Below are 461,373 nucleotides of genomic sequence, written 5' to 3'. Positions count from 1 at the left end.
CGGCAAGGCGGATCCGGCGACGACGACGGCAGCCGGGGCGGAAGCCGACGCGGGCCCGGTGACCCGCTCGATAAGAGCGGTGATGGCAGCGGCGGTACGGGCTTTCGCGAGCTCTTCCACGTCGGCTTCGCCGGTCGCGGTCAGCCCGAGTCGTCCGGCCAGTTCTCCGGCGATTTCGGCGCGTTTGATGGAGTCGACGCTGAGGTCGGCTTCGAGGTCGAGGTCGGGTTCGATCATGTCGACCGGGTAGCCGGTCCGTTCACCGATCACCTCGAGCACGACCGACAGCACCGAGACACCCGCGGGCACCGATGTCGTGGCCGGCATCGGCTCCGGGGAGGGACGAGGAGCGGGGACGGCGGGCAGCGCGGTCACGGTGACGGGAACGTCCGCGTACCCGATCGGGGCGGGAGTGGCCGGTCGTACACCCGGGTCCGCCCCCAGATAGCCCAGCATCACATCCCGCTGGGCCGCGATCATCTCGCGGCTCGTCCGCAGGAACTCGCTGATCAGAGCCTCGGAGCCGCTGGCGGCCACCGGTCCGGCTGACGTGCTGTGGGTCACGAGGGCCTCCGGGACTCGCCGGGCGGGGTGGAGGGCGGCGGCGGGGAGCACTCCGTCCGCCGAGCGGAGCAGGTGGCCGTCGAGGGTCCAGGCGGCGCGCTTGCGGCGCGCGGCGCGGGCGTCGGCTGCGACGGCGTTCCGGCCCTGGAAGAGCCAGGCGGTCCTGATGTCGACGCCGGCGACGGCCAGTTGGGCGAGCGCGGCGAGGAAACCGGTGAGCCCGGTGCGCGGGCCGCTCTCCAGCGCGACCGTGCGGTGCGGCCGGTCGCCGAGGATCTTCGCCACCAGGCGGGTGAGCGTCGAGCCGGGGCCCGCCTCGACGAAGATCCTCGCCCCGGCCTCGTACATGGCCTCGATCTGGTCGGCGAACCGGACGGGTGCGCCGATCTGGGAGGCCAGTTCGGCCCTGATCCCTTCGGGTGTCCCGGGGTAGCGCTCCGCGGTGCGGTTCGACCAGACGGGGAAGTCGGCGGCCCCGATGGGGACTTCGGCGAGCACCTCGGCGAACGTCTCGCCCGCCGCGGCGACCAGCGGGCTGTGGAACGCGCACGCCACCGGGATCCGCTTCGCGCCGAACCCCTGCGCGCGCAGCCGCTCCACAGCGCTGAGCACGTCCTCGGTGGGGCCCGAGATCACCGTCTGCTCGGGCGAGTTGCGGTTCGCCGTCACCACCGAGGCGGCGAGTCCCGCCGCCGCGAGGGCCGCCGCGACCTCCGGCTCGCCCGCGGAGACGGCGGCCATCGTGCCGGGGTCGCCGTCTCCGGTGGCGCCCAGGATGGCGGCTGCCCGCTCACGGCTGACCCGCGGCAGCGCCTCGGGTGCCAGGGCGCCCGCGGCGGCCAGGGCCGCCAGCTCTCCGTAGCTGTGCCCTGCGGCCATCGCGGGGCGTACGCCGGCCCGGGTGAGGAGCTGGTGGGCGGTGAGCCCGGTGAGACCGAGGGCGGGCTGCGCGACGCTGGTGTCGGTGATCCGCTCCTGCTGCTCGGTGCGGCCCTTGTCGTCGAAGGCGGTCGGCGGGAAGAGCACCCGGGCAGTGTCCCCGTCGAGCCGCAGATTGCGCTGGAGTTCGGGGAAGGCCACGAACAGCTCGGCGAACATCCCGGGCCGCTGGCTGCCCTGCCCCGGGAAGAGCAGCGCCAGGTCGCCAGGCTCCGCATCGTCGGCGGCGAACAGGCCTTCCTTCGGGGCGTGTTCACCCGCCACGGCCCGGCGCAGCAGCGCCGCCAGCTCCCGCGTCGACTCGGCCACGAGCGCGATCCACACACGTGCACCACGAGCCGCGACGGACTCGGCGCGCCGGGAAGCGCTGAGCGCGAAGTCCCGCAGCCGCCAAGGCTCGTACGTACCGGAATCCGCCTCCACGAGGGCGAGCAGCTCACCCGCGGCCCGTACGGCAGTGGCCCGGTCCGAGCCCCGGAAGGTGAACAGCTCGGCGGGCCACTGCTGGGCCGACGTGGCGGGCGGCGGCCCGTCCTGGTGGGCGCGCAGCACGACATGGAAGTTGGTGCCACCGAAGCCGAAGGCGCTGACTCCCGCGACCCGTTCGGCCGGAGCCGCCGCCCAGGGGCGGGCCTCGGTGTGGAAGGCGAACGGGCTGCTCCGCTCGTCCCAGGCCGGATTGGGCTCGGTGAGGTGCAGTGTCGGCGGCTTCACTCCCGTGTGCAGGGCGAGCGAGGTCTTGATGAGCCCGGCGAGCCCGGCCGCGCATTTGGTGTGCCCGATCTGCGACTTGACCGAGCCGAGCGCGCAACTGCCGGGCTGGGCACCGGCGTCCTCGAACACCTTGGTGAGGGATCCGAGTTCGGTACGGTCGCCGACGACGGTGCCGGTACCGTGCGCCTCGACGAGACCCACCTCGGCGGGGGAGACGCCCGCGTTGCGGTAGGCCCGGGTCAACGCGTTGTGCTGGCCCTCGGGCCGGGGCGCGGTGAGACCGAGCGCCCGGCCGTCGCTGGCGCTGCCGACCCCCTTGATGACCGCGTACACCCGGTCTCCGTCGCGCTCGGCGTCGGCGAGCCGCTTGAGCACGACGCAGCCGACGCCCTCGCCGAGCGCGATGCCGTCGGCCGCGCTGTCGAAGGGGGCGGAACGGCCGGAGGGCGAGAGGGCGTGCGCGGAGGCGAAGAGCAGGTAGTCGTTGATGCCGTTGTGCAGATCGGCACCACCGCACAGCACCAGGTCGCTGGTGCCGGACGTCAGTTCCTTGCACGCCACGTCGACCGCGGTGAGCGAGGAGGCGCAGGCCGCGTCCACGGTGTAGTTGGCGCCGCCGAGGTCGAGACGGTTGGCGATCCGGCCGGAGATGACGTTCGCCAGAATGCCCGGGAAGGAGTCCTCGGTCAGACGCGGCAACTGCTCGTCGAGCGCGGGCGGCAGGGCGCCGAGATAGGCGGGCAGTACGGAACGCAGCGTCATGGCGTTCGACAGGTCGCTGCCCGCCTCCGCGCCGAACACGACCGAGGCGCGGGCCCGGTCGAAGGCCCGGCTTCCGTAGCCGGAGTCCTCGAGCGCGCGGTGTGCCGCTTCGAGGGCCAGCAGCTGCACTGGCTCGATGGCGGGCAGCGAGGCGGGCGGAATCCCGTACCGCAGAGGCTCGAAGGGGATCTCGGGGAGGAATCCGCCCCAGCGGGACGGCGTCCTCTCACCCGCGCCGGCCGGGTCGTGGTAGAGATCCGCGTCCCAGCGCGTCGAGGGCACCTCGGTCACCGCGTCCGCGCCGGCGAGCACGTTCGCCCAGAAGCTGGCCAGGTCGGGAGCGCCGGGGAACATGCAGGCCATGCCGACGATGGCGATGTCGAGGGGCTCGGGGGCGGCCGGCGTGGCCGCGTCCTCGATGCCCAGGCCGCGCAGCCGCGCCGCGAGGAAGTCCGCCGCGCCGGTCGTGACCGCGGTGTGCAGCGCGCCGACGGTGGTGACCGCGGAGCGCAGCACGGCGACCTCGCCGGCCATGAACATGCCCTCGGCGAGCTGCCGTTCCTCGCCGACGGCGCTCAGCCCGCCCTCGGTCCGCTCGAGGCCCTTGCTCGCCAGCCGCAGCCGCCCGACGTTGAGCCGCTCCAACTGCTCCCAGGCCTCCCGGCCGGGTATCTCGCGGGCGGCCAGGTCGTCCTTGACGGCGGCGAACTCGTCGGTGAACGGGCTGCTCACACAGCGAGTGGCATGCCCGGGAGCGGTCTCCAGAAGATCGGTGCGTTCCGCGTCGATCACCTGCCGCTGGAACAGGGGCAGCACCGCTCCCGCGGACACGGCCTCCTCGGTGAACAGGTAGGCCGTGCCCATCAGTACGCCGACGGCGGCACCCCGCGCGCTGAGCGGCGCGGCGAGGGCGGTGACCATGGCGGCGGACCGCTCGTCGTGCACCCCGCCGGCGAACAGCAGTTGCAGCTCGGCGGGCTTGGCGGCCTTCGTCCCCGCCAGGAAGTCGTCGAGCACACCGAGTTGCGCCTCCCACAGCGGGAAGCTGTTCCGGGGGCCGACGTGGCCGCCGCACTCGGCGCCCTCGAAGATGAACTTGCGGGCCCCCGCCTTCAGGAACTGTTTCAGCAGCCCCGGCGACGGCACGTGGAGGAATGTGGAGATGCCCACCTCCTCCAGCGCGGCGGCCTGTGCGGGACGCCCGCCCGCGATGATCGCGTGGGAGGGCCGGATCTCCCGTACGACGTCGAGCTGGGCGGCCTTGATCTCCTCGTCGGCGAATCCCAGGACGCCGACACCCCACGGCCGGTCGCCGAGCGCCTCCCGGGTCTCCTCCAGGACGGCGCGGGTCCGGTCGGCGCCGGAGAGGGCGAGGGCGATGAAGGGCAGCGCGCCCGCGCGGCTCACCTCGGCGGCGAACGCGGCCTGGTCGCTCACCCGGGTCATCGGCCCCTGGGCCACCGGAAGTCGGCTTCCCAGTGCCTGGCTGCCCGTGCCGCCCGGAGCGAGCGCGGGACCCGCGTGCTTCAGGGCGTCGAGCACCGCGTCGCGTACGCCGCGCACCGCCGCGTGGACGCTGCCCCACTGATCCCGGAAGCGGGCCGCGAGGAAGCCGTCCTGGCCGATCTCGGGGGCCGGGGAAGCCTCCTCGGCCTGGACGGCGCCGGGTCTGCGGCGCCGTACGACGCGACGGCCGTTCTCCACGGTGGTCTCGGAGCCGTCGAGCCCGGCGAGCAACGTGGTGGTCTCCGCGGGCAGTTCGGCCTCGGCCTCGGTGAGCAGGGCGAGTTGGGTGTCCAGGACGACACCGGCGCCGCCACCGGCGACGACGGCAGCCGCGGTGTGCGGTCCGGCGCCGCCGCAGGCCCAGACAGGCAGATGCAACTCGACGTCGGACAGGAGCTGTTGCAACAGCACGAAGGTGCTCAGTTCGCCCATCGGTCCGCCTGCCTCACGGCCTCGGGCGATCAGCCCGTGAGCGCCGGCCGCCGCGGCCCGGACGGCCTGCTCGCGGCCGGTCACCTCGACGAGCACGCGCCGGCCGGGGAACTCGGCGGGCGTGCACGAGGCGTCGGTGGTCAGCAGGACCGTGTGCACGGCGGCGGGGAGGTTCCCTGCGGGGAAGTCGTCGGTGGCGGCCAGCCGTACGCCGAATCCGGCGGCCGACCACTCCTCGGCGAGCGCGAGTTGTGCCGCGGCGCGTCGTCCGCCCGAGGTGAGGTCGAGCACGCCCAGACCACCGGCGCGCACGGCGGCAGCGGTGAGCCGTGCCGACGCGACGGCGAACGGGTTGACGGCGATGACAATGTCTTCGACAGCAAACAGCCCGGAAGTAACGAAATTCGGCACAGGCACGCGAACGCTCCAAATCACACAAGTGTGAGGATGAGTGGGGGAGAGCGCTGGAACGCGCAGCGACTTCGGTGCGCGGCCCGCTCATACTCATTGCGCACCCTTGTGAAAGTCAAACACTCAAAGGGCAGCGGGCATGCGTGATTTAACGTCCGCGACACAGCCCTGGGAAGCTGCCTTACCAACTGGTAACCCGGCTTCCACCAGGAGCACACGTGAAGCTGGCCAGTCGTTCGCTCTTGCCCTCCTCTGCCCCAACTCGTCTGCCCGCGAGCCGACTTGACGCACCGTCAGAAAGTAGTACCCACGGGTTCGCCCGGCAAGGGATTGTTTTCGGTCACTCAAATTGAATGTGGAACAAGTTTTTCCTCATATAACCGAAACCCGCCCTTGCTGAAAAGGGTGGGATCCGACACTTCGGCGTTTATGGTCGGCTTCGCAATGTCCGGACCGGTCCTGTTCCGCCCCCTCGACGTCATTTTTGTCCCGGGGGCCGGCATGGCACCCTGGTAAACGATATTCAGCTCTTGTCCGGGAGACCTCGTCCGGAGGCCCGGCGGCAGACCGCGCTCGGCAGGTCCTCGGGATCGCGGGAGACCGGTGGCCTTGTCCAGGTAGAAGCCGCCGTCACTGTCGTTCAGCCGGAACAGCGGCATGATCCCGAACGGGGCGACGTCCTCGCCCGTCACGCCGTTCTCGCGCCAGGGCGCGTCCTCGGCGCGCTCCGGCGCCACCTGGAAGGCGTCCTAGCGTCGGGCGAACTCCCTGAGCCTCTTGCATTCTCGGTCTGAGCTGGCCAGATGGAGGGTGAGGATGGCTTGGACGGGGCTCGTGATCCGGGTTGTCGACAGCGGAGCTTGCGCAGGAGCCGCCAGGATTCGACGGTGGCGATGGCTTGTTCGACCAGTGCCCGGACTTTCGCACCACCTGCGGCCTGTTACCTCTTGTCCGCCCAGCAGTTGATGCCGGCCTCGGCGAGAGCGTCGATGATGCCGTGCTCGCGGGCCGGTTTCGGGATCGAGGGCTGGCCGTTGCGGGGGTGGGTGAGGGCAAGCGGGGTCTGACGGCCCGCGTTCAGGCGCCGCCACCGCGTGCCGAGAGCGCGCTGGCGTTCCTTCGGGCGAGCGGCGAGCGGTGAGGAAGCGGTTCTTTTGGTCGAAGACCCACCTATCAGGGCTTTATCCGTCTGTCAGGCCAACTGCCCAACTGACGTGGGCGGTTGGCATAGATCAGTGGGGACTGCCCGTCGACGAGTTGTCGTAGGTGCCGTTGGGCTTGGCACGGTATGGGTAACGGCCGACTTTCCGGCCGCGTCGCACTCGGCGGCCGGAAAGCAGCAGCACGGTGACGATGATCAAGATGAGCAGCGTGACCCCGCTGCCGCCGAGTATCAGTGCCGTCTCCATCGGCTGAGTGTAGGAGACGAGAGACAGCGGGGCAGCCGAGATACAGCCCGAAGGGGCAGCCGGCCCCCACCGCGCGCGATGTCCAGGGTGCAACCGCGCAGTGGCGTCACCGAACTCGTATGATCTCGCGGTGAAAATCTGGACGCAGCGCCCTGCCAGGACGGACGCCGAAGTGCTCGTTCGCCGCTACTTCGGCCTGCTCCGAGCCGGGAGGATCCCTGAGGCCGAACAACTCATCGATCACTACCCGGTTCGGCATGTGCTCAAGGCGCTGTGGACCGGTTCCGCCGGAGCGAGCGGCGATGAGGACGAGGCGAGCGGCAGCCCTGCTGCCGACGAGTGGGAGCAGGACCTGTCCTGGCTCGGCGAGCTCGGTCTCGCGGACTTCCACTGGGGCCATGCCGGCAGCCATGTCAACGTGGAGATCACCTACCGCGCGCGGACAATCGAGGTGGCATTGGGCTTCTGGGTCAGGCCCACCGACGCCGGCTGGGTCGTCACGGGACCGGCCACATACTGGTAGGACACACGAAAGAGCGGCACGATCCAGGTGGCAGCGCGATTCTCGCCGCTGGCGAACCGTCACATGCTGTCGATCAAGGACCCGACCAGCCCGAGCGCCCCGCCCGCCCTGTCCCACGCCCCCCGTGACCTGCAGCTTCAGGTTGGAAAAGGCTCACTGTGTCTTGACGGAGGTGCCGGACGGCGGGTTCAGCGAAGGCGCGTGATTGCGCCACGAACCCTGCACGGCGGCGTGCTCAGACCGCGGGGCGGACAATCCGGGCGGCGCGCATGCCCTCCCAGCGCCTGGCCGCGGGCGCGGGTAGCTCGAACTGGTCGCGGATCCGCGCGGTGATCTGGTCGACGAGGTCGCCGACCGAGGCGGGGTGTTGTAGAAGGCCGGCGGCGTCGGCGGCACGATCCGCACGCCCTCGCGGGCCAGGTCGAGCATGTTCTCCAGGTGGATCTCGCTCAGCGGGGTCTCCCGGGAGACGAGCACCGGCCGGCGGCACTCCTTGAGGACCACGTCCGCGGCACGGCCGATGAGTCCGTCGGCGTAGCCGAGCCGGATCCAGGCGAGCGTCTTCATCGAGCAGGGCACGACGACCATGTCGTCGGTGCGGAACGAGCCGAGGAGATCGTGGCGCCCTCGTCGTCCGGCCGGTGCACGACGTCGGCCGTCTCCGCCATCTCACGGACACCGCGGCCCGTCTCCAGCTCGATCGTCGTGCGCGCCCAGCGCGACAGCACGAGATGCGGCCCCACCTCGGGCAGCCCCCGCAGGTTCTCCAGCAGACCGACACCGAAGACGCCGCCCGTCGCCCCGGTCATCGCCACGGTCAGCCGCGGTCCACTCAGCATCTTCGCTTCTCCTCCCTCCACGTCCGGATCCGGGCACGCCCATCGGCATGGACGTGCTGGACTTCGCGGAGCTGCGCGCCCGGGGCCGCCGGCGGGGCATCGACCTCGGGGCGTCGACGCGGCCCGACTTCGGCCAGTTCCTCCGCGGACGAGACGGGCGTACGCCGCTGGAGTGCCGGGCGACGGCGCGGGGGAGAGGCGGTTGAACCCTCGGGCACCGCTCGGGACGGCGTCGGCGCCGGCAGCCGTGCGACTAAGGCGTCCGCGACCGGGAATGGCACTCCCGAAGGTCTTGACCGCGGCCCGACACGGCCGCCGCGCCGGGCCCGACCCCCCACCGTCATGGAGAGCAGGAGTGAGCATGCAGTACGTGAAGCTCGGTTCGACGGGCCTGGACGTGTCCCGGATCTGCCTGGGCTGCATGAGCTTTGGGCTTCCCGATCGCGGAGTCCACGAGTGGACCCTCGACGAGGAGGCGACCCGCCCGTTGATCCGCCAGGCGCTGGACGCCGGGATCAACTTCTTCGACACCGCGAACGTGTACTCCGACGGCACCAGCGAGGAGATCGTCGGGCGGGTGCTGGCGGACCTGGCGCGCCGTGACGAGGTCGTCATCGCCACCAAGGTGAACGGCTCGATGCACGAGGGGCCCAACGCCCGCGGTCTGTCCCGCAAGGCGATCATGACGGAGATCGACAACAGCCTGCGGCGGCTGGACACCGACTACGTGGACCTCTACCAGATCCACCGCTTCGACCCCGCCACCCCCGTCGAGGAGACGATGGAGGCCCTGAACGACGTGGTCAAGGCGGGCAAGGCCCGGTACATCGGGGCGAGTTCGATGTACGCCTGGCAGTTCTCCAAGGCGCAGTACACGGCCCGGCTGAACGGCTGGACGCGGTTCGTCTCCATGCAGAACCACTACAACCTCCTCTACCGCGAGGAGGAGCGCGAGATGCTGCCGCTCTGCGCGGACCAGGGCGTCGGTGTGCTGCCCTGGAGCCCGCTGGCCCGCGGCCGGCTCACCCGGGACCGGGACACCACCACCGCGCGCAGCCGGACCGACGAGTACGGCCGGAACCTCTACCGGGAGGGCGACCACGAGATCGTCGACGCCGTCGCCCGGATCGCCGCCGCGCGTGACGTGCCGCGCGCCCGGATCGCCCTCGCCTGGCTGCTTCACCAGAGCACGGTCACCTCTCCCATTGTCGGTGCCACGAGGCCGCACCACGTCGAGGACGCGGTGGCCGCGCTCGCCGTGGAACTGACCGAGAAGGAGATCGAGGAACTGGAGCGGCCGTACGCGCCGCGGGCGATCAGCGGCCACTGACAGTCTCGCCGAAAGGGAATGGGGCATTGGGAGCGCTCCCAATGCCCCATCGCATTGCATGCGCATGCCAGCGTGACAATGAACGCGCGGGTGCGATTTGGGTGGTTGGGGCGTTCGTCCGGTGGGTGGACGGCGAGTTCGGGTGGGGTCGCCCCGCCCGTGGCGAGAATCCGAATTTCATTTGCGGACGGCCTTGGCTGACCATTCGTCAATATTCGCGCGCCCGGCGGGAAAGGGAAAATCACGAGACTGCTTGTTTCGGCTCGTCACTCTGTGCAAAGGTGTGCGTTGTCGGCGTGCAGACAATATTCGCTGCCTTCTGTACGCATACGGTGCACTCGTCCGCCCCTCGCTTCATCAGAGCCGTCTGAGGTGGTCGTTCGCGGTGCAACCCCCCATGGGTAGCCCCTCTGCCTCGGCCGGTGGGCTACATACCCATTGGTATGGACTTTTTCCTGCGTTACCTTTGGGAGGAAAGCGGACGTGAATGACGCGACTCTGTCCAATTCCCCGTCGCTCGCTCGCTTGTTCGAGATATCAGACGAGCGGCTCGCCGCCGAGCTGAAGAAGAGTCTGGGGAACACTCCGGCGAACTATCCGGTCGGTGAACTTCTGGACCGCCACTGGGAAGCGGTCTTCTCTTACGCGCGACTGTGCACGGACGGCACGCGTCCCGCCGGAATGCTCACCACGGCCACATTCACCAGACTGTTCGGGGAATCGCTGCGGCAGACCGGGCCGACGGCCGCATGGCGCCCGCAGTTGCTGGTGACTGTGCGCCGGATAGCCGCCGAGTGGCTCACCGACCAGCGGGTCGAACTCCTCCATCCCGAAATGCGGTCGGACCCGGGAGACGGCGAGCGGGCCGCCGCACGGCTCCTTCCGCCCGAGAACAGACGTCTGTTGGCCAGGGCCTTCCAGCGGCTCCCGGAGCCCGCCCGCTGCCTGCTCTGGCACACCGAGGCCGAGGCGGAGCAACTACGTCTGCCCGCAGCCCTGTTGGGCCTCGCCGACGAGGAGGCGGTGGTGGAACTGCGCCGAGCCCGCGAACGCCTGCGCGAGGGTTGCCTGGAAATTCACCACGAACTGGCCCCCGCGGAGGAGTGCCGCCACTACAGCCGCATGCTCGACGTGTCCCTCAGGCGCGGGGGCGCCGATCTCGATCCCGACCTCCGGCACCACATGTCCAGATGCGAGCACTGCCGTTACGCCGCGGACCAGTTGACCCAGTTCAACGGCGTACTCGCCCTTCCACTGGCCGAAGCCGTCCTCGGCTGGGCCGCGGGCGCCTATCTCGAGACGCGGCGCGGACGCACCACCGAGATCGTCGAGGTGACCGAAACTCCCCAGCCCCCGGCCGCCGCACCGACCCCGTACCTGAACCTCCCGGCCGATGCCCCGCGGTTCCCCAGCCACCCCCCGCGGCCCGCGCCGCGCAGACACACGCGCACCGGTTCCCGCCCGTCGACCCACAAGGCCCCCCGGCGTGCCCGGCGCGCCCCGCGTCACCGCAACGTCGTCCTCGCCGTGCTGACCGTGAGCGCCCTGATCCTGATCCCGCTCGCTGTGTGGGCCGGGCTGACCTCCGGTGACGCGGACATGGCCGACGGCACCTCGGGGACGCCCAGTTCGGGCCCGGACAAGGCACCCGGCGTCGATCCCTCCTGGATAGGTTCCGGGGACCCGCGGAACGGCATGGTGGGGGGCCGGCTGCGCAACAACGGCAACGGGCTGTGCGTCGGCGTCGTCGGCGACAGGCCCGTCAAGGGCGCCGAGACCGAACTCGCCTCGTGCGGCGCGAAGTCGGTCCAGCAGTGGACGTACGAGGAGGACGGGCTGCTGCGCAACGTCGCCGACCCCGACCTCTGCCTCGACTCCCACCTCGGCTACTCGGTCCAACTGGCCCTCTGCACGGGCGACTCCCAGCCGGGCACCAAGAACGTGCGTTACGACTTCACCCTCCAGGGCGCCCTCGTCCCGCGCTGGAACCAGGACCTGGCTCTCACCCCGGCATCCGCCGACGAGGAAGCGGCCCTGGTGCTGAAGGTCCGCGAGGACAAGTCGGCCCAGCGCTGGACGCTCGACACCACCTCGCCCTCGCTCCAGCTGGAAGTGGTCAACTGGGGTGCCAACAGCGAGTCCAGTGTGCCTGTCGCCGACCCCGCTCCCACTCCTTCGAAGACCCCGTCGCCGAGAACCACTCCCAAGCCGTCGGCGACCCCGGCGCCTCCGAAGCCCGAGTCGACCCCGTCGTCGTCCCCCTCGCCGACGTACGGCTACTGCTACTACCCCTACAACTACTGCCCGGGGGACGGGCAGTACGGCGATCCCCGTTACGGGGGTGGCTACGGCTACGGAGGCGGTTACGGCTACGGGGGTGACGGCAGCCAGGGAGGAGGCCGCCACTGACCTGCCGCGACGGGTCGATGAGCGCGGGCGAGCGGTCAGGAACCGGTGCCCGCGCGCAGCACCGTCAGGGATGTCTGCGAGGAGTTGCCCGAGACGGGCACGACGGTCGGGTTTCTTCAAGCCTGCCGTCACGTCGGCCGGCGAGTGGACCGGACGGTGGTACCGCCGTCCCCGCCAACGGCTGTCCGGGCAGCCTCTCGACATCGACTGACGATACGTCAGAAATTAGTGCGAGCTTTTGACAACCCGATGATCGTCCGGTTCGTCTCCAGGACGAGCCGTCAGGTGTACGGGTGAGGCGCCGGGGTCCCCGGGGTCGCGGGACGGCTTCTGTCCGATGTCGAATCGTCAGGAGTCCAGATGGAGTTACGCGGAAGACGCAGGCGGGCGGCCGTGGCGGCAGGGATCGTATCCACGGTCCTTGTGCTGGCCGGTGTCCCGGGTGCGGTGGCCCAGGCGGAGCCGGGCGGCGGGCCTTCGGGCCTGGCCGCCCGGGGGACGAACGGCGCCGGTACGGCCAAGGCGGTGAGGACGGTGACCCTGGTCACCGGCGACCAGGTCCTGGTGGACGGCGCGGGCAAGGTCACCGGAGTGGTGCGGGCCCAGGGCCGGGAGCGGATCCCCTTCTCGGTCCGGGTGGTCGCCGGGCACACCCGGGTCGTTCCCGGTGACGCCGAACTGCTGCTGGCGCAGGGCAGGTTGGACACCCGGCTGTTCGACGTGACCCAGTTGGTTGCCGACGGCTACGACGACGCAGGCCGTTCCGACGTACCGCTGATCGTCACCTTCCGGGGCACGAAAGCTCCCTCGATGACCCCGTTCACCGAGGCCGGGACACGGCTCGGCCGCACGCTTCCCGTCGTCAACGGCAAGGCGATGCGCCCCGTGAAGACGCGGGGCGCCGAGTTCTGGGACGCCGTGACCGGCGCCGCCGGCGAGGGCGCGACGGAGTTCACCGCTTCGACCGCGGTGGAGAAGGTGTGGCTGGACGGCAGGCGTCAGGCGAGCCTCGACCAGAGCGTCCCGCAGATCGGCGCGCCGACAGCCTGGGCCGCCGGCTACGACGGCACCGGCGTCAAGGTCGCCGTGCTGGACACCGGAATCGACACCACGCACCCCGATCTCGCGACCCAGGTCATCGCGGAGCGGGACTTCTCGGGCTCGTCCGGCACCGGCGACAAGTTCGGCCACGGCACGCACGTGGCGTCCATCACGGCCGGTACGGGCGCCAGGGACGGCGGCAAGTACAAGGGCGTCGCCCCGGGTGCCAGGCTCCTGAACGGCAAGGTCCTGGACGACGACGGCTTCGGCGCGGACTCCGGCATCATCGCGGGCATGGAGTGGGCGGTGGCGCAGGGCGCCGACGTCGTCAACCTCAGCCTCGGCGGCACCGACTCGCCCGGCGTCGACCCGATGGAGGAGACCGTCAACCGGCTCTCCGCCGAGAGCGACACACTCTTCGTCATCGCGGCGGGCAACGAGGGCGAGTTCGGCGAGCGGACCGTCGGCTCGCCCGGCAGCGCCGACGCCGCGCTCACCGTCGGCTCGGTCGACAAGTCCGAAGGGCTGGCCGCCTCCTCCAGCCGTGGCCCGCGCGTCGGTGACGGCGGGGTCAAGCCCGACCTGACCGCGCCCGGTGTCGCCATCACGGCCGCCTCCGCCGAGGGCAGCGTCCTGTCCCAGTGGTACCCCTCCGACGTACCCGGCTACCTCACCATCGGCGGCACCTCGATGGCGTCCCCGCACGTGGCGGGCGCTGCCGCCCTGCTCGCCCAGCAGCATCCCGACTGGGCCGGCGAGCGCATCAAGGCGGTCCTCACCGGCTCCGCGAAGCCCGCCCCGTACAGCTCCTTCCAGCAGGGCACCGGCCGCACCGACCTGGTCAGGGCGCTGGAGCAGAGCGTCGTCACCGAGCAGCAGCCGATCAACTTCGGCGCGCCGCAGTGGCCGCACGGCGACGACACCCCGGTGACCAGGCGGCTGACGTACCGCAACCTCGGTACGGAGCCGGTGACCCTGGACCTGTCCGTCGAGGCGTCCTCGGCTGACGGCAAACCCGCCGCGGAGGGCATGTTCGCCGTGTCACCGCCGAGGCTCACCGTCCCGGCGGGCGGCGAGGCGAGCGCCGACGTGACGGCCGACACCCGCGCCGGTACCACCGACGGCACCTTCGGCGGCTCGGTGGAAGCCGCCTCGGCGGACGGCGGGGTCCAGGTGCGCACCGCCGTCGGGGTGGAGCGCGAGGTGGAGTCGTACGACCTGACGCTGAGGCACCTCGACGAGAACGGCGAGCCGACCGGCGACGCCGCCACCGACGTCATGGGCTTCGACAGGGACTTCTACGCCACGTACACCGACGAGGTGGACGGCGAGCTAACGGTGCGGCTGCCCAAGGGCGACTACACCCTCAGCGGTGTGATCCATCCCTCCTTCTCCTCCTCGGCCCACGCCGTGCTGGTGCGGCCGAAGCTGAGTCTGGACGGGGACACGACCGTCACCGTCGATGCCCGGCAGGCACAGCCGGTGGAGATCACCGTGCCCGACGCGGCGGCCGAGAACACCGAGGCCATGGCCGCCTACAGCTTCGACAGGGGCGAGGGACAGCGCGCGGGCAGCCTGCAGTACATCCTGCCGACGTTCCAGGGCTCCAGGTTCGGGCAGCTCGGACCCGACCTGCCCGCGGACGAGGCGTCCGCCGTGTTCGCCGGCGACTGGACACGTCAGGACGACGAGGGCCGGCCGGTCACCTACCACCTGGGCTGGAACCGCACCGGACGACTGGGCGGCTTCGCCGCCGAGGTCGAGCAGCGGCAGCTCGCCAAGGTCGACCTGCAGGCGGGCGTACCCGTCGACGGCAGGAACGTCCAGGTCGAGGTGTCTCCCCACACGGCCGACGGGAACCTGGTCTTCGGCGACCACGACCTGCGCGGAACCCTCCCGCTGCGCACCACCGACTACATCCTCGACAACGGCGTCAAGTGGTCGCTGCGCATGTGGCAGACCAGCGCCGAGGGCCGCGAGACCCGCTACGAGCAGTTCCTGATGCGGATGCCGAAGACCTGGCAGGGCGGCCACAGTTACCGCGAGCGGTTCAACGTCGGCGTCTTCGGCCCGGTCCTGCCCGGCCCCGCGGACCCCGGACCCGGCACGGGATACCCCGGAGTCGCACGGTACGGCAACGTGATCAGGGCCTATCTGCCGCTGTTCGGCGACGGCGCGGGGCACTGGGGTCTCAGCTACGAAACCACCGCCGTGGAAAGCTCGTTGCGGGCCGACGGCAGGGAGATCCCCGACGAATACGGCACCTCGCCGACCGACGGCATCACCGAGTACACCGTGCCCGCCCAGGACAGCACGTACGAGCTGACCGTGGACAACTCCCGTGATCCCGCGCTGTATCCGGTCAGCACCCGCGTCCGGGCGGAGTGGACCTTCCGCTCCGCCCACACCACCGAGGACGAACTCACCACGCTGCCGCTGTCGGTGATCCGTTTCTCCCCCGAACTGAGCCTGTCCAGCACGGCGAAGGCCGGCAAACGGTTCGAGGTTCCCTTCACCATCGAGGGCGCGGGCGCCGGACAGCGGCCCGCGAAGCTCGCCTTCGAGGTCTCCTACGACGGGGGCACCACCTGGGGGCCCACCAAGGCCGTCGGCGGTACCCACCTGTCGCTGAAGCATCCGTCGCAGGCGGGCTCCGTATCGCTGCGGGTCAAGCTGACCGACCGTAGGGGCAACACACTGGTCCAGACGATCGAGCGCGCCTACCTCACCCGGTAGTCCGCGGAATCGGGCACCTGTCTCCGCCCGGGGTGGCGTGGCGTCACTCCGGGCGGGGCTGTCGGAAGAACGTATACCGGGCTTGCCGCCCCGCCCGCGGATCTGGCACGATCGCTGCGCCCGTGACTCGCGGCAACGGTTGGTGGCCGTCAAGGAGGTCCGGTGCACAGACGATGGCTGTTCATCTCGGCGGCCGCGGTACTCGTGGTCGTGTCCCTGGTCGTGGTGCTTCTCACCGACCGGGAGGCCGCCCCCGAGCGTTCCGCGGCCACGCCCGCCGCCCGCACCCCGGCGAGTGCTGCGCCCACCACGCTGCCCCCGAGCCCGTCCAGGAGCGCGACCACCGCTTCGGCGAAACCGTCCGCGACGAGCCCCCGGCCCTCGGCGACCACCGCGTCGCCGAAGCCCTCGGCGACGGACAGTCCGCAGCCGGTGCCCGCCGGCGCAACACTGGCCGGGCGCATACGTCCCGGCGTCACCTACAAGGGAGTCGCCACCTTCTACGACTCCGACGGTGGGGGCGCCTGCATGTACGACCCGAGCGGTGACGTCATGACCGGGGCGATGAACTCCACCGACTACGAGTCGGCCAAGGCCTGCGGAGCCTACGTGGTCGTCCGCGCGGCCAACGGGGCCTCCATCACGGTCCGTATCACCAACGAATGCCCGGGGGAGTGCGCACCCGGGCAGATCGACCTCAGCGCGGAGGCCTTCGCGAAGCTCGCCGATCCCACGGCAGGCCTGATCCCGATCACCTGGCAGTTGGCGAGCCCTGGCACGCCCGGCGCGCTGTCCCTCCGGTACAAGACCGGGTCCAGCCAGTACTGGTGCGGCATCCAGGTGATCGGTCACCGCAACCCCGTGGCCCGGCTGGAGGTCAGCGCGGGCGGCGCGTGGCGCCAACTGTCGCGTACCGGCTACAACTACTTCCTCTCCGAGGACGGCACCGGGTGCGGCGGCACGGTCAGGATCACCGACATCTTCGGAGAACGGCTCACCGTCGACGGGATCCCCATCCGCTCGGACGTCACGCAGCCGACCCGCGTCCAGTTCGCCAGGCACTGACCACCTGGTCAGGTGGACGGGTCGTCGTACGTCTCTCTGCTCGCCTGGATCTGCGCGTTGTGCTCGATGGCCCAGCCCGCGAGCGTCAGGGCGGGCTGGATGAGGCTCTTCCCCATGGCCGTGAGGGCGTACTCGACCCGCGGCGGAACCTCCGCGTAGACGGTGCGTGAGACCAGCCCGTCCCGTTCCAGGTGGCGCAGGGTCAGGGTGAGCATCCGCTGTGAGATGCCGGGGATGCGCCTGTGCAGTTCGGTGAAGCGCAACCGCCCCTCGTCGAGGGTGGCCACGACGAGCATCGTCCACTTGTCGCAGATCCGGTCCAGTACGGCGCGGATCGCCCGGCCGCCGTCTCCTCGGATCATGCAGGTGTGCTGGTACCGCGACATGGCAACTCCCTGTGCCTTGGGCACATCCCTGTGCCTTTTGCAGGCCTCCCGACAGTGACTCATGATGAGGCAACTTACGGTTCGTAACCAACGCAGGGGACCCTCATGCATGTCGCGTACTGGATCGTCGCCGCGCTCCTCGCCCTGTTCTATGCCTACGCGGGAGGCAAGAAGGTCCTCCAGAACCCGGAGCAACTGCGTCCCATGATGGGCTGGGTCGACAGTGTGCCCCTGCCGTTCGTCAGGCTCATCGGTGCCCTGGAGGTCCTCGGCGCGATCGGTCTGCTCCTGCCGCCCCTGACGGGCATCGCGGCATGGCTCGCCGTCGCGGCGGCGGCCGGCCTGGTCCTGGTGCAGATCGGGGGTATGACCCTGCACCTGTCCCGGGGCGAAGTCCGGGAGACCGGGCTCAACATCGTTCTTCTGGCGCTCGCCGCGCTGACGGTGTGGCTGGGGACCGGCTGGCTCTGACGTCCTCCCGCAGCCGCTCTTTCCCCGGGCCCCGCTGGTCCCTCAGCCGCTGGGACGGCGGTTGCGGTACGAGGCCAACGAGGTCAGCACGAAGATCAGGGGAGCTCCGATCCCCATGACCACGAACGGCTGCATGACCGGCTCCAGCCACTCCGGCACATCGACGAAGAGCGGCAGCAGCATCAGCGCGGTCAGCGGGATGAACGACAGCATCACGGCGGTGAACCCCATCATGAGGGCCGCCTGGCGCGCGTCGCGCCGGTCGATGAGAACGGCGGCCGCCGGGTCCGGCGCCCAGTCCTCACCACGCAGTTCCTCCCAGACCTCCAGCAGCAGTCCGACCTCGCGCTCGACGTTCACATGTAGGTCGTCGACGTACGGCAGCAGCACCTTGGTGCCGTTCCGGTCGTAGGCGTGGACCAGCACGTTGGGCGCACCGCTCTGCATCGCCGACGCCGGGTTGACCTCCGCCCTGATGCTCTGGATGTCCTCCCACGCCAGCTGTCGGCGCCTGATCATGCCGCGTGCGTGGAGCGCCTTGATGTCCGCGGTGGTGGAGCAGCGCAGAGTGGCGTAGAAGAGCCACCCCATGAGCGCCACCCACGCCACCAGGAAGGGATAGGTGAACGAGGCGGGCAGGTCGTCGGCGGGCAGAATCGCCACCACCATGGTCAGTGTGCCCGCGCCGATCACCCAGAGGAACACGTGCATCCGGGACCGCTTCATCCGGTACTCGCGCGGTAAACGTTCGTATCCCACAGCCAACCCCCAGTTCGGCGTGCTTCATCCGCCGACTCACCGATGGGGCACCATGGTGAAGCCCCAACTCCCTTGTGTCGAGGGCTCATTGGGACTTGGTGACCATTCTGTGGCACGGACGTCGCCGATGCCGGGGAGACCGTTCCGGTCGGGCCCTGGCCGGTGAACTCAGCGCTGGGGAGCCGGGCCCCGGGACGAGCGCTGTTGCGGAAGTGTGGCGCCCGGCGAAGCGCGCATTGCCGGTGATGGCAGGGGTGTGTCCCACGATGACGACCGCGTGAAATGTGGCCCGCTGCCACCGGTGGGTCCCCCACGGCTCCCTGCGACGGTCCCCGCCACGCCCCTGGAGGCGTGGCGGGGCGGGGAGGCGGTCAGCGCTGGGTGTAGACGAAGCCGATCTTGTCGACCTCGTCGCCCGTACGGCCGTGGAAGCCGGCGATCTGCCAGCCCGAAGGCGCGGTACGGGTCACGCAGTCGGAGGTGGTCGTGCCGCCGGCCAGGGTGCGGCCGAGGTTGGTGGTGAACTTCGTGGAGAAGATCCTGGTCCTGCTGTCCTTCACGCCCTGGCACAGCTGCGCCGAGGTGAGGTATTCGCCGCTGCCGAGGGTGAGGGAGGACGCGGTGCCGCCCGTGCCGCCGTGCGCCAGCGTCGTGCCGTTGCTCAGCGTCAACGCCAGCTGGTCGACGCGCGAACCGGCGCGCAGCGAGACGGTGGTGGCCCGGGCACCGGCCGGCACGCTGTCGATGTCGTTGAAGTAGTCGCCGTGCGGCCCGCCGAACTGATCGCTCAGCTGGAAAGCGGAGTTGCGTGACCAGCTGAAGCCGGCGGTGATCGGGTCGTGGTCGGAGAGCATGAGTCCGTCGGAGGTCAGGAAGCTCGCGTGCTCGTTGTTGTAGCGGGTGGCGTTGAGCGAGACGAGCTTGCTGCCCCGGTAGAGGATCTTGTCGACGACCTCGCAGGTGTTGGGCACGGTCGCGCCGGTCTGGTCGCAGACCAGCGCGTCGCTGCCCTTGGCGGGCGGGGTGCCGCCGCGGATGAGCTGCACCCAGGGGTCGGTCAGGCCGTTGGCCGCACTGAACTCGCGGATCGTGTCGCCGGAGCGGGTGTAGCGGGTGTTGGTGTCACCCATGACCACCACGGCGTTGCCCTTGGAGTGGCTCTGGATGAAGGCCGTCAGTTGGTTGAGGTTGTCCGCGCGGGCCGCCAGATCGCCGTCAGTGACCCCGGCGTCGGTGTGCAGGTTGTAGAAGTCGACGAAGACGCCCTCGGCGAGGCGTTCCCGCATGAAGGTGAAGCCCTTGGGGGTCAGGCAGTCGCCCGAGTCGATCTGGCAGGAGTTCCAGCCCGCCCGCTCGAAGTCGTCGGCGTCGTAGGCGATCTTCGACAGGGTGTTGAGACCGCTGCCTGTGCCGGCGCCGCCACTCGTGGGGGTGCGGTAGGCGTGCGCGGTGTCGGCGGCGTAGAGGGTCGCGTGGAAGTTGAAGTCCTCCTGCGCGTGCACGATGTCGTACGGGGCGATCCGCTGACCGATCGCCGTGGTGGCGGACTCCCGGGGCGTCGGCGCGCTGTTGATGATCTCCGGGAGCCCGGAGACGTTGTACGTGAGGACGTTGAACGTGCCCGAGTCGGCGGCGGCCGCGGGGGTGGCCGTAGCCGTGAGCCCGCCGAGAACGGCGGCGGTCGCCACCGCGAGGGCGAGGACTCTGCGGAGGGGAGGCATGGTGGGGGTGTCTCCTGAGGGTGGGAGGGAAGGTCAGTAGCCGACCGAGAACGTGGCGTCGGACCGCTCGGTGGCCGTGGAGACCGGATCGATGCGCAGGACGAAGTTCCCGTGCCTGAGGTAACGGTCCGGGTAGTTGTAGGAGCGGAAGGATGACCATGAGGTGTCGGCCAGCCCCGCCGTCCGGTAGAACGTGGCGTCCTGCGCGAACGCCGACGTCCCGTCGTTGACGGCCAGTTGGAGCTGGTAGTTCACGTGCCGCAGATAGCGGGTCGGATAGTTGACCGACTGGAAGGAGACCCCGGAGCTGTCGGCCAGCCCGGGCGTCAGCTTCCACTGGGAATCGGGGTACGGGTCGAAGGGGTACGCGTCGATGCGCCCCACGTTGTTGGAGTGACGCACGTACCGGTCCGGGTAGTTGTAGGACTTCAGCCGGTTCCAGGCCGGTGTTCCGTACCTGGCGACGAGGTTGTCGTACTCCGTTCCCGTGATCGCCTCGACGGTGCAGTGCTTGGAGTTCAGCGGCTGTGTGTAGAGGCGTTGGTCGACGGGCGTCCAGGTGCCGGCCGCGAGGTTGGTGGACTGCCAGGCGTAGAAGACGCCGTTCGGCGTGTAAGTGTCGCCCCAGAGATACCAGTTGCCAGATGACTGGGACTGTACGAGCGTGGGGGCCTCGGTGCCGCCGTGCGAGACCGGCGTGCTGAACACGGTGAAGCTGCCCGGGTTCAGGGAGGTGGACCTCGCGCCCACCAGTGTCTGGTCCTTCTTGAAGTAGAGGTAGTTCACACCGTTCACGCCGACGGCCAGGTCGCCGTCGATCACGTCGTAGCCGGGGTCGAAGAAGACCTGCGCGGCGGACGCCGTGACGAAGTCGGTGGTGTAGTTCACCATGATCACGTTGTGGCCACTGGAGTTGACGGCCGAGTAGATGATTCCGTACTGGCCGCGGCCCGCGTCCCAGAAGGCCTCGGGGGCCCAGCTGTGGGTGGCCATCTCGTGCAGCTTCAGCCGTCGGTAGCCGGTGAAGGAGCGCAGGTCGGCCGAGTCCCAGACGTGGATGTACTGGCTCTGCAGGCTCCAGTCGGTGCCCTTGAGATCGGTCGCGATCACCACGAAGCTGCCGTTCTGCTTGCGCATGATGAACGGGTCACGCAGGCCGCCGGTTCCCGCGGTCGGCGTCACGACCGGGTTGTTCTGGTTCAGCGGGGTCCACTGGAGCGAGTCGGTGCTGACGGCCAGGTGGAGGCCGTAGTCGGCGCCGAGCCAGTCCGGGGACTCGGTGAAGTAGCCCATCACGTACGCGGGTCCGGTCGCCGCACGGGCGGCAGGGGCACCGATGACCAGGCTGCCGGTGACGGCGGCCATCGCCCCCAGCACACCGCGGCGGGACGGGTCGAGGCTGTTGTTCATCCGGATCCTCTTTCTCGCGGGGCCGGTCATGCCCAGGCCGTGACGGGGACGAAGGAGCTGTCCTGGCGGAACAGGTCGGTGCCGGCGGTCAGTTCCACCCGGAGCTGGTAGTTGTAGTGCCGCAGGTAGTAGCCCGGGTAGTTGTACGACTCCAGGCGGACGGCGCCGGTCGACGCACCGGTCCTGGCGATGAACGTGGCGTCCTTGGCGAACGTCGACGTGCCGTCGTTCGCGTCGAAGCGGGCGCGGAAGTCCCAGTGCCGCAGATAGTTGCCGGCCGCGTCCCGGAAGGAGTAGCCGTTCGCGTCGGCGAGGCCCGCCACGATCGTGAAGGCGGAGGCCTGCTTCTCCGCGGTGGTGCTGGAGCTGGTCACCACGGGCAGGTTGAGCAGGGCGGACTGCTCCTGCCAGTAGCGGGTGGTGTAGTTGCCGGACCGGAGGGAGCGGGTGGCGGCGGTCGGCAGGGTCACGCCGCCGGCGACTGTCTCCCTGATGACGGTGAAGTGGCGGGCGGTGCCGGAGATGACGGGCAGCTTCTTCGGGGCGCTCCAGGTGGCGAACGTGTCGTAGCTGTCGCTGAAGTAGTAACTGCCGTCGCCGTAGCCGTCGAAGAAGATCCGCCAGCCGCCGTTGTCGAGCTGGACCAGAGCGGCGCCTTCACGGGTGCCGCCCCAGCCGGCCCAGTCGCCGGTCCTGCTGATGGTGTACGGGCCCGTGAGACCGGAGGAGGTGGCGTACTCGATGTACTTCGTCGTCTCGTTCTTCGTGAACGCGTGGTAGGTCGAGCCGATCTTCACGATGAACGTGTCGATGTGGTTGGCGCCGATGCCGGACAGGGCGACGGGTGAACTCCAGGCGGTGAGAGCGGAGTTGGTTGCTCTCAGTCGATACGGCGTGAAGGTCCACTCGTCGCTGGTGGCCGAGCAGGACACGATGATGTTCACGCTGCCGTCGCTGTCGACGAACCACTCGGGCGCCCACGCGCGCGAGAGGTTGGCGACGGGGACCGTGTAGTCGTACAGGAAAGTCCAGTTGAGCCGGTCGGAGCTGCGGGCGAAGCCGATGGTGGTGCTGGTGTCCTGCCAGGTGTGCGTGGTGTAGGTGATGTAGTAGTAGCCGTCGGTGTGCCGGAAGACGCTGGCGTCCCTGATCCGGTTGCTGGGCGGTGTGTACGCGGATGCCTTGAGGAGTCTGAAGTCGGTCGCGTCGTCGGACTCGTAGACGTTGACGGTGCCGTCGTTGCTGTTGAGGAACGGCACGATGGTGTAGCGGGTGGCGTAGCCCCGGGCGGGGGCCGCCGCGGCGGCGGTGCCGAGCGTTCCGGGCAGGCCGCCGAGCACCAGGGCGGTGGCGGGCAGGGTGGCCATGGCCCGCAGCAGGCTGCGCCGGGACGGCGGAACGGGCTGCGCGGGCGTGTCCGATCTGATCATGTGCGGCTCCTTCACGATGACCTCCGCATGCCGGAGAGCCGGAGCGATGGTGTCCCGCCATCCACTCCAACGTGTTCGATATATCGAATGCTGTGCGACATGCTGTGCGAGACATTACGGTAAGGGCTTACTGCTGATGTGAACAGAGCCCGCGGAGGCGGAAGTTGGGCGTGTTCACCTGCGGTGTCGGCCGCCGCTGCCCGCCGGGTGCCGATGATCCTGCTTAGGCTGGTTCGCGTGACACAGAAGAGCAGCAGACCACTCGCCGTGTTCGACCTCGACGGCACACTCGCGGACTCGGCGCATCGGCAGCGGTTCCTGGAGCGCGAGCCGCGGGACTGGGACGCGTTCTTCGCGGCCGCGCCGCAGGACCCGCCGCTCGCCGAGGGCGTCGCGATGGCGCTGGAGAGCGCGGTGGAGTGCGAGGTGGTCTACCTCACCGGGCGACCCGAGCGCTGCCGTCGCGACACACTCGACTGGCTGGCCGCACAGGCGCTGCCGGAGGGCCGCCTCTGGATGCGGCGCGACGACGACCGCAGGCCGGCCCGCCGGACCAAGCTGGAGATCCTCCGTAGGCTCGCCCGCGACCACGAGATCCGCGTCCTCGTCGACGACGACGAACTCGTCTGCGCGGACGCCGCACGGGCGGGCTTCACGGTCGTACGGGCACGGTGGACCGGCGCGTCGGAGGGGCTGCGGGACGCGCAGGAGCGGGAAGGGCGGACCTGAGGGGGGACGCCGGGCTCCTCTTGACGCGGTGGCGCTGGTCGCCATTACCGGGAGGGCAAGCCGGCTGCCACCGAGGCGACGACGGGCAACGCCCACTGGCCTCCGCGTGGGAGAGGGACTGCCGATGTGCGACTGCCGTGCGGGAGAGGGGCAGTCGATGTGCGACTGCTTTGCGGTGAGGGGCTGTCGGCGTGTGACTGCCGCCCTTGCCCACGGGTGGGTGGTCGCGTCCGTCTCCCGGCCGTCCAGGGGGCGGGCCACGTCGGCCTCCCGGAGCCCGGCGAGCGATCGCCGGGCTCCGGGAGGCCCGTGGACTCACCGCCGGCCTTCGTGCCCAGAGGCGGCCGCCGTTCCCCTCGGTCAGGCGCTGTCGCCGTCCTCCAGGCGGAAGCCGACCTTGAGGCCGACCTGGTAGTGCTCCACCTGCCCGTTCGCGATCTGGCCCCTGACCTGCGTCACCTCGAACCAGTCCAGGTTGCGCAGGGTCTGCGAGGCGCGGGCGACGCCGTTGCGAATGGCCTGGTCGATGCCCTCGTGGGAGGTGCCGACGATCTCGGTGACCCGGTACGTGTGGTCGGACATGCGGTGCTCCTCTCCGCCGTGGCGGGTGTGCCACGCGTCATTCCACGGTGCCCCACAGTGCGGCGGTCCGCGAGGTGTAGGGGCTCACCGTGGACGACACGTTCGCCCGCCGCTACCCGGCGGTGCTCAGCGACAGTGCGAACCGGCCCTCCTTGTCCGTCCACCAGTGGGTCAACTCAAAGCCTGCCGCGGCCAGTTCGCCGCGTACGCCCTCTTCGCGGAACTTCGCCGAGATCTCGGTGCGCAGTTCCTCGCCGTCCGCGAAGTCGACCGTCAGATCGAGGGAGGGGATCTTCACGGTCTGCTCGGCGCGCGACCGCAGCCGCATCTCGATCCACTCGTTCTCGGCGTCCCAGAGGGCGACGTGGTCGAACGCGTCGGGGTCGAAGTCGGCGCCGAGGTCGCGGTTGACGACGTTCAGCACGTTCTTGTTGAACGCGGCGGTCACCCCGGCCGCGTCGTCGTACGCCGCGACGAGCACCGACTCGTCCTTGACCAGGTCCGTGCCGAGCAGCAGCGCGTCCCCGGGCGACAGCAGGGGTCGTACGGAGGAGAGGAACGTGGCGCGTTCGGCGGGCAGCAGGTTGCCGATCGTGCCGCCGAGGAAGGCCACCAGCCGCGGCCCGGGCGTGCCGGGAAGCGCGAGACCGCCGGTGAAGTCCGCGATGAGCGCGTGCACGCTGAGATCCGGGTGCTCGGCGATCAGGGCGTGCCCGGCCTGGGTGAGGGCGGACTCGCTGACGTCGACGGGCACGTACGTGTGCAGGCCCGGCAGCGCGTCGAGCAGATGGCGCGTCTTCTCGGACGATCCGGAACCCAGCTCGACGAGGGTGCGCGCACCGGTCGCTCCGGCGATCTCGGCGGCCCGGGCGATCAGGATCTCGCGCTCCGCCCGGGTGGGGTAGTACTCGGGCAACTCGGTGATCTGCTCGAAGAGTTCGCTGCCGTGAGCGTCGTAGAACCACTTCGGCGGCAGGGTCTTCGGGGTGTGCGTCAGACCGTGCAGCACGTCGGCGCGCAGGGCGGCTTCCGTGGCGTCCTCGGCCAGGGTGCGGGTGAGGAGGAACGGACTCACGTGCGGGGCTCCTTCGGTGGTGCGGATGCCATGTGGTCGTGCGGGTCCTTCAGCGGGCTGAGCAGGACGTCCTCACGGGTCGCGGAGAGCAGGGTGCGATCCGGTACCTCCCGCCAGTGGGGGTTCTCGTCGTACGGCTCGGAAGCCACCACCGTGCCGCGGCCGGGCTCGGTGAGGTACCAGAGGGTGTCGCCCCACGCCGTCGCGGTGATCGAGTCGCCGTTGGTGAGGAGCAGATTGAGCCGGGACCCGGGCGCCGCCTCGGCCACCTCGACGACCGTGTCGGCCAGCGCCTGGCTCTCGTCGTCGCCCTGGCGCAGCCGGTGCAGGAGCAGCGCCCAGACGAGCGCCGAATCGGATCGCGACTCCAGCGACAGCAACTCCACGACGGGAAGGCTCGGGACGAGAGGGGCGAGGGAACGCGGCCACCCGAGCACGGCGCCGTTGTGGCTGAACAGCCAGGGGCCCGCGGCGAACGGCGCCGCCGCGGCCTCGCCGTCCGCCCCCGCGACGGTCGCGTCCCGGACCGCCGCGAGCAACGAGGTGGTTCTGACGACGCGAGCCAGATCCGCGAACGACTGGTCGCCCCAGATGGGTCCGCTACGGCGGTAGCGTGCGGGGACCGGGTCACCGGCCGCGTACCAACCCACTCCGAAACCATCGGCGTTGACCGTGCCGTGCTGCTGGCGGCGGGGAGCCCAGGACTGCCGGAACAGGCTGTGCGGCGGTTCCACGAGCAGGCTGCCCATCGCCTCCGCGGGGCCCAGGAAGGCCAGATGACGGCACATCAGGCGTCCCCCGATCGGGCCGTGCGGAACCCGGAGAAGATCTGCCGCCGGATCGGGTAGTCCCAGTTGCGGAACGTCCCCCGGCAGGCCACCGCGTCCACCGCGAACGAACCGCCGCGCAGGATCCTGTTCTCGGGCCCGAAGAACACCTCCGAGTACTCCTTGTACGGGAAGGCCGCGAACCCGGGATAGGGCGACAGCTCGCTCGACGTCCACTCCCACACGTCGCCGATCAACTGGCGTACACCGAGCGGCGATTCACCGGCCGGAAAGCTGCCGGCCGGGGCCGGGCGCAGATGGCGCTGTCCCAGGTTGGCGTGCTCGGGGCCCGGGTCGGCGTCGCCCCACGGGTAGCGCGTGGAGCGACCGGACGCCGGGTCGTGTCGGGCCGCCTTCTCCCACTCGACCTCGGTGGGCAGCCGCCGCCCCGCCCAGCGGGCGTACGCGTCGGCCTCGTACCAGCTGACGTGCAGCACCGGTTCGTCGGCCGGCACCACCTCGGTGACGCCGAAGCGGCGGCGCAGCCACTGCCCGGCCTCGCGGCGCCAGAACAGCGGTGCCTCGATGCCGTGCGCCCGGATGTGCTCCCAGCCCTCCGGAGCCCACCAGCGTGCGGTGCCGTAGCCGCCGTCCGCGATGAACTCCTGGTAGGCGGCGTTCGTCACCGGTGTCGTGTCGATGAAGAACGACGGGACCTCGCGCCGGTGCGCGGGCCTCTCGTTGTCCAGCGCCCACGGCTCCGTGGAGGTGCCCATGGTGAACGGGCCGCCTGGCACGAGGACTTCGGCGGGACCGGTGAACACGGGCGCGGGCGCGGGATCCGGAGCCGTCAGGGCCGCCGGTCCCCTGCGGAGCTGATGGGTGATCAGCATTGTCTCGTCGTGCTGCTGTTCGTGCTGCGCGATCATCCCGAAGGCGAAGCCCGCCTCGGTCAGCCGGGTGGAGCCGAACGCCGTGCTCTCCAGGATGTCCAGCGCCCGCCCGCGCACCTCGGCGGCGTACAGGCGGGCTTCCCCGGGCGGCAGCAGCGGCAGCGAGGGCCGTTCGGCGCGCGGATGCTCGAAGGCGTCGTACAGCCCGTCGATGTCCGGCCGCATCGCCTCACGCCCGGCGACCGCTCGCAGCAGCCACAGTTCCTCCTGGTTGCCGATGTGCGCCAGGTCCCAGACCAGCGGCGACATCAGCGGTGAGTGCTGCGCGGTCAGGTCGGGCTCCTCGACGCACGAGGTGAGGAGCGCGGTGCGGGCGCGGGCCGTGGTCAGCGCGTCGAGGGCGCGCTCCCTGAGCGACTCCGGGTCCGTGGGTGTCGCGGATTCCGTTACGGATTCGGGGGCGGTCATGAGCCGGTGTCCTTCCCGTGGAACTGACCGTTGAGCCGGCCGTCGGACCGGTCGCGCAGCCGATCGTCCGACGGGCCCTGGATCTCGGTGAGCAGATCGTCGGCGGGGCAGCGGCCCCGGGCCACGAAGCGGTCGATGTACTCGGCGACGGCGTCGAGGACCTCTGCGGTGGCGCCGAGCCGGGGCAGCGCCTCGGCCGCCGCGGCGAAGCAGATGGCTGCGGCCTCGTGCAACTCGGGATCTTCCAGGCCGTGTTGTGCGGCGGCCTCCCACAGCGGATTGCGCGGCGCCGGCCGCGAACCCGCGCGCTCCGCCAGGGGCTTGACGGTCCGGTAGGCGATCTCGGCGGCCTCGGCGTCGTCGAAGAGGGCCGCCGTGACGGCGAGCGGGACGATCCACCCGTCGTCGCCCGGCTGCGCGTCGATCATGCGCATTTCCAGATGACCGCGCGGGCGCACCGGCGGGAACAGGGTGGTCAGGTGGTAGTCGAGGTCGGCGCGGTCGGGCGGGTTGTCGGAGCGGGTCCACGCCCGGAAACTCATGCCCTCCGGCACGTCCCACGCCCCGCTGGGCGCCCGTACGCACATCACCGGCGCGTCCAGGACCCGCCGGGCCCAGGCGGCACGCGGCTCGGTGCCCAGGTCGGGGGCGTCGGACCGCCCGGGGTCCATCGCGGCCCACAGCGACTGCCGGGTGGAGCGCCATCCGGTGCGCCGGCCCCGGGCCATGGGCGAGTGGGCGAACGCGGCCACCAGGACCGCACCCAGGTGGTGCGCCATCCACCAGCGGCGCCCGTGCCCGAGCGGGCCCGGCTCCTCGTACCCGGCGTCCAGGCACACCTGGACGGAGGCGGAGGTGCACATCATGGCGCGGCCCTCGGGACCCGCGCGGTCGAGGCAGCGCTCCATGGCGTCGTACCGGGGCTCATGGAGGAACCGGCTCGGAGGGTTCCAGGGATCCTGGCCGTAGCCGCTGAGGCCGAGACCCGCCTCGCGCAGTACCGCGCGTACGGCGTCGAGGTCGGCGGACACGGACCCGACGCACTCCATCAGGGAGGTGGCGGGAAGGGAGCTGAGCTCCAGCTGTCCGCCGGGTTCGACCGTGAGGGCCGAACGCAGGGGCAGGGTCCGCAGTGCGGCGTAGGCCGCTTCCAGTCGTTCCGGTGTCACCGGGAGCCGCGGTCGCCGCAGCTCGTGGACGAGCCATTCCACTTCCACGCCGAGATACCGAGGTGGTCCGGTCTTGAAGCAGATGCCTCGGACCAGCGCCTCCACCTCGGCCTCGGTGACGGCGGAGCGATGCTCCGTACAGTCACTTACCGAATCGGACATGTCAGGATCCTCCTGAGATCTCACCATGCCGCCGGCCCGGGCGTCTGTGGGGCCGGACCGGTCGTGCAAGTCCCACCCAAGACCACGTACACCTGTTCGCACAAGGGTACAAAGCGTTGCCTTCCGGACCGGGAAACACCTTTTGCAAGCCCTGGAAACTCTGTTGCGCCGCACGACCAGCATCGCTCACGATGCGTTCATGGGCACGACGGGGGAGACCGCGGGGGTGGGCCCAGGGCGTGTACGGGGGTGACGCCCTGGGCCCCCTCCCGCCCGCCGGAGGTTCGGATTCCGCCCCCGGCCGGATCCCGACGCGCGACTGCCCCGGACATCAACACGGTCCCGGCCCGCGAAACCCCGGCCGGCCACGTCCGATCGTCTTCATTGCGGCGGCATTGCAACCGTGTGGCCAGGTGAGCGAAGTGGTTCCGCGTGCCGAACGGCCGTGTCTACGGTGCGGGTGCACATCACTGCGGAAGGCGGGATCCACCATGTCGGTGACCGACGAACTCCTCACGAACAACGCCCGGTACGCCGCCTCCTTCCAGGGCCCTCTCCCACTGCCGCCCTCCCGGCAGGTGGCCGTCGTGGCCTGCATGGACGCGCGCCTGAACGTCTACGGGATCCTCGGACTCAACGAGGGCGAGGCACACGTCATCCGCAATGCCGGCGGCGCCGTCACGGACGACGAGATCCGTTCGCTCGCCATCAGCCAGCGCCTGCTGGGAACGCGGGAGATCGTGCTCATCCACCACACCGACTGCGGCATGCTCACGTTCACCGACGCCGACTTCAAGCAGCAGCTGGAGAAGGAGACGGGACTGCGCCCGTCCTGGTCGGCGGAGGCCTTCTCGGACCTCGACCAGGACGTCCGGCAGTCCGTCAAGCGGATCACCACCAGCCCCTTCGTGCCGCACACCGACTCGGTGCGCGGTTTCGTCTTCGACGTCGCGACGGGCGAACTCCGCGAGGTCGCCGCCGCTCAGTGACCAGGGTCCGGAACGCCCGAGCCCGCCTGCCCACGGGCCGCCTGCCCGTGATTCCGCGGGCAGGCGGGCTCGGGAGAGGCCGCGCCACTCACCGAGAGGCGCTCAGCGCCACCCGTACCGCTCCCGCAACCTGTGCACGACGGAGTTGAACCGCATCCGGTCCAGCGCGCACGCCTCGCGTCGCATCCCGTCCTCGTGCAGCCGCAGCACACGGTCCACGGCCACCCACGAGTCCCGCCCGGTGCGGTCCCACGGTCCGCTGCCGATCGGCACCCACTCACGGTCGCCGTCGTGCCGCTTGCTCGAGAGCTGGACGGCGAGGAAGGTTCCTGCGGCCTCCCGGGCGACGACCAGCACCGGGCGGTCCTTGCCCCGGCCGTCGTTCTCCTCGAAGGGCACCCACGTCCAGACGATCTCACCGGGGTCGGGGTCACCGTCGTGCGCGGGGGAGTACTCGGTCCGAACCCGGCCCACCTGGCGGGGTTCGGCCTCCGTGGTCGCGGTGGGGCCGTAGCGGCCCGGGACGTCTTCTTCGGTTGAGGCAGTCACGGGGTCACGGTACTTCGGGAGCGGGGAGGCCAACTCCCGTACCCCCGAAGCTCAACCTCCCGTACTCCCGAAGCTCAAGGTCTCACGCCTTGTCCTGCTCCACCGGCACCCGCTCGGAGCGCGGCGGCACCACGCCGTTGCCGCCCGCGGCCCCGCCGTCCGCGCCCGTACCGTTCTGGTTCATCGACGCGAGCAACTGCCGTGCCAGACCCAGCCCGGTGCCGCCCATGGTGAGCGCCTTGGCGAACATGTCCGACATCCCGTCCGCGCCGTTCAGCAGCACCATGTGCTCGACGTTGCCGAACGCGCTCGCGCCCGCCCGGACGATCTCCGGCCAGTTCTCGGCGAGTTGCTGCGCGACCACCGCCTCCTGGTTCTCGGCGAGGGCGGCGGCCCGCGCCTTGATGGCCTCGGCCTCCGCGAGACCCTGGGCGCGCGTCGCCTCGGCGGCGGCGAGTCCCCTGGCCTGGGCGGCGGCCGCCTCGGCCTCACCGGTGGCCCGGGTCGCCGTCGCGGTGGCCGCGCCCCGCGCCTTGGTCGACTCCGCCTCGGCGGCCGCGGCCGCCTTGACCCGGGTCGCCTCGGCCGCCGCGGCGAGCTCGGTCTCCCGCGCCTTGGCCTGCGCGGCGGAGATCCGCGCGTCACGCTCGGCCTCGGCCTTGGCGCGCGTCTCGTACGCCTTCGCGTCCGCCGGCTTGCGGACGTCCACCTGGAGCTGCTGTTCCCTGCGCTGCGCCTCGAGTTCGGCGATCCGTGTCTGCTGTACGACGACGTCCTGCCGGGCGGCGGCCTCCGCGAGCGGACCGGCCTGCTGGGCCTTCGCCGACGCCTTGTCGCGCTCGGCCTGGTAGCCGGCCTGGAGGATCTCGCTGTCCCGGGTCGCCTCCGACATCCGGGCCGCGGCCTTCTGCTCGGCCTCGGTGGCGAGCCGGTTCGCCTCGGCCTGCGCGATCCGCGCGTCACGCTGTACGGCGGCGGCGTGCGGCATGGCGAGGTTCTTGATGTACCCGGTCGGGTCCTCGATCTCGTGGATCTGCAGCGAGTCGACGATCAGGCCCAGCTTCTCCATCTCCGTCCCGCAGGCGGCCCGCGTCTGCCCGGTCAGCTTCTCCCGGTCACGGATCATGTCCTCGACGGTCAACCCGCCGACGATGGACCGCAGATGACCCGCGAACACGTTGTGCACCCGCTCCGCCATCAGCTTCTGCTGGTCCAGGAAACGCCGGCCCGCGTTGGCGATCGACACGAAGTCGTCGCCCACCTTGAAGATGACCACGCCCCGCACCTTGAGCGGAATGCCCTGGTGGGTCACGCAGTCCACGGACAGCTCGGTCTCGTTGAGATCGAGCGACAGCTTGCGCACCGCCTGCACACCGGGCATCACCAGCGTGCCGCGCCCCGTCACGATGCGGAACCCCATGCCTTCCTCGATGCCTTCGGTCCGATGTTTCGAACCGGAGATGATCAGCGCTTCGTTGGGCTCCGCGACGCGCCACATCAGCTTGAAAATCACCACGATGAAGATCAGCGCGAGGACAACCGCCCCCGCCACGACGCCGACAACCATCGGCATACGCCCCCTTTTGATGGTGCCCTTTCGGCACCGAACGAAGGGAGTGTGCTCCTGCGCGAGGCCGGGGTACAGAAGCTGACGGATCCTTGTTGCAATCTTGACGAATACGGCTCTCACCTGGGACGAAAGGCGCACACACGAGCTCTCGACACGTCAGCTGTCGTATGCGGCGGAGACGTACACGGTCCGGGGCGGCAGGTACTCCACGACCATCACCACCGTGCCCGGCTCGATGCGGTCCTTCGCCAGGGCGGGGTACGCGAGGAAGTGCTCGGCGCCCCCGCGCACCCGGACGATCACCTCGCCGACGAGCCCGGGCCCGATCGTGCCGGTGACCCGCCCCATCAACCCGACCATCGACGCATCGTCCATGGCCACAGCGTACGGCCGGACGTCGCCGGTCACCGTGCGCCGGACCAACTCCCCTACGCCGCGGGGGAGTCAGCGGCGGTGCGGTGCGGCGGCCACCGTTCGTGCCAGCGCTGGTCCGCCTCCAACTGAGCGGCCAGCGACACGAGCAGCGGCTCACTGTCGGCCGGACCGAGCAGCTGCGCGCCGACGGGCAGACCGTCGCCCACGAATCCCGCGGGCACGTTGATCCCGGGCCAGCCCAGCACGTTCCACGGCCACGCGTACGGGCACGCGGCGATCATCGCGCGGTCGGTGCCCAGCCCGTTCAGGTTCACCATCGAGCCGATGCGCGGCGGGGGAGCGGCGGTCGTCGGCGCGAGCAGTACGTCGTACGACTCGAAGAGCACGCCGATACGCCGGTGCAGCGCGGCCTCGGCCCGGCGGGCCAGCCGGAGGGGAGTTCCGCCGAGTACCCGTCCCAGCCGGGCGGCGTCGCGGGTGCGCCGGTCGAGGAGGTCCGGCCGTGGCACCTCGCGCACCCGCTCGGCGAGACCGACTGTCGCGCGCGGGACGAACGACAGCCCGACCCGCCCGTACCTCGGCTCCGCCTCCTCCACCACGTGCCCGAGCGCCGCCAGCCGCTCCGCGAGCGCCAGGACCCGCTTCCGTACGGCGGGATCGAGCCGGGCGGGCAGCGCTGTGAACGGCGGCTTCAGGGACAGCGCGATGCGCAGCCGGCCCGGCTCGCGGCCCACCGCGTCCGACACACGCAGTGCGGGCGGCCGGTGCAGGTCACCGTCGTGCTGACCGCTCGCCGCGTCCAGCAGGAGGGCCGCGTCGGCGACCGTGCGGGCGAGGGTGCCGTTGACCGTGATGCCCTGGAAGGACTCCGGGCGCGGCCAGGTCGAGATCCGGCCACGCTGCGGTTTGATCCCGATCAGATGGGTCCAGGAGGCCGGGATACGCACCGAGCCGGCACCGTCCGAGCCCAGCGCGGCCGGGACCAGGCCCGCCGCGACGGCCGCCGCGGATCCGCCGGACGAGCCGCCCGGCGTGTGGCCGGCGTGCCAGGGGTTGCGGGTGGCGCCGAAGGCGGGCCCCTCGGTGAAGGGCCACTGTCCGAGTTCGCAGGTGTTGGTCTTGCCGATGACGATCGCGCCGGCCGCGCGCAGCCGGCGTACGGCCTCCCCGTCCGCCGGCCGGGCCGGGAATTCGCCCGGGCAGCCGAACGCGGTCGGTTCGCCCGCCACGTCCATGTCGTCCTTCACCGCGACCGGCACCCCGAGCAGCGGTCGCCGCACCCCCGCGGCCAGTTCCCGGTCCGCCGCGTCGGCCTCGGCGAGCGCCGCCTCGGCGCGCACCAGGCGGAAGGCGTTCAGGGAGGGCTGGGTCGCCTCGATCCGGGTCAACGCCCGCTCGACCGTCTCGCGCGCGGTCACCGCGCCGTCTGCGAGGGAGCGAGCGCACTCGGCCAGACCTGGGGCGCGGTCCGGAACAGGGTCAGGAGCCATGTCGGGAGCCAACGCGGGACACCTCCGGAGAACGTCGTCTACCGAACGGTAACCTCCCGACGGGCCGGCCGGTGCGGGACGCCGAACTCCCTTTGCGGAAGGGGGAGTTCCGGCCACCGGAGGAGTCCGGAACCGCCCCGGCGCAAAGCGGCGCGCCGTGCTTCTGCAAGGATGCGTCACGTCATGGTGCAGATACCGAAGCAGTCCGCCTTGTCAACGCCCGCACAACGACCCGTGCCGACGAGTGCCGATGTGGCACGCCTGGCGGGCGTCTCCCGCGCGACCGTCTCGTACGTCCTCAACAACACCAGCGCCGTCCGGATCAGCGAACCCACCCGCCGCCGTGTCCACGAGGCGGCCAAGGAGCTCGGGTACGTCCCGCACGCGGCCGCCCGCAGCCTGCGCGCCGGTCACAGCCGCATGGTCCTGATGCCCGCGCCGTCCGTACCGGTCGGCCCCCTCTACGGCCAGTTCTTCAGCGAGTTCCAGTGGGCCCTGGGCCGTCTCGACTACACCGTGGTGCAGCACGGCAGCGCCGGTCTGCACGGTGACGAGGCCGCCCGCGCCTGGGCCGAGCTTCGGCCGGTGGCCGTACTCGTGCCCGGCAGCAAGCTCGGCCCGGAGGGCGTGGCCGTCCTCAAGCGCTCCGGTGCCCGGGCCGTCGTCACGATGGGCCCCGAGCGCATCGAGGGCGCGCACGCGCTGCTCATGGACCACGAACGGGTCGGCAACTGCGCGGGCGCCCACCTGGTGGCCCGCGGCCGTCGCCGCGTGGGCGTCGTGGTGCCCCGCGAAGCCGGCCTGGAGATCTTCTCCGAGCCGCGCCTCGAAGGCGTACGGCGCGCCCTGCACGGCACCGGCGCGACCGTGACCGAGCTGCCGCTCGCGTACGAGGAGCAGGCCGCCGCCCGTCTGGCGGCACGCTGGCGCTCCCTCGATCTCGACGCCGTGTTCGCGTACAACGACGAGTACGCGATGCTGCTGGCCCGCGCCCTCCAGGACGAGGGCGTCGCCATCCCGGACGAGACGGCCGTCATCGGCGCCGACGACCTGATGCTCGGCCGTCTGCTGCGGCCCCGGCTGAGCACCGTGCACATCGAGCTGCCGTCCGGACGCGACCTCGCCGAGCTGGTGGACCGCGTGGTGCGCGAGCCCGGTCTCGCACCCGAAACGCACGAGGTGCTGGGGGCGAGGGTTGTGCACCGCGAGTCGAGCTGAGAGAGGCTGGGGACTGTTCCCCGGCTGGATCGGACACGGAGGCACGTCATGCGGACCACGGTCGGCATCATCGGCGGGGGTCCCGCGGGTCTGCTGCTGGCCCGGCTGCTGCACCGGGCGGGCGTCGACTGTGTCGTCCTGGAGAGCAGGACGCGGGCGTACGCCGAGCAGCGCCAGCGTGCCGGAATGCTGGAGCAGGGCACGGTCGACGCGCTGCGCGAGTGCGGCGCCGCCGACCGGCTGGACGCCGAGGGCCTGATCCACCAGGGCATCGAGCTGCGCTTCGACCGCGAACGCCACCACCTCGACTTCCCCGCCCTCACCGGCGGCCGCACCGTGACGATCTACGCCCAGACGGAGATCGTGAAGGACCTCACCGCCCTCCAACTCGCCGAAGGGCCACCGCTGTTGTTCGGGGCAGAGGCGATCGGCGTGGAGAAGCCGGAGAGCGACGCGCCTCTGGTGCGCTTTGTGCACGAGGGGCGCGAGGAGACCCTGAGCTGCGACTACGTGGTGGGCTGCGACGGCTCTCACGGCATCGCGAGTCAGGCGTTCCCGGCCGCGGTGAGCCGCACCTACGAGCACGTCTATCCCTACTCCTGGCTCGGGATTCTCGCCGATGTGCCGCCCTCCTGCGAGGAGCTGATCTACGCGCGCGGCGACCGGGGCTTCGCGCTGCACAGCATGCGTTCACCGTCGGTGTCGCGGCTGTATCTCCAGGTCCCGAACGACACCGATGTCCAGGACTGGCCCGACGAGCGCGTCTGGGACGAACTCGCCGCGCGGTTCGCCATCGACGGCGACTGGCGGCTGGAGCGGGGGCCCATCGCGTCCAAGTCCGTGACGTCGATGCGGAGTTACGTTCACGAGCCGATGCGCCACGGCCAGCTCTTCCTCGCCGGGGACGCGGCTCACATCGTGCCCCCCACCGGTGCCAAGGGGCTCAACCTCGCGGTGTCCGACGTCCGGGTGCTGGCGCGCGGTTTCGCGGCGCTGCACCGTACCGGATCGACTGAACTCCTCGACCGCTACTCGGAGTTGTGCCTCGAAAGAGTGTGGCAGGCGACCCGCTTCTCGTACGACATGACCAGGATGCTGCACGCCCGGCCGGACGGGGATCCCTTCGACCACCGTGTGCAGCTCGCACGTCTGCGCCGGATCACGGTCTCCCCTTCCGCGGCCGCCGAACTGGCCGCGAACTACACGGGATTACCTCTGCCGCTGTGATGTCGGCGCCGATGCCGATGCTGGTGCGGATACCGATACCGATACCGATGCCGTGCTCATGCTCCGCGACCGGCCGGAGGGCCGACGGCATGGCCGCCGTACCCTCTGCCGCGCCATCGCGATCCGATCCGATGGTGCGCGCGGGGCCTACTGGCCGGCCTGCGCCTGCTGCTCGGCGACGGACTTGCGGACCTCGTCCATGTCCAGCTTGCGGGCCTGGCCGATGACGTCGTCCAGAGCGGCCTGGGGGAGTGCTCCCGGCTGGGCGAAGATCGCGACCTGGTCGCGGACGATCATCAGCGTCGGGATCGACTGGATGTCGAAGGCCGCGGCCAGCTCGGGCTGCGCCTCCGTGTCGACCTTGGCGAACACCAGGTCGGGGTTGGCCTCGGCGGCCTTCTGGTAGACCGGGGCGAACTGACGGCACGGCCCGCACCAGGATGCCCAGAAGTCGATCAGGACGAACTCGTTGTCCTTGACCGTCTGGTCGAAGTTCTCCTTGGTGAGTTCCACGGTGCTGCTCATGCGTGTCTCCCTGATTCTCGCGTCGGATCGTGCCGGTTCGCACAACGCCGCATACCGGTGCCGTATTCCGCGCGCATACCCCGTGTGGCCACCGAACGCACCAGGAACCAGACTGACCCCATGACGGAAACGGAATCCATCGCGTACGACGTCGTGGTGCTCGGTGCCGGGCCCGTGGGGGAGAACGTCGCAGACCGCGCCCGCGCGGCCGGCCTCTCCACCGCGATCGTGGAAAGCGAACTGGTCGGCGGCGAGTGTTCCTACTGGGCCTGCATGCCCAGCAAGGCCTTGCTGCGCCCGGTCATCGCCCGCGCCGACGCCCGCCGCATGCCCGGACTGAGCCAGTCCGTGCAAGGCCCCCTCGACGCCTCCGCGGTCCTCGCACGCCGCGACTACTTCACCTCGAACTGGAAAGACGACGGCCAGATCGGCTGGCTGGACGGCATCGGCGCCGACCTGTACCGCGGACACGGGCGGCTCGACGGGCCGCGCACGGTCACGGTCGAGGGGCCGGACGGCGAGCGGAAGGTGCTCACCGCCCGGCACGCGGTCGCCGTGTGCACCGGCACCCGCGCCCTGCTCCCCGACCTGCCGGGACTCGCCCAGGTCAAGCCCTGGACCAGCCGCGAGGCCACCAGCGCGCAGGCCGCGCCGGGCCGGCTCATCGTGGTCGGCGGCGGTGTGGTCGCCGTCGAGATGGCCACGGCCTGGCAGGCCCTCGGCTCCCAGGTCACGGTCCTGGTCCGTGGCAAGGGCCTGCTGCCCCGCATGGAACCCTTCGCGGGGGAACTGGTGGCCGAAGGCCTCCGGGAGGCGGGTGCCGACCTGCGCACCGGCATCTCGGTGACCGCGGTGAGCCGTGAGGGCTCGACCGTGGTCGTCCTGACGGACACCGGCGAGCGCCTGGAGGCCGACGAGATCCTCTTCGCGACCGGCCGCGCGCCCCGCACCGACGACCTCGGCCTCGACACGGTGGGTCTGGAGGCGGGCTCCTGGCTCGAGGTCGACGACAGCCTCCGGGTGACCGGCAGCGAGTGGCTGTACGCGGTCGGCGACGTCAACCACCGTGCGCTCCTCACCCACCAGGGCAAGTACCAGGCCCGGATCGCGGGCGCCGCCATCGCCGCCCGCGCGGCCGGCGTACCGCTCCTGGAGACGGACCCCTGGGGCGCCCACGCCGCGACCGCCGACCACGCGGCCGTACCTCAGGTCGTCTTCACCGACCCGGAGGCCGCCGCGGTGGGCCTCTCCCTCGCCGAGGCAGAGCAGGCGGGCCACCGGGTCCGCGCCGTGGACGTCGACATGTCCTCGGTGTCCGGCGCCGGACTGTACGCGGACGGTTACCGCGGCAAGGCGCGGATGATCGTCGACATCAACCGGGAGATCGTCCTCGGCGTCACCTTCGTCGGCCCCGGAGTGGGCGAACTGATCCACTCGGCGACCATCGCCGTCGCCGGCGAGGTGCCCATCGGCCGCCTGTGGCACGCGGTCCCGTCCTACCCGACGGTGAGCGAGGTGTGGCTGCGGCTGCTGGAGGCCTACCGGGACGCGTAGCCCCGACCGGCCGGCAGGGTGCCCTCGCCCGGGGCACCCTGCCGTAGGCGGCCGGAGTGGCTCGGCCGGGCTACTTCCGGCGAGTCTCGGCGGGCGCGCCTGCGGCGGCCGGAGCGCCTCGGTCGGGCGCCACTCCCTCCGAGGCGGCCGGAGCGGTTCAGCTCGGCAGCGTGAAGCCGAGGGCGGAGGCCGCCTCGTCGGGCGTCGGCTGCGCCCAGCGCTCCGCCATCGCCTGGTTCGAGGACAGCGAGCGCGTCTCGGCCCGGTCGAGGTAGAGCACGCCGTCCAGGTGGTCCGTCTCGTGCTGGACGATCCGCGCGGGCCAGCCCGTGAACACCTCGTCGACCGCGTTCCCGTCCTCGTCCAGCGCGCGCAGCCGCACCTCGGTGTGCCGGGGCACCACGGCCTGCCAGCCCGGCACGCTCAGACAGCCCTCGAAGAACACCGCACGGCCGGCGCCGATCCCCTCGTACGACGGATTGACGAGCACCCGGAACGGCTGGGGGACGCGCCCGCGTGCCAGCCGCACCTCCTCGGACACCGGTGCCGGGTCCTCGATGACCGCGAGCCGCAGTGCCACCCCGACCTGCGGCGCCGCGAGGCCGACACCCGGTGCCGCATGCATCGTCGCGCGCAGGGCGGCGACGAAACGGGCCAGCAGCCCCACGTCCAGTTGACCGTCGAACGGCTCGGCGGCACGGCGCAGCACCGGGTCGCCGGCGGCCACGATCGGCAAGGGGCCCTCGTGGGACAGGAGTTCCTCGATCTGGTCACTGAGGGAGCGGGCGGCGCTGGGATCACGTTCGAATGCCATCCCGCCAGGATGCCAAGCGGGCGGGTGCGGTGCGAGGCGGCGCAGTGCGAGTTCCCCCACCTTCCCGAAAGTGACGCACGTCACCCATGCGTCCGGGAACTCCGCACCCCCGTGCCCCGACTACTGGACCGCCACCGGTCAAGGGACCCCCCACTCCCGGCCCACGGCCCGAGCCCGTCCCCTGCCCGACCGGAGAAACCCGCCGATGTCCACCGCTCCCCCGATCACGACGGACGAGTCCCCGCGGTCCGCCACCCCGGCGCCCACCCGAAGAGGCTGGTCCTCGCTGCGCCCCCTGGTGCTGCGCCTGCACTTCTACGCGGGAGTGCTCGTCGCCCCGTTCCTGCTGGTCGCCGCGGCCACAGGCTTCCTGTACGCCGCCTCGTTCCAGGCCGAGAAGATCATCTACTCGCATGAGCTGACCGTCCCGGTCGGCGACGAGAAGCTGCCGATCTCCGAGCAGATCGCCGCCGCCCGCGAGGCCCACCCCGAGGGCACGATCTCGGCCGTACGTCCTTCACCGGAGGCCGACGCGACGACCCGGGTCCTGCTCTCGGGCGCCCCCGGCATCGATGCCACACACTCCCTCGCCGTCTTCGTCGACCCGTACACCGCGAAGGTGCGCGGGTCCCTGGAGCAGTACGGCTCCTCCGGCGCGCTCCCGGTGCGCACCTGGATCGACGAGTTCCACCGTGACCTGCACCTCGGAGACAACGGCCGTCTCTACAGCGAACTCGCCGCCAGCTGGCTGTGGGTCATCGCGAGCGGCGGGCTGGTGCTGTGGTTCGTGCGCCGACGCGCGCAGCGCAAGCTGCGTGGGACGAGCGGGCGCCGCCGCACCCTGGGACTGCACGGCACGGTCGGTGTCTGGGCGGCGATCGGCTTCATCTTCCTCTCGGCGACGGGCCTGACCTGGTCGACGTACGCCGGTGCCAACATCGACGTCCTCAGGACCTCGCTCGGCCACTCCACCCCCTCGGTGTCCACGGCCGCGGGCGGCGAGCACGCGGAGCACGGCGCCGCGGCCGGTACGGGTGATACGGCGGACGGAGCGGGTGACTCGGCGGAGGGCGCGGGAATCGACGCGATCCTCGCCGCCGCCCGCGCCAAGGGCCTCGGCGATCCGGTCGAGATCACCCCGCCCGCCGACGCCGAGTCCGCGTACGTCGTCAAGCAGGTCCAGCGAAGCTGGCCCGAGAAGCAGGACGCGGTGGCCGTCGACCCCGCGACCGCCGAGGTCACCGACGAACTCCGCTTCGCCGAGTACCCGTTGCTCGCCAAACTGACCCGCTGGGGCATCGACCTGCACACCGGTTCCCTCTTCGGCCTCGCCAACCAGATCGTCCTGATGGCCCTCGCGGCCTCGCTGATCCTGCTGATCGTCCTGGGCTACCGCATGTGGTGGCTGCGCGGCCGGGCCTCCGCGTTCGGCCGTCCCGTCCCGCGCGGCGCCTGGCAGCAGGTCCCGCCGCAGATCCTGGTCCCCGCCATGGCGACGATCGCCGTGCTGGGCTACTTCGTCCCGCTGCTCGGTATCCCGCTGGCCGTGTTCATCGGCGTGGACGTACTGCTCGGTGAGATCGCGCACCGGAGGGGGAAACGCACGTACGGCAGCGGCCAGGCGACGTGACCGTGCCTGCTCGTCGCCCGTGTCCCACGTCCTGCGTACCGCGTCTGAGGACGGGCGGGTCAGGGCTGCCGGGGCGACGGCTCGTCCGTGGCTTCCGCGGCCTGCTCCCGGCCCGTCGTGGCGGACCAGCTGGCGAGCAGCTTCAGGCCGTCCTCGGTGGCGGTTCCGGGGGGCGCGCTGTAGACGAGCACGCTCAGGCCGCTCTCGTCCGGCAGGTTCATGGTCTCCTGATCGACCTCCAGGAAACCGACGACCGGATGGTTGAGGCGTTTCGTGCTCTGGCGGAAGACATGCACGTCCTGGGAGCCCCACATCACCCGGAAGGCCTCGCTGCGGGTGGAGAGTTCACCGATCAGGTTCGACAGTTCCCGGTCGTAGGGGTTCTTCCCCGCCTCGATACGCAGCGCGCCCACGGCGAAGCGGGCCATGTGCTCCCAGTCGACGTAGAACCGCCTGGCCGCGGGGGTGAGGAACGAGAACCGGGCGACGTTCGCCCCGCAGGTCGGGTCGGCGTACATCTCCGAATACAGCGCGCGGCACAGCGGGTTGGCGGCCAGTGCGTCGAGGCGGCTGTTCATCACGCACGCGGGCAGCCCCGGCATCCCCTCGACGATCCGCGCCACGCTCGGTCGCACCGTCGGCCGGACCGCCCGCTTCCGGGCCCGCGCCTCGGGCGCCGGTCCCGCCGCGTGGGCGAGGTCGTACAGGTACATGCGCTCGGTGTCGTCCAGCCGCAACGCCCGTGAGAGGGCGTCAAGGACGCTGTCGGAGACCCCTCTGAGGTTCCCGCGCTCCAGGCGGGTGTAGTACTCGACGCTCACCCCGGCGAGCGTGGCGACCTCGCCCCGGCGCAGTCCGGCCACCCGGCGTTGGCCGTACACCGGCAGACCCGCCTGCTCGGGGCTGATCCTGTCGCGTCGGGAACGGAGGAAGGCGCTGACGGCATCCCGGTTGTCCATGAGGACAGGGTAGGCAGGCGGCGCGACGGGTGGGGGACCCTGCCAGTACCCCTCACAGCGGGGACTCCCCCTTCACGGCCGGCTCCCGTTGCATGGTGCCTGCCCCGGAAAACCCGGGGCCCGGCGGGAGCGAGGACCTACACGCCCCGGCCGGTCACTCCGGAGCCGGGTTCCGCACGAGGGCCCGAGCACCGGACAGGACCCAGCGAGGGAAACACCATGACCACCACCTGGTTCATCACCGGCACCTCCTCGGGGTTCGGGCGGCTGCTCACCGAGCACCTCCTGGCCCGTGGCGACCGTGTCGCCGCCACACTCCGCAGGCCCGAGGCGCTCGACGATCTCCGCGCCGAGCACGGTGACCGGCTATGGACGGCCCGGCTCGATGTCACCGACGCCGAGTGTGTACGTCGTGTCGTCGACGAGGCGTTCGAGGCCCTCGGCACGATCGACGTCGTCGTGAACAACGCCGGCTATGGCCTGCTCGCCTCCGTCGAGGAGGCGTCCGACGAGCAGATCCGGCGGGTCGTCGACACCAACCTGCTCGGCTCGATCCATGTCATCCGCGCCGCGCTGCCGCACCTGCGCGCCCAGGGCCGGGGCCGCATCCTGCAGGTCTCCACCGCGGGCGGTCAGACGACCTATCCGAGCCTGGGCTACTACCACGCCTCCAAGTGGGGCATCGAAGGGTTCTGCGAGACCATCGCCCGCGAGATCGCTCCGTTCGGCACGGCCCTGACCATCATCGAGCCGGGTGCGACCCCCACCGGCTTCGGCAGCTCGCTCGACACCGCACCACCGATGCCCGCCTACGCGAACACCCCCGCGGGTCACACCCGGCAGGCATTCGCGGACGGGGCCTTCCCGGTGCCCAACAGCGCGGAGAAGATCGCGACCGCGATGATCGACCTCGTCGACTCCGACGCGACCCCGCTCCGCCTGCCGCTCGGCCCCGACACCTACGAGGACGTCCACGCCGCACTTACCGCCCGGCTCGCCGAGCACGAGGTTCATCGCGACGTCGCCCACTCGGTGGCGGCGGCGAAACCCGCCGGGTGACCCTCCGGAGGGGTCCGCTCCAATGCCGGTGCCGCTCAGGTCGGCCGTTTCAACGCCGGGCCGGGGGAGTGGAACCCGCCGAGGGCGCACGCGAGAAGGCCGGTCACCGTGGTGACCGGCCTTCTTTGGCGGCGTCGTCCGCTACATCTGCATCTACCGTGCCGACAGGCAGCTGCGCCCGCTTCGGCGACCGGCGGTTACACCTGCTCGAAGTCGCCCGCGAGAGCCGAGGCGATCCGCAGGTGCTGCTCCGCCTCCGTGGACCGGCCTTGGCGCTCAAGGGTGCGCCCGAGCATCAGCCGGGCGTAGTGCTCGACGGGGTCGAGCTCCACGAGCGCCCGCAACTCGGTCTCGGCGCGGCGCAGTTGAGCCGAGTGGTAGTAGGAGCGGGCCAGCAGCAGCCGGGGTCCCACCTGCTCCGGCACCTCCTCGACCAAGCCACCCAGCACCCGCGCCGCGGCGGTGTAGTCCCTGGCGTCGAAGAACATCCGCGCCCGCTCCCAGCGCTCCGCGGCCGTCCCGTGGTCGTAGTACTTCGTGTCCACTGCTGACCTCCTTTGACGGCCACAACGGCGGGTGGTAGTTGAATATTCCACGACCTGGACCCCGGGGGCTACAGGGCGGCCAGCTCCGCGTCGGCCCGCTCCGTGATCAGAGTCAGTACCCGCCCGGCGGTCGCCAGGTCCTCGGCCGGAATGCCCGCGTACAGCCGCGCGGCGATCTCGTTGCCGCCCGCGCGGACTCCCTCGAACAGCTCCCGGCCGCTTTCCGTGAGCGCGACCTGCCCGCCCACAGGCTCCAGCAGCTTGGCGTCGGTCATCTCGGTGACGGTCCCGTCCGCCGCTGATTCGTCGATCTTCAGTGCGCCGGTCAGCCGGTCCACGAGCCAACCTCGCTCGACCGTCCCGCCGTTGTCCGAGACGGCCCGGAGGGCAACCGACTGGTTGAAGGTGGTTCCGGTACGGGCCAGCACGTTCTCCAGGAGGGCGCGGCTCGCGTAGTGCGCCAGGCCTATGGTCTGGCCGTTGGCGCGGGGAGTGGTGGCGGTCATGACTGCTCCTTCTCGGAAGTTTCCTGCTGGGAGTGGTCTCTCCCGGAACGTGGATCGAGCGGTACGTCGAGCAGGGTCACCAACTCGCGCTTGAAGGCCTTCGTGCGCTCGCCGTCCAGCCCGCCGAGCGGTTCGAGAAGCTGGTCCAGAAGACCCCGCACCACCTTGATCGCGCGGCGCGTGACCTCGTGCCCTTCCTCCGTGAGCGACAGCTGGACCGCCCGGGGGTCGGCCGGATCGCGTGTCCGGTCGAGGAGTCCGGCCGTCTCCAGGGCGCGGGCCAGCTTCGACACGTAGAGCGGTTCGAGTCCGGTGTGATCGGCGAGCGCGCGCTGGCTCGGTCGTCGGCCGTCCCTGTGCATTCCGTACAGCGACGCCACCAGCGAGTACTGCGCGTGGGTCAGGCCCAGCGGTTCGACCGCCCGGTCGACGGCCACCCGCCACTTCGTCGACAGGCGCCAGACGAGGAAGCCGGGCGTCGCGTTCTCCGGTGCGGAACTCTTCGAACTCGTGCTCATGCGGAATACAGTACATAGCTACTATAGCCATGGCTACTATTTTTGAGCTGTTCCGGCGAATGGCCTACGAACGGCTGAGGCGCCCGCGACCCGGGACCTGGGCCCTCTGTCGGTTCTGCGCCAAGTGCCCCTCAATGGGCGGGTCGATGACCTGACGGCGGGTCCTCGGCGGGGCTAGGTTGTGGGCCATGAGCAATCTTGATCGCGAGGCGGTACCCGCCCTGTGCGGTGGCCGTGGGTTCGTGGTGGCCGAGCCGGTGCGTGAACTCCTCAGCCCCCGTCGGGTCAAGCTCGGCGAGTCCACCGAAGTCCGCCGCCTGCTGCCCAACCTGGGCCGGCGCATGGTCGGCGCCTGGTGCTTCGTCGATCACTACGGGCCCGACGACATCGCCGACGAGCCCGGCATGCAGGTCCCGCCGCACCCGCACATGGGCCTGCAGACCGTGAGCTGGCTGCACGAGGGCGAGGTGCTGCACCGCGACTCCACGGGCAGCCTCCAGACCATCCGCCCGCGCGAACTGGGCCTCATGACCTCCGGCCGGGCCATCAGCCACTCCGAGGAGAGCCCCAAGGCGCACGCCCGGCTCCTGCACGGCGCGCAGCTCTGGGTAGCTCTCCCGGACAGCCACCGGCACACCGACCCGCGCTTCGAGCACCACGCCGAACTGCCCCTGGTCACGGCTCCGGGCCTGCGCGCCACGATCATCCTGGGCGCGGTCGACGGCACGGCCTCACCCGGTACGGCGTACACCCCGATCGTCGGCGCCGACCTGGCCCTCGCGAGCGGCACCGACGTACGCCTGCCTCTGGAGCCCGACTTCGAGTACGCCGTACTGTCCATGTCCGGCGAGGCCCATGTCGACGGCGTACCGCTACTCCCGGGCTCGATGCTCTACCTCGGCTGCGGCCGCACCGAACTCCCCCTGCGCGCCGAGTCCGACGCGGCCCTCATGCTGCTCGGCGGTGAACCGTTCGAGGAGGAGCTGGTCATGTGGTGGAACTTCATCGGTCGGTCCAACGAGGACATCGCACAGGCCCGTTCGGACTGGATGGCGGGGTCGCGGTTCGGTGAGGTGGTGGGGTACGACGGGGCGCCACTGCCCGCTCCGGAACTTCCGCCGGGGCCGCTGAAGGCGCGGGGGAGGGTGCGCTGAACCGGGGGTCCAGCTCTGGTGTGGGCCTCTCGCGGGATGCGGCTGCCCCGCTCGGCACCCCTGTGGACGGAGGGGTGTCCTTGGGCGCGTCGGCGAACGCCTAGGGCGATTCGTCGAGCGGGCGTCGCCTGCGTGAAGCACGCTGCCCTGCTCGCCCGAGACGAGAAACGTGGCGGCGGCGCCCCGTCGGAGGCCCGTCGTCAGGCGGTTCGGGGCAGGTCCTGCGGGCGCACCGCGTGGGCGAAGGGAGCGCCCCGTGCGTAGCGCGTGATCTCGGCCGCGGCACAGTCGGCCATACGGCCGAGTTCGCTGCCGAGGGAGCCCGCGATGTGCGGGGTCAGGAGCACGTTCGGCAGGCGGTACAGCGGGGAGTCGGCCGGCGGCACGTCGGGTTCCGTGACGTCGAGGACGGCGTGGATGCGCCCGGACGTCAGCTGGGTGATGAGGGCCTCCGTGTCGACGAGGGAGCCCCGGGCGGTGTTGATGAGGGTGGCCCCGTCGGGCAGCAGGGCCAGCCTCCCGGCGTCGAACATGTGGTGCGTCTCGGGCAGTTGAGGGGCGTGGATGGACACGACGTGGCTGCGGCGGGCGAGCTCGTCGAGGCCGACCGACCGGGCTCCGAGCCGGGCGGCGCCCGCGTCGTCCAGGTACGGGTCGTGGACCAGGACGGTGAAATCCAGCGGGCGGAGCAGTTCGATCACCCGGCGCCCGGTGCGCGAGGCGCCGACGATGCCCACGACGCGGCGGTAGTTGCCGTGGCCGGCGAAGTACGGCAGCAGCGGATAGCGGGCGCGCCGCTCGCGGTAGACGCGGGCGCTGTCCAGGACGCGCTTGCCGGCCAGGAGGATCGCCGCCAGCGTGTACTCGGCGACCGGCAGCGCGTTGGCCGCGGCCGCGGTGGAGACGGTGATCCCCCGTTCCCACACCGCGTCGGTCACATGGTGCTTCACGGACCCGGCGGCGTGGACCACGGCCCGCAGCCGCGGCATCGCCGTCAGGACCGTGTGTGTCAGCGGCGGGCAGCCCCAGTGCGTGAGGAGCACTTCGGCGCGGGCGAGGGCCATGGCGGCACCGGGGTCCGCGAAATCGGTGACCAGCAGGTCCGGATCGAGGTCCGCGGCTTCCCGGAGCCGCTCGACGGCGCCCTCGGCGCGCAGTGCGTCCCAGGTCTCCCGCGACATGGCGGGAACGGTACGGGGGCGCGGGGGGACGGCAGGAGCAGGGGTCGTGGAAGCGGTCCGGGTCGCGCCCGGTGCCAGGTCGTCGGGTGCGGTCATCGTCACTTCACCGCGCCCGCGGTGAGTCCGGAGCGCCAGAAACGCTGGAGGCAGACGAAGGCGACGAGCAGCGGAAGTACGGAGATCAGCGCCCCCACGATCGTGAGCATGTAGAACTCCGGGTTCTGTTGGGAGGACTTGCTCCAGATGGCCAGTCCGAGGGTGACCGGGTAGAGCTTCTCGTCGCTCAGCATGTACAGCGGCAGGACGAAGTTGTTCCAGCTAGAGGTGAAGGTGAACAGGAACAGGGTGACGAAACCCGGAGCGATCATCGGCAGGCCCACCGAGCGGAAGACGCGCCATTCGCCGGCGCCGTCCATGCGGGCGGCCTCGATGACCTCGTCGGGGATGTAGCTCTCGGAGAACACCCGGGCCAGATAGACGCCGAAGGGGTTGACCAGCAGGGGGACGAGCACGGCCCAGTAGGTGTTGTCCAGGCCCGCCTTGCTCGCCAGGAGGTACTGCGGGAGTACGAGGACCGCGCCGGGCACGAGGACGCCGAGCAGCACGAGGCCGAACAGCTTCTCCTTGTGGGGGAAGTCGTACTTGTCGAAGGCGTATCCGACGGCTGTGCTGACGAAGGTGGATGCCAGGCAACCCAGGCCGAAGTACAGGACGCTGTTGATCAGCCAGCGCACGTAGATGCCGTCTCCGTAGGCGAAGAGGTCACCGAGGTTGGCGAAGAGCTTGAAGTCGGCGAAGGTGAAACCACCGGTTCCGACGAGGTCGCCGTGGTCCTTCGTGCTGGCCACCAGCAGCCAGGTCAGAGGCATCAGGGTGTAGCACGAGAAGAGGACGAGGAGCCCGTTGACGACGGCCTTCGAGGTCCAGGAGCCGCGGGGGCGACGCCCGGTGGAGGCGGGGGTGACGGGTGGCCCGGTCCGCGACCGCGACCGGGGATCGCCCGTCGGGGCGGGCGTACGCCGGACGGGGCGCCCGGTGTCGGTGTGCGTGCTCATGCTGCCTTCCAGCGGTTGCCGAGCTTGGTGACTGCGTAGGACAGGACTCCGGCCAGCAGCGCGATCAGGATGGCCGCGGCGGAGGCGAGGCCGGGCCGGTGGTCGACGAAGGCGGCCTTGTGCACGAACATCACGGGTGACCAGTCGCGGTTGACGGCCTCGGACTGCGTGGTGAGCATGTACGGCTCGTTGAACAACTGGATCGCGCCGACGCAGGTGAACAGGAGGCTGAGGACCAGGGCGGACCGGATGTGGGGCACCTTGATCTGGAGCGCGGTGCGGATCGCGCCCGCGCCGTCCATCGTGGCCGCCTCGAGCGTTTCCCGGGGGATCGCCTGGAGCGCCGCGTAGAGGATCACCATGTTGTAGCCGACGTAGTGCCAGGTCACGATGTTCACCACCGCGGGCAGCGCCATCGTGGCGGAGAAGAAGTCGACGCTGACGCCCAGCGCACCGAACCAGTCCATGACCGGACTGAGGCTGGGGGAGTAGAGGTAGACCCAGATGATCGCCGCGATCACGGTGGGCACGGTGTAGGGCAGGAACAGGGCCAGTTGGAACAACCGCTTGGCCCGCGCGGCGGCCGAGTCGAGCAGCAGGGCGAGCAACAGGGCCGCGCAGGTCATGAGGGGGATGTACAGGGCCACGTAGCCGGCGACGTGGCGGAAGGCGGCGCGCAGGGTCGGGTCGGCCAGGGCGTCGGCGTAGTTGCCGAGTCCGACGAAGACACTCTCGGTACCGCCGAAGCCGAGTCCGGAGGACTCCTCCTTGAACAGGCTCGACCAGACCGCGTAGCCGAGCGGGGCGACCATGACGAGGGCGAAGAGAAGGTAGAACGGGACGATGTACGCCGCGGCGGCACGCCGTTGGGCGCGCCCCGCCGTGGGACGGACGGGAGCTGGAGCCGGGACTTTCATGAGATCTCCTGACCGGTCGCCGCACCAAGGGGCGCGGTGCCGGAGCAGTGGTACTGGGAGTGGAGGGCGTACCGAACGGTGGGCGGGATGCGGTGGGCAGGGCGCGGGGCGCGGGGTGCCTCGGGATCGTGGGCCCAGGTCCGCGACACCCCGGAGGTGTGTGGCCGGCCACGCGGGAAACACCTGGGAGGTGTGTGGCAGCCGAGCACGGGAAACACCCAGGCCCGTAGGCGGGCGCCCGCGGAAATCACCCGGGAAGTCCGCAGGCGGGCGCCCGCGGAAAACACACGGGAAGTCCGTGCCGGGCCCACGCGGAAAACACCCCGGAAGAAGGTGGTCAGGCGCACGCGTCGCGCCGTACGGTGCCGCCGACGGACTGCCGGTGCGCTGGCGAACCGCTCAGCCGGAGGTCTTCAGACCCCGGTCGTCGAGTGCGTCGAGCGCGGCACGCTGCGCCGCCGCGAAGCCGCCGGTCCAGCCGCCCTCGGCCACGGCGCTCTCGAACGCCTCGTTCACCGAGCCCTGAACCGGACCCCAGGTCCAGCCCGTGACGATGGTGTCCACCTGGGCAGCCGCGATCTCGTAGAGGTCGTTCGCGAAGTAGGCGCCGGAAGCGGCGGCGAACTCCCGTGCCGCGACCTTCTGCAAGTCGGGGTCGGCGGGCAGGACACTGCTGGGCGCCTCGGCGTTGGCGAGGCGGGCCTTCATGGCGGCCGGGTCGGTGGTGAGCCACTCGATGAACTCGGCCGCGGCGTCGGTGTGTTCGCTCCCCTTGGGGACGGCGAAGGAGGTGCCGCCCCAGGTGCCGGTGGCCGCTTGGCCGTCCCAGGTGGGCAGCGGCGCGACGGCCCACTTGCCCTTCTGCTCCGGCGTCTGGGAGATGAGTCCGGCCCCGCTCCAGGGGGCGCCGACGAAGGAGGCGACCTGGCCCTTCTTGCGGGCGGTGCTCTCCTCCTCGCTCCAGGCGGGGTGGTTCAGCACCAGGTCGTCGCGGACCAGGCCGTCCCAGAAGCCGGCCACCTTGCGGGCGGGCTCGTCGTCGATGCGCACTGTCCAGGCATCGCCCTTCACGCCGAAGCCCGCGGACCCGGCCTGCCAGGCCAGTCCGTTGACGAACGGTATGTCGCCCCCCTTGGGAGCGTTGAGGATGCGGACGTTCTTGTCCGCGACCTTGATCTTCTCGGCGGCCTTCTCGAACTCCGCCCAGGTTGTCGGTACCTTCACACCGGCCTTCTCGAACAGGTCGGTGCGGTAGTAGAGCAGTTGTGGGGTGACGTCGAAGGGGACGCCCCAGGTGCGGCCGCCGGGGGTGACCAGGGACCGCAGGCTCTCCGGGAAACTCTCGACCAGCTCGCCGGACTGCTCCGTGAGGTCCTCCAGGTTCCCCTGGCTGGCGAACTCGGGGAGCATCGCGTACTCCATGCCCACGACGTCGGGCGCGTTGCCGGCCTCGATCGCACTGTCGATCTTGGAGTAGCCGTCGGTGCCTCCGGTGATCTCGGTGTACTCGACCTGGATGTCCTTGTGGGTGGCGTTGAACTCGTCGACCACGTCCTGACTGCCGACCATCCAGGACCACATGGTCAGGCTGACCGGCTTGCCGTCCGACGTGCCGGACGTGTCGCCGTCCCCGCCGCCACCGCAGGCGGTGGCGAGGAGGGCGAGACAGCCGAGGGATGCCGTCAGGACGAGGCGGGGTGTGCGGTGGGCGGGCTTCATGGCACTGGCTCCTCGATGAGCGAAGCAAGACGAACGGAGCAAGGCGCCTCGGTGCACGAGACGATTGCGGTCATCTTTCGGCCAGAACGATCGCCAGTCAAGAGCAAATGAACAACTCGATCAAATCAATCATCTTGTGGACGCCCGGCCCGCTCAGCGACGCGGAGCCGCGCAGGACGCCCGTACGTTCAGGCGGGGGACCAGCGAGACATGCCGGGCCGGGGCGACCGCGTCGGCGCCTCCGCCCAGCCTGGCCAGCATCAACTCCACGGCAGCGGCGCCCACCGCCCGCCGCGGCGGTGCCACCGCGGTGAGCGGCACATCGGCCAGCGCCGCCATCTCGTCCTCGTACGCCACGAGCGACACGTCCTCCGGGACGGCGAGCCCGTGTTGGCGCAGCCGCTGGACCACGCCGATCGCTGTCTGGTCGTTGTGCACGATCGAGGCGGTGACCTGCCCGTCCGTCACCGACCTGAACAGTTCTCGCGCGGCGTCGTCCAGGCTCCGCGGACCCTCCGGAGACACGGTCACGGGCGGCAGCACGGACAGTCCGCGGGCCTCGATCGCGGCCTCGTACCCTTCGCGGACCTGCGGCGACGTCGGGTTGTCCTGGGCGAGCAGCGCGATCCGGCGGTGTCCGAGCTCCGCGAGGTGGTGCACGGCCGCGGCGGCGCCGAGCACGTGGTCGGAGCGGGCGCTGTCCAGGCCGGCCAGCCGGCCGCCGACGGGAACGCGCCGGTCCACCAGGACGGCCGGGACCCCGAGCGCCAGCAACTGCTCCTCCTGCTCGGGGCTCGGCACCCCGCGTTCCCAACTGGGCTGGATCAGCAGGCCGTCGACTCCTCCGTCGAGCATCCTGCCGATCTGGGCGGTGTCCTCCTCGGAACGCCAGTGCGCGATCCCGAGCACCAGCCGGCCCCCGCGGGCTGCGACGGCGTCCTGGGCGCCCCTGACCAGCTCGGCGAAGTAGTGCTCCATGCTGGGCACCACCATGCCGAGGACCGCTCCGGCGGGTGCGGCGGCCGACCTCGCCGGGCTTTCGACGGGAGCTGAGGCAGCCGTCCCCTTACCGGCCGGTCCCGGCCACGAGACCGAGCCGTGCAGCCTGGTCAGTTGCCCCTGCTCGGCCAGTGCCTCGACATCGCGCCGCACCGTGACGGCGGAGACGCCAAGTTCCTCCGCCAGCTCCATGACCCGCAGACCGCCGCGCCTGCGCACGATCTCCAGCACCCGTTCGTGGCGCTGATTGACATGCGACCGCATCCGTCTTCCTCCTGGTGGTCCCCCTGTGGTGCGCGTCCCACCGTACTCCAGTGACCGATTCTTTCGGACCTTACGTATTGATCGGATCGTTCATGTCGTGCTAGAAACCCACCCACCGTTCACGCTCGGCGCCGAGGGCCGCCCTCTTCCCTCCCGGCGCCTCGCTCTCTCCCCTGCCCTCCGTCCTTGGAGACACCATGCCGAAATCCTGGTCCCGCCGCGGCTTCGTCAAGGCGACAGGCGGTGCCGCGGCCGCGCTCGGCCTTGCCGGTACCGCCTCGGCAACCGTCCTGGCCGGCACCGCCCAGGCCGCGCCCGCCGAGTTCGAGCAACTGCGGGCCACCTGGCGCGGTCTGATCCTCGGCTCCGGTTTCAGCCCCACCGCCGAGCCGTTCGCCTCGAAACTCGCCCAGCTCGGCACGAGCGCCGCAGCGTGGCGGACCGGCATGCGCCCCGTACCGGGCTCGCTGTGGCCGGAGATGGTCTGGCTCGACCCGGAGCCCGACACCGACACGGCCTCATACACCTACTCCGCGCAGATCCAGCTGACCCTTCAGCGGCTGCGGTCCATGGCCGAGGCATACGCCCAGCCCGGCACAGGTCTCACCGGCGACGACGCCTTCGCCCAGGACGTCGTCTCCGGTATCCGGCACGTGGTCACCGACGTCTACCACGCCGGCCAGGCTCGCTACGGCAACTGGTACAACTGGCAGATCGGCGGCCCGCAGGCGTTGCTGGACGCGGCGATCATCCTCCACGACCACCTCGACGCCGAACTGACCGCCGCGATCACCGCCGCCGTCGGCGCCTTCGTACCGGACAGCGCGGTGGCCTCGTACACGGGCACTTCCACCGGCGCCAACCGCGTCGACCTGTGCCGCACCATCGCCCTGAGCGGCCTGGTCGGAGAGGACGCGCACCGGCTCACCGTGGCCGCGGAGGCGCTGTCCCCCGTCTTCCCGTACGTCACCTCCGGCGACGGTCTCTACCGGGACGGCTCCTTCGTGCAGCACACCTGGGTGCCCTACGCCGGCTCCTACGGCGCGGACCTGTTCACCGGCCTCAGCCTGCTGTTCGCGCTGCTCGCGGGCTCGCCGTGGGAGATCACCGACCCCGCCAGGGAGAACTACTTCGGCGCCGTGGAGCAGGCCTGGGCGCCCTTCCTCTACAACGGACTGTGCATGGACGCCGTCTCGGGGAGGGCGATCTCCCGAGGTCTGCCACCGGGCGACTCCAGCGGCGCCAACGACGATCATCTGCGCGGCCACTCGGTCATCGCCTCGATCGTCGCCCTCGGCCGGGCCGCGAGCAGTCAGCAGAACGCCCGCTGGCGCGCCCTGGCCAAGGGCTGGATCCGACGGGACCACTTCAGCCCGCCGCACACCGACCCGATGCTCGGCGTCTACAAGCTCGCCCAGCTCCAGAACGTCGTGGACGATATCTCGGTCAAGCCTCTGCCCGAGCCGGTCGAGCACCGCCTCTTCCCCTCTCAGGACCGGGCGGTGCACCGCCGTAGGGACTGGGCGGCCTGCCTGTCCATGGCGTCCGACCGCATCGCCCACTACGAGTGGGGCAACGGGGAGAACCTGCGCGGCTACCACACCGGCGCCGGCTGGCTGTCCTGGTGGGGAGACGACTACGCCAACGAGCAGTACTCCGAGACCTTCTGGGCCACGGTCGACCCCAACCGGCTGCCCGGCATCACCGCCTCGCGGAAGCGGCTCGCCGACGCCGAGGGCGGCCAGTGGGGCGCCGAACGCCCCGCGGTGAAGTGGGTCGGCGGCACCACCGACGGCACGTACGCCGCGGTCGGCCAGCACCTCAAGGGGCTGTCCTCGACTCTGGAGGCCCGCAAGTCCTGGTTCTTCCTCGACGAGGGCGTCGTCTGTCTGGGGGCGGGCATCACCGCCTCCGACGCCGAGCCGGTCGACACGGTCGTCGACAACCGCCGCCTGGGCGCCGCCGGAACCAACGCCCTGACCGTGGACGGCCGCCGCAAGTCCGGCACGCTCGGCTGGACGGAGACCCTGACGGACCCCCGGTGGGCACACATCGCCGGACACGGCGGCTACGTCTTCCCCGAGGGCGGCCGGGTCACCGCACTGCGCGAGGAGCGCACCGGCCGGTGGAGCGACATCAGGACCGGATCCTCGACGCAGTCCTTCAGCGACCGCTACCTCACCCTGTACGTCGATCACGGCACCGATCCGGTGGAGAGCGGCTACGCCTACGTCCTGCTGCCCGGCGCCGGCGTCGCGCGCACCGCGGCCCGCGCCGCGAGCGCCCGCAGCCTGCTCAGGACCCTCGTCAACACCTCGCGGGCGCAGGGCGTCAAGGTCCCCGCCCTCGGTCTCACCGCCGTCAACTTCTGGGCCGCGGGCACGGCCGGCGGTGTCACCGTGAGCGCGCCCTGCTCGGTGCTGATCCGGCACGGAGGCGACGGCAACACCGTGGTGTGCGTGTCCGACCCGACCCGCACGCTCACCGAACTCACCGTCACCTGGGAGCACCGGGTCGCCGCGGTCATCGCCAGGCCCGGCACGGTCGAGGAGGCGGTACCGGGCCGGAACCTGACGCTGACGTTCGGTGACCTCACCGCCGAGGCGGGCGCCACCCAGAAAGTCACGGTGAGGACCGCGTGAGGGCCCGGACGCGGCGCCGCGCCGCCCTTGTCGCGGCCCTGGCCTGGCTCACGTCGCCCGCCACACCGGCCCACGCCGCGACGATCTGGGACGGCGACGCGGGCCGGGGCACCGGCGTCTTCGGCAGCGTGGAGTGCGACTCGCCCGGCAGCCTGGTCACCGCCGCCAACCCGGACGGCCACGGCACGATCTTCCGCTACACCAAGCCGAGCGGCCTCATCCGCTGCGAGAACCGGGGTGTCCAGGTCGGCGGAACGCGCTACGCGTTCGCTCCCGACACCACCTACTGGCTGGGCTGGGAGTCACAACTGTCCGCCGTCAGCGGGGATTTCGTGGTGTGGCAGTGGAAGTCCTATCCCAACGCCCAGCAGAACTACCCCCTCATCATGACCGTCAAGGACGGCTCCGTCCGCCTCTTCCAAGTCGGAACGGACGCCACATGGAGCCTGATCTGGTCGGCACCGGTCGCGGCCGGCGAGTGGAACCGGTTCGCCCTCGGCATCCACACCTCCGCATCCGCACAGTCCGGTTGGGTCGAGCTCTATGCCAACGGTGCTCGGCAGACCTTCACCGACGGCGCCACCCGTCACCCGGCACGGACCTGGGACAGCGCCAACGAACCCAAGTGGGGCGTCTACGACCGGGACACCCCGCAGAACGCGGTCGTCAACCGGATCGACCGGCTGCGGCTGGGCACCTCCTACGCGGACGTCGGCTGAACCACCTCGAACGACCAGAGAAGAGATGACCGTCGATGACCGAACCGCGCGCGGGGACCGCGTTCACCGTGACCGACACCGGCTTCGAGCTGGACGGCCGGCCGGTGCGGCTGCTGTCGGGCGCCCTGCACTACTTCCGCGTCCATGAGGAGCAGTGGGCGCACCGGCTGGGCATGCTGCGGGCGATGGGCCTCAACTGCGTCGAGACGTACGTGCCGTGGAACCTCCACGAACCGTTCCCCGGCCGGTACCGGGACCCCGAGGCGCTGGGCAGGTTCCTGGACGCGGTGCGGGCGGCGGGCCTGTGGGCCGTCGTCCGGCCCGGGCCGTACATCTGCGCCGAATGGGAGAACGGAGGCCTGCCGCACTGGCTGACCGGCGCGGTGGGCGGGCGGCTGCGTACCCGGGACGCCGCGTACCTGGAGCCGGTGCGGCGCTGGTTCGCCCGGCTGCTCCCCCAGGTCGTACGCCGCCAGGTGGACCGCGGCGGGCCGGTCCTGATGGTGCAGGTCGAGAACGAGTACGGCAGTTACGGTTCCGACCAGGAATATCTGCGCGAACTGGCCGTGCTGCTGCGGGACAGCGGAGTGACGGTGCCGCTGTTCACCTCGGACGGGCCGGAGGACCACATGCTCACCGGCGGTTCGCTGCCCGGTGTCCTGGCGACCGTGAACTTCGGCTCGGACGCCGACGCGGCCTTTCGTACCCTGCGCAGGCACCGGCCCACGGGACCGCTGATGTGCATGGAGTTCTGGTGCGGCTGGTTCGCCCACTGGGGCGACGAAACCACGCGGCGCGACGCCGGTGACGCGGCGGCACAACTGCGTGCCGTCCTGGAGAGCGGCGCGTCGGTGAACGTCTACATGGCTCACGGCGGCACCAGCTTCGGAGGCTGGGCGGGCGCCAACCGGACCGGCGACCTCCACGACGGTGCCTTCCAGTCGACCGTCACCTCCTACGACTACGACGCCCCGATCGACGAAAGGGGGAGGCCCACGGAGAAGTTCTGGCGCTTCCGCGGGGTCCTGGCCGACTACGCCACGACCCCGCCACCCGCGCTGCCGGCCGCTCCGCCGGTACTCACCTCGCCTGCTTCGACCGTGCTCGACTCCTGGCTGCCGCTGGACGAGGTGACGGACGCGCTCGGCGGACCGGAGCGAACCTTCGGTCACGCGCCCACATTCGAGGAACTGGACGTCGACCGGGGGCTGGTGCGCTACCGGGTGAGCGTCCCCGGACCGCGCCCGCCGCTGCCGCTGACCCTCCCCGGCGCGCGGGACGCGGTGCGGATGCTCGTCGACGCCGTGGTCACCGACGTGGGAGCGGCTGTTCCGGGGCCCGCCGGTGTGGAGGTGTGGGTGGAGTCGCTCGGCCGCGTCAACTACGGCCCCCGGCTGGGCGAGCCGAAGGGGTTGACGGGCGGGATTCTGCACGAACGGCAGTATCTGCACGGGGTGACGGTCCGCGGCCTGCGGCTGGACGCCTTCGACGACACCGAGGCCGTCACCGCGCTGCCGTTCCGCCCACCGGGGGAGCGGGGTGAACCCGGCCTGTACCGGGGCACCCTCGATGTGCCGGTTCCTGGCGACGCGTCGCTGGAGCTTCCCGGCTGGGGCCGGGGATACGCCTGGGTCAACGGCTTCTGTCTGGGCCGTTACTGGTCGGTCGGCCCGCAGACTTCCCTGTACGTCCCCGGTCCCGTTCTCCGGCCCGGCACCAACGACCTGTGGGTGCTGGAGACGGAACGGACGGGGAGCGCCGACGCGCACCTGACGTGAGAGCGCGTGGCAGGTTCGCGGCTTCGGGGGTGCGCATGCGGGGTGTGTGGGGTGAGGTCGAGGGTGCCGCCGCCGTGGCGGGGCGTTGGTGACGAGTTCCGTTAAGACCAGGAGCACGGTGTCGGCGGCTCACTCCCTGGCCCGTCACCGTTCGAGGCCGGTTACCTCACTGTCGAACACGCGGAAATCTGTGTTGGCCGGAGTAGACATTGGGCGGTGGTGTGGTTATGGTTTCTCTCGTAGCCAGAGATCGAGCAGGGCCCGGCAGAAACGAACTGGCGGGCAGCAGTACGCAGTTGCAGTGTGCAGTGCGGTGCGGTGGTGGAGTTGCGGAGCCAGGGTTGTTGTTGGACGGCGACGGGACTGACGACCGGACCGGGTGGCCCGCGGTGATCAGGGGCCGCCGTGAGCAGGACCGCGGTTCACGCGGTGGCATTACCGGTAGGTGAAGTTGCAGTTCGTAGGACCAGCAGGACAGAGCAGTACGCAGAACCGGCAGTACGCAGTACGAGCAGTACGTAGTTCCATCGGTAAGTGTTGTTCATGAGGGAAGAACGGAGGGCTACGCGCCATCAGGATCGCCCGGGCGGAATCGCTGAGCCCGGGTACCGCAGGACATCGATAGTGAGGTGGTCTCCGGTCGAGCAACCGCGATCCCCGCGCCCCCGACGGCATGCTGGTCGGGTCCGCGGAAACAAGTAGGCCGGCGCAGCATCAGGGCCGGCAGATGGTGTAGCAGTTCCTTCGGGGCCCTGGCGCGACGAGCGCCAGGGCCCCTCCACGCGTTCCACAGAGAGGTGCGATGACAGCAGACGACTCGTTCGGCCGGCTCGACGACGACGACTACCCCGCCTACACCATGGGCCGCGCCGCCGAAATACTCGGCACCACCCAGGGCTTCCTCCGCGCCATCGGCGAAGCCCGCCTCATCACCCCGCTGCGCTCCGCGGGCGGCCACCGCCGCTACTCCCGCTACCAGCTGCGCATCGCCGCCCGCGCCAGGGAACTCGTCGACCAGGGCACCCCCGTCGACGCCGCCTGCCGCATCGTCATCCTCGAAGACCAACTCCAAGAAGCCCAACGCATCAACACCCAACACCACCACACCGCCGAAAGCACGAACCCGACAGCCGCTGCCTGAGGCTCGGGATGGACAGGCCGAAGTGGCGGCGGGTCCCCGCAACGGGCCCGCCACGCCCGCCGGTCGGCATGGGCCGATCGGCCCATGCCAGGGACCTGCGGCCCCTGCACCGTGAACTCGATCGACACCACTCTGGAATCGGATCGCGCGATCCCGATCCCGATCCAGGAGGTGGAGACCATGCCCCGCACCGTCACGGTGGGCCTCGACGGCTCGCCCGAGAGCCGCGCCGCCGCCGAATGGGCGGCCAGGGAGGCCAAGCTGCGCGGCCTGCCGCTGAAGCTCGTCAACGTCTGGGAGCCGGTTCCCGCACCGATGGCGCGGACCCGGCTCGTCGGTGCCGAGCACCAGCAGCACCGGAGCGAGCGAAACGAGACGGGTGATCCCGCGGCCGAAGGCTGGGGGAGGATCCGCCGTGAGTCCACAGAGGGACTGAGGCTGCGGCACCCCGGCGTCGAGATCACCGCCGAGCAGATCTCCGGCCGGCCCGGCGAGGTCCTGGCGCAGCCGGCCGAGGACGCCGCGCTGCTCGTCCTGGGGTCGCGTGGCCTGAGCGGGGTCGGCGGGTTTTTGCTTGGCTCGGTCGGCCTCGCCGTCGTGGCGCACGCGGACCGGCCCGTGGTCCTGGTACGGGCCGGGGAGCAGGCCGCCGACGAGCACCTGATGGATCCGACGGGCATCCCGTCCGCCGCTGCTCCCTACCGGCCCGTGGTCCTGGGCCTGAACACAGAGGACCCGGACCCCTCGCTCGTCGAGTTCGCCTTCGACGCCGCCGACCGCCGTGCCACCTCCCTGCGGGTTCTCCACGGCTGGAACCCGCCGCCCTACTACGCGTACGGCCTCTCCTCCGACCTCGAACTCCACACCGAGCTGTCCCTGCAGGAAGCCGCCGCCCTCACCGAGGTCCTGCGCCCCTGGCGGCAGAAGTTCCCCGCCGTCGAGGTCGTCGAGGAGTCCCGGTACGGAACGGCCGCCATTCACCTGGTCGACGCCTCCCGCGAGGCCTCCCTGGTCGTCGTCGGCCGCCGAATCCGCCGCAGCCCGCTCGGCGCCCGCATCGGCCCGATCACGCACGCCGTACTGCACCACGCCACCGCCCCTGTCGCCGTCGTCCCGCACGGCTGACCTGCCCCGAGGAGGAGATTCCATGAAGGCAGCAGTCGTACGTGCATTCGGTGAGCCCCTGGTCATCGAGGAGCGCCCCGATCCCGAGCCCGGCCCCGGACAGGTCCGTATCCGGGTCGAGGCCTCCGGGCTGTGCCACACCGACATCCACGCCGCCCGCGGAGAGTGGCCGGTCAGGCCGAGCCCGCCGTTCGTCCCCGGCCACGAGGGCGTCGGCCTCGTGGAGGCCCTCGGTGACGGCGTCACGCACCTCGCGCCGGGGCAGCGCGTCGCCGTGCCCTGGCTGGGCAGGACGTGTGGGCGGTGCGAGTTCTGCCTGTCCGGCTGGGAGACGCTGTGCGAGCAGCAGATCAACACCGGATACGGATGCGACGGCGGGTACGCCGAGAAGATGCTCGCCTGGGCAGACTTCGCCCAGCCGGTGCCCGAGGGCATCAGCGCCCTGGAGGCCGCCCCGCTGAGCTGCGCCGGTGTCACCACGTACAAGGCCCTCAAGGTCGCCGACGTCAGGCCGACCCAGCTCGTGGCCATCTCCGGGGTCGGAGGACTGGGCCACCTGGCGGTGCAGTACGCGAAGATCGCCGGGGCGACCGTCGCCGCGATCGACGTCACCGACGAGAAGCTCGAACTCGCCGCGGAGCTCGGCGCCGACCTCGTCATCGACGCCCGCAAGCACGACCCCGGCGAGGTGCTCAAGCGGTACGGCGGTGCGCATGCCGCCATCGCGCTCGCGGTGAACGAGGCGGCGTTCTCGGCGGCGTACGCCGGGCTGCGGCGCGGCGGGAAGCTCGTGCTGGTGGCCCTGCCGGCGCACGGCACGATCCAGGTCCCGATCTTCGACACCGTGCTGAACGGCACCTCGGTGATCGGCTCCATCGTGGGTACCCGGCAGGACCTGGCCGAGGTCTTCCAGCTCCAGGCGGCCGGACGCACCAGAGTCATCTACGAAGCACGGCCGCTCGCGAGCGTCAACGAGTCCATCGACGACGTGCTGCGCGGCGAGATCAAGGCGCGGATCGTCTTCGACATGGCCGCGGGAAGGTGACGGCGATGCAACTCCCCCTGGTCGTGGGCGTCGACGGTTCCGAGCCGAGTCTGCGCGCCGTGGACTGGGCGGCGGCTGAGGCCGCTCTGCGCGGGCTGCCGCTGCGGCTGGTGTACGCCTCGCTGTGGGAGCAGTACGAGAGCGCCACGGGTCTTGGCAGGTCCTCGGAACAGGTGTCGGCCGACACCGTCGTCGAGGCCGCCGCGAAGCGTGCGCACCGCCGCGAGGTGGACGTGAAGATCTCCACCGAGGTACTGCCCGAAGAGCCGGTGCCGGTGCTGCTGCGCGAGGGCCGCACCGCTTTCGCCCTGGTCCTGGGATCGCGCGGCCGCGGCGGCATCGCCGAGCTGCTGCTCGGTTCGGTCAGCCTCGCGGTCGCCGCCCGCGCCGACTGCCCGGTGATCGTGCTGCGCGGCAGCCACGACGGTCAGGCGGACCCCGCCATGCGCGGGCGCGTCGTGCTGGGCGTCGGTGAGGAGCCGGAGAACTCGGCGGCCGTGCGCTTCGCCTTCCAGGAGGCGGCGGAACGCCGGGTGCCGCTGGAAGCCGTACGCGCCTGGCGATGCCCCGGGTACGAGACCACCGACCACCCTCTGATGGCCGGCGAACCCGCCCGGCTGCACGAGGAGAGGGCCGTGCGGACCTTGGACGCGGCGCTGCGGGAAGCCCCGGAGGGTGTGGAACTGCACCGCCGTACCGTCGAAGGCGCCGCCCACAAGGTGCTGCTCGACGCCTCGGCCGACGCCGGCCTGCTCGTCGTCGGCGCCCAGCGGCGCCACGGCCACTTCGGGCTCCAGCTCGGCCGGGTCGCCCACGCGGTCCTGCACCACTCCGCCTGCCCGGTGGCCGTCGTACCCCAACAGGCGTGACCGGCTCAGAGCGCCACCGGGTGCGCGCCGCGCGGGTTCACATGCCCCGGGACGCGTGTGAACGCGGCGCCCTCCGAACACCACGACGAGCGGGCGCCCTCGGCTCGCGCCCCTTCCCGAAGCCCGACTCGCCCCGATGACTTACGGAGTCACCATGCCCAAGGCCGAACAGCGGAACAGCACCGTACTGACCGACGAGGAACTGCGCACCCTGGACGCCCACTGGCGGGCCGCCAACTACCTTGCCGTCGGCCAGATCTATCTGATGGCCAACCCGCTCCTCACCGAACCCCTCACCGCCGCCCACATCAAGCCGCGGCTGCTCGGCCACTGGGGCACATCCCCGGGCCTCAACCTCGTGTACACGCACCTCAACCGGGTGATCAAGGCCCGCGGTCTCGACGCGCTGTGCGTGTGGGGGCCGGGCCACGGCGGCCCCGCGGTGCTCGCGAACTCCTGGCTGGAGGGCAGCTACAGCGAGACCTACCCGAACGTCCCGCGCGGCGCGGCGGGGATGGACCGGCTCTTCCGGCAGTTCTCGTTCCCCGGCGGAGTGCCCAGCCATGTAGCGCCGGAGACCCCGGGCTCGATCCACGAGGGCGGCGAGCTGGGCTACTCGCTCGCGCACGCGTACGGCGCCGCCTTCGACAACCCGGACCTGCTGGTCGCCTGCGTCATCGGCGACGGCGAGGCGGAGACCGGGCCGCTCGCCGCGTCCTGGCACTCCAACAAGTTCCTCGACCCGGTGCACGACGGCGCCGTGCTGCCGATCCTGCACCTCAACGGCTACAAGATCGCCAACCCGACGGTGCTCTCCCGTCTCCCTGAGTCCGAACTCGACGAACTGCTGCGCGGATACGGCCACGATCCGATCCACGTCACCAGCGACGACCCGCACCAGGTCCACCGTGCCATGGCGGACGCCTTCGACCAGGCGCTGGACCGCATCGCCCTCGCGCAGAGCACGGCCCGTGAGGGCGGCGTGACCGAGCGCGCGCTCTGGCCCATGATCGTGCTGCGCACGCCGAAGGGCTGGACGGGGCCCGCCGAGGTCGACGGCGTCCCGGTCGAGGGCACGTGGCGCGCCCATCAGGTCCCGCTGTCCGGCGTACGCGAAAACCCGGACCACCTGCGGCAGTTGGAGTCCTGGCTGCGCTCGTACCGCCCCGAGGAGCTCTTCGACGCCGACGGGCGGCCCACCGCCGACGTCCTCGCCTGCATCCCCGAGGGAACCCGCCGGCTCGGCGCCACTCCGCACGCCAACGGCGGCCTGCTCGTGCGTGATCTCCCGATGCCGTCCCTGGACCGCTTCGCCGTCCCCGTCGACAAGCCGGGCGCCACCCTGCACGAGCCCACCCGGATCCTCGGCGACCTCCTCGAACAGATCATGCGGGACACGTCGGAGAGCCGCGACTTCCGCCTTGTGGGCCCCGACGAGACCGCCTCCAACCGGCTGGAAGCCGTCTTCAACGCCAGTGGCAAGGCCTGGCAGGCGCAGACCCTCCAGGTGGACGAACACCTGGACCGGCACGGCCGGGTGATGGAGATCCTCTCCGAACACCTCTGCCAGGGCTGGCTGGAGGGGTATCTCCTCACCGGCCGGCACGGACTGTTCTCCTGCTACGAGGCGTTCGTGCACATCGTCGACTCGATGGTCAACCAGCACATCAAGTGGCTCAAGACATCGCGGGAGTTGCCGTGGCGGGCCCCGATCGCCTCCCTCAACTACCTTCTGACGTCGCATGTCTGGCGTCAGGACCACAACGGCTTCTCCCACCAGGACCCCGGGTTCGTCGACCACGTCCTCAACAAGAGCCCCGAGGTCGTACGGGTCTATCTGCCGCCGGACGCCAACACCCTGCTGTCCGTGGCGGACCACGTCCTGCGCAGCCGTGACTACGTCAACGTGATCGTCGCGGGCAAGCAGCCCTGTTTCGACTGGCTGTCCATGGACGAGGCCCGCGCCCACTGCGCCCGCGGTGCCGGGATCTGGGACTGGGCGGGCTCGTCGAACGGCGATCGGGAACCCGATGTCGTCCTCGCCTGCGCGGGCGACGTACCCACGCTGGAGATCCTGGCCGCCTCCGATCTGCTTCGCCGTCATCTGCCGGAACTCGCCGTCCGGGTCGTCAACGTCGTCGACATGACCCGGCTGCTGCCGCGCGAGGAACACCCGCACGGCATGAGCGACGCCGAGTACGACGGCCTGTTCACCACCGACAAGCCGGTGATCTTCGCCTACCACGGCTACCCCTGGCTGATCCACCGCCTCGCCTACCGCCGCACCGGCCACGCCCACCTGCACGTCCGCGGCTACAAGGAGATGGGCACCACCACCACGCCGTTCGACATGGTCGTCCGCAACGACATGGACCGTTACCGGCTCGTCATGGACGTCATCGACCGGGTCCCCGGCCTGGCAGTGCGCGCGGCGGCCGTACGCCAGTCGATGACCGACGCCCGCACCCGCCACCACGCCTGGATCCGCGAGCACGGCACCGACCTGCCCGAGGTCACCGACTGGACCTGGACGGCCTGAACACCCCTACCCCGCAAAGGAGTTCAACGCCATGACCGCACGCGTCGGCATCAACGGCTTCGGCCGCATCGGTCGCACCTACCTCCGCGCGGCCCTCGACCGGGCGGAGGCGGGCACCCAGGACGTCGAGGTGGTCGCCGTCAACGACATCGCTCCGCCCGCCACCCTGGCCCATCTCCTGGAGTACGACTCGACGTTCGGCCGCATCGGCCGCGAGGTCACCCACGACGACAGTTCGATCACCGTCGACGGCCATCGCATCGCCGTCACCGCCGAACGCGACCCGGCCGCCCTCCAATGGGCCGACTACGGCGCCGGCATCGTCATCGAGTCCACCGGGCACTTCCGCGACCGCGACTCCGCCGCACTGCACCTGAAGAGCGGCGCGCACACGGTGCTGCTCTCCGCGCCCGGCAAGAACGCGGACGCCACCATCGTCATGGGCGTCAACGACGGCACGTACGACCGCGACAGTGACCGGATCGTGTCGGCGGCCTCCTGCACCACCAACTGCGTCGCTCCGATGGTCAAGGTCCTCCACGAGACCTTCGGCATCGACCGCGGCATGATGACCACCATCCACGGTTACACCAACGACCAGTCCCTCCTGGACAGCCCGCACAAGGACCTGCGCCGGGCCCGCTCCGCGGCTCTGAGCATCATCCCGACCAGCACGGGCGCCGCCCGCGCCGTCGGCCTGGTGCTGCCGGAACTCGCGGGCACCCTGGACGGCATCGCGGTCCGCGTGCCCGTCGAGGACGGTTCGCTCACGGACCTCGCGGTGGTGCTGCGGCGCGATACGACGGTGGAAGAGGTCAACACGGCCTTCGCAGAGGCCGCGGAGGGCCCGTTGAACGGCATCCTCCGTGTGTCGAAGGCGCCCATCGTCTCCCGCGACGTCATCGGCGACCCCGCGTCCTGCGTCTTCGACCCGGCCCTGACCCAGGCGAACGGCAATCTGGTCAAGGTCTTCGGCTGGTACGACAACGAGTGGGGCTACACCAACCGGCTCCTGGACCTCACCGCACTGGTGGCCGCCGACTGACCCCGACCCCTACACCGGCGTCACCACCACCCCGCCCGGGCCCACGCCCGCACCCGCGATGTCCGCCGGGTGCGGGCGTGGGCCCGGGCGCGCGTGGCGGGACCAGGCTTTAGGGCCGACCGGCCCCCGGCGCGGCCCCGGACAGCCCATGGGATCACCTCCCGATCCGCTGGATGCTCGAAGTGTCAAAAGGCGCTGGAGGAGACCCACGATGACGCATGACACGCGCAGCCGACCCACGGTCCATGCCCTGCTCTCGGACGGCACCACCGTGTGCATACGTCCTGTGCGGCCGGGCGATCACGACCAACTGCGGGAGCTCTACGAGGAGATGTCCGCGGAGAGTCTGCGGCTGCGGTTCTTCGCGGCGAGCCCGCGTTCCGCCGCGATGGCCGCCGACCGGGCCTGTGCGCCGCCCCGCCCCGGATACCGGGCGCTGCTGGCCGAGTCGAAGGACCGGGTGATCGGCCTGGCCGAGTACGAGGTCGGCGACGACGCGCCCACGGCCGAGCTCTCCATCGCGGTGGCCGACGGACTGCACCACCGGGGCGTCGGCACCCTCCTGGTCGAGCACCTGGTCTCCGCCGCCCGCGCGGACGGCATCACCAGGTTCACGGCCGACGCGCTCTCCGAGAACCACGAAGTGCTCCGGCTCTTCGCCGACCTGGGCCTGCGCACCGCACGCCGGTTCGAGGGCCCGGAGGTGCGGTGCGCCATCGAACTGGACGAGGAGGACGACGCCTACCTCTCCGCCGTCGAGGCACGCGGCCGGGCCGCCGACGTGGCCAGCCTGGAGCCGCTGCTGCGACCGGACGCGATCGCGGTGGTCGGTGCCGGGCGCAGGCCGGGGTCGGTCGGGCGGGCTCTCCTGCACCACCTGCACACCGGCGGCTTCACCCGTCGGCTCTTCGCGGTGAACCCCCGTGCCACCTCGATCCTCGGCGTGCCGTCCTACCCCTCGGTCAGCGCGCTGCCCAAGGTCCCGGATCTCGCGGTCCTCGCGGTGCCCGCGGCAGCCCTCCCCGACACCGCGGAGGAGTGCGGCAAGGCCGGGGTGCGGGCACTGCTCGTCGTCTCGGCCGGCCTCGACAGCCGGCAGGCGGAAGCCCTCATGGCCGCCTGCCGCACGTACGGCATGCGGCTCGCCGGACCCAACTGCCTCGGCATCACCAACACCGACCCGGCGCTCTCCCTCGACGCGACCTTCGCGGCGGATCATCCGCGCCCCGGCACGGCGGGCGTCGCCGTGCAGTCCGGCGGCGTCGGCATCGCCCTGCTCGACGGCCTGTCCCGGCTCGGTATCGGTGTCTCGTCCTTCGCCTCGCTCGGCGACAAGTACGACGTCAGCGGCAACGACATGCTCCAGTGGTGGGAGAGCGACGACCGCACCGACCTCGCCCTGCTGCACCTGGAGTCCTTCGGCAACCCGCGGGCGTTCTCCCGTACCGCCCGGCGCGTGACCCGCCGTATGCCGGTGCTGACCGTCGACGCGGGCCGCACCGACGTCGGCCGTCGCGCCGCCGCCTCGCACACCGCCGCCGCCGCGACCCCGACCATGACCCGGCAGGCGCTGTTCACCCAGGCCGGCATCACCGCCACCCGCTCGGTGGGCGAACTCCTCGAAGTCGCCGCCCTGTTGCACTCCCAGCCACTGCCGGCCGGGACCCGCGTGGCGATCGTCACCAACGCGGGCGGCGCGGGAGTCCTGGCCGCGGACGCCTGCGCGGAGGCGGGTCTTTCGCTTCCGCCACTCACCCCCTCGCTGGTCGAAAGCCTGTCCGCCGTACTGCCCGACGGTGCCACCGCGGGCAACCCCGTCGACGTCACCGCCGCCGTCACGGAGGAGCAACTCGGGGACTGTGTGGACCGGATCATGCGGCACCCGGGTATCGACGCCGTCCTGCTGGCCCTCGTGCCCACGGCCGTCGCGGCCGCGACCGGCGACGACCTCGTGCGGGCCGTCACCCGCGGCCCCGCACGCCGCGCCCTTCCGGTCGCCGTCGTACGCCTGGAGCAGGACCTGCCCGTCAGGCTGCTGCCGGCCACCCAGGGCGGCGCGATCCCCTCGTACGCCGAACCCGGCGCGGCGGCAGGTGCGTTGGCCCACGCCGCTCGCCGCGCGGCCTGGCTGGGCCGGACGGCGGGCACGAACCCGGAGCTCGCGGAGGTCGACACGGCCCGGGCCCGCGCGGTCGCCGAGACGTACCTCGCCGCCCACCCGGACGGCGGCTGGCTCGACCCGCGCACCTGCGCCGAACTCCTCACCTGCTACGGCATTCCCCAACTCCCGTGGTCCTGGGCGCAGACGGAGGACGACGCCGTCATCGCGGCCGAACGGCTGCGCGGCCCCGACGGCCGGGTGGTCATGAAGGCCCACTGGCCCGGCCAGCTCCACAAGAGCGAACAGCACGCCGTGCACCTCGATCTCGAAGGGGAAGCCCAGGTCCGGGCCGCCTTCCGGGACTTCGAGAGCCGGTTCGCCGGCCTGATGACCGGGGCGGTCGTCCAGCCCCTGGCCGCGCGCGGCACCGAACTGTTCGCGGGAGTCGTGCAGGACGAGGTCTTCGGCCCGCTCGTACTGTTCGGGCTCGGCGGCACCGCGACCGAGGTCCTGGCCGACCACGCCGCCCGCCTCGCACCGCTGACCGACCACGACGTCCACGACCTGATCACCGCACCGCGCTGCGCACCGCTCCTGTTCGGGGCACACGGCAGCGGACCCGTCGACCTCGCAGGCCTGGAACAGATGCTCCTGCGGCTGTCCCGCATGGCGGGCGACCTGCCGCAGCTCGCCGAAGCCGACTTCAACCCCGTCCTCGCGACGCCTGACGCGGTCACCGTGCTCGACGCGCGCGTCCGCCTGCTGCCGCGCAGGACCCAGCACCCCTATCTGCGCCGACTGCGCTGAGGAGGAACCAGATGAAGCACGACAAGGTCGGATCCGTCATGGTGACGGAGGTCGTCCGGGCGCTGTACGGCACCCCGTTCAAAGAGGTGGCCCGGCTGCTCGCCGAGCACCGGATCAGCGGACTGCCGGTGATCGACGAGGACGAGAAGGTCATCGGGGTGATCTCCGAGACCGACCTCATGGTCAGGCAGGCGCGGACACCCGGCCCGGGCAGGCCGAAGCGGCGCTTCCGGCTCGCCGAACTGACCCACGCCGCTCGTGGGCAGGCCGCGAAGGCGCACGCCCGTACCGCCGGACAGCTGATGTCCGTTCCGCCGGTCACCGTCCGCGCCGACAACACCATCGCCGAGGCCGCCCGGACCATGACACGGAGCCGGGTGGAGCGGCTGCCGGTGGTGGACGAGGAGGACCGGCTCGTCGGCATCGTCACCCGCCGCGATCAGATCCAGGTCTTCCTGCAGCCCGACGGCGAGATCCGCCGCGAGGTGATCGACGAGGTGCTGGTCCGCTCGCTGTGGCTGGCGCCGACGAGCGTGGAGGTCGGTGTGGACGAAGGGGTCGTGACGCTCGCGGGCCATGTGGAGCGCAGGAGCGAGGCGGAGATCGCCCTCGCCATGACCAACCGCGTCGACGGCGTCGTCGCGGTGATCGACGAACTCACCTACCGGCTCGACGACTCGCACCTGAGGCCGGACGAGCCCGCCATGCACGGTGTGTGACCGGACGATGACCGAGAAGGCCCCTGAGAGGAGGCGCACCGTCATGCTGAGCAACGTGCTGGTTGCCTACGGAACGACGAACGGTTCGACCGCGCGGATCGCCGAGACCATCGCCGAAGTCCTGCGCAGGGAGGGACTGTCGGCCGAGGCGGTTCCTGCCCGGTCCGTGACGAACGTGGAGCCCTACGACGCGGTGGTGGTCGGTGGCGGGCTGTACGCCGGGCGCTGGCACCGGGACGCCCGCCGCTTCGTCCGCCGTCACGGCCGCGCGCTGGCCGGGCGCCCGCTGTGGTTCTTCAGCAGCGGCCCGCTCGACGCCACGGCCTCGGAACGGGACATCCCGCCCGTGCCCGGTGTGCGACGGGCCATGGTCCGTCTCGATGCCGGGGAACACATGACGTTCGGGGGCTGTCTCGAGGAGGGAGCGACAGGATTCATCGCCCGGAAGATCGTCTCCTCCGGAAAGGGCGGGGACTTCCGCGACTTCGCGCAGATCGAGGAATGGGCCACGCGGATCGGCGCCGAGTCCACGGCCGAGCCGCAGAGGGCCTGAACCATGCGGGCTTGATCTCCCGTCCCCGATCGAAGGAGTGGTCCGCGCCGCCGGGATGCGAGTCTGTCCTGGGTCCGCTCGATGGTGATGCCGAGGGCCTGCGGACAGTACGGTGAGGGCAGGGGAACGGGTTCGAACCGCCTTGTCTGCTGTGTCGGTCGGAGGAAGTCATGAGCGGGGACGGACGCGGCGGTTCCGGGGAGTATGTGCCCAAGCTGCGGCTCGATGAACTGCTGGGCGAGCTGCAGGTGCGCATCGACGCGGTCCGCGGTACCCGCGACCGCCTGCACAGCCTGCTGGAGGCGGTCCTCTCGGTCGGACGGGAACTCGACCTGCCGCAGGTGCTGCGCAGCATCGTCGAGTCCGCCGTGGTGCTGGTGGACGCCGAGTACGGAGCGCTGGGTGTGATCGGCGGCGACCAGAAGCTGTCCGAGTTCCTGACCGTCGGCATAGGCGAGGAGGGGCGGTCCGAGATCGGGGCGCTGCCCAGCGGGCACGGACTCCTCGGAGAGCTGATCCGGCACCCGGTGCCACTGCGGCTGCCGGAGCTGTCGGAGCACACGGCGTCGTACGGCTTCCCGGCCAACCATCCGCCGATGCGCTCCTTCCTCGGCGTACCGATCCGGGTGCGCGACGAGGTGTTCGGAAACCTCTACCTCACCGAGAAGCGCAGCGCCAGGGAATTCGACGCGGAGGACGAGTCCGTCCTGTCGACGCTGGCGGTGGCCGCCGGAGTGGCCATCGAGAACGCCCGGCTGTACGAGGAGACCATGCTGCGCGAGCGCTGGCAGCGGGCCAGCGGGAGGGTCACCAGCATGCTCCTGACCGGTGCGCCGAGCGCGGAAGTGATGGAACTGATCGTCGACGAGGCCCGGAAGATCGTCTCCGCCGACATGGGACTGATCGCGGAGCGCGTACCGGGCGAGGAGACCCTGCGGCCGGCCCTGGCGGTCGGCCTGGGCAGGGAGCAACGCAGCGGTCTGGTGCTGTCCGCGCGGGACGGTTTCGTCGGAGCGGCACTCGGCGCGAAGGCGCCGGTGGTCAGCGCCGACATCGAGCACGACGCACGCACGGGCGAGGGCGAGGCCCAATGGGCCGGGCTCGGCCCCGTGGCCGCGGTGCCGCTAGGCGCCGGGGGGAAGGCGCGGGGCGTGCTGCTGCTGGGGCGCGTGCCGGGCGGTACGCGGTTCGGCGACGTGGACACCGGGCCGCTGCTCGGGTTCGCCGACCAGGCGGCGCTGGCCCTGGAGCTGGCCGAGCGGCGCCGGGACGCGGATCAGATCACCTTGCTCCAGGACCGGGACCGCATCGCCCGCGACCTCCATGACCTCGCCATCCAGCGGCTCTTCGCGGCCGGTATGACCCTGCAGAGCACCCAGCGCTTCATGGAACACCCCGAGGGCATGGAGCGGCTGATACGGACCGTCGACGACCTCGACGACACCATCAAGATCATTCGGTCCACGATCTTCGGGCTGCGCACCCACGGCGGGGGTGGACGGGAGAGCGACGGTTTGCGCGGCCGGGTGTCCGAGGCGGTGAGGGCCTCGGGCGCGTCACTGGGATTCCCGCCCGCGCTGCGCATCGAGGGGCTCGTCGAGACCGATGTCCCCGGCGATGTCGCCGACCACGCGGTCGCGGTGCTCGGCGAGGCGCTCAGCAACGCGGCCCGGCACTCCGGAGCACAGGCGGTGGACGTGCGGCTTCAGTGCGCCAGGGGCGAGTTGACGCTCACGGTGACCGACGACGGCCGCGGGGTGCCGGGTGACGCCGGGCGCAGCGGGCTGAAGAACATCGAGGAGCGGGCCGTCACCCTCGGCGGAACGCTGACGCTCGGCGAACGGCCGGAGGGCGGCGGAACACGGCTGGTGTGGCGGGTTCCCGTGACCGCGGACCGTGCCGCGGACGGGGGCTGACCGCAGAAGGGCGCCGCCCCGCGGCAGGCCCGGACAGCAGGGCGGGCCCGGACGGCGGGGCGGGGCGGACTCAGCGCGTCGGATGGCCGGGGGAGTCGGGCCGTTCGAGATGGCTGGCCAGGACCGCCGCCTGGACGCGGCGCTGGACGCCGAGTTTGGCCAGCAGCCGGGAGATGTGGTTCTTCACCGTCTTCTCCGACAGGTAGAGCTTCTTGCCGATCTCGCGGTTGGTGAGCCCGTCCCCGATGAGCGCGAGGATGTCCCGCTCGCGGGGCGACAGGCCGGCGAGCTCGGGTGCGAGTGCGGGCGCCTCGGCGGGGTCCGCGCGCAGGGAGCGCATCAGGCGGGCGGTCGTCGTGGGGTCCAGCATCGACTGGCCGGAGGCGACCGTGCGGACCGCCGCGACCAGGTCGGAGCCTCTGATCTGCTTGAGCACATAGCCCGCCGCCCCGGCCATGATCGCGTCGAGCAGGGCCTCCTCGTCGTCGAACGACGTCAGCATCAGACAGGCCAGCTCCGGCATCCGGCTGCGCAGCTCGCGGCAGACACCGATCCCGTCACCGTCCGGCAGACGTACGTCGAGGACGGCCACGTCCGGGCGCAGCGCCGGCCCGCGCACCAGCGCGTGCTCGGCGCTGCCCGCGTCACCGACCACCGAGATGTCCGGCTCGGAGTCCAGCAGGTCGGTGAGACCGCGTCGTACGACCTCGTGGTCATCCAGCAGGAAGACCCGGATCGGGTTCTGCTCCGTGAAGGTACGCGCCTCGGCCATGACGATCCCTCGTTCGCTGGTGGACCACAGACCACACGACGACTGTGTGACTGTGATGACGATCGTCACCCCTGTGAAGCGGATGCACCAGGGCCGACCGGCCCAATCCGGCGACGGCCCTCGGTTCGGCCGCCGTCACTGCTCCGGGCGGCGAGCCGGGCCCGTGAGCTCGCACTCCACGCCCACCACACCCTCGACGGCCCGCACCAGGCGTGCGGCCACGGGCACCAGAGAGGTGTCCCTGACGCGCCCGGCGAGTGTGACGACCCCCTCCTCGACCCGCACACGGACAAGCGAGTACGACGCGGGGAACAGATAGGACACGACTTCCCTGCGGACCTCCTCGGCGACTTCCTCGTCGTCCCGCAGGAACACCTTCAGGAGGTCACCGCGGCTGACGATGCCTTCCAGCCCGCCGGCGTCGTCGACGACGGGGAGCCGCTTGACCTTGGCGCGCGCCATGGTGCGGGCGGCCTGCGCGAGGGTCACGTTCGCGCGGACGGTCAGGGCGGGCGACGTCATCAGTTCCTCGGCGGTCACGGCGTCGGCCTTGGCGAGATCGGAGAAGCGCCGCAACTGTGTGTAGCCGTCCGGGTCGGCGTCGCGGAACTCCTCCTTGTACAGCAGGTCGGCCTCGGAGACGACGCCGACCACCCGGCCCTCGTTCTGACCCGCGCCCTCCAGCACGGGCAGGGCACTGACCTTCCACTCCTCCATGAGCCGCACGATCTCCTTGAAGTCGGCCCTGCGGCCGATGGAGGCGACGGTGTGGGTCATCACGTCGCTCACGATGTGCGGGGTGCCGTGCACGGTGACTCCTTGGTCGGTTCCGACGATTCCCTCGTGGCCGGGTCAGCGGGAGTTGCCGCTGCCGTAGGGCGCGTACACGTCCAGCAAGCGGGTTCTCGCCGACCGCAGCCGACGGGCGACGACGTCTCCCACCCACTGGGTCACCGCCATTCCCAGCACGGGATCGGCCCGGCACATGGCCCCTACCGCCTCGGCGTCGAACTCGTAGGCGCGCACCGGACTCGTCGTCTCGGCGCCCAGACACCAGGCGTGCGGTCCGAACAGCCAGGACCAGCCGACGAGTTCGTTGTGCCCGAGCGTCTCGATGACGGCTGCCCGGCGGCCGGGCACGTGCATGTCGAGGGCGATCGTGCCGGTACGGATGATCCAGAACCGGTCGGCGCGCCCGCCCTCCTTGAAGAGACGGGTGCCCTGCGGGATGGACACCTCGCGGGCGAGCCGCATCAGCCGCTCGCGGTGCTCGACGGGCAACGCCCGCAGCATGGTGGATGTAGGGGAAGCGTTCATGGTCCTGCCTCTTCCTGGGAGCGCGACCCTGCCGACTCCAATCTCTTCCCGTCCCCCCTCCTCCGCCATGGGCCACCCGGCCCCCGGGCCGGGCCGCATGGATCGGCCAAGGAGGCCGGCAAGAGGCCGCGCCGTGCGGGAGGCGCCCGGTCGTGCACGGGCGGGACAGCATCAGGGCCGAAGGGCCCCTCGCAGGGGCCTGCCCGGCCTCTGCGCCGCGGCTCGTTCCGGTACCAGGCTCGAGGGAGGAAGAGAACCCACGGGCAGCAACGCTGGAGGTACGGATCATGCTTCGACACGTCACCGCGGGGATCGACGGGTCTCCCGAAAGCCTGGCCGCCGCGCACTGGGCGGCCAGGGAAGCGGCGCGCCGGGGCGCCGCGCTGCGTCTGGTGCATGCCTGGGAGTGGCATCCGCGTCCGGCCCCGTCCGTGCCCGCGGACATGTCCCAACGTGCCCTGGCCGAGGACCTGTCGGCGCGGGCGGCGGACAGCGTGCGCGCCGCGCACCCGGGACTGCAGGTCATCGACCAGGCGGTGGCGGACTCGCCGGTCTCAGCCCTTTCGAGGGCGGCCGAGCAGGCTGAGCTGCTGGTCCTCGGTTCCCGTGGATTCGGCGGCGTCGCGGGATTCCTGATGGGGTCGGTGTCGCAGCGGGTCATCGCCAGGGCATCCCGTCCCGTGGTGCTGGTGAGGGTGGGCGGCAGCGCCGCCGACGAGCACTTCTCGGCACCGGACGGCATCTCCCCCGACGAGATACCCGGGATCCCGTACCGCGATGTCGTGCTCGGTCTCGACACCGGCCGGCCCTGCGAGGAACTGATCGAGTTCGCCTTCGATGTCGCCGGGCGCCGGGCCTCCTCACTGCGCGTGATCCACACCTTCAGCGCTGCCCCGTCCATCGCCGAGGCGGACGCGCTCGTCCCGATGAGGGGCCCGGAGCTGCTCGCGGAGCACGAGCACGCCGTGACCGCCGCGCTGCGCCCCTGGCGCGAGAAGTTCCCCGAGGTCACCGTCGCCGAGAGCGTCACCGAAGGACGCGCGGCCGACGAGCTGATCAGCGCCTCGGCCGGTGCGGCCCTCGTCGTGGTGGGACGCCGGACGCGTGAAGCCCGTCTCGGCACCCACATCGGCCCCGTCGCAAACGCGGCGCTGCATCACGCGCCCTGCCCCGTCGCCGTCGTCCCGCACGCCTGAACGAGCCCGGAGGGTGAGACAGATGACCAGGTACGTGTACGCGTTCGCCGAGGGCGGCCGTGAGATGGCGGACGTTCTCGGCGGCAAGGGGGCGAACCTCGCGGAGATGACCCGGCTGGGACTGCCCGTACCCCCTGGCTTCACCGTTACCACCCGCGCCTGCCGGGAGTACCTGGCCACCGGCGCGCAACCCGAGGAGCTCGGCGCCCAGATCGCCCACGCCCTGACCGAGTTGGAGCGCCGGATCGGCCGCGAGCTGGGCGGGCAGGACAACCCGCTGCTCCTGTCCGTGCGCTCGGGCAGCAAGTTCTCGATGCCCGGGATGATGGAGACGATCCTCGACATCGGCCTCGGCGACGAGTCCGTCCTCGCGCTGGCCAAGGCCACCGGCAGCGAGCGCTTCGCGTGGGACTCCTACCGCCGGCTTCTCCAGATGTACGGCCGTACCGTCCTCGGCATCTCTCCGGAGCTGTTCGACCGGCACGGACCCACCGACGACCCCGCCCAGCTCGTCGAGGACTTCAAGACCGTGATCCGGGACGCGACCGGTGAGGAGTTCCCGCAGGACCCGGCCGAGCAGCTGCACCGCGCGATCGGGGCGGTCTTCCGCTCCTGGAACAGTGAGCGCGCCCGCCTGTACCGCAGCCGCGAGCACATCCCCGACGACCTGGGCACCGCCGTCAACATCCAGGTCATGGTCTTCGGCAACCTCGGCCCGACCACCACGTCCAGAGGCAGCGGCACCGGCGTCGCCTTCACCCGCGACCCGGCGACCGGCGCCCGTGGCGTCTACGGCGACTATCTGCCCGACGCCCAGGGCGAGGACGTCGTCGCCGGCATCCGCAACGCCGTACCGCTCGCCGAACTGGACCGCCTCGACCCGGCCTCGTACCGGCAGCTCCTCGCTCACATGCGGACCCTTGAACATCAGTACCGCGACCTGTGCGACATCGAGTTCACCGTCGAGCGAGGCACGCTCTGGATGCTCCAGACCCGGGTCGGCAAGCGCACCGCCGAGGCCGCGTTCCGCATCGCCGAGGCGCTCGTCGACGAAAAGGTGATCGACGAGGACGAGGCGCTGGCCCGCGTCGGCGGGGCGCAGCTCGCCCGGCTGATGTTCCCCCGTTTCGAAGCACACGCGGACACGAAACCACTGGCGCACGGCGTCCCCGCCTCGCCCGGCGCGGCCGTCGGCGCGATCGTCTTCGACTCGGCGGAGGCCGTACGCCGCGCCGCGGCCGGGGAGAAGGTGATCCTCGTACGCCGCGAGACCACTCCCGACGATCTGCCCGGGATGATCGCCGCCGAGGCCGTGCTGACCAGCCGCGGAGGCAAGACGAGCCATGCGGCCGTGGTGGCGCGCGGCATGGGCAAGGTCTGTGTGTGCGGGGCCGAGCAGCTGACGGTGAATGTCGGGGCTCGGACGCTCACCGCACCCGGCCCGACCGTGCTGGCAGAGGGCACGGTGGTCTCCGTGGACGGCACGGCGGGCACGGTCCATTTCGGCGCGCTGCCGCTGGCCGACTCGCCGGTCGGCCGCTTCCTGGACACCGGAGAGCGGGACGGCGTGCTGACCGACGCTGTGGCCCGTACCCTCGAACACGCCGACTCCGTACGGCGACTGGGAGTGCGTGCCAACGCCGACACTCCCGAGGACGCTGCGCGCGCCCGCCGCTACGGAGCCGAGGGCATCGGTCTGTGCCGGACCGAGCACATGTTCCTCGGTGAGCGGCGGAGCCTCGTCGAGGCGATGATCCTGGCCGAGGACGAGGCGGAGCGGCGTGCCGCCCTGGACGCACTGTTGCCGCTCCAGCGGGCCGACTTCACCGGAATCCTGGCCGCGATGGACGGACTGCCGGTGACGATCCGCCTCATCGACCCGCCTCTTAACGAGTTCCTGCCCGACCGCACCGAACTCGCCGTACGCGTCGCCACCCACCCGACCGACCGCGACCGACGCCTGCTGGCGGCCGTCGAGCGGATGCACGAGAGCAACCCGATGCTGGGGCTGCGCGGAGTGCGTCTCGGACTCGTCGTCCCGGGTCTGGTCGAGATGCAGGTACGGGCGATCGCCGAGGCCGTCGCGGAACGGCTGCGGCTGGGCGGAGACCCTCAGGCCGAGATAATGGTTCCGCTGGTCGGCGCGCTCGAGGAACTGCGGATCGTGCGGGGGACGGCGGAACGCGTGCTGGCCGAGGTGTCGGACGCCTCCGGGCTCACGGTCCACTGCCCCATCGGCACGATGATCGAACTGCCCCGTGCCGCGCTGACCGCCGGCCGTATCGCCGAGGCCGCCGACTTCTTCTCCTTCGGCACCAACGACCTGACCCAGACCGCCTGGGGCCTGTCCCGCGACGACGCCGAAGCGTCCTTCATCCCCGCCTACCTGGCCCAGGGCATCCTCGCCGCCTCGCCCTTCGAGACCCTCGACCGCGACGGCGTCGGCCGCCTGGTCCGCATCGCCGTCGAGGAGGGCCGCGCCACGAAGCCCGGCCTGAAGACCGGGGTCTGCGGCGAACACGGCGGCGACCCCGACTCCATCCACTTCTTCCACGACACCGGTCTCGACTACGTCTCCTGCTCGCCGTTCCGCGTCCCGGCCGCCCGCCTCGAAGCGGGCCGAGCCGCCCTCACGAACCGGGCCGACGGCACGTCGGCCGCCACCTAGACAGCACCACCCAAGGGGAGGGACGACATGACCACCCGTCATGTGACAGTAGGCGTGGACGGTTCGCTCGTCGCCGTAAGGGCGCTGGACCGGGCCTGCGAAGAGGCCGTGCTGCGCGGCGCCGTGCTGGACATCGTGTACGCCGTGCCCGACCTCGACGAGGCAGGCCCGGTACTGGCGTCCGCCGCCTCCCGGGTGCGTGACCGCCACCCCGGCTTACCAGTCACGGCCTTCGCCGTCGAGGGCGGTCCTGTCCAGGCGCTGCTGCGTCACGGCCGCGACGCCGAGCTCATCGTGGTCGGCTCCCGCGGGCTCGGCAGCGTGGCCGGACTGCTGTTCGGCTCGGTGAGTCTGCGGCTGGCCGCGCATACGCACGGCCCGCTGCTCGTCGTACGAGGGGACCGCAGGCCCGCAGACCGTGGCGAGGTGTTGCTCGGGCTGGAGAGCGACACCGATGCGGATGCGGCCGTGTTCGCCTTCGGGGAGGCGGCGCGCCGCGGAGCCCGGCTGCGGGTCCTGAACGCCCGGCACCGTCGCTACCTGGAGCCCGAACTCCCGTCCCCGGTCTCCGTGCGCCAGGTGGAGAAGGATGCCACCCGGCAGGTCCGAACCGAACAGGCCGTGCCCCGCCTCGCGGCGGCCGGGCCGGGGCAGTGGTACCCCCATGCCGAGGTAGGGATCCGCACGGTACGGACCGGCCCGGCGTCCGCGCTGCTGAAGGCGACCTGTGACGCCGCGGTCGTGATCGTCGGCGCCCGCCGCGGACCCCACCGGCTCGGCCGGCAACTGGGCCCGGTCACCCACGTCTTGCTCAACCACTCCCATTGCCCGGTCGTGGTCGTCCCCACCGGGACCTGAAGAAGGTCTCCCCATGTTCCACAACATCACCGTCGGCCTGGACGGCTCACCCGGGAGCCTCGCCGCCGTCGAGGTGAATGAGCAGGCCCTGATCGGCACGGCGATCCTGGCCGTACCGGACGGCGCGCGCCGTGGGGCCACCAGGGCCCCGCGGCGGCCCGGGTGGCCCCGGTCTCAGTAGGCGGTGAGCCCCTGTTCCCTGAACTGTTCGCGCACCCGCTCGGTCAGCGCCGGTTCGGGAGCCGGGTTGTCACGCAGCGGGAAGGGGATCCCGAGAGCTTCGTACTTCGCGGCGCCCAGCTTGTGGAACGGCAATACGTCCACCCGGCCGACATTGCCGAGGCCGGCGACGAAGCGGGCGAGCCCGGCAACGGCCTGGAGGTCGTCGGTCCAGCCGGGCACCAGGACGTAGCGGATCCACACGGGGATGCCCAGGCGGTCCAGCCGAGTGGCGAAGCCGAGCGTGGGCGCGAGCTCTCCGCCGGTCAGCTCCCGGTACGTACGGATGTCGAAGGACTTGATGTCCAGGAGCACCAGGTCGGTGTCGGCGAGCAGTTCGTCGGTGGCGCGGGCGCCGAGGACGCCGGAGGTGTCCACGGCGGTGTGCAGTCCCGCCTCCTTGCACCGGCGCAGGATCGCGCCGGTGAAGGCGGGCTGGAGCAGCGGCTCGCCACCGGTGATGGTCACCCCGCCGCCCGCCGTGGTGATGAAGTCCCGGTACTTCTCGATCTCCGCCATCACCTCGTCGACGGTGGCCTCCCGCCCGTCCCGCAGGTGCCAGGTGTCGGGGTTCGCGCAGTACAGGCAGCGCAGCGAGCAGCCACTGACGAAGAGGACGAACCGGGTGCCGGGGCCGTCCACGCCGGTGGACAGGTCCCAGGAGTGGATCCGCCCCGTCGTGATGGCCTTCACGGTGCTCACAGCGATCCGTGGAAGGTACGGCTGATCACGTCGAGCTGCTGCTCGCGGGTCAACCGGACGAAGTTGACGGCGTATCCGGAGACCCGAATGGTCAACTCCGGGTATTTGTCCGGGTGTTCCATCGCGTCTTCCAACGTGGCCCGGTCCAGGACGTTGACGTTCATGTGGAAGCCGCCGGAGGCCGTGTACGCGTCGAGGATGCCGACCAGGTTGCCCGCGCGCTCCTCGGGGTGGTGGCCCAGGCCCTCGGGCGTGATCGTCGTGGTCAGTGAGATGCCGTCACGGGCCTGGTCGTAGGGGAGCTTGGCGACCGAGAGCGCCGAGGCGGCCACCCCGTGCCGGTCGCGGCCGTTCATCGGGTTGGCGCCGGGCGCGAAGGGCTGTCCGGCGCGGCGGCCGTCGGGGGTGTTGCCGGTGTGCTTGCCGTAGACGACGTTGGAGGTGATCGTCAGCACCGACTGGGTGTGCTCGGCGTCCCGGTAGGCGGGGTGCTCGCGCACCTTGACCATGAAGGACTCGACCAGCCCGACCGCGAGGGCGTCGACGCGGTCGTCGTTGTTCCCGTACGCCGGCCAGTCGCCCTCGGTCTCGAAGTCCACCGCCAGCCCGGTGGCGTCGCGGATCACCTTCACCCGCGCGTACTTGACGGCGGACAGGCTGTCGGCGGCGACCGACAGACCCGCGATGCCGCAGGCCATGAAGCGGTGCACCGGATGGTCGTGCAGCGCCATCTCGACGCGCTCGTAGGCGTACTTGTCGTGCATGAAGTGGATGACGTTGAGCGTGTTGACGTACGTCGCCGCCAGCCAGTCCAGCATCCGGTCGTACGCCGCCGACAACTCCCCGTACTCCAGGTACTCGCCGGTCAGCGCGGGCGTACCGGGGGTGATCTGCTCGCCGCTCAGCTCGTCCCGGCCGCCGTTGATCGCGTACAGCAGCGCCTTGGCGAGATTCACCCGGGCCCCGAAGAACTGCATCTGCTTCCCGACCGCCATCGCCGACACGCAGCACGCGATCGCGGTGTCGTCGCCGGTGCACGGACGCGTCAGCTCGTCGGACTCGTACTGGACGGCGCTGGTGTCGATGGACACCTGGGCGCAGAACTCCTTGAAGCCGAAGGGCAGTCGGGGTGACCACAGCACGGTCAGGTTGGGTTCGGGCGCGGGACCGAGGTTGTAGAGGGTCTGGAGGAAGCGGAAGGAGGTGCGGGTGACCAGCGGGCGGCCGTCCGAGCCGAGGCCGCCGATGGACTCCGTCACCCAGGTCGGGTCGCCGGAGAACAGAGCGTCGTACTCGGGGGTGCGCAGGAACCGTACGATTCGCAGTTTGATCACGAAGTCGTCGATCAGCTCCTGGGCACGGGACTCGTCGAGGACCCCCTCGTCCAGGTCCCGTTGGAGATAGACGTCCAGGAAGGTGGAGGTGCGGCCCAGCGACATCGCGGCGCCGTTCTGCTCCTTCACGGCGGCGAGGTAGCCGAGGTAGAGCCATTGCACGGCCTCGTGGGCGGTGGCGGCCGGGCGGGAGACGTCACAGCCGTAGGTGGCCGCCATTCGCGTCAGCTCGCCCAACGCCCGCATCTGCTCGGCGAGTTCCTCACGGTCCCGGATGGTGTCCGCCGTCGACGGCCGGGCGTCGAGGAGAGCGCGCTCGGCACGCTTGGCGTGCGCGAGGAACGCTGTGCCGTACAGCGCCACCCGCCGGTAGTCGCCGATGATCCGGCCACGGCCGTAGGCGTCGGGCAGACCGGTGATGATCCCGGCCTTGCGGGCGGCCCGCATCTCGGGGGTGTACGCGTCGAAGACGCCGTCGTTGTGGGTCTTGCGGTAGGTCCCGAAGACGCGGGTGACGAAGGGGTCGGGCTCGTACCCGTACGCCTTCAGGCTGTTCTCGACCATCCGCAGGCCGCCGTTCGGCATGATGGCGCGCTTCAGCGGGGCATCGGTCTGCAGGCCGACGATCAACTCCCGCTCGCGGTCGATGTATCCGGGCGCGTGCGAGGTGATCGTCGACGGGGTCGCGGTGTCGACGTCGAGGATGCCTCTGCGCCGTTCCTCCGGGAACAGGGCGCTGACCTTCTCCCACACGGCTCGGGTGCGGTCCGTCGGGCCGGCCAGGAAGGCCGGATCGCCCTCGTACGGCGTGTAGTTGGCCTGGATGAAGTCGCGTACGTCGATGCCCCCCGGACCTCCGGCCCGGGAGCCCCCCGTCTCGCTTCGCTCGCGCCACCGTGTCCCGGCGAAGCCACGCCATGCCTCGGGCGCCCGCGTCGCGGCCGTCACTGTCGCTGTCATCGCCGGTTCTCCCTTGCCTCGCACTGGAATGTCTCCGCCTCGATCCTCGTGACGTGCGGCGGCAGGAGGGGAGGGCCGGGCAGTGCACAGGACCCCGCCGTCCGTCCCCTTGTGGGGGCCGTTCGGCCCGTCCTCCCGCGACGGCCTCTCATCCGACGGGCGGATCCGGCCGGACGAGCGTGCCCGACCTGCCGTGGACGATCTCGTACGCCGCGTCCAGGGCACCGATCGCGGCCGCCCCGCCGGTCCGCTCGACGAACCGTGCGGCGGCCTCGGCCTTGGGCCCCATCGAACCGTCAGGGAATCCGCCCCCGCGCAGTTCGGCCGGGGTGGCGTGGAGGAGGGGCCGCTGCTCGGTGGTGCCGTAGCCGGCGTAGACGCAGGGAACGTCCGTGAGGATGAGCAGGAAGTCGGCCTTCAGGTCCTCGGCAAGCAGCGCCGCGGTGAGGTCCTTGTCGACGACGGCTTCCACGCCGGTCACCGCGCCGGTGACACGGTCGGCGGTGACGGGAACGCCTCCGCCGCCCGCGCAGATGACGAGCGTGCCGCTGTTCAGCAGCTCGCGGATCGTCTCGGTCTCCAGGATCCGCTCGGGCGCCGGGGACGCGACGACGCGACGCCGGCCCGTGCCGTCCGCCTTGATCTGCCAGCCCTGTTCCCGGGCGAGGGGCACCGCCGACACGCCCGGGTACACAGGGCCGACGAACTTGGTGGGCCGGTCGAACGCGGGGTCGTCGGCCCGTACGAGGGTGTGGGTGACCAGCGCGGCGATCCCGCGCCCGGGCAGGGCGTTGTGCAGGGTGCGCGCCAGCAGGGAACCGATCAGGCCCTGGGTCTGGGCGCCGAGCATGTCCAGCGGATAGGGGGCGCTCAGGGTGGGATCGGCCGCACTCTCGACGGCGAGCAGGCCGATCTGCGGCCCGTTGCCGTGCGTGACGACGATCTCGTGCTCGTGGGCGAGAGCCGCGAGCGCGGTGGTCACCCGGTCGATGTTCGCCTGCTGGACGGCCGCGTCGGGGCGTTCGCCGCGGTGCAGCAGGGCGTTGCCGCCGAGGGCTACGACGATGCGCATGGGTCAGTCCTCCAAAGTGCCGCCGAGCATGCCGAGTTCGCCGAAGCCGAGGGCGGTGCCGATGCCGGTGCGCTCGATGAGGTCCCGACGGCGGGGTCCGGACAGGCCGGCCTCGCCGTACGTCGAGGTTCCCGATGACGGTGCGGCCGCGTCGGACGGTCCGCTTCCAGCGTCCTGGCCGAAGCGGACGCGCTGCAGGGGCCGAACGGCCCCAACCTCCCGCCCCCGGCGCCGATTCCGCCCGAAACGAGCAGGCGGCGGCGCAGGACGGAAGAACCCGGTTCGGCACCCGTGCGGCTCCGGGAAGCGAGGGAAGGGACGTTCGGCCCCTGTGACGGTACCTGTGGGCCCCTGTGGGCCGACTGGTCCGGGCAGGACATTGAGTGCAGGACGACGACGGCACGCGGACAGATATCGCGCTACGCCTACCAGACCCAGACAGGGATGAACATCATGGCAGTACACGAAACTCCCGGCCGGCACACGGGGTTCCACCTCCCGTCACGACGGCGGGCCGGCGCGTCCCAGAGGTCCGGCGAGACCACAACCGACACGACGGCCACGGCGACCAGCGCGCAGGTCTTCGCGGGGCTGCGGATCGCGACCGGGTTCATCTTCCTGTGGGCCTTCCTCGACAAGACCTTCGGCTGGGGCTACGCCACCGCGTCCGACAAGGCGTGGACCGACGGCGGTTCACCCACCAAGGGCTTCCTCAGCGGCGTCGCCGCCGGACCCATGCAGTCCACCTTCCATTCCTGGGCCGGAGCGGGCTGGGCGAACTGGCTGTTCATGCTCGGCCTGCTCGGCGTCGGTCTCGCCCTGGTCAGCGGCATCGCACTGCGGCTCGCCGCGGTCGCCGGCACCGCCCTGATGGCGTTCATGTGGATCGCCGAGTGGCCGCCCGCCAAGCACCTGGCCGACGGCTCGCCGAGCATGTCCTCCAACCCGCTCATCGACTACCACGTCCTGTACGCGGTCGTCCTGATCGCCCTCGCGGTCGCCTCGGCCGGCACCACCTGGGGACTCGGCAGGACCTGGGCCCGCCTCCCCGTCGTCCGCGACCACGCCTGGCTCCGCTGACCGCGGCCCGTACACAGGGGGACCGGTGATCCGGTCCCCCTGGCCCGACCTCCGGCGGTGAGCAGCGGCACCGCGCGGTCCCACCGGGGCGCGCCGGACAGCTCGGCCTCCCACGCCGCCGACCGCGCAATGGGCGACAACGCACCTATTCCACAAGGAAGTTGGCAGCATGTCCCGCATCATCGCCGTGGGCCTGGACGGCTCGCGCGAAAGCCTGGCCGCGGCGGACTGGGCGGCCCGTGAGTCCCTGCTCCGTGATCTGCCCTGCCGCCTCGTACACGCATGGGAACTCCAGTCGTACAACTACCCCACCGCCTACGCGCAGTCGGTCGGGCCGGGGCTGCAGCGCCACTGGGCGGAGCGCGTGCCGCGTGAGGCCGAGGAGGATCTGCGTCACCGCTACCTCGACCTGCGGGTCAGTGCGGACCAGGTCAACGGGCAGCCGGTCCCGGTGCTGCTGGCGGCAGCGGACGACGCCGAACTGCTGGTCATCGGATCGCGGGGGCTGAGCGGTATCGGCGGTTTCCTGGTCGGCTCGGTGGCCCTCTCGGTGGTGGCCCACGCATGCCGCCCGGTGGTTCTGGTACGGGCCGAGGAGCCGGACGCCTCCAGCCCTCGCCCCGCGGAGCCCCCGTTCGGCGAGGTCGTGCTCGGCCTGGACCTGCGGCGGCCCGCCGACGAGCTGATCGAGTTCGCCTTCGACGCCGCCGCCCGTCGCGAGTCGGCGCTGCGTGTCATTCACGGCTGGTCCCCGCCGGCCTACTACGGCATGGACACCGGCTTCGGCTACACCTCCGGCGCCGTCACTCCGGGCCTGGGCGGCGAACTGGCCGCACAGGAGGCGATCGGGCTGACCGACGCGCTGCGCCCGTGGCGGGAGAAGTTCCCCGGAGTCCAGGTGACGGAGGAGTCCGTGACCGGCGGAGCCGCCCACCACCTGGTGGAGGCCGCTTCCGGCGCCGGTCTGCTGGTCATCGGTCGCCGCAACCGCGAATCGGCGATCGGCACACACCTCGGCCCGGTCGCCCACGCGGTGATGCACCACGCCGCGGCCCCGGTCGCGGTCGTCCCGCACGACTGACCCGGGTGGCCCCGGCCCCCCGTACCCACCCCGGAGCGGATCAGCGGACGCTGATGCGCTCCGGAGCAATGCGCACCCACATTTCGCGATCGCCGCCCCCGATGGCGCGGAGCGGGCCTCGCCGAAGAGGTGCCGGGCGGCGGGGTCGGTCACGTACTCGGCACGGCCGACGACGAGGACGCTCCAGCCCTGGCTGGGCGCATCGCCGATGTGGTCCACCTCGAAGGCGGCCTCGGCTCCGGCGGGCGTGGCACCGGGGAGCAGCACCGGGCGTGGTCCTGAAGGCGACCGTGCCGTCCGCGGTCGTGTGGTTGTCCACGGCCGTGCGGTTGTCCGGGACGAAGGCGGTGCCGTCGGGTGCGGACCGCGGGTCGCGTCCCACGCCGTGCCTGGAAAGCCGGGCTGCCCAGCGCTCCCTGTGATCCTCCTCCGTCAACTCGGCTTGGTGAGCCGCCTGTTCCATGACGGGACCGTAAGTCGGCATCGCCTCCGCGCAGTTGAGCAGCAGTGGTCTCCAGTGCGTCGGCCTGCCGGGTCGGGAACCCCGTTCCCGGTGAGGTCGGCCGCTCCTCCACGCACCGCAGGTAATTCAGAGCCACGCCCGCTCGGCCACCTGCTCCCTGGAGAGCCCCAACTCCTCGCGCCGCAGGCCCACCCGCTGCCCGATGTCCCCTGCGTACCTCAGCGGTTCCGACACGGCCGATCGCTTCCTTTCCACTTGTCACTCATCGGTCACGGGGTGTGCAGCGGCCAGGGCCCGGTCCCCGTCCGGGCGGCCGGCGGCCCGTGTGGACCGGCTCTCCGCGCGGGCTGTGCCGAAGCCGGCCAGGCCGGCGGCGAGAGCGGCCGCAAGACCGGGCCAGGCTGGCGCCGAGGTCTCCAGGACGGCCCGCAGGAACGGCACGTACAGCGCGGCCGCGCCCAGACCCGCCGCGGCCAGCACCGCCCAGGGCAGGAAGGGGTTCTCACGGGTGAACAGCCGCTCTCGCAGCCCCAGTACGACGCCGAGCTGGGCGGCCAGCAACGCGAGGAACAGCGTGGTCTGCCAGGGCTGCCCGGCGTGCCGGGCCCACAGCCCCGCGGCGAGACTCGCGACGGTGACCACCGTGCCCAGGCGGAGTATCCGCTGCCACAGCCCGCCGCCGAGCACATGCTGCCCGGGCGGGCGCGGCGGGCGGCGCATGGCCTGCCGGGAGACCGGCTCGGCACCCATGGCGACACCCGTCAGACCGTGGGTGAGGAGGTTGATCCACAGAATCTGGCCGGCCCGCAGGGGCAGTGCGAGCCCGAACAGCGGGCCGAGCAGCATGACGAGGATCTCCGCGACGCCACCGGCCAGGGCGTACAGCAGGAAGCGGCGGATGTTGTCGTAGACCCGGCGGCCTTCCTCCACCGCCGTGACCACGGTGGACAGTTCGTCGTCGGCGAGCACCAGGTCGGCCGCCTGCCGGGCGACTTCGGTTCCCCGGCGGCCCATGGCCACACCGATGTCGGCCTGCCGCAGCGCCGGGCCGTCGTTGACGCCGTCGCCGGTCATGGCGGTGACGGCACCACCGGCGCGCCAGCCCTGGACGATGTCCAGCTTCTGCTGCGGGGTGGTGCGGGCGAACACCCGGACCCGGGTGAGGTCCGGGACCCGCCCGGCGGCCAGGTCCTCGCCGGTTACCACCTCGTCGGAGGCGGTGGTGCCGGGGGCGCCGTCGCGGGGGCCGAGGATCCCGACCCTGGTCGCGATGGCGCGGGCGGTGGCCGGGTGGTCACCGGTGATCAGCACCGGGGTGATGCCGGCCAGCCGGCAGGCCGTGATGGTCGCCGCGGCAGCCTCCTTGGGCGGGTCGCTGATGGCCACGAGACCCAGCAGCCGCAGCCCGGTCTCGGCGTCCTCGTACCGGGCCGGTAGGTCGTCGCGCAGGGCCGACGCCACGGCCAGGACGCGATAGCCCTCGGCGGAGAGCGCGGCGGCCTCCTGGCGGGCGCGTTCCAGCAGGTCGGGGCTCTCGTCCAGGGTCTCGCCGACGAGCACCGCCTCCGGCGCGCCCTTGAGAAAGACCTCGACCTGGCCGGAGGGCGCGCGGTGCAGCGTGGTCATGCGTTTGCGGAGACTGTCGAACGGCACCTCGCCGACGCGCGGGTGCGCGGGCAGCAGTCCGGCACGGTCGCGGCCGGCCTTCGCGGCGGCGGCGAGCAGCGCGGCCTCGGTGGGATCGCCGAGCGCCGTCCAGCCGTCCGTGCCGTTCTCCGAGGGCCGCAGCGAGGCGTCGTTGCACAGCGCGGCCGCTGTGAGCAGGTCCTGTACGGCACGCAGCGTGGCGGGGTCCGGGGGCCCACCGGCGACCAGGACCTCTCCCACCGGCCCGTATCCGCTGCCGGTGAGAACGGCCGTGCCGGTCGTGCTCCCGGTGGTCCAGACCCGTTCCACGACCATCCGGCCCTCGGTGAGAGTGCCGGTCTTGTCGGTGGCCAGCATGGTGACCGAGCCGAGGGTCTCCACCGCGGACAGCCGTCGTACCAGCGCGCGGCGGGCGGCCATCCGCCGGGCACCGAGCGCCAGGCCGAGGGTGACGACAGCGGGCAGCGACTCGGGGACGGCGGCCACGGCGAGGCTGACCGCGGTGACCGCCATGATCTGAGGCGACTGGCCGCGGGCGAGGCCGAGAACGAAGACGATCAGGCACAGGCCAACCGCCACCAGGGCCAGCACCCGGCCGAGGCCGGCCAGTCGGCGTTGCAGGGGGGTGGGTTCGGGGTGCGGGTGAAGCAGGGCGGCGATGCGGCCGAGAGCGCTGTGCGGCCCGGTCGCGGTGACGGTGGCGACGGCCCGGCCGCGTACCACGACGGTGCCCGCCTGGAGCCGTCCGGCGTCCGGATCCTCGGCCCCCGCGTCCTTGTCCACCGGCACCGACTCGCCGGTCAGCGCCGCCTCGTCGACCAGCAGTGCGGACGACTCGGCCAGCACCGCGTCCGCGGGGACGACATCGCCCTCACCGAGCACCAGAGCGTCGCCCGGTACGACGGTCGCCGATGCCACCTCGTGTTCGGTGCCGCCGCGCAGCACCCGGGCCGTCGGGGCAGTCATGGCGGACAGCGCCGCGACGGCGTTGTCCGCGCGAACTTCCTGGGCCACCCCCACGGTGGTGTTCGCGATGATCACCAGGGCGATGACCACCGCGTCCGCGTGGTCCCCGGTCACCACGGTGAGTACCACCGCCGCCAGCAGGATAAGGATCATCGGATCGCGCAGTTGCGCGCCGATCCGCGAGCGCAGCGGTATCCGGCGCGGCGCGCCCAGCTCATTGCGACCGCATTCCGCAAGCCGCCGGGCGGCCTGGTCCGCGCTGAGACCCGGTGGGTGCACGATGCCGGGTGCGGGTGCGGGTGCGGGTGCGGGTGCGGGTGCGGGCTGAGGTGTCATGGTTCTCTCCGGGTTCGATGCGATGGCCGACGGTGGTGCACGGTCTCCGGGATCCACACCGGCATCCGCGGGTTCGTGCCGGTCCTGCCAGGCGATCACCACTGTGGTCCGTGTCATCCCGGCGGTAGAGCCGTTGGGCGTCCATGTCCGGGCGCCGGCACAGGAGTCAGGCGCGCTTCTCGCTCCACAGGGGACCGGTCAAGGCCCACGCCCGCTCCCACTGCGCCGCGCGGTGCCGGTCCAGGCGCATTCGTACGGCCCGACGGCCGGCCAGCAGCAACAGGGCGACGCCGCTCGCGGCCAGCACCCCCACGAGAGCGGACCGTGCGACGGCCTGCCCCGGGGTGAGCGGCGCACCGACGAGCCGCTCCTGCCCGTCCGTCCAGATCACGGTCGTGGCGCCTGCTCTGCTGCCCGGCGCGACACGTGCCCCCGCGGTACGGGCCGAGTCGCCGGACGCCGTCCACCGAACGACCGCCCAACTGCGGGCGTACGTGCCGGGCCCCGAGTTCCTGGCGTCCTCGGTCAGCACGGCGGAGGTACGGTGCCGGTCCTGGCGCTGGTGGAGCAGCCCGCTTTCGACGGTCACGGCGCTCAGGGCTCCGACCAGGGGCATGCCCACCGCCATCGCCACGGCCGTCACCAGGACGACCCACGCCTCGACGGCATCGGAGCGACGCCTGAGCGGATTGCGCCGCCACCGCCAGCAGCTCACCTTCCCGCCCATGACCTCCACGCCCCTGACCGAGTCCCATTTCCGAACGCCGCAGTACGAGTAGCCCCGCAGTGACGATCGCAGGCACTCCGCACACCGGAGCAGGGCCCATCGGCCCATGTATGAGGCCGATGGGCCCCGTTTGGCCCTCGACGGAGCCCCGACGAAGCCCTTGATGGCCGGTCGACTCGACGGCGGGGCCGGATTGGCTTCGGCTGCTTGGCCTGCCTGCCGGGGGCTCACCCACGGCCCTCGCAGCGTCGGTTGTTCCGGCCTGTCGTTCGGATCCTGCCGATACGACTGCCATGGCGGCGAGTCGGGGGAGTCCTGGATGGCACCGTTGACGGGCCCGAAGTCTCTCCAATTGCTCAGGGTGCGACAGGACAGGGGAGGGTTGGGCGCGCGCTCCGTTGCCGGCCCGCCGGACCGGCAGCGGCCTCGCCGCTACGACCTGGTGTCGGCCCGCCCCGGCTGGTCCCCGTCCGGCTGCCGTGCGGAGGTGGTGGCGGTGTCGGCGGCGGGCTCGTTCTGTAGCGGTGGTTCGGTTGCCACGACGACCACCTGGTCCTCGGCACTCCACTCGCGGCGTTCGCCCTTGTGGGGGTTGAGCCGGACCCCGTGGCCCGGGGGCATCGCCCACCGGTCGTGACGGCGGTACCCGATGGCACATTCGCCGAGGTCGCGCGCGGCGGCCACGACGGTGGCGAAGGTGGCTTCGCTGCCCGGACGGACGTAGCGCCCCGCAGGCCGCAGACAGATCCCGCTGCCGTCGGCGGAGAACAACTCGTCGAACACGGCAGCCAGATGCCGGTTCTGCGCGATCTGCGCCATGAGCAGTCCGGTCAGCTCTCCGCTGACGATGACGTCGGAGCCGGGGTTGACGGGCGCCAGGGGCCGGTTGCGGTCGTCGGTGAGTTCGGTGACCACGCGCAGTTCCCGTCCGGTGCGCTCTTCCAGCAGCCGCAGGGCCAGCAGGGTGACCAGCGTCCGGTCGTCGGGACGCTCCGGACCCTCGCCCGGATCCGGGCCGAGGACGACCATCCCGTCGTACGGGGCGAGGTCGAGCCCCAACAGGGTCTCGGGCCGCGACAGGTCGGCGGACTGGAACCGTACGGCCAGCCGCGCGGCGGGCGCTGTCGTGGGGTCCGGTTCCCGTGCCGGCCCCGGGACGGCCCTGTCCGTCACCACGTCCAGCACCGAGCCCGGCCGGGCCGTGCGCCGCAACTGGTCGACGAGGAGGGGCGCGCGTCTGTTCCAGCCGAGCAGCAGCAGGCGCGCGGCGTCGTCCGGCGGCGGCTGAGTGGTGACCATCGCCGACGGGTCGATCAGGTGATGACAGTCCTCCGGCCGTACCGCGTCCTCGTCGCGGGTGAGAACGATCAGACGGCTCCCCGGCGCGACGACGGTGTCCGCGGGCGGGCTCAGCAGCGTCCGGCCCCGCGGGGTGAGCAGTCCGACCACGCAGGAGGTGGCATGACCCAGCAGGGCCGCACCGAAGGGGCCCGCGTGGAACGCGTCGGCGTCGGCGAGGTGGAACTCGTCACCGGCGAAGTCGAGCAACTCGCGCAGGACGAGCGAGAGTCCGGGACGGCCGACGCACTGCGCGATCAGCCGGGCCGTGACCGTGTCGGTCTCCAGGACCGTGCCGCGTGGGCCGGCGGCCAGCTGAGCCGGCGCCCGGTACCGGTCGTCCCGTACCGCGGCCAGCACCGGCGGCCCGTCCGCCCCCTCACCGAGAACCGCTCGCAGCGCCAGCAGGGTGCGCAGCACCTCGGCGTCCGCCGTCGGTTCCCCGGACGGCAGCACCAGTACGGTGCTCGCCGTCCGCGGGCTGACCAGCGCGAGTACGCCGGGGTCGCTCGCCGGGCCGCTGCGGCAGATGATCCGGGTCCGGCCCGTCGGACCTGTCCGGGCGGCCAGGGCCCGCTCCATCTCGGCCTTGTCGCGGTCCGCCAGCAGGACGACGGCCCGCGGCCGGTACGGGGCCTGGGCGGCGACCAACTCGCCCACCACCGTGGACACCTGGTCCGACCAGCCGAGGACGACGGCATGGCCCTCCTCCAGAACGGTCGACCGCCCACGGCTCAACTCCGCCAGGCGCTTCTCCAGGCCGGTGCTGATCACCCCGACAAGGGTCGACACACAGAGCAGGGCGACCAGCCCGAGCAGGGCCGACAGCAGCATGCGCAGTGGGGTGCCGGTCAGCGAACCCAGACGCAGCGTCTCCCCGCTGGTCCGCCACACCGCCGTCAGCCTGCCCGACAGTGACCGCGGGGAACCGGGGTCCGTCCACACCAGCAGCGCGCTCACCGGCACGACGACGGCCAGGCAGGAGATCACCAGCCAGCCCATCAGACTGCCGGTACTGCGGGCCAGCGTACGGTCGAACCGGTAGCGCGCCCTGTCCCGCAAAGAAACCGGCCGCCGGCCCTTCAGCGGTTCCACTCCCACCCCACTCCTCGCCCGTCCCGCGCTCGCCGCGGTGCGTCGTCCCGTGCCGGACCGCCGTCCGCCGTGCGGACGGGTACGGCGGTGACCGGCCCGCCTTCGCACAGTGCTGCCTGTGGCATCGGGACACGCGGGATTCGGGGGTTGATTCATTCTTTCGGGCAAGTGCCCCGGTCATGCCGAGGGGCGCGGAGGCGGGGTGTCAGGGGCGGTATCCGGTTCTGTCCGCGTCGGTGATCGGCCGGATCACGCGCGCCGGGACTCCGGCGACCATCATGCTGTCGGGCACGGACCTGGTGACGACACTGCCCGACCCGACGATGACGTCGCGTCCGACGGAGACTCCGGGATTGATGGTGACGCCGCCGCCGATCCAGGTGTTGTCGCCCACCGAGACCGGACGTGCGTAGCAGCCGCCGGCCACCCGCTCGGCGGGGTCGATGGCGTGGTTGCTGGTGTAGATCGACACTCTGGGGCCGAACAGGACGTTGTCGCCGATGGTGATGCCGCCGCCGTCGAGCAGGACGCAGTCGAAGTTGGCGTAGAAGTTCTCGCCGAGCGTGATGTTGGACCCGAACTCGCACCGGAGCGTGGGCTCGAAATGCGCCGCGGCGCCGGTCCCGCCGAGGAGGCGCCGCAGAATCCCCGTCCGCTCCGCCACGGGCCGTCCGAAGCTCTGGTTGTACTCGTCGGTGAGCAGCACGGTCTGCTCCCTCGCCCGGACGAGCTCATCGAGCAGGTCGTTGTACATCGCGCCGCTGAGCATGCGCGCACGCAGGCCTTCAGAAATCACGTGCTGGTCGCTCTCTCTCGTGGTGTGTCCACTGAGCGTAGGGAGCGGAGCTGCCCCCCGTGGCCCCCTGCTGTCAGCCCGAGTCGGACAGACGCTCCGCGGCCGTCAGCGCCTCCAGCGCACTGGCCTGCGTACGCCAGTCCGAGGGGTTGGGGCTGGTACCGGACCAGCGTTGGCCGAGGCGGTTGAGGGTGTCCCGGTCGCCGGCCCAGATCGAGTCGGCCTGTTTCGTGACGTACGCCCGGTAGGTGTTCGAGGTGGTGGCGGACGCCAGGTCGCCGAAGTGCCGCATGAAGATGCCCTTGAACTGCTTCTGGTTGTCGTCGCAGGACGCGGTGCCCACATCGCAGGACTCGGTCAGCACGCCGCCACGGGTCAGTGCCGGTGAGGAGATCGCGGCGTCGGCCAGACGCTTCGCCGTGTCCAGGTACCGGCCGCTTCCCGTGGACCGCCACAGTTCGGTGAAGGCGCCGATGGCCAGCCCCTGGTTGTAACTCCACACCGTCTGGCCGTTGTTGCCGCAGCCCGAGGTGAGCCCGTCGTTGACCAGACCCGAGGAGTTGATCAGGCCGGCGGCGAGGTACCAGTCGGCTGCCGTGGTCGCCCGGGCGCCCCACATCGTGTCGCCGCCGATCCGCTGGTGCAACGACGTGGTGAGCCACAGGTACAGGCCGTTGGTCACGGCGTTCTTGTACGTCCGCTCCCGGTCCCACCACACCCCGCCGCCGCAGCTCCCGGTGTCCCAGAACTGGTGGACGTAGCCGGTGATCGTGACCGCCTCGTCCAGGTACCGCTGCTGCCCGGTGTGGTCGTAGGCCGCCAGCCAGGCCACCGCCCACCACGCCGCGTCGTCGACGGCGCGGCTGATGAAGTGGCCCTCGACCGGATCCGAGCCGCGCGCGCCCGCGGGGAAGACGCCGCGGTTCTGCTCGAAGGTACGGGCGATCGCCCAGTCGTAGTCGTGCCGCCCGCTCTGCCGGGCGAAGTCGACGATCGAGGTGAGAGCGACGGCCGAGTTCCACCAACTGCTGCGCCACCAGCCCTCGTTGGTCTGGTACGACGCCATCAGCGCGTCGGCCGCCGCGCGTGCCCGGGTCGGTGCGGGCCTGACCCAGGCCGTGCAGCTGCCTTCCTGGTGCGCGGCCTCACGGCCGCACGCGCGGACCGCCCCGCCGTACAGCAGCCCGCGCGGGTCCCGGGTCGCGTACATCGGGGTCCTGGCCGAGACCGCCCCGGAGGACACACTCGTACGGCCGAGGGAGGAGCCCTCGGGGTGGCTCGCGCCGCCGTTCCAGGAGCGGTCCAGCCAGATCTCGTCGCCCGCGCCGCCGCCCGCGATGACACCCCAGGCCATGGCGCCGCGCTGATCGACGTGCAGGCTGATGGTGCGCCCGAAGAGGGTGGCAGGCGGTACGGGTGTGTCGTCGCCTGCCGCGGTGCCGGGGTCGGCGCCGTCGCAGGACGTGCTGTCGCACACCCGCGGGTACACCCAGTCGGTGCAGGTCACCGTGGCGGCGTCGGCACAGGCGCGGATCCAGCCGCGCCGGTGCCCGACCGGATCGGTGATGTTGTACAGGAGGGTGCGGGTGCCGGTCCACGAGCCGGGGACGGTCGCTCTGCCGAGCAGGCCGTCCCAGGTGGCGCCCCGGTCCCAGGACCGGTCCAGCCAGACCGAGTCACCCGCCGCGCCGTTGTCGACGCTCGCCCAGGCCATGTTGTCCGGGTCGGAGACGTGCAGTCGCAGAATCCTGCCGTTGATGTTCTTGTCCGGTACCGGAAAGGCGTCCTGCCGTGCCTTCGACGGGTCGAGGGTGTCGCACGCCAGGGCGCAGACCGGCGTCGCGGCGCGGGCGGGGGCGGGGAGGGCGACGAGGCCGGTCAGTGCCAGGAACAGGGCCAGGAGTCCGCCGAGGAGGGGGTGGATGCGTGCTGACATGACATGCCGCCTCTCTGCGAGGGCGTGCGAGGAGGGGGAGGGGCGGCCGCCCGTGGAGGGTGGCCGCCGTGATGAGTGCCTGTCGCGCCGGTCAGGGAGCCCAGGGTGCCGTGATCGCCCAGGTGGTGTCCGGCACGAGGCTGGCCGGGTTGTCCCAGGTGTGCGTGCCGCCCTGCTGGGCGAGCCAGGCTTCGGCGTTGATGTGCCTCAGGTACTGGCGGGGGAAGGCCGCGGCCGACAGCCGGACGCCTCCGCTGCCCTGCACCGGGCACCAGGTCGCGTCCTCCCTGTAGACGGTGGAGTTGTCGTTCGCGTCGCGCCGCACCCGGAACTCCCGGTGACGCAGGTACTCGCCGGGGTAGTTGCGGGACTCGAAGGAGTAGCAGAGCCGGTTGGCGAGACCCGGCTTCACCTTCCAGGTGGCGTCCGCCTTCAGCAGGGCCGTGCTGGCGGAGTTCACCACTTCGGTGGCGCCGAGCCCGTCGACGTGCCGCAGGTAGCGGTCGGTGTAGCCCGGGGTGGTGACCCTGATCGAGACGTACTGCTCCGCTGTCAGCCTGACCGGCGGGGCGACCGTGCGGGAGGCCGCTATGAGCGCCTGGTTGGCGGCGCGGACGCGGGCCTCGTCGACCTTGACGACCTGGCGGTCGTAGGTGAGCAGGCCGTTGGCCTCGTTCTCCACGTCGGTGATCTGCGTGTAGACCGCCGCCGAAAGGCCGCCCGCGGGCATGGAGTTCTCCCGCATGCCGTCGAGCAGTCCGACGGTACGGTCGTTGAGGGCGGACAGCGTCGGCTGGTCCTCGTAGCTGAACCCGCCGCCCGGATACCACTCGTGGCCGGCGACGCGGAAGCCGAGGCCGCCGTATTCACCGAGCACGGAGGCGCGCACGGACTCTGTCGGGGTGTTGCCGGGGCCGACGTAGTTGTGGTTGTCGATCACATCGCCGTTGCCGCCGTCCTGGGAGCCGCAGCAGTTGACGCCGCTCATGTTGTTGACGAGCCGTGAGGGGTCGTACGACTTGACCATGTCCGCGATGCGGGCCTGGTCGTACTGGCCCCAGCCCTCGTTCTGGTCGACCCACATGATCAGCGAGGGTGAGCTGCGGTGCTGGTCGATGATGGCGCGGTACTCGTTCTCCCACTGGGTGCGGGCGGTGCTGGACGGGCTTTTGCCGGTGTCCATGGCGGGCATGTCCTGCCACACCAGCAGCCCCAGCCGGTCCGCCCAGTAGAACCAGCGCTGCGGCTCGACCTTGATGTGTTTGCGGACCATGTTGAAGCCGAGGTCCTTGTGCTTCTGCAGGTCGTACCGGAGGGCGGCGTCGCTGGGAGCGGTGTAGATGCCGTCCGGCCAGTACCCCTGGTCGAGGGTGCCGGTCTGGAACACGAACGAGCCGTTGAGCACCGGCCGTCGAACGCCGCCCACGTCCTGCACCGAGACGGACCGCATGCCCGCGTACGCACCGACCTTGTCGGCGCCCGCGCTGCCGGTGAGTTCGGCCGTCACGTCGTACAGGAACGGGTCCTCCGGCGTCCACAGGCGGGCGCCCGGCACCGGCACGGAGATCTGCCGGCCTCCGGTGCCCGTCGCGGTGCCGACCTGCGTGCCGCCGCTCGTGACGGTGACCCTGACGCTCGCGCCGTCGGCCCCGCGCACCGTCACCCGCAGGGTGCTGTCCTGGAGGTTCGGCACCATGTCGAGCCGGGTGATGTGCGCGGCGGCGGTCGGTTCCAGCCAGACGGTCTGCCAGATGCCGGACGAGGCGGTGTAGAAGATGCTGTTCCCGGCGTGCGGCGCGACGTCCTGGATGCGTTGCTTGCCGACTCCCTGGCCGCCGGTCTGCGTGGGGTCGTGGGCGGAGATGACGATGGTGTTGGTGCCGCCGTTCAGCAGCGCGGTGATGTCGTACGAGAACGCGTCGTAGCCGCCGCGGTGGACGGCGCCCGCCGCCTGTCCGTTGACCTGGACCGTGGTCTCCCAGTCGGAGGCGCCGAAGTTGAGCTGGACGCGGCGGCCACTCCAGCCGGCGGGCACCGTGAAGGTGCGCTTGTACCAGAGCTTGTCGTTCTCGGTGATCTTCCGCTGAATGCCGGAGAGCGAGGACTCCGGCGCGAACGGCACCCTGATCTGTTCGCCGAACGTCGCGGGTTGCCCGGCGTCGCGGGAGGTGACGGCGAAGTCCCAGATGCCGTTGAGATTGGCCCAGTCGGGCCGGGTGAGCTGGGGGCGCGGGTACTCCGGCAGGGGGTTGTCGACCGGGACCTGGTTGGTCCACGGGGTCGTCATCGGCGCGGGCTTGGGGGTCCAGGCCGCCGCGGCGGCGTCGGCAGGGGGCGCTCCGGAGGCGAGGAGGCCGGTGACGGCAAGTGCCAGCGACGCGGCGGCCGTTGTGACGCGCCGCCAGACCCGTCTGGTTCGCGCGGGGCGGCGAGCGGGGGCGGGTAACAGGATCGACATGGGGATCGCTCCAGGGTCTCGGCGGCGCACGCGGGAACGTGCGCCATGGACGGACAACGTTGTCGTCGTGCGACGAACGCCCTTGTCAGGGGGTCGCGTTGAGCAGATCGAGTGCGCTGTGCTGGCGCGCCGCGTCCACCGTGTCGACCGGTCCCGACCAGCGAAGTCCGTACTGGTCGAGGGCGTTGCGGTCGCTCGCGTAGGCACGGTCCGCCTGGCGGTTCAGGTAGGCGGTGTACGGACGGTCCGCCAGCGCGGCGTTGAGCTTGCCGAGACCGCGCACGTGGGCGCCCTTGAAGGAGGGTCCGTCGCCGCCGCAGTCGCCGCCCTCGCAGGGGTCGCGCAGGATGCCGTCGGCCGTGTGGAGCGAGGAGGTCGTGGTCGCGGCGTCGGCGATCTGCCGTGCGCGGGTCAGCAGTGCGCTGTCGCCGGTCGCCCGGTTCAGTTCGGTGAGAGCGCCGAGCAGGACGCCCTGGTTGTACGACCAGACAGCCTGGCCGTTGTTGCGGCAGGTGGACAGATCGACGCCGTCGTTGACCAGGTTCGAGCCGTTGACCATTCCGGTGCCCTGGAACCAGGACCAGCCGGCGCGGGCCCGGTTCAGATACGTCGTGTCGCCCGCGATGCGGTTGTGCAGGGCGGCGCTGAGCTGGATGTAGAGCGAGTTGGCGATGGCGTTCTTGTACGTCCTGGCGGTGCTCCACCACACCCCGCCGCCGCAGGTGCCGTCCCAGTACGCGGCCATGTGGTCGGCGTCGGCCCGGGCGGTGCTGAGGTAGCGGCTGTCGCCGGTCAGGTCGTAGGCGGCGATCCAGGCGAGCCCCCACCAGCCGGTGTCGTCGAGGTACTCGTTGCGGAACTGCCCGTCGCGCGCGTTCAGGTTCAGGTCGTACGTGCGGGAGATCGCGTACGAGTAACTGGCCATGCCCGTCACCCGGATGTTGTCGACGAGGGCGTTGAGGGCGTTGGCGGAGTTCCACCAGCCGGTGGTGTCGAACAGGCCGGTGGCGTAGTTGTAGGAGGTCATCAGGCCGGTGGCCGCCGCGGTGCGCCGGTCGCCGGCGTTCCACTTGGTGCGGGCCCACGGGGTGCACGCGATCTCGGCGCGGTCCCCGGCCTTGCCGCAGGCACGCAGGGCGCCGACGCCGTGCCTGTTCCAGTCGTCGACGTTGTACATGAGCGTGCGCCAGTCGCGTCGGCCCGCGGGGATCGCGGTGTTGCCGAGTCTGCTGTCCGCACTCCAGGTACGGCCGCCGTCGAAGGAACGGTCGAGCCACACCTCGTCGCCCGGACCGCCGTTGCCGATGGTCGCCCAGCCCATCGCGTCGGTGTCGTCGAAGTGGAGGGTGACCGACCGTCCATGGACGGTCGCCGTGACCGCGGTCCGGTCGGCCGGGGCGAGGGCGGGGTCACGGGCGTCGCAGTACTTGTTGCAGACGGTCGCCGCCGCGCCGGTCCCGAGAGCGGACGCCGACTGCGGGACGAGGGCCGCGAGCAGGGCCAGGGCGAGCACCGTGGCCGGGCGTCCGAGTAAGCGGAATCTTGGCAGGGGAGTCATGGGGCCTCCCTTTCAGGGGGATACCCCCGAGCCCTGCCGTGGTCCGCTGTCGGCCGCTGAGCGGAGGACGTCGGTGAAGCGGAGGGTCGGAGGCAAGCTGTGGACAGTCGATGAGAGCGCTCTCGGACGGTAGTGATGAGCAGGCGAGGCGTCAACGGGTGTGACGGGCAACGGAGTTGTACCTGACGTCGGCGGGGGTGGGCTGTGGCCGCCGTGGTCTGCTTCTGAAGGCCGAGGGCTGCGTGGGTGCCGGGTGGTTGGCCTGCGCTTCGGCGGGGTTGGCGCCCTGGCGACTGGACACCCCGCGGTCCTTCTCGGCCGACCCTTGGGCCGGACCGCTCAGTCGTCCCCGGCGAGTTCGGCGGCCTGGGCGAGCATCCGGGCGTGGTCCGGTTCCCGGCCGGTGAAGAGGCGGAAGGCGTCGGCGGCCTGGAACACCAGCATGCCCAGGCCGTTCAGTACGGTGCAGCCGCGTTGCCGTGCCAGGCGCAGCAGTTCGGTCTCCGGCGGCCGGTACACCACGTCGGCGACCCACAGGCCCGGGTGGATCAGGCCGGCGGGGAGGGGGAGCCCTGGGTGGGCCGCCATTCCGGTGGGAGAGGCGTGGACGAGCCCGTCGGCCCGGGACGTCAGCGCCACGAGACCGGCAGTGTGGGCCGCGTTCGCCCGGCCGTCCCCGAATCGCCGGTTTAGGGACGCGGCGAGTGCCACCGCCCGATCCGTCAACGGGTCGACGACCGCCAGGTGTTGGGCACCCCGCGTAAGCAGTGCGTGCGCGACGGCGGCTCCGGCCCCTCCGGCACCGAGTAGGACGACCCGTTCCAGCCGGGCGTCCGGCAGTTCCCGGTCGACGGAGGCGGCGAAGCCGGTGACGTCGGTGTTGTGGCCCACCGCGCGGCTGCTCGCGCCTCGGCCCTCGAAGACGACGGTGTTGACCGCGCCGACCGCAGCCGCCTGCGGGGTGAGTTCGTCGAGGTGTTCTATGACGAGTTGCTTGCAGGGGTGGGTGATGTTGAGGCCGCGGAACCCCATGTGCCGTGCGGAGCCGACCAGTTCGCCGAGCCTGCCGGGCGCTCCGCCGAGGGTGTCGATGTCGATCAGACGGTAGAGGTAGCGCAGCCCCTGCCGGTCGGCCTCACGCTCGTGCAGCGCGGGGCTGAACGAGGTGCGGATGCCGGAGCCGATCAGGCCGATGAGATAGGAGTCCTCAGCCGTCTGCCGGGGCACTGCCGGGCTCCCTTTCACAGGCCCAGATAGATCTGGCGGACCCGTGCGTCCCGGCTCAGTTCCTCGGACGTGCCCGTCATCGCCACACCGCCGTTCTCCATGACCAGGCAGTGGCTGGTCGCGCCGAAGGTGAGTTTGGCGTTCTGCTCCACGAGGAGCAGGCTCAGCCCCTCCTCCCGCAGCCGCCGCAGTGTGTCGAGGATGAAGCCGACGAGGATGGGGGACAGACCCATCGACGGTTCGTCGAGCAGGAGGACGCGTGGCCTGGTCATCAGGGCGCGGCCGATCGCCAGCATCTGCTGCTGCCCTCCGGACAGGGCCCCGGCCAGCCGGCCGCTCATCTCCCGCAGAACGGGGAAGAGTTCGTACACCTCTTCCAGGGTGGCCCTGGTCTCGGCGTCCCAGCGTCGGGCGTACGCGCCGAGCAGCAGGTTCTTCTCCACGGGCAGGCCGGGGAAGACATGGCGCCCCTCCGGGACGTAACCGATGCCGTGCCGCACCATGTCCCGGGCCCGCACCCTGGTGAGGTCCCGCTCGCCGAGCGTGACCCGGCCGCCGCTTCGCGGAACCAGGCCCATCAGGGCCTTGAGCGTGGAGGTCTTGCCCGCTCCGTTGGCGCCGATGACGCCGACCGAGTCGCCCGGAGCCACGCTGAAGCTGATGGAGCGGACGGCGCAGACACCGCCGTAGTGCACGGAGAGCTCCCCGACGGCGAGGGTGCCGCCGGACTCGCTGCGGGAGGGGGCGAACAGGGCCTTCATCGGGTGGTCTCCTTCCGGGCCGGGGCGGTGTCCTCGGTCGGTGGGGCCGGTGACGCGTCCGCCAGGGCCGAGTCGCCGAGGTACGCCTCGATCACCTCGGGGGTCGCCACCACCTCGGCCGGGCTACCCTCCGCGATGACCGCGCCGCCGGAGAGGACCGTGACCCGCTCGCACAAGGACATGACGAGGCCCATGTTGTGCTCGATGAGGACCACGGTGGTACCGCTGTCGCGGATCGAGCGCACGATACGGGCGAGCTGTTGCATCTCCTCGCCGTTGAGGCCCGCGGCCGGTTCGTCCAGGAGCAGCAGGCGGGGGCGGGAGGCCATGGCGCGGGCGATCTCGATCCGGCGCTGGATGCCGTAGGGGAGGGATCCGGGCGCTGCCTCGGCGAAGTCGGCGAGCCCGAAGCGGTCCAGCAACTCCGTTGCCTCGTCGCGCAGTTGACGCTCCTGGCCGATGACTCCGGGCTGCCACAGCGCGTAGCGCCAGATGGCGTGCGTGCGGGTGCGGTCGAGTGCGACGAGGAGGTTCTCCCGGACCGTCAACAGGTTGAAGAGGCGCAGGTTCTGGAACGTCCGGGCGATCCCGAGGTGGGACAGGGCGTAGGGGCGGGCGGTCGTGGTGGTGTGACCGGCGAAGGCCACCTGCCCCGACGTCGCCCGGTAGAAGCCGCTGATCACGTTGAACAGGGTCGTCTTTCCTGAGCCGTTGGGGCCGACGATGCCGCGGATCTCGCCGGGAAGGACGGTGAGGGAGACCTCGGCCAGCGCCCGCAGCCCGCGGAAGTCCTTGGTCACGCGCCGGACTTCCAGCAGCGGCCGGTCATCGGCGACCCGCGCGGGCTCGGATTCCCCGTACGGCTGGAAGGGCCGCAGTTCCGCGCGGTTCTCGGCGTGTCCGCGTCGCCGGTTCACGAACTCCCGTACGCGGCCGGGTACTCCGGCAAGACCGGTCGGCGCGAAGACGACCATCAGGACCACCACCACGCCGTAGCCGAGCTGTGCGTACGTGGAGAAGTCGGAGAGCCACTCGCGGATGAGGGTCAGCCCGACGGCGCCGACCACACAGCCGGCCAGCGAGCGCCGGCCGCCGATGATGACCATGGCCAGCAGGATGAACATGTTGCCGATCGAGAAGGTCTCTGGCGCGACATAGCGGATGAGGCCCGCGTACAGGACGCCGGCCAGGCCGCCGTACAGGCTGGCGAGCACGAAGGCGGTCATGCGGAGGAGCGGGATCTCCGCGCCCACCGCGGCGGCGGCCAGCGGGTCGTCCCGCATGGCGCGCAGTCTGCGGCCGAGCGAGGTACGGACGACGAAGAGACCGAAGGCGAGGCCGAGCGCGCAGACCGCCAACTCCAGGTAGTAGTAGAGGTATTCGCTGGAGAGATCGATGCCCGGCAGGGTCGGCTGCGGAATCCCGGAGATGCCGTCGGCGCCTCCGGTGATCGAGGCGTTGGTGATCCAGTTGATGAAGCCGAGGGCCAGACCGAGTGTGACGATGCCCAGGTAGTGCGACTGCATCCGCAGGGCGGGAACGCCGACGAGGAGTCCCGTCGCCACGGTCGCGAGAAGCGCGAGGACGGCCGCTGCCCAGAACCCGTAACCGGAGTCGGTGGTCAGGATCGCGACGACGTAGGCGCCGACTCCGAAGAAGGCGACCTGGGCCAGGTTGATCTGACCGGAGACGCCCATGGCGAGCCCCATGCCGATGGCGAGGACGGCGTAGATGAGGGCGATGTCGACGACGTGGATGGCATAGCCGTCCAGGCCGTACGGCAGCAGCCACAGGACCAGCGCGACGGCGGCGAGCGAACCGGCGCGGAACGTGCGGACGCCGCGGAACCCGGGGAGCTTCACGCGCGGCTCACCGTCCTCTCCCCGAAGACACCCATCGGGCGGATCATGATGGCGACGGTGAAGACCAGGAAGGTCACCAGGACCGAGTAGCCCTGGAAGTGGCCGGCGGCGTACGAGTCCAGGACGCCGATGGCGATTCCGCCTACGACGGCTCCGGGGATGGACCCGAAGCCGCCGAGCATCGCGGCGGCGAAGCCCTTGATGCCGAGCGCGCCGCCGAGCGAGGCGTCGACGTACAGCATCGGGCCGACCAGACCGCCGGCCAGGGCGGCGAGGCCGGCGCCGATGGAGAAGGCGAGGGCGTTGCTGCGGCCGACGTTGATGCCGACGGCGGTGGCCGCCTCGTGGTCCATGGCGACGGCCTGCATGGCCACACCACGCTTGGTGCGGGCCAGGAACCAGGCCAGCCCGACCACGGCGAGCGCCGCGACCGCCATGACGAGCAGGTCGTACGTCCGCACGCGCACCCCGAACAGGTCGAGCGGGGCGGACCGCACGGGGGAGCGGACGGCGCGCCCGGTGGTGCCCCAGATCAGGATGGCGACGGCCTGGAGGACGATGCCGAAGCCGATCGTGCCGATCAGCATCAGGTCGAAGTCCTTGTTCTCCAGGGGCCGCAGCACCCGTTCGATGACCAGGCCGATCGCCCCGGTGACCACGATCGCCACGATCATGGCGACGGCGAAGGGCAGTTTGGACGTCAGATAGAAGGTGGAGGCCGCGTAGGCGCCGATCATGGCGATGTCGGCGTGGGCGAAGTTGACCAGGCCCATGGTGCGGTAGACGAGGGAGAAACCCATGGCGACCAGGGCGTAGACCGCCCCGAGGCTGAGTCCTCCGACGAGTGTCTGCAGTGTCTCTTGCACCGGACGCTCCCGTTACCGCGCCGAGGCGGGGACGAGCTTGCCGTCACGGATGACGCCGATGGTGGTCCGGGTGATGCCCACACCGGTCTCGTCGTACTGGAAGTCGCCCAGGAGCCCCTGGTGGCGGGTGGCGCGGATCGCGTCGGCGAGTTTCTCGCCGGTCGCGCCCTTGCTGGTCTCCAGGGCGGTCAGCAGGATGTTCGCCCCGTCGTAGGCCTTGGCGCCGTGCAGCTCCGCCTCCTTGCCGTACGCGGTCTTGTAGGCGGCCGCGAACTTCTTCGAGGCGGCGCTGACGTCGTTGCTGAGATAGGGCGAACTGACGATGGTGCCCTCGGCCGCTTCCTCGCCCGCGGTGTCGATGAAGACGGGCGTGCCCTGCGGCGCGGCTCCCGCGAACGGCGCCGTGATGCCCAGGTCCCTGGCCTGCTTGACGATGAGCCCGGCCTCCACCTCCTCCGAGCCGATGAAGATCACCTCGGGCTTCTTCGAACGGATGGTGCCCAGTGCCGCGCTGAAGTCCTTCTGGTCGGTGGTGACCACCTGGTCGGTGGAGGGAGTGACGCCGAGATCCTTGGCGGCCTTCAGGAAGGCGTCGTGCTCCCCCTTCCCGAAGGAACCGTTGTTCGTGATCATGGCGACCTTCTGGAAACCCTTGTCCCGCACCAGGTACTTCGCCAGCGTCGAGTCGTACGTGGTGCTCGTCGGCCCGTTGAGGAAGAGGTACGGGCTCTTCAGCGCGACCAGACCGTCGGACTGGCCCGACGTGATGTTGGGGATCTTCGCCTGCTGGAGCACCGGGCCCATCGCGATGGTCACGGCGCTCTCGGCCGTACCGATCATCGCGACGTACTTGTCGTTGACTATCCGGCGGGCGAGGTTGGTGCCGGTCGTCGGGTCGCCCTGGTCGTCGAAGAGCTTGATCTGGATCTTGCGGCCGTCGATGCCGCCCTTCCTGTTCCACTCGTCGACGGCGAGCTTGGCGCCCTTGTACTCCCAGTCGCCCAGCGAACTGAGCTGCCCGCTCTGCGCGTTGACGACGGCGATCTTGATCGGGCCCGAGTCGGACCCGCTCTCGTCGCTGGACTCCCCGGGCGCGCTGCACGCGCTGAGGACGGCGGCCGTGACGACCGCGGCGCAGGTGGCGGTACGGACGGAACGTGGTCGTGGGGTGCTGGACATGAGGTCACCTCGCTGAGAGGAGGGCGGGAGTCGGGGACGGAGGGTGGTGCGTCAGTCGGTGAAGTCGCCCTGGTAGATGTCCGTGATGTTCCAGTGGCCGGGAGTCGGCACCGGTTCGTTGACCATGGGAACGTCGAGGACGGCGGGCCGGCGCCGGGCGATCGCGTCGGCCAGGGCCTTCGACAGGTCGGCGGGGGCGCCGATGCTGTAACCGTCGGCTCCGCAGGACCTTCCGAGGGCCGCGAAGTCCGGGCTGTACGGGCGGCCTTCGGGGTCGGTGAACTCGCAGCCGTAGGACCGGCCGAAAGCCGAGGCCTGGAGGTCGGCGATGGTGCCGTGGGCCCGGTTGTTCATCACCACGAAGACGACAGGCAGCCCCTGTTCGACCGCCATCGGCAGCGCGGGCAGCTGCGCGCCCATCCCGCCGTCGCCGATCATGGCGACCACCACGCGTTCGGGCTCGGCCAGTTGCACGCCGACCGCGGCGGCCGGTCCGAAGCCCATGGTGGAGGCTCCGCCGGGGGTGATGAACCGTCCTCCGTCGGGGAGTTCGTAGCACTGGGCGACGCCGTTCTTGTTCCAGCCGACGTCCGTGACGAGCACCGCGTCGTCGGGCAGTGCCGCCCGCAGGTCGGCGAGAATGCGCTGCGGCCGTAGCGGGAAGTCGTCGCTCCGACCCTCCTTCAGGGCACCGTCGAATACCGCGCGCCGGGCGCCCGCGATGGTCTCGCGCAGCCCCTCGCGCACCAGCGGCTCGGGCCGGGCCGCCCGCACTGCCGCGCCGATCGCCCGGACGGCGTGGCCCGCGTCGGCGACGGCGCCGATGTGGGCGGGATAGTTGCGCCCGATCTCGGCGGGGTCGATGTCGATCTGGATGAGCCGGCTCGACGACGTACCGTCCGCTCCGCCGAAGGACCAGGTGTACGCGGGATCCCACGAGCTGGCGTCCGTCTCCGCGAACCGGGTCCCGAGCGCGAGCACCACATCGGCGCCCTGGGTGTACTCGTGCGTGGTCGCCAGGCCCCAGAAGCCGGGCATCCCGAGCAGCAGCGGATGGCTGTCGGAGATCACGCCCTTGCCCATGAGGGAGTGGGTGAGCGGGATGTCGAGGTGTTCGGCGAGGTCCAGCACCGCCTGGCGCGCGGCCGGTTCGCGCAGTCCGCCGCCGAAGTAGATGAGGGGGCGCTCGGCGTTCAGCAGTTCCCCGGCGATGCGGTCGGCTGTCGCGTGGTCCAGGCCGGGGAGGGGCGCGCCGCCCGGCAGCGGGTACTGGCCGTCGTACTGCTCCACCTGCCGGTTGAACAGGTCCATCGGCACGTTGACGAGCACGGCTCCGGGACGTCCGGAGGTGGCGGTCCAGAAGGCGCGCTCGGTGGTCCGGGCCAGGTCCTGGACGCGGTGGACGTGCCAGGCCCGCTTGGTGAAGGGGCGGTAGATGGCGGTCTGGTCGGCGTCGGCGTGGAGGTTGACCTCCTGGTGCGGGTGACGTCCGTGGAAGTAGGAGGGGATGTCACCCGAGATGACGACGAGGGGGACGGAGTCGAGTGCGGCCGTGGCGACTCCGGTGACCGCGTTCATCATGCCGGGGCCGACATGGGTGAGCAGGACGCCGGGCTTGCCGGAGGCGCGGGCGTAGCCGTCGGCGGCGTGGGCGGCGGCCTGTTCGTGCCGTCCGATCACGAACTCGATCGAGCTCGGGCCGAGCGCGTCGAGCAGGGCGATGTTGGTGTGGCCGCAGGTGCCGAAGACGTACTCGACGCCGTACGACTCCAGTTGGCGGACCAGCGCCTTTGCCGCGATGACGGTCATGCGCCCGCTCCCGTGTCGGTGGCGTCGCCCCAGATGGACAGGTCCCTGAGCAGGAGGGTCTTGACGACCGTGTAGTCCTCGATCATCGAGCGGGGTGTCTCACGTCCGAAGCCGGAGCTCTTGACTCCGCCGAACGGCACATGGTCGAGGCGGTAGTTGGAGGTGCCGCCCACGATCAGCGCGCCGGTCTCCAGCTCCCGCCAGGCGGTCAGGACGCGGCGCATGTCGTGGGTGAACAACCCGGCCTGAAGGCCGTAGTGGCTCTCGTTGCAGGTGGCGAGGACCGCTTCGAAGTCGTCGTAGGGGAGGACGGCGACCAGTGCTCCGAAGACCTCGCGGGACACCACGGGGGAGTCCGGCGGCGGACCGGCCACGATGGTGGGCGCCGCGGTGGCACCCTCGCGGGTGCCACCGCACACCACGCGTGCCCCGGCCGCGGCGGCCTCGGCCGACCAGCGGACCACGCGTTCGGCCGCGTCGTCGTCGACCATCGCCCCCACGTCCGTGTCCGGGTGGAGCGGATCGCCGACCCGCAACTCGCCGACCGCGGCGGCGAAGTGGTCGAGAAAGGGCTCGTAACGCGAGGAGTGGACGTAGACGCGCTGGACGGAGACACAGCTCTGGCCGGAGTTGCTGTATCCGGTGCGCGCGCACTGCCGTGCCGCCTGCTCGAGGTCGGCGTCCTCGCAGACGATCGTGGCCGCGTTGCCGCCGAGTTCGAGCACGAGCCGCTTGGCGCCCGCGGCGCGTGCCACCTCCCGGCCGGTGTCCGCGCTGCCGGTGAAGCTGATGACGGCGACCTCGTCGGCCGCGCACAGCAGGGCTCCCACCTCGCCGCCGCCGTGCAGGAGTTGGACGGCCTGCGGTGGCATCCCGGACTCCAGCAGCAGGGCCACGACCGCGGCGGTGGCCGCCGGTGCCTGCGGCGGGCCCTTGACGAGGGTGGTGTTGCCGGCGGCGAAGGACGCGCCGAGTTTGTGGGCGAGGAGGTTGGCGGGGGCGTTGAACGGGGTGATCGCGAGGGCGACACCGGCCGGCGCGCGATAGGTGAAGGCGGTGTCGCCGACGCCACGGGCCCAGCCCGCGACGGGCAGGGTCTCCCCGCCGATCCGGCGGGCCTCGGCCGCGCACACGGCGAAGGTGTCCGCCACCCGGTCGACCTCACCCAGGCCGTCCCTGACCGGCTTGCCCAGTTCCAGGGCGAGCAGCCGGGCCAGCCCCTCGCGGTGTGCGGTGGCGGCGAGGGAGGCCCGGTCCAGGATGTCGGCGCGGAAGGCGGGCGCGAGTCCTGCCACCGTCCGGGCACCTGCCCTGGCACAGGCGAGAGCGCGGGCCACCTCCTCGCCGGTGGCCGTGGTGGTCCGGGAGACGACGCGCCGCAGATAGGGGCCGGTCCGGGTCAGCTCCGGGCCACCGCCGCCCCACTCACCGGCGACGAACGGCGGTGCCTCGGCGACCGCCATGTCCGAGCCGGCCTTGAGAAGAGAATCCAGCATGTCAGCTCCCAGAAAACCGTTCAGTGGTACTGGTGGACTGCTCTGTGGTTCGGCGTGTAACGTACGGGCGCCAACTCACGGTGACAAGGGGGAAGTTCGAGGAAGTTTCCGAGGCGATGGGGAGAGCACATGAACCAGGGCGAGCAGGAGCAGGCCGCAGAGGCGACCGGAGTCCGCAGCGTGCGCAGGGCTCTGGACATCCTGGGCCTGCTGACGGAGGACCGGCCCACGGTCACCCTGCGAGAGATCGTCGACGCCACCGGACTGGCGAAGACCACGGCGGTCCGCATGGTCCAGACCCTCGAACAGTGCGGGCTGCTGTGGGACACCCCGGCCGGCTACACCGCGGGCCCCGGCCTGTGGCGCTGGGCCCATCTGGCCCACGCGAGCTGGGAACTGCCCCGTGGGACCCGCAAGTTGTTCCAGGAGCTGGCCGAGGAACGGCAGGAGACCGTCAACCTCTTCATGCTGCGGGGCGTGTCCCGTGTCTGCGTCGCCCAGCAGGAGAGCCCGCAGCCGCTGCGGCATGTGGTGCGGGTCGGCGACGAACTCCCGCTGTGGGCGGGCGCCTCGTCCAAGATCCTGCTGCGTACCGCCCCGGACGGCCTGCTGCACCGGATCGCCGTGGCCTCCCCCTACGGCGCGAGCCACGCCAGGCAACTGCGCGTGTGGGCGGACTCGGCCGCGGAGCACGGCTTCGCCGTCAGCCGCGGCGAGCGCGACGAGGGGCTGACGGCCGTCGCCGTACCGGTGACGGGCCGTGGCGGCGCCGTCGTCGCCTCGCTCTCACTCAGCGGGCCCAGCCACCGGTTCCCCGAGTCCGTGCTCCAAGGGTTCGTCACCGCGTTGCAGGACGTCGCCCGGCGCATGTCCGACCAGGGTTTCGACCACCCGCTCAGCCCGCGCACTCCGACGAAGTGATCCCGCTGCAGAAGGAGCCGGTGCATGACCGAACGACCGCTCTCTGGCATCCGCGTTCTCGATCTCACCAATGTGCTCGCCGGCCCGTACTGCAGCTATCACCTGATGCTGCTCGGCGCCGAAGTCGTCAAGGTCGAACAGCCGGGACGGGGCGATCTCGCCCGCGCTCTCGGCCCCGACCCCGACCTCAACCGGGCTGGAATCGGCGCTTCCTTCCTGGCCCAGAACGCCGGCAAGAAATCCCTCGTACTCGATCTCAAGGACCCCGGTGACCGGGCCGACTTCGAGGAACTCGTGCGCGGCGCGGACGTACTCCTGGACAACTTCCGGGCCGGGGTGCTGACCCGCATGGGGTACGGCGCCGCGTTGCTCGACGAGCTCAACCCGCGCCTGGTCAGCTGCGCGATCACCGGCTTCGGGCAGTCCGGGCCGATGAGTTCGGCCCCGGCCTACGACCAGATCATCCAGGGCCTGTCCGGAATGATGAGCATCACCGGCACCACCGACACCGCGCCACTGAGAGTGGGGTTCCCCGTCTGCGACTCGCTCGGCGGTCTCGGCGCGGCCCTGGCCATCAGCGCGGCCCTGCTCGGACGCGAACGGACCGGCAGGGGCGCCCGCCTTGACGTCTCCATGCTGGAGGTGTCGCTGTCCGCGATGGGCTGGGCGGTCTCCAACTACCTGGTCAGCGGCGTGGATCCGGAGCCGATGGGGGACCAGAACGCGACCGCCGCCCCATCGGGAACGTTCGAGACCGCCGACGGGGGGCTGAACATCGCCGCCAACCGGCAGGAGCAGTTCGTCACCCTCTGCCGGCTGACCGGGCTGCCGCAGCTCGTCGACGACCCACGGTTCGCGGAGCGCGAGTCACGCAAACTCCACCGGGCCGCACTCAACGCCGAACTGAACGCCGCACTCGCCCGGAAGACCGCCCTGGAGTGGGAGGAGACGCTGTCGGCGGCCGGTGTCCCGGCGGCCCGCGTACTGACCGTTCCGGAAGCCGTGGAACTGGAACAGCTCGAGCACCGCGGCTTCTTCACCCGCCTGCCCTACCCGGACGGCTCCCCGCGCACCCTCCGGGTCAGCGGCAACGGCGTACTCGTGGACGGCGAGCCGCTGCCCGCGACGTCCGCGCCGCCACTGCTCGGCCAGCACGACGCCGAGCGGGCCGGGATCATCACCCGCTGGCGGGCGCGGAGCCGGACCGCCGGAGCGACGGGCTCGTGACCGGGGAGCAGGACGGCCTGGTCGCCCAGTGGTGGGCCACCGCCGTCAGCCGGGTCGAACCCGGCGTCATCGAACTGCGCGAGCACCCCATCCAGGACCTGATCGGCACCACGACATTCGTGGAGATGATCTGGCTGCTGCTCCGCGGCGAGCTGCCCGGCCCCCAACAGGCCCGGCTGCTGGAAGCGGCCCTGGTCGCGGGCGTCGACCACGGACCGCAGGCGCCCTCGATCGCCGCCGCACGGATGGCGGCGACCTGTGGAGTGGGGCTCAACAGCGCCGTCGCCACCGGGGTGAACCTGCTGGGCGACGTGCACGGGGGAGCCGGACAGCAGTGCGTGGAACTGCTCACCGAGATCACCGTCCGGCACGGGCAGGGAGCCGCGTTCGACGAGACCGTGGCCGAGGTCGTACGGGAATGGCGGTCCCGTTCGCGCTACCTCCCCGGCTTCGGACACCGCATCCATCCGGTGGATCCGCGACGGGATCCGCTCCTCGCGCTGGTGGACCGGGCCGTGGCGGACGGTCTCGTGGACGGAGCTCACCTGCGGGCCGCCCGCGGAGTCGAGACGTACCTGAACCGCGGGCGGGCGGGAAAGAAGCCCGTGCCCATGAACATCGACGGCGCCACCGCCGTCATCTACGCGGAGCTGGGCTTCGCCGCACCGCTGGCCCGCGGGCTGTTCGTCCTGAGCCGCAGTGTGGGCATCCTGGCCCACGCCTGGGAGGAGACCGGACAGGGCCGCCGCAACAAGAGCCCCATGCCGCCCAGCATGATCCCGGTTCACCTGGACGCGTCAACACCCCGTCGGTAGAAGGCGGTTGACCTGCATCCCGGGAAAACCCTCGGTCGCATCCCTTGCCAGGGACGTGTCACGTCCCTAACGTGACGACGCGTTCACGCCAACCCGTTCTGCGGTATCAGCGAACCATCCAGTGGACCTTGATCGAATCGAGGCAACGATGGAAAGACGCTCCTTCCTCCTCTCCGCCGCGGCAGGCGGCGCCGGCACGGTCACCGCTCTCAACTCCCCGGCGCACGCGGCCGAGATCTCCTCGGGCCCCGGCCTCGCGCTGCCCGTACCCCCGCAGTCCGCCGCGCTCGGTGTCAGCGGAGCCGACTGGCCCAAGGTCGGCGGCAACTACGGCAACCAGAACCACTCCACACTCCGCTCCCTCACTCCGAGGAACGTCAGGAAGCTCGGCGGGGCCTGGCACCTCAACCTGGAGGGTGGCTCCACCAGCAGCTACCAGCAGTGCACGATCGTGGTCCACGACGGCGTCCTGTACGTCGAGACCACCCAGCAGAACGTCTTCGCCGTCGACGGCAGGACGGGTGAGGTCATCTGGAAGACCAGCCTCGGCACCGAGACCACCAACATGCGCGGGGTGGCCGTCGCCGAGGGCAAGGTCTTCACCATCTCGGGCGCCAACGTCGTCTACGCACTCGACCGGAAGACCGGCGCGATCGTCTGGCAGAAGCCGCTGATCGTCGAGGACAACGGCGGCGACGACGGCTGCGACAACGACAGCGGGCAGTGCGGCGGCAACAGCGGCGGACTCGCGGGCGCGGTCGTCCACTTCGACGGCCTGATCTACGTCGGCACCGAGGGCTCCACCGCCGGGGCCCGGGGCCGCGGCTACGCGCTCGACGCGAAGACGGGCGCCGTCGTGTGGACCTTCTGGGGACCGCCAGGACCCGGCGAGTTCGGACACGACACCTGGGACGGCGACTCCTGGAAGACCGGCGGCGCCGTGCCCTGGATCCATCCGGCCGTCGACCCCGAACTCGGCCTGGTCTACTGGACGTTCGGCAACCCTTATCCCCGCACCGACGGTTCGTCCCGGGCCGGCGACAACCTCTTCGCCAACTCGATCGTGGCCATCGACGCCAAGACCGGAAAGCGGCGCTGGCACTTCCAGTCCGTGCACCACGACATCTGGGACGCCGACAACGTGATGGCTCCCGTCCTCGCCGATCTCCTCATCGACGGCAGAAAACGCAAGGTGGTCGTCTACGGCTCGAAGACCTGCTGGTTCTACATCCTCGACCGGCGCACCGGCGAGCCCGTCCACGGAATGGAGGAGCGGGAGGTCCCCCAGCACTCGGCCCAGAAGACCGCGCCCACCCAGCCCTTCCCCGGCGGCGAACCCTTCACGGACCCCTTCCCCCGCCTCGACAGGACGACCAGACCGGTGCCGTTCTACCCGGTCGGCGGGCTGTACTCGGTGTTCTGGGACCGGGCCACCATCCTCTTCCCGGGCGCGGGCGGCGGCGGTGACTGGGCCTTCCCGTCCTTCAGCCCGAAGACCGGCTACGTCTACATCGGCTACGGCCTCGTCAACTCCTCCTACTCCAACACCCGCGGAGGCCGCGTCAACACGGCCCGTCCGCTGGGCGAGTTGTTCGGCGGCGGACTGGTCGCCATGGACCCGCGGACCAACACCGTCGCCTGGCGCAAGGACGGCGACTGGTCCCTCGCCCACGGCAACGGCATCCTCACCACCGCCGGCAGGCTCCTCTTCCAGGGCCGCCCCGACGGCGTACTCGAAGCGATGGACGACACCGACGGCACCACCCTGTGGACCTGGCAGTGCGGCGCGGGCGTCAACACCATCCCGGTCAGCTACGAGATCGACGGAGAGCAGTACGTCGCCGTACTCGCCGGAGGAAACGGCCTGCCCTTCCCCGACATCCCACGCGGTGATCACCTGTGGGCGTTCAAGCTGGGCGGCACCGTCACCCAGGCCCCCGCACCCACCCCGCCCGCGCGCCGCAACCAGATCCGCACGGCCGCCGTGACCGGCGCGGCGGCGAACAACACCGTCACCCTCGGCCGGATCTGGAACGCCGCCGCCGGAGCCCCGGGATCGGTCGAGAACACCGTCGCCCAGAACGCCATGGCACCCCAGCACCTCACTGTGCCGGCCGGCACCACGGTCACCTTCTCCAACCCGGCCGACAACCAACTGGCGCACGGCGCCGCCGCGTTCTTCGACGCGGAGTTCGACACGGGCCTGCTGATGCCGGGCCAGTCGTACACGTACACGTTCGACAACGCCGGAGAGTACTTCTACAACGACCCGGTCTTCCCCCAGTCCACCGGCAAGATCGTCGTCCGGTGACTCCGGTGACTCCGGTGAGACCGGCGAGAGGACGGACCGTCATGGCAGCGGGGCCCCGCACGACCACCTCCCTGCTGGCCGCGGCCGTCGCCACCGCGCTCGTCGCCCTGGCCGCCTTCCTCGGCGCCCACCAGCAGGCGTCCGCGAGCGGCTCCGACAGGCCCGGCGGAGCCCGCGAACTCGGCGATCCCGACTACGGCGTCTGCCGGGGAGTCGGCCGCACCTGCTACCACGACTGGGGCAACTTCACTCCGGCGACCGACGGTTACCGGGTCCTCCTCTACACGCGCACCGCGGGCCCCCGCCACGCGAACCTCGGCCCGGCACTCGGCACGGGGCTCAACCCGGCCCTCGCCGACGCCAACGTCGTACAGAACGCACTCGTGAAGATGGGCAGGGAGAACGGCTTCGCCGTCGACTGGACCGAGGACGTCACCCAACTCGCCACACCGGCAAGGCTCTTCAACTACAACGCGGTCATCTTCTACTCCACCAGCCGGGACACCCTCGACGACGCCGGGCAGACCGCCCTGCGCCAGTACGTCCGCGGCGGCGGAGGCTTCGTCGGCATCCACAACGCCTTCGGTACGGAGTACAACTGGCCCTGGTACGAGGGCCTGTTGGGCGGCGCCAACTTCTACGACCACGGCCCCAACCAGCCCGGAACCGTCGTCACGCAGAACCGTCACGACGCTTCCACCAAGGACCTCCCGGCACGCTGGACCTTCACCGACGAGTGGTACAACCTCGTCCCCGCTCCCTCCGACGTCCGCGTCCTCGCGACCGTCGACACCTCCACGCTCGCCGAGGGGGTCACCGGCAACCAGGGCCACCCCGGTCACGGCAGGAACCAACCCGTCGCCTGGTGCCAGTACTACGACGGCGGGCGCGCCTGGCTGACCACCCTCGGCCACGACGCCAGGGACTTCTCGACCGACGGCTCCTTCCCCGGAGCCGAGCAGTTCCGGAAGCTGATCCTCGGCGGCATCGAGTCCGCGACGGGCCGACAGCCCTTCTGCGGCTGAGCCGCTCGAGAGCGGGCACGGCCGGCTCCTGATCACGCGATCAGGAGCCGGTCCCGCACAGACGCGGCTGACTTCCGGGTGCGGTCGGGCCTGGTCGGCGCGTCTCAGGCCGAGTCGCGGACGATGACCCGCGCGGGCGCCGGTTCGAGGTCCGAGACGCCGAGGCCGAGATCGTGCGGGGCGGTGAGCGCGCGTGCGCAGGGCGGCGTCGTCGCTGAAGGCCGCGACGGCCGTCACCTCGGGGTGGCAGTCCGGAACCGTTGTACGGCCCGTACGCCCGGCGCCCGCCGCCGGGACGTGACGAAGGACGCGACGGGGGCGAGACCGAGACTCTTCGCGAAGTGCGCGGCGAACCGAAGGCGGGCCTCGGCCACCGGGTTCGCGCCGTCCGGCAGGGCCAGGGCGAGGTGCGTGTGGCCGCGCTCCGCAGGGCGGAGTGGGCGGCGAGTCCGTCCTGCGCCTACTCAGGGGCAACATCGACTTCGTCGTCCTGTCCCGCGCGGTGCTCTGGCACGCCGAGGATCACGTCATCCGCGACGGCAACCGAACCATCGTCTTCGCCCGATGACGTGATCCACGCGGCGGAACCGTGTGCGCGGGGTGACGGGTCAGGGCTGGAGAGGCATCGTCCAGCAGTTGGAGGAGGCCGGCTTGCCGGAGAGGCGGTCGGTGAGCCAGGCGATGGCGTCGCCCTGGTCGGTGATGAGCGGCACCAGGTGGTTGGTGAGGATCTTGTCGCCGAGGTTCGGCAGATTGATGGCGTCGTAGGTGACGTCGGCGCCCTTGCGGCACCAGTCGACGGCCAGCTGCCTGGCCTGCCCGTGCGGAACGATGTCGTCCTGGATGCCGGTGGCCAGCCGCACCGGGCCGGCGGGCTTGGCGGTGCCGATGCGCTGACTGTCGAGAACGGCCTTCGCACGGGGGTCGGCGGCGATGATGTCCGCGATGGACCGGCCGTCGTTGGTCCACTTGTTGCTCTTGGTGAAGCCGTATCCGAACAGCGCGTCGCCGACGCACATGGTCGACGCGTCCGCCAGGGCGGCCTTTCCGGTGGCGTTGATGTTCGCGTCGACGACCGCGCGCAGGTCGGGGTAGGCCTGGGCGAATCCGCTGATCGACCAGGCCAGCGCACCGGCGAGCGCACTGCCGTCGATGCCCTTCATGACCGAGGTGAGGTCCGCCGGGGGCGCGCCCGCGTAGGTTCCGGCCAGCGGGACGTCGGGGGCGTAGGAGGGCTGGAGTTCCGCGGCGGCCGCGCTGGCGCCGCCGCCCTGGCTGTAGCCGTACAGGCCGGTGCGGGACGCCGCGGTGACCGATGCCCCGGGGACCGCGCGGGCGGCACGGGCGGCGTCCAGCAGGGCGTGTGCCTCGTCGAGGCGGTTGACGTAGGTGTGCAGGCGGTCGGTGGCGCCGAGGCCGACGTAGTCGGTGACGACGACCGCTGCCCCGGTGGACAGGATCCGGTAGATCGCCAGGGCCTCGTAACCCACCGACACCGTCTCGCCGTTGAGGGTGAGCGGGTGCTGCAGGGTGAAGGACGGCGCGCACTGGTCGCCCTGGCCCATGGTCCCCGAGGCCACCGCGACAAGCGGGCGCGGGCCGGTGCCCTTCCAGGCGGCCGAGGGCTCTATGTAGGCACCGGTCACGGCGACGGGCAGCCCGGCGGAGTCGGTGGACCTGTACATCAGGCGGGTCGCGGTGCCCGGCATCGGGCGGCCGTCCAGGCCGGGAATGCTCAGTCCGAGCGGCAGGGCCTCGGTCCGTATCAACGCGCCGTTGGTGGCGGGCAGTTCGGCCGGGGGGTTGTAGAACACGGGAATGGTGACCCCGCGGGAGACGACGGGTGCCGTCGAGGCCGCGGAGACCTGGCCCGCGCACAGGCCCACGCAGACGGCACCCGCGACCGCGCCTGCCAGCAGGCGCGGTCCGGCCGGGGAGGAATGGCGGGTGGCCGGAGCCGCCGGCTGTGCGGCGTTCCTTGCCGAGGGGGTGGAAGGGGTGCTCTTGCGGCTCATGGGTTCGTTCCTCGCTCGTCGGGTGTGTCTTCTGGGCATGGGCATGGGCGGCTCCGTGGCTGGGGCGGAGACGCCGTCCGGTCGGTGCGGCCGACCGCGCCGTCCGGCAGGGGCCGGAGGCGATCGCAGACCGGGGACATGGCGGCAGTTATTGGCGTGCGCATGCCAAATGCTGGCCCGTGGTGCTGGGGTTACCCGCGGGTTACTTACTGCACGGTAAGTCTGCGTGTCAGTCAGTGACAAGACGTCTGCATGCGTCATTTCCGAACGGCTCGCTATGCTGCGGTGGCCGGCGACAGAGGGTGGTGGAGCGAGGGTGCGCGAGGCGCCGTCCGCGGAGCAGGGGCAGTTCACGGGAGCGGTTGCCAGGCCGTCGCTCGCTCAACGGCGCAAGGCGGATCTCCGTTTCGAGATCGCCCGCGAGGCTGTCCGCCTCTTCGCCTCGCAGGGCGTCACCGGTACGACGGGGGAGCAGATCGCCCAGGCCGTGGGGGTCTCGGCCCGCACGCTGTGGCGCCATTTCCCCACCAAGGAGAGCTGCGTACTGCCCCTGCTCGCGGTGGGGCTCGACTTCGCCGTGGACCGCCTGCGCCACTGGCCACCGGAGACGAGCCTGCTGGACTTCTTCACGGACTCCTGCTGGAACGGCGAGCTGCCTTCCGCCACCCCCGCGATTCTGGACCTGATCCGCATGACCTCCACCGACCCGGCGTTGCGCGCCGTCTGGCTCCAAGCCCACGACGACGCCCTGCCCGTCCTCGGAAGGCTCCTCGCCCAGCGATCCGGCAACGACGTCGACGACCTGAGAGTGAGAGTGCACGCGGCCACCATCAACGGCGCGTTGCGTGCGGCTGCGGAGGACTTCGCCCGGCGGTACGCGGATGATCCCGGGGCTTCGGCCGACGAGATCGTCACCTGCCTCGTCGCGGCCCTGCGTGCGGCCTCGGAGGGGCTGCCCTACTGAGCTCCGAAGGGGGCCGATGTCCCTCGGGGAGGAAACTCCGGGCGCGCAGGGCGGATCTGGCCTGAGCCGACCCAAGTCGTGCTGAAGAGGGGGCGGTTCCCTGACCGCACAGCAGACTGTCCCGTGGGCGTGGCCGACGAGTGTAGGAAACGTCTACGCCGTTCCCCGTGCAGTCCGCTGCACGGGGAACGGCGTAAACGTTTCCCCAGGTCGATTTACGAGGCGAGGTCAGTGGACGAGGCCCTGGCGCGCGATCAGTGACTCGTGGATCTCGCCGGCCCGGATGGCCGTGGTGGACAGCAGGGTCGAGGTCAGTCCGTGGGTGTGCTCGGTGCCGCCCTGGAGGTAGATGCCCGCGGTGACCTCCGACGCGACCTCCACGCGGTGGTCGCGCCCTACCCGGACGGCGTCACCGTCGTCACGCAGGCAGTACTTGGACGATTCGCCCAGCAGGGTGCCGATGTCCTGTGAGCGGTAGCCGGTGGCGTGGACCAGGAGGTCCGCGTCGAGAGTCTGCCGCTCGCCGGTCGGCAGGAACTCCACCGTGACACCGAGGCGGTCGTCGAGGACGTCCACCTGGCGGATGCGGGAGACATTGAGGAAGCGCAGCCGCTCGTGGCCCTGCACCTTCTCGCGGTACGCGGTCGCGTACAGGGCCTCGATGAGATCCATGTCGACGACCGAGTAGTTGGTGGAGCGGTGGTAGTCGACAAGGGACTGCTTCACCTCGGACGGCGCCCGGAAGTAGATGTCGACGGCTTCCGGGTCGAAGATCCGGTTGGCGAAGGGGCTGTCGTCCGCGGGGGTGTAGCCGTACTTGGCGAACACCGCGCAGATCTCGGCCTCGGGAAAGGAACGGTGGAGGTAGTCCACCGCCTCGGCGGCGCTCTGCCCCGCGCCGAGGACGACCACCCTGCGTACGGGGGCGCCCGAGGCCTGGACCTCGGCGACCCGTGGCATCAACTGGCTGTTGTGCCATACGCGTTCCGACAGCTCCGTGCCCGGCGGCAGATGGGGTTCGAGGCCGACGGCCACGCTGATGTTGCGCGCCCGGTGGACCACCGTACGGGTCGGGTCGCCCGCGTCGCGGCAGGTGACGTCGAGGTGGGAGATGTCGCCGTCCTCGTCGCGCACCGTCTCGACGGACAGCACCTCGGAGGAGTAGTCGACGAGGTGTCGGACCCGGGCGGCGGCCCACTCGAAGTAGTCGTGGAACTCGACACGGAGCGGGAAGAGGGTCTTCTGGTTGAGGAAGTCCACCAGTCTGCCCCGTTCCCGCAGGTAGCACAGGAAGCTGAAGTCACTGGTCGGATTCCGCATCGTGACAAGGTCCTTGAGGAAGGACACCTGCATGGTCGCGTCGTCGATGAGCATGCCCCGATGCCAGCCGAAGCGTGGCTGCCGCTCGAGGAAGCGAGCGTTGAGACGCCGCTCCTGCGGAAGTTGTGCGTTGTGCTCCTCAACGGCTATGGCCAGTGCCAGATTTGACGGCCCGAAACCTATTCCGAGGACATCGTGAATGACATGTGGCCCGCTGTGCGGATTTTCCACCGTTGCATCGCCTCCCTCAGCGCGGCTCATAGTAGATAAGGTAAGGCTTACCTTGCAATAACGCCGTTGAAGGGAAGAACCGCATGCGGGTCGTCATGTTCGGCTATCAGACCTGGGGCCACCGCACGCTGCAGGCGCTTCTGGGCTCCGACCACGAGGTCGTCCTCGTCGTCACCCACCCCAGGAGTGAGCACGCGTACGAGAAGATCTGGGACGACTCGGTCGCGGAACTGGCCGCGAAGCACGACGTTCCGGTGCTGCTGCGCAACCGTCCCGACGACGCCGAACTGCTCGACACCCTGCGGGAGGTGGCCCCGGACATCATCGTGGCCAACAACTGGCGTACCTGGCTGCCTCCGGAGATCTTCGACCTGCCGCCGCACGGCACGCTCAACATCCACGACTCGCTGCTGCCCGCCTACGCGGGCTTCTCGCCGATCATCTGGGCTCTCATCAACGGCGAGGAGCGGGTAGGCGTCACCGCACACCGGATGAACGGCGAACTCGACGCCGGAGACGTGCTGATCCAGCGCTCGGTGCCGGTGGGCTCCGCGGACACCGCGACCGACCTGTTCCACCGGACCGTGGATCTGATCACCCCCATCGTCCGTGAGTCGCTGGACCTGATCGCCGCGGGTGAGGACCGCTGGCAGCCGCAGGACCGCACCCGCGCCAGCTTCTTCCACAAGCGGTCCATCGAGGACAGCCGGATCGACTGGTCCTGGCCCGCCGAGGACCTGGAACGACTGGTGCGAGCCCAGTCCGACCCGTACCCCAGCGCCTACACCCACCACCGTGGCGAGCGGATCCGCATCGTGTCAGCGGCCGTCTCCGAGGCACGGTACGGCGGAACGCCCGGCCGGATCTTCATCAGGGAGGGCGACGGCGTGGTCATCGTGGCCGGGGCGGACGCCCGTGGCGGAAAGAGCCGCGGTCTGCTCATACGCCGGCTGCGCACCGAGGACGGCACCGAGCACGCGGCGCAGGACTACTTCCGCACCATGGGCGGCTATCTGACGGCCCGCCCCTGAACGGCCCTACCCGCCGGCCCTGTTGGGGCGGACTGTCCCGGGTGCGCGCCCGGGTCGGTCCGCGCCGACGGGGACCGTGTCGTGATGGCGGCCCATCGGAATCACCAGCGGGGTACCGCTGACCGGGTCGGTGGTGACCTGGCAGCGCAGCGAGAAGACGTCCTCGACGGTGGCGGCGGTGATCACCTCGGCCGGCGGACCCTCGGCCACGATGCGCCCGGACTTCATGGCGATGACGTGATCGGCGTACCGGCAGGCCTGGTTGAGGTCGTGCAGCACCATCACCACCGTGCGGTTCTCGCGGCGGTTGAGGTCCGTGATCAGGTCCAGGACGTCGATCTGGTGGGCCAGGTCCAGATACGTGGTGGGCTCGTCCAGCAGCAGGACGGGCGTGCCCTGGGCGACCGCCATGGCGATCCAGGCCCGCTGGCGCTGGCCCCCGGACAACTCGTCCACCGTGCGGTCGGCGAGGTCGGTGAGACCGGTCGACTCCAACGCGCTGTGCACGGCGAGTTCGTCGGCCTTGGACCACTGCCGCCACCAGGTCTGGTGCGGTGAACGGCCCCTGCTCACCAGGTCGATGACGGTCAGCCCCTCCGGGGCCACCGGCGTCTGCGGCAGGATGCCGAGCTGCTGGGCCAGTTCACGGGCGGGTATGGAGCGCAGCGCCTTGCCGTCCAACTGCACCGAGCCCGCACGAGGGGCCAGCAGCCGGGCCAGCGCACGCAACAGGGTCGACTTGCCGCAGGCGTTGGCCCCCACGATGGCGGTGATCCGGCCGGGCTGGAGCGCCAGGTCGAGATCCTCGACGACCACGCGGCTGTCGTACGCCAGGTGCAGTCCCTTCGCCCGCAGGTCGGGTCCCGGGGACGGGACGGCGGGGGAGCCGGATTCCGGCTCGGTGCCGGGAGCGGAGCCCGCGTCGGGGCGGGGAGCCTGGCCAGGGGTGGTGGTCGTCATGGGTCAGCCTCCTGTGCCCGCGCGGTTGGCGCGGATGAGCAGCCAGAGCAGCACCGGCGCGCCTAGGACGCCGGTGACGATACCGACCGGCAACTCGGTGCCGGAGATCGCCTCGCGTGCGATGAGATCGGAGCCGAGGACGACCAGCGCGCCGGTCAGTCCCGCGGCGAGCGGCGGCGGCCACGCGGTGCCGACCAGCCGCTGGGCGATCTGCGGGGCGGCCAGCGCCACGAAGGCGACCGGTCCCGCCGCCGCCGTACCGAAGGCGATCAGTCCCACACCGGTCAGCATCAGGGCCAGCCGGACCGGCTGTACGGGGGTGCCGAGGCCGGTGGCCACGTCGTCGCCGAGTTGCAGGGTGCGCATCCAGCGGCCGAACCCCAGCGCCACGGGTACCAGGACGGCCATCGCGACGGCGAGCGTGGAAACCTGATGCCACGTACGCCCGTTGAGGTTGCCGACCAGCCAGCCGACGGCGGCCTGCGCCTCGAACTGCTGCCCCCGCGCGAGCAGGAAGTCGGTGGCGCTGGTGCAGATCCAGGACACGCCGATGCCGACCAGGATGATGCGGTAGCCGGTGGCGCCGTGCTTCCAGGCCAGCGCGTACACGACCAGGGCCGTGGCCAGCGCGCCGAACAGGCCGAGGCCCTGGGTACCGAGCCCGCCGTCCCAGCCGAGCACGATGCCCGCCACGACGGCGGTGCCGGCCCCCTCGGTCAGGCCGATCATGTCCGGACTGGCCAGCGGGTTACGGGTGATGGTCTGGAACAGCGCGCCGGAGATCCCGAAGGCGATGCCGACCAGCAGGCCGGTCAGCGCGCGTGGCAGCCGCAGGTCCTGTACGACGATGACCGTCGCCGGATCGCCGGAGCCTGCCAGCGCCTTGACCACCTCGGGCAGGCTGATCGGATAGTCGCCGATCGTCACGCCCCAGCAGAACAGCAGGAACACCCCGACGGTCAGGGCCACGGAGACCAGCATCAGGCGTGGCCGCAGTACCCCGGAGACGGGCGGAGCGGTGAGCCGGAAGGGCCTGCGGTCCCAGGGCGTCCGGGGGCGGCGCGCGCCGGAGCCGGTGGTGACGGGTGCGGTCACGCTCACACCTCCGCGAGCTTGCGTCGGCGGACCAGGGCGATGAAGAACGGGCCGCCGACGAACGCGACGAGCACCCCGGCCTGGATCTCCACGGGCCTGTCCACTGTTCGTCCCAGGATGTCGGCGGTGAGCAGCAGGCAGGGTGCGAGGGCCGCCGAGAGAGGCAGCAACCACCGGTTGTCGGGGCCGAGTCCGGCCCGCTGGGCGAGGATCCGCGCGAGGTGCGGGACGACGAGACCGAGGAAGACGACCGGGCCGATGACGGCGACCGACGCGCCGGTCAGCAGCATGACGGCGGTGACGCCCTGGAGCCGTACGAGCCCCAGCCGCCGCCCCAGTGAGGCTGCCACGTCGTCGCCCAGGGCCAGGCTGTTGAGGGCCGGCGCGCAGGCGATGGCGAGCACCGCGCCCACGGTGATGAAGGGCAGGATGCGCGTGATCACGTCGCTGTCGGGGGTGGCGAGCGAGCCGGCCGACCAGAAGCGGTAGCGGTTGAGGGCGTCGGGGTCGGTGAGGACGACGGCGCTGGTGAGCGACGAGAGCAGCGAGGTCACCGCGACGCCGGCGAGCGCCAGTTTGACGGGGGTGGCGCCGGAACGCCCCATCCTGCCCAGCATGAAGACCACCACGCTGGCGACGAGCGCTCCCGCGAACGCGAACCACACGTACCCGTAGAACGATCCGACGCCGAGCACCGCGACGGCGACCACGATGGCGAAGGAGGCGCCCGCGCTGACCCCCAGGATCCCGGGGTCGGCGAGCGGGTTGCGGGTCAGGGCCATCATCAGGGCGCCGGACAGGCCGAGTGCGGCGCCGGTGGTGAGACCGAGCACGGTGCGCGGTACGCGCACCGACCAGACCACGTCCTCGACCGTCCGGTTCGGCGGGTGGCCGAAAATCGCCTGGACGACCTGGACCGGCGGGATGCTCAGGGCGCCGAGGCCGACCGACAGCAGGCACAACAGGGCGAGTACGGCGGCGATCGAGCCCACGAGCAGGAGGGGCCGCAGCCTTTTCGCCCGGGTCACCGGCCTGACTCCACGACAACATCCTTAGGTTAGGCAGGCCTTAACTCTAGCGCTCTGAGCTGTCCGGTTCCGCGTGCGCGAAGAGGGGAAGGGTATGCCGGGGGCTACTAGTTAGGTAATCCTTACCTTAATATGGCGACCGGTTGCGGCTCGGTCGAGTCGGTTCCGCATGTTTTCGGCATGCTTGAGGAGGCGCGGGCACCTGTGGCTGGTAACTCGGGTTACGAAGGACTGCCGGTCACGGCAGCGGAGTTCTGGCGCGAGCGGTTGATTCCGTTCCCTCCGGAAACCGCTCTGCCCGTCGACTTCGCCTACCCGCAGCACCCGGGCGGGCAGACCCTGACCCGCGCCCGCACCTTCGCCGCCCTGGCACCCGACACCACGCTGCTCGCCGCGTACGCCGCCCTGTTGCACCGCTACGACGGCCGAGAGGGCGATGTCGCGGTGGCCTGCTCCGGACTGTCCGTGCGGATCGCGGTGGACACCTGGACCACCTTCGCCGAGCTCACCGCCCGCACCGCCGCCGCCTGCGCGGAGGCCGCCGCCCACCGGGTACCGGTCGCCGCGCTGGTGGCCGAGCTGGACCCCGAACCCACCCGCGCCGGCGGCTGGTTCTGCAACACCGGTTTCGGCGGCACCAGCGACCCGTACCCCTGGGACGGCGGTCCTCTCGACCTCGTCCTGCACGCCGGTGCGGGAGAGGTGCGCGCGACCTACCGGACCGATCTCTTCGAGGCGGCGACCGTCGACCGGATGCTCGGTCACTATGTGAACCTGCTGACGGACGCCCTGGCCCACCCGGACACGCCGGTCGGTGAACTGGCCCTGCTCGGCGACGAGGAGCGGCACCGGATTCTCGTCGAGTGGAACGACACCGAGCACGACGTGCCCGCCGCGACCTGGCCGGACATGTTCGCCGCCCAGGTGCGGGCCCGCCCGGACGCGGTGGCCCTGGTCTTCGAGGACACCCGGCTCACCTACGCCGAACTCGACGAACGTGCCAACCGCCTCGCCCACATCCTGGTGGCCCGGGGCGCGGGACCGGAGAAGGTGGTCGCCCTCGCGGTGCCCCGCTCGGCCGAACTGATCGTCGCCGAGGTCGCGGTGCTCAAGTCCGGCGCCGCCTATCTGCCCGTCGACACCGACTATCCGGCCGACCGCATCGCGTACATGCTCGCCGACGCCACCCCGGTCTGCCTGGTCACGACCACCGACGTCGCCGCCGACCTGCCCTCGGACACCGGGACGGAGCGGCTGCTCCTCGACACCCCGGCCACCGCGGCCGAGTTGGCCGCCCAGCCGGTCCACGATCCCGAGTCGCGGGGGTCGCTGTCCGTCGCGAACGCCGCGTACGTGATCTACACCTCCGGCTCCACCGGCCGCCCCAAGGGTGTCGTGCTGTCCCACGCGGGGGTGGCCAAGCTCGTCGCCACCCAGAGCGAGCGCTTCGGGATCGGACCGCACAGCCGGGTCCTCCAGTTCTCCTCGCCCAGCTTCGACGTGGCCTTCTGGGACCTGTGCCTCGGCCTGCTCTCCGGAGGCCGGCTCGTGGTGGTGCCGGCCGAGCGCAGGGTGCCCGGCGCGCCACTCGCCGACTACGCGAACGCCAACGGCATCACGTTCATGATCCTGCCGCCCGCACTGCTCGCGGCCATGCCCGACGACGTCCGACTTCCCGCCGGGGCAACCCTGTTGGCGGGCACCGAGCGCGTTTCCCCCGAACTGGTCGGCCGCTACGCGCGCGGCCGCATGATGTTCAACGCCTACGGGCCGACCGAGGCGACCACCAACTCCACCCTCGGCCTGTGCGACCCCGACACCCCGGCCGGCACCATCGTGCCCATCGGTGTGCCCGACCCCGGCACCCGGGCGTACGTGCTGGACAGCAGGCTGCGGCCGGTCCCCGCCGGGGTCCCCGGCGAGCTGTACCTGGCCGGCGCCGGACTCGCCCGCGGTTACCTCGGGCGGCCGGGACTGACCGCCGAGCGTTTCGTGGCGGACCCCTTCGGGGGGCCCGGCGAACGTCTGTACCGCACCGGCGACCTGGTGCGCTGGAAGGCCGACGGGCGGCTGGAGTTCCTGGGGCGGGCCGACAGCCAGGTCAAGATCCGCGGCTTCCGGATCGAGCCGGGCGAGATCGAGTCCGTCCTGCGCTCCCACCCCGCTGTGGACCAGGCCGCCGTCATCGTCCGCGAGGACCGGCCCGGCGACCGGCGGCTCGCCGCGTACATCGTGCCCTCGCTGGACGGCGGGTCGGAGGTCGCCGAATGGAAGGATCTGCACGAACTCCTGTACGCCGCCGCCGGATCCGAGGGGTTCCAGGAGAACTTCGCGGGCTGGAACAGCATGTACGACGGGCTGCCCATCCCGCTCGCCGAGATGCGCGAGTGGCGCGACGCCACCGTGAGCGGCATCACCGCGCTCCGGCCGCGCCGCGTCCTGGAGATCGGCGTAGGCAGCGGCCTGCTGCTGTCCCGCATCGCCCCGGCCTGCGAGGCCTACTGGGGCACCGACGTCTCCGAAGAGGCGATCCGCGCCCTCGACACCCAGGTCGGGACCGTCCCCGGCCTCGCCGACCGGGTCGAACTGCTGGCCCGCCCCGCACACGACACCACCGGTCTGCCCATGGGCCACTTCGACACCGTGGTCATCAACTCCGTGGCCCAGTACTTCCCGAGCGCCGACTATCTGACGGATGTGCTGCGCCGCGCCGGGGAACTGCTCGCCCCGGGCGGCTCGGTGTTCCTCGGCGACGTGCGAAACCTCCGGCTGCTGCGCACCCTGCGGGCCGCCGTGGAGAGCGGCCGCACGGACACGGACGACAAGGAAGCGCTCTGCGCCGCCGTGGCCCGTTCGGTGTCCTGGGAGGGCGAACTCCTCCTGGATCCGGACTACTTCGCCACCCTGGAGGGCTTCACCGCCGACATACGGGTCAAGCGCGGCGCGTATCACAACGAGTTGACGCGATACCGGTACGACGTCGTGCTGCGGCCGACCGGTGACGGTTCCCGGAACGTCTCGTCCCTCCGCGACCCCCGCGCGGGTGGCGGAACGATTCTCCCGGCCGTCGGGGCGGCCCGTTCGGTGACGGGGGATGCGGCGGATGCGGGGATGACGAAGGAGGGCTCTGCCCTTTCGGACGCGGCGACGGGGCAGGACATTCCCGAGCCGGATGGGCAGCCGGGCCCCGGCGCGGGTCGGGTGGCCCTCACCGGCGACGCCCCCGTGCCGCCTGCCCGCCTGCTGCCCACTCCCGTGCCGCCGGCCGCCGAGGAGCTGGCCTGGTCCGGTTCCGTCACCCTCACCGCGCTCGACGCCAGGCTCGGCTCCGACGACCGGCCCGCCCTGCTCCGCGTCACCGGTCTGCCCAACGCCCGGCTCGCGGAGGATCTCGCCGCGCTCGGCGCCCTGGACGGCAGCAGCCGTCCCCCCGCGGACGCGACCGACCCCGAGATTCTGCACGAACTGGCGGCACGGCACGGCTACCGGGCCGCCGTGACCTGGAACGGCATCGCGACGGACGGCAGCCTCGACGCGGTGTTCGCCCTCGGCGACACCCCTTTCGGCGAGCTCTACCGCCCCGGACCCACCAGCGCCCACCCGCCCGCCAACCGGCCCGCGCCGTTCCGCGACGCGACGGCGCTCATGCGGACGCTGCGGGTGTACGCCGCCGAGTGGCTGCCCGAGTACATGGTGCCGAGCGCGCTCGTCCCCCTGGACCGGCTGCCCGTCACCCCCAGCGGCAAGCTGGACGGCGCCGCGCTGCCCGTGCCCGACTACGCCGCACTCAGCTCCGGCCGCGCCCCGCGCGACGCCCGTGAGGAACTGCTCGGCGGGCTGTACGCACAGGCGCTCGGCCTGCGGTCGGTCACCGTCGACGACGACTTCTTCGCCCTGGGCGGCGACAGCATCATCGCCATCCAACTCCTGGTCCTGGCCCGCCGCGCCGGCCTGCGCCTCACCCCCCGTGACGTCTTCAGGCACCGTTCCGTCGCCCAGCTCGCACAGGTCGTGACGCTGGACACGGCACCGGGAGAGGAAGCCGAGGAGTCCCCGCTCCTGCGGCTCACCGCCGACGAACTCGCCGCGCTCCAGGGCGAGTACCCGGTCACCGTCGAGGACGTGCTGCCACTCGGCCCGCTCCAGGAGGGCTTCTTCTTCCACGCGCTGGTGGACGGCTCCGACCACGACGCCTACGTCGTCCAGCAGGTCGTCGAACTCACCGGCCCGGTCGACGCCGACGCCCTGCGCCGCGCCGCCCAGGGGCTGCTGGACCGGCACGCCCCGCTGCGCGCCTGTTTCCGGCAACTCGCCGACGGCCGGCCGGCACAGCTCGTCACCGGGCGGCTGGAGCTGCCCTGGCGCGAGGTGGACCTCTCCGCGCAGGACGCCGCCGTCCGGCACCCGCTCGCCGACGCCCTCGCGGCCGACGAACGCGCCCGCCGCTTCGACCTGGCCCGGCCGCCGCTGCTGCGCTGCGCGCTGGTGCGGTTCGGCGACGACCACAGCCGGCTGGTGCTGACGTTCCATCACATCGTGGCCGACGGCTGGTCGTTGCCGGTCCTGCACCGCGAACTGATGGGCCTGTACGGCGACGGGGCCACCACCCTGCCGCCGGTCGCCCCCTACCGCGCCTATCTGCGCCGGCTCGCCTCCACCGACCGCGACGCGGCCCGCGAGGCGTGGCGTACCGCGCTCGCCGGCCTCGACGAGCCCACCCGTTTCGTCGAGGCGTCCGCCGACGGTTCGCCGATCGAGCCCGCCCAGATCCGGGTCGAACTGTCCGAACGCGTCACCGCCAGGCTGGCGGCCCGCGCGCGGGAACACGGAGTGACCCTCGGCACGGTCGTACAGGGCGCCTGGGGCCTGCTCCTCGGCCGGTTGACGGACCGTCAGGACTTCGTGTTCGGCACCACCGTCTCCGGGCGCGATGCCGCCGTGGACGGTATCGAGTCGATGGTCGGCCTCTTCATCAACACCCTGCCGACGCGGCTGCGCTGGCAACCCACCGACACCCTGGTCCAGTTGCTCGGCCGCCTCCAGGACGAGCAGAGCGCCCTGCTCGACCACCAGCACCTCGGCCTCGCCGAACTCCAGCGGATCGCGGGACTCGCGGGCAGCGGTGAACTGTTCGACACCCTCCTCGTCTTCGAGAACTACCCGGCCGAACCGGGGCTCACCGACCCCACGGGCACGATCCGGATCGCCGGACACACCTTCCACGACGCCGTCCACTATCCGCTCGCCCTGATCGTCAAGCCGGGCCGCCGTCTCGACCTGCGGCTCAAGCACCACGCCCAGCGCCTGGGGACCGACGCCGTGCGGGCCCTCGCCGACCGGCTGACCCTCGTCCTGCACGCCCTCGCCGACGATCCCGGCCGCACGGTAGCCTCCCTCGACCTGCTTTCCCCCCAGGAGCGGGCCGCCGCCCACCTCACCGGAGAGAACCGAGACGTCCCGGCGACCACCCTGGCCGCCGCCTTCGAGGCGCAGGCCGCCCGCACTCCGGCGGCCACCGCCGTCGTCTTCCGTGGCGAGGCACTGACCTACGCCGAGCTGGACGCCCGCGCCGAAGCCCTGGCCCGCCGCCTGCGCGCGCAGGGAGCCGGTCCGGAGAGCTTCGTCGCCGTCGCCGTACCCCGCTCGGCGGAACTGATGGTCGCCCTGCTCGGCGTGCTCAAGTCGGGCGCCGCCTACCTCCCGCTCGACCTCGACTACCCGGCCGAGCGCGTGGCCTACATGCTGGCCGACTCGGGCGCGGACACCGTGGTCACCACGACCGAGGCCGCCGCCCGCGTTCCCCGGCCCGACGGACTGACGCTGCTCACCGTGGACGACCAGAACGTCTCCCCGACAGAGGGGCAGGACGTCTCCCCGCCGAGCGGCCAGGACGTCGTACGGGCCGCCGCGGGTCCGGACGATCCGGCCTACCTGATCTACACCTCCGGCTCCACAGGCCGCCCCAAGGGCGTGGTCGTCACCCACCGGGCCATCATCAACCGCCTCGCGTGGATGCAGGGCGAGTACGGGCTCACGCCGGACGACCGGGTTCTCCAGAAGACGCCGTCCAGCTTCGACGTGAGTGTCTGGGAGTTCTTCTGGGCGCTGTGCGAGGGCGCCGCCGTCGTCCTCGCCGAACCGGACGGCCACCGAGATCCCGCCCATCTCGCGGGGCTCGTCCGCGAACAGCGCGTCACCACCATGCACTTCGTGCCGTCGATGCTGGAGGCCTTCCTGGTCGCGGACGAGGTGACGGGCGACCCCACGTGGGCGGACAGCCTGCGCCGCGTGTTCAGCAGCGGCGAGGCGCTGGCGGGGGAGGCGGCCGGACGCTGGCGGGCGCTGACCGGCGTACCGCTGCACAACCTGTACGGCCCGACCGAGGCCGCGGTGGACGTATCCCACCACCTGTACGACGGCGAGCCCGGCACCGGCGTGCCCATCGGCCGCCCGGTCTGGAACACCGGGCTGCGGATCCTCGACGGATGCCTGCGACCCGTACCGGTGGGGGTGCCGGGCGAGTTGTACCTCACCGGGGTCCAGCTGGCCCGCGGCTATCACGGCAGGCCGGGCCCGACCGCCGAACGGTTCGTCGCCGACCCGTTCGGCGACCCCGGCGAGCGCATGTACCGCACCGGCGACCTGGTACGGCGCCGCGAGGACGGCACGGTCGAATACCTGGGCCGCACCGACCGCCAGGTCAAACTGCGCGGCAACCGCATCGAGCCCGGCGAGATCGAGGCGGCGCTGGTCCGCCAACCCGCCGTCTCCCAGGCCGCGGTGACCGTCCGCGAGCAGCGGCTCGTCGCGTACGTCGTCCCGCCGGGAGCGGCCCTCTCCACCGGCCCGGTCGACGCACCCGGCCCGGCCGACGCCACCGGCATCGACACGGCCGCCCTCCGCGCCACGATGGCGGACACCCTGCCCGCCTCCCTGGTGCCGGACGCGTACGTCGTCCTCGACGCGCTGCCGCTCACGCCCAGCGGCAAGCTGGACCGCGCGGCACTGCCCGCCCCCGAGGCGGAGCGGGCCGCGACCAGGCGGACCCCGAGCGGTGAGCGGGAACGCCTGCTGACGGAGATCTTCGCGGCCGTCCTCGAACTGGCGGAAGCGGGACCGGACGACGACTTCTTCCTGCTCGGCGGCGACAGCATCCGCTCGATCGGCGTCGCGGGCCGGGCCCGCGCGGCCGGCCTGGCCGTGAGCCCGCGCGACGTGTTCGAGCACCGGACACCGGCCGCGCTCGCCGTCGCCGTTTTGGACGCCACCGCCCCGGCCACGCCGGCCGCCGACCGGTCTTCGCCGGCCCTCACCGACGAGGAGACCGCGCACGTCCACCGGCTCGCCCCGGGCGAGGTCGCGGAGATCTGGCCGCTGGCCCCGCTCCAGGAAGGCCTGTTCTTCCACTCCACCTACGACGACGGCGCCCTGGACGTCTACACCGTCCACGAGACCTTCGACTTCGCCGAGCGGATGGACGCCGACCGGCTGCGCGCCGCCGCCCGCGCCCTGCTGGTCCGCAACCCGAGCCTGCGGGCCGGGTTCACCAGCGACGGGTTGCGCCAGCCCGTGCAGTTCATCATCGACGATCCGGAGATCCCGCTCGAAGTCGCGGACCTGTCCGCCTTGCCGCAGGCCGAACAGGACGTACGGCTGCGGGAGTTGACGGACGCCGAGCGCACCCGCCGGTTCGACCTGGCCGCGCCCCCGCTGTTCCGGCTGCTGCTCGTCTGCCTCGGCGCGGAGCGCGGCGACCGGCTGGTGATCGGGCGCCATCTGATCCTCTGGGACGGCTGGTCGGCCTGGCTCTTCCTCGACCAGCTCTTCGCGCTGTACGAGTCCGGCGGTGACGCCACCTCGCTGGCCCGCCCCGGCTCCTACCGCGACTACCTGACCTGGCTGGACGCCCAGGACGACAGCGCCGCCACGGCTGCCTGGCGGGCCGCCCTCGGCGGTCTCGACGAGCCCACGCTGCTCGCCCCCGCTGCCGCCGACCGGGGCCTGGAACCGGTCATCCCGGCGCAGTTGGACGTGCTGCTCCCGGCCGCGCTCGGCGACCGGCTGGTGGAGAGCGGCCGTACCCACGGCCTGACACTCAACACCCAGCTCAACGCCGCCTGGGGCCTGACCCTGGCGTCCGCGACCGGCCGCGACGACATCGTGTTCGGCACCACCGTCGCCGGAAGGCCCAGCGAGGTGCCGGACGTCGGACACGTCATCGGCATGTTCCTCAACACCGTGCCCGCCCGCATCGCGTACGACCCGGCCGAACCCGTCCTGGACCTGCTGCGGCGCATTCAGGGCGAGCGTCTGGAACTGATGCCGTACGAGTATCTGGGCCTCGGCGTCCTCCAGGCCGAGACCGGACACCGGCGGCTCTTCGACACCCTGTTCGTGCTGCGAGACAACGACACCGGAAAGCGGCTGGAACGGCTGCGCGAGCGGCACGGCGCGACCGCCGTCGACAACGTCGACGCGACCCACTACCCCGTGAACCTCGTCGTGACCCCCGGGCCGCGCATCCGGGTCACCCTCTCCCACCGACCCGACCTCGTCGGCCCCGAGCGGGCCGCCGCCCTGCTCGACCGCTTCACGCTGCTCCTCGAGCGGCTGGCCGATGACCTGAGCGCCCCCGTCGGCGGTCTCGACCCGCTGCTGCCCGCCGAGCGCGCCGCGCTCGAACAGGAATGGGCCGAGAGCCGGGTGCCCGACCCCGAGGAGACCGTCGCCGACCTGCTCGCCGCCCAGGCCGTCCGCACCCCGGAAGCCGTCGCCCTGGTCTTCGGCGACCGCACCCTCACGTACGCCGAACTCGACGCCGACGTCAACCGCATGGCCCGGCTGCTGCTCGCCAGGGGCGCGGGCCCCGAGCGGGTCGTCGCCCTCGGGCTGCCGCGTTCCATCGACATGGTCGTCGCCCTCTTCGCGGTGCTGCGCACCGGCGCCGCCTATCTGCCGCTCGAACTGGACTACCCGGCCGACCGGCTCTCGCTCATGCTGGCCGACGCCCGCCCGCTGCTCCTGCTGACCAACGGGGCCGTCTCCGCGACCCTGGACGGCGACCTGACACGCGTCCTGCTGGACGACCCGGCGGTGGCGGGGGAGTTGGCCGCCCTGCAGGCCGATCCTGTCGATGTGCGCTTCAGCCTGGAGCATCCCGCGTACGTCATCTACACCTCCGGCTCCACCGGCCGCCCCAAGGGTGTCGTCACGCCCTACCGGGGTCTGACGAACATGCAGCTCAACCACCAGAAGGAGATCTTCGAACCGGCCATCGCCGCGGCCGGCGGGCGCCGGCTGCGGATCGCGCACACCGTCTCCTTCGCCTTCGACATGTCCTGGGAGGAACTGCTCTGGCTGGTCGAGGGCCATGAAGTGCACGTGTGCGACGAGGAGTTGCGACGTGACGCCCAGGCACTGGTGGCGTACTGCGAGCGGCGCCGCATCGACGTCGTCAACGTCACCCCGACCTATGCCCGCCTCCTGATCGAGGAAGGGCTGCTGGAGGGACACGTCCCGCCGCTGGTCCTGCTGGGCGGCGAGGCCGTCTCGGAGACCGTGTGGTCCCGGCTGCGCGACACCGAGGGCACCTACGGCTACAACCTGTACGGCCCGACCGAGTACACCATCAACACCCTCGGCGGCGGCACCCACGACAGCGCCACCCCGACCGTCGGCCGCCCGATCCGGGGCACCCGCGCCCACATCCTGGACGCCTGGCTACGCCCCGTCCCGCAGGGCGTGCCCGGCGAGCTCTACATCGCCGGCATCGGACTCGCCCGCGGCTACCTCGACCGGCCCGCGCTGACGGCCGAACGGTTCGTCGCCGACCCCTTCGGCGACCCCGGCGAGCGCATGTACCGCACCGGAGACCTGGTCCGCCGCCGCGAGGACGGCAACCTGGACTTCCTCGGCCGCACCGACGACCAGGTGAAGATCCGTGGCTACCGGGTCGAGCTGGGCGAGATCGAGACCGCGCTCAGCCGCCTTCCCGCCGTCTCCCAGGCCGCCGTGATCGTGCGCGAGGAACGGCTGGTCGGATACGTCGTTCCGGCACAACTCACCGACGAGGAGAGGGAGTCGGCGGAGCGCGCCCAGGTCGGCGAATGGCAGGAGATCTACTCCGACGAGTACGAGGAGATCAGCACCGCCGTCTTCACCGAGGAGTACGCCGGCTGGGACAGCTCCTACGACGGACAGCCCATCCCCTTCGACCACATGCACGAGTGGCGCGAGGCCACCGTCGCCCGGATCCGTGAACTCCGGCCGCGCCGCGTCCTGGAGATCGGCGTCGGCTCCGGCCTGCTGCTCTCCCGCCTCGCCCCCGACGCGGAGGCCTACTGGGCGACCGACTTCGCCGCCCCCGTCATCCGCAAGATCGGCGAGGAGCTGCGCCGCGACCCCGCCCTCGCTGCCAAGGTGGAGCTGCGCTGCCGCCCGGCCGACGACCTCAGCGGCCTGCCCGACGGCTACTTCGACACGATTGTCGTCAACTCCGTCATCCAGTACTTCCCGAGCGCCGAGTACCTGACCTCCGTCATCCACGGCGCGATGGACCTGCTGGCGCCCGGCGGCGCCCTCTTCGTCGGTGACGTACGCAACCTGCGGCTCGCCCGGACCTTCCACACCGAGATCCAACAGGCCCGCGGCACCGCCGGAACCGACCTCGGCCAGGCCGTCGAACGCGGGCTGCGCCTGGAGAAGGAACTCCTCCTCGACCCGGACTACTTCACCGGCCTGGGTTACGGCGTGGACCTCCGTACGAAGCGCGGCCACCACCACAACGAGCTGACCCGGCACCGCTACGACGCCGTGCTCTACCGGGGAGCGCCGGACGTACACCTCGGCGACGAGCAGTCCGTTCCCTGGGACGCGGGCCTGAACCTGCCCGACCGGCTGCGCTCCGAAGGTGCCCAGCGGCTGCGGGTCACCGGCGTGCCCGACGGCCGGCTCAGCCCGGAGGCCGTCGACCCCGAAACCCTGCACGACCTGGGCGCCGGGCTCGGTTACCGCGTGCTGACCACCTGGTCCCGCGAACCGGGCACGTACGACGCCGTGTTCCTCACCGCGGACGACGAACTCCGCGTGACCGCGGGGCTGTACCTGCCCGGCGGTGGCGGCGACACCCCGTACGCCAACAACCCCACCGCCGCGCGCGACGCGAGCGCCCTCGTACGGCGGCTGCGCGAGGACCTGAAGCAGCACCTGCCCGACTACATGGTCCCGGCGGCCTTCGTCACCCTCGACCGGCTGCCCATGAACGACAACGGCAAGCTGGACGTCCGGGCCCTGCCCGACGCCGAACCGGCCGTCGCGCTGGGCGGCGGACGCGGCCCGCGCACCCCGCAGGAGGAGGTGCTGTGCAGGCTGTTCGCCGAGGTGCTCGGGCTGTCCTCGGTCGGCGCCGAGGACAACTTCTTCGACCTGGGCGGCCACTCGCTGCTCGCCACCCGGCTGGTCAGCCGGGCCCGCACGGAACTGGGCGCCGAACTCGCCATCCGTGACCTCTTCGAGGCCCCGACGCCCGCACTGCTGGCCGGCCGGGCGGACGTCGGCAGGCCGGCCCGGCCGGCTGTCACCGCGGTGGGGGAGCGGCCCGAGCGGATTCCGCTGTCGGCAGCCCAGCGGCGGCTGTGGCTGGTGGAGCGGATCGCGGGCGGCGACACCGGCGGTGTGGCGTACAACTTCCCGCTGGTGTTCCGGCTGCGGGGGGAGTTCGACCCGGCCGCACTGCGGCAGGCGCTGCGCGATGTCGCGGGGCGGCACGAGGTGCTGCGTACGGTCATCGAGGAGCACGAGGGCGAGCCCCGCCAGCGCGTTCTGGGGGCCGACGAGGCAGAACCGGCGTTCACCCTGAGCGACTGCGGTGAGGACGACCTGCCCGCACTCGTCGAGGCGGCACAGCGCCGCCCCTTCGACCTGGCGTCCGAACCGCCGTTGCGCGCCGAGGTGTTCCGGATCGGCGCCGCCGACCACGTGGTGGCCGTCGTGCTCCATCACATCGCCACCGACGAGTGGTCGGACCGGCCCTTCCTCGCCGACCTGAACACCGCCTACGCGGCCCGTGCGGCGGGCGAGGCGCCCGACTGGGCGCCGCTGCCGGTCCAGTACGCCGACTACACGCTCTGGCAGGAGATCCTCCTCACCCAGGTCGGAGAGACACAACTCGGCTACTGGACCGAGGCCTTGCGCGGCCTCCCCGAGGAACTCACCCTGCCGGTGGACAGGCCGCGCCCCGCCGAACCCACCGGGCGCGGCGGCACCGTACGCCACGAAGTACCCCCGGAACTGGGCGCGGCGCTGCGCGCGCTGTCCGGCGAGACCGGCACGAGCATGTTCATGGTGCTCCAGGCGGCCACCGCGGCGCTGTTGCACCGGCTGGGCGCGGGCGACGACATCCCGCTGGGCGCCCCCGTCGCCGGACGCATGGACACCGCCCTGGACGACCTCGTCGGCTTCTTCGTCAACACCCTCGTTCTCAGGACCGATCTGTCCGGCGCGCCGTCCTTCACCGAACTGCTCGCCCGGGTACGGGAATCCGCACTCACCGCCTTCGAGCACCAGGACCTGCCGTTCGACCGGGTGGTCGAGGCGGTCAATCCGCCGCGGGTGGCGGGCCGCAACCCGCTCTTCCAGGTGATGGTGGGCTACCACCACCGTCCGGACGGCGACCCCGACGTGCTCGGCATGGTCACCGAGTGGTTCGACATGGACACCGGCATGGCCAAGTTCGACCTCCACTTCACCTTCGTGGACGAGACGGAGACGGGCCGGCTGGAGCTGCTCCTCCACTACGCCACCGACCTGGTCGACCACGGCACGGCGCAGCGGCTGGCCCAGCGGCTGGTACGCCTGCTGGAGCAGCTCGCCACCGACCCCGCCAAGCCGGTTGCCGAACCCGATCTCCTGGACATCCACGAACGCGGGCTCGTCCTGGACGAGTGGAACGGCACCGCCCACCAGGTGCCCGACCTGACGCTGCCGGAGCTGTTCCGCGCGCAGGCTGCACGCACACCGTCGGCGACCGCCGTCGTCTTCGAGGGCACCGCTCTCACGTACGCGGAGCTGGATGTGCGCGTGGAGCGGCTGGCGCGTGTGCTGGCCGGGGCGGGGGTCGGTCCGGAGAACACGGTCGGCGTCGCGTTGCCTCGCTCGGTGGCCTTGGTCGTGACCCTGTTGGCCGTGCACCGCGCGGGCGGCGCCTATCTGCCGCTGGATACCGACTACCCGGCGGAGCGGCTGGCCTTCATGCTGGCCGACGCGTCCCCGGCGTGCGTGGTGACAGGGGACGCGGCCGTTGTGCCCGGCTCGGACGTGCCGTGTCTGCTGGTGGATGAGGGCGGTTTCCCGGCGGAGGCGGAGGCGGAGGCGGATACCGGGTCACCGTTGCCGATGTCGTACGACCCGCGCCACCCGGCGTATGTGATCTACACGTCGGGGTCGACCGGCCGCCCCAAGGGTGTGATCGTCCCGCAGGCGGGCATCGTCAACCGGCTGCTGTGGATGCAGGGCGAGTACGGACTGACGTCCGCCGACCGGGTGTTGCAGAAGACGCCGTCGAGCTTCGACGTGTCGGTGTGGGAGTTCTTCTGGCCGTTGATCACGGGCGCGACGCTGGTGGTGGCGCGGCCGGAGGGGCACAGGGACCCGGTGTATCTGGCCGGGCTGATCCAGCGGCAGGGAATCACGACGGTCCACTTCGTGCCGTCGATGCTTCAGCTGTTCCTGGACGAGCCGGACGCGGCTGGGTGCGAGGGGCTGCGGCGGGTGATGTGCAGCGGCGAGGCACTGCCCGCGCCGCTGACCGTGCGGTTCCATCAGGTGCTGAGCGGCACGGAGTTGCACAACCTGTACGGCCCGACCGAGGCGTCCGTGGACGTCACCGCCCGCGAGGTGGGCCCCGGGACGGCCGCCGTTCCGATCGGGCGTCCGGTGTGGAACACCCGCACGTACGTCCTGGACGCCGCTCTGCGCCCGGTGCCGCCGGGTGTGGCAGGCGAGCTGTACCTCGCGGGGGCGCAGTTGGCCCGGGGGTATCTGGGCCGCGCGGCTCTGACGGCGGAGCGGTTCACGGCCGATCCGTACGGTCCGGCGGGCAGTCGCATGTACCGCACCGGCGACCTCGCGCGCTGGACGCGGGACGGCGAGCTGGAGTACCTGGGCCGCGTCGACGACCAGGTCAAGTTGCGCGGATTCAGGATCGAACCCGGTGAGATCGAGGCCGTACTGGCGGCCCATGAGAGCGTCGCCCACGCGACCGTCCTTGTGCGGGACGAGCGTCTGGTGGCCTACGTGATCCCGGCGCCGGGCCGTACCCCCGACACGGCGGAACTGCGCACGCACGTCGTGGCAGCGCTGCCCGGCCACATGGTCCCGGCCGCTCTCATCGCCCTGGACGCCCTCCCGCTCACCCCCAACGGCAAGCTGGACCGCCGGGCACTGCCCGCGCCCGACTTCGCCGCCGAGGTCACCGCCACCCTGCCGCGTACCCCACGCGAGGAACTGCTGTGTGACGCGTTCGCCACCGTCCTCGGACTCGAACAGGCCGGCATGGACGACGACTTCTTCGCCCTCGGAGGCCACTCTCTGCTGGCGATGCGCCTGGTCAGCCGGATACGCACGGTCCTGGGCGTGGAACTGCCGTTGCGCGCGGTCTTCGAAGCGCCCACCGCGGCACGCCTGGCGGCCCGCATCGGCGAAACCCGCTCCGTCGGGCGCCGCCCGGCGCTCACCGAGGGCCGGGAGCACCCGGAACGGCTGCCGCTCTCCTCCGCGCAGCAGCGGCTGTGGCTGCTGCACCAGGTGGACGGCCCGAACCCGGCCTACAACATCCCGGCCGCCTGGCGGCTGACCGGCCGGCTCGACCGCGCCGCCCTGGAAGCCGCGGTCAACGATCTCGTCGCCCGGCACGCCACCCTGCGCACGCTCTTCCCCGCCGAGGACGGTCTGCCGTACCAGCGCGTCCTGGATCCCGCCGAGGCCCGGGTGGAGATGGCCACCGCGCCCTACGAGCAACTCGCCGGGGCCGCCGCCCACAGCTTCGACCTGGAGCGCGAACTCCCGCTGCGGGCAACCCTGTTCGAGACAGCACCCGACGAACACGTCCTGCTGCTCCTGTTGCACCACATCGCCACCGACGAGTGGTCCGACCGGCCGCTGCTCGCCGACCTGGGCACCGCCTACGCCGCCCGCGCGGCCGGCCACGCCCCCGACTGGGCTCCGCTGCCGGTGAGTTACACCGACTACACCCTCTGGCAGCGCGATCTGCTCGCCGACACCGGCGAAGACCTGCTCGCGTACTGGACCGAGACCCTGCGCGGCCTGCCCGAGGAACTGGTCCTGCCCACCGACCGGCCGCGCCCCGCGGAGTCCGGCCACGGCGGCGGCACCGTCGGTTTCACCGTCCCGCCGGAGCTGGAGCGCGCCCTGCGCGCCCTGGCCCGCGGCGAGGGCGCCAGCATGTTCATGGTCGCCCAGGCCGCCGTGGCCGCCCTGCTGCACCGGCTGGGCGCGGGCGACGACATCCCGCTCGGCGCCCCCGTCTCCGGCCGCAGCGACGAAGGGCTAGAGGACCTCGTCGGCTTCTTCGTCAACTCGCTGGTCCTGCGCACCGATCTGTCCGGCGACCCGGACTTCGCCGGACTGCTGCGCCGGGTCCGGGAGACCGACCTGGCCGCCTACGAGCACCAGGACCTGCCCTTCGAGCGGCTGGTGGAAGCGGTCAACCCGGCGCGCTCGCTCGCCCGGCACCCGCTGTTCCAGGTGATGGTCGTCCACCTCGCGGGACCCGGCTCCACCCCGGCCCTGCCGGGACTCACCGCCCGGCCCGAGCCGGTCGGCCAGGAGACCGCCAAGTTCGACCTCAGCTTCGACTTCGTCGAACAGGGCGACGGCAACGGCATCCAGGGCTGGATCGAGTACAGCACCGACCTGTTCGACCCCGACACCGCCGACCTGCTGGCCCGCCGCCTGGTGCACCTCCTCGAACAGGTCGCCGCCGCCCCGCGGCGGCCGCTCGGCCTCCTCGACATCCTGGCCGACGACGAACGCGCGCTCGTCCTCACCGACTGGAACGACACCGCCCACGAGGTGCCGGACCTGACGCTGCCCGAACTGTTCAGCGCCCAGGCCGCCCGCACCCCCGCCGGGACCGCCCTCGTCTTCGAGGACACCGTCCTCACCTACGCGGAACTGGACCTGCGCGTGGAGCGGCTCGCGCACACGCTGGTCGCGGCCGGCGTACAGCCGGGGAACACCGTCGCCGTCGCCCTGCCGCGCTCGGTGGCCCTGGTCGTCGCCCTCCTCGCCGTGCACCGCGCGGGCGGCGCCTATCTGCCACTGGACACCGACTACCCGGCCGAGCGGCTCGCGTTCATGCTGGCCGACGCACGCCCGGTCTGTGTGGTGACCGACGGCCGGGTCGCGCTGCCGGACTCGGACGTGCCGCGCCTGCTCGTCGACGACACGACACCTCCGCCGCCCGCCCCCTGGACCCCGCTGCCCGCCTCGTACGACCCGCGCCACCCGGCGTACCTGATCTACACCTCCGGCTCCACCGGCCGCCCCAAGGGCGTGGTCGTCCCGCACACGGGCATCGTCAACCGGCTGCTGTGGATGCAGGCGGAGTACGGACTGACCTCCGAGGACCGGGTGCTCCAGAAGACCCCGTCGAGCTTCGACGTGTCGGTGTGGGAGTTCTTCTGGCCGCTGATCACGGGCGCCGCCCTGGTGGTCGCCCGGCCCGAGGGCCACCAGGACCCCGCGTACCTGGCCGACCTGATCCGGCGCCGGGGCGTCACCACGGCGCACTTCGTGCCGTCGATGCTCCGGGCGTTCCTCGCCGAACCCGCGGCGGCCGACCGCACCGGCCTGCGCCAGGTGATGTGCAGCGGCGAGGCACTGCCCGCGCCGCTGGCCGCCCGCTTCCACCAACTCCTCGGCGGCACACGGCTGCACAACCTGTACGGGCCCACCGAGGCGTCCGTCGACGTCACCGCCCACGAGGTCCTGCCGGGCGGAGCCACCGTCCCGATCGGCCGCCCAGTGTGGAACACCAGGACCTACGTCCTGGACGCCGCGCTGCGCCCGGTGCCGCCGGGCGTGGCCGGAGAGCTCTACCTCGCCGGGGCCCAACTGGCCCACGGCTACCTGGGCCGCCCGGACCTGACGGCTGAGCGGTTCACCGCCGATCCGTACGGCCCGGCGGGCAGCCGCATGTACCGCACCGGCGACCTCGCGCGCTGGACGCGGGACGGCGAGCTGGAGTACCTGGGCCGCGTCGACGACCAGGTGAAGCTGCGCGGATTCCGGATCGAACCCGGCGAGATCGAGACCGTGCTCGCCGGACACGCCACCGTCGCGCAGGCCACCGTCCTGGTACGGGACGAACACCTGGTCGCCTACGTGATCCCGGCCGCCGGCCGGACCCCCGACGCGGCTGAACTGCGCGCGCACGCCGCCGCGCGTCTGCCCGACCACATGGTCCCGGGCGCCTTCGTGCCCCTGGACGCCCTCCCGCTCACCCCCAACGGCAAGCTGGACCGCCGGGCCCTGCCCGCGCCCGACTTCGCCGCAGAGGTCGCCGCCACCCTGCCGCGCACCCCGCGCGAGGAACTGCTGTGCGAGCTGATCGCGGACGTCCTCGGACTCGAACGGGTCGGCCCCGACGACGACTTCTTCACCCTCGGTGGCGACAGCATCGTGGCCATGCAACTGGTCGGCCGCCTCCGCGCGGCGGGCCTGACGATCACCCCCCGGGACGTCTTCCGGCACAAGTCGGCCGCCGGACTCGCCGCCGTCGCCGTGGACTCCGTACGCCGTGAACAGGAGGACCCGGCCACCGCGCTGCTCGACCTGACCGCGGAGGAACGGGCCGAACTCCCGGCAGAGACAGAGCTGTTGCCGCTGTCGCCGCTCCAGGCCGGACTGCTCTTCCACGCGTCCTTCGACTCCGCCGACCTCGGACCCGACGTCTACACGGTCCAGGTGTCGTACGACATCGACGGCCCGCTCGACGCCGCACGGCTCCGTGCGGCCGGGCAGGCCCTGCTCGACCGGCACGACAGCCTCCGCTCCGGGTTCCGCTATCTCTCGACGGGACGCCCGGTGGCCGTCGTACCCCGGACGGTGCCGCTGCCCTGGCGTCAGGTGGACGTCGACGGTGACGAGGACTGGGAGCGGCTGCTGCTCCAGGAAAGGCGCCGCTTCGACCCTGCCGAACCGCCGCTGCTGCGGCTGCTCCTCGCCCGGCTCGCGGACGGCGGGCACCGGCTCGTCCTCTCCCACCAGCACCTGTTGCTGGACGGCTGGTCGGTGCCACGCCTGATGGCCGAGTTGACGCAGTTGTACGACGGCCGCGTCGCCCTGCCCGCCGCCGTCCCCTACCGGGACTACCTCCGCTGGCTCCACCGGCAGGACACCGCCGCCTCCGCCACCGCCTGGGCCGAGGCGCTGGACGGCCTCGACGAGCCCACGCACCTGGTGCCCGCCGACCCGAACCGGGCGCCGGCCGTGCCGCACACCCACACCGTGGAGGCCGACGCTGGGCTGACCGCCGCGCTCACCGACCTGGCCCGCAGCCGCGGCCTGACCGTGAACACCCTGGTCCAGTGCGCCTGGGGGATCCTGCTGTCCCGGCTCACCGGCCGCGACGACGTGGTGTTCGGCGCCACGGTCGCCGGGCGCCCCCCGGAGATCGAGGGGGTCGAATCGATGGTCGGGCTGTTCATCAACACCGTGCCGGTCCGGGTCCGGATCCGGGACGAGGAACCGCTCGCCGCCCTCCTGGACCGGCTCCAGGACGAACAGTCCAAGCTGATCAGCCACCAGTACCTGGGCCTGTCCGACATCCAGCGCGGCGCCGGACTCGGCGAACTCTTCGACACCCTGGTCGTGTTCGAGTCGTATCCCGTAGAAGACAATGCCGACGACGAGGACGCCACCGGGCTGCGTACGACCGTCCGAGACCACCAGGACTCCACGCACTACCCGTTCGCCTGGGCCGTCGAGCCCGGCGAACGACTGCGCCTGACCGCCGAGTTCCGGCCCGACCTGTTCGAGCCGGCGACGGCCCGGCGGATGGCCGCCGCGATGCTCACCGTCTTCGAGGCGATGACCACCGCACCCGGACAGCCGGCCGGGCGGGTCGACATCCTCACCCCCGCCGACCGGCACACCATCCTGGAGACCTGGAACGACAACGCCCTCCCGGCCGGGGCGACCACCGTCCCCGCCCTCTTCGAGGCACAGGCCGCCGCCGCACCGGACGCGGTCGCCGTCACCGACGCACACGTCACCTGGACCTTCGCCGAACTGAACGAACGCGCCGACCAGTTGGCCCGGGTACTGGCCGCGCGCGGCGCCGGTCCTGAACGGATCGTGGCCCTGTCCCTGCCCCGTACGGCCGACCACATCACCGCGATCCTGGCCGTCATGAAGGCGGGCGCCGCCTATCTGCCCCTGGACACGGAACTGCCCGCCGAGCGAACCCGCGACATGCTCGACGACGCCCGCCCGGTCCTGATCCTCACCACCACCGAACTGGCCGCCGCGCTGCCGGCGACCGACATCCCGGCACTCCTGATGGACGCGGCGCACGACGAGCCGCAGAGCGAACCGACACCGCCTTCCGCCGACCATCCCGCCTATGTCATCCACACCTCGGGTTCGACAGGCCGCCCCAAGGGCGTCGTCGTCACCCACCGCGGCGTCGCCAACCTCTTCCACAGCCACCGCCGCGATCTGCACGAACGCGCCAGGGACCTGACCGGCCGCCGTCACCTGCGGGTCGGGCACGCCTGGTCCTTCTCCTTCGACGCCTCCTGGCAGCCGCAGTTGTGGCTCCTGGACGGACACGCCCTGCACATCGCGGACGAGGAGACCCGCCGCGATCCCGAACTCCTGGCCGCGCTCATCCAGGAACAGCGACTGGACTTCATCGAGGTCACACCGTCCTTCCTGGACCGGATGGCGGACAGCGGGCTGATCGGCGAGGACGGCGACTGCCCGCTCGCCGTGGTCGGCTTCGGCGGCGAGGCCGTACCCGACTCGCTCTGGACCCGGCTGCGCGCGCTGCGCTCCACGGAGGCGTTCAACCTCTACGGACCGACCGAGGCCACCGTCGACGCCCTCGTCGGACGGGTGCGGGACAGCGACCGCCCGGTGGTCGGCCGCCCCGTCCACAACACCCGGGCCTACGTGCTCGACGCGGCGCTGCGCCCGGTGCCGCCCGGCGTCACCGGTGAGCTGTACCTGTCCGGCGCGGGTCTGGCCCGCGGCTACCTGGGCCGCCCGGACCTGACGGCCGACCGGTTCGTGGCCGACCCGCACGGCCCGGCGGGCGGCCGGATGTACCGTACGGGCGACCTGGCCCGCTGGACCGAGGACGGCCTGCTGGAGTACGCGGGACGCTCCGACGACCAGGTCAAGATCCGCGGCTACCGGATCGAACTCGCCGAGATCGAGGCGGCGTTGGACGCCCACGCATCCGTCGCCCAGGTCGTGGTCACCGTCCGCGAGGACCGTCCGCGGGTGAAGCAGCTCGTCGCCTACGTCGTCGGGGCCGAAGGCACCGCGCCCGACCCGGCAGCCCTGCGCGCCCACACGGCGGCCGTGCTGCCGGAGTACATGGTCCCCGCCGCCGTGGTGGTCCTGGACCGGCTGCCGCTGCTGTCCAACGGCAAACTGGACCGCAAGTCGCTGCCCGCCCCGGACTTCACGTCGGCCACGAGCGGCCGCAAGCCCGAGACCGACACCGAGCGCGCCCTGTGCGCGGTCTTCGCCGAGGTGCTGGGCCTGCCCGCCGAAGCCCTCGGCACCGACGACGACTTCTTCGCCCTCGGCGGCGACAGCATCGTCGCCATGCAGATGGTCAGCCGGGCCCGCGCGGCCGGCCTGCGGATCACCCCCCGCCAGGTCTTCCAGCACCGCGACGTCGCCGCGCTCGCCGCCGTCGCCGTGCCCCTTGACGCGGCCGAGTCGGTCCGTACGCACGACGACGGCACCGGCAGCGTCCCGCTCACCCCGATCATGCACGCGCTGCGCGAACGCGGCGGTCCCATCGAGGGCTACCACCAGGCCGCCCTGCTCCGGACACCGGCGGCCCTGGACGAGGCCGGGCTGCGGGCCGTGCTGCGGGCCGTCGCCGACCGGCACGACATGCTGCGCGCCCGCCTCGTACGCGGCCGGACCGAGCCCCGCCTCGCGGGTGAGCGCGGCGAGGCGTGGACGCTGCACGTGCCGCCGCCGGGCAGCGCCGACATGGCGGACTGGATCCGCCGGGCCGACGTGACCGGCGCCGACGACGAGGCGCTGCGCGCGGCCATCGCCGAACACGCGGAGGCCGCCCGCTCGCGCCTCGACCCGGACGGCGGGGGCATGGTGCGGGCCGTGTGGTACGACGCGGGCCCCGACCGGCCGGGACGGCTGCTGCTGCTCGTCCACCACCTGGTCATGGACGGGGTGTCGTGGCGCGTCCTGCTGCCCGACCTCGCCGCCGCGTGGCAGGCGGTCGCGGCCGGCCGTACTCCGGAACCCGCGCCGGTCGACATCTCCTTCCGCCGCTGGTCCGAGCTGCTCGCCGCCCGTGCCACCGCCCCCGTCACGGAGGACGAACTGCCGCTGTGGACCTCGGTCCTGGCCGACGGAGCCCGGCTGCCGCTGGCCCGGGACCTCGACTCCGAGCGCGACACGGTCGAGACCACCCGCTATCTCTCCCTGACCCTGCCCGCCGACATCACGGCCCCCCTGCTGAGCCGGGTGCCCGCCGCCTACGGCGCCACGGTCAACGACGTGCTGCTGACCGCGTTCGCCCTGGCCGTCGCCGACTGGCGGGCCCGCACGACGGGTTCCGAACCCGTGGCCGCGCCCGGCAACGCCGTCCTGGTGGACCTGGAGGGCCACGGCCGGGAGGAGGAACTGGCGGGCAACGCCGATCTGTCCCGTACTGTCGGCTGGTTCACCAGCGTCGTCCCGGTCCGGCTGGACCCGGGCGCGATCGACCTGGCCGACGCCTTCGCGGGCGGTCCGGCCCTGGACACGGCACTGGCCCGGATCGGGGAACACCTGGCCGGACTGCCCACGGCGGGCATCGGCCACGGTCTGCTGCGCCGTCTTAACCCGCTGACCGGACCGGAACTGGCCCGGTACGGCGAGCCGCAGATCGAGTTCAACTACATGGGCCGTTTCGACCACCCGGAGGCCGCCGACTGGTCCTACGCCGACGAGGGCGACGCCGCCGACCTCGACGCGGATCCGGCCATGCCGATGTCGCACGCCCTCACCGTCAACGCCCTCACCGAGGACCGACCCGGCGGCCCGGAGCTGGGTGCCCACTGGGCCTTCGCCGACGGATTGCTGACGGAGGAGGCCGTGCGGGACCTGGCGCAGACCTGGTTCCGGGCGCTGGAGGCCCTGGTGCACCGTGCGGCACGGCCGCGGCCCTGACCCGACGACCAAGAATCCGAGAGGAAGAGAGAAGCAGATGAGCAACCCGTTCGAGAACCCCGAGGGCGTCTACTCGGTCCTGGTCAACGACGAGGGCCAGTACAGCCTGTGGCCCGACTTCGTGGACGTGCCGGCCGGCTGGACGGTCGCGCACGGGCCCGCCGGCCGCCAGGAGTGCCTGGACCACATCGAGGCCAACTGGACGGACATGCGCCCCAAGAGCCTCGTGGAGTAGCGAGCGGCGCACGACGTGCGAGAGGGAGACGGCCCACGGGCCGTCTCCCTCTCGCATGTCCGGGGCGGTTCCGGGTCAGGACGCGGGCTGCTCCACCTTCGTGGCGGGCTTGCCGTCCACCGCCGCCGTGAGCTGCGGCACCAGACGCTCGAGAACGTAGGGAATGCTGAGCACGGTCGACAGGGACACCGCGTTGCCGTAGTCGTCGGTCTCCGGGATGAAGACCTCGCGGCCCTGCTTCACGACGCCGAGGTCGCCGTAGAGCTTGTCCTCGTGCAGCTTGGTGACGGCCGAGGTGGTGTCCGGGACGATCCACACGGCGACGTCCTGGTCGAGCAGATCGGTGCGCTCCTTGCTGATGTTGGCACCGAAGGTGTCGCCGATCAGCTTGTCCAGTCCGTCCGGCAGGCTGAAGCCGAGGTCGGTCAGCAGCCGGGAGCGGGGGTCCTGGCTGCCGTAGACGAACGTGCCCTCGTACGGCGTGGCCATCACCGCGGTGGCCTTGGCGAACTCGGGGTGCTCCTGCTTGGCGGTGGCGAAGTCGGCCTCGACGCCGTCGACGAGCTTCTTCGCCTCGGACGCCTTGCCGAGGGCCTTGCCTATGATCTCGGTCTGCTGCTGCCACGGAACGCCGTAGTCGTTGTACTCCTTGGGCTGGGCCACGACCGGCGCGAACTTCGACAGCGAGTCGTACTGCTCCTTCGTGAGGGCGGAGTAGACGGCGAGGATGAGGTCCGGCTTGAGGCCCGCGATCTTCTCGACCTGGGGGCCGGTGCCGGTGTCCTTGAGTACGGTCGGCGCGGCGGCGCTGCCCAGCTTGTCCTGTGCCCAGGGGCCGACGGCGCCCTTGTAGTCGCCGAGCCACTCGGTCGTCCCGACCGGGACCGTGCCGAGGGCCAGCACGGCGTCCTGGTCGGTCAGGCCGATCGTGACGACGCGCTTGGGCTCGGACTCGATGGTCGTGCTGCCGTACTTGTGCGCGACGCTCACCGGGAAGGCGGTGTTCGCGGAGCTCTTTCCGGCAGTGGAGGAACTCGGGTCGTCGTCGGAGTCGGAGGAGCCGCAGGCGGCTGCCGCGCCGACGATCAACAGTACGGACGCGAGCAGTCCGGTGAACCGGGTGGCTCTCTGGGCGCGGGGCATCGCGGGATCCTTCCGTTGGTTTCGCATCTGATCGTCTTTCGGTGTCAGGCTCGGGCGGTGCCCCGGGTCAGGGCTCGGTGCTGCGGTTCTCCGACCAGGCCTGCCACAGGGCGGCGTAGGGACCCCCGGCCGCGCGCAGTTCGTCGTGGGTGCCGCTCTCGGCGACGCGGCCGTTCTCCATCACGACCACCCGGTCGGCGGTCGCGGCCTGGCTGAGCCGGTGCGCGACGACCAGCGCGGTGCGGCCGTCGAGAGCCCGCTCGGCGGCCTGCTCCAGCAACTGGGCGCCGGAGCTGCCCGCTTCGGCGGTGGCCTCGTCGAGTACGGCGACCGGGGGATCGGCCAGCACCAGCCGGGCCAGGGCGAGTTGCTGGGCCCGGTCGGCGGTGAGGCGGTGGCCGCCGTCGCCCACGACGGTGCCGAGCCCTTCCGGCAGGGCGTCGGCCCAGCCGAGGGCGCCGACCCGGTCCAGGGCCTCGCGGAGTTCCTCGTCGGTGGCGTCGGGCCGGGCCAGCCGCAGGTCCTCGGCGAGCGGGCCGGCGAAGACGTGCACCTCCTGGGTGACCAGTGCCACCGAACGGCCCGACTCGCTCGGCTCCGCCCCGCCGATGTCGATCCGCCCGCCGGTGGGGCGGTGGATCCCGACGATGAGCTTGGCGAGGGTGGTCTTCCCCGCCCCGCTGGCGCCGACGAGGGCGACCTTCTCCTTCGGGCGGAGCACGAGGTCCACCTCGTGCAGCACGGGATGCCCGGGGCGGTAGGCGTGCCCGACCCCGGTCAGCGTGACGGTGGGGACGCCGCGGGACGGCTCCCGCTCCGCCGCCTCCGGCGCCGGTTCGTCCACCACGCCGACCAGCCTGGCCAGCGCGGCGGTCGCCGACTGGGCGTCGTCGAGCAGCACCAGCGCGGTGTTGACCGGCCCGAACAGGCTGTGGAAGTACAGCGCGGCCGCCGTCGCCGTGCCGATCGACGCCGACCCGTTCCGTACGAGCAGGAACCCGACCACCAGGACGGCGGCGAGACCGGTGTACTCGGCCAGGTGCAGCCGGCTGTAGAACCGCAGCACCAACTGCACCCCGCGCAGGGTGAGATCGACGGCCGCGCGGGAGCGCTCCGTGACCCGCTCGGTGTGCGCGCCCTCCAGCCGGTAGGCGCGTACGGTGCCCGCCCCGCCGATGGTGTCGAGCAGTTGCTGCTGCTGGACGCCGGTGGCCACGCGCTCCTTCGCGTACAGGGGGGTGGCGTTGGCCACGTACCAGCGGGCCGTGTGTGCCTGCACGGGCACCGCGAGCAGCGCGGCGACCAGGAAGCGCCAGTCGAGCACGGCGAGCGCGGCGAAGGTGAGCACGATGGACAGTCCCGAGCGGGCCAGCTCGGGCAGCGCGGAGCGCACCGCCTCGGCGACCCGGGAGACGTCCCGGGTGACCCGGGCGGTCAGGTCGCCCGAGCCGGCCTTCTCCAGCCGGTCGAGCGGCAGCAGCAGGGCCCGCTCCACGAACCGCTCGCGCAGCTCTGCCAGTACGGTCTCGCCCAGCCGGGAGACCAACGACATGCCGAGCGCGCTCGCGATGCCCTGCGCCACGGCGACGAGCACCAGCAGCACCACGGGCAGGGTGAGCGCTCCGGCGGCCCTCCGGTCGGTGACCAGATTGACGATGTGGCCGAGCAGCGGCTGGGTGAGCAGCCCCACCGCGGTGGCCGCCACCATGACACCGAACCCGGCCCAGGCCAGCGTCCGGTGCGGGCGCAGCAGTTCGCCGACGGCGGCCCGGGTGCGGGCGGGTGTGGCGGTGGGCAGCAGCTCGCGGGCCGCTGTTTCCGGTGCGGTGATGTCTGCTCCCGTGGTGTCCGCTCCTGGGGCGTCCGCTCCCGGCACGTCGGCTCCTGGGGTGTCTGCTCCTGGGGTCATGCCAGTACCGCCGTCCGGTAGGCCGCGTGAGCGCGTACGAGCTCGGCGTGCGGTCCGTCCGCGGTGACCTGGCCGGCGTCGAGGAGGACGACCCGGTCGGTCACGGCGAGCAGCGCGGGGCTGTTGGTGACCAGCACGGTGGTGCGGCCCTGCCGGAACTCCCGTACGCCCGAGGCGATCCGGGCCTCGGTGACCGCGTCCACGGCGGTGGTCGGGTCGTGGACGACCAGCACGGGCCGGCGGGCGTTGAGGGCGCGGGCGAGGGCGACGCGCTGGCGCTGGCCGCCGGACAGCGAGCGGCCGCCTTCACCGACCTCGGCGGCGGTGCCGAGCGGCATCGTGCGGGCGACCTCGTCGGCGGACGCGGCGGCCATCGCGCCGTCGGCGCCCTCGGTGGCGCCGATGTTGTCACCGAGCGTGCCGTCGAAGAGGGCGGCGTCGTGCGCGGCGACCAGTACGACCGTACGCAGCTCCGCCGGGTCGAGGTCCGTCAGGGGTACGCCGTCGAGCTCGACGACGCCCGCGGAGGGGTCCTCGGTGCGGCCGAGGCAGCGCAACAGGGCTTCGGCGGCGGCCGGGTCGGTGGTGGCGATCCCGAGCAGTTCGCCGGGCGCCACCGTCAGGTCCATCTCGCGCAGCTCGCCCAGGCTGACCCCGCGCAGCCGCAAGGTGCCGCGCACCGGGTCCGCCAACTGCTCCTTGCCGGGAGCGACGTCGGGCGGGGTGCCGAGCACCTCGGCTATCCGCGCGGCCGAGGCCCGGCCCTGGGCGAACTCGGCGTTCACCCAGGCGAGCACCTCGAGCGGCCCGAGCAGGAACAGCGCCAGCCCGACGGCCGACACCAGCTGACCCAGCGTGATGTCGCCCCGCACGGCCAGCCGTCCGCCGACCAACGCCACGAGCGCGATGAAGCCCCCCGTCAGCGCGAGGACGACACCCCGCTGCCAGGCCTCGGCGCGGGCGGCGCGCAGTGTGGCCGCCAGTGAGTCGCGGCTGGTGCGCCGATAGCGGTCCACGGCCGTGGCCTGGGCGCCGATGCCCTTGAGTACCCGCAGCCCGGCCACCAGGTCGGCCGCGACTCCGGAAGCGTGGGCGGCCCGCTCCTGCTCGGCCTCGCTGCGCCGCTCCAGGGGCTTGCTGAGCAGGTGTCCGAGCCAGAGCAGCAAGGGCGTGCCCAGCAGGACCACCAGACCGAGCGACACGGAGACCACCAGCAGTGCCACCGCGCTGACCGCGAGACCGGCGAAGGCCGAAATGCCAGTCATCACGGCCATGTTGACCGCGCCGACCCGCTTGGCGTCCTCGGTGGCGATGTTCGACAGGGCGCCGGGCAGTCGCCCGTTCTCCGCTCCGCCGCGGGGGTCGAGGACGCGTCGCACCAGCGTCACCCGCAGTTCGTGCGCGGCGAGTTCGGCGGCGCGCTCGCCGGCCCGGGCGCCGAAACGGAAGCTGAAGGACAGCCCCACGTAGACGACGGCGAGTACGACGAGCCAGCGCACCAGGGCGCCGGTGTCACCCTTGGCCACGGCCTGGTCGATCACCAGGCCGATCAGCACCGGGACGAGCGCTTCCCCGAGCTGGTGACCGGCCCCCAGCACGGCTCCGACAGTGACGTCCCGCCGCTGCCCCCGGACTGCCCTCGCCAGAACATCCCGCCCGCGCGGCACCTCAGCCCCCATCGGCCCACCCTCCGGAACCAGCCATCATGAATTTAGGTAAGGCTAGTCTAAGTTAGGGCTAGGTGGTCAAGGTCGTGGGGAGCCCGGAGCCGACCGTGGCCAGTCCGACCGGCCCGCGGATCCGCCGGTCCGCCTCGCGCAGCGGGACGTGCCCGCCGGGCGCCGGGGCGCCGGGTACCTGGCCCGGGTGCCGTATGCCGCCGCGAGCCGCTGCCGGAGGCGCTGTGTGCCGCCGGTCGGTACTGTCGAGAGTGATCGCAGACTGTCGGAAGTGATCGCCGCTCACTCCCGTGCCCGGTTCGGGGACCCGGGACGGCCGAGCGGAGGGAGGCAGACCGCCGTGACCGTGATCTCCATGAAGTCCGCGCGGGTCGGGGACGGACTTGTCGTCCCCTACGCCGAGGCCGGGTACCCCGACGGCACCCCGGTGGTGTTCGTGCACGGGCTCGCCGACTCCTGGTGGTCCTTCGAGCCCCTCCTGCGGCGCCTCCCGGCGTCCCTGCACGGTTACGCGTTCTCCCAGCGCGGTCACGGCGACGCCGGCCGTCCCGAGGACGGCTACGCACCCGAGGACTTCGCCGCCGACCTGGTGGCCTTCCTCGACGACGTCGGTATCGGCCGCACCCTGCTCGTCGGATCCTCCTCCGGCGGCGTACAGGCCCGTATCGTCGCGGGCAGCCACCCCGACCGCATCTCGGGACTGGTCCTCACCGGTGTCCCCGCCACGCTCGCCGACAAGCCCGCGATGGCCGGAATCCAGCAGGCCGTGGCGGGCTTCTCCGACACCGTTCCCCGCCCGTTCGTCGAGGACCTCATGGCCGAAGCGGTGACCGGCGGGGTCGCCAGGGGGCTCATCGAGACCATGATCGACGAGAGTGTCAAGGTGCCGGCCCGCGTCTGGCAGGAGACCCTGCGCGGCCTGCTGGAGGCCGATCTCCCCGCGACCCTCACCGGCATCCTGGTGCCGACCCTCCTCATCTGGGGCGACCGGGACGCCTTCCTCCCGCGCGGCGACCAACAGGCCATCCTGGACGCCATCCACGGAGCGAGCCTTCTCGTCTACGAGGGCGCGGGCCACGTCGTGCACTGGGAACAGCCCGAACGGGTCGTCGCCGACATCGCCGATTTCGCCGCCCGAATCTCATCACCCGGCACCCGGTGAACGGCGGAGAATCCGGAAACTCGCGACCAAGCTTTCCGGATTTCCTGCCGACGAATTTACGGATCCCCTTTTCCATTCGAGCCGGTCACGCTCCAGAATCAAATGATGTCTCCGCGTCACGCATTCGGTGAATGGGTTTTCAGCGGTTGTGCGCGGGGAATTCGATGGACAGTGCTTCGGACGACAGGCACGTCTGGTGACCGTCCATTCAGCACCCCCCGAGGGAGTTGTGAGCACCATGCCCGTTGCCACCGTCAGCGTGAAACGGCACCCGCACGACGACGCCCCCGACACCGCGGCGGCCTTCGCCCACCTCGCCGGCCTGCCCGACGGGCCGGAGCGACAGGCCCTGCGCGACGAGATCGTCGGGTCGTGGCTGCCCATGGCCCACCGAGTCGCGAGCCGGTACCGAGGCAGGGGTGAGTGCGTGGAGGACCTGAACCAGGTCGCGGCCCTCGGGCTTGTCAAGGCCGTCAACCGCTACGACCCCTCCCTCGGCAACGCCTTCGAGAGCTACGCCGTGCCGACCATCACCGGCGAGATCAAGCGGCACTTCCGCGACCACATGTGGACCCTGCACGTGCCGCGCCGCGTCCAGGATCTGCGCAACCGGGTACGCGCCGCGCTTAGGGACCTGGCCCAGACGATCCCCGGCCGGCAGCCCACCGTCGCCGAGCTCGCCGCGTACGCGCACCTCGGCGAGGACGACGTACGCACCGGCCTCGAGGCACTCGACTGCTTCGCCGCCCTCTCGCTGGACGCCGAACTGCCCGGCAGCGAGAACGGACACGGACTCGCCGACACCCTCGGCGAGTCCGACGCGGGGTTCGACCTGGTCGTCGACCGTGAGGCCGTGAAACCCGCGCTGCGCACGCTCTCCGAACGCGACCGGACGATTCTCTATCTGCGCTTCTTCCGCGGAATGACGCAGAGCGACATCGCACAGGAACTCGGCATTTCGCAGATGCACGTGTCCAGGCTGATCAGCAATTGCTGCACCGCCCTGCGGGAACAGGTACGGACCGGCGCGGTCTGACGCGACGAAAGGCGGCCGGGCGAATTTCACCCGGCCGCCCGGAACGCCGTCGTCACGCGGCTGTCGCCACCACCGCCACCGCGGGCGTCCGCAGAGTGCGCCGGGCCGTGAACAGGCTCGTCCCCAGCGTGACCGCCGTCGCGATCGCGACGATCGTGAGCCAGATGCCGAGGCCCTGGTCCGGCCATACGGCGTCCGTGCGGACCGTGGTGAAGGGGAGGAGCCCGGCGAGCCCCGCCACGGTGCCGAGGAGGACACCGCTGACCGTCACGATCACACCCTCCACGCCGATCATCCCGAGCACCTGGCCCGGCGTCGCACCGGCCAGCCGCTGCTGGCCGAACTCGCCCGCGATAAGTCGTCGCCGCGTAAAGGGAGTTGACCAGCATCACGCACGAGAAGACCACGATGATGCCGACGACCACGAGGTTGAGGGTTTCCAGGTTCTTCGCGTCCACGGACTTCGGAACGCCCGAGGCAGTGATCGCGTCGCTCTCGACCGCCTGCATGTAGAGGGTCGCCGTCGCCATGCCGGTGAAGAGGATCAGCGGCATCAGGACGCCGGACAGTTCGGCGGCCCGGCGGCGCATGTTGCGTACGGCCAGATAGCCGCTCGGGCTTGCCGGCGCGAGCCGGCCGAGCAGCCCCGCCAGCAACCGCGGGGAGAGCAGCGCGAACCCGACGGACAAGAGGATCGCCCCGTACGCGGCGGGTGCCATCAGTGCGGCGTCGGTCGAGGAGACGCCGAAGGTGGCGCAGACCATGACGCCGCCGACGACCAGTGCCGCGTACGCGAAGAACTTCCTTGGGCCGCGCCGGGGTTGACGCCGACGTGTCGTCCGCCGCACCGCGAGGAACGCCGCACCCGCTGCCGCCAGTACCGTGATCCAGATGCCCGACATGAGCGCGATGGGACCGAAGGAGTAGTCCACGGACCGCGAGACCTGACCGCTGTCGTGGAACACGTCCAGCAGAGCCGTCCCGCCGAGCACCGCGGGGCCGATCGCCAGCACCGCGCCCACCAGGGCGACCAGCACAGCCTCCCCGACGACCATCCTCCTGATCTGCGCCGGAGTCGCCCCCGAGCAGCGCAACAGCTCGATCTCATCGGCGCGTTGACGCACGTTGACGGTCAGTGTCGTGGCGATCGCGAAGAACACCAGCAGGGAGCCGTAACCGCCGACCACGCTCGCCGAGGTGGTCAGTGACTCGGAGCTCACGGAGTCGACGCCCGGCTGACCCGCCGTGTCGAGCATCGCGTTGAAGGTCATCACGATCGCCGCGCCGAGGAAGGCGGACAGCAGCGTCGAGACGAAGCGCCCGGGACGCTTCCGGACGGAACGCAGGGCCAGAGTGAACATGGCTCACACCCCCACCATGGTGTCGTCACCCAGGTGCGCCAGACGCTCGGCCACGGCATCGGCCGTCGGCGCCCGCATCCCGCCGGCCAGCCGTCCGTCCGCGAGGAACACGACGGAGTCCGCGTACGAGGCGGCGACCGGATCGTGCGTCACCATGACGACCGTCCTGCCGTGCACCCGCACCGCCTGCTGAAGCAGCCGCAGCACATCCCGCGCGCTGCGCGTGTCGAGGGCGCCGGTCGGCTCGTCCGCGAAGATGATCCGCGGCTCGGTGACCAGCGCGCGGGCGATCGCGACCCGCTGCCGCTGACCTCCGGAGAGCTGATCCGGCAGATGGCCCAGCCGGTCGCCGAGACCGACCGCGGTCAGAGTCGCCCGGGCCCGCGCACGGTCGACGGGCCGCCGCGCGAGCTTGAGCGGCAGCACCGTGTTCTGGGCCACGGTCAGCGTCGGCAAGAGGTTGTACTGCTGGAAGACGAACCCGATCCGGCTGCGCCGGAACCTGGTCAGCTCGGCCTCCCCGCCGCCCGTCATCTCCTGGCCGTCCACCATCACGATGCCGGAGTCCGGCCGGTCGAGCCCGGCCGCGCACTGCAGCAGCGTGGACTTGCCGGACCCCGAGGGCCCCATGACCGCGGTGAAGGTACCCCGGGCCAGCGTGAGCGTCACGCCGTCCAGAGCGGTCACGGCGTTCTCCTCCGCCCCGTAGGTCTTGGTGACCTTGACCAGCCGCAGAGCCTCCGGGGCGGGCCCCGAGTCGTTCGTACGTCGTGCGGTGCGGCGAAACATCGTCATCACTCTCCGTCCGGCACGCCCTGTGCCTCGCCGAAAACGCTACGGAGAGCCGGGCCGGACCACATGGGGCGCAGAACCCGTAAACCGGGGTGTACCCAGCGACACCCGTACGGGTCACCAGAACGCGCAGCCCTCCGCACGGGGCGGGTGCAATGGAGCGGTGACCGCGCCCCCGGACGACTGCCTCGCGCGCAACGAGTGGATCTGCGGCGAGTATCTGAGCACCCGCCGGCAGATCCTCCTCGACGCCGTGGCCCAGCACCTCCAGCTGACCTCGATCGCGGTGCTCATCGCCGTCGTGGTCGCCGTACCGCTGGCCGTCCTCGCCCGCCGCTGGGGCTGGGCCGCCGGACCGGTCCTCGCCCTGACGACGATCCTCTACACGATTCCGTCGCTGGCCATGTTCTCGCTGCTGCTGCCGGTCTACGGCCTCTCGGCGGCGCTCGTCGTCGCGGGACTCGTCCTCTATTCGCTGACCCTGCTCGTACGGAACATCCTCGCGGGCCTGCGGGCCGTCCCCGAGGAGACCCGGCAGGCCGCGCGAGGCATGGGCTACGGGCCGATCCGGCTCCTGCTCACCGTCGAACTGCCCCTTGCCCTGCCCGCCGCCATGGCCGGCCTGCGGATCGCCATGGTCTCGGCCGTGTCGCTGGTGACGGTCGGTGCGATCGTCGGCTTCGGCGGGCTCGGCAACCTCATCTACGCCGGAATGAACACCTACTTCAAGGCCCAGGTGCTCACCGCGTCCGTGCTGTGCGTCATCATCGCGGTCGTCGCCGATCTGCTGCTCCTGGGCGTGCAGTGGCTCATCACTCCCTGGACGAGGGCGGCCCGCGGATGAACACCCTGACGGACGCCTGGGACTGGCTCACCGACGCCGCGCACTGGTCGGGCGCCGACGGCATCTGGCACCGGCTGGGCCAGCACCTCGTCCTGACCGTCGTCTGCCTGGTCATCAGCTGCCTCATCGCACTGCCCGTCGCCCTCGTCCTCGGCCACCTCGGCAGGGGCGGCGCGCTCGCCGTCAACATCTCCAACGTCGGCCGCGCCGTCCCCACCTTCGCCGTACTGGTGCTGCTGCTTCTCACCCCCGTCGGGAACTGGGGCGAGGGCCCCACCGTCGTCGCCCTCGTCCTGTTCGCCGTACCGCCCCTGCTCACCAACGCGTACGTGGGGATGCGCGAGGTCGACCGCAGTGTGGTGCGGGCCGCCCGCGGGATGGGGATGACCGGGCGCCAGATGCTGTGGCGGGTGGAACTGCCCCTCGCGCTCCCGCTGGTCATGAACGGGGTCCGGATCGCCGCCGTACAGCTCGTCGCGACCGCCACCATCGCCGCGCTCGCGGGCGGCGGCGGACTCGGCCGGATCATCACCGCCGGCTTCAACCTGGCGAGCACGCCTCAGGTCGTCGCCGGTGCCGTCCTGGTCGCGGTGTTCGCGCTGATCGTCGAGGGGATCTTCGAGATCGCCGAACGGATGGCACCGAGCTGGGCGAGGGGATCGCGATGAGACGTACGCGATCGTCGCGGCCACCACGTGCGCCTGCCCGACGCCGCCTCGCACTGCCGGCACTGCTCCTGCTGAGCGGCTGCGCCACCGGCCCCTCCCTGGAGAACCAGGACTCGGTCACCGCCCCGCCCGGCGACAGCAAACACCTGACCATCGGGTCGGCCGGATTCACCGAGAGCGACCTCCTCGCCCAGATGTACGCGCTGCTCCTGAACCAGGCGGGCTACAAGACGTCGATGCTCACCGTCGCCAACCGCGAACTGTACGAACCCGCCCTGGAATCGGGCCAGATCGACGTCGTCCCCGAATACGCGGCCACCTTCGCCGACTGGCTGAACGCCAAGGCCAACGGAACCGACGCGCCGCCCGTCGGCTCGCCCGACCTCGACGCCACCATGGCCGCCCTGCGCGAACTGGCCACGCCCCGCGGCCTCACCGTCCTGGACGCGGGCCGGGCGGTCGACCAGAACGCTTTCGCCGTCACCGAGGCGTACGCCCGTCAGCATCACCTCGAGACACTCAGCGACCTGGGGAGATCCGGGTTGAAGGTGCGGCTCGCGGCGGGTGACGAGTGCGTACAACGGCCCTATTGCGAACCGGGGTTGAAGAAGACCTACGGCATCGACATCACCGCCGTCGACCCGAAGGGCGTCGGCACCACACAGGCCAAACTGGCCGTGCGGAACGGCCAGGACCAGATGGTGCTGACCACCACCACGGACGCGACGCTGGGCGACTTCGGGCTCGTCCTGCTCGACGACGACAAACACCTCCAGAACGCCGACTACATCGTGCCCGTCGTCAACCGCTCCCGGGCCGGCAGCGAGGGCGTCACCAAGGCGCTCGGCAAGCTCAACGACGTCCTCACGACAGCCGACCTGGCGTCCATGAACGAGCAGGTGGACAGCTGGCGCCGACTGCCCGAAGACGTGGCGCGGACCTACCTGAAGGAGAAGGAACTGCTGAAGTGACGCCTCCGTGACGCCAGTTACCGAACTGGTGCGGTGAACGGGTTTTCCGCGAGGGCGGGTACCGGTACACCAGGGTCATGGGGGACAACGGGGGAATGCGCCGGACATGGCGGCAGGTATTACGTGAGGCGGTCCTGGGGGCCCGCACCGACACCAAGGCCGACGGGCTCGCGAATCTCGTCGAGCCCGGCCGTGAGAAGGCCTACGAGTGGTTCGGGAACGTCCATCCCAGGCATCAGATGCAATTGCAGCTGCTCTACGGCGAATCACAGCGGGCTTTCGAGTCGCAGACCAGACAGTCGATGCACGTCACCATCGGATGCGTGCTGAGCAACGTCCTGCGTGATCCGCGGCTGATGGGCGAAGAGCCCAACCGCTACCTGGGCGACTATCTCAACAGGGAGATCTCCGGACTGCGGGCGCGCATCGACCAGGACAGCGCGCTGGCCGTCAGCCGCGGCATCAACGTGGGGCTCACCCTGGGCGCGCTCATCAGCATGGTGCTGCTGATCACGCCCCTGCTGGTGGGAGGCGCGGGCTTGCTCGACCTGGTGGGGATCGGGATGGGCTGCACGGACCGGTGGAGTCTTTTGGGCGCCTTCGTGTGCGGGGGCGTCGGCGCGTTCGGCGCGGTGCTCAGCGTCCTCGTACGGCTGCGCAACACCGGCGGGGAACTCTCACGGCGCAGGACCAACGGCGACCGCGGCACCGTCGCACCCGGCCAGATCGCCCGCGGCATGCGCCACGAGGGCGTCTACCGGATCTTCGTCGGCTGGATCCTGGCGCTGGCGGTCTACTTCCTGCTCAGCGCCGGGTTCATCAAGCTGTTCGACATGCCGGCCACCACGGTCGAGATCTGCGCGGGAGACACCGCCGGGCAGGGCACCGCCTTCTGGGGATTCTGGTGTGCCGTCGGCTTCCTGGCGGGCTTCAACGAACGCTGGGCCTTCGGACTCCTGGACCGCTCCAACCGGACCGAGCGGCACGCGGCGTCCGCCGGCCAGGGGTCCGCCGCTCAGGCGTCCGCCACCGAGTCGAAGTCCACCTGACCCCGCGGCACGCCGAGCGCGTCCGCGTCCACCGAACGGCGCAGCGCCTCGTGCAGCTTCGCCGGCGTCAGCACACCGAGGAAGCGCGCCTCGTCGAGCACGGCGACCCAGCCCGCGTCGTGCTGGAGCATCACGCCGAAGGCCTGCTTCAGTGGGGCGCCCACCGGCACCCACGAGTTCATCCGGTGGGCGAGATCGCGGACGGCGCCGCCCGCGCCGAGTTCGTCGACGCCGACCCAGCCGTGCAGATCGCCCTCGGCGTCCAGCACCACGGCCCAGCGCGCGCCCTCCGCGCGCATCCGGGCCGCGGCCCGCTCGGCCGGTTCGTCGAGCCGGACGACCGGCGGCTGTTCGAGGTCGCTCGGCTCGATCTCCGTCACCGACAGCCGCTTCAGCCCGCGGTCGGCGCCCACGAACTCGGCGACGTACGGCGTGGCGGGTGTGCCGAGGACCGCCCCCGGCGTGTCGAACTGCTCGATGCGCCCCTGCCCGTACACCGCGATCCGGTCGCCGAGCCGCACCGCTTCCTCGATGTCGTGCGTGACCAGCAGCACCGTCTTGCGCACGGCCTGCTGCATGCGGAGGAACTCGTCCTGCAACTGCTCGCGCACCACCGGATCGACCGCTCCGAACGGCTCGTCCATCAGCAGCACCGGCGGGTCGGCGGCCAGCGCCCGCGCCACGCCGACCCGCTGACGCTGACCGCCCGAGAGCTGGTCCGGATAGCGCGCGCCGTACGTCTTCGGGTCCAGGCCCACCAGATCGAGCAGCTCGGCCGCCCGTGCCCGCGCCTTGGCCTTCTTCCAGCCGATCAGCGACGGCACGGTCGCCGTGTTGTCGAGGATCGTCCGGTGCGGGAAGAGACCGACCTGCTGGATGACGTACCCGATACGGCGCCGCAGCCGTACCGGGTCGACGGTGGCGATGTCCTCGCCGTTCACGAAGATCTGTCCCGACGTCGGCTCGATCAGGCGGTTGACCATCATCATGGTGGTCGTCTTGCCGCAGCCGGACGGGCCCACGAGCGTGACGAGTTCGCCCTCGGCGACCTCGAAGGAGAGGCCGTCCACGGCGGTCGTCCCGTCCGGATACCGCTTGGTGACCTGTTCGAACCGGATCATTCCCTCACGCTAACCGCGCAGGTCACTCCCCGCTCACCAGCACCACCTCGAGGGTGCGCGGACCGTGCACCCCCTCCACCCGGTCGAGTTCGATGTCGCTCGTCGCGGACGGGCCGGAGATCCAGGTCAGCGGGCGTGTCGGGTCGAGGCGCCCCAGAGCCTGCTGGACCGAGGAGACCACCTGGTCCGGGACGCGTACGACGCAGATGTGGTGGTCGGGTACCAGGGTGATGCGGCGACGGCCCTGGTCGGGGGAGCCGTCGAGCACGAGGGTGCCGGTCTCGGCGATCGCCACCGCACACGCCGTGACCACGCTGTCGACCCCGTCCAGCTCCCGCGCGGTGCTCTCCGCACGGTCGGGGACCTGTTCGACGCCCTTCAGCCAGTGGGACGGCAGCCCCGGCGGCACCAGCACGGTCCGCGAGCCCCGCTCGGCGAGGAGCCGGCCGAGCAGCGTCGGCAGACCCTCGGCGTCCGTCCGGTGCACGACGGCCCGGTAGTCCGCCAGGTTCTCCGCGAGCAGTTCCACCGTCTCCGCGACACTCCGGGCGCCGTGCTCGCGCAGATAGCTCCGCTGAACGGCCTGCTCGTACGGCGTGTCGTCCTGTCGTACGTCCGCGAGCGCGCGCCGCACCCGGCCCAGGATCAGGTCCCTGCTGCTCACTTCGCCGTCTCCTTTCCACCGTTCGTCCGCTGCCACCAGTCGCGGAACGGTTCGGCGGGCAGCGTCGGCAGATCACGGCTCTCGGTCCACGCCCTGCCGGGGCCCGGCACTGTCCGCGGATGGAAGCGGCGGGTGCGCGAGGCGAGCCGCTGGCCGGTGCGCAGGGCGCCGGGACGGGCGAACGTCCAGCGTGCCGCCCGCATCGCCGCCCGCTCGGCCGCGTGGCCCTTGGCGGGCTTGAGCACGACCTTGTTGCCCTGGCTGGTGGCCGTACCGCCCTGGGCGATCCGCTCGCGCAGGTGGACGAGTACTTCCGGGATGTCGATGGCGACCGGGCAGACCTCGTAGCAGGCGCCGCACAGCGAGGAGGCGTACGGGAGTGAGGCGTCGATCTCGCTCGCGGTGCCCCGGAGCTGGGGGCTGAGGATGGCGCCGATGGGGCCCGGGTACACCGAGCCGTAGGCGTGTCCGCCGGCCCGCTCGTACACCGGACAGACGTTGAGGCACGCCGAGCAGCGGATGCAGCGCAGGGCCTGGCGGCCGACCTCGTCGGCGAGCGTGTCGGTGCGGCCGTTGTCGAGGAGGACCAGGTGGAAGGTCTGGGGGCCGTCCTCGTCGGTGGTGCCGGTCCAGGTGCTGGTGTACGGGTTCATGCGCTCGGCGGTGGAGGAGCGGGGGAGGGTCTGGAGGAAGACCTCCAGGTCCTGCCAGGTGGGGAGGATCTTCTCGATGCCGACGACGGAGATCAGCGTCTCGGGGAGGGTGAGGCACATCCGGCCGTTGCCCTCCGACTCGACGACCACCAGGGTGCCGGTTTCGGCGATCATGAAGTTGGCGCCGGAGACGCCGACCTTGGCGCGGAGGAACTTCTCGCGGAGGTGGAGGCGGGCGGCCTCGGCGAGTTCGGCGGGCGTGTCGGTGAGGCCCTCGGGGGCCGGGCGGCCCCACTCGCCCATCTCACGGACGAAGATGTCGCGGATCTCGCCGCGGTTGCGGTGGATGGCGGGGACCAGGATGTGCGAGGGGCGGTCCTTGCCCAACTGCACGATGAGTTCGGCGAGATCGGTCTCGTAGGCGTGGATGCCCTCGGCCTCGAGTGCTTCGTTGAGCGCGATCTCCTGCGTGGCCATCGACTTGACCTTGACGACCTCCGTCTCGCCGGTCGCCTTCACGAGCCCGGTGACGATCCGGTTGGCCTCGTCGGCGTCGGCGGCCCAGTGCACGGTGCCGCCCGCCGCCGTGACCGACTCCTCCAACTGCACGAGGTATTCGTCGAGATGGTGAAGGGTGTGGTCCTTGATCTGCTTGCCCGCCTCGCGCAGCTCCGCCCAGTCCGTGAGCTCCGCGACCGCCTTGGCGCGCTTGGTGCGGATCGTGTGGGTGGCGTGGCGCAGGTTGCCGCGCAGGGTCTGGTTGTGCACGGCCTCGTGCGCCGCTTCCGGGAAGGCCGGCATGCCGACGAAGGTCCCGCTCATGCGCTCGGCTCCGCTTCCGTGCTCGCCAGGATCTCCGCGATGTGGACGGGCCGCATGCCCGTGCGGAGGCGGGACATGGTGCCGCCGAGGTGCATCAGACAGGAGTTGTCGGCGGCGCACAGCACGTCGGCGCCCGTCGACTCGGCGTTGCGCACCTTGTCGGCGCCCATCGCCGCGGAGACGTCGGAGTTCTTGACGGCGAACGTGCCGCCGAAGCCGCAGCACTCGTCGGCCCCGGGCAGCTCCCGGAGCTCAAGTCCCTTGACGGCCTGGAGCAGCCGGTAGGGGCGGTCGCCGAGACCGAGACTGCGCAGCCCGTGACAGGTGGGGTGATAGGTCACCGTGTGCGGGTAGTACGCGCCGACGTCGGTCACGCCGAGGACGTCCACGAGGAACTCGGTGAGCTCGTACGTCTTCGGCACGACCGGCGCGAGCGTGGCCGCGAGGGTGTCCCCGCGCCCCTCGGCACGTGCCCGCTCGCCCATCCGCGGATACAGCTCCCGCACCATCGCGCCGCAGGACCCGGACGGTGTCACGATGGCCTCGTACTCCCCGAAGACATCGGAGAAATGCCGGGCCATCGGCTCGGCCTCGTGGCGGTACCCGGTGTTGTAATGAGCCTGCCCGCAGCAGGTCTGCGCCATCGGGAAGTCCACCTCGACGCCCAGCCTGGTCAGCAGTTTCACCACGGAGCGGCCCGTGTCCGGATAGAGCGTGTCGTTGACACAGGTCAGGAACAGGGCGACACGCATCGCGGCTCCTTGGGGTCGGTCATCGGATGAGTGCAGGGTACGCGGCAGGCGCGTGACACGGGAGGCCTCTTTCACGGGCAGGTGAGCAGCCGTTCCTCCGCGGCGCGCCAGGCCCCGGTGTCACCGCTCGGCTCGTACCGCCGCAACGGCTGTGTACGGGCCAGGAGCCGCCGCATGGACGCCCGGTCGCCGACGAGTCCGTGCGCGCGGGCCTGCACGAGGACGTTGCCCAGTGCCGCCGCCTCCGCCGGGCCGGCCACCACGGGCAGGCCGCAGGCGTCGGCGGTCAGCCGGCACAGCAGCTCGTTGCGGGCGCCGCCGCCGACGATGTGCACGACGTCGACCGGGTGGTCGGCGAGGGACTGGGCCTCCCTGATCGCCCGACGGTGGGCCAGCGCCAGGGAGTCGAGGATGCAGCGGGTGACCTCGGCGCGGGTCCCGGGCACCGGCTGGCCCGACTCCCGGCAGGCGTCGGCGATCCGCGACGGCATCCGGCCCGGCGCCAGGAACGCCGGGTCGCCCGCGTCCACGACGGAGCGCAACGGCGTCACCTCGGCTGCCGCGAGCAGCAGTTCGCCCAGGTCGGGGTCGCCCCATTCGCGCAGGCACTCCTGGAGCAGCCAGAGCCCCATGATGTTCCGCAGATAGCGGACCGTGCCGTCCAGGCCCAGTTCGTTGGTGAAGTTGGCCGCCCGGCTCGCCTCGGTGAGCACGGGCGCGTCCAGTTCCAGACCGGCGAGGGACCAGGTGCCGGTGCAGATGTACGCGAAGCGCTCGCCGGTGGCGGGCACCGCGGCCACCGCCGAGGCGGTGTCGTGCGAACCGACCGTGGTCACCGGGACCGGGCCGGTCAGCCCGGTCTCCTCCAGGACGTGCGGCTGGAGCGTCCCCGCAGGGTCGCCGGGCCGGCGCAACGGCGCGAACAGTCCGAGGTCGATACCCAGTCGCGCCGCGAGGTCGCGGGACCAGTCGCACGTCCGGGGATCGATGAGCTGGGTGGTGGAGGCGTTGGTGAGTTCGGTGCCCGCCTCGCCGGTGAGCCAGTACGCCAACAGGTCGGGGATGAGCAACAGGCGCCGCGCGGAGGCGAGTTGCGGGGAGGAGCGGGCCGCCGTCAACTGGTACAGGGTGTTGAAGGGCGCGTACTGGAGCCCTGTCACCGCGTACAGGTCGGATGCGGGCACCTTCGCCCACACCTTCTCCGCGACACCCTCGGTGCGCCCGTCGCGGTAGTGCACGGGGTTGCCGAGCAGCGCCCCGTCCGCGTCCAGCAGGCCGTAGTCGACCGCCCAGCTGTCGATGCCCACCGAGTCGACCTGCCCTGCGGCCCGCAGGCCTTCCAGGACGCCCGCGTACAGCGCGAGGATGTCCCAGCGCAGCCCTTCGGGGACCCGGACCGGCCGGTTCGGGAAGCGGTGCGCCTCGGCGAGGTCCAGCGAGTCGGGCCCCACGCGGCCGACCATGACGCGCCCGCTGGACGCGCCGAGGTCGACCGCCGCGAAGGACGCCGTCATCGCAGGAACGCGGCTGCGACGCCGGCGTCGACCGGGATGTGCAGCCCCGTGGTGTGCGTCAACTCGCCGCCGGTCAGGGCGAACACGGCGTTCGCGACGTGCTCGGGGAGCACCTCGCGCTTGAGGATGGTCCGCTGCGCGTAGAACTCGCCGAGCTTCTCCTCCTCGATGCCGTACGTCGCCGCGCGCTGTGCGCCCCAGCCGGCCGCGAAGATCCCCGAGCCGCGCACCACGCCGTCCGGGTTGACTCCGTTGACCCGGATCCCGTGCTCGCCCAACTCGGCAGCCAGCAGTCGTACTTGATGGGCCTGGTCGGCCTTGGTCGCGGAGTAGGCGATGTTGTTGGGGCCGGCGAAGACCGCGTTCTTGGAGGCGATGTAGATGATGTCGCCGCCCAGGCCCTGCCTGCTCATCACGCGGGCCGCCTCGCGCGAGACGAGGAAGGAGCCGCGGGCCATGATGTCGTGCTGGAGGTCCCAGTCCTTCGCGGTGGTCTCCAGGAGCGGCTTGGAGATGGAGATACCGGCGTTGTTGACGACGAGGTCGACGCCGCCGAACGCGAGTACCGCCGCCTCGAAGGCCCCGGCGATCTGCTCCTCCGAGGTCACGTCGACGGTCACGGCGACGGCCTTGTCGGGACCGCCCAGCTCGGCGGCGACCTCGGCCGCCCCCTCCGCGTTGAGGTCCGCGACCACGACACAGGCGCCCTCGGCTGCCAGCCGGTGGGCGATCGCCTTGCCGATCCCGCTGCCGGCCCCCGTCACCAGCGCCACCCGGGTGGCGAGCGGCTTGGGCTTCGGCATCCGCTGGAGCTTGGCCTCCTCCAGCGCCCAGTACTCGATGCGGAACTTCTCCGACTCCTCGATCGGCGCGTACGACGACACGGCCTCCGCCCCGCGCATCACGTTGATCGCGTTGACGTAGAACTCGCCGGCCACCCGCGCGGTCTGCTTGTCCTTGCCGAAGCTGAACATGCCGACACCGGGGACCAGGACGATCGCCGGGTCCGCGCCGCGCATCGCGGGGGAGCCGGCGTCGGCGTGCCGGGTGTAGTAGGCGGCGTACTCCTCGCGGTACCCGGCATGCAGTTCGACCAGGCGGGCGACCGCGTCCTCGACCGACGCGGCCGGGGGCAGGTCCAGGACCAGCGGCCTGACCTTGGTACGGAGGAAGTGGTCCGGGCAGGAGGTGCCGAGGGCGGCGAGCCGCGGGTGCTCGGCGCGGGAGACGAAGTCCAGCACCTCCGCGGAGTCGTTGAAGTGACCGACCTGCGGCTTGTCCTGGGAGGCGATCGCCCTGACGTACGGGGCGAGGGCGGCGGCCCGCGCCCGGCGCTCCGGCGCGTCGAGTGCTTCGTAGCCGTCTAGCACCGGGCCGAACGGCTCGGCCTTCCCGCGCTCGGCGAGGAAGGCCTCGGCGGTCCGGATGATGTGCAGCGAGTTGGCCTCGCACTCCTCGGCCGTGGCACCCCACGCGGTGATGCCGTGGCCGCCCAGGACGCAGCCGATCGCCTGCGGGTTGGCCTCCTTGACCGCCGCGATGTCCAGGCCGAGCTGGAAACCGGGCCGGCGCCACGGCACCCACACCACGCTGTCCCCGAAGCACTCGGCGGTCAGCTTCTCACCGTCGGCGGCGCATGCCAGCGCGATGCCCGAGTCGGGGTGCAGGTGGTCGACGTGCGGCGCGTCCACCAGGCCGTGCATGGCGGTGTCGATGGACGGGGCCGCGCCGCCCTTGCCGTGCAGGCAGTAGTCGAACGCGGCGACCATCTCGTCCTCGCGCTCCACGCCCGGGTAGACGCCCTTCAGCGCGTGCAGCCGGTCCAGCCGCAGCACGGCGAGCCCGCCCTCGGTGAGGGTGCCGAGGTCGCCGCCGGACCCCTTGACCCACATCAGCTCGACGTCACCCCCGGTCACCGGATCGGTGTCGGTGCCCTTCGCGGAGGTGTTGCCCCCCGCGTAGTTGGTGTTCCGGGGGTCCGCCCCGAGCCGACGGGACCGAGCCAGCAGAGCGGCGGCTTCGGAATGGATTGCCATGATTCAGTCCTTCACAGGAAAACGTACGTACACGAGGCGCCCCCTCCAGGGGCGCGAGGCCAGACATTGTGCGGCTCCGCCGCGTGGGCGCGACCAGCCACAGACGACCCGCACTCGCCCACCGGCGGAACCCGGCAGACGCAGCGCGGCGACTACGCTCCCCAGCCTGCCTGCTGCCCGCCCACCCGCTCCGCGGCGATCTTCTGCTGCCAGCCGGAACGGGCGTACGCGGCGACCGGGTCGGGGTCGAGGCCCAGCTCCTCCCGCACGGTCGCCAGCAGCGGCCGCACGTCGGTGTTGTACGCGTCCATCAGCACGGCGTTGGCGGCCAGCACGTCCCCGGAACGCTGTGCCTCGCCGAGCGCGTCACGGTCGACGAGGAGCGCCTTGGCCGTCGCCTCCTGGACGTTCATCACCGAACGGATGATCGCCGGGATCTTCGCCTCGATGTTGTGGCACTGGTCGAGCATGAACGCGATGTCCGGCGTGAAGCCGCCGCCGCGGATCACCTCGTACATGATCCGGAAGAGCTGGAAGGGGTCGGCGGCGCCCACCATCAGGTCGTCGTCCGCGTAGAAGCGGGAGTTGAAGTCGAAGCCGCCGAGCTTCCCCTCGCGCAGCAGCGTGGCGACGATGAACTCGATGTTGGTGCCGGGCGCGTGGTGCCCGGTGTCCACCACGACCTGTGCCCTGTCGCCGAGCTTGAGGCAGTGCGCGTACGCGGTGCCCCAGTCCGGCACGTCCGTCGTGTAGAAAGCGGGCTCGAAGAGCTTGTACTCGAGCAGCAGCCGCTGGTCGTCGCCGATCCGCTCGTACACCTTCGCCAGGCCCTCCGCGAGCCGGTCCTGACGCTCGCGGATGTCGTCCTGGCCCGGATAGTTCGTGCCGTCGGCGAACCACAGCTTCAGGTCCTTGGAACCCGTCGCGTCCATGATGTCGACGCACTCGAACAGATGGTCAAGAGCCTTGCGGCGCACCACCGCGTCCGGGTGGCAGATGCTGCCGAGCCGGTAGTCGTCGTCCTGGAAGGTGTTGGAGTTGATCGTGCCCAGCTTCAGACCGCGCTCCTGCGCGTGCTTCGCCAGGGCTGCGTAGTCGTCGACCCTGTCCCAGGGGATGTGCAGCGCGACGGTCGGTGCCGCCCCGGTGAACTCGTGCACCTTCGCCGCGTCGTCCAGCTTCTCGCGTGCGTCGCGCGGCACGCCGGGCTGCGCGAACACCTTGAAACGCGTTCCCGAGTTCCCGTACGCCCACGACGGCGTCTCTACTGCCTGGGTCTTGAGAGCGGCTTTCACCGCGGCGAGCTCGGTCACTTCGGGGCTCCTGTGACATCGGGTCTTGAAGACGGCCTGGAACGCATCAGTCTGAAACGATTCAGAGAGCGAAGCTATGAGCCTCCAGAAGGGCTGTCAACCCTTCTGGCGGGGACTCTTGCCCGTGACTCTCTTGTGACCGCTGGATATCGAAAATTTCGATCCGCACCCATTGACGTGACCTGGGCTACATGTCTAACGTCCCGGCAACCTAGTTGAAACCTTTCACGACGTCGTGAGGCCTCTCCGCCCGCGTCGTTGAGGAGCTTCCATGACCCACCGGTCCGACGCGGGTCCGGCCCCCGTGCTGGCGCTCGAGGACATCTCGAAGTCCTTCGGCGCGGTACGCGCCCTGCGGGACGTGTCCCTGGAACTGTTCCCCGGCGAAGTGCACGCACTCGCCGGCGAGAACGGCGCGGGCAAGTCGACCCTCATCAAGACGCTCGCCGGCGTGCACCGACCGGACGCCGGTCGGGTGCTGCTCGACGGCGAGCCCACCCTCTTCCACGGTCCCGCCGACGCCCGGGACGCGGGCATCGCGGTGATCTACCAGGAACCCACGCTCTTCCCCGACCTCTCGATCGCCGAGAACATCTTCATGGGCCGCCGCCCCCGGCGCTCCCTCGGCCGCATCGACCACAAGGCCACGCACACCGCGACCCTGGCCCTGATGAAGCGCCTCGGCGTCGAACTCGACCCCGAGCGCCCCGCGCGCGGCCTGTCCATCGCCGACCAGCAGATCGTCGAGATCGCCAAGGCCCTCTCCTTCGACGCCCGCGTCCTGATCATGGACGAGCCGACCGCGGCCCTCACCGGCAGCGAGGTGGCACGTCTGTTCGGCGTGGTCCGCACCCTGCGCGAGCAGGGTTCGGCCGTGCTGTTCATCTCGCACCGGCTGGAGGAGATCTTCCAGATCTGTCAGCGGGTGACCACCCTGCGGGACGGCGCCCTGATCTCCAGCGAACCGCTGGAGGGCATGACCGAGGACGATCTGGTACGCCGGATGGTCGGCCGGGACCTCGACGAGCTCTATCCCAAGCAGGACGTCGAAGCGGGCGAGGTGGCGCTGAGCGTACGCCGGCTCACCCGCGAGGGCGTCTTCACCGATGTGTCGTTCGACGTCCGGCGCGGCGAGATCGTCGGCCTCGCCGGACTCGTCGGCGCCGGCCGCACCGAGGTCGCCCGTGCCGTGTTCGGCGTCGACCGGTGGGACGGCGGTGAGGTGGCCGTCGACGGCAAGGCGCTGACGAACGGGGCGCCGTCCATGGCCATGGCCGCGGGGCTGGCCCTCGTCCCCGAGGACCGGCGCGCCCAGGGCCTGGTGATGGACATGTCCATCGAGCGCAACATCGGCCTGACCGGCCTGCGCACGAGCGTCAGGGCCGGGTTCGTGGACCGGGGCGCCGAGCGCAGCCGCTCGCTGGACTGGGCGGTCAGGCTCCAGGTGAAGTACGCCCGGATCGCCGACGCGGTGTCCACACTCTCCGGCGGCAACCAGCAGAAGGTCGTCCTCGCCAAGTGGCTGGCCACCGGCCCGAAGGTGCTGATCGTCGACGAGCCGACCCGAGGCATCGACGTCGGTACCAAGGCCGAGGTGCACCGGCTCCTCGGCGAACTGGCCCGCGACGGGGTGGCCGTCCTGATGATCTCCTCCGACCTGCCCGAGATCCTCGGCATGGCCGACCGCGTCCTCGTGATGCACGAGGGGCGGCTCACCGCGGAGATCCCACGATCCGAGGCCACCGAGGAGTCCGTGATGGCCGCAGCCACCGGGAGGGCCGCCGCATGACGACGACCATCACACGGAGGGCAGCCGCATGACGGTGACCGCGCCCAACCCCGCCCCCGCCGCCGAGGTGCCCAAGTCGAGCGGCACCCGGCTGGCGGACCGCGTCTTCAAGATGCGGGAACTCGCCATCCTGGCCGTCTTCCTGGTGATGATCGTGATCACCCAGCTGGGCAACAGCGAGTTCCTCTCCGAGCAGGGCATCAAGGACCTGCTCCTGAACGCGACCATCCTGGTGCTCGTCGCCACCGGCCAGTCGCTGGTCGTGATCACCCGCAACGTCGACCTGTCGGTCGGCTCGACGCTCGGTATCAGCGCCTTCGCGGCCGGCATCTACCTCCAGGGCGGCGGAAACCCCGTCATCGCCGTCGTCCTGGCGATCCTGCTCGGCATCGGCTGGGGCCTGGTGAACGGGCTGCTCGTCAGCCTCGGCCAGGTGCCCGCGCTGGTGGTCACCCTCGGCACGCTCTACATCATCCGCGGCATCGACTCCATCTGGGTCGGCTCCCGTCAGATCACCGCGGCCAACCTGCCGGACTCCTTCATCGACTTCGGCTCCAACGGCATCTCGGCGGTGCCCTATCTCGCGCTGATCGCGGTGGTGGTCGTGGTGGTGACCGCGTACTACCTCAAGCACTTCGGCAGTGGACGCGAGCTGTACGCGCTCGGCTCCAACCCGGAGGCGGCCCGGCTCGCCGGCATCCCCGTCCGCAAGCGGATCCTGACCGCGTACGTCGTCTGCGGAGGCCTCGCTGGCCTGGCGGGCGCCCTGTACCTGGCCCGGTTCGGCAACGTGGACTCCGGCACGGGCAACGGCTACGAGCTCACCGTCGTCAGCGCGGTCGTGGTGGGCGGTGTCGTCTTCACCGGCGGCTCCGGCAGCGTCTACGGAGCCGCGCTCGGCGCGCTGCTCCTCACCTCCATCAACAGCGTGCTGCCCGCCCTCGGCGTCAGCTCCGTCTGGGTGCTCGCCATCAACGGCATCCTGCTCATCCTCGCCATCGCGGTCGACCGGATCGTCGCCCTGCGAGTGGCGACCGCCCTGAAGAAGAGGAACGCCCGCCATGGCTGACTCCGCTCTCACGCGCGCTGTCCGCTGGTCCGCCTTGAAAAGGTGGGATACAGCCGTAGGCGCGCTCCTCATCGTCGTCGTGCTGTTCTCCTTCGGGTTCGTCGACGGCTTCGGCAACGCGCTCAACCTGTCGTTCCTGATCGGCAACACACTGCCCATCGCACTGATCGCCCTGCCGATGACCCTGCTGGTGGTGGCCGGGGAGATCGACCTCTCGGTCGCCTCCACGGCGGGTCTGTCCGGCGCGGTGATGGGCGCCCTGTGGAACGAGGGCCTGACCATCGAGATGATCATCCCGCTGTGCCTGCTCCTGGGTGTGGTGTGCGGGCTGATCAACGGTCTGCTGGTGACGCGGCTCGGACTGCCGTCCCTGGCCGTCACCATCGGTACGCTCGCCGCCTACCGGGGCATCGCGCAGATCGTGCTCGGCTCGGACGCGGTGACCGACTTCCCCACCCAGTACCTGGACTTCGCCGCCGGACGCATCGGGGACACCTTCATCCCGTACGCGCTCCTGCCCTTCCTGGTGCTGCTCGCGATCGCCGTGGTCGTGCTGCACGCCACCCCGTTCGGGCGGTCCGCGTTCGCGGTCGGCGCGAACGAGGAGGCCGCCAGGTTCGCGGGCATCCGCGTCAGGCGGCAGAAGCTGCTGCTGTTCGTCGCCACCGGCTTCATGGCCTCGCTCACCGGCATCTTCTGGGCGCTGCACTACGCCAGCGCCCGCTTCGACAACGCCACCGGTCTCGAACTCTCCGTCGTCGCCGCCGTGTTGCTCGGCGGCATCGACTTCGACGGCGGCAAGGGCACGCTCGGCGGCGCGATCGCGGGAGTCTTCCTCCTCGGCGCGCTGCAGAACGTGATGAGCCTCCTGAATGTCTCCGCGCAGTCGCAGATCGTCGTCACCGGCGTCCTGCTGGTCGTCTCCGTGCTCGGCCCGCGGGTCGCGCGCCAGATCTCCGTAGCGAGGGCGGGCCGCAGAGCCGCCTCGACATTGACCTCGTAACCCACCCTCAAAGGACGTATGTCATGCGCAAGTCTTCGCTCCGCCGTACCGGTATGGCCCTCGCCGCCGTCACGTCGCTCGCCCTGGCCGTCACCGCGTGCGGTGGCACCACCAAGAAGGACGTCAGCAAGGAGACCGGCTCGGCCGCCGCGGCCGGCACGGCCGACCCGAACGCGGCCCTGAAGAAGGGGCTGACCGTCGGGTTCCTGCCCAAGGCGGTCAACAACCCGTACTTCACCTCCGCCGACAAGGGCGGCGAGGCGGCTCTGAAGGAACTGGGCTCCAGCTACAAGGAGGTCGGCCCGAGCAGCGCCACCGACACGAGCGGCCAGGTGAGTTACGTCAACACGCTCACCCAGCAGCAGGTCGACGCGATGGCCGTCTCCGCGCAGGATCCGGGCGCGCTGTGCACCGCCCTCAAGCAGGCCATGAAGAACGACATCAAGGTCGTCACCTACGACTCCGACACCAAGACGGACTGCCGCAACGTCTTCGTCTCACAGGCCAGCGCCGAGGACCTGGGCCGCACCGAGGTGCAGCTGCTCGCCGAACAGATCGGCTACAAGGGCGAGATCGCGATCCTCTCCGCCGCGCAGACGGCGACGAACCAGAACACCTGGATCGACTTCATGAAGGACGAGCTGAAGGACCCCAAGTACAAGGACATCAAGCTGGTGAAGGTCGCGTACGGCAACGACGACGCCCAGCAGTCCTTCCAGCAGACCCAGGGTCTCCTCCAGGAGTACCCGAACCTGAAGGGGATCATCTCGCCGACCACCGTCGGCATCAAGGCCGCCGCCCAGTACCTGTCGGGCTCCAAGTACAAGGGCAAGGTCAAGCTGACCGGCCTCGGCACCCCCAACGACATGCGCAAGTACGTCAAGAACGGCACCGTCGAGGGCTTCGAGCTGTGGGACCCGGCGAAGCTCGGCGAGCTGGCCGCGCGGACCGCCGTGGCGCTGTCCTCGGGGCAGATCACCGGCAAGGAGGGCGAGACCTTCAAGGCCGGTGCCATGGGCGAGTTCACCATCGGCAAGGACAGCGTGATCAACCTCGGCAAGCCGACGGTCTTCACCGCCAAGAACATCGACCAGTTCGACTTCTAGGACAGGACTCGACTTCTAGTACGGGAGCGGTACTCCATGCGGCGCGTCTGTTTCCTTCTCAAGGTCCGTGCGGACCGCCTCGAGGAGTACCGCGAGCGGCATGCCGCCGTGTGGCCCGAGATGCTCGAAGCACTCTCGGCCACCGGCTGGCACAACTACACGCTCTTCCTTCGTGAAGACGGCCTGCTGGTCGGCTACCTGGAGACCGAGGACTTCGCCGCGGCCCAGGCAGGCATGGAGGCCACCGGAGTCAACGCCCGTTGGCAGGCGGAGATGGCGCCGTTCTTCGAATCGCTGGACGGCGCCCGGCCCGACGAGGCCATGAAGCCCCTCACCGAAGTCTTCCACCTAGCCTGACCAGGAGCTCCGCATGAGACGACGCACACTGCTCGCGACCGCCCTGCTGGGCTCGGTGGCAGGCCCCGGACTGGCGGCCGGTACGGCGGGCGCGGCCGTCCCCGGCCCGTCGGTCACCCTGGCCGGGAATACCCAACTCGACGCCCAGGCCGTGTTCTTCGTCTCCTACGACGGCCTGGTCAACAACAACTCGTTCCAAAAGAACGGCCTGTTGACGTACAAGGGCTACCAGTACGCCGTCTGGTACACCACCGACCGCAGCGCCGTCGTCGGCCGCCGGGCGCTCGGTGCGACGAGCTGGTCGAAGGTCACTCTCGCGCACAAGCTCAAGAGCTCCGACTCGCACAACGTCATCTCCATGGGCGTGTCCAGGACCGACGGCCGGCTGCACCTCAACATGGACTCGCACAGCGACGGTTTCTTCTACGTGAAGTCCGTGGCGGGGCTGCTCGACAACGCGGCCTCGACGGCGTGGAGTTCAGCGGTCTTCGGCGCCGTACAGACGACGCTCGACGGACTCGCGCTCACGACCCAGTTCACCTACCCGCAGTTCATCTCGACACCGGAGGGCCGGCTCCAGCTCAGCTACCGGGCCGGCGTCTCCGGGAACGGCCGCAACGCCCTTGCCGAGTACGACGGTTCCACCTGGACCGCGCTCGGCGAGTGGACCAGTTCCACCGGCACCTACACCAGCGAGCACGGCTCAAGCACCGTCCGCAACATGTACCTGCACGGCATCGACTACGACGCGGCCGGCCGGCTGCACTCCTTCTTCACCTGGCGGGAACAGTCCGGTTCGGTGATGTGCAGCGGCGGCGGCATCACCAACCACGACACGGGCTACGTCTACTCGACCGACCGCGGCCGCACCTGGCGCAACAACGCGGGCACCCTTGTCGGCACCACCGGCGGCTCCGACAAGGTCGCCGTCACGGACGCCGGACTCGTCGTCGATGCCCTCAACCCCGACCACTCCCTGATGAACCAGGAGAGCCAGGCCACCGACTCCACCGGGCTGCCGCACGCGATCATCAGCTATGTCCCCGGCCGCTTCGGCCAGTGCACCACCGACTACGTCACCGACCGGACGGCCAACGGCCGCGCCTTCCACGTCCGCAAGAACTCCTCGGGCACCTGGACCAAGACGGAGATCCCGATCGCCCTCAACTCCAGCCAGCGCACCAGGCTGGTCCTCGACAAGTACGACAACGCCTACGCGGTACTTCCGTTCGGCCGGATCGCGGGGGCCTCGAAGGCCTCCGGACACACCGACTGGGCGCTCCTGTACGACGGCAGCGGCCTGAACGCGTTCGGCGAGGTCGTGATCGACGAGACGCGCGTCCCGCAGGATGGGATCCTGTCGGTCATGTACCAGGAGAAGTCGAGCGGTACGACGCCCTCACCACTGCGCGTCGTCGATTTCCGGCTCCCCGCGTGACCACCGCTTTCGGCGGACCCGCGGGTAATGTGAGGGTCCGCCCGCCGCTTCTCGTGTCTCTGGAGGTCCCCGCCTGATGGCACAGTCGGTGGGTATCAAGGACGTCGCCCGTGCCGCCGGAGTCTCCGTCGGAACGGTCTCGAACGTCATCAACCGTCCGGACTCGGTCGCCACCGAGACCCGCGCCCGTGTGCTGTCCGCGATCGACCGGCTCGGCTATGTCCGCAGCGAGTCGGCGCGTCAGCTCCGGGCCGGCCGCAGCCGGATCATGGGCCTGCTCGTCCTCGACATGGGCAACCCGTTCTTCGTGGACGTCGCGCGCGGCGCCGAGCGTGCCGCGCGCGACGCCGGGCTCGGGGTGATGGTCTGCAACAGCGCGCAGAGCGCGAGCGAGGAGGCCGAGTACCTCTCCCTCTTCGCCGAGCAGCGGGTGCGCGGCGTGCTGCTCACGCCCACCGACGCGAGCGGCCGTAACATCGCCGCCTTCCGCCGCAACGGCATTCCGTTCGTGCTGGTCGACCGGGTCGCCGAGGGCACCACGGAGTGCTCGGTCTCGGTCGACGACGTGGCGGGCGGCGCGCTGGCCGTACGGCATCTCGTGGACGCCGGCCATCGCTCCATCGCGTACGTCAGCGGACCTCCCGGCCTCAACCAGGTCAGGGACCGCCGGACGGGCGCACTGAACGCCCTGTCCGAGGCGGGGCTCGGCCCCGAGGCCCTGCGCGAGCTGCCCACCGAGCGGCTCGACGTGGCCGCCGGGCGTGACGCCGGGGCCCGGCTCCTGGGGTTGGCGGTCCGCCCGACCGCCGTCTTCTGCGCCAACGACCTGCTGGCGCTCGGTGTGCTTCAGGCCATGTTCGCGGCCGGCGTCGGCGTCCCCGACGACCTCGCGATCGTCGGATACGACGACATCGAGTTCGCCGCCGCCGCGGCCGTCCCGCTCACCTCCGTACGCCAGCCCGCGGTGCCCATGGGGGCCCTCGCCGCGGAGCTTCTTCTGGAGGAGACCGAGGCGGAGACCGCGCTCACACCGCACGAACACCGGCGGGTGGTGCTCCAGCCGGAGCTGGTGGTGCGCCGCTCCAGCCTGTCCCCGCGCTGATCGACCGTTCAGTTTCCGCCGACCTCCGCGCTGAGCCGGTGTTCAGTAGGATTTCTTGATCCCCGGCCTCGGCAGCTCGGGCAACATGTGCTCAACTGGGACGCAGTCTGGAAACCGTACGTCTCGGGAGCTCTGTTGAACGTCAGCTACCGCCAGCCCGGTGTCGTCCTCACCGACCGACACTTCTCCGTGCCCCTCGATCACGCCGACCCGGCGGGGGAGAGCATCGAGCTGTTCGCCCGCGAGGTCGTCGCGAGCGACAAGGCAGGCCAGGACCTGCCGTGGCTGGTCTATCTCCAGGGTGGTCCCGGATTCGGGGCGAATCGTTTCGTCGGCAAGCAGGCCTGGCTCGGCCGAGCTCTGAAGGACTTCCGGGTCCTGCTCCTCGACCAACGCGGCACCGGTCACTCCACCCCCGCCAACCGGCAGACCCTGCCCCTGCGCGGTGGCCCGCGCGAACAGGCGGACTATCTCGCGCACTTCCGCGCCGACTCCATCGTCCGCGACTGCGAGGCCATCCGGCCCGGGCTCACCGGCGGCGCCCCCTGGACCGTCCTCGGCCAGAGCTTCGGCGGCTTCTGCGCGGTGCACTACCTGTCCACCGCGCCCGAGGGCCTGAGCGCCGCCCTGATCACCGGCGGACTGCCGACCCTGGACGGCCACGCGGACGACGTCTACCGGGCCGCGTATCCACGTATCGAGCGCAAAGTCGCCGCACACTACGCGCGTTACCCGCAGGACGTCGAGCGGGCCCGCCGGATCGTGGACCACCTCCTCCAGCACGAGCCGGTCCTGCCCGGCGGCTACCGCCTGACCGCCGAGGCCTTTCAGTCGCTCGGCATCCTCCTCGGCGGCAGCGACGGCAGCCACCGCCTCCACTACCTCATGGAGCAGGCCTTCGTCCGCACTCCGCAGGGTCCGGCACTCTCCGACGCCTTCCAGGAGGAGGTGCAGGGACTCCTCTCGTTCGCCGGGCACCCGCTCTACGCCCTCGTCCACGAGGCCTGCTACGCCCAGGGCGACCGCCCCACCGCCTGGTCCGCCGAGCGGGTGCGCGCCGAGTTCCCGCAGTTCGACGCGGCCAAGACCCTCGCGGGCGACCGGCCGCTGCTGTTCACCGGCGAGTCCGTGCACCCCTGGACCTTCGACACCGACCCGGCGCTGCGCCCGCTGCGCGAGACCGCCGAGGAACTGGCCGCCCGCACCGACTGGCAGCCGCTGTACGACACCGCCCGCCTCGCCGCCAACGAGGTGCCGGTCGCCGCCGCTGTCTACCACGACGACATGTACGTCGACTCCGGGCACGCCCTGCGCACGGCCCGCTCCATCCGGGGCCTGCGCACCTGGGTGACCGACGAGTTCGAGCACGACGGTGTACGGGCGGGCGGACCGCGTGTCCTGGACCGGTTGCTGGCCCTCACGCGCGACGAGGTCTGAGGGCCTGAGGGTCCCCTACGATTCTGACGAACCGTCAGAATCCAGAGGGGGCACGGATGATCGACACCACACGTACGGACATCCCGGAGGGTGAGGAGCGGCTGCGCCTCGAGGTCGAGGACGGCATCGGCGTCCTCACTCTCTGCCGTCCGGCGAAACTCAACGCCTGGAGCTGGGAGTCCACCCGTCAGCTCGGCCTGTTCGCCGACCGGATCAGGTTCGACGAGTCGATCCGAGTGGTCCTGTTGCGGGCCGAGGGCCGGGCCTTCTGCGCGGGGATCGATGTCACGGCGCCGGGCGGTGCGATCACCGGCCGCTCCGGTTCCGAGCGCGCCCGCAACTACTACGAGGGTCTGCGCTGGGCACACGAGCGGTTCGCCGCCTTCGCGCGGCTGCCGCAGCCGATCGTCGCGGCGGTGCAGGGCTACTGCCTGGGCTTCGGGTTCGAACTCGCGCTGATGGCGGACGTCAGGATCGCGGCGGGCGACGCGGTCTTCGCGCTTCCGGAGGCGCAGATCGGCGTCGCGGTCGACGCGGGAGGCGATCTGCGGATCGCGCGCGAGGCGGGCGCCGGCTGGGCGAAGTTCCTCGCGCTGACCGGGCGGCGGCTGGACGCGGTCACGGCCGTGCGCCTGCACCTGGTCCAACTGGTGGCTGAAAAAAGCGAGTTGGACAGGTCGTCCCGCGCCGTCGCCGCCGAGATCGCGGCGAACGCGCCCCTCGCCGTGCAGGGCGTCAAGCGTGACATCGACGCCTACACGGACGCCGGTCTCGCCGCCGCGCTCGACCGCACCGCCATGTCGGCGGCGCTCACCCTGACGTCCGAGGACTCGAGCGAGGGCTACGCGGCCAAGGGCGCCCGCCGGGTGCCGCGCTTCGAAGGGAAGTGACCGGCGTGTTCTGATCAGCGCTGATCGACACACGCCGGAGGCATGGGGGCCTGATGACCGACAGGGAAGTTCTCGCGGACCGATTCGAGGAGAACCGCGGTCACTTGAGGGCGGTGGCCTACCGGATGCTCGGCTCGCTGAGCGAGGCGGACGACGCCGTCCAGGAGGCCTGGCTGAAGCTGAGCCGCACCGACGCCGACGAGGTCAGAAACCTTCCCGCCTGGCTGACGACGGTGGTCGGCCGGGTGTGCCTGGACATGCTGCGCTCGCGCGCCTCGCGCCGTGAGGAGCCGATGGACGCCTACTTCGTCCCCGACCCGGTCGTCAGCCCCCTGGACCGGATCGACCCCGATCAGGAGGTGCTGCTCGCCGACTCGGTGGGCCTCGCGCTCCTGGTGGTCCTGGAGACGCTGGAGCCCGCCGAGCGGCTCGCGTTCGTGCTGCACGACATGTTCGCCGTGCCCTTCGACGACATCGCCACCGTGGTGGGCCGCTCCTCGGCGGCGACCCGCCGGCTCGCCAGCCGTGCGCGCCGCCGGGTGCGAGGGGCCGCCCCGGCTCCCGATCCCGACCTCGGCAGGCAGCGCCGGGTGGTCGAGGCGTTCCTCGCCGCCTCGCGCGGAGGGGACTTCGAGGCACTCGTCCCGGTCCTCGACCCGGACATCGTGCTCCGAGCCGACTCGGGCACCCTGGTCGGCGGCGCGGCCGCGTCCAAGGTGGTCCGCGGCGCGGCGGCCGTGGCCCAACAGGCTCTCCTCTTCCGGCAGTTCTCGTTCTCCTCCGAGCTCGTGCTCGTCAACGGCACGGTGGGCTTGGTCACGGCACCCGACGGCCGGCCGATGTCGGTCATGGGGTTCACCGTCAAGGCGGAGAAGATCGTCGCGCTGCACATCCTGGCCGACCCCGACCGGCTCGCGCGTCTCGGCCTCACGAAGATCCAGGACTGAGCGGCGGCCCGGGGGCGACGAAGACCGGTGCGCCGCCCGCCGAGTCGGATCGGCGGGGCTTCGGCGAGCCCGTCGGGACGGTCAGCCGGTGAAGGGGTCGCGCCCCATCTGCTCCCGCACCGGCACCACCGGCGGGCTGACAAGCGTCCTGCGCTGCCAGTTCGCGCCGTCCACCACCAAAGTGTGGCCGCTGACGAAACGGGCGTAGGGGGAGGCCAGGAAGGTGGCGGCCCAGCCGAGTTCGCGCGGGAAGCCGACCCTGAGGGCGGGCTGACGCCTGTCGTGTCCCTCGGCCCGGTCCAGGTTTCCGCGGATGTCGGCGGTCATGTCCTGGTGCGGCATCAGCCCGGGCACCAGCCCGTTGACCTGGATGCCGTACGGCCCCCACTCCACGGCAAGGGTCTCCACCAGGTTGTGTACGCCGGCCTTGGCCGCCGCGCTGTGCGCGAAACCCGGTCCGCCCGTCCAGGCGTACGAAGCACCGACGTTGATGACCGAACCGGGGGTGCCCGCGGCCAGATGGCGCCGGGCGAACTCACGGGTCATCAGGAACGTTCCAGTGAGCGTGATGTCGACGACCGCCCGCCAGGCGTTCGGGGACATCTCCTCCGCGGGTACGGGGAAGTTGGCGGCGGCGTTGTTGACCAGCACGTCCGGCAGACCGCAGGCGTCGTACACCTCGGTGATCCGCTCCGGGTCCCGCACATCGCACACGGCCGCCGTCACCCGTCCGCCCGAGGTCGCCAACTCCTCCTGCGCGGCGCGCAGATGATCCTCACCACGACTGACGATCACCAGGTCGGCACCGAGCCGCGCGAACTCCGCCGCGATCGCCCTGCCCAGTCCGGTGCCGCCGCCCGTGACCAGGACAAGCGAACCGTCGTACGTCCCCGGCGGCAGGGCGCTCGCGCCCAGTGGGGGAGGGGCGGGGAGGCCGGGAAGCGGCGGTGTCTCATCCATGGCCGCCTCGATACCCGGTGTGCCGCCAAACCTGAAGAGGCAGGGCGTGGTCGTTCGGGCCGAAGCGGAGCCCGGGATCACGGTCCCGGGCACGCGAAGGGTGGGCGCGGTGACGGCAAAAACCGCATTGCCGCAGTTCAGTAGGCTGGAGCCATGCAAGAGGACAGTGGGACGGCCCAGGACCGGCGCGATGGGCTGCGGGCCGACTGCGGTGAGTGCTTCGGTCTCTGTTGTGTCGCGCTGCCGTTCAGCCGCTCGGCCGACTTCGCGATCGACAAGAGCGCGGGGAAGCCGTGCCCGAACCTGCGGACCGACTCCCGCTGCGGAATCCACACGGAACTGCGGGAGAAGGGCTTCACGGGCTGCACGGTGTACGACTGCTTCGGCGCCGGCCAGAAGGTCTCGCAGATCACCTACGGCGGCCGGGACTGGCGCGAGGGGACCCGTGAACAGGCCCGGCAGATGTTCGAGGTGTTCCCGGTCGTGCGCCAACTCCACGAACTGCTCTGGTATCTCGCGGAGGCCCTGACGCTGCCCGCCGCCCGGCCCCTGTACGCCGACCTGCGCCGGACGCTGGACAGGACCGAGCTGCTCACCCGCCGAACGCCGGAGGAACTGGGGGAGTTGGACGTGGGCGCGCACCGGCAGGAGGTCAATGTGCTGCTGCTGCGGACCAGTGAACTCATGCGGGCCGGGACCGGCCGGGGAAAGAAGAAGGACCGCCGCGGCGCCGACCTGATGGGCGCACGTCTCAAGGGCGCCGATCTCCGGGGTGCCGACCTGCGCGGCGCCTACCTCATCGCCGCCGACCTGACCGGCGCCGACCTGCGGGGCGCGGACCTGATCGGAGCCGACCTGCGGGACACCGACCTCACCGACGCCGACCTGACCGGTGCCTTCTTCCTGACCCAGCCGCAGGTGAACGCGGCCCGGGGCGGCGCCGGTACGAAGCTGCCGGGGTCACTCACCCGCCCGGGCCACTGGACGGCCGAGGACTGAGTCCGCCGCGGGCGTGCGGCCTTCGAGGTGCAGCCGTAGCCCCTGCGGCATCAGCGTCAGCCGCTCGGCCACCCGGAGCCGGTAGCCGGGGTCGGGCCGCAACTCGTAGCGGCGCAGCAGCAGCCCCAGCACCAGCGTCGCCTCGTGCAGCGCGAACTGCCTGCCGATGCAGGCCCGCACTCCGGTGCCGAACGGCTTGAAGGTGTGCGCGGGCCGCGCCCGTACCGCCTTCGCGTCGAAGCGCTCCGGGTCGAACTCCTCGGCGTCCGCGCCCCAGACATCCGGATCGCGGTGCAGCATCGCCGTCAGGACCAGCGCCCACGCGCCCTGCCGCATCGGATGAACGCCGCCGAGGACCGTCTCCAGGCGGGCCTCGCGAGCGAAGGCCGGTGCGGTGGGCCACAGCCGCAGCGACTCGTCGAGAACCCGGCGCACATGACGGAGCCTGGCGACCTGGTCGTAGCCGGGCCGGGCCGTGTCGCCCCACACACGGTCCACCTCGGCCCGGGCGCGCGCGGCGACCTCCGGGTGGCGGGAGAGGTAGTGCAGAGCGAAGGAGAGCGCGCCCGAGGTGGTCTCGTGGCCCGCGACCAGGAAGGTGATGACCTGACGCCGGATGTTCTCCGGCGAGAGCCGTTCCCCGGTCTCCGGATGCGCGGTCTCCAGCATCCGGTCGAGCAGATCACCGTCCCCGCCGGCGGACCGCCGGTCCGCCACCACCGCGTCGACCGTGCGGTTGAGATACGCCATGTCGGCCTCGTTGCGACGGGCGGGGCCGCGGAGCAGCAACGGGGCCAGCGGCGCGGGGACCGCGTTGAGGCGCTGGGCGTACGTCAGGGTGCCCACCATCGCGGTCACGAAGGGGTGCGGCCGGGCGCGCTCGAAAGAGCCGAAGTCGTGGCCGAAGCCGGTGCGCGCGATCGTCTCCAGCGTCAGTTTCGTCATGTCGCCGGGGACGTCCACGGCGCGCCCCGCCGCCCGCTCCCGGTCCCAGCGGTCGATGAGCCGCTCGGTCACCGCGAGCATCATCGGGTGGTAGCCCTCCATGGCCTCGCGGCTGAAGCCGGGCGCCAGGACGTCGTGGGCCAGTTGCCAGTTCGGCTCGTGGTTGTACGCCGTGAACAGTCCGTCGCCGGCGACCGGCCGGAGGTTGGCGACCCCGAGGCCCACGTGCTTGGCGAACCGCGACTCGTCGGCCAGCTCGGCCGCGAGATCCGCGCCCCCGACGAACACGACCTCCTTGCCGAAGCCCCTGCGCCGGAAGATCGGCCCGAGCTGCCGCCCGAGCCGCAGCGAATCCTGGATGGGCCTACGGACGTCGGCGCCGATCGCGTCGCCGATCAGCGGGAGCCGGCGCGGCGGATGCGGAATGCGGTGCAGCTCGGGCCAGCCCAGCTCCGCACTGCGGAACCCCTTGGGCAGCGTGGCCGCTTTCGTCTCCGCCATGACGCCATCTCCCTTGTAATCGCGGCAGGTTGAGTCTGTTGTACGCCGGTTCAATAGCGGATTTCAGTGTGATCCCGTTGTTGAACCGACGTCAAGTAAAGTGCGGGCATGGCCGGGAACCAGGGCGAGCGGGTGCGCCGCCGCCTCAGCACCGAGGAGCGCCGGGAGCAGCTTCTCTCGGTGGGGGCCCGCCTGTTCTCGGAGAGCCCGTACGACGAGGTGTGGATCGAGCAGGTCGCCGAGATCGCCGGCGTCTCCCGTGGGCTGCTCTACCACTACTTCCCGACCAAGCGGGACTTCTTCGCGGCCGTCGTGGAGCGCGAGAGCGGGCGGATGCTGCGCATGACAGCGGCGGTGCCCGGAATCCCGGTGCGCGAGCAGCTCGGCGCCGGCCTCGACACCTTCCTCGGCTATGTCGAGCAGCACGCGCACGGCTTCCGCGCCTTCCACCGTGCCGACGCGGCCGGCGACCAGGCCGTACGGAAGGTCTATCAGCGGGCGCTGGCCGCGCAGGAGCGGCAGATCCTGGCGGCGCTCGCCGCGGATCCGGAGATCGGCCGGGTGCCCGAGGAGCGGCCTGAGCTGCGGATCGCCGTCCGTGGCTGGCTGGCGTTCACCACCGCCGTCTGCCTGGAGTGGCTGCGGGATCCGGAATTGACGAGGGAACAGGTGCGCGATCTGTGCGCACGGGCCCTGCTGGGCGCGATCGCTCCCTGAAGCCGGCCTCGGTCACTCCTCGCCAAAAGCGTTCTCAAAGGTTGGCGTGTGTGGTTGGCGTACACCCGGATCTTAGATAAGTTAGGCAAGCCTTACCTAAGGGGGACTCTCATGGGTGACCGTCACACCTGGACGGCCGCGCCTGCCGCGGCGGAGCGCGCACGTTCGGTGCTCGCCGCGGCATGGTCATGCGCGGTGACCGCGGACGGCGGCCGGGAGGAGTTCGTCGGCGCGCACTCCGTGGCCGCGGACGGCAGGATCCTCCTGCACGTGCCGGACGACAGCGCGCTGCTCACGGCCGCGATCTGCGCGCCCCGCGGGGAGCCGTCCGCCGTCCTGGAGTTCGCCGATGTCGCGCCCGTTCCGGTACGGAACCGGATCCGCGCCCGGCTGTGGCTGGCCGGCTGGTTCGCCCCCGAGGACGGGCATCTCGCCTTCCGTGCGACGCGCGCGGTACTGCGCGAGCCGTCCGGGACGGTCGTCGTCGGCCTCGACGAGCTGGCGCAGGCCGATCCGGACCCCCTCGCCACCGCCGAGGCGGCGCTGCTCACCCACCTCGCCGACGCCCACCCGGACGCGATCGACCGGCTGACCCGCCTGGTCGAATCGGACAGCCTGCACGGCGCGGTGCGCGTCCAGCCGCTCGCCGTCGACCGGCACGGACTCACGCTGCGCATCGAGCGGGCCCGCGGCAACGGCGACGTACGCCTGCCCTTCCACAAGCCGGCCGACACCGTCGCGCAGCTCACCGAGCGGATGCACGTCCTGCTCAACCAGGCCGCGTCCGCGTCCTGCCCCCGCGCGCTACAGCGGCACCGCGCAGACGGCGACGGGTGAGGCGAACGGCTCACCCGCGAGCCGGAGTCCACCGCTCCCGCCGTCGACGTGGAACACGCTGACCGTGCCGGACCGCTGGTTCGCCGCGAACAGCAGTCGCTCGTCGGGCGAGAGGGCGATCTGGCGCGGGAAGTCGCCGCCGACCGGCACGGTGTCCAGGAGCCTCAGACGGGCGCCGCTTGCCTCGACCGCGTAGCGCGTCAGGCTGTTGTGGCCCCGGTTGGCGAGATAGGCGTACGACCCGTTCGACGTCACCAGGATCTGCGCCGGATAACTCGTGCCCCCGCCCGTGCCCGTGGGCTGCGGTTCGCCCGGTGTGAGCCGCCCGGTGGCCGGGTCGTAGGCGCAGACCACGACCGTGTTGTCGACCTCGTTGGCAAGGTAGGCGAAGCGGCCGCCGGGGTGGAAGGTGAGATGACGCGGTCCCGCACCCGGGCGCGTGTGTGCCTGGGAGACCGCGGTGAGCGTGCCCCTGGACTCGTCCAGGCGGTAGCTGTAGACGGTGTCGGTTCCCAGATCGACGGCAAGCACATGGCCGCCGTCCGGGCTGGTGACGAACTGGTGGGCGTGCGGCCCCTGTTGACCCGGACCGGGCGCGGGGCTCGAGTGCGTGACCAGGTCGGTGCGTTCGCCGAGCGCCCCCGAGGCGTCGATCGGGTGCACGGCCACACTGCCCGAGCCGTAGTTGGCGCTCAGCAGCCACCGCCCGCTCGGATGCACGGACAGGTGGCAGGGGCTCGCACCCCCCGTGCCGCGTGTGCCGAGCACCTTGTTCTCCGCGAGCCGTACGGCCGTCACCCCGCCCGCTTCCCGCTCGTCGACGGCGTACAGCGTGCCGCCGTCCGGATGCGGTGCGAGATACGAGGGGTCGCCGACGCCCGTGATGACGGAGCCGGTACCGGTGACGCGGCCCGTCGCCGGGTCGTACGCGGCCAGGCCGATGCCCTTTCCGCCGCCCTCGGCCGAGGCGTACGTCCCGAGGAACAGGGGGCGGGGCCCAGAGCTGCCTGCGGGCGGCTCGGACGCGTCTTCCTCGGAACCCACTACCGGCGGAACCGCCTCAGGCGCGGCCACCGGCGGCTCGGGGGCGGCCGGCGCCGCGACCGTGGCCGCAGCGGCGACGCCCGTCAGCGCGCCGACGAAACGGCGTCGGGTCCAGCCGCCGCCGCCCGAGCCGTGCGCCGGATCTGTCCCACTGCTCATGCCTGCACCTCGGGTGTCGGTTGCCCCGCCTGTGACAGCCACCTTGACGTGCGGCACCGGTCAAGTGCAAGAAGGGCAACAGTCGTTGCGCTCTGCGCAACGACTGTCCGGCCGGTTACCAGTCACCGTCCTCGACCGACTTGCCCGGCGCGTCCCCGAGCGGCTTCACCTGACCGGGCGAGGGCTGCTCCCAGGGCTCGTGGTCGTCGCCGAGCCAGTCGCCGACCGGCTGCACCGAGCCGAGCGTGCCGGTGGGGGAGAGGTCCGCGGCGTCCTGGTCGTAGTAGTCGAACCACGGGAGCCCGGCCCTCGTGTAGGCCGCGCGGTCCACCGGGGACGGCGGGGGCGCCTCGCCCGTGATGCGGCGCCACTCCGGAGGCGTCACCAGGTGCACGAACACCCGCCCGGCGGGCTCCTCGGCCCAGGCCCCGATCGGCCGGTCGTCCCGGTAGACCTCCTGGCGCATCGAACCGCCGACCCCGAGCCCCATCGCCGGGGCACGCCTCGGCGGGCCGCCCGGCGCGCCGCCGGCAGCCGGTGGTGCGCCAGGTGCGGGAGGCGCGGCCATCGGGAACGCGGCGCCGTAGCTCCCGGCGGACACCGCCCGCTCCCTGCGATCCGCGGCCCTGCGGCGCTCCTCCTCGCGCCAGGCGCGCAGTTCCTCGTCGCGCAGCGGGAACGACTGCAACTGCACGCCGCCCCACACCTCCTCGCCGGTCACCTGACCCTCGACGGTCGCCCCCAGTCCCAGGGGCACCGCCACGAACTGCCGGACCGTCCCCTTGCCGGAGTTGATCCCGTCGAGCCACGGCTGACGCGGCAGCACCACGTAGTTCTGCGGGTCCCGGGTGAGCCGGGAACTCCACGGCTTGCCCGAGACCGCGCACACCTTGCCCACGCCGACCTGGAGGGCGGCCGGCTCCGCCGTACCCCCGAAACTCAGCCACATCGCCTCGCGCATATACACCGGCAGCATCACACCGCCGCGCGCCCGCCATTCGGCCGGCACCGTGTCCGCGTAGTCCTCGACACGGCGGACCGGGAACTCGCCGAGTCCCGGGGGCAGTGCGTGCGTGCCCGTCTCGGGCAGCCGCAGGGTCCGGATGAACCGCACCCGCACCTCGCCCGGCAGGTGCAGTGTGTCTCCGTCGATCCGCACGGTGCTGTCGGTCATCCGCCCGCTCCCCTCGTCCCTGTGAAGCTTCCTGGTGCGGCTTCCTCACGTAGAACGACCGCGAGCCCGCCGCCGGTTCCTGCGGAGCCCCGGCGGAATGCGCAGGTACGAGCGCAGCCGGGTGAGACGTGGCCAGCGCTCGCGCTGTTCGCGTGAGCAGCGGTCCAGCTCCTCCAGGAGCCGTTGGCTGCGGTGCTCCGTGTCGAGCTCGGCGATGACGCGGTTGACCTCGGTGAGCACCGCGCCGTGCAGCTCCCACTGGCTGGCGTCGCGCTGGACCTCGTCGAGGAACAACCGGGCGAGCTTGTCCCGGGTGGCGGCGGCCGTGACGAGTTCCGCGGCGAGCCGCTCCTCCGCCGACTCGGCGCTGCGGGTCACGTCGGTGGTCACCAGGACGGCGAAACTGACGATGGCGTCGGCGACCTCGGACAGCAGCTGCTCGAGCACGGCCCCGGCCTGCGTCTCGAACAAAGGCTCGGGCTCGCGCACCTTGGCCAGATCGGTGAGGCTGCGGGCGAGCACCCGCAGGACCACGGTGCAGATCTCCAGCGTGTCGAGGCCGGTGCGCAGGACAACCCGGTGCAGCAGTCCCTCGCGCACCCGCGGATTGAGCTTCAGGCTGTCCTCGGCCTGCCGCAGCGCCGCGTCCACCTCGACGATGTCGTGGTCGAGGCGACGCGCCTCGTGCAGCCGCTCCGCCGCCAGCGAGGCGGGGGTGCGGCCCGCGGCCTCCTCGCCGATCCGCAGCATCAACTGCCGCATCCGGCGAGCCAGATCCGCGATGGAGTCACCGGCCACGCCCACCCACACCGGAGGCGCGAGGAAGAGGTTGCAGGCCAGCCCCACGACCGCTCCGATCAGCGTCTCCAGCACCCGGGCCCACGCCGTGTCACCCACCCTGGTGACGCCGAGGATCAGCATGGCGCTGATCGCCACCTCGGGAACGAACTCACTGACCCGCACGAGATGGCCGACGGCCAGCGAAGTGACGATCAGCAGGGCCAGACTCCACCAGGTCAGCCCCACCAGAGCGCTGAAACCGATGGCGATGAGCACGCCGGTGACCACGGAGTTCACGCGCCGGATGCCGGTGGTGATCGTGGCGTACAGGGTGACCTGCACGACGAGCAGGGCCGTCAGCGGCGCGGTGAGCGGCGCGGGCTCGGGACTGAGGTGCAGGGCGATGACGTACGCGAGTGTCGCGGCCCCCGCCGATCTCAGGGCCTGGACGACCACCGGCTCCCGTCGCCGCTTCACGAGCTGGGCGACGGACGTCGCCCACTCACCACGGTCCTCACTGCGTTGCTCTCGCACCCTGGGACCCTTCCCGTTCATAGGTGCATCGAACGTGTGGGGGCAGCCGCGTCCCCACCCCCGAGTTTCCCCCGGGCCCGGGGCGGGGGCCTGCCGGATGGTTCGTACGGGTCCTTCACCCTCAAGGACCGCGTCCTCCGCCACCCCGTCGAGGAGAAGGGCGTCCGCACCTTCGCCGTCCAGTTCACCGGCGCGGACAGGAAGGCGTACGGCGAGGCGGTTCAGCTGATCCAGCTTCACCGGGTGGAGGCGGCGCGGCTGCGGTTGCGGTAACCGGCCACCTTCGCGAGGTTGCCGCAGCGGTCCATGGAGCACCAGCGGCGGCGCCGGGCCTGTGAGTCGTCCAGGAACAGCAGCGAACAGACGGGGTTCTCGCACTCCTTGACCCTGGCCGGCAGCGAGCCGCCGACCAGCAGTACGGCGTCACGGGCCACGGTGGCCAGAGCGGCGGGTCCGGGTCGGCCGGCCTTCCAGTACAGGGGCGGCGCGGAGCCGCCATCGGCCGCGCCGAGCTGGGGGGCGAGGTCGGGACGGGCCGCCGCTTCGTTGGCCTGCGCGATGTCGGCCGGGTCCGGACTCTCCCCGTCCATAGCGGCGCGTACGAGGCGGTAGAGGGCCTCGCGCAGGGTGCGGGCGTAGGCCAGGTCGCCGGGGGTGACGTCGACCGGCTCGGCGTCGTCACGCGTGTGCAGGCCCGCCTCGCCGATCCAGCGCGCGAGGGCACCGGGGTCCGGGAGCCGTTCGAGGGGGGTGTCTCCGTGTCGTTTGCCGAGGGTGGCCACGAAGTCCAGGCAGGGGCGTCCGCCGATGAAGGGGAAGGCCGATGCGGGGTCCGTGGCGTCCGGTGCCGGATCGGTGGCCTCCGGTGGCGGGGAGGCAGGTACGCGGGGCATGGCTCGAGTCTATCTCTTGACACCGGTTCATGGGGTGTCGCATGGTGACACCAGTTCAACCGGTGTCACCTTTCCCGCTAGCGGCGTCGCGGTGCTCCGGTGTGTCCGACCGAGAGAGCAGGTACAGGGATGCGTGCGGTACGGATCGACGAGTTCGGCGGGCCCGAGGTGCTGGTGCCCGTGGAGGTGCCCGACCCGGTCGCCGGGCCCGGACAGGTGCTGGTCCGAGTCGTCGCGGCGGGCGTGAACCGGGCGGACGCCCTGGTCCGAGCCGGGGTGTACCACCGGGCGGGGCGCCCGCCGCTGATCCCGGGTGTGGAGGCGGCCGGAACCGTCGCCGCGGTGGGGGAGGGGGTGACCGGCATCGCGGTCGGGCAGCGGGTGATGGCCCTGGACGGAGTGAACGCACCCGGCTTCTACGCCGAGTCGGCGGTCGTACCGGCCGATCGCGTGACTGTCCTGCCGGACGGCGTGGACCTGACGGAGGCCGCGGCCCTGCCCGTCGCGTGGCTCTCCGCCTGGTACTGCCTGCGCACGCTGGCCCGCGTGACCAAGGACGACACCGTGGTCGTGAAGGCCGCCGCGAGCGGGGTCGGCAGCGCGGCCGTACAGATCGCGGCCGAGGCCGGCGCGCGGGTCATCGCGATCGCCGGTTCACCGGAGAAGACCGCCTGGGCGGCCGGATTCGGCGCCGGTTCCGTCGTCGACACCTCGGCGCACCCCGACGAAGCGGAGGTCGAGGAGGTGCTGCGGCTGACGGACGGGCGGGGCGCGGACGTGGTCCTCGACACCGTCGGCGGCCGCGCCTTCGGGCGGAGCCTGCGCGAGATCGGGCACGGCGGACGGGTCGTCGCCCTCGCCAACGTCGCCCTGGAGGCGAGCACCGTCGACACCCGAGACTTCTATCCCAAGAACGCGTCCGTCCTCGGCTTCCAGCTCACCAACCTCCAGATCCACGGCTACGACCCCCGCGCTGACCTGCGGGAACTGGCCGAGCGGGTGGCGGCGGGCACGTACCGCGTCCCCGTCGAGACGGTGTTCCCGCTGGAGCAGGCCCGCGCGGCCCACGAGCGGCTGGAGCAGCGCGACAACCGCGGCAAGATCGTGCTCGCGGTGGCGGAGAGCTGACCGGCCGAACCGGGCGCGGAGCCGTGGTGTCAGACGTAGAGCTTCTCCAGGAAGGCGGACAGGTTGCTCACCGTCCGGGCGATCTGCTGCTCCACCGTGAGGCTCTCCTCGAAGCGGGTGCCGGATTCGAGGCCCTTCTTGCCGCGAACGTACAGGGAGCAGGCGAGGTCGGTGCACATGTAGATGCCGACCGAGTTCCCCTCGCGGCCCGCCACGCCCGCCTTGCGGGCGGTCATCAGGGAGACGCCGCTGCCCGGATGGGTCGTCAGGCACAGTGAGCACATGCTGCGGTGCAGGAAACCGCGCTGGGAGGAGGGGAAGCGCAGGGTCACCCCGACGAGTTCACCGGCCCGCTCGGTGACCAGATAACTGCGGTCCGGTGCCCCGGGATCCCGCCAGCCCAGGAAGTCCAGGTCGCCCCAGGGGAGTTCACTGAGATCGCGAGGCGTCGAGAGGCGCTTGGCCTCCCCCTTCGAGCAGTTGATGAACGAACCGCGGATGTCCTGCTCGGTGAGCGATCTCATGGGGGAGCCTCCTAGGCGTCGGACGAGCTGAAACCTAGGGGTACTAGGTGCCCGGCCAAGCTACATAGACCCACTGGAGAGATCCAACGCATTTCGGCGGCCTCGGGGGACGCGGACAGACCGGTGGGCCCCACCCATGACGGTGTGGGGCCCACCGGAGGTCGTACCGGCCGCTAGGCGGCGTTCCGTCGCTGCCTGCCGTGCGCCCGGATGATGTCCGCGTACCGGTGCCCGCTTCCCTTCACCGTGCGGCGCTGCGTCTTGTAGTCCACGTGCACGAGCCCGAATCGCTTGTCGTAGCCGTAGGCCCACTCGAAGTTGTCGAGCAGCGACCACGCGAAGTAGCCGGCGAGCGGAACGCCCTGGGCGGCGGCCGACGCGCAGGCAGCGAGATGCCGCTCCAGGTACTCGGTCCGCTCGGGGTCGTCGACGGTCCCGTCCGGGCGTACGACGTCGGGGTAGGCGGAGCCGTTCTCGGTGACGTAGATCCTGCGGGCGCCGTAGTCGTTGGTCAGGCGGAGCAGCAGGCTCTCGATGCCGATGGCGTCGACCTCCCAGTCCATGCCCGTGCGGGGCACGCCCAGCCGGCGGACCGTACGCACGCGGGGCGCGGGCCCCGTGGGGTCGTCGGCGACCGTGGACGGGAAGTAGTAGTTGAGACCCAGCCAGTCCAGCGGCTCCGCGATGATCTCCAGGTCGCCCGGCTGCTCCGGCAGATCGACCCCGTAGACCTCCCGCATGTCCTCCGGGAAGCCGCGGCCGTGCACCGGGTCGAGCCACCAGCGGTTGGTGTGGCCGTCGAGCCGGCGGGCGGCGGCGACATCCTCGGGGCGGTCGGTGGCGGGCTCGATGTAGGAGAGGTTGTTGACGATGCCGACCTGGGCGCCGGGGACGGCGGCGCGGATCGCCTGGGTGGCGAGGCCATGGCCGAGGAGCAGGTGGTACGACGTCTGGACCGCGGCCGTGAGGTCGGTGAGGCCCGGGGCCATCCGGCCTTCCAGGTTGCCGATCCAGGCCGAGCAGAGCGGCTCGTTCAGGGTGGTCCAGTGCTTGACGCGGTCACCGAGGCGCTCCGCGACGACCGCCGCGTACGACGCGAAGTGGTGGGCGGTGTCACGGGCGGGCCAGCCGCCCCGGTCCTGGAGCACCTGCGGCAGGTCCCAGTGGTAGAGGGTGACGGACGGGGTGATGCCCGCCTCCAGCAGGGCGTCGATCAGTCCGTCGTAGAAGTCGAGCCCCCTGGCGTTGACCGGGCCGTCGCCGCCCGGTACGACGCGCGGCCAGGCGATGGACAACCGGTAGGCGTTGGTGCCCAGTTGGCGCATGATTCCGATGTCCTCGCGCCAGCGGTGGTAGTGATCGCAGGCGAGGTCCCCGTCGTCGCCGTTGTCGATCTTGCCGGGCGTGTGCGAGAAGGTGTCCCAGATGGAGGGGGAGCGGCCGTCCTCGGCGACGGCGCCCTCGATCTGGTAGGCCGACGTGGCCGTGCCCCACAGGAAGTCCTCGGGGAGGGCGGCAAGGTCGATGGTCACGGAAGTCCTTTCGGGGAGGGGGGAGTTGGTCACTTGACGGCTCCCGCGGTGAGCCCGGTGACCAGAAAGCGCTGGAGGAGCAGGAAGCCGGCGACAACGGGGACGCTGACGACGAGCGACGCGGCCATGATCTGGTTCCAGTAGACGTTGTTGAGCGTGGAGTAGCCCTGGAGCCCGACGGCGAGGGTGCGGGTCTGGTCGTTGGTCATCACCGACGCGAACAGCACCTCTCCCCAGGCGGTCATGAAGGCGTAGACGGCGACCGCGACGATGCCGGGGATCGCGGCCGGCACGACGACCCGGAACAGTGCGCCGAGCGGGCCGCAGCCGTCCACCAGGGCCGCCTCGTCCAGATCGCGCGGCACGGAGTCGAAGTACCCGATGAGCATCCAGATCGAGAACGGCAGGGAGAAGGTGAGATACGTCAGGATCAGGCCGCCGCGGGATCCGAACAGGGCGATACCGGTGGCGTTGCCGATGTTGACGTAGAGCAGGAACAGTGGGAGCAGGAAGAGGATGCCGGGGAACATCTGGGTGGACAGCACGGTGACCGTGAAGACGCGCTTGCCCCGGAAGTTGTAGCGGCTCACGGCGTAGGCGGAGAAGACCGCGATCACCACGGAGCAGGCCGTCGCGGCGCCGGCCACGATCAGCGAGTTCACGAAGTACCGGGCGAGCGGGATCGTCGACCAGATGTCGATGTACGGGCGGATGGTCAGTCCGCTGGGCACCCACTCGAACTTCTCCTGGACGTCCTGCAACGGCTTCAGCGAGCTGGAGATCATCACGTAGACCGGTACCAGGACGAAGCCGGTCAGCAGGGCGAGGAAGATCCGCCGGGTCCACAGGAAGGACCGCGGTGGAGCCATCGGTGATCGGGGCGACGTCGTGGAGGGGCTAGACATCGGCCGCCTTCCTTCCTCGGGAAGTCAGCAGGAGGTAGACGCCCGTCACGACGAGCAGGAAGAGCAGGAGCAGGACGGACATTGCGGAGCCGGTCCCGAAGTTCCAACTGACGAAGGACGCCTGGTAGATGTGCACCGAGATGAGGTCCGCGGACGCCGGAGCGCTCTTGCCGAACAGGACGAACGGCGTGTTGAAGTCGTTGAACGTCCACAGGACCAGGACCAGGACCAGCACCTGGTTGACGGGGCGCAGCGACGGCAGGGTGATGCGGCGGATCTGCTGCCAGACGCCGGCGCCGTCGAGGGCGGCCGCCTCGTACAGGTCCTTGGGGATGTTCTGCAGGCCCGCCATGACGATGAGGAAGGCGAACGGCCAGCCCTTCCACACGGACACCGTGAGCAGCGCGTAGAAGGCGTTGTCCCCGATGAGCCAGAAGGACGGCTTGTCGGTGATGCCCAGCTGGTCGTGCAGGACGTGGTTCACCAGGCCGTTGTCGTGCTGGAACATGAACACCCAGGTGATGACGGCCGCGTACACGGGCAGCGCGTACGGCACCAGGAACAGGGCGCGCAGCAGACCGCGGCCCCGGAAGGCGTCCTGCATGCAGATCGCGGCCGCCGTGCCGATCAGCCAGCACAGGCCGACCGACAGCAGGGTGAAACCGACGGTGACGAAGAACGAGTCGAGCAACGCCTTGCCGACCGGCGCGTCGAAGTCGACCGCCACCTTGTAGTTGTCCACGCCGGACCAGGGAGCGGTGCCCCAGTCGCGGATGTAGAACTGTGTGAGCTCCTTGAAGCTCATCACGACGCCGATCACCATCGGCACCAGGTGGACGAGCAGTTCGAGGATCAGGGCGGGCAGAAGCAGCAGGTAGGGCAGTCCGATGCGTTTGATCCGCCCGGGGCGGCGCGGTCCGCGCGCCGCCCCGGGGGAGTCCTTGCGCACCGCGCGATCGCCGGCCTCGGGGGAGGCGGTCGTGGTGGTCATGTTTGTGCTCGCGCTCACTTCGTCGGCATCTGCGTCTGGGCCTTCTCGAGCTCGGCCTTGACCGACTCCGTGGTCACCTGGCCTCCGCCGGCGGCGTCGGCGAACAGGTTCTTGATCGCCGTACCGACGGCGGTCTCGAACTGGGACTCGTCAGCGACCTGCGGAGCCGCGATGGCGCTCTTGGCGAGGGTGTCCTTCAGCACCACGTTCGCCGCGGTGTTGAAGGCCGAGTCCGCCTGGGCGGTCTTGACCGGCGGGATGGAGCTGTAAGCCGTGTTGAGGATCTTCTGCTCGGCGTCGCTGGTCATGAACTTCACGAACTCGGTCGCGCCGTCGAGGTTGTCGGAGTTCTTGAAGACGGACATGTTGATGCCCATGACCATCGAGTTGACGTTCTCGCCGGTTCCCGGGGCGCCCGACTGCACGGGCACCGGAGCGATGCCGTAGTCGTCCGGGCTCATGCCCTGCGACTCGAGGTTGGCGGACGCGGACTGCCACAGCAGCATCCCCGTCTTGCCCTTGGCGAAGTCGCTCACGGACTGGTTCTGCGCGTACTCGGCGTTGCCGGGCGCCACGACCTTGTCCTTGGCCATCAGGTCGACGAACTGCTTGACGCCCTCGACCACGCCGTCGGACGTGAAGTCCGGCTTGCCCTCGGCCGTGAAGAAGTCCGCCCCGTGCTGCTTGGCGAAGACGACCGCGTGGTGGATGTTCTCCGACGGGTTGGAGCCCTCGAAGGCCGCGCCCCACTTGCCGTCCGTGGAGAGCTTCTTGCCGTCGGCGACGAACTCGTCCCAGGTGGTCGGCGGCTTCGCGATGCCGGCGTCGGCGAACATCTTCTTGTTGTAGTAGAGCGCGTAGGCCATCGAGTAGAGCGGCACGGCGGCCGGGTCCTTGCCCTGCGCGCCCGTGGAGCCGAGGGCCGAGTCGACGAAGCGGTCCTTGCCGCCGATCTTGTCGAAGTTCTTGGCGTCCCAGGGCAGCAGTGCTCCGGTGGCCTGGAGGGAGGCGCTCCAGGTGTTGCCTATGTTCAGGACGTCGGGGCCCTGGCCCGAAGTGGTGGCGGTGAGGATCCGGTTGAGCAGATCCGACCAGGGCACGACCTCCAGCTCGACCTTGATCCCGGTCTCCTTCTCGAACTTGTCGAGTTCGGGCTGGAGGACCTTCTTGTCGACCTCGACACTGGCACCCTGGTTGGAAGCCCAGTAAGTGAGCGTCTTGGGCGAGTCGTTGGACCCGCCGTCCGTCGACGAGCCGCCACCACAGGCGGTCACGGCGGTCAGCATGGAGACAGTGACCGCACCGGCGGCCGCGGCTCGGATTCTGCGCATGGCTCAGGCGTCCCTTTCGAAGGAGCGTCGTGACGGCGTCCGCGGTGTGTAAGGACACTGCGCGTACGTCCCTTGCGAGCGTTCACTTCCCGAACGACCCTCACGACTTAATTTAGGATGTGAGTTAAGACTCGGAAGAAAGTCGCGTCAAGGGATCGCGCAGCGGTATCTTGCAAGTCGGGCGAACCGGAGGGGAGCCACATGACGGGGCGGAACGGGCGGACAGTCCGTGACCTGCGGCGGGGCAATCGAACCGCCGTACTGCAACGGTTGTATTTCGACGGGCCGATGAGCCGCTACGAACTGGGTCCGGCCACCGGACTGAGTTCCGGCTCCATCAGCAACGTGGTGGCCGAACTGGTCGCGGACGGCCTGGTCGAGGAGGCCGGCAGTGTCGACTCCGACGGCGGACGCCCGCGCACCCTGCTGCGTGTCGCGCCCGCCAGCGGCCACATGATTGGCGTGGACGTCGGCGAAACCCGCGTCCGCGTAGAACTCTTCGACCTCACGCTCACCGAACTCGCCCGTACCGAAAGGCCGTTGGAGCACATGGGCTTCGACGTCGAGGTCATCGTCGGTCACATCCGCGACGGCATCGCCGAAGTCCTGGCCGAGGCCGGCATCGCGCCGCAGCAGCTCCTCGGCGTCGGGATAGGTGTCCCGGGCATCGTGGCCCGCACCCCGGAGCGGGGCGCGGTCGTGCACGGTCAGACGATGGGCTGGGATGCCGTCCCGCTGGAATCCCTGCTCCGCTCGACCTGCGAACTCCCCGACACCGTCCCGTTTTTCGCGGACAACGGCGCCCGCACCCTCGGCCAGGCCGAGATGTGGTTCGGCAACGGCCGCGGCGCCCGCAACGCGGTCGTGGTCCTCTTCGGCTCCGGCGTCGGCGCCTGCCTGGTCACCGAGGACGTGGAGTACGGCAGGGCGGTGGAATGGGGGCACTTGACGGTACGGGTCAGGGGACGCCGCTGCCGTTGCGGTGCCCTGGGCTGCCTGGAGGCGTACGCGGGAGCCGAGGCTCTCCTGGAGCGCTGGCGCGAGGAGGGCGGACGTCCGCCGGAGGGCGTCGACGAGGAGACGGCGCTGACCGCGATGCTCGCGGCGGCCTACCCGCCCGAGGACGCCGAGGATCCCGGGCGCACCGAGCCCGACGCCGTGGCGCTCGCCGTCCTGGAGGAGACCGCCGAGTATCTGGGCGCCGGTCTGTCCGACCTGATCAACCTCTTCCAGCCGGAGCGCATACTCATCGGCGGCTGGGCGGGCCTCCAGCTCGGCTCCCGCTTCCTGCCCGCCGTACGCCGGCACGCGTTGGCCTACTCCCTGCGTTATCCGGCCGAGCGGGTCTCCATCGACCTCGGCAAGCTGGGCCCGGACGCGGTCACCGTCGGTGCGGCCATCCTGCCGCTCGCCGACTTCTTCGCCCGTGGCGGCCGGCGCGCCGAACCGGTCGGCCAGAGCCCGTCCCCGGCCTGGCGCACCGCCCTGGAGGAGCGGGCGCCGCACTGAGCCCCGGGAGGGCGGTTTCGCCGGTCACGGCGGAGGTACTCGTGCCGGGCCGGAAACGGCCCGGCCGGTGTGCGGGGCCGTGTCGGCGAGGGGTCCGCCCAAGGTGTGCCGGGCACCATGTGACGGGCACGCCGACTCACCGCCGTACCGACCCGCGGCATCACCGACTCACCGCCACGCCGACCCGTCGAAGAAGGGGTGCAGCATGACCGAGTACCGGCCCGAGGGAATCGATGCGAACACCGACCCGGTCCCGCGCGACATGCCGGATCAACAGGTCCAGGAGGGCGAGGACCCCTGGGACCTGGATCCGGCGGCGGATCCCAGTAAGGACGAGCCCGCGACGGATGTCCCCGACGCGGACGAGGCGGGTACGGCCAGAAAGGGCACCTCGCGCTCGGACACCGCCCACCCCGAGCATCCCGGGGCGGAGGAGTCCTCGGCCTGACCGCGGTGGGGAGGCCTCAACGTCGGCAGGGCCCGTGACGCAGCGGGCCTTCGGACGCCGGTGGGGTCTCGGACGACGACGAGCCTTCGGACGTCGGAGGAGCCACTGGCGTCGACGAGCCTTCGGACGTCACTCGAACGCGTTCACCCCGGTCAGCTCCGCCGACAGCTCCCACAGGCGTGCCGCCTGCTCGGGGTCGATCGCGTAGGCCTTCACGCCGGTCCGCTCGCCGTCCGCCGGAGCGGGCTCGGCGATGTCGCAGTCCTCGCAGTACACGCCGCCCATGCCGGCCAGCTGCGGGGAGGTCGCCGCCCACACCTGCGTGGCCGCGCCCTGCTCGGGCGACTTGAAGGCGTCGGGGTGCAACGGCTCACCGTTCTCGTCGATCCAGCCGCGCTCCACCATCTCCTCCCTGGGGAGGTGACGCTGGAGCGGCGTGAGGATTCCGCCGGGATGCAGCGAGAAGGCCCGTACGCCGGAATCCTGGCCGAGCCGGTCGAGCTGGACGGCGAACAGCACGTTCGCCGTCTTCGCCTGCCCGTACGCCTCCCACTTGTCGTAGCCGGTCTTCCAGTGCGGGTCGTCCCAGCGGATCGCCGAGGTGTGGTGGCCGGTCGAGGACACGGAGACGACACGAGCTCCGCCGGGTGCGATCGCGGGCCAGAGCCGGTTGACGAGTGCGTAGTGGCCGAGGTGGTTGGTGGCGAACTGGGCTTCCCAGCCGGGGCCGACGCGGGTCTCGGGGCAGGCCATGATCCCGGCGTTGTTGATGACGATGTCGACGGTGCGGCCCGTGGAGAGGAACCGCTCGGCGAAGCCGCGGACGCTGTCGAGGTCGCCGAGATCGAGTTCGTCCACCTCGACGCCCTCGATGGCGCCTACCGCCTCGCGGGCCGCGTCCGGGCGCCGCGCGGGGACGACGACCTGGGCGCCCGCCTTCGTGAGCGCGCGCGTCGTCTCCAGGCCGAGGCCCGAGTACCCGCCCGTGACGATCGCCAGCTTTCCGGAGAGGTCGACGCCCTGAAGGACTTCGTCGGCGGTGCTCCGGGCGCCGAAACCCGAACCGATCTTGTGCTGTGCAGTGGTCATGTCTCGCACGCTACGAATTGGAGAGCACTCGAAGTCAACCGGATGCCGCCACCCGGGGTGCGGGACGGCTCCCTACGGTGCCGGGCCGACCTCCTCGGGCGGCTTCCGATGCTGCCCAGCCGTCCCCCTGGGGCGGCTTCCGACGGCGCCCCTGCCACACACCCCCTCGGGCGGCATCCGACGTTGCCCCTGCCGGCCCTCTCGGGCAGCTCCCGGCGACGTCGAGACGGCCCCGCGGGTCACTCCTGGCGGCGCCGCCCACCTCTCGTGACACACATCACCGCACCCGAAACCGCCCCCGGGAACACCCACCGGTAGTTCCCCGTTGAACAAACTGTGGGTGCGGATGGAACAGTGTCCCCGGGCCTCATCCATCGCCCGCAGGGAAGATCGTTCGGCTGAAGCCCTGTGGAGCCCCCCGCCGAGAGGCGACCGCCGTCCGTGCCCACCTCGGACGACCCCGACCGCGATTCCCCCGTCCGGTCGGGGTCTTTTTTTGCTCGCCGGAGCCGGAGCCGGAGCCGGAGCCGGAGCCGGAGCCGGAGCCGGAGCCGGAGCCGGAGCCGGAGCCGGAGCCGGAGCTGACTCGGATCCGTTCAGGCGTCGTCCAGGCGTCCCTCAGGCGTCACTCACGCGAGCCGGCGCCGTCCGGTCCCTCGTCCAGGAGAGCAGTTCGTCGGCCGTCCACGTGGTGATGACGCGCTCGGAGGGAACCCCGCACTCCTCGGCCCGCGCGCAGCCGTGGATCTGCCAGTCGAGCTGGCCGGGGGCGTGCGCGTCGGTGTCCACGGAGAACAGCACGCCCGCCTCGACCGCGTGGCGCAGCAGCCGGCGGGGCGGGTCGAGCCGTTCGGGGCGGCTGTTGATCTCCACGGCCGTGCCGTACTCCGCGCAGGCCGCGAAGACCGCGTCCGCGTCGAACTCCGACTCGGGCCGCCCGCGCCCGGTGACCAGCCGGCCCGTGCAGTGCCCGAGCACGTCGGCCAGCGGATTGCGTACGGCGGCGACCATACGGCGGGTCATCGGCCGCGCGTCCATGCGCAGCTTGGAGTGCACGGACACCACCACGACATCGAGCCGGTCCAGCAACTCCGGCTCCTGGTCGAGCGATCCGTCGTCGAGGATGTCGCACTCGATGCCGGTGAGCAGCCGGAACGGCGCCCACCGCCGGTTGAGTTCCGCGACCACGTCCAACTGCTCGCGCAACCGCTCCGGGGACAGCCCGCGTGCCACGGTGAGCCGCGGCGAGTGGTCGGTGAGCACCGCCCACTCGTGTCCGAGCCGCGCCGCGGTCCGGCCCATCTCCTCGATCGGGCTGCCGCCGTCCGACCAGTCGGAGTGGAGGTGGCAGTCGCCGCGCAGCAGCTCCCGCAGCCGCTCACCCCCCTGGGCGAGCGGGGCCCCGGCCTCCCGCTCCAGCTTCTCCAGGTAGCCGGGCACCTGACCGGCCAGCGCCTCGCGCACGACCTGCGCCGTCTTCGGGCCGACGCCCTTGAGCGACTCCAGGGTTCCGGTGGCCGCGCGCGTGGCCACCTCGCCCTCGGGGAGCGCGGTCAGCACGGCCGCGGCGGTGCGGAAGGCACGTACGCGATAGGTGGGGGCCTGGTCCCGCTCCAGCAGGAACGCGATCCGGTCCAGCGCCTCGACGGGATCCATGGGAACCTCCCTCCTCCCAAGCGTTGCCCAGCCCTCGCCGGGTCGCACGGCGAGCGGCCGCCGCGGGCCGCGGTCGGGACCGCTCACCCGGCTGGGGGAACACGCCGTCTGCCGCCGTCCCCCGCAGCACGGGCCGCAGGGGCACCCACCCGGCCCGTCCCCGGCCGCTGACCGGGGGAAACCGATCTACGCTCGATCCATGACCGAAAGCGCGAGCCCGCACCTCTCCTACCCGCGGATCATGGTGCTCGGGGTACAGCCGGGGACGCCGCCGTTCCGGATCATGGAGATCGACGGCGAAGTGGTCGGCCGGGCGCGGGCACTCATCGACGTACTGACGACGGCCGCGGCCTACGGCATCCCGATTCATGATCTCGACGACCCGGCAGTGGTGCGCTGGGTGGGCGGCGACAAGCTGACCTGGTTCCCGCGCTAGCACCGGGTGGGGCAGGGCAAGAGCAGCGCAGGCGGCGGGTGGCCGGGGAGCGCGTGGACCTGCGGGTTTCGCGCCGGTGTGAGCCGCGAAGGGGACGAATGACCCCGCACTCCACCAAAGATCACCATTCGGTGAAAACTGCGCATGGGCCCGTTCCGGCGAGGGCACGTTGATCTTGCCGGTGATCACGACCCACCAGGCGCCACCGCTTCCCACCAGGAGTCCCCATGTTCCGTGGCCTCGCCATGCCCGCAGCAGCCCTCGCCGCCGCCCTGCTGGCCGCGGCCACCCCCGCGACCGCTGCCTCCGCAACCCCCGCGTCCGCTACCCCTGCGGCCGCCGTCCCCGCCGCCGCTCCGCAGGCCGGAGACGTCTGTTTCTGGACCGGCGCCGGTCAGCACGGCTCGTCCTGGTGTTACACACCACCGGGTTATACGGACGTTCCGGAGTACCTCCACGACAAGGCCGCCTCCTTCCGCTCCAACGCGAACACCGCCGTGTACGCCATCGACTGGGGTCGCGGCACCTGTTACCACCGGCTGATCCGCGCCCACGACCTGGCCGACAACTGGCCCTGGGGCGCCCGGCTCGACGGCGTCGCGGACACCACCATGGGCTGCGAGGTCGGCTGACCCGTGCGACCGCATCGCGCCCCACGCGTCACCGCGCTGGCGGTGCTGACGGCGCTGGCACTGACGGGGTGCGCCACCACTACCGCCGAGCGGGGCACCCCCGCGCTGCCCACGACCGAGCGCGCCCGGGACGACCTGATCGACACGGCTCAACGGATTCTCGTGGACGAGTGTCTGGCCCGCCGAGGGCTGTCCGTACGGCCGTCCCCGACCCGGGAGCGTTCCGGCGAGGAACCCGTGCCCGGGGAAGAGGACCGCCGACTCCAAGGCGCCCTCTTCGGCGGCGGACGACCCGAGCTCTCCGTCACCCTCGCCACCGGCCACACCGTCACCGCCCACACCGACGGCTGTCTGGCCGCCGCGCAACGTGACCTGTACGGGGACCAACGCCGCTGGTTCCGTACCCGCGTCGTGGTGAACAACCTGCGCGCCGAGACCGAGCAGCGGATGAAACGCGACCCCGACTACGGTGCGGCGTCGGCCCGTTGGACCCGCTGTGTCACCCCGGCACACGGGCCCCGGCCCGACAGCCCCGACCCCGCCGTCTCCGCACGCTGTGCTCGCGAGAGCGGCCTGGTCCGGCTCCGCGGCCGGCTGGAGCCTGTCCTGCTGGCCCGGGTGCGCGCCGAACGACGCGACCAGTTGACCACCTACAAGCAGTTGCGCAGTCGCGCGCTGCACCGCGCGGCGGCCCTGTACGCCGAGCGGACCGTCCGGGTAACCCAGAAGAAGGGCAGTACCTCTTCATGATCGCCAAGCGCCTCGCCACCACCGCAGCGGCAGCCCTCCTCGCGCTCGGGGGCGGACTCGCACTGGCCGCACCGTCCGGCGCGGCGGACTGCCCCAGCGGCGAGTTCTGCGTCTGGGAGAACGCCAACTTCGCCGGTCAGCGCGCCAACTGGTCGGGGGACGACGGCTGGTGGGAAAGCTGGATCGCCGACACCGACTCCTCCTGGGCCAACCACGGCATCTCAGGACCCGGAGTCAAGGACCACGTCAAGGTGTACGAGGACGCCTGGCAGGGCGGCGCCATGACGATCTGCCTCACTCCGGGCGAGGAGGTCGGCTACAACGGCGTCGCGAACGACCGCGGTGACTCCCACACCTGGGCCATGAGTTGCTGAGAGAGGGGTGAACGCGGAGGGTCCGGCAGGGGCAAAACCCCTGCCGGACCCTCCGCGTGCCCGCCCGGGCGGTCTGTCAGCCAACCGTCCACTTCTGGTTGGCCGTGCCGCCGCACGTCCATATCTGCAGACGTGTGGCGTTGGCCGAGTTGTTGCCCGTGACGTCGAGGCACTTGTTGGCCTGCGGGTTCACGATGTCGTTGGCCGAACTGACGACCCATCGCTGGGCGGCGCTCCCGTTGCAGTCGTAGAGCTGTACGGTCGTGCCGTCCGCCGTGCCGCCGCTCGTGACATCGAGGCACTTGCCCAGGGCGCGGATCGTACCGTCGGAGCCGACCGTCCACTGCTGCGCGGCGCTCGCGTTGCAGTCGTAGAGCTGTACGGCGGTGCCGTTGGCCGAGTTCGCCCCCGCCACGTCCACGCACTTGCCCGCGAGGCCCCTGATCGGGACCCCGGTGGTGGGCGTGTCGCCCGTGGTCACCTTCACCTGGTCCACGACCAGGGTCTGCGGGAAGACGGTGGAGCTGTCGGGGTCGCCGGGCCAGTACCCGCCGACCGCGAGGTTGAGGATCAGGAAGAACGACTTGTTGAACACCCAGGCGTTGCCGCCCACGTCGGCGGGCGTACGCGTCTGGTAGACGACGCCGTCCACCGACCACTTGATCGAGTTGGGCGCCCAGTCGACGGCGAAGGTGTGGAAGCCGTCCGCGAAGGCCTGGCCGTTCGGCAGGGTGTACCCGGCGCCGATGCCCGCCGAGCCCGAGTATCCCGGCCCGTGGATCGTGCCGTGGACGGTCGACGGCTCGAAGCCGACGTTCTCCATGACGTCGATCTCACCCGAGGCGGGCCAGCCGACCGTTCCGAGGTCGTTGCCGAGCATCCAGAACGCGGGCCACATGCCCTGCCCGCGCGGGACCTTCAGCGTGGCCTCGACCCGGCCGTACTGCGCCGTGAACCTGCCGGCGGTGTTCAGCCGGGCCGAGGTGTACTGGCAGGTTCCGTACCAGCACTGGTAGTTGGCCGGGTTCTCCTTGCGAGCGGTGATCACCAGGTGGCCCTGGCCGTCCAGCGCGGCGTTGTTGGTGCCGGACGTGTACATCTGCCGCTCGTGGTTGTTGACGTTGTCGCCGGTCTCGATCTGCCACCTGGAGGAGTTGACAGCCGATCCGGCGGCACCGTCGAACGTGTCCTGGAACGTCACGGCAGCGGCGCTCACAGCGGCGGCGTCCCCTTCGGGACGCGCTTGCGCGGGAGCGATGGCGGCCGAGCCGACGAGCACGGCGGACAGAGCGGCGAAGAGGCATCTTCGGAGCAGGCGTGGGGAGGCCACGACTCTCCCTTCCGTACGGCGCCCCCGGGGGGAGGGGGCGGCCGACTGAGGTGGGGGGACATGCTTTGCCTCTTGATTTAAGAAGTGAGGTAAGGGGGTGTCAAGGTCCTGGTCCGGACCTTTCGTTCACAGTGCCGCCTCAGGTGTCCTCGGAAGTGTTCCGGCTGCGGCGCCGACCGTGCACCGCCCGGCTGATCCGCCGCCCCAGCAGCAGGTAACCCAGCAGGGCCCCGGTCGTGTTGAGGATGACGTCATCGATGTCGAAGGCGCGCCCGGTGATGAACGTTCCCTGGAGCAGCTCCACGAGCAGCATGACCGCGGCGGTCAGCAGTATGACGCGCAGGACTCCCCGGGTCTTGGGCGCCAGGACGGGCAGCAGCAGTCCGAAGGGCAGCCCGAGCACGATGTTGCCGCCGATCTGCTTGAAGGCGTCGCGCAGTTCGGGCTGGTCGAGATAGGCCTTCAGTGAACGGCCGGGGTGCAGATTGGTGTGGATCAACGCCTCCGACGCCGGTGACGGTTCGAGGGTCAGCCGGGCCAGCACCGCGCCGAAGGCCACCATGGCGCCGAGAGCCAGCAGGATGACCAACAGCCGCACGGGAAGCGGGAGTGCCCCCCGCTCCCGTGCCGGCTCTCGGCTCCGCTCCTGCTTCCGCGCCGACGGCTTCCGTCCCGGCCTCCGCGTTGACGGCTTCCGTTCCTGCTTCGGCGCCGAGGGCTGGCGACCCGACTTCGCGGTACGAGCGCGCAACGCCGTACGCAGCATGCGATCCTCCCAATGTGTACTGCCTGTGGATGAAGCCGACTACCCGGGTTGGGGGAATCGATGTCGAGCGGCACGGCGGCCGGGCGAGCTGCGTGCCGGGGCACGGCTCACTTGCCGTAGGTGACCTTCACCTCCGTGAAGCCGAGGGAGGTCAGCAGGCCTTCGAGCATGCTGGTGGTGTTCTCCTCGGCGCGTGCGGTGAGGCGGCTGTCCTTCGCGGCGTCGCTGATGTGGTCGATCGCGAGCCGCTGTACGGCCTGTTCGCCGTTCGGGTTGTCCGAGAAGACGTCACCGATCCGGTCGAGGAGGCCGCGCTGCTTGGAGACGGCGTACGAGTGGTCGGGGTCGAGGGCGGGCTTGCCCAGCGCCGCGTGCGGCAGCCGAAGCGTAGCCGACGTACGGTCCTCGTTGACCACCACGTCCTTGTCCTTGATCTTGCCCAGGTCGACGTAGGAGTCGACCGTGCCCGCGCCCACGTACAGCGTGCGGGTGCCACGGAGCGCGTCGGGCAGGTACTTGGCATCCTTCTCCAGGTCCACGACCACCTGGAAGTTCCCGGACGCGGCGTCGTAACGGCTCATGTCCTGGATCGACTTGAGGAGCGTGGGGCCGGTGCGGTCGTTGGTCTCGGTGCCGAACACATCGCGGAGCCCCGGCAGCACGGCCAGCCGCAGGCCGGCGAACAGCACCACGAGCACCAGCACGAAGGCGCTGAGCACCTTCGCCCACCCGGGCATACGCTTGATGGACGTCGTCATGTCGACGGTCCTCCCTTCCTGCTATGCGGATGCCCCCCAAATCCCGCGGTAGGCCCATCCGTTGGCCACGTTACGGTGACGGGGGCACAGGGTCCGTCCGGCCCGGTCCGTCTACCCGGGCACACCCCGGCGCGAACTCGACGCCCACCGAATCCAGGGGGTTTCCTGGGACCACCGCCCGCCGAAGTTCTTCTCGAATTCCGTTCCATGCGAGGCGAGCTGCGCGGTGATCGGTGATCGGTGCCGAGTGTGACCTGGTCCGGGGGTGCCGGCCGTGCCGTCGTGGTGGCTTCCCGGTGGCCGTCGGCAACCGGATTCCGCCCGGTGGGGGCGCTCGGCGAGGGCCAGTAGCATGAGGAACGCATCCCGGGTCGATCATGTTCTCCGGCGGCGCATCCGGTTCGATCATGCGAGGAGCGGTCGTGCGTGACATCGCCGTGTTCAGCGGTAGTGCCCATCCCGAACTGGCCGCGGAGGTCTGCGCGCATCTCGGTGTGCCCCTCAGCCCGAGCCGGACCAGCCGGTTCGCCAACGACTGTCTGGAGGTGCAGCTCCAGTCCAACTGCCGCGAGCGCGATGTGTTCCTGGTACAGCCGCTGGTCAGGCCGGTGCAGGAGAACCTCGTCGAGCTGCTGATGATGTGCGACGCCGCGCGCGGCGCGTCCGCCGGGCGGATCACCGTGGTCATGCCGCACTACTCCTACGCCCGGTCGGACAAGAAGGACATGCCGAGGATCTCGCTCGGCGGACGGCTGGTCGCGGACCTGCTGGTGGCCGCGGGGGCGAGCCGGGTCCTGGCGATGACGCTGCACTCTCCGCAGGTGCACGGGTTCTTCTCGGTGCCGGTCGACCATCTGCACGCCCTGCGGGAGCTGGCCGCGCACTTCCGCCACCACGACCTCTCGCGTACGACGGTCGTCTCGCCGGACCTCGGCAACGCCAAGGAGGCCGCCCACTTCGCGCGGCTGATCGGTGCCCAGGTGGCCGCGGGCGCCAAGCAGCGGTTCGCCGACGACCGGGTGAGCATCAGCTCCGTCATCGGTGAGGTCGCCGACCGCGATGTCATCGTGCTCGACGACGAGATCGCCAAGGGCAGCACCGTCCTCGAACTCCTCGACCGGCTGAGGGAGCTGGGGCCGCGGTCCATCCGGGTCGCCTGCACCCACGGCCTGTTCTCGGCGGGCGCGCTGAAGCGGCTCAGCGATCAGCCCGACGTCCTGGAGATCGTCTGCACGAACACCGTGCCGATTCCGGCCGGGGAGCACACCGAGAAACTGCGGGTGCTGTCCATCGCCCCGGCGCTCGCCGAGGCCGTGCGGCGCATTCACAACGGTGAATCCGTCAGCGCCCTGTTCGACACGCCTGAGGACGAATAGTTTCGGCGGCGACGTCCCGGTCGTACGGGTCTCGGAGCTCAAAGAACCGGAGGGCGACGCCGAGTGGGCCGCCAGGATCCGGAAGCAGTCGGCAGGCCGGACAGGCGTCAGAAGGAGCCCGACGTGGGCTCGTGCTGCCCCAGCGCCTCGTCCAGCGACGCGAACGGGGGCAGCAGGTGGGCGAGACCGGTCACCTTGAGGATCCGCAGGGTCAGCGGCTGGGTGCAGACGAGGTGCAGCCGGCCGTCGCGGGCGAGCACGCGGCGCCTGGCCCGGTACAGCAGGCGCAGCCCCGAGCAGTCGAAGAACTCGACCGGCCGCAGGTCGATCACGATCCGCGGTGCCGGGCCGCCCGTCGCGGAGTCCAGGTACGGCGTGATCTCCACCGCGGCGAGGATGTCGATCTCCCCGTGCAGTTCCAGCACGGTGTGGCCCTGGTGCCGATGGACACGCAGATGCCGCGAGAGTGGCGCGGGGCCATTTCGTGCCACGACGGCATCACCTCCAACCGGCTGCAGTACCGCTCCTCATCGCAGGGTCCGGAGTCACCAGGGGCCGGGGTGACGGCGTCCGTGAGCGTAGACGCCATACCGGGGTACTGGTGGTTGCAAAACCGCTCCTTGCCCTGCAAGTTACCCTCGTTAGAGTGAATCTCAGCATGTTCGATTGACATATGTCTTCGATTTGGGTGGGACGTCGTCCCAGTGGCTGAGATTCGTTGTCGTGCAGGTGTCCCGCCGAAGTTACGACAGCGCGTGCCAGGCCCTGGACAGCGCCTGGCGGAGCTGGTCGGTCTGGTGTGACGTGAGGTCCCGGACCATGCGTTCTTCCAGCTCCCGGACGGGTTCCGCGAACCGCGCGAGCAGTGCGCGCCCTTCGTCGGTGAGCAGGATCAGCAGCTCGCGCCGGTTGCCCTGATTCCGCTCCCGGCGCACGAGCCCGCGGTTCTCCAGCGACCGCACCACATCGGCCACCGACTGGGCCGTCACGAACGAGTCGCGCGCGAGCTGCGCCGCCGAGAGCCCGTCGTGCCGCTCGAGGACGGTGAGGGAGGTGTACTGAAGCGCGGTGATCCCCTCCGGCTTCACGAGTTCGTCGAGGTGGGAGCGCACGACGAGCTCCACCCGCTTGACCATGTAGAGCAGCGACGGGGGAGCCTTCGTCGTCCGGTTGGCGGCCATGGGTTCAGCCTAGGGCTTGACAGGAAACCTGTCTGTCAAGCCCTTGCTCGCCTTCTGCTTCAGTCGACCGTCAGCACCAGCTTCCCCGTGGTCCGGCCCGTGCCGCCGAGCGCGTGTGCCTCGGCCGCGTCGGCCAGCGGGAACGCCCCTGCGATCGTCGCGCGAAGCTTCCCCGCCTCGACGAGCTCCGCGATCGCCCGCAAACCGGTGCGGTCGGCGTCGACGAGCATCCGGACCGCCCGTACACCGAGCCGTTCGGCCTCCTCGTAGAAGTCCTCCGTGCCGATGGGCAGGATCGAGACCACGATCCCGCCCGGGCGCAGGACGTGCAGCGAGCGGACCGCGTTGTCGCCGCCGATCGTGTCCAGGACGATGTCCACGTCCTTCACGGCCTCGGTGAAGTCGGTCTCCCGGTAGTCGATCGCCTCGTCCACGCCGATCCCGCGCAGAAAGTCGTGCTTGCCCGCGCTCGCCGTGCCGATCACATACGCGCCCCGCGCCTTGGCGATCTGCACGGCCACATGACCGACCCCGCCGGCCGCGGCGTGGATCAGCACCCGCTGCCCCGGCTGGACGTCCGCGTTCTCCACCAGGGCCTGCCACGCGGTCAGTGAGACCAGGGGCAGCGCGCCCGCCTGGATGTGGTCGATCCCGGCCGGCTTGAGGGCGAAGGCGCGTGCCGGGGCGGCGACGTACTCGGCGTGCGAGCCGTGTCCGAAGGGGTAGGACAGCATGCCGAAGACCTCGTCGCCGGTCTTGAAGCCGGCGACGCCGATACCCACGGCCTCGACCACGCCGGAGACGTCCCAGCCGAGGACGAACGGCGGCTCGCCGAGGAAACCGCCGGTGGCGCGGTGCTTCCAGTCGGTGGGGTTGACCCCCGCGGCACGGACCCGGACGAGGATCTCGTTGGGCCGCGGCGCGGGCCGCTCCACCTCGACTTCTTCGAGGACCTCGGGACCGCCGAGGACCTGCTGGCTGATGACTCGCATGGTGTTCACAGTGCTCATGGTCGTCCAGCCTGCCGGGTCCCGCCCGACAGGAAAATGGCACGATGGCCAACCTTCGATAGGATCGTGCCATGCATCGTGTGGAACGGGTCGTGGTCCTGGCGCTCGACGACGTCTATCCCTTCGAACTGGGCATCCCCAGCCGGATCTTCGGCGCCGCCGACGGCCGATACGAGGTGCTGACCTGCACCGTCGACGGCCGTCCGGTGCGCACCAACGCCGACTTCACGATCGCCGTCGACCATGGACCCGAGGTCCTCGACACGGCGGACACGGTCGTGGTCGCCTCCATGTCGTCCTCGCACATCCCCACCGGGCTTTCCGTCGAGGTCGCCGACGCCCTGGCCCGGATCCGTCCGGACGCACGGATCGTCTCGATCTGCACGGCCGCCTTCGTGCTCGCCGCCGCCGGTCTCCTCGACGGCCGCCGCGCCACCACCCACTGGCAGGTCGTCGACCGTTTCCGTGCCGAGTATCCGCAGGTCGACCTCGACCCCGACGTGCTCTTCGTCCACGACGGCCGGATCCTCACCTCCGCCGGCGCGGCCTCCGGAGTCGATGTCTGCCTGCACATCGTGCGCACGGACCACGGCAGCGAACTCGCCAACACGGTCGCCCGCCGCTGCGTCGTCCCGCCGTTCCGCGACGGGGGACAGGCCCAGTACATCGAACAGCCCGTACCCGAGTCCGGGGCCACGAGTACGGCCGCCACCCGCGACTGGGCCCTGACCCGGCTCGACGAGCCCCTCGCCCTGGCCGACCTCGCCCGCCACGCCGGGATGAGCCTGCGCACCTTCGCCCGCCGCTTCCACGACGAGATGGGCCTGAGTCCGGGCCGCTGGCTGATCCAGCAGCGCGTTGTCCGGGCCCGGCATCTCCTGGAGTCCAGTGACCTGCCGGTGGACCAGATCGCAGGCCGGGTCGGCTTCGCGACGGGCGCTTCCCTGCGCCAGCACCTGCACGCCGCGATCGGCGTCTCGCCCCAGGCGTACCGGCGTACCTTCCAAGCGACCCGCTAGGCCCTGTCGTCACATTCCCGTCTGCCGCGCGACGCCATGCACGCACTCTCGCCGCACCGGGCGCAGACCCAAGTACGTCCAGTACGAGGGCCTACGCCCGGCACGCCGAGAGCACGCACCTGACGCCGTGCGGCCGCCCTCCGGGCGACGACGGGAATTTGACGACAGGGCCAGGCCGCTGAACGATCACCGCCACTCCTGCGTCGGAGGAGGGAACGAGGGAACGGCAGTCGGCGGACAGGGGTGGAGATGCGTGAACGGATCGCGGTGACGGTGCTGCTGCTGGGGCTGACAGCGGTGGGCTGCGGCGAGGGGACGCGTGAGGACCTCGTCATCACCGGAACGCCGCCGGCCACGCCGTACGCGGGGCCCCTGGACCTGCCGTTCAGGGAGAGCGCCGACGGCGGCGAGCGAGAGGCCGCGGAGAGTTCGGGCGCGGCCGGGCGGGCGCTGGAGTGCGACGGGGAGATCTACTCGGGCGGCTCGGGCGAGACATGGAACGGGTCCGACGGCGGCTCGACGCCGGAGGAGGGTCTCAACGCGTTCTTCGACATGGAGCAGCCCGAAGTGCCCGGCCGCGGCTACCGGATCGAGAGCGAACAAGGGGACCGCGTCCTGTTCTCGTACGACGTCGGCGGCCGGACCAGGGTCGCCGTCGTCGTCGCCAAGGACCAGCCGCACCGCCCCGGTTGGGGCCCGGAGACCAGCGCCTCCTGCGACCCCGCCGAACTCCCCGCGAGCTACACGGACTCCAGGTCGCAGGAGATCTGGACCGACCGCGGCGACCACCGGGTGCCCACCACCGTGCTGAGCAGTTACGCGGGTGCGGAGCACTGCGACTGGGAGAGTGCGCACTTCCTGGGAATGGGCCGGGACGAGGACCTCAGGCAATACGCACGGGATCCGCGCGGGGTGCTCGGGACCGAGCTGCTCACCGCCGAGTACGACGGAGACGCCAGGATGCCCGCCGACGCGCACGACACCGGCTACCGCCTCGACGACTGGGAGTTGTGGCTGCCGGACGACAAGGCGACGGCCTATATCCGCACATCCGACGGAGTGGAGGCCTGGCCCGCGACCGAGGACTGGGTCGCCTGCAAGTGAGACGTCAGCGGCTCCGGTGCAGGGCGATCAGCAACTGCCACACCTGGTGGGCGACTTCCTCGGGAGTGGCGTCGAGCAGACCGTGCAGCCAGTCGCCCAGGACCCCCGCGAAGGTGGCCGCCACGGCGGAGGCGACGAGCGGGGCGTCGGGGGCGCCCACCAGGGTGCGCTCGGCGAGACTGCGGGCGCGCAGGTCCCGGTGCAGCACTCGGCCGAGCGGGCCGCCGCCGCCCGGGCTCAGGAGGGCTCGGTACAGGGCGGCGTGCGGGGGGAGCCCGGCGAAGAACGCCAGGAGGGCGGACGGCGCGGACACCGGGTCGGGCCGGCCGCGCCAGGCGTGCAGCGCGTCCACCGCCTCCCGTACGACATCGGCGCAGGCGTCGACTGCCAGCGCCTCCAGGTCGGCGTAGTGCACGTAGAAGGTGGCCCGGCCGACCCCGGCCCGCCGGGCCAGGGCAGCGACGCCGACCTCATCGAGCGGGCGCTCGGCGCACTCCTCCAGGAGGGCCTGCCGCAGCTTCGCCCGGGTGCGGGCGGCCCGCGGGTCCCGCTCGGTCACCGGGCGACGAGGACGGCGGCCAGGGCGAGCGCGCCTGGCAGCGCCTGTGCGAAGAGGATGCGCCGGTTCGCGGTCACCGATCCGTAGAGTCCGGCGACGACCACGCACACCAGGAAGAAGACCTGGACGCGGAAGCCGGTCGGATCCCCTGCGATCAGTCCCCACACCAGGCCCGCCGCGAGAAACCCGTTGTAGAGGCCCTGGTTGGCGGCCAGCGGCGCGGTCGCCCGCGCCATCTCCGCGTTGAACCCGTGCAGGCCGCGGCCCGGCTTGCGCTCCCACAGGAACATCTCCAGGACCAGGATGTACCCGTGCAGCACGGCCACCAGGCCCACCAGCACGTTCGCGACGGTCTCCATCGTTCGGCATCCCCACTGTCAGTCATGCACTTCTTGGACAGATGCCCACTATAGCTGGACACCTGTCCAGGAAATCCCACGGTCACCGCGAGCGCGGGCTCGCCGGGGCGGTCACTCTGTCGGCAAACAGGCGGCCGTAGCCTCGCAACGGGGCGCTGGAACCGAGGTTGTCGCGCAGGGGAGAGGCCGCGTGACCGATGATCATGGCGCTGAGACGGGTTCTCTCCTCGCCCGCCGCGCCATACGTGTCGTTGGCCACTCGCGGCACGGGTTGCCCCGCCCGTGAGCCGGGTAGCGATGCAGCGGTCTTCTGTCGTCCGAGGGGGAGTTGACGTGTCGGGCAGCCTCGCGCCGGCCGGGTGGAGCGGGAGTGAACGGGGGATGTGGGCCGCTTTCCGCAGAGGGGAGTGGTTCGAGGACCAGGGTGAGGTGAGGGCGTCCGTCGTACGGCGACTGCTGCTCGCCCCACCGCCCGCCGAGCCGGGACATCTGCCCCGGCTGCGGCTGCGGGATGTGCGGATCACCGGGCGGCTCGACCTGGCCGAGGCATTCGTCGCGGGTACCCTGCGGCTGCGCAACTGCCGCTTCGAGCAGGCTCCTTCCCTCGACGGCGCGTCGCTCGGCGCCCTGGAGATGCGTGACTGCGTACTGCCCGCGCTGTCCGCGGTGGGAGTCACGATCGGCGGGAGGTGCGAGATCGCGGGGTGCCGGGTGGAGGGGCCCATGGATCTCTACGGCGCCACGATCGGCGGCACGCTGCACGTGGAGAACAGCCGTCTGACCGGGCGTGGCGAACGCCGCGGCGAGGGAGCCCTTCAACTGGTGTGTGCCACCGTCGGAGGAGACATCCAGGCCGGCTGGGGGCTGCGCGTCGACGGCTGCACCGACCTGCGGGACACCTCGGTGCGCGGCAGCGTCGTGTTCAAGGGCGCCGAACTGATCAACCCCGAAGGCACCGCGCTCAAGGCCAACAGGCTGCACATCGGCGGCGACCTGAACTGCCGAGGCGGGCTCGTCGCCGAAGGCACCGTCGATCTGTGTGACGCCCGGGTGGGAGGCGGCGCCCTCTTCGAAGGGGCCCTGCTCACCGCGGAGCACGGACCCGCGCTGCGCGCCCACGGCATAGACGTGGGCGCGGTGTTCAACTGCTGCGACGGGTTCACCGCACGCGGCAGGGTCACGCTCAGCAGCATCACCGTACGCAGCCGGGTCTCCTTCCACGACGCCGTCATCGACGTGCCGCCCGGCAGCCCCGCCCTCACCTGCCGCCGCTCCACCGCCTCCGAATTCGCCCTGCGCCCCCGTGAACCCGTGCGGGGCACCGTCGACCTCAGTCACACCCGGCTGACCATACTGCGCGGCGCGCCGGAGAGCTGGCCGGGCACGGTACGCCTCGAAGGCGTCCTCTACGACAGCCTGCTGCCCCAACTCCCCGCTGAGCAGCGGCTTCCCCTGCTCGCCCGCGATCCCGAGGGCTTCACCCCACAGCCGTACGAGCAGCTCGCCGCCGCGTACCGCCTGCACGGCCGCGACGCCGACGCGCGCACGGTACTGCTGGCCAGGCAGCGCCGGTTGCGCCGCACGCTGCCGTGGCCGGGGCGGGTGTGGAGCAGACTCCAGGACGTCACCGTCGGATACGGTTACCGGCCGATGCGCGCCGTGTGGTGGCTGTGCGCGATCATGCTCAGCGGGATCCTCCTGTTCACCATCTGGCCTCCGCAGGCGCTGGACCCCGGCAGACCGCCCCACTTCCAGGCCGCCATCTACACCTTCGACCTGGTGCTCCCGCTCGTCGACTTCGGGCAGGAACAGGCGTTCAGCCCGCGTGGCGGGCTGCAGTGGGCGGCTGTCGTCCTGGTCTGCCTGGGCTGGCTGCTCGCGACGACGGCCGCCGCGGGAGCCAACCGCACGCTCCGCAGGTCCTGAATCCGGCATTCGAAGGCGACGGTGGATCAACACGGGCACTCCGACCGTCACTTCGAGACGGCATGGCCGACCGGGGCGCCGGAATCGGCCCCCGCCGTGCCGCGGGGGCCGGGCCTTCGCCGTCCGCGGACCGGCCCCCGCGGGACCACGCGCCGGTGCCGGCCACGCCGGTGCAGAGCCACCAGCGTGACCAGCGCACCCAGCAGAACGCAGCAGGCGGCGAGGCGCAGACCGAGGTCGTACCCCGCCAGGAACGCGCCGTGCGGATCCGTGCCCGACCGCAGCTCGGCGCGCTCACGGCGGGTGAGGACCACCCCGACCAGCACCACGCCGAAAACGCCGGAGACCTCACGGGCCGCGCTCACCAGACCCGTGGCCATCCCCGTGCGCGCCTCCGGTACCTCGGCGAGCGCACGCACGGTCAGCGGCGTGGTGAGCGCGGAGCCCGCACCGATCAGCAGCAGCCCCGGTTGCAGGTCCCAGAACCCGGCGTGCGCCCCCGTTCCCGACACGTACAGCAGGCCGAGCGCCACCGTGCCGAGCCCCAGCGCGATCGAGACGTGCGCACCCAGCAGCCGGGCCGCCCACTCGGCCAGCGGGGTGCACAGGAGCAGTGCCCCGGCCAGCGGGAGGAAGGCGAGACCCGCGCGGGTCGGTGAGAAGCCCAGGATCCGCTGGAGGTAGAGGGCGGTGAAGAAGAAGACGCCGTTGACGCCGATGCCCCACAGCACCTGTGCGAGTACTCCGCCGGCGAGGAACCGGTCGCGCAGCAGGCGCAGTTCGACGAGCGGGCGCGCCGTCCGCGTCTGGACGACCAGGAACACAGCGGCGGTGACCGCCGACGCACCCAGACACAGGGCCACCGGACGGCTGCCGAACCCGTGCTCGCCGCCGCGCACGAGACCGTACGTGAGCAGGTAGAGGGAGAGGACCGAGAGAAGTACGCCGGGCAGGTCAAGACCTCCGCGCGCGGGCCCGCCCGACCTGGCGGGGACGGCGCGGACCAGCGGCAGTGCGAGCAGGCCCAAGGGCACGTTCAGGGCGAACACCCAGCCCCAGGACCACTGTTGGGTGACGAACCCGCCGACGACCGGCCCGAGCGCCAGCGCCACGGCCAGGGCCGCCGTCCACAGCCCGACGGCCATCGAACGCCGACGGGCGGGCAGATCGAGGGCCACGACGGCCAGTGACGCGGGGATGACCAGAGCCGCCCCGACCCCCTGCACGGTACGGGCCGCGATGAGCGTGCCGCCGCTGTCCGCCAGGGCCGCCGCGCCCGACGCGGCCGTGAAGACCACGATCCCGGCCGCCAGGACGGACCGGCGTCCGAACAGGTCGGTGAGTCGTCCGCCGGGCAGCAGGAGCGCGCCGAAACTGAGCACATAACTGCTGGCCACCCACTCCAGGTCGCCTACCGTCAGGCCGAGTTCGCGTTGCACGGTCGGCAGGGCGACGTTGATCACCGTGTTGTCGAGCGTCGTGATGAAACCGGTCAGCGTGAGCAGCGCCAGCAGCGCGGACAAGCGTGCACGTCCCACCGTCGCTCCCTTCGTGGACATCCCGCGTGGGACTTCCTTCGTGGCCGCCGAGTGACTTCCGCACCGCGCTCGCGCCGTGACCACGCGACGCGCCGTGACCGCGTGGCGCGGCGAACCCGCACCGCGCCCGCACTGTGGCCGGGCGAATCCGGCACGGCATTCCGGCACGGCAATCCTTCGCGGCTTTCCGCGTGGCACGGATTGTCGGTCGCAAATGGGGGCCGTGGCTCCGCGCCGGGCACCGAATCGGGGCCCGGTCTTTGTCAGCGCGCTGACAGCGGGCGCTGACGAACTGTCAGTACGTCGTCTAACCCCACGACACCCACGGGAGCACCCTGGTGCCTCGCCCCACCGCCCGGCCGCCCGCCGACACAGCAGCGCGACCGCCCCCACGAGTTGGAGCCGCCATGACCGACGCCCCGCCCGCCGCCGACGCGTCGCTGACGGAGCACCTGCGGCACTGGGCCCGCCACCGGCCACAGCAACGTGCCTTCAGTCACGTGCAATTCCCCGACCTGGCATCGGCGGGACTGCACCGCACGCTCGGCTGGCGGGCCCTGGACACCCGCGCCCGCGCCGTGGCCGACCGGCTGCGGACACTCGCCGCGCCCGGGGACCGGGCCGCCCTGGTCATGCCCCAAGGGCTCGACTACGCGGCTGCCTTCCTCGGCTGCCTCTACGCCCGCGTGATCGCCGTACCCCTCTTCGGTCCCCAACTCCCGGGCCACGAGGGAAGACTGACGGCCGTCCTGGCCGACTGCGAACCCGCCTGCCTGCTCGCCGACGCGGCCACGGCCCCATCGGTGGCGGCGTTCGTGCAGGATCACGGGCTGCCGGTGGTCCCCGTCGTTCCTGTGGACGAACTCCCTTTCCGGCAGGTGGCCTTCGACGAGACCGCGCTCCCGGCTTCGGCGGACCCCGACGACATCGCTTACCTCCAGTACACCTCGGGCTCCACCCGGGCGCCGGCCGGCGTGATGATCAGCCACGCCAACATCGTCGCCAACGCGCGCCAGGCCATCGACGCGCTCATCGCGGACCCCGCGACCACGACGACGGTCGGCTGGCTACCGCTCTTCCACGACATGGGACTCGTACTCAGCGTCGCGGCGCCCGTCGTGGGAGGCTTCCCGTCCGTCCTGATGGATCCGGTGGCCTTCCTGGAGAGCCCGGTCCGCTGGCTGCGCCTGTTGGGGTCCTACCAGGGGACGGTCAGCGCCGCGCCGAACTTCGCGTACGACTACTGCGTGGCCCGTACCGACGCCGCCGCGCTCGACGAACTCCGCCTGGACCGCGTACGCGTCCTGATCAACGGCAGTGAACCGGTGCGGCCGGGGACGATCGACCGCTTCCACACCGCGTTCGCGGCCACCGGCCTGGACCCGGCGGCCCACTGTCCCGCGTACGGGCTCGCGGAGGCCACCGTGTTCGTGACGGCGGACGGGCACGCGACGGTGCCCACGACGGTGCGGTGCGACGCCGACGCGCTCGCGGAGGGGCGCGTCGAGCCTCAGGCGGGAGACCTCTCGCACGCGGACACGACTCCGCTCGTCTCCTGCGGCGCGCCCGTCGGGCAGGAACTGGAGATCGTCGGCCCGGGCGGTGAAGTCCTGCCGCCCGACCGGGTCGGCGAGATCCGGCTGCGCGGCCCGAACATCGGGCGCGGCTACTGGAAGCACGCGGACCAGCCTTTCTGCGACCCGGAGGGCCGACTGCGCACCGGCGATCTGGGCGCGCTGCACGAAGGACGGCTGCTGGTCACCGGCCGTCTCAAGGACGTGATCATCGTCGACGGGCGCAACCACTACCCGCAGGACATCGAGGAGACCGTGCAGAGCGCCGTGGCCCTCGTCCGCCGCGACCGGCTCGCCGCCTTCGGGGTGCCCCGCCCGGACGGCACGGGAGAGGAACTCGTCGTCATCGCCGAGCACCGCCGGGACGCCGAACCGACGGCGGACGAGGCGCACGACGCGGACCGCACCGCGCGAGCAGCCGTCTCCGCGCGCCACGGACTGCGGCTCGGGACTCTGCGGCTCGTCCCGCCGGGCTCGGTGCCCCGCACCAGTAGCGGAAAGGTGGCCCGGGCGGCGAGCCGGGCGCGCCATCTCGACGGAGGGTTCGGTCCCCGATGAGCCTCTCGCACACGGAGATCCGCGCGGTGATCGTCGGCCGGCTGACCTCCTGGTACGGCCTCGATCCCGGCGAGATCACCGACGACCGGCCGCTGGCGGAGCTGGGGCTCACCTCGCGCGACGCGGTGGCGCTGACCTCGCTGCTCGGCGATCTCGCCGGGCGGCGGCTGCCGGACACGCTGCTGTGGGACACGGGCACGATCGACGCGCTGGCGGGGCGGCTGACGGAGGAACGGCCGAGGACCACGCCCGCGAAGGCGCGCCGGTCGGTGGCAGCGACACAGCCGCTGGGAGACGCCGTGCCGGGCGTCGCCGTCGTCGGTCTCGGCTGCCGGTTCCCCGGCGGCGTCGACACACCGGACGCCTACTGGCGTCTGCTCACCGAGGCCTCGGACGCTGTCGGTACGGTCCCCGCAGGCCGCTGGGAAACGTCGGCGCACGCCGAGGTCACCGCGCACGGCGCCTTCCTCGACGACATCGCGGGCTTCGACGCGGAGTTCTTCGGCATCGGCGCGCACGAGGCCACCGCCATGGACCCGCAGCACCGCATGCTCCTCGAAGTCGCCCGCGACGCCCTCGACCACGCCGCGCTGCCCGTGACCGGACTCGCCGGTACCCGCACCGGGGTCTTCGTCGGCATCAGTGGCAACGAGTACGCGCACCTGACAGCCACCGCCCCCGACGCCTGGACGGCCACCGGCGCCGCCCTGAGCATCGCGGCGGGCCGCCTCTCCTACGCCATGGACCTGCGCGGCCCGAGCCTGGCCGTGGACACGGCCTGCTCGTCGTCACTGGTCGCGGTGCATCATGCCGTGCGGAGCCTGCTGACGGGGGAGAGCGACACCGCGCTCGCCGCCGGGGTGAACCTGCTGCTGTCGCCCGCCGTCACACTCGCCTTCGAACGGGCGGGAGCGCTCGCGCCGGACGGCCGCTGCAAGGCGTTCGACGTCACCGCCGACGGGATCGTCCGCGGTGAGGGCTGCGGTGTCGTCGTACTGAAGCGGCTCGCCGACGCCGAACACGACGGCGACCGTGTCCTGGCGGTCATCCGGTCGACAGCCGTCAACTCCGACGGCCGGTCCAACGGCCTCACGGCCCCCAACGCCGAGTCCCAGCGCGCACTTCTCGCCGAGGCGCACACCGACCCGGGGACCGTGGACTACGTGGAGGCCCACGGCACCGGAACGGCACTCGGCGATCCCATCGAGGCGGGCGCCCTCGGCGCGGTGCTCGGCGCCGGCCGAGATCCCGACCAGCCTCTGCTCATCGGCTCGGCCAAGACCAACCTCGGACATCTGGAGGCCGCGGCCGGAATCGCCGGGCTGATCAAGACCGTACTCGCCCTCCACCACGGTGAGATCCCGCCCCAACTGCACTTCACCCGCCCCGGCCCGCACGCCGACCTCGACGAACTCGGCCTGCGCGTCGTCACCTCGCCCGAGCCGTGGCCGCGCTACTCCGGGACGGCCACCGCGGGCGTCTCCGCCTTCGGGTTCGGCGGCACGAACGCGCATGTCACGCTCACCGAGCCCGACCGCCGCGCCCGCACCCGCCCCGCGGACCCGATCGAGCGGCCCGCACTGCTGCTGCTCGACGCGCCGACCGGCGAACGTGTCCGCTCGTACGCGGCTGAACTCGCCGACTGGCTCTCCGGCGAGCCGGGGTTGCGCGAGAGTGACCTGGCCCGCACCCTCGCGGGCCGCACGGGGCGCGGACGCCACCGCGCGGCCGTCGTGACCCGGGACCGGTCCGAGACGGCGAACGCCCTGCGCTGCCTGGCCACGGGCGGGCCGTCCCCGCACCTGGTCAGGGCCGAGGGCGCGGTGGGCGCTCCCGTCTGGGTCTTCTCCGGCTACGGCTCCCAGTGGCCCGGCATGGGGCAGCGACTCCTCACCGCCGAACCCGCGTTCGCCGAAGCGGTCGAACGACTGGATCCGCTGCTGCGCCGGAACACGGGTGTCTCGCTGGGCGCGAGCCTTGCCCCGGACGCCGACCTGTCCTCACCCGCCGTCGTCATGCCCGTCCTGTACGGCATGCAGCTCGCGCTCGCCGAACTGTGGCGGTCCTACGGCCTCGAACCCGCCGCCGTGATCGGGCACTCCCTGGGCGAGATCGCCGCGGCCGTCGTCTCCGGGGCGATCGACTCCGTCACCGGAGCGCACATCGTCGCCGTACGCTCCCGGCTGCTCGCGGGTCTGACGGGCGGCGCCATGGCCGTGGTCGACCGGCCCGAGCGCGAGATCGGCCTGCTGGCCCGCGACCTGCCCAGCGTCCAGGTCGCCGTCCACGCCTCGCCCGTGCAGAGCGTGGTGACCGGCTCCGCCGAGGAGGTGGCGGCGATGGTGGCCCGGGTGACGGCGGACGGCGGGTTCGCCCGGTCCCTGGGAGTGTCGGGGGCGGGCCACTCGCCCGAAGTCGAGCCGCTGCTCGGAGAGTTCGCCCGGGAACTGGGCGACGTACCGTCCACGGATCCCGCCTGTCGGCGCTACTCGACCGTGCTCGACGACCCCCGGGGTACGTCCCCCTGCGACACCGCGTACTGGGTGGCGAACCTGCGACGGCCCGTCCGGTTCGCACAGGCCGTACGCGCCGCGGCCGAGGACGGCCACCGGGCCTTCCTCGAAGTCGCCCCGCACGCCACGCAGTTGCACCCGCTCACCGACACCCTGCCCAAGGGCTCCCTCGTCGTCCCCACTCTGCGGAAGAACACCGACGACGCCCTGACCTTCCGCACCTCACTCGCCACGCTCCTGGTGAACGGTGTACGAGCCACGGGGCTGCGTGAGAGGTTCTCCGGACACATCGTGGATGTACCCTCGCCTCGCTGGCGCCACCGTCACTTCTGGTTCGGTGAGGAAGCTGACGTTTCCATGGCTCCGGCAGCCCCGGCGGCGCGCGACGTGATTCCTGTGGAGCGGCTCCGCAGTTGCGTCGCCGGGGTCATGGGGTACAGCCCCGACCGCATCGACGCCGATGTGCCGCTGACCGACCTCGGCCTCGACTCGCTGACGGCCGTGCGGATACGAGGAGTCGTGGAGCGGGAGTTCGGGGTCACCCTCGAGCCCGGAACCCTGCTCAGACAGGGAACTCTCCGGGCGGTGGCAGAACTCCTGGGCGCCGGGCCCCTATCGCGTGAACCAGGTCTGCCCGACCCGGGACCGCGGGAACTCGGCGAGACTCCTCTCCGCGGCCTCACCACCACCGGGCCCGGCACCCCGCTCTTCCTCGCGCACGCCGCCGGAGGCTCCTCCGCCGTGTACGCCCGCCTGGCGGAACACCTGGCCGGTCAAAGGCCGTTGTACGGATTCGACCGGCAGGCCGACCCCGACGACGTGCCCGGGCGCGCCGCGGAGTTCGCGCGCCGCATCCGGGAAGTACGGCCCGACGGGCCCTGGAACGTCGGTGGTTGGTCCTACGGCGGGGTCCTCGCGCAGGAGACCGCGCGGCTCCTGGCCACGCACGGCAAGGTCTCCGCACTCGTCCTGCTGGACTCGGTGCTGCCCCTGCCGGCGCCGCCCGGCCTGGAGCCGGCGGACATCGCGCGACGCCGTTTCGCGGACTTCGCCGGGTATGTGGAACGCACGTACGGCGTGCCGCTCGACCTGCCGTACGACGAGCTCGCCGGCCTCGACGACACCGCGCGGATCGACCTCGTGATCAAAGTGCTCGGCGCGTCCGTGGCCCTGCCGCCCTCTGTGCTGGAGCATCAGCGGACCTCGTACCTCGACCTGCGCAGCGGGGAACGCCACCGGCCGGGGCGGTACGAGGGCCGGACGCTGCTCTACCGGGCGAGCGAGCCCGCCCCGCACACGGTGCGCGATCCCCGCTACGAGCGCGACGACGCGACGCTGGGCTGGGACGCGTACTGCACCGACCTCACGGTCGCGCCGCTGCCCGGCCACCATCTGTCCCTGCTCGACCCACCGGTCGTCGACACGCTCGCCCGGCTGCTCACGCGCGATCTCAGCGACTCCTGAACCCGCCGGCTCAGCCCAACGACCTCTGACCGGCTGCTTCCGAGCAGCGACATCTCACCCGCCGCTCGCGAACAGCGACTTCCGCCCCGCCGCTTCCCAACGAGGAGTAGGCCCGTGCCCGTACCCCGTCCCACGCGCAGAACCGTCCTCCGCGCCGCAGTCGCCTCCACAACAGCACTGGCGGCCACGGCAGTCGGCGTCACCCAGGCGATGGGTGACAGTGCTCGTATCACCGCCGAGAACTGGCTCGACGGCCGGACCGTCGACCTCACGGTCGCCTCACCCGCGGTGGGCGCGTCCCTGCCCGTCCGTGTCGTGCTGCCGACGGGATACGCCGCCCAGCCCGACCGCACCTGGCCCGTCCTCCACCTCCTCCAGGGCGCGCACGACGACTACACGTCCTGGACCCGGGAGACGGACGTCAGTGACTTCCTCGCCGGGCAGGACGTCCTCATCGTGATGCCCGCCTCGGGACCCACCGGGATCCCGACCGACTGGTGGAACTACGGGCTGTCGGGCGCCCCGGACTACGAGAGGTTCCAGGTCGACGAGGTGATGGAGCTGCTGCGGCAGAGATTCCGGGCGGGCGGCAGACGCGCCGTGGCCGGGGTCTCCACCGGCGGCTACGGCGCGCTGGCGTTCGCCGCGCGGCGCCCCGGCGTCTTCGGTGCGGCGGCCTCGTACAGCGGAATCCTCGACACGACCGCGCCGGGCATGCCGATCGTGGTCAGCGCCATCGTGGCGCGGGAGTCGCTGGTGCCGCTGACCCTGTGGGGGAGTTCCCTGCTCAACTGGGCCATCTGGGACCGGCACAACCCCTACGCGCTGGCGCGCTCGCTGGCGGGCACCGGACTGTACATCTCGCAGGGCAGCGGCCTGCCGGGCACTGACTTCGGCAACCTCGAAGGCGCCTTCCTGGAAGGAAGCCTGTGGAGCCAGGCGCAGGGTTTCGCCCGGCATCTGGGGCTGCTGGGCATCCCGGCGCGGACGCACTTCTACAGCGGCGGCTCGCATGCCTGGCCCTACTGGCAGCAGGAGTTCAAGGCCTCGTGGCCGACTCTCGCCACGGGTCTCGGACTCGGCTGACCCCCCTGACCCCTGGCCGGCCGTTCCGGCCCTTCGAAGGAGGAACACATGGATGTCCTGGCCGAGGCCGTCGTGGCGGGAGCCCCCGCCGCCGAACTCGAACGCCTGCCGGTGCCCGCCCACTTCACGGCGGCACACCTGAGGGACGAGGACGTCGGCGGTTTCACCGGCGTCGCCGACAAGGACGTACGCAAGACGATCCACATCGGGCCCGTGCCGATGCCCGAACTCGCCCCGAACGAGGTCCTCGTGGCCGTCATGGCGAGCGGAATCAACTACAACACGGTGTGGTCGGCGATGTTCGAGCCCATCCCGACCTTCACCTTCCTGCGGCAGTTCGGGCGCCAGGACCGTTGGGCGGCCCGGCACGACCGGCCCTTCCACGTCCTCGGCTCCGACGCGGCGGGCGTGGTCGTGCGCACCGGCTCCGGGGTGCGCAGATGGCGGGTCGGCGACCACGTCGTCGTCGGCCCCACGTACGTCGACGAGGAGGAACCGGCGACGCACGCCGACGGCATGCTCGGAACCGGCCAGCTGGCCTGGGGTTTCGAGACCAACTACGGAGGGCTGGCCCACTACTGCGTCGCCCGCACCACTCAACTCCTCCCGAAACCCGGCCGCCTGAGCTGGGAGGAGGCGGCCTCCAACACCCTGTGCGCGGGCACGGCGTACCGGATGCTCGTCAGCGACCGCGGGGCCCGCATGACGCAGGGCGACATCGTGCTGATCTGGGGAGCGGCGGGCGGCCTCGGCGCCTACGCGGTGCAACTCGTCCGCAACGGCGGAGGGATCCCCGTGGGCGTCGTCAGCAGCGAGGCGAAGGCGGAGTACGCCCGCGCCCTCGGCTGCCAACTGGTGATCAACCGCGCGGAGATAGGCCTTTCGGGAAGCGAACCGGCAGACCCCGCCACCGTCGGCAAGCAGCTCGGCAGGCGCATCCGGGCGGCGACCGGCGAGGACCCGCACATCGTCTTCGAGCACGTCGGCCGGGCCACCTTCGGCGTCTCCGTGTTCGTCGTCCGGCGCGGCGGTGTCGTCGTCACCTGTGGATCCAGTACGGGCTATCTCCACGAGTTCGACAACCGCTACCTCTGGATGCGCCTCAAGCGCGTCATCGGCAGTCACGGCGCCAACCTGCACGAACAGGCCGCCGTGAACCGTCTCCTCGACCTCGGCGGCATCAACCCCGCCCTCACCGCCACCTATCCGCTCACCGACACGGCGGAGGCCGCCCGGCTGGTCCAGAACAACGCCCACATGGGCAAGATCGGCGTGCTGTCACTGGCCCCCGGCCCCGGCCTCGGCATCACGGAAACCGAGCCTTCGGGAGGGCTTCTGCGCGTTCCTGCCGGAGCGTGATCGAACACACTCCGTCACCGTGTGCTGCCCTGCGGCATTCGCGTCGAACTCGGCCCACCAGAGGCCGAGTCAGACGTCCGGTATCAGGTTTCAGGCGTCGTGCGCCGCGTGAACCCGCTCTCCTCCCACGTAGGTCAGCGCGACCTTCGTCTCGCCGATCGCCTCCGCCGGTCCGGCGAACGGGTCGCGGTCCAGGACGGCCAGATCCGCCAGGGCCCCCACCCGTACGCTGCCGGTCTCGTCGAGGTGGTTCGTGTACGCCGATCCCGCGGTGTACGCCGTCAGTGCGGCCGTCAGACCGATGCGCTCGGAGGGAAGGAACACCGGGCCCCTTTCGTGGGGGGCCACCCGGTTCACGGCGACATGGATGCCCTGGAGCGGGTCCGGGCTGCTGACCGGCCAGTCGCTGCCCGCCGCCAGGCTCGCCCCGGACCGCAGGAGCGCGCCGAACGGATACTGCCAGGCTGCTCGTTCGGCCCCCAGGAAGGGGATGGTCAGCTCGTCCATCTGCGGTTCGTGCGCGGCCCACAGCGGCTGGATGTTGGCCGTGGCGCCGAGGCGCGCGAACCGTGGTACGTCGTCGGGGTGCACGACCTGGAGGTGGGCCAGGTGCGGACGTGTGTCGCTCGGCCCGTTCGCCCTCCGTGCCGCCTCCACGGCGTCCAGTGCGTCGCGTACGGCACGGTCGCCCAGCGCGTGGAAATGACACTGGAAACCGAGGGAATCCAACTCGGTGACATATGAGGGCAGTTGCAGTGGATCGATGAAACTGGTGCCCCGATTGGCGGTGGCGCAGCCGCACTTGTCGAGGTAGGGGTCGAGAAGCGCCGCCGTGCCGGTCTCGGCGACCCCGTCCAGCATGAGCTTGACGCTGGTGGCGCGGAACCGCCCGTGGCTCAACGCGGCCCGTCTCTCGACGAGTTCGGGAATCTGCTCGGCCCCGCGCTCACGGTCCCACCACAGGGCGCCGACGACCCGAGCGGTCAGCGAGCCCTCGCGGGCCGCGGCCAGATAGGCCTCGGACGGGTCGTCCATCCCGACGAACTCCCCGACCAGCGCGTCCTGCCAGGCGGTGATGCCGAGCGCGTGCAGATGCCGTTGGGCGTGCAGCAGGGCGGCGAGCCGGTCCGCCGGAGTGGCCGAGGGTGTGAGCCGGCCGACGTACTGCATGGCCCCCTCCTGGAGCATCCCGGTGGGCTCGCCCGAGGCGTCCCGTTCGAACCGGCCGTCGGCGGGGTCGGGCGTGTCCCGGGTGACCCCGGCGAGTTCCAGCGCGCGGCTGTTCACCCAGGCGCCGTGGTGGTCGCGGTTGGGCAGGTACACGGGCCGGTCCGGTACGACCGAGTCCAGCAGTTCCTTCGTCGGCGTACCCCCTTCGAAGGCCTCCATGGACCAGCCGCCGCCGGTGATCCACTCGCGGCCGGGGTGCGCGTCGGCGTAGGCGCGGACGGCGGCGAGTGTGTCCCCGGCCGTCTTCGTGCCGGTCAGGTCGCACTGGGAGAGTTCGAGACCGGCCGGTACCGGATGGATGTGGGCGTCCTGGAACCCGGGCAGGAGCAGCCGTCCGGCGAGCTCGACGACCTCGGTCCGCGGACCGATCAGCTCGTGCGTCCCGGCGTGCCCGACGGCGGTGATCCGGTCGCCGGTGACGGCGACGGAGACCGCGGCCGGCCCGTCGGGGGTGAGGACGGGGCCGCCGGTGAAGAGGAGGTCAGCGTGCATGTTCCGTTTCCTTGGGTGAGCGGGTGAGCGGGTGAGCGGGCGCGGGTTGTTCCGGTCAGCGCGAAGTGGCCAGCAGTTGGGGCGCGTCGGCGTCGGTGCCCCGGCCGGTGCGGAAGTACGGGGACTTGCGCACCCACTTGGCCCACGCGGCGGCCAGGAATCCGGAGGCGATCATCAGGGTGGGGGTGAGCAGCAGGAACCACCCGTTGTCCGCGCTGAGTTCGAAGTGGTCGGTGGAGGTGTAGAAGGACCAGACCAGATAGCCGCCGAGTCCGAGCAGCGCCGCCGCGCTCAGGGACGGCAGTACCACGGCCCGGATCCCCTGCCGCCAGTCCTCGCGCAGCAGCCCGCGGAAACGCACGGCGGCGGCGAGAGCCGTGAGCGCGTAGGAGAGGGCGACGACGATCCCGACCGCGTTGACCGTCGCCATGATCATGTCGGCGAGCCGGGGGATCACCAGCGCGAGCGCGGCCACGCCCGTCGCCAGCGCCCCGATGAGGAGTGTCCCGGCCGCCGGAGTCCCGTACCGGGCACTGACCCTGGACCACACGGGGCCGAGCGTACGGTCCCGGCTCATCGCGAACATCCCGCGGGCCGTGGGAATCACTCCGGCCTGGAGCGAGGCGACGGCCGAGACCATCAGGGCCACCAGCGGCAGTGCGGCCAGTGGCTGTGAGGCGAGCCGCTCGCCGAAGAACGCCAGCCCCTCGGCGCCGTGCCCGGCCAACTCGTCCTCGGACAGCACACGTTGGAAGGCGATCGAGCCGAGCAGGAACAGCCCCAGCATCGTCACCAGCGTGATGATCCCGGCGCGGGAGGCGTCCTTCGGGTCCCGCACCTCCTCGTTCACCGTGAACGCCGCCTCGAATCCCCAGTAACAGAACACCGACAGCAGCAGACCCTGCGCGAGCGCCGACGCCGAGGGGATCGCGAACGGGTCGAACCAGCTCAGGCTGAAGGCGTGCGGGCCGGTGACGATGCCGTATCCGCAGAAGCCCAGCAGGACGACGTACTCGAAGACGAGCAGCCCGCTCTGCAGCCGCGCGGCCGTCCTGATCCCGGTGACCGCGGTGAACGTGACCGCGACGAGGATCCCGATGCCCACCACCGTCGTCTGGGCCGTGGAGCCCGGGTCCAGCGCGAGCCCCGCCACCTCGTGCACTCCGGCCTGACCGGCCAGTTGGAGGATCGCCGACCCGGTGACCGCCGTCGTGTAGGCGAGGAACGCCACGGTGGCCACGATGCTCACCCAGCCGACCAGGAAACCGAGCCAGGGACTGAGCGAACGGCCCACCCACACATAGCCGTTGCCCGCGTTCGGCTCGACCCGGTTCAGCCGGGTGTAGGCACCGGCGATGCCGAGGACCGGCAGGAAGGCCAGCAGCATGATGGCGGGCAGATGCAGCCCGACCACCCCGGCGGTCACCCCGAGACCGATGCCGATGCTGGTGGTCGCCGCCGTACTGGACGCGGCGATGGCGACGCCGTCCACGAGGCCGAGGGACTTGCGCAGGGCCGGGGGGCGGGTCGGCGGGTCCACACCGTACGGGTTCTGCGTCATGGCCTGCTCCGATCGCATCAGGAGGCGGGCGCGATGACGGCCCGGTGACCGGAAATGAAACTGCCCGGAGACTTAACAGGTCAACGCTGTTGACATAAGCTGCCCCGCAGCACCCCGGGGAGTCAGGGAGAGTCCATGAACGACCGAGTCGTCCCGCCCGCCGCCCGAAGGCGCAGGCGCCCCACCAAGACCGGGGTCGTGCTCTCCGAGGAGCTGATCGTCGAGACGGCGCTGCGGCTGCTCAAGCAGCACGGCGCCGACGCCCTCACCGTGCGCAGACTCGGCCTCGCACTCGGCGCCGACCCCAGCGCCCTGTACCGGTACTTCCACGACACCGACGACCTGCTCCTGGCCATCGCCGACGAGCTCATCGGCCGTACGCTGCGCACCTGGCACCCCACCGGCGACTGGCGCGCCGACCTGCGGACTCTCGGCCTCGGAGTGCACTCAGGAGCCCTCGCGCACCCCCAGGCCGCCGTGCTCAGTTCCTACCGCGTCACCGGCCGGGTCCACGAGATCCAGGCCGTCGAAACGATCCTCGGCGTACTGCGCGGCGCCGGCTTCCCCGACCCCGAGGCCGTCCGGATCTACCACGCCTTCGTCGACCAGGCCCTGGCCTTCGCGGCCCTCGACTCCGCGAGCGTGGCCCTGCCGCGCGCCGCCCGCGAGGCGGAGGCCGGCGTCTGGCGGGCGACGTACGCACGGCTGCCGGCCGACACCCACCCGCACATCGCCGCCACGGCCCGCCACCTGGTCGCCGACATGCGGCGCAGTGCCTACCCGGCGGCGCTCGACCTGCTGTTGACCGCGGCGGCGGCCCGCCTGGCGGAGCTGACGGAACAGGGGAACGCCCGCCCGTCACACTGAACGCCGCCCAGCCGTCAACTCCGTACGACGTCCACCAGGAGGCCGCTCTATGACGAACCCGCCCGCCCGCACCTCGAAGCAACGCATGCAGGACACCCTCAACCGGCTGGAGCACGACGAGGACACCTGGGTGTCCAGCGCCGACGCCGACGGGGGAACGCCCTACCTGGTCCCGCTGTCCTTCCTCTGGGACGGCGCGACCCTGCTGCTGGCCACACCGGCCGCCAGCCCGACGGGCCGCAACCTGCGGGCCACCGGCAGGGCCCGCCTGGGCATCGGCCCGACCCGTGACGTGGTGATGATCGAAGGCACGGTGCGCACCCTGGAAGCCGCCGAGCTGCCGGACGGGGTCGCCGACGCCTTCGCCGGCAGAACCGGCTTCGACCCGCGCCGACTGAGCACCCACTACCTCTACTTCAGCGTCACGCCGTGGCGCGTCCAGGCCTGGCGCGAGGCCAACGAGATCGCCGGACGCGACCTCATGCGCGACGGCGAGTGGCTCGTGGCGGACTGAATCGGCCGTACGGGGTAACAAGGGGGGCGTGGCAGCAGACGCCCGGGGAGGTGGTCGGCGCCAGGGATCCCTACGGAGGAAGCATGACACTGGTCACGGCAGGCGTCGTGGTACTGGACTGCGCCGAACCCGAGAAACTCGCCGCCTTCTACAAAGAGCTGCTGGACGCCGAGGAAACCGACGCGAACGCGAACCGTGTGGAGATCAGGGGCACCGACGGCATCCGGATCGCGTTCCGCCGGGACATGTCGGCGACGCCGCCGAGCTGGCCGCGCCCCGAGAGCTCCCTCCAGGCCCACCTGGACTTCTACGTGTCGGACCTGGACGAGGCGGAGCGCCGGATCATCGGCCTCGGCGGGCGTTCCCTGGAGACGAGGGACGCCTCGGGGCTCTACGAAGAGCGTGGCTACGCCGATCCGTCCGGGCACTCCTTCACCCTTCGCTACGTGGCGGCGACGTCCCCGAAGCAGGACTGACGGCCGCGCAGATAGGTGCCCCCTGCACAGTGTGAGCCGGGTGCCCCTGGGAAACCGGTCGGGATGAGCACCGCATCGAAGGACCGCCCGGACCAGCCGGGGCAACCGGAGCGATCGGAAGGGCCGGGGCAGTCGGACCGCGGAACCCGGGTGACCGTGCTGGTAGCACTGGGCGCCAATCTGCTGATCGCCGTGGCGAAGGCGGTGGGCGGCCTGCTCTCGGGCTCGCCCGCGCTTCTCTCCGAGGCCGCGCACTCCGTGGCCGACAGCCTGAACGAGGTCTTTCTGCTCGCCGCGCTGCGCCGCAGCCGCCGTCCCGCCGACAGCAGGCACCCGTTCGGCTACGGCAAGGAACGGTTCTTCTGGTCGTTGCTCGCGGCCGTCGGCATCTTCGTGATGGGCGGCTGCTTCTCCTTCTTCCAGGGCTTCGAAGCCCTCGGGAACGGCGCCGACGAGTCCTTCAGCGGCTACATCGCGGGATTCGTCGTCCTCGGGGTGTCCCTGCTGGCCGAGGGCGCCTCGCTGCTGCGGGCCCTCCACCAGGTGCGCGAACAGGGCGGCAAGGGCGGCCTGCGCGATCCCGCGCTGCGAACGGTCGTCGCCGAGGACGGCACGGCGGTGCTCGGCGTGACCCTCGCGATGGCCGGTATGGCGCTGCACATGATCACGGGTCAGGTCGTGTGGGAGGCCTCCGCCTCCCTCGCCATCGGTCTGCTGCTCGTCGGCATCGCCTTCTGGCTGGGCAGTGACGCGCGCGAGCAGCTCATCGGGCGGGCCGCCGACGAGGAACAGCGCCGAGCGATCCGCGCCGTGCTGGACGCGCAGCCGGAGATCGACAGCGTGGAGGAACTGCTCACCATGGAACTGGGCCTCGACTCGACCCTGGTGGCCGCCCGCGTCGATCTCGTCCCGGGAATGGACAGCGAGCGGGTCGAGGACGTCGCCATCCGCATCAAGCGCTCCGTCGCGGAGGCCGTACCGCAGGCCGACCCGGTCTTCCTCGACGTGACCGACGCACGAACCGCACGGGCGGCGGCACACGCGGAGACGGCAGGGGAGGGCCCCGCAGCGGCGGCAGGGGAAAGCCCCGCCGCGACGGGGGGACGCGGCGAGGCCTGATGGCCGGGTGCCCGGCGGGCGGCCGCTCATGCGTGCCGCCGCGGACGAACTTCGGCGCCGGTCAGCTGTCCGTCGGCTCCAGCACGAATACCGGGATCTGCCGGTCGGTCTTCTTCTGGTAGTCGGCGTACGCGGGATAGGCCGCGACCGCGCGCTCCCACCACCGCGCCTTCTCCTCGCCGGTGACCTCACGGGCCGTGTACTCCCGGCGATCGGCGCCGTCCTGGAGTTCCAGGCGCGGGTCGGCCTTGATGTTGAAGTACCAGACCGGGTGCTTGGGGGCGCCGCCCAGTGAGGCGACCGCCGCGTAGCTGCCGTCGTGCTCGACGCGCATCACCGGGCTCTTGCGGATCTTGCCGCTCTTGGCGCCCCGGGTCGTGAGAATGACGACGGGCATCTTCGAGCCCTGCAGTGTCGTCCCCTCGGTGCCACCGGAGCTCTCGTACAGCTCGACCTGGTCGCGCACCCATTTAGTCGGGCTGGGTTCGTACTCACCCTCAAGAGACATCTCTTCCGTCCCATCGTCGCGTCGTACTGGTTCAGTCTCAGCAGAGTTCAACACCAGCACCGGCGCAACTCATCCCCCACGGCCCCGCCCGGCTCGCCCTATCGCTGAGCGTCCACCAACAGCCGCGCCGCCGCACCCGCCTGCGCGGCCGGATCCACGCTCCCCGTGATGCCCGCGGTGACCATGGCTCCCTCCGCGAGCAGGAACAACTGGCCGGTGAGCGGCGCGGGGAGCCCGGCGTCGGTCACCAGACTCCCCAGGTACGTCCTGAACGCCTGCTTGTGGACGCGGACCTGGGCGTTCACGCGCGGTGACGTGGCGCCCAGCTCACCGTAGGAGTTGATCCAGGCGCACCCGCGGAAACCGGGCTCCGCGAACCACTGTCCCAGCCAGTCGAACACCGCCAGCAGGCGCTGCTCGGGCTCGCTCTGCCGGTCGACGTGTTCGGCCAGCCGCCGCCGCCAGCGGATGTCGCGCCGCTCCAGATAGGCCTCCACCAACTGCTCCTTCGCGGGGAACAGTTGGTAGAGGCGCTTGAGGGAGACCCCGGAGGCGCCGCGGATGTCGTCCATGCCGACGCTCTGCACACCGCGCCCGTAGAAGAGCTCCTCGGCGGCGTCGAGCGCCTGCTCGCGGGCGAGGCGCAGCGCCTGTTCCCTGGCGAGGCCGGGTGCCTGCCCGCGCGTGGTCGTGCCATCCATGAACGGGCCCATCCTTGACGTGAGAACGATCGTTCTCTACGTTAGCAGACGCCCGGAGAACGCTCGTTCTCACTCGTTTCGGGGAGCTGCCATGACCGACCGCCCGCCCCTCCCGCCGTTCACCCGGGAGACCGCCGCCCAGAAGGTCCAGGCGGCCGAGGACGCCTGGAACACCAGAGACCCCCACAAGGTCTCGCTCGCCTATACCGAGGACTCGGTCTGGCGCAACCGCGACACCTTCGTACGAGGCCGCGCCGAGATCGTCGAACTCCTGACGGCGAAGTGGGCGCGCGAACTGGACTACGCCCTGCGCAAGGACCTCTGGGCCTTCGACGGCAACCACATCGCCGTCCGCTTCCAGTACGAGTCCCGCGACGCCGACGGCCAGTGGTGGCGCAGCTACGGCAACGAGCTGTGGGAGTTCGACGAGCGCGGCCTGATGGCCCGGCGCGAGGCGAGCATCAACGACGTACGGATCGAGGAGAGGGAACGCCGGATCCTTGGCCCCCGGCCCGACGCCGAACGTGGGGACACCTTCCCGGTTCGGTAAGGGCCCTCTCCGTGTCGATGGGCTGGGAACGGGTGTTGAACCTGCTCACGGCCTGCGGAAGATCGTGATGGAGTGACCCACCTCGTCCACCGGAGTGCTCCCGTCGAGCAGCGCCGCCAGCCGTCCTTCGGCCTTGGCGACCGCGGAGTCCGACACGACGAGCAGACCGTGCACCTCGCTCAGCGGCACCTCACGCGGGTCCGCCGCCTCGATGCCGTAGTACGACGGCACACCGGCGCCCTTGTAGACCAGCCAGACCCGTTCCTGCGCATGGCGCTCGGCCAGCCGGTCGGCGAGACGGCCCAGGTCCTGGCCCCAGTCGACGTTCGAGTCGTGCAGCCGCAGATGGGTCTTCGCCGGTCCGCCGAACGCCTCGTTCGAGTACGGCAGGTAGTAGGGGAACGTGCGCAGCGAACTGACGGCGACGAACAGGAGCAGGGTCGCCGTGACGACGTGCGCCCATCGCCGGCGGGACGCGACGAAGGCCGCTGCCGCCACCGCGAGGAACAGCGGCATGAAGAGGGCGTAGCGGACGCCGAGGTCGCGGGAGCTGTCCATCGCCGTGGCCAGCAGCAGAGCCGGCGGGATCAGGAGGTAGGGCGCCGCGGATCGCAGCCGCGGAGTGGCGACCACCGCCACCGCACCGGCGGACCACAGCGCCAGGGCACCGAGCGGCGTCTTCACCAGCAGCGCGGCCGGGAGGTAGTACCAGAGAGTGCCGCTGTAGTGCCGGCCGAACAGGAAGCCGTCCCAGGTGTGGTCCTCGTAGCGGAACTGGATGCGCATTCCGTCCCGGTACGGCTCCGGGAAGGGCAGCCGGTCGATGAGGAACCCGCGCAGTCCGTGGACGGCCGGGAGGTCTCCGGGCGCGGTCCAGCGCAGACGCGGGTCGACGACGAGGTACGTGATCCACACCGTGGCCAGGGCGACCAGCGCGACCCCCGACACCGCGGCCAGCGCCCGGCGCGCCTTCGCGGGCGTGCCGAGACCGGGCGTCCGCCAGACGGACACGACTGCCAGGAGCAGCACCACCGGAACGGCGGGCAGCATGCTCATCTTCGTGGCGATCGCCGCGCCGAGCGCCGCCCCGGCGAGCGGGAGGCCGGGCAGCGGACGCCGGCGCGCCCGCCACAGCAGCCACACCGACGTCAGCAGGAATCCGCAGGCCGGTACGTCCAGGGTGGCGAGCGAGCCGTGGGCGATGACGTCGGGCGAGAGCGCGTACAGGGCGAGCGCCACCAACCCGCCCGTGCGACCGGCGAGTTCACGGCCGAACGCGAGGACGACCAGCCCGAACAGAAGGGTCAGCACGATCACCGGCAGTCTCGCCCACAGCATCACCCGCCAGGGATCATTGCCCGACTCGTACAGCAGACGCTTTCCCAGGTCCGTCTGATCACCTCTGAAACCGGCGTCCAGGTGCGGCTGCGCGAACAGCAGCCCGCTCCCGATGATCAGTTTGCCCAGCGGCGGATGCTCCGGGTTGAAACGCAGGCTGTGCTGCTGGACGTAGACCGTCGCCGTGCCCACGTACACGGGCTCGTCGATCGTCGGCGTCTGCCGCACGGCCGTCGTGACCATCGCGACCGCCATCTGGACCAGCAGCGCGACCACCGCGAGCACGAACAGCCGCCGCCCGGGCGCCGGGAAGCGCCTCGGCGGGCTGTCGGTGTTCGCGGGCAGGCTTTCGTCCTGCCCGACGACGCGAAGTGTCGTCATGTCCTTCTGTACGTCCCCTTCGTGCCTCGGCGTTCACCCGAGGGCGATTCTCCTCGGACGAACGCCGGTCCACCGCCTGACCAGGGAGGTGGTCAGCGGGTCCTTCGGACGTACTCCTTGTCGCCGGGCGTCGACACCATCACGTCCCGGCGCACGATGCTCAGCCGGTCGCCGAAGGCCGAACGGGCCTTGCGCAGACCGCTGTCGGTGTACTCGATGACGACCACCCGGTCGTCGAACGCCTTCGCGTACGCCCCGCACTCGTCGTACTCGCCGCACTCCTCCGCCACCGCGAAGTCGAGCCCGGCTTTCTTCCTGAGCCCGGCCAGCTCCACGGTGTTCTTCTGGCCGATGGCGAGATGCCGGGAGTGGGCGTGGGCGGAGAGGAGGCTGATGAACGCGGTGACGTCGTCGGCGGTCAGCAGGTTCCGGGAGCGGGTGTAGCTGTCGTAGTTGTCCGGCTCGACCGCGTCGAAGCCCTTGTCCGCGCAGCCGTCGATCCACTGGTTGACCCGTGCCGCGACGCGCTCGCGCTTGGCCGGGGTGCCGATGTCGAGCAGCGCCTCGTTCCAGTCGCCGTCCACCACGACCTTGCCCCGCGCGTCGCGCAGCAGCAGGTCGGCGGGCCACTGGCGCCGTTCGCCCGGCTGGACCTGGAAGGCGTTGACGTAGCAGATGTTGTAGAGGCCGGGCGCCGGAGAGTCCGAACGGTCCCGGCTGACGATGCGCACCCCGGACGGCGGGGGATAGGCACCGCCGATCTGGTAGTCGAACCCCGCGTGCAGCGGGGGGAGTTCGACCGCCGACGGGGTGGGGCCGGAGGTCCGGGACGGGGCCGGACTGGGAGTGGGGCTCGCCGTCGATGTCCGGGTCCGGGTCGGTGTCGGCGTGACAGGCGGCTTCGAGACCGGGGTCGCGGTCGGGGTCGGACTCGACTGTCGTGGCGCGGCCGCCGCGCCGTCACTCTTGCCCTCGTCCTCGCCGGAACCGCAGCCCACCAGCATCGAAAGGGCCGTCAGGACGCCGACCGTCCCCAGGGCACCGACGCGGGCAACATGCTTGACGGACATGTCCGCTCCATCAATCTTGGGTACGGCCCCGCCTCGGACGCTCCCGCGATCCTGGCGACTTTGGCCGGACTTGAACCATGTCCGCTACCGGCTGGGCGTACCTCTGCGTGCCGGGTCGCAACACGGCACGGCATGATCCAAGCGTGCGGGTCCGGCCGAGTCAAGGGTGTCACCGGGCAGGGAGGCCCATCCCACATTCACCGGAGCAGGGGAACGACATCAGGAGAAATGACGTCAGTGCGGAGCCGGCGCCGCGAACTCGGTGCCGCAGGGGCCGGCGCCCTCGCTCCCGGGCAGCGCGACGGGTTCCCCGCTCATCGTCAGCGTCCGGTAGAAGCCGCCGATGCGCTCGGTTGAGCGGCCGACGTAGTGACCGATGAACGAACGGCGGAAGCGGTCGTCGCTGCGGTTGGGCCCCGAGCCGTGCACCAGGCTGCCGTTGAAGAACAGCACGTCGCCCGGCGCCATGTCGACGGGCACGGGGGTGAGCCCCGGCGGCGGGGGCACGTAGTCGCGCACGAAGGACAGCTCCGCGTCCGCCTCCTCGGGACAGAACAGGTCCATGCGGTGCGTGCCCGGCACGACCTCCAGGCCGCCGTTCTCACGGTCGATCACGTCGCAGGCGATCCAGGCGGCCACACAGGTGCCCGGTTCGACCCGCAGATAGAAGTTGTCCTGGTGCAGCGCCTGGCCCCGGGCGCCCGGCGGCTTGAAGTAGAACATGCTCTGCGCGGCCAGCACCTCCTCGCCCAGCAGCGTTTCCATGATGTCCCGCAGCCGCGGGTCGAGAAGCCGGCGCAGCGAGAGCGTGCTGATGCGGTGCGGGTGGAGGACCCGGGGATAGGCGTGCAGCGGATCGGCCGGGCCGTCGGTCTCCGTGGCGCGGGGCTCGAAGTGACCCGGCACGGGGCCCGCGGCGTGCAACGCCGTGAACTCGGCGCACAGCGCGTCGATTTCGGCGCCCGAGAACAGTCCGCGCACCACCGCGAAGCCGTCCTCCTCGAACCGGTGGCGCGGCCCGCTCATATCCGTGACGGTCATCCGGCTGTCCCTTCTCGGCTGGTCAACGATGCCTCACGCCCAGTCGCCGCGCCCATCGACCGGGTCCTCCGGAAACGCGCCCGGCGGACCGGACCTAAGGGGCCGCCGGCAGTGTCCCGACCTCCGGCGCCGGTTCGGGCCAGACCAGCAGGACGGGGCAGGGCGCGTGGTCGACCACGAAACGCCCCGCCGGCCCGAGGCTGCGCGGGCCGAGGCGGGAACGGTCGCCGTCGCGGGCCAGTACGAGCAGTTCGGCGCCCTCCGCCGCGGCGACCACCTCCCGCTCGACGCGCCCGGCACGCTCCAGCCGGGTGCAGGGCCGCCCCAGCCGCTCGGCCGCCGCGTCGAGGAGCCGCGTAGCGGCCGGGACGCCGAGGTTCTCCAGGCGGTCACCGGGGTCGGCCTCGGAACGCGCACGGCCGAGCAGTCCGGCGAAAGCACCGTGCGCCAGGCCCGGGACGTCGGACTGGTCGACGTACAGCAGGACCGGATCGGTGGCGTGCGGCGCGTGACGGCGTACGGCGTCCACGCACGCGGGCCAGGTTCCCTCGACGAGCCAGACGATCACCCGCATGATGGTCAGCCTCCGATGACTTGGAGTGAGAGCCACAGGGCCAGTACGGCCGGGATCAGCGCGGCCGGCACGGCGATGAGACCGAGCCGGGTGAACTCCTTGAGGTTCACGCCGTGGTCGTGCTGGTGCACGATACGCCGCCACAGCAGGGTCGCCAGGGAACCCGCGTAGGTCAGATTGGGACCGATGTTGACCCCGAGCAGGACGGCCAGCACCGCGCCGGGTCCGGACCCGGCGGCCAGCGGGATCAGCACCAGGACCGCGGGCAGGTTGTTGATCAGGTTGGCCAGCACGGCGGCGAGCGCCGCGATGCCGAGCAGCGCGAGCAGACCGCTGCCCTCCGGGAGCAGCCGCCCGAGAGCGTCGGCGAGCCCATGGTCGACCACCGCCCGTACGACGATGCCCAGTGCCAGCACGAACGCCAGGAAGGCCGGCGCGGTGGCGCGCACCACGGTGAGCGGGGTGGCCCGCCGACGGACGAGGGCGCGGGCGGCGAGCACCAGCGCCCCGGCCGCGGCCGACCACGCGGGATCGATGCCGAACGCGGAGGCGATGACGAACCCGGCCAGCGTGCAGCCCACGGTGATCAGCGCGAACAGCGGCATGGCGGGCGGCTCGGTGACGTCCGGCGCGGGCATGGCCGCCGCGCCCAGATCGCGGGCGAAGAAGCGGCGGAAGACCACGTACTCGGCGGCGATGGCGACCAGCCAGGGGAGGAGCATCAGCGCGGCGAAGCGGGTGAAGCTCAGACCGCTGGCGTCGAACGCGAGCAGGTTGGTGAGGTTGGAGACCGGCAGGAGCAGCGAGGCGGTGTTCGAGAGGTGCGTGCAGGCGTACACGTGCGGCTTCGGGCGGGCGCCCATCTGCGCGGCGGTGGCGAACACGACGGGCGTGAGCAGCACGATGGTGGCGTCCAGGCTGAGTACCGCCGTGATCGCCGAGGCGAGGCCGAAGACAGCGGTCAGCAGTCTGCCGGGACGGTCCGCCGACCAGCGGGCCATCCACGCTCCGCAGGCCTGGAAGAGCCCTTCGTCGTCGCAGAACCGGGCCAGCACCAGCACTGCCGCCAGGAAGCCGATCACCGGTCCCAGATGCTTGGCCTCGGCGACCACGTGGTCCCAGGAGATCGCACCGGTGACGATCACCAGGGCGGCGGCGGGAACCGCCACGACCGCCTCGGGCCAGTTGAAGGGGCGGATCACGGCGCAGGCGAGCACGGCGACCAGCAGGACGACGGAGAGGGTTTCGGCGAGCGGGGCGTTCAGGGTTCGGTCCTCCGGGGCGCGGGCGCGGTGCCCCTTCATCAAATCAGGCGGGCCACGTCAGGGCCCTACCAGGGAGTTTCCCGGGGCCGAAGAGCACCCGTTCCCCGACGTCTTTCCGCCGGGACCGTCGGCACACGCCTCCAGGCGGACCTCCTCCGAATCCGCCGGCCCACGCTGCGTCGCGGACCTTCTCCGGACCTGCCGGCCCACGTTCCGTGGCGGAGTCCTTCGCGGCGGGGCTTCCGCCGCACGTTCATAGGCGGACCGGCGTCCGCCGTCACTCCTCGACCAGCGTCAGCTCCGCCCAGATCGTCTTGCCGTCCGTCGTGTGGCGGCTGCCCCAGCGTTGCGTCAGCTGGGCGACCAGGAGCAGACCCCGGCCGCCCTCGTCGAAGATCCTGGCCCGGCGCAGATGCGGCGCGGTGTGGCTGCTGTCGGAGACCTCGCAGATCAGGGTGGTCGCGTCGTGGATGAGGCGCAGCCTGATGGGCGGCTCGCCGTACCGGATGGCGTTGGTGACCAGCTCGCTCACCACGAGCTCCGTGGTGAACGTCGCTTCGCTCAGACCCCAGTCGTCCAACTGGCCGACGACCTGCTTGCGGATCGGGGCGACGAGTGAGGGGTCGGCGGGAATGTCCCAGGTCGCCACCTGGGACGCGGGAAGCCCGCGAGTACGGGCGAGCAGCAGGGCCACGTCGTCCGGGGCGCCGCCGACCGGAAGGAGCCTCCGGAGGATCGCGTGGCAGGCACCCTCCAACGAGTCCGAGTGCTCCTCCAGTGTGTCGCTCAGCAGCTCCTGGCCGGCGTCGATGTCCCGCTCGCGGCTCTCGATCAGACCGTCGGTGAACAGCGCGAGCACCGTGCCCTCGGGAAGGTCGAGCTCGACGCTCTCGAAGGGCAGCCCGCCGAGGCCGAGCGGAGGTCCCGCGGGGAGCTCGATCTCCCTGGCCGGGCCGCCCGGCGGAAGCACGACCGGCGGCGGGTGGCCCGCGCGGGCCAGGGAACAGCGCCGGGACACCGGGTCGTACACCGCGTACAGACAGGTGGCGCCGACCTCGCCGGTGGTGCCCTCGGCTCCGGCCTCCACGGACAGCCGTACGACGAGGTCGTCGAGGTGGGTGAGCAGTTCGTCCGGGGCGAGGTCGATGTCGGCGAGGGTGCGGACGGCGGTGCGCAGCCGCCCCATGGTCGCCGAGGCCTGGATGCCGTGGCCGACCACGTCGCCGACGACCATGGCCACCCGCATCCCGGACAGCAGGATCACGTCGAACCAGTCGCCGCCCACCCCGGCACGTGCCGCGGGAAGGTAGCGCGAGGCGACTTCCACGGCGGCCGTGCGGGCCGGCGACTGGGGGAGCAGGCTGCGCTGGAGGGCCAGCGCGGTCTCGCGCTCGCGGGAGAAGCGGCGGGCGTTGTCGATGCAGACGGCGGCCCTCGCCGTCACCTCCTCGGCGAGCAGTACGTCCTCGGGTGTGAAGGGATCCAGGCGTTGGTACCGGGAGAGGACGGCCACGCCGAGGGTCTGGCCACGGGCCCGGATCGGCACCGACATCGTGGTGTGGATGCCGTAGCGCGCGACGCGCTCGGCGCGCGACCCGTCCCAGCCGAGCCATTCGTGCAGGGTCGCGTCGGAGTCGGGCGCCACGGTCGTGCGCCCCGCGATCAGCGAGTCCGCGTGGGGCGAGAGGGCGGGGTAGACGTCGACGTCTCCGGGTGCGACGACCGCCTCGGGGGAGCCAGGGTTCACCGACCGGTGGGCGGCCCGGCGGAGCGTGATCGGCGCGGTGGGAGGTTCGACGCGGTGTTCGGCCCCGTGCTCAGGGGGATCCAGCAGGTCGACGCTGACGAAGTCGGCGAGGACGGGCACGAAGACGTCGGCGAGCTCCTGGGCCGTTCGGGTGACGTCGAGGGTGCTGCCGATGCGGACGCTGGCCTCGTTGACGATCTGGAGGCGCTTGCGGGCCATGTAGTGCTCGGTGAAGTCGTGCGCGGTCAGGCACACGCCGAGGGTCCGGCCCTCGGCGTCGGTGAGCGGCGCGATCCGGGCCAGCCAGGCGTGGGCGCGGTCCTCGCCACCGGTCCGCAGATACGTCTCCATGTCGCGGCCCTTTCCGGACAGGAGCACGGCGCGCGCCGCGGCCTCGAGCTGCTCGCTCTCCCGCTTGCCGCCGATCTCGGAGAGCCGCAGACCCCGGACCCGGTCTCCCGGGAGGCCGATCACCCCGGTCATCGCGGCGTTGGCGCCGTACAGCCGCAGTCGTGTGTCGTAGACAGCCATGGCGCAGGGCGACTGGTCGAGCACGGCCCTGATCATCGGGTCGTCCGGCACGGGCGGGTCCGGGGGCGCCACGGGGGTGAGGACGAGCCAGCCGCCTCCGGGTTCCCGGTGGGCGAGCAGCCACACGCTCAGGGTGTGTCCGTCGCGGTGCCGCAGGGCGAGGGTGCCGCTCCAGCGACTCGCCCCGGGGTCGTCGGCCGGTGGGGTGGCGCCGGGGGCGAGCAGGTCCGTGGCCGGGCGGCCCTCGACGTCCGCCGGGGCGTGGCCCAGCAGATGCCGGGCTCCCTCGTTCCAGCGGACCAGGGTGCCGTTCTCGTCGATGACCGCCCACGCTGTGGTGGTCTCGTCGAGGGGGTGGACCGGGCTCATCGTCGCCACTCCCTTGCGCACACTCACAGTGAACGAGCGAGTCACTTCCGTCCCAGCGTAGTGCGTGGACGACATCCGCACCCGGGACAGGGCCCCGGCACCCGGGCCGCGCCCGGCGGCCCGATCACCCGGTCGGCCAGGTGCCCGACCGGGTGATCGGGCGCGGTGACTCCGAGGCTGCTCGCGATGCGCGATACGGAAGTGCGTGCCGGACTCTTGACGACTGCACGTGTCACCGCGTCAGAATCTGTTTGTTCACGATCAGTTGTGATGACTTATGGGCCCTTGATGAGGGAGAACCGCACCATGACGGTCACTCGAAGATCGGTATTGATCGCAGGAACCGCCCTGCCGGCGGCCGGAGCACTCCCGGGCGCCGCCGACGCCTGGGCTGCGTCCCCCGGGCACGCCCCGGGCCGGCACACGGTCGCCCTCCGCGACGGCTGGCGTTTCGCGCTGGTCGACCCGGGCGGTGTCACCGACCCCACCGGCGCGTACGAGGGGGCCGCGGAACCCGGCTACGACGACTCGGCGTGGCGTGCGGTGGCCGTACCGCACGACTGGAGCATCGAGCTCACCCCGACCACCGAACACGGCACCAGCAGCGGCACCGGATTCCTCCCCGGCGGCCTCGGCTGGTACCGCACCGCCTTCACGCTGCCGCCGTCCCTCGCGGGCAGCCGGATCTCCGTGGAGTTCGACGGTGTCTACATGGACGCGTACGTCTACTGCAACGGCACGGAAGTCGGCCACCACCCCTACGGATACACGGGGTTCGCCCTCGACCTCACCGAACTGCTGCATACGGACGGCAGCACCGACAACGTCATCGCGGTCAAGGTCAGGAACCAACTCCCCAGCAGCCGCTGGTACTCGGGCAGCGGTATCTACCGCGAGGCCCGCCTCGTCGTCACCGGACCCGTGCACGTCCAGCGCTGGGGCACCTACGTCACGACCCGGTCGCTGACCGGGACGCACGCGGTGGTGCGCGCGCAGGCGACCGTCGTCAACGAGTCGGGCACCGAGCGCCGGGTCACCGTCGGATCCAGGATCGTCGGGCCCGACGGGCGCACCGTGACCCGCGCCCGCTCCACCGTCCCGGTGGGAGCGGTCGCACACCAGGAGACCCACGAACTCACCGTGCGGAAGCCGGAGTTGTGGTCCTTCGACACTCCGGATCTCTACACCCTGGTGACCGAGCTGAGTGTCGACGGGGAAACGGTCGACACCTACCGCACCCCCTTCGGCATCCGCCAGGTCACCATCGACGCCGACAACGGCCTCTCGCTCAACGGCGACCCTGTCAAACTCCGCGGCGTCAACCTCCACCACGACCTCGGCGCGCTCGGCGCCGCCGTCAGCGCGGATGCCGTGGAACGCCAACTGACCATCATGAAGGGCATGGGCGTCAACGCCCTGCGCACCTCCCACAATCCGCCCTCGCCGCAGGTGATCGCCGCCTGCGAGCGGCTCGGGATCGTCATGATGGTGGAGGCCTTCGACTGCTGGCGGCGCGGCAAGAACACCTACGACTACGGGCGGTTCTTCGACCAGTACGCCGACGCGGACATCGCCGAGATGGTCGGCGCGGCCCGCAACTCGCCCGCCGTGATCATGTGGTCCATCGGCAACGAGATCCCCGACTCGACCTCGACGGCCGGTCTGGCCATGGCGGACCGGCTGATCACCGGTGTCAAGAGCCTCGACACCAGCCGCCCGATCGTCATCGGCTCGGACAAGTACCGCTCGCTGCCCGCCGTCGGCTCCGCGGCCGATCTGATGCTCGCCAAGATCGACGGCCTCGGCCTCAACTACAACACGGCCAGATCGGTCGACGCCCTGCACGCCCGCTACCCCAAGCTGTTCCTGTTCGAGTCGGAGTCCTCGTCCGAGACGTCCACCCGCGGTGCCTACCAGGAGCCCGAGCACCTCAACACCGGCGAGAACCACACCCCGGGCAGGCGCGCGACCTCCTCCTACGACAACAACCTGGCCTCCTGGACGATGAGCGGCGAGTACGGCCTGAAGAAGGACCGCGACCGGAAGTGGTTCGTGGGCGAGTTCCTGTGGTCGGGCATCGACTACCTCGGGGAGCCCACGCCGTACGACGTGTTCCCCGTGAAGGCGTCCTTCTTCGGCGCCGTCGACACCGCCGGGTTCCCCAAGGACACCTATCACCTGTTCAAGAGCCAGTGGACCAGCGAACCGATGGTCCATCTGCTGCCCATGAGCTGGAACCACGAGGAAGGCGACACGGTCGAGGTGTGGGCGTACGCGAACGTCGACACCGTGGAGCTCTTCCTCAACGGAAGGTCCCTCGGAACAAGGAGGTACGACACCAAGAAGACCGTCGACGGCCGTCCCTACCTGGAGACCACCGAAGCCAGCGGTGACGACAAGACGGTCACCGGCGGCGCCTGGCCCGGCAGTTACACCAGCCCGAACGGCAGCGCGGGCAAGCTCCACCTCACCTGGCGGGTGCCGTACGCGCCCGGCGAACTGAAGGCGGTGGCCCGTGGCGACGGCCGTACCGTCGCCACCGACGTGCTGCGCACGGCCGGGGCGCCGCACGCGATACGCCTGGCGGCCGACCGCAGGTCGACGACCGCCGACGGGCGCTCACTCGTGTTCGTGACCGCCGAGGTGGTCGACTCCCGGGGAGTGGTCGTGCCGGACGCCGAGAACCTGCTGGCGTTCGCGGTCGACGGCGGATCCCTGGCCGGACTCGACAACGGACGGGAGGAGAGCGCAGAGCGCTACCAGGCCAGCACCCGAACGGCCTTCCACGGCAAGGCACTCGCCGTGGTGCGAGCGGGTACGAAGGCCGGAGCCGTGAAGGTCACGGCACGCTCGGACGGGCTGCGTACGGGGACGGTCTCCGTGCGGGCCACCCCCGCGCGCTCCAAGGCGACCACCCGTGCGGCCGCCTTCGCGCCCGACCCGGGCCCGGGAGCGCCGGACTACCCCTTCGCGGACGCCAGTTACTCCGGCCGCCCCGACACCCTCCCCGCCGCGATGCTCGACGGCGACGCGGCAACGGGCTGGTCCAACGCCTTCTACAAGTCGGCCACGGCCCTGCTGCCGGCGTTCAGCGGCGCCCGGCCGGAGGACTGGGTGTCGGTCACCTGGGTCCGCCCGCGAACCATCGACCGCGTGGAGGTCTCGTTCACCGTCGACGCGACGCACACGCTTCCCGAGTCCGTCGGGGCCGAGGTCTGGGACGGCAGGCGGTACGTGCCGGTCAAGGGCGCGGCGGTGGACTGGGCGACCACGTCCGACGCGCCGACGGCGATCACCTTCGACCCGGTTCGGGGCTCACGGCTCCGGCTCGTGCTGACCAGCGGCCACCCCGGTGAGGCCAACGGCGCCCAGCGCATCAGCCGGCTCGAGGTGCCCGCCGGCTGAGTGAGGGGGCCCGGCCGTCACCGTCCGAGGCGGCCGGCCCTTGCCCGCTCAGCGGCCGTCACGAGTGTTCTTCCCCCGTCACCCCGTCCGGCGTAACCGGCGACCAGGTCTCCTGGAGCAGGTCGGCGACGCCGGCGAGGACGTTGTCGACGATTCACCGGGTCTCCCGGGGCAGGTACCGCACCGGGTCGGCGCTCACCTGGGCGTATTTACGGGTAAGTACCCGCGCGGTACCGTGAGGGCATGCCAGCTCTCAATGTGGAGTTCAGCGAGCGTGAGCTAGAGGACCTGAGGCAGATCGCCAAGGAGCGCGGTACGTCGATGAAGGCCCTGGTACGGGAGGCCGCCGCGGCCGACATCGTGCGGCACCGGGCGTTGCAGGAAGGCGCGGAGGTGTTCCGACAGTTCTTCGCGGCGCACGCGGACGAGTTCGCCGCCGCGTTCCCCGAGGACGAACCGCCCCGCAAGGGCGAGGGACGGGCCGCCTGACTCATGGCACCCGTCATCCATGTCGACGTGCCCTGGCTGCTCCAGCGCCACGAAGAGGTCATGCCCGACCAGCCCACGGTCGACGACTTCTCCGCGCTCGTCGCCGCGGTGGCCCGCCACCGCGTCGACCCGCCGCGCCTCGGCGTCGACTCCGACCCGGCCTGGCGCGCCGCCGCGCTCCTGCACACCCTGGCCCTGCTGAAGCCCCTGCCGGCGGCCAACGCCCGCTTCGCCTGCTCGGCCGCGGTCGCCTACATGTTCGTCAGCGGAGTCGGCATCGACCCGCCGTACGGAGCTCTCGTCGACCTCGCCCGAGATCTGATCGACAGCAAGACGGACGTCTACGGCGCGGCGGACCGACTGAGGTCCTGGCAGATCTGACGCCGGCGGGAAGCGGGCCGGGCGACCCGCCCTCGGGGCCGCCGACCGAGGGCGGGAGGATCAGGGTCGGCGGCCTGTCTCGCGCGGGAGAGCCGCCGTACCGCGCGGGGCCTTCGAGGAGGGCCGGTTCCAGTGGACTACACCGTTCCGCGCGCCGGGAGCGTGCGCGAGCCACCGGCGCATGCGCGCCGTTCACACGGGGCGCATGAAATTTCGAAAGCCGGTACACGTCGCACGAGTTGCCGACCGGATCCGACTTCTCTCAGTGAGGCGGAAGTTACTCAAGTGTCTTGTTGGTCATGAGCGTGTTGTGCGAAGGTGACCTTCCTGTGCTGGGTCAATGGCCGGGTTCGAATCGCCGTTCGCTATTCAAAGCTGTCGACGAGCTCTAAAGGCTCTTGGCGACGGTTGTCGTTACGGACTTCACCCGACCGTTTTCCCGGCGCTCCGCCGAAAAGGTACGCACCAATCAAGGCGCTCTTTCCGACGGTGAGGAACTTCTGTGTGCTTGCACCTTGGAAGGAACCCGCTCTGTGCACACCCCCCACCCCCCTCGTCCTCCTTATCCGCCCGGCGGCGCTCCCGGTGAATCCGACGAGAGTCTCGCCACCGAGCTGAGAAGCCGGCCGGAGAACGAGACCGCGCACCCCGTCGCCATGCTGATGACCCGGCACTGGCAGTCGGCATATGACTACTCGGTCATCTGCCTCGCGTCCTCGGCGAACGTCGCCTCCATGGTGACCGCGGCCTCCTTCCATCGGATACTCGACCGTCTGATACGCGGCGAGTCCGCTGTCGCCATGCGGCCCCGGCTTCTGGTGGCCGTGCGGGACACCGTCAGGGAGTGGGCGGCGGAGGATCGGATAACCGGTGTACTGCCGGACCTGAGGAAACCCGCCGGGGGTCGCGGTATGCGCGCCGCCAAGTCCATGACCGCCGAAAACCGGCAGCTCGCCGAACGTGCTTTCCACGCCCTGCAGCCGCTCTCCCAGTGCCTGCTGTGGCACACAGAGGTCGAAGCCGAACACATATCCGTACCGGCTGGTCTGTCGGGCCTGGATGCCGACACCGCGTCGGCCGCCGTGGACCAGGCCCGCGAACAATTCCGCGAAGGCTGTGTACGCGCCCACCGGGAACTCGCGCCGACCAAGGAATGCGGCTTCTACAACCGGTTGCTCGACGTTCCGATTCGCCGTGGCGGTGCCTTGCTCCCCGATGTCCAACAGCATCTGGTGGAGTGCCGCTACTGCCGTTTCGCAGCCGAGCAACTAAGCCATTTCGAGGGCGGGTTGGGCGTTCTGATCGCCGAAGCGGTACTCGGCTGGGGCGCCCGGCGTTATCTCGATTCCCGCCCCGGACGCGCGCGGCAGGCAGTGCGCCCCCGGAGCGCGTCGCCGGTCGGCGGCAGACGCCGGAGCGGCCGCGGCGGACTCCCGGGAAGCGGCGGACGTCATCGTCTGCTGTCCCAGCTCCCCGCCCCGCGCGGCATGCCCGAGCCCGTACAGCGGCACGCGAAGGCTTTGATCACCGGAGCGGGCCTGGTCTCCGCCGCCCTGCTCGTGACCGCCCTCGCCACCAGCCTGTGGCCGGACGACGACACGGGCGTCGACCCCGACACCTCCACGGGCGCGAGCAGCGCACGGACGCTGTCACCCGAGCCGGGCTCCGCCTCCCCGCCGCCCACTTCGGCGGGACTCCCCACGGGCACCGAGCAGACCAGGCTGCGCAACCTCGCCGCCGACCTGTGCCTCGACATCCGGGGCGGCGAGGCGAAGGCCGGGGTCGAGACCGAACTGGCCGTGTGCTCCTCCGCCTGGACCCAGCAATGGTCGTACGGGGACGACGGACTGCTGCGCAGCGTCGCCGACCCCGGACTGTGCCTGGACTCCCGCGCCGACGACGGTTTCGTCACGCTGGAGCCCTGCGCCGCCGCGGACTCGGCGCGCGGTACCGATGTGCGCTACGACCTCACGGTACGAGGCGAGTTGCTGCCGCGGTGGAGCGAACGACTCGCCGTCGCGCCCGGTTCCGCGGACCCCGGGTCCGAAGTCGTCGTCAAGGTCCGTGACGGCTCCGACGCACAGCGCTGGCGGACCGACGCCTCGTCGGCCGACCCCGACTCTCTCTCGGTCTCGGGCACGACCCGGCCTTCGCCGCAGGCCTCCGGCGACGCGCCCTCCGTCGGCGAGGGCATACCCGAGCCGCCGGACGGGCCTTCGCCGGGTCGGCGGCCGCCGGGTGACCAGCGGCCGGACGAGCGGCCTCCCGGTGAACAGCCGACGGGCGTGCCGGACGGTCCGGAGGTGGCCCCGTCGGAGCCCTCCTACGAAACCCGCTCCATCAGGGCGGGCGAGGACGCGAGCTCCGAGCCCGTGCTGCCCCTGATCGCGCGACTCGACGCGGTGGTCACGGGGCTCGGCCTGTAGCGGCTGGGCGGGGGTTACGAGACGACGTCGCGCGGCGGCTCGCCGGCCACGAAGCCGGCGGCGTTCTGGACGGCCGCCAGCGCGATCCGCACCAGGGTCTCGCGGGTGACGCCCGCGACATGCGGGGAGAGCACCACGTTGGGGGCCTTGAGCAACCGCAGGGCCGGGGTGGGTGGTTCGGGGTCGAAGACGTCGATGCCCGCTCCGGCCAGGGCGCCCGCCTCCAACGCGTCCGCGAGGGCGTCCTGGTCGATCAGGGCGCCCCGCGCGGTGTTGACGAGGAACGCGGTGGGCTTGAGAAGCGCGAGCCGCTCCGCGTCGAGCAGGTGCCGGGTCTCCTCCTTGAGCGGCACGTGCAGCGTGACGTAGTCCGAGGTGCGGAGCAGTTCGTCGAGACCGACATGGCGGGCGCCGCCGAGCCGGGCCTCCGTCTCGGGGCCGACGGAGCGCGGACCCGCGTACACGACGCCCATGTCGAACGCGACCGCGCGCCGGGCGACTTCCTGGCCGATGTGTCCGAGCCCGACGATGCCGAGTGTCTTGCCGGACAGTTCGGTGAGGGACCGCTGGAGCCGCGGCAGTGCCCAGTCGGCGTCCACGAGAGCCGTGTGCGCCGGGACCAGCCGTTTGGCGAGGGCGAGCATCAGGGCGAAGGTCTGCTCGGCCACGTTCTGCTTCTCGGCGCCGCTGGAGCCGATGTTGCACACGAGGGCGCCCCGGGCGCGCGCGGCCGTCAGGTCGACGTAGTCGAAGCCGTGACTCGCGCACTGGATCAGCTCCAAGTGCGGTGCCGTGGCGATGTGTTCGGCGGTCACGGGGCCGAGCCCCGTGACGATGACATGGGCTTCCCGCAGGGCGTCCGGGTCCTCGTCGGTGGCTTCGACGACGGTGACCCGGACTCCGGCGGGGAACAGGCCGGCGAGTGCCGCGCCCGCCCTACGGCCTCCGACGTGCGCCGGGACGACCGCGAGGACGTTCCTCGGGCCGCTCATACGGGTTCCTCGATCAGGTCGTCGGGACCCAGAGCGCCGGGGCGGGCGTGCCCGGACAGGGCGAGCGTGAGGTCGAACTCGGCGAGCAGGCAACGGATGACGTGTTCGACGCCCGCCTGACCGTCGAGGCCGAGACCGTAGGCGTACGGACGGCCCACGAGGACACCCTGCGCGCCGAGCGCGAGCGCCTTGAAGATGTCGTCGCCCGTGCGGATCCCGCTGTCGAAGAGGACCGTCAGCCGGTCGCCCGCCGCCTCCACCACCCGCGGCAGCGCGTCCGCCGCCGCGACCGCCCCGGCCACCTGACGGCCGCCGTGGTTGGAGACGACCACGCCGTCCATCCCCGCGCTGGCCGCACGACGGGCGTCGTCGGGGTGCAGGACGCCCTTGAGGACGATCGGCCCGTCCCAGTTCTCCCGCAGGAACTCCAGGTCGGGCCAGGTCTTGCCGGGATCCGCGAACATGCCCACGAAGTGCATCACCGCGGCGTTCGGGTCCTCGTGAACCGGCTTGGCCAGGCCTGCCTGGAACGCCGGGTCGGTGAAGTAGTTGGCGGTTCCCACGCCGTGCAGGAACGGCAGATACGCCTGGTCGAGATCGCGCGGACGCCAGGCCAGCAGGGGAGTGTCGAGGGTGACGAACAGCGCGGTGAACCCGGCCGCCTTCGCCCGGTCGAGGAAGCTCCGGGTGACCTCGCGGTCCTTCGCCCAGTACAGCTGGAACCAGCGCTCCGCGTCACCCATCGCCTCCGCGACCTGCTCCATGGGCGTGCTGGAGGCCGAGGACAGGATGTACGGGACGCCCTGCGCGGCGGCGGCCCGCGCGGCGGCGGACTCCGCGTCCGGATGCATGATCGACAGCACGCCGACGGGCGCGAGGGCCAGCGGCGCCGGAAGTGCCCGCCCCAACAGCTCCACCGACAAGTCGCGTTCGTGCACATCGCGCAGCACGCGCGGCACGATCCGCCGCCGGTCAAGGGCCTCCCGGTTCGCGCGTGCGGTGCTGCCGTTGCCCGCGCTCCCCGCCACATAGCCGACCGGGCCGGGCCCGAGCCGCTGCTCGGTGAGCTCCTCCAGCCGGGTCAGATCGGTGGGCAGCCGCGGAACGGCCCCCGTCATCCCGTTGAGATAGATCTCGTACTGGAAGTCGGCCCAGTGCTTCGCCATCCGTACGTCCCCGCCTCTCGTTCCTGAGATCGCGCTGTACGAGGTCGATCCTGGCGACTGCGACAAGATCCGTCCACTGTGGTGCGCACAGCTCGGGCGGAACGGCTCAGCCGCCCACGCGGGCCATCGCCCGGACCGGTGCCCCGTCCGCGCCGGGCAGCCGCAGCGGGAACAGGAAGACCTCCACCGGCAGGCCCGCCTCCTGCGCGGCGGCGACCCGGTCGAGGCCGGTCAGGTTCTCGGCGATCACACCTCCCGTGCCGCACAGGACACGGTGCGCGGGCAGGCCGGCCCCGCCTGCGGGATCCACGCTCAGCGCGTCGACCGCGACGGTACGGACGCCCGCGTCGACGACCGCCTGCGCGGCGTCCGGGGTGAGCCAGGGATGCGCCAGGTAGTGGGGCGTTCCCCAGTGCGCCGACCATCCGGTGGCCAGCAGCAGGACGGCGCCGGGCAGCAGCCGCACACGGCTGAGGGCGGGCGCGAGCAGGCCCGGGGTGATCGGTGCCCACGGCGCGAGACCGCGGACGTCGGCCACGACAGCGGGTCCCGCGAACCGCTCCGGCGGCAGGTCGTCCAGCGTGGGCCAGGCCTCGTCCACGTGGTAGGGCGCGTCGACATGGGTGCCGGACTGCGAACCCAGGCGTAGATGAAGGACGTTGACCCCGTCCTGGGCGACCCGCAGCGCGGGGGAGACCTCGACCTCGGGGTCACCGGGATACACGGGCATCCCGGTGACCACGGGCACGGACAGGTCGAGCCAGGACTGCCTCACTTGGCCTCGGAGGCGAGTACGGGCGGGGCACTGTCGTCGGATTCCGCGCCGGGGCCGGTGATCGGCGGCACCGGTACGTCGACCGTACGGGCCAGCCGGGCGCCCTCGGGACCGTACACGGCACGGGGTTCGGGGAAGATCCGCAGCAGGGAGAGGAAGAGGACCGCGGACACGGCGAGGGACAGCGGGAGGCTGATGTCGACGCCGTTCGCCAGGTCGCCGAGCGGGCCGACGAACTGCCCGGGGATGTTGGTGAACAGCACGCCGGTCACCGCGGCCACCCACCAGGCCGTCAGACCGCGCCAGTTCCAGCCGTGCGCGAACCAGTAACGGCCGCCCCGCTGACGGCGGTTGAAGACCTGGAGGGCGTCCGGGTCGTACCAGCCGCGCCGGGTGTAGAAGCCCAGGATCATCACGACCATCCACGGTGTGGTGCAGGTGATGATCATCGTGGCGAAGGTCGAGATGGACTGCACCAGGTCGAAGCCGAACCGCCCGACGAAGATGAACGTGATCGACAGCACGCCGACCAGCACCGTCGCCTGGACCCGCGACAGCCGGGGGAACACGGAGGAGAAGTCGAGCCCCGTCCCGTACAACGACGTCGTTCCCGTCGACATGCCGCCGATCAGCGCGAGCAGACACACCGGCAGGAAGAACCAGCTCGGCGAGATGGCCAGCAGCCCGCCCACGAAGTCCGGAGCGGCCGGATCGACGTACTCCGGGGCCTTCGTCGCGATGATGCTCGCGGTCGCCAGGCCGAAGACGAACGGCAGCAGGGTCGCGATCTGGGAGAGGAACGCCGCCCCGACCACCCTGCGGCGCGGCGCGTCGGCCGGGATGTAGCGCGACCAGTCGCCCAGGAACGCGCCGAAGGAGACCGGGTTCGACAGGACGATCAGCGCCGCGCCGATGAAGGAGGGCCAGAACAGCGCCTGCGTCGCCGAATCCGCGGAGGCCGTGAAGGCACCGGCGTACGACGGGTCGAAGTCGCCGGCGAAGGCGATCGCGCCGAGCAGGAACAGGACGGTCGCCGAGGTCACCGCGATCTTGTTGACGAACAGCATGAACCGGAAGCCGTACACGCACACCGCGAGCACCAGGGCGCCGAACAGCGCGTAGGCGATGACGTACGACAGGTCGCCGCGCGGAAGTCCGAAGAGCCGGTGTGCGCCGCCGACCAGGGCGTCGCCGGAGCTCCACACCGAGATCGAGAAGAAGGCGACCGCCGTGAGCAGGGAGAGGAACGAGCCGATGACGCGGCCGTGCACGCCCAGGTGCGCGGAGGAGGCGACCGCGTTGTTCGTGCCGTTGACCGGGCCGAACACCGCCATCGGGCACAGGATCAGCGCGCCGACGAACACCCCGAGGAGCGTCGCGGCGAGCCCTTGCCAGAAAGAGAGGCCGAAGAGGATGGGGAAGGCGCCGAGGACGCAGGTGGAGAAGGTGTTCGCACCGCCGAAGGCGACCCGGAACAGGTCGAACGGCGACGCGGTGCGGTCCGCGTCCGGGATGCGCTCGACACCGTAGGTCTCGACCTCGGTGAGCGACGGGGGAGCGGTGGTCGGGGAGTTGTCGGACATGAGTGCTCCAGCGAAGTGCTGCCTGTGCCCGTACGGGCGGTGGAGCGCGTGGTGGCGCGGAAAGGGGGACGGCCGGTTGTCGCCGCTGGGGTGCGCGGCGTGAGCGGATGCCGTCCTCACGGGGTCTGCCGACGCTATGGCGGCACGTCGTCACGGCACCAGCGGACGGATCATCCATCTTTCGCGTCCTGGCTGGACGATTGCTCCATGGGTGGTGCGGGCCCGTCACAGGAGTGTGCGGGGAGTCCGCCGCGGGCTGAAGCGGAATGTTTCAGGCCTATTGCTGTTGTGGGGGAAACCGGCCATCGAGACACTCAAGACGATCAGTAAGCGCTCACTTCCGTGCGCCTTCGTTCGGATTCTGTGACTTCGCGCCACTGATTCAATACTCAAAGTTACTGAAACCCGTGGGTCGGATGTGTGTTTCCTGTCCGGACTCGGCAGACTCGCGCTCGCCGAACCGGCACACAACCGAGCCGGTCTCGCATTCGATCGAGCGGAAGGATGCACACAATGCCGACCACCGCGCGTTGGGCAGCGACTCTCACCCTGACGGCCACCGCCGTCTGCGGGCCCTTGGGTACCACCGCCCTCGCCGCCCCCGACCTCGGCCCGTCCGGGCTCTACGCCCCCTCCGCCCTGGTCCTCACGATGGGCCACGGCCAGAGCGCGGCCACCGTCACCGCGGAGCGAGCGGTCACGCTCAACTGCGCCCCGACCGCCTCCGGCACCCACCCCGACGCCCCGCGGGCCTGCGCCGAACTCCGCCTGACCGATGGCGACTTCAGCGCGCTGTCGGTGCGAGCCGGCGTGATGTGCACGAAGGAGTTCGACCCTGTCGTCGTCACCGTCGACGGGGTGTGGAAGGGCAAGCGCGTCGCGTTCGAGCGCACCTTCGCGAACGAGTGCGTGAAGAACTCCTACGGGATGACCGTCTTCACGTTCTGAGAGACCGGGATCGCGCGGTCCCCGTGGGTGTCGAACGAGAGCCCGTGACTGGGGAAGCCGGGCCTCGTCGCGGGTGCCGCGCGGTCTCCTCCCGGGGGTCGGCCGGACGGAGTGGGGCCGTCGGCCGACCCCCGGGCACTCCTGCATAAGGTGTGCAGGTGCTTGGTCATGAAAACAAGGCGGCGACTCCCGTCCGGGCGAAAAGCGCCCCGCACCACCGGACATGGAGCGGGCTGTCCCCCCTGCTGCGCCTGCTGATCCTGACCCAGCTCGCCTTCAACATCGGCTTCTACGCCGTACTGCCCTTCCTGGCCGAGCACCTCGGCACGGTGATCGGGATGGCGGGCTGGCTCGTCGGCCTGGTGCTCGGAGTGCGGACCTTCAGCCAGCAGGGACTGTTCGTGGTGGGCGGCGCGCTGGCCGACCGTTACGGGGTACGGCCGGTCGTGCTCGCGGGCTGCGTGCTCCGGATCGCCGGATTCGGATGGCTCGGGTACGCGCGGGAGTCCTGGGCGGTCGTCGGCGCCGTCCTGCTGATCGGTTTCGCCGCCGCCCTGTTCTCACCCGCCGTGGAGTCCGAGGTCGCGCGGCAGGCGGTGTGCTGGGAGGAGGCGGGCCACGGATCCCGCACCCGCGTGCTGGCGCTGTTCACCGTGGCCGGACAGGCCGGGGCGTTCGTCGGGCCGCTCATCGGCGCGCTCCTGCTGGCCGTCGACTTCCGCGCGGTCTGCCTCGCGGGGGCCGCCGTCTTCGTGCTCGTCCTGGCGGGCCACGCCTGGTTGCTGCCCCAGCACATCCCGGGCCGGGCGAGGGTGAAGTTCGCCGGCGGAGTCCGCGTCCTGGCGCGCAACCGCCGCTTCCTGGCGCTGTGCTGCGCGTACGGCGCCTACCTGCTGGCGTACAACCAGCTCTACCTGCTCCTCCCCGCGGAGGTCGAGCGCGCGGTGGGCTCGCAGGCGCCGCTGGCCTGGCTGTTCGCGCTGTCCTCGCTGCTCGTGGTGATCGCCCAGCTGCCGGTCACCCGCTGGGCGGCGGACCGGCTCGACCTGCGCCGGTGCATGGCCGCCGGACTGCTCCTCATCGCCGCCGGATTCGGTGTGGTGGCGCTGGCCAGGCCCGCCGCGTGGACGGGAACGGCCGGACTGCTGCCCGCGGCGGGCTTCGTCGTCCTGCTCACCCTCGGACAGATGTTCGTCGCGCCCGCCGCCCGCGCCTGGGTGCCCGACCTCGCCGACGAGGGCAGGCTCGGCCTCTACATGGGTGCGCTGTCCTCCGTGTCCGGTCTGATCGTGCTGGCCGGCAGCGCCGGCGCCGGCTCGCTGCTCGACACCGGGCTCCCGCCCGCCGTGCCCTGGCTGGCCCTCGCCGTCATCCCCCTGGCGTCGATCGCACTGCTGCCGAGTCGCCAGGAGACCCCGGCCTGAGCCATCGGGGCTTGTGGGGGAGCTGCTCCGGTTGGTGGTGCTCCGGATGCCGACCGGCGCCCGCTGCCGGTAGGAGTGGGTCCATGGGCGTACTCGGCGAACTGGATCTGCGGCTGTTCAGGAGGGTCGCCGCCTCCCGGTTCCCGGCCGCGGATCCGGCCCTGCGGCGGCTCAGCCGTGCCGCCGACCACGGGAGGCTGTGGCTCGGCGCGGCGGCCGGCCTCGCGTTCGTCGGGGGCCGGGGCGCCCGGCGGGCGGCCGTGCGGGGTACGGGCTCGCTCGTACTCGCCTCGCTGACCGTCAACACGGTCGTCAAGTGGACCGCGCGCCGCCCCCGGCCGAGGCTGGACCACGTACCGGCGATCCGGCACCTCGGACGTCAGCCGCACACCACGTCGTTCCCCTCCGGGCACTCCGCCTCGGCCGCGGCCTTCGCCACCGGAGTCGCCCTGGAGTCCACCGGATACGGCGCCGTGGTCGCACCCATCGCCGCCACGGTCGCCTTCTCGCGTGTCTACGTCGGCGTGCACTACCCCGCGGACGTGCTCGCCGGGCTCGCGATCGGCGCCGGGGCTGCCGCGCTGACCTGCCGCTGGTGGCCGCCGCGCCCCGCACGGCCGGAACGGGAGCGGCCGGGAACCGACGCGCCCGCGCTGCCCGGCGGCCGGGGACTCGTCGTCCTCGTCAACAGCCGGGCCGGCATCGGCGCGCCCACGACGGGGCCACCGCCGGTCGACCGGCTGCGCGCGCTGCTGCCGCGGGCCGAGCTGATCGAACGCGCCTCGGGTGACGATTTCGCCGAACTGCTCGCCGAGGCGGTCGGGCGGGCCGTGGCGGCGGGCGGCGCGCTGGGTGTGTGCGGCGGCGACGGCAGCATCAACGCCGCGGCCCGTGCGGCGGCCGAACACGGGCTCGCGCTGGCGGTGTTCCCCGGCGGCACACTCAACCACTTCGCGCGGGACGTGGGTGTACCCCGCTTCGAGGACACCGCCCTGGCGGTCGCCCGCGGCGAGGCGGTGTCCGTGGACATCGGTGTGGCGCGCTCGGCGACCGGGCACGAGGTGTGGTTCCTCAACACCTTCAGCATCGGCCTGTACCCCGAACTCGTGCGGTACCGCGAGCACTTGGAGGACCGGTGGGGCAAGTGGCCGGCCGCTGCCGTCGCCCTCACCCGGGTGCTGCGCACCGCGACCCCCATCGAGCTGCGCGTCAACGGCCGCCCCAGGCGCCTGTGGATGCTCTTCGCGGGGAACGGGCGGTACGTCCCGGACGGCTTCGCCCCCGTGCTGCGGCCCCGACTGGACGACGGGCTGCTGGACCTGCGCCTGATCGACGGCGAGCACCGGCTCGCCCGCACCCGGGTCGTCGCCTCCGCGCTCGCCGGGGCCCTCGGCCGCTCCCGGGTCTACAGCGCCGAACGCGTCACCCATGTCGGACTCGAGGGTCTCACCGGCACGGACACTCTCGCGTACGACGGTGAAGTCGGGCCCACATCGGGCGAGTTGCGACTGGCGAAACGGCACAGGGAACTGGTCGTGTACCGGCCCGCCGTACCGAGCAGCGGGCCGGCGCCGCAGGAGACGGCAAAGGATGAGGGGCCGCCGTCTCCCTGAAGACGGCGGCCCCTCGGTCAGGGGTGATCGTGCGCTCGGAGCGCGATCACATGTGGACGACCGGGGCGGCGTCCGGGTCCTGCTCCGGCTTCCCGCCTCGGTAGAGGAGGAAGGCGATCACGGCGCCCGCGGCGAAGAAGCCCGCCGACCACCAGAAGGCGGTGGTGTAGCTCTCGATCGTCGACTGTGCCTGGACCAGCTTGTCGGCCGGGTCCTTGCCGACCAGATAGCTCGTCGCGGCGCTCGCCGCCAGGGTGTTCAGCAGCGCCGTGCCGATCGAACCGCCCACCTGCTGCATGGTGTTGACCGTGGCGGAGGCGACTCCGGCGTCCTCGGCGGCGATCCCGCTCGTGGCCAGTTGCATGGCGGGCGGCATCACGATGCCGAGGCCCGCGCCGATCACGATCAGCTGGGGGAGCACCGCGGTCGAGAAGGAGGAGTCGACGCTGATGCCGGTCAGCCAGGCCATGGCGAGCGCGGCGATCGCGAAGCCGGCGGGAATGACGGTCTTCGGCCCGAAGCGCGGCACCAGGATGGTGGTGGAGATCTGGGCCATGATCATCAGGGCGGCCATCATCGGCAGGAAGGCCACACCGGTCTTGGTGGGGCTGAAGCCCAGGTTCAACTGCAGGTAGTAGGTGAGGAAGAGGAAGACACCGAACATGCCCGCGCCGGTGACCAGGACGGTGATGAACGAAGCGGCGCGGTTGCGGTCGAGCAGTACGCGCATCGGCAGCAGCGGGTGCTTGGCCCGGGTCTGCCACCGGACGAACGCCGTCAGCAGCAGTCCGCCCGCGAGCAGGAAGCCCCAGGTGGCGGGCGAACCCCAGTCGTGCGTCTCGGCGTTGGAGAAGCCGTAGACCACGGAGAAGAGGCCGGCGGAGACCAGCAGGGTACCCGGCAGGTCGAGCTTGGAGTTCGCCGCGTCGCGGTGGTTGCTCAGCAGCGTCCAGCCGCCGGCGAAGGCGACGATCGCGAAGATCAGGTTGACGTACAGCGTCCACCGCCAGTCGAGCGCGTCGGTCAGCACACCGCCGAGCAGCAGCCCGACCGCGCCACCGGCGCCGGCGATCATGCCGTACACGCTGAACGCCTTGGCGCGTTCCTTCGCGTCGGTGAACGTCGTGTTCAGCAGTGAGAGCGCGGCCGGTGCGAGCAGTGCGCCGAACACACCCTGGAGGGCGCGGGCCGCGACCAGCATGCCGAAGCTGTTAGCGGCGCCGCCCAGCATGGACGCCGCGGCGAAACCGCCGACACCGATGAGGAAGGCGGGCTTGCGCCCGAAGAGGTCGGCGATGCGTCCGCCGAGCAGGAGCAGGGAGGCGAACGCCAGCGAGTAGGCGGTGACGATCCACTGCCGGTTGCCGTCGGAGAAGCCGAGGTCCGCCTGGGCGGAGGGCAGGGCGATGTTCACGATGGTGGCGTCGAGGACCACCATCAGCTGTGCGATCCCGATGATCGCGAGGATCCACCAACGCTTCGGCGATGCCGCCGAAGGATCTTCCACGGCGCCCGCGCGGGCGCCTTCGGTCACGGTCTGAGGCATGAGAGAACCACTCCAGGGAAGCCGCTCAGGGTTTCGTATTGGTAAACGAAACCGTTTCGTACACGTCGAGGCTAGACCATCTTCTATCGAAACTGCAACGTTTCGATGAGTGACGCGGATCTCGCCGGAGTGTCACGGCATCCGGGCCCGTCGGGGGGTTCGATCCGGATGCGCCCCGCCTGGACTTGAGGAGCGCCCGGACCGACCACGGTCGAGAGCGTTCACCTGGGCGCGGCGGGTGCCGCGGTCCGGTACGTCGAGGCGGGCATCCCGTCGGGCGTGCCCGTGCCCGGCTGCCCGGCTGACGCGCGGCGACTGACCGGCTAGCGCATCTGCCGCCGCACCAGTTCGTGCAGTCGCCCGCCCGTGTCCGCGAGGAGCTGGGCGGGCGGGCCCTGCTGAGCGACCTTGCCGTCCCCCATCACGATGACCCTGTCCGCGTCCATCACCGTGGACAGGCGGTGCGCGATCACGACGCGGCTGGCGTTGAGCGCCCGGGTGCTTTCGATGACCGTGCGCTGCGTCTCGTTGTCCAGGGCGCTGGTCGCCTCGTCGAAGAAGAGGATGCGGGGGCGGCGTATGAGCGCCTGGGCGATCATCAGGCGCTGCCGCTGGCCGCCGGAGACCGCGCCGCTGCCCGAGACGATGGTGTGCAGGCCCATCGGCATGCGCTTGATGTCCTCGGCGAGGCCCGCCATCTCGGCCGCCGCCATCGCCTCTTCGGCCGTGTACGGCTCGGTGCCGCAGATGCAGTCCAGGATCGAGCCGGTGAACGGCTGAGCGTGCTGGAGCACGACACCGCACTGACGGCGTACGGCGGACTGGTCCAGCGCGCCCAGGTCCTGGCCGTCGTACAGCACACTGCCCGACACGGGCTTGTCGAAGCCGATGAGCAGCCGCAGCAGCGTGGACTTGCCGCAGCCGCTGGGGCCGACGATCGCCACGAACTCACCCGGCCCGACACCGAAGGACACGTCGTCCAGGACGAGCGGGCCGTCGTCGCCGTAGCGGAAGGACAGCCCGCGGGCCTCGATGGCGCCGGACAGGACTCCGGGACGGGTGCTGGCGACCCGCACCTCGGGCGTCGCGTCGAACACCGGCTTGATCTCCTCGAACATCGGCAGCGCCGCGGCCGCCGAGACGAACGCGCCGGTGATCGAGGTGACCGCGGTCAGCAGCATCGTCATCGACGTGTTGAAGGTGAGGAACTCGGCGGCCGACAGCGAACCGCGCGCCGGGCCCGCGAGCAGCACGAAGATCAGCAGGGAGCAGAGCGGCAGGTACACCGCGCCCATCACCGTGGTGAGGTTCTTGATCCGGCCGACCTTCTGCTGGAGCTCACGGCTGCGCGCGAACTCGCCCGCCCAGGCGGCGTACGCGTAGTTCTCGGCAGCCGCGACCCGCAGTTTGGGCAGGCCCCGCAGAGTCTGGAAGGCCTGGTTGTTCAGCTTGTTGCCGAGCACGACGAGGCGGCGCTGCCAGCGCACCTGCCACAGGCCGAGGCCCAGGAACACGGCGGCGATGACGACGAGCATGCCGAGCGCTGCCAGCGCCATGGGGACGCTGTACCAGAGCAGCAGGCCCAGGTTCATCGCGCCGATCGTGCCCCCCTGGGCGAGGGTCGGGCCGACGCCCGCGAGGAGACGGCGGATCGCGCTGATACCCATGGCCGCGCCGGCCAGTTCACCGGTGGAGCGGGAGGTGAAGAACTTCGTGGGCAGCCGCAACAGCCGGTCCCACACGGCCGGTTGGAGCGTCGCCTCGATCCGGCCCTCCAGGCGCAGGATGGTGAGGTTCTGGAGCAGCGTGAACGCCGCCGACACCACGCTGGTGATCATGATGGCGAGGCAGACCTGCACGATGAGACCGTGCTGGGCCTTCGGCACGTACTCGCCGAGCACCTTGCCGGTGGCGATCGGCACGACCGCGCCGATCGCGACGGTCACCAGACCGCTGATCGCGAGGTTGCGCATGTCACCGCCGGTGCCCCGGAGGCAGAACCTCATCAGCCGCAGAGGGCTCAGCCTCCGCTCGGGCAGCGGACGGTAGAACATCACGGCCCGCGGCTCGTACTCTCCCGCGTTGGCCTTCTCGATCGGCGTCTCGCGTCCGGAGGAAGGCTGTACGGCGACGTATCCGCCGCGCCGCCACAGCAGCGCGACCGGGCTGCCCGAGACGGCGCGGTGGCCCACCAGCGGGCCGATGTTGTCGTGCCACCAGCGTCCGTCCAGGCGTACGGCACGGGTGCGGACCCGCGAGGCGATCGCGATCCGCTCGACCGGGTCGAGCCGGTCGCTCTCGGTGCCGTTCCGCACGGCCTCGGCCAGGGTGATCCCGGCCGCGCGGGCGACCAGTTCGCAGGCGGCGTAGGTGGCGTCCGCGTCGGCGGCCGTCGGGCGTTTCGCCGACTGCTTGCCGATCGACGCCAGCAGTGTCCGGTCGGCCTGGACGCGGACTGCCTCGCCCGCCTTGATGCCCGCCGCCGTACGGTCCTCGTGGCTCGACTCCAGCCGCTCGATCCAGCGGTCGAGGGTGGCGAGGAGCCGGTACTGCTGGTCGACCATGCCCTGCCAGACACCGGAGTCCATCAGCAGGTCGGTCGTTGCCTCCGCGCCGTACAGGGAGCCGTACTGCACGCTGCCGGGCGGTACCCGCATCCAGAAGACGTCGTCGTCGGTGAGCGCGGCGGCGTTCTCATGGGCCATCGGAGCCTGGAAGAGGATGGACAGGCTGCGGCCCGCGCCGAGGGCGAGTGCGTACTCCAGCGGGCTCGAAGTCGGCGGCACGTACTGCGCGTTGCCGTACTCGTCGTACGACCAGGTCTGGGTGTCGGCCTGCCGGTACAGCTCGCGCAGCCCGATCCTGCGGACCACGCAGTCGCGCAACGGCCGTCCGACCAGGGTGTGTTGGGGTCCCCCGACCGGGCCGAGCAGCAGCGAGCCCGCTTCGAGGCGGCCGAGGTGGTGCCAGTGGCCCTGCTGAACGGCGTCGACAGCGAACAGGTCCATGGCGCCCGCCGCGACGAGCCACAGGACCTGCGGGCCCTCCAGGTCGAGGCGGTTGAGGGCGGAGCAGTCGATGGGGGTGCCCATGCCGCCGAGCGCGCCGAGGACGACATCGCCCTCGTTGACCGTCGTCATGTCAACGCTCCCTGAACAGCGACCCTCGTCATCTCATCGCTCCCTGACCAGCTCGGCGTACGGACCGCCGGCCGCCACCAGGGCGTCGTGCCGCCCGCGTTCCACGATCGTGCCGTGCTGGAGTACGACGATCTCGTCGCTGTCTCGCACCGTGCTGAGCCGGTGCGCGATCACCACACAGGCGCAGCCGCGCTTGCGCAGGTTGTCGATGACGGTCTGCTCCGTCTCCGCGTCCAGCGCGCTGGTCACCTCGTCGAGGACCAGGATGCTCGGCCTGCGCACCAACGCCCGCGCGATCTCCAGGCGTTGACGCTGGCCGCCGGAGAAGTTGCGCCCGTCCTGCTCGACCCGGCCCAGGATGCCGCCGGGCCGCCGTGCGACCACGTCGTACAGCGCGGCGTCCTCCAGCGCCGCGACGACCGCCTCGTCCGGGATCGAGGGGTCCCACAGCGCCACGTTGTCGCGGATCGTCCCCTCGAAGAGGAAGACGTCCTGGTCGACGAAGGAGACGGAGGAGGCGAGGGCGCCGCGCGGGATGTCCTCCAGGCGCCGGCCGTCGATACGGATCGTGCCCTCCCAGGGGGAGTACAGGCCCGAGATCAGCCGCGACACCGTCGACTTGCCGCTGCCCGAGCCGCCGACCAGCGCGACCTGCTGGCCGGGGCCGACGGTCAGGGAGAAGCCGGTCAGCAGAGGCTTGTCGAGCGGGCTGTAGCCGAAGGTGATGTTCTCCAGCTCGACGTAACCGTGCAGGCGGCGGGTGGAGTCGCCGCTGTCCGCACGGTCGTACAGCGGGTCCGCCTGGAAGTTCTCGACGTCCTTGAGGCGGGCGACGTCGGCCGCGAAGTCCTGGATGCGGCCCGCGACACCGTTGAGACGGGTGATGGGCGCGGTGAAGCGGGTCACCAGGGCCTGGAAGGCGACGAGCAGACCGACCGAGATGCCTCCCTCGATGGCCCGCATACCGCCGATCCACAGGATCAGCGCGCTGTTGAGCGTCGCGAGCGTCGGCGCGACCACGCCCAGCCAGGCGCTCGGCACGCCGAGGCGCTGTTCCTCCTCCAGCGTGGTGGCGTGCTGCCCCGCCCACTTGCGGAAGTAGCCGTCCTCGCCGCCGGTGGCCTTCATCGTCTCGATCAACTGGAGCCCGCTGTATGCCGTGTTGATCAGCCGGGCGCTGTCGGCGCGGAGTTTCGCGGTGCGGGTCGAGCGCAGCCGGATCACCACCCGCATCGCGACCACGTTGAGCAGCGCCACGCCGATGCCCACGGCCGTGAGCTGGGGGTCGTAGGTGTAGAGGAGCACCGCGTAGAGGACGACCACGACCGCGTCCACCCCGGCCGCCGCCAGGTCGCGGGACAGGGTCTCGGCCACCGCGTCGTTCGACTGGAGCCGCTGCACCAGGTCGGCCGGACTGCGCTGCGAGAAGAAGGTGACCGGAAGCCGCAGCAGATGCCGCAGGAAGCGGGCGCTGGACAGCGTCGAGGAGATGATGCGGCCGCGCAGCAGGTTCGCCTGTTGCAGCCAGGTCAACGCCACCGTGAGCGCCACCGAGGCGCCCATCGACGCGAACAGCACGCCCAGCAGCGAGGACTGACCGCCTATCAGGTAGCTGTCGATGTACGTCCGGCTGAGCGCGGGAACCGCCGCGCCGACCAGGACGAGCAGCAGACTGGCGAGCACGGCCGCGGGCATGGTGCCCGAAGTCCCGCGCAGCCGGGCCGGCATGGCGCCGAGCACGCCGGGCCTGCGGCCGCCCCGGTGGAAGTCGGGGCCCGGTTCCATGACCAGGACCACGCCGGTGAAGCTGGTGTCGAAGTCCTCCGTCGGCACGAAACGTCGACCCTTGCCCGGGTCGTTGACATGCACGCCACGCCGTCCGAAGCGGCGTCCGACGCCGTCGTACACGACGTAGTGGTTGAACTCCCAGAACAGGATCGCGGGCGCCCTCACCTCGGCGAGCGCGGCCGTGTCCATCTGCATGCCCTTTGCCGTCAGGCCGTAACTGCGCGCCGCCTTCAGCAGGTTGCCGGCGCGCGAGCCGTCCCGGGACACACCGCAGGCGATGCGCAGCTCCTCGAGCGGGATGTGCCGCCCGTAGTGGCCGAGCACCATGGCCAGGGAGGCCGCGCCGCACTCGACCGCCTCCATCTGGAGCACGGTGGGGGTGCGGACGGTCCTGCCCTTCCCCTTCGGGGCCGGGCGTCCGGGCTGCGCGGCGCGGCGTCTGCCGCGGGTGTTCTGCGGGGTGGTCACGGCAGGAGCCAATCGACGGGGCGCTGATCGGCCAGCCGGATCGAGCCCGAGGCCAGGGTCATGGAGGTCAGCGCGAACGGCGGCCCGTCCGCCGAGGACCACTTGAGGCCGCTCTTCGTGCTGGACCGGGGATCGAGCCGGACCAGGACGGCCACCGGCCTGCCGTCCTTCGTGAACTGCTCGCCGAGCTGACTGTCGCCGAGGAAGGCGGTGATCTGCCGCTGGGTCTGCGCCGCGCGGTCCACCGACTTCACATGGCCGCGCAGCACTCCGTACCGCTGGGTCGGCACCGACTGGACGGTGAGGTCCACCGGCGCGTTCTCGGGGATCGTCGCGGCGTTCTCGGCGGGGACGTACACCGTCGCGTAGAGCGGATCGCCGGCGTGGGCGACCTTCTCGACGGCCGCGACGTTCGCGCCGGTCGGGATGATGGCGCCGATGGTGGCGGCGAGGGCGGTGACGCGTCCGGCGGCGACGGAGCGGACGACAGCGCTCCTGCCCTCCGCGGTACGGACCTGGAGCACGGGGGCGTTCGCGGCGAGCTGTTCGCCCTCCTTCGCGAGGACCGCGGTGACCTGCCCGGCCACGGGGCTCTGGAGCACGTAACTGCCCTGCCCGTGCGTGAGGATGGCGGGGGCGTCGACCGTGGAGGCCACGGTGCCCGTCACGGCCCACACGGAGGCCGCCGCCATGACCAGGACCGTCACGGACAGGGCGAGCCAGCCCTGGGGGCGGGCGAAGCGCACCGGAAGGTCGAGCTCCTCCGGCGACTGGAGCTTGGCGAGGGCCTGTTGGCGGAACTGCACGGGACTTCCCTCACCTGTTCCGGGGATTCACGGCACCCGAGAATCCCGGAACCATGGAGTGGTTCCGGGACTCGGTGGCACTGATGGAGATCAGAGACCGGCGACCAGGCCGGTGACCGCGCCGGTGTTCAGGCCGGTGACACCCTCGACGGTGCCGACGACCGAACCGACCAGCGGGGTGACGCCGGGGGCGACCGAGTCCACGAGGCCCGTGACGGTGCCGACGGCCTGCAGGGCCAGACCGCCGGAGACGGCGTCGAGGTCGGCGTCGGAGATCTCGGCGGTGGCGACCTGGGGGGTGGAGTTCATGATGGAACTTCCCTTCGTATGCGTATTCATAAGGGGGAGAGCGGCCCCCTCTGGGGACAGATGGTCGGCCGCGGGAGTCGGCGCACCCGTTTCCGGGAGGCCCTGGAGGGGACCAGTGACCCCCGCGGTGCAATGGATCAAAGCACGCTGCCGAGGCACGCATCCAATCAACCGGGGCCCCCACCAGGGCAATTGAGCTCCGGATGCGGATATCCGTGCACGAGCGCGCACCGTTCGACGGCGACTTCTTCACAGCCTGCGCGTCATCGTCGCCTGCGTGCCCGTGGCACCCGGTTCCCGAACTGGACACTCCCGCCCCAATGGCCCCCTGGGTCTCGGAACGCTGTGGAGATCCGTCGTGCGCGGTGACCTCGGTGCGCATTCGCTGTGCAGATTCGCTGAAGCGGGGATTCCGGCCGGTGTCGTCGACGACGTGTCACCGGACGGTCGCGGAGCGTGCCGGGTGGCTCGTCCGGGTGGCCTGTGGGTCGGCATGTGCAGACGGAAAGGTCTGATTGCCTCGCAATCCGCGTCTTTGGCCTGCCCAACTCGCGCCATCTGTAAGAGCGGTTGAACACCCCATGTGACGCGTGCGTATCAACAGGCATCCAGGCGCCCCCCAGTTCAGCCGCAAGACGGTGGCAACGGACCCCGTCCCCAGGAGGTCAGAAGTTGAGTCACAAACGCATACCCAAGCGCAAGGCCGCGATAGCGGCAGGCAGCGTGGCGGCGCTCGGAGCAGCGGCGCTCTTCCTGCCGAACGCCATGGCATCCCAGACGGACTCGGACGACGCCAAGGCGACCGCCAAGACGTTCAAGGCGGCCGACGTGTCGGACCTGGCCGCGCAGCTCGCCTCCCAGTTGGGTGACGCCTTCGCCGGGTCGTACTACGACGCGGCCAACCAGCAGATCATCATCAACGTCATCGGTAACAACAGCAATGTGATCAACGAGATCAAGGCGGCGGGCGCGGTCCCGAACGAGGTGCGGAACAGCACCGACACGCTGGAGACAGCGGCCGCGACGCTCAAGTCCGACGCGACGATCCCGGGCACGGCGTGGTCCGTCGACCCGAAGACCAACGAGATCCGTGTCACCGCCGACTCGACCGTCACGGGCGCCAAGTGGGACACGCTGGAGTCGACGGTCGAGGGCCTCGGCTCGGGCGTGGCGACCATCACGAAGTCGGCGGGTACGTTCAAGACCTTCGTCGACGGCGGTGACGCCGTCTTCGGCGGTGGCGCCCGCTGCTCCCTCGGCTTCAACGTCACCGCGGGCGACGGCGCCCCGGCGTTCCTGACCGCGGGCCACTGCGGTGTCGCCGCCGCCGAGTGGTCGGACGCGCAGGACGGCGCCCCGATCGCCACCGTCGACCAGGCCACCTTCCCCGGCGACGGCGACTTCGCCCTGGTGAAGTACGACGACCCGGCCACCGTGACCGCCAGCGTGGTCAACATCGGCGACGGCCAGACCGTCGAGATCGCCCAGGCCGCCGAGGCCGCCGTGGGCCAGCAGGTCCTCCGCATGGGCAGCACCACGGGTCTCTTCGACGGCAACGTCCTTGGTCTGGACGCCACCGTCAACTACCCCGAGGGCACGGTCACCGGCCTCATCCAGACCGACGTCTGCGCCGAGCCCGGCGACAGCGGCGGCTCCCTGTTCACCCAGGACGGCAACGCGATCGGCCTGACCTCCGGTGGCAGCGGCGACTGCACCGTCGGTGGCGAGACCTTCTTCCAGCCCGTCACCACCGCCCTGGAAGCGGTCGGCGCGACGCTCGGCGCGGGTGACGCGGCCGGCGAAGAGGGAGCCGGCGCGGAGGACCCCGGAGTGGTGGACCCCAGCGCGGGCGCCAGTGACCCGGCGGCCGGCGAGGAGCAGGCCGGCGCGGGCGAGGACGAGCTCGGCGGAGCCGACGACCAGGCCGGTGACGCGGGTGAGGACACCGGCACCGGTATGGACGACGGCTCAGGACTCGTGACGATCACCCCCTGACCGGGTGACCCAGAGCCACTGCCGGCCATGGCCCTGCGGCCCCGGTCGGCGGTGGAAGGTCCGGCCCTCCGGCGGGAGGGCCGGACCGCTGCGCGTACGCGGGGCCAGATGGTTTCGCGGACCAGGCCGGACCGCCTCGCGTACGCGGGACCGGCCCGCTCCGCGCACCAGCACCGGGCCGCTTCGCCCACCAGGCCCTTCGCCCACCGGGCCCCGCCTTCAGTCGCGCACCCGCAGGAGCAGCAGGGCGACATCGTCGGGCCGCTCCTGTGTCGCCGCACCCTCGGGCTGTACAAGGCTGTCGGCCAGTACGTCGAGCGGCTGCCCGCCCTTCTCGGCGAGCTGTCGCCCAAGGTCCGCGAGAGCGTCCTCGATGTCGACGCCGGGAGACTCGATCAGGCCGTCGGTGTAGAGGGCGAGGACGGAACCGGGGGTGAGTGGGACCTCGGTCGTCGGATACGTCGCGGAGGCGTCGATCCCGAGCAGCGGCCCCCCGGCCAGGTCGAGCACGCGCACCTTGCCGTCCGGCCGCAGCAACAGCGGAGGCGGATGGCCCGCGCGCGCCATGACGGCCACCTGGCGAGCGGGGTCGAGCCGCAGATACAGACAGCTCGCGAACAGCTCACTGCCCAGGTCGATCAGCAGCCGGTTGGTGCTGCGCATGACCTCCTCGGGCGGCTGGCCGACGGTCGTGTACGCCCGTACAGCCGTACGGATCTGCCCCATCAGGGCCGCCGCCGTCACGTTGTGCCCCTGCACGTCACCGATCACGGCCGCGGCCCGGCCCTGCGAGAGCACCAGGTCGTAGAAGTCCCCGCCGATGTCCATGCCCTGGGTGGCCGGCAGATAGCGCGCGGCGGCCTCGATCGAGGGCACCGACGGCAGGGAGTGCGGGAGCAGCGCGGCCTGCAGACCGTGTGCCAGCCGGAGCTTGGCGTCGTAGAGGAGGGCCCGGGCCAGCGCCTGCGCGATCAGCCCGCCCAGGCTCGTCAGCACGGCACGCTCGTCCGCCGGGAAGGAGTGCGACCGCGGGTACGCCAGGACGCAGACGCCCACCGGCCGCCCGGAGGCGACGAGCGGCAGATACGCCCACGCCGCCATGCCGTCCGGTGTCGCGTGCCGGGACGGATACAGCCGCTCCAACTGCGCCCGGGACTCGAAGAAGGCGGGAACACCGCTGCTCAGCGCTTGGGCGCTCGGGGTCTCCGCGCCCAGCGGCAGCCCGTCGAAGCGCTCCACGGTGTGGGCGTCCGGATACCCCCGATGCCCGAGCACGTTCAGGCGTCCGGCCCGGGTGCCGAGCACCGCCAGGGCCTTGCTGCCGACGGCGGGCGCGATCTCGTCGGCGACCAGTTGCACCACGTCCCGCACACTCGCCGCCTCCGTCAGCGCGCTGGCCAGGCTCAGCACATGGGAGATGGTCACCAGCCCCGGGCCGCCACTGTGCTCTGGTTGCGTGCGCGACATGTGGCCCACCTCCCGTGCCCGGGAGATCCGTACGCTCAGCCCGTTCGTACTGGGATAGAGGCGGAACGACAGCCAGTCACCGGGCGGCCGCAGCGCCACGAACGACGTCACGCACTGGCTGAGCAGCGCGGCGCGGTAGCGGTCCTCGTAGACCGGGTCGTTGAGCCAGGGCACGGACGCCCACAACTGGGTGCCCAGCAGGGCGTCGACCGGGACAGCGAGCAGCTCCGAGGCCGCCGCGTTGGCGAATCCCACCCGCCCGTGCAGATCGAGCGCGCACAGTCCGTACGGCAGCCGCGCCACCATCCGCGCGGCCTCCACCGTGCCGAGCGCGCCGGACATCGGCCCCGCCGCGGCGGGCGTCAGCAGATCGGCCTCGGGGTGGACGGGACGGTGCGCCGCCGCGGCCCGCTCCAGACGCAGCGCGAGCCGGCCGCAGGCCGCGGTGAGCCGGCCGCGCTCCCGGTCGGACAGCTCCGGCGGATGCGATCCGGGAAAGGTCACGAAGACGGCGCCGTACACGGTCCTTCCGGTCGCCACCGGGAGCGCGGCCAGCGCGAAGGGATAGGGGAGCACCACGGCCACCCGGGGGTAGCGACCTGCCATCTGCTCCTCGCCGCCCACCCAGACCAGCCGCCGCTCCCGCGCCGCGTCCGCGACCGGGATCGGCGAGCTGAGCCCCACCCGCTCCCACGGCGCGGCGAACGCCCTGGGCAGTCCCGCCATGACCGCCATCTCCAGGACCGGTTCGCCCGGCGCCAGCAGGTACACGGCACCGGAATGGGCGTGGACCTCGTCCATCATCGCGGCCAGCGCGAGGGAGAGCAGCGGCCTTCCGAGCGGCAGCGGCTCGGTGGCCGGCGCCTGCACCGGCCCCCGCGAGTCGGACACGCCGACCACCTCCTCGTACGGCCGCGTGATCAGCTTCCAGAGGTCAAGGCTCTCTCCTGGCGGCTCCTCGCGCACGGCGAGCGGGGGTCACCGGGAGGTGCGGCCGATCGCGGCGGGAGGGCTCCGGGACAGGCCTGACGTGCCCGGAACGGTCACAGGGGCTGCGCCGAAGCCCCGGAAGCGCTGTAATGACGGACGTGGTCAGTGAGGACGGTTCGGGACGCGGAACGAGAACGCCGCGGGCCGAACTTGCCCTCAAGACGCTCACCACCGGCCTGGAACCCCGCGAACGGCTCCGCCGCGTCCTCGAACAGGCTCTTGTCTTCACCGGCGCGACCGTCGTCGCGGTGTACTCACCGACCCGAAGCGGCGAGGATCTGCGCCTCGCGGAGTCCGTGGGTGTGCCGAGAACGCTCTACGGGCTGCGCGACGGCTACCCCGTCAGCGGCGGATCCCCGGCGGCGGACGTCTACCGCTCGGGCCGGCCGCTGTGGCTCGATCCGCGCGAGGCCGGGCGCCGCGCCGACGCCCGGCGACTGCCCTCCCAGGACTTCTCGCTGGCCGTCCTGCCGCTGCGCGACGACGGCTGTCTGCTCGCCGTCAGCGAGCACCCGGCCGGCTTCGACCCCGAGGACCGGGAGTGCCTGGCCCTGGTCGTCGAGGCCGTCGTCTGCCCGCCGCCCGCCCCGGAGACGGACGCCGACGAGCTGCCCGCCAGCTCGTTCAGCCTCGCCATGGACACCGGACGCGTCGAGGTCGACCAGGAGATGCTGGAGCTCTTCGGCCTGAGCCCGGCCGACTTCGACGGCAAGGTGGAGACGCTGCTGGCGCTGACCGTTCCGGAGGACCTGCCCGCGGTGATGTCCGTGGTTGAGGCGGACCACCTGTCGGCCGGTGACCGCGAACTGGAGTTCCGGATCCTCCAGCCGTCGGGCCGGCAGAAGTGGCTGCGGCTGCGCGGACACCTCGCGCCCGGGGGAGAGGGCAGACCTGGACGGCTCGTGGGCACGGTCTCCGACGCCTCGAAACTGCGCTCCGGGGGCAACGAGGTGGCCCGCGTCCAGCGGCTCGCCGCCGCCCTCGCCACCGCGGGCACCGTCCGCGACGTGGGCGAGGCGGTGGTCACGGCCCTCCGCAAGCCCCTCCGGGCCGACCGGATCGCCGTCGCGGAACTGGCGGGGGACCGCCTCGTCGTCACCGTCCTGGACCCGCCCGAGCCGGCGGCCTGGCCCGAACTGTGGCGCGCCGAATGGCGGTCGGAATGGCCCGACGCGCCTGTCCGCTCCATGCCGACACTCGCGGCGGCCCTGACCGACGGGCGCACCGCGATCTGGCCCGCCGGGACGGACCTGGAACCCGCCCTCGCCGAGGTCGGCCCAGGCGGCCTCGCCGTCCTGCCGCTGCCCGCCGCCGGCCGCATCGCGGGGGCCTGCCTGATCGGCTGGGACACCCCGCACGACTTCGGCCCCGACGAGCGCGCCCTGCTCACCGCCTCCGCGGGCCTCACCGGCCAGGCTCTGGTGCGCGCCCACGCCTTCGACGCCGAGCACGAACTGATCAGCATGCTCCAGCGCAGCCTGCTCCCGCGCCGCCTGCCCAAGCTGCCCGGCGCGGTCGCCGTCGCCCGCTATCTGCCCACCACGTCGGGCCTGGAGGTCGGCGGCGACTGGTACGACGTGATCCCGCTGCCCGACAACCATGTCGCCCTCGTCATCGGCGACGTCCAGGGACACAACGCCTCCGCCGCGACCCTCATGGGCCAGATGCGCACGGCCGTGCGCGCGTACGCCATCGAAGGACACCCCCCGGACGTCGTCGTCTCGCACGCCAACCGGCTCCTCGTCGACCTGGAGACCGACCTCTTCGCGACCTGCTGCTACGTCGACGTGGACATGGAGGAGGGCTCCGCCTGGTGCGTACGCGCGGGACACCTGCCGCCGGTGCTGCGCCACCCGGACGGCGGTACGGAGATCGCCTGGTCCGAGGCCGGCCCACCGCTCGGCGTCCTCACCCAGGCCGACTTCCCCATGAGCCCGCTGCGCCTGCCGCCCGGCACTGTCGTCGCGCTGACCACGGACGGTCTCGTCGAGTCCGCCGAGGTCGACATCGAGGACGGTCTGAACCGGCTCGCCGAAGCGCTGGCCGGCTCCGACCCCGCCCGCCTCGGACTCGTGGCCGACCGGCTGCTCGCGGGCGCCAACCGCGGCGACGACGTCGCCCTCCTGCTCATGCGCTACGACGGCATGGCGCTGCGCCCGCTCCGCGAGAGCTGGACCGTCTGGCGCGTCCCGGAGGCGGTCCGGCACGCCCGCCGCTTCACCAGGCGCACCCTGCGCGGCTGGGGAGCACGCGGCGAGGCCGACGCGGCACTCCTCGTCGTCTCCGAACTCGTCACCAACGCCCTCGTCCACACCGACGGACAGGTCAGGCTCTACCTCACCCTCATCAACAACCGCTTCAGGATCGCGGTCACCGACAACTCACCGCGTACGCCGATCAAGCCCACCAGCATCGGCTGGGAGGCCACCGGCGGACGCGGCATCCTCCTCGTCGAGGCGATGTCGGCGGCATGGGGGACGGTGCCGGTCAGCGGCGGGAAGCAGGTCTGGAGCGAGATCATCCTCGAGTGAAGCCAGCCGGGAGTGACACCCTGAGTACGTGCGCCTCCTGCTGATGTCCGACACCCACCTGCCCAAGCGCGCCAAGGAGCTCCCCGCTCAGCTCCTGGCCGAGCTCCCGCTCGCCGACCTCGTGATCCACGCCGGCGACTGGGTGGACACCGCGACGCTCGACCTCCTGGAGAGCCTGTCGAGCCGCCTGATCGGCGTGCACGGCAACAACGACGGCCCGGCCCTGCGCGCCCGCCTCCCCGAGGTCGCCCGCCTCGACCTGGACGGGCTGCGCCTCGGCGTCGTCCACGAGACCGGCGCGGCCCAGGGCCGTGAACGCCGCTGCGCCGAACGCTTCCCCGACCTCGACGTCCTGGTCTTCGGCCACAGCCACATCCCCTGGGACACGACCACGGAGACCGGCCTGCGCCTGCTCAACCCCGGCTCCCCGACGGACCGCCGCCGCATGCCCCACTGCACCTACATGACGGCTCGGGCGACCGGCGGGCGGATGACGGACGTACGTCTGCACCGGCTGCCCCCGCGCGGCTGACCCCGGCACGCCACCGACGCCGTACACGCGGAAACACCGGCCCCACCGCGGCTCACGGCGCCGTATGCGCGAGAAGACCGACCCCACCGCGGCTCACGTCGGCTCACGCCGGCGGATCGAGGCGCCTCGGATGAATCGCCCCGCCCGTCGCCGTGAGCGGCGCCCCGCTGCCGCCCCAGCGCAGCGCCACGATCTCCGCGGCGACGGACACGGCCACCTCTTCGGGCGTACGGGCACCGAGGTCGAGCCCGACCGGTGACCGCAGCCGGGACAGCTCGCTCTCGCTGAACCCCTCGTCCACCAGCCGCTTCATCCGGTCGTCGTGCGTCCCGCGGCTGCCCATCGCGCCGATGTACGCGGCCGGGCGGCGCAGTGCCTCGGCCAGCAGCGGTACGTCGAACTTCGGGTCGTGGGTGAGGACGCAGATCACCGTGCGCGAGTCCGTCGCCGTACCGCTGAGGTACCGGTGCGGCCAGTCGACGACGACCTCTACGCCCGCCGGGAACCGTTTCGGCGTGGCGAAGACCGGGCGGGCGTCGCACACCGTCACGCGGTAGCCGAGGAAGTCGCCGATACGGGCCACGGCGTCGGCGTAGTCGATCGCGCCGAAGACCAGCATGCGGGGCGGCGGAGCGAACGAGTGCAGGAAGACGCTGACCGCGTCCTCGCGGCGCTCGCCGTCCGGGCCGTAGTGCCGCTGCCCGGTGGCTCCCTGGGCCAGCTCCCCGCGGGCGTCGGCCGTGACCGCCGCGTCGAGGCCGGTCGACCCGAGCGAGCCGGCCACCTCGTCCGGCCACACCGCGAGCGTGGCGCCGCGCGGCGCGGGCCCGTCGACGACCGTCGCTACGGTCACCGGGCGGCCGGCGGACACCGACTCGGCCACCGCACCGAAGGTGGGGTCGTCGTCTCGGGTCACCCGGCGTACCAGCAGCGTGATCTCCCCGCCGCAGGTCAGCCCGACGGTGAACGCGTCCTCGTCGCTGTACCCGAAGGTCTCCAGACGGGCCTCACCGGACTCCACGACCTCCTGCGCCAGCTCGAAGACCGCGCCCTCGACACAGCCTCCGGACACACTGCCCACGGCCTCGTCGCCGGGGCCCACGGCCATGGCCGCGCCGGGGTCGCGCGGTGTGCTGCGGCTGACACCGACGACGGTGGCGAGCCCGAAGGGGGACCCCGCGGCGTACCACCGGTCGAGCGCCGGGAGGATCTCTCGCATCGCCCGCTCCTCCCACCGTGGACTTTCGGGTCCGTGCCGGCGTCGTACCTGGTGCACGAGCGGTGCCACTTTAGGGCGGCTCTCCGGCCGGGGCGACCGCTGCGGCGGGCATTGGTTGAGCGTTAATCCATTGCCGTCGCGTTCGCCGATCTGCTGCACTGCTCGGGACGAGTTCACCGGGATCAAGGAGCGGCAATGCGCACTTCGTTCATGTCCACCCAGGAAGGAATCACTCCCACTCCGAAGGACATGACACCCGGTGCATATGCTCAACCTGGGAATTCTGGCGCACGTAGACGCCGGTAAGACAAGCCTGACCGAGCGGCTGCTGCACGCCGTCGGGGTCATCGACGAGATCGGCCGCGTCGACGACGGAAGCACCCAGACCGACACCCTCGCGCTGGAACGGCGCCGGGGTATCACGATCAAATCCGCTGTGGTCTCCTTCACGGTCGACGACGTCACCGTCAATCTGATCGACACACCCGGGCACCCGGACTTCATCGCCGAGGTGGAGCGGGTGCTGAGCGTGCTCGACGGCGCCGTGCTCGTCGTCTCGGCCGTCGAGGGCGTACAGGCACAGACCCGTGTGCTGATGCGGACGCTTCAGCGGCTGCGGATTCCCACGCTCGTCTTCGTGAACAAGATCGACCGAGCCGGAGCGCGGTACGAGCGCGTACTGGAGCAGATCTCCGCGCGGCTCACTCCCGCGATCGTCGCGATGGGCGAGGCCGGCGAACAGGGCACGCGGGCCGCCCGCTTCACTCCCTTCGGCGCGGCCCGGCTCAGGGCGCCGCTGCTCGACCTGCTCGCCGGGCACGACGACGACCTGCTGGCCGCGTATGTGGAGGACGGGGTGTCCGACGACCGGCTGCGTGCCGCCCTCGCCCGGCAGACCGGCCAGGCGCTGGTGCACCCGGTGTACCTCGGCTCGGCCATGACAGGCACCGGCGTCGCCGAACTGATCGCCGGGATAAGGGAGTTGCTGCCCTCCGGTGAGGGGGACGCCGACGGCCCGGTGTCGGGCACCGTCTTCAAGGTCGAGCGCGGACCCGCGGGGGAGAAGATCGCGTACGCCCGGATGTTCTCCGGCACCCTGCGGATCCGCGACCGGCTGCCCCTTCGCGACGGCGCGGCCGGGAAGGTCACCGCGATCAGCGTCTTCGACGGGGGCTCAGCCGTCCCGGAGACGTCCGTGTCCGCGGGGCGGATCGGCAGACTCTGGGGCCTGGAGGACATCCGGATCGGCGACTCCATCGGCGTACCGCGGAAGTCGTCGCCGGACGAACACCATTTCTCACCGCCCACGTTGGAGACGGTGGTGGCCCCCTGCCGTCCGCGCGACAAGGGAGCCCTGCATCTCGCGCTGACCCAACTGGCCGAGCAGGACCCACTGATCGATCTGCGCCATGACGAAGTGCGAAAGGAGACGTCCGTTTCGCTCTACGGCGAAGTGCAGAAAGAGGTCATCCAGGCGACGCTGGCAGACGAGTTCGGTATCGACGTCGTCTTCCGCGAGACGACACCGCTGTGCGTCGAACGGCCGGTCGGCACCGGCACGGCGGTCGAGTTCAACGGAAAGGCACCCAATCCCTTTCTCGCGACCGTCGGGCTGCGCATCGATCCGGCACCCGTCGACTCCGGGGTGGAATTCCGTCTGGAGGTCGAACTCGGCGCGATGCCCTACGCGTTCTTCAAGGCGGTCGAGGACACCGTGCGGGAAACCCTGGGACAGGGAATCCACGGGTGGCAGGTCACCGACTGCACGGTCACCATGACGCGTTCCGGCTACTCACCCAGGCAGAGCCACGCCCACCAGGGCTTCGACAAGAGCATGTCCAGCACCGGCGCCGACTTCCGGGGCGTGACACCGCTCGTGGTGATGAGCGCGCTGCGGGAGGCGGGTACCCGGGTGCACGAGCCGGTGCACCGGTTCCGGCTGGAGGCCCCGGCGGACACCCTGGGCGCCGTGCTGCCCGTGTTCGCGAAGCAGCGCGCGGTCGTGCGTACCACGGAGACGCGCGGCGCGACGAGCGTCCTGGAGGGCTGGATCCCGGTCGCCAGGGTGCACGAACTGGAGCAGTGGCTACCGGGGTTGACGCGTGGCGAAGGCGAATGGGAGTGCACCTTCGATCACTACGCTCCGGTCGTCCACGGCGCGGTACCGGACCGGCCGCGGACCGATCTCAACCCGCTCGACCGGAAGGAGTACCTGCTCAACGTGACGCGCCGGGTATGAACGTGACGCGGACCGGTCCGCGTGAGGAGTACGTGACGCGCGCAGGACCGTATGCGGAGTACGCGAAGTGAGACATCCCGACAGCCGGTGAAACGAGAAACTTACTCATGAGTCAGGGGTGTTGACGGTCCGCCGCGCGCCCGCGACTGTAATGAACATGTCGAAGTTACGTGCGCGTCTGCTCGGCGTCCTCGTGCTCCTCACCGGCTTCCTCACGGCGGCGGGCATTCAGCCCGCCGCCGCGGCCCCTCTTCCCGACTCCCTCTGGTTCGACGCGTCCGCGGCCGCCACCCTCACCGTCGAGGACGGCCGCTTCACCGACGGCCTCGGCCGCGAGGTCGTGCTGCGCGGCTACAACGTCTCCGGCGAAACGAAGCTGGAGGAGAACAGCGGACTGCCCTTCGCGTCGGTCGCCGACGCCAGGAAGTCGGCGACGGCGCTGCGCGCACTCGGCGGCGGCAACTCCGTACGCTTCCTGCTCTCCTGGGCACAGGCCGAACCCGTACGCGGCCAGGTCGACACCACCTATCTCGCGGCGGCCACCGCCCAGATCGGCGCCTTCCTCGACGCGGGAATCCGCGTCTACCCGGACTTCCACCAGGACCTCTACTCCCGCTACCTCTTCAACACGGGGAGCTGGTACACCGGCGACGGCGCCCCCAAGTGGGCGGTGGAAGCCGGGGACTACCCCCAGGAGTCATGCGGGATCTGCGTCCTCTGGGGCCAGAACATCACCCAGAACGGCGCCGTGACACAGGCGTCGTACGACTTCTGGCACAACGCGTACGGTCTTCAGGACGCCTTTCTCGCCACGGCCCAGGCGACCATGGCCTACGTCAGACAGCACCTCACCACCGAGCAGTTCGCGGGTGTCGTCGGCTTCGACCCGTTCAACGAACCGCACGCCGGCACCTACGACTCCGGTCAGACCAGCCGTACTTGGGAACGCGATGTGCTCTGGCCCTTCTACGTGAAGTTCCGGGCCCGGATGGACGCGGCCGGCTGGCAGTCCAAGCCCGCCTTCGTGGAACCGAATCTCTTCTGGAACGCCAACATCGACTTCCAGAAGCAGGAGGGCGGACTGCTCGACGCGGGCACGCTGGGTTCGCGCTATGTCTTCAACACCCACTTCTACGACCAGAAGGCGATCTCCGGCATCTTCATGTGGGGCAAGGCGGGAGACGGTCAGTACGTCACCGACTTCGGGACGGTACGTGACCGGGCCTCGGCCGCCGGTACGACGGCGATCATCAGCGAGTTCGGCCATCCGCTGGCCGGATCGGTCTCGGACAAGGCGCCGACGGTCCTGAAGGCGATGTACCAGGCCCTCGACTCCCGCCAGAAGGGCTCCACCTGGTGGTCGAACCCGGCTGCCTCGGGCCCGGTGCTGTCCGGCAGCCAGTGGCAGTGGGACATCTACAACGGCCGCCATCACGAGCTGATGAACGACAATCCGGACAAGGTCCGGACGACCGGCGACGCCTGGAACGACGAGGACCTCTCCGCCGTACGCCTCGACGACTCCGGGACCGCCGTACTGCGCCAGGACGCCCGCCTGCTGAACCGCGTCTACCCCAGCGCCACCGCGGGCACAGCGGTCGCCTTCACCTACGAGGACCGCTCCCGCGACGGCTCCACGACCCTGACCTGGAACCCGGTACCGAGCACTCTGCCCAACGTCTCCCAGCTCGTCGGGTCGGGCCAGTACAGCCTGCTGGTCTGGCGTTCCGACGGCACGAGCACCCCCACGGAACTCCATCTCCCGGCGTCCTTCCCGACGTCGGCCACCACGGTCGTCTCCGACCTCGGCGCGACGGCCGCCCCGCCCTCGTACACCCGGACGACCCCGATCGCCGTAGCCCCCGAACCGGGCGGCACGGGAAGCCGCCGTCTCCTGCTCACCGCGCCCGGCTCGGGGACGGTGCACTACGCGCTGGTCACGAACGGTGCGACCGCTCCGTCCGCCGCTCTGCTCGGCGCGGCCCGGACCGAGCTTGCTTCCTGGGCCGCGGCGAAGTTCGACTAGCCCACGAGCCCGACCGGTTCGCCTCCACATGGCCGGGGCGAACCGGCCGGACCGGCCCCGGCGGGGACTGAGCCGCAACCCCGCGCAGCCGACGCCCACAGATCGCACCAAGGCGTGACACAGAAAACCCCCAGTGAGCTCCGGCAGGATCGGAACATGCCTGGCACTTTCGACAGCCACGGGGGCCCGATCCGCGTGCTGATCGTCGATGACGAGCCCGGACTCGTCGAGACGTTGACCGTGGCCGTCAGCGAAGCCGGCTGGCGTGCCTACCCGGCGGCGGACGGCGAGAGCGCGCTGCGGATCGCGCGCGGCTGCGCCCCGCATGTCGTCATCCTGGACGGGATGCTGCCCGGCCTCGACGGCGTGCAGGTGCTCAGGCGTCTGCGGTACGAGAATCCGCGGCTGCCCGTTCTCATGCTCACCGCCCGGGACGCCCTGGAGCACCGCATCGAGGGACTCTCGGCGGGTGCCGACGACTACGTCACCAAGCCCTTCTCACTGGAGGAGGTCGTGCTGCGCCTGCGCGGCCTGCTGCGTCGCGCCGGTGTCGAGGACGCGAAGGCCGACGAGTCCGTCCTGGCGCTCGGGGACCTGGTCCTGGCGGAGAAGACCCGCCAGGCGCACCGCGACGGATCCCCCATCGAACTCACCGCCAAGGAGTTCGACCTGCTGTGGCTGCTGATGAGCCACCCGCGCCAGGTGCTCAGCAAGACCCAGATCCTCGACCACGTCTGGAGCAGTTCCTTCGATGCGAGCGGAAACCTCGTGGAGGCCTACATCTCCAACCTGCGCAAGAAGATCGACAAGGGACGGACCCCGATGATCCGCACGCTGCGCCGGATGGGATACACCATCAGACCCGCGGAGGAGTCCCGATGACGTTCCGGCTGAGGAGCCGCTCGCTGCGCACCCGTCTGCTCCTCTTCTTCGGCCTCACCCTCGTCGCCGTGTGCGCCGCGATGGCCCTCACCACCGTCTACGCCCAAAGCGCCTACCTGCTGGGGAACCTGGACCAGCGTGTCAGCGACGCCGCCGAGCGCAGCCAGGGCGGTCTTCAGCGCCGCACCGGGGACGCCACGGACCTGGGCTTCCTCAACGAGCGCGGGCAGCCCGCCGGTACGATCGCCGCCCGGCTGGACACCAAGGGGAACGTCGTCGCCGCCGAGGTCGTCGCCCAGAACGCCGTACCGCGGCCTCTCACGGCCGCTCAACTTGGCGCCCTCGACGGCATCGCCACCGACAACTCCCTGCACACACGGCTCATCCCGGACCTGGGCACCTATCGGATCACCTCCGTCGCAGGCGACGGTATCCCCGTCCTCGTGGGCCTGCCCATGGACGACGTACAGAACATGATCAGCGGCCTGGTCGCGGTAGAGGCCGCCGTGGCGGCCGCCGGGCTCACCGTCGCCGGGTGCGTCTGCGCCGTCGTCATCCGCCGCCAACTCCGGCCGCTGGGAAGGGTGGCCGCCACCGCCGTCGATGTCTCCCACGCCCCGCTGAGCCATGGCGAGGTCACCGCGCTGACCCGTGTGCCGCAGGGCGACACCGACCCTGGGACGGAAGCCGGACAGGTCGGCGCGGCACTCAACCGCATGATCGACCACGTCGAGTCCGCACTCGCCGAACGCCGGCGCACCGAGGAACGCATGCGCCGCTTCCTCTCCGACGCCAGCCACGAACTGCGCACCCCGCTCGCCTCCATCGTCAGCTACGCGGAACTGATGGACCGCGGCACCGACAGGATCGAACCGGCGCTCGCCTGGCGCAGGGTCTCCGCCGAGTCCGTACGCATGACGGGTCTGGTGGAGGATCTGCTGCTGCTCGCCCGGCTCGACGAGGCACGTCCGCTGAAGCGTGTCGAGGTGGATCTCACGGCCCTGGTCGCGGAGGCGGTGTGGGACGCGCGGGCCGCCGGAGCCGAACACCACTGGAAGCTCGCCCTGTTGCTCGACGCCTCGGCGGAGGTGACCGGCGACGCGGCACGGCTGCACCAGGTCGTGGCCAACCTGTTGGCCAACGCCCGCACGCACACACCGCCCGGCACCACGGTCACCACCACCGTCGAGGCGACGGAACGGGCGTGCTTCATCCGGGTGGCCGACGACGGACCCGGCATCACACCCGAACTCCTCCCCACCGTCTTCGAACGCTTCACCCGTGCCGACACCTCCCGCTCCCGTACCGAGGGGGACGGCGGAACGGGCCTGGGGCTGGCCATCGCCACCGCCATCACGTCGGTGCACGGCGGCCGGGTCGGCGTCGAGAGCAGGCCCGGCCGTACGGTGTTCACGGTCGAGCTGCCGCCGGCGGGTACCGCGGAACTCCCTTCGCCGCAAGGAAACTGACGCCATGAGTGGCATCGGTGCGGAACCGCCGACCTCTCAGCTGATTCCTATGCGCCCAGGTCATTCCCGCTCTCCGGGGTGGTGGGGCCGGTTGTTTCCCGGCCCGGGGAGCCTCGGTTCAGTTTCGCATCAGGTTGCTCCGCCAGAGTCGTCAGTGCCCGGCCGTCCGACATGGACGCGCCAACGACGAAGGGAGCCAGCGACGATGACCGAGCTCGAAACCGGGGTACCGACAGCCCGAGAGCCGCAGTCCGAAGCCGGCCACCGTACTCACGCGAGCCGCCGTAACTTCATGCGGAAGGTCTTCTTCGCCAGCGGTGCCACGGCCGTCGCGACCATGGGTGGCGTCGGCGCCTGGTCGGCGCTCGCCGACGACACCACCGGCACCGCCGACGCGACCGCCTCCGCCGCGCCGAGCGGGGCGCCCAGCGGTGGTCCCGGCGGGGGCACCGGAGGGCCCGGAAACCAGACGATCACCGAGGACTTCTTCGGTCTGACAACCGACGGCAAGCGGATCGACGACCTCTACGCGGTCCACTCCACGGGTGTCGCGACCGCACCCGTGATCGCCGCCGCGAACGCCTTCCTCGCCGGACTGACCGACACCCAGAAGACCGCGACCCAGTTCACCGTCCACTCCACCGAGTGGCGGCTGTGGAGCAACATCGACGCCTATGAGCGGCAGGGCGTCACGCTCGCCGACATGACGGACGCTCAGAAGGCCCTGGGGACCGCCTTGTTGAAGTCGGCGCTCAGTGCGGACGGGCTGGAGACCAGCGAGAAGATCCGCAGGATCAACCAGGCCGCGGGTGAGGCCATCGACAACACCGCCTCGTTCAACGAGGACGCCTACTACTGGACCCTGATGGGCACCCCGTCCGCCACCGAACCCTGGGGCTTCCAGTTCGATGGCCACCACCTGGTCATCAACTACTTCGTTCTCGGCGACCAGGTCGTCATGAGCCCCTGCTTCTGGGGCTCCGAGCCGACCTCGATGGAGATCGACGGCGAGACCGTGACCGTCTGCCACGAGGAGGTCGTCGCGGGCCTGGCCTTCATCAACTCCCTCACCGCCGCCCAGCAGAGCGTCGCGATCGAGTCCTCGACGAAGTCGAACGAGTCGATGAAGGCGGGTGCCTTCTCCGACAACTCGGTCCAGGCGTACACGGGTCTTCGCGGGAACAAGCTCACCGCCCTCCAGAAGACGAAGCTGCTCGGCATAGTGGAGGCGTTCGTGGGCCGGGCGAAGGCCGACGTCGCCAGGGTGCGGATGGCGGAGGTGCGCAAGCACCTCGACGACACCTACGTGACCTGGGCGGGCGGCATCGCCGACGACTCCGCCTTCTACGTCCGGGTGCACAGCCCGGTCGTCTGGGTCGAGGTCGACTGCCAGGCACCCGGCCCACTCGCGGGCGCGTACGGCGCCACCCAGGGCAGCGGCGCGACCCAGAAACACGTCCACTCCATCATTCGCACGCCCAACGGGAACGACTACGGAAAGGAGCTTCTCCGGCAGCACTATCTGACGTCACCGCACCATCAGTGACACCGGAACTCCAAGCCGTCGCCGGCCGGCACGGTGAGCGGTCGTGCAGCGCCATAGCGTCACCAGCTCGGCTACGTAAGGAACTTACTAGTGAGTAGTAAGGCGGTGACCTCCTCTTTAGGGGCCGTACACGACAAAATCGTCGGAGTGTGAACGGTGCACCGGCGACAGAGGAGTGACGTGTGGCGGGCAGGCTCAAACAGTCGACCGGCCGGTACGGCGGCAGGACGGCCGAGGAGCGGCAGGCCGAGCGGCGACGCCGTTTCCTGGACGCCGCGCTCCAGCTCTTCGGCGACAGCCCGGGCTTCCGGTCCACGACCGTCGCCGCGCTGAGCGAGGCGGCGGGTCTGTCGACCCGCCAGTTCTACGAGGAGTTCTGCACCCTCGAGGACGTCCTGGCCGTCCTGCACCTCCAGGTCAACGACTGGGCCGAGGAGGCCGCCCTCAACGCGCTGGCCGCTGCCCGGAACCTGCCGCTCCCCGAGCGGGCCGTCGCGATCTTCCACGCGTACTGCGCGAACGTGGCGAGCGATCCGCGGCGGATCCGGATCACGTTCGTGGAGATCATCGGCGTGAGCCCACGGATGGAGGAGCAACGGCTCGCACGCCGCTCCCGCTGGGTGGGCCTGCTCTGTGCCGAGGCCGCGGCGGCCGCCGCCCGGGGGGAGGCGGCGTCGCGCGACTACCGGATCGCCGCCGTGGGGTTCATCGGCAGCGTGAACGGACTGCTCCACGACTGGAGCGCCGGTTGGGTGGACGCGACCCTCGACGAGGTGGTCGAGGAGCTCGTCCGGCAGCTGCTGGGGATCATGCGGCCGGAGGGCTGGCGCGCGGAACTCACGACCGGGATCCCGCGGACCGGCTCGCCGTGACGGGGTCGGTGGCGACGACACCTACGTGCCTGTGCCGTGGAAGCTCGTGGACGAGGCCTGCTACCTGCTCCTTCGGACGGTCCCAGCCGTGGTGGGCGCGGTCGCTCCGGACGGGCCTCACCCCGGCAGACGCGGTCGCCTGCCGTCGCCAGGCACGGGAGCAGTCCGTACCGGCCGACGGCGTTCCCGGGGTTCAGCGAGGCCGGATGCGGCGGGCTCGAGGAGCGCGGGCAAGTGTTCCGCGCAGGGCCGAGCGCAGCACGGAGGCGGACACCCGAACCCCTGCCACGGACAGTGGACGCGGCAGTCGGGACCGGTGTGCACGGGACCGATGCGCATGGGGCCGGCCCATCGTCGCGCTCGCCGAGAAGGTCCAGGTCAGGTGCGATCCGATCCGGACCTCCGGCCGGCTCCGGCCTACTCGTCCCATGCCTGGAGCAGCGTGTGTTCGACGATCTTGCCGTCGCGCAGCGACATCATCGAGTTGGCCAGTACTCTCACGCCGTCCGGGTACTGACAGGACTCGGTGAAGGCGACGTGGTCGCCGTCGACGACGCACTGCTCCAGCTTGTGGGTCATGTCCCGGCTGTAGACGTCGTCGAGCATCTCGGCGATCTCGCCGCGACCGTGCATGACCATCGGATGGCTGGGCTGGGTGTTGCGGTCGACGACGCGTACCTCCGCGTCGTCGGCGTAGAGCGACAGCAGATCCGCCGCGCTCTGTCCTTCGATGCCCCGGCGCAGCGCTTCGGTGTCGAAGGCGGGGCCTGCCGCGGTGCCCATGATGACCTCCTTGGAAGGCCGCGGCCCACCGAGGGGCGGGCCGCGAAGGGCCTCTCCTTCGAGACTCCTCCGCCACAGGGCTCCCGGCAAGCGCAGAAGTGCCTGTGAGCCTCTCGGGTGAGGGGCGGGGAAGGGCCGTGTCCGCCCGGGGTCCGCAGCCGTTGCTCAAAACATGATCTCAACACGACGTATTGCCGCCGCCGTTGGTCTCGCCGTCGGTGTCACGGGCCTTGCCGCGCCGATGGCGAGCGCCGCCGTCGCCCCGGCGCCGAAGCCGCTGAACCCCATCGCCGAGCTCGACAATCTCGCCGTGAGCGAGATTCCCACGCAGTACCAGGCCGCGGTCCCGAAGGTCTCCACCCAGCTGGCCGGGCTCAACCGGCTGAACTCGGGCCTCGACGAGCTGCACCAGCTGACCGACCTGGCCGCCCCCGTCACCGGGTTGCTCGACGCGTAGTCCGGCGCTCGACAGGTTCGTCCGCCCCCGGCACCTCGGTGCCGGGGGCGGACGTGTCTGCCCTTGACTTTCGCGGTGTCCGGTCGGAACATCCTGGTTGAACGGTGAATTAAGTTTCACCACACGAACAAACCTTGCCGTCATCCGCTCCCTACTGATGTCATGAACAACTGCGTACCGTCGTCGTTACGTACCGAAGGAACCCGTGCCATGGCCATCACCCGTGAACTGTTCATCGGCGGCAAGGACGTGCCCGCCGCCTCCGGCCGCACCGCCGAGGACATCAACCCCTACACCGGCGAGGTGTACGCGACCGTCGCCGCGGCCGGTCCCGAGGACGTCGCCCGCGCCGTGGACGCCGCCGACGCGGCCTTCGCCGACTGGGCCGCGCTCGCTCCCTTCGCCCGCCGCGCGATCTTCCTCAAGGCCGCCGACCTCCTCGACTCCAAGGGGGAGCAGGTCGCCGAGCTGATGGCGCACGAGGCGGGCGGCACCCGCCCGTGGGCGTTCTTCAACGTGGGTCTCGCCGCGAACATCCTGCGCGAGGCCGCCGCCGCGATCACCGCGCCGCGCGGTGAGGTGCTCAGCGCCCAGGAGGCCGGCGCGCTGGGCCTCGCGATCCGCGAACCGCTGGGAGTCGTCGCCGCCTTCGCCCCCTGGAACGCGCCCGTCATCCTCGGCGTACGGGCCGTCGCGGCACCCCTGGCCGCGGGCAACACCGTGGTCGTGAAGGCCAGCGAGGACGCGCCGATCGCGTGTGCGCTGCTCGTCGCCGATGTGCTGCGCGAGGCCGGGCTGCCCGACGGTGTCCTGAACGTGGTCACCAACGCGCGTGAGGACGCCGCCGAGATCGCCGAGGTCCTCATCGCCGACCCGCGTGTCCGCGCCGTCAACTTCACCGGGTCCACGGGCGTCGGCCGGATCATCGGCACGCACGCCGCCGGCCATCTCAAGCCCGCCGTACTGGAGTTGGGCGGCAAGAACGCGGTCCTGGTGCTCGACGACGCCGACGTGGACTACGCGGTCGACGCCGTCACCTTCAGCGTGTTCATGAACTCCGGCCAGATCTGTATGTCCGGCGACCGGATCCTCGTACACGAGTCCCTCGCCGAGGAGTTCACGCGGAAGTTCGCGGCGAAGGTCGCCTCGCTCCAGGCCGGGGACCCCGCACACCCGCACACGGTGGTCGGCCCGCTGGTCGCCGCCTCCGCCGCCCAGCGGGTCGCCGCGCTCATCAAGGACGCGGTGTCCAAGGGCGCCACGGTGGTCACCGGCGGCGGGGAGCCCGAGGGCGCGGTGCACCCGGCGACCGTCCTCACCGGTGTGCCGAAGGACGCGGACATCTATTACGCGGAGGCCTTCGGACCGGTCTGCGTGATCGAGACCTTCGCCGACGACACCACGGCCGTGGCTATCGCCAACGACACCGACAACGGCCTGACCTGCGGCGTCATCACCGAGAACGCCACGCACGGGCTGGCCGTCGCCCGCCGTATCCGCACCGGCATCGTGCACATCAACGACCAGTCCGTCGCGGACGAGCCGCACGCGCCGTTCGGCGGCGTCAAGGCGTCCGGCTACGGCCGGTTCGGCGGTCGCTGGGGCCTGGAGGCGTTCTCCAACACGCGCTGGGTGACCATCGCCACGCAGCAGGCGCACTACCCGTTCTGACGTGTGGCGCGGGAAGCCCCCGGCAAGAAACGCCGGGGGCGGGCCGGTCAGCCGGAGGTGGCGAGGAACTGTGTGGCCGCCAGTTCCGCGTAGAGCGGGTCCCCGGCCACGAGTTCGCGGTGGGTGCCCACCGCGCGGACTCGGCCCGCGTCCATGACGACGATCCGGTCGGCCATCGTGACCGTGGACAGCCGGTGTGCGACCACGAGAACCGTCGTCGTACGGGCCACATCGGCGACCGAGTCGCGCAGCGCGGCCTCGTTCACCGCGTCGAGCTGCGAGGTCGCCTCGTCCAGGAGCAGCAGGCGGGGGTGGCGCAGCAGGGCGCGGGCGATGGCGACGCGCTGACGCTCGCCGCCGGACAGCTTGGTGCCGCGATGGCCGACCAGCGTGTCCAGGCCGTGCGGCAGCCGGGCGACGAGCCCGTCGAGGCGGGTCGTCTTCAGTACGCGGGTCACCTCGCTGTCGTCGGCGTCCGGGTTGCCGAGCAGCAGGTTGTCGAGGAGCGAACCGGAGAGGACGGGCGCGTCCTGCTCGACGTAACCGATCGAGGAGCGGAGCTGGGGCAGTTCCCACTCCTCCAGCCTGCGGCCGTCGAGCGTGATGACGCCCGACTCGGCGTCGTAGAACCGCTCGATGAGTGAGAAGACGGTTGTCTTGCCCGCGCCGGAGGGGCCGACGAACGCCGTCATGCCGCGGGCCGGGACGGCGAACGTCACACCGTGGTGGACGTACGGCAGATCGTCGGCGTAGCGGAACCGCACGTCCTCGAAGGTGAGCGCGGCGGGTTCGGCGCTGGAGGCAGGCAGCGGAGTGGGCAGGGCGGCGGGCTCGGAGGGGAGCCGCAGGGCCTCCTGGATACGGGCGAGGGCGCCGGCGCCGGTCTGGTACTGGGTGATCGCGCCGACGAGCTGCTGGATGGGCGACATCAGATAGAAGACGTAGAGCAGGAACGCGACGAGCGTGCCGACGTCGATGGCGCCGGTCGCGACGCGCGCGCCGCCCACCGCGAGCACCGTGATGAACGCGATCTGCATCGCCAGACCGGCCGTGTTGCCCGCGGCGGCCGACCACTTGGCGGCGTGCACGCTCTGCCGCCACGACTCCTCGGCGGCCGCGTGGATGGCCAGTTCCTCGCGGTGCTCGGCACCGGACGCCTTGATCGTGCGCAGCGCGCCGAGGATCCGTTCGAGCGAGGCGCCCATCACACCGACGGCGTCCTGTGCCCGTCTGCTGGCCCGGTTGATGCGCGGCACGATCACGCCGAGGACGGTGCCCGCGCACAGGATCACCAGCAGCGTGACGCCGAGGAGCACGGGGTCGACCAGGCCCATCATCACCACCGTCGCGACGAGGGTGAGTCCTCCGGTGCCGAAGCCGACAAGCGAATCGGTCGTGACCTCGCGCAGCAGTGTCGTGTCGGACGTGATCCGGGCCATCAGGTCGCCCGGCTCGCTGCGGTCCACGGCCGGTATGCGAAGCCGCAGCAGATACGACGACAGGGCGCGCCGTGCGCCGAGCACCACCGACTCGGCGGTGCGCCGCAGCACGTACGAACCCGACGCGCCCACCGCCGCGTTGGTCACCACCAGCGCCGCCATGCCGAACAGCGCCGCCGCGATGGGCCGGTCGTGCGACAGATCGTCGATGAGCCCCCGTGCAACCAGCGGCAGCACCAGCCCGGTGGCCCCGGTCGTCAGGGCCAGCAACCCGCCCGCCAGCAGCGCCCATCGATGCGGTCGTACGTACCCGAACAACAGGCGCCACGCGGGTGCCTCGGGCTTGGCTGCGGTGATGCTCACGGCGCTCCTTGTGAGGGTTCTGTGCGGTGCGTTCAGGCTACGTCGCGGAGCGGGGTGACCGTCACACACCGCGTGCCGACGGCAACAGAGAATCAGGCCTCGAACAACGGTCGGTGGAGGATGAATGTGGCGGGAACCTGCCTGCGGAGGGACGGCCCCTCGCCGCCGGACCCGGCCACGTACCACCTGGCCTGCTACCCGTCGGTCACGCCGTAGGGTCGGTTGACGGAACGTCGACCTACGGAAGGCTGATCAACATGGCGCAGGAAGTACGGGGCGTGATCGCACCGGGCAAGAACGAGCCGGTGCGTGTGGAGACCATCGTCGTGCCGGATCCGGGGCCGGGAGAGGCCGTTGTGAAGATCCAGGCCTGCGGGGTCTGTCACACCGACCTGCACTACAAACAGGGCGGCATCAGCGACGACTTCCCCTTCCTGCTCGGCCACGAGGCGGCGGGTGTGGTCGAGTCGGTCGGTGCCGGCGTCACGGACGTCGAGCCCGGCGACTTCGTCGTCCTCAACTGGCGGGCGGTGTGCGGGAACTGCCGTGCCTGTCTGCGCGGGCGGCCCTGGTACTGCTTCAACACGCACAACGCCAAGCAGAAGATGACCCTGACCGACGGCACCGAGCTGTCCCCGGCCCTGGGCATCGGCGCCTTCGCCGAGAAGACCCTGGTAGCCGCCGGACAGTGCACCAAGGTCGACCCGGCCGTCTCCCCGGCGGTGGCCGGACTCCTCGGCTGCGGTGTCATGGCGGGCATCGGTGCCGCGATCAACACCGGGAACGTCGGCCGGGGCGACTCGGTCGCCGTCATCGGCTGCGGAGGGGTCGGCAACGCGGCGATCGCCGGGTCCCGGCTGGCCGGCGCGGCGAAGATCATCGCCGTCGACATCGACGACCGGAAGCTGACGACAGCGTCGAAGCTCGGTGCCACGCACACCGTCAACTCCGCCCAGACGGACGCCGTCGAGGCGATCCGTGAGCTGACGGGGGGCTTCGGCGCCGACGTCGTCATCGAGGCGGTGGGCCGCCCCGAGACGTACAAGCAGGCGTTCTACGCCCGTGACCTGGCCGGCACGGTCGTGCTCGTCGGCGTACCGACACCGGAGATGAAGCTGGAGCTGCCGCTGCTCGACGTCTTCGGGCGCGGCGGAGCCCTCAAGTCGTCCTGGTACGGCGACTGCCTGCCCTCCCGCGACTTCCCGCTGCTGATCGACCTGCACCTCCAGGGGCGACTGGACCTGGACGCGTTCGTGACCGAGACGATCGCCCTGGACGCCGTGGAGCCCGCCTTCGAGCGGATGCACCACGGCGACGTGCTGCGCTCTGTGGTGGTGCTGTGATGACCACGCGCGTCGAGCAGCTCGTCACCTCCGGCACGTTCTCGCTCGACGGCGGTACCTGGGACGTCGACAACAACGTGTGGATCGTCGGAAACGATCACGAGGCGGTCGTCATCGACGCCGCCCATGACGCCGACGCCATCGCCGAGGCGGTCGGTGACCGGCGTCTGCTGGCCATCGTGTGCACACACGCGCACAACGACCACATCGACGCCGCTCCCGCCCTCGCCGAGCGCACCGGCGCCACGATCTGGCTGCACCCCGACGACCTGCCGCTGTGGAAGCTCACCCACCCGGACCGCCTCCCCGACGCCTGGCTCCAGGACGGCCAGGTGATCGAGGCGGCCGGCGCCGACCTGACCGTCCTGCACACTCCGGGACACGCCCCCGGCGCGGTCTGCCTGTACGACCCGGGCCTGGGCACCGTCTTCACCGGCGACACGCTCTTCCAGGGCGGCCCGGGCGCCACGGGCCGCTCGTACTCCCACTTCCCGACGATCGTCGACTCGATCCGCGACCGGCTGCTCGCCCTTCCGGCCGACACCGTCGTCCGTACCGGACACGGCGACTCGACCACGATCGGAGCCGAGGCCCCTCACCTGGAGGAGTGGATCACGCGCGGTCACTGACCGCTGACCGGCGCCGACGGCACCCGGCCCGGACGCGCCGAAGAAATGACGACAGAAGATGTCCGGCTTCCGCGGGACCCTCGTGGGGACGCATGCGCGAAGGCATCGCGTGAGCTCTACGAGCACGGAGGTCGGACATGTCGCAGCCGAACACGTTGGAAGGCAAGGTCGCACTCGTCGCCGGGGCGACGCGGGGCGCCGGTCGCGGGATCGCCGTGGAACTGGGCGCGGCAGGCGCCACCGTCTACGTGACCGGCCGCAGCACCCGCGAGAAGCGATCGGAGTACGACCGCCCCGAGACCATCGAGGACACCGCGGACCTGGTCACGGCGGCGGGAGGCCGCGGTGTCGCCGTCCCCACCGACCACCTCGTCCCCGCCGAGGTCGAGGCCCTGGTCGCCCGCATCGCCGGTGAGCAGGGCCGCCTCGACGTCCTCGTCAATGACATCTGGGGCGGCGAAGCCCTCTTCGAGTGGGACTCCACGGTCTGGGAACACGACCTCGACAAGGGCCTCAGGCTGCTGCGTCTCGCCGTCGAGACGCACGCGATCACCAGTCACCACGCGCTCCCGCTGCTCCTGCGCAACCCCGGCGGTCTGGTCGTCGAGATGACCGACGGCACCGCCGAGTACAACCGCGACACCTACCGCGTCTCGTTCTTCTACGACCTCGCCAAGTCGTCCGTCCTGCGCATGGCGTTCGCGCTGGGCCACGAACTGGGCCCGCGCGGAGCCACCGCCGTCGCGCTCACCCCCGGTTGGCTGCGCTCGGAGATGATGCTCGAGAACTTCGGGGTCACCGAGGAGAACTGGCGCGACGCCCTGGAGCGCGTCCCGCACTTCGGTATCTCCGAGACACCCCTCTACGTGGGCCGCGCCGTCGCCGCATTGGCCGCCGACCCGGATGTCGCCCGCTGGAACGGCGACTCCCTCTCCAGCGGGCAGCTCGCCCAGGTGTACGGCTTCACCGACCGCGACGGCAGCCGCCCTGACGCCTGGCGCTACATGGTCGAGGTCCAGGACGTGGGCGGGACGGCGGACGCGACGGGGTACCGCTGAGATCACCCGCGCCCACGGGGCGGCGGGACCTCCCACCGCGCCGAGTGGCCGGGCGGGAGCGCCAGATCACGGCGCACCGCCGCGTAGTACTCCTCGCGCCCGCCGCGCTGGCGGTCCAGCAGGATCTGCCATGCCCCCGGATCGTGGACGCGCTCGCTCAGGAACCGTTCCATCTCGATGACCGAGAGGACCCAGACCCGCGCCTTGTCCACCACCTCCTGGGTGCCGAGCAACAACAGCGCCTCGCCGGCCGGGTCCCGGCCGACGGCGGCATCGGCCAGCAGCGGTGCGGCATCCTCGGGGGACAAGGGGTGCGGGTGAGGGTCGTTCCCGAGATGTGAGGCGATGCGGTACGTCAGGGTGACGGCCCTCTTGAGGGAGGTCGCGTAGTCCGAGTACACCGCGAGCCGCCGCTCCTCCCATCGAGCCGCCTGTTCGCGACGGAACCGGACCAGCTCGCCCCGCATGACGGCCAGGTACGAGCCGAGAGCACCGACGATCACGCCGATCAGCGCCGGGAGTTGTTGTATGAACTCGGACATGAACGCACGGTATCTGTCGCCGTGGCGATCACGGCACTACCGTCCGTCCCATGACTGCGATGAGGCGTTTCGAGGGCTATGGGGTTCTGATCACGGGCGCGGCCCGCGGTATCGGCGCGGCCACCGCCCGCAGGCTGGCCGAGGAAGGCGCGCGGGTGCTCGTCACGGACGTGGACCTGGCCGAGGCGGAGAAGACGGCGGCGGCGATCCGCGAACTGGGCACGCGGGCCGAGGCGTTCACCTGTGACGTGGGGGAGCGGACGTCGGTCGAGGCGGCCGTCGCCCACGCCGTGGACACCTTCGGCTCGCTGGACGTGCTGGTCAACAACGCGTACGGCTGCACCCCCGACGCCCCGCTCTTCGAGGACGAGTCCGACGAGATGTGGGCCCGCGACCTCGACCTCACCCTGACAGGCGCCTACCGCTGCTCTCGCGCGGCCCTCCCGCACCTGGTGGCCTCGGGCCGCGGCGCCATCGTCAGCATCGGCTCGGTCAACGGCCTCCAGGACTTCGGCAATCACGCCTACAGCGCGGCCAAGGCGGGACTGGGGTCACTCACCCGCACCCTGGCCGGGCACGCCGCCCCGCGCGGTGTGCGCGTCAACCTGGTGGCACCGGGCACGGTCCGCACCACGGCGTGGGAAGGCCGCGACACCGATCTCGAACTGGCCGCCGCGCTGTACCCGTTGGGACGGGTCGGCGAGCCCGACGACATCGCGGCCGCCGTCGCCTTCCTCGCCTCCCGCGACGCGGCCTGGATCACCGGGACGACGCTGTGCGTGGACGGGGGAGTGTTGGCGGTCAACACCGGTTTCCGGCAGGCGGTACGGCAGCGGGGCGATGCCTGAGCGCCTCGCCCGCGACTCTCCTCAAGTGCCGCTGTGGCGCCGGAGAACATCGAACACCCGATCCGTATCGGCCTCTGACGTACGCCAGTTGCTGAACGCCGCCCGCAAGGCGTGCGTCCCGCCGTAGACCGTCGGCGTCACGAAGGCCTCACCGGAGGAGGCGACCGCGCGGGCGAACTCACGCACCCGCTCCTGGCCCGGACCGTCGGCGAGGGTGAAGCACACGACGTTGAGCCGAACCGGTGCGAGGAGCCTCAACCGCCCCTCCGCCGCGATACGTTCGCCCAGGCGCCCGGCGAGCGCCACGTTCCGCTCGACGATCTCGCGGTGCCCGTCCCGCCCGTACGCCGTGAGCGCGAACCACGTCGGCAGGGCGCGCAGCCGACGGGAGTTCTCCGGTGTGAGATGGAGGAAGTCGGGGTCGCCGGTGGGCGGGCCCAGATACGGCGAGGCATTGTGGAAGACCCGGACCTGGAGGTCCCGGCGACGGGTGAACTGGACGGCCGCGTCGTAGGGCACGTTGAGCCACTTGTGCAGGTCGACACAGACCGAGTCGGCCGCGTCGAGGCCGTCGACGAGATGCGCGTACGCGGGGGAGAGCGCGGCGAAGCCGCCGAACGCGGCGTCCACGTGCAGCCAGAAGTCGTACCGCTCCTTGAGCGCGGCGATGGCCCGCAGATCGTCGAAGTCGACGGTGTTCACCGTCCCGGAGTTCGCCACGACGATCGCCGGGCGTCCGTCGAGCGCCTCCAGGGCGTCGGCGAGCCGCTCGACGTCGACGGCCTCACGGTTCCCGGACAGCACCGGTACCAGGCGCAGCCGGTCCCGCCCGATGCCGAGCACGGACAGCGCCTTGGTGATGCTGGAGTGCGGACTGCCGGACAGCACGTCGACCGGACCGAGCGCACCGAGTCCCTCCCCCGACACGGACACCCCCAGGCGCTCGCCGAGCCACTCCCGCGCGATGGCCAGACCGACCGTGTTGGAAGCGGTCGCCCCGGTCACGAAGGCACCGCTGTGCTCCTCGCTCAGCCCGAACAGCTCGCGCAGCCAGCCCACGGTCTCGCGCTCCAGGGCGGCCGCGGACGAGTCACCGCCCCCGGACACGTTCTGGTCGTACGCGCTGGTCAGCCAGTCCCCGGCGAGCGCGGCCGGTGTCGCGCCACCGGTGACGAAGCCGAGATAGCGAGGTCCCGCCGAGCCGGAGAAGCCCGGGGCCCAGCGCTCGGCGAAGCGGGCCAGGGCGCCCTCGGCACCGGTTCCCCCGGCCGGCAGGGGCTCGCTGCCGGGTGCCTTCCCGAGGTGGGCAACCGGACGGTCGGCCAGTCCGCTCACCTCCCGCACGGCAAAGTCACGGGCGGACTGGAGGAGTTCGGGGAGCCGGCCGAGGTCGTCGGCGAGTGTGCGGTGCATCTCCGCAGCGTAGGGCGGACGGCGTGCGGGAATCCCGGTCCACCTGAGGGAAACTGGACTGGACCCGCGGCCGGGAATTGTCACCGTTTCGTCGCAGCCTGGTCGGCGCTACAACGCGTACCCTCCGACGCGGGTCTAGGAGTCGGACATCGCGACAGGCGCGAGACGAAACGCAAGGGAAAGGTCCGTCATGGGGGATATGGGTAGGCGTGGCGCTGTCGCGCTCGGCATCACCGGACTGGTCGTGCCGCTGACGCTCGCGCTGGGGGCGGCGCCCGCGCAGGCCGCGAGCTGTACGACACAGGCGGGTCCGTATCAGAAGAAGGTGGAGAAGTTCCTCGGCCGCCCGGTCGACGGACGGCAGTCCACCGCCGACTGCAAGGCGATCCGGAGCTTCCAGAACAAGCACGGCATCACCCCGAACATCGGGTACGCGGGCCCCGTCACCTGGGGCGTGATGGACCTGATGAACAAGCAGAAGGCCGTCGGCAACAATCCGAACAAGGACCGCAAGTGCCCGGTCAACAAGGGCCGCATCGCCTGCGTCAACCTCACGCTCCAGATCAGCTGGATCCAGGACGGCAGCAGGCTCGTCTACGGTCCGGTGCCGGTCCGCACGGGCCGCGACGGCTACGAGACCCGCACCGGCCTGAAGAAGATCTACTACCGGCACATCGACCACGTCTCGAGCATCTACGACGTGCCGATGCCCTACAGCCAGTTCTTCGACGGCGGCCAGGCCTTCCACTCGGTCGGCCTGAGCATGTGGAACCCGCCCGGCTCGCACGGCTGCGTCAACATGACCACGACCACCGCCAAGAAGTACTGGTCGCTGCTGAAGAAGAACGACGACGTCTTCGTGTACGGCCGCAAGCCGGGCACCTGACGGCACCCGGCCCGCCACCGGCCGCGGGTCACGCAGGAGCGTCCCCGAAGTCCGGGATCTCCAGCCTGACCCCACCCTGCCGCGCCGAGTCGTGCGCGACGATGCCCGGCAGGGTGTAGCGGGCGGCGGTCCACGCGTTCACCGACGGCAGGCTCCGGGTGTTCACCGCGGTCACGAAGTCGTCCGCCAGGAAGTGGTGGCTGCCTTCGTGACCGTTGTGCAGGTGGTCGAACTCCCGGGGCAGCCGCGCCCGGTCGTGCACCGGCGCCGACCCGGACGTGAAGGCGGCCCGCAGTGCGGGCGCGATGTGCTGGAGCGAGGGATCGCCGGGTGCCAACGTTGTCTTCGGCTCCAGGAGTTCGGTGATGTCCTGCACGCCCTTCTTGTCCTGCCACAGGGCCACCGTGGCGAGCTGCTCCATGCTCGCGTCCGTGCCGAAGAACCGGAAACGCGACTCCCTGATGTGCGAGGGATAGCCGACCCGCCGGAACTCGTTCGTACGGAACGAGCCGCCGCCGGCGACCTCGAACAGGGCGGTCGCGTTGGAGAAGTCGTTCCCGAACTGGCTGATCTCCTTGTCGAACACACCGTCGCCGCGTTCGTCGCGCACCCCGATCGCGGACACGCTCACCGCGTGCGTCCGCCACGCCCCGAGCACCCCGCCCACCGAGTGCGTCGGGTACAGGAGCGGGGGATAGCTGGCGGTCGCCTTCCAGTTCTCGCCTCCGCTGTACTGGTAGGCGTCGTAGAACCCGAGATCCATGTCGTGGACGTAGTCGCCCTCGGCGTAGAAGATCCGGCCGAAGGCGCCGTCGGCGATCTGGTTGCGGGCGTGCACCGTCGCCGGGTTGTACTGGCTGGTCTCGCCCATCATGTACGTCAGTCCGGTCGCCCGCACCCTGTCGATGATCGCCGCGATCTCCTCCGCGGTGACCGCCATGGGCACCGCCGAGTACACGTGCTTCCCGGCGTTCAGTCCCTGGAGCACCAGCGGCCCGTGGGTCCAGCGCTGGGTGAAGACCGCGACGGCGTCCACGTCCTTCGACTCCAGCATCGCCTCGTACGAGGGGAAGGTGCCCGACAGCCGTTCGTCGGCCGCCAGCCGCTCCGCCCGCTCGGGCAGCAGGTCGGTCACATACACATCGCCCACGCCGGGATGGGCGAGGAACAGCCTGGCGAACTGGCCCGAGAACTGCCCGGCTCCGACGATGCCGAGGGAGAACGTCATGCGGGTGACACCCTTCACTGGTCGCTTGCTCGACGGCTTCACTGGCCGAGAACGAGATTGATCAGGGCTCATCCCGGACTACTTACTTTTGGCCCGGAAGAATCCTGGCGTCAAGACTCCCGCACAGATCTTTACCGGACCAAGGGCCACGGTTTATTCTGACGCATTCTGGCGCCATTACTTTCAGGGCGAAAGATAATCCTGGGGAGTCCGACGTCCATGACCATGCCTGCACCTGCCGACGGCTGGCTGCCGCTGAGCCCGGGCGAACGCGCGGTGGCGATCGAGGTGCTCGTCCACGGTCCGCTGTCCCGCAGCGAGATCGCGCGCCGGCTGAACCTCTCGGCCGGCAGCCTCACCCGACTGACCAAACCGCTGATCGAGTCGGGTCTGCTGATCGAGTCGGCCGAGGACTCCGTACCCCTCGAAACCCGGCAGGGGCGTCCCTCCCAGCCGCTGGACATCGTCGCCGAGTCCCGCTTCTTCGCCGGATTCAAGATCACCGGGGACCGGGTCTACGGCGTCGTCACCACGCTCAGGAGCGAGATCGTCGCCCGGTGCGACCGCCCCCTCGCCACCCACGACCCGGACCGGGCCGCCGACCTGCTGCGGGAGATCACGGACGAGTTCGCGCGTGACTTTCCCGGCCTCGCCGGTATCGGCATCGGTGTCGGCGGCAGCGTGGAGAAACGTGCCGTTGTCGGTGAGTCGGCCTTCCTCGGCTGGAGCGACGTCCCGCTGGCGCGACTCGTGGAGGAACGCACCTCGCTGCCGGTGGTCGTCGAGAACGACGCCGCCGCCCTGGTCGAGGCGGAGAGCTGGTTCGGCGCGGGGCGCGGCCTCGACCGCTTCGTCGTGCTCACCATCGGTGCCGGAATCGGCTACGGCCTCGTCCTCGGCGGCAAGCGGGTCGCCGGCGCCGAGGACGGCTGGGGCGTCGGCCGCCACTGGCTGGTGAACCCCCAGGGCCCGCTCACCCCCGACGGCGACCGTGGCAGCGCCGTCTCGCTGCTCACCATCCCCAGCATCCGCTACCAGCTCCGTGCCGCGACCGGCCGTGACCTGACGTACGAGGAGATCCTCGCCGGTGCCGCCGCCGGTGAACCCATGGCTTCACGGGTCGTCGACGAGGCGGCCCGCGCCCTCGGCACCCTGATCGCCCAGATCGCCAACTTCGCCATGCCGCAGAAGATCCTCCTCGCCGGGGAGGGTGTCGGGCTCGTCGACGTGGCGGGCCCGAGGGTCGAGGAGACCGTCCTGGCGGGCCGTCATCCGCGCGCCGATCCGGTCGAGCTGGAGACGAAGGTGTCCGACTTCCACGACTGGGCACGCGGAGCCGCGGTGCTGGCGATCCAGGTACTGGTCCTGGGGTTGACCGAGGCGTGAGTGATGAGCTTCACGGTCCGTAATGTCGCCCGGCGTACCTTTGCTCACATCGCCTTCACGGCAGGCTCCGTATGCTTCACACCATGTCCACCACTCCAGAACCCGCCTCCGAGCGGTCCGCCGACCAGGTCAACGAGGAGATCCGGGCCCTCTGGTTCCGGACCGGTGGAACGCTGAGCATGGACGAACGCCGGGAGTACCAACGGCTGGTGCTGGAGTGGGCGAACGCCGCCCCGCACTCTCCCATCCGGGCCGCGTGACGAGCCGGACACCGGCCTCTCCTCCCGTGAACCAGCTCGCCGCGACGCCTCTCGATGTGATCCGAGTCTCATCCCCAACTCTGTGAGTACTGCTGCCGATAGCGGCTGCGGTCCTGCTCCGAGCGGATGTACCGGGTCGCCACCAGCGCGATGAGACTTCCCGCGATGACCAGGAGCCCCGGACCGATGTTCCTGGGATCCGTGAGGCGTGTGATGAGGGTCTCGGCGGCACCGGCGCCGACCGACTCGACGGCGCCCGGTGCGGCGGAGCCCGGCGCGACAGCCGCTCCCTGCGAGGCCGCGGCGGAGGGCGCGGGGGATGCCCCGGCCGTGGGGCTGCCGGAGGCCTGCGATTGACCCACCATGGTCACCCCCAGCTCCGTCAGCGCCGTGGTGACCGGCTGGAAGAACGTCGTGCCGCCCGAGGTGCAGTCACCGTTGCCGCCCGAGGTCACACCGAGCGCGATGCCCTCGGAGAACAACGGGCCGCCGCTGTCGCCCGGTTCGGCGCACACGGTGGTCTCGACGAGCCCCGAGACAGTGCCCTCCGGGTAGTTCACCGTCGCGTTGAGCGCCGTGACCTGGCCGTCGCGGAGTCCGCTGGTGCTGCCGCTGCGGAAGACCCGCTGGCCCACGGTCGGATCGGCGACACCGGTGATCCGTACGCCCCGGCCGCCGCCGATGGCGACGATGTTCTCCTTGGGCGGGGTCTGCCCGCTGCCGTACTGGATGAGCGAGTAGTCGTCGCCGGGGAACGAGGTGGTGATCGTCCGTCCGATCTGCTGTGTGCCCTGGTTGTCGGCGAACCACAGGGAGCCGGCCGGCCCGCAGTGTCCGGCCGTGAGGATGAACTCGCCCTGCGGGCTGGTCACGTTGAAGCCCGCCGAACAGCGGCCGCCGGTCGAGAGCATCGGGTCCGCGCCGTTCAGCCGGGTGGTGAACTCGCCCTCGGTCCGCTCCATGCGCACGGAGTCGCCGATGCCCTCGGCCAGAGTCGTCATCCGCGACCAGTCGGAGGCCGAGACCGTACTGTCGGCCCGCACCACGACCTCGTTGTTCGCGTAGTCCACGGCCCAGGCGGTGCCCGTCACGCGGGGCGCCGAACTCAGCGTCTGCGTCGCGGACCTGAGGTCCTGCATGCTGTGGCCCACGACCTTGGGACGGGCGCCCGCCTTCTTCACCTCGGCCGCGGCACCCGTGTCGGTCACCGCGACGACAGGCTGCCCGTCGGCGGCGATCCAGCTACCGGCCGTACGGGACGCGCCCAGCGTGGAGACCAACCGCGAGCCTCTGTCCGCGGCGGCCTGGGCCGAACTCTCCGTGGCACGCGACGTGTCGGACGGTTCGCTCGCCATCGCCCGTGACACCATCAGGCCTCCGCAGAGCAGCCCTCCGACGGCCGCTATCCGCGCCCCCCGTTGGACGATCCGTCGTCGTGCGTGCCTCATCCATGGGCTCCCGAAGCCGAACACCACCGGCGTCAACCACCGCCGGGGGCTCCGGTCGAGAGCCCTCCCTTCATACGTGCGCCCGCGTCCACGCGTTCACGGCCTCGCCCCGCCGTGGTGATTCCCCGTCAGACTCGGGTGCGGGCGGCCACCTCTTCCGGCGTCAGATACACGTCGGTGTGCTCGAAGTCCCGCAGCGTTCCCCGGCGGTCCGCGAGGAACCCGGTGCGCACGAAGTCGTCGCCCGCGACCGCGTTGAGGAGCCAGTTGGCGCCGGTGCGGAAGCGGGCCGCGCCGGTGCGCAGCGCGAACAGGTGATAGCCGCGGGCCACGACCTGCGCGGGCAGGCCCTTGAGACCGATGCCGAGCGGCTTGGACACGGCGTCGTGGCCGCCGAGGTCGACCACGAGACCGAGATCCTTGTGCCTGTACGGGGTGGAGGGCAGCCCGCGCAGCAGCGCCGTCAGGGTCTTCGCCGCGTGGCGGCCCTGCCGGGCGGCGTGCTGGGCGGTCGGCACGCAGTACGAGCCGTCGCCCTTGGCCAGGTCGGGCACCGCGGCCGCGTCGCCCAGCGCGAACACCCCGTCCAGGCCCGGCACCCGGAAGTCCGCCTCCGTGAGGAGCCGGCCCCGTACCGTCTCGGCGCCCAGCGAGTCCACGAGCGGGCTCGCCGCGACACCGGCCGTCCACACCAGGGTCCGCGAGGGCAGTACCCGGCCGTCGGTGAGGGTGATCTTGTCCTCGCCGACGGAGGCGACGGAGGTTTTCAGGGAGATCCGCACCCCTCGATCGCTCAGCATGCGCAGCGCACTCGCGCCCAGCTTGTCGCCGAGTTCCGGCAGCAGCTTGGGCGCGAGGTCGATCAGGTGCCACTTGATCAGGGAAGGGTCAAGACGCGGGTGGTACCGCTTGGCCGCGGCGGTGGTGAGCCGCTGAAGACAGGCCGCCGTCTCCGTGCCCGCGTAGCCGCCGCCGACCACCACGAACTGAAGGCGCGCCGCGCGCTCGCCCTCGTCCAGCGTGGCCGCCGCCAGGTCGAGCTGGGCGATCACGTGGTCGCGCAGATAGACGGCCTGGGCCAGCGTCTTCATACCGCGCGCCTCGTCCACGAGGCCGGGGATGTCGAAGGTCCGGGTCACGCTGCCCGGAGTGAGTACCAGATAGTCGTACGACAGGTCGACGACCTCACCGGTGATCTTGTGCACGACACACACCTTGGCCGCCGGGTCCACGCCGATCACGCCGCCCGGCACCAGTTCGGTGCGGCGCAGGATCCGGCGCAGAGAGGGCGCCACCGACTGGGGGGTCATGACACCTGCGGCGACCTGCGGCAGCAGTGGCAGGTAGAGCTGATAGTTGTTCGGACTGACCAGGGTGATCCGGGCGTCGGCAGGGGCGAGCGCACGCTCGAGCCCCCGCGCGGTCTCGACTCCGGCGAATCCGGCTCCGACGATCACGATCTTCGGTGCGTCCATCCGAGCAGCCTCTCTCGCTGTGCCGACGCGGCCCGCCGACCGCGAGCCCAGGCTCACACGGGACGCGCGCGCCTGCCACCCCACGACGGAGGCCGGAGATCTCGGCCGAACAATTCTCTACCGATGGGTAACTGCTGCTTCCCCCGCCGTACACAATGAGGCGTGATCATGTCAGGCGTGGCGATGGGCGGGGCCCCGTCGCCGCTTGGACGCGAGAAGGGGACGGGCATGACAGGACGCGGTGTGGGGCGCCGGATCGGCGCTGTTTCGGTGGTCGTGGCGCTGGGAATCGGGGGGACGGTCACCGCCGCGGAGACAGCCGCCGCCGTGCCGGCCCAGGTGGTGGCGCATGCCGACGTCGCGCCGGCCCAGGTGGTGGCGAGCGTGACGGCGGCGCAGGCCGACGTCGACTACGCCACATGGCAGCAGGACGTCCAGGCCGTCATCGACCAGGCCACGCCCTACGTCGAGCAGCGCACCGCGCACGCCGACGGACAGAAGCTCGCCCTCGTCTTCGACATCGACAACACCACGCTGGAGACGGACTTCCACCCCTGGTACGAGCTGCCCACCCCGGCGGTCCGGGCCTCCCTCGAGCTCGCCAGGTACGCGAAGTCGCGCGGAGCCGCCGTCTTCTTCGTCACCGCCCGCCCCGGAATCATCTACGGCCTGACGAAGTCGAACCTGAAGTCCGCGGGCTACCCGGTCGACGGCCTCTACGTCCGCGCTCTGCCGGACCTGTTCGCCGAGGTCAGCGCGTACAAGACGGGCAAGCGCGCGGAGATCGAGTCCCTGGGCTACACGATCGTCGCCAACGTCGGCAACAACGACACGGACCTCGTCGGCGGTCACGCCGAGCGCACCTACAAACTGCCGGACTACGACGGCCAGCTGTCCTGAGGCCGACCGTTCTCGTGGTCTGACTGTTTCCGGGCCTCCCGCCTAGACTTCTGTGATGGACGAGACCTCGCTGGACACGCTCGGTTCGGGTAAATACCTCCTCGTCACCAGCTACCGCAAGAACGGCACCGGAGTCGCGACGCCGGTGTGGGTGGTGCGGGACGGTGAAGCGCTCGGCGTCTGGACGGTCGTGGACAGCTGGAAGGTGAAGCGGATCCGCAACCGGGCCGACGTCCTGGTGGGCCCCTGCGACGTACGCGGCAGGCCGACCGGTGACCCGGTCCCGGCCACCGCCGAGATTCTCGACGCGACGGAGACCGCCCGCTACCGCCGGCTGCTCGCCCGCAAGTACGGGATCACCGGCCGGCTCACCCTTTTCGGCAGCCGTCTGCGGCGCGGAGCGAGCGGGACGGTCGGGATCCGCATCACGCCGACCGCCTGATACGGCGCGAGGGCCCGGCAAGCGCCGGGCCCTCGCGCCGTTCCTACGCGTAGAACGGTCCCGGAGTGCTCCAGGTCGTCGTGCCGAAGACGTTCGGGTCGTCGATGGAGATGTTGACGTCGGTGACCTTCAGGCCGTACTGGGTCGCGGTCATGCCGTCGGGGCAACTCACCTGTACGGGTGCGAAGTTGACGTAGAATCTCGGGCCCTCGTCCTCGGGGTGGTTCCGGTCCCAGGACAGGATGTAGTTGCTGTCTGTGAAGAAGTAGTTGTCCAGGAGCGGCTGTTGCTCGGTGCGGACGACGAAACTCGTGCCGTGGTCGAAGGTGCCGTCCGCCCGCAGACAGCCGAAGGTGCGCGCGATGTCGGCGTACGCCGCGAACCGGCCGCCCACGCTGTTGAGCCCGGCCAGATAGCCGGACTGGTCGCGTACGTTGTGCAGGATCACGTCGAGCTTGAAGCCGCCGCAGCCCGGTGTCGCGTTGTAGTCGTGGTAGACGACCAGGCACTTCCGGTCGCCGAAGTAGGCGGTGGGGTCGGGGTTGTAGGGCTGCGGCACCACGGCCCCGTAGAACTTCACGGTCGCCGGGATGCCGCCGTCGGTGGGTGCCGGTATTCCGACACTCGTGGTGGCCTGGGCGGAGCCCGGCCCGGTCAGGACGAGAACGGCTCCCGCGAGCAGCGCGAGAACGAGTCTGCCCAGCACTTCGGGCACACGCTTGTTCCCCATATGTGATTCCCCCCTCGTGCACGTGGTGCACACTCACCCGAACAGTGGCCTGTGCACGTTATCGACGCCCGGGCCACTCATCCGGCGAACACCCCAACACCCACAAACGGAACGACCGCGCTCACGGAACACCGGACGTCCTGTTCGGCGACGGAACGCGCCCTGGCACACTGCCACCTGTTCGTACATCAACATCGGGCGGTGGGGCGGGTGCGCTCGCAGGACGTGCAGGAACGGCCGGACGTCGCGATGGTCGTGGCGGCGCGGGCCGGAGACCGGCAGGCGCTGGAACGGCTCGCGGGGGACTGGCTGCCGCTGGTCTACAACATCGTCGGACGGGCCCTGGACGGACACAGCGATGTCGACGACGTGGTCCAGGAGACCATGCTGCGGGCGCTGGACGGGCTGCCGGGTCTGGCGGAACCCGAGCGGTTCCGTTCCTGGCTGGTCGCCATCGCCGTACGACAGGTTCGCGACCGGTGGCGCGGTGAACAGTCCAGGCCGCGGACGGGACTGCCCGAGGAGGAGGCCCAGGAGGCGGATCCGCGGGCCGACTTCGCCGATCTGGCGATTCTCCGGCTGGCGTTGTCGGGACAGCGCCGGGAGGCGGTCGAGGCGACCCGCTGGCTGGGGGACGAGGAGCGCGAGCTGCTGTCGCTCTGGTGGCTGGAGGCCGCCGGTGAACTGACCCGTGCCGAACTGGCGGCCGCCTGCGAGGTCACGCCGCAGCATGCGGCGGTCCGTGTGCAGCGGGTCAGGGAGCGGCTCGAGTCCGCGCGGTCCGTGCTGCGAGCCCTGGCCGCCACCCCGCGCTGCCCCGATCTCGCCGCGGAACTGACCACGTGGGACGGCCGGCCGTCCGCGCGGTGGCGCAAGCGGCTCTCCCGCCATGTCCGCGAGTGTCCGCGGTGCCTGCTCAACACCTCCGACCTGATACCGGCGGAAGGACTGTTGGGCGGCCTCGCCCTGGTGCCGGTGCCGGTCGGACTCGCCGGGCTGCTGCTGGCCGAACTGCCGCCCGCGGGTTCGGCCGCGGGGGCGCATGTTCCGGGCGGCGCGGGCCGGGTGTCCCGGCTGCTCGGACGCCTTGCGGCCAAGCCGGCGGCCGCGGTGACCGTGGGTGCGGTGGTGCTCGTCGGGGCCGTCGGCGCGGCCTGGTACGTCTCCACGGACTCGGCGGCGCCCACGCGCAGGCCCGCGGCCGATGCGCCGGTTGCCGTGTCGTCCGTACCGCCCACGCCGTCGGTATCGACGGCGCCGACGCCCGAGGCGACACCGACACCGACACCGACACCGACACCGACACCGACACCGACACCGACCCCCACGGCCACACCGACCGCGGCGGCACGGATTTCGGGGCGCCATGCCCTGCGGTCGGTCGATGTTCCCGGCCGCTTCGTCGGTGAGTCCGGTGATCTCGGCGCCCTCCTCGCGGTCGGTTCGAACAGTTCCGCGGTCGACCGGGAACGCGCCACCTTCACGTTCGTCGCCGGGCTCGCCGACTCCCGCTGTTACTCGCTCGTGGACGCCACGGGCAGATACGTGCGCCACTACGCCTTCCGTATCCGTCTCGACGCCGACGACGGATCCGGCATCTTCCAGAAGGACGCGACCTTCTGTGCCCGCTCCGGTGCGGCCGACGGGTCGGTCTCCCTCGAGTCGTACAACTATCCGGGCCGGTACCTCCGTCATCGCGACAACCTGGAGCTGTGGCTCGACCCGGCCGAGGACACCGCCGCGTATCGCGCCGCCAGATCCTTTGTCGTCGTCGCTCCCTGGTGACGGGTGGTGCGGCGGCGAGTCGGCCGGATGCGTTCTGCGCGAAGCGTTGACTAGAAAGCGCTTGCCCTCTACGTTCCCGTTCAGTGACATGACCCGCGTATGGCATCTCGTATACGAGACATCAGATCCCGGGGCGCACCACCTGGGGATGTAAACCCCAGGTTCCCGAGGGTCTCCGTACGGGCGTTGCCGCGCATCATGCGCTGTTCAGAGTGAAGTACGTCGTTCGCGTACATGACCAAAGGTCACTACCGAAGGGACGCACCCGCATGCGTACACGCCCCCCACGACCACGTTCTCGCAGACTGGCCCTGGCATCGGCCGCGGCCGTGGCCGTCGCCGGTGCTCTCGTCCTGCCGCAGTCCGCGGGAGCCGCCGAGACGTCACCGGTCGGCTTCGGCGCCGGGACCACGGGTGGCGGGAGCGCCACCGCCGTCACCGTCTCCACGCTCGACGCCTTCAAGGCGGCCGTCACCGGCGACACGGCCAAGGTGGTCCGGGTCAACGGCCTGATCACGCTGAGCGGTCAGGTCGACGTCGGCTCCAACACCACGGTCCTGGGCGTCGGTTCGTCGTCCGGGTTCACCGGCGGCGGGCTGCGCCTCAAGGAGGAGACCAACGTCGTCATCCGGAACCTGAACATCAGCAAACCGCTGGCACCGTCCGACGGGATCACCGTCCAGGAGTCGACGAGGGTGTGGATCGACCACAACTCCTTCTCGGCGGACCGCGCCCACGACAAGGACTACTACGACGGCCTGCTCGACATCACCCACGCCTCCGACAACGTCACGGTGTCCTGGAACACCTTCAAGGACCACTTCAAGGGCTCCCTCGTCGGCCACAGCGACAACAACGCGAGCGAGGACACCGGCCACTTGAAGGTCACGTACCACCACAACCACTTCAGCAACGTCTACTCGCGCATACCGAGCCTCCGCTTCGGCACCGGCCACTTCTACGACAACTACGTCGAGGGCGCGGACACCGCCGTGCACTCCCGCATGGGCGCCCAGATGCTCGTCGAGAACAACGTCTTCCGTACGACGAAGATCGCGGTGACGACGAACCGCAGCAGTGACGTGGACGGCTACGCCAACCTGCGCGGCAACGACCTCGGCGGAGCCGCCACCGAGATCTCGCGGGTGGGCACCTTCACCACCCCGCCCTACGGCTACACCGCGGAGCCCGCCTCGACCGTCGTCGCCTCGGTGACGTCCGGTGCGGGCGCCGGGAAACTCTGACCCCCCACCGGAAGAAGGAATCGGGACATGACTTCATCAGCACAGTCGAAGGCACGGGCGTCGGGCCCGCGCCGGCAGTCCAGGCGCAGGCTGGCCGGCGGGCTCGCCGCACTCGGCCTCTCGGTTGGCATGATCATGGCAAATGGCGCGTTCTCTCCGGCGAGCGCCGCCACCTGGCCGTCGGCGACCGGCAGCCAGGCGGTCTCCTCCACCATCTCGCTCTCCGGCACCAAGGACTACGGGATGGTGCGGCTCTACGGCACCGGGGACCTGGGCAGCGGCAGCCAGGACGAGGACCAGGGGCCGATCCTCCAACTGGCCGCCGGTACCGTTCTCAAGAACGTCATCATCGGCGCCCCCGCGGCGGACGGGATCCACTGCGCGGGCAGCTGCACGCTCCAGAACGTCTGGTGGGAGGACGTCGGCGAGGACGCGGCTACGTTCCGCGGCTCCTCGTCGTCCAACGTCTACACCGTCTCGGGCGGCGGCGCGAAAGAAGCCAGCGACAAGGTGTTCCAGTTCAACGGAGCCGGAACGCTGAACGTCTCCAACTTCGCGGTGAAGAACTTCGGCACCTTCATCCGGTCGTGCGGCAACTGTTCGACGCAGTACAAGCGGACGATCAACCTCAACAACATCGAGGTGTCCTGGAAGGGCAGTCGGATCGTCGGCATCAACACCAACTACGGCGACAGTGCGACCCTGAGGGGCATCAAGATCGTCGGGGACACCAGCAAGAAGATCATCCCCTGCCAGAAGTACATCGGTAACAACTCGGGAGCGGAGCCGACCACGAACGGCACCGGCCCCGACAGCACGTACTGCCGCTACGCCACGTCCGACGTCACCTACAGCTGACGCTCAACCCTGCCCGGCGCCCGGGCGAACCGGTCACGCATGGCGGTTCGCCCGGGCGCCCGGGACTGTCCGGCCGGGATCGCCGAACGGGTCGGCGAGGGGACCCCGGGATGCCGCACGTGCGACTGGAGCGGCGGCAGCTCGTCGCCGACCGGGCGTCGAGTCCGTCAACTCCAGGCGCGGTAGGGGCCGTCGACGATCTGGAACACCGGCTGCCGGCGTACCGCGTCCTGGGCGGTGGCGAGTTGGACGCGGTCCCCTCGGAGGATGCCGGCGGGCGGGCCCATCACCCTGCCCTGGACGGTGAATCCCTCCGACATCTCGATGAGGGAGACGTTGCGCGCCGCCGGGGTGTTGCGGTGGACCACGGTGGAATGGCGCACGACTCCCGCCCCCGTACTCGCTTCCGTTCGCAGGTCGCTGCCCGCGCACACCGGGCACAGGAGGCGGTGGAACATCGCGGTGCCGCACCAGTGGCAGCGCTGGAAGAGGAGGGCGTTGGCGGCCGGAGCCTCGATGGGCGCCGAGTCGACGCCGACGGCGGTGAGGTACACGAAGTCGTCTCCCTGTGCTCGGCCGGAACATGCGGTGCGCGGGCCCGCCCGGCACGAGCCACAGCGTATGGCACTGAGTGTCACTCGTAAAGGTACTCGGTACCCTCGCGTGTGGTCAGTTCTGCCCGAGCGTGGACTCGATCTCCCGCACGACTCGCCACATCGGCGCCCCGCGCCGGGAGATGACGACCACCACGTCCTCCTGCTCCTCCCCGGCCCCGGTGTCCGCCGGATCGCCGAACGTGGTCTGCACGTATCCGAGCGCGTGATCCACCGCCGCGGTCGCGTCGCCCCGTCCGTCCGCGCGCAGCCAGGTCCGCAGGGCGTTGTTGTGCGCCGCGGCCACCGCCGCCGCCGCGACGTCGGCTCGCAGGGTGCCGTCGGGCCGGCCCGCGAAACGCCGCTGGAGGTACTCGGCCATGGCCCGCTCGTAGCGCCAGACGACCGACAGCTCGTACGCGCGCAGGCCGGGCACCTTCTTGGTGAGGCGGTAACGCTGCACGGAGAACGCCGGGTTCTCGGCGTACATGCGCAGTACGAGCCGTACGGCGTCGCACACTCGCTCCAGTGGGTCGTCCTCGTCGGTCCCGTCGCTCAGGAAGGCGGTCATGTCGGCCAGGCACCGTTCGTGGTCCGGGAAGACCACGTCCTCCTTGGACGGGAAGTAGCGGAAGAAGGACCGTCGGCCGACCCCCGCGAGCGACACGATGTCGTCGACCGTGGTCTGCTCGTAGCCGCGCTCGAGGAAGAGCTGGAAGGCCGCCGTGACCAGGGCGTCCCGCATGGGCGGTTTCGCGGTCGCCGACTCCGGGGTCTCGCGGGGCACTGATCCGTCGTTCATGGACGGGAAACTAGCATCGAAGCGGAAGGGTGGCACTCAGTGCTCATCGAGGAGGGAACTGAGTGCGTTCCCTTTGGTGCGGCGCCCTCCCGCCTCAAGGTCTGCTGCTGCCGGGCGTCCTGAGGTGACAGGCAGTGGCATGGCGGTCGCACGTGGCACAGCTGCGGACTCGGTAATTCCTCATGTGTCCCAGATGCGACGAGGTGTGAAGTCCTCGTGTATTCAACGAGGTTGACAGCTTCCACGCACTGATCGACTATGTGGTCGAACTGTGGCCCATTTGACCAGTGCGCCCAGTGATTCTTCGACCACTCACCCCCGGTGCGGCCCCCGGCTGCTTCGCGCTGCCGTGCTGCCGTCGACCGGGTCCCGCAACATCATGATGGGATCTGCATGTCCATAGCGAGACGTGTCACCCTCCGCTGCCTGCTGGGGACGGGCGCGGTGGCGCTCGCCCTCTCGGCGTCGACGACCGGTGCCTGGGCCCACGGCACCCCCGGCGGCGACGGCTGGGAGAAGTCCGGCGGCGACTACACACCCGGGAAGGGCGCCGGCACGAAGACCGAGACCGACCGTTGCCAGTTCTCCCTGGACGGGACGAGCTTCTACGACTCGGTCCGGGTCGACGACCAGACCCTCAAGCCCACCGACGACGGCAAGGTCCACATCAAGGTCCGCACCGCCGGTGACGCCACCACCTGCACCGCCTCGCTCGCCGCGTACCGCGCCCACGGCGCCACCTTCAACACCTCCGGCGAGCAGGTCTTCCACGACTTCGACACGGTCACGGTCAAGCCGGGCGCCACCGACTCCCTGGACATCTCCGTTCCCGACGTCGGCTGCTTCGCGCAGATCGACCTCTACCGTGGCGCGGTCAAGTTCGACGGTCTCCACGACGCGAACGACGGCTTCGAGCACGGTGACCTGCCCAAGGGCCCGGACCGTCCGGTCATCAAGGACAAGCTGATCGCGGCCTGGAACGGCGGCACGAAGGACTGCACCACGCAGCCACCGACCACCCCGGAGACGACGCCCCCGGCTTCGACGCCGCCTGCCTCGACCCCTCCCGCCTCTACGCCGCCAGCCTCTACGCCCGCCACTCCGACCGAGCCGGAGCCCGCCGAGTCGACCACGCCGGCGACCCCGTCGGAGTCCGAGTCCACCACGCCCGCCGCCCCGTCGCCCAACGGCGGCGGATCCACGGCTCCCGGTGACCTCGCGGAGACCGGCGGCGGCAACACCCTGCCGATCGCCGCCGGAGCGGGGGCCCTCCTGGCGGCCGGCGCCGCGATCACCGTCGCCACCCGTCGCCGACGCGCCACGGGTACCCACTCCTGACGCCCGGCGCCGTCGGACCCCGACGGCGATGAAAGGCCCCGGCACTCACCGCGAAGGTGAGTGCCGGGGCCGCCCGCTTGCCAGCCCCTCAACTCCTGCAACCGAGCTTGCTGCGGCAGGCGTTGACCCCGCTCGTCGCCGAGCCGGTGACCTCGCCGAGTGGGCCGGTGACCGAGCTCAGGAGCCGTGTCCTAAACTCCGCCCATGACGATCACGACCGCCGACCTCGCCAAGGACCTGGCGCCTCAGCGTGTGCTGCGCGCGTCGATCAACCTGGGCAATCCGGTGCTGGCCCAGGGCACACCGACCGCGCCGACCGGCGTGACCGTCGACATCGCGCGTGAGGTCGGCGCTCGGCTGGACGTGCCGGTGGAGTTCGTCTGCTTCGACGCGGCACGCAAGTCGTTCGAGGCGATGACGACGGGCCGGGCCGACCTGTGCTTCCTTGCGATCGAGCCCGTACGGGCGGCCGAGGTCGCCTTCACCGAGCCGTACGTCGTGATCGACGGCGTGTACGCCGTGCCCCGCGACTCGGACCTCGCCACGGTCGCCGACGTCGACCGTGCGGGCGTACGCGTCGGTGTGCAGAGCGGGTCCGCCTACGACCTCTTCCTCTCCCGCACGCTTGAGCACGCGAGCCTGGTCCGGAGTGAGGAGGGGTTCGACGCCCTCCTCGCCCAGGGCATCGAGGTCGTGGCCGGAATCCGCCAGCCGCTGACCGAGTACGTCGCGGCGCATGCCGAACTCCGGCTGGTCGAGGGCCGGTTCATGCAGATCCGGCAGGCCGTGGGGACGACGCCCAGCCGACGGCCCGAGACCGTCCAGTTCCTGCGTGACCTCGTCGAGGAGCTGAAGGCCGACGGGTTCATCGCCGAGGCCCTGCGTCGCGCGCACCAGTCGGACACCCTGGTCGCCCCGCCCCGGTAATGGGCTCTTCTCAGTTGCCGCCGAAACCGTTGCGCGGAAGTGCCATGCCCCGGTGCTCATTGCACCCCGGGGACGGGGTGTCGGCCGGAGCCGGTTGAGTCCGGTGGGCGTGGAGAGCGGCGCTGACCAGGGTCAGCAGGAGGTCGATGTCCGAGTCGACTTCGAGACGCATCGTCACCCAGTCCGAACCGGGCACCACACGGACCGCGGTCTCGTCCCTCAAATAGGTCTCGAGACGCCGGATGGCTGGGACTGTGAGGTGAAGGTCGACGTCTTGTTCCGTATGGAGGTGGACGATCTCGCTTTGCTCCGAGCGCAGCGCCCGCCCCGTACCGCAGTTCGGCGGGGCCTCGGCCAGGTCCGGCCAACTCGCCAGTCGCGTCAGGGCGCGCAGGGCCAACGTCATGGCTACATCATGACCCGCTCACCGGCTGGCCACCAGGATGTGGGAAGGGCGTAACCGGTGGTTATTGACCGAATGTCCGTGTACCGCTTCGGAATTCGAGCGAGCGGGGTGCTGTTCGGGAAGCGGTATGTCTCGCGTTACCTGTGACGCGACTCTGGGTGGCCCGGATGCCGCATGTCATGCTTTCTCCGCCGTCGACGCACCACCGCGCATCCCCGCGCACCATCCGAACCAGCAAGCGAGACGGTTCACCTCGCTGCGCCCGCGGATTCTCAACCGGTCGCCCGAGTTCCGCGACTATTGAACCGGCAGGTTCGCGTGGGGGCCGTTCGGCGGATCGGCTCCTCGTCCGCGTCCGTCAGGCCGTCGGCTCCGTGAGGGACTGCTCCGCCCAGATGATCTTCCCTTCGGCGGTGTAGCGGGTGCCCCAGCGCTGGGTGAACTGGGAGATCAGGAACAGACCGCGGCCCCCCTCGTCGGTCGTCTTGGGGTGGCGCAGGTGCGGGGCTGTCGCGCCGCCGTCGAAGACCTCGCAGATCAGCGCCTGGTCGGTGATCAGCCGCAGCCGGATCGGGCCGGAGGCGTGCCGGATGGCGTTGGTGACGAGTTCGCTCACGACCAGCTCGGTGGTGAAGGCCAGCTCGTCCAGACCCCAGGTGTGGAGCTGCTGGGAGGTCGACTTGCGGGCCTCGGCGACGACGGCCGGGTCGATGGGCAGGTCCCAGGTCGCGACCTGCCCGGCCCCCAGCCGACGGGTCCGGGCCATCAGCAGCGCCACATCGTCGTACGGACGCGTCGGTACGAGCTCGTCCACGATCCGGCGGCACAGCCCGTCCAGCTCCTGGCCGTGCGCCTCGAGCGCGTGGCGCAGCCGCTCCCTGCCGGCCTCCGGGTCGCGTCCGGTACGGGGTGTCGCGATGAGACCGTCGGTGTGCAGCGCGAGCACACTCCCTTCCGCGAGGTCCAGATCGACGGACTCGAAGGGCAGGCCGCCCACGCCCAGCGCGGGACCGCAGGGGAGGTCGGCGAACGTGACGGTGCCGTCGGGAGTGACGATCGCGGGTGCGGGGTGGCCCGCGCTCGCCATGGCGCAGTGCCCGTTCACCGGGTCGTACACCGCGTACAGACAGCTCGCGCCGACCGCCTGCATGCCACTCGTACGGTCGTCGGCGCCGGTGCCCTCCTCCCGGGCTGAACGGCTGACCACGTCATCGAGGTGGGCCAGCACCTCCTCGGGCGGCAGGTCCAGATCGGCGAGGGTCTGCACGGCCGACCGCAGCCGTCCCATGGCCGCCGCGCCGTCGATACCGTGGCCGGCCACCTCACCCACCACCAGGGCCACCCGCGCCCCGGACAGCGGAATCACGTCGTACCAGTCGCCGGCGAGACCGGTCAGCTCGTCCGCGGGCCGGTAGCAGGCGGCGACCTCCACCGCTTCCTGGTCGGGAAAGCGGTGGGGGAGAAGGTTGCGCTGGAGGATCAGGGCCGCGTCGCGCTCGCGGGTGTAGCGGCGGGCGTTGTCGACACACAGGGCGGCCCGGCCGACGAACTCCTCGGCCAGGCTCAGATCGTCCTCGTCGAAGGGATCCTGGCGGCTGCGCCGGAAGAACGTGGTGATGCCCAGGGTGACGCCGCGGGCCTGGACGGGCACGATCATCACGCTGTGCAGCCCGAGCTCGAGGAAGGAGGCGGCCCGGCCGCCGGGGGTTCCTGTGGTCCACTCCCTGGTCAGGGGGTCCAGCCGCTCCTCGCGCCAGGACTCGGCGTCGGTCAGACACCTGATCGGGGGAGAGCCCGCCCCGTAGGTCACCACATCGCCGATCCCGAAGGCGGTCTCCGGGGTACCGCCCTGTTCCGACCGTTGCCCGGCGCGCCGCAGCCGTACCGTCTCCGCGTCGCTCCGTGGACCTGGCGCGGGCTCGCCTCCCCTGAGCACGGACTCCAGCAGGTCCACGGCCACGAAGTCGGCCAGCCCGGGCACGGCGACATCGGCCAGCTCCTGCGCGGTCTGCATGACGTCCAGGCTGCGGCCGATGTGCTCGCCGGCCCGGTCGAGCAGGGCGAGCCGCCGACGGGCGCGGTAGGACTCGCCGATGTCGACGACCGTGTAGTACACGCCGATCGGGTGGCCCTGGTCGTCCTCCAGGCGGATGAACGACATGGCGTGGGACGTCTCGCGGTGGGGCGCGGAGCGCAGGCGGCCCACGTGCTCGTACGCGACCACCGGCTCGCCGCTCTCCAGCACCTGACGCATCTGTGCCTCGATCAGCTCGGTGTCGAGGCCCGGCTGCACATCGGCGAGTCTCCGTCCCAGGCGTTGGGTGGACCGGCCGCCGCCGAACTGCTCCAGCGCGGCGTTCGACCACACGTACCGCAGATCCGTGTCCAGGATCGCCATGCCCACCGGGGAACGCGAGGTGATCCGCTCCAGCACCGAGCGGCTCATGTCCCAGCCCGGCCCGTCGGCCAGCTCGGCGAGCAGCACCACCCAGCGTGCCGGGCCGCCGTCCGCCCGCAGGGGGACGACCCGCACCATCAGCTTCAGGGGGTGCCCGTCCCGGTGCAGCGCGGTGAGCAGGCCGGCCCAGCCGCCGTCACCACGGCACCGCTCGGCCAGCTCCGGGACCCGTGCCGCGTCCTCGGCGATCAGCAGGTCGGCGGCGGGCCGTCCGAGCACCTCTCCCGGGGTGTACCCCAGCAGCCGTTCGGCGTCCGCGGTCCAGCTGGTCACCGCCCTACGGGCATCGAGCAGTAGTGGCACGGCGTCAGCCATGTCGAAGCGCTGCCGGGCCGCTGCGTCCCGTTCCTTGCTCGCACCCACCGCGACCCTCTCCGCTCTCCGAAGGTGGTCCTACCCCCTCGCACCCATTCTTCACGTTGTATGACTGTCGCGCGGGCTTTAGTGAGACGCACGGTGGGTCGGGCGTGACTTTCGTAGGGCTTTCGGCGAATTCACGGACTCTCCATTGGTGACTCTCCGTGTTCGTTCGCCGCATGTCCGCCGCTTGTCGTCCGGCGGGGCTACAGGCGCCCCCGGCGGAGCTTCAGGCGAGGTAAGGCCATCGGCTGAACTCCCGTGCCGCTGCCTCCGTATCTCTCCACGGGAATGGCGGGAGACCGCGCGCACGGAAGGAGAGCAGTGTGTCGACACCGCCCGAACGCGAGCAACCTGCGCGCCGCCCGGCGCTGGAACCCACGTATGTCCAGCGCCGCCGCCGAACCGAGGCCCTCGCTGAACTGCTGAGGGAGTTCCGCGAGGATCAGCAGAGCGCGGACTCGCACGAAAGCTATGAGTCGATCAGATTGACGCCGACGCGGGAGACCGAGACGGAGGAGTTGCCGCCCGTCCTGGCCGGCGAGGACTACACCGCCGGCGGGGCGCCGAAGGCCGTGGCACCACCGGCGCGTGCCCCACGCAAGGAGCGCGCGCACTCCACGGGACGACGCCAGGCCACGGTCGTCGTCGCGGTGGCGGCGGCCGCGCTGGCCGGATTCGCCCTGGCGCTGCTGCTCCCGGGCGACGACGACGGCGACGGCGACGACGGACCGCCGTCCGCCGCCGTCCCGTCCGCCACGGCACCCGTCGCCCAGGCCCCCTCCCGCGCCGCCGACCCGGACGGCGAAGGAACCCTCCGGGAGGGCGACAGCGGCCCCGACGTGACGGACCTCCAGCAACGGCTCCTCGACATCCCGGACGTCTACGAGAGCGGTGGCACGAGCGGCACCTACGACCCGACACTCACCGCCGCGGTGGCCCGCTTCCAGCTCTGGTACGGGATCCGGGGCGACGAGACGGGCGTCTACGGCAACGACACCCGGGCTGCCCTGGAATCCCGCACGTGAGGGTTTCCGGCCCTCGGCCGGTCACAGGTTCCGGTGGAACGCCGGGTGGGCGTCGAGGCGTCGTACGTAGTCCTGGAGGAGCGCGTACGCGGACAGGTCCTCGGTCGCCTCGAGCTGGACGAGGGCGACCCAGAGGTCCACATCCGCGGCGGTCAGTTCCTTGCCCAACACGTAGGGACCGGAGGCGAGTTGGCGGTTCAGTAGATCAAGTGCCGCAGACCGCCGCGCCGGTGGCGTGGTCGGTGTCACCTCGCGGTCGAGGAGGTCACGCAGGGCGTCCGTGTCCGCGGCCGGTTCCGACGGGCGGAGCGGGGAGTGGCAGGATCCGGCGCGCTCGGTGAGGAGGTCACCGAGGTCGCGCAGAATGTCGGGCGTGTGGTTGCTGACGACGCGTCCGCTCCACCGGTCGCACAGCGCGGGCGCGGTCAGCGGACCGTCGTAGTGGTGCCAGGTGGCCTCGTACACCCTGCGCAGTGCGGCGAACGCGGCAGGGGTGTCGCCGGGGAGCGCCAGCAGCGTGGTGGCGACCGAGTCCCTGAGACCCAGCAGGCCGAGAGTGATCGAGACACGCAGCGAGAGGGGACAGCGCGTCGACAGATACAGCTCGTAGCGGTGCGGCGCCGGATAGAAGCCACCGGCGAGACCGACTCCGATGCGGCTGCGGAAGCGGTGCGGGCGTGCGGACGGCGCGGCGGTGATCCGGGGGTGGGGGATCGCGTCAAGTGAGCCGGGAACGCACGAAGTCGGGGTACAGGAGGTACCGGTGTTTGAGGCGTGCGAGATTGTCTCGGACATGACTCTCCATGGGGCGAGGAGGCCACGGCCACCTTGTGGGCACCGCGGCGGAACGGAGTGACTGCGCTACGTACCGGTCCGGATCACTCGGATCAGTAGGCGCTGGAGACACGCAACAGATCGATGTGCAGGCGCCTCGTCAAACCGCTCTTGGTCATTCCCACCGGTTCCACACTCGGGGCTCGCGAGACGCGAGACCACGCTTGTCCCGCCGCACCGGCGGAACCCGGTCGTCACCCGGGGCACCCCGTCGCGGTGGAAGGGTTGCCTGCCAGCAAGCCGGGGCCGATGACCTCACGGACAGGGAGAACCTGCCCGAAGGGCGCTGACAATCGTGACCGTCCCCGACAGTGTCGGCGCGCTCCGTGAGGCCGTCAAGAAGGCCTCCGCCGCAGTCTCATCAGGTGGTCACCCGGTCTGTCTCCGGCCGGACATGTGAGGTGGAACGGGCCGGACACCGATGCGGAACAGGCCGGACACGCGATGCGGAACAGGCCTGTCTCCGGCCGGAGATGTCACGCGGAACAGATCGTGCGGCCCGGTGGTTGTCGCTGTCGAGGACACGCGGCGATGTGAGAACGGGCATGATCTCCGGGCATTGCGCACCGCTGTGGCCTCCCGTAACGTCCACAGCAGGTTATGAGCGTCAGCGTCAAGCCCTGGCTTGCTGACCGGCAACCCTCCTCCGCGGCGGGGTGCTCCAGGTGACGACCAGGTGGCACCCGACCGGGTTCCGCAAGCGCGATGCCGACGCGGCCCCAGGGCCCGCCGAGCCGGAAGGGCGGAGGTGACCGACGTGCAGGCCGTGCTTCTCCTCCGTGTCATGGTTCTCGCCCCGCGCCGTCGCGTGCACCTGTACACCCGGCCGCACATCGACCTCCAGCGCGTGGCCGGCGCGCTCTGTCGTCCCTGACCCGTCACCCAGCCGCCGCACCTCCGCACCGGGGCCCGGCGATCTCGTACGGTCGATCAGGAAGGCACCTTTTCCGTGTCCTCGTCACCTTTGTTGCCCTCGTCCCCCTCTCCTTCATCCGCCGAACTGCACCTGGCCGTCGCCCTCGACGGCGCGGGCTGGCATCCGGCCGCCTGGCGCGAGCCCGTGGCCCGTCCCGACGACCTGTTCACCGCCTCGTACTGGACCGACCTGATCACCGAGGCCGAGCGCGGTCTGCTCGACTTCGTGACCATCGAGGACGGACTCGGCCCCCAGTCCGCACGCCTCAGCGAGCCGGACGCACGCACCGACCAGGTACGCGGCCGGCTCGACGCCGTTCTCATCGCCGCCCGCGTAGCGCCGTTGACCAGCCACATCGGGCTGGTGCCGACCGTGGTCACCACCCACACGGAGCCCTTCCACACCTCCAAGGCCATCGCCACCCTCGACTACGTGAGCACCGGCCGGGCGGGGCTGCGCGTACAGGCGTCGGCACGGCAGAACGAGGCCGCGCACTTCGGACGCCGTTCGTTCCCGAAACTCCACGTCGAGGACCTGGAGACCCCCGCGCTACGGGAGTTGATCGTCGACCTCTTCGACGAAACCGCCGACTACGTCGAGGCGGTACGCCGGCTGTGGGACAGCTGGGAGGACGACGCGGAGATCCGGGACGTCACCACCGGCCGCTTCGTCGACCGCGACAAACTGCACTACATCGACTTCGAGGGCAAGCACTTCAGCGTCAAGGGCCCCTCGATCACGCCCCGTCCGCCACAGGGGCAACCCCTGGTCACCGCACTGGCCCACGAGTCCGGGACAGGCGCGCCGTTCCGGCTCCTCGGCCGCAGCGCCGACATCGGATACGTGACTCCGCACGACGCCGGGCAGGCACGCGCCGTCATCACCGCCGTCCGCGCCGAACAGGCGGCTGCCGGACGCGCCGAGGAGCCGTTGCACCTCTTCGGGGACCTGGTGGTGTTCCTCGACAACGACCCCGCCGCCGCGGCAGCCCGCCGGGAGCGCCTCGACACCCTCGCCGGCTACCCGTACACGAGCGACGCGCGGGTGTTCACCGGCACTCCCGTACAACTGGCCGATCTGCTGCAGGAGTTGCAGCAGACCGGGCTGACCGGCTTCCGGCTGCGCCCCGCCGTCGCCGGCCACGACCTGCCGGCGATCACCCGGGGCCTGGTCCCCGAACTCCAACGCCGCGACGCCTTCCGGCACTCCTACGAGGCCGACACCCTGCGCGGGCTGCTCGGACTCGCCCGCCCCGCCAACCGCTACGCCGCCCACGTCTGAGCCGGAGGGACCCCACTCATGAGCAGGTCGACCGACAAGCCGCTCAAGCAGATCCACCTCGCGGCGCACTTCCCGGGCGTCAACAACACCACCGTGTGGAGCGACCCCGAAGCCGGCAGCCACATCGAGTTCAGCTCTTTCGCACACTTCGCGCGGACCGCCGAACGCGCCAAGTTCGACTTCCTGTTCCTCGCCGAAGGCCTCCGCCTGCGCGAACAGGGCGGCAAGATATACGACTTGGACGTGGTCGGACGCCCCGACACCTTCACCGTCCTCACCGCGCTCGCCGCCGTCACCGAGCACCTGGGCCTGACCGGCACCATCAACTCCACGTTCAACGAGCCCTACGAGGTGGCCCGTCAGTTCGCGAGCCTCGACCACCTCTCCGGCGGGCGCGCCGCCTGGAACGTCGTCACCTCCTGGGACGCCTTCACCGGGGAGAACTTCCGCCGCGGCGGCTTCCTGCCGCAGGAGGAGCGGTACTCCAGGGCCAAGGAGTTCCTGGCCACCGCCAACGAACTGTTCGACTCCTGGCACGGTGACGAGATCATCGCCGACCGGGGGAGCGGCACCTTCCTGCGGAACGCGCGGGCCGGAGCCTTCGTGCACAAGGGCCAGCACTTCGACATCGAGGGACAGTTCAACGTGCCGCGAAGCCCGCAGGGCCGCCCGGTCGTCTTCCAGGCCGGAGACTCCGACGAAGGACGCGAGTTCGCCGCCGCCGGCGCGGACGCGATCTTCAGCCGGTACAGCACCCTCAAGGAGGGGCAGGCGTTCTACACGGACGTCAAGGGCCGACTGGCCCGGCACGGCCGCACCCACGACCAGCTGCTGATCCTGCCCGCCGCCACCTTCGTCCTCGGAGACACGGACTCCGAGGCGGAGGAGATCTCCCGCGAGGTGCGCCGCCAGCAGGTCAGCGGCGCCACCGCCATCAAGCACCTCGAGTTCGTCTGGAACCGCGACCTGTCCGCGTACGACCCGGAGGGGCCGCTCCCCGACATCGACCCGGACCTCGGCGAACACACCATCGCCCGGGGCCGCGCCCAAGTGCGCATGTACCGCGACCCGTTGGCCACGGCCACGGAGTGGCGGGAGCTCGCCACCGCCAACAAGTGGTCGATCCGCGACCTGGTCATCGAGACCGGAAACCGGCAGGCGTTCGTCGGCTCCCCGGCGACCGTCGCCGAGACCATCGACGACTTCGTCCAGGCGGACGCGAGCGACGGCTTCATCCTCGTCCCGCACATCACTCCGGGCGGCCTCGACGCCTTCGCCGACACCGTCGTACCGCTGCTCCAGGAACGCGGCGTCTTCCGCACCGAGTACGAGGGCACCACCCTGCGCGACCACCTCGGCCTGGCCCACCGCGACACCGACGCGCCGGCCGAGCGAGCCGCCTCGTGAAGTTCCTCGCGATCACCCTGATCGTGCACGCGCCGGACCCGGTGACCGGCGTACGGAAACCGACCAACGCGCGTTTTCGCGAGGTCATCGACAACGCGCTGCTGGCCGAGGAGCTGGGCTTCGACGGCTTCGGCGTGGGGGAGCGCCACGAACGCCCGTTCATCTCCTCCTCGCCACCCGTCGTCCTCAGCCACATCGCCGCCCTCACCTCGCGCATCCGTCTCTTCACGGCGGTCACCACGCTCAGCCTCCTTGACCCGGTGCGCGCGTACGAGGACTACGCGACCCTGGACCATCTGTCCGGCGGCCGACTGGAGTTGATCATCGGCAAGGGCAACGGAGCCGCCCAGCGGGAGCTGTTCCAGGTCACGCCCGAGGACCAGTGGGAGCGCAACGCCGAGAGCTACGAGGTGTTCCGGCAGATCTGGCGGCAGGACAAGGTGACCGCCGCGACCCGCTTCCGCCCGGAGCTGAGCGAGGCGGAGGTGTGGCCCCGGCCGTTCCAGCAGCCCGTCCGGGTCTGGCACGGCAGCGCGACCAGCAAGGAGTCGGTGGACCTCGCCGCCCGCTACGGGGATCCGCTGTTCTCGGCGAACGTCACCAACCCGATAGAGCCGTATGCCGAGTTGATCCGCCACTACCGGGAGCGCTGGGAGTACTACGGCCACGACCCGGCCCGAATCGCGGTCGGTGCCGGTTCCGCGGGCTACTACGCCGCCCGCACCTCGCAGGAGGCGGTCGCCGCCTACCGGCCGGTCTTCGAGGGGCAGTTGGCGTTCCAGAAGGCACTGGGACTGGAGCCGGTGTTCCCGACCCTGGAGGACTACGTGGAGCGCAGTTCGGCGCTGATCGGCAGCCCTCAGCAGGTGATCGAGAAAGTGCACCGCTACCACGAGCGGTTCGGGCACACCGTGCAGCACCTGCAGGCGGACGCGAGCGGGCTGACGGGGGCTCAGCACCGCGCCTCCCTCGAACTCTTCCAGTCCGAGATCGCGCCCGTGCTGCGACGGGAGATTCCCGATCCGCCGTTCGCGTGGGGACCGGTGTTCGCCGAAGCGGTCCCGGAGGCGTCCCCTGCGCCGGTCACGTCCCCGGTGCCGGCCACGTCCCTGGCGCCGGTCACGTCCGCGGCGCCTGCCGCGGTCACGCCGGAGCAAGAGCCAGAACCACGGCCAGACCCGGCGCCTCCGTCAGCGTCCTCGTCCCTGCCCGCACCCGCCGACCGGTGAGGAGACCCGTTCCATGTCCGACATCCCCCTCGGCGTTCTCGACCTCGTCCCCATCTCGTCCGGCTCCACGGCGGCCGAGGCGCTGCGCAACTCCATCGATCTGGCCCATTGGGCGGAGCGGTTCGGGTACGCCCGCTACTGGTTCGCCGAGCACCATCTCAACCCGGGCGTTGCGGGCACCTCACCGGCCGTCGTCCTCGCCCTGACCGCCTCCGCGACCTCCACGATCCGGCTCGGTTCCGGGGCCGTACAGCTCGGTCACCGCACCGCCCTCGCCACGGTCGAGGAGTTCGGCCTGGTCGACGCGCTGCATCCGGGGCGTCTGGATCTGGGGCTCGGCCGTTCCGGCGGGCGCCCGCCGACAGGGCCCGCCACACCGCTGCCGACCACCACACCGGTCGTGGACGGCCGAACCGCTAACGGGCTGCGGATTCCCCCGCGGTTCTCCTTCGAGCACCTGCTCGGCTCACCCCGCGTCGCGCTCCACCAAAAGCTGCTTCAGCTGCCGAACGCCCGGTCGCAGGACTACGGCGAGCAGATCGACGACATCCTCGCGCTGCTGGCGGGCACCTACCGCTCCGAGGACGGCGTCGAGGCGCACGCGGTGCCGGGTGAGGGCGCCGACGTACAGATCTGGATCCTGGGCAGCAGCGGCGGCCAGAGCGCCGACGTCGCGGGCCGCAACGGCCTGCGGTTCGCGGCGAACTATCACGTCAGCCCGGCGACGGTGCTGGAGGCGGCGGAGGGGTACCGGGCGGCTTTCCAGCCGTCCGAGGTGCTCGACAAGCCGTACGTCAGTGTCTCCGCGGACGTCGTCGTCGCCGAGGACGACACCACAGCGCGCGAACTCGCCACGGGTTACGGGACGTGGGTCCGCAGCATCCGTACGGCCGAGGGAGCGATCGAGTTCCCGACCCCCGAGCAGGCCCGCGCCCATGTCTGGACCGACGAGGACCGGGCGCTGGTCCAGGACCGCCTCGACACCCAGTTCGTCGGCTCCCCTGGCCGGGTCGCCGATCAGCTGGAACAACTCCAGGAGTCCACCGGCGCCGACGAGTTGCTCATCACCACCATCACCCACGGCCACGCCGACCGGGTGCGTTCCTACGAGCTGTTGGCCGAGGAGTGGCGGCGCAGGTGACACGGCCCGCACAGGGTGTCGGCCCGTCCGCCGGGCGGGCCGACACCGGGCGGAGCCGGGCGGGGTTTCAGCTTCCGAGGAGTTCGCTCACGAGCTCGGCGACCTGCTCGGCCTCGATGAGGAAACCGTCGTGACCGTAAGGGGATTCGATCACCCGGAGGTGGTCGGCCGCGGGGATTCCGGCCGCCAACTCCGCCTGCTGGGAAGGCGGGTAGAGACGGTCGGAGGCGACTCCGGCGACCAGGGTTCTGGCGGTCACCCGGCGCAGCGCGGTACTCGTTCCGCTTCGGCCGCGACCGACGTCGTGGGTGTTCATCGCCTCGGTCAGCGTGACGTAACTGCCCGCGTCGAAACGGCGAACCAGCTTCGCGGCGTGATGGTCGAGGTAGGACTCGACCTGGTAGCGGCCGCCGTTCCACGGGTCCTCCGTGCCTTGCGGCACGCGGCCGAAGCGGACCTGTAGTTCCGGCTCGCTGCGGTAGGTGACGTGGGCGAGGCGACGCGCCAGCCCGAGTCCCGAGTGCGGGCCGAGTCCGGGTCCGGCATCGTGGTAGTCGCCGCCGTGCCAGTACGGGTCGCCGCGGACGGCGTGCAACTGGATGTTGGCCCAGGCGATCTGCTCCGCGCTCGCCGCGGCCGTGGTGGCGAGCAGCAGGAGCGCGTCCACGCGCTCCGGATACGACACCGCCCACTCCAGGGCGCGCATCCCGCCCATGGACCCGCCGACCACCAGGGCCCAGTGATCGATGCCCAGCGCGTCGGCCAGGTCGGTCTCCACCGAGACCTGGTCACGCTGCGTCAGACGGGGGAAGGCGCTGCCCCAGGGGCGCCCGTCGGGACGACGTGAGGCCGGCCCGGTGCTGCCCTGACAGCCGCCGAGCACGTTCGGGGCGATGACGAACCAGCGGTCCGTGTCGAGCGCGAGGCCCCGTCCGACGAGGCCGTCCCACCAGCCGGGCGTCGGGTGTCCGGGCCCGGCAGGTCCGCTGACGTGGCTGTCGCCGGTGAGCGCGTGCAGCACGAGCACGGCGTTGGAGCCGTCCGGTGCCAACTGCCCCCATGTCTCGAACGCCACCCGCACACCCGGCAGTTCGCCGCCGGCCTCCAGCGGCAACGGCTTCTCCCGGGTGTGCCATTGCCGGCGCCCGGGCGGGTCCCCCTCCCGCCAGGCCCCGGAGGCCGGCGGGAGGGGAACCGCAGGGGTTGTCGGCACGGTGTTCAGGACGCGCCCTTGGCCGCGCGGAAGCCTGCCTCCAGGTCCGCCTTGAGATCGGCGAGGTTCTCGATGCCGACCGACAGCCGCACCAGGCCGGGCGAGGTGCCGGTCGCCACCAACTGCGCCTCGTCCAGCTGACTGTGGGTGGTGGACGCCGGATGGATGATCAGGCTGCGTACGTCACCGATGTTGGCGAGATGGCTGAACAGCTCGACCGCGTCGACGAACCGCTTGCCCGCCTCGACACCGTCCCGCAGCTCGAAGGCCAGCACCGCACCCGCGCCGCGCGGGAGATAGCGCTGCCCCGCTTCGTACCACCGGTTGGACTCCAGCCCCGGATAGTGGACGGCGGCCACCTCGTCGCGCTGCTCCAGCCACTCGGCCAGTGCCTGGGCGTTGGCCGAGTGCCGCTCGATGCGCAGACTGAGCGTCTCCACGCCCTGGAGGAGCAGGAAGGCGGAGTGCGGCGCGATGGCGGGGCCGAGGTCGCGGAGGAGCTGGACCCGCAGCTTGATGGCGAAGGCGCCGGGACCGAGCGCCGGCCAGTACCGCAGGCCGTGGTAACTGGGGTCCGGCTCGGTGAAGTCGGGGAAGCGCTCGGCGTGCGCGCCGAAGTCGAAGGTGCCGCCGTCGACGACCACACCCCCGATGGTCGTACCGTGCCCGCCGATGAACTTGGTCGCCGAGTGGACGACGACGTCCGCGCCGTGCTCGATGGGGCGCAGCAGATACGGGGTCGGCACGGTGTTGTCCACGATCAGCGGCACACCCGCCTCGTGCGCCACGTCCGCCACCGCCCGTACGTCGAGCACGTTGCCGCGCGGATTGCCCAGCGTCTCGGCGAACAGCGCCTTGGTGTCGGGCCGGATCGCCGCCCGCCAGGCCTCGAGGTCGTCCGGGTCGTCGACGAAGGACACCTCGATGCCGAACTTCGGCAGGGTGTGGCGGAACAGGTTGTACGTGCCTCCGTACAGGGAGGTGCTGGACACGATGTGATCGCCGGAACTCGCCAGCGTGAGGATCGCCAGGGTCTCGGCTGCCTGCCCCGAGGCGAGTGCCACCGCCGCCACGCCTCCTTCCAGCGCCGCGATCCGCTGTTCGAAGACGTCCTGGGTGGGGTTGTGGATGCGGGTGTAGATGTTGCCCGGCTCGGCGAGCGCGAACAGGTCGGCCGCGTGCTGGGTGTCGCGGAAGACGAACGAGGTCGTCTGGTAGATCGGCACCGCCCGCGCTCCCGTCGTCGGGTCCGGCGCGGCACCGGCGTGGATCTGCTTGGTCTCGAACGACCACGCCGTGGTGTCGGGGCCTGCGGGTTCGTCCTCGGGGGTGTGGCCTGCGGTGACGGAGTCGATCGGCTGGCTCATGGTTCTCCCTTGTACGGGGTGCGCGGGTGCGTCGGTACGGAGGTGCGGGCGGTCACCGCGAGGCTGTGGACCGCGCCCGGACAAGGCAGCGGACAGCGCGAACCGCGGTGGGGAGGAGAAAGGGGTGATCAGGTGCCGGAGCGCGGAGTCAGCTCACGGCCGGACAACCAGTGGTGGTGACACGCACGTAGTCGACGTGGCGGCGGGTCACGAGCACGGTCATACAGCCAGGAAACCATAGATGTCCGGCACGCACCACCATGGCCGGAGTACCGAAGTACGTTCTCGGGTCGGCCCGTTGCCGGCCCTCGCCGCGAGGCGCAACCGACCTCGAAACCGACCCGGCAGCGCCCGCCGTACCCATCTCGTTCATGACACGTGAGACGCCGGGGCGTCCCAGGGCTCGGTCACCCGGCGGACAGTGGTGGTGGACGGCAGGGTCATGGTTCCTTGCGGACCGGCCGGCCGGGCAGAGTCGTCACCTCTGCCGCCACGCACACCATCAGCACCCGCCGGGCGGCGGTCTTCTCCCGGGAGCATGCGCACATGGTCACACCGAGGACCGGCCCGTGTCCTGGGCCCCGGCCGCCTGTTCGCAGAACGGAAACACCGCGTTCGCAGGCCGTGCGACGGGACGCCGGCCACGGCCGGAAAGGGGACCCGCGGCCACGCCGGAACAGGGGAGTGCGGCCACAACCGGAAACGGGACCGCGACCGCGTCGGGAACTGGCTTCAGGCGGCGTCGTGGAACACGAGGCCCAGCGTGTGGCGGCGCCCCGAGCGGACGGTGCTCACGCCGTGCCGCATCGGACCGTTGGACCAGCCGCGCCGGGATGCCACCGGCCGGTCGCGCGTCGTGAAGACCAGCCCGTGCCCCTGCGGCAGGGTCGTGGAGGAACCTCGCGACTGCGCACGCGGACGCTGCTCGGTCATGATGAACTCGCCGCCGGTGAAGTCGACTCCGGGGGCGTCGAGGCCGATGACGACCTGGAGCGGGAAGAGCATCTCGCCGAACACGTCGCGGTGCAGCGCGTTCCAGTCGCCCGGCCCGTAACGCAGCAGGATCTGCGCGGACTTGGCCTGCCCGGCCGCGTGGCACATCGCCACCCACTCCTCCAGGCTGTCGGGCCACGGCGCGGGCCGCCCCAGCCGGCCGGCCCATTCGCGGGCGACCGGCAGCAGGCGAGGATAAAGAGTCGCACGCAACTCCCTTACTGCATCGGGTAGTTCGTGGGTGAAGTAGCGGTACTGGCCCGAGCCGAAGCGGTGCCGGGCCATGTCGACGGTCGTACGGAAGCGGTCGGCGTCGGCGTACAGCGCGGTGATCTCGTGGCACCGTCGGGGGGCAGCAGGGACCGGCCGGTGAGCGCGCTGCCGTGCTCGTCGAGTTCGGCGGTCAAGGCTTCCCAGTCGACGGCCGCGACACGGTCGGCGAGTTGGCCGGCCCGGTCCGTCGCCATCGACCGCGATGCGCCGGTCACGACGACGGAGCGATGGCCGGGCGCGCGTTCTCCAGATCCAGGAGCCGCTGCTTGCGTTCAAGTCCAGCCGCGTAGCCGGCGAGCGCGCCGTTCGCGCCGATCACCCGGTGACAGGGGCGCACCACCAGCAGCGGATTCGCGCCGATCGCCGTGCCCACGGCACGCACCGCGACCCTCGATACGCCGATCTGCGCGGCGATTTCGCCATAGCTGACGGTGGTCCCGTACGGAATGACCTCCAGCGCCTTCCACACCCGCTGCTGGAACTCGCTGCCGCCACCGACGTACTCGATGTCGAAGTGGGTCAACCCGCCCTCGAAGTAGGTGCGCAGCTGGAAGATGATCTCCCCGAACGCGCCGGCGTCCTCGACCCAGCCGTCCTGGACGACGGCACCGGATTTCTGCCCGGGCATCGACAGCGAGGCGAGCGCCGTGCCGCCCTTCGCCGTGGCCGACTCCTCGCCCACGAGCAGGAGTTCACCCAGCGGGCTGTCGATCCTCGTGTAGACCGTCATCGGTCCACGTCCTTTCCTCTGTTCCGGTCCATCTTCTCCACCTCCAACAATGAGGTGTTCCGGGTGCGGCCGCTGGCGGGATTCGGACGTCACGCTTCGGCGGACACGAGCCGGTCGGCGGCGTTCCAGAAGTAGTGCATGGCATACGTGCGCCAGGGCCGCCAGGCTTCGGCGTCGACCGGATCGGCGCCGGCCCGGCGCATCCCTCCCCGGACCGCCGGGTCGCCGGTGAGCAGTACGTCCGGGTCGCCCAGGGCGCGCATCCGGATGTAGCCGGCGGTCCGGGGGCCGAGGCCGCCCAGGTCGAGCAGCGCCTTCTCGGCCTCGTCGCGGTCGACGCCGGCGTCGAGGCTGACGGTGCCGTCGGCGAGTGCGCGGGCGACCGTTCGCAGGGTGTCGCGGCGTGTCTCGGGCAGGCCGAGCTCTCCGAGCGACGCCTCCGCGAGGTCGTCGGCGCTGGGGAAGACATGGGTGAGCCCACCGCTGGGCACCGCGAGGGGCTGTCCGTACGCGGCGACCAGGGCCGCGCCGAGCTTCTGTCCGGCGGGCACGGAGGCCTGGGCCCCCAGCACCGCGCGGACGGCGAGTTCGTGCGGGTCGGCGGAGCCCGGGGCCCGCAGCCCCGGCCGCAGCGCGACCAGCGGCGCGAGCGCGGTGTGGGAGCCCAGCCGCTCACCCACCGCGTAAGGGTCGGCGTCCAGGTCGAACAGGCGCCGGATCCGCTGGGTGGCCGTGGTCAGGTCGCGCAGATCGCCGAGGTGCAGCTGGCAGGCGAGCCAGCCGCCCTCTCCGACCACCTCGCCGACTTCCGCGATACCGGTGCCGTGGGGGAGGCGCAGGGTGCGCCGGTACGTCCGCCCGCCGCGCTCGCCGGTGAGTTCCTCGACGCCGGTGACGGACCGCTCGCCGAGGTGGTCGAAGACTTCGGCCGCCGCGTACGGGCCACGGTGGGCGAGCCGCAGCGGCACCCCGCCCGCTCCGTTCGCCGTACCGACCGATCCGTAGCGTGCGGACCGGCCCGGTTTCGCCGCGCGCAGCCCGCTGGGGGTGACGGCGTAGATCTCCCGGACGGTGTCGTTGAACTGCCGCACGCTGGCGAATCCGGCGGCGAAGGCGATCTCCGCGGCCTGGAGTGTCGTGGTCTGGAGCAGGATCCGTGCGGTGTGGGCCCGCTGTGCCCGCGCCAGCGCGATCGGCCCGGCGCCCACCTCGGCGTTCAGCTGCCGCTGCACCTGCCGGGCGCTGTAGCCCAGGCGCGCGGCGAGTCCTGCCACTCCCTCGCGGTCCACCACGCCGTCACCGATCAGCCGCATCGCGCGGCCGACCGCGTCCGCGCGGGCGTCCCACTCGGCCGAGCCGGGTACCGCGTCGGGGCGGCAGCGGCGGCAGGCCCGGAATCCAGCGCCCTGTGCGGCGGCCGCGGTCGGGAAGAAGCGCACGTTCTGCCGTTTGGGGGTGGTCGCCGGGCAACTGGGGCGGCAGTAGATCCCGGTCGTGGACACGGCGAAGAAGAACTCGCCGTCGAACCGGGCATCGCGGCTGCACACCGCCTCGTACCTGCTGTCGTCGGTCGTCACCCTTCCACTGTGGTCCAGGACCGGGCACCGCGCTGGCGGAAAACGGACATCACGCTCCCGGCGGACGGCACCCACCGACGGAGGCAGGCGCCGTCCACCGGCGGAGGCGGGCCCCGTCCACCGGCGGAGGCGGGCGCCGCGCACCGGCACCCACCTCCGCGGCGCCGGGATCAGCGCCTGGTCAGCCGTACGGACAGGCCCCCGGCCGTGTGGACCGGCACCGCCCGGAACCCCTCGGCCTGCACGGTGATACGGCCGAACCGGCCCCGCAGGGAAGGCGCCGCGATCACCGGGACAGTGGTCCCCGAGGCCGGCGGACGGGAAGCGTCCAGCCGTATCGAGAGCACGCTCTCGTCGTCGAGCAGGACCCGCCGGTCCACCGTGAGCGCGGGTGAGTGCCCGGCGCGGAGCGTCACGTCCAGGGTCGCGCCGGACGCCTGGGTGTAGGAGCCACGCACACGTGTTGCCGTGGCCGCCCGCAGTGTGCCGCCCTGCACACGGACGTCACCGTGCCCCAGCGCGCCCGCGGAACCCGCGGTCAGCGTGCCCCCTTCCACCACCGTCCCGCCCGTATGGCTGTTGGCTCCCGTCAGGGTCAGCGAACCGCTGCCGCGCTTGACGAGGCCGCCGCGGCCGGAGATGTCGTTGCGCCAGGTGTCGGCGGCGCCGAAGCCCCCGTCGGCCGCGTTGAGGGTGACGGTCACGTCGGAGTCGAAGGCTCCGTACCCGTCGGCGGCGGCGAAGAGGTTGAGGCGACCCCACTGCTCGAAGCCGTCGAGCAGGACGTAGCCGGACGGCAGGGCGGTCGTCCGGAGAACCTCGCGGCGCTGGGCCGCGTCGAGATAGGGGAGCCGTGTCTCCAACAGGACCTCGGCGCCCTTGGGCACGGTGAGGTCCCGGGAGCGGCCGTGCCGGGTCAGGATGTACGTCAGACGCGGCGTGAGCGCGCGGGAGTTGGCGGCGCGGTCGGCATACGGATCGGTGCGGACATCGGCGGAGTGCGCGTAGGCGTACAGCGTGTCGGCCGTCGTACCGGTCTGCTGCTGGAAGTACGCGGCGGCCTGGGCGCGCGCCGCGGCCTTGAGGGCCGCGTACTGCGGGTCGGCCAGGGTCGCGGCGGCGAGGGCGGTGGCCATGACCCGGCCGCTGAGGACGTCGACGGGGGAGTGCATGCCCGCCGTGATCCGGGTGTCGCTCAGCTCCAGCGCCCGGGTCACGAGCTCCTGGAAACGTTCCGGCACGGCGTACGCGAGAGCCAGGGACGCCAGGTGGAACGCGTTGGTGTGGCCGCTCGGGAAACCGGCGTCGTCCACCGGGGAGGTGCTGCGCTGCCGCAGCAACTGCGTGGCGACGACGACCTCCGAGTCGTAGACCGGGTAGCCGAGGGCGTCCTTGGCGCCGGTGTCGACGACCTCGCTGTCCTCGTTCATGCGCCACGGACGCGGGTACTGGAAGGCGTACTTGCCGGGGTTTCCGGAGGCGTACGGGCCGCGCACGGTGTCGACCAGCTTGGCGACCTGGCCGAGTGCCGAGTCGTAGGAGCCCGCGCCGAGCGCGGAGCCGGCGGGGGCGTCGGCCGGTACGGCGTCGCTGATCGTGGTCGCGGGGGTGGTGTCCGGCGCGACGGTGATCGACGTGACCGCCTTGGCACCCGCCCTGTAGAGGTCGGCCAGCGGACCGAGTCCGGCGATCATCGCGTAACTCTGGTGCTGGCGGTCGTAGATGAAGGCTTCCTTCGCCTGCCGCTCCGTGCGCGCCGCGGTGATCCGGGCGCAGTGGCGCATGTTGGCGCGCAGTACCTCGGGCCTGATCGGCGTGCCGGTGTTCCAGGCGTCGCCCGTCTTCCACACCTCGGCCATGCCGCCGAGGATCCGGACCACGGCGTTGGTCTCGGGCGTCAGGTTCGTCAGGACGTTCGTCGTGTAGTCGTCCACGAAGGCGGCGGCAGCGGTGGTCGCGGCCTTCGCGTCCGTGGCGGCGAGCCAGGTGGCCAGGGTGGGCGCGGCCACCACGCCGGCCGTGGCGCCCAGGGAGGTCTTGAGGAATCCGCGTCGGTTCACGGCGCGTTCGGTGAGCGGTGCGGGGGACTGCTTCCCGGCGGAGGACGGCATGGGCTGCCTCTCTTGAGTTCTTCGGCCCTGCGGCCGGCGAGTCGGTGCGATCGGTACCGGCTCGTGGGGCGCCGGGTGACAGGTGTGCTGAATGCGCTTTCTGCGGTGTACCAGCGAAGAACTACTGCCGAGTAATGTCGGAGGGGAGGAGACTCGGCGACCGGCGCGTGTCAGAGGAGTGAACGGGCCATCGCGACGGCCCCCTTGACCGGGGGCGCCCGCAGCGGCCTCGGCCGGGCCGACGGGACGGCGCCGGCCAGGGACGACACGAACGCGTCGTACAGCGCGGGTTGGGCCAGGACGGTGCTGCCCGCGACCACCACGTCGTCGACGGTCACGCCGCGTGTGGCGAGCCGTGACACGAGCGCGGCCAGTGCCTGCCCGCCTTCGGCGATCACCGTGCGGGCGACGGACGATCCGGCCTCGGCGGCCGCGAACACGGCCGGCGCGTGGCGGCCCCACTCGGCGGAGATGTCCGTGGCGCGCTCAAGGGCCGCGCAGAGCAGGGGGACTTCGGAGACGTCGAACGCGGACAGCAGGCCCAGCGCGAGCGCGTCCGGCTCCTCGCCGCGGTCGTGTGCCGCCCATACGGCCCGGACCGACTCGCGGACGAGACCGGCCGCGCCGCCCTCGTCACCCAGTACGGCGCCCCAGCCGCCGACCTGCACGGGGCTGCCGTCGGCGAGCCGGCCCACCGCCACCGAGCCGGTGCCCGCGACCAGCCCTACGCCCTTGTCCAGGCCCGCTGCGGGGACGAGGAGTTGGGCATCGCCGACGACCAGCGCGGGCGCGTCGAAGTGGAGTTGGAGAGCGGTGCGCAGTTGCTCGCACTGGCGCGGGGTCTCGCAGTCGTGTCCGCCGACCGCGAGTGCGGAGGGGCGTACGCCCGCCGGAAGGGTGTCGGCGAGCAGTGCGGCCAGCCATCCGGCGGCGGCCACGGGGTCGTGCGGCCGCCAGCCGCCGCTCGTGCGGACGCGGTCGGCCACGAGGGTGTCGCCGGCGAGCGCGCGGACATGCGTCTTGGTGCCGCCCACGTCGATACCGACGACCAGGGGTACGGAATCCTGCACGGGTTCTCTTTCGTCGTTGCGCGGTACTGCGACGGCGGGCGAACCGTGCCTGGAGGAAAGGGATGTGGAGGTCCTAGGGCCTGTCTGGCAATTCCCGTCTGCCCCGCGACGCCATGCACGCACTCTCGCCGCACCGGGCGCAGACCCAAGTACATCCAGTACGAGGTCCACGCCCGGCACGCCGAGAGCACGCACCTACGCGGACATCTGCCGCTGCGCGGCGGGCGCGAGGCCGCCCTCCGGGCGACGACGGGAATTGTCAGACAGGCCCTAGGGAAGCCCCGGGACGGGCCTCGGACGGAACACGGCAGGCGAGTACCGTGACGTTCGTTAGGAAGTTAACTAACGAAGTACAGTGCGTCAAGAGGTGTCGCACACTCGGCCGTCCGACGCGGAAGGCGCGTGACACCGGCGCCTTCCATCGCCGCATCCGGCAGAGCCGATAGACCCGGAATCGCGGCCCGTGACCTGTGGGGGAACTGTGGAACTCGACGTGGCGAACACCCCCCGTCTGACCGAGAGCGCGAGCGCCGTGTTCGAGGTGCTGGCCCGGGCGGGCACCGCGACCCGGCCGCAACTCGCGAGCCTGGCGGGTCTGTCCAAACCGACGGTTTCCACCGCCGTCGCGGAACTGGAGGGCGCCCTGCTCGCCGCTCATTCCGGCACGGCATCCAGCGGCACCGGGCGCAACGCCGCCGTGTACCGGATTGGGCCGGCCGCCGGCACGGTGCTCGCCGTCGACCTCGGCCCCGCCCTCACCCGGGTCCGCGCCTGCGGCCTGGACGGCACCCTGCTCGCCGAGGCGACCGGCTCACGCACCGACGCCGTGGACGTCGTCCGCGAGGCCCTCGCGGTGCTCGACGCGGACGCGCCGCTGCGCGCCATCGTCGTCGCGGTCGGCGACGTCACGCCGCCGGAGCGGGAGGGCGACGGAACACGGCCCGCGACCGACAAGGCCGGGCCCGTCTTCGACGCCGTGGCCGTGGCGCTGCCGCCCGGCGTTCCCGTGCACCTGGAGAACAACGTCAACTGCGCCGCGCTCGCCGAACTCCACGAGGGCGCCGCCCGGGGCCGCGACACCTTCGGGTATCTGCGGGTCGGCGTCGGTATCGGCCTCGGTGTCGTGATCGGCGGACAGGTGCTGCGCGGCGCGAACGGAGCCGCCGGTGAACTCGCCCGGCTGCCCTACCCGTGGGACGACGGCCTGGAGCCGCGCCACGAGGCACTGGAGGAGTACATCGGCGCCCGCTCGCTGCTGCGACGGGCGGCCGAGGCCTGGCAGGACGCCGACGGGCCGTGCCCGCGGACCGCGGAACGGCTCTTCGCCCTCGCCGGTGAGGGCAGACCCGCGGCCCGCTCGGTCGTCGACCGCCACGCCGTCGACGTCGGCCGGCTCGCCGCCGCGGTGACCGCCGTACTGGACCCGGGGCTGCTCGTACTCGGCGGTAGCACGGGCGCGGATCCGCAGCTCCTGCCCGGTGTGCGCGCCGAGCTGGCCCGGCTCAGCTGGCCCACCGAGGTGATCAGCAGCACCGTCGGTGACCTGGGCACGGTCGTGGGCGCGGCCCGGCTCGCGGTCGCCCGGGGAGTCCGAACCGTGACCAATGCCGCGCGAACCAAGGATTGACGCCCTCTGGCTCGGTCTGCCAATGTCCGGACAAGCGCTTTCTAGGTCGGCCGGGACGCCGACCAGGGGTGAGCGTCCCGCCCGTGCACCAAGAGGCACGGCAGCCATGCGAGGGCGTGCTCGCGTGACGACGGCCATGGCGGCCGGGGATCCCCACCCGTCAGGATGGCGCGGCCGGGCGAGGCCGTGCCGCGGAAGGTGCCATTCCCAGCAGAATCCGCCCGTGCCGTGCGACCGGCCGGGAAATTCCCTCACGCACATCCAAGGAGGACCCGGTGGGTCACCAGATCTCGCGCAGAACCCTCTTCCGTACCGCGAGCGGTCTCGCCGTCGCCGGCGCGCTCGGCAGTTCGCTCAGTGCCTGCGCCGGAGGCACCGGCGCAGGCTCCACGAGCGCGAAGCTGACCATGACGTGGTGGGGCAGCGACGACCGGCACAACGCCTACAAGAAGGCGCTCGCCACCTTCCAGAAGAGCAACTCGAAGATCAAGATCCAGGAGACCTACTCCGGGTACGACGGGTACTTCGACAAGTTCAACACCAACATCGCCGGCGGCAGCGCCCCCGACCTGCTCCAGATGGACACCGCGCTCGTCGCCCAGTACGCCCGCAAGGGTGTCCTCGCCCCGCTCGACTCCTACGTCGGCAAGACCCTGGACCTGACCGGCTTCAGCAAGACGCTCCTCGCGGCCGGCACCGTCGACGGCAAGCTGTACGGCGTTCCGTCCGGCATCGGCGTCAACCAGCTCACCGTCAACCGCAGCGGCCTGGAGAGCCTCGGCCTGGAGCTGCCGGACCGCGAGTGGACCTGGGCCGACCTGAAGAAGATCTCCCAGGACGTCTACAAGAAGAGCGGCGGCAAGACCTACGGCGTCGACGACGGCGGCGGCGGCACCCTCCAGTGCTTCGAGATCTTCGCCCGGGAGAAGGGCGAGACCTTCTTCTCCGACGACGGCAAGAAGCTCGGCTTCACCTCCGCCACCCTCCAGGAGTGGTGGGAGTACTGGGTCGAGATGCGCAGGACAAACGCCTCCCCGCCCGCGGCGATCACCTCGGCCGCGCACAACGACCTCACCAAGAACGCGGTCGTCATCGGCAAGACCCTGTTCACCTTCGACTCCGGCGTCTACGGAGCCGGCGGCTCGATAACGGACGCCCAGCTCGACTTCCTGCCCACCCCGCAGGGCGACTGGTCCGGCGCCCGCGAGGGCAACTTCGTCAACGGCGGCGTGCTGCTGAGCGCCACCAAGGCCAGCAAGAAGGTGGCCGACTCCGCGAAGATCATGTCTTTCTTCGCGCAGGACGACACGGCGATCAAGGACATGCAGCTGCTGCGCGGCATCCCGCCGACGGAGAAGGCCCGCAACCTGATCGCCTCGGGCCTGACCGAGACGGACAAGCTCAACATGGCGAACGCCGACTACATCTCCCAGCGGGTCGGCAAGGCGACCAACGCCCTGACCGCTCCCGCGCCCCCGCCCCAGGGCGCCGACCAGATCTGGGACCTGCTGTTCCAGTCGAACCTCGCTGTCGCCTTCGGCAAGAAGTCGATCAAGGCACAGCTCAGCGAGTTCTTCGACCAGGCCGCGGGAACCCTGGGCGCCTGACGCGCGCCACCGCACCACCGAACACCGGGAGAGGGCCAGGAAGATGAGTATGACCACCGCCAAGACCGACGAGGTCGCGAAGGAGACGCCCGACGGGGCGACCCCGTCCGACCAGCGGGAGCGCGAGCGTATGCGCCGTCGCCTCGCCAGACGGCGGGGCGGGGGCTGGTGGCCGTACGCCTTCCTGGCCCCCTGGTTCATCGGCCTGTTCGGGCTGACGATCTACCCGATGCTCGACTCGCTGTACCTGTCGTTCACCAACTTCGACCTGCTGACACCGGCGCAGTGGGTGGGTACCGACAACTACGAGCATATGTTCGCCGACGACCCGGTCTTCTGGGACTCGGTGCACGCCACGCTCGTGTACGTCGTGGTCTCCGTGCCGCTGAAGCTGGCGCTCGCACTCGGCGTGGCCATGCTGCTCAACCGCGACCTGAAGGGCATCGGGCTCTACCGGGCAGCCTTCTACCTGCCGTCGCTGCTCGGCGGCGCGGTGGCCATCGCCATCGTGTGGCGCCAGGTCTTCGGCGGCGACGGCCTCTTCAACGACTTCCTCGGCTGGTTCGGCATCAAGGGCCAGGACTGGATCTCCAGCCCCGACACCGCGCTCTACACGCTGGTCCTGCTGGCGGTCTGGCAGTTCGGCACGCCGATGGTCATCTTCCTCGCCGGACTGAAGCAACTGCCCAAGGACGTGTACGAGGCGGCCGCCATCGACGGTGCCTCGCCGGTCACCCGGTTCTTCAAGATCACACTGCCGTTGCTGACGCCGATCGTGTTCTTCAACGTCGTCCTCCAGATCATCGACGCGTTCAAGACCTTCACGCCCGCCTTCGTGATCAGCAACGGCTCGGGCGGCCCCCTCAACTCGACCATGCTGTACTCCCTCTACCTGTACAAGAAGGGCTTCACCGACCTTCAGATGGGGTACGCCTCCGCGCTGGCCTGGGTGTTGTTCCTGGTCATCGCCGGCTTCACGGCGGTCAACTTCATCGCCAGCCGCTACTGGGTCCACTACGACGACTGAGCGAGGAGTCCACACCCATGTCCGCCATCACCCCTGCCCAGTCCCCGAAGTCGCCGCTCCAGAAGCTGCGTTCGGCCACCGGTTCCCGCCGCATCTACATGCACACCCTGCTCATCGGTGTCGCGGTCGTCATGCTGTACCCGCTGCTCTGGATGCTCAGCAGCTCCTTCAAGCCCGACACCGAGATCTTCACCCACCCCGGGCTCATCCCGAACGCGCTGCGCCCGGAGAACTACTCCGAGGGCTGGAGCGGCTCCGGCAACTCCTTCTCCCTCTACATCACCAACTCGCTGATCGTCACGATCGGCGCGGTGATCGGCAACGTCATCTCCTGCTCGCTGGCCGCCTACGCCTTCGCGCGCTTCGAGTTCCGCGGCAAGAAGATCTGGTTCGGCCTGATGCTGGGCACGCTCATGCTGCCGACCCAGGCGGTCCTGATCCCGCAGTACACGATCTTCTACAACCTGACCTGGATCAACACGTATCTGCCGCTCATCGTGCCGAAGTTCCTGGCCACGGACGCGTTCTTCATCTTCCTGATGGTCCAGTTCATCCGCTCCATCCCGCGCGAGCTGGACCACGCGGCCATGATGGACGGCGCCAATCCCTTCCAGATCTACTGGAAGATCATCCTGCCGCTGATGAAGCCGGCGCTGATCACCACGACGATCTTCACCTTCATCTGGACGTATGACGACTTCCTCCACCAGCTCGTCTACCTCCAGCAGAACGACCGCTTCACCGTCCCCCTCGGTCTGACCCTGTTCATGGACCAGACCAGCGGCTCCTCCTACGGCGCCATGTTCGCCATGTCGACACTCGCCCTCCTGCCCACGCTCATTTGCTTCCTCATCTTCCAGAAGAGGCTGGTAGAGGGCCTGGCGACCTCGGGCATGAAGGGCTGACACATGCATCTCACGCATCAGCGCGGTCCGTTGCACGATCTTCCGGACGATCCCGCCGCGTACGACGCCGTCCTCGCCGCCGTCACCGAGGAGGCCCTGGCCCGCCTCACCGCGGAGGGCAGCCTCGAACACCCGGACGCCGTCGACGACATCGGCGACACGTCGCTGGGCATCACCTCCCTGCTCGCCCTCGCCTGGCAGCGCACGAAGGACCCGCGGCTGCCGGAGGCCGTGCGACGCAGCCTCGCCTTCCACCTCCGCGAGCGCGTGTTCACCGAGGACAACCCCGGCTACCCGAACCTGAGGACGCGCGACTCCGGTCTCCCGTACGCCCGTTACGTACTGGAGGCGGGAGCGCATCCCATCGGCGACTGGCCGAGCACGGTGTGGGCGCTGCTCCAGGCGGTCAACGTCCTGGACATGGCCGACGGTCTTATCGACGACGAACAGATCGCTGAGCTCCGGGAGTTGGCGGGCGGCTACTGGCGCTGGCTGACGGAGGCGACCTTCTTCAACCCGCAGGAGGCCGGTAACCAGGCCATCGGCTGCGTGGTCGGCGGCCTGCGACTCGCTCGCCATCTCACCTCCGGGGAAGGGGAGTCGGTCCGCTCGAAGGCGGTCGGCCTGTACGTCGACGAGATCCGCACCCGTCGTGTGCACGACCGGGGTGCCCTGCTGCCCCCGGAGCACGGTGGCGCGTACGACAACAACTACGGCCCGATCTCCCTCTCCTTCCTCGCCCAGGCGCACCGCGTCAGCGGCGAGGAGATCTTCGCCGAGGACGGTGACGCGCTCGCCCGGTACATCGACGCGCGCCTGACCGTCGGCGGCTTCGACAACGGCGGCCCGCGCTACAGCGAGCAGCACTCCGGATTCGAGGCCGTCCTCGGGCTGCGCTACTTCGGCCACCGCGTCGGCGCCGACCTCGGCCGCTACCGGGGCGACACCCGCTGGGGCAGGCACGCCGTCCAGCGGGACGGCGGAATCGACGGCCACTTCGCCTTCATGCTGGTCTGGCAGATCCAGGACACCACGCCCTGGCACCGCACCCCCTCCGAGGACCCCGTGCGGCATCAACTCCGCGCCGGCCGGGTCTCGGTGGCCTTCGACGACAGGATGACCCCGTCACTGATCGAGGCGGCGGGCACGTACTACCTGGCCGCGGCCGTCAACCGCCAGCACGGCTTCGGCCCGGTCACCGACGGCTTCCTGCTGTGCCGCCCCATGGGCGAGACCCGGGCGCGCGACCTCCGCACCGACGCGCTGACGGCCAAACTCGTCACCAAGCCGGTCGTCGGCCGTGACCACGTCCTGCGCCATGTCCGGTCCCTGTACGTCACGGACGGCACCAGCCTGTGGGTGACCGTCGCCGTGGAACGGCTCGACGGAACGCCGTACCTCCTGGCCGGGCTGCCGTACGCCACCGACGACGGCGACCGGGTGCGCAGGACCGCGGAGGCCGACGTGACCTCGGCGGGCGGCCTGCGCCTCACGCACCCGCTCACGGAGAGTGTGGACCACTTCGACGCGCGTGCGGAGCGGACCCAGGAGCAGGCGGCCTTCGCCCTGGTCGCCGATCCGCGCGGCTACGGCAACCCGGACGACGGCTGGCGCCGCCTCGTCGCCTCCACCGCCCTCGAAGCGGAACCGGCCCCCGGCGCACCGGAGACCCTGCACATCTTCGCCGTGCGCTACGGCCCGGGCGGCCCCTTCACCCCGTCTTTCGAGCACACCCCGACAGGACTCACGGTCCGCACCGAGGCGTTCACCGCCCGGATCGGAGACCCCGCGGGCGACGCCCAGGGAGAACCGGAACTGGAACTCAGTCCCCGCTGAGTACCTCCCCGACCACCAGGTCGGCGCGGTCCCGGGTCGCGGCGACCAGGTCGGCGTTGCGCTGGTCCGTGCCCAGGACCCAGGCGATCGCCGTGTCGTGGTCCTTGCCGAACCGCTCGTGCCGGGCCACGAGGCGGCGTACGCGCTCGGTCTCGTCGAGCTCGCGGAACCAGACCTCGTCCAGTCGGGAGCGCACCCGGGTCCAGGCGTCGTCACGGAGGAGAAGGTAGTTGCCCTCGGTGATGATCAGGCGGGCGGTGCGGGGGACGGGGACGGCCGCGGCGATGGGCTGTTCCAGGGTGCGTTCGAAGCCGGGCGCGTAGACCAGGTCGTCCTCGTCCTCGCGCAGTCGGCGGAGCAGGGCCGCGTACCCCGCCACGTCGAAGGTGTCGGGCGCGCCCTTGCGGTCGCGGCGGCCCAGCCGGTCCAGCTCGACGTCCGCCAGATGGAACCCGTCCATCGGCACATGGGCGGCCCAGGCGGGCCCGGCACCGTTCAGCTCCCCGACCAGCCGCTCGGCGAGCGTGGTCTTGCCCGATCCCGGGCTGCCGGCGATGCCGAGGAGGGCGCGGTGCCCGGGACGTACGAGAGAGGCGGCCCGCTCGATGAGTCCGGCGAAGTCGCGCGGCTCGTCGAAGGTCACGGACGCTCCTGTCGGGCGGTCCGCGGCATCCGGACGACCGCCGCCCGGCCGTCCAGGTCGACCGTCGCCCGATTCGGCGGCACCCCGTCCTCCTCGTCGTCCCGCCCCCATGCGATCAGCTCCTCGATTCGATGACGGTACTGAACACAGTCCACAGGGCCCGCTGTGACCAGCTTTTTCCCTCAGTGTTCCGTCGGGGCGAAGCGGTTCAGGCCGAGGACGGCGAGCAGTTGGAGTTTTTGGTAGTCCTCGGTCCGTGGGGGAGCGGTGAGCACGAGCAGTGTCTGGGACTGGTCCTCGGTGAACAGCGCCTGGCAGTCCAGTTCGATCGAGCCGAGTTCGGGATGGATGAGCGTCTTGTGGTCCTCGAACCGCTGCGCGACCTCGTGCCGGATCCAGAGCTGGGCGAACTCCCTGCTCGACTTCTGCAGCGTTCCTACGAGCTCGCCGGCCTGCGACCGAGGCCCGCGCAACCCGTGGGCGGCGCGCAGGTTCGCGACATGGGCGCGGCTCTGCCGGTCCCGGTCGGCCTCGGGATAGACCAGCCGCTCCGCGGGGTCGGTGAACCAGCGGTAGATCGCGCTGCGGGCCGGGCCCGTGTGCTTCGACGCATCCCCGAACAGGGCGGTGGCCATCCTGTTCTGCACCAGTGTCTCGCCCAGGTCGGTCAAGATCAGCGCCGGAGTGTCGTTGAGACGGTCCAGTACCCGCAGCAGGGCGGGGGAGACATGGGGCGAGGCCGACAGTGACGCCGGTGCGTTGCGTCCGGCGATCCGGTACAGGTAGTCGCGCTCGTTGTCCGTGAGCCGCAGCGCCCGGGCGAGCGAGGCCAGCATGTGCTCGCTGGGTTGCGGGCCGCGTCGTTGCTCCAGCCGCGTGTAGTAGTCGGTCGACATCACGGCGAGTGACGCGACCTCCTCACGGCGCAGACCCTGGGTCCGCCGACGCGTGCCCAGAGGTAGGGCGACGTCCTCCGGCTGGAGCTCCTCGCGGCGGCGGCGTAGGAAGTCGGCCAGTGCTGAACGGTCCATATGGTCGATTATCTTCCGTCGCCGCTGAGCGAGCCAGGGACAACCGATCCCCCGATAACCGCTCTCTGCACCCGCGACGACGATCCGACGACGATCGAGGCATGAACATCTCCGGAAACACCATCTTCATCCCGGGCTCGACCAGCGGCATCGGTCTCGCTCTGGCCCTTGAGCTGAAGGCCAGGGGAAACACGGTCATCGTCGGCGGCCGGCGTGGAGAGCTGCTGGCACAGATCGCCGCCGAGCACCCGGGCATCGACACGGTACGGATCGACACCGCGGACGCGGCGAGCATCGCCTCCGCCGCGAAGCAGGTGCTGGCCGACCATCCGGACCTCAACGTCCTCGTCACCATGGCCGGTGTGATGCACGCCGAGGACTGGCGCAGTCCCGCATCGTTTCTCGCCGCGGCCGAAGCCACGGTGACGACGAACCTCCTCGGCCCGGTCCGGCTCATCGCGGCGTTCGTCGAACATCTGCGGGCGCAGCCGGACGCCACGATCATGACTGTCTCCTCCGGGCTGGCGTTCACGCCTCTCAAGATCACGCCGAGCTACAACGCGTCGAAGGCCGCGATCCACATGCTCAGCGAGTCTCTCCGGCTCCAGTTCGCCGACACCTCGCTGCGGATCATGGAACTCGAACCGCCGTACGTCCAGACCGCGCTGATGCCTGGACAGGAGGACAATGAACACGCCATGCCGCTCGACGAGTTCATCGCCGAAGTGGTCGGCCTGCTGGAGACACAGCCCCACGCCAAGGAGATCCAGGTCGAGCGGGTGAAGTTCCTGCGCTACGGAGAGGCCCGCGGCGACTACGACCAGGTCGTCGAGACACTCAACGGTCTCGTCCCGCACGAGGAGTAGACCGGCGGCGGCCCGGTTGTCCGTCCGACTGCGCCTCGAGGATCAGTGTCGTCGTCAGCTGGATGTGGGAGACCGCCGTTCCCTGAACCACCACCGCGAAGGCTCAGCCGCTGGCGGCATCCTAAGAGCGGATTACGCTAGTTTCAGGCAGCTTTGCGGGACATGTCCACCCGCACGACCCGCCACAGGCTCCCGTCACGTCCGCATGCCTGGCAGGCCGGGCCGCTCTGTGACCGCCTCACGGCATCGCCTCAGGCCGGCTCGCCACGTTCACCACGGGCGTGCCGGCTGCGAGCCGCTGCCGATGGGGATCCCGGCGCCCGGCCGCGGCCAGTTTTGCGGGGAGGGCGCACCCCAGGCCGTCGGCGGCCGTCCCCGGGGCGAGTGCTGATCAGGTGCTGCGTTGGCCGTGGGTGTTCTGGCGGAGTTGTTCGGTGTGCCGGGTGAGGGTGTCGATGCGTGCGGCGAGGTCGGCGTCCTCGGGCCGCAGATGGGTCCGGGTGTCGGTCAGGGGGCGCACGAGGCGGGCGGCGTCGTCGTGGCCGAGGGCCTGGTTCAGGGCGCCGACCGCGTCTGCGGCGTCGGCGGGCAGGTCGGTGAGGGCGGTGATCTGGGCGGCCAGGCGGCGGAGATCGGCGGCGTTGTCGCGGGCCCAGGCGGTGACGGTGCGGTCGGCGGCGCGGATGTCACGGGTCGCCTGGACACGTTCTTCCCCGGTGGAGCCGGGGGTGCCGGGGCGCAGGCGCAGGTAGCGGCGTTCGGCGGCCTGCCGGCTGGCGACTCCGAGGGGTCCGGCGAGGTCGGCCCAGCTCGCGCCCTGGCCGCGGGCGGTTTCGATCAGGCCGCTCTCCCATCCGGCGAGCTGTTCGCGGACCTCGCGCAGCGTCAGCAGTGCGGCCAGGGCCGGGTGTGGGCCGGAGCCGACCGTGGGCGGCGCTGCGGCAGGCACGTGTGCTGGGGGCTGCTGCGCGTCCTTTACTGACTGGTTGATGGCTTCCAGTGCTGCCGCGGCGGCGGGGAAGGGGACAGGTGAGGTCGGTGGGGCGGGCTCGGTCATGGGACCCTCCGTCGTCTAGTCATCCTCCAGATGACTCCACGCTTGTCATCGTTTCGATGACATGCTACAACGGATGCACGTTGAAGCGCATTGGCAGTTTCTGCCTGAACCAACTGGAGGTGTTTCGCGATGTTGATGCGCACTGACCCGTTCCGCGAGATGGACCGGATCGTCCAGCAGCTGTCGGGCACGTCGGGGACCTGGTCGAAGCCCTCGGTCATGCCCATGGACGCCTACCGTGAGGGCGAGGAGTACGTGATCGCCTTCGACCTCCCCGGCGTGAGCACCGAGGCGATCGACATCGACGTCGAGCGGAACATGCTGACCGTGAAGGCGGAGCGCCGCCCGGTCACGAAGGCCGACTCCGTGAAGGCGGAGCTCTCCGAGCGCCCCCTCGGTGTCTTCTCCCGCCAGATCGTCCTGGCCGACACCCTGGACACCGAGCGCATCCAGGCCGACTACGACGCGGGTGTCCTGACCCTGCGGATCCCGATCGCCGAGCGCGCCAAGCCCCGCAAGATCAGCATCGGCGGCGAAAGCGGCCGCAAGCAGATCTCCGGCTGAACCTTCCAATACCAGTCGGCAGCGGAGGGCGGGGAAAGCCGATTCCCCCTCCGGCACCCCGCCCGCCGCTCCCCTCTCTGGCCCCTTCACCCCATTCCCCAAGGTGATGTGATGTCGATGCGCAGGGAGCCGTTCCTGGCCCATGTCCAGGAACGCGGAGAGTACGAAACCCCGGAAGAGGCCGATCGTGTTGCCCGCGTCGTCCTGGCCCTGCTGGGCGCACACCTGGTCGGCGGCGTGCGGGCCGAGCTCGCCGCCCGGCTGCCCGAGACATACGCGCTGATCCTCCTCAATCCCCTCCAAGCCGCGGAGCCGCTCTCACCGGAGCGGTTCGTCCGTGCGACCTCGGCCTGGATCGAGGGCGCAACCGAGAAGACAGCCTTGTGGGACATCGGCGCGGTCCTGTCGACCGCGGCCGCCGCCGCGGGTGACCTCCTGACCCGTGAGGTCCTGCTCCAGCTCCCGCCCGGTTACGACCTCCTCTTCGGCCACCCCCAGCCCACCTGACCGCCCAGACCACCTGACCTCCCCCGGCCGGAAGCCGGATCCTTCGCAGAGAAAGGCAGCCTCAACCATGTACGACCAGCCTCGACCGAACCGAGCCACCCCCGCCATGACGTTCGACCAGATGCTGGAAAGCGTGCGCTACGAAGGCGCCTACCCCACCCGCGAACGCGCCGCGGAAACCGTCCACCACGTCCTGACCGCCCTCGGACGCCAGCTCACCGGCGACGAACGCGTCGACCTCGCCCAGTGCCTGCCCGTCGAGGCCGCCCTCACCCTGACCGCCCAGATCCCCGACACCGAACACCTCACCGGCTGGGGCTTCGTCAAAGACCTTGCCGCACGTACCGACGCCACCCCGGCCACCGCCCGCTGGGACACCGGCGCCGTCCTCGCCGTCGTCACCCGCCTCGCAGGCTCCGACCTCCTCGCCCGCATCCTGCGCCGGCTCCCCGGGGGCTACGCCCTCCTCTTCGGCCAGGCCGAACTGCGCCGGCCCGAGCCCGCCGCCGCCTGACCCACGCCGACAGCGCGCGGACACACGTCAGGGTTGGGACCGAGAACCCCATCATTTCGCAGAACCTCACGCTTCCGAGGCCCAGCGCATGCCGAGCTCATCGAGGAATACCCCGAGTTTGATCAACTCGCCGTTCACGTACTCTCGATGACCTCGCGACGGGCGCAGGTGGCCTTCGCGAGCAGGGAACTGGCGGGCGGCGGCGGCCAGGTTGGTGTCCCACCGTTCATCCTGCGACCGCCGCACCGCCGCACCGCCGCACCGCCGCACCGCCGCACCGCCGCACCGCCCGACCGCCTCACCCTCGCCCGCGGGCTCGATGCCGAGCGTCTCCAGCAGGTACTGCTGCGCGGGCATCAGAGCGTCCCGCCCCACCCGCTGCCCGGCGGTAGTGCGTAGGTGCAGTGTGTTGGACGGTGCGGTGGTGGAGCTTCGAATTGGAGCGCGTACCCGGACCCGCCAGGACGCTGCGACGACGGCACCGCGCTGTACCGCGCCTACCGGGCGGACTTGAAGAAGTCCTAGGTCACCCGACCGCCGCCCCGGAAACGTGTGGCGTGCGCCACCCCGTGGCCATGGATCCTCGGGGCACACTGCCCGTATGACAGAGCAGCTCGGTCTTCCCAAAGAAATCCAGGCCTGCCTCTTCGATCTCGACGGGGTCATCACCAAGACCGCCGTCGTCCACGCGGCCGCCTGGAAGCGGACGTTCGACGAGTTCCTGCACCGCCGGGACGGCGAGCGATTCCGACCCTTCGAAGACGCCGACTACAACGACTACGTGGACGGACGCCCACGTGCGGACGGCGTCCGCGCCTTCCTCGCCTCCCGCGCCGTCGAACTCCCCGAGGGAGAACCCGACGACTCGCCGGACGAGGAGACCGTCCAGGGACTGGGCAATCGCAAGAACAACCTGCTCCTGGAGCTGATCCGCAGCGGCGGCGTCGAGGCGTACGACGGAACGCTGCGCTATGTCGAGGCGGTCCGTGCCAGCGGTCTGCGGACCGCGGTCGTCTCCTCCAGCACCAACTGCCGTGACATCCTGCGCGCGGTGGGCGCCGAGTCCCTGTTCGAGGTCAGGATCGACGGCGTCGTCGCCGCCGAGCGCGACCTGCCGGGCAAGCCGAAACCGGACACCTTCCTGGCCGCCGCACGAGACCTCGGAGTCGAGGCCTCGCAGGCCGCCGTCTTCGAGGACGCGCTGGCCGGCATGGACGCCGGCCGCTCGGGCCACTTCGGCTACGTCGTCGGTGTCGACCGCGTCGGCCAGGGAGCCGCACTCCGCGCGCACGGCGCGGACATCGTCGTACAGGATCTCGCGGAACTGGGGGAGAACGCGTGATCACCCACACGTCGTACGCCGTCGAACCGTGGACGCTGCGCGAGCGCGTCCTCAACCTGGACGTACTGCCGCAGAGCGAGTCGGTGTTCGCGCTGTCCAACGGCCATGTCGGCTGGCGCGGAAACCTCGACGAAGGTGAACCGCACGGCCTTCCCGGCTCCTACCTGAACGGTGTCCACGAAGTCCACCCGCTGCCGTACGCCGAGGCCGGATACGGCTACCCGGATTCCGGCCAGACGGTCATCAACGTCACCAACGGCAAGATCATCCGACTGCTGGTCGACGACGAGCCGTTCGACCTGCGCTACGGACGGCTCCGCTCCCACCAGCGCGTCCTCGACCTGCGTACCGGTCTGCTCACCCGGACCTGTGAATGGACCTCACCTGCGGGCGACACGGTCCGGGTCCGCTCCACCAGGCTGGTGTCCTTCACCCAGCGCGCGATCGCCGCCGTCTCCTACGAGGTGGAGGCCGTCGACTCCCGGGTCCGTGTCGTCGTGCAGTCGGAGCTCGTCGCCAACGAGCAACTACCGTCCCGCAACGGCGATCCGCGGGCCGCGATCGTCCTGGAGTCCCCGCTGGAAGGGGAGGAGCACTTCGCGGAGGGCGGGCGCCTGAAGCTCGTGCACCGCACCCGGCGCAGCGGACTGCGGGTCGCCACCGCCGCCGACCATCGCGTGACGGGACCCGAGCCGACCACCACGAGCAGCGAGAGCAGCAGCGACGTCGCCCGCCTCACCGTCACCTCCGTACTGGAGCCCGGCCAGAAACTGCACGTGGAGAAGCTCGTCTCCTACGGCTGGTCGAGCACCCGGTCGCTGCCCGCCCTGCGGGCCCAGGCCGACGCGGCGCTCGCCTCCGCCCAGCACGGCGGCTGGCAGGGGCTCGTCGACGAACAGCGGGCCTACCTGGACGACTTCTGGGCGCGCGCGGACGTCGAGGTGGACGGCGACGAGGAGATCCAGCAGGCCGTACGGTTCGCGCTCTTCCACGTCCTGCAGGCCGGTGCCCGCGCCGAACAGCGCGCGATACCGGCGAAGGGACTGACCGGATCCGGGTACGACGGTCACGCCTTCTGGGACACCGAGACCTTCGTGCTTCCGCTGCTCACCTACACCGCGCCCGGGGCCGTCGCCGAAGCGCTGCGCTGGCGCCAGAGCACCCTGCCCGCCGCCCGCGAGCGGGCCACCCAACTCGGCCTGCGCGGCGCCGCGTTCCCCTGGCGGACCATCGCCGGCGAGGAGGGCTCGGCGTACTGGCCGGCCGGGACCGCCGCGTTCCACGTCAACGCCGACATCGCCGACGCCGTCGTGCACTACGCGACCGTCACCGGCGACAAGCGCTTCGAACGCGACACCGGGGTCGAACTGCTGGTGGAGACGGCCCGTCTGTGGCGCTCCCTCGGCCACCACGACAGCCAGGGCGGTTTCCACATCGACGGGGTGACGGGCCCCGACGAGTACAGCGCCGTCGCCGACGACAACACGTACACCAACCTGATGGCCCGTGCGAACCTCCTGGCGGCCGCGGACCTCGTCGAGCGCCACCCGCGGCAGGCGGAGGCACTCGGTGTCGACGACGAGGAGAGCGCCGCCTGGCGCGACGCCGCGGGCGCCATGCACGTCCCCTACAACCACGAACTCGGTGTCCACGAGCAGAACGCGGGGTTCACCCGCTACCAGCGCTGGGACTTCGCCGCCACCCGCCCCGACCAGTACCCACTGATGCTGCACTTCCCCTACTTCGACATCTACCGCAAGCAGGTCGTCAAACAGGCCGACCTGGTGCTCGCCATGTACAAGTGCAGCCCCTACTTCGACGACGAGCACAAGGCCCGCAACTTCGCCTACTACGAGCCCCTCACCGTCCGCGACTCCTCCCTGTCCGCCTGCTGCCAGGCCGTGATCGCGGCTGAGGCGGGGCATCCGGGGCTCGCCTACGACTACCTGGTGGAAGCCGCGCTGATGGATCTGCGCGACCTGGAGAACAACACCCGGGACGGTCTGCACATCGCCTCGCTCGCCGGCACCTGGATGGCCCTGGTCGCCGGCTTCGGAGGGCTGCGCCACCACGGCGGCACCCTGGAGTTCAAGCCCCGGCTGCCGGAGCGGTTCCACCGGCTCGCCTTCAACCTGGAACTCCTCGGCCGCCGCCTGCGCGTGGAGATCGGTCCCGCCACCGCCACGTACACGATCCTGAGCGGAGAACCCCTGGAGATCCGCCACTACGGCGAAACCGTCACCGTCGACGCCGACAAGCCCCACAGCCTCCCGATCCCTGCCCCCAGGCTGCGCCCCGCCCCGGACCAGCCGCCGCACCGGCGGCCGAACAGTCACGGGTGAGGCGCAGGGTCCCGGACGTCAGTCGCGCGCGACGGCGGGCGCGATGTCCTCGTACCGCTCCACCTGCTCCACGGCCGCCCTGCCGCGCGCGGCGGCCGTGGTCTGGGGCTTGCCGCAGAACGCGGATTCCAGCGTGCGGGCCATCGTGTTCAGCACCGTGCCGTTGTTCGAGGTGTTGGCGAGCGCGGTGACGCTGCGCTTGCCGTCCTTCGAGGTGAACGCGTACGTGTAGAAGCCCTGCACGGTGCCCGTGTGTCCGTAGACCGACACGCCGCAGGACAGGTCGCGGCGGCGCAGACCGAGGCCGTAGCCCTGGGTGCTGTTCACCGGGGTCCACTGCTGCATCTGCGCGAGCTGGGCGGCGGAGGTGAGCCTGCCGCCGAGCAGCGCGGAGAAGAAGGTGTTCAGGTCACGGGTGCTGGAGATGATCGCGCCCGCGCTCTGCGCCCAGGAGACCGTCTGCTCGGTGGCGTCGACCAGGGGGAGGCCGGGCTCGTCGTCCGGGAGGTAGCCGTTGGCGTGCCGGCCGGCGATCGCGGTGCCCGGGTGGACGTAGGAGGTGGCGGTCAGCTTCAGCGGCTTGATGATGCGCTGCTGGTACTCCGTGCGGACGGACCGGCCGGTGAGCTTCTCGATGAGCATGCCGCCGACGACGAAATTGGTGTTGGAGTACGAATAGGCCGCGCCCGGCGCGTTGTTGAGCGGCTTCGCCAGGGACAGGTCCACCAGCTCCTGGTAGCTGAACACCTTGTTGCGTACGGACTCGAAGCCCGGGACCGTCTGCGCGAACATGTCGTTCGTGTAGTCGTACAGACCGCTGCGGTGGCTCATCAGATGGCGCACGGTGATCCGGTCGTCGGGCAGCAGCCCCGGAAGATAGCTGTTCACCGAGGTGTCCAGGTCGAGCTTGCCCTCGTCGACCAGTTGCAGCAGTACCACGGCCGTGAAGCTCTTGCTCACACTGCCGACGCGGAACCGGTCGGCGGTGTTCAGGGCCCGCCCGGTGACCCGGTCGGCGTCTCCCTCGGACAGCCGGTGAACGGTGCCGTTGTCGTCGATCCGCGCCATCGCGCCGGGTGCCCCCTGGGCCAGCGCTGTACGCAGTACCTCGCGCAGGCCCGCGTCGTCCGGCGCCGCCAACTCCTCGGCGGCGGCGCCCGCCGCACTCTCGGCGCCCGCGGGGGCCGCCTGTGCGGGCACTGCCAGGAGGGACACCAGAACCGCGCCCAGTGCCGTACCCATGCCGACCGTTCCTGAGACCATCTGAATTCTTCTCCCGAGTCGCTTCTGCCGGTGCGGAGTTCCGGCCCGAACCGCGCCGCGGATGCGGACGCCGTCACTATTTCTACGCACCGCGGGCCACAGGGGTTGCACAGCATCGGAGAGAATCGGAGAAAAGTGAAGCGAAAGCGGTGAGTTGGAGCAGTCCGGCGTGTCAGGCGCCGAAGAGCTGCGTCCAGTAGGTGCCCGACTTGCCGCCGCCGGCCAGGCCTATACCTATATGGGTGAAGGCGAGCTTGAGGATGTTGGCGCGGTGGCCCGGGCTGTTCATCCAGCCGAGGACGACCTCGGCGGGGGAGCGCTGGCCGCAGGCGATGTTCTCCCCGATGGTGCGGCGGGTGCTTCCCGCGGCGGCGGCACGGTCCCAGGGCTGGGCGCCGCCGGGGGAGGTGTGGGAGTAGAAGGCGCGGGCCACCATGTCGTCGCTGTGCGCCTGCGCCGCGTTGGTCAGTGACGGGTCGGCCGACAGGGGCGGCAGTCCCGCCGCGGCGCGTTCGGCGTTGGTGAGCGCGACGACCTCGCTCGCGGTCCGCGCCAGAGCGCCAGGGCTGAAGGGCCGTGCCCAGAGTGCCGTCCAGTACAGGCCGCCGGAGCGGTCGGCGACGCACGCGAGACCGGCCTGGTCGAACCCGGGTTCGCACAGCGTGCGCCGGGTCTGCTCGGACGACAGGCAGTACTCCACGAAGTCGTCCGGCGTGCGCGGGCCGGAGACCAGGTGCTCGCCGATGGTGAGATACGCGTATCCGGCCGCCGTGACGCGCTGGTACACGGAGGTGCCGTCCGGGCCCTCGGAGCCGAGGACCCCGCGAGCGGCCATCACACCGGCGTGGGCGCGCGCGGCGGCCGTCAGCCGGGCGTCCAGGGACACGGGCGGCGAACCGGCCCGCGCGCGTGCGGAGTTCACCAGGCCGAGGAATCCGTCCGGGCCGGGTACGGAGGCCACCTGGCCGGTCGGTCCGTGGGGTCGCGGGCTAGGGATCGCCCGGCCGGTTTGTCCGCCGGCGCGCGGGGTGGGAGTCGCCCGGCCGGTCGATCCGTGGGGTTGGGGTGTGGGGGTGATCCGGCTGGTCGGCCCGTGGGCCTGAGGCGCGGAGGGCATCCGGCCGCTGGGCCCACGGCCGTGCGGCGCGGTGTGCACCCGCCCGGTCGACCCGCCCCTGTGGGGTGCGCTGCCCGGCATCGCGGTGTCCTCGGCGACATCGACCCCGAAGTCGCGTGCCACGCCCGCCAGTCCGTCCGCGTATCCCTGGCCCAGCGCGCGCAGTTTCCACGCGCCGCCGCGCCGGTAGATCTCGGCGAGCAGCAGTACGGTCTCCCGCTGCGGGCGTGACGGAGTGAACCGGGCGAGGGCGCGCGAGCCCGGTCCGGTGATATGCAGAGTGGGAGCAGGGAGCCTGGCCAGGGGTGTCGCGGGGTCGGCGGAGCTGATGACGACGGTGACGCGGCTGGCTCCGGCCCGCAGTCCGCGGGGGTCGATGACGAGCTCCTGGCCCTGGAGCCGGGCGCCGGACGTGGTCGGCTGGTTGTAGAACACGAAGTCGCCGTCGCCGCGCACCTTTCCGCCGTCATCGGTGATCAGCGCGCAGACGTCGAAGGGGCCGGGCACCCGGAGAGTCAGGATGCCGCCCGGAAGGGGCACATTGCCCCCGGGAACCAGCTCGGTCATGGTGCCGCCCCGTCGACGTAGCGATCCGAAAACGGCCTTCGGCGAGGGCATTCACGCCGAGGGCCGTCGGATGGTCAACGCTTCGTCGGGGCGCCGGGGTTCCCGTCGATACTCGCGCGCGCACCTGTCGACGCCCGCATGGAACGCAGGGCCATCAGGAGTACGCCGATGTCGTCCAGGTAGATGGGGTCGGGCAGCAGGTCGGTCGGGAGCACGAGATAGGCGACGGCGCCCCAGAACACCCAGCGGGGGCCGGACGGAAGCCCCGCCCGGCGCAGTTCGCTGCGGGCACGGACGAGCCGGACCAGCAGTGAGATCGCGAGGCCGAGCGCGACGGCACCCAGGATCGCGACGATGACGATGATCGTCCAGGTCGTGGAATCCATGCGTCCGTCCAGGGCTCTCGGGGGGCCGTTGCTGCATCACGTGTTCCCGCTCAGGCCCTTCCTACCGCACCGGATCGGGCCGAACTCAACTCCGCGGAACGTTGCCGTCCACGAGCGCCTGGCTGACGGCACGGATGCTGCGGGCGATGTGCTGAAGCTGGAGGACCTCCGCCGCGTACAACTTGATGGTGTGCTCGATGACCCCCTCGTGCAGACCGAGCGCGGGAAGTTCGGCGCGGGCGGTCTGGAGGGCCGTGCGGGCGACCCGTATCTCGTGCTGCACCTGGATCTGCGCGTGGCGGGCGAGCAGCACCGGGTGCTTGATCAGCGCGGGGTAGCTGGCGTAGCGGGCCGGCACCAGCTCGCGCAGCCATCTGACCGCCGACCGCTCCCAGTCGAAGCTGCCGGGGGTCTTGACCTGGCACGGCCAGTCCGAGGTGATCGGGGAGTACGTCGTCAGGGCCATGTTCGTCGCTTCCGGGTTACGTCGGCGGGGGAGTTGGGGGCGGCCCCGGTCTAGGGGATGGCCGGGGCCGCCACCGCGGCCACCAGGAACCCGGAGCGGGTAGGAGCGGAGGGCCCGGGTGGACTCGAGAAGTATTTATATATACCGCCGGATACGCAAGAACATGAAAACATTCATGCTGTATTTCGGATGAACGATCCACAGATGTGGCGGTATCGGAAAATAGTCGCGAAGTCGCGGGGAGGGTCTTCAGTCCTTGAGGAAGAACTGGTGCTCCTCGGCGACCTGTTCGTACTCCTCCAGGCGGGCCTGAGTCCGCTCCGGGTCGTCGTCGGTCATGGCCTGGAGCAGCGCGGCCGACATCACGACAGGCGCCGCGTAGGAGTCGAAGACCAGGCGTGATCCGGTGCCCGTGGCGAAGGTGACGTCGGCCTCGTCGGCCACCGGGCCGAGCGCCAGGTCGGTGATCAGGGCCACCCGCAGACCCGCGCTGCGCGCCACCCGTACCGCGGTGAACGTCTCCTGGGCATGCCGGGGCATGTCGAAGGCCAGCACCCAGGTGCCGCCCGCCGACCGGGACTGGAGCAGCGCGTCATAGGCGACGCTGCCGCCCCGGGTCACCAGCCGCACGTCCGGGTGGATCCGCCGCGCGGCGTACGCGAAGTACTCGGCCAGCGATACGGAGATCCGCAGCCCCAGCACTGTCAGCGGGGCCGATTTCGACAGCGCCCGGCCGACGCGGATCACCTGGTCCGGATCGGCGAAGTCCCGGCGCAGGTTCTCCAGGTTCTGGATCTCGGCGTCCACCGCGGCCTGGAGCTCGTTGCTCGTGGCCTCCGCGGCGGTACCCGGCGCGCTGCCGAGGGTGCTGAGCGCGATCGACTGGAGCGTCTCCCGTAGCGCGGGGTAACCGCTGAAGCCGACCGCCGCGGCGAAACGGGTCACCGAGGGCTGGCTCACGCCCACGCGTTCGGCGAGGTCGGTGATCGACAGGAACGCAGCCTCGGTGATGTGCTCGATCAGGTACTGGGCGATCCGGCGCTGTCCCGGGGAGAGCCGGCGCCCGTCGAACAGTTCTCTGAGCTGGGACGTGGGAGCGGCGCCCACCTCCGGGACCGTCTTCCCCGAGGTGATCGCAGATGCCTGCGCGCGTGCCTGCTGCGGCGATGGCACAGATGTGCCTCCTTCGTGTCCCACAAGCACTCAACATAGCTCACGGACTGTGCCCGCCCGGGTGGATGGCACTGGGCGTGACATGCGTGGTCTCCGTTTCAAAAACGCCTTTCGGGTAACCCGCGCAACACCACAAGTTGCCTGCTCGAAGGCGGATTTCTCAGATGAGTAACGGTGCGATGGTCCGGAAGGGTCGGTTCCGTGCGCGTAAGGCGGCGACGGGCACGGCGCGGGAGGGTGCGGCCAGGGCCGGACTGGTCGCACGCGGTGTGATCTACGCACTCGTCGGTCTGCTGGCCCTGCGGATCGCCTTCGGAGACAGTGGTGGGCGCGAGGCGGACCGGAGCGGCGCGCTGGAGGAGATCTCCACGAAGCCCTTCGGGGCCGTCATGTTGTGGGCGCTCGGCGCCGGACTCGTCGGAATGGCGCTGTGGCGGCTGTCCGAGGCACTCTTCGGCGCGGCCGGCCCCGACGGGCGCAAGGCGAAGAAACGACTGATGTCCGCCGCGCGCTTTGTCTTCTACGGCTTCGTCGCCTACTCCGTCCTCTCCTTCGCCGCGGGCTCGGGCGGATCGGGCTCCAGCGACGATCAGTCCCGGGACGTCACGGCGAAGGTGCTGGACGTACCGGCGGGCCAGTGGATAGTGGGCGCCGCCGGAGTGGGCCTGGCCGCGGCGGGCGTCTGGATCGCCGTACGGGCCGTGATGCGCAAGTACCGCAAGCACCTCAAGCTCAGTGAGATGTCACAGCGCGCGCGCCGCGCGGTCGATGTCGCGGGAGTGGCCGGCGGAGTGGCGCGCGGCGCGGTGTTCGCGGCGGCGGGAGTCTTCGCCGTCCGGGCCGCCATCGACTACGAGCCCGACAAGGCCAAGGGCATGGACGACACACTCCGGTCCTTCACCGAAACCCCGATGGGCCCCTGGCTGCTGGGCCTCGTCGCCGCGGGCCTCGTCCTGTTCGGGGCGTTCTCCTGGGCGATGGCACGGTGGCGGAAGGTGTGAGGGAGGCTCAACGCCCCCGGTCATGAGGGTGCCCCCGCCGCTGGATCGCGGCGGGGGCACCCTCATGACCGGCGAGGTCAGGGCTGTGCGGTGAGCGTGAAGGTCTGCGCGGTGGAGCCGTCACAGGTGCGCTGGGTGAGCTGCACGCTGTTCGTCGCCGCGCCGGCCGCGGTCAGGCACTTGCCGCTGTGGCGCGCCGTGAAGTGGTAGCGCCCGGTGCTCTCCTTCACCGGAAGCCACTGCTGGTTCTGGCCGCCCGAGTAACTCCACAGCTGGAGCGGCGCGTTGTCGGCGGTCGAGACGCCGGTCACGTCGATGGCCTGCTGCGGATTGCTGCGGATGGCGGCCTGCCGGTACCCGCTGTCCGTCGAGCGGAACTGGAACTGCTGCGCCTGCGTGCCGTTGCAGGCGTACTGCTGGATCGCGGTCCCGTTCGCCGTGGCGGCCGAACGGGCGTCCACACAGGTGCCGTTGCCGGCGTTCGACAGCGAGTACCAGGCAGTCTCCGATATCGAGTCCGTCGGCGGGGTCGTGGAGTCGCCCCCGCCCAGCCACTTCAGGCCGTCCAGCACGAACTGGTTCTGCGTCGCGCTCGCGAACGTCGACGACAGCCGCGTGTTGGTCGTGTAGTTCATCGCGTTGTGGCCGAAGTTCGCGTACAGCATCTTGTACTGGGTGTTGGTCCACAGGATCGGGTAATAGCCGCTGTACCAGCTCTGGTTGGGATCTGTGCCCAGCGGGAAGCTGCTGGGATCGACCGACGCCAGGATCTTGATGTTCGGGTTCTGCCGCAGGTCGTTGGACCAGCTGTACCACTCGCTGACCGACGAGGTGAAGGTGGCCGGCAGGTTCTTGCTGGACGCGTGCGTACGGTCCTCGACCTGCAGGACCGACGTCGTCGGGCCCCAGGTGTTGGTCGCGAAGTTACCGCTGCCGAGGAACGTGTTGTGGTACCACGACCAGGCCGACGCGTTGGTCGTGAAGGCCGAGACATGGAAGCCGAGCCAGGCGCCGCCACCCCGCATGTACGTCTCGAACCCCGACCGTTGGGCGGAGGTCTGCGGCAGGTCGTCGAGGAACAGGACGACCTGGTACGCGTTGACGCCGCCGTTGGCGAGCAGGTCCCAGTTGTTGCTCGACGTGTAGGTGAAGCCGTTCGCCGCGGCCTGCTTGGGGAACCAGTCGTTCGCGTCCTTGACGAAGTCGATGTGCGCGGCGTCCCAGGTGCCGCTGTAGAGGGCGAGCACCTTGAACGGTGCCGCCGCGGTGGACGCCTGGGCCGCGGTGCTCGCCTGGGCGGCGGGTGGCGCCGCCAGACCGAGCATCGTCGCCAGCAGGAGCAGGAGCAGGACTCTCAGGGCCGCACGAGCCGGACCGGATCTGCTGATGTGCATGGACGATCCCTTCCGTACGTGTCAGGGGTAGCTGACGAGGTTGGCGACATTGGTGGAGGAGTTGGACGGCCCGCCGCTGTTGTTGGCGACATGCCGGATCGTGCCCACGCCGCCCAGCGAGACGGTCACCATGTTCGTCAGTCGCGTACCGCCGTTGCCCGGCACCTCGTAGGCGCGCTCCGCGGCGACGGCCGGGTTGACGTTGAAGTAGCAGTAACTGCCCAGGCCCCAGGCCTGATGGCTGGTGACGGAGTCGGCGACCTTGTAGGCGGCGTAGCCCTGCGTGCCGCCGTTCATCCAGGCGGCCTGGTTGGGCGGGTCGTACGGCATCTCGTTCTGGTAGAAGTACGTGCGGCCGCCGTTGCCGTTCCAGATCGTCTGGTACTTCTGGTAGTGCTCGACGAACAGCCCGTACATCGTCACGTTGTCGCCGTTGACGATGAGCCCGGTGTCGGCGGTGTTGGTGTTCCAGCCGACGCCGGTGCCGTGGTCGGCGCGCCAGATCCACATGTGGTCGCCGATGACGTTGTCGCTGTTGACGACCAGGCTGGTGGTCGCCTTGCCGACGGCCGCGCCGCCGACGCGGAAGTACACGTCGTGCAGTGACGTCGGGTTGGCGGAGTGCGAGGCGGAAGAGCCGGTCGGACCGACCTCGACCAGCGTCTGCGAGTTGGTCGTTCCGGCGTCGAAGAGGACGCCCGCGATCTTGACCCCGTCGACGTCGGCGACCTTCATCGCGGTGACGCCGTTGTCCGGGATGAAGGTGGCGAGGCCGAGGCCCAGGACGACCGTGTCCGCGCGGTTCACCTGGAGGGTCTGGTCCAGGTGGTAGACCCCGGGAGTGACCAGGAGGTTCTTGCCCGCGGCCAACGCGGCGTTGATCTGCGAGGCGGTCGCGCCGGGCTTGACGATGAAGAACTGGTCGATCGGGAGCGAACTCCCGGAGGCGCTGCCGCTCGCCCAGCTGGTCCCCGTGGAGTTCGTCCGCGTGCTCGGCACGAACACCTGGTAGTTGCCGGCGCTGTCGACGTACAGGAACGGCTTCTCACGCGTGACCGGGCTCTGCGCCACCGTGGTGTACGGCGGGCTGGGGAAGCTGGTCGCCGGCACGCCCTGGCTGCCGACGAAGACCATGTTCCAGTTGGAGCCGGTCCAGCTGCCGAGCTGCGAGTTGCGCGTCAGCCACTGCTGCTGGCTGCCGGAGTTCACCTGGCCGTCGATCTTGGTGTCGGCCATGTAACCGCCGCTGGACCAGCCGCCGTCGTCCAGGGCGAGGTTGCCGCGCACGTGCATACGCCGGTAGGACGAGGCCTGGGAAACGGCCCAACGGTCGGTGCCGCTGGTCGGGTTGACCGAGAGGTTCTCGGCGCCGCGCCAGAAGTTCTGGGTGGCGTTGCCCTGGAACCAGTCGGCCTCCGCGTGCACCGCGCCGTTGATCGTCACCGAGTCCGGGGACAGGCCCAGGCCTAGGACCTGAGTGTAGAAACCGACGTTGACGTCGGCGCTGTAGGTGCCCGGCTTGAACAGCACGGAGTAGCGCTGGGAGCCGAACTGGTTGGTCTGCTGCTGCTGGAAGATCGAGTTCAGCCGGGTCTGGATGGCTGAGGCCGACATCGACGGGTCGAACACGACCACGTTCGGGCCGAGGTCGACCCCGTTGGACGGCGGCTGGGTCACGGCCGCCACCTGGAACCGCTGGGCCGCCGACCCGTTGCAGGTGTACTGGACCAGCTGCACACTGTCCGCGGTCGAGGCGCTGGGGACGTCGAGGCACTTGCCGCTGTTGCGGTTGACGAAGTGGTGGTTGCCGCCGCCCTCGTCGACGGGCAGCCACTGCTGGTTGGTGCCGCCGCCGTAGGCCCACAGGTGGACGAGTGCGTTGTCGGCGGTGGACACATCGCTCACGTCGACGGCCTGGTTGACGTTGTTGCCGTTGTTGATCCGCACGTAGCCGTCGCTGGTGGTGGTGAGACTCCACTGCTGGGCCGTCGAACTGTTGCAGGTGTACTGCTGCACCGCGGTGCCGTTCGCCGTCGCGGCGGACCTGGCGTCCAGGCACTTGCCGCTGCCCGCGTTGACCACGGTGGCCATCCCGGTGGGCAGCGCGGCGACCGCCGCGACGGCCTCGTCCTGCGAGGCGACCGCGATTCCGGTCACCGTGCTCGCCATCAGGGCGACCGCGATCACGAGTCTCGGTATCCGGCGCCGGCCGGACTCTGTGCTGCGTCTGAGCACGACTTCTCCTGAGGAGGGTGGGGGGTGGAAGAGGGAGCGGGGGCGGACGGCGTCCGTCAGCCGGTGTACCTGGCGAGGATGCTGGTGAACTGCCAGGCGGTCTGGGCCACGCCGGAGCACGTGTCGTCGTTGGGGTAGCTGCCGGCGCACGGACGGTCGCGGTTGACGGACCAGAACGTCAGCCGTGCGAGGTGGTGCTGCTGCGCGTAGCTGAGGATGGTCTCGAAGTTGGCGGGCGTGACCGTCTCGTTGACGTCGGTGATCCCGTTCATGGACGAGATGCCCATGCCCCGGTACGCCTGGTCGTCGGTGTAGCCGTACGCGTTCTTGAGCGCCGTCTTGAGACCCTCGGCCGCCTGCACGGTGAGCGTGCCCATGTTCTGGCCGGCTCCGCCGAAGTCGAACGGCATGATCGTCCAGCCGTCCACGGTGAGTCCGGACGACGCGGCCCGGTTGATCAGGCTCGTGTCGGGACCGCTCTGCCCGGTGCCGATGGTGACGTACACCTTGATGCCCGGGTTGTTGGCCTTGACGGTCTTGAGCGCGTCCACGGTGCGTTGCTGCACCGTCCCGTTGCTGTAGGCGTCCGCCTCGATGTCGATGTCGATGGCCTTGAGCGCGTAGGCGTTGATGACCTTCTGGTACGCCGCCGCCAGCTCACCGGCGGTCGAGCAGGAACTCTCCAGCTTGTTGCCGCTGTAGCCGCCGAACGACGGGATGACGTCGCCGCCGTTGGCCCGCACGGTGTTCACGGTCGTCTGGTCGACCCCGCCGGTCAGCGCACGGCCGCCGTCCCACTGCGGGTTGCAGTAGCCGTTGCTGAGGACGAACGCGAGGGTGAACCACTTGACGCCGGTGGCGTTCATGACCGTGGCCGGGCTCGGGGGATTGCCCCAGCCGTTGTAGAGGTACGGCGCGACGGCCATCGGCGCGGAGGTGGGGGGCGGGGTCGTGCCTCCGCCGGCGGCGGGCGCGGTCCACTTCTGGTTGGTGGCGCCGGTACAGGTCCAGATCTGGACGGGGGTGCCGTTGGCCGAGGCACTGCCCACCACGTCGGCGCACTTGTTGGACTGCGTGCCGACGAGGTCGCGGGCCGCGGAGACCGTCCACTTCTGGTTCGCGCCGCCGGCACAGTCCCAGAGCTGGAGCCTGGCTCCGTTCGCGGTCGAATTGCCGGTGACGTCAAGGCACTTGCCCAGGGCGCGGATGGTCCCGTCGGAGCCGACGGTCCACTGCTGGGCGGCGGTGCCGTTGCAGTCGTAGAGCTGTACGGCCGTGCCGTTCGCGGAGCTCGCACCGGCCACGTCGAGGCACTTGCCTCCGAGGCCGGTGATGGTTCCGGTGGCGGCTGCGGCGGAGGAGGCGCTGAGGGCACTGGCCGAGAGGGCCAGTACCGCGGTGGTCAGAGTGGCGCGTAGCGCGGTGGAGTGCACAAGGGATCGTCCGGGCATCACGGGGATCACAGCCCTTCAAAGGTGGCTGATCAGTGGGGGGTTCACGTCCGTGAACGCTGAGCGCATTCATGGAGCGCTGGTGATCGGTGAACCTATTGGTCTGGTCCAGACACGTCAAGACCTAAAATCAAGATGTGAAATAAGGGGGGCAAGTGGAGTTGACGCGCAAGGAGTTGAAGGATGCACCGTCGCTCGTGGTATTTCATGACCTCATCGAGGTCACCTCGCGCCGGGGCGCGACTCTGCCTCGTTCACGTCAGCTCACCCACCCGCGACCCCCAGTGGTGCTGCCCCCCCCCCATGAACAACCGCACGTCTCAACTCCCGCGCCGCGAAACCGTGATCGGTCCGGAACGGCTCCTCTTCTTCGGCGACGCGGTGTTCGCGATCGCCATCACGCTGCTGGCCCTCGACGTCACCGTGCCCGAAGGACTCGCCCATGCCGAGGTCGGTGCGGCGTTGCGGGACGCCCTACCCAAGATGGGCGCGTACCTGCTGAGTTTCGCCGTGATCGGCGCGCTCTGGCTGGCCCAGCACGCGTTGTTCCGCCTGGTCGCGACGCTCGACCTCCGGCTGCTAAGCCTCTATCTCGCCCTGCTCGCGGTGGTCGCCGCGCTCCCGTTCCCCTCGCGGCTCATCAGTGAGTACGGCGGGACGACCGCGGCCACCGCGTTCTACGCCGCGACGATCGCACTCGCCACCGGACTGCTCGCCGCGATGGCCGCCCGCCTGCTCGCGCAGCCGTCCCTCGCAGTGACGGACACGGCGCCCGGCCGCGTCAAGGACTCCCTCCGGCGCAGTCTGTCGACGCTCGGCGTCTTCGCCACCTCGATTCCGGTGGCCTTCGCCTCGCCCACCGCCGCCAAGTACTGGTGGCTTCTGGCGGTCCCCGCCCACAGGCTGCTCCGGGGCTCGAAGACGCCCGACCAGCAGGCGCCGGGAGTCACGGGAACCACTGCCTGAGAAGGGCGTCGTCGTACACCCCGTGCGGGTCGAGCCGATCCAGCACGGCTGCCGCCCGCTCCCGGTCCGGGCCTGCGCCGTCCTCGAAGGAGCCCGGCACTCCTGATCGGACTACGCGGCTTCGTCCGAACAGGCCCAGCCCGGCTCGCGGGGGCGCGCACAGGCCCACAGCCCGGCGGCGGTGATCTCCCTGGCCCAGTCGCGGTACGCCGACCGGTGGACGTCGACCGCTTCGGGGAACCCGGGCAGATCTGCGGCCGCCTCGGCACGGCCCTGGACCACCTCGAGTGGAGCCCGCTCACAGGGGACTCTTTGCTTCCGCACAGACGGTGCCGGGCGGGTGGAGTCCTGGCTGTGGCCAGGGGGATGTCAGACTGACGGCATGGATGAGCGCGTATTCGGCAGGTCAGGTCAGCAGGCTTCGGTCATCGGTCTCGGCACGTGGCAGTTGGGCGCGGACTGGGGCGATGTGAGTGACCAGGACGCCCTGGCCGTACTGGAGGCGGCGGCCGAGTCGGGGGTGACCTTCTTCGACACGGCCGACGTGTACGGCGACGGACGGAGCGAGCAGACGATCGCGACCTTCCTGACCGGCAGGCCGGACCTGCACGTCCTGGTCGGCACCAAGATGGGCCGCCGCGTCGACCAGATCCCGGAGAACTACGTCCTCGACAACTTCCGCGCCTGGAACGACCGCTCGCGCCGCAACCTCGGCGTGGACCGCCTCGACCTGGTGCAGCTGCACTGTCCGCCGACGCCGGTCTACTCCTCGGACGAGGTGTTCGACGCCCTGGACACCCTGGTCGAGGAGGAGCGGATCGCCGCGTACGGCGTGAGCGTCGAGACGTGCGAGGAGGCACTGACGGCGATCGCCCGCCCCAACGTGGCGAGCGTCCAGATCATCTTCAACCCGTTCCGCATGAAGCCCCTGCGACAGGTCCTCCCGGCGGCCGAGGCGGCGGGCGTCGCCGTCATCGCCCGTGTTCCGCTCGCCTCCGGCCTGCTGTCCGGCAAGTACACCAAGGACACGGTCTTCGCGGCGAACGACCACCGTACGTTCAACCGCCACGGCGAGTCCTTCGACCAGGGCGAGACCTTCTCCGGCGTCGACTTCGTGACCGGCGTGGAGGCGGCGGCCGAGTTCTCCGACCTCGCCCCGGAAGGCTTCACCCCGGCACAGCTGGCGCTGCGCTGGATCATTCAGCAGCCCGGAGTGACCTCGGTGATCCCGGGCGCCCGCTCCCCGGAGCAGGCCCGCGCCAACGCGACGGCGGCGAACCTGCCCGAACTGTCGCGGCAGACCCTCGACGCGGTCGAGGACCTCTACGAGCGGCGGATCAAGGAGCAGGTGGACGGCCGCTGGTAGTCGTCGGGGCGGAGCCGGGCCGTAGGGCGGTGCTCCAGGCGGGGCGGCGCGCCGACGGCAGGTGACAGTCGGTGGCCGCTTGCCTATCGCTCACCGGGGGAGCGAGCCACCGTTGCCCCCACCCCCGCGAGCCCTCGCAACTGCCTGTCGTGCAGCCGGCTCAGCAGCAGCACCGAGACGGTCGCTCCGATCAGCGCGCAGAACATGTCCCACTGGGTGTCCCACACATCCCCCTGGGTGGCCAGGAAGTCGTCCGCGGCGCTTCCGCCGATCACCGCGGCCGCCCACTCGAACATCTCGAAGACCGCGCTGAAGGCGAGACACGCGCACACGGTCAGCGGCGCCAGCCAGCGACTGCCTCGCAGCGGTGAGGTCCGGCTCAGCAGTTCGCGCACCAGGATGGCGGGCACGAAGCCCTGCATGAGGTGTCCGAACCGGTCGTAGGGATTGCGGTCGAGCCCCAGCCAGTCCCGCACCCAGTCGCCCAACGGCACCTGCGCGTAGGTGTAGTGCCCGCCCAGGGCGAGCACCAGGGCGTGCGCCGCCAGCAGGCAGTACAGCAGACTCGTGAACGGAAACCGCCGTCTGTACAGGACGGCCGACGGCAGCCCGATCAGTATCCACACGGTCTCCAGGAACCAGGTCATCCGGTCGTACGGGTTCCAGGCGGAGACGGCCAGACCCGCGACCACGACCACGAGGAGCGCGACCGGGAGAATCCTCCGCGGGGCGCGCTCCGGGGTCGGGCCGCCGGGTGTCGGCGAGTCCTCGGTCATCGGGCGACGAACGAGCGAGGCGGGGCGAAGTCCGGGCATCTGCGGTCTCCTTGGTCCAGGTGACCCCATGCTGATGGAGCCCGCGACCGGGGACATGAGTACGGCTACTCACTTCGCGGGCGGCACTTCGCGGAGGGGCTCGCGTGCCGTCCGAATCCGCGGCGCGTTCACGCCGAAGAGCCCAACACCCAGCGGGCGACCGGCCCGGCAGACTTGCCCGAGTGCTCCCGTGGCCCTGCGGGAACAGTCCGTTCCCGCAGGGCCGTAGTCACGGGGTCACTCCTTGGGAGCCGCGCCCCGAAGAGCCGCGATACAGGTGCCGATCGCCTGCTGGAGCTCCTCCAGTTGCTGCACCATGTCGTCCTCGTAGATGTCGTCGGCGTCGTCGAAGGTGAGCTCCTCGAACACCTTCGTGGCCTTCTGGAGGCTGCTGTAGAACTTCGTCCGGCGCTCCTGGACGCGCAGTTCGGGGTCGGCCTGCACGGTTTCGACCACCATGTTCTTCATGGTGTCGTACGCCTCGGCCGCCCACTCGCCGGTGTCCTCTCCCTCCTCCAGCTCGTCGAGGAGGGAGAGGTGACGCTCCGCCTCCGAGCGCAGTTCGGCGGGCGCGTCCAGGGTCTGCCCGGCCGGTGTCTTGATCTGGCCCTTCTCCGCGATCTGGCGCACATAGCCGATCCGGTCGGCGGCCCTGCTCTCGGTGGCGACGGCCTTCTTGAGGTCGTCGGTGCGGGCGATGTCGCGGGCCAGCTCGGTCTGGAGCGCCGGGTCCTCCTTCAGCCGGTCCAGGAGTGCGTGCCGTGCGGCCTGGGCGGTCGAGGGGTCGGCGAGGATCGCGGCCCGCAGCGCGGTGGGGTTCTCGGCGACCTCAAGGGCCTTGGTGGGCCGGATGCCCTCGGCCTGCGCGGCCTCCGCGATGGCTGTGCCGCGCTCGGAGGAAGCGCTGGAGCGGGCTACGTAGTACGTGTGCCACACGTCGGCGTCCGGCAGCTCGATGTCCTCACCCGGGGCCAGCGCCTCGAAGAGCGGGACGAGCCCGTCGTCGGCCGCCTTGTCCCACGCTCTGTAATAACGCATGACGCGCTCGGGTGAGCATCCGGCCAACTCGGCGAACTCCTTGGCGGAGACCTTCGGCGTCTCCTCCGCGGACTGCCCGCCGGGGCGCACGCTGCGCGCCACCTTGAGGGCGAAGGTCCAGCCGCCGGTGCGCGCGTAGGCGCCGAAGTCCCGTGCGTCACGCGAGACTTCGGGGTCCGGAGCGTCGGGGCGCGCGGCGGATTCTTCGGACGGAGCAATGGCTACGGTCACCGGGAACTCTCCTGGGTAAGTACGGCGTTTACATCACTGAGGATGAAGCTTTGGCCGAAGCTTCAGCCCCGAAGCAAGCAGAGCCACGAGTAAAACGGAAACAAGCGGACACACAAGTAGAACCGAAACGAGCAAGCCAGAATCGACACGATGTGATGACCTTCACCCCGATGTGGCGGAAAGTGATGAATTCCTTACGGTCGTGGGACGTACGGGTGGGCGTAGAGCATCGTGAGACCGCGGGAGGATCTTTCGTGCGACCGTTCACACTCAACTACGCCCTGCCTACAGGGCAATCGGCTGTGACAGCCGCGTACCACTTCGATGTGTCACTCCAACTCAACGTATTGCCCGACGGCCGCCCGGCCGTCAGTGATCGTGCGCTCCTGCTGGCCTCCGGAACCACGACTTCCACCGCGGGCTCCCAGACGCACTTCGACGACTGACGGCAGCCCGCGCGCATGACGGTACTCATTCTCACAGCCGAGCAGGACGTCACCGCCGACATGGTGGTGGCCAAACTGCATGAACAGGGCGTGCCCATGGTGCGCCTGGACCCCGCCGACGTGCCCGGCAAGGCGGTGCTGTCCGCCGACTACGCCCACGGGGACTTCGACGGCTATCTGTCGGTCAACGGCCATGTCCTCAGCATGGGAGGCCTGCGCTCCGTATGGGTGCGCAGGCCGGGCGAGCCGGCGGCGCACGCCCCCGATCCCTCGCCGTGGCTCACCGCCGAGACCCGGCAGGCCCTGTTCGGGATGCTCTACTCCGCCTCGACCCGTTGGATGAACCACCCGCGCAGTGCCGAGCAGGCCCGGCACAAGCCCTGGCAGTTGCGCATAGCGCACACCAGCGGCTTCGCGGTGCCGCCCACCATCATCACGACCGCGCCGAAGGTCGCCCAGCAGTTCGTCGAGCAGTATCGCGACGTCGTCGTGAAGTCGGCCTCGGGGCCTCCGCCCGGCGATCCTCCGGTGGCCCTGCCGACCACACTGATCGGACCCGGCGCGGACTTCTCCGGCGTCGCGGCCGGGCCCGCGCTGCTCCAGCAGTACATCCCCAAGCGTGCCGACATCCGGCTCACCTCTATCGGCTCGCGCCTGTTCGGCGCCCGCAAGACCGCGGAGCCCGAGCAGATCGACGGACGTTTCGGCGATACCGGGCACGCCTGGGAGCCCGTCCCGGTGCCCGGCAGTATCGCCCGGGCCGTCCGTGAGTACCTGACCTCCACCGGACTCGCCTACGCGGCCTTCGACTTCGCCGAGGACAAGGACGGGCTCTGGTGGTTCCTGGAGGGCAACCAGGGCGGCCAGTTCGGCTTCGTCGAGCTGGAGACGGGTCAGCCCATCGCCGAGGCGGTCGCCTTGTGGCTCGCGCAGCGAAGACCCGATGGCCTCACCCCCGCGGGGCGCGGATGAGCTGAGCCCCACGGCACTTCGCCGGGTCAGCCGGACGTCTCCTGGAAGGTCTCGAGGAAGACGTCCAGCGCCTTCTGGTTGGCGTCGTCGTCCCAGTCGTCGGCCGGGGTCGTCCAGCGCAGTGAGAAGCCCTGGCCGTCACCGATGAGGAAGCCCCGGCCGAAAGTGCGCTCACTGACTCCGTCGGACTCGGAGAGCCACTCCATGTCGGCACCCTCGTAGCCGCGGTAGTCCACGGCCCGGATGTCACCCACCCGCTCGTAGTCCTCGGAGTCGTCGCGCAGTGAAGGCTCCACATCGGCCCAGATCTCGACCGGGTCAGGGCCGAGCCGGGTGCTGTAGGTGACGGCCAGCGTGCGCGGATCCCCGCTCGCTCCGAAGGTGACGCGGTAGGAGAGATCGTCGGTCTCGTCGGTCCGCAGGGGCTTCCACCCCTTGGGGAGGTCGATGGAGAAGCCCTCGGGCGAGTTGTAGGTGGAGAAGACGGCCGTCGGCTTCTCCTCGACGGTGGGGGAGGGCGAGGCCGACGTCGGGGTGGGCGTCGGCAGGGTCGCCTCGGGGGCGGTGCGCGTGCCGGTGGGCTTCTCCGACGGGCTGCTGGAAGGAGCCGGCGAAGGACCGCCGGAAGCGGCCGGCGGAGTGGCGGATCCGGACGCGGAGGTCTCCCCGTCGGGCAGCCCGCCCGCCGCGGCGAGTACGGCGAAGCAGACAACGGTCGTGGCCAGCGCCCCACCCACCAGAACCGGTCGGCCGAAACGACGTCCGCCCCTTGTACGCCTCGCGCGCCGGGGCACGGAGTAGGTGTCCCGGACCCGAGGCAGGGTCGCTGTGGGTGTCGAGTCCTCGTCGTCGTCCTGCCTGAGGATGCGCGTGAGGGCCTCCCGTACGACGGGCTCGGGCACCCGTTCGTGCGGATCCCGGCGCAGGAGCCCGCTGATGGCGGGGCTGAGCGCTCCGGCGTTCTGCGGCGGCCGGATGGGCAGCCGCTCCACGGCGCGGAGCGTGGCGTCGAGCCGTCCCCGGTCCTTGACGGGCGGCCGGCCCTCGACCATCGCGTACATGATCGCGCCCAGCGACCACAGATCCGCCGCCGGTCCGGTGATCTCGCCGCGAGCCTGCTCCGGGGACGCGTACGACGGCGCGGTCACGCGCGGCGAGCAGGTGTCCCCCATCATTCCGAAACCGCTCACCGTGATGTCGCCCTGCTCGTCCACGTGAACCTGCCCGGGACTGAGGTCGCCGTGCGTCTGGCCGTGCCGGTGGGCCGCGGAGACGACATCGAGGAGGCCGAGGCCGATGCGGGCCGCCCGGAAGTAGTTCAGGGGACCGCTTCCGAGGAGTTCGCTCAGCGGGGCGCCGACGGGCCGCTCCGTGACCGTCCAGAGGAAATCGTTGTCCTCGATCACGTCGACGACGGTGGACACCTTGCCCGGGCAGACCAGCTCCATGCGCTCGGACTCGCGCAGGATCCGGGCGGCGGTACGGTGCTGGGCCTGCTCGCGCAGATGGTCGGGGAGCCGCGTCCGGGTCAAGGTGACCGGACGCTGGAACTCGAGGTCCTGGCCGTGCCAGCCGACGCGGCCCTCTTCCCGCTGGACGACCTCCAGGAGACGATATCTGCCGGCGACCAACTCGTCCGTGGGGTCTTGCACCTTGACCATGCTCATCCCTCGCTGCGCACCGGGTTCTCACCTTTCCCGGAAGTACGCAGGGCGTGACGGTGGGTGTTCAAAACGAGGCGGTTTCAAAGTGACCCAATTTCTGGCGGCCCCTCATCTCACCGTTTCCGCGGGGGTGTTCGGCCCTGGGCGGCACTCAGCCCGGATCGGCCGAGACCCGGTTGTTCTCGACGCGGACGACGTGGAGTCCGGTGCCGTCCGTCGGCGCTCGGAACACCCTCGGCGTCCTTGAGGTCGATCACCCCGACGTCTTCCGCCGAGGAGCCGGCGTGCGCCGGGCCGAACTCCCTACGCCCGCCCACCCGTCCCGACGCCGATGTAGGAGTCCGCGAAGGCGGCCGACGCTCCGGGTGATCCGAGGAGCCTCCGCAGCCGGGCGCCCGCGGATCCGGCCCGGAAGGGATCGCCCGACGACGGTCCGTGCAGCAACTCCGCGAACCACTGGGAGAACTCCTGGTACTCCCAGACGCGTGTGAGGCAGGCCGCCGAATAGCCGCGCAGTCCGCTGCCGTCGCCGCTGCCGAAGTAGGCGATGAGCCCGTCGGCCAGAAGCAGGGCGTCGTGGAGTGCGAGGTTCATGCCCTTCGCGGCTATCGGCGCAACAAGGTGCGCGGAGTCGCCCGCCAGGAACAGCCGCCCATGCGCCATCGGCTCCACGACGTAGCTGTGCATGTCGAGGACCCGCTTCTCGATCAGGGCACCCTCGGTGAGCGGCTGCGCGCCGGTCGCCGACAGCCGGGCGTGGAGTTCCGACCACACGCGGTCGTGGGGCCAGTTCTCCGGGTCCTCGCCCGGCGTGACCTCCAGGTAGTAGCGGGTGACCTGGGGGCCGCGTGCCATATGGGCGGCGAAACCGCGCGGGTGGACACCGAACACCACACAGTCCGAGGACGGCGGCGCCTCGGCGAGGAGCGCCAGCCAGCCGACCCCGTAGTCGTACCGGGCGACGGTGCCCCGGTCGGGGGTCACGTAGGTGCGGGTCGCACCGCGCGCGCCGTCGCAGCCCGCGATGATCTCGCAGTCGATACGCCGCCGTTCACCCGACACGGGGTCCGTGTAGAGCACCGACGGCTGGTCACCGTCGATGCCGTGCAGCGCCACATCGCGTACGCCGAAACGGATGTCGCCGCCCCGCACGTCCGCGTACTCGCGCACCAGGTCGGTCACCAACAGCGGCTGCGGGTAGACGAAATGGTGGTCCCCGGTCAACTCGGCGTACCGGAACCGGTGGCGTCGGCCGCCGGTCCGGAACTCGCACTCGCCGTGTGCCCGCGCCCGCTCCACCAGCCGGTCGGCCAGGCCCCGTTCCCGCAGCGCCCGCACCGCCCACTCCTCGATGAACCCCGCCCGGGGCCGCTGTTCGATGAACTCACGGCTCTCGGTCTCCAGGATCACGCAGTCGACGGACGCGGCCCGCAGGATGTTGCCGATGGTGAGGCCGGCCGGCCCCGCGCCGACGATGACGACGGGGACACGCTGAACAGGGGTGGGGTTGGGGGTGGGGGAGATCACCCGAACATTATGACGGTGCTCCGTCAGCACCGGACCCGTCCCGGGGGACGCCCGAGCAGGCTCTACCCGTCGGCCCGCGCCACGAAGTCCCAGGCCCCGTGCGGCACTTCGTACACGATGAATCCCCGGTCGGACCGCACGAACACCGCCCCGCCCGGAGCCTTGACGGCCGAACGGGCGGCGGCCGGTACATGCACCTCGGCCGTCGCCCCCACCGGCACTCCTACCGAAAGCCGGGTCGTCCCGCCGACGAGGGACCACGCGGCCGTCGCCTCACCGCGCACCGTGCATACCGACGTGCGGGCCCAGTCCACGCCCGTACGGCCGTCGGGACGGACCGTGAAGGTGCGGTAGCCCGCGTCGCCGGGACGCAGCCCCGCCACGCTCTCGTAGAGCCACTGCACCACCGTGCCCTGGAAGTAGTGGTCCCGGGAGCGGGAGTCGAGTGGCCACATCTCCCACATGGTGTCGGCGCCGTGGTCGAACCAGTACCCCCAACTCGGGTACGTGCGCTGGGTGGCGATCGCGTGCGCCACTTCCGGGTGCCCCTGCGCGGACAGCTCCCGCAGCAGCACGCTCGTGCCCAGCGCCCCGGTGTTGAGATGGTTGCCGCGCTGCTCGATGTCGGCGAGGAGCGAGTCGACGACGCTCGCCCGCGCGCCCGGCGGGACCAGACCGAAGGCGAGGGGAACGCAGTTGTTCGTCTGGCGGTAGCCGGGGTCCTTCGCGGTGCGGTAGTGCCCGTCGGGGCCGAGGAAGGCCGTGTTGAACGCCTCCTTCAGACCGCCCGCGACCTCGCGGTAGCGCGTCGCGACCCCGTCGTCGCCCAGAAGGTCCGCGAGTTCGGCCGTTCCGGTCAGCGCGCGATGCAGATACGCGGTCGCGGTCAGCCGGGTGTCCTCGGGCGGATTTCCGCCGTAGCCCGGCGGCAGATAGTCGCCGAGAGCGGTCACCGCGAGCCCGTCCCTGAGGCGTGAGATCTCCCAGTCCAGGTAGCGGGTGAGCGGCTCCCAGTGGTCACGGGCCAGCCGCTCGTCGCCGTACACCCGGTACATCTCGCGTACGAGGAAGGGGTAAACGGTCGTCCACTCGGGGGACGGGCCGAGGTCACCGTAGCCCCAGCCACCACTCGGCACGATCACCGGAAGCTGCCCGTCGGTGTTCTGACTGTCCTTCAGGTCACCGAGCCACTTCGACAGGAAACGGTGGACCCCGAACGCGTACGCCATGACGGGCGCGCCCAACTGGGCGTCGCCGGTCCAGCCGTTCTTCTCGTACATCGGTGTGTCCGTCGGGATGCCGTGCAGGTTGTTGAGGAGGGTGCGCCGCATCGCCCGCTCCAACTGCTCGTAGAACGGCTCGGAGCAGGCGAACGTGCTGGTCGCCGTCACCCGCGTATGCACGACGCGGCCCAGAACCTGGGAGGGATCGGGCTTCCCGGGCAGTCCGCTGATCTGTACATAGCGGAAGCCCTTGTACGAGAACCTGGGCTCCCACACCTCGTCTCCGCCGCCGCCCGCGCACACGTACTCGTCCGTCTGGAAGCGGCCCGGAACATGCCCGGTCTCCGCGGACACGCTGCCGTCGGACTTCAGCTTCTCGCCGTGCACCAGGCGAACCGTCGTCCCGGCCTCGGCCCGGACGGTCAGCCGGGACCAGCCCGCCAGCGTTCGGCCCATGTCGACGACGTGGACACCCTCGCTCAACTCGGTGATGGCGACCGGGCGTACGGTCTCGATGACCTCGATCGGGTCGTGCGCCTGCGCGTGCAGGGTTCCCTTCGGCGCGGCCTGCCGCTGTGCCTCCTGCCAGCGCCGGTCGTCGAATCCGGGGCGCGTCCAGCCCGTGGGTGCCGTGCGTGCGTCATAACTCTCGCCCGCGTAAAGAGAGTTGGAGCGCGTAGGGCCCTCGGTGATCCGCCACTTCCCGTCCGTCGCGACGATGGTGCGTGAGCCGTCCGGGTGGTCGACCTCCAACTGGGCGAGCAAACGCGGCTCGCCGTGCCAGGGCGGTCGGTGCCAGTTCCATACATTCGGTGTGGTCATGCCGAAGAAGCCGCGGCCGAGTGTCACCCCGATCGCGTTGACGCCCCGCCGGACCTGGTCCGTGACGTCGTGCACGGCGTACAGCACCGTCTCGTCGTAGTCGGTGAAGCCCGGGTCGAGCACCTGCCGGCCGACGCGTACGCCGTTGATCTCGGCGTCGTAGTAGGCGAGCCCGCTGATGTGGAGGCGGGCGCGGACCACCTTCCTCGGGAGGGTGAACTCGCGGCGCAGCAGGGGAGCGGGTTGTTCGGGCACCGCGATCGACACACCGCTGCCCCAGGGGCCCTGTCCGTACGGCGCGAGCACGACCGCGTCGGACCAGTCGGTGTCCTCGAACCCGGGCTGCTGCCAGCCCTGTTGCTCGCTGTCGGCGCAGCGCCATCCCGCTCCCGTGACCAGCTCGACCGTGCCGCCGGAGGCGGTCTCGACGATCAGGCGGACCAGGAGCCCGCCCGGATTGACGGAGGCGCTGCCACGGTTGGTCGCCAGGGCGGCGACCACGATCCGGCCGCCGTCTGCCCCACGCACCTGTTCGGTGACATCGGCGAGATGTCCGGTGCGCCAGGCGTCCGTCTGCTCGGTCTGCCGCAGCACCTGCCCGCCGTCGAGGTACAGGGTGAAGTCGTCGTCGGCCGTGGCGACCAGGGTTGCCCTGCGAATCTCCTCACCTGTGGGGAGGGATACCGCCCCTCGGAACCAACGAGGCCCCACAGGAGCGGAGTTGGCGGTCGAGCCGGGCGACCATATCCAGGACGTCCCGTCGAGGCCGGGCGGCTCGGGTGTGGCCGCGGCGCCGATCCAGAACCCCTGCCAGGCGTCCTCTGGCAACGTTGTCTCCCACCAGCGCGGCGCACTCCACGCGGACGGGCGGCCCTTGCCGTCCCAGACCCTGACCTGCCAGTGGTATCGGGTCCGGGGCCGCAGCGCGGGACCCGCGTAGACGACGCCGACAGTTCGCTCCGACTCGACCCGGCCCGAGTCCCACACCAGGTGGCGGCCCCGGACCAGATCCTTCTCGGCGGTCGCCACTCTCACTCGGTACGCGGACTGCCGGGCGCCTCGTCCCCGGGCGGCCAACTCCCAGGTGAGGCGAGGATGTTCGACCTCGGTGCCGAGGAGCGTCTCGGCGTACTCGACGGTCGTACGCTCCACACGCAGGCCGTCCCCGGGCGGGACGGCGACGTCTGCCCCCGGCGACGCGGAGGCGGTGCCGGGGGCCCCGGACCCGAGCGCGATGGACGCGCCCGCTCCGGCGACGGAGCTGCGCAGGAAGACGCGGCGGTTCCAATCCTTGGCCATGTGTCGCCCTTCAGTGATTGAAACGTTTCATTCGGCTGTCAACGATCCTATGAGGCACGGCTGTTGAGCCTCAAGAGGCGTGCAGGCAACTCGTGGAGAGGAGGGCCGGGCGAGAGAGGATGGCGCCGGCGCCGGGTGTCCGCGACGGTCACCGGCGCCGAACCCGTTCCCGAGCCGCCCGGAGGCCACCCGCATGAGCGCCCGTCCCCTGCCCGTCAGCACGCCCGCCGAACAGGGCGTCGAGGCGTCCGGCATCCACGCCTTCCTCGACGCCGTCGAGTCCGCGCCCGACATCGAACCGCACAGCCTGATGATCCTGCGCCACGGTCATGTCGTGGCCTCCGGCTGGTGGGCACCGTACGCTCCCGAGCGCCTCCAGCTCCTCTACTCCCTCAGCAAGAGCTTCACCTCCACGGCCGCAGGATTCGCCGCCGCCGAAGGCTTGTTGCGCCTGGACGACCCGGTGATCTCGTACTTCCCCGAGTTCGAGGCGGACATCACCGACCCGCGCAGCCGCGCCATGCTCGTACGCCATGTCGCGTCCATGGCCAGTGGTCACCTCGCCGAGACCTACGACGCGGCATTCCGGCTCGACCGCGCGGAACCCGTACGTGGTTTCCTGCTGACCCCGCCGGACCGCGACCCCGGCACCGTGTTCACGTACAACCAGCCCGCCACCTACACCCTCGCAGCGATCGTCCAGCGCACGAGTGGGCTGTCGCTGACCGAATATCTGCGGCCCCGGCTGCTCGACCCCCTGGGCATCGGCGAGGTCGCCTGGCAGCAGCACCCGGCGGGCCGCGACATCGGCTTCAGCGGCCTGCACGCGGCGACCGACGCGATCGCGCGCCTCGGCCAGCTGTACCTCCAGGACGGCGTCTGGGAGGGACGCCGGCTGCTCCCGTCCTCGTGGATCGCGCAGGCCACGGGTGTGCGGGTCGCCAACGCCGACGGTACGGCCGAGGGCGCGCTGTCGGACTGGCAGCAGGGGTACGGGTTCCAGTTCTGGAAATCCCGGCACGGATACCGCGGTGACGGGGCGTACGGGCAGTTCTGTCTCGTGCTGCCCGAGCACGACGCGGTGATCGTGACGACTGCCGCGACGGAGCAGATGCAGGAGGTGCTGAACCTGGTGTGGCGGCACCTGCTGCCCTCGTTCGGCTCCGCGCCGCTCCCCGGCCGCGAGGACGCGCTCCTCGGGGACCGTCTCGCGAGGCTCGCGCTGGAACCGGTCATGGCGCCCGCTCTGCCTCCGACGGCAGGCGACACCTGGGCGGGAGCCGAGTTCGTCCCCGCGGGCGGCTCCTGCGCGGAACAGCCGAGTCTCACGGGAGCCACGGTCGCGGCGGGCGTGGACGGCTGGTCCCTGTCGCTCGCCGAGGGCGCCGACCGACTCGACCTGCGCCTCGACGGGTCCGGTTGGGCCACCGCTTCGGACCCGGTTCCCATGGCGGTGAGCGGCGGGTGGACCGCCCCCGACACCCTGCGCGTCGACGTGATCTTCCTGGAGACCCCGCACCGCCTGACCGTGACCTGCACGCTCTCCGACCACACCTTTACGGCCCAGTGGCACACGAGGCCGCTGCGCGGCGGTCGACTGCGCCGGCTCGGGGCGCCGCGCGAGGGCGATGCCGTACGGCGGGGATGAGCCGTGGGGCGGCGGTCCCCGTGTCCGCCAGGCGCCGGGCGGGTCGGGTGGGGCCCGGTGTTCCGGCCGGGCAACTCACACCGTTCGGAACGCCTCACGTGGCCGGCCCCGGCGAATCGCCTGAGGAACGCTCATCACCGATGATCGTATGGGCAGAACATGACCGGACCCGCCGAAACGGCAGTGGAGTGTGCTGATGCAGCTGAACCTCGAAGGACGGACCGCACTGGTCACCGGCTCTACGCAGGGCATCGGCGCGGCGATCGCCGTGGGGCTGGCCCGGGCGGGTGCGCGGGTGGGCGTCAGTGGCCGGGACGAGGGCCGGGTGGGGGAGGCCGTCGCGAAGTTCGCCGCGGAGGTCCCGCGAGGGCGGTTCGTCGAGGTGGCGGCCGACCTCGCGACCGAGGAGGGCACGGCCACCGCCCTGGAGCTCCTGCCCGACGTGGACATCCTGGTCAACAACCTGGGGATCTTCGGCGCCGCACCCGCGCTGGAGATCACCGACGACGAGTGGCGGCGCTACTTCGAGGTGAACGTCCTTGCGGCGGTCCGCCTCACCCGGGCCTGCCTGCCGGCGATGATGGACCGGGGCTGGGGACGCGTCCAGTACATCGCCAGCGACTCCGCGGTGGCGGTCCCCGCCGAGATGATCCACTACGGAATGTCCAAGACGGCGCTGCTCGCCGTGAGCCGGGGGTTCGCGAAGGAGGCCGCGGGGACGGGCGTCACGGTCAACTCCGTCATCGCCGGCCCCACGCACACGGGCGGTGTGGAGGACTTCGTCTACGAGCTCGTGGACCGCTCCCTGCCCTGGGACGAGGCACAGCGCGCCTTCATGCGGGAGCACCGCCCGCAGTCGCTCCTCCAGAGGCTGATCGAGCCCGAGGAGATCGCGAACATGGTCGTCTACCTGAGCTCGGACCAGGCGTCGGCGACCACCGGGGGAGCCCTGCGGGTGGACGGCGGCTACGTCGACTCGATCCTTCCCTGAGTCTCGTGCCCTCCGCGAAGCCGAATTTTTGATCACCGCGTCAGAGGTTCTCCGGGAGGGCGGTGAGAAGCCCGCCGCGCCCACGCCTCGACCGTCGAGACCAACAGCTCACCCGCTGCAATGATCACCAACCCCACCGCCGTGACCGACCTGATCGTCACGGCGGCCCAAGCCACCGACCGGAACCAGCGAACCGCCTGTCAGCGCAGTACGTCGGCCCAGTTCGCCGGCACCCGTCCCGCGGGCCCCGGTGCCGGCTGGTCCGCGGGACGGCTCAGCGGGGGAGCGAGGTCCGGGCCGGACTCGTACATCTCGGAGGTGTCGTAGTTCCAGAACCAGTCCTCGCCGGGCTCGAAGCTCGTGACGACGGGATGGCCGCTGCTCTTCGAGTGCGCGGTGGCGTGCTTGGCGGGCGAGCTGTCGCAACAGCCGATGTGCCCGCACTGGGCGCACCGCCGCAGATGGACCCACCATCCGCCGGTGGCATCGCAGTCACCGCAGCCCGTACCGCTGGGCGGGACGCTGGGGTCGATTCCGGCAGGCATGGTCATGATGGCTCCTGAGAGGTGTCGGCGTCGGCGGATGTGCCGGGGTCGGCCTCCGCGTCGGTGTCAGGGTCCACGGCGGTCAGTGGAAGACGTACCTGGAACCGGGTGTCACCCGGGACGGACTCCACATGGAGGCTTCCGTGGTGTTTGTTGACGACGATCCGCCAGGAGATGTCCAGGCCGAGCCCCGTGCCCTCACCCACCGGCTTGGTGGTGAAGAACGGGTCGAAGATGCGGCCGCGGATCTCCGCCGGAACCCCGGGTCCGGTGTCGCGGAACTCGACGAGCAGTTGGTCGGCGTCGAGCGTGGTACGCACGGTCAGCTCGCCCTCGCCGTCCATCGCCGAGACGGCGTTGTCGATGAGGTTCGTCCACACCTGGTTCAACTCGCTCGGATAGGCGGGGATGTTCGGCAGCGTCCGGTCGTACTCCTTGACGACCCTGATGCCGGAACCGATCTTCCCGGAGAGCATCATCAGCGTGCTGTCCAGCAGTTCGTGCACATCGGCGACCTGGTAGGGCGCGCGGTCGATCTGCGAGTACTGCTTGGCCGCGTCCACGAGGTGGGTGATGCGGGTCGTGGAGTCCTCGATCTCGTTCATCAGGAGCTCGGTCTCCACGGTGTAGTTCAGCCACCGGACCGCGCCTTCGAGGGTGTTCTCGTCCACGGTCGCGGCGACCTGGTCGAGCCAGTCGGTGTCGAGACCCGCCTGCACGAAGGTCGGCGCGAGCTGCCAGCCGCCCGCGATCCCGTGGTCGTCGAACCAGTCGGCCAGGGCGTCCTCCCGGTCGGAGGCCTCGATCGGGCTGAGCGGAGAGGCCTTGGCGACCTGCTCGGCGGTGCGCTCCTGGATCTCGACGAGCGTTTCGAGCGTGTCGCGTTTGTACGGGCCGGCCGCGATCACACCGAGCTTGTGCCGCATCCCCGCCACCCGGTCCCGCAGCGCGGAGGTCGCCCGGACCGCCGCCGCGGCCGGGTTGTTGAGCTCGTGCGTCAGCCCGGCGGACAGCGAACCGAGCGCCAGCAGCCGCTCACGCTGACTGATGGTCCGCTGGGTGTTCTGGCTGCCGAAGAACAGGCCCTCCAGCAGATGGACGGCCATCGGGAACCAGTCCCGCAGGACCGCGGCGAACACCTCGGCGGGCAGGATGAAGAACCGCGAGGGCTCGGTGACCCGCAGCGAGCCCTTGTAGAGCGACTGGTCCGGCTGTTCGGTCAGATAGGCCTGCATGGCCCCCGCGTACACCCCGACCTGAGAACTGCGGTTGGTCTCCACGTCGTCTCCGCCGACCCGGCGCGACATCACCAGGTTGCCTTCGAGGAGCACGAAGAAACAGGTGGCCGGCTCGCCCTCGCGGTACACATAGCCGGGCTCGAACAACTCCACGCGGCCCTCGCGGCACAGCCGGTCGAGCTGCTCCCCGTCCAGCTTCTCGAACAGGAAGAGCCTCGACAGCTCCTCGATACTGCACGGCATCGGCTGTCCGCTCACGACTGCTCCAGATAACGGTGTACGAGCATCACGGCCATGGCTCCCTCTCCGACGGCGGACGCGACCCGCTTCGCCGACTCGGCACGCGCGTCCCCGGCCACGAACACGCCGGGCACATTGGTCTCCAGGTGGTACGGCGGCCGGTCCAGCTCCCAGTCCCCGGGCGGCTGCCCGTCCGGGGTCATGTCGGGCCCGGCCATGATGAATCCGCGCGGGTCCCTGAGGACGGTCCCGTCCAGCCACTCGGTGAGCGGCGCCGCCCCGATGAACACGAACATCCACTGCGCGTCGACGAGTTCGGTGTGTCCGCTCGCCACATCCCGCAGCGTCAGCTGTTCCAGGTGGTCCGAGCCGTGCGCGGACTCGACGACCGTGCCGCCGCGGACACTGATGTTGGGCGCGTCCGCGATCTGCTGGACCAGATAGGCCGACATCGACGCGGACAGTGACGAGCCTCGGATCAGGATCGTGACGGACTTGGCGCCGCGCGCCAGGTACATGGCGGCCTGCCCGGCAGAGTTCGCCCCGCCGACGATGTACACGTCGTGGCCCTGGCAGGCGGCCGCCTCCGTGAGCGCCGACCCGTAGAAGACCCCGCACCCGGTCAGCTCCGCCAGCCCCGGCGCCTCCAACTGCCGGTAGGACACTCCCGTCGCCAGGATCACGGAGTGTGCGGAGATCGCCGAACCGTCCGAGAAACGGATCGTGCGCGACGCCCCGGTGACCTCGAGCCCGGTCACCTCCCGCGCGGTCAGGATCTCCGCGCCGAACTTCGCCGCCTGCCGTCGCGCCCGGTCGGTGAGCTGCGCCCCGGACACACCGTCGGGGAAGCCGAGGTAGTTCTCGATCCGCGAGCTCTGCCCCGCCTGGCCGCCGGTCGCCGACCGCTCCACCAGCACGGTCCGCAGCCCCTCGGACGCGCCGTACACGGCCGCCCCGAGCCCGGCGGGCCCGCCGCCGATGACGACGAGGTCGTAGAACTCCGCCGTCGGCGTCGTGGCAAGGCCCACCTGCGCCGCCAGATCCGGATCGTCGGGCTCCACCAGCGGCGTGCCGTCCGGTGTGATCACCAGCGGCAGCCGCTCCCCGTTCTGCCCGGCCGCGGCCAGCAGGCGTACACCCTCCGGGGTGTCCGACGCGTACCAGCGGTAGGGGACCTGGTTGCGGGCCAGGAACTCCCGTACGCCCGAGGAGCGCGCCGACCACCGGTGCCCGACCACCTTGCAGACGGCCACGGGCCGGTAGTCGCTCGCCCGCCACGCGTCCAGGAGATCGTCCAGGACCGGATAGAGCTTCTCCTCCGGCGGATCCCACGGTTTGAGCAGGTAGTGATCGAGGTCGATGACGTTGATCGCGTCGATCGCCGCGTTCGTGTCCGCGTAGGCGGTCAGCAGCACCCGCCGCGCGCCCGGATAGACGTCGATCGCCTGTTCGAGGAATTCGATGCCGTTCATCTGTGGCATGCGGTAGTCCGCCAGGATCACCGCCACCTGGTCGCCGCGCAGCTTCAGCTCGCGCAGTGCCTCCAGCGCGGTCTCCCCGGACTCGGCGCGCACGATGCGATGCGTCTCTCCGTAGCGGCGCCGCAGGTCGCGGGCCACGGCGCGCGACACCCCGGGATCGTCATCCACGGTCAGAATGACGGTCCGCGCTGGACTTGCGGCCTGTGCCATACGTCTCCCACCCCGAGCAGGTCAGTGTCGTTCCGGCAGGTGCGCGCCGGGGCGCGCCACTCGGCCGGTACATATTCAATCGTAAGTACGATCGGTCACCTTTGCTTGGAACCGGGTTCTCAGGCGGTCGGGGCGGGGGCGTCCGCCCGTGGCGGCAGGGTCTCCCGGACCTTGGGGAGGATGTGCGCGACGTAGTCGTCGACGACCTCGTCCAGACCGATGTCACGCTGCGAGCGCTCGGACAGATACCAGCGATGTTCGAGCAGCTCGTGGTAAAGCTCGGCCGCGTCCATGGAGCCGCGCAGATCCAGCGGAACGGCCCGGACCGTCGGCCGGAACACGTCCCGCACCCAGCGGTGGGCCAGCACCTCCGGGCGGGCCGCGAGCGGATCGCCCGGCGCGTAGTCGTCCTGGGTCGCCATCCAGCTCTCCAGGTCGTTCAGCAGCCGGCGCGCCTGGTTCTCCTCGGTGTCGAGGCCGGTCAGCCGCAGCAGCTGGCGCTGGTGGTGGCCGGCGTCGACGACCTTGGGGACGAAGGTGACGGTGTCCCCGTTCGACGAATGGGCTATCTGCATCTCGGCGACGTCGAAACCGAGGTCGTTCAGGCGGCGTATGCGGCGGTCGATGTAGTGGTGCTTGCCCGCCGGATACACCGAGGTGCGGGTCAGCTCGTCCCACAGCCCCTGGTAGCGCGCGCAGATCTCCATGCCGAACTCGATCGGGTCCACCGAGGGGTGCAGGGCCCCGGCCGCCTCCAGGTCCAGCAGCTCACCGCTGATGTTGACCCGGGCGAGGTCGAGGTCGTACTCCCGCTGACCGCTGCTGAGCCGGGGGTGCATGTCGCCGGTCTCGGCGTCGACCAGATAGGCGGCGTACGCCCCGGCGTCCCGCCGGAACAGTGTGTTGGACAGCGAGCAGTCGCCCCAGGCGAACCCCGCCAGATGCAACCGCACCAGCAGCACCGCCAGCGCGTCCATCAGCCGGTGCATGGTGGCGGGCCGCATCGTCGTCTCGAACATCGACCGGTAAGGCATCGAACCGCCGAGATGCCGGGTGATCAGCACGGGCTCCAGGGGCGCGCCCGCCGTGTCCGTGCGTCCGGTGACCACGGCGAGCGGGTCCACCGCCGGGATGCCGATCCGGTCCAGGCTGCGGAGGAGTTCGTACTCGCGCACGGCGGGCCGCTCGGCCAGCTCCTTGACCGCCACCACCTCCGTCCCGGCGCGCGCGTAGCGCACCACGTGCCGTGAGATGCCGCGCGGCAGCGGGACCAGATAGTGCTCGGGCCACTCCTCCAGGGGCAGCTGCCAGGGCAGTGCGAGCAGGAGCGCGGGGTGCTCCGGATTGGTGGCGCTGATCTGCAAAGCCATCGAACCGCTGCCCTCACCTCAGAGAGCTCAGGAGTGAACTCTGTCCGGCTCCAGCATCTACGAATGATCCTCCAGGTGGAAGACGGAACGGGCGTTGCCCGAGAGGAACAGCTCCGTGCTCTCCTCGTCGAGGCCCAGGTCGGGGAGGTGTTCCAGAGCCCGAGCGGGCGTGATCATCGGGTAGTTGCTGCCGAAGAGGACCTTGCGCCGTCCTCTGCCGCGCAGGTACTCCACGAGCTCGGGCGGGTAGCGGCGGGCCGTGTAGGCGCTGGTGTCGATGTGGACGTTCGCGTGCTTGTCGGCCACGGCGATCATCTCGGTGGTCCACGGGTAGCCGATGTGCCCGCAGACGATGGTCAGCTCGGGGAAGTCGAGCGCGACCTGGTCGATGTAGGGGATGGGCCGGCCGGTCTCGGAGGGGCGCAGTGGTCCGGTGTGCCCGACCTGGGTGCAGAAGGGGATGCCGAGGTCGACGCAGGCGGCGTACAGCGGGTAGTAGAGCCGGTCGGTGGGCGGCAGCTCCCACAGCCACGGCACGATCCTGAGCGCCACGAAACCCAGCTCCCCGACGGCCCGCCGCAGCTCGCGCACGGCCGCGACCGGCCGCCTCAGGTCCACGCCCGCGACCCCGCGCAGTCGCCCCTCGGACTGCTCGACGAACCCGGCGACCTCGTCGTTGCTGATCAGCGGACCCCGCGGCCCGTACCAGGCCGCGGACAGCCCGGTCTCCACGCCGGCGGCGGCCAGCGCGGCCACGGTGGCCTTGACCGGCAGTTGCTCCGCCAGGAGCTCCATGCCGGTCCAGCGGCGCAGTGACTCGAACATCTCGTGGTTGGAGTGACGGAGTGTGGGGTGCTGCATCCACGCGTCGATGACCGGCATGATCCCGTGCCCTCCCCGAGCCCGCGGCTAAGCGATTGCTTACTGCGACCCTAGTGCGCCGGACGGCCATCTCGATACGGCGTCGACGAGAGTGGCCAGCGCCGAGGTCATGCGGGCGAAACCCGGGCCCACGGCTCCTCCGGGCTCGCTCATGTACCTGTCCCGCCGGATCTCCACCATCAGGGCGGTGACCCGCGGATCCCGCTCGTAGTACCGCAGCGGGACGTACGTGCCGGAGAAGGGGCTGTCGATCCCCACACCGCCGACGCCCGCGAACGCCTTCTCCGCCGAGGCGAGGAGTTCGGACGGCGTGTGGAAGTCGTCGGTGCCCAGACAGACCGGCGGCCGGGGACCGTCGCCGTGCAGCTCATAGGGCAGCCGGGCCGTCGGGTAGGAGTGGACGTCGATGATCACGGCCCGCCCGGTGGCGGCCAGCCGGTCGGCCACCGCCCGCGTCATCGCCTGCGCGTACGGGTGGAAGTAACGGTCGACCAGTTCTCGCGGGTCGGTCCCGGCGGGCCGGAGCCGCGCCCGGTGCGTGGTCCGCGTGTAGACCGCGCCCATGCCGACGGCCAGCATCTCCTCCCGTTCGTCGGGGAAACGCTCGGGGTCGACCACCAGCCGGGACAGCCGGTTGACGAACCGCCACGGCGTGACGTCGGCGGACTTCGCGACCGCCGCGGACAGTTCCGCGGTGTGCGCGTCGGTGATGTGGTCCAACTCGCGCTCCAGCGCCGCGTCGTCGAGCACGATGCCGTCGCGGACCGGCGCCGGGATCTCCCGTGCGGAGTGCGGCACATGCAGGATCACCGGCGAGTCGGTGGCGCCGGGGAGGAGTTCGAAGGAGTCCGGGGTCTCGTCCATAGGAGATTCCTACACGGTGGCACTCCCGCGGGCCGACGCGTCGGGTGGTGCGTCGCCCGTCACCTCATCCGACACCGCCGTGGCGCGCGTAGTGCTCGATCAGCGCCGCCCGGGTCGTTTCGAGCCGGTGGGCCAGGATGGCGGCGATCGTCCGCGTCAGCGACAGCTCCAGTGAGGCGTCGGCCTCGCAGAGGGTGCGCACCTCCCCGGCGTCGAACTCGTATCCGCGTACGGGACTGAAGGCCTCGGCGCCGAAGTCCCAGCGGTGCGGCGGGAACAGCCAGGACCAGCCGAGCAGATCGCCGGGCCCCAGCATCGCGACGGACATGCGCCTGTCCGCGATGACCTGCTGGTAGAGGGAGACCGTCCCCGAGCGCACCACCCAGAACCGGTCGGCACTGCCGCCTGCCTCGAAGATCTTTCCGTCCGCTGGGAACGAGACCTCGCGCGCCAGGCCCAGCAGCCGTTCGCGATGGTCGGGGGAGAGGGCGGGCAGGAGCCGGAGAGCAGTGGGCATCGCGGACCTCCAACGCGCCGCCGAGGGGCTGCGGGGGGCGGCGGCGCCTGTCGTACCGGTTTTATCCCGTCACCCTCTATTGGAGCCTGAACCGCGGATTCCGTCGCGTCGTGGGCGAGGAGACTTTGTGCGGACTCACGCCGCACGGACTCACGCCGATCGGGCCGCGGACGCACGGGCGGCGGACGCACGGGCGGCGGACGCACGGGCGGCGGACGCACGGGCGGCGGACGCACGGGCGGCGGCCGTACCAGCGACTCCGGGGAACCAGGGGCACTCCTTCATGCCCCGGGACTTCGTGCCCCGAGACCGGCACCCGCCGCTCAGGATCGCTTCCCGGGCTACAGGACGGCCTTCGACGTCACCGTGAAGCGCGCGCCGTCGGGATCGGCGAGGACGGCCTCCGTCGAGCCGACGCCGTGCTGATGGGCCGTGCCGCCGTGCGCCCGCGCCGCCCGTGCGCAGGCCTCCACGTCGGAGACGGCGAAGTGGATCTGCCAGTGCGGCCTGACCGTGGGGTCCGGCGCCGATCCCACCGCGCCGGAGTAGATCCGGGCGACGACCTCGCCCTGGCCGCGCAGCACGACCTCGTTCTCCTCGTAGTGGACCTCGTAGCTCCCGGGGGCCGAGGACCCCCAGCCGAGGACCTCGCCGTAGAAGATGGCGGCGTCGAAGGCGTCGCGGGTGTGCAGCCGTACGAAGGCGGGTGCCGCGCGGCGCCAGCTCTCCCAGCCGGCCACCAGCTCGCCCTCCCAGATGCCGAAGACCGCTCCGTCCCGGTCGGCCAGCAGCGCGGCGCGCCCCGGCGGGAACGAGATCGGCCCCACCGCGGTCGTACCGCCGCGCTCGTGGCTCCGGGCCACGGTCTCGTCCGCGCCGGACACCGCGAAGTACGGGATCCACGCCACGGCCGTCTGCCAGAGGGAGGTCACCGCGGAGACTCCGGCGACCGGCACCCCGTCGGCCACGGCGATCCTGTACTGGTCGTCCAGCGTGCTCTTCTGCCATTCCCAGCCCAGTACGGCCTGGTAGAAGCGCTGCGCGGCCCGGAGATCGCGTGTGGTCAGGCTGACCCAGCACGGCGCGCCGAACACCGAGTGAGTGGAGACGACCTCGCCGGGGAGTGTGCTGTCGCTCTTCATCGCCGTACCGTCCTGAAGTCACCGGCCGGTATCCGCCCATCAGTCGTAGGCCTCCCGTGCCGGAAGGCCTACGACGGCATCACTAGCGCCTGCGGATCCGCTGTCCCATCGGCTCCAGCATCCCCCGGCTCGGCGCGCGGCGCATTCCGCGAGGGCTACTGGCGAGGGCGCTCCAGCGTCAGCAGCAGGCCCTCCACGGCCCCGGGGCCTATGCGCCCCTTGACGTCGGCGGACGTGATCGCCTTGAGCGCCCAGCCGTCCTCGGCGTGCTTGTTCAGGACCTTCTCCAGTTTGCCGCTGTCCAGCGCGTCGCCGATCAGCGATTCACGGAAGGTGACGACCTTGTACTCGTACGTGTAGGGGTTGCTCATGACTACGGGGCTCTCCTGCGCTTCGGTGGGCGTGCCGGGGCCCACCCAATCACTGTTCGACGCTGGAACACAGGGGCGAACCCACCCCTCGCCGATACCTTTGGTGAAGCTTCATCCAGAGAGGGACCCATGGACAGGGCGGCAGCCGGCACAGGTCATGGGGACACCCGCGGAACGGACGACTCCAACGTGCCTGGACGCGCGAGCCGTTGACCGACGGAGGGCCGACGCCTCCGAAGCACGGTTCGCCGTCCGACGGACTCGGCGCACGATACCCCGTAGATCTGTCGTGTCTGCGACACCCAGCGGTTCGAGCCACCGTAGCGTTATGCACCGTAAAGGTGGATTCCTGTGACGGTGAACCCATGGTGGCGCGATGTGTTGGAGTGCGACGGCCGATCTGGTCGCCGGTACCGGTATCGCCGCGGTCGGCGTGGCCTGTGTGGCCCGCGTGCGCAGACCCGGCGATCTCCCGCTGGCCGCACTGCCGCTGATTCTCGGGGCGCACCAGATCGTCGAGTCCCTCGTCTGGGACGCGGGCGGCGGGACGGGCCCCGCCACCGTCGTCTGGGCCGTCATCGCCCTGCCGCTGCTGGCGGTGTGGGTACCGGTGGGCGTGGTGTGCGCCGCGCCGCGACACGCCTGGCGCCGACTGCTGATCCCTCTCACCGCCGGTCTCCTGACCGCCGCCACGCTGGCGTACGCAATGGCCACCCGCCCGGTCAGGGCCGAGATCCGCGGTCACACCGTCGGCTACTTCGTCGACCTGTCCCACGCCGAACTGGTCATCGCCGGCTATCTCATCGCCACCGTCGGATCCCTGCTGCTCTCCGGCGACCGCGGTGTGATGCTCCTCGGTGTGCTGGCGGCCATGGGCGTCCTGATCTGCTGGGCCACGTGGCGGATGGAGTTCGTCTCGACCTGGTGCGCGTTCGCGGCGCTGTGCTCGCTGGTCCTCTACGGGTGGGTCCGCGGGCGCCGACCGAGCTGACCCGACCCGAGAGGCGGGCCCTCGGCGACCCGCCGTCGGCTAGGGGGCGGTGCCAGGGGGTGGTCCGCCGGCGGTGCGTTCGTCGAACGCCTCCCGCGCGGCCCGGATGGCGGTGATGTTCGCCTGCGACCAGTCGGTGATGCTCTGGATGAGCCCGCCCACCTCCTGGCCGAGGCCGGTCAGCCGGTACTCCACGCGCGGCGGCACGGTCGGGTACACATCGCGGGTCACCAGTCCCTCGCGCTCCAGCGCGCGGAGCGTCTGGGCCAGCACCTTCGGCGTCACGCCGTCCAGTCGCCTGCGCAGCTCGCCGAACCGCATGGGCCGCCCGTCCTCCAGGGCCACCAGCACCAGCATGGTCCACTTGCCGGCGAGCAGTTCCAGCACGGCGCGGGTGGGGCAGTCGCGCAGAAAGACGTCCACGCCACCGAAGTTCCTCAGGTCGAAGCCGGTATCCATGAGGAACCTCGATATCAGACAAGTGCCTTCTTCCGCGTGGTTATCGGTCGGGCGGACCATGGGACCAGCGAGCCCCGTCCGACGAGGAGTCCTGATGACCGCCCGTATGCATGCCATCGTCCAGTCCGAGTTCGGCGGTCCTGATGCGCTCACCTACCAGGAGACCGACGTGCCGGAACCCGGCCCGGGGGAGGTGCTGCTGCGGGTCGCCGGTGCCGGGGTCAACCCGGGCGACGCGGTGCTCCGGGCGGGCCGCGTTCCGGGCCTTGTCACCCTGCCGTGGACTCCGGGCAACGACGTGGCGGGTGTCGTCGAGCGGACCGGTGACGGCGTCACACGGTTCACGCCGGGCGACGAGGTGTACGGCATGCTGCCGGTCGCGCGGCGGGGCGCGTACGCCGAGTACACCGCCGTCCCGGCCGCCGCGCTGGCTCCCAGGCCGAAGAACCTTGATCTGGCGCACGCCGGGGCCGTGCCCCTGGTCGCCTTCACCGCCTGGCAGGCGCTGGCCGTGCTGGCCCGGGTCCGGCCCGGCGACCGGGTGCTGATCCACGCGGCGGCCGGCGGTGTCGGCCATGTCGCGGTGCAGCTCGCCAAGGAACTCGGGGCGCACGTCATCGGCACCGCCCGCGCTGCCAACCATGAGTTCCTGCGCGGTTTGGGCGCCGACCAACTGATCGACTACACCGTCACCGACTTCCGGACCGCCGTCGCCCCGGTGGACACGGTCCTGGACCTGGTCGGCGGTTCCTACGGACCGCGCTCTCTCGACGCCCTGAAACCCGGGGGTCTGCTGATCGGCGCCTCGATCGACCCGGGAACGGACGAGCGGCAGGCCGTCGCCCGCGGCCTGCGCTACGTCTGGGTCACCGCCGAACCCTCCGGGCAGGTACTGGAACGGATCACCGAACGCGTCGAGGCGGGCAGGCTGCGGGTCGCGGTCCACCGCACCTACCCGCTGGCCGAGGCCGCCGCGGCCCATCGCGCGATCGAGGGAAAGCGCACCATCGGCAAGATCGTCCTGGTGCCGTGAACGCCGTGTACCGGCCCAACGCCCGGCGTCGTGGCCTTGGTTGAGCCGGTCGGAGATCAGCCGCCGGCCGGTTTCGAAGGCGCTGATGACGTACAGCGCCTCGTCGTCGATCGCGTTCTCGTCCCCGTCGAGACAGATCCGGACCGGGTGTCCGTCAGGGGCGTACTGCGCTTCCGCGTCATGGGTGTTGTCCCGACTGGCCCGCTCCAGCTCGTCCAACAGCGCGCCGATGGTGCGTACTTCGCCGGGTGACCGCTCCACGTACCGGCGTACGAGGCTGGCTCCTCCCAAGTGACCGTGCTCAGCCCCGAGGGCTTCGACGCGGCCGGTCCACCCGTTGCCGGGGATGTCGAGGCCTCGGTGCCGCAGGCGGCGGTCGCGTACGACAGCCCCGAACAGGACCGCGGTGAGCGGGGGTCGTGGGGTGATGCGTACGGTGGTCATGGCGGCAGTCCCTCCGAACGCGGCTACCGCTGGGACGCCGGCCGGCCTGAGAACGTACGGGCTCGTCGGCCGGACGGGTCGTCGGCCCCGTGCGTGAGGGCGTACCGGAGTATTCCCGGCGACGGTGGTGGCACCGGTACCAGGACCGGCGATCCTGCTCACCGGAGGGATCTGGTTGCCCCGGGCGGCCCGGCGCAGAGTGTTCCCATGAACACCACGAAGCAGCCGGAAGCCAGGAGCCGTGTGACCCCGCTCAGGTCACTTCTGGGAAGCACGTACGTCCCACGCCCCGGCGGAGCCCGTCCCGTTCACCGGAACACGTTGTCGGAGTCGTCCCAGACCGACGGCTCGCCCTGCGCGTACTCGCGCGGGACGCGCGACGACGTCTGATACATCGCCTCGATCTCGGCGGCGAACCGCTTCGCGATCGCGTCCCGCCGGAGTTTCATCGAGGGCGTCAGCAGTCCGTTGGTCATGTCGAAGGACTCGGGGAGAACACGGAACACCCGGATCGACTCCGAACGGGACACGGTGGTGTTGGCGGCGGCGACAGCACGTCTGACCTCCTCGCGCAGCTCGTTCTCCTCGCGGGCGTCCCGGACCGGGTGTTCACCCTTGGCCCGGGCCGCCCGCCAGTGCGCGACGAATTCCGGATCCAGCGTGATCAGCGCGCCCACACAAGGCCGGTTGTCACCCACGACCACCGCCTGGTGGATCAGCGGATGCACGCGCAGACGCTCCTCCAGGGCCGCGGGAGCCACGCTCTTGCCGCCGCTCGTGATGATGATGTCCTTCTTGCGCCCGGTGATGGTCAGATAGCCCTCGGCGTCGACACTGCCGATGTCGCCGGTGGCCAGCCAGCCGTCCTGGAACGCAGCCGCGGTGGCCGGAGCGTTGTTGATGTACCCCTGGAACACCGACGGCCCCCACACCAGGATCTCCCCGTCGTCGGCCACGTGGACCTCCGTGCCCGGCAGCGGACGGCCCACGGTTCCGAACTTCTCCCGTCCCACCGGCTGCACGGTGATGCCGCCACTGGTCTCGGTGAGCCCGTATCCGTCGTGGACGAAGATCCCGATCCCGGCGAAGAACAGGGCCAGTTCGCGGTTCAGGGGCGAGCCGCCGGACACCCCGCCGCACACTCTTCCGCCCAGCGCGGTGCGCAGTCTTCGGTAGACCGCCTTGTCGTAGAGGGAGTGCTGGAGCTTCAGGTCGAAACCGGGACCGGGCCCCTGGCCGAGCCGTTGGCGCTCGGAGGCGGCGGCGAAGTCCTGCGCGGTGCGGACAGCCCGCTCGAACAGCTGCCCGCGGCCCGCCTGTTGTGCCGAGCGCAGGAAGTTCTTGTAGATCTTCTCGAAGACGAACGGAACCGCGTACAGGTATGTGGGCCGGAAGGAGAGGATGGCCGCGGAGAGTGCCTCCGCGTGCAGCTCCGGTTCGTGCGCCATCAGCATGCCGCCACGCATACAGAGCCCCTGGATCATGAGGCCGTACACGTGGGAGAACGGGAGGAAGGCGAGGATGGCGGGCTGCTGCCCGGGCGGGGCGGCGGTGTGTCTCCAGCCCGCGAGCAGTGTGTCGACCGGACTGGCCAGACTGCGATGGGTCAGGGCGCAGCCCTTTGGCTGCCCCGTCGTGCCGGAGGTGTACGCGACGACGGCCGTGGAGTCGGGCAGCACGATCCGGCGCAGTGAGTCGATCGTGGTCGTCGGTATCGCGCGGCCCCGCTCGATCAGCTGTGTCAGCGCGCCGGAGTCCAACTGCCAGACGTGGCGCAGGAACGGGAGCGCGGCGCAGGCCGAGCCGACCGTCATCACGCCCTGCTCGTCCTCGACCACCACACCGACACAGTGCGCGTCCTTGAGGATCCACTCGACCTGCTCGTGCGAGGAGGTCGGGTAGATCGGTACCACCTCGGCGCCCACCGACCACAGGGCATAGCCGAGCACGGTCCACTCGTAACGCGTGCGCGCCATGATGGCCACGCGGTCACCCGGGCGTATCCCCGACGTGACGAGTCCCCTCGCCAGATCGACCACTTCGTCCCACAGTTCGGCGGCCGACACCTGGGTCCACGTCGAGGGGGAGCCTTCGGTGCGGCGCGCGATCTGCGCGAGCCCCGGATCGCGGCGAGCCGCTTCGAAGAGGCTGTCGGCGAGTCCTCCCTGCATCACCGTCGTGGTCGGTGGAGGAAGTTCGGACTGGTGCATTCGCCGCTCCGGAATTCTCCTCGACGCGGCCTCACCAAGAGACGCTGGAGCCGAGGATTCATGAATCTAGCCCACCACGAGGACCACCGTGCCGGGATTCACCGAGCAACCGCTTTTCCCGGCTGGTGAGGCCTGGAACGGGGCCTCACCGTGCTCTCGATACCGCTCGGAACCGGTGCGGGAATCCGGAGTTGCCCGCAAGACGGGCCGAAGCGTCACCCGTTCACCCTTTCGGACGGGGGCTTCGGGCTGACACACTCCGGAGGGTGCCTGACTTCGACATGCTTGTCATCGGTTCCGGCCCGGGTGGCCAGAAGGCCGCCATCGCCGCGGCCAAACTCGGCCGCAGGGCCGCCGTCATCGACCGCCCGGACATGGTCGGCGGGGTCTCCATCCATACCGGAACCATCCCCTCCAAGACGCTGCGTGAGGCGGTCCTCTATCTCACGGGACTGACGCAGCGTGACCTGTACGGCCAGAGCTACCGCCTCAAGGAAGACATCACCGTCGCCGACCTGACCGCGCGCACCCAGCACGTGGTCGGCCGAGAGGTCGACGTCATCCGGAGCCAGCTGTCCCGCAACCACGTCTCGCTCTTCGCGGGCACCGGCCGTTTCCTGGACGATCACACCGTCGGCCTGACAGAGGTGAACGGTCATGAACGGGAGTTGACCGCCGAGCACATCGTCATCGCCACGGGCACGCGTCCGGCCCGGCCCGCGACCGTCGAGTTCGACGAGCAGACCATCCTGGACTCCGACAACGTCCTGAACCTGGAGCGGGTCCCGCGCTCCATGGTCATCGTGGGCGCCGGGGTGATCGGCATGGAGTACGCCTCCATGTTCGCCGCCCTCGGCAGCAAGATCACGGTGGTGGAACAGCGGCCCGGGATGCTCGACTTCTGCGATGTCGAGGTCATCGAGTCGCTGAAGTACCACCTGCGGGACCTCGCCGTCACCTTCCGCTTCGGGGAGACCGTCGCCGCGGTGGAGCGGCACGCCCGGGGCACCCTCACGATCCTGGAGAGCGGCAAGAAGATCCCGGCGGACGCGGTGATGTACTCGGCGGGCCGACAGGGGCTCACCGACGAACTCGACCTGGACAAGGCGGGCTTGTCGGCCGACCGGCGCGGCCGGATCACGGTCGACGAGCACTACCGCACCGAAGTGCCGCACATCTACGCCGTCGGTGACGTCATCGGCTTCCCCGCACTGGCCGCGACCTCGATGGAACAGGGCCGTACGGCCGCGTACCACGCGTTCGACGAGCCGGTGAACCGGATGCACGACCTCCAGCCGATCGGCATCTACACCATTCCGGAGATCAGCTTCATCGGCCGGACCGAGGACCAACTCACCGAGGACCGGGTGCCGTTCGAGGTGGGTATCTCCCGCTACCGCGAACTGGCCCGCGGGCAGATCATCGGCGACTCGCACGGCATGCTCAAGCTGCTGGTCTCCCCGGACGACCGCAAACTGCTCGGGGTGCACTGCTTCGGCACCGGCGCGACCGAACTCATCCACATCGGGCAGTCGGTCATGGGCTGCGGCGGCACGGTCGACTACCTGGTCGACGCCGTGTTCAACTACCCGACGCTCGCGGAGTCCTACAAGGTCGCGGCCCTGGACGCGACCAACAAGATCCGGCAGATCGACCGGCTCAGGGACTGACCGGGCGGAGCGTGAACGAACGCGGGAGGCCGGGGGGAAGGACGCGGGGGCACTGGCTATGCTCTCGGCCATGCCCACAGCCATGGTGACCGGAGCGACAGCGGGAATCGGCGCGGCCTTCGCCCGGAGACTGGCCGCGGACGGCTTCGGTCTCGTCCTTCTCGCCCGTGACACCGAGCGACTCGGCCGGGCCGCGGAGAGGTACCGCGCCGACCACGGGGTCGACGTGGACATCCTCTCCGCGGACCTCGCCACCGAGGAAGGACTGGCCGCGGCGGAACAACGGGCCGGTCAGGGCGTCGACCTGCTGGTGAACAACGCCGGCTTCGGCCAGCGCGGAGCCTTCCTCGGCACCGACCTGTCCGAGGAACTGGCCATGCTCCGGGTGCACTGCGAAGCCGTACTGCGCCTCACCCGTGCCGCGCTGCCCGGCATGGTGGAGCGCGGACGCGGGGGTGTCGTGAACGTGGCCTCGGTGTCGGCGTTCTTCCCCCGCGGCACGTACAGCGCCTCCAAGGCCTGGGTCGTCACCTTCAGCGAGAGCCTCCGTCAGGAGGTGGGCGGCAGCGGCGCCCACGTGATGGCCCTGTGCCCGGGCTGGGTGCGCACCGAGTTCCACGAACGGTCGCGGATGGACACCTCGGGCATTCCCGAGTCCATGTGGCTGGACGCGGACGACCTCGTCGCCGCCTCCATCCGTGACTTCCGCCGCGGTGTCCCGGTGAGCATCCCGGACGCACGCTACAAGGCCCTCGCCGGGCTCGGCCGACTGCTGCCCCGCCGGCTCAACGCCCGGCTCTCCGCCGGAGCGGGCAGCCGCCACTGACCGGCGCCGGAGCGAGGCCGGGCCGCCCCCGTTGCTCTTGGGGCGGCCCTTTCTCCCGCATACCGGGTCCCTAGCGCCGACTCCGTACCAGCAGATACAGGAAGTACGGCGTGCCGATCACCGCCGTCATCAGGCCGGCGCCGAGTTGAGCGGGCGCGATCACCGTGCGGCCGAGCAGGTCGGCCGTGCAGACGAGCGCGGCGCCGAGCAGGACGGAGACCGGCACCACCCGGACGTGCCGCCGGCCCACGAGGGCGCGCGCCGCGTGCGGCGCCACGAGGCCCACGAAGCCGATGGTGCCTGCCGAGGCGACCGCGGTCGCGCTGAGCAGGACGCTCACCACCAGGAAGCCGAGCCTGGTCCGGGACAGCCCCAGGCCGAGGAGCCGCGGGGTGTCCCCGTCCAGGGACACGAGGTCCAGCTCGGTGCGCCGGGCGACCGCGGCGATCAGGCCCAGCACCAGCACGAGCGCGACGGGCAGCACGTCCGGCATGGTCCGCCCGTACGTCGAACCGGACAGCCAGGTCAGCGCCTTCGTGGCGTTGAACGGGTCGGTGAGCACGATGAGCAGACTGACCAGTGCCGTCGTGCCGGCGGCCATGCCGATGCCGACGAGGACCAGCCGGTTCTGCTGGTAGCCGCCCCGGGCGGCGAGCCCGAAGACGATGACGGAGGTCACCGACGCACCCGCGAACGCGGCACCCGCGACGCCCCAGGTACCGGCGGCGGGCACGGTGGTGACGAGGAGTACGGCGCCCAGCGCGGCTCCGCCGGACACACCGAGGACCCCCGGCTCCGCGAGCGGGTTGCGGGTCACGGCCTGCACCAGCGTGCCTGCCAGGGCGAGGGCCGCACCCGCGCACAGGGCCGCGAGCACGCGGGGCATCCGGGTGTCGAGGACGAAGGACACGGCCCGACCGGCCCGCCCCTGCGCCCAGTTCGCCACGTCACCGAGCAGGAGTTTGCTGTCGCCCAGCAGGGCACCGGCGATGGTGACACCGACGACCACGGCGACCAGAACGGCCACCGTCACCAGGAACGCGGTCCGGCTGGGGATGCGGAATCGGTCCGGCGCCTCGGCTCCGGAGGTGTCCCGCAGCCGTAGCGCCATCACCACCAGGAACACGGCACCGACCAGACTGGTGACGACACCGGTTGGCACGGCCACAGCGGTGTCCGTGGGCACAAGGGCCCGCAGCACCACGTCCGACCCGAGGACAAGACCGGCGCCGACCAGGCCGGCCACGGGCAGGGTCGTACGGGCGCGGGCGAGGCCCCGGAACCTGCGGGCGAGCGGACGCACCAGGGCCGGTGCGCACAGGCCGACGAAGCCGATGGGGCCGGCGAGTGTGACGGCCACCGCGGACAGCAGTGCGGCCAGTACGACCACCGTCACGCGGGTGGCACGGACCGGGACGCCGAGACCGCGCGCGGCGTCGTCGCCAAGGGCGAGCGCGTCGACCCGACGGGCGGTCAGCAGCAGGCCGATGAGCCCGATCATGGCGATGGGCAGCAACTGCAGGACGCCGTCGAAGCCGTTCTGGCTGATGCTGCCCTGGTTCCACTGGTAGAGCCCCTTGGTCTGCTCGGGGAACAGCAGGAGCAGCCCCTCGGTCACCGAGCTGAGACCCAGCGCCAGAGCGGTGCCCGCGAGGACCAGCCGTACGGTGCCTGTGCCGAGGCCGGACAGGGCGAGTACGACGGCCGCGGCCAGCAGTCCGCCGGCGAAGGCGACGCCGGAGGAGGCGAGCAGCGGGAGTGAGGCACCGGTGGTGCCGACCAGCCCGAGTGCCAGGTACGAACCGGCGTTCACCGCGAGGGTGTCGGGCGCGGCGAGCACGTTGCGGCTGACGGCTTGGAGTACGGCGCCCGCCACGCCGAGGATGACGCCGACCATGATTCCGGCGGCCATCCGGGGCAGCCGGGAGGCGACCACGACGGACGCGTCGCCCGGATCGGCCTGCCCGGTGAGGGCCTTGAACACCTCGGCGGGCCCGACGGCGGCGGTGCCCTGGGTGATGTCGACGACGGCGAGGACGGCGACCAGGAGGACGAGCGCGGCCGCCACCGCGGCCGTGCCCGTCCGGGACGCGGCCGTCAGCGGCCGGGTGGCGGGGGACGTTGCGGTGACGGCCATGGCTCCGTTACTTCGTGAGCGCGGCGACGAGGGCGTCGATGTACGCCTCCATCGACCCCGGACCGCCGAACATCCAGATGCCGTCGGGCAGTCGGTGCACCTCACCGGCCTTCACGAACGGCAGCGACTTCCACACGGCGTTCTTCGCCAGCGCGCCGGTGAAGGGCGTGCTGCCCTCGTCGCCGTCGTTGCCTATGTAGGCGAACCGGACGTCCTTCGGCAGGTCGGTGAGGCCCTCGACGTCGGTGGTTCCGAGGCCGTACGCCTCGTCGCCCTTGATCGTCCAGGCGTTCTTCAGGCCGAGCGCCTCGTTGACGGTTCCGATGAGCGAACCGCTGGTGTAGGGCCGCAGGGAGACCTGGTTGGAGGTGACGTACCCGTCGGAGAAGGCGACGTCCGTGCCGGCGAGACCGGCGTCGGCGAGGGCCTTCTTGCCCTCGGCGACCTTGGCCTCGAAGTTCGTACGGGCCGTCTCGGCCTTGTCGGTGGTGCCGGTGGCCTTGGCGATGAGGTCGAGGTTCTCCAGCATCTGCCCGATCTGGTCGGAGGCGTCGGCGGACGTCACCTCCAGTACCGGGGCGACCTTGCGCAGCTGCTTCACCGCGGCGGGCGTCAGGTCGGTGGTGGCCACGATGAGGTCCGGCGCGAGGGAGGCGACCGTGTCCATGCTGGGCTCGCCGCGCGTGCCGATGTCCTTCGGCTCGTTCTTCAACGGGACAGCGCTGTCCCAGGTCTTGTAGCCCTTCACGTCGGCGACACCGACGGGGTCCACGCCGAGCGTGACGAGGCTCTCGACGACGTTCCACTCGGTGGCGACGACCTTGGTGGCCGGGCCGTCGAGCTTGACCTTGGCTCCGGTGGCGTCGGTGAGGGTGATGGCCTCGGAGGACTTCTCGGAGCTTTCGGCGGCAGGCTCGGTGGTGCCGCAGGCGGCGAGAGTGAGCGCGGCGGCCGTGGTGGCGGCCGCGGTGAGCAGGAGGCGTCTCATGAGGTGGTGCCGAGCCTTTCGGTTCGAGTGGGTCGGGCGTGGTGGCGGCCGATCGGGCGGGTGCGCAGTCGGCCGGTCAGGGGGTCGGTGTCGACGTCGATCCGGATGCCGTAGACGGCTGTCAGGCGTTCCGGGGTCAGGACGTCCTCGGGCAGGCCGTCGGCGACGATCCGGCCCGCTTCGAGCAGCGCGATCCGGTCCGCTACGGCCGCCGCCTGGTCGAGGTCGTGCAGGACGACTCCGACGGCGATGGAGTGGTCGTCGGCCAGGTCGCGGATGAGGTCGAGGAGTTCGATCTGGTAGCGCAGGTCGAGATAGGTCGTCGGTTCGTCCAGCAGCAGCACGCCGGTCTCCTGGGCGAGACAGCTCGCGAGCCACACGCGCTGCAACTGCCCGCCGGACAGGTGGTCGGCGCCCCGCTCGGCGAGGTCCCTGACACCTGTCAGTGTGAGCGCGCGGTCGACCGCGGCCGACGCGTCGGGATCGGGCCGGCCGAACCGGCCCCGGTAGGGGTAGCGGCCGAACTCGACGACATCCCGCACGGTCAGCCCGCTGGGCGTGGGGCGACCCTGGGTCAGCAGCGCGACGTGCCGCGCGAACTCACGGGGCGTCAGGGTGAGGCCGTCCGTGTCGGCATCGATCCTGAGCGTCGCGTGGCGGGCCCGCTGCAGCCGGGCGATCGTCCGCAGGAGCGTCGACTTGCCGCTGCCGTTGGGGCCGACCAGTGCGGTCACTTCGCCGGGCCGGAGCGCGACCGCCGCTTCGTGCACGACGTCGACACCGTCGTACGACACGGTCACACCCGTAGCCGAGAGTGCGTGACCGCGTAGACGCGGGGCAGCGGCTGTTTCTTCACCAGATCTCACATGGCGAAGGTTAGCCTAACCTAAATTCGCCTTGACGCGGTGCCCTCGAGTCCGGCCTCAGCCGGTCTGCCACGAGGCCGCGTTCCACACTCCCGAGCGCCGGAGCGACTGTGGGCAGTGCAGGTAGATCTCGTCGATCTCCAAAACCAGGGCCAGCGTGGGGCGCTGGCCGTTCAGCGTCATGGCGTCGAAGAACGGGGCGTCGGTGAGAATGCGGGCCCGGCCGTTGACCCGCAGGACCTCCTTGCTGCCCGGGATCAGGTACAGCAGGCCGGCGTGCGGGTTGTCGAGGATGTTGTGGAAGCTGTCGCCGCGGCGGTTCCCCGGCCGGTCGGGCAGGGCGAGCGTGCCGGAGTCGATGACGTGCGTGAAGCCGGGGGCGTCCCCGCGCGGGGAGACGTCGCAGTTGCCCTGGGTGTCGGAGGTGGCCAGCAGGCAGAACGGCGAGCGGGCCAGTATGTCCAGGTCCATGTCGGTGAGCCGGTCGTGGACCTTCTCGATCACTATCGGCCAGGGCTCGCCCAGCAGTTCGCGCAATTCGGCGGGCGATGCCAGCTCGACCCAGCCCTCCTCGGTCACGGCGTCCGAACCGTTGCCGGTGGTGTCGATCGTGTGCGGCAAGGCCGACTCCCAAGGTGTGTGCGTCCGGTGAGGGATCGCATATGAGGCATTGTCTGAAGTGAGGTTCACCTTACTTCGAGGTCCGGACGGAGCGGGTTCGACGACTGTGGGCGGCTTTGCGGGGGGCCGTGTGCCGGTACCGGGGTGACCGTGGCGGGCCTACGCGGCTGTTTCGGCGGTCCAGGTGATACGCGGGGGCTCGACGCGCGCGCACAGGGGAGTGCCGTTCACGTCCGTCAGGCCCAGACTCCCGACCAGCAGGCCGTCGCGCGCGGCGGCGGCGAGCACCTCGGCGGGGATGGCGTCGATCATCAGCTTGGCGCGGCGGAACATCGAGAAGACGCCCGACTCGTCGACCGTGCCCCACGACAGGTAGATGAAGCGGCGGCCCAAACGGTCCTGTACGTAAGGGCCCTTCACTTCGGTGCCGGTGCCGGCACCGGTGCCCGTGCCGGTCGGAGAGGGAGCTGTGGTGCACTCCAGCGTCCAGGTCGCCGAAGCGGCGTCGGCGGGCTGCGGGTCCAGGAGTTCGGCCGGACGGTCGCGGCGCTGCACGGCGACGTGAACGTTCTCGTAGACCACGACGTCGTTGTCGCCGCGGGCGGCGGGCGAGCAGGTGAGGCCGGGCAGGTCGACGGCGTCGATACGGATGCGCATCCGCCCATTGTCCCCGGGGCGGAGACGGCATGCCGCCGGACCGCCCTCATGCCCGGCCGGCGTACGTCCGTACGGAGCCGCCATCATGATCCTTCTCTGCGCTCGGCCGGCGCGTCCAGCCGAGCGGCTTGCCCGGAGGGCCGTTGAGCTCGGCGCGGGCCTTCTCCTGTGGCGTCGTCCATCCGCTCAGTAGTCTTCGGAACATGCGGATCTCTGTTTCCTCGGACATGGACGAACCAACGGCCCGGCGCCTCGTCACCGAGTTGCGCGAGCGCGGCCACGAGGTGCTGACGCACGGGGCGCTCGAGCCCGGCGAGACCACGCGGTGGGCGTTCTGCTCGGAGACGGCGGCCCGCGAGGTCGCCACCGGGACGTCCGACCAGGCGGTCGTCTGCTGCTGGACCGGCACCGGCGCGTCCATCGCCGCGAACAAGGTGCCGGGGGTACGAGCGGCCCTGTGCACGGACGCGTACACGGCGGACGGCGCACGCCGCTGGAACGACGCCAACGTGCTGGCGCTGAGCCTGCGCCTGACGTCCGAGCCGCTGCTCAGGGAGATCCTCGACGCCTGGTTCGCCGCCCGGGCCGGCCGTGACGCCGACGACCTGGAGAACGTGGCCCACATCGGACGCCTCGACGACGGCAGGACCGCTTCGTAGAGGTCCGACGACCGGCCGCCGACGGCTCGTGCCTCCCGGCCCTACTCCGGAAGCAGCGCGAGCACCGCGACGACGGCCCGATGGTCGGTACCCGGCAGCGTGCGCTCGCCCACGGAGACCCCCGCCAGGCCGGAGCCGTGCAGGACGTGGTCGAGCTGGACCATCGGCGGCACCAACGCGTGGCCGACCGGCCAGGTCCGGGCCCATCCGTGGCCGAGTTCGGCGTGGGTGTCGGTGAGCCCGGCCGACAGCAGCCTCCGCATCGGAGCGTGGTCGAGGGAGGCGTTGAAGTCGCCCAGGAACACCGTGTCGGGGCCGCCGCGCCGGGCTAGCGAGGCGAGGGCGGTCATGTCCCGCGTCCAGCGGTCCGCGTCTCCGAGGGGGTAATAGGTGTGGACGGCCACGAACCTCACCGTGCTTCCGTCGAGGGTGAGTTCGGCGGTGGTCTGGGGCCAGGCGGTGTCGGAGTCCGTCGTACCGCCGTGGGACAGCGGGCGTCGTGAGTAGATCGAGGAGTCGTACTCGGGGTGGAGTTCGCGGTACGGCATCAGTGCGCCGAGCCCCGCCTTGTCCAGGGCCGCCACCCCGCCGGGCGGCAGTTGCTCCAGGGCCAGCACGTCGATCCGCTCGGTGCGGACCAACTCCGCCACCGCACGTGGATCGGCGCCGCCGACATCGGTGTTGAGGGTGGCGACACGCAACTCCGTTGAGCCTGAGGGAATATGACGGCCCTCGGGGACGAACCGTGGTACCAGCAGCCCCACTTGAACGGCGACCAGAGCAGCCACGACGGCCACCGCCCATCGCGAGCGCAGCGCGCGAACCGCGACCATGACGCCGAGCACCAGCAGGCTGAGCAGCGCCGAGTACGGAAAGAGCACCATGGGCACCGCGAGGGGCGTACCGGCGTCAAGTCCCGTCAGACGTACGACGAGCAGCCCGGCGGGAAGGGCGAGCACGAGCCCGCAGCCCAGCAGTCCCCACGTACGTCCGCGCCGACCGCGTCCCCGCCGCCGGTCCGCGGCGCGCGGGATGTCGGTCACCGTGCCTGCCATCCGTCTCCGCCCTGTGCTCGTGCCCGGCGCGACTTCGCGATCACCGGGGTCCCGGGACGGGGACGACAGGACGGCGCGTACGGTTCCGGCCTCGGGACACCGTCATCGACTCTCGGCGGGGTTCTGCCAGCCCAGTCGTGGGCCGAGCCCGGTGGCGATGTCGGTGAGGATCTGTACGTAGTCGTCGTGGTCGAAGGTGAAGGGCAGGGCGAACGCCACCTCGTCGACCTCCCGGAAGGCCGCGTGGGCGTAGAGCCGCTCGGCGATCTCCTCGCTCGTGCCGACGAGATCGGGGGCGAACATCATGCGCGCCGGTCCCTGAGGCGTGCTGGTACGCGGCGTCCGCTTGAGGGCGTACTCCTCGTACTTCGCGCGCTGCTCCGGCGTGGCGCTGTCGGTGGGGATGACGACGAGGCCCTGGGAGACGCGGGCGCGCTCACCGTCGGGATGGTGGGCGCGGAAGGTCCGGATGTGCGAGAGCTGGATCTCGGCGAAGTCCTCGGACTCCTCCGCCTTCACCACACTGCTGGTCAGGAAGTTCATGCCGTGCTCGCCGGCCCACTGAGCCGAGCGCAGGCTTCCGCCGCCGTACCACATGCGCCGGCCCAGGCCGGGGGAGTGGGGCTGGACGCGGTCGGAGAACACCTCGAACCCCTTGATGCCGCTGGAGTCCGTGGCGGGTTTCCCGCGTACGAAGTCCAGCAGCCGTCGCATACGGTCGTAGGTGAAGTCCTCCGCGTCGGCGGTGTCGGGATAGAGCGCGTTCCTGACCTCGTCGTAGTGCATCGGCGGGCCGACGCTGAGGCCCGGATTGAGGCGGCCCCGGGACAGGATGTCGACCGTCGCCAGATCCTCGGCCAGCCGTAGCGGGTTCTCCCAGCCCAGGGGGATGACCGCGGTGCCCAGCTCGATACGGCTGGTGCGCTGTGAGGCGGCCGCCAGCACGGCGACCGGAGAGGAGATGCCGTACTGAAGATGGCGGTGTCGCACCCACGCACTGTCGAATCCGAGCCGTTCGCCCAGTCCGATGATTTCCAGTGTCGATTCGTGGCCCCGGCCGGGGTCGTCACCGTCGAACAGCCCGATGGTCAGGAAGCCCAGCTTCCGCAACGGGTCCGAGGGCAGTGGCACAGGGCTCCTCCATCGTTCACGGCGACTTCCGCCGAACACCAGTGCTGCGTTCATTGTCGCAGGCGAGAAGCATGTGCCGCCTTTCAGGCGCCCGTCGACGGCCCGGCAGGCGCGCTCGGCGATGTTTCAGGAGGGACGATATCGGCAACCCGCTCACCATGGTGCAAATCGGCTACACGATGATGACGGAGCAGGCGGGTCCCCGTGCCCTCGTGGAGGACCTGGTGGCCGCGGAGCGAGCCGGTTTCGACTTCTCCGTCACCTCCGACCACTACTTCCCCTGGCTCGCGTCCCAGGGCCACGCCCCCTACGCGTGGAGTGTGCTCGGTGCGGCGGCACAGGCCACCGAGCGGATCCCGCTGATGACCTACGTGACCTGTCCCACCGTGCGCTATCACCCGGCCGTGATCGCGCAGAAGGCCGCCACCATGCAGTTGCTCTCCCAAGGGCGGTTCCGGCTCGGACTGGGCTCGGGGGAGAACCTCAACGAGCACGTGGTGGGTGCGGGCTGGCCCTCTCCGCGGATCCGGATCGAGATGCTCGAAGAAGCGGTGGAGATCATCAGGGCACTCTTCGCCGGAGAAAACGTCAACCACCAGGGCGCCCATTTCGACGTGGCGAACGCCCGGCTCTGGGATCTGCCGGACGACCTGCCGCCCATCGGCGTGGCCGTCTCCGGCGAACTCTCCTGCTCGCTCGCCGGCCGGCTCGCCGACCTGGTCATCGCCACCGAGCCCAAGTCGGAGCTGCTCGAATCCTTCGACCGGCACGGCGGCCGTGGCAAGCCCCGGGTGGGCCAGCTCCCGGTCTGCTACGACACCGACCGGGACGCGGCGATCGCTCGCGCGCACGACCAGTTCCGCTGGTCGGTGGGCGGCTGGCCGGTGAACTCCGAACTGCCGGGCCCCTCGGGATTCGCCGGCGCGACCCAGTACGTCACACCGCAGGACGTGGCGGAGTCGATCCCCTGCGGCGACGACGTCAGCCAGTTCGTCGAGGCCGTACGCCCCTACGCGGAAGCCGGATTCACCGAGATCGCCCTCGTCCAGGTGGGCGGCGAACAACAACTCCCCTTCATCGCCTGGGCGGAGAAGGAACTCCTGCCCGCACTGCGCGAGCTGTGACCGAAGACGACACTGGAGAGACCGGACACCATGAGCGACAACGACACATCGTCAGCCACGCCTTCCGGCGACCCGGCCGCCGAGTGGGCCTCGAACCCCGACCTGGTACAGGTGGTGCTGGGCGACTGCTCGGTCGCCGACGCGGACACCGTGTTCCGCGCGCTGGGTTCCCGCTTCGCCTCCGAACGCGGCGACGACGCACCGGCACAGCGCACCGACACCCACCCCGACACGTGGACCAGCGCCTTTCTGGTCTCGGACAGTGCCGCCCCGCTGTCCGAAACGATCCTGGCGGGCTCCGTCACCGCTGACCTCCAGGGCGGTCCGGTGGCCGTCTCCCGTATGCGCGAAGCCCTCGCGTCCGGCTTCGCCGTCGAAGGGACGGGGTCGGTGTCCGGCGACCAGGAAGTGGATGTCCAGCTCCGGCTCACGGCCGCGGGCGACACGGCCTGACCCGACCGACTCCGAGCGGCCCCGGCTAGGACCCGTCCTGGTCGAAGTAGTCGGCGACCAGGACGGCGAACTCGTCGGGGTCGGCCAGCCGGATGCCGAGGGTCTCGGCCTTGGCCCGCTTGGATCCCGCGTTCTCTCCCGCGACGACCAGGCTGGTCTTCTTGGAGACGCTGGAGGAGGAGCGGCCGCCGGCCCGCTCGATCAGCTCGTTCACCTGGTTGCGGCTGAGCTTTTCCAGGGTGCCGGTCATCGCTCCGGTGACGACGACGGTCATCCCGGCCAGCGGTCCGCCCGACGGCTCGGCGGGGTCGTCCTCCGTGTCATCGGCGGCAGGGGCGGGCGGGGTGGCGCCGGGCTCCGTCATGTTCACCCCGGCTTCGGCGAGCTTGTCGATGAGCGGGGCGAGTTCGGTGAGTTCGGCGACGATGGTCGGGGCCTTCTCGGTGCCGATTCCCTCGACCCGCTCCATCGTTTCGGCGTCGGCGGCACGGATGTTGTCCATGGTGGCGAAGTACCGGGCGATCCGACGGGACATGGAACGGCCGGTGCCACGGACGCCGAGCGCGCACAGCACCCGTGACAGCGGTCGCGTCCTCGCCGTGCCGATCGCCGCGAGGAGGTTGTCGGTGCTGGTCTCGCCCATCCGCTCCAGGCCAAGCAGTTGATCGCGGGTGAGGGTGAACAGGTCGGCCAGGTCGGCGACCAACCCCGCTTCGACGAGCTGGACGACGCGGGTCGTGCCGAGGCCCTCGATGTCGAGCTGGTCACGGCCGACGGCGTAGGAGAGGGAGGCGACCAGATGGCAGTTGCGGCCGTTCTCGCAGCGCCAGCGCTGTTCACTCGTGTCGATTCCGGAGCCGCATCTCGGACACACCTCGGGGAAGAGGATGGGCTGCTCGTCGCCGGTGCGCAGATGGGCGACGGGGGCCTCGATACGGGGGATGACGTCGCCGGCCCGGTGGACCATGACGTGGTCGCCCAGGCGGAGATCGCGGCGGGTGATGTCGGCGGGGTTGTGCAGGGTGGCGTACGTGATGGTGGCACCGTCGATCTCGACGGGTTCGAGCACGCCGCGCGGGGCGATGATGCCGGTGCGGCCCACGTTCCACTCCACCTCCAGCAGCCGGGTGATCTTCTCCACGGCGGGCAGCTTGTAGGCGATCGCCCAGCGCGGGGCGCGTGAACCGGATCCGGCGGTCTGCTGGTCGGCCGCGAGGTCGGCCTTGATGACGATCCCGTCGATCCCGAAAGGCAGTTGGGCACGCAGCGCGGCGATCTCCCGGACGCGGGCCAGAACCTGCTCGACCGTGTCGGCGGTGGTGCCGGGTACGGCGGTGGTGGCAGTGGTGTTGAACCCGAATCCGGCGGCCTGTGTCATCAGCTCGCTGTGCGCGAGGTCGCCCAGCCGTGCCGCGAGCGCTGCCTCGGTGCCGGGCAGCGGCAGCAGGCCGTAGCCGAAGAACGTCATCGGCACGGTGTAGGCACGGTCCTTGGCGCGCAGCGTGCCCGCCGAGGCGCCGCGCGGGTTGGCGAACGGCTGCCCGCCGTGCGCGGTGCGGACCTCGGTGGCGTGCTCGAACTGCGCGGTGGTCATCAGGACCTCGCCGCGCACCTCCACGGTGACCGGCTCGGCAAGCACGGGCGGCAGACCCTCGATGGTGCCGATGGCGTGCGAGACGTCCTCTCCCGCCGTACCGTCGCCGCGCGTGATCAGCCTGGTCAGCCGGCCGCGGGTGTAGCGGGCCGCGATCGCGAGACCGTCCAGCTTCGGCTCGACGCTGAACCGACCGACGTCATGGCCGATCCGCCGGGCCAGTGACGCCGTCCAGGCGGTGAACTCCTCCGGCGAGAACACGTTGTCCAGGCTCAGCATCGCGACCGTGTGCGGCACGTCCCCCTCGACCGCGCCACCGGCGACCTTCCCGGTCGGTGAGTCGGGCAGCACCTGATCGGGGTGGTCGGACTCCCAGGCCGCGATGCCGCGCACCAGCCTGTCGTACGCGTCGTCGTCCAGCACCGACGTGCCGCCCGCGTAATAGGCGGCCGACGCCTTCACCGCGTCCTCGACCGCCTGCGCGTAGGCGGTGGCATCCACGATCACTGCAACTGGTGTCGTCATGCCTGTCATCTTGCCCGCCACCACTGACAACGCCGTGGTGGCGAGTGCGCGGAGAGCGCCCCTCGGCCCCTGGGGCGCTCTCCGCCATGTCGCCGCTGCGGCGACCGGCTCCTGCCGTCCCGGTGGTTCGGGTGGCTCACACGGCGGTGAGCCCTGGTTCACCCGCAGTCACGGCCCAGGAGGCGGTGGTGCTCACCGGCGACCGTCGGACGGCGATGCTGTCGACGGTCCGGGCGTCGGTGGTCCACTGATGCCGGCCGACATCGAGCCGCAGATAACCGCGACGCGAGCCGTCGAAGTAGCGGACGTGCGGATTCAGAATCGGGTTGTACGCCTTCAGCGGAGCGTCGAAGGCGGCGGGGAAGTCGGAACTCACGCTGGTCGCCGTGAACTCGACCGCGACCGGGTCACTGTCCAGGTCGTCCCGGTCTATGCGCAGATCGCTGAACCAGGACGAGTGGATGTCCCCGGCGAGCACGACCGGGTTGGCCACCCGGGCGTCCCGCAGGAAGCGCAGGAAGTCGGTCCGGGCCGGGTCGTAGCCGTCCCACTGGTCGAGGTTGGCGATGGGCGGCAACGGGTGCGTCGGGTCGAGGAAGTTGGGGAAGCGGATCTGGCTCATCATCACCTGCTGGGCGACGACGTTCCAGCGCGCCGGAGAACGGCGCAACCCCTGCCGCAGCCACTTCTCCTGCGCCGCGCCGGTGAGGGTGCCGTCGGTGTTGCCCAGGCCGGCCGCGACCGGGCCGAAGTCGCCGGAGAATCCGCCGGGCTGGTCGGTGCGGTACTGGCGGGTGTCGAGGACGTTCAGCCGGAGCAGGTCGCCGAAGTCGAAGCGACGGTAGAGACGGTAGTCCGAGGAGCCGTTGACGAACCTGCGCCGTAGCGGCATGTGCTCGTAGTAGGCCTGGTACCCGGCGGAGCGCTGCCGGGCGAAAGCGACGGGGTCCTGGTGGCGCGCCCCGGTGTCGTCGATCTCGTCGACCACACCGGCGTAGTTGTTCTCCACCTCGTGGTCGTCCCAGGTGACGATCCAGGGGAAGGCGGCGTGGGCCGCCTGGAGGGCGGGGTCGGTCTTGTACTGGGCGTGCCGGGCACGGTAGTCGGCGAGCGTGACCAGTTGGTCGAGGCCGGAGGTCTGCGGGGCGCTGTGCAACCGGTCCGCGTAAGCGCTGCTGGGGTCGTACTCGTAGATGTAGTCGCCCACGTGCACGACCACGTCGAGGTCTTCCTCGGCGAGAGCGTTGTACGCGGGCCAGTAACCGTTCTGCCAGTCCTGGCAGTTGACCAGACCGATCCGCAGGCCGCCCGGGCGCGAGTGGGGCGCGGGGGCGGTACGGGTCCGGGCGGCAGGGCTGATCCGACGGCCCGTACGGAACCGGAACCAGTAGTCGCGGCCCGGCGCCAGGCCCCGTACATCCGCGTGGACGCTGTGCGCGTGGGCGCGTTCGGCGGTCTCGGTGCCGCGTCGGACGACCCGGCGGAACCGCTCGTCAGTGGCGATCTCCCATTCCACGCGCACCGGGCGGGTCCCCATGGACGCCGCGTCGTAGGGGTCGGCGACCAGCCGCGTCCACAGAACGACCCCGTCCGGCAGCGGATCGCCGCTCGCCACACCGAGCTTGAAGGGATCCCGGTGGAGTGGCTCCGCGTGCGCGGTCCGGATGTTCAGCGCCTGCGCGCCCGCGGCGACGGCGGATCCGACCAGCAGGCCACGCCGGCTGAGGGCGGCGGGCCGGGGCCTGGGTCTCGCGGGGGACGTGGAAGGTTCGTTCGTTGGTGACACCGCAGGCCTCCGTATGCCGATGCATGGGGCTGAGCCAAGGACCGGGGTGAGCCAAGCACATTGTGATTGACCAGCCAAGAACAAGTGATGACTTGTGAAGGGGAGTTGGAGGGCCGACGTCGGCGGGGCGCGGTATGTCGCAGTCGCCAGAAGCAACCCTTCCGCATGTGCGGCGGTCTTATCGGGCGTCGAGTTCGGAGGATCGGCCTCTGTCACTCACACCGCCGACCGACTGGAAAGGGCGCGGCCCATGGAGCTTGATCCCGACCTCTGTCTGGACGTTCCGGAGGATTTCGACGACACGGACGCCGACTCCCAGGTGCATCCCATGGCCAGGAAACTCTTCCCCGCCACAACGGCCGCGGAAGCCTTCGGCAAGGCCCAGGAGTGGGTGGGGGAGCACAGTGTCTTCCTGATAGACGTCTCATGGAACTTCGCCCACGACGAGGACGAGCCCTGCACACTCAGCATCTACTTCACGTTCGAGCCGGAACCCGAGGACGCCTGACGACGGCGGGCAACCTCTGGCGGCACGACAGAGGTTGCCCCGAACACCGCATCGGCAAGATCGGCGTACCGAGGGCCGCTTCGAGGCAGTAGTTACCGCACGGTGACAGTGTGGACGCGTCGATTTCCGCAGGCCGGGCACTCGCGGAAGATGAGACGAAGGGAACGACACCACCGAGCAAGCGAGCGAGGAGAGATGAGCGTGAGCACACTCACCGGCCTGGAACGAGCGCTGGAGCGCTTCGGACAGAGGATGCTCGGGCGGATCCGGGACAAGGAACCCGTCGAACTCGTCGAAGCCCTGCGCCGCGAGTGCGACGAACACGTCGTCGTGTGCAGCGAGAGCCGCATTGTCGTCCCCAATGCCTACGACGTCGAACTGGCCGAGTTCGCCCACGAGGAGCTCGAGCGCAACGGCGACGACCGCATCGACCAGATACTCACCGACACCCTGGCCCGTCACGGCGAACGCAAGGGCTATGAGTGGGCCGGCCCGCTCGCGGTGCACGTCACCAAGTCCCGCGACGTCCCCAACGGCCGGTATCGCGTGGCGAGCCGCGTGATGCACAACGTGCGGGCCGACGCGTTCCCGCGTTCTGCCTCGGCGTAGGCGCGGCCCACCTGCGGTGGATCGAGGGCCTGGCATGGGGTTCTCGGGGTGCTCCGCGGATCTCGTACGCCTTTTTCGGGCCGCTGGACGGAGTCCGGTGCCGCCCGACACCGGCCTACTCGCCGCGGTGTCGCCAGTACCAGACGGCGCCGATCACAGCGGCAACGAGAAAGGCGACCGGCAGGATCAGGCCGGGAATCCGGGAGGCCGTCACAAGGCGGCCCCGACGAGAGCCGAGAGGCTCGGAGGCGCGGGATTGGACATGGCGGTCTCTCCCCTTCTGCGCCGGTGCGAGGTATCCAGTCAGATGGTGGCTGGGTCCCGGGTTTCTGGCCAGCCCTCGCGTAATCGGAGGTCTGTGCCAACAGGGGCGGACCTGGTCGTTGTCGTCGGCGGGGGACGCCGGCAGGAGCCGTACTCGGCTGGCCCGGCCCGGCCGTGACAACCCCTGGTGCCCGCTGCCACACACTGTTCCGCGAATCTCGCAGGCAGCGGGATCCCCGGCAGAGTCATGCCAAGTACTTCAGGAGCAGCTCGCGGATCACCGCGCCCCCGGCCCCTGCCACACGTATGTCTGGCATGGGCCGAGGGCGGGGGAGCGGCGGTGCGTCGGGCGGGTCACGCCCCGGTCAGGCTGCGCCTCGCGGTCCCGCCGGAGCGGGCGCCGGCGCGGTCGACGGCGGCCCTGACGACCGCGAACGTGGCGCCCTGCAGAGCCGCGGCGAGCAGAACCTGCCGCCAGGGGCGGACCTTGTTCGAGGCGTCGTTCGGGGTCTGGTCGTGGCCCAGCAGCTTCCAGGTCCTCTTGAACGCGGCACCGGCAAGCTTGCTGCCGGCGGCGCCCAGCAGCAGGCCGGCCGGTTTGTAGACGACGCCGAAGGCTTTCACAGGAGGCCCTTGCGCGCACGGCTCGCCCTGCGGGAGCGGCGTGCGAGCAGCAGTACGGCGATGGTGCCGGCGCCGGCGAGCAGCGCGGTGCGGTTGTCCCGCGCCACCTGTGTCGTCCGGTCGGCCTTCTCGCGGACCGGCTGCGGGGTCTTCTCCTGCGCGAGGTGCCCGGCCTCGGTGACCTTCTCCCGTATCTGTACGGCGGCCCGGCCGGCCTTCTCGCGTACGGGCTCGGGGGTCTTGTCCTTCACCAACTGCGCGGCCTGGGCAGCCTTGGCGCGCACCTGCGCCGAGACCTGAGCGGCCTTCTGACTCGCCTGCTCCTTGGCCTCCGCCGCGGTCTCCTGGGCGCGGGCCTTGATATCGGTCTTGGCGGCCAGCGCCTCGACCGTCTGCCCCAACTCCTCGCGCGTGTGCTCGACCTGAGCGCGCAGCTCTTCCGGCGTGGGGGTCTGGCCGTTGTCCTCGGGCTTGTGCTGGTTCATCGGTGAGCCTTCTCCTTGATCTCGGCCGCGTCTGCCTTGACGCTTTCAATGGTCTGCTCGGGTACGGGCGGAGTCGCCTTGCTGATCTGCTTCTTTCCGGCCAGGGCGAGGACCCCGGCGATCACGGCCAGGACGCCGGTGACGATCAGAGCCGAGGCCCACACAGGCAGCGTCAGCGCCAGGGCGGCGATCACGGACGCGGCCAGGGCCTGCAGGGCCAGCACGCCGATCACCCCGGCACCGCCGAACAGGCCGCCGCCGACACCGAACCGCTTGCCCTTCTGCGCCATCTCCGCCTGAGCCAGCCGCATTTCCTCGCGCACCAGCTGCGACAACTGCTGCGAGGCGCGCTGTACCAGCTCACCCACCGGCTGCTCGGCGTCGCTCGGGTGGCTTTGGGAGCCGCTTGTCGTCATGCGCAGTTCACCCTCTCTTGTCGCCGTCGTTGTCGTCGTGCTGCTGTCGTGTACCCGGGAAAACGATGCGAACCCTCTCCGACCAGGTGTCCTGTGTGCGGTGCGGTTCATTGCTGCTCCCGGAGACGCCGCTTGTCCCGCTCGTCCCATGTCCGGGTGTCACGCGCCTCGACGTACGGCTCGGCCTCGGCGGGGTGGCCGCCGACGATGGCGCGTTCGCGGGCCAGCTCGGCGTCGAATTCCAGGCCCAGCAGGATCGCCAGATTCGTGATCCACAGCCAGAGCAGGAAGACGACGACACCGGCGAAGGTGCCGTAGGTCTTGTTGTACGAGGCGAACGTCGCCACGTAGAAGGCGAACCCGGCGGAGGCGACCATCCAGATCAGCAGCGCGAGGAAGCTGCCCGGAGTGATCCAGCGGTAGCCGCGGACCCGGGCGTTCGGCGTCGCCCAGTAGAGGATCGCGATCATGCCGGCGGCCAGCACGACCAGCACCGGCCACTTGGCGATCGACCACACGGTCAGTGCGGTGTCGCCGATACCGAACGCGGCGCCGGCCTGTTGGGCCAGGCCGCCGGTGAAGACGACGATCAGCGCGCTGGCGACCGCCAGGATCATCAGCACCACGGTGAGTCCCAGGCGGACGGGCAGTACCTTCCACACAGGCCGTCCCTCGGGAATGTCGTAGATGACGTTCGAGGTCCGGATGAAGGCGGCGACATAGCCGGACGCCGACCACACGGCCAGCGTCAGACCGGCGATCGCCATCACCGAGCCGGTGTCCGCGTTGCCCTGCAGCTGTTGTACGGCGCTCGTGATCACATCGCGGGCCGAGCCGGGGGTGAGCTGGGTGAGGTTGTCGAGGACCTTGTTCGTCGCCGACTCGCCGGCCAGCCCGAACAGCGAGACCAGCACGAGCAGTGCGGGAAACAGCGACAGCACTCCGTAGTAGGTCAACGACGCGGCGCGGTCGGTCAGCTCGTCATCCTTGAACTCGCCGACCGTCCGCCGCAGCACCGCCCACCACGACTTCTTCGGCATCTCCGTCGGAGTGTCCGGAGCATCCCGCTCCACTTCCCGGTCAGGACCGAAGCCGTCGTTGGGCTCGGGTTCGCCCGACGAGTCCTTGCGAGGACCGTCGGCTTCCTCAGGGGTGTGCCGGTGTCTGAAACGGAGAAGGCGTGTCATGCACAACGGGTGACCCCGTATCCGCGTCCCACACCGTATTGGCTTCCTTTGGGCACATGTCATCGGTTGCTTACGCGCACAGTGACGACTGAGCGCCGGCACCCGGAAACGGTGCCGGCGCTCAGCCTGCATGCGAGTGCACAGGCCGCCGAGGCCTGGTGCCGTCAGCGTCTGCGGGTCCGGCTCGCCCAGCCGGTGCCGATACCCGCCACGTGCAGCGCCAGCAGGGTGAGGCCGAGGAGCATGATATTCACCGACGAGAACGTGTCGTTCGTGTCGATCTCGGCAGCGTTGATCAGGAAAGAGATGAAGAAAAGCACCGCTGCGGCTATACCAAGCATGGAACAGCTCCCCTATTTCGTCATGTCGTTGTGGTGCGCTTCGTGTTCCCCCGAATCCCGCCGCTAGACCCCCGACAGTTGAGCAATTTTCGGGGGGTGTTGGCTACCGGATGTTTCGGACGATCCTGGTCATCGCGATGGCCTCGGCTGCCGCCCTCGCCGGGGCGGTGGAAGGCCAGGTATCTCAACGACGAGCGCCGCATCGACGTCGTCGAACAACTCATTCCTCTCGCCGAGGAAGCCGGCATGCCGATGACCCACCTCGCCACGGCGTTCACCGTCGCCCACCCCGGCGTCACCAGCGCCATCATCGGGCCGCGCACGATGGACCACCTCGACGACCTCCTCGCCGGCCTCGACGTCGTCCTCGGCGACGACATCCTGGACCGGATCGACGAGATCGTCCCGCCCGGCACCGATATCGGCGTGCTCGACCAGGACTACATGCCTCCCGCACTGGAAGTCGTGAGCCTGCGCCGCCGGCCCCTAGGCGTACGCGCGGCTGCCTGACACGCCATCCACCCGTTCACTGCGGGTCGGTTGACGTGCGACACGTCGCCCTCCGACAGGCGGCCGGCGGTCGACTCCCGGGGTGTCTACGTACACTGGCGACCATGGCATGCCGCATCAGTGAGCTGGTCATCGACTGCGCCGACCCCGAGCGGCTCGCCGTGTTCTGGAGCAAGGTCCTCGGCTACGTCGAACTCGGCCGGGAGGACGACGGAAGCATCGAGATCGGGCCGCCCGACGGCTTTGGCGGTCCGCAGCCCACCCTCGTCCTCAGCCCCAGCGGGGACCGGCGGGCCGGGAAGCTCCGACTGCACATCGACGTCAACGCCACCGACCGCGACCAGGACGCCGAACTGGAGCGACTGCTCGCCCTCGGCGCCAGGCCCGCCGACGTCGGCCAGGCCGGCACCGAGAGCTGGCACGTCCTGGTCGACCCGGAAGGCAACGAATTCTGCCTCCTGCGCACCCGGCTCCAGCCCTTCTGACCACGAGCGGTCACGGAGGCGCGGGTGGCGGGGAGACTCTCGGCCCGCACCGGCCGACCCGCCGCGTACGCCGACGCTAGTACGCGGGGTTACTCCCCCTGTCAGACGTACTCGCCACTCCCGCCCGGCACCGTGGGTCGGGTGAAACTGAGCCGCCCCGCACGCCGGGCCAACCTGGTCGTCCACGTAGCCGCCTCCGCCTGCTGGCTCGGGCTCACGCTCGGGCTGCTCGCCCTCGGGATCACCGCGACGACCACCGGCTCCGCGGTGACCGTGGAGGCCTCCGTCCGGGCGATGAAGCTCTTCGCCGACTGGCTCCTGCTCCCTGTCGCGCTGCTCACCCTCCTCAGCGGCCTGGTGTTGTCGCTGGGCACCCCGTGGGGACTGGCGAGGCATCGATGGGTCTGTACGAAGTTCTGGCTGACCCTGGCCACGATCACCGCGACCGTCTTCGCGCTGCGACCGGCAGTGAACTCCGCGGTCTCCGCCGTCGCCGCGGGCAACCCGCTGCCCGACGCCGGCGACGTCCTGTTCGGGCCGATCGTCTCGCTGTCCGCCTACCTCTTCATGACGGTGATCTCGATCGTCAAGCCCTGGGGACTGACCCGGCGCGGCCGGAACCTCCGCGCGGCGGCCCGCAACCCGGTGGACGCCGGGCGAACCCGGCAAGCCGCCTGACCCGCGCGGATGCCGGGCACGGAAGGGCCAGTCCCAGCGGCGCTCACGTCGGCATGCTCCGCCGATGCGCCGCGGCGGAGTTCTGCACGGTGGTGGCGAGCTTCCTCACCTGCGGGTCGGACCCGCTGTCACGCAGGCCGTCCGACAGGTGCTCGGCCTGGGTGAGGTGCTCGCGGAGGGCGGATCGCAGCAGTCGGTCGAACTCCGTGCCCGTCGCGTCGGCGAGCGCTTCCAGTTCCTCGGCGTTGACCATCCCCGGCATGTCATGGCCCTCGTGCGGGTTGCTGTCCGGGACGCCGGCCGCGGCGAGGAGCTCGCGAAGGGACGTCAGGTGGCTGAGGTTGTCACGGGTGACACCGGCGGCCCAGCGCTTGAGCGCGGGTTCGCCGCCGTGACGAGGCGCGAGTTGAAGGATGTGCCGGGTCTGGTCGTCCATGGCGATCATCAACTGGAGCCAGGCGATGTCCGTGGTGCTGAACGTGCCGGCGTCTCCGGCGGCCGCTCCGGAGACGTCCGTCGGCGAGCTGATGGTGACGGTTGCCTCGGCGGGTGTGCCGGCCCCGTGCTGGGGACCGGCACACCCGGACAGGATCAACAGGGCGCACAGCACGCTCACGACGAGCCGCGCCCGGCTCCGACGGCCCGACCGCGGTTCTGGTTCAGCCATGGCCGTCTCCTGTCTCCGGGGCCGTGGTGCGGGTGCTGTCCCGCGAACGCGGGACGGTTGGGTCGCGCGGGTCAGGAAGGATTGCCGTCAGCGCCGCACTTGACGATGGCGTTGATGCAGTTGGTGGTCCTGCGTGCCATCTCGGCCGCCGGCCACGCGTTGAAGAAGTCGGCGTGCATCGTGTAGCCGGGCCCGGAGGCCAGCCGCAGCCCTCCTGTGGCTCCGTTGACGGGGTAGCGCAGTACCTGACGCAGCTTCGGCACGGGCACCGGGTGGCTCGCGGGGCACTGCGCGTTCACCGGATAGGCCATGTGGCTCTTGTGGTCGGCGGAGTCCAGGTCCCTGCCGTTCCAGCACTGCGGGAAGTCCAGGTAGGACTCCAGCATGGCGTCGGCGGGACAGTTCACGAAGTCCTTGGAGGGATTGACCTCGCCGTGGTGCAGACAGGACCAACGGGCGACGGACGTGGGGTCGTTCGTGCCCGTCGCCTTCGCGTTGCCGGCGACGATCCGCAGACCCTGGGGGAGTGGCTGGGTGCGCTGGATGATGTCGTCGCGCACGCCTTCACCGAGGTAGTAGAAGGTGGTGCCGGTGGGCTCTACCGCGATGTTGTCGCGGTAGAGGGTCGGCACCCAGTACGACGATGTGTCCACGGCCGGGCTGCAGGTGCTGGCCGAACCCAGCAGATCCGGCAGCGTGGTGTGGGCGTTGGTCACTCGGCTGCCGAAGAAGCTGTGCATGTGGGAGGCGCCGGGCAATCCGGGGGCGACGATCGGGTCGTCGGGGAGTCGGTGGCTGTACGGACATTCGGCCAGGAACTCCGCCACGCGGACGACTTCGGCTCCTGTCGTGGTCGAGCGGTCCGCGCCGGTCCGCGTCGAAGCCGCGTACAGCGTGCTGAACGCCAGCGTGAACGCCACCAGCACGGCAGGCCAGCGAGGACGTCTGCGGTTCCGGGCCGCGGCGGGGGGAGAGGAACTTGCTAACACGGCACTCCTCCTTGGGGAGCGGTGGGGTGAGCGGAACCGGTACCGGTACCGGTTCCGGCGCTCTGCCTCGGGAGTGAAGTCACATGTCATGGCGTTGTCAATGCTTCTCGGCGGCATTAGTACGCCTGCGAGCCGAGCTGGCTTCAAGAATTCAAGGCGACCGCGGGGGGGGGGGAGTGGCGTCACTCCCCGGCCGCGTCGGACCTGCCCCCGCATCGCCGGGAAACGGCTGAACACGGGTTACGCAGGCACTGCCCGTCCCGCGCGCCCGGTGGGCGCCGTCGCGATGCCACGGGCAGTGGTGCTCGTACGACTGGAAGGGCTCGCAGGGACGCGTCCGGTCGTACGCCTCACTTCAGGAGGTTGAGGCATCTTGACGCGAAGCTGGGGATCGCCGACCCGACAGGTGAGGCCCCCTGGATACGCGTCGACGCGAAGCGGCGGGGCGGTCACCAGGTCACCGCCCCGCCGGCCATCGCTCTGTCACTGGAGAAGCCGGTCCAGTAGGAGGACCGCGGCTCAGCGCCGGGAGAGCCCCTTGTCGATGGCGTGGATCAACTCGCCGTCAGAGGTGTCGCCGTCGAGCGACCAGACCATCGCGCCGCCGAGCCGGTGCCGGCGGATGTAGTCGGTCTTGGCGGTGAGAACCTGCGGATCGTCGTAGGTCCACAGGGTTGTGCCGTCGAAGAGCCAGGCGTGGCCGTTTCGGCGATCCCGGTGAAGGGTGTAAGTCCCCGAGTCCGCCAGCTTCTTGAGCTCCTTGTAGTCCTCGTACCCCGCCTGCCAGGTCGCGGGAGCGGGCGCCGCGGCGGGCTGGTTCAGACCGTCACCACCGCCGGTCACGCCGGTCCAGCCCTGCCCGTAGAAGGGCATTCCCACGACCAACTTGCGTGCGGGTGCTCCTCGGTCGAGCCAGGCGTCAACGGTCTGGTCCACGCTGAAGTCGTTCCTCGCGTACAGCGCGGACTGCTGGTTCGTGGTCGCCTCCCCGGAGACGTGGAAGTCGTAGCCCTGAAGGTTGACGAAGTCCAGGTCCCGCATGATGCGGGGTACGTCGAAGCCCGCGTCGATCTTCTCGGGAGCGGTCGGGACGAACGCCGTCAGGTCGTAGTGCTTGCCCTTCCGCTGCGTGGCCGCGTAGGAGTCGAGCTGTCGTCGGAACTCGTGCACGAGTGCGGTGAAGTTCCGCTTGTCCTCGGGGCGGTAGACGGTGTCGGTGTCCCCGGCGGACCCCGGCCACTCCCAGTCCAGATCCACGCCGTCGAACAGCCCGGCCGCGGCGCCCTGGCCGCCCCGCGCTCCGTCGACAGGAAGGTTGCCCTTGATGTAGAGGTCGAGGCACGAGGCCACGAACGCCTTGCGCGAGGCGGCGGTACGGGCCGCGTCGGAGAAGTGGGTGGACCAGCTCCAGCCACCCAGGGAGATCAGGACCTTCAGGCCCGGATTCTTCGCCTTCAGCTCCCGCAGCTGGTTGAAGTTGCCCGCCAGCGCTTGCGTGTCGGTGTCGGCGACGCCGTCCACGGAGTTCTCCGCGTCCAGCGGACGCGCGTAGTCCGCCCAGGCGTCGGCCTCGCCCGGGATGTTCCCCGTGAAGCACTTGCCGTCCGAACTGACGTTGCCGAAGGCGTAGTTGATGTGGGTGAGGCTGGAAGCCGCACCACTCGCATCGAGGTCGGCGACCTGGAAGTCGCGGCCGTAGACACCCCACTGGGTGAAGTAGCCGACGCTCTTGTAGGCAGGGGACTTGGAGGCGTGATGGCCATCGGCGGACGCGGGAGCCGTGGCGAGGAGGGTGACGGGAAGGGACACGGCGCAGGCGGCGACGGCCAGCCTGCTCAGGAGTCTTCGACGCATGCCCGGAAGCTATTGGTCTGTACCATCTGCGGTCAAGGGGTCGGCCGCCGCCCGTCCGCGGGATGGCTGCCGGCTCGGGACGCGCTGCCGCTCAGCCGCAACGCGTAGTCGCCGTACCGAACTTGTGTCCCTTGCTCCGAACAATCCCGCACGAAGGACCCCGGCCACCTCAACCGTGCTCCTGGACAGACACTTCATCCTTCCGCGGCCGTTTCAGGCGCCGGCCTGGCCGGACCGTGCCTCTTGCATCTCCGCCTCGTGGAGCACCGCCCAGTCGGCCAGGGCCGACAGCGGTTCGAGGAGTGTGCGTCCGAGTGCGGTCAGGCTGTACTCGACGCCGGGCGGCACGGTCGGGTGCACCTCGCGTCGGACCAGCCCGTCGGTCTCCAGACCGCGCAGTGTGCGGGTCAGCATCCGCTGGCTGATGCCCTCGACGGCGCGGTGCAACTCGTTGTACCGATGTGGGCGGCCGCCGAGGAGGATCACCAGGAGCATGCTCCATTTGTCGCCCAGGCGCTGGATCACGTGACCGACCGGGCAGGCCGCGAGCTCGTCCTCCGGTACCGGGCGCGGCAGTTCGTGAGCCAGCACCGAGGGAACACGGGTGTGCGTACCGGACATAAAAGTGCCTTCTTTCAGCATCCGACCCCGCGGCCCACGATGGACCGGTCGATGCCGAGCTTATGGAGGACACCGTGCCGGGCCAACCAGCGAAGACCGTGATCATCAGTGGCGGTACCGACGGCATGGGCCGTGCGACCGCCCTGGCGCGGCTGGCGAAAGGTGACCACGTCACCGTGATCGGCAGCAGTGAGGCCAAGGGGCGCGCGATGCTCGACGATGCCGCGAACCCGGACCTGCGATTCCTGCGGGCGGACCTGTCCTCGGTCGCCGAGACCGAACGGGTCGTGGCCCGCATCGCCGAGGAGCACGACAGCATCGACGCGTTGGCGTTGTTCGCGAACCGGGTGAGCCCGAAGCGCAGGGAGACCGCGGAAGGACTGGAGTCCACGTTCGCCCTCTACTACGTGAGCCGCTATCTGCTCAGCCACCGGTTGCGCCCCCTGTTGGACGCGGGCACCGACCCCGTGATCGTCAACGTGGCCGGTGTCGGAACCACCACGGGCCGAATCCTCTGGGAGGACCCCCAGCTGACACGCCGCTACGGCCAGGTGCGCGCCCAGCTCCAGGCCGGCCGGGCGAACGACCTGCTCGGCGTCGCGTTCGCCAACCAGGCAGTCAGCAAGGCGCGTTACGTTCTCTACCACCCCGGATTCACCCGCAGTGGGACCGGCAGCCTGCGAAACCCCCTGGTCCGTGGCTCGGTCGAGCTGCTCGCGAAGTTCTTCGCCCGCCCGGTGGCCGAAGCGGTCCAGCCGATCATCCAGTGGATCGATCAGCCGCCTACGGAACCGCTCTCCGCGATAGACCGGGGCAAGCCCGTCGAGAAGAACTTGAGAACACTCAACCCCGAAGACGCCGCACGCCTGGCCGCCTATACCGAAGAACTCCTCCGCGGTCACTGACACGTCGTGATGAGTCCGGCCCCCGGGCCCGGCGCAACCACGGGTACGGCCCCCTCAACTCGGGAGCCGCACCCGATCTGGCGACATCACGGTCTTGGCGGCGGAGCGGGCGTCGCCGGTGACGGTTGAGGACTGGATTATCGTGTGACCGACGAGAGGGCCGATCATGTCCACACCGAAGACCCCGCACACGACTGGTCGACGAGATCGATCTGCACATCGAGCCGGTGCCGCTCGGCGACGGAATCCGTCTGTTCGACAACGCCGGCGGCGCCTCCGTCCGGCTTGAGCTGCTCACGGGCGATGATCCCTCGGCCGCGGTGAGCGTGCGCTACCGCCCGGTCACGAGCGGATGGGCCGGAAACCAGGGTGCTCGGCCCATCCGCGCCCGGGGTGACTGATGTGCGCGTGACCGGCAAGAAGGTGGGTCCGGGCACGCTGCCCGGTGGGCGGCTCCGCAGGCGCACGCTGTACGTACGACAGGAGGGGAGACGCTCGCCATGGGGACCACTGTGCACGTTCCGCAGACTCGGGACATGATCGGGGACGAACTCTCCGGAGACGAGGCGCTCACCGCGCTCAGGCACTACGGAGGGCGCAGGCTGCTTCTCGACGCGTTCGCCCGGTTCCGCTATGCCGACGGGTTCACCAACTCCCGCTCGCTCGCGTTCCAAGTGGTCCTGGGCATGGTGCCGTTCACCATCGCGCTGGTCGGAGTGGCGACCACGGTCCACACGGAGAGCGTGGGCCGGATCATCGAGCTCACCCTGGGTCACATCGTGCCGGGTGCCAGCTCGGGCCTGGTCGAGGAAGCCCTGGACGGCACCGAACGCAGCGCCGGTTCCGGTATCTGGAACGCCGTCGCCATGTGGCTGGGCCTGGTGTTCGCCGTACTCAACCTCGCCTCGGCGATGGCCCAGGTCGAGCGAGGCGCCAACCGCATCTACGGCATCGAACGCGACCGGCCCTTCCTCGCCAAGTACGGGCGGTCCCTGCTCCTCGCTCTGGCCGCGGGCATGCCGATGGTCCTCGGGTTCCTCGTGCTCGTCGCGGGGGACGCGGTCGGAGACGCGGTGGGGGAGACCTTCGGCCTGTCCCCGGACCTGCTCGACTGGTGGAAATTCCTCAACGTGCCCCTGGGCGTGGCGCTGGCCTGGATCGGCTCGGCGGTGATCTTCCGCTGGGCTCCGCGCCGGGACCAACCCGGCTACACCTGGCTGGCGTTCGGCTCGGCCGTCCACCTGGTGCTGTGGATCCTTGCCACGTGGCTGCTGGCGCTGTACGTCGCCAAGAGCGGCTCGTTCGGCGCCGTGTACGGACCGCTGACGGCCTTCGTCGCCCTGTTGCTGTGGGCCAACCTCACCGGCGTGACGCTGTTCCTCGGCATAGCCTTCGCCGCCCAGCTCGAGGCGGCCCGGGCGGGAATCACCGACGCCGTGAAGCCGGACCCCGGACCGGGTCCGTGACCCGGCGGCTGTCGGCACGCGCCCCGCGGAAACGAGACCGCTGAGCTCGCGGGATTCGCCGTCAGTCCTCGGCGACCTGAAGGGCGTACAACCGGGGGAGGTTCACCACGATCGCCTCCTGGGTGCTGCGGGCGATGACGACCACTGCTTCGTCGGTGGGGTCGGGGTTCTCCTCCCGGTGCGGGACGAACGGCGGTACGAAGATGTAGTCGCCGGGAGAGGTACGCAGCCGTACCTCCTCCGGCTCGTCGCCCGAGTCGTCGACGAAGACGAACTCGGGATGTCCGCCGACCACGTAGATGGCGGTCTCCGACTCGCCGTGGTGGTGGTCGGAGGAGGAGGTCGCGGGAGCCACGTGGGTCTGGCCCATCCACAGCTTCTCGGATCCGACGGTCCTTCCGCTGACGGCGGCGAACCTGCGCATGCCGCCGGTCTGCGCCGTGTCACCGTCCAGGGAGTCCGCGCGGATGTGGTGCAGCCGGGCACGCAGGGGTGCCTTCAGGTCGCCCTGGGTGGTGTGGAGGTGGGGATGGAAGCCCTCACCGGGGGTCGTCAACGGCTCGCTCATGGCGGGGACGCTAGGGCGGCGCCAGAAAGGATGTCAAGAGGTGTCCATTAGCCTTCATCTGCGGCAATGTTCCCGCAACGCATGCGGTGATCCGGTGGATGCCCGCCCCGGAGCCGGACTGTCGGGCATGATGTGGGCATGCATATCTCCGCGAAGGCGGACTACGCCACACGGGCCCTTCTGGAGCTCGCCTGTGAGCCGGAGCGTCCGCTTACCTGTGAGGTCATCGCTTCCTCGCAGGAGATCCCGTTCCGGTTCCTGAAGTCCGTGGTGGGCGAGTTGCGCAAGGCGGGCCTGGTGCGCAGCCAGCGCGGCTGCGAGGGCGGCTACTGGCTCGGCAGGCCCCCCGAGGAAATCACCCTGCTGGATGTCGTGCGCGCCATCGACGGCGAGGTCATCACTCTGCGTGGCGAGTCGCTGTCCGGGCTCGACTACCCCGGTCCCGCGGGAGCGATGCCCGGGGTGTGGCGGCAGGTCGAGGCGGGTGCCGCGGCCGTCCTGGGCGGCCTGACCCTGGCCTCCCTGCTGCCCGCCGACGCGGTCGAACGGCGTCCGAGGATCGGCGCCGCGTGACGCGCCCCCCGGCAGCCGTGCTGGAAGTGGTCGAGTACACCGACCCGTTGTGCCCCTGGGCCTGGGGATCGGAACCCGTTTTCAGGAAGCTGCGAGCGGCGCTGGCCGACCGGGTCCGCTGGCGGCGGGCGTACGCCATCCTCTTCGATCACGACGACGACCCCGCGCCGGACCCCGCGGCCGAAACGGCCTGGTACTCGCGCTACGTGGCGGAGATCAGCGCGCACACCGAGGCCCCGCGCGCCGTCCGGCTGGACCGGGTGGCGGCCAGCTCCTGGCCCGCCTCGCTCGTCGCCAAGGCCGCGGAACTCCAGGGCGCCGAGGTGGCCGAACGCGTGCTGCGGCGGCTGCGGGAAACCGCCTTCGTGCTCGGCGAACCGGCGGACACCACCGCACTGGCACTGTCCGCCGCGCGCGGCGTGCCGGGTCTGGACCCGCGGCGGCTGGCTGCGGACGCCGCGTCCGAAGACGTACTGGAGCGGGTCCGCGCCGACCGTGCGGAAGCTCGTCGTCCGGTCCCCGAAGTGCTGTCCGTGCAGGGCGGTTCAGCGCATCCCGGAGCGGCCAAGGAAACCGACGACGGCGGGCACCGCTACGCCCTGCCGACCCTGCTTTTCCGCGCCGGCGCCGAGCACCGGGCGGTGCCCGGCCGACGGCCCTACGAGGCGTACGCGGCGGCTGTGGACGAGCTCTGCCCGGGACTCGTGAAAGACCCCGGGCCGCTCCCGTCGGCAGTGGCACTGGAGCGCCACCGGAGCCTGACCGAGCCGGAACGGCGACTGCTGGCGGAGGGCACCTGGCCGCCGTACGCGGTCCGGATCGACACCGGCAACGGCCCCCTGTGGCTGCATCCCCAGGAGGCGGCCGTGCACCCGGCGGTCATCCCACAAGCGGACGCGGGGCTCTGATCTGCGGTCAGGCGCCGTCCCGCCGAATGAGACACCAATTGGTGTCCATTGACAGTCGCCGACAGCTGCCCCCAGGATGTGCAGCATGCTCACGACGCACCCCGGCGTGGAGTGCCGCTACGTTGATCTGCGGCGCACCTCCAGCGCCCTCTGTCGCTGACCGCCGGCCGGCCACGGCCCACCGGCGCCTGACGGCTCCCGGCAGCACCGGCCTCCCGCCGCTTCGCTGAGCCGCGCCCGTCGCCCGCGCCACCTCCGCGCCCCGTCGCTTCCTCTTCTCCTCTCCGCATCCCGGTCCGCCCCGCGAATCTGCCGACACCCCATGCCCTGAGCGTGGCGTGCCCGACGCGTGCACCGAAGCCCGCGTCGTCACGCCCGCTCATGGCTGAGCCGGCGGCAGGCGCGGGCAGGTCCAGCTTCCGCGCCCAGTCCCTGCCGTACGGCACAGGTTCGGGTTCGGGCCGTCAAAGAAAGAATGAGATGTCCGGACGACTCACGCCCCGCCGCCCCAGACTGGACCTCCGATCCGCCCGAGGGGCCGGCCGCCTGCGCGTTGCCGCCCTCGGAACCGCACTCGTCACCGTGCTCGTCCCCGCCCTGAGCGCCTGCGCCGGTGAGGCCTCCACCGCGAACGGCAGCGCCACGCTGAAGTGGACCTCCTCCTACTTCCCGACCCACTGGGACCCGGTGGTCGGCGGCAGCGGCGCCCAGTTCCGCGAACTCGCCCTGGTGTACGCGTCGTTGACGCGCACGGACGAGAGCGGCAAGGCCGTCCCGGACCTCGCCAAGAGCTGGAAGTACAACGACAGGGGTGACGAGATCACCTTCCACCTGCGCCCCAACCTGAAGTTCAGCGACGGCGAACCGGTCGACGCGGCCGCCGTCAAGGCGGCCATCGACCGGGCCAAGGAGCAGAAGAACTCCGCGCTCTTCGGCGACCTGACCTCGATCAAGTCGGTGGAGGCCAGCGGCCTTGACGCCGTCATCCACCTCAGCCAGGTCGACTACCAGATCCCGCAGCTGCTCGGTGAGCGCGTCCTCCAGATCGCCAGCCCCAAGGCCGCCAAGTCCCCGGAGAAGCTCGACCAGTCCCCGGTCGGCGCGGGGCCGTTCACCGTCACGCAGTTGGTGCCGGGCACCAAAGTGCTGCTGAAGAAGAACCCGGACTACTGGGACGCGAAGAACATCCACATCGACAACGTGGAACTCACCTCGGCACCTGACGCCTCCACGATCGTCTCCGGCCTCCAGACCGGCGTCTACAACTTCGCGGACATCGACCCCAGCCAGGCGGCCGCCGCCAAGAAGGCGGGTCTCGACGTCTTCGTCCAGCCCGGCTTCAACGCCTCGAACATCAGCCTGAACATCAACAAGGCGCCGTTCGACAACGACAAGGTCGTCGACGCCGTCCGTTACGCGATCGACCGTCAGGAGTTCGTCGACAAACTGACCTTCGGCTACGGCGAGACGACCAACCAGCCCTTCCCCAAGGGTTACGTGGCCTACGACCCCGAGTCGGAGAACGACTACGCCTACGACCCGGCCAAGTCGAAGGAACTCCTCACCGAGGCGGGCTACAAGTCCGGCGAGATCAAGCTCGACCTGGTCATCCCCGCGGAAGACCCGCAGGCCGAGATCGTCCAGTCGCAGCTGGCCGAGGTCGGCATCACGGTCAACATCAAGATCGACAAGAACTGGGCCACCCCGTTCTTCGCCAAGGACCTGACGTTCTCCCTCTACGGGACCACGGGCCGGGACTCCGCCGCGCAGACGCTCACCGCACACTTCGGCCCCAACGGCCCGCTGAACCTCAGCTCCCCGTACGAGCCGGACGGTTTCGAGGCCGCCATCGCCAAGGTCCGTCAGACCCCGCTGGACTCCCCGGACTACGCGGACGTCCTCCAGGCCGCCACCCGGGCCGGCCTGGAGAGCAAGGCCCTGGTCTTCACCTACTCCCAGCCGAACCTCATCGCCAAGAGCAAGTCGATCTCCGGCCTGCCGAAGAACCCTGCCCACATCGACTGGACCGGAGTGACCATCTTCGGCGCCAACTGACCTCCATCCACTACAGACAGAGAGGGGGCAACCCATGACGACGACCGCGGAACAGGCCACGCCCGCCCGCCGTCGCGGGGTCGCCATGACCAGGGCGCGGCACACGCTGGGCCGCGTCCTGGTCACCCTCGCCCGGTCGATCGCGATCTTCGTGCCCGTCTTCCTGGTCGCGACGTTCGTGACGTTCGCGCTGCGGTCGCTGAGCGGGCTCAGCCCGGCGCGGATCCAGCTGGGCGAGGAGGCGACTCCCGAGGCAATCGCACGGGTCGAGGCACAGTGGGGCCTGGACAAGCCCTTCCTGACCCAGTACTGGGACTGGTTCACCGGCATCCTGCACGGACAGCTCGGCACCAGTTGGACCAACGGCGCCGACATCTCCACGCTCATCGGCCTCGGCCTGGGCGTGAGCCTGTCGGTGGCGACGTTCGCGCTCGTCATCGGCGTGATCGTGGGCTTCGTCCTGGGCACGGTGGCCGCCCTGAAGCGCACCACCGCCATCGACCGCGCCATCACGGGATTCGTCACCGTGATCTCGGTGATGCCGGCCTTCGTCGTCGGTATCGTGCTCGTCGCGGTCCTCGCGGTCGGATTCCACGTCTTCCCGGCCGCCGGGTACGTTCCGGCGGAGCAGGGAGTCGGGCCGTGGCTCGCGCACATCACCCTGCCCGCGCTCGCCCTGAGCTTCGACGTCATCGCGGATGTCGCCCGCCAACTGCGCGGCAGTCTCGTCGCGGCCTACCGCGAGAACTACGTGACCGGCGCGGTGGTACGGGGACTGAGCCCTCGCCGGATCTTCTTCGGCCACGTGCTGCGCAACGGCCTCGGGCCCGCGCTCGCCACGCTCGGCCTGAAGTTCCCCACGCTGGTCGGTGCCTCCGTCGTCACGGAGTGGATCTTCGGCCTCCAGGGCTTCGGCAGGTTCGCCAACGACTCCGCCCAGGCAGGCGACGTACCCGCCGTACAGGGCGTGCTCGTGGTCTCGATCGTCCTGGTCGTCGCCTTCAACCTGATCGTCAACCTGGTGCTGGCACGCGTTACGCCGGCATCCCAACGAGGGGTGTGACCATGGTGCGCCGCGTCCTCGCGCTCACGTCCGGACGGATCGCCGTCGCCATCCTCGCCGTCATCGCACTGCTCGCGCTCTTCGGCCCCTGGCTCGCTCCGCAGAACCCCCTGGCCACCAGCGACAACACGCTCGCCGCCGCCTCGGGCGCCCACTGGCTCGGCACGGACTACCTCGGCCGTGACGTGTTCAGCCGTCTCCTGGACGGCTCCCGCGTCAGCGTGCTCGGATCGCTCGAGGTCGCGCTGATGGCGCTGGTCGTCGGCGCGGTCCCCGGCATCCTGTCGGTCTACCTCGGCCGTGTCTTCGAGTGGCTCACCCTGCGACTCGCCGACACCCTGGTCGCCCTGCCGTTCCTGCTGTTCGCGGTCGCCGTGATCGCGCTGCTCGGCAACGGCATCACCCAGGCCATGCTCGTCACGGGCGCCCTGGTCTCACCGCTCTTCTACCGGGTGTCCCGCGCCGCCACCCTGGCCGTCGCACCTTCCCCGTACGTGGAGGCCGCGCTCATCTCGGGCGCGTCCATCGGCTGGGTCGTACGCCGTCACGTCTGGGCCAAAGTGCTGCCGCCGATCGCGGTCGCGCTCGCCCAGACCATCGGCGTCGGCTTCGTGATCGTCTCCAGCCTCACGTTCCTCGGCATCGGGGTCCAGCCCCCGGCGCCCACCTGGGGAGGGCTGCTCGCCTCGGACCTCGGCTACCTCAACTACCAGCCGTGGGCGCCGCTGGCACCCGCTCTGCTGATCATGATCACGGTCTGGGCCAGCAACGTGCTCGCCGACGCGATTCGCGACGTCTCCGGCGAGGCGGGCCGCGCGTTGCTCAACACCCGCAAGGCGCGCGCCAACCGCCTCGACAAGGCCGACCCCGTCTCCGCCGGAGGTGCCCGATGACCACGCTGTCGCAGAACACCGCGCCTGAGCGCGCCCAGAACACCGCGCCTGAGCGCACTCAGAACACCGCTCCCGAGCGCACCCGGCGCGCCGAGGCAGCCGCCCAGGACGATCCGCCGGTCGCGCCGGTGCTCGCCCTGCGAGACGTCCGCATCAGCGACCCGGTGACCGACCGGGAGATCGTCCACGGGGTGAGCTTCGAGCTCACGCCCGGCAGGACGGTCGGCATCGTCGGCGAGTCCGGCAGCGGCAAGACCCTCACCTGCCGGGCCGCACTCGGCATCCTGCCCGCCCACTTCGAGGTCTCCGGCGGCTCCGTCGAGATCACCGGCACCGACATCGCGACGCTGACACCCCGTCAGTGGACGGAGTTGCGGGGTTCCACCATCAGCGCCGTCTTCCAGGACCCGGCGTCCTACCTCAACCCCTCGATCCGCGTGGGCACCCAGATCGCCGAGGTCATCCGGGCCAAGCAGGGCCTGAAACGGCGCGCCGCCCGCCACCGTGCGGCGGAGCTGCTGCGGGCGGTGCAGCTCCGTGACCCCGAACTGGTCTACGGCCAGTACACCTACGAACTCTCGGGAGGCATGCTCCAGCGCGTCCTGATCGCGGCCGCGATCGCCGCCGAACCGCGCATCCTGATCGCCGACGAGGCCACCACGGCACTCGACGTCACCGTGCAGGCCGAGATCCTCGATCTGCTCGCCGAACTCCGCGAGCGCATCGGTCTCGCACTCGTCGTCGTCTCCCACGACCTGGCCGTCGTCGCCCAACTCTGTGACGAGGTCCTCGTGATGCACCAGGGACACGTGGTGGAACAAGGCCCGACACGGGAGGTGCTGCACGCCCCCCGCCACGAGTACACCCGGCTGCTCATCGCCGAGCACGACCAGTACGGCCTGGAGAAGTTCCTCGCACCGCAGGAGGCGTCGTGACCACCGAGCGGACCAGAACGCCGGCCACCGGCCCGGTCCTGGACATCACCGGCCTCGAAGTGCACTACGGTCTCGGCCGCAGGCGCCGCCGGGCCCTGCACGGCGTCTCGTTGAGCGTCGAACCCGGCGAGACCATCGGAGTCATCGGCGAGACGGGCTCGGGAAAGTCCACCCTCGCCCGCGCCGTCCTCGGCCTGGTGCCGGCCTCGGCGGGCTCGATCCGCGTCGGCGGCGAGGACGTCAGCGCGTACCGCCACCGTCAGTGGCGCGGCCTGCGCCGCCGCGGCGTGATCCAGTACGTCTTCCAGGACCCGCTGCGCAGCCTCGACCCCGACCTCACCATCGAGGACTCACTGACCGAACCGCTGCTCGTCCAGGGCGTTCCGCGCCAGGAGGCGACGGCCCGGGCCCGTTCGTTCCTCGACCGCGTCCGCCTCACCGCGGACCTGCTCGACCGGCTGCCCGGGGAACTCTCCGGCGGACAGCGCCAGCGCGTCGCGGTGGCCCGGGCGCTGGTCACCGAACCGCAGCTCGTCATCCTCGACGAGCCGGTCAGTGCCCTGGACTCCGCCAACCGCGTCCAGGTCCTGGAGATCCTCAAGGAACTCCGCGCCGATGGAGTGGCCCTCGTGTTCATCTCCCACGACCTCGGGTCCATCGCCGGCACCGCCGACCGCATCGCCGTCCTCTACCAGGGCGAGCTCGTCGAGGTCGGCGCCGCCCGTGACGTCATCACCCGCCCGCAGCACGTCTACACCCGGCTGCTCGTCAGCTCCGCGCCCACCCTGCGTACGAGCCCCGTCGGCCGTGCCGAGCGCGAAGCCCTGCGCGCCCTGCTGAACGCCTGAGCCCACCACCGAAACGCCTGAGCTCACCTCCGAGGCCCGAGCACACTCCCGAATCGCCTGAGCACACCACCGAGAGGAACACCCATGTCCCGCACGATCCACCTCGCGCTGCACCCGTACGGAGTCGGCGGCCCCGGCCAGCACGGTCTGTGGAAGGACCCGCGCGTCGCGAAGAACGCCAGCATCGACATCAACTACTACATCCAGCAGGCTCAGGCGGCCGAGCACGCGCTCTTCGACGCGCTGTTCGTCGTCGACAGCCAGTTCATCAACTCCACCTACCCGGCGCACTATCTCAACCGGCTGGAGCCCCTCACCCTGCTCTCGGCGGTCGCCACCCACACCAAGCACATCGGCCTGGTCGGCACGGCGAGTTCGACGTACAACTCGCCCTTCAACCTCGCCCGCCGGTTCGCCTCCCTCGACCACATCAGCGGCGGCCGGGCCGGCTGGAACGTCGTCACCAGCTTCGACACCGGCACGTCCAGGAACTTCGGGCTCGACGAGCACCTCGACTACGCCACCCGTTACGGCCGCGCCCTGGAGTTCGTCCAGGTCGCCCGCGGGCTGTGGGACTCCTACGAGGACGACGCCTTTCCGGCCGACGTGGACCGCAACCTCTTCCTGGACCCGGACAAGCTGCACGCCCTCGACCACGAGGGGGAGCACTTCAAGATCGCCGGACCGCTCAACCTCTCCCGCTCGCCCCAGGGCCAGCCGGTGATCTTCCAGGCCGGCGTCTCCGAGGAGGGCCGCGATCTCGCCGCGCGGGTCGCCGAGGGCATCTACACGCCGGGCGGCTCACTGGAGCAGGCGCAGGAGTACTACGCCGACATCAAGCGGCGCACCGCCGCGTACGGGCGAGACCCCGAGCACATCAAGATCTTCATCCACGGCGGCCCGGTCGTCGCCGCCACCGACGAGGCCGCCCGGCGCCGTGAGCGGGAGATCTTCGAGGAGGACAACGACTTCGGACGCAACCTCGCGCTCCTCGGCCGCGCCTTCGGTGCCTACGACTTCAGCCGACACGACCTGGACGCGCCCTTCCCGGACGTCGCCCACCTCGCGGAGAAGGGCGGCCGGACGGGCGCCGCGAAGATCATCGAGCGGGCCAAGCAGGAGAACCTGTCCCTGCGTCAGGTCGCCGACTCCCTCTCGGCGTTCCGCCAGTCACCGTTCGTCGGGGCGCCGGAGACCGTCGCCGACAGCATCGAGCAGTGGTTCAGGGCAGGCACCCTCGACGGCATCAACCTCGCCTTCCGCACCACCGACGACCTCGAACTCTTCGTCGACGGCGTCGTCCCGCTCCTCCAGAAGCGCGGGCTGTTCCGCACCGAGTACGCGGCCGACACCCTGCGCGGCAACCTGGGCCTGCCGATCCCCGCGAACAGCCACACCCGCGAGCCCCAGCTCGTGAACGACTGAGGTCCGGGCCATGAGCGAACTGTCGGTGACGGGTGGGCGTGACGTCCACACCGTACGATTTCCCCTCGCCGCACCGCCGACGAACGTCGACGTACTGATCGTCGGTGCCGGTCCGGTGGGCCTGGCGGCGGCGACCGAGCTGACCGCACGCGGCATCGAGGTCGCCGTCGTCGACCGCGCCCGCACCGCGACCCTGGTGCGGGCGGGCGCGATGGGCCACACCCCGCGCGTGGTGGAGCACTTCCGCCGCTGGGGACTGCTCCAGCGCGTCCGCGACGCCTGGACCTTCCCACCGGAGTGGAACCAGGGCATCAAACTGCTCACCTCCCTCGTCGGACACGAACTGGTGCCCGTGCCGCGCCCGGCGTTCGACGGTGACGTCAGACAGTCGGTCGGCGAAGCCCTGCGCTGGCCGCAGACCGTACTCCAGCAGGTCTTCCTCGAACACCTCGAGGAGCGCGACGTCGGCGTGGCCGGCGGCTGGGAACTGCGGGCACTGCGCGAACACGCCGACGGCATCGACGCCGAGGTCGCCGACGCCGATTCCGGCGAACGGCGCACCGTCCGCGCGGCGTACGTCCTGGGCGCGGACGGTGGCGGCAGCACCACCCGCCGCCTGGCCGGCATCGACCGGGAGGGCGAGCACGCCGCTGAGAAACGGCTGCGCCTCATCGTCCGTACCGGCGACATCTCCGGCCGCGTCGGCGCGGCGCCGAGCGCCACCAACCTCGTCTTCAACCACCGGGCGTCCGGTTTCCTGGCGGCGGTGAGCACCCGCGAGTGGCGCGTGTACGCCGGACCGTACCCACTGTCGTACGAGCCCGGCGAGAGCGAGCTGCTGGAGATCGGCCGTGCCGCGTTCGGATTCGACCTCGACCTCGAACTGGTCTCGGCGACGACCTTCTACGAGGCCACTCGGATCGCCGAGACCTTCCGCCGCGGCCGGGTACTGCTCGCCGGGGACGCCGCCCATGTCCGTACGCCCGGCGGCAACCTCGGTGAGGGCCTCGGGGACGCCGTCAACCTCGGCTGGAAGCTGGCCGCGGTGCTCGACCGCCAGGCCCCCGAGTCGCTGCTCGACTCGTACGACCAGGAGCGGCGCGGGCACAACTGGCGGATCGCCGACCACTCCCTGGAGCGTGCGCGGCGGGCACGGGCCACCCTCGAGGAGATCCGTCGGGACGGCATTCCCGACGACGCGGATCTCAGCCCCGAGGCGTCGCGGCGGCGGGCCGCGATCGGTGAGCGACTGCGCCGGGACCATGTCGACGCCGTGGGAGTCACCTTCGACGAGCGGTACGACGCCTCCTCGGTGATCTGGTACGACCCCGGTCAGCTCGAGACCGAGCCGCCCTGGCGCGCGGACCGCTACGAGGACGACCCGCGACCGGGCCACCGGGCACCGGACGGCCCCGTCGATCCGTACGGAGGGACGCTCCACGACCGCATCGGCAACTCCTTCGCCCTGCTCGTCCTCACCGAGAACCGGGCGGTCGAGCGGGCCTTCGCCGCGGAGGCCGCCGCCCGGTCCCTGCCGTTCACGGTCATCCACCTGACCGACCCGGCCGCCCGCACGGTCTACGGCACCGCGGACGTCCTCGTACGCCCCGACCAGCACGTCGCCTGGAGAGGTACGGAGCTTCCCGACGGAGGGGCAGCGGCCGTTCTCGACCGGGTGCTGGGCGGCAGTCCGCAACAGGCGGAGACCGGCACCCTCGTCGCCGCGGGCGCGGCCGGGACCTGACAGTGCCGCACGAACTCAGCACCGTACAAAGGGATCTGACTAGGTATCAGATTCTGGTTACCGCGAGCTCCGCGCAGGCCGACCCCCTGAAAGGCGATCCACCCATGACGACCGAGACTCCGCGTTTCAGGCTCGGCTTTCTCACCCATGTCCAAGGCCGCGGCGACGACCTGGCCCGCACCTACCGCAACGCCCAGGAGTTGTTCGTCGTCGCCGACGAACTCGGCTTCGACGTCGGCTGGGTGGCCCAGCACCATGTCTCCCTCGGCGGCGGCGGTCTGTCCTCGCCGTGGACCTTCCTCGCCCACGCCGCGGCGAGAACCACCCGCATCCGGCTCGGCACCGCCATCACGATCCTCCCGCTGGAGGACCCGGTCCGTCTCGCCGAGGACGTCTCCGCCGTCGACACCCTCAGCGGCGGCCGCGTCGAGATCGGCGTGGGCAGCGGATCCAGCAGCCTGGAGTACGCCGCGTTCGGCAAGGACGTGGCCCGCAAACGTGAACTGACCAGCGAGAACCTCCTCGTGCTTCGCCAGGCCCTGGCCAATGAGGAAGTGGGTACGTCCGGCTTCCGTATCCAACCGCCGGCCGCCGACTTCACCGACCGGATCTGGCAGGGCGTCTTCAGCGGAGAGGGGGCGGCCTATGCGGCGAGCGGCGGCTCGAACCTCCTGCTCAACCGGGCGGCGTACGGATTCGACGCCCCGACCGACGAGGTGCAGCGGCCCTGGGCAGACGCGTTCCTCGCCGCCTGGGACCGACCGCGGCGGCCCCGGATCGGACTGTCCCGCTTCGTGTTCCCGGCGAAGGACCGACGCACGGCTCTCCAGCAGATCGGCGACGACGTCCACCGGGCGGCGCTGCGCATGGCGGAGAGCGGCGCCTTCCCCAGGGACCTCGACGGGGACGAGGCGCTGCGCCGCTTCCACTCCTTCTACGGCCACCCCGACGAGATCGTCGCGGCGCTCCGGCAGGAGAAGGTCCTGCCGGTCGCGACCGACCTGATCACCCAGTTCAACCCCGCCGTCCCCGACCACGACGCCGCGGTCCGAGCCCTTGAGCTCATCGCGACCGAGGTGGCACCCGCCCTGGGCTGGAAGCCCGCGCGCGATCCCGAACCAGAACCCGCAGGAGTGTGAGATGACCGAGTACACCGACCACCACGGCCCCGAGGGCCTCCGTATCCGCGGCACCGTCGTGGTGGTGCCCGGCAGAGGAGAGACCCGGGCCACCTACGGCCGGTTCGGCAGACGGCTCGCCGCCGACGCCTACCGCGTCCGGGTCATCGACGCACCGGACATCGACGCCGACGACCTCACCGGCTCCCTGACCCGCCTCGGCACGCGGCTCGCCGAGGCCGTCGAGGGCACCGCCGCCGAGGCCGGTGTCGTCCACCCCGTCGTCCTGGTGGGATCCGACTCGGGCGCCGCGGCCGTCGCCGCACTCCTCAGCCGTACGGAGGGCTCGTCGCCCCCCGCCGCGTGGTGGCCGGACGCCGTCGTCCTCGCGGGTCTCCCGGGCCACACGGCGACCGCCGTCGGCACGTGGGACCACGAACTCGACGTACGCACCTCCTGCCCCGCTCATCGAGGCACCCTCACCGACGACTCCCAGGTTCGGCGAGGCTCACTCAACGACGCCCTGCCGGGCCCCCTGCTCACAGCCGCGTACGAGAGCGAAGCCGCAGTCCCGGCGCTGCTCCTCATCGGCGACGCCGACCCGCTCGCGGACCACGACGCGCTGGCCCGCGCGGCCAAGTCGCTGACCAGGGCCCGCCTTTCGACCGTCCGCGGCGCCCACCACGACGTCCTCAACGACCTACAGCATCGCTCGGTGGCGGCCGAGACCATCACCTTCCTGGAGACGCTGCGCAACGAGCTCGTGCCGGTTGTCGCGGTGGAATCCAGCGCCTGGTGAGTGCTGCCGTCCGTCCGGCACGCGGGCGGTGGCAGGCGCTTCGGTCCCGCCACCGCCGGTGGGCCGACGGCGCACGCGGCCGGGAAACCGCCCCGTCCACCCGGTCCCGGTACTTCTGAATCCCCGAACCCGGAAGGTCCCTACATGGCCGCCATCCTGTCCGTCTCCGGAAGCCCCTCCGCCACCTCCCGCACCGCGCGGCTCCTGCGCCACCTGGATGACCGGCTCCGGCGCCAGGGCCACGACGTGACCCCGCTGGACGTGCGGACCCTGCCCGCCGAGGCGCTCCTCGGCGCCGATTTCCGGCACCCCGCCATCATCGAGGCCACGGCACTGTTCGAGCAGGCGGACGGTGTGGTGATCGGCACGCCCGTCTACAAGGCCGCCTACTCGGGGCTGCTGAAGTCACTGCTCGACCTGCTCCCGCAGTACGCGCTGACCGGCAAGACGGTTCTGCCGCTGGCCACCGGCGGCAGCACGGCCCATGTCCTCGCCATCGACTACGCGCTGCGCCCCGTCCTGAGCTCGATGGGGGCCGCCCACATCGTTCCGGGCTGGTTCACCCTCGACAAGGACATCACCGTCGGCGACAACGGCACCCTGACCGTCGCTCCGGCCGCCGCGCAGGCCCTGGCCCAGGTGACGGACCAGTTCTCCACCGCACTCGGCGGCCGGACGGGCGTACCTGTACCGCTGCCCGGCCGGGTCGCCGCTCCGCACGCCGCCGCCGGGATCCCGGCGGGAGGCAGGCAGGTGGCCCGCAGCGCGGGCTAGCCGCGGCGGGCGGCGCGGACAGCCGGGCACCCCGGAGGGCATGACCGTCCACCTCCTCGCGGACGTCGGCCGGCAACGATTCCCACCCCTCGCCCGGGGAGATGTCAGCCATGGGGGAGCCGACACCCCCTACTTGACCCCGGCCGCGTCGAGCAGCGCCGACGCGGTGACCGGGCCGATGCCCGCGAGCGCCTGGGCCCGTACGACGGCCCGGGCGCTCGTGCCGTCGAAGACGATCGTCAACTGCACGGCCAGGGTCTCCGGATCGTCGGCCTCGGCGGCCATGAGCTGGGTCTGGAAGAAGTCGGTCAGGTGCTGCTTGAAACGGCGCGCGACCACGCTCCCCGGATGGTCGGGGTCCTTCAGCTCCACCGCGGCGCTCACGAACGGGCAGCCGAGCAGGCTGCCCTCGGCCGTCAGCCGATCCTGCCGCTCGAACACCGTCAGGATGCGCTCGCGCGGTGAGAGGTCGGCGTCCGTGTCCGGCAGCAGAGCGGCCTGGTAGGCCGGGCCGAGGCCGGCGAGGCTCTCCGCGATCACCTCGTCCTTGGACCGGAACAGCTGGTACATCGACTTCTTCGAGACCCCGGCGGCCTTGCACAGAGCGTCCACGCCGACGCCCATGCCGTCGCGGTAGAAGAGTTCGCCCGCCGCTTCGAGCAGGCGCTCGCGGGGTGTCGTCGAGGTCGTCATGCCAACGAGAGTACCGGCTCGGCTTGCCAGAGGAAACAGATCGGTTTACGGTGGATGGAAACCGATCGGTTTCCCACTCTCCCTGGAGTCGAAATGACCACTCTCGAAGGCGCCGTCGTCCTTGTCACCGGCGGCAACCGCGGCATCGGCAAGGCGATCGTGGACGACCTGCTCACCCGTGGTGTGAGCAAGGTGTACGCCACCGCGCGCAATCCCCTGCCGAGCACCGACCCCCGCCTTGTGACGCTGCCGCTGGAGGTCACCGACCAGGCCTCGATCGACGCGCTGGTGACGGCCGCGCCCGACGTCACCGTGCTGATCAACAACGCCGGTGGCAGCTCGCCCGACACCTACCTGGACACACCGATCGAGGACATCCGGAACGTCTTCGAGACCAACTTCTTCGGCCCGCTGAACCTGACCCGGGCCTTCGTGCCGGTGATCGAGGGCAACGGCGGCGGCCACATCCTGAACGCGCACTCGGCACTCTCCTGGGTCGCCCTGCACGGCGCGTACTCCGCCACCAAGGCCGCGCTGTGGCTCCAGACCAACGCCCTCCGCATCGAGCTGCTGGACCGCGGCATCGGCGTGACGGGCCTCCACATGGGCTACGTCGACACCGACATGACCGCCGGGGTGACGCAGCCCAAGTCGAAGCCCGCCGACATCGCCAAGGAGGCGCTGGACGGGATCGAGAAGGGCGCGTACGAGGTGCTCGCCGACGAGACGTCCCGCCAGGCCAAGGCCGCGCTGTCCGGTGACATCACCAACCTGTACCCGCAGCTCCAGGCCTGACCGGCCCCGCCGTCCCGGTGAGTGCGGCGACCGGTTGCCGGGTGCGCGTGAACGCACGGCCGGCAACAGGCCGCCCCCGGGCCGCGACCGCGGGACTCGGTGTTACGTCGTGAAGCGGTGGCTGCCGGAGCCGACCCGGTACACCGCACAGCCGTCCTCGGTGCGCAGGAACGTTCCGTGGGTGTGGGCGACCTCGCCCGGAGCCTCCGCCGGGATCCACACCTCGGCGGTCGTGTTCGGAGGCACGGTACAGGTCAGCAGGAACCCGCCGGCCCGCTGCCGCCACTGCGTGGATATCGGGCCGTAGACCGACGCGAACGTGGCACGGGCCGAGGTGACGTCCCCGCCCGGGCGGGGACGGATGACGATCTCGCGGTAACCGGGCCGGCCGGCCGAGATACCGGCGATGTTCGCGTACATCCACTCGCCCACAGACCCGTAGGCATAGTGGTTGAAGGAGTTCATGTCCGGGGTCTGGAAGCTGCCGTCGGGCCGGATGGAGTCCCAGCGTTCCCACATCGTGGTCGCGCCCTTGTCGATCTGGTAGCCCCAACTGGGGAAGGAGCGCTGCTGGAGCAGACGGTAGGCGACGTCGGTGTGTCCCGTGTCGGTCAGGACGGGCAGCAGACGGGGCGTACCGAGGAAGCCCGTCGACAGATGCCAGCCCTTGGCCTCGATCAGGGCGACGAGACGGTCGGCCGCCGCTGTCCGCAGGGCCGCCGGGACGAGGCCCATCGACAGGGCGAGGACATAGGCCGTCTGCGTGTCACCCTTCACCCTGCCGTCGGCGCTGACATAGGCGTTCTGGAACGCCGTGCGTACGCGCCCGAACAGGTCGAGGTAGGGCGCCGAGTCCTCACCGATCGCCTCGGCGGTCCGGGCCGCGAGGTCCGCGCTGTGCGCGAAGTACGCGGTGGCGACGACGTCCTTCGGTGTCTCGTCCTCGATGTTGAGCCAGTCGCCGTACCCCCCGGCGGGCCGCAGCAGCTTGTCGCTGTGCTGCTCCAGGTACTTCAACCAGGCCTGGATGGACGGCCAGGCATCCTCCAGCACCTGCCGGTCGCCGTACGCCTGGTACAACGCCCAGGGGACCGTCACCCCGGCGTCACCCCACCCGGCGACACCGTTGCCCACCGTGCCGACCATGGGCGCCACGTCGGTGAAGGCGCCCTCGCTCGTCTGCCCGTCGCGCAGGTCCACGAGCCACTTGGTGAGGAAACGGGCCGACTCCATCGTGTAGGCCGCCGTCGGCGCGAACACGTTGATGTCACCCGTCCAGCCCAGCCGCTCGTCACGCGCGGGTGTGTCCGTCGGGACGGAGAGGAAGTTGCCGCGCTGACCCCAAGTGATGTTGCGGTGCAGCTTGTTGAGCATCGGGACGTCGGTCTCGAACTCGAAGGTGAAGGGCGCGGAGGTGTGCATGACGCGACCCGTGACGGCCTTCGCCGAAGGGGTGCCCGGGAACCCCGTCACCTCGACATAGCGAAAACCGTGGAAGGTGAAGCGCGGCTCGTACGTCTCCTCGCCATGGCCCTTGAGGGTGTACGTGTCGGTCGCTGTGGCGGTGCGAAGGTTCGCGGTGTAGAGGGTGCCGTCCGGGTTGAGGACCTCGGCGTGCCTCAGACGTACGGTCGTTCCCGCGTCGCCCGAGACCCGCAGCCGTACCGCCCCGACCATGTTCTGCCCCAAGTCCAGCACGAAAACGCCCGGTTGGGGCTCGGTCACCTTCTTGACCGAGAGTTCCTCGGCCACCCGGACCGGCCCGTCCACCTGCGCGACGATCAGGTCGGGGGCGTCGTCGCCCGCTGCGCCGACCTCGAGCCAGGTCCGGTCGTCGAAGCCGGGTGAGGTCCAGCCGGGGGTCTCCTTGCGCGCGTCGTACGTCTCGCCGCCCAGCAGGTCGGCGGCGACGATCGGCCCGGCGGCGGCCCGCCAGTCGGGGCCCGACGTGACGCGCTCACTGGTCCCGTCGGTGTACTCGATCTCCAACTGCGCCAACAGAGCGGGGCGTTCGCCGTACTGGTGCGGCCCGAACATCCCGACGTTGCCCGCGTACCAGCCCGGCGCCACGTACGCGCCGATGGCGTTGGGGCCGGTCCGCAGCAGCTTGGTGACGTCGTACGTCTGGTACTGGACGCGTTCGTGGTAGTCGGTCCAGCCGGGAGCGAGCTGATCACGGCCCACGCGGCGGCCGTTGAGGTGGGCCTCGTAGACGCCGAGAGCCGTGGCGTACAGGCGGGCGCGTGCCACCTTCTTGCGCGGCAGTCTGAACTCGTGCCGCAGTTGGTTGGCGGCGTACTTCACCGGGACGACCCTGCCCCAGGGGCCGGCGCCCCAGGCGGCCGCCACCTTCGCCGCGGACCAGCCGCTGTCGTCGAAGTCCGCCTCGCGCCAGTCTGCGGCGGGTTCCTGGTTCGCCGACTTCCAGGACGCGTCGGTGACGATCCGCTGCTCGCCGGACGCCGTGTGGAGGGTGAGGACGGCGTCCAGACCGGCGGGTCCCTCGGTCGCGTTGATCGCCGAGACCGCGATGACGTTCTTGCCGGAACGCACCTCGGGGAGCACATCGATGATCGCGGGGCGGCGCCAGTTCTCGAACTCCGTCGCCAGGTCGGTGCGGGCCACCTCGGTGCCGTTCACGGAGACGGCGTACACGTTGTCCGCCGTGATGGTCACGGTCGCCGCCGTGACCCCGTCCGGGACCACGACGGTCCGGCGGAACCATCGGGTGCCCGCCGGGGCGCCGGCGGCCGGGTCGCCCTCGGGGTACCAGATCCATGAACTGCCCTCCAGGGAAGGCGCGTCGGTGAGGGCCGGGGGAGCGGAGACCCATCGCGCGGTCCACTGAGAGGCGTCCATGAGGCCGGTTTCCCACCAGGACGGCGCGCTCCAGCCGGAAACCCCACCGCTGGTGTCCCACACGCGCACGGACCAGAAGTACCGTGCGCGCGGCTTGAGTCGGGGACCCGAATACGGGACGAGGACGGACTCGTCGGACGTGACCTTCCCGCTGTCCCAGACGTCCGGGTGCGACAGGCCCGACGCGCTGGAGGCGACGCGGATCTGATAGGCGCTCTGGCGCACCCCCGGCCTGTCCGAGGCCATCGGCCAGCTCAGCCGGGGGTGTTGGGCGTCGAGGCCCAGAGGGTGCTGGACATACTCGACGGTCGGCGTAGTGACGCGTACGGCGCCGCGTTGTGCGTGCGCCGTGGCGGGGGTGGAAACCGGTGCGGCCACTGCCGGTCCAGCGGCGGCCGTCGCGGCCACCGTGGCCGCCGCACCCGCGAGCATGTTCCTCCTGCTGATCACTGCGGCCCCTCACGTAGAAAGGATGAATCGATTCACAGCGGTGAACGTAGGTGAACGTAGGGGCGGGTGGGATGGGGGGTCAATGAGCGTGCAGAGACTTTCTTGACGGGGCATCGGACGGGAACGCGCTTTCTGCCGGGTCTGACATATCTACGGCACGGGCAATTGAACGGTTTCAATTCCGCTGCCCAATTCGCCCGCCTGTGGGTTGTCCGAAAGTCTTGCCCGTCCCGATCCGGCGCGAGGTGGCCGGGGCGGCTGCCAATCGTGCGGCGAACAGAACGCGGCGTTCAGCTTCCTGCCATCGCGTGGCCATCGCTGGTCAGCACTGTGCCGTCTGATCCCCACCTCACTCTCCACGGAGGACACATGAGCACAGCAGGGCATCAGGACGGACCGGGCAGACGCTCGCTGCTGCGGGCCGCGGTCGCGGTACCGGCGGTCGGCGTGGCGGTCGCCGCCTCCACGGCGGTACCGGCACAGGCCTCCGCCACGACCGGCGGCGGCCGCTTCGATCCCGAGAGCCCGCGCTTCGCGCTGGCCGTCCTCCCGGACACGCAGTACCTCTTCGACGCCGACAGCGCGGACCCGGCGCCTCTGAAGGAGACCTTCCGTTACCTCGTCGCGGAGCGGGCCGAGGCGAACATCGCCTTCATGACGCACCTGGGCGACGTCACGGAGCACGGCACCGAGGACGAGATCGAACTCGCCGCCGACACCTTCCGCACCATCCACGGCAAGGTGCCCTACAGCGTGCTGGCGGGCAACCATGACATCCGTTCCTCCACGGACGACCAGCGCGGCGACTCCGCCTACCTCGCGGCGTTCGGGCCCAAGCGCTACGCGTCGATGCCGACCTTCCGAGGCGCCTCGCCCGACGGCTACAACAGCTTCCACGTGCTGCACGCCGCGGACCGCGAGTGGCTGGTTCTGGCCCTGGACTGGCGGGTGTCGGACAAGGGGCTTCGGTGGGCGCAGGGCGTGCTCGACTCGCACCCGACCCTGCCCGCCATCCTCACCACGCACGACATCGTCTGGGCGGACGACGACGGCAACGCCCAGCTTTCCGACAACGGCAAGCGCCTGTGGGACGGCCTCGTCCGCGGCAACGACCAGATCTTCCTGGCACTGGGCGGCCACTACTGGCCGCCGGGCCGCACCGTCCTGACCAACGATGCTGACAACGATGTCCACGTCCACATCACCAACTACCAGGACCGCTACTACGGCGGCGCCGGGATGATCCGTACGTACGGATTCGATCTGGCCCGCGGAGTGATCGACGTCGAGACCTTCTCGCCGTGGTTCCTCGCCCGTGATCCGGAGAAGCGGGCGCCGTTGGAGGCCGAGACGATCGAACTGACCGGTGACGTCGACCGGTTCAGCCTGAGCATCGACTTCGACGAGCGGTTCGCCGGCTTCGCCCCGGTCGTCCCGCCGAAGCCGCGTCCGGCCTCCGCCGTGATGCCGCGCGGCACGGTCGCGTACTGGCGCTTCGACGCGTCCGGCACGGCGGGCGCCCCGGTCGCCGACGGCACGCTCGTGCGCGACCTGACGGGCAACGGCAACGACCTGACCGTGAACCGCCTCCACTCCAGTGGCCCCGAGGCGCTCACCTGGTCGGCGGACCACCACACGGGCCAGCCGGCACACGCCAGCCTCCGTTTCGACGGCGGCAAGAGCCCGGACCGCGGTGCCGTCCTCACCACCGGCCCCCAAGCGGCCCTGAACAGCGAGAAGTTCACCCGCGGCTACACCATCGAGACCTTCGTCCGGCTGCCGGAGCCCTTCGAGGGGGACCACAGCTGGATGGGCATCCTCAGCTGGGAGGGGCGCAACGGCGACGCGGGCAAGACCACCGGCTGGTCCCCGCTCGAGCCCACGTGCAGCCTCAACCTGTCTCCCGAGCGCTTTCTCCAGTACGTCGTCTACCCGCACCGCCAGGACGCCGACCCCACCTCGTGGAGCCACGCCGTCCCCGTGGGCCGCTGGATGCACATCGCGGTCGTCAACGACGGCCGCCGTACGGTGATGTACGTGGACGGCTCGAAGATCGCCCGCAACCCGTCCCAGCCGTCGACGGGTATCGCCACACTCGGCAAGCCCTTCGTCATCGGCGGCACGCAGTTCGACGAGAACTTCGGACAGGGCTTCTACGGGTGGATCGGCGACACCCGCATCGTCAACAGGGCCCTGCCCGTACGGGACTTCCTCATGCCCTTCGAGTAGGCCGCGGCGTGCCTCGCACTCCCTCGCCGGTCCGGCCGGCCGATGCCGGACCGGCGGCGCCCGTCCCTGTCGTACGACGGTCGGCTCGCATGAGCTTGCCTGGTCAGGGGGCGAACGCCTCGGTCAGTCGTACGTCGAAGCCGTCCTCCTCCATCAGGATGACGGTGACGCCGAAGGGCGAGGGGTGGTCCAGTTCGAGCGGAGTGAAGGAGAAGCCGACGGCGGCCCTGACCGGCGCGACCAGCTCACCGCCCGGTTGCGGATCGAGAGCGGGAAGCCACTCCGGTTCGACCGAGGGCCCGCCGTCGGGGGAGTCGGCGGGAGGCCTCTCGGTGTAGGGAAACTGGTGGAGGATATGGCCCTCTGTCGTGGCGTGCACCATGTTCAGGCATGGGGCCGGGCCGACGACCGGCAGCTCGCAGGCGGTGGCGACATCGCGGGTCTCCCAGGCGAGGACCACCTCGTCGGCGCCGGCCGCCGCGGCGATGTTCGAGAGCTGGGCGATGCCGGTGAGCGAGTCGTCGCCGGACTTGATGGGCCGCACCCAGATCAGTCCGACCAGCTCACCGCGTACCAGGGGCATGATGACCGGGCGGGGTACCGTCCCGTCGCCCAGACCCGCGGTGTACGCGTTCTTCATCGACGCCACCAGCGCGTCCCACACCTGCGTGTCCACGAACTCTCCCTCACCAACGCCACGTTCACGAGCATGCCGACCCTGTCACGGCGGGCCTCGCCGCCGCCAGTCGCCGTGACCCGCCCGGGGCCGGCCGACAGGCACTCCACGGAGCCGCGGCGCGGGCAGGGAGGACTTGCAGGGGGCCACCGGGTGCCGGATCAGATCGGCAAAGGCGCGGGCCCCGCCGTGCGGTGCGGTGCGGTGCCGACCGTACGTCAAGGTCACGCACCCGGTGCGGACGCGTGACCCAGAAGGCGGCTTCGCACGCCTCGGCCGCCCGAGGCGCCGCCGCACGGAGTGCGAAGTCGGGGGAGCGGATCCCGCCGGACTCCCCGGGGTTGATCCTCGCGCGGTGCGCCGTCGAGCTCGGCAACCGGCGCCACCTCTGGCGCGGTAGCCCGGAGCCGGAGCCGGAGCCGGAGCCGGAGCCGGAGCCGGAGCCGGAGCCGTCAGCCGAGAGGCCGCCCCCGTCGAGTCCGTCCACACCGTCCGGCGGCGGCCGAAAACCATCCTGCCCCAGGACGAACAGCCAGCACACAGGAACCATTTCGAGCCGTTCTATTGTCGCCGCCATGACAAGATCGAGTGGGCGGTGTCACTCTGATCGTCGCGCGTTCACTATTCCTTCACGCCCCCACGTCTTGTGCGCCACCGAATTCGGACACGCCCCTGCGTGTTCTCGGACCGCGCCCTTCCCCGTTCAGCGCGTCGCCGGCCGGCCACACCCCGCCGACCGGCTCTCCCGGCCTGCATCACAGGCCACCGTCGCAGAAGGAGAAGCCCTTGCTCCGGCCATCCCCCACCTCCAACCGACGCAGACGCACAGCGGCGTTGGCCCTCACCGCGGCAGGCACCCTGCTCGCCGCCGGCTTCCAGACCGGCGTCGGATCCGCGGCCCCCGCCGACCGTGACGACGCCAAGATCGTCGCCACTCCCCGGGCCGGTGCGGCCCCGGCGGAACTGTCTCCCGCCAAGCACGCGGCGCTCCTGAAGAGCGCGACGCTGGCGGTCGGCGACACAGCGAAGAACCTCGGCCTCGGCTCCAAGGAGAAGCTGATCGTCAAGGACGTCGCGAAGGACGCCGACGGCACGACGCACACCCGCTACGAGCGCACCTACGCCGGCCTGCCGGTACTCGGCGGCGACCTGGTCGTGCACGTCAAGGGCGCTCGCAGCACGGTCTCCGAGGCCACCGAGGCCGCCGTCAAGGTGCCGACAACCACCCCCCGGGTCACCTCGCGCACCGCCGCGGGCAAGGCACTCGCCACCGCCAGGAAGGCCGAGGCCAAGAGCCCCGCGGTCGACGGCGCCCCACGGCTGGTCGTCTGGGCCGGCGAGGCCAAGTCGGTGCTGGCCTGGGAGTCGGTGGTGGAGGGCGTGCAGCACGACGGCACGCCGAGCGAGCTCCACGTCGTCACCGACGCCACCTCGGGCAAGGCGCTCTTCGACTTCGAGAAGGTGCACACCGGCAGTGGCACGGGCCAGTTCAGCGGGACGGTTCCGCTCGGCACCACGCTCGTCGGCTCCACGTACCAGCTGACGGACCCGGACCGGGCCGGCCACAAGACGTACGACCTCAACCAGGGCACCTCGGGCACCGGCACCCTCTTCACGGATGACAACGATGTCTGGGGAGACGGCACGACGGGCAACCGGCAGACAGCCGGTGTGGACGTCGCGTTCGGCGCCGCGGCCACCTGGGACTACTACAAGGACGTTTACGGCCGCAACGGCATCCGTAACGACGGCGTGGCCGCCTACAGCCGGGCGCACTACGGCAACGCGTACGTCAACGCCTTCTGGTCCGACAGCTGCTTCTGCATGACCTACGGCGACGGCGCGAGCAACACCCATCCGTTGACCTCCCTGGACGTCGCCGCGCACGAGATGACCCACGGCGTCACCAGTGCCACCGCGGGCCTGGTCTACTCGGGCGAGTCCGGCGGCCTCAACGAGGCGACGTCGGACATCTTCGCCGCGGCCGTGGAGTTCCAGGCCGACCTGACCGCCGACGTCCCCGACTACCTGGTCGGCGAGAAGATCGACATCCGCGGCAACGGCACCCCGCTGCGCTACATGGACAAGCCCTCCAAGGACGGGGCGTCCCGCGACAACTGGGACTCCTCGCTCGGCAGCATCGACGTCCACTACTCCTCCGGCCCGGCCAATCACTTCTTCTACCTGCTCTCCGAGGGCAGCGGCGTGAAGACGGTCAACGGGGTCGACTACGACAGCCCGACCTACGACGGCGTGGCCGTGACCGGCATCGGCATCGAGAACGCCGAGCAGATCTGGTACCGGGCCCTCACCACCTACATGACCTCCACCACCAACTACGCCGGTGCCCGCACCGCGACCCTGCAGGCCGCGGCCGACCTGTTCGGCGCGTACAGCGACACCTACCTCTCCGTCGCCGCGGCCTGGGCCGCGATCAACGTCGGCGACCGGATCGCGCTCGGCGTCAACGTGGCCCCGATCGACGACCAGACCAGCGGCGTCGGCCAGGAGGTCTCCTTCCAGGTCGACGCCTACACCACCAACTCCGGTGCCGGTTTGACCTATGAGGCGACCGGCCTGCCGGACGGACTGACGCTCAGCGACACCGGGCTGATCTCCGGCGTGCCGACCACTGCCGGGTCCAGTGACGTGACACTGACGGTCACCGACAGCACCGGGGCGGCCGCCCCGGTGAGCTTCGTCTGGCGGGTGGCGTACATCTACGCCAACGGCACACGCGTCGACATCCCCGACGTCGGTGCCGCGGTGGAATCCCCGGTCGTCATCACCGGCCAGGACGGCAACGCCTCGGCCGCCACCCAGGTCTACGTCAAGATCGTCCACACCTACCGCGGTGACCTGACGGTCGACCTGGTCGGTCCCAACGGCACCGTCTACTCGCTCCTGAACCGCAGCGGCGGTTCCGCCGACAACGTCGACCAGACCTTCACGGTCGACGCCTCCGCACAACCGGTCAACGGCACCTGGATCCTGCGCGTCCGTGACGTCGCAGCGATCGACGTCGGCTACATCGAGCGGTGGCAGCTCACCCCGTAACCCCTGCCGCCTCGCGCCGCCCGCCCGGACCGCCGCACGCGGTCCGGGCGGGCGGTTTTCCGCTCCGCACGGGTAGGGACTTCTGCCGGCCTACCGGCCTACGGGAGTGTCCTCGCGCATGCCCCACGGCGAGCCGTACTCCGTCAGCAGGTCGAGGAACGGCCGGGGTGGCAGCGCTTCGGGGCCGAGCACCCCGCTGCCGTGCCAGGCGCCGGACGCGATGAGCTCGAGAGCCGCCACGGGGTTGACCGCCGTCTGCCAGACCACGGCCTGGGAGCCGTACTCACCCATCGACCACTCGTTGTCGACCACGTGGTAGAGGTAGACCTCTCGGGGCCTGCCGTCCTTGGTCCCCTTGACCCATGTGCCCGCGCACGTCTTGCCGTGCATGCGGTCCCCGAGGCCGGCCGGGTCGGGCAGACAGGCGGCGACGACGTCCCGCGGGGAGACCGCGACCCTGCCCGTGCTTCCGCCGTCGACGGTGACCAGTTCCGTACGGTCCAGACCGAGCTTGTTGAGTGTCCGCAGGACGCTGATGAACTCGTCGCCGAGGCCGTACTTGAAGGTGACCCGCTTGGCTTTCAACCACCTCGGGATCAGCAGTACTTCCTCGTGCTCGACGTTGACACACTCCACCGGTCCGATGCCCTCGGGGAATTCGAAGACCTCCGGCTCGCTGAAGGGCGCCGTGGTGAACCAGCCCCGGTCCGTCTCGTAGACGACCGGGGGATTGAGGCACTCCTCGATCGTCGTCCAGATGCTGAAGGACGGGGCGAAGTCGTATCCGTCCACGACCAGATCGGCGCCGTCACGGATGCCGATCTCCTCGATCTCGTCGAAGAGTTCGTCGGCGGCGTACCGGGCGAAGACGTCCGACAGGCCCGGCTCGACCCCCATGCCGACCAGCGCGAGCCGGCCCGCCGCCTCCCACTCGGGGGCCCGCTCGAACTGGGCGTCTCCCAGCTTCACTCCGCACTCCTCGTACGGGCGTGCCGAGTGTGGCCGGGACAGGGACATCGCCATGTCGAGGTAGTGCGCGCCGTGGGCGAGTGCCGCGTCGAACAGCGGCATGACGAACCGGGGGTCGGTGGCATTGAGCAGGACGTCGCAGCGGTGTTCGGCGAGGGCGGCCCGTACGCCTGCCGAGTCCGAGGCGTCGAGCCGTACCGCCGTGAATCTGCGGTCGTTCCCGACACCCGAGACGGCCGACTCCGCCCGTGCGCGGTCGTAGTCGGCGACGACCATGTGCTCGAAGAAGTCGCGGCGGGCCGCGATCTTCGTGATCGCGGTGCCCACGCCTCCGGCTCCGACCATGAGAACTCGCATAGCGCCGCGCTCCTTTGTGCCGCCCTCAGCGGGGGATGTCCCCGCCGCCGACCCGGTGGGGCAGGACGATATCGGGTCCGGGCGCCGCCCCGCGGGATCGGGCGGCAAGAAACGGGGCGGTCGGCCGTCGTCCCCGCCACCAGCCAACTCCTCGCGCCCGCAGCCCCGTTGGATGCCTGTCGGGAGCGTCGGCGAAGCAGGCCCGGAGTACCCATAGGGTGACCCCATGTCTGCCACCCTGAGTTCCACGAAAACCCGCGCCGCGCTGCGTACATCGGCGCGTATCTCTGTTGAGCTGTTGCTGGTCCTCGTGATGGCGGGGGTGGCCCTGTGGGCTTTGGGCCGGATGTGGTCGGTCGTCTGGCCGCTCATAGTCGCCCTGTTCCTCACCACGCTGACCTGGCCCCTCACTCGGGTGCTGCGCCGGCGCGGGTGGCGCCCCGCGCTGGCCGCGTCGGCCGTGACCGTGTTGTTCCTCCTGGTCGCCGCGGGCACCGTGGCGCTGATCGCGGTGCCGGTGGCGTCCCAGTCGGGTGAGCTGGGCGACGGCGTGGTGGACGGCATCCAGAAGCTGCGTGAGTGGGCCGCGGGGCCGCCGCTGAACATCGCCGACGACCAGATCGCGGACGCCTCCGACGCGGCCGTCGCCCGGATCCAGGACAGTGTCGGCAGCATGGTCTCCGCCTTCGTCTCCGGGGTGAGCACCCTGGTCAATGGTGTGGTCACGGCCGTTCTGGCGCTGTTCCTGATGTTCTTCTTCCTCAAGGACGGTCCGCGGTTCCTGCCGTGGCTCGCCCGTCAGCTGCCGGGCCGGCTCGCCACCGATGTTCCGATCGTCGCCGCGCGAAGCTGGGACACCCTCGGCGCGTTCGTGCGTTCCCAGGCGGTCGTCGGCCTGCTCGACGCCGTTCTGATCGGCATCGGGCTGTGGGCTCTGGGGGTACCGCTGGTGCTCCCGCTGGCCGTGCTGACCTTCGTCTCCGCGTTCGTTCCGATCGTGGGCGCCCTGTTCGCCGGCTTCGTCGCGGTTCTCATCGCGCTGGTGTCGAACGGCCTGACGGACGCCCTGCTCGTGCTGGCGATCATCGTGGTCGTTCAGCAGCTCGAGGGCAACGTGTTCCAGCCCATGATCCAGAGCCGTGGGCTGGGCCTGCACGCCGCGGTGATCCTGCTGGCGGTGACGCTGGGCGGCAGCCTGGCGGGCATCGTGGGCAGCCTGCTCGCCGTACCGGTCGCCGCGTTGATCGCGGTGGTCTGGAACTATCTGCGCGAGCAGCTCAGCGAACCGCAGCGGGAACCGGGCACTGACGAGCCGCATACCGGTGCCGCTGTCCCGTCGTAGCGGGCGGCCCCGACCGCGGCGCCGCAGGTCGAAAGGCGGTCACCGCTGCGCGAAGCCCCAGGTCGGCCCGTACGGGAATGCGCCAAGGGGGGTGGCTGTTACAGACACCAGGAAGCTGACATGCGCGAGTCAAATTCGCGGATGTGGGTGAAAGGAGAACCTGATGGCACGCAGTAGCGCACGCCCTGTCGTCACGTTGAGGTCGACGGCCGGGACCGGCACCGCCTACGTGACGCGCAAGAACCGTCGGAACGATCCCGACCGGCTCGTCCTGCGCAAGTACGACCCGGCGGCCGGAGAGCATGTCCCGTTCCGGGAGGAACGCTGAGCCAGGCCCGTAGTCACCGGGCGGACAGTTCCAGGGAAGGAAGTCGCATGAGGTCCCGTATCCACCCCGTATCCCAGCCGGTCGTCTTCCGGGACCGCGCCGCGGACGTCGCGTTCCTGACGCGGTCGACCGCGCACTCGTCCCGGACGATCGAGTGGGAGGACGGTCGGACCTACCCGCTGATCGACGTCGAGATCTCGTCGGCGAGCCACCCCTTCTACACGGGGACCTCGCGAGTAGTGGACACCGCCGGCCGCGTGGAGCGCTTCGAGCGCCGCTACGGCCGGGCGGTCCCGGCCCAGCGCTGAACCACGGGGCCGGAGCCGAGCAGGAGGAGAACAGAGCCATGAAGGTACGCAAGTCCCTGCGCTCGATGAAGTCCAAGCCCGGGGCCCAGGTGGTCCGTCGACGCGGCGTGGTCTTCGTCGTCAACAAGAAGAACCCGCGCTTCAAGGCCCGCCAGGGCTGAACAGCCGAGCACCGCAGGACGGGGCGCCGGGATCGCTGTCGCGATTCCCGGCGTCCCGGCGCGTTTCGAGGGACCGCCCCGGTTGTCCGTCCGTCTGAAGAAAACGCCCTCAGGACGGCGGAGTTGAACGAGGCCGAGGCGCGAATTCGGCTCAACGGCACCACGGCCGGGGAACCGTTGTGTCCGCCTCCGCCGTCCTCCGTGACGGCGGACAGGGAAGGTGCTGTGCAACGCGGGGCGGATTGCGTGAACCGGGGTCAACTGACCCTGGAATGACTGGTGTTGAGAAACATCCGGCGCAGAGCTCTCAGGAATGAACGACTCCGGCGGGGTCGTAGTGTACCCGCGGCATAGTCGATACCCTCCCTGCGGGGAACGTGCGTGCGGATGGGGGAAGTTGACGGTGTACCGGAGACGATTACGGCTGTGCTGCGGCGCGTTAGCCGCGGGGCTGGTGCTGACCGGCTGTTCGGGGGCTGCGGACGGCGGGGCCGCGAAGCCCGCCGGTTCCGAGGAAGCGGACGCGAAAGGCGGGGCCCGCTCAAGTCCGTCCCCCACCCCCAGTGCCACGGGTCTGAGCTTCACCCCCGATCCCGGCCGCGCGCCGAAGACCCGCGCCGAGGCCGAACGTCTGGTCCGTATCGTCGGGGCGGTGGCCCGCGACCTTGGCCCCGGCTTCGTCAAACGCAACCCGTACGAGAGCGAACCCGGATTCTGGCCCGTCCTCGACGCCAACTGCGTCTGGCAGCGCGAGCCGCTGCCCGCGACGGCACTCGCCAGCCTCACCCGCTACATGGAGCTGCCCGCGGAGGACGGCAAGGGACCGATCCGCGTCGCCGCCATCGTGACCGTCCACCCGACCGTGGTGGACGCCGAATGGGAGATGGCCGAGACCCTCGAAGAGGCGCTGCGCTGCCCCGACCAGCAGCTCCGCCAGGGCGAGCGGATCACCGGACTGCTCTCCCAGGGCGCGGACTTCGGTCTGATGGGCAACTTCACCTCCGAGGACTCGCTCACGGAGTCAGGCAAGTACTACAGCGACCAACTCGGCGGCCCCCACTACTACTACTGGGTGCAGAGCCGGCTGAGCCAGGTCACCGTGGCCGTCGTCGGCAAGGGGTCCAAGGGCAGGTCCGACGAAGAGGTCGACGCCGCCCTGCTCCAGGGAGTGAACCAGATGCTGAGCCGCGCCGAGATCGAACTGGAGGCGCCGGAATGAGCGAGCCGCTGCTCCCCACCGACCCCGCCTCGATCGGCGGACACCGGCTGCTGGCCCGCCTCGGCGCGGGCGGCATGGGCGTGGTCTACCTCGGCCGTACGGAGTCCGGGTCGCTGGCCGCCGTCAAGGTCATCCAGGCCGAGTACGCGGAGGACCCCGAGTTCCGCGCCAGGTTCCGCCGCGAGGTCGAGGCCGCCCGCCGGGTGACCAGCCCCTGGGCTGTGCCGGTCACCGCCGCCGACCCGGACGCCGCCGCGCCCTGGCTTGCCACCGCCTTCGTGCCCGGCCCCTCGCTCGAGGAAGCCGTCGCCCGGCATGGCGCGCTGCCAGTCCGGAGCGTGCGCGTCCTGGGCAGGATGCTCGCCGCCGCGTTGAGCGAGGTGCACGCCGCCGGGCTGATCCACCGTGACGTCAAGCCCGCCAACGTCCTGCTCGCCGTGGACGGTCCGCGGCTGATCGACTTCGGGATCGCCCGTACGACCGACGAGACCGCGATCACCTCCACCGACCTGGTCATCGGCACGCCCGGATTCCTCTCTCCCGAGCAGGCGGAGGCGCGCGGCGCCGAGATGGGCCCGGCGAGCGACATCTTCTCGCTGGGCTGCCTGCTGGCGTACGCGGCCACCGGCCGCGCGCCCTTCGGCACCGGCACGGCGGACGCCCTGCTCTACCGAACGGTCCACGACGAACCCGATCTGAGCGGCATCGAGGCCGCCGACCCCGAGGACACAGAAGACTCCGAACTGCTGACCCTGCTGCGTCTGTGCCTGGCGAAGGACCCCGCGGACCGTCCGACGGCCGAGCACTTCGGCGCGGTGCTGCTGGTCGAGGACGCCGTCCCCGAGGGCGGGCAGATCGACTGGCTGCCCGAGGACGTCGTACGGGCGATCGCCGACCGCTCGGCGGAGATGCTGGCGCTCCCCGACATCGAGCCGACCGTCGCCGACACGCCGGCGAACGAGGGACCCGCATCGCCCAGCAGACGGCGGCTCCTCGTACTGGCCTCCGGCGCCGCGGTGGCCCTGGCGGCCGGCGGGACCGCGGCCTGGGCCGTGCTGCGGGACGACGACACCCCGGCGAAGCCAACGGCACGCCGCTGGGCCATCGGAGTGCAGGCGGACCTGAGCGGCGCGCGGCGTACGGCGGGGCGGGCGCAGGAGCAGGGCGCACGGCTGGCGATCGAGCAGTTCAACGCCCGTAGGAACAAGCCTTTCGAGCTCACTCTGAAGACCGCCGACGACGGTGGCAGCGCGGGGCGGGCGCCGGCCGCGGCCAAGAAGCTGATCCAGGACGCCGACGTGCTCGCCGTGTTGGGCCCGACCAACGACGAGACGGCCCACGCGGTCCTCGGCACGTACGACGAGGCCCTGCTGCCACTCCTGTGCGTCTCGGCCGGAGGACTCATCCTGACCAGGGAGCAGTACCGGTCCTTCCTGCACTGCCGCCCCAGCGACGCGGCCCTCTCCCTCCCGATCACCGTCTACCTCATGCAACAGAAGGCGACGCTGCGCCCCGGCCTGCTTCAGGACCGCACCGCGCAGACGTACGCCCAGGAGTCGGCCTCGATCAACGCGATGATGCTGCGACAAGTGGGCTCGCCGGCCTACCCACGGGTGATCCCGGCGGGCACGGACGACGTGGGACCCGTGGTCGCCGACATGCTGCGGGCCGGGATCAGTGCGTTCATCTACGCCGGCTACGCGCAGGGCGCGGCCGCGGTGGCCCGCGCGCTGGCGGAGGCCGGCTTCGACAAACCGCGGCTCAGCTCGCAGGCCGTCATCGATCCGGAGTTCCTGGAGCTGGCGCAGGACGCGGCCGAGGGCTGGCTGCTGACCTCGTCCTTCGTCGACCCCGCCGCGGTGCCGGAAGCGGCGGCCTTCACCGCGGCCTTCCGCAAGCGCTACGGTGCCGCGCCCGGCTACTACGCCGCCGAGGCGTACGACACCGTCAACCTCGTCCTCCAGGAGCTGCTGAAGGCCACGAAGGGTGGACGGCCGCCGAAGCGCCAGGACCTGGTGGGCCTCCTGCGCAAGAGCCGCTACAAGGGCATCACCAAGGAGTTCTCCTTCAAGCCGGAGGACGGCACGTTCGCCGGCTGGGGCATCTTCCTGCACAAGGTCGAGGGCGGCCGGTTCCGCTTCATCGGCGCCGCGCCCTCCGAGGTGTAGCGGTGGCCGAGGCGCACCCGGAGGGGCAGGCGGGAGTGCAGGCGCTCAAGCCGGGCGACCCGCCGTCCGTCGGCGGCTACCGGTTGCTCGGCCGGCTCGGCGCGGGCGGCATGGGCGTGGTCTACCTCGCCCGCTCGACGGGCGGGGCGCTGGTCGCGCTGAAGGTGATCCGCGCCGACTTCGCGGCCGACCACGGCTTCCGGGCCCGGTTCCGGCGCGAGGCCGAGGCCGCGGGCGGGCTCACCGGGCGGTGGCTGGTGCCGGTCACCGCGGCGGAGCCGCAGGCTCGCGAACCCTGGCTGGCGACCGCCTTCGTACCGGGTCCCTCGCTGGCCGAGGCCGTCGCGCTGCACGGACCGCTGCCGTACCGAACGGTGCGCGCCCTGGGCGCCCGGCTGGCCGAAGCGCTCACCGAGGTGCACGCGGCGGGCCTGGTGCACCGGGACGTCAAACCGGGCAACGTCCTGCTCGCCCTGGACGGACCGCGGCTGATCGACTTCGGCATCGCACGCTCCACCGGTGCAACCGCGCTGACCGCGAGTGATGTGGTGATCGGCTCGCCCGGCTACCTCTCGCCCGAGCAGGCGCGGGCGCAGAGCGGTGACATCGGGCCGTCGAGCGACGTCTTCTCGCTGGGCTGCGTCCTGGCGTACGCGGCGACCGGCCGACGCCCGTTCGGCATCGGCACTCCGGCCGCCATCATCTTCCGTACGGTCCACGAGGAACCCGACCTGGACTCCGCACCGTGGGCCCTGGTCCCGCTGCTGTCCCGCTGTCTCGCCAAGGATCCGGAGGCCAGGCCCACCGCGGAGGCGGTGCGGGACGCGCTGGCCGGGGAGGGGCACGGGGAGGGCGAATGGCTGCCGCCCGCACTGCCCCGGCTGATCGCGGAACGCTCGTCCGCCGTCCTGGCCATGCCCGACCCCGGACCGGCCACGCTCATGTTGCCGCCGCAGGGCCCCGGCCTCTCCCGGCGCCGCCTGCTGACCCTGGGCTCGGCGGCCGGCGTGGTGATCGCGGGCGGGGGAGTGGCGGCCTGGGCCGCCTCCCGGTCCTCCGCCGGAGACGACGGCACGGCGGGCCTTGATCCACTGCCCCGGTACGTCATCGGCCTGCACGCCGACCTGTCGGGACCCGGCAAGGCGCTCGGCCGTGCGCAGGAGCGGGGGGCCCGGCTGGCCGTGGCGGACTTCAACTCCCGCTCCCGTGACCGCCGCACCTTCGACCTGGCCCTGAAGGTCCTGGACGACGCGGGGAAGGCGGAACAGGCCGAGCGGGTGGCCGACCAGTTCGTCGCGGCCGATGACGTGTACGCAGTCATCGGCCCGACCGGCAACGCCGTGACCGAGGCCGCCATGGTCCGCTACGAGAAGGCCCTGCTGCCCATCGTGACCGTGTCCTCCGGCAGCGATGTGTACGTGCAGACCGTCACCCGCGCGTTCTTCCAGCTCAGGCCCAACGAGAACGCTCTGTCGACGCCCTTCATCCACTACCTCTCCCACGCCGAGGAGAGTCGCAGGACCGCCGTGATCGACGACAGGGCGGCCAGCCGCACCAGTTGGCAGATCGTCAGGGACCTGACCGACTTCTCACCCGCCAACGGCACGACCACCACCCATGCCGTCCCCGCGGACAGTGAGGACTTCGACACGGTCGCCGTCGCGGTGGTCGCCGCCGACGCGCAGGCCGTGGTGTACGCCGGTGCCTCGCCACACCGGGCGGCCCTGTGCGCCCGCGCCCTGCGACGGGCCGGTTTCCAGGGCACGCGCATGGCGTCGGAACCGGTCCTGGAGGCCGCGTTCCTCACGGAGGCGGGCCCCGCGGCCGAGGGCTGGGTGATCTGCACGACCTATGTGGACCCGGCCCGTGTGCCCGCCGCTGCGCGCTTCGTGGCGGCGTACAAGAAGCGCTTCGCGGTCGAGACCGTCGAGCGCTTCGCCGTGGAGGCGTACGACGCGCTCCTCTTCGTCGCCCATGGGCTGCACGAGCTGGGCAGCGCCGGGGCGGAGCGTGGCGCGATGGTGCGCAGGCTCCGTTCGAGCACGTACGAAGGGCTCGCGAAAACCATCGAGTTCGACGCGGTGACGGACGAGTTCCGCTGGGTCAACAGCCTCTTCCTCCAGCGGGTGGAGAACGGCGCTCCGCGCTTCCTCGGCCGCTACGACCAGGTCAAGAAGGCCTGACCAGGAGTCGCGGCCGGTCGTCCCTTGAATCGAGCCCTGCGGAATCGTCGATTCTGGGTCACATCGACCGATTAGTTATGATCCGATATAGGTTTAATAGGGTCATTTGTTCTAACGAGGCATTCCTCCTCCTGGGGTGGTCGATGTTCCGCAAACGCCCCACGGATGACGGCGACGAGCTGTTGGCCCGACTCGGGTCGCTGACGGCTCAGGCGCGTGCACGCGCGGAGTTCCAGCGTTCACAGGTCGAGCTGGCCATCGCGCTGCAACGCGGGATGCTCCCGGGTGACATGCCGAGCGCCCCCGGGTTCCACGTCGCCGTCCAGTACGCGCCGGCCTGCTACGGCCTCAACGTGGGCGGAGACTGGTACGACGCCTTCGAACTCCCCGACGGACGCATCGGGCTCTCCATCGGTGACGTTCAGGGCCACAACATCGAGGCCGCCGCGTTCATGGGCCAGGTGCGGGTCGGGCTGCGGGCACTCGCCTCGGTCACCGGCGAACCCGGGGAACTGCTCGCGCGGACCAACGACCTCCTCCTGTCCATCGGCAGCGACCTCTTCGCCACCTGCACCTTCATGCGGCTCGACCCGTCCACCGGAGTGCTGGAGAGCGCACGGGCCGGGCACATACCGTGCGTCTGGGCGACCGCGGACGGAAAGTCCGGCATCGCCGAGGACGAAGGAGGGCCACCGCTGGGCATCGAGGCGAGCGTGGAGTACCCGGTGACCCGGTACGAGCTCACCACCGGCGGAGTCTTCGTGCTGCTGACCGACGGTGTGGTCGAGGGGCCCTCGATGAGCGTCGACGAGGGGCTCGACCAGGTGGTACGGCTCGCCGGCATCGCCGCCGTCGCGGGCATGTCGGCCGGTTCGCTCGCCGCCGCGGTGATCAAGGGCGCCGAGCGTGTGGGGCACGAGGACGACGCGGCCGTGCTGGTCGTCGGCCACGAGACCCCCTGCCCTCTGCGGTAGGGCGGGAGTGACCGCCTCGCCTCGCCGACCGGGCGGCGACGGTGTCTGATGGCTGCTGTGGTGGGTACACGCGAGCTGAGCCGACCGGCCGTCGTCGCTCTCCAGACGCTCACAGTGGCCGCCTGCTACTACGCGGCGGGACGGCTGGGACTCCTGCGGCGGCTCGTTGTCGAGGGCGCGGTGTTCACGCCCATCTGGCCTCCCACGGGCGTGGCGGTGGCCGCCCTGTTGATCTTCGGTCTCCGTGCCTGGCTCGGGATCGCCATCGGCGCCCTCCTGGTGGTGATGTCCTTCGGTCCGCCCCAGCCCACTGTGATCGGTCTCGTCGCGGGCAACACCGCCGCTCCGGTCTGCGCCTACCTCATGCTGCGCGGGCTGGGCTTCCGGATCGACCTCAGCCGTTTGCGTGACGGCCTCGCGGTGGTGTTCCTGGGGGCCCTCGGCAGCATGCTGATCAGTGCGAGCGCCGGAGTCGGCATGCTCGTCCTCACAGGCAAGCTGGCGGCGGACAGCTTCGGGCCCGTCTGGCTGGCGTGGTGGGTCGGCGACGCGATGGGTGTCCTGCTCGTCACCCCGGTCATTCTCATGCTGTACGGAGTGCGCCTGCCGCTGCGACCGAGGCGATGGAAGGAGGGCGTCGCACTGGTTCTCGCGGCCTGCGTCATCGTGCCGGTTGCCACGAACAGTCCGATCAGTCTGCTTTTCCTCGTCTATCCGCTGCTGATCTGGGCGGCGCTGCGTTTCCAGCACGGAGGCAGCGTGCTGTGCGCCCTCTTCGCCTCCGTCCTGGCCACCGTCGCGGCCACGGACGGAGTCGGCCCGTTCAAGGACATGAGCGACACGGCGCTGATGATCAAGCTCCAGGCCTTCAACGGATCCATGGCCCTGACCGCTCTGCTGCTGGCCGCCGTCATCACCGAGCAGCGCAACACGAGACGCTCCGTGGAGCGGGCCTGTCAGGACCTGGTGCAGGTGCTGGAACACCTCACCGCCGGAAACTCTCCACCCCTGCCGCCCCGGCTGGACGACGGTGGCAGAGGGCCGCGGAACGAAGCGCCGTGAAGTCACCGGAGCCCCCGCTGTCTTTCCTCACCGGCGGACGGGCTGTCCCGGGGGTCCGGTCCGTGAGGAAAGATGGGACCACAAACGAAGTACAACCACTGTGGAGGTGCGGGCTCATGCAGCACGAGCGAGCGGGCAATCCGGCCGGCCCCGAGGACCTCGTCGACGTCGCCCGATTGGTCACGGCGTACTACGCGCTGCACCCCGATCCGGCGGAGCCCGGCCAGCGCGTCGCCTTCGGCACGTCCGGCCACCGCGGGTCCTCGCTGGCGACCGCGTTCAACGAGGACCACATCGCCGCGACGAGCCAGGCGATCTGCGAGTACCGCGCCGGTCAGGGCATCGACGGTCCGCTCTTCCTCGGCGCCGACAGCCATGGACTCTCCGAGCCGGCCAGGGTCACCGCCCTGGAGGTGTTCGCGGCCAACGAGGTGCCGGTACTCCTCGACAACGCGGACGGCTACACGCCCACACCGGCCGTATCGCACGCCATTCTGACCCACAACCGCGGTCGGTCCGCGGGCTACGCGGACGGGGTCGTGGTCACCCCCTCCCACAATCCGCCCGCCGACGGTGGCTTCAAGTACAACCCCCCGAACGGCGGCCCGGCAGGCTCCGAGGCGACCGGCTGGATCCAGGACCGCGCCAACGAACTCATCGCGGGCGGCCTCAAGGACGTACGGCGCATCCCCTACGCCAGGGCGCTGGCCGCCCCCGGCACCGGCCGCTACGACTTCCTCGGCACCTACGTCGCCGACCTGCCGAACGTCCTGGACCTGGACGCGATCCGAGCGGCCGGCGTACGCATCGGCGCCGACCCGCTGGGCGGGGCCTCGGTCGCCTATTGGGGACGCATCGCCGAACAGCACGCGCTCGACCTCACCGTGGTCAACCCGCTCACCGACCCGACCTGGCGCTTCATGACGCTGGACTGGGACGGCAAGATCCGGATGGACTGCTCGTCGCCCTACGCCATGGCCTCGCTCATCGAGCAGCGCGACCGCTTCCAGATCGCCACGGGCAACGACGCCGACGCCGACCGCCACGGGATCGTCACCCCGGACGCGGGACTCATGAACCCCAACCACTACCTCGCCGCCGCCATCTTCTACCTGTACTCCCACCGGGAGCATTGGCCCGCGGACACCGGGATCGGCAAGACGCTGGTGTCGTCCGGGATGATCGACCGGGTCGCCGCCGACCTCGGCCGGAAACTGGTCGAGGTCCCGGTGGGATTCAAGTGGTTCGTGGACGGGCTGTCCGACGGTTCCCTCGGCTTCGGCGGAGAGGAGTCCGCCGGTGCGTCCTTCCTGCGCCACGACGGCTCGGTGTGGACCACCGACAAGGACGGCATCATTCTGGCTCTGCTCGCCTCCGAGATCACGGCGGTGACCGGCAAGACGCCGTCGGAGCACTACGCCGCGCTGACCGAGCGGTTCGGCGAGCCCGCGTACGAGCGCATCGACGCCCCGGCGAACCGTGAGGAGAAGGCCCTCCTCGCGAAGCTCTCGCCCGCGCAGATCAGCACGGAGACCCTGGCCGGAGAAGCGGTCACCGCGGTACTCACGGAAGCCCCGGGCAACGGCGCGGCCATCGGGGGCATCAAGGTGACCACCGCCAACGCCTGGTTCGCGGCCCGTCCGTCGGGCACCGAGGACGTCTACAAGATCTACGCCGAGTCCTTCCTCGGAACCGACCACCTCAGGCAGGTCCAGGAGGAGGCGAAAGCCGTGGTCTCGGCGGCACTGGGCGGCTGACCCACCGGTGGAGCGTGCGGACGCGGCACGGGTTTCACCGCGTCCGCACGCTCAGGCCTTCCTCCGCGCCGGCCGCCGGTGCGGGTGACGATCAGATCTTCACCCGCACCGGCCGCCGGAGCAGGTAGACGGCCGCGGTCGTGACGAGGACGGCCATGCACGCGATGAACACCAGCCCGGCGTCCTCCAGGCCGATCGGACCTGCCAGTACGCCCACGCCGATCACCGGCAGCGAGATGCCCGTGTACGCCACCACGAACAGCATCGAGATCACCGCCGCGCGCCGGTGCGGGGGAGAGGCCTCGGCCACCGCGGACAGCGCCCCGCGGAACGCCAGTCCCTGCCCGACCCCGGCGACGATCGCGCTCAGCACCACCAGCGCCAGCAGGTCCCACCGCAGCGCACCCGCGAGCAGCGCGAGCGCGACGAAGAGCGTGGCGCAGCCCAGCGGCAACGACCGCCCCACCCCGAACCGTCCGACCAGCAGCTGACCGGCGATCGAGGCGAAGAAGGCCAGCGCGACGACAAGGCCGCTCACGGCGTGGTTGCGCACGTCCAGTGACTCGGCGAGGAACGTCGGACTGACCGAGGTGAACACCCCGAACAGGGCGAACCCCACGAACGAGGCGATCGCCGCGGGCCCGAACACCGCCCGCACCCCCGGGGGCACGCCGGGCCGTTGCGGCCGTACGGTGCTCAGCGGGCGCCGCTCCCGGACGGTCTCCGGCAGCCGCAGCAGGACGACGGCCGAGCAGGCGATCAGTACGAGGTGCACGGCGAACGGCAGGTACAGCGGCCAGTCGACGTACTGCGCGAGCATTCCGGCGAGCACCGGGCCGCAGCCGAGGCCGCCCATGTTCACCGCCGTCGCCACGAAGGTGGCGCGGGAGGCGCCGCTGTCCGGCGCCAGCTCCAGCACGTACACCGTGGCGGCCCCGGTGAACAGGCCCGCGGACAGTCCCGACATCAGCCGGCCCGCGTACAGCCAGGGCAGTCCGTCGGCACACAGGAAGCAGACGGCGCTCGCCGCCGCGAACACCAGGCCCGTCAGGAGCACCGGCCGCCTGCCCACGGCGTCGGAGGCGTTGCCCGCCAGCAGCAGTACGCCGATGACCCCGAAGGCGTACACGGCGTACACGACGGTCACCATCAGCTCGGAGAACCCGAACTTGTCCTGGTAGAGGCCGTAGAGCGGGGTCGGCAGCGTGGTGCCGGCCATGCATACGGCGAACACCGCCCCGCCGAGGAAACACTGGCGCCACTTTCGGCGATCACCGTCCATACACCGACGGTAGTCCCGCGCGTCACGCCCGGCGCGCCGCACGGGATTACCTTCGACGACCGGCGCGTTGTCCTTGCACAGGCTTCCGCGGGGGGCGCGCGGTCCCCGGAGTCCGCCGGTTCTCCAGCCCTCCGCCAAGAAGGCGCTTGCGTTTCGGCCAGGGGCATCGTAACTTATGTGTACGAAACCGTTTCGTATTGATGGGGGTCCGGGGTGCACCCCAGCCGCAGCAGGAGGAAGCCGCAAGTGCCGGGTGAAGGCAGGTTCGAGCCTCCGGTTCCGGCCGTCGTGGCGCGGACTCTCCGATGATGACCTCGCCGGTCTTCCTGGCCGTCGCTCTCTCCCTGTTCTCCGTGATCTGCTACGCCACAGCCGCCGTGGTCCAGGAAAGAACCGCCGCCAAGACGGTCAACCTGCGCGGCGCGCTCGTCCGCGGCTCCTGGTGGTGGGCGGTCCTCCTCAACGCCGGCGGGGCACTGCTGCACGTGGTCGCCCTGCGGTACGGGCCGCTGACCCTGGTGCAGCCGCTCGGCGCGCTGACCCTCGTGGCGGCCGTGCCGCTGGGCTCGCTGGCCACGCGCCGCCGGACCTCGGGCGCGCAGTGGCGCGGCATGACCCTCACCCTGGTCGGACTGGCCGCACTGCTGACCGTCACCGCCTCGGGCAACGCGCCGGACAACACCCTGCACACCACCGAGGTCCTGGTGGTCACGCTCACCGCCGCCACCGTTGTCGCGGCGCTCGTCGGCTTCGCCTCGGGCCGCCTCGCGGTGGGCGGCCTCGCTTTCGCGGCGGCTTCCGGCATCGCCTCCGGAGTCGGTTCCACGCTGGCCCAGAAGGTCGTCGTCGGACCGGCACTGTCGTGGAGCGTGGCCGCGGTCGCGGTCCTCACCATGACGTTCGCCGTGGCCGGGCTGCTGCTCTCGCAGAAGGCATACCGCGGCGGCCTCGGCGGTCCGCTGGCCCTGCTCACCCTCGTCAATCCCGTCACGGCGTCCGTCGTCGGGATCATCCTGCTCGGCGAAAGCTTCCAGTACGGCGGGGCGGGCACCGTGCTCGCCCTCGTCGGCGCGGGGATGGCCGCCCGTGGTGTGGTCCTGCTCAGCAGGCCTCAGCCGCACCACGACCACCCTGACCGGCTCGACGACGGCGACCACCAGCCGCGCGTACCACGTCCGACGAGGCCGGGTGCCGTACCGGGCCCGCGACCCTCCAGGCTTCTCCGCTCCGCGCCGACGTCCGGCGGGCGGGCACGCGCGACCACTGCCGGGGCCACCGCGACAAGCCGGCAATCTGAATGGAGAACCAGACCATGACGACTCTTCAACTCCGCGCACGGACGGTCGTGCGCGCGGCGGGACTGGTGGACGTGCCCGCAGTGGTTCGCCTGATCGCCCCGTCCCCGCCGCCGTCCTCGCCTCCGGTCCCGGACGCGGGCGGCTCCGCGCTGGACTGGGAGCAGAAGCAGAGCGCCATGCGTCTGGTGCTGGCCCACTACGCCCTCGAAGAGGGCCATGTCCAGGTGGCCGAGCGTGCGGACGGCGCGCTCCTCGCCGTCGCCATCTGGCTGCCGCCCGGCACCGACTCCAAGCCCACCGACTCGTCCGTCACCAGCCTCCTCGCCCGTGAACTCGCCGCCGCCCCGCAATGCCGCCCGACCGTGCCGACGTGGCTGAAGGACGAGGGGCCCGCCGCGCCCCACTGGAAGGTGCTCATCGTCGGCACCCTGGATGACCTGGACGACCCGAGTGACTGGGACCGTGCCGTGGCCGCCGACCTACTGGCCCCCGGACTGCGCACCGTCGACGACCAGGCCGCGACCGCGGTCGCGATCACGGTCTCCGCCCGCCACGCGGACCGACTGCGGCCCCTCGGATTCCACGAGCCGCGTGAAACGGACCTCATGCCGGGCGCGAGCGTCTGGCTGGCGACTCGTCAGCCGCTCGGCCGGGCGGGCTGACGGGGGCATTCGCCGCGGTGACGCGACTGCCGACCCACGCCGACGAGCAGGGACGCACGGTCACGGCCGGATGACCTCCCCGCTCGTACGGACCGGTCGCGGGCTGATGACCTCCCCGCAGTGAAAGCGCTCCGTCCCCACGCCTCAGTCCTGCCGCGTGCCGAGGCCGGTCCGTCCGGTGCTCCCGGACCGGTCGTGGACGCGAACACCCAGGACCACCACGATCAGCGAGACGACGCCGACGGCCGCCGCACTCCAGATGCCTGCCCGGATGCCGAGCGGAAGAAGGATCGCGGCGGCGAGCGCGGCTCCGAGCTCGCGCCCCCCTGCGGTCACGCCTGAAGCGACGCCCTCCTTGCCGCGTTGCGCACGGGCCAGCCCCGCCGTGGAGGTCGTGGGAACCAGCAGGCCCCAGCCCGCCCCGAGCAGGGCCAGGGGGACAACCAGCGCGCCGTAGTGGTCGAACAGCAGGGGAATGACCACCAGGACCGAAGCGACCAGGACCGACCCGGCGATCATGGCCCCCCGTACACCGAGACGGCCGATGATCCGGCCCGCCAGGAGTGCCGAGACGATGTTGCCGCCGGCCAGCGGGAGCAGAGCCAGGCCGGCCATGAACGGCGTCATGCCCAGCTCGTCCTGGAAGCCCATGCTGATGATGTAGAGGGTGCCGAAGAAGGCGGCGGTGCCGACCACCGTGACCACGGCGTTGGCGCTGAAGGGCACGTCGCGCAGCTGGCTGAGCGGCAGCATCGGGGCGGGCGAGCGCTTCTCCACCCTGCCGAAGAGCCAGACGGCGAAAACGGCGATGGCCAGACCGATCGCGAGCGCTCCTGTCGACAGCTCCCGCCAGTCGTGCGCGAGGAACGCCACGACGCCGAGCAGGACCACCATGACCAGCAGCCCGGGCAGGTCGAGTCGTGCCCGGCCGCCGCGGAGCAGCGGCAGCACGGGCCGCCCCACCAGGGCGAAGACGACGGCGAGGACGGCTACGACCACGAACATGGCCCGCCAGGAGGACACGGACACCAGGGCCCCGCAGAGCACCGGCCCGAGAGCGGCCCCCAGCGCGTTCGCACCGGCCCAGATGCCGATCGCCCAGGCCACCCGGCCTGGCACGTCCTGGTAGACGAACTGGATCAGCGCGAGTGCCGAAGGCAGGACGAGTGCCGCCCCCACGCCTTCGCCGAGGGTGCCGACAACCACCAGCGTCACGGTGGACGCCGCCGCGGCGATGAGACTGAAGACGCTGAAGACGCCCAGGCCCACCAGGAAGACCCGACGTGCTCCGAATCTGTCGGTGAGTGCTCCTCCTGTCAGCGACAACATGGCGAAGGCCAGGGTGTAGCCGGAGAGGACCCATCCGATGGCCGTGTCGCCGGCGTCGAATGTCGACCGGATCGCGGGCGACGCGATGTTGAGACCGGAGGTCAGCAGGATCACCAGGAGGGTGCCCAGACTGGTGCTGGCCAGGACCAGGCCGGGTGAGCGGCGCCGGGGAGCCAGTGCGTCTCGTGCCGCGTCGTCACCTCCGCGACTGGCCGCGGCCGTTTCCGGAGCTGAGGGGGAGGAGTGGTCACTGCGCATATCAGCACCTTATATATAGTGCGCGAACGAAACAAATGGGCCGATCGCTGCTTGTAAGCTGGAGAAACTGGTCAGATAGAAAGGGTGCGAACTACATGTCTGACGTGGATGTCATCGACGCCGCAGCGAAGGAGTGGGCGGCGGCCTTCCCGCGACTGGATGTCTCCCCGGGGGATGTCCTGGCGCGGGTCCAGCGTCTCGCCCAGCTGATCGAGGAGGCGCAGAACCGGCGGCTCAGGCGGCGCGCGGGCATGGTCGTGAGCAACGTCGGAGACTTCGACGTCCTGCGGGCGCTGCGGCGCGTCGGCCCGCCGTACGCGCTGTCCCCCACCCGGTTGCGGGGGGCCATGCTGGTCTCGGGTGCCGGGCTCAGCGGTCGCCTGAAGCGGCTGGAGCACGAGGGGTGGATCACCCGCGAGACGTCTCCGGACGACGGACGTTCCCTCCTCGTCCGGCTCACTCCTGAGGGCGTCGCCGACCTGGACCGGGACCTCGAAGCGCACTACGCGTTCGAGTCTGACCTGTTGCGGGCCGTGGATCTCGACACGCGCCGCGAGACGGCCGATGCTCTGCGCGTGCTCCTGCTGGACATCGAGGCCCGCCCCTGACCGCACGCCGAGTGGGCGATCGCACGCCGAGCGGACCAGGAGTCGGTCCCGGCACCCGGCCCGTCGGACAGCCCGACTCAGCCGCCCGCCGTGCACCGGTGGGCGAAGGCCAGGGTGCGGGCGTAGCAGTCACTGACGTCCTCCTCGGAGAGGCTCAGCCAAAGATGGTTGCCGCCGGCGAGAAGGCGCAGATCCGGGTCGTGGCCCGCCTGCCGCAGGGCATCGGCGAGGCGTACCGACTGCCGGGTCGGGACCAGAACGTCGTCGGTGCCGTGCAGGAGGAGGAAGGGCGGCGCCTGGGGGCCTACGTGCGTGACCGGGCTGGCATCTCGCGCCGCCTCGGGCCGGTCCGCCAGGGCGCCGCCGACCAGGAGCGCCTCGAAGGAGGCCGGATCCCGGGTGTCGTACACGCCCTCGGGGAAGTCCTCGGCCAGCGCGGGCAGGTCGGTGGGGGCGTACCAGGTGACACAGCCCATGACGGCAGCGGTGTCGGTACGCGTGTGGTGGGTCAGCGCTGTCAGAGCGGCGAGGTGCCCACCGGCGGACTCGCCCCACATGACGGTCCGCGCGGTGTCCAGCCCCAGATCGGCGGATCGGGTGTGCAGCCAGCCCAGAAGGGCGGCGAGGTCGTCGGTCTGGGCAGGGTGCGGGGCCTCACCGCTGAGGCGGTAGTCAGGGCAGGCGACAGCGAATCCCTCCTGTGCCATGCGGGCGAACGGACCCGGCTCCCAGTGCCGGAAACGGGGCCCCAGGTCGTCGCGCAGCCCCATGCGCCAGCCGCCCCCGTGGACGAAGACCACGACCGGAACGGGACCGGTGGCGTCCGCGGGCAGCCACAGGTCGACGGTCAGCGGACGGCTGCCCGCGGGAATCGCGTAGACGGCGCCGCGCAGGAGCCGTACCCCCTCGGCCGGGCGGGCCGGATGAGGGAGGGGCAGGACGCCGGGATCGGGCGGTTCCAGCAGATCGAGGGGGAAGGACGGGGGTCCGCTGACGGTCACGTTGGGAACTCCGGTGGCTCAGTGAGTCGTTCGGGGCAGGATGCGGTGGGCGTTCGCGGTGGTGAGTGCCCGCCAACTCGTCGCGGCCTCGGGCACGGGGGCGGCGTCCAGGCTCGCGACGTGGGCCTCCACGCCGGCGGCCGGCGTCCAGCAGTGGTCGCTGCCGTACAGGATCCGGTCGGTGCCGACGAGGCTCAGCAGGGCGGGGAGCTGGCGGGGGAGGGCGGGGCCGGCGAGGTCGTAGTACAGACGGCCGAGCTGCTCAAGGGCGTCGGGGCCTTCCTGGCCCTGGGGCATGAACATGCGCATGAACCCATCGATGCGGTCGGCCAGGACCGGCAGGGCGCCGCCGCAGTGCGGCACGATCACCGTCAGGTCGCGGTGTCGGTCCAGGGTGCCGGACATGAGCAGGTCGGTCACTGCGCGAGCGGTGTCGAAGACGAACTCGACCATGGGACGGGGGCGTCCGAGAGCGGACTGCTCCCAGCACACGGGTGAGGTCGGGTGCAGGAACACGACCGCACCGCGCCGGTCCAGCTCGGCCCACACCCGCGCGAGCCCGGGGTTGCCGAGGTAGGTGCCGTGGCTGTTGGTCTCCAGGATCACGCCGTCCACGCCCAGGGTGTCGAAGGCGTACGTGATCTCTTCCAGGGCGCCATCGACGTCCGGCAGGGGCAACGAGGCGAACAGGCCGAAGCGGCCGGGGTGTTCGCGCACGGTCTCGGCGCCGGCCTCGTTGACCTCGCGGGCCAGGCGGCGGGCGGCGGGTTCGTCGCCGAAGTGGATGCCCGGGGAGGAGATCGAGAGCATCGAGGTCTCGATGCCACAGCGGTCCATCAGTTCCAGATGGGCCTTCGCCGACCAGGACGGCCAGGCGGGAACACCGTCGGGCAGTTCGTGCCCGGCCTCGCGGGCCTGGCGGACGTAGGAGTCGGTGACGAAGTGGGCGTGGACATCGAGGTACCCGGGAGCGTCGGAGGGCACAGGAGTTTCCTTTGTCTGCGGGACTCGGAGAGGGGAGGAGCCACTCCTCGCCGGAGGAGAGGGCGGGGAAGCGGAACCCGGGTACCGGCCGCGGCGCACGCGGCGAGGTGGCGACTTGGCCCGGCGGTCGACCATGCGGCTGGGAACCGCGGTTCGGTCAGCTTCCGGAACGCCACCGGTGTTCGGGAAGGAAGTCGACGTCGTACCGCTGCGGCACGGTGCCGAACCTGTGCGGCTCGGGGACGAAGGGCTGCTGGGGCAGACCGTGCGCGTCGGTGGGTGTGCCGAGGTTCTCGAAGAAGCGCTCGAAGGTGCCGCCCGGACCCGCGGCCACGCCGACGATCCGGCTGTGGTGCCGCTCTATCCGGTAGGCGTGCGGGCAGTTCTTCGGTACGAACCCGAAGTCGCCCGAAGTGAGGAGCTTCTCGTGCTGCTCGCCCTCCAGGTCCTCGACGAAGAGGCGCACCGCACCGTCGGTGATGTAGAAGACCTCGTAGGTGTCCCGGTGGGAGTGGGCCGGGATGGTGTCGCCCTTGGGACCCTCGCAGGTGAAGAAGTTGAAGGTGTTCTCGGTCTGCTCGCCGCCGGCGTAGACGGTGAACATGTCCGTGAAGAGATGGGCCCGGTCTCCCATTCCCTTCTCGATGAAGTAGGGCTTTCCCGGCTCGGGCGGAATGTGGGAGCGCTCGCGGTAGCGGGTCGCGAACTCGATGGTCATCGTGAACCTTCCTGATCAAGGGACGGCACCTGCCCGGGCCGGGCGGGTGACCCGCCGCGGTTCGCGGGCGTAAGCACCTGGCCGTCGCCGGGGCGCGCCGGTGAGGCCGTGCCGTCTGGCTGCCGGATGCCATGCGGGAAATCGACCGGGACGTATGCGGCTCGCCCTCGGCGCGGCTTCTTCCGCCCACCGTAGGACCGTGGGCGTGAGGCGTCGGAATAGACTTGGGCACGAGATGAAGGAAAACGGACACTTCCCGGTAGGCGGTCGGGCGAGCGGCATTTCGGTGGTGGTCTACAGCCCGACGCCCGGACGGCCTCCAGGCTTGGAAATCCTCGACCTGCCGGGACTCGCCGCGCGTGCCGTTGAGCGGGAGCGTCCCCTCACCGAGCCGGCCCGCCCGGCCTTCCACCTGGTCGTCGCGGTACACGGCGGACGGCTGGAGTGCTCGGTGGACTTCGCCTCCCACGTTCTCGGAGCGGGCGACTGGCTGTGGGTGTGGCCGGGGCAGGTGCTCCAGCTGCCGGCGGGGCACGGAGACGCCGACGCCACCGTGCTGGTGTTTCCCACCGGCTTCCCCGGCAGCGCGACCGACACCTTGATCCGCGACGGCGAGTACTTCCCGAACCGCCTCATCAGGCCGGACCCAGCACGTCAGACTGCCCTGATCCGTCTTCTGGACGCTGTGCGCGAAGAACACCACGCCCTGTCCGACCTGTCGCTGGAGGCGCACATCGAGACACAGCGCAGCCTGCTCTCGGTGATCCTCATCCGCCTGGCCCACCTCTCCGAGCCGCGACGGGAGGCACGCTCCAGCGGCACCGAGCCGTTCCAGAGATTCCACCAGGCCGTGGAAGAGGGCTTCGGCCGGACCCACCGCGTCGAGGACTACGCCGCCCAGCTCGGATACAGCGCACGCACTCTCACCCGCGCCACCCGGGCCGTCCTGGGCTGCGGCGCCAAGCGCTTCATCGACGAGCGGGTGCTTCTGGAGGCGAAGCGCCTGCTCATCCACACCTCACTGCCGCCGGCCACCATCAGCGAACTCGTCGGCTTCACGTACCCAACCGTCTTCAGCGCCTTCTTCAGGCAGCACACCGGAATGACTCCGACCGAGTTCCGCTCGGCTGCCAGGACCTGACGCCGGAGACTCGCGGCAAAGCCCTGCGGTGCACCCTCGAAGGGGCGGACAGCAGGGCCTCGTGGTGGTGCCGGCGAGTGGTCTTCCGTGCGGTCTACGTCGTGGCGCAGACCGGTACGTCGGGCAGCTTGTTGTCCGGTGAGTCGACGTAGATGTTGGACATGTAGCCGCCGTACTGGGGCAGGTACGCCCACCAGTTGTTGGTGTACGGCGGTACGGAGACGGTCCCGCCCTGTTTCTGGCAGCTGATCAGGACCTCCACCCCGGCGGGCAGGCGTGTCCGCGAGCCCGACGCGGTGGTCGCCGCGTCGCGGACGTGGACCTGCGATCCCCAGGTGCCGTACCACTTCCCCGTCGGGCTCGTCGCGCCGGGCACATCGAGACTGCGGGTCAGCCCGCCGAGGTCGGTGTACGCCCTGCCGTAGGAGGTGCCGACGGGGTGCAGGGTGAGCACCGCGACGATGGAGCGGTCGCCGGCGCCGACCGTGCCGGTGGTGTGCAGGGCGGGCCGGGACAGGTCCACCTGTGCGGCGGCCTGGGAGGCGAGTGACGTCTCGGCCGCGTTCTTCGTGCCGGAGGGACCGCAGGTGCCGTCCTCGTATTCGCCCGACCAGCCCTGCTTGACGGCCCAGGGGCGGTCGAAGGCGGCGGCGATGCCGAAGTGCTGGTCGAAGGCGTCCGAGGCGCAGCGCGTCGACTGTCGCAGGTTGGTCATGATGAAGTCCCGTACGGGCGCCGGTGCCTGTTCCAGGATGTACCGGTAGATCTTCACCGTGTCGCGGGCCGAGATGGCGGTGTAGCCCCAGAAGCCCTCCTGCCCGGCGGGTGGCCCTGCCGTGTCGGTCAGTCCGAGCTCGGTCACCATGCGGTTGATGATCGCCGAGCCGCCGTTGGCGACCCAGTAGTGGTTCGCCGCGTCGTCGTCACTACTGCGGAGCATCGGTTCCAGCAGGGCACGGTCGGCCGCCGGGATGGTGTAGTCGGGACCGCGGTCCCAGAGGAAGTCGAGGGTCAGCAGCAGTTTGACGATGGAAGCCGAGCGGAACCGCATACCCGTGTTGACCTGCTCCGTGAACGCCCCCGTCTGCCGGTCGTAGACCGCGACCCCGGCGGTGACCCCGGCCGGGATCTGGACCCGCGCGGCCGCGGTGGACGCCACGCTCTCGGAGCCGGCCGTCGCGCCGCCCGGTGCGGCTGCCGGAGCGCCGGTCGCGGTGGTCGCTGTCGCCAGACAGAGCAGCAGGGCGGTCACCGAGAACAGTGCCCGCCCAGCCGCTGTCGGCCGTCTGCGGATGGATGAGATGTGCCGCATGGGCGTCTCCCCCTCTTGCGGTGCGGTTACGGAACGATCCGCGACGCTATTCGGGAGGTGTCCCGGGCCGCTCCTGACGTACGTCAGGAGCGGCCCGGGACCGGCGGGTCAGCGTGTGTAGTCCCTGAGATTGGCGAGGACGGTGTCCACGTAGGGCTGGACGGGCTCCGGTACGCCGCCGGCTTCGATCACCGTTCGGTCGCTGGTGCGGTAACCGGCGGCTATCAGCCCGGGCAGGTTCTCGCGCAGCCCGCTCTGCTTGAAACGCTGGTCGAGCCAGCAGGTGAACACGGACATGGTCGCGATGGCGTCGGGAGGTGACATGTGGTCCTTGTCGCCGTCCCGGTCGCCGTCCACGGCCCATGCCCTGAACACCGCAGGTGTCCACATGGCGATGCCGTGCTCACCCGTCGCGGGCCGGGAGGCCTTCGGGTCGAAGCCGCTCTCGGCCTTGAGCATCGCGGCCAGCAGCGCCGGGGTGACCTCCTTGTCCGTGCACCGCTTCGCGGCGTCGGTGATGATCCGCCGCAGGGCGACGGGCACATCGGAGTCGGCGGGAATGGCGCCGGGCAGGGCGGCGTCGCCGAGCGCGGTCCCGGTCGCCGAGGACGTCGACCTCGATATGGTGTCCTCGTCGTCGGTGGGTGCGAGGGCCACCAGAAGCCCGGCGACCGTCGCACAGAGGGTGAGACCGGCGGCGAGCAGGACAGCCGGGCGCCGGTGCAGCGCCCGGGGCAGGCGCTCGGCATGCAACTCCCTTACACAGCGCGACAGTTCACCCGTGTCCAGGGCGGCCCGGGTGGCGTGATCCGGGGCAAGGCACTCGACGATCAGCTTCCGCCACGCCGGTTCCAGGGAGTCGTCCAGGCGAAGCGGTGCCGACCCGTTGGCATAGGCCTGCGCGGCCAGGGAGCGGGCTCGTGCCGTGCTGCCGGGGAACGGATGGAGCCCGCCCGTCAGTACCTGGTGCGCGAGAACGCCGAAAGCCCAGATGTCGGCCGTCTTCCGCACGGTCGTGCCGCGGACGCCGGTGCGCTCCGACCACCACTCCGGGGGTACGTGGTCGAGGGACCCCAGCGGCGGAACGTACGCGTGAGTGCCCTCCAACTCCACCGTGAGACCGAAGTCCGCCAGCCACACGGCTTCCTCGGGGCCGAGGAGGATGTTCGCGGGCTTGAGGTCCGCGTGGATCCAGCCGTGGGTGTGCATGTGTGCCAGGCCCGCTGCCACGCCGCTGAGGATGCGTTCGGCGTCCGGTAAAGGGCGCCCGGTCCTGCCCGCCGCGAGGAGATCCTGCAGACTGCGCTCGGCACGGTCCATCACCAGTGCCGTCATGCCGTCCAGTTCGGGCCTCTCGGGATCCCTCAAGGTCACGACCGCGTGGGTGCGGACGAGGTGGGGGTGGTCCGCCTCCGTGCTGAACCGCGCCTCCTTGCGCGCCAGTTCCTCCATCGACGCACGTTGTCCTGGAGTCAGCAGGTCGGTGCGCAGGAGCTTGATGGCGACGGCCGCGCCGCCCGGGGCGCTGTCGACGACCTTCTCCGCGGCGTACACGCTGCCCCAACTGCCGGAGCCGATCAGGCCGGTGACACTCCACTCCGCGATCCGGTACCCCGGTGCCGGGTCGAGTGGCGTAGAGGTGTGGGGGATATTCATCCTGGTCATGCCTTTCGGTTCAGCGTCTGACGGCAGGAGGGAGCAGGGCCAAGTGCTCTTCGCGGACCAGATTGAAGCGCAGCGCGAGACTGACCAGCCGTTCGCGCTTGCCTCCCGCCTCGCCGTACGAGCCGCCCCGGCCTTCCCTCAGCCTCAGCTTGGTGTCGGCAAGATAGTCGACGTGATAGTTGAGCGCGGATCGCGTGAGGTCATGGCAACTCGGCAGCGGCCGCAGTCGTTCGAGGATCTCTCCCACGCCGGGAACGGCCGCGCTCGACGGAGAGCGCAGCCGCGGTTCGCACAATGCCAGCAATACCAGGAAATACTTGGACGAGTGGTTCAGTGAGAAGGGGTTCGTGGTGGGTTCCCCCGCCGGGGTGTCGCATCCGGGTTCCGCATACGCGTGCTGGGGCGCGAACACCTTGAATTCCATGGGCGTTTCAGCGGGCAGAATTACGCGGGACATCTCGAAGGGTACGGGCGCACCGATACGGCCGGGCGCGACGCGGATGTGTTCTCCCGCCCCTTCCAGGTTCTCCACGACGTAGGTCGCCGCGGCACTGTAATTGGAAAGGCGCCAGTAGTCCTCCACCGCGGTGACCTGTCCGGCGCACCGCGACACCGCCGGATCACGCAGCGGGATGGGCAAGGGCGCTCCGGGCTCCCCGCGTCCGAACTCGGCACTCTGGCCCGGGCTCAGACGGACCAGGCTTGGTCCGGGCCGGGGATCGTCCGAATGGCGGGCGGCGGTGTCGGGAAGCTGCACAATTACTGTTGTCACTCTGAGTAGTCCCCAAGTCTCAGCGGCTCATCGGACATCCGCCGCACGGCGAAAGGGGGCGAATGCGCGATGTGTTCAGGTCTGGTCAGAACCTGGACGAGTAGTTCCCCCAGAATGTCACCCGGTGAAGGATGAAAGGTAACGGAGGGAACTTCAGGTGCCCTGACGCCTTCTTCGTCTGCCAACGGTGACGGCCGAGTCTCGCTGCGGAATCGCGTTGTGGGTTCCGGGGAGCCGCCATAAGGTCACCGATATGTCTCTACGTCTCCGTATGCGTCAAGCCCTGCCGGAAGCGATGCGCGCCCGCGACAAGGCCGCGGTGAGCGCCCTGCGGGCGACGCTGGGTGCGCTGGACAACGCTGAGGCAGTGCCCGTGGGCGACGCGGCCCTCCGCGGCCTGGCCCTTGAGGAGTCGCCGGTCGGCGCCGGCGCCACCGAAGCGGCGCGGCGTGAGCTGGGCGAGCAAGAAGTGGAGGACATCGTGCGCGTCGAAGTCGCCGAGCGGCTGGAAGCCGCGGCGCAGTTGACCGCGCTCGCCCACGTTGACCGTGCCGCGCAACTCCACGCGGAGGCCGCCGTACTGCTTCGCTTCATCGAGGGTCCCGGCGCCGCCTAGGACATGGCGTCGCGTCGCGCCCGATGGGACGCAGGGGCAGGGTGGGGAACAGCGCTCAAGCCGTTGAACACCCCGGGGCACATGGAGAACAGCCGGGTCGGAATGTTCCGCGCCTGACCCATGGAACGAGGGCGGCCACTGGCCGACCGTCGGCGCGTCCTTTTCGACCGGGCGCTGGGGCAACGGCGTTCAGAAGAGGCTCAGTTGGGGGTGGCCGACGACTCGGTGGGTTCCAGGGTGGTGAGTTGGTGGTGGAGTTGGGCTCCGCGTTGGGGGGTGTTGTTGAGGGTGGCGAGGATGGGGGGTGTGGTGATGCTGGGGAGGGTGTGTTGGAGGA

Annotated in this window: 370 protein-coding genes, 6 pseudogenes and 2 riboswitches (1 of these 378 only partly in view); of the genes and pseudogenes, 185 read left to right on the top strand and 191 right to left on the bottom strand. The window is 70.9% G+C overall.

Translation table 11 applies throughout. The features are described 5' to 3' along the window. The 3 genes and pseudogenes from ACIBLC_RS12650 to ACIBLC_RS12640 form a co-directional block, all read right to left on the bottom strand. Positions 1-5,334, bottom strand: the 5' portion of a protein-coding gene (locus tag ACIBLC_RS12650; RefSeq protein ID WP_399210854.1) for an SDR family oxidoreductase. It extends 1,839 nt beyond the left edge of the window; 5,334 of the gene's 7,173 nt are visible here — the first part of the coding sequence; the start codon lies at positions 5,332-5,334; its stop codon lies beyond the left edge, outside the window. A gap of 743 nt (positions 5,335-6,077) precedes the next feature. Next, a pseudogene (locus ACIBLC_RS12645) lies at positions 6,078-6,505 on the bottom strand (hypothetical protein). A gap of 55 nt (positions 6,506-6,560) precedes the next feature. Then, positions 6,561-6,737, bottom strand: a complete 177-nt coding sequence (locus ACIBLC_RS12640) for a hypothetical protein (RefSeq protein WP_399210852.1) — start codon at positions 6,735-6,737, stop codon at positions 6,561-6,563. A gap of 130 nt (positions 6,738-6,867) precedes the next feature. Here ACIBLC_RS12640 and ACIBLC_RS12635 point away from each other — a divergent pair, with 130 nt between their 5' ends. Further along, a complete protein-coding gene (locus tag ACIBLC_RS12635; protein WP_399210851.1) occupies positions 6,868-7,260 on the top strand; it encodes a hypothetical protein in 393 nt (130 codons plus the stop codon). Between the two features lie 235 nt (positions 7,261-7,495). On the opposite strand, the pseudogene ACIBLC_RS12630 reads toward ACIBLC_RS12635, so the two are convergent. Next, positions 7,496-8,099: pseudogene (locus tag ACIBLC_RS12630) on the bottom strand (UbiX family flavin prenyltransferase). A gap of 47 nt (positions 8,100-8,146) precedes the next feature. On the opposite strand from ACIBLC_RS12630, the gene ACIBLC_RS12625 reads away from it, so the two are divergent. The 5 genes from ACIBLC_RS12625 to ACIBLC_RS12605 all read left to right on the top strand — a co-directional run bounded on the left by ACIBLC_RS12625 (position 8,147) and on the right by ACIBLC_RS12605 (position 16,680). Then, positions 8,147-8,305 (top strand): hypothetical protein, encoded by a 159-nt coding sequence (locus tag ACIBLC_RS12625; protein ID WP_399210850.1) that lies wholly within the window; start codon positions 8,147-8,149, stop codon positions 8,303-8,305. 155 nt (positions 8,306-8,460) lie between these two features. Further along, a complete protein-coding gene (locus ACIBLC_RS12620; protein ID WP_399210849.1) occupies positions 8,461-9,429 on the top strand; it encodes an aldo/keto reductase in 969 nt (322 codons plus the stop codon). 525 nt (positions 9,430-9,954) lie between these two features. Beyond that, complete coding sequence (locus tag ACIBLC_RS12615; protein ID WP_399210848.1) at positions 9,955-11,838, top strand: ricin-type beta-trefoil lectin domain protein; 1,884 nt, start codon at positions 9,955-9,957, stop codon at positions 11,836-11,838. Between the two features lie 360 nt (positions 11,839-12,198). Continuing rightward, on the top strand, positions 12,199-15,615 hold the full coding sequence (locus tag ACIBLC_RS12610; protein WP_399210847.1) for a S8 family peptidase: 3,417 nt from the start codon (positions 12,199-12,201) through the stop codon (positions 15,613-15,615). Between the two features lie 162 nt (positions 15,616-15,777). Next, positions 15,778-16,680 (top strand): expansin EXLX1 family cellulose-binding protein, encoded by a 903-nt coding sequence (locus ACIBLC_RS12605; protein WP_399210846.1) that lies wholly within the window; start codon positions 15,778-15,780, stop codon positions 16,678-16,680. Between the two features lie 8 nt (positions 16,681-16,688). On the opposite strand, the gene ACIBLC_RS12600 is transcribed toward ACIBLC_RS12605, so the two are convergent. Then, a complete protein-coding gene (locus ACIBLC_RS12600; RefSeq protein ID WP_399210844.1) occupies positions 16,689-17,066 on the bottom strand; it encodes a winged helix-turn-helix transcriptional regulator in 378 nt (125 codons plus the stop codon). A gap of 105 nt (positions 17,067-17,171) precedes the next feature. Here ACIBLC_RS12600 and ACIBLC_RS12595 point away from each other — a divergent pair, with 105 nt between their 5' ends. Next, a complete protein-coding gene (locus tag ACIBLC_RS12595) occupies positions 17,172-17,537 on the top strand; it encodes a DoxX family protein (RefSeq protein WP_399210843.1) in 366 nt (121 codons plus the stop codon). A gap of 42 nt (positions 17,538-17,579) precedes the next feature. Here ACIBLC_RS12595 and ACIBLC_RS12590 read toward each other — a convergent pair whose 3' ends face one another. The 4 genes from ACIBLC_RS12590 to ACIBLC_RS12575 form a co-directional block, all read right to left on the bottom strand. After that, entirely contained in the window at positions 17,580-18,248 is a 669-nt protein-coding gene (locus ACIBLC_RS12590; RefSeq protein ID WP_399210842.1) for a PH domain-containing protein, read from the bottom strand. Between the two features lie 419 nt (positions 18,249-18,667). Further along, positions 18,668-20,017 (bottom strand): jacalin-like lectin, encoded by a 1,350-nt coding sequence (locus ACIBLC_RS12585; protein ID WP_399210841.1) that lies wholly within the window; start codon positions 20,015-20,017, stop codon positions 18,668-18,670. 33 nt (positions 20,018-20,050) lie between these two features. Beyond that, on the bottom strand, positions 20,051-21,427 hold the full coding sequence (locus ACIBLC_RS12580) for a glycoside hydrolase family 43 protein (RefSeq protein ID WP_399210840.1): 1,377 nt from the start codon (positions 21,425-21,427) through the stop codon (positions 20,051-20,053). 26 nt (positions 21,428-21,453) lie between these two features. Further along, a complete protein-coding gene (locus tag ACIBLC_RS12575; RefSeq protein ID WP_399210839.1) occupies positions 21,454-22,857 on the bottom strand; it encodes a glycoside hydrolase family 43 protein in 1,404 nt (467 codons plus the stop codon). 237 nt (positions 22,858-23,094) lie between these two features. On the opposite strand from ACIBLC_RS12575, the gene ACIBLC_RS12570 reads away from it, so the two are divergent. Further along, a complete protein-coding gene (locus ACIBLC_RS12570) occupies positions 23,095-23,586 on the top strand; it encodes a hypothetical protein (RefSeq protein ID WP_399210838.1) in 492 nt (163 codons plus the stop codon). A gap of 360 nt (positions 23,587-23,946) precedes the next feature. Here ACIBLC_RS12570 and ACIBLC_RS12565 read toward each other — a convergent pair whose 3' ends face one another. The 5 genes from ACIBLC_RS12565 to egtA form a co-directional block, all read right to left on the bottom strand. Further along, positions 23,947-24,168 (bottom strand): dodecin, encoded by a 222-nt coding sequence (locus ACIBLC_RS12565; protein WP_399210837.1) that lies wholly within the window; start codon positions 24,166-24,168, stop codon positions 23,947-23,949. A gap of 112 nt (positions 24,169-24,280) precedes the next feature. After that, positions 24,281-25,243: an L-histidine N(alpha)-methyltransferase gene (gene egtD / locus ACIBLC_RS12560; RefSeq protein WP_399210836.1), complete on the bottom strand. Its 963-nt coding sequence runs from the start codon at positions 25,241-25,243 to the stop codon at positions 24,281-24,283. Next, positions 25,240-26,031: an ergothioneine biosynthesis protein EgtC gene (gene egtC, locus ACIBLC_RS12555; RefSeq protein ID WP_399210835.1), complete on the bottom strand. Its 792-nt coding sequence runs from the start codon at positions 26,029-26,031 to the stop codon at positions 25,240-25,242. The genes egtD and egtC overlap by 4 nt, the downstream gene beginning before the upstream one ends. After that, on the bottom strand, positions 26,031-27,371 hold the full coding sequence (gene egtB / locus ACIBLC_RS12550) for an ergothioneine biosynthesis protein EgtB (RefSeq protein ID WP_399210834.1): 1,341 nt from the start codon (positions 27,369-27,371) through the stop codon (positions 26,031-26,033). The genes egtC and egtB overlap by 1 nt, the downstream gene beginning before the upstream one ends. Beyond that, positions 27,368-28,702 (bottom strand): ergothioneine biosynthesis glutamate--cysteine ligase EgtA, encoded by a 1,335-nt coding sequence (gene egtA / locus ACIBLC_RS12545; protein ID WP_399210833.1) that lies wholly within the window; start codon positions 28,700-28,702, stop codon positions 27,368-27,370. Before egtA ends, egtB begins: the two co-directional genes overlap by 4 nt. A 491-nt stretch (positions 28,703-29,193) precedes the next feature. On the opposite strand from egtA, the gene ACIBLC_RS12540 reads away from it, so the two are divergent. Then, positions 29,194-29,691 (top strand): beta-class carbonic anhydrase, encoded by a 498-nt coding sequence (locus tag ACIBLC_RS12540; protein ID WP_399210832.1) that lies wholly within the window; start codon positions 29,194-29,196, stop codon positions 29,689-29,691. Between the two features lie 102 nt (positions 29,692-29,793). Here ACIBLC_RS12540 and ACIBLC_RS12535 read toward each other — a convergent pair whose 3' ends face one another. The 4 genes from ACIBLC_RS12535 to ACIBLC_RS12520 all read right to left on the bottom strand — a co-directional run bounded on the left by ACIBLC_RS12535 (position 29,794) and on the right by ACIBLC_RS12520 (position 33,675). Continuing rightward, positions 29,794-30,240: a type II toxin-antitoxin system PemK/MazF family toxin gene (locus ACIBLC_RS12535; protein ID WP_399210831.1), complete on the bottom strand. Its 447-nt coding sequence runs from the start codon at positions 30,238-30,240 to the stop codon at positions 29,794-29,796. Between the two features lie 82 nt (positions 30,241-30,322). Beyond that, the gene (locus ACIBLC_RS12530) at positions 30,323-31,813 is read right to left on the bottom strand and encodes an SPFH domain-containing protein (RefSeq protein ID WP_399210829.1); all 1,491 of its coding nucleotides are present in this window, start codon (positions 31,811-31,813) and stop codon (positions 30,323-30,325) included. Between the two features lie 153 nt (positions 31,814-31,966). After that, a complete protein-coding gene (locus ACIBLC_RS12525; protein WP_399210955.1) occupies positions 31,967-32,191 on the bottom strand; it encodes a hypothetical protein in 225 nt (74 codons plus the stop codon). 47 nt (positions 32,192-32,238) lie between these two features. After that, positions 32,239-33,675, bottom strand: a complete 1,437-nt coding sequence (locus ACIBLC_RS12520) for an amidase (protein WP_399210828.1) — start codon at positions 33,673-33,675, stop codon at positions 32,239-32,241. Between the two features lie 183 nt (positions 33,676-33,858). Here ACIBLC_RS12520 and ACIBLC_RS12515 point away from each other — a divergent pair, with 183 nt between their 5' ends. Beyond that, positions 33,859-34,893, top strand: a complete 1,035-nt coding sequence (locus tag ACIBLC_RS12515; protein ID WP_399210827.1) for a LacI family DNA-binding transcriptional regulator — start codon at positions 33,859-33,861, stop codon at positions 34,891-34,893. 48 nt (positions 34,894-34,941) lie between these two features. Beyond that, positions 34,942-36,120 (top strand): 4-hydroxybenzoate 3-monooxygenase, encoded by a 1,179-nt coding sequence (locus ACIBLC_RS12510; protein WP_399210826.1) that lies wholly within the window; start codon positions 34,942-34,944, stop codon positions 36,118-36,120. Positions 36,121-36,267: 147 nt separating this feature from the next. On the opposite strand, the gene trxA is transcribed toward ACIBLC_RS12510, so the two are convergent. Beyond that, complete coding sequence (gene trxA / locus ACIBLC_RS12505) at positions 36,268-36,645, bottom strand: thioredoxin (protein ID WP_399210825.1); 378 nt, start codon at positions 36,643-36,645, stop codon at positions 36,268-36,270. A 120-nt stretch (positions 36,646-36,765) separates the two neighbouring features. Here trxA and ACIBLC_RS12500 point away from each other — a divergent pair, with 120 nt between their 5' ends. Beyond that, on the top strand, positions 36,766-38,199 hold the full coding sequence (locus ACIBLC_RS12500) for a dihydrolipoyl dehydrogenase family protein (RefSeq protein ID WP_399210824.1): 1,434 nt from the start codon (positions 36,766-36,768) through the stop codon (positions 38,197-38,199). A 157-nt stretch (positions 38,200-38,356) separates the two neighbouring features. Here the strand turns inward: ACIBLC_RS12500 and ACIBLC_RS12495 are convergent, their stop codons facing one another. After that, positions 38,357-39,013: a peptide deformylase gene (locus ACIBLC_RS12495; RefSeq protein WP_399210823.1), complete on the bottom strand. Its 657-nt coding sequence runs from the start codon at positions 39,011-39,013 to the stop codon at positions 38,357-38,359. Between the two features lie 205 nt (positions 39,014-39,218). Here ACIBLC_RS12495 and ACIBLC_RS12490 point away from each other — a divergent pair, with 205 nt between their 5' ends. Then, positions 39,219-40,643: a PepSY-associated TM helix domain-containing protein gene (locus ACIBLC_RS12490; protein WP_399210822.1), complete on the top strand. Its 1,425-nt coding sequence runs from the start codon at positions 39,219-39,221 to the stop codon at positions 40,641-40,643. Between the two features lie 59 nt (positions 40,644-40,702). Here the strand turns inward: ACIBLC_RS12490 and ACIBLC_RS12485 are convergent, their stop codons facing one another. Continuing rightward, a complete protein-coding gene (locus ACIBLC_RS12485; protein ID WP_399210821.1) occupies positions 40,703-41,602 on the bottom strand; it encodes a helix-turn-helix transcriptional regulator in 900 nt (299 codons plus the stop codon). 219 nt (positions 41,603-41,821) lie between these two features. On the opposite strand from ACIBLC_RS12485, the gene ACIBLC_RS12480 reads away from it, so the two are divergent. Next, positions 41,822-42,661, top strand: coding sequence for an SDR family oxidoreductase (locus ACIBLC_RS12480; protein ID WP_399210820.1), 840 nt, complete (start codon positions 41,822-41,824; stop codon positions 42,659-42,661). Between the two features lie 197 nt (positions 42,662-42,858). Here ACIBLC_RS12480 and ACIBLC_RS12475 read toward each other — a convergent pair whose 3' ends face one another. From ACIBLC_RS12475 to ACIBLC_RS12465, 3 genes are all read right to left on the bottom strand, one after another. Further along, positions 42,859-43,206 (bottom strand): tetratricopeptide repeat protein, encoded by a 348-nt coding sequence (locus ACIBLC_RS12475; RefSeq protein WP_399210819.1) that lies wholly within the window; start codon positions 43,204-43,206, stop codon positions 42,859-42,861. Positions 43,207-43,274: 68 nt separating this feature from the next. Then, entirely contained in the window at positions 43,275-43,712 is a 438-nt protein-coding gene (locus tag ACIBLC_RS12470) for a MarR family winged helix-turn-helix transcriptional regulator (RefSeq protein ID WP_399210818.1), read from the bottom strand. Then, complete coding sequence (locus ACIBLC_RS12465; RefSeq protein WP_399210817.1) at positions 43,709-44,230, bottom strand: MarR family winged helix-turn-helix transcriptional regulator; 522 nt, start codon at positions 44,228-44,230, stop codon at positions 43,709-43,711. The genes ACIBLC_RS12470 and ACIBLC_RS12465 overlap by 4 nt, the downstream gene beginning before the upstream one ends. Before the next feature lie 188 nt (positions 44,231-44,418). On the opposite strand from ACIBLC_RS12465, the gene ACIBLC_RS12460 reads away from it, so the two are divergent. Further along, positions 44,419-45,384, top strand: coding sequence for a pirin family protein (locus tag ACIBLC_RS12460; RefSeq protein ID WP_399210815.1), 966 nt, complete (start codon positions 44,419-44,421; stop codon positions 45,382-45,384). Between the two features lie 200 nt (positions 45,385-45,584). Here the strand turns inward: ACIBLC_RS12460 and ACIBLC_RS12455 are convergent, their stop codons facing one another. The 5 genes from ACIBLC_RS12455 to ACIBLC_RS12435 all read right to left on the bottom strand — a co-directional run bounded on the left by ACIBLC_RS12455 (position 45,585) and on the right by ACIBLC_RS12435 (position 51,519). Beyond that, positions 45,585-46,565 (bottom strand): hydroxyacid dehydrogenase, encoded by a 981-nt coding sequence (locus tag ACIBLC_RS12455; protein WP_399210814.1) that lies wholly within the window; start codon positions 46,563-46,565, stop codon positions 45,585-45,587. A gap of 98 nt (positions 46,566-46,663) precedes the next feature. Continuing rightward, a complete protein-coding gene (locus tag ACIBLC_RS12450) occupies positions 46,664-47,620 on the bottom strand; it encodes a carbohydrate ABC transporter permease (RefSeq protein ID WP_399210812.1) in 957 nt (318 codons plus the stop codon). Further along, positions 47,617-48,537 carry a carbohydrate ABC transporter permease gene (locus ACIBLC_RS12445; protein ID WP_399210810.1) on the bottom strand — a complete coding sequence of 307 codons (921 nt, stop codon included), beginning with the start codon at positions 48,535-48,537 and terminating at the stop codon, positions 47,617-47,619. Before ACIBLC_RS12445 ends, ACIBLC_RS12450 begins: the two co-directional genes overlap by 4 nt. A 399-nt stretch (positions 48,538-48,936) precedes the next feature. Further along, complete coding sequence (locus ACIBLC_RS12440) at positions 48,937-50,256, bottom strand: ABC transporter substrate-binding protein (RefSeq protein ID WP_399210809.1); 1,320 nt, start codon at positions 50,254-50,256, stop codon at positions 48,937-48,939. A gap of 153 nt (positions 50,257-50,409) precedes the next feature. After that, positions 50,410-51,519 (bottom strand): substrate-binding domain-containing protein, encoded by a 1,110-nt coding sequence (locus ACIBLC_RS12435; RefSeq protein ID WP_399210808.1) that lies wholly within the window; start codon positions 51,517-51,519, stop codon positions 50,410-50,412. A gap of 197 nt (positions 51,520-51,716) precedes the next feature. Here ACIBLC_RS12435 and ACIBLC_RS12430 point away from each other — a divergent pair, with 197 nt between their 5' ends. From ACIBLC_RS12430 to ACIBLC_RS12370, 13 genes are all read left to right on the top strand, one after another. Then, positions 51,717-54,161, top strand: coding sequence for a polysaccharide lyase 8 family protein (locus ACIBLC_RS12430; protein WP_399210807.1), 2,445 nt, complete (start codon positions 51,717-51,719; stop codon positions 54,159-54,161). Further along, positions 54,158-54,880 (top strand): heparin lyase I family protein, encoded by a 723-nt coding sequence (locus ACIBLC_RS12425; RefSeq protein ID WP_399210806.1) that lies wholly within the window; start codon positions 54,158-54,160, stop codon positions 54,878-54,880. Before ACIBLC_RS12430 ends, ACIBLC_RS12425 begins: the two co-directional genes overlap by 4 nt. A gap of 35 nt (positions 54,881-54,915) precedes the next feature. Continuing rightward, positions 54,916-56,658, top strand: a complete 1,743-nt coding sequence (locus ACIBLC_RS12420; protein WP_399210805.1) for a glycoside hydrolase family 35 protein — start codon at positions 54,916-54,918, stop codon at positions 56,656-56,658. An 802-nt stretch (positions 56,659-57,460) separates the two neighbouring features. Beyond that, on the top strand, positions 57,461-57,799 hold the full coding sequence (locus tag ACIBLC_RS12415) for a MerR family transcriptional regulator (protein ID WP_399210804.1): 339 nt from the start codon (positions 57,461-57,463) through the stop codon (positions 57,797-57,799). A gap of 180 nt (positions 57,800-57,979) precedes the next feature. After that, on the top strand, positions 57,980-58,924 hold the full coding sequence (locus tag ACIBLC_RS12410) for a universal stress protein (RefSeq protein ID WP_399210954.1): 945 nt from the start codon (positions 57,980-57,982) through the stop codon (positions 58,922-58,924). Positions 58,925-58,946: 22 nt separating this feature from the next. After that, entirely contained in the window at positions 58,947-59,969 is a 1,023-nt protein-coding gene (locus tag ACIBLC_RS12405) for a zinc-dependent alcohol dehydrogenase (RefSeq protein ID WP_399210803.1), read from the top strand. A 5-nt stretch (positions 59,970-59,974) separates the two neighbouring features. After that, complete coding sequence (locus tag ACIBLC_RS12400; protein ID WP_399210802.1) at positions 59,975-60,838, top strand: universal stress protein; 864 nt, start codon at positions 59,975-59,977, stop codon at positions 60,836-60,838. A gap of 154 nt (positions 60,839-60,992) precedes the next feature. Then, complete coding sequence (locus tag ACIBLC_RS12395; protein WP_399210801.1) at positions 60,993-63,377, top strand: phosphoketolase; 2,385 nt, start codon at positions 60,993-60,995, stop codon at positions 63,375-63,377. Between the two features lie 31 nt (positions 63,378-63,408). After that, complete coding sequence (gene gap, locus ACIBLC_RS12390) at positions 63,409-64,422, top strand: type I glyceraldehyde-3-phosphate dehydrogenase (protein ID WP_399210800.1); 1,014 nt, start codon at positions 63,409-63,411, stop codon at positions 64,420-64,422. 211 nt (positions 64,423-64,633) lie between these two features. After that, on the top strand, positions 64,634-67,330 hold the full coding sequence (locus ACIBLC_RS12385) for a GNAT family N-acetyltransferase (protein WP_399210799.1): 2,697 nt from the start codon (positions 64,634-64,636) through the stop codon (positions 67,328-67,330). 11 nt (positions 67,331-67,341) lie between these two features. Then, on the top strand, positions 67,342-68,049 hold the full coding sequence (locus tag ACIBLC_RS12380; RefSeq protein ID WP_399210798.1) for a CBS domain-containing protein: 708 nt from the start codon (positions 67,342-67,344) through the stop codon (positions 68,047-68,049). A gap of 43 nt (positions 68,050-68,092) precedes the next feature. After that, complete coding sequence (locus ACIBLC_RS12375) at positions 68,093-68,602, top strand: flavodoxin domain-containing protein (RefSeq protein WP_399210797.1); 510 nt, start codon at positions 68,093-68,095, stop codon at positions 68,600-68,602. Positions 68,603-68,772: 170 nt separating this feature from the next. After that, a complete protein-coding gene (locus ACIBLC_RS12370) occupies positions 68,773-70,518 on the top strand; it encodes a GAF domain-containing protein (RefSeq protein WP_399210796.1) in 1,746 nt (581 codons plus the stop codon). 70 nt (positions 70,519-70,588) lie between these two features. Here ACIBLC_RS12370 and ACIBLC_RS12365 read toward each other — a convergent pair whose 3' ends face one another. From ACIBLC_RS12365 to ACIBLC_RS12355, 3 genes are all read right to left on the bottom strand, one after another. Continuing rightward, on the bottom strand, positions 70,589-71,290 hold the full coding sequence (locus ACIBLC_RS12365) for a response regulator (protein WP_399210795.1): 702 nt from the start codon (positions 71,288-71,290) through the stop codon (positions 70,589-70,591). Positions 71,291-71,425: 135 nt separating this feature from the next. Next, positions 71,426-72,100 (bottom strand): CBS domain-containing protein, encoded by a 675-nt coding sequence (locus ACIBLC_RS12360; protein WP_399210794.1) that lies wholly within the window; start codon positions 72,098-72,100, stop codon positions 71,426-71,428. Between the two features lie 42 nt (positions 72,101-72,142). Then, positions 72,143-72,607, bottom strand: coding sequence for a cyclic nucleotide-binding domain-containing protein (locus ACIBLC_RS12355; protein WP_399210792.1), 465 nt, complete (start codon positions 72,605-72,607; stop codon positions 72,143-72,145). A gap of 287 nt (positions 72,608-72,894) precedes the next feature. Here ACIBLC_RS12355 and ACIBLC_RS12350 point away from each other — a divergent pair, with 287 nt between their 5' ends. Genes ACIBLC_RS12350 through ACIBLC_RS12335 form a run of 4 tightly spaced genes read left to right on the top strand, consistent with a single transcriptional unit; the run spans position 72,895 to position 77,510 of the window. Continuing rightward, a complete protein-coding gene (locus ACIBLC_RS12350; protein WP_399210791.1) occupies positions 72,895-73,803 on the top strand; it encodes a universal stress protein in 909 nt (302 codons plus the stop codon). A gap of 22 nt (positions 73,804-73,825) precedes the next feature. Continuing rightward, positions 73,826-76,471 (top strand): pyruvate, phosphate dikinase, encoded by a 2,646-nt coding sequence (gene ppdK / locus ACIBLC_RS12345; RefSeq protein WP_399210790.1) that lies wholly within the window; start codon positions 73,826-73,828, stop codon positions 76,469-76,471. A gap of 27 nt (positions 76,472-76,498) precedes the next feature. Further along, positions 76,499-77,329: a universal stress protein gene (locus tag ACIBLC_RS12340; protein WP_399210789.1), complete on the top strand. Its 831-nt coding sequence runs from the start codon at positions 76,499-76,501 to the stop codon at positions 77,327-77,329. Positions 77,330-77,342: 13 nt separating this feature from the next. Further along, positions 77,343-77,510: a hypothetical protein gene (locus ACIBLC_RS12335; protein WP_399210788.1), complete on the top strand. Its 168-nt coding sequence runs from the start codon at positions 77,343-77,345 to the stop codon at positions 77,508-77,510. Here the strand turns inward: ACIBLC_RS12335 and pflA are convergent. The 3 genes from pflA to ACIBLC_RS12320 all read right to left on the bottom strand — a co-directional run bounded on the left by pflA (position 77,504) and on the right by ACIBLC_RS12320 (position 81,616). After that, positions 77,504-78,250: a pyruvate formate-lyase-activating protein gene (pflA, locus tag ACIBLC_RS12330; protein ID WP_399210787.1), complete on the bottom strand. Its 747-nt coding sequence runs from the start codon at positions 78,248-78,250 to the stop codon at positions 77,504-77,506. The two genes, ACIBLC_RS12335 and pflA, sit on opposite strands and share 7 nt — an antisense overlap. After that, positions 78,247-80,544 (bottom strand): formate C-acetyltransferase, encoded by a 2,298-nt coding sequence (gene pflB / locus ACIBLC_RS12325; RefSeq protein ID WP_399210785.1) that lies wholly within the window; start codon positions 80,542-80,544, stop codon positions 78,247-78,249. The genes pflA and pflB overlap by 4 nt, the downstream gene beginning before the upstream one ends. A 148-nt stretch (positions 80,545-80,692) precedes the next feature. Further along, positions 80,693-81,616 carry a carbamate kinase gene (locus tag ACIBLC_RS12320; RefSeq protein WP_399210784.1) on the bottom strand — a complete coding sequence of 308 codons (924 nt, stop codon included), beginning with the start codon at positions 81,614-81,616 and terminating at the stop codon, positions 80,693-80,695. A gap of 453 nt (positions 81,617-82,069) precedes the next feature. Here ACIBLC_RS12320 and ACIBLC_RS12315 point away from each other — a divergent pair, with 453 nt between their 5' ends. Both ACIBLC_RS12315 and ACIBLC_RS12310 read left to right on the top strand, forming a co-directional pair. After that, positions 82,070-82,696 carry a hypothetical protein gene (locus ACIBLC_RS12315; protein ID WP_399210783.1) on the top strand — a complete coding sequence of 209 codons (627 nt, stop codon included), beginning with the start codon at positions 82,070-82,072 and terminating at the stop codon, positions 82,694-82,696. Positions 82,697-82,865: 169 nt separating this feature from the next. After that, positions 82,866-83,777, top strand: coding sequence for a universal stress protein (locus ACIBLC_RS12310; RefSeq protein ID WP_399210782.1), 912 nt, complete (start codon positions 82,866-82,868; stop codon positions 83,775-83,777). 721 nt (positions 83,778-84,498) lie between these two features. On the opposite strand, the gene ACIBLC_RS12305 is transcribed toward ACIBLC_RS12310, so the two are convergent. From ACIBLC_RS12305 to ACIBLC_RS12240, 14 genes are all read right to left on the bottom strand, one after another. Then, the gene (locus ACIBLC_RS12305) at positions 84,499-87,189 is read right to left on the bottom strand and encodes a cation-translocating P-type ATPase (RefSeq protein ID WP_399210781.1); all 2,691 of its coding nucleotides are present in this window, start codon (positions 87,187-87,189) and stop codon (positions 84,499-84,501) included. A gap of 166 nt (positions 87,190-87,355) precedes the next feature. Continuing rightward, on the bottom strand, positions 87,356-87,916 hold the full coding sequence (locus ACIBLC_RS12300; protein WP_399210780.1) for a hypothetical protein: 561 nt from the start codon (positions 87,914-87,916) through the stop codon (positions 87,356-87,358). 432 nt (positions 87,917-88,348) lie between these two features. Further along, a complete protein-coding gene (locus ACIBLC_RS12295) occupies positions 88,349-90,349 on the bottom strand; it encodes an NAD-binding lipoprotein (RefSeq protein WP_399210779.1) in 2,001 nt (666 codons plus the stop codon). A 205-nt stretch (positions 90,350-90,554) separates the two neighbouring features. Beyond that, complete coding sequence (locus ACIBLC_RS12290; RefSeq protein WP_399210778.1) at positions 90,555-91,145, bottom strand: sugar O-acetyltransferase; 591 nt, start codon at positions 91,143-91,145, stop codon at positions 90,555-90,557. A gap of 73 nt (positions 91,146-91,218) precedes the next feature. Beyond that, positions 91,219-93,081, bottom strand: a complete 1,863-nt coding sequence (locus ACIBLC_RS12285) for a glycoside hydrolase family 76 protein (RefSeq protein ID WP_399210777.1) — start codon at positions 93,079-93,081, stop codon at positions 91,219-91,221. 91 nt (positions 93,082-93,172) lie between these two features. After that, complete coding sequence (locus ACIBLC_RS12280; protein WP_399210775.1) at positions 93,173-95,539, bottom strand: AbfB domain-containing protein; 2,367 nt, start codon at positions 95,537-95,539, stop codon at positions 93,173-93,175. A gap of 85 nt (positions 95,540-95,624) precedes the next feature. Then, positions 95,625-97,097: a glycoside hydrolase family 76 protein gene (locus ACIBLC_RS12275; protein ID WP_399210774.1), complete on the bottom strand. Its 1,473-nt coding sequence runs from the start codon at positions 97,095-97,097 to the stop codon at positions 95,625-95,627. Between the two features lie 339 nt (positions 97,098-97,436). Beyond that, positions 97,437-98,324 carry a shikimate dehydrogenase gene (locus ACIBLC_RS12270; RefSeq protein ID WP_399210773.1) on the bottom strand — a complete coding sequence of 296 codons (888 nt, stop codon included), beginning with the start codon at positions 98,322-98,324 and terminating at the stop codon, positions 97,437-97,439. Positions 98,325-98,338: 14 nt separating this feature from the next. Then, positions 98,339-99,085 carry an ABC transporter ATP-binding protein gene (locus tag ACIBLC_RS12265; protein ID WP_399210772.1) on the bottom strand — a complete coding sequence of 249 codons (747 nt, stop codon included), beginning with the start codon at positions 99,083-99,085 and terminating at the stop codon, positions 98,339-98,341. Further along, positions 99,082-100,947 carry an ATP-binding cassette domain-containing protein gene (locus ACIBLC_RS12260; protein ID WP_399210771.1) on the bottom strand — a complete coding sequence of 622 codons (1,866 nt, stop codon included), beginning with the start codon at positions 100,945-100,947 and terminating at the stop codon, positions 99,082-99,084. The genes ACIBLC_RS12265 and ACIBLC_RS12260 overlap by 4 nt, the downstream gene beginning before the upstream one ends. Next, entirely contained in the window at positions 100,944-101,813 is an 870-nt protein-coding gene (locus ACIBLC_RS12255) for a branched-chain amino acid ABC transporter permease (protein WP_399210770.1), read from the bottom strand. The genes ACIBLC_RS12260 and ACIBLC_RS12255 overlap by 4 nt, the downstream gene beginning before the upstream one ends. Positions 101,814-101,825: 12 nt before the next feature. Continuing rightward, entirely contained in the window at positions 101,826-102,992 is a 1,167-nt protein-coding gene (locus ACIBLC_RS12250) for an ABC transporter substrate-binding protein (RefSeq protein ID WP_399210769.1), read from the bottom strand. Positions 102,993-103,043: 51 nt separating this feature from the next. Then, positions 103,044-104,801, bottom strand: a complete 1,758-nt coding sequence (locus ACIBLC_RS12245; RefSeq protein WP_399210768.1) for a thiamine pyrophosphate-binding protein — start codon at positions 104,799-104,801, stop codon at positions 103,044-103,046. Then, positions 104,798-106,297: an aldehyde dehydrogenase family protein gene (locus ACIBLC_RS12240; RefSeq protein WP_399210767.1), complete on the bottom strand. Its 1,500-nt coding sequence runs from the start codon at positions 106,295-106,297 to the stop codon at positions 104,798-104,800. The genes ACIBLC_RS12245 and ACIBLC_RS12240 overlap by 4 nt, the downstream gene beginning before the upstream one ends. A 129-nt stretch (positions 106,298-106,426) precedes the next feature. On the opposite strand from ACIBLC_RS12240, the gene ACIBLC_RS12235 reads away from it, so the two are divergent. From ACIBLC_RS12235 to ACIBLC_RS12210, 6 genes are all read left to right on the top strand, one after another. Beyond that, positions 106,427-107,218: an IclR family transcriptional regulator gene (locus ACIBLC_RS12235; protein ID WP_399210766.1), complete on the top strand. Its 792-nt coding sequence runs from the start codon at positions 106,427-106,429 to the stop codon at positions 107,216-107,218. A 24-nt stretch (positions 107,219-107,242) separates the two neighbouring features. After that, entirely contained in the window at positions 107,243-108,445 is a 1,203-nt protein-coding gene (locus tag ACIBLC_RS12230; RefSeq protein ID WP_399210765.1) for a CaiB/BaiF CoA transferase family protein, read from the top strand. After that, positions 108,442-109,260 carry a citryl-CoA lyase gene (locus tag ACIBLC_RS12225; protein WP_399210764.1) on the top strand — a complete coding sequence of 273 codons (819 nt, stop codon included), beginning with the start codon at positions 108,442-108,444 and terminating at the stop codon, positions 109,258-109,260. The genes ACIBLC_RS12230 and ACIBLC_RS12225 overlap by 4 nt, the downstream gene beginning before the upstream one ends. A gap of 148 nt (positions 109,261-109,408) precedes the next feature. Then, positions 109,409-111,571: a PQQ-binding-like beta-propeller repeat protein gene (locus ACIBLC_RS12220; RefSeq protein ID WP_399210763.1), complete on the top strand. Its 2,163-nt coding sequence runs from the start codon at positions 109,409-109,411 to the stop codon at positions 111,569-111,571. A 41-nt stretch (positions 111,572-111,612) separates the two neighbouring features. Continuing rightward, complete coding sequence (locus ACIBLC_RS12215; RefSeq protein WP_399210762.1) at positions 111,613-112,596, top strand: ThuA domain-containing protein; 984 nt, start codon at positions 111,613-111,615, stop codon at positions 112,594-112,596. A 436-nt stretch (positions 112,597-113,032) separates the two neighbouring features. After that, positions 113,033-113,164, top strand: a complete 132-nt coding sequence (locus ACIBLC_RS12210; RefSeq protein ID WP_399210761.1) for a hypothetical protein — start codon at positions 113,033-113,035, stop codon at positions 113,162-113,164. 40 nt (positions 113,165-113,204) lie between these two features. On the opposite strand, the gene ACIBLC_RS12205 is transcribed toward ACIBLC_RS12210, so the two are convergent. Beyond that, entirely contained in the window at positions 113,205-114,611 is a 1,407-nt protein-coding gene (locus tag ACIBLC_RS12205) for a lipase family protein (RefSeq protein WP_399210760.1), read from the bottom strand. A gap of 316 nt (positions 114,612-114,927) precedes the next feature. Between ACIBLC_RS12205 and ACIBLC_RS12200 the strand changes: the two genes are divergently transcribed. Further along, positions 114,928-115,575, top strand: coding sequence for a TetR family transcriptional regulator (locus ACIBLC_RS12200; protein ID WP_399210759.1), 648 nt, complete (start codon positions 114,928-114,930; stop codon positions 115,573-115,575). Between the two features lie 228 nt (positions 115,576-115,803). On the opposite strand, the gene ACIBLC_RS12195 is transcribed toward ACIBLC_RS12200, so the two are convergent. Then, positions 115,804-117,156: a lysine N(6)-hydroxylase/L-ornithine N(5)-oxygenase family protein gene (locus ACIBLC_RS12195; protein WP_399210758.1), complete on the bottom strand. Its 1,353-nt coding sequence runs from the start codon at positions 117,154-117,156 to the stop codon at positions 115,804-115,806. 53 nt (positions 117,157-117,209) lie between these two features. Between ACIBLC_RS12195 and ACIBLC_RS12190 the strand changes: the two genes are divergently transcribed. After that, the gene (locus tag ACIBLC_RS12190) at positions 117,210-118,157 is read left to right on the top strand and encodes a methionyl-tRNA formyltransferase (protein WP_399210757.1); all 948 of its coding nucleotides are present in this window, start codon (positions 117,210-117,212) and stop codon (positions 118,155-118,157) included. Between the two features lie 6 nt (positions 118,158-118,163). Here ACIBLC_RS12190 and ACIBLC_RS12185 read toward each other — a convergent pair whose 3' ends face one another. The 3 genes from ACIBLC_RS12185 to ACIBLC_RS12175 are packed head-to-tail and all read right to left on the bottom strand — an operon-like array spanning position 118,164 to position 121,240. Next, complete coding sequence (locus ACIBLC_RS12185) at positions 118,164-119,117, bottom strand: ABC transporter ATP-binding protein (RefSeq protein WP_399210755.1); 954 nt, start codon at positions 119,115-119,117, stop codon at positions 118,164-118,166. Between the two features lie 3 nt (positions 119,118-119,120). Continuing rightward, positions 119,121-120,212, bottom strand: a complete 1,092-nt coding sequence (locus tag ACIBLC_RS12180) for a FecCD family ABC transporter permease (protein ID WP_399210754.1) — start codon at positions 120,210-120,212, stop codon at positions 119,121-119,123. A gap of 2 nt (positions 120,213-120,214) precedes the next feature. Beyond that, the gene (locus ACIBLC_RS12175) at positions 120,215-121,240 is read right to left on the bottom strand and encodes a FecCD family ABC transporter permease (protein WP_399210753.1); all 1,026 of its coding nucleotides are present in this window, start codon (positions 121,238-121,240) and stop codon (positions 120,215-120,217) included. 204 nt (positions 121,241-121,444) lie between these two features. Between ACIBLC_RS12175 and ACIBLC_RS12170 the strand changes: the two genes are divergently transcribed. Together ACIBLC_RS12170 and ACIBLC_RS12165 are read left to right on the top strand one after the other, a co-directional pair. Then, positions 121,445-143,683 (top strand): non-ribosomal peptide synthase/polyketide synthase, encoded by a 22,239-nt coding sequence (locus ACIBLC_RS12170; RefSeq protein WP_399210752.1) that lies wholly within the window; start codon positions 121,445-121,447, stop codon positions 143,681-143,683. 37 nt (positions 143,684-143,720) lie between these two features. Then, entirely contained in the window at positions 143,721-143,918 is a 198-nt protein-coding gene (locus ACIBLC_RS12165) for an MbtH family protein (protein ID WP_383689041.1), read from the top strand. A 75-nt stretch (positions 143,919-143,993) separates the two neighbouring features. Here the strand turns inward: ACIBLC_RS12165 and ACIBLC_RS12160 are convergent, their stop codons facing one another. The 3 genes from ACIBLC_RS12160 to ACIBLC_RS12150 all read right to left on the bottom strand — a co-directional run bounded on the left by ACIBLC_RS12160 (position 143,994) and on the right by ACIBLC_RS12150 (position 148,649). After that, positions 143,994-145,061, bottom strand: coding sequence for an iron-siderophore ABC transporter substrate-binding protein (locus tag ACIBLC_RS12160; protein ID WP_399210751.1), 1,068 nt, complete (start codon positions 145,059-145,061; stop codon positions 143,994-143,996). Positions 145,062-145,128: 67 nt separating this feature from the next. Continuing rightward, positions 145,129-146,970 carry an ABC transporter ATP-binding protein gene (locus ACIBLC_RS12155; RefSeq protein ID WP_399210750.1) on the bottom strand — a complete coding sequence of 614 codons (1,842 nt, stop codon included), beginning with the start codon at positions 146,968-146,970 and terminating at the stop codon, positions 145,129-145,131. Next, on the bottom strand, positions 146,967-148,649 hold the full coding sequence (locus tag ACIBLC_RS12150; RefSeq protein WP_399210749.1) for an ABC transporter ATP-binding protein: 1,683 nt from the start codon (positions 148,647-148,649) through the stop codon (positions 146,967-146,969). The genes ACIBLC_RS12155 and ACIBLC_RS12150 overlap by 4 nt, the downstream gene beginning before the upstream one ends. Before the next feature lie 340 nt (positions 148,650-148,989). Here ACIBLC_RS12150 and ACIBLC_RS12145 point away from each other — a divergent pair, with 340 nt between their 5' ends. Together ACIBLC_RS12145 and ACIBLC_RS12140 are read left to right on the top strand one after the other, a co-directional pair. Further along, positions 148,990-149,811, top strand: a complete 822-nt coding sequence (locus tag ACIBLC_RS12145) for an alpha/beta fold hydrolase (protein WP_399210748.1) — start codon at positions 148,990-148,992, stop codon at positions 149,809-149,811. Positions 149,812-150,049: 238 nt separating this feature from the next. After that, a complete protein-coding gene (locus ACIBLC_RS12140; protein WP_399210747.1) occupies positions 150,050-150,847 on the top strand; it encodes a SigB/SigF/SigG family RNA polymerase sigma factor in 798 nt (265 codons plus the stop codon). A gap of 52 nt (positions 150,848-150,899) precedes the next feature. On the opposite strand, the pseudogene ACIBLC_RS12135 reads toward ACIBLC_RS12140, so the two are convergent. Together ACIBLC_RS12135 and ACIBLC_RS12130 are read right to left on the bottom strand one after the other, a co-directional pair. After that, positions 150,900-152,208, bottom strand: a pseudogene (locus ACIBLC_RS12135) (FtsX-like permease family protein). A gap of 3 nt (positions 152,209-152,211) precedes the next feature. Continuing rightward, positions 152,212-153,003 (bottom strand): ABC transporter ATP-binding protein, encoded by a 792-nt coding sequence (locus ACIBLC_RS12130; RefSeq protein ID WP_399210746.1) that lies wholly within the window; start codon positions 153,001-153,003, stop codon positions 152,212-152,214. 160 nt (positions 153,004-153,163) lie between these two features. Between ACIBLC_RS12130 and ACIBLC_RS12125 the strand changes: the two genes are divergently transcribed. The 4 genes from ACIBLC_RS12125 to ACIBLC_RS12110 all read left to right on the top strand — a co-directional run bounded on the left by ACIBLC_RS12125 (position 153,164) and on the right by ACIBLC_RS12110 (position 156,532). Beyond that, entirely contained in the window at positions 153,164-153,844 is a 681-nt protein-coding gene (locus tag ACIBLC_RS12125) for an ABC transporter permease (protein WP_399210744.1), read from the top strand. Further along, positions 153,841-154,512 carry an ABC transporter permease gene (locus ACIBLC_RS12120; protein ID WP_399210743.1) on the top strand — a complete coding sequence of 224 codons (672 nt, stop codon included), beginning with the start codon at positions 153,841-153,843 and terminating at the stop codon, positions 154,510-154,512. The genes ACIBLC_RS12125 and ACIBLC_RS12120 overlap by 4 nt, the downstream gene beginning before the upstream one ends. Further along, entirely contained in the window at positions 154,509-155,483 is a 975-nt protein-coding gene (locus tag ACIBLC_RS12115; protein WP_399210742.1) for an ABC transporter substrate-binding protein, read from the top strand. The genes ACIBLC_RS12120 and ACIBLC_RS12115 overlap by 4 nt, the downstream gene beginning before the upstream one ends. 77 nt (positions 155,484-155,560) lie before the next feature. Further along, positions 155,561-156,532 carry a hypothetical protein gene (locus ACIBLC_RS12110; protein WP_399210740.1) on the top strand — a complete coding sequence of 324 codons (972 nt, stop codon included), beginning with the start codon at positions 155,561-155,563 and terminating at the stop codon, positions 156,530-156,532. On the opposite strand, the gene ACIBLC_RS12105 is transcribed toward ACIBLC_RS12110, so the two are convergent. From ACIBLC_RS12105 to rhaI, 7 genes are all read right to left on the bottom strand, one after another. Then, a complete protein-coding gene (locus ACIBLC_RS12105; RefSeq protein ID WP_399210739.1) occupies positions 156,499-157,653 on the bottom strand; it encodes an ABC transporter ATP-binding protein in 1,155 nt (384 codons plus the stop codon). The genes ACIBLC_RS12110 and ACIBLC_RS12105 overlap by 34 nt on opposite strands. A 22-nt stretch (positions 157,654-157,675) precedes the next feature. Beyond that, on the bottom strand, positions 157,676-158,317 hold the full coding sequence (locus tag ACIBLC_RS12100) for a lactate utilization protein C (RefSeq protein ID WP_399210738.1): 642 nt from the start codon (positions 158,315-158,317) through the stop codon (positions 157,676-157,678). Beyond that, positions 158,314-159,792, bottom strand: a complete 1,479-nt coding sequence (locus ACIBLC_RS12095; RefSeq protein WP_399210737.1) for a LutB/LldF family L-lactate oxidation iron-sulfur protein — start codon at positions 159,790-159,792, stop codon at positions 158,314-158,316. Before ACIBLC_RS12095 ends, ACIBLC_RS12100 begins: the two co-directional genes overlap by 4 nt. Continuing rightward, complete coding sequence (locus ACIBLC_RS12090; RefSeq protein ID WP_399210735.1) at positions 159,789-160,544, bottom strand: (Fe-S)-binding protein; 756 nt, start codon at positions 160,542-160,544, stop codon at positions 159,789-159,791. The genes ACIBLC_RS12095 and ACIBLC_RS12090 overlap by 4 nt, the downstream gene beginning before the upstream one ends. Positions 160,545-160,615: 71 nt before the next feature. Beyond that, on the bottom strand, positions 160,616-162,058 hold the full coding sequence (locus tag ACIBLC_RS12085; protein WP_399210734.1) for a rhamnulokinase family protein: 1,443 nt from the start codon (positions 162,056-162,058) through the stop codon (positions 160,616-160,618). Further along, positions 162,055-164,094: a bifunctional aldolase/short-chain dehydrogenase gene (locus tag ACIBLC_RS12080; RefSeq protein WP_399210733.1), complete on the bottom strand. Its 2,040-nt coding sequence runs from the start codon at positions 164,092-164,094 to the stop codon at positions 162,055-162,057. Before ACIBLC_RS12080 ends, ACIBLC_RS12085 begins: the two co-directional genes overlap by 4 nt. A gap of 152 nt (positions 164,095-164,246) precedes the next feature. After that, positions 164,247-165,407, bottom strand: coding sequence for an L-rhamnose isomerase (rhaI, locus tag ACIBLC_RS12075; RefSeq protein WP_399210731.1), 1,161 nt, complete (start codon positions 165,405-165,407; stop codon positions 164,247-164,249). 271 nt (positions 165,408-165,678) lie between these two features. On the opposite strand from rhaI, the gene ACIBLC_RS12070 reads away from it, so the two are divergent. The 10 genes from ACIBLC_RS12070 (at position 165,679) to sigJ (ending at position 176,545) form a co-directional block, all read left to right on the top strand. Then, a complete protein-coding gene (locus tag ACIBLC_RS12070; RefSeq protein ID WP_399210729.1) occupies positions 165,679-167,196 on the top strand; it encodes a sugar ABC transporter ATP-binding protein in 1,518 nt (505 codons plus the stop codon). Between the two features lie 28 nt (positions 167,197-167,224). After that, the gene (locus ACIBLC_RS12065; RefSeq protein ID WP_399210728.1) at positions 167,225-168,265 is read left to right on the top strand and encodes an ABC transporter permease; all 1,041 of its coding nucleotides are present in this window, start codon (positions 167,225-167,227) and stop codon (positions 168,263-168,265) included. Then, entirely contained in the window at positions 168,258-169,268 is a 1,011-nt protein-coding gene (locus ACIBLC_RS12060) for an ABC transporter permease (protein WP_399210727.1), read from the top strand. Before ACIBLC_RS12065 ends, ACIBLC_RS12060 begins: the two co-directional genes overlap by 8 nt. 23 nt (positions 169,269-169,291) lie before the next feature. Then, positions 169,292-170,374 (top strand): rhamnose ABC transporter substrate-binding protein, encoded by a 1,083-nt coding sequence (rhaS, locus tag ACIBLC_RS12055; protein ID WP_399210726.1) that lies wholly within the window; start codon positions 169,292-169,294, stop codon positions 170,372-170,374. A gap of 36 nt (positions 170,375-170,410) precedes the next feature. Next, the gene (locus ACIBLC_RS12050) at positions 170,411-170,731 is read left to right on the top strand and encodes an L-rhamnose mutarotase (RefSeq protein WP_399210724.1); all 321 of its coding nucleotides are present in this window, start codon (positions 170,411-170,413) and stop codon (positions 170,729-170,731) included. Positions 170,732-170,744: 13 nt separating this feature from the next. Next, complete coding sequence (locus ACIBLC_RS12045; protein WP_399210723.1) at positions 170,745-172,169, top strand: BNR repeat-containing protein; 1,425 nt, start codon at positions 170,745-170,747, stop codon at positions 172,167-172,169. A gap of 76 nt (positions 172,170-172,245) precedes the next feature. Then, on the top strand, positions 172,246-173,271 hold the full coding sequence (locus ACIBLC_RS12040) for a LacI family DNA-binding transcriptional regulator (protein WP_399210722.1): 1,026 nt from the start codon (positions 172,246-172,248) through the stop codon (positions 173,269-173,271). A gap of 135 nt (positions 173,272-173,406) precedes the next feature. Next, positions 173,407-174,708 carry an alpha/beta fold hydrolase gene (locus tag ACIBLC_RS12035; protein WP_399210721.1) on the top strand — a complete coding sequence of 434 codons (1,302 nt, stop codon included), beginning with the start codon at positions 173,407-173,409 and terminating at the stop codon, positions 174,706-174,708. A gap of 56 nt (positions 174,709-174,764) precedes the next feature. Next, a complete protein-coding gene (locus tag ACIBLC_RS12030) occupies positions 174,765-175,598 on the top strand; it encodes an enoyl-CoA hydratase/isomerase family protein (protein WP_399210720.1) in 834 nt (277 codons plus the stop codon). A gap of 53 nt (positions 175,599-175,651) precedes the next feature. Beyond that, entirely contained in the window at positions 175,652-176,545 is an 894-nt protein-coding gene (gene sigJ, locus ACIBLC_RS12025) for an RNA polymerase sigma factor SigJ (protein ID WP_399210719.1), read from the top strand. Positions 176,546-176,626: 81 nt separating this feature from the next. Here sigJ and ACIBLC_RS12020 read toward each other — a convergent pair whose 3' ends face one another. Next, a complete protein-coding gene (locus ACIBLC_RS12020; RefSeq protein ID WP_399210718.1) occupies positions 176,627-177,505 on the bottom strand; it encodes an SDR family oxidoreductase in 879 nt (292 codons plus the stop codon). 153 nt (positions 177,506-177,658) lie between these two features. Here ACIBLC_RS12020 and ACIBLC_RS12015 point away from each other — a divergent pair, with 153 nt between their 5' ends. Beyond that, positions 177,659-178,504, top strand: coding sequence for a pentapeptide repeat-containing protein (locus ACIBLC_RS12015; RefSeq protein WP_399210717.1), 846 nt, complete (start codon positions 177,659-177,661; stop codon positions 178,502-178,504). Here ACIBLC_RS12015 and ACIBLC_RS12010 read toward each other — a convergent pair. Then, complete coding sequence (locus tag ACIBLC_RS12010; protein WP_399210716.1) at positions 178,466-179,950, bottom strand: cytochrome P450; 1,485 nt, start codon at positions 179,948-179,950, stop codon at positions 178,466-178,468. The genes ACIBLC_RS12015 and ACIBLC_RS12010 overlap by 39 nt on opposite strands. A gap of 108 nt (positions 179,951-180,058) precedes the next feature. Between ACIBLC_RS12010 and ACIBLC_RS12005 the strand changes: the two genes are divergently transcribed. Further along, positions 180,059-180,667 (top strand): TetR/AcrR family transcriptional regulator, encoded by a 609-nt coding sequence (locus tag ACIBLC_RS12005; RefSeq protein WP_399210715.1) that lies wholly within the window; start codon positions 180,059-180,061, stop codon positions 180,665-180,667. 111 nt (positions 180,668-180,778) lie between these two features. Then, positions 180,779-181,504, top strand: a complete 726-nt coding sequence (locus ACIBLC_RS12000; RefSeq protein WP_399210713.1) for a DUF2470 domain-containing protein — start codon at positions 180,779-180,781, stop codon at positions 181,502-181,504. On the opposite strand, the gene ACIBLC_RS11995 is transcribed toward ACIBLC_RS12000, so the two are convergent. The 3 genes from ACIBLC_RS11995 to ACIBLC_RS11985 all read right to left on the bottom strand — a co-directional run bounded on the left by ACIBLC_RS11995 (position 181,472) and on the right by ACIBLC_RS11985 (position 185,138). Next, a complete protein-coding gene (locus tag ACIBLC_RS11995; RefSeq protein WP_399210712.1) occupies positions 181,472-182,707 on the bottom strand; it encodes a lactonase family protein in 1,236 nt (411 codons plus the stop codon). The genes ACIBLC_RS12000 and ACIBLC_RS11995 overlap by 33 nt on opposite strands. Before the next feature lie 115 nt (positions 182,708-182,822). Then, positions 182,823-183,881, bottom strand: coding sequence for a hypothetical protein (locus ACIBLC_RS11990; RefSeq protein WP_399210711.1), 1,059 nt, complete (start codon positions 183,879-183,881; stop codon positions 182,823-182,825). Between the two features lie 45 nt (positions 183,882-183,926). Further along, a complete protein-coding gene (locus ACIBLC_RS11985) occupies positions 183,927-185,138 on the bottom strand; it encodes an aromatic acid exporter family protein (RefSeq protein WP_399210953.1) in 1,212 nt (403 codons plus the stop codon). Between the two features lie 93 nt (positions 185,139-185,231). On the opposite strand from ACIBLC_RS11985, the gene ACIBLC_RS11980 reads away from it, so the two are divergent. Continuing rightward, on the top strand, positions 185,232-185,468 hold the full coding sequence (locus ACIBLC_RS11980; RefSeq protein ID WP_399210710.1) for a hypothetical protein: 237 nt from the start codon (positions 185,232-185,234) through the stop codon (positions 185,466-185,468). On the opposite strand, the gene ACIBLC_RS11975 is transcribed toward ACIBLC_RS11980, so the two are convergent. Beyond that, positions 185,432-186,088 carry a CGNR zinc finger domain-containing protein gene (locus ACIBLC_RS11975; RefSeq protein ID WP_399210709.1) on the bottom strand — a complete coding sequence of 219 codons (657 nt, stop codon included), beginning with the start codon at positions 186,086-186,088 and terminating at the stop codon, positions 185,432-185,434. The genes ACIBLC_RS11980 and ACIBLC_RS11975 overlap by 37 nt on opposite strands. Before the next feature lie 129 nt (positions 186,089-186,217). Between ACIBLC_RS11975 and ACIBLC_RS11970 the strand changes: the two genes are divergently transcribed. Beyond that, entirely contained in the window at positions 186,218-187,216 is a 999-nt protein-coding gene (locus tag ACIBLC_RS11970; RefSeq protein ID WP_399210708.1) for a zinc-binding alcohol dehydrogenase family protein, read from the top strand. A gap of 29 nt (positions 187,217-187,245) precedes the next feature. Here the strand turns inward: ACIBLC_RS11970 and ACIBLC_RS11965 are convergent, their stop codons facing one another. The 5 genes from ACIBLC_RS11965 to ACIBLC_RS11945 form a co-directional block, all read right to left on the bottom strand. After that, entirely contained in the window at positions 187,246-187,740 is a 495-nt protein-coding gene (locus ACIBLC_RS11965; RefSeq protein WP_399210707.1) for an FBP domain-containing protein, read from the bottom strand. Between the two features lie 173 nt (positions 187,741-187,913). Next, positions 187,914-189,272 carry a GH1 family beta-glucosidase gene (locus tag ACIBLC_RS11960; RefSeq protein ID WP_399210706.1) on the bottom strand — a complete coding sequence of 453 codons (1,359 nt, stop codon included), beginning with the start codon at positions 189,270-189,272 and terminating at the stop codon, positions 187,914-187,916. 29 nt (positions 189,273-189,301) lie between these two features. Then, a complete protein-coding gene (locus ACIBLC_RS11955) occupies positions 189,302-190,141 on the bottom strand; it encodes a carbohydrate ABC transporter permease (RefSeq protein ID WP_399210952.1) in 840 nt (279 codons plus the stop codon). A gap of 28 nt (positions 190,142-190,169) precedes the next feature. Further along, the gene (locus ACIBLC_RS11950; protein WP_399210705.1) at positions 190,170-191,168 is read right to left on the bottom strand and encodes a carbohydrate ABC transporter permease; all 999 of its coding nucleotides are present in this window, start codon (positions 191,166-191,168) and stop codon (positions 190,170-190,172) included. 14 nt (positions 191,169-191,182) lie between these two features. After that, positions 191,183-192,499, bottom strand: a complete 1,317-nt coding sequence (locus ACIBLC_RS11945; RefSeq protein ID WP_399210703.1) for an ABC transporter substrate-binding protein — start codon at positions 192,497-192,499, stop codon at positions 191,183-191,185. Between the two features lie 201 nt (positions 192,500-192,700). On the opposite strand from ACIBLC_RS11945, the gene ACIBLC_RS11940 reads away from it, so the two are divergent. Together ACIBLC_RS11940 and ACIBLC_RS11935 are read left to right on the top strand one after the other, a co-directional pair. Then, complete coding sequence (locus ACIBLC_RS11940; protein WP_399210701.1) at positions 192,701-194,008, top strand: ROK family protein; 1,308 nt, start codon at positions 192,701-192,703, stop codon at positions 194,006-194,008. 205 nt (positions 194,009-194,213) lie between these two features. Continuing rightward, the gene (locus tag ACIBLC_RS11935; RefSeq protein WP_399210700.1) at positions 194,214-194,456 is read left to right on the top strand and encodes a hypothetical protein; all 243 of its coding nucleotides are present in this window, start codon (positions 194,214-194,216) and stop codon (positions 194,454-194,456) included. A 129-nt stretch (positions 194,457-194,585) separates the two neighbouring features. On the opposite strand, the gene ACIBLC_RS11930 is transcribed toward ACIBLC_RS11935, so the two are convergent. Continuing rightward, a complete protein-coding gene (locus ACIBLC_RS11930) occupies positions 194,586-195,545 on the bottom strand; it encodes an SDR family NAD(P)-dependent oxidoreductase (protein ID WP_399210699.1) in 960 nt (319 codons plus the stop codon). A gap of 618 nt (positions 195,546-196,163) precedes the next feature. After that, positions 196,164-197,201: a PHP domain-containing protein gene (locus ACIBLC_RS11925; protein ID WP_399210698.1), complete on the bottom strand. Its 1,038-nt coding sequence runs from the start codon at positions 197,199-197,201 to the stop codon at positions 196,164-196,166. 199 nt (positions 197,202-197,400) lie between these two features. Between ACIBLC_RS11925 and ACIBLC_RS11920 the strand changes: the two genes are divergently transcribed. From ACIBLC_RS11920 to ACIBLC_RS11905, 4 genes are all read left to right on the top strand, one after another. Then, positions 197,401-197,637 carry a hypothetical protein gene (locus ACIBLC_RS11920; RefSeq protein ID WP_399210697.1) on the top strand — a complete coding sequence of 79 codons (237 nt, stop codon included), beginning with the start codon at positions 197,401-197,403 and terminating at the stop codon, positions 197,635-197,637. 227 nt (positions 197,638-197,864) lie between these two features. After that, a complete protein-coding gene (locus ACIBLC_RS11915; RefSeq protein WP_399210696.1) occupies positions 197,865-198,269 on the top strand; it encodes a hypothetical protein in 405 nt (134 codons plus the stop codon). Between the two features lie 3 nt (positions 198,270-198,272). Continuing rightward, a complete protein-coding gene (locus ACIBLC_RS11910) occupies positions 198,273-199,019 on the top strand; it encodes a hypothetical protein (RefSeq protein WP_399210695.1) in 747 nt (248 codons plus the stop codon). Then, entirely contained in the window at positions 199,016-199,393 is a 378-nt protein-coding gene (locus tag ACIBLC_RS11905; RefSeq protein WP_399210694.1) for a peptidase inhibitor family I36 protein, read from the top strand. Before ACIBLC_RS11910 ends, ACIBLC_RS11905 begins: the two co-directional genes overlap by 4 nt. A 76-nt stretch (positions 199,394-199,469) precedes the next feature. On the opposite strand, the gene ACIBLC_RS11900 is transcribed toward ACIBLC_RS11905, so the two are convergent. From ACIBLC_RS11900 to ACIBLC_RS11890, 3 genes are all read right to left on the bottom strand, one after another. Next, positions 199,470-200,723, bottom strand: a complete 1,254-nt coding sequence (locus tag ACIBLC_RS11900; RefSeq protein WP_399210693.1) for a ricin-type beta-trefoil lectin domain protein — start codon at positions 200,721-200,723, stop codon at positions 199,470-199,472. Positions 200,724-200,862: 139 nt separating this feature from the next. After that, positions 200,863-201,489 (bottom strand): VanZ family protein, encoded by a 627-nt coding sequence (locus tag ACIBLC_RS11895; RefSeq protein WP_399210692.1) that lies wholly within the window; start codon positions 201,487-201,489, stop codon positions 200,863-200,865. Between the two features lie 107 nt (positions 201,490-201,596). Continuing rightward, a complete protein-coding gene (locus tag ACIBLC_RS11890) occupies positions 201,597-202,247 on the bottom strand; it encodes a DUF4230 domain-containing protein (protein WP_399210691.1) in 651 nt (216 codons plus the stop codon). Positions 202,248-202,669: 422 nt separating this feature from the next. Between ACIBLC_RS11890 and ACIBLC_RS11885 the strand changes: the two genes are divergently transcribed. Further along, a complete protein-coding gene (locus tag ACIBLC_RS11885; protein ID WP_399210690.1) occupies positions 202,670-203,623 on the top strand; it encodes a ribose-phosphate diphosphokinase in 954 nt (317 codons plus the stop codon). A 107-nt stretch (positions 203,624-203,730) separates the two neighbouring features. Here ACIBLC_RS11885 and ACIBLC_RS11880 read toward each other — a convergent pair whose 3' ends face one another. From ACIBLC_RS11880 to ACIBLC_RS11870, 3 genes are all read right to left on the bottom strand, one after another. Further along, entirely contained in the window at positions 203,731-204,114 is a 384-nt protein-coding gene (locus ACIBLC_RS11880; RefSeq protein ID WP_399210689.1) for an anti-sigma factor antagonist, read from the bottom strand. A 252-nt stretch (positions 204,115-204,366) separates the two neighbouring features. Then, complete coding sequence (locus ACIBLC_RS11875; RefSeq protein WP_399210688.1) at positions 204,367-204,804, bottom strand: MarR family winged helix-turn-helix transcriptional regulator; 438 nt, start codon at positions 204,802-204,804, stop codon at positions 204,367-204,369. A gap of 59 nt (positions 204,805-204,863) precedes the next feature. Continuing rightward, positions 204,864-205,814 carry an NADP-dependent oxidoreductase gene (locus ACIBLC_RS11870; protein ID WP_399210687.1) on the bottom strand — a complete coding sequence of 317 codons (951 nt, stop codon included), beginning with the start codon at positions 205,812-205,814 and terminating at the stop codon, positions 204,864-204,866. Positions 205,815-205,885: 71 nt separating this feature from the next. Between ACIBLC_RS11870 and ACIBLC_RS11865 the strand changes: the two genes are divergently transcribed. Together ACIBLC_RS11865 and ACIBLC_RS11860 are read left to right on the top strand one after the other, a co-directional pair. After that, a complete protein-coding gene (locus ACIBLC_RS11865) occupies positions 205,886-206,833 on the top strand; it encodes a GlxA family transcriptional regulator (protein ID WP_399210686.1) in 948 nt (315 codons plus the stop codon). Positions 206,834-207,082: 249 nt separating this feature from the next. After that, the gene (locus tag ACIBLC_RS11860; protein WP_399210685.1) at positions 207,083-207,937 is read left to right on the top strand and encodes a hypothetical protein; all 855 of its coding nucleotides are present in this window, start codon (positions 207,083-207,085) and stop codon (positions 207,935-207,937) included. Between the two features lie 4 nt (positions 207,938-207,941). Here ACIBLC_RS11860 and ACIBLC_RS11855 read toward each other — a convergent pair whose 3' ends face one another. Beyond that, a complete protein-coding gene (locus tag ACIBLC_RS11855) occupies positions 207,942-208,496 on the bottom strand; it encodes a TetR/AcrR family transcriptional regulator (protein WP_399210683.1) in 555 nt (184 codons plus the stop codon). Then, entirely contained in the window at positions 208,493-208,855 is a 363-nt protein-coding gene (locus tag ACIBLC_RS11850; protein WP_399210682.1) for a DUF1304 domain-containing protein, read from the bottom strand. Before ACIBLC_RS11850 ends, ACIBLC_RS11855 begins: the two co-directional genes overlap by 4 nt. A gap of 333 nt (positions 208,856-209,188) precedes the next feature. Here ACIBLC_RS11850 and ACIBLC_RS11845 point away from each other — a divergent pair, with 333 nt between their 5' ends. Next, a complete protein-coding gene (locus tag ACIBLC_RS11845) occupies positions 209,189-210,781 on the top strand; it encodes a hypothetical protein (RefSeq protein ID WP_399210681.1) in 1,593 nt (530 codons plus the stop codon). A 47-nt stretch (positions 210,782-210,828) separates the two neighbouring features. Here the strand turns inward: ACIBLC_RS11845 and ACIBLC_RS11840 are convergent, their stop codons facing one another. Then, entirely contained in the window at positions 210,829-212,319 is a 1,491-nt protein-coding gene (locus tag ACIBLC_RS11840) for an MFS transporter (RefSeq protein ID WP_399210680.1), read from the bottom strand. Positions 212,320-212,726: 407 nt separating this feature from the next. Here ACIBLC_RS11840 and ACIBLC_RS11835 point away from each other — a divergent pair, with 407 nt between their 5' ends. From ACIBLC_RS11835 to ccrA, 4 genes are all read left to right on the top strand, one after another. Then, a complete protein-coding gene (locus tag ACIBLC_RS11835) occupies positions 212,727-214,451 on the top strand; it encodes a fatty acyl-AMP ligase (RefSeq protein ID WP_399210679.1) in 1,725 nt (574 codons plus the stop codon). Then, entirely contained in the window at positions 214,448-218,428 is a 3,981-nt protein-coding gene (locus ACIBLC_RS11830; RefSeq protein ID WP_399210678.1) for an alpha/beta fold hydrolase, read from the top strand. Before ACIBLC_RS11835 ends, ACIBLC_RS11830 begins: the two co-directional genes overlap by 4 nt. 114 nt (positions 218,429-218,542) lie before the next feature. After that, positions 218,543-219,514 (top strand): alpha/beta hydrolase, encoded by a 972-nt coding sequence (locus tag ACIBLC_RS11825; protein ID WP_399210677.1) that lies wholly within the window; start codon positions 218,543-218,545, stop codon positions 219,512-219,514. Between the two features lie 48 nt (positions 219,515-219,562). Then, positions 219,563-220,873 carry a crotonyl-CoA carboxylase/reductase gene (gene ccrA / locus ACIBLC_RS11820; RefSeq protein WP_399210676.1) on the top strand — a complete coding sequence of 437 codons (1,311 nt, stop codon included), beginning with the start codon at positions 219,563-219,565 and terminating at the stop codon, positions 220,871-220,873. A 90-nt stretch (positions 220,874-220,963) separates the two neighbouring features. On the opposite strand, the gene ACIBLC_RS11815 is transcribed toward ccrA, so the two are convergent. Next, on the bottom strand, positions 220,964-222,595 hold the full coding sequence (locus ACIBLC_RS11815; RefSeq protein WP_399210675.1) for an amidohydrolase: 1,632 nt from the start codon (positions 222,593-222,595) through the stop codon (positions 220,964-220,966). Positions 222,596-222,650: 55 nt separating this feature from the next. Further along, positions 222,651-224,156, bottom strand: a complete 1,506-nt coding sequence (locus ACIBLC_RS11810; RefSeq protein ID WP_399210674.1) for an APC family permease — start codon at positions 224,154-224,156, stop codon at positions 222,651-222,653. 135 nt (positions 224,157-224,291) lie between these two features. On the opposite strand from ACIBLC_RS11810, the gene ACIBLC_RS11805 reads away from it, so the two are divergent. From ACIBLC_RS11805 to ACIBLC_RS11790, 4 genes are all read left to right on the top strand, one after another. Further along, positions 224,292-225,023, top strand: coding sequence for a TetR/AcrR family transcriptional regulator (locus tag ACIBLC_RS11805; RefSeq protein WP_399210673.1), 732 nt, complete (start codon positions 224,292-224,294; stop codon positions 225,021-225,023). A 49-nt stretch (positions 225,024-225,072) separates the two neighbouring features. Continuing rightward, positions 225,073-225,537: a pyridoxamine 5'-phosphate oxidase family protein gene (locus tag ACIBLC_RS11800; protein WP_399210672.1), complete on the top strand. Its 465-nt coding sequence runs from the start codon at positions 225,073-225,075 to the stop codon at positions 225,535-225,537. An 83-nt stretch (positions 225,538-225,620) separates the two neighbouring features. Then, positions 225,621-226,013, top strand: coding sequence for a VOC family protein (locus ACIBLC_RS11795; RefSeq protein ID WP_399210671.1), 393 nt, complete (start codon positions 225,621-225,623; stop codon positions 226,011-226,013). Positions 226,014-226,076: 63 nt separating this feature from the next. Next, positions 226,077-227,132: a cation diffusion facilitator family transporter gene (locus tag ACIBLC_RS11790; RefSeq protein WP_399210670.1), complete on the top strand. Its 1,056-nt coding sequence runs from the start codon at positions 226,077-226,079 to the stop codon at positions 227,130-227,132. 61 nt (positions 227,133-227,193) lie between these two features. On the opposite strand, the gene ACIBLC_RS11785 is transcribed toward ACIBLC_RS11790, so the two are convergent. Next, a complete protein-coding gene (locus ACIBLC_RS11785) occupies positions 227,194-227,640 on the bottom strand; it encodes a nitroreductase family deazaflavin-dependent oxidoreductase (protein ID WP_399210669.1) in 447 nt (148 codons plus the stop codon). A 98-nt stretch (positions 227,641-227,738) separates the two neighbouring features. Then, positions 227,739-228,341, bottom strand: coding sequence for a TetR/AcrR family transcriptional regulator (locus tag ACIBLC_RS11780; protein ID WP_399210668.1), 603 nt, complete (start codon positions 228,339-228,341; stop codon positions 227,739-227,741). 91 nt (positions 228,342-228,432) lie between these two features. Here ACIBLC_RS11780 and ACIBLC_RS11775 point away from each other — a divergent pair, with 91 nt between their 5' ends. Continuing rightward, positions 228,433-228,891, top strand: coding sequence for a DUF1348 family protein (locus ACIBLC_RS11775; protein ID WP_399210667.1), 459 nt, complete (start codon positions 228,433-228,435; stop codon positions 228,889-228,891). Positions 228,892-228,936: 45 nt separating this feature from the next. Here the strand turns inward: ACIBLC_RS11775 and ACIBLC_RS11770 are convergent, their stop codons facing one another. From ACIBLC_RS11770 to ACIBLC_RS11745, 6 genes are all read right to left on the bottom strand, one after another. Beyond that, the gene (locus ACIBLC_RS11770) at positions 228,937-230,610 is read right to left on the bottom strand and encodes an ArnT family glycosyltransferase (protein ID WP_399210665.1); all 1,674 of its coding nucleotides are present in this window, start codon (positions 230,608-230,610) and stop codon (positions 228,937-228,939) included. 92 nt (positions 230,611-230,702) lie between these two features. Beyond that, on the bottom strand, positions 230,703-231,680 hold the full coding sequence (locus ACIBLC_RS11765; protein ID WP_399210664.1) for an endo alpha-1,4 polygalactosaminidase: 978 nt from the start codon (positions 231,678-231,680) through the stop codon (positions 230,703-230,705). Between the two features lie 234 nt (positions 231,681-231,914). Continuing rightward, entirely contained in the window at positions 231,915-232,721 is an 807-nt protein-coding gene (locus ACIBLC_RS11760) for a phytanoyl-CoA dioxygenase family protein (protein WP_399210663.1), read from the bottom strand. Between the two features lie 94 nt (positions 232,722-232,815). Continuing rightward, positions 232,816-233,295 carry a universal stress protein gene (locus ACIBLC_RS11755; protein WP_399210661.1) on the bottom strand — a complete coding sequence of 160 codons (480 nt, stop codon included), beginning with the start codon at positions 233,293-233,295 and terminating at the stop codon, positions 232,816-232,818. A gap of 5 nt (positions 233,296-233,300) precedes the next feature. After that, a complete protein-coding gene (locus ACIBLC_RS11750) occupies positions 233,301-234,599 on the bottom strand; it encodes an arsenic transporter (RefSeq protein ID WP_399210660.1) in 1,299 nt (432 codons plus the stop codon). A 238-nt stretch (positions 234,600-234,837) separates the two neighbouring features. Continuing rightward, positions 234,838-237,207, bottom strand: a complete 2,370-nt coding sequence (locus ACIBLC_RS11745) for a SpoIIE family protein phosphatase (RefSeq protein ID WP_399210659.1) — start codon at positions 237,205-237,207, stop codon at positions 234,838-234,840. Positions 237,208-237,513: 306 nt separating this feature from the next. On the opposite strand from ACIBLC_RS11745, the gene ACIBLC_RS11740 reads away from it, so the two are divergent. The 4 genes from ACIBLC_RS11740 (at position 237,514) to ACIBLC_RS11725 (ending at position 243,908) form a co-directional block, all read left to right on the top strand. Continuing rightward, entirely contained in the window at positions 237,514-240,612 is a 3,099-nt protein-coding gene (locus ACIBLC_RS11740; protein ID WP_399210658.1) for a glycoside hydrolase family 2 TIM barrel-domain containing protein, read from the top strand. A gap of 243 nt (positions 240,613-240,855) precedes the next feature. Then, complete coding sequence (locus ACIBLC_RS11735; RefSeq protein WP_399210657.1) at positions 240,856-241,101, top strand: hypothetical protein; 246 nt, start codon at positions 240,856-240,858, stop codon at positions 241,099-241,101. Positions 241,102-241,104: 3 nt separating this feature from the next. Further along, complete coding sequence (locus ACIBLC_RS11730; protein WP_399210656.1) at positions 241,105-241,482, top strand: toxin Doc; 378 nt, start codon at positions 241,105-241,107, stop codon at positions 241,480-241,482. A 533-nt stretch (positions 241,483-242,015) separates the two neighbouring features. Continuing rightward, positions 242,016-243,908, top strand: coding sequence for an RICIN domain-containing protein (locus tag ACIBLC_RS11725; protein ID WP_399210655.1), 1,893 nt, complete (start codon positions 242,016-242,018; stop codon positions 243,906-243,908). 14 nt (positions 243,909-243,922) lie between these two features. Here the strand turns inward: ACIBLC_RS11725 and ACIBLC_RS11720 are convergent, their stop codons facing one another. The 4 genes from ACIBLC_RS11720 to ACIBLC_RS11705 form a co-directional block, all read right to left on the bottom strand. Next, a complete protein-coding gene (locus tag ACIBLC_RS11720) occupies positions 243,923-244,900 on the bottom strand; it encodes a 2-hydroxyacid dehydrogenase (protein WP_399210654.1) in 978 nt (325 codons plus the stop codon). Beyond that, positions 244,897-246,066, bottom strand: a complete 1,170-nt coding sequence (locus ACIBLC_RS11715; RefSeq protein ID WP_399210653.1) for a lactate 2-monooxygenase — start codon at positions 246,064-246,066, stop codon at positions 244,897-244,899. Before ACIBLC_RS11715 ends, ACIBLC_RS11720 begins: the two co-directional genes overlap by 4 nt. Before the next feature lie 106 nt (positions 246,067-246,172). Further along, positions 246,173-246,841 (bottom strand): cyclase family protein, encoded by a 669-nt coding sequence (locus tag ACIBLC_RS11710; protein ID WP_399210652.1) that lies wholly within the window; start codon positions 246,839-246,841, stop codon positions 246,173-246,175. Then, positions 246,838-248,424, bottom strand: coding sequence for a purine-cytosine permease family protein (locus ACIBLC_RS11705; protein ID WP_399210650.1), 1,587 nt, complete (start codon positions 248,422-248,424; stop codon positions 246,838-246,840). Before ACIBLC_RS11705 ends, ACIBLC_RS11710 begins: the two co-directional genes overlap by 4 nt. A 513-nt stretch (positions 248,425-248,937) precedes the next feature. On the opposite strand from ACIBLC_RS11705, the gene ACIBLC_RS11700 reads away from it, so the two are divergent. The 3 genes from ACIBLC_RS11700 (at position 248,938) to ACIBLC_RS11690 (ending at position 252,409) form a co-directional block, all read left to right on the top strand. After that, positions 248,938-249,372: a protease inhibitor gene (locus ACIBLC_RS11700; protein ID WP_399210649.1), complete on the top strand. Its 435-nt coding sequence runs from the start codon at positions 248,938-248,940 to the stop codon at positions 249,370-249,372. Between the two features lie 233 nt (positions 249,373-249,605). Continuing rightward, positions 249,606-250,796, top strand: a complete 1,191-nt coding sequence (locus ACIBLC_RS11695; protein ID WP_399210951.1) for an MDR family MFS transporter — start codon at positions 249,606-249,608, stop codon at positions 250,794-250,796. An 83-nt stretch (positions 250,797-250,879) separates the two neighbouring features. Next, the gene (locus ACIBLC_RS11690) at positions 250,880-252,409 is read left to right on the top strand and encodes a bifunctional phosphatase PAP2/diacylglycerol kinase family protein (protein ID WP_399210648.1); all 1,530 of its coding nucleotides are present in this window, start codon (positions 250,880-250,882) and stop codon (positions 252,407-252,409) included. A gap of 46 nt (positions 252,410-252,455) precedes the next feature. Here ACIBLC_RS11690 and ACIBLC_RS11685 read toward each other — a convergent pair whose 3' ends face one another. From ACIBLC_RS11685 to ACIBLC_RS11665, 5 genes are all read right to left on the bottom strand, one after another. Continuing rightward, positions 252,456-253,955, bottom strand: coding sequence for an MFS transporter (locus tag ACIBLC_RS11685; protein WP_399210647.1), 1,500 nt, complete (start codon positions 253,953-253,955; stop codon positions 252,456-252,458). 323 nt (positions 253,956-254,278) lie between these two features. Beyond that, complete coding sequence (locus ACIBLC_RS11680) at positions 254,279-257,095, bottom strand: NHLP bacteriocin export ABC transporter permease/ATPase subunit (protein WP_399210646.1); 2,817 nt, start codon at positions 257,093-257,095, stop codon at positions 254,279-254,281. A 33-nt stretch (positions 257,096-257,128) separates the two neighbouring features. Continuing rightward, positions 257,129-259,351: an NHLP family bacteriocin export ABC transporter peptidase/permease/ATPase subunit gene (locus tag ACIBLC_RS11675; RefSeq protein ID WP_399210645.1), complete on the bottom strand. Its 2,223-nt coding sequence runs from the start codon at positions 259,349-259,351 to the stop codon at positions 257,129-257,131. Beyond that, positions 259,348-260,157 (bottom strand): HlyD family efflux transporter periplasmic adaptor subunit, encoded by an 810-nt coding sequence (locus ACIBLC_RS11670; protein WP_399210644.1) that lies wholly within the window; start codon positions 260,155-260,157, stop codon positions 259,348-259,350. The genes ACIBLC_RS11675 and ACIBLC_RS11670 overlap by 4 nt, the downstream gene beginning before the upstream one ends. Positions 260,158-260,247: 90 nt before the next feature. After that, a complete protein-coding gene (locus ACIBLC_RS11665; protein ID WP_399210643.1) occupies positions 260,248-260,466 on the bottom strand; it encodes a type A2 lantipeptide in 219 nt (72 codons plus the stop codon). Positions 260,467-261,138: 672 nt separating this feature from the next. Here ACIBLC_RS11665 and ACIBLC_RS11660 point away from each other — a divergent pair. Beyond that, positions 261,139-262,461, top strand: a complete 1,323-nt coding sequence (locus tag ACIBLC_RS11660) for a S1 family peptidase (protein WP_399210642.1) — start codon at positions 261,139-261,141, stop codon at positions 262,459-262,461. 219 nt (positions 262,462-262,680) lie between these two features. Here the strand turns inward: ACIBLC_RS11660 and ACIBLC_RS11655 are convergent, their stop codons facing one another. Beyond that, positions 262,681-264,828, bottom strand: a complete 2,148-nt coding sequence (locus ACIBLC_RS11655; RefSeq protein ID WP_399210950.1) for a SpoIIE family protein phosphatase — start codon at positions 264,826-264,828, stop codon at positions 262,681-262,683. 179 nt (positions 264,829-265,007) lie between these two features. Here ACIBLC_RS11655 and ACIBLC_RS11650 point away from each other — a divergent pair, with 179 nt between their 5' ends. Together ACIBLC_RS11650 and ACIBLC_RS11645 are read left to right on the top strand one after the other, a co-directional pair. Continuing rightward, a complete protein-coding gene (locus ACIBLC_RS11650; RefSeq protein ID WP_399210641.1) occupies positions 265,008-267,449 on the top strand; it encodes a SpoIIE family protein phosphatase in 2,442 nt (813 codons plus the stop codon). A 28-nt stretch (positions 267,450-267,477) separates the two neighbouring features. Further along, entirely contained in the window at positions 267,478-267,981 is a 504-nt protein-coding gene (locus ACIBLC_RS11645; RefSeq protein ID WP_399210640.1) for a metallophosphoesterase family protein, read from the top strand. A 103-nt stretch (positions 267,982-268,084) separates the two neighbouring features. On the opposite strand, the gene ACIBLC_RS11640 is transcribed toward ACIBLC_RS11645, so the two are convergent. After that, positions 268,085-269,200 carry an XdhC family protein gene (locus ACIBLC_RS11640; protein WP_399210639.1) on the bottom strand — a complete coding sequence of 372 codons (1,116 nt, stop codon included), beginning with the start codon at positions 269,198-269,200 and terminating at the stop codon, positions 268,085-268,087. A 259-nt stretch (positions 269,201-269,459) separates the two neighbouring features. Between ACIBLC_RS11640 and ACIBLC_RS11635 the strand changes: the two genes are divergently transcribed. From ACIBLC_RS11635 to ACIBLC_RS11610, 6 genes are all read left to right on the top strand, one after another. After that, positions 269,460-271,439 carry a GTP-binding protein gene (locus ACIBLC_RS11635; RefSeq protein WP_399210638.1) on the top strand — a complete coding sequence of 660 codons (1,980 nt, stop codon included), beginning with the start codon at positions 269,460-269,462 and terminating at the stop codon, positions 271,437-271,439. Positions 271,440-271,590: 151 nt separating this feature from the next. Then, positions 271,591-273,465, top strand: a complete 1,875-nt coding sequence (locus tag ACIBLC_RS11630) for a cellulase family glycosylhydrolase (RefSeq protein WP_399210637.1) — start codon at positions 271,591-271,593, stop codon at positions 273,463-273,465. A 156-nt stretch (positions 273,466-273,621) separates the two neighbouring features. Continuing rightward, on the top strand, positions 273,622-274,347 hold the full coding sequence (locus tag ACIBLC_RS11625) for a response regulator transcription factor (protein WP_399210636.1): 726 nt from the start codon (positions 273,622-273,624) through the stop codon (positions 274,345-274,347). Then, positions 274,344-275,816, top strand: a complete 1,473-nt coding sequence (locus ACIBLC_RS11620; RefSeq protein ID WP_399210635.1) for an ATP-binding protein — start codon at positions 274,344-274,346, stop codon at positions 275,814-275,816. Before ACIBLC_RS11625 ends, ACIBLC_RS11620 begins: the two co-directional genes overlap by 4 nt. Positions 275,817-276,021: 205 nt before the next feature. Continuing rightward, positions 276,022-277,362 (top strand): DUF3500 domain-containing protein, encoded by a 1,341-nt coding sequence (locus tag ACIBLC_RS11615; protein ID WP_399210634.1) that lies wholly within the window; start codon positions 276,022-276,024, stop codon positions 277,360-277,362. Between the two features lie 182 nt (positions 277,363-277,544). Continuing rightward, the gene (locus ACIBLC_RS11610) at positions 277,545-278,234 is read left to right on the top strand and encodes a TetR/AcrR family transcriptional regulator (protein ID WP_399210633.1); all 690 of its coding nucleotides are present in this window, start codon (positions 277,545-277,547) and stop codon (positions 278,232-278,234) included. Between the two features lie 417 nt (positions 278,235-278,651). On the opposite strand, the gene ACIBLC_RS11605 is transcribed toward ACIBLC_RS11610, so the two are convergent. After that, positions 278,652-279,017 (bottom strand): nuclear transport factor 2 family protein, encoded by a 366-nt coding sequence (locus ACIBLC_RS11605; RefSeq protein ID WP_399210632.1) that lies wholly within the window; start codon positions 279,015-279,017, stop codon positions 278,652-278,654. A 172-nt stretch (positions 279,018-279,189) separates the two neighbouring features. On the opposite strand from ACIBLC_RS11605, the gene ACIBLC_RS11600 reads away from it, so the two are divergent. Further along, complete coding sequence (locus tag ACIBLC_RS11600) at positions 279,190-279,474, top strand: hypothetical protein (RefSeq protein WP_399210631.1); 285 nt, start codon at positions 279,190-279,192, stop codon at positions 279,472-279,474. 210 nt (positions 279,475-279,684) lie between these two features. Then, positions 279,685-281,145: an aldehyde dehydrogenase family protein gene (locus ACIBLC_RS11595; protein WP_399210629.1), complete on the top strand. Its 1,461-nt coding sequence runs from the start codon at positions 279,685-279,687 to the stop codon at positions 281,143-281,145. A 47-nt stretch (positions 281,146-281,192) separates the two neighbouring features. On the opposite strand, the gene ACIBLC_RS11590 is transcribed toward ACIBLC_RS11595, so the two are convergent. Continuing rightward, positions 281,193-282,947, bottom strand: a complete 1,755-nt coding sequence (locus ACIBLC_RS11590) for an ABC transporter ATP-binding protein (RefSeq protein ID WP_399210628.1) — start codon at positions 282,945-282,947, stop codon at positions 281,193-281,195. Between the two features lie 257 nt (positions 282,948-283,204). On the opposite strand from ACIBLC_RS11590, the gene ACIBLC_RS11585 reads away from it, so the two are divergent. The 3 genes from ACIBLC_RS11585 (at position 283,205) to ACIBLC_RS11575 (ending at position 285,977) form a co-directional block, all read left to right on the top strand. Continuing rightward, a complete protein-coding gene (locus tag ACIBLC_RS11585) occupies positions 283,205-284,290 on the top strand; it encodes an S-(hydroxymethyl)mycothiol dehydrogenase (RefSeq protein ID WP_399210627.1) in 1,086 nt (361 codons plus the stop codon). Further along, positions 284,290-284,919 (top strand): MBL fold metallo-hydrolase, encoded by a 630-nt coding sequence (locus ACIBLC_RS11580; RefSeq protein WP_399210626.1) that lies wholly within the window; start codon positions 284,290-284,292, stop codon positions 284,917-284,919. The genes ACIBLC_RS11585 and ACIBLC_RS11580 overlap by 1 nt, the downstream gene beginning before the upstream one ends. 137 nt (positions 284,920-285,056) lie before the next feature. Further along, positions 285,057-285,977: an SDR family oxidoreductase gene (locus ACIBLC_RS11575; protein WP_399210625.1), complete on the top strand. Its 921-nt coding sequence runs from the start codon at positions 285,057-285,059 to the stop codon at positions 285,975-285,977. 2 nt (positions 285,978-285,979) lie between these two features. On the opposite strand, the gene ACIBLC_RS11570 is transcribed toward ACIBLC_RS11575, so the two are convergent. Continuing rightward, a complete protein-coding gene (locus ACIBLC_RS11570; RefSeq protein ID WP_399210623.1) occupies positions 285,980-286,519 on the bottom strand; it encodes a hypothetical protein in 540 nt (179 codons plus the stop codon). A 50-nt stretch (positions 286,520-286,569) separates the two neighbouring features. Here ACIBLC_RS11570 and ACIBLC_RS11565 point away from each other — a divergent pair, with 50 nt between their 5' ends. Continuing rightward, complete coding sequence (locus ACIBLC_RS11565; RefSeq protein WP_399210622.1) at positions 286,570-287,367, top strand: SDR family NAD(P)-dependent oxidoreductase; 798 nt, start codon at positions 286,570-286,572, stop codon at positions 287,365-287,367. 21 nt (positions 287,368-287,388) lie between these two features. Here ACIBLC_RS11565 and ACIBLC_RS11560 read toward each other — a convergent pair whose 3' ends face one another. Then, entirely contained in the window at positions 287,389-288,780 is a 1,392-nt protein-coding gene (locus tag ACIBLC_RS11560; protein WP_399210621.1) for a pyridoxal phosphate-dependent decarboxylase family protein, read from the bottom strand. A 190-nt stretch (positions 288,781-288,970) separates the two neighbouring features. Here ACIBLC_RS11560 and ACIBLC_RS11555 point away from each other — a divergent pair, with 190 nt between their 5' ends. Further along, on the top strand, positions 288,971-289,666 hold the full coding sequence (locus ACIBLC_RS11555) for a L,D-transpeptidase family protein (protein ID WP_399210620.1): 696 nt from the start codon (positions 288,971-288,973) through the stop codon (positions 289,664-289,666). A gap of 28 nt (positions 289,667-289,694) precedes the next feature. Here the strand turns inward: ACIBLC_RS11555 and ACIBLC_RS11550 are convergent, their stop codons facing one another. After that, positions 289,695-290,894, bottom strand: a complete 1,200-nt coding sequence (locus ACIBLC_RS11550) for a Gfo/Idh/MocA family protein (RefSeq protein ID WP_399210619.1) — start codon at positions 290,892-290,894, stop codon at positions 289,695-289,697. Positions 290,895-291,119: 225 nt separating this feature from the next. On the opposite strand from ACIBLC_RS11550, the gene ACIBLC_RS11545 reads away from it, so the two are divergent. Next, positions 291,120-292,280, top strand: coding sequence for an ROK family protein (locus ACIBLC_RS11545; RefSeq protein ID WP_399210949.1), 1,161 nt, complete (start codon positions 291,120-291,122; stop codon positions 292,278-292,280). 71 nt (positions 292,281-292,351) lie between these two features. Beyond that, positions 292,352-292,540, top strand: a complete 189-nt coding sequence (locus tag ACIBLC_RS11540; protein ID WP_399210618.1) for a hypothetical protein — start codon at positions 292,352-292,354, stop codon at positions 292,538-292,540. A gap of 68 nt (positions 292,541-292,608) precedes the next feature. On the opposite strand, the gene ACIBLC_RS11535 is transcribed toward ACIBLC_RS11540, so the two are convergent. Continuing rightward, positions 292,609-293,988 (bottom strand): S1 family peptidase, encoded by a 1,380-nt coding sequence (locus ACIBLC_RS11535; protein ID WP_399210617.1) that lies wholly within the window; start codon positions 293,986-293,988, stop codon positions 292,609-292,611. Positions 293,989-294,116: 128 nt separating this feature from the next. Then, complete coding sequence (locus ACIBLC_RS11530) at positions 294,117-295,463, bottom strand: NAD(P)/FAD-dependent oxidoreductase (protein WP_399210616.1); 1,347 nt, start codon at positions 295,461-295,463, stop codon at positions 294,117-294,119. A 228-nt stretch (positions 295,464-295,691) separates the two neighbouring features. Here ACIBLC_RS11530 and ACIBLC_RS11525 point away from each other — a divergent pair, with 228 nt between their 5' ends. Next, positions 295,692-296,363 (top strand): HAD family acid phosphatase, encoded by a 672-nt coding sequence (locus ACIBLC_RS11525; RefSeq protein WP_399210615.1) that lies wholly within the window; start codon positions 295,692-295,694, stop codon positions 296,361-296,363. 55 nt (positions 296,364-296,418) lie between these two features. Continuing rightward, positions 296,419-296,805, top strand: a complete 387-nt coding sequence (locus tag ACIBLC_RS11520) for a PPOX class F420-dependent oxidoreductase (RefSeq protein WP_399210614.1) — start codon at positions 296,419-296,421, stop codon at positions 296,803-296,805. Between the two features lie 43 nt (positions 296,806-296,848). On the opposite strand, the gene ACIBLC_RS11515 is transcribed toward ACIBLC_RS11520, so the two are convergent. After that, positions 296,849-297,535: a hypothetical protein gene (locus ACIBLC_RS11515; RefSeq protein WP_399210613.1), complete on the bottom strand. Its 687-nt coding sequence runs from the start codon at positions 297,533-297,535 to the stop codon at positions 296,849-296,851. 201 nt (positions 297,536-297,736) lie between these two features. On the opposite strand from ACIBLC_RS11515, the gene ACIBLC_RS11510 reads away from it, so the two are divergent. The 3 genes from ACIBLC_RS11510 (at position 297,737) to ACIBLC_RS11500 (ending at position 301,422) form a co-directional block, all read left to right on the top strand. Then, positions 297,737-299,320, top strand: a complete 1,584-nt coding sequence (locus ACIBLC_RS11510) for a sigma-70 family RNA polymerase sigma factor (RefSeq protein WP_399210612.1) — start codon at positions 297,737-297,739, stop codon at positions 299,318-299,320. 269 nt (positions 299,321-299,589) lie between these two features. Then, positions 299,590-300,564 (top strand): polysaccharide lyase family 1 protein, encoded by a 975-nt coding sequence (locus ACIBLC_RS11505; protein WP_399210611.1) that lies wholly within the window; start codon positions 299,590-299,592, stop codon positions 300,562-300,564. A 27-nt stretch (positions 300,565-300,591) separates the two neighbouring features. Then, entirely contained in the window at positions 300,592-301,422 is an 831-nt protein-coding gene (locus tag ACIBLC_RS11500) for a pectate lyase (RefSeq protein WP_399210610.1), read from the top strand. 167 nt (positions 301,423-301,589) lie between these two features. On the opposite strand, the gene ACIBLC_RS11495 is transcribed toward ACIBLC_RS11500, so the two are convergent. Both ACIBLC_RS11495 and ACIBLC_RS11490 read right to left on the bottom strand, forming a co-directional pair. After that, on the bottom strand, positions 301,590-301,976 hold the full coding sequence (locus tag ACIBLC_RS11495) for a Zn-ribbon domain-containing OB-fold protein (RefSeq protein ID WP_399210609.1): 387 nt from the start codon (positions 301,974-301,976) through the stop codon (positions 301,590-301,592). A 115-nt stretch (positions 301,977-302,091) separates the two neighbouring features. After that, complete coding sequence (locus ACIBLC_RS11490; RefSeq protein WP_399210948.1) at positions 302,092-302,760, bottom strand: TetR family transcriptional regulator; 669 nt, start codon at positions 302,758-302,760, stop codon at positions 302,092-302,094. Positions 302,761-303,210: 450 nt separating this feature from the next. On the opposite strand from ACIBLC_RS11490, the gene ACIBLC_RS11485 reads away from it, so the two are divergent. Together ACIBLC_RS11485 and ACIBLC_RS11480 are read left to right on the top strand one after the other, a co-directional pair. Then, entirely contained in the window at positions 303,211-304,155 is a 945-nt protein-coding gene (locus ACIBLC_RS11485) for a hypothetical protein (RefSeq protein WP_399210608.1), read from the top strand. 204 nt (positions 304,156-304,359) lie between these two features. Next, positions 304,360-305,082: a transporter substrate-binding domain-containing protein gene (locus ACIBLC_RS11480; RefSeq protein ID WP_399210607.1), complete on the top strand. Its 723-nt coding sequence runs from the start codon at positions 304,360-304,362 to the stop codon at positions 305,080-305,082. Positions 305,083-305,092: 10 nt separating this feature from the next. Here ACIBLC_RS11480 and ACIBLC_RS11475 read toward each other — a convergent pair whose 3' ends face one another. Both ACIBLC_RS11475 and ACIBLC_RS11470 read right to left on the bottom strand, forming a co-directional pair. Further along, positions 305,093-305,488: a luciferase family protein gene (locus ACIBLC_RS11475; RefSeq protein WP_399210606.1), complete on the bottom strand. Its 396-nt coding sequence runs from the start codon at positions 305,486-305,488 to the stop codon at positions 305,093-305,095. 358 nt (positions 305,489-305,846) lie between these two features. Then, entirely contained in the window at positions 305,847-308,309 is a 2,463-nt protein-coding gene (locus ACIBLC_RS11470) for a SpoIIE family protein phosphatase (RefSeq protein WP_399210604.1), read from the bottom strand. A 320-nt stretch (positions 308,310-308,629) separates the two neighbouring features. Here ACIBLC_RS11470 and ACIBLC_RS11465 point away from each other — a divergent pair, with 320 nt between their 5' ends. After that, positions 308,630-309,331, top strand: coding sequence for a peptidoglycan-binding protein (locus ACIBLC_RS11465; protein WP_399210602.1), 702 nt, complete (start codon positions 308,630-308,632; stop codon positions 309,329-309,331). Between the two features lie 21 nt (positions 309,332-309,352). On the opposite strand, the gene ACIBLC_RS11460 is transcribed toward ACIBLC_RS11465, so the two are convergent. Further along, positions 309,353-310,126, bottom strand: a complete 774-nt coding sequence (locus ACIBLC_RS11460; protein WP_399210601.1) for a glutathione S-transferase family protein — start codon at positions 310,124-310,126, stop codon at positions 309,353-309,355. A 92-nt stretch (positions 310,127-310,218) separates the two neighbouring features. Then, on the bottom strand, positions 310,219-310,284 hold the full coding sequence (locus ACIBLC_RS11455) for a putative leader peptide (RefSeq protein ID WP_353962418.1): 66 nt from the start codon (positions 310,282-310,284) through the stop codon (positions 310,219-310,221). A 36-nt stretch (positions 310,285-310,320) separates the two neighbouring features. Next, a riboswitch (SAM riboswitch) is annotated at positions 310,321-310,466 on the bottom strand. Between the two features lie 295 nt (positions 310,467-310,761). Next, positions 310,762-310,874, top strand: a riboswitch (SAM riboswitch). 39 nt (positions 310,875-310,913) lie between these two features. Between ACIBLC_RS11455 and ACIBLC_RS11450 the strand changes: the two genes are divergently transcribed. The 5 genes from ACIBLC_RS11450 (at position 310,914) to ACIBLC_RS11430 (ending at position 316,139) form a co-directional block, all read left to right on the top strand. Further along, positions 310,914-311,039, top strand: coding sequence for a putative leader peptide (locus tag ACIBLC_RS11450; protein WP_399210600.1), 126 nt, complete (start codon positions 310,914-310,916; stop codon positions 311,037-311,039). Between the two features lie 75 nt (positions 311,040-311,114). After that, positions 311,115-312,362: an LLM class flavin-dependent oxidoreductase gene (locus ACIBLC_RS11445; RefSeq protein WP_399210599.1), complete on the top strand. Its 1,248-nt coding sequence runs from the start codon at positions 311,115-311,117 to the stop codon at positions 312,360-312,362. Between the two features lie 18 nt (positions 312,363-312,380). Then, complete coding sequence (locus ACIBLC_RS11440; protein WP_399210598.1) at positions 312,381-313,769, top strand: NtaA/DmoA family FMN-dependent monooxygenase; 1,389 nt, start codon at positions 312,381-312,383, stop codon at positions 313,767-313,769. Continuing rightward, complete coding sequence (locus tag ACIBLC_RS11435) at positions 313,766-314,998, top strand: LLM class flavin-dependent oxidoreductase (protein ID WP_399210597.1); 1,233 nt, start codon at positions 313,766-313,768, stop codon at positions 314,996-314,998. Before ACIBLC_RS11440 ends, ACIBLC_RS11435 begins: the two co-directional genes overlap by 4 nt. 13 nt (positions 314,999-315,011) lie before the next feature. Beyond that, positions 315,012-316,139, top strand: a complete 1,128-nt coding sequence (locus tag ACIBLC_RS11430) for an MsnO8 family LLM class oxidoreductase (protein ID WP_399210596.1) — start codon at positions 315,012-315,014, stop codon at positions 316,137-316,139. Positions 316,140-316,206: 67 nt separating this feature from the next. Here ACIBLC_RS11430 and ACIBLC_RS11425 read toward each other — a convergent pair whose 3' ends face one another. From ACIBLC_RS11425 to ACIBLC_RS11395, 7 genes and pseudogenes are all read right to left on the bottom strand, one after another. Beyond that, positions 316,207-317,352, bottom strand: a complete 1,146-nt coding sequence (locus ACIBLC_RS11425) for a homoserine O-acetyltransferase (protein WP_399210595.1) — start codon at positions 317,350-317,352, stop codon at positions 316,207-316,209. A gap of 5 nt (positions 317,353-317,357) precedes the next feature. Continuing rightward, positions 317,358-318,719 (bottom strand): bifunctional o-acetylhomoserine/o-acetylserine sulfhydrylase, encoded by a 1,362-nt coding sequence (locus ACIBLC_RS11420; protein WP_399210594.1) that lies wholly within the window; start codon positions 318,717-318,719, stop codon positions 317,358-317,360. A gap of 732 nt (positions 318,720-319,451) precedes the next feature. Beyond that, positions 319,452-320,179, bottom strand: a pseudogene (locus ACIBLC_RS11415) (2OG-Fe(II) oxygenase). A 17-nt stretch (positions 320,180-320,196) separates the two neighbouring features. Beyond that, positions 320,197-320,715: a methylated-DNA--[protein]-cysteine S-methyltransferase gene (locus ACIBLC_RS11410; protein WP_399210593.1), complete on the bottom strand. Its 519-nt coding sequence runs from the start codon at positions 320,713-320,715 to the stop codon at positions 320,197-320,199. A gap of 89 nt (positions 320,716-320,804) precedes the next feature. Then, positions 320,805-322,292 (bottom strand): AlkA N-terminal domain-containing protein, encoded by a 1,488-nt coding sequence (locus ACIBLC_RS11405; protein WP_399210592.1) that lies wholly within the window; start codon positions 322,290-322,292, stop codon positions 320,805-320,807. 170 nt (positions 322,293-322,462) lie between these two features. Continuing rightward, positions 322,463-324,403 (bottom strand): phosphatase PAP2 family protein, encoded by a 1,941-nt coding sequence (locus ACIBLC_RS11400; protein WP_399210590.1) that lies wholly within the window; start codon positions 324,401-324,403, stop codon positions 322,463-322,465. A 170-nt stretch (positions 324,404-324,573) separates the two neighbouring features. After that, positions 324,574-325,473, bottom strand: a complete 900-nt coding sequence (locus ACIBLC_RS11395) for an N-acetylglucosamine kinase (protein ID WP_399210589.1) — start codon at positions 325,471-325,473, stop codon at positions 324,574-324,576. A gap of 493 nt (positions 325,474-325,966) precedes the next feature. Between ACIBLC_RS11395 and ACIBLC_RS11390 the strand changes: the two genes are divergently transcribed. The 5 genes from ACIBLC_RS11390 to ACIBLC_RS11370 all read left to right on the top strand — a co-directional run bounded on the left by ACIBLC_RS11390 (position 325,967) and on the right by ACIBLC_RS11370 (position 332,475). Beyond that, positions 325,967-327,100 (top strand): ROK family protein, encoded by a 1,134-nt coding sequence (locus ACIBLC_RS11390; protein ID WP_399210587.1) that lies wholly within the window; start codon positions 325,967-325,969, stop codon positions 327,098-327,100. Positions 327,101-327,375: 275 nt separating this feature from the next. After that, positions 327,376-328,707 carry an ABC transporter substrate-binding protein gene (locus tag ACIBLC_RS11385; RefSeq protein ID WP_399210586.1) on the top strand — a complete coding sequence of 444 codons (1,332 nt, stop codon included), beginning with the start codon at positions 327,376-327,378 and terminating at the stop codon, positions 328,705-328,707. 49 nt (positions 328,708-328,756) lie between these two features. Then, on the top strand, positions 328,757-329,734 hold the full coding sequence (locus ACIBLC_RS11380; RefSeq protein WP_399210584.1) for a carbohydrate ABC transporter permease: 978 nt from the start codon (positions 328,757-328,759) through the stop codon (positions 329,732-329,734). 17 nt (positions 329,735-329,751) lie between these two features. Next, positions 329,752-330,639 (top strand): carbohydrate ABC transporter permease, encoded by an 888-nt coding sequence (locus tag ACIBLC_RS11375; RefSeq protein WP_399210583.1) that lies wholly within the window; start codon positions 329,752-329,754, stop codon positions 330,637-330,639. 3 nt (positions 330,640-330,642) lie between these two features. After that, positions 330,643-332,475 (top strand): hypothetical protein, encoded by a 1,833-nt coding sequence (locus ACIBLC_RS11370; protein ID WP_399210582.1) that lies wholly within the window; start codon positions 330,643-330,645, stop codon positions 332,473-332,475. Here the strand turns inward: ACIBLC_RS11370 and ACIBLC_RS11365 are convergent. Both ACIBLC_RS11365 and ACIBLC_RS11360 read right to left on the bottom strand, forming a co-directional pair. Then, positions 332,462-333,118 (bottom strand): nucleoside/nucleotide kinase family protein, encoded by a 657-nt coding sequence (locus ACIBLC_RS11365; RefSeq protein WP_399210581.1) that lies wholly within the window; start codon positions 333,116-333,118, stop codon positions 332,462-332,464. The genes ACIBLC_RS11370 and ACIBLC_RS11365 overlap by 14 nt on opposite strands. 182 nt (positions 333,119-333,300) lie before the next feature. Then, on the bottom strand, positions 333,301-334,149 hold the full coding sequence (locus ACIBLC_RS11360) for a helix-turn-helix transcriptional regulator (protein WP_399210580.1): 849 nt from the start codon (positions 334,147-334,149) through the stop codon (positions 333,301-333,303). Positions 334,150-334,250: 101 nt separating this feature from the next. Between ACIBLC_RS11360 and ACIBLC_RS11355 the strand changes: the two genes are divergently transcribed. Continuing rightward, complete coding sequence (locus ACIBLC_RS11355; protein ID WP_399210579.1) at positions 334,251-335,015, top strand: SDR family oxidoreductase; 765 nt, start codon at positions 334,251-334,253, stop codon at positions 335,013-335,015. Positions 335,016-335,406: 391 nt separating this feature from the next. On the opposite strand, the gene ACIBLC_RS11350 is transcribed toward ACIBLC_RS11355, so the two are convergent. Then, on the bottom strand, positions 335,407-336,072 hold the full coding sequence (locus ACIBLC_RS11350) for an HSP18 transcriptional regulator (RefSeq protein WP_399210578.1): 666 nt from the start codon (positions 336,070-336,072) through the stop codon (positions 335,407-335,409). A 129-nt stretch (positions 336,073-336,201) separates the two neighbouring features. Here ACIBLC_RS11350 and ACIBLC_RS11345 point away from each other — a divergent pair, with 129 nt between their 5' ends. The 3 genes from ACIBLC_RS11345 (at position 336,202) to ACIBLC_RS11335 (ending at position 337,657) form a co-directional block, all read left to right on the top strand. Then, positions 336,202-336,636 carry an Hsp20/alpha crystallin family protein gene (locus tag ACIBLC_RS11345; protein WP_399210577.1) on the top strand — a complete coding sequence of 145 codons (435 nt, stop codon included), beginning with the start codon at positions 336,202-336,204 and terminating at the stop codon, positions 336,634-336,636. A 111-nt stretch (positions 336,637-336,747) separates the two neighbouring features. Then, positions 336,748-337,143, top strand: coding sequence for a DUF2267 domain-containing protein (locus tag ACIBLC_RS11340; protein ID WP_399210576.1), 396 nt, complete (start codon positions 336,748-336,750; stop codon positions 337,141-337,143). Positions 337,144-337,210: 67 nt separating this feature from the next. After that, a complete protein-coding gene (locus tag ACIBLC_RS11335) occupies positions 337,211-337,657 on the top strand; it encodes a DUF2267 domain-containing protein (RefSeq protein ID WP_399210575.1) in 447 nt (148 codons plus the stop codon). 66 nt (positions 337,658-337,723) lie between these two features. Here the strand turns inward: ACIBLC_RS11335 and ACIBLC_RS11330 are convergent, their stop codons facing one another. Next, on the bottom strand, positions 337,724-338,014 hold the full coding sequence (locus ACIBLC_RS11330) for a hypothetical protein (RefSeq protein WP_399210574.1): 291 nt from the start codon (positions 338,012-338,014) through the stop codon (positions 337,724-337,726). Between the two features lie 244 nt (positions 338,015-338,258). Here ACIBLC_RS11330 and ACIBLC_RS11325 point away from each other — a divergent pair, with 244 nt between their 5' ends. Continuing rightward, entirely contained in the window at positions 338,259-338,999 is a 741-nt protein-coding gene (locus ACIBLC_RS11325; RefSeq protein ID WP_399210573.1) for a beta-phosphoglucomutase family hydrolase, read from the top strand. Beyond that, on the top strand, positions 338,996-341,341 hold the full coding sequence (locus ACIBLC_RS11320; RefSeq protein WP_399210572.1) for a glycoside hydrolase family 65 protein: 2,346 nt from the start codon (positions 338,996-338,998) through the stop codon (positions 341,339-341,341). The genes ACIBLC_RS11325 and ACIBLC_RS11320 overlap by 4 nt, the downstream gene beginning before the upstream one ends. An 18-nt stretch (positions 341,342-341,359) precedes the next feature. Here the strand turns inward: ACIBLC_RS11320 and ACIBLC_RS11315 are convergent, their stop codons facing one another. The 5 genes from ACIBLC_RS11315 to ACIBLC_RS11295 form a co-directional block, all read right to left on the bottom strand. Next, positions 341,360-342,604, bottom strand: a complete 1,245-nt coding sequence (locus ACIBLC_RS11315) for a serine hydrolase domain-containing protein (protein ID WP_399210571.1) — start codon at positions 342,602-342,604, stop codon at positions 341,360-341,362. A gap of 172 nt (positions 342,605-342,776) precedes the next feature. Continuing rightward, positions 342,777-344,288, bottom strand: coding sequence for a CAP domain-containing protein (locus ACIBLC_RS11310; protein ID WP_399210570.1), 1,512 nt, complete (start codon positions 344,286-344,288; stop codon positions 342,777-342,779). Between the two features lie 74 nt (positions 344,289-344,362). Beyond that, on the bottom strand, positions 344,363-344,674 hold the full coding sequence (locus ACIBLC_RS11305; protein ID WP_399210569.1) for a YkvA family protein: 312 nt from the start codon (positions 344,672-344,674) through the stop codon (positions 344,363-344,365). Positions 344,675-344,759: 85 nt separating this feature from the next. Next, a complete protein-coding gene (locus ACIBLC_RS11300; protein WP_399210568.1) occupies positions 344,760-345,140 on the bottom strand; it encodes a hypothetical protein in 381 nt (126 codons plus the stop codon). A gap of 249 nt (positions 345,141-345,389) precedes the next feature. Next, positions 345,390-346,313 carry a MurR/RpiR family transcriptional regulator gene (locus ACIBLC_RS11295; RefSeq protein WP_399210567.1) on the bottom strand — a complete coding sequence of 308 codons (924 nt, stop codon included), beginning with the start codon at positions 346,311-346,313 and terminating at the stop codon, positions 345,390-345,392. 179 nt (positions 346,314-346,492) lie between these two features. Here ACIBLC_RS11295 and ACIBLC_RS11290 point away from each other — a divergent pair, with 179 nt between their 5' ends. Next, positions 346,493-347,314 (top strand): DUF1206 domain-containing protein, encoded by an 822-nt coding sequence (locus tag ACIBLC_RS11290; protein ID WP_399210566.1) that lies wholly within the window; start codon positions 346,493-346,495, stop codon positions 347,312-347,314. A gap of 77 nt (positions 347,315-347,391) precedes the next feature. Here ACIBLC_RS11290 and ACIBLC_RS11285 read toward each other — a convergent pair whose 3' ends face one another. The 3 genes from ACIBLC_RS11285 to ACIBLC_RS11275 all read right to left on the bottom strand — a co-directional run bounded on the left by ACIBLC_RS11285 (position 347,392) and on the right by ACIBLC_RS11275 (position 352,394). Next, positions 347,392-348,708 carry a ThuA domain-containing protein gene (locus ACIBLC_RS11285; RefSeq protein WP_399210564.1) on the bottom strand — a complete coding sequence of 439 codons (1,317 nt, stop codon included), beginning with the start codon at positions 348,706-348,708 and terminating at the stop codon, positions 347,392-347,394. A gap of 21 nt (positions 348,709-348,729) precedes the next feature. After that, entirely contained in the window at positions 348,730-350,877 is a 2,148-nt protein-coding gene (locus ACIBLC_RS11280; protein WP_399210947.1) for an RICIN domain-containing protein, read from the bottom strand. A gap of 122 nt (positions 350,878-350,999) precedes the next feature. Continuing rightward, positions 351,000-352,394: a lectin gene (locus ACIBLC_RS11275; RefSeq protein ID WP_399210563.1), complete on the bottom strand. Its 1,395-nt coding sequence runs from the start codon at positions 352,392-352,394 to the stop codon at positions 351,000-351,002. Between the two features lie 303 nt (positions 352,395-352,697). On the opposite strand from ACIBLC_RS11275, the gene ACIBLC_RS11270 reads away from it, so the two are divergent. Next, entirely contained in the window at positions 352,698-353,360 is a 663-nt protein-coding gene (locus tag ACIBLC_RS11270; RefSeq protein ID WP_399210562.1) for a TMEM175 family protein, read from the top strand. Positions 353,361-353,471: 111 nt separating this feature from the next. Here the strand turns inward: ACIBLC_RS11270 and ACIBLC_RS11265 are convergent, their stop codons facing one another. Further along, positions 353,472-353,642 (bottom strand): hypothetical protein, encoded by a 171-nt coding sequence (locus tag ACIBLC_RS11265; RefSeq protein WP_399210561.1) that lies wholly within the window; start codon positions 353,640-353,642, stop codon positions 353,472-353,474. Between the two features lie 100 nt (positions 353,643-353,742). On the opposite strand from ACIBLC_RS11265, the gene ACIBLC_RS11260 reads away from it, so the two are divergent. After that, complete coding sequence (locus ACIBLC_RS11260; protein ID WP_399210559.1) at positions 353,743-354,726, top strand: aldo/keto reductase; 984 nt, start codon at positions 353,743-353,745, stop codon at positions 354,724-354,726. Between the two features lie 83 nt (positions 354,727-354,809). Here ACIBLC_RS11260 and ACIBLC_RS11255 read toward each other — a convergent pair whose 3' ends face one another. Continuing rightward, positions 354,810-355,502 carry a DUF2238 domain-containing protein gene (locus tag ACIBLC_RS11255; protein WP_399210946.1) on the bottom strand — a complete coding sequence of 231 codons (693 nt, stop codon included), beginning with the start codon at positions 355,500-355,502 and terminating at the stop codon, positions 354,810-354,812. A 276-nt stretch (positions 355,503-355,778) separates the two neighbouring features. Then, complete coding sequence (locus tag ACIBLC_RS11250) at positions 355,779-356,810, bottom strand: hypothetical protein (RefSeq protein ID WP_399210558.1); 1,032 nt, start codon at positions 356,808-356,810, stop codon at positions 355,779-355,781. A gap of 254 nt (positions 356,811-357,064) precedes the next feature. Between ACIBLC_RS11250 and tgmA the strand changes: the two genes are divergently transcribed. Together tgmA and tgmB are read left to right on the top strand one after the other, a co-directional pair. Next, positions 357,065-357,256 carry a putative ATP-grasp-modified RiPP gene (gene tgmA, locus ACIBLC_RS11245; protein WP_266837178.1) on the top strand — a complete coding sequence of 64 codons (192 nt, stop codon included), beginning with the start codon at positions 357,065-357,067 and terminating at the stop codon, positions 357,254-357,256. A 15-nt stretch (positions 357,257-357,271) separates the two neighbouring features. Further along, entirely contained in the window at positions 357,272-358,228 is a 957-nt protein-coding gene (tgmB, locus tag ACIBLC_RS11240) for an ATP-grasp ribosomal peptide maturase (RefSeq protein ID WP_399210557.1), read from the top strand. A gap of 26 nt (positions 358,229-358,254) precedes the next feature. On the opposite strand, the gene ACIBLC_RS11235 is transcribed toward tgmB, so the two are convergent. From ACIBLC_RS11235 to ACIBLC_RS11225, 3 genes are all read right to left on the bottom strand, one after another. Then, positions 358,255-359,889: a serine/threonine protein kinase gene (locus ACIBLC_RS11235; protein WP_399210555.1), complete on the bottom strand. Its 1,635-nt coding sequence runs from the start codon at positions 359,887-359,889 to the stop codon at positions 358,255-358,257. A gap of 306 nt (positions 359,890-360,195) precedes the next feature. Then, entirely contained in the window at positions 360,196-361,416 is a 1,221-nt protein-coding gene (locus tag ACIBLC_RS11230; protein WP_399210945.1) for a 4-hydroxybenzoate 3-monooxygenase, read from the bottom strand. Positions 361,417-361,481: 65 nt separating this feature from the next. Next, the gene (locus ACIBLC_RS11225) at positions 361,482-364,763 is read right to left on the bottom strand and encodes a family 78 glycoside hydrolase catalytic domain (protein ID WP_399210554.1); all 3,282 of its coding nucleotides are present in this window, start codon (positions 364,761-364,763) and stop codon (positions 361,482-361,484) included. A gap of 193 nt (positions 364,764-364,956) precedes the next feature. Here ACIBLC_RS11225 and ACIBLC_RS11220 point away from each other — a divergent pair, with 193 nt between their 5' ends. Together ACIBLC_RS11220 and ACIBLC_RS11215 are read left to right on the top strand one after the other, a co-directional pair. After that, a complete protein-coding gene (locus tag ACIBLC_RS11220; RefSeq protein ID WP_399210553.1) occupies positions 364,957-366,411 on the top strand; it encodes a serine hydrolase domain-containing protein in 1,455 nt (484 codons plus the stop codon). A gap of 196 nt (positions 366,412-366,607) precedes the next feature. Beyond that, positions 366,608-367,402, top strand: a complete 795-nt coding sequence (locus ACIBLC_RS11215) for an SDR family NAD(P)-dependent oxidoreductase (RefSeq protein WP_399210552.1) — start codon at positions 366,608-366,610, stop codon at positions 367,400-367,402. Between the two features lie 200 nt (positions 367,403-367,602). Here ACIBLC_RS11215 and ACIBLC_RS11210 read toward each other — a convergent pair whose 3' ends face one another. From ACIBLC_RS11210 to ACIBLC_RS11170, 9 genes are all read right to left on the bottom strand, one after another. Continuing rightward, complete coding sequence (locus ACIBLC_RS11210; RefSeq protein WP_399210551.1) at positions 367,603-367,953, bottom strand: UBP-type zinc finger domain-containing protein; 351 nt, start codon at positions 367,951-367,953, stop codon at positions 367,603-367,605. Beyond that, entirely contained in the window at positions 367,950-369,443 is a 1,494-nt protein-coding gene (locus ACIBLC_RS11205; protein ID WP_399210550.1) for an ATP-binding protein, read from the bottom strand. The genes ACIBLC_RS11210 and ACIBLC_RS11205 overlap by 4 nt, the downstream gene beginning before the upstream one ends. Then, positions 369,440-371,116 carry an FAD-dependent oxidoreductase gene (locus tag ACIBLC_RS11200; protein ID WP_399210549.1) on the bottom strand — a complete coding sequence of 559 codons (1,677 nt, stop codon included), beginning with the start codon at positions 371,114-371,116 and terminating at the stop codon, positions 369,440-369,442. The genes ACIBLC_RS11205 and ACIBLC_RS11200 overlap by 4 nt, the downstream gene beginning before the upstream one ends. A gap of 119 nt (positions 371,117-371,235) precedes the next feature. Beyond that, on the bottom strand, positions 371,236-372,486 hold the full coding sequence (locus ACIBLC_RS11195; protein WP_399210548.1) for a DUF4032 domain-containing protein: 1,251 nt from the start codon (positions 372,484-372,486) through the stop codon (positions 371,236-371,238). 57 nt (positions 372,487-372,543) lie between these two features. Then, positions 372,544-373,368, bottom strand: coding sequence for an amidohydrolase family protein (locus ACIBLC_RS11190; protein ID WP_399210547.1), 825 nt, complete (start codon positions 373,366-373,368; stop codon positions 372,544-372,546). A gap of 39 nt (positions 373,369-373,407) precedes the next feature. Then, the gene (locus ACIBLC_RS11185; protein WP_399210546.1) at positions 373,408-374,232 is read right to left on the bottom strand and encodes an N-formylglutamate amidohydrolase; all 825 of its coding nucleotides are present in this window, start codon (positions 374,230-374,232) and stop codon (positions 373,408-373,410) included. 64 nt (positions 374,233-374,296) lie between these two features. Beyond that, the gene (locus ACIBLC_RS11180; RefSeq protein ID WP_399210545.1) at positions 374,297-374,749 is read right to left on the bottom strand and encodes a cyclic nucleotide-binding domain-containing protein; all 453 of its coding nucleotides are present in this window, start codon (positions 374,747-374,749) and stop codon (positions 374,297-374,299) included. Between the two features lie 341 nt (positions 374,750-375,090). Further along, a complete protein-coding gene (locus ACIBLC_RS11175) occupies positions 375,091-375,891 on the bottom strand; it encodes a VOC family protein (RefSeq protein ID WP_399210544.1) in 801 nt (266 codons plus the stop codon). 155 nt (positions 375,892-376,046) lie between these two features. Beyond that, a complete protein-coding gene (locus ACIBLC_RS11170) occupies positions 376,047-376,262 on the bottom strand; it encodes a DUF4177 domain-containing protein (protein ID WP_266471430.1) in 216 nt (71 codons plus the stop codon). A 376-nt stretch (positions 376,263-376,638) separates the two neighbouring features. Between ACIBLC_RS11170 and ACIBLC_RS11165 the strand changes: the two genes are divergently transcribed. Then, the gene (locus ACIBLC_RS11165; protein ID WP_399210543.1) at positions 376,639-377,253 is read left to right on the top strand and encodes a DUF6629 family protein; all 615 of its coding nucleotides are present in this window, start codon (positions 376,639-376,641) and stop codon (positions 377,251-377,253) included. Between the two features lie 39 nt (positions 377,254-377,292). Here the strand turns inward: ACIBLC_RS11165 and ACIBLC_RS11160 are convergent, their stop codons facing one another. Beyond that, positions 377,293-377,712: a winged helix-turn-helix transcriptional regulator gene (locus ACIBLC_RS11160; RefSeq protein WP_399210542.1), complete on the bottom strand. Its 420-nt coding sequence runs from the start codon at positions 377,710-377,712 to the stop codon at positions 377,293-377,295. Between the two features lie 94 nt (positions 377,713-377,806). On the opposite strand from ACIBLC_RS11160, the gene ACIBLC_RS11155 reads away from it, so the two are divergent. Further along, positions 377,807-378,745, top strand: a complete 939-nt coding sequence (locus tag ACIBLC_RS11155) for an NADP-dependent oxidoreductase (protein ID WP_399210541.1) — start codon at positions 377,807-377,809, stop codon at positions 378,743-378,745. 84 nt (positions 378,746-378,829) lie between these two features. On the opposite strand, the pseudogene ACIBLC_RS11150 reads toward ACIBLC_RS11155, so the two are convergent. Continuing rightward, positions 378,830-379,189 (bottom strand): annotated as a pseudogene (locus tag ACIBLC_RS11150) (DUF6174 domain-containing protein); the annotation flags it as partial. Between the two features lie 308 nt (positions 379,190-379,497). Next, on the bottom strand, positions 379,498-381,399 hold the full coding sequence (locus ACIBLC_RS11145) for an AMP-dependent synthetase/ligase (protein WP_399210540.1): 1,902 nt from the start codon (positions 381,397-381,399) through the stop codon (positions 379,498-379,500). 266 nt (positions 381,400-381,665) lie between these two features. On the opposite strand from ACIBLC_RS11145, the gene sthA reads away from it, so the two are divergent. Together sthA and ACIBLC_RS11135 are read left to right on the top strand one after the other, a co-directional pair. After that, a complete protein-coding gene (sthA, locus tag ACIBLC_RS11140; RefSeq protein ID WP_399210539.1) occupies positions 381,666-383,069 on the top strand; it encodes a Si-specific NAD(P)(+) transhydrogenase in 1,404 nt (467 codons plus the stop codon). Between the two features lie 70 nt (positions 383,070-383,139). Further along, positions 383,140-383,895, top strand: a complete 756-nt coding sequence (locus tag ACIBLC_RS11135; protein ID WP_399210538.1) for an SDR family NAD(P)-dependent oxidoreductase — start codon at positions 383,140-383,142, stop codon at positions 383,893-383,895. A gap of 70 nt (positions 383,896-383,965) precedes the next feature. On the opposite strand, the gene ACIBLC_RS11130 is transcribed toward ACIBLC_RS11135, so the two are convergent. From ACIBLC_RS11130 to ACIBLC_RS11110, 5 genes are all read right to left on the bottom strand, one after another. Then, positions 383,966-386,032: an iron ABC transporter permease gene (locus tag ACIBLC_RS11130; RefSeq protein ID WP_399210537.1), complete on the bottom strand. Its 2,067-nt coding sequence runs from the start codon at positions 386,030-386,032 to the stop codon at positions 383,966-383,968. A gap of 7 nt (positions 386,033-386,039) precedes the next feature. After that, positions 386,040-387,020, bottom strand: a complete 981-nt coding sequence (locus ACIBLC_RS11125) for an iron-siderophore ABC transporter substrate-binding protein (RefSeq protein WP_399210536.1) — start codon at positions 387,018-387,020, stop codon at positions 386,040-386,042. Continuing rightward, positions 387,017-387,886, bottom strand: a complete 870-nt coding sequence (locus tag ACIBLC_RS11120) for an ABC transporter ATP-binding protein (RefSeq protein WP_399210535.1) — start codon at positions 387,884-387,886, stop codon at positions 387,017-387,019. Before ACIBLC_RS11120 ends, ACIBLC_RS11125 begins: the two co-directional genes overlap by 4 nt. 57 nt (positions 387,887-387,943) lie before the next feature. Next, positions 387,944-388,507: an MSMEG_1061 family FMN-dependent PPOX-type flavoprotein gene (locus ACIBLC_RS11115; RefSeq protein WP_399210534.1), complete on the bottom strand. Its 564-nt coding sequence runs from the start codon at positions 388,505-388,507 to the stop codon at positions 387,944-387,946. A 159-nt stretch (positions 388,508-388,666) separates the two neighbouring features. Next, positions 388,667-389,164 carry a DUF5990 family protein gene (locus ACIBLC_RS11110; protein WP_399210533.1) on the bottom strand — a complete coding sequence of 166 codons (498 nt, stop codon included), beginning with the start codon at positions 389,162-389,164 and terminating at the stop codon, positions 388,667-388,669. Positions 389,165-389,367: 203 nt separating this feature from the next. Between ACIBLC_RS11110 and ACIBLC_RS11105 the strand changes: the two genes are divergently transcribed. Continuing rightward, entirely contained in the window at positions 389,368-389,823 is a 456-nt protein-coding gene (locus tag ACIBLC_RS11105) for an RpiB/LacA/LacB family sugar-phosphate isomerase (protein WP_399210532.1), read from the top strand. A 41-nt stretch (positions 389,824-389,864) separates the two neighbouring features. On the opposite strand, the gene ACIBLC_RS11100 is transcribed toward ACIBLC_RS11105, so the two are convergent. Beyond that, on the bottom strand, positions 389,865-390,878 hold the full coding sequence (locus ACIBLC_RS11100) for an endonuclease/exonuclease/phosphatase family protein (protein ID WP_399210531.1): 1,014 nt from the start codon (positions 390,876-390,878) through the stop codon (positions 389,865-389,867). Positions 390,879-390,980: 102 nt separating this feature from the next. Next, positions 390,981-392,009, bottom strand: coding sequence for an LLM class flavin-dependent oxidoreductase (locus ACIBLC_RS11095; RefSeq protein ID WP_399210529.1), 1,029 nt, complete (start codon positions 392,007-392,009; stop codon positions 390,981-390,983). Positions 392,010-392,167: 158 nt separating this feature from the next. Here ACIBLC_RS11095 and ACIBLC_RS11090 point away from each other — a divergent pair, with 158 nt between their 5' ends. Together ACIBLC_RS11090 and ACIBLC_RS11085 are read left to right on the top strand one after the other, a co-directional pair. After that, complete coding sequence (locus ACIBLC_RS11090; protein WP_399210527.1) at positions 392,168-393,133, top strand: LLM class F420-dependent oxidoreductase; 966 nt, start codon at positions 392,168-392,170, stop codon at positions 393,131-393,133. A 30-nt stretch (positions 393,134-393,163) separates the two neighbouring features. Then, positions 393,164-393,586 (top strand): hypothetical protein, encoded by a 423-nt coding sequence (locus ACIBLC_RS11085; RefSeq protein ID WP_399210525.1) that lies wholly within the window; start codon positions 393,164-393,166, stop codon positions 393,584-393,586. A 25-nt stretch (positions 393,587-393,611) separates the two neighbouring features. Here ACIBLC_RS11085 and ligA read toward each other — a convergent pair whose 3' ends face one another. Both ligA and ACIBLC_RS11075 read right to left on the bottom strand, forming a co-directional pair. Further along, a complete protein-coding gene (gene ligA, locus ACIBLC_RS11080) occupies positions 393,612-395,705 on the bottom strand; it encodes an NAD-dependent DNA ligase LigA (RefSeq protein WP_399210524.1) in 2,094 nt (697 codons plus the stop codon). A 136-nt stretch (positions 395,706-395,841) separates the two neighbouring features. After that, complete coding sequence (locus tag ACIBLC_RS11075) at positions 395,842-397,491, bottom strand: alkaline phosphatase D family protein (protein WP_399210523.1); 1,650 nt, start codon at positions 397,489-397,491, stop codon at positions 395,842-395,844. Positions 397,492-397,741: 250 nt separating this feature from the next. On the opposite strand from ACIBLC_RS11075, the gene ACIBLC_RS11070 reads away from it, so the two are divergent. Further along, on the top strand, positions 397,742-397,999 hold the full coding sequence (locus ACIBLC_RS11070; RefSeq protein WP_399210522.1) for a hypothetical protein: 258 nt from the start codon (positions 397,742-397,744) through the stop codon (positions 397,997-397,999). Between the two features lie 201 nt (positions 398,000-398,200). Beyond that, positions 398,201-398,608 (top strand): DUF3662 domain-containing protein, encoded by a 408-nt coding sequence (locus tag ACIBLC_RS11065; protein WP_399210521.1) that lies wholly within the window; start codon positions 398,201-398,203, stop codon positions 398,606-398,608. 618 nt (positions 398,609-399,226) lie between these two features. Here ACIBLC_RS11065 and ACIBLC_RS11060 read toward each other — a convergent pair. From ACIBLC_RS11060 to ACIBLC_RS11040, 5 genes are all read right to left on the bottom strand, one after another. Then, positions 399,227-399,496: a DUF4235 domain-containing protein gene (locus tag ACIBLC_RS11060; protein ID WP_399210520.1), complete on the bottom strand. Its 270-nt coding sequence runs from the start codon at positions 399,494-399,496 to the stop codon at positions 399,227-399,229. Further along, the gene (locus ACIBLC_RS11055) at positions 399,493-399,981 is read right to left on the bottom strand and encodes a DUF3618 domain-containing protein (RefSeq protein WP_399210519.1); all 489 of its coding nucleotides are present in this window, start codon (positions 399,979-399,981) and stop codon (positions 399,493-399,495) included. The genes ACIBLC_RS11060 and ACIBLC_RS11055 overlap by 4 nt, the downstream gene beginning before the upstream one ends. After that, positions 399,978-400,397 carry a phage holin family protein gene (locus ACIBLC_RS11050; protein ID WP_399210518.1) on the bottom strand — a complete coding sequence of 140 codons (420 nt, stop codon included), beginning with the start codon at positions 400,395-400,397 and terminating at the stop codon, positions 399,978-399,980. Before ACIBLC_RS11050 ends, ACIBLC_RS11055 begins: the two co-directional genes overlap by 4 nt. 107 nt (positions 400,398-400,504) lie before the next feature. Next, complete coding sequence (locus ACIBLC_RS11045; RefSeq protein ID WP_399210516.1) at positions 400,505-401,584, bottom strand: YihY/virulence factor BrkB family protein; 1,080 nt, start codon at positions 401,582-401,584, stop codon at positions 400,505-400,507. A gap of 164 nt (positions 401,585-401,748) precedes the next feature. Beyond that, positions 401,749-401,925, bottom strand: coding sequence for a hypothetical protein (locus ACIBLC_RS11040; RefSeq protein WP_383687822.1), 177 nt, complete (start codon positions 401,923-401,925; stop codon positions 401,749-401,751). A 177-nt stretch (positions 401,926-402,102) separates the two neighbouring features. On the opposite strand from ACIBLC_RS11040, the pseudogene ACIBLC_RS11035 reads away from it, so the two are divergent. The 3 genes and pseudogenes from ACIBLC_RS11035 to ACIBLC_RS11025 form a co-directional block, all read left to right on the top strand. Beyond that, positions 402,103-402,435, top strand: a pseudogene (locus ACIBLC_RS11035) (aldo/keto reductase); the annotation flags it as partial. 104 nt (positions 402,436-402,539) lie between these two features. Next, positions 402,540-402,920, top strand: a complete 381-nt coding sequence (locus ACIBLC_RS11030; RefSeq protein WP_399210515.1) for a VOC family protein — start codon at positions 402,540-402,542, stop codon at positions 402,918-402,920. Positions 402,921-403,061: 141 nt separating this feature from the next. Continuing rightward, positions 403,062-403,598, top strand: coding sequence for a DUF2269 family protein (locus ACIBLC_RS11025; protein ID WP_399210514.1), 537 nt, complete (start codon positions 403,062-403,064; stop codon positions 403,596-403,598). A gap of 43 nt (positions 403,599-403,641) precedes the next feature. On the opposite strand, the gene ACIBLC_RS11020 is transcribed toward ACIBLC_RS11025, so the two are convergent. Together ACIBLC_RS11020 and ACIBLC_RS11015 are read right to left on the bottom strand one after the other, a co-directional pair. Then, positions 403,642-404,265 (bottom strand): DUF305 domain-containing protein, encoded by a 624-nt coding sequence (locus ACIBLC_RS11020; RefSeq protein ID WP_399210512.1) that lies wholly within the window; start codon positions 404,263-404,265, stop codon positions 403,642-403,644. 71 nt (positions 404,266-404,336) lie between these two features. Continuing rightward, on the bottom strand, positions 404,337-405,254 hold the full coding sequence (locus ACIBLC_RS11015; RefSeq protein ID WP_399210511.1) for a DUF1996 domain-containing protein: 918 nt from the start codon (positions 405,252-405,254) through the stop codon (positions 404,337-404,339). Positions 405,255-405,617: 363 nt separating this feature from the next. On the opposite strand from ACIBLC_RS11015, the gene ACIBLC_RS11010 reads away from it, so the two are divergent. Then, complete coding sequence (locus ACIBLC_RS11010; protein WP_399210510.1) at positions 405,618-405,761, top strand: hypothetical protein; 144 nt, start codon at positions 405,618-405,620, stop codon at positions 405,759-405,761. 12 nt (positions 405,762-405,773) lie between these two features. On the opposite strand, the gene ACIBLC_RS11005 is transcribed toward ACIBLC_RS11010, so the two are convergent. Both ACIBLC_RS11005 and ACIBLC_RS11000 read right to left on the bottom strand, forming a co-directional pair. After that, positions 405,774-407,108, bottom strand: coding sequence for a glycoside hydrolase family 18 protein (locus ACIBLC_RS11005; protein ID WP_399210509.1), 1,335 nt, complete (start codon positions 407,106-407,108; stop codon positions 405,774-405,776). 213 nt (positions 407,109-407,321) lie between these two features. Further along, entirely contained in the window at positions 407,322-407,729 is a 408-nt protein-coding gene (locus tag ACIBLC_RS11000; protein ID WP_399210508.1) for a winged helix-turn-helix transcriptional regulator, read from the bottom strand. Positions 407,730-407,803: 74 nt separating this feature from the next. Here ACIBLC_RS11000 and ACIBLC_RS10995 point away from each other — a divergent pair, with 74 nt between their 5' ends. Both ACIBLC_RS10995 and ACIBLC_RS10990 read left to right on the top strand, forming a co-directional pair. Further along, positions 407,804-408,634 carry an SDR family NAD(P)-dependent oxidoreductase gene (locus tag ACIBLC_RS10995; protein WP_399210507.1) on the top strand — a complete coding sequence of 277 codons (831 nt, stop codon included), beginning with the start codon at positions 407,804-407,806 and terminating at the stop codon, positions 408,632-408,634. A gap of 500 nt (positions 408,635-409,134) precedes the next feature. After that, positions 409,135-410,100 (top strand): YihY/virulence factor BrkB family protein, encoded by a 966-nt coding sequence (locus ACIBLC_RS10990; RefSeq protein ID WP_399210506.1) that lies wholly within the window; start codon positions 409,135-409,137, stop codon positions 410,098-410,100. Positions 410,101-410,161: 61 nt separating this feature from the next. Here ACIBLC_RS10990 and ACIBLC_RS10985 read toward each other — a convergent pair whose 3' ends face one another. Further along, positions 410,162-410,668 carry a cupin domain-containing protein gene (locus ACIBLC_RS10985; RefSeq protein WP_399210505.1) on the bottom strand — a complete coding sequence of 169 codons (507 nt, stop codon included), beginning with the start codon at positions 410,666-410,668 and terminating at the stop codon, positions 410,162-410,164. A 138-nt stretch (positions 410,669-410,806) separates the two neighbouring features. Between ACIBLC_RS10985 and ACIBLC_RS10980 the strand changes: the two genes are divergently transcribed. The 12 genes from ACIBLC_RS10980 (at position 410,807) to ssuE (ending at position 423,803) form a co-directional block, all read left to right on the top strand. Beyond that, positions 410,807-411,241, top strand: a complete 435-nt coding sequence (locus ACIBLC_RS10980) for an RrF2 family transcriptional regulator (RefSeq protein ID WP_399210504.1) — start codon at positions 410,807-410,809, stop codon at positions 411,239-411,241. After that, entirely contained in the window at positions 411,238-412,149 is a 912-nt protein-coding gene (locus ACIBLC_RS10975) for a DsbA family protein (protein WP_399210503.1), read from the top strand. Before ACIBLC_RS10980 ends, ACIBLC_RS10975 begins: the two co-directional genes overlap by 4 nt. 480 nt (positions 412,150-412,629) lie before the next feature. Continuing rightward, a complete protein-coding gene (locus ACIBLC_RS10970) occupies positions 412,630-414,204 on the top strand; it encodes an ABC transporter substrate-binding protein (RefSeq protein WP_399210502.1) in 1,575 nt (524 codons plus the stop codon). A gap of 34 nt (positions 414,205-414,238) precedes the next feature. Further along, positions 414,239-415,267 carry an ABC transporter permease gene (locus tag ACIBLC_RS10965; protein WP_399210500.1) on the top strand — a complete coding sequence of 343 codons (1,029 nt, stop codon included), beginning with the start codon at positions 414,239-414,241 and terminating at the stop codon, positions 415,265-415,267. 2 nt (positions 415,268-415,269) lie between these two features. After that, positions 415,270-416,160 carry an ABC transporter permease gene (locus tag ACIBLC_RS10960; RefSeq protein WP_399210499.1) on the top strand — a complete coding sequence of 297 codons (891 nt, stop codon included), beginning with the start codon at positions 415,270-415,272 and terminating at the stop codon, positions 416,158-416,160. Continuing rightward, complete coding sequence (locus ACIBLC_RS10955; protein ID WP_399210498.1) at positions 416,157-417,095, top strand: ABC transporter ATP-binding protein; 939 nt, start codon at positions 416,157-416,159, stop codon at positions 417,093-417,095. The genes ACIBLC_RS10960 and ACIBLC_RS10955 overlap by 4 nt, the downstream gene beginning before the upstream one ends. Continuing rightward, complete coding sequence (locus ACIBLC_RS10950; RefSeq protein ID WP_399210497.1) at positions 417,092-417,943, top strand: ABC transporter ATP-binding protein; 852 nt, start codon at positions 417,092-417,094, stop codon at positions 417,941-417,943. Before ACIBLC_RS10955 ends, ACIBLC_RS10950 begins: the two co-directional genes overlap by 4 nt. Before the next feature lie 84 nt (positions 417,944-418,027). After that, positions 418,028-419,368, top strand: a complete 1,341-nt coding sequence (locus tag ACIBLC_RS10945) for an LLM class flavin-dependent oxidoreductase (RefSeq protein WP_399210495.1) — start codon at positions 418,028-418,030, stop codon at positions 419,366-419,368. Positions 419,369-419,378: 10 nt separating this feature from the next. Continuing rightward, a complete protein-coding gene (locus ACIBLC_RS10940; protein ID WP_399210493.1) occupies positions 419,379-421,112 on the top strand; it encodes an FAD-dependent oxidoreductase in 1,734 nt (577 codons plus the stop codon). A gap of 104 nt (positions 421,113-421,216) precedes the next feature. Then, the gene (locus ACIBLC_RS10935; RefSeq protein ID WP_399210492.1) at positions 421,217-422,251 is read left to right on the top strand and encodes an LLM class flavin-dependent oxidoreductase; all 1,035 of its coding nucleotides are present in this window, start codon (positions 421,217-421,219) and stop codon (positions 422,249-422,251) included. A 1-nt stretch (position 422,252) separates the two neighbouring features. After that, on the top strand, positions 422,253-423,029 hold the full coding sequence (locus tag ACIBLC_RS10930) for an alpha/beta hydrolase (protein ID WP_399210491.1): 777 nt from the start codon (positions 422,253-422,255) through the stop codon (positions 423,027-423,029). Between the two features lie 144 nt (positions 423,030-423,173). Continuing rightward, a complete protein-coding gene (gene ssuE, locus ACIBLC_RS10925) occupies positions 423,174-423,803 on the top strand; it encodes an NADPH-dependent FMN reductase (protein WP_399210490.1) in 630 nt (209 codons plus the stop codon). Positions 423,804-423,932: 129 nt separating this feature from the next. Here the strand turns inward: ssuE and ACIBLC_RS10920 are convergent, their stop codons facing one another. After that, positions 423,933-424,496, bottom strand: coding sequence for a TetR/AcrR family transcriptional regulator (locus tag ACIBLC_RS10920; protein ID WP_399210489.1), 564 nt, complete (start codon positions 424,494-424,496; stop codon positions 423,933-423,935). Positions 424,497-424,589: 93 nt separating this feature from the next. On the opposite strand from ACIBLC_RS10920, the gene ACIBLC_RS10915 reads away from it, so the two are divergent. Then, positions 424,590-425,291, top strand: coding sequence for an SDR family oxidoreductase (locus ACIBLC_RS10915; RefSeq protein WP_399210488.1), 702 nt, complete (start codon positions 424,590-424,592; stop codon positions 425,289-425,291). Between the two features lie 102 nt (positions 425,292-425,393). Here ACIBLC_RS10915 and ACIBLC_RS10910 read toward each other — a convergent pair whose 3' ends face one another. Then, positions 425,394-428,600 (bottom strand): alpha-L-rhamnosidase, encoded by a 3,207-nt coding sequence (locus ACIBLC_RS10910; protein WP_399210486.1) that lies wholly within the window; start codon positions 428,598-428,600, stop codon positions 425,394-425,396. 369 nt (positions 428,601-428,969) lie between these two features. Between ACIBLC_RS10910 and ACIBLC_RS10905 the strand changes: the two genes are divergently transcribed. Continuing rightward, positions 428,970-430,829, top strand: coding sequence for a LamG-like jellyroll fold domain-containing protein (locus ACIBLC_RS10905; protein ID WP_399210485.1), 1,860 nt, complete (start codon positions 428,970-428,972; stop codon positions 430,827-430,829). A gap of 103 nt (positions 430,830-430,932) precedes the next feature. Here the strand turns inward: ACIBLC_RS10905 and ACIBLC_RS10900 are convergent, their stop codons facing one another. After that, positions 430,933-431,505 (bottom strand): hypothetical protein, encoded by a 573-nt coding sequence (locus tag ACIBLC_RS10900; protein WP_399210484.1) that lies wholly within the window; start codon positions 431,503-431,505, stop codon positions 430,933-430,935. Between the two features lie 786 nt (positions 431,506-432,291). Between ACIBLC_RS10900 and ACIBLC_RS10895 the strand changes: the two genes are divergently transcribed. Beyond that, positions 432,292-434,562, top strand: coding sequence for a M4 family metallopeptidase (locus ACIBLC_RS10895; protein ID WP_399210483.1), 2,271 nt, complete (start codon positions 432,292-432,294; stop codon positions 434,560-434,562). Positions 434,563-434,652: 90 nt separating this feature from the next. Here ACIBLC_RS10895 and ACIBLC_RS10890 read toward each other — a convergent pair whose 3' ends face one another. Beyond that, on the bottom strand, positions 434,653-435,888 hold the full coding sequence (locus ACIBLC_RS10890; protein WP_399210482.1) for a saccharopine dehydrogenase family protein: 1,236 nt from the start codon (positions 435,886-435,888) through the stop codon (positions 434,653-434,655). A gap of 226 nt (positions 435,889-436,114) precedes the next feature. On the opposite strand from ACIBLC_RS10890, the gene ACIBLC_RS10885 reads away from it, so the two are divergent. The 10 genes from ACIBLC_RS10885 to pgm all read left to right on the top strand — a co-directional run bounded on the left by ACIBLC_RS10885 (position 436,115) and on the right by pgm (position 447,390). Then, positions 436,115-437,230 (top strand): AI-2E family transporter, encoded by a 1,116-nt coding sequence (locus tag ACIBLC_RS10885; protein WP_399210481.1) that lies wholly within the window; start codon positions 436,115-436,117, stop codon positions 437,228-437,230. 163 nt (positions 437,231-437,393) lie between these two features. Next, positions 437,394-437,558 (top strand): 50S ribosomal protein L33, encoded by a 165-nt coding sequence (gene rpmG / locus ACIBLC_RS10880; RefSeq protein ID WP_383689497.1) that lies wholly within the window; start codon positions 437,394-437,396, stop codon positions 437,556-437,558. 47 nt (positions 437,559-437,605) lie between these two features. Next, positions 437,606-437,866: a type B 50S ribosomal protein L31 gene (locus ACIBLC_RS10875; protein ID WP_399210480.1), complete on the top strand. Its 261-nt coding sequence runs from the start codon at positions 437,606-437,608 to the stop codon at positions 437,864-437,866. A gap of 38 nt (positions 437,867-437,904) precedes the next feature. Continuing rightward, the gene (ykgO, locus tag ACIBLC_RS10870; protein ID WP_054230145.1) at positions 437,905-438,027 is read left to right on the top strand and encodes a type B 50S ribosomal protein L36; all 123 of its coding nucleotides are present in this window, start codon (positions 437,905-437,907) and stop codon (positions 438,025-438,027) included. Between the two features lie 652 nt (positions 438,028-438,679). Continuing rightward, positions 438,680-439,246: a hypothetical protein gene (locus ACIBLC_RS10865; RefSeq protein WP_399210478.1), complete on the top strand. Its 567-nt coding sequence runs from the start codon at positions 438,680-438,682 to the stop codon at positions 439,244-439,246. Further along, positions 439,243-441,414, top strand: coding sequence for a bifunctional serine/threonine-protein kinase/ABC transporter substrate-binding protein (locus ACIBLC_RS10860; protein WP_399210477.1), 2,172 nt, complete (start codon positions 439,243-439,245; stop codon positions 441,412-441,414). The genes ACIBLC_RS10865 and ACIBLC_RS10860 overlap by 4 nt, the downstream gene beginning before the upstream one ends. A 2-nt stretch (positions 441,415-441,416) precedes the next feature. Further along, positions 441,417-443,597, top strand: coding sequence for a bifunctional serine/threonine-protein kinase/ABC transporter substrate-binding protein (locus ACIBLC_RS10855; protein ID WP_399210476.1), 2,181 nt, complete (start codon positions 441,417-441,419; stop codon positions 443,595-443,597). A 143-nt stretch (positions 443,598-443,740) separates the two neighbouring features. Beyond that, positions 443,741-444,571, top strand: a complete 831-nt coding sequence (locus tag ACIBLC_RS10850) for a PP2C family protein-serine/threonine phosphatase (protein WP_399210474.1) — start codon at positions 443,741-443,743, stop codon at positions 444,569-444,571. Between the two features lie 48 nt (positions 444,572-444,619). Beyond that, on the top strand, positions 444,620-445,633 hold the full coding sequence (locus ACIBLC_RS10845) for an MASE1 domain-containing protein (protein ID WP_399210473.1): 1,014 nt from the start codon (positions 444,620-444,622) through the stop codon (positions 445,631-445,633). A gap of 116 nt (positions 445,634-445,749) precedes the next feature. Further along, positions 445,750-447,390: a phosphoglucomutase (alpha-D-glucose-1,6-bisphosphate-dependent) gene (gene pgm / locus ACIBLC_RS10840; protein WP_399210471.1), complete on the top strand. Its 1,641-nt coding sequence runs from the start codon at positions 445,750-445,752 to the stop codon at positions 447,388-447,390. Positions 447,391-447,481: 91 nt separating this feature from the next. Here pgm and ACIBLC_RS10835 read toward each other — a convergent pair whose 3' ends face one another. After that, on the bottom strand, positions 447,482-448,672 hold the full coding sequence (locus ACIBLC_RS10835; protein WP_399210470.1) for an MFS transporter: 1,191 nt from the start codon (positions 448,670-448,672) through the stop codon (positions 447,482-447,484). Positions 448,673-448,980: 308 nt separating this feature from the next. Here ACIBLC_RS10835 and ACIBLC_RS10830 point away from each other — a divergent pair, with 308 nt between their 5' ends. Together ACIBLC_RS10830 and ACIBLC_RS10825 are read left to right on the top strand one after the other, a co-directional pair. Further along, on the top strand, positions 448,981-449,988 hold the full coding sequence (locus tag ACIBLC_RS10830) for a hypothetical protein (protein ID WP_399210469.1): 1,008 nt from the start codon (positions 448,981-448,983) through the stop codon (positions 449,986-449,988). Further along, on the top strand, positions 449,985-450,632 hold the full coding sequence (locus ACIBLC_RS10825) for a hypothetical protein (protein WP_399210468.1): 648 nt from the start codon (positions 449,985-449,987) through the stop codon (positions 450,630-450,632). The genes ACIBLC_RS10830 and ACIBLC_RS10825 overlap by 4 nt, the downstream gene beginning before the upstream one ends. A 144-nt stretch (positions 450,633-450,776) precedes the next feature. Here ACIBLC_RS10825 and ACIBLC_RS10820 read toward each other — a convergent pair whose 3' ends face one another. Continuing rightward, a complete protein-coding gene (locus ACIBLC_RS10820; RefSeq protein WP_399210467.1) occupies positions 450,777-452,219 on the bottom strand; it encodes an MFS transporter in 1,443 nt (480 codons plus the stop codon). A 95-nt stretch (positions 452,220-452,314) separates the two neighbouring features. Between ACIBLC_RS10820 and ACIBLC_RS10815 the strand changes: the two genes are divergently transcribed. Further along, positions 452,315-452,827, top strand: coding sequence for a MarR family winged helix-turn-helix transcriptional regulator (locus ACIBLC_RS10815; RefSeq protein WP_399210466.1), 513 nt, complete (start codon positions 452,315-452,317; stop codon positions 452,825-452,827). 77 nt (positions 452,828-452,904) lie between these two features. Here the strand turns inward: ACIBLC_RS10815 and ACIBLC_RS10810 are convergent, their stop codons facing one another. The 3 genes from ACIBLC_RS10810 to ACIBLC_RS10800 all read right to left on the bottom strand — a co-directional run bounded on the left by ACIBLC_RS10810 (position 452,905) and on the right by ACIBLC_RS10800 (position 455,530). Continuing rightward, positions 452,905-453,828: an alpha/beta hydrolase fold domain-containing protein gene (locus ACIBLC_RS10810; RefSeq protein ID WP_399210465.1), complete on the bottom strand. Its 924-nt coding sequence runs from the start codon at positions 453,826-453,828 to the stop codon at positions 452,905-452,907. A gap of 18 nt (positions 453,829-453,846) precedes the next feature. Beyond that, entirely contained in the window at positions 453,847-454,812 is a 966-nt protein-coding gene (locus tag ACIBLC_RS10805; protein WP_399210464.1) for an amidohydrolase family protein, read from the bottom strand. Between the two features lie 157 nt (positions 454,813-454,969). Then, a complete protein-coding gene (locus ACIBLC_RS10800; protein WP_399210463.1) occupies positions 454,970-455,530 on the bottom strand; it encodes a quercetin 2,3-dioxygenase in 561 nt (186 codons plus the stop codon). 325 nt (positions 455,531-455,855) lie between these two features. Between ACIBLC_RS10800 and ACIBLC_RS10795 the strand changes: the two genes are divergently transcribed. Beyond that, entirely contained in the window at positions 455,856-456,671 is an 816-nt protein-coding gene (locus ACIBLC_RS10795; RefSeq protein ID WP_399210462.1) for a helix-turn-helix transcriptional regulator, read from the top strand. Between the two features lie 94 nt (positions 456,672-456,765). Here ACIBLC_RS10795 and ACIBLC_RS10790 read toward each other — a convergent pair whose 3' ends face one another. From ACIBLC_RS10790 to ACIBLC_RS10780, 3 genes are all read right to left on the bottom strand, one after another. Then, positions 456,766-457,983, bottom strand: a complete 1,218-nt coding sequence (locus tag ACIBLC_RS10790; RefSeq protein WP_399210460.1) for a hypothetical protein — start codon at positions 457,981-457,983, stop codon at positions 456,766-456,768. Between the two features lie 108 nt (positions 457,984-458,091). Then, a complete protein-coding gene (locus ACIBLC_RS10785; protein ID WP_399210459.1) occupies positions 458,092-459,648 on the bottom strand; it encodes a serine/threonine-protein kinase in 1,557 nt (518 codons plus the stop codon). A 10-nt stretch (positions 459,649-459,658) separates the two neighbouring features. Beyond that, positions 459,659-460,420 carry a serine/threonine protein kinase gene (locus ACIBLC_RS10780; RefSeq protein ID WP_399210458.1) on the bottom strand — a complete coding sequence of 254 codons (762 nt, stop codon included), beginning with the start codon at positions 460,418-460,420 and terminating at the stop codon, positions 459,659-459,661. A 295-nt stretch (positions 460,421-460,715) separates the two neighbouring features. Here ACIBLC_RS10780 and ACIBLC_RS10775 point away from each other — a divergent pair, with 295 nt between their 5' ends. Then, positions 460,716-461,036: a hypothetical protein gene (locus ACIBLC_RS10775; RefSeq protein WP_399210944.1), complete on the top strand. Its 321-nt coding sequence runs from the start codon at positions 460,716-460,718 to the stop codon at positions 461,034-461,036. Positions 461,037-461,373 lie beyond the last annotated feature (337 nt).

Source organism: Streptomyces sp. NPDC050535 (assembly GCF_044457665.1).
GTDB lineage: Bacteria > Actinomycetota > Actinomycetes > Streptomycetales > Streptomycetaceae > Streptomyces.
The sequence above is the reverse complement of the archived record's forward strand: the minus strand, read 5'-3'. Positions and strand labels throughout refer to the sequence as shown.

Coding starts and splice junctions, on each gene's coding strand:
- ACIBLC_RS12380 (WP_399210798.1), top strand. CDS start 67,342: ATGAAGCACGACAAGGTCGGATCCGTCATGGTGACGGAGGTCGTCCGG.
- egtC (WP_399210835.1), bottom strand. CDS start 26,031: ATGTGCCGTCATCTGGCCTTCCTGGGCCCCGCGGAGGCGATGGGCAGC.
- ACIBLC_RS11030 (WP_399210515.1), top strand. CDS start 402,540: ATGGCATGCCGCATCAGTGAGCTGGTCATCGACTGCGCCGACCCCGAG.
- ACIBLC_RS12010 (WP_399210716.1), bottom strand. CDS start 179,950: ATGGCGGAGACGAAAGCGGCCACGCTGCCCAAGGGGTTCCGCAGTGCG.
- ACIBLC_RS12320 (WP_399210784.1), bottom strand. CDS start 81,616: ATGCGCATCGTCGTAGCCCTCGGCGGCAACGCCCTGCTGCACCGCGGC.
- ACIBLC_RS11905 (WP_399210694.1), top strand. CDS start 199,016: ATGATCGCCAAGCGCCTCGCCACCACCGCAGCGGCAGCCCTCCTCGCG.
- ACIBLC_RS12510 (WP_399210826.1), top strand. CDS start 34,942: ATGCGGACCACGGTCGGCATCATCGGCGGGGGTCCCGCGGGTCTGCTG.
- ACIBLC_RS11310 (WP_399210570.1), bottom strand. CDS start 344,288: ATGACCGAGCTGGTTCCCGGGGGCAATGTGCCCCTTCCGGGCGGCATC.
- ACIBLC_RS11585 (WP_399210627.1), top strand. CDS start 283,205: ATGGCGCAGGAAGTACGGGGCGTGATCGCACCGGGCAAGAACGAGCCG.
- ACIBLC_RS11860 (WP_399210685.1), top strand. CDS start 207,083: ATGCGTGAACGGATCGCGGTGACGGTGCTGCTGCTGGGGCTGACAGCG.
- ACIBLC_RS11255 (WP_399210946.1), bottom strand. CDS start 355,502: ATGACCGAGGACTCGCCGACACCCGGCGGCCCGACCCCGGAGCGCGCC.
- ACIBLC_RS12090 (WP_399210735.1), bottom strand. CDS start 160,544: ATGCGTGTCGCCCTGTTCCTGACCTGTGTCAACGACACGCTCTATCCG.
- ACIBLC_RS11755 (WP_399210661.1), bottom strand. CDS start 233,295: ATGCGGGTGATCGTCTGGCTCGTCGAGGGAACCTGGCCCGCGTGCGTG.
- ACIBLC_RS12185 (WP_399210755.1), bottom strand. CDS start 119,117: ATGACGACCACCACCCCTGGCCAGGCTCCCCGCCCCGACGCGGGCTCC.
- ACIBLC_RS12625 (WP_399210850.1), top strand. CDS start 8,147: ATGGACGTGCTGGACTTCGCGGAGCTGCGCGCCCGGGGCCGCCGGCGG.
- ACIBLC_RS12435 (WP_399210808.1), bottom strand. CDS start 51,519: ATGCGGTCGCATGTCAATCAGCGCCACGAACGGGTGCTGGAGATCGTG.
- ACIBLC_RS11315 (WP_399210571.1), bottom strand. CDS start 342,604: ATGGTCTCAGGAACGGTCGGCATGGGTACGGCACTGGGCGCGGTTCTG.
- ACIBLC_RS12040 (WP_399210722.1), top strand. CDS start 172,246: ATGGCACAGTCGGTGGGTATCAAGGACGTCGCCCGTGCCGCCGGAGTC.
- ACIBLC_RS11620 (WP_399210635.1), top strand. CDS start 274,344: ATGACGTTCCGGCTGAGGAGCCGCTCGCTGCGCACCCGTCTGCTCCTC.
- ACIBLC_RS12580 (WP_399210840.1), bottom strand. CDS start 21,427: ATGAACAACAGCCTCGACCCGTCCCGCCGCGGTGTGCTGGGGGCGATG.
- ACIBLC_RS12085 (WP_399210734.1), bottom strand. CDS start 162,058: ATGACGGCGTCCTTCGCGGCGGTCGACCTCGGCGCGTCCAGCGGGCGC.
- ACIBLC_RS10815 (WP_399210466.1), top strand. CDS start 452,315: ATGTCTGACGTGGATGTCATCGACGCCGCAGCGAAGGAGTGGGCGGCG.
- ACIBLC_RS12610 (WP_399210847.1), top strand. CDS start 12,199: ATGGAGTTACGCGGAAGACGCAGGCGGGCGGCCGTGGCGGCAGGGATC.
- ACIBLC_RS11875 (WP_399210688.1), bottom strand. CDS start 204,804: ATGGCCGCCAACCGGACGACGAAGGCTCCCCCGTCGCTGCTCTACATG.
- ACIBLC_RS11850 (WP_399210682.1), bottom strand. CDS start 208,855: ATGGAGACCGTCGCGAACGTGCTGGTGGGCCTGGTGGCCGTGCTGCAC.
- ACIBLC_RS12280 (WP_399210775.1), bottom strand. CDS start 95,539: ATGTCGATCCTGTTACCCGCCCCCGCTCGCCGCCCCGCGCGAACCAGA.
- ACIBLC_RS10935 (WP_399210492.1), top strand. CDS start 421,217: ATGACGACCGAGACTCCGCGTTTCAGGCTCGGCTTTCTCACCCATGTC.
- ACIBLC_RS11740 (WP_399210658.1), top strand. CDS start 237,514: ATGACGGTCACTCGAAGATCGGTATTGATCGCAGGAACCGCCCTGCCG.
- ACIBLC_RS12465 (WP_399210817.1), bottom strand. CDS start 44,230: ATGAGCACGAGTTCGAAGAGTTCCGCACCGGAGAACGCGACGCCCGGC.
- ACIBLC_RS11970 (WP_399210708.1), top strand. CDS start 186,218: ATGCGTGCGGTACGGATCGACGAGTTCGGCGGGCCCGAGGTGCTGGTG.
- ACIBLC_RS11155 (WP_399210541.1), top strand. CDS start 377,807: ATGACCGCCCGTATGCATGCCATCGTCCAGTCCGAGTTCGGCGGTCCT.
- ACIBLC_RS12240 (WP_399210767.1), bottom strand. CDS start 106,297: ATGCTGGATTCTCTTCTCAAGGCCGGCTCGGACATGGCGGTCGCCGAG.
- ssuE (WP_399210490.1), top strand. CDS start 423,174: ATGGCCGCCATCCTGTCCGTCTCCGGAAGCCCCTCCGCCACCTCCCGC.
- ACIBLC_RS11835 (WP_399210679.1), top strand. CDS start 212,727: ATGACCGACGCCCCGCCCGCCGCCGACGCGTCGCTGACGGAGCACCTG.
- ACIBLC_RS11975 (WP_399210709.1), bottom strand. CDS start 186,088: ATGCCCCGCGTACCTGCCTCCCCGCCACCGGAGGCCACCGATCCGGCA.
- ACIBLC_RS11300 (WP_399210568.1), bottom strand. CDS start 345,140: ATGGCCCTGACGACGTACTCCCCGATCACCTCGGACTGGCCGTGCCAG.
- ACIBLC_RS11540 (WP_399210618.1), top strand. CDS start 292,352: ATGCTTCACACCATGTCCACCACTCCAGAACCCGCCTCCGAGCGGTCC.
- ACIBLC_RS11345 (WP_399210577.1), top strand. CDS start 336,202: ATGTTGATGCGCACTGACCCGTTCCGCGAGATGGACCGGATCGTCCAG.
- ACIBLC_RS10970 (WP_399210502.1), top strand. CDS start 412,630: ATGTCCGGACGACTCACGCCCCGCCGCCCCAGACTGGACCTCCGATCC.
- ACIBLC_RS11570 (WP_399210623.1), bottom strand. CDS start 286,519: ATGTCCGAGTTCATACAACAACTCCCGGCGCTGATCGGCGTGATCGTC.
- ACIBLC_RS12315 (WP_399210783.1), top strand. CDS start 82,070: ATGGCAGTACACGAAACTCCCGGCCGGCACACGGGGTTCCACCTCCCG.
- ACIBLC_RS11045 (WP_399210516.1), bottom strand. CDS start 401,584: ATGACACGCCTTCTCCGTTTCAGACACCGGCACACCCCTGAGGAAGCC.
- ACIBLC_RS11640 (WP_399210639.1), bottom strand. CDS start 269,200: ATGCGAGAGATCCTCCCGGCGCTCGACCGGTGGTACGCCGCGGGGTCC.
- ACIBLC_RS12095 (WP_399210737.1), bottom strand. CDS start 159,792: ATGAGCGGGACCTTCGTCGGCATGCCGGCCTTCCCGGAAGCGGCGCAC.
- ACIBLC_RS11800 (WP_399210672.1), top strand. CDS start 225,073: ATGACGAACCCGCCCGCCCGCACCTCGAAGCAACGCATGCAGGACACC.
- ACIBLC_RS11950 (WP_399210705.1), bottom strand. CDS start 191,168: ATGACCACCACGACCGCCTCCCCCGAGGCCGGCGATCGCGCGGTGCGC.
- ACIBLC_RS11350 (WP_399210578.1), bottom strand. CDS start 336,072: ATGACCGAGCCCGCCCCACCGACCTCACCTGTCCCCTTCCCCGCCGCC.
- ACIBLC_RS10990 (WP_399210506.1), top strand. CDS start 409,135: ATGGGGACCACTGTGCACGTTCCGCAGACTCGGGACATGATCGGGGAC.
- ACIBLC_RS12265 (WP_399210772.1), bottom strand. CDS start 99,085: ATGAAGGCCCTGTTCGCCCCCTCCCGCAGCGAGTCCGGCGGCACCCTC.
- ACIBLC_RS11270 (WP_399210562.1), top strand. CDS start 352,698: ATGAACAACCGCACGTCTCAACTCCCGCGCCGCGAAACCGTGATCGGT.
- ACIBLC_RS10775 (WP_399210944.1), top strand. CDS start 460,716: ATGCGCGCCCGCGACAAGGCCGCGGTGAGCGCCCTGCGGGCGACGCTG.
- ACIBLC_RS11555 (WP_399210620.1), top strand. CDS start 288,971: ATGGGGGATATGGGTAGGCGTGGCGCTGTCGCGCTCGGCATCACCGGA.
- ACIBLC_RS12495 (WP_399210823.1), bottom strand. CDS start 39,013: ATGGCATTCGAACGTGATCCCAGCGCCGCCCGCTCCCTCAGTGACCAG.
- ACIBLC_RS10980 (WP_399210504.1), top strand. CDS start 410,807: ATGCATATCTCCGCGAAGGCGGACTACGCCACACGGGCCCTTCTGGAG.
- ACIBLC_RS11210 (WP_399210551.1), bottom strand. CDS start 367,953: ATGACCATGCCTGCCGGAATCGACCCCAGCGTCCCGCCCAGCGGTACG.
- ACIBLC_RS10830 (WP_399210469.1), top strand. CDS start 448,981: ATGACCTCGCCGGTCTTCCTGGCCGTCGCTCTCTCCCTGTTCTCCGTG.
- ACIBLC_RS12340 (WP_399210789.1), top strand. CDS start 76,499: ATGACCACCCGTCATGTGACAGTAGGCGTGGACGGTTCGCTCGTCGCC.
- ACIBLC_RS12165 (WP_383689041.1), top strand. CDS start 143,721: ATGAGCAACCCGTTCGAGAACCCCGAGGGCGTCTACTCGGTCCTGGTC.
- ACIBLC_RS11475 (WP_399210606.1), bottom strand. CDS start 305,488: ATGACGTTGGCCCTGCGCGCCCTGACGCGACTGGCGAGTTGGCCGGAC.
- ACIBLC_RS12370 (WP_399210796.1), top strand. CDS start 68,773: ATGAGCGGGGACGGACGCGGCGGTTCCGGGGAGTATGTGCCCAAGCTG.
- ACIBLC_RS11795 (WP_399210671.1), top strand. CDS start 225,621: ATGACACTGGTCACGGCAGGCGTCGTGGTACTGGACTGCGCCGAACCC.
- ACIBLC_RS12045 (WP_399210723.1), top strand. CDS start 170,745: ATGAGACGACGCACACTGCTCGCGACCGCCCTGCTGGGCTCGGTGGCA.
- ACIBLC_RS12205 (WP_399210760.1), bottom strand. CDS start 114,611: ATGAGCCGCAAGAGCACCCCTTCCACCCCCTCGGCAAGGAACGCCGCA.
- ACIBLC_RS11690 (WP_399210648.1), top strand. CDS start 250,880: ATGGGCGTACTCGGCGAACTGGATCTGCGGCTGTTCAGGAGGGTCGCC.
- ACIBLC_RS12440 (WP_399210809.1), bottom strand. CDS start 50,256: ATGAAGCCCGCCCACCGCACACCCCGCCTCGTCCTGACGGCATCCCTC.
- ACIBLC_RS12130 (WP_399210746.1), bottom strand. CDS start 153,003: ATGACGATGTTTCGCCGCACCGCACGACGTACGAACGACTCGGGGCCC.
- ACIBLC_RS10940 (WP_399210493.1), top strand. CDS start 419,379: ATGAGCGAACTGTCGGTGACGGGTGGGCGTGACGTCCACACCGTACGA.
- ACIBLC_RS12150 (WP_399210749.1), bottom strand. CDS start 148,649: ATGGGGGCTGAGGTGCCGCGCGGGCGGGATGTTCTGGCGAGGGCAGTC.
- ACIBLC_RS12275 (WP_399210774.1), bottom strand. CDS start 97,097: ATGACTCCCCTGCCAAGATTCCGCTTACTCGGACGCCCGGCCACGGTG.
- ACIBLC_RS11780 (WP_399210668.1), bottom strand. CDS start 228,341: ATGGATGGCACGACCACGCGCGGGCAGGCACCCGGCCTCGCCAGGGAA.
- ACIBLC_RS11625 (WP_399210636.1), top strand. CDS start 273,622: ATGCCTGGCACTTTCGACAGCCACGGGGGCCCGATCCGCGTGCTGATC.
- ACIBLC_RS12575 (WP_399210839.1), bottom strand. CDS start 22,857: ATGATCAGATCGGACACGCCCGCGCAGCCCGTTCCGCCGTCCCGGCGC.
- ACIBLC_RS11125 (WP_399210536.1), bottom strand. CDS start 387,020: ATGAGACGCCTCCTGCTCACCGCGGCCGCCACCACGGCCGCCGCGCTC.
- ACIBLC_RS12080 (WP_399210733.1), bottom strand. CDS start 164,094: ATGGCAATCCATTCCGAAGCCGCCGCTCTGCTGGCTCGGTCCCGTCGG.
- ACIBLC_RS11235 (WP_399210555.1), bottom strand. CDS start 359,889: ATGGTCAAGGTGCAAGACCCCACGGACGAGTTGGTCGCCGGCAGATAT.
- ACIBLC_RS11225 (WP_399210554.1), bottom strand. CDS start 364,763: ATGGCCAAGGATTGGAACCGCCGCGTCTTCCTGCGCAGCTCCGTCGCC.
- ACIBLC_RS11370 (WP_399210582.1), top strand. CDS start 330,643: ATGCATCTCACGCATCAGCGCGGTCCGTTGCACGATCTTCCGGACGAT.
- ACIBLC_RS11665 (WP_399210643.1), bottom strand. CDS start 260,466: ATGAACTCCACCCCCCAGGTCGCCACCGCCGAGATCTCCGACGCCGAC.
- egtA (WP_399210833.1), bottom strand. CDS start 28,702: ATGTCCGATTCGGTAAGTGACTGTACGGAGCATCGCTCCGCCGTCACC.
- ACIBLC_RS11185 (WP_399210546.1), bottom strand. CDS start 374,232: ATGGACGAGACCCCGGACTCCTTCGAACTCCTCCCCGGCGCCACCGAC.
- ACIBLC_RS11215 (WP_399210552.1), top strand. CDS start 366,608: ATGCAGCTGAACCTCGAAGGACGGACCGCACTGGTCACCGGCTCTACG.
- ACIBLC_RS11680 (WP_399210646.1), bottom strand. CDS start 257,095: ATGACGACGGTCAACGAGGGCGATGTCGTCCTCGGCGCGCTCGGCGGC.
- ACIBLC_RS10850 (WP_399210474.1), top strand. CDS start 443,741: ATGTTCCGCAAACGCCCCACGGATGACGGCGACGAGCTGTTGGCCCGA.
- ACIBLC_RS11750 (WP_399210660.1), bottom strand. CDS start 234,599: ATGAAGGGGCACCGCGCCCGCGCCCCGGAGGACCGAACCCTGAACGCC.
- ACIBLC_RS12480 (WP_399210820.1), top strand. CDS start 41,822: ATGACCACCACCTGGTTCATCACCGGCACCTCCTCGGGGTTCGGGCGG.
- ACIBLC_RS11545 (WP_399210949.1), top strand. CDS start 291,120: ATGCCTGCACCTGCCGACGGCTGGCTGCCGCTGAGCCCGGGCGAACGC.
- ACIBLC_RS12595 (WP_399210843.1), top strand. CDS start 17,172: ATGCATGTCGCGTACTGGATCGTCGCCGCGCTCCTCGCCCTGTTCTAT.
- ACIBLC_RS11615 (WP_399210634.1), top strand. CDS start 276,022: ATGACCGAGCTCGAAACCGGGGTACCGACAGCCCGAGAGCCGCAGTCC.
- ACIBLC_RS11285 (WP_399210564.1), bottom strand. CDS start 348,708: ATGCACATCAGCAGATCCGGTCCGGCTCGTGCGGCCCTGAGAGTCCTG.
- ACIBLC_RS11765 (WP_399210664.1), bottom strand. CDS start 231,680: ATGTCCGTCAAGCATGTTGCCCGCGTCGGTGCCCTGGGGACGGTCGGC.
- ACIBLC_RS11815 (WP_399210675.1), bottom strand. CDS start 222,595: ATGCACGCTGACCTCCTCTTCACCGGCGGCCCCGTCCTCACCCCCGAC.
- ACIBLC_RS11525 (WP_399210615.1), top strand. CDS start 295,692: ATGACAGGACGCGGTGTGGGGCGCCGGATCGGCGCTGTTTCGGTGGTC.
- ACIBLC_RS12565 (WP_399210837.1), bottom strand. CDS start 24,168: ATGTCCGACCACACGTACCGGGTCACCGAGATCGTCGGCACCTCCCAC.
- ACIBLC_RS12300 (WP_399210780.1), bottom strand. CDS start 87,916: ATGGGCGGGAAGGTGAGCTGCTGGCGGTGGCGGCGCAATCCGCTCAGG.
- ACIBLC_RS11490 (WP_399210948.1), bottom strand. CDS start 302,760: ATGCGGGACGCCCTGGTCACGGCGGCCTTCCAGCTCTTCCTCGAGCGC.
- ACIBLC_RS11745 (WP_399210659.1), bottom strand. CDS start 237,207: ATGAGCCCGGTCCACCCCCTCGACGAGACCACCACAGCGTGGGCGGTC.
- ACIBLC_RS11280 (WP_399210947.1), bottom strand. CDS start 350,877: ATGGCGAGCACGGTGACCGGAATCGCGGTCGCCTCGCAGGACGAGGCC.
- ACIBLC_RS11785 (WP_399210669.1), bottom strand. CDS start 227,640: ATGTCTCTTGAGGGTGAGTACGAACCCAGCCCGACTAAATGGGTGCGC.
- ACIBLC_RS11105 (WP_399210532.1), top strand. CDS start 389,368: ATGCGGATCTCTGTTTCCTCGGACATGGACGAACCAACGGCCCGGCGC.
- ACIBLC_RS12005 (WP_399210715.1), top strand. CDS start 180,059: ATGGCCGGGAACCAGGGCGAGCGGGTGCGCCGCCGCCTCAGCACCGAG.
- ACIBLC_RS11020 (WP_399210512.1), bottom strand. CDS start 404,265: ATGGCTGAACCAGAACCGCGGTCGGGCCGTCGGAGCCGGGCGCGGCTC.
- ACIBLC_RS10820 (WP_399210467.1), bottom strand. CDS start 452,219: ATGCGCAGTGACCACTCCTCCCCCTCAGCTCCGGAAACGGCCGCGGCC.
- ACIBLC_RS10800 (WP_399210463.1), bottom strand. CDS start 455,530: ATGACCATCGAGTTCGCGACCCGCTACCGCGAGCGCTCCCACATTCCG.
- ACIBLC_RS11810 (WP_399210674.1), bottom strand. CDS start 224,156: ATGACGCAGAACCCGTACGGTGTGGACCCGCCGACCCGCCCCCCGGCC.
- ACIBLC_RS11890 (WP_399210691.1), bottom strand. CDS start 202,247: ATGACGACGTCCATCAAGCGTATGCCCGGGTGGGCGAAGGTGCTCAGC.
- ACIBLC_RS12385 (WP_399210799.1), top strand. CDS start 64,634: ATGACGCATGACACGCGCAGCCGACCCACGGTCCATGCCCTGCTCTCG.
- ACIBLC_RS11440 (WP_399210598.1), top strand. CDS start 312,381: ATGAGCAGGTCGACCGACAAGCCGCTCAAGCAGATCCACCTCGCGGCG.
- ACIBLC_RS11160 (WP_399210542.1), bottom strand. CDS start 377,712: ATGGATACCGGCTTCGACCTGAGGAACTTCGGTGGCGTGGACGTCTTT.
- ACIBLC_RS12115 (WP_399210742.1), top strand. CDS start 154,509: ATGAGACGTACGCGATCGTCGCGGCCACCACGTGCGCCTGCCCGACGC.
- ACIBLC_RS11870 (WP_399210687.1), bottom strand. CDS start 205,814: ATGAGCACTGTGAACACCATGCGAGTCATCAGCCAGCAGGTCCTCGGC.
- ACIBLC_RS11720 (WP_399210654.1), bottom strand. CDS start 244,900: ATGAGCGGCCCGAGGAACGTCCTCGCGGTCGTCCCGGCGCACGTCGGA.
- ACIBLC_RS12530 (WP_399210829.1), bottom strand. CDS start 31,813: ATGCCGATGGTTGTCGGCGTCGTGGCGGGGGCGGTTGTCCTCGCGCTG.
- ACIBLC_RS12490 (WP_399210822.1), top strand. CDS start 39,219: ATGTCCACCGCTCCCCCGATCACGACGGACGAGTCCCCGCGGTCCGCC.
- ACIBLC_RS12050 (WP_399210724.1), top strand. CDS start 170,411: ATGCGGCGCGTCTGTTTCCTTCTCAAGGTCCGTGCGGACCGCCTCGAG.
- ACIBLC_RS12350 (WP_399210791.1), top strand. CDS start 72,895: ATGCTTCGACACGTCACCGCGGGGATCGACGGGTCTCCCGAAAGCCTG.
- ACIBLC_RS11050 (WP_399210518.1), bottom strand. CDS start 400,397: ATGACGACAAGCGGCTCCCAAAGCCACCCGAGCGACGCCGAGCAGCCG.
- ACIBLC_RS11400 (WP_399210590.1), bottom strand. CDS start 324,403: ATGCCGTCCTCCGCCGGGAAGCAGTCCCCCGCACCGCTCACCGAACGC.
- ACIBLC_RS12195 (WP_399210758.1), bottom strand. CDS start 117,156: ATGAGCCGCGCTGAGGGAGGCGATGCAACGGTGGAAAATCCGCACAGC.
- rpmG (WP_383689497.1), top strand. CDS start 437,394: ATGGCACGCAGTAGCGCACGCCCTGTCGTCACGTTGAGGTCGACGGCC.
- ACIBLC_RS12060 (WP_399210727.1), top strand. CDS start 168,258: ATGGCTGACTCCGCTCTCACGCGCGCTGTCCGCTGGTCCGCCTTGAAA.
- ACIBLC_RS12585 (WP_399210841.1), bottom strand. CDS start 20,017: ATGCCTCCCCTCCGCAGAGTCCTCGCCCTCGCGGTGGCGACCGCCGCC.
- ACIBLC_RS12520 (WP_399210828.1), bottom strand. CDS start 33,675: ATGGCTCCTGACCCTGTTCCGGACCGCGCCCCAGGTCTGGCCGAGTGC.
- ACIBLC_RS11325 (WP_399210573.1), top strand. CDS start 338,259: ATGACAGAGCAGCTCGGTCTTCCCAAAGAAATCCAGGCCTGCCTCTTC.
- ACIBLC_RS11940 (WP_399210701.1), top strand. CDS start 192,701: ATGACGGGGCGGAACGGGCGGACAGTCCGTGACCTGCGGCGGGGCAAT.
- ACIBLC_RS12235 (WP_399210766.1), top strand. CDS start 106,427: ATGAACCAGGGCGAGCAGGAGCAGGCCGCAGAGGCGACCGGAGTCCGC.
- ACIBLC_RS12395 (WP_399210801.1), top strand. CDS start 60,993: ATGCCCAAGGCCGAACAGCGGAACAGCACCGTACTGACCGACGAGGAA.
- ACIBLC_RS11945 (WP_399210703.1), bottom strand. CDS start 192,499: ATGCGCAGAATCCGAGCCGCGGCCGCCGGTGCGGTCACTGTCTCCATG.
- ACIBLC_RS10885 (WP_399210481.1), top strand. CDS start 436,115: ATGTCTGCCACCCTGAGTTCCACGAAAACCCGCGCCGCGCTGCGTACA.
- tgmB (WP_399210557.1), top strand. CDS start 357,272: ATGACGGTACTCATTCTCACAGCCGAGCAGGACGTCACCGCCGACATG.
- ACIBLC_RS12310 (WP_399210782.1), top strand. CDS start 82,866: ATGTCCCGCATCATCGCCGTGGGCCTGGACGGCTCGCGCGAAAGCCTG.
- ACIBLC_RS11685 (WP_399210647.1), bottom strand. CDS start 253,955: ATGCCTCAGACCGTGACCGAAGGCGCCCGCGCGGGCGCCGTGGAAGAT.
- ACIBLC_RS10875 (WP_399210480.1), top strand. CDS start 437,606: ATGAGGTCCCGTATCCACCCCGTATCCCAGCCGGTCGTCTTCCGGGAC.
- ACIBLC_RS12420 (WP_399210805.1), top strand. CDS start 54,916: ATGACCGAACCGCGCGCGGGGACCGCGTTCACCGTGACCGACACCGGC.
- ACIBLC_RS11530 (WP_399210616.1), bottom strand. CDS start 295,463: ATGGACGCACCGAAGATCGTGATCGTCGGAGCCGGATTCGCCGGAGTC.
- ACIBLC_RS12220 (WP_399210763.1), top strand. CDS start 109,409: ATGGAAAGACGCTCCTTCCTCCTCTCCGCCGCGGCAGGCGGCGCCGGC.
- ACIBLC_RS11830 (WP_399210678.1), top strand. CDS start 214,448: ATGAGCCTCTCGCACACGGAGATCCGCGCGGTGATCGTCGGCCGGCTG.
- ACIBLC_RS11175 (WP_399210544.1), bottom strand. CDS start 375,891: ATGAAGAGCGACAGCACACTCCCCGGCGAGGTCGTCTCCACTCACTCG.
- ACIBLC_RS10965 (WP_399210500.1), top strand. CDS start 414,239: ATGACGACGACCGCGGAACAGGCCACGCCCGCCCGCCGTCGCGGGGTC.
- ACIBLC_RS11200 (WP_399210549.1), bottom strand. CDS start 371,116: ATGGCACAGGCCGCAAGTCCAGCGCGGACCGTCATTCTGACCGTGGAT.
- ACIBLC_RS10945 (WP_399210495.1), top strand. CDS start 418,028: ATGTCCCGCACGATCCACCTCGCGCTGCACCCGTACGGAGTCGGCGGC.
- ACIBLC_RS11330 (WP_399210574.1), bottom strand. CDS start 338,014: ATGCCCGCGCAGCAGTACCTGCTGGAGACGCTCGGCATCGAGCCCGCG.
- ACIBLC_RS11515 (WP_399210613.1), bottom strand. CDS start 297,535: ATGGGGAACAAGCGTGTGCCCGAAGTGCTGGGCAGACTCGTTCTCGCG.
- ACIBLC_RS11920 (WP_399210697.1), top strand. CDS start 197,401: ATGACCGAAAGCGCGAGCCCGCACCTCTCCTACCCGCGGATCATGGTG.
- ACIBLC_RS12285 (WP_399210777.1), bottom strand. CDS start 93,081: ATGTCAGCACGCATCCACCCCCTCCTCGGCGGACTCCTGGCCCTGTTC.
- rhaS (WP_399210726.1), top strand. CDS start 169,292: ATGCGCAAGTCTTCGCTCCGCCGTACCGGTATGGCCCTCGCCGCCGTC.
- ACIBLC_RS11335 (WP_399210575.1), top strand. CDS start 337,211: ATGTACGACCAGCCTCGACCGAACCGAGCCACCCCCGCCATGACGTTC.
- ACIBLC_RS11130 (WP_399210537.1), bottom strand. CDS start 386,032: ATGGCCGTCACCGCAACGTCCCCCGCCACCCGGCCGCTGACGGCCGCG.
- ACIBLC_RS11865 (WP_399210686.1), top strand. CDS start 205,886: ATGCATCGTGTGGAACGGGTCGTGGTCCTGGCGCTCGACGACGTCTAT.
- ACIBLC_RS11630 (WP_399210637.1), top strand. CDS start 271,591: ATGAACATGTCGAAGTTACGTGCGCGTCTGCTCGGCGTCCTCGTGCTC.
- ACIBLC_RS11005 (WP_399210509.1), bottom strand. CDS start 407,108: ATGCGTCGAAGACTCCTGAGCAGGCTGGCCGTCGCCGCCTGCGCCGTG.
- ACIBLC_RS11770 (WP_399210665.1), bottom strand. CDS start 230,610: ATGACGACACTTCGCGTCGTCGGGCAGGACGAAAGCCTGCCCGCGAAC.
- ACIBLC_RS11730 (WP_399210656.1), top strand. CDS start 241,105: ATGGCACCCGTCATCCATGTCGACGTGCCCTGGCTGCTCCAGCGCCAC.
- pgm (WP_399210471.1), top strand. CDS start 445,750: ATGCAGCACGAGCGAGCGGGCAATCCGGCCGGCCCCGAGGACCTCGTC.
- ACIBLC_RS12485 (WP_399210821.1), bottom strand. CDS start 41,602: ATGGACAACCGGGATGCCGTCAGCGCCTTCCTCCGTTCCCGACGCGAC.
- ACIBLC_RS12160 (WP_399210751.1), bottom strand. CDS start 145,061: ATGCCCCGCGCCCAGAGAGCCACCCGGTTCACCGGACTGCTCGCGTCC.
- ACIBLC_RS11790 (WP_399210670.1), top strand. CDS start 226,077: ATGAGCACCGCATCGAAGGACCGCCCGGACCAGCCGGGGCAACCGGAG.
- ACIBLC_RS11420 (WP_399210594.1), bottom strand. CDS start 318,719: ATGAGCCAGCCGATCGACTCCGTCACCGCAGGCCACACCCCCGAGGAC.
- ACIBLC_RS11100 (WP_399210531.1), bottom strand. CDS start 390,878: ATGGCAGGCACGGTGACCGACATCCCGCGCGCCGCGGACCGGCGGCGG.
- ACIBLC_RS12410 (WP_399210954.1), top strand. CDS start 57,980: ATGCCCCGCACCGTCACGGTGGGCCTCGACGGCTCGCCCGAGAGCCGC.
- ACIBLC_RS10955 (WP_399210498.1), top strand. CDS start 416,157: ATGACCACGCTGTCGCAGAACACCGCGCCTGAGCGCGCCCAGAACACC.
- ACIBLC_RS12065 (WP_399210728.1), top strand. CDS start 167,225: ATGACGGTGACCGCGCCCAACCCCGCCCCCGCCGCCGAGGTGCCCAAG.
- ACIBLC_RS12500 (WP_399210824.1), top strand. CDS start 36,766: ATGACGGAAACGGAATCCATCGCGTACGACGTCGTGGTGCTCGGTGCC.
- ACIBLC_RS11955 (WP_399210952.1), bottom strand. CDS start 190,141: ATGGCTCCACCGCGGTCCTTCCTGTGGACCCGGCGGATCTTCCTCGCC.
- ACIBLC_RS11935 (WP_399210700.1), top strand. CDS start 194,214: ATGACCGAGTACCGGCCCGAGGGAATCGATGCGAACACCGACCCGGTC.
- ACIBLC_RS11560 (WP_399210621.1), bottom strand. CDS start 288,780: ATGCACCGCACACTCGCCGACGACCTCGGCCGGCTCCCCGAACTCCTC.
- ACIBLC_RS10930 (WP_399210491.1), top strand. CDS start 422,253: ATGACCGAGTACACCGACCACCACGGCCCCGAGGGCCTCCGTATCCGC.
- ACIBLC_RS11055 (WP_399210519.1), bottom strand. CDS start 399,981: ATGAACCAGCACAAGCCCGAGGACAACGGCCAGACCCCCACGCCGGAA.
- ACIBLC_RS11735 (WP_399210657.1), top strand. CDS start 240,856: ATGCCAGCTCTCAATGTGGAGTTCAGCGAGCGTGAGCTAGAGGACCTG.
- ACIBLC_RS11380 (WP_399210584.1), top strand. CDS start 328,757: ATGACCACCGCCAAGACCGACGAGGTCGCGAAGGAGACGCCCGACGGG.
- ACIBLC_RS11775 (WP_399210667.1), top strand. CDS start 228,433: ATGACCGACCGCCCGCCCCTCCCGCCGTTCACCCGGGAGACCGCCGCC.
- ACIBLC_RS10890 (WP_399210482.1), bottom strand. CDS start 435,888: ATGCGAGTTCTCATGGTCGGAGCCGGAGGCGTGGGCACCGCGATCACG.
- ACIBLC_RS12155 (WP_399210750.1), bottom strand. CDS start 146,970: ATGACCCCAGGAGCAGACACCCCAGGAGCCGACGTGCCGGGAGCGGAC.
- ACIBLC_RS11355 (WP_399210579.1), top strand. CDS start 334,251: ATGAACATCTCCGGAAACACCATCTTCATCCCGGGCTCGACCAGCGGC.
- ACIBLC_RS12445 (WP_399210810.1), bottom strand. CDS start 48,537: ATGAAAGTCCCGGCTCCAGCTCCCGTCCGTCCCACGGCGGGGCGCGCC.
- ACIBLC_RS10960 (WP_399210499.1), top strand. CDS start 415,270: ATGGTGCGCCGCGTCCTCGCGCTCACGTCCGGACGGATCGCCGTCGCC.
- ACIBLC_RS11220 (WP_399210553.1), top strand. CDS start 364,957: ATGAGCGCCCGTCCCCTGCCCGTCAGCACGCCCGCCGAACAGGGCGTC.
- ACIBLC_RS11565 (WP_399210622.1), top strand. CDS start 286,570: ATGACTGCGATGAGGCGTTTCGAGGGCTATGGGGTTCTGATCACGGGC.
- ACIBLC_RS11190 (WP_399210547.1), bottom strand. CDS start 373,368: ATGCCGGTCATCGACGCGTGGATGCAGCACCCCACACTCCGTCACTCC.
- ACIBLC_RS12415 (WP_399210804.1), top strand. CDS start 57,461: ATGACAGCAGACGACTCGTTCGGCCGGCTCGACGACGACGACTACCCC.
- ACIBLC_RS12405 (WP_399210803.1), top strand. CDS start 58,947: ATGAAGGCAGCAGTCGTACGTGCATTCGGTGAGCCCCTGGTCATCGAG.
- ACIBLC_RS10915 (WP_399210488.1), top strand. CDS start 424,590: ATGACCACTCTCGAAGGCGCCGTCGTCCTTGTCACCGGCGGCAACCGC.
- ACIBLC_RS12070 (WP_399210729.1), top strand. CDS start 165,679: ATGACCCACCGGTCCGACGCGGGTCCGGCCCCCGTGCTGGCGCTCGAG.
- ACIBLC_RS11505 (WP_399210611.1), top strand. CDS start 299,590: ATGCGTACACGCCCCCCACGACCACGTTCTCGCAGACTGGCCCTGGCA.
- ACIBLC_RS12020 (WP_399210718.1), bottom strand. CDS start 177,505: ATGGATGAGACACCGCCGCTTCCCGGCCTCCCCGCCCCTCCCCCACTG.
- ACIBLC_RS12450 (WP_399210812.1), bottom strand. CDS start 47,620: ATGAGCACGCACACCGACACCGGGCGCCCCGTCCGGCGTACGCCCGCC.
- ACIBLC_RS10790 (WP_399210460.1), bottom strand. CDS start 457,983: ATGCGGCACATCTCATCCATCCGCAGACGGCCGACAGCGGCTGGGCGG.
- ACIBLC_RS12110 (WP_399210740.1), top strand. CDS start 155,561: ATGGGGGACAACGGGGGAATGCGCCGGACATGGCGGCAGGTATTACGT.
- ACIBLC_RS11895 (WP_399210692.1), bottom strand. CDS start 201,489: ATGCTGCGTACGGCGTTGCGCGCTCGTACCGCGAAGTCGGGTCGCCAG.
- ACIBLC_RS11460 (WP_399210601.1), bottom strand. CDS start 310,126: ATGTCCGAGACAATCTCGCACGCCTCAAACACCGGTACCTCCTGTACC.
- ACIBLC_RS12430 (WP_399210807.1), top strand. CDS start 51,717: ATGCCGAAATCCTGGTCCCGCCGCGGCTTCGTCAAGGCGACAGGCGGT.
- ACIBLC_RS11480 (WP_399210607.1), top strand. CDS start 304,360: ATGACGATCACGACCGCCGACCTCGCCAAGGACCTGGCGCCTCAGCGT.
- trxA (WP_399210825.1), bottom strand. CDS start 36,645: ATGAGCAGCACCGTGGAACTCACCAAGGAGAACTTCGACCAGACGGTC.
- ACIBLC_RS11040 (WP_383687822.1), bottom strand. CDS start 401,925: ATGCTTGGTATAGCCGCAGCGGTGCTTTTCTTCATCTCTTTCCTGATC.
- ACIBLC_RS11195 (WP_399210548.1), bottom strand. CDS start 372,486: ATGGCTTTGCAGATCAGCGCCACCAATCCGGAGCACCCCGCGCTCCTG.
- ACIBLC_RS11305 (WP_399210569.1), bottom strand. CDS start 344,674: ATGGATTCCACGACCTGGACGATCATCGTCATCGTCGCGATCCTGGGT.
- ACIBLC_RS12515 (WP_399210827.1), top strand. CDS start 33,859: ATGGTGCAGATACCGAAGCAGTCCGCCTTGTCAACGCCCGCACAACGA.
- sigJ (WP_399210719.1), top strand. CDS start 175,652: ATGACCGACAGGGAAGTTCTCGCGGACCGATTCGAGGAGAACCGCGGT.
- ACIBLC_RS10860 (WP_399210477.1), top strand. CDS start 439,243: ATGAGCGAGCCGCTGCTCCCCACCGACCCCGCCTCGATCGGCGGACAC.
- ACIBLC_RS12230 (WP_399210765.1), top strand. CDS start 107,243: ATGACCGAACGACCGCTCTCTGGCATCCGCGTTCTCGATCTCACCAAT.
- pflB (WP_399210785.1), bottom strand. CDS start 80,544: ATGACAGCGACAGTGACGGCCGCGACGCGGGCGCCCGAGGCATGGCGT.
- ACIBLC_RS11110 (WP_399210533.1), bottom strand. CDS start 389,164: ATGCGCATCCGTATCGACGCCGTCGACCTGCCCGGCCTCACCTGCTCG.
- ACIBLC_RS11170 (WP_266471430.1), bottom strand. CDS start 376,262: ATGAGCAACCCCTACACGTACGAGTACAAGGTCGTCACCTTCCGTGAA.
- ACIBLC_RS11595 (WP_399210629.1), top strand. CDS start 279,685: ATGGCCATCACCCGTGAACTGTTCATCGGCGGCAAGGACGTGCCCGCC.
- ACIBLC_RS12105 (WP_399210739.1), bottom strand. CDS start 157,653: ATGATCCGGTTCGAACAGGTCACCAAGCGGTATCCGGACGGGACGACC.
- ACIBLC_RS11925 (WP_399210698.1), bottom strand. CDS start 197,201: ATGGATCCCGTCGAGGCGCTGGACCGGATCGCGTTCCTGCTGGAGCGG.
- ACIBLC_RS12335 (WP_399210788.1), top strand. CDS start 77,343: ATGTTCCACAACATCACCGTCGGCCTGGACGGCTCACCCGGGAGCCTC.
- ACIBLC_RS12460 (WP_399210815.1), top strand. CDS start 44,419: ATGAGCAATCTTGATCGCGAGGCGGTACCCGCCCTGTGCGGTGGCCGT.
- ACIBLC_RS12250 (WP_399210769.1), bottom strand. CDS start 102,992: ATGTCCAGCACCCCACGACCACGTTCCGTCCGTACCGCCACCTGCGCC.
- ACIBLC_RS10825 (WP_399210468.1), top strand. CDS start 449,985: ATGACGACTCTTCAACTCCGCGCACGGACGGTCGTGCGCGCGGCGGGA.
- ACIBLC_RS10905 (WP_399210485.1), top strand. CDS start 428,970: ATGAGCACAGCAGGGCATCAGGACGGACCGGGCAGACGCTCGCTGCTG.
- ACIBLC_RS10920 (WP_399210489.1), bottom strand. CDS start 424,496: ATGACGACCTCGACGACACCCCGCGAGCGCCTGCTCGAAGCGGCGGGC.
- ACIBLC_RS10835 (WP_399210470.1), bottom strand. CDS start 448,672: ATGGACGGTGATCGCCGAAAGTGGCGCCAGTGTTTCCTCGGCGGGGCG.
- ACIBLC_RS12455 (WP_399210814.1), bottom strand. CDS start 46,565: ATGTCGCGGGAGACCTGGGACGCACTGCGCGCCGAGGGCGCCGTCGAG.
- ACIBLC_RS12140 (WP_399210747.1), top strand. CDS start 150,050: ATGCCCGTTGCCACCGTCAGCGTGAAACGGCACCCGCACGACGACGCC.
- ACIBLC_RS11930 (WP_399210699.1), bottom strand. CDS start 195,545: ATGACCACTGCACAGCACAAGATCGGTTCGGGTTTCGGCGCCCGGAGC.
- ACIBLC_RS11135 (WP_399210538.1), top strand. CDS start 383,140: ATGCCCACAGCCATGGTGACCGGAGCGACAGCGGGAATCGGCGCGGCC.
- ACIBLC_RS12190 (WP_399210757.1), top strand. CDS start 117,210: ATGCGGGTCGTCATGTTCGGCTATCAGACCTGGGGCCACCGCACGCTG.
- ACIBLC_RS12030 (WP_399210720.1), top strand. CDS start 174,765: ATGATCGACACCACACGTACGGACATCCCGGAGGGTGAGGAGCGGCTG.
- ACIBLC_RS12015 (WP_399210717.1), top strand. CDS start 177,659: ATGCAAGAGGACAGTGGGACGGCCCAGGACCGGCGCGATGGGCTGCGG.
- ACIBLC_RS11145 (WP_399210540.1), bottom strand. CDS start 381,399: ATGCACCAGTCCGAACTTCCTCCACCGACCACGACGGTGATGCAGGGA.
- ACIBLC_RS11700 (WP_399210649.1), top strand. CDS start 248,938: ATGCCGACCACCGCGCGTTGGGCAGCGACTCTCACCCTGACGGCCACC.
- ACIBLC_RS11580 (WP_399210626.1), top strand. CDS start 284,290: ATGACCACGCGCGTCGAGCAGCTCGTCACCTCCGGCACGTTCTCGCTC.
- ACIBLC_RS12400 (WP_399210802.1), top strand. CDS start 59,975: ATGCAACTCCCCCTGGTCGTGGGCGTCGACGGTTCCGAGCCGAGTCTG.
- ACIBLC_RS11360 (WP_399210580.1), bottom strand. CDS start 334,149: ATGGACCGTTCAGCACTGGCCGACTTCCTACGCCGCCGCCGCGAGGAG.
- ACIBLC_RS12640 (WP_399210852.1), bottom strand. CDS start 6,737: ATGGAGACGGCACTGATACTCGGCGGCAGCGGGGTCACGCTGCTCATC.
- ACIBLC_RS11090 (WP_399210527.1), top strand. CDS start 392,168: ATGGTGCAAATCGGCTACACGATGATGACGGAGCAGGCGGGTCCCCGT.
- ACIBLC_RS12620 (WP_399210849.1), top strand. CDS start 8,461: ATGCAGTACGTGAAGCTCGGTTCGACGGGCCTGGACGTGTCCCGGATC.
- ACIBLC_RS10785 (WP_399210459.1), bottom strand. CDS start 459,648: ATGACCAGGATGAATATCCCCCACACCTCTACGCCACTCGACCCGGCA.
- ACIBLC_RS12600 (WP_399210844.1), bottom strand. CDS start 17,066: ATGTCGCGGTACCAGCACACCTGCATGATCCGAGGAGACGGCGGCCGG.
- ACIBLC_RS12540 (WP_399210832.1), top strand. CDS start 29,194: ATGTCGGTGACCGACGAACTCCTCACGAACAACGCCCGGTACGCCGCC.
- ACIBLC_RS11165 (WP_399210543.1), top strand. CDS start 376,639: ATGTGTTGGAGTGCGACGGCCGATCTGGTCGCCGGTACCGGTATCGCC.
- ligA (WP_399210524.1), bottom strand. CDS start 395,705: ATGACGACACCAGTTGCAGTGATCGTGGATGCCACCGCCTACGCGCAG.
- ACIBLC_RS11520 (WP_399210614.1), top strand. CDS start 296,419: ATGGACGAGACCTCGCTGGACACGCTCGGTTCGGGTAAATACCTCCTC.
- ACIBLC_RS11650 (WP_399210641.1), top strand. CDS start 265,008: ATGACGGACGTGGTCAGTGAGGACGGTTCGGGACGCGGAACGAGAACG.
- ykgO (WP_054230145.1), top strand. CDS start 437,905: ATGAAGGTACGCAAGTCCCTGCGCTCGATGAAGTCCAAGCCCGGGGCC.
- ACIBLC_RS12470 (WP_399210818.1), bottom strand. CDS start 43,712: ATGACCGCCACCACTCCCCGCGCCAACGGCCAGACCATAGGCCTGGCG.
- ACIBLC_RS12000 (WP_399210713.1), top strand. CDS start 180,779: ATGGGTGACCGTCACACCTGGACGGCCGCGCCTGCCGCGGCGGAGCGC.
- ACIBLC_RS11000 (WP_399210508.1), bottom strand. CDS start 407,729: ATGTCCGGTACGCACACCCGTGTTCCCTCGGTGCTGGCTCACGAACTG.
- egtB (WP_399210834.1), bottom strand. CDS start 27,371: ATGACCGCCCCCGAATCCGTAACGGAATCCGCGACACCCACGGACCCG.
- ACIBLC_RS11575 (WP_399210625.1), top strand. CDS start 285,057: ATGTCGCAGCCGAACACGTTGGAAGGCAAGGTCGCACTCGTCGCCGGG.
- ACIBLC_RS11995 (WP_399210712.1), bottom strand. CDS start 182,707: ATGAGCAGTGGGACAGATCCGGCGCACGGCTCGGGCGGCGGCGGCTGG.
- ccrA (WP_399210676.1), top strand. CDS start 219,563: ATGGATGTCCTGGCCGAGGCCGTCGTGGCGGGAGCCCCCGCCGCCGAA.
- ACIBLC_RS11500 (WP_399210610.1), top strand. CDS start 300,592: ATGACTTCATCAGCACAGTCGAAGGCACGGGCGTCGGGCCCGCGCCGG.
- ACIBLC_RS11070 (WP_399210522.1), top strand. CDS start 397,742: ATGGAGCTTGATCCCGACCTCTGTCTGGACGTTCCGGAGGATTTCGAC.
- ACIBLC_RS11535 (WP_399210617.1), bottom strand. CDS start 293,988: ATGAGGCACGCACGACGACGGATCGTCCAACGGGGGGCGCGGATAGCG.
- ACIBLC_RS12375 (WP_399210797.1), top strand. CDS start 68,093: ATGCTGAGCAACGTGCTGGTTGCCTACGGAACGACGAACGGTTCGACC.
- ACIBLC_RS12215 (WP_399210762.1), top strand. CDS start 111,613: ATGGCAGCGGGGCCCCGCACGACCACCTCCCTGCTGGCCGCGGCCGTC.
- ACIBLC_RS11260 (WP_399210559.1), top strand. CDS start 353,743: ATGGATGAGCGCGTATTCGGCAGGTCAGGTCAGCAGGCTTCGGTCATC.
- ACIBLC_RS12305 (WP_399210781.1), bottom strand. CDS start 87,189: ATGACACCTCAGCCCGCACCCGCACCCGCACCCGCACCCGCACCCGCA.
- ACIBLC_RS12355 (WP_399210792.1), bottom strand. CDS start 72,607: ATGAACGCTTCCCCTACATCCACCATGCTGCGGGCGTTGCCCGTCGAG.
- ACIBLC_RS11760 (WP_399210663.1), bottom strand. CDS start 232,721: ATGACCGTCACGGATATGAGCGGGCCGCGCCACCGGTTCGAGGAGGAC.
- ACIBLC_RS12245 (WP_399210768.1), bottom strand. CDS start 104,801: ATGACCGTCATCGCGGCAAAGGCGCTGGTCCGCCAACTGGAGTCGTAC.
- gap (WP_399210800.1), top strand. CDS start 63,409: ATGACCGCACGCGTCGGCATCAACGGCTTCGGCCGCATCGGTCGCACC.
- ACIBLC_RS11275 (WP_399210563.1), bottom strand. CDS start 352,394: ATGCCCGGACGATCCCTTGTGCACTCCACCGCGCTACGCGCCACTCTG.
- ACIBLC_RS11550 (WP_399210619.1), bottom strand. CDS start 290,894: ATGACGTTCTCCCTCGGCATCGTCGGAGCCGGGCAGTTCTCGGGCCAG.
- ACIBLC_RS11600 (WP_399210631.1), top strand. CDS start 279,190: ATGATCTCAACACGACGTATTGCCGCCGCCGTTGGTCTCGCCGTCGGT.
- ACIBLC_RS12120 (WP_399210743.1), top strand. CDS start 153,841: ATGAACACCCTGACGGACGCCTGGGACTGGCTCACCGACGCCGCGCAC.
- ACIBLC_RS11410 (WP_399210593.1), bottom strand. CDS start 320,715: ATGACGGTCTACACGAGGATCGACAGCCCGCTGGGTGAACTCCTGCTC.
- ACIBLC_RS11180 (WP_399210545.1), bottom strand. CDS start 374,749: ATGCCCACTGCTCTCCGGCTCCTGCCCGCCCTCTCCCCCGACCATCGC.
- ACIBLC_RS11705 (WP_399210650.1), bottom strand. CDS start 248,424: ATGTCCGACAACTCCCCGACCACCGCTCCCCCGTCGCTCACCGAGGTC.
- ACIBLC_RS11375 (WP_399210583.1), top strand. CDS start 329,752: ATGTCCGCCATCACCCCTGCCCAGTCCCCGAAGTCGCCGCTCCAGAAG.
- ACIBLC_RS11085 (WP_399210525.1), top strand. CDS start 393,164: ATGAGCGACAACGACACATCGTCAGCCACGCCTTCCGGCGACCCGGCC.
- ACIBLC_RS11805 (WP_399210673.1), top strand. CDS start 224,292: ATGAACGACCGAGTCGTCCCGCCCGCCGCCCGAAGGCGCAGGCGCCCC.
- ACIBLC_RS11915 (WP_399210696.1), top strand. CDS start 197,865: ATGTTCCGTGGCCTCGCCATGCCCGCAGCAGCCCTCGCCGCCGCCCTG.
- ACIBLC_RS12365 (WP_399210795.1), bottom strand. CDS start 71,290: ATGGCCGAGGCGCGTACCTTCACGGAGCAGAACCCGATCCGGGTCTTC.
- ACIBLC_RS11290 (WP_399210566.1), top strand. CDS start 346,493: ATGGTCCGGAAGGGTCGGTTCCGTGCGCGTAAGGCGGCGACGGGCACG.
- ACIBLC_RS10845 (WP_399210473.1), top strand. CDS start 444,620: ATGGCTGCTGTGGTGGGTACACGCGAGCTGAGCCGACCGGCCGTCGTC.
- ACIBLC_RS11965 (WP_399210707.1), bottom strand. CDS start 187,740: ATGAGATCGCTCACCGAGCAGGACATCCGCGGTTCGTTCATCAACTGC.
- ACIBLC_RS11485 (WP_399210608.1), top strand. CDS start 303,211: ATGTCCATAGCGAGACGTGTCACCCTCCGCTGCCTGCTGGGGACGGGC.
- ACIBLC_RS11715 (WP_399210653.1), bottom strand. CDS start 246,066: ATGGCGAAGCACTGGGCCGACTTCCAGTACGAGATCTATCTCAACGGG.
- ACIBLC_RS11990 (WP_399210711.1), bottom strand. CDS start 183,881: ATGACCGACAGCACCGTGCGGATCGACGGAGACACACTGCACCTGCCG.
- ACIBLC_RS10985 (WP_399210505.1), bottom strand. CDS start 410,668: ATGAGCGAGCCGTTGACGACCCCCGGTGAGGGCTTCCATCCCCACCTC.
- ACIBLC_RS11340 (WP_399210576.1), top strand. CDS start 336,748: ATGTCGATGCGCAGGGAGCCGTTCCTGGCCCATGTCCAGGAACGCGGA.
- ACIBLC_RS11430 (WP_399210596.1), top strand. CDS start 315,012: ATGTCCGACATCCCCCTCGGCGTTCTCGACCTCGTCCCCATCTCGTCC.
- ACIBLC_RS12590 (WP_399210842.1), bottom strand. CDS start 18,248: ATGCACGTGTTCCTCTGGGTGATCGGCGCGGGCACACTGACCATGGTG.
- ppdK (WP_399210790.1), top strand. CDS start 73,826: ATGACCAGGTACGTGTACGCGTTCGCCGAGGGCGGCCGTGAGATGGCG.
- ACIBLC_RS11605 (WP_399210632.1), bottom strand. CDS start 279,017: ATGGGCACCGCGGCAGGCCCCGCCTTCGACACCGAAGCGCTGCGCCGG.